This is a genomic window from Clostridium sp. 10cd*, from assembly GCF_044336395.1.
Lineage (GTDB): Bacteria > Bacillota_I > Bacilli_A > Erysipelotrichales > Erysipelotrichaceae > Clostridium_AQ > Clostridium_AQ innocuum.
Window position 1 is genome coordinate 1 of the sequence record NZ_CP172347.1, and the last position, 461373, is coordinate 461373.

470 protein-coding genes, 1 tRNA gene, 1 other RNA gene, 6 pseudogenes, 3 riboswitches and 2 other annotated features (1 of these 483 only partly in view) are annotated in these 461373 nt (G+C 44.7%); of the genes and pseudogenes, 329 read left to right on the top strand and 149 right to left on the bottom strand.

Going from position 1 to position 461373, the window contains the following annotated elements:
- From dnaA to ACG3M1_RS00065, 13 genes are all read left to right on the top strand, one after another.
- The gene (gene dnaA / locus ACG3M1_RS00005) at positions 1-1359 is read left to right on the top strand and encodes a chromosomal replication initiator protein DnaA (protein WP_002606678.1); all 1359 of its coding nucleotides are present in this window, start codon (positions 1-3) and stop codon (positions 1357-1359) included.
- Positions 1360-1509: 150 nt separating this feature from the next.
- Positions 1510-2628, top strand: coding sequence for a DNA polymerase III subunit beta (gene dnaN / locus ACG3M1_RS00010; protein ID WP_008816042.1), 1119 nt, complete (start codon positions 1510-1512; stop codon positions 2626-2628).
- A 207-nt stretch (positions 2629-2835) separates the two neighbouring features.
- Positions 2836-3039 carry a S4 domain-containing protein YaaA gene (gene yaaA / locus ACG3M1_RS00015; protein WP_002606680.1) on the top strand — a complete coding sequence of 68 codons (204 nt, stop codon included), beginning with the start codon at positions 2836-2838 and terminating at the stop codon, positions 3037-3039.
- Positions 3036-4136, top strand: coding sequence for a DNA replication/repair protein RecF (recF, locus tag ACG3M1_RS00020; RefSeq protein WP_217792847.1), 1101 nt, complete (start codon positions 3036-3038; stop codon positions 4134-4136). The genes yaaA and recF overlap by 4 nt, the downstream gene beginning before the upstream one ends.
- A gap of 11 nt (positions 4137-4147) precedes the next feature.
- Positions 4148-6091: a DNA topoisomerase (ATP-hydrolyzing) subunit B gene (gyrB, locus tag ACG3M1_RS00025; RefSeq protein ID WP_002606682.1), complete on the top strand. Its 1944-nt coding sequence runs from the start codon at positions 4148-4150 to the stop codon at positions 6089-6091.
- 16 nt (positions 6092-6107) lie between these two features.
- The gene (gyrA, locus tag ACG3M1_RS00030) at positions 6108-8621 is read left to right on the top strand and encodes a DNA gyrase subunit A (protein WP_257332308.1); all 2514 of its coding nucleotides are present in this window, start codon (positions 6108-6110) and stop codon (positions 8619-8621) included.
- Positions 8622-8629: 8 nt separating this feature from the next.
- Positions 8630-8839, top strand: a binding site (T-box leader).
- A 39-nt stretch (positions 8840-8878) separates the two neighbouring features.
- A complete protein-coding gene (serS, locus tag ACG3M1_RS00035) occupies positions 8879-10165 on the top strand; it encodes a serine--tRNA ligase (protein WP_008816039.1) in 1287 nt (428 codons plus the stop codon).
- An 839-nt stretch (positions 10166-11004) separates the two neighbouring features.
- Positions 11005-11102, top strand: an RNA gene (ffs, locus tag ACG3M1_RS00040) — signal recognition particle sRNA small type.
- A gap of 13 nt (positions 11103-11115) precedes the next feature.
- Positions 11116-11571, top strand: coding sequence for a tRNA adenosine(34) deaminase TadA (gene tadA / locus ACG3M1_RS00045; protein ID WP_008816038.1), 456 nt, complete (start codon positions 11116-11118; stop codon positions 11569-11571).
- A gap of 94 nt (positions 11572-11665) precedes the next feature.
- Complete coding sequence (dnaX, locus tag ACG3M1_RS00050) at positions 11666-13474, top strand: DNA polymerase III subunit gamma/tau (protein ID WP_008816037.1); 1809 nt, start codon at positions 11666-11668, stop codon at positions 13472-13474.
- Positions 13475-13478: 4 nt separating this feature from the next.
- Positions 13479-13787 (top strand): YbaB/EbfC family nucleoid-associated protein, encoded by a 309-nt coding sequence (locus tag ACG3M1_RS00055; protein WP_002606688.1) that lies wholly within the window; start codon positions 13479-13481, stop codon positions 13785-13787.
- On the top strand, positions 13787-14383 hold the full coding sequence (gene recR / locus ACG3M1_RS00060) for a recombination mediator RecR (protein WP_008816036.1): 597 nt from the start codon (positions 13787-13789) through the stop codon (positions 14381-14383). Before ACG3M1_RS00055 ends, recR begins: the two co-directional genes overlap by 1 nt.
- 304 nt (positions 14384-14687) lie before the next feature.
- Positions 14688-15623, top strand: a complete 936-nt coding sequence (locus ACG3M1_RS00065; protein ID WP_008816035.1) for a hypothetical protein — start codon at positions 14688-14690, stop codon at positions 15621-15623.
- Here the strand turns inward: ACG3M1_RS00065 and ACG3M1_RS00070 are convergent.
- Positions 15606-15857 carry a DUF1294 domain-containing protein gene (locus ACG3M1_RS00070; protein ID WP_008816034.1) on the bottom strand — a complete coding sequence of 84 codons (252 nt, stop codon included), beginning with the start codon at positions 15855-15857 and terminating at the stop codon, positions 15606-15608. The two genes, ACG3M1_RS00065 and ACG3M1_RS00070, sit on opposite strands and share 18 nt — an antisense overlap.
- On the bottom strand, positions 15854-16411 hold the full coding sequence (locus ACG3M1_RS00075; protein WP_008816033.1) for a CYTH domain-containing protein: 558 nt from the start codon (positions 16409-16411) through the stop codon (positions 15854-15856). Before ACG3M1_RS00075 ends, ACG3M1_RS00070 begins: the two co-directional genes overlap by 4 nt.
- A 59-nt stretch (positions 16412-16470) precedes the next feature.
- Between ACG3M1_RS00075 and ACG3M1_RS00080 the strand changes: the two genes are divergently transcribed.
- Positions 16471-17244, top strand: coding sequence for an NAD kinase (locus tag ACG3M1_RS00080; RefSeq protein ID WP_008816032.1), 774 nt, complete (start codon positions 16471-16473; stop codon positions 17242-17244).
- A gap of 274 nt (positions 17245-17518) precedes the next feature.
- On the opposite strand, the gene ACG3M1_RS00085 is transcribed toward ACG3M1_RS00080, so the two are convergent.
- On the bottom strand, positions 17519-18739 hold the full coding sequence (locus ACG3M1_RS00085) for an FtsW/RodA/SpoVE family cell cycle protein (protein WP_008816031.1): 1221 nt from the start codon (positions 18737-18739) through the stop codon (positions 17519-17521).
- Positions 18740-18963: 224 nt separating this feature from the next.
- On the opposite strand from ACG3M1_RS00085, the gene mutS reads away from it, so the two are divergent.
- The 9 genes from mutS to ACG3M1_RS00130 all read left to right on the top strand — a co-directional run bounded on the left by mutS (position 18964) and on the right by ACG3M1_RS00130 (position 28276).
- Positions 18964-21495, top strand: a complete 2532-nt coding sequence (gene mutS / locus ACG3M1_RS00090; protein ID WP_395814657.1) for a DNA mismatch repair protein MutS — start codon at positions 18964-18966, stop codon at positions 21493-21495.
- A 60-nt stretch (positions 21496-21555) separates the two neighbouring features.
- Entirely contained in the window at positions 21556-23643 is a 2088-nt protein-coding gene (mutL, locus tag ACG3M1_RS00095) for a DNA mismatch repair endonuclease MutL (protein WP_021420136.1), read from the top strand.
- 132 nt (positions 23644-23775) lie between these two features.
- Complete coding sequence (gene miaA / locus ACG3M1_RS00100; protein WP_217780483.1) at positions 23776-24687, top strand: tRNA (adenosine(37)-N6)-dimethylallyltransferase MiaA; 912 nt, start codon at positions 23776-23778, stop codon at positions 24685-24687.
- Position 24688: 1 nt separating this feature from the next.
- On the top strand, positions 24689-25429 hold the full coding sequence (locus tag ACG3M1_RS00105; protein WP_009588980.1) for a tRNA threonylcarbamoyladenosine dehydratase: 741 nt from the start codon (positions 24689-24691) through the stop codon (positions 25427-25429).
- Entirely contained in the window at positions 25419-25868 is a 450-nt protein-coding gene (locus tag ACG3M1_RS00110; RefSeq protein ID WP_395814660.1) for a nitroreductase family protein, read from the top strand. The genes ACG3M1_RS00105 and ACG3M1_RS00110 overlap by 11 nt, the downstream gene beginning before the upstream one ends.
- Positions 25869-25956: 88 nt before the next feature.
- Entirely contained in the window at positions 25957-26196 is a 240-nt protein-coding gene (locus ACG3M1_RS00115) for a hypothetical protein (RefSeq protein ID WP_395814662.1), read from the top strand.
- 38 nt (positions 26197-26234) lie between these two features.
- Positions 26235-27080: a hypothetical protein gene (locus ACG3M1_RS00120; protein WP_008816026.1), complete on the top strand. Its 846-nt coding sequence runs from the start codon at positions 26235-26237 to the stop codon at positions 27078-27080.
- 319 nt (positions 27081-27399) lie between these two features.
- The gene (locus ACG3M1_RS00125; protein WP_008816025.1) at positions 27400-27738 is read left to right on the top strand and encodes a PadR family transcriptional regulator; all 339 of its coding nucleotides are present in this window, start codon (positions 27400-27402) and stop codon (positions 27736-27738) included.
- Positions 27716-28276 (top strand): DUF2812 domain-containing protein, encoded by a 561-nt coding sequence (locus tag ACG3M1_RS00130; RefSeq protein ID WP_008816024.1) that lies wholly within the window; start codon positions 27716-27718, stop codon positions 28274-28276. The genes ACG3M1_RS00125 and ACG3M1_RS00130 overlap by 23 nt, the downstream gene beginning before the upstream one ends.
- A gap of 181 nt (positions 28277-28457) precedes the next feature.
- On the opposite strand, the gene ACG3M1_RS00135 is transcribed toward ACG3M1_RS00130, so the two are convergent.
- Complete coding sequence (locus tag ACG3M1_RS00135; protein ID WP_002606703.1) at positions 28458-29108, bottom strand: YggS family pyridoxal phosphate-dependent enzyme; 651 nt, start codon at positions 29106-29108, stop codon at positions 28458-28460.
- 736 nt (positions 29109-29844) lie between these two features.
- On the opposite strand from ACG3M1_RS00135, the gene tmk reads away from it, so the two are divergent.
- The 11 genes from tmk to ACG3M1_RS00190 all read left to right on the top strand — a co-directional run bounded on the left by tmk (position 29845) and on the right by ACG3M1_RS00190 (position 41067).
- The gene (tmk, locus tag ACG3M1_RS00140) at positions 29845-30477 is read left to right on the top strand and encodes a dTMP kinase (RefSeq protein ID WP_395814665.1); all 633 of its coding nucleotides are present in this window, start codon (positions 29845-29847) and stop codon (positions 30475-30477) included.
- On the top strand, positions 30470-31447 hold the full coding sequence (locus tag ACG3M1_RS00145) for a DNA polymerase III subunit delta (RefSeq protein WP_008816022.1): 978 nt from the start codon (positions 30470-30472) through the stop codon (positions 31445-31447). Before tmk ends, ACG3M1_RS00145 begins: the two co-directional genes overlap by 8 nt.
- Entirely contained in the window at positions 31444-32514 is a 1071-nt protein-coding gene (gene ricT, locus ACG3M1_RS00150) for a regulatory iron-sulfur-containing complex subunit RicT (RefSeq protein WP_008816021.1), read from the top strand. The genes ACG3M1_RS00145 and ricT overlap by 4 nt, the downstream gene beginning before the upstream one ends.
- A 9-nt stretch (positions 32515-32523) precedes the next feature.
- Complete coding sequence (rsmI, locus tag ACG3M1_RS00155; protein ID WP_065530292.1) at positions 32524-33381, top strand: 16S rRNA (cytidine(1402)-2'-O)-methyltransferase; 858 nt, start codon at positions 32524-32526, stop codon at positions 33379-33381.
- Between the two features lie 109 nt (positions 33382-33490).
- Positions 33491-34186: a GNAT family N-acetyltransferase gene (locus ACG3M1_RS00160; RefSeq protein WP_021420139.1), complete on the top strand. Its 696-nt coding sequence runs from the start codon at positions 33491-33493 to the stop codon at positions 34184-34186.
- 64 nt (positions 34187-34250) lie between these two features.
- On the top strand, positions 34251-34931 hold the full coding sequence (locus tag ACG3M1_RS00165; protein ID WP_008816019.1) for a response regulator transcription factor: 681 nt from the start codon (positions 34251-34253) through the stop codon (positions 34929-34931).
- Positions 34915-36558, top strand: a complete 1644-nt coding sequence (locus ACG3M1_RS00170; RefSeq protein ID WP_008816018.1) for a sensor histidine kinase — start codon at positions 34915-34917, stop codon at positions 36556-36558. The genes ACG3M1_RS00165 and ACG3M1_RS00170 overlap by 17 nt, the downstream gene beginning before the upstream one ends.
- Positions 36559-36957: 399 nt before the next feature.
- Positions 36958-39303 (top strand): anaerobic ribonucleoside triphosphate reductase, encoded by a 2346-nt coding sequence (locus ACG3M1_RS00175; protein ID WP_008816017.1) that lies wholly within the window; start codon positions 36958-36960, stop codon positions 39301-39303.
- Complete coding sequence (gene nrdG, locus ACG3M1_RS00180; RefSeq protein WP_008816016.1) at positions 39296-39844, top strand: anaerobic ribonucleoside-triphosphate reductase activating protein; 549 nt, start codon at positions 39296-39298, stop codon at positions 39842-39844. The genes ACG3M1_RS00175 and nrdG overlap by 8 nt, the downstream gene beginning before the upstream one ends.
- A gap of 481 nt (positions 39845-40325) precedes the next feature.
- Complete coding sequence (locus ACG3M1_RS00185; RefSeq protein WP_002606719.1) at positions 40326-40814, top strand: helix-turn-helix domain-containing protein; 489 nt, start codon at positions 40326-40328, stop codon at positions 40812-40814.
- Between the two features lie 70 nt (positions 40815-40884).
- Positions 40885-41067 carry a hypothetical protein gene (locus ACG3M1_RS00190; protein WP_227761513.1) on the top strand — a complete coding sequence of 61 codons (183 nt, stop codon included), beginning with the start codon at positions 40885-40887 and terminating at the stop codon, positions 41065-41067.
- A 156-nt stretch (positions 41068-41223) separates the two neighbouring features.
- Here ACG3M1_RS00190 and ACG3M1_RS00195 read toward each other — a convergent pair whose 3' ends face one another.
- Genes ACG3M1_RS00195 through ACG3M1_RS00210 form a run of 4 tightly spaced genes read right to left on the bottom strand, consistent with a single transcriptional unit; the run spans position 41224 to position 45700 of the window.
- A complete protein-coding gene (locus ACG3M1_RS00195; RefSeq protein WP_002606721.1) occupies positions 41224-41667 on the bottom strand; it encodes a PTS sugar transporter subunit IIA in 444 nt (147 codons plus the stop codon).
- Between the two features lie 3 nt (positions 41668-41670).
- Positions 41671-42708 (bottom strand): PTS fructose transporter subunit IIC, encoded by a 1038-nt coding sequence (locus tag ACG3M1_RS00200; protein ID WP_008816012.1) that lies wholly within the window; start codon positions 42706-42708, stop codon positions 41671-41673.
- A gap of 20 nt (positions 42709-42728) precedes the next feature.
- Positions 42729-43043 carry a PTS fructose transporter subunit IIB gene (locus ACG3M1_RS00205; protein WP_002606723.1) on the bottom strand — a complete coding sequence of 105 codons (315 nt, stop codon included), beginning with the start codon at positions 43041-43043 and terminating at the stop codon, positions 42729-42731.
- 14 nt (positions 43044-43057) lie between these two features.
- The gene (locus tag ACG3M1_RS00210; protein ID WP_395814668.1) at positions 43058-45700 is read right to left on the bottom strand and encodes a PTS fructose transporter subunit IIA; all 2643 of its coding nucleotides are present in this window, start codon (positions 45698-45700) and stop codon (positions 43058-43060) included.
- A 334-nt stretch (positions 45701-46034) separates the two neighbouring features.
- Between ACG3M1_RS00210 and ACG3M1_RS00215 the strand changes: the two genes are divergently transcribed.
- Together ACG3M1_RS00215 and ACG3M1_RS00220 are read left to right on the top strand one after the other, a co-directional pair.
- Positions 46035-47978, top strand: a complete 1944-nt coding sequence (locus ACG3M1_RS00215; protein ID WP_008816008.1) for a BglG family transcription antiterminator — start codon at positions 46035-46037, stop codon at positions 47976-47978.
- 64 nt (positions 47979-48042) lie between these two features.
- Positions 48043-48411, top strand: coding sequence for a nuclear transport factor 2 family protein (locus ACG3M1_RS00220; RefSeq protein WP_008816007.1), 369 nt, complete (start codon positions 48043-48045; stop codon positions 48409-48411).
- A gap of 97 nt (positions 48412-48508) precedes the next feature.
- Here ACG3M1_RS00220 and ACG3M1_RS00225 read toward each other — a convergent pair whose 3' ends face one another.
- Together ACG3M1_RS00225 and ACG3M1_RS00230 are read right to left on the bottom strand one after the other, a co-directional pair.
- Complete coding sequence (locus tag ACG3M1_RS00225; RefSeq protein WP_022300455.1) at positions 48509-50284, bottom strand: ABC transporter ATP-binding protein; 1776 nt, start codon at positions 50282-50284, stop codon at positions 48509-48511.
- 175 nt (positions 50285-50459) lie between these two features.
- Positions 50460-50855, bottom strand: a complete 396-nt coding sequence (locus tag ACG3M1_RS00230; RefSeq protein WP_395814670.1) for a hypothetical protein — start codon at positions 50853-50855, stop codon at positions 50460-50462.
- Positions 50856-51119: 264 nt separating this feature from the next.
- On the opposite strand from ACG3M1_RS00230, the gene ACG3M1_RS00235 reads away from it, so the two are divergent.
- Positions 51120-51887, top strand: coding sequence for a nucleoside/nucleotide kinase family protein (locus tag ACG3M1_RS00235; protein WP_008818048.1), 768 nt, complete (start codon positions 51120-51122; stop codon positions 51885-51887).
- A gap of 297 nt (positions 51888-52184) precedes the next feature.
- Here ACG3M1_RS00235 and ACG3M1_RS00240 read toward each other — a convergent pair whose 3' ends face one another.
- From ACG3M1_RS00240 to aroB, 7 genes are all read right to left on the bottom strand, one after another.
- Positions 52185-52604: a YwaF family protein gene (locus ACG3M1_RS00240; protein WP_022300452.1), complete on the bottom strand. Its 420-nt coding sequence runs from the start codon at positions 52602-52604 to the stop codon at positions 52185-52187.
- 327 nt (positions 52605-52931) lie between these two features.
- Positions 52932-53873: a CPBP family intramembrane glutamic endopeptidase gene (locus tag ACG3M1_RS00245; RefSeq protein ID WP_022300451.1), complete on the bottom strand. Its 942-nt coding sequence runs from the start codon at positions 53871-53873 to the stop codon at positions 52932-52934.
- A gap of 11 nt (positions 53874-53884) precedes the next feature.
- The gene (locus tag ACG3M1_RS00250; RefSeq protein ID WP_008818051.1) at positions 53885-54733 is read right to left on the bottom strand and encodes a prephenate dehydrogenase; all 849 of its coding nucleotides are present in this window, start codon (positions 54731-54733) and stop codon (positions 53885-53887) included.
- Positions 54730-55992: a 3-phosphoshikimate 1-carboxyvinyltransferase gene (gene aroA / locus ACG3M1_RS00255; protein WP_008818052.1), complete on the bottom strand. Its 1263-nt coding sequence runs from the start codon at positions 55990-55992 to the stop codon at positions 54730-54732. Before aroA ends, ACG3M1_RS00250 begins: the two co-directional genes overlap by 4 nt.
- Positions 55993-57009 (bottom strand): 3-deoxy-7-phosphoheptulonate synthase, encoded by a 1017-nt coding sequence (gene aroF / locus ACG3M1_RS00260; RefSeq protein ID WP_009588963.1) that lies wholly within the window; start codon positions 57007-57009, stop codon positions 55993-55995. It lies immediately after the preceding gene.
- A 44-nt stretch (positions 57010-57053) separates the two neighbouring features.
- The gene (gene aroC / locus ACG3M1_RS00265) at positions 57054-58151 is read right to left on the bottom strand and encodes a chorismate synthase (RefSeq protein ID WP_009270099.1); all 1098 of its coding nucleotides are present in this window, start codon (positions 58149-58151) and stop codon (positions 57054-57056) included.
- Entirely contained in the window at positions 58148-59161 is a 1014-nt protein-coding gene (gene aroB / locus ACG3M1_RS00270) for a 3-dehydroquinate synthase (protein WP_002606736.1), read from the bottom strand. The genes aroC and aroB overlap by 4 nt, the downstream gene beginning before the upstream one ends.
- 457 nt (positions 59162-59618) lie before the next feature.
- On the opposite strand from aroB, the gene ACG3M1_RS00275 reads away from it, so the two are divergent.
- From ACG3M1_RS00275 to purH, 11 genes are all read left to right on the top strand, one after another.
- On the top strand, positions 59619-60704 hold the full coding sequence (locus ACG3M1_RS00275) for a chorismate mutase (RefSeq protein ID WP_002606737.1): 1086 nt from the start codon (positions 59619-59621) through the stop codon (positions 60702-60704).
- A gap of 2 nt (positions 60705-60706) precedes the next feature.
- Complete coding sequence (locus tag ACG3M1_RS00280) at positions 60707-61942, top strand: pyridoxal phosphate-dependent aminotransferase (RefSeq protein WP_008818055.1); 1236 nt, start codon at positions 60707-60709, stop codon at positions 61940-61942.
- Between the two features lie 603 nt (positions 61943-62545).
- A complete protein-coding gene (locus ACG3M1_RS00285; protein ID WP_008818056.1) occupies positions 62546-63469 on the top strand; it encodes a DUF1848 domain-containing protein in 924 nt (307 codons plus the stop codon).
- A 166-nt stretch (positions 63470-63635) separates the two neighbouring features.
- Complete coding sequence (locus ACG3M1_RS00290) at positions 63636-63878, top strand: AAA family ATPase (RefSeq protein WP_224720934.1); 243 nt, start codon at positions 63636-63638, stop codon at positions 63876-63878.
- Positions 63847-64197 (top strand): hypothetical protein, encoded by a 351-nt coding sequence (locus ACG3M1_RS00295; RefSeq protein WP_009588965.1) that lies wholly within the window; start codon positions 63847-63849, stop codon positions 64195-64197. Before ACG3M1_RS00290 ends, ACG3M1_RS00295 begins: the two co-directional genes overlap by 32 nt.
- Positions 64198-64902: 705 nt before the next feature.
- Positions 64903-65004: riboswitch (purine riboswitch) on the top strand.
- Positions 65005-65190: 186 nt separating this feature from the next.
- Entirely contained in the window at positions 65191-65691 is a 501-nt protein-coding gene (purE, locus tag ACG3M1_RS00300; protein ID WP_002606742.1) for a 5-(carboxyamino)imidazole ribonucleotide mutase, read from the top strand.
- Positions 65692-65708: 17 nt separating this feature from the next.
- The gene (locus tag ACG3M1_RS00305; protein WP_008818058.1) at positions 65709-69404 is read left to right on the top strand and encodes a phosphoribosylformylglycinamidine synthase; all 3696 of its coding nucleotides are present in this window, start codon (positions 65709-65711) and stop codon (positions 69402-69404) included.
- 99 nt (positions 69405-69503) lie between these two features.
- The gene (locus ACG3M1_RS00310; RefSeq protein ID WP_054344305.1) at positions 69504-71111 is read left to right on the top strand and encodes a flotillin family protein; all 1608 of its coding nucleotides are present in this window, start codon (positions 69504-69506) and stop codon (positions 71109-71111) included.
- Between the two features lie 21 nt (positions 71112-71132).
- Positions 71133-72164, top strand: a complete 1032-nt coding sequence (gene purM / locus ACG3M1_RS00315) for a phosphoribosylformylglycinamidine cyclo-ligase (protein WP_008818060.1) — start codon at positions 71133-71135, stop codon at positions 72162-72164.
- The gene (gene purN / locus ACG3M1_RS00320) at positions 72158-72745 is read left to right on the top strand and encodes a phosphoribosylglycinamide formyltransferase (RefSeq protein ID WP_008818061.1); all 588 of its coding nucleotides are present in this window, start codon (positions 72158-72160) and stop codon (positions 72743-72745) included. The genes purM and purN overlap by 7 nt, the downstream gene beginning before the upstream one ends.
- A complete protein-coding gene (gene purH, locus ACG3M1_RS00325; protein WP_008818062.1) occupies positions 72745-74277 on the top strand; it encodes a bifunctional phosphoribosylaminoimidazolecarboxamide formyltransferase/IMP cyclohydrolase in 1533 nt (510 codons plus the stop codon). Before purN ends, purH begins: the two co-directional genes overlap by 1 nt.
- A gap of 555 nt (positions 74278-74832) precedes the next feature.
- Here the strand turns inward: purH and ACG3M1_RS00330 are convergent.
- The 6 genes from ACG3M1_RS00330 to ACG3M1_RS00355 all read right to left on the bottom strand — a co-directional run bounded on the left by ACG3M1_RS00330 (position 74833) and on the right by ACG3M1_RS00355 (position 79067).
- A complete protein-coding gene (locus ACG3M1_RS00330; RefSeq protein ID WP_008818064.1) occupies positions 74833-75525 on the bottom strand; it encodes an ATP-binding cassette domain-containing protein in 693 nt (230 codons plus the stop codon).
- Positions 75519-76271 (bottom strand): hypothetical protein, encoded by a 753-nt coding sequence (locus ACG3M1_RS00335; protein ID WP_008818065.1) that lies wholly within the window; start codon positions 76269-76271, stop codon positions 75519-75521. Before ACG3M1_RS00335 ends, ACG3M1_RS00330 begins: the two co-directional genes overlap by 7 nt.
- Positions 76272-76277: 6 nt before the next feature.
- On the bottom strand, positions 76278-77504 hold the full coding sequence (locus tag ACG3M1_RS00340) for a hypothetical protein (RefSeq protein WP_009588969.1): 1227 nt from the start codon (positions 77502-77504) through the stop codon (positions 76278-76280).
- On the bottom strand, positions 77501-78217 hold the full coding sequence (locus ACG3M1_RS00345; protein WP_044904154.1) for a hypothetical protein: 717 nt from the start codon (positions 78215-78217) through the stop codon (positions 77501-77503). The genes ACG3M1_RS00340 and ACG3M1_RS00345 overlap by 4 nt, the downstream gene beginning before the upstream one ends.
- Positions 78218-78268: 51 nt before the next feature.
- Positions 78269-78640, bottom strand: a complete 372-nt coding sequence (locus tag ACG3M1_RS00350; protein ID WP_002606753.1) for a GntR family transcriptional regulator — start codon at positions 78638-78640, stop codon at positions 78269-78271.
- Between the two features lie 97 nt (positions 78641-78737).
- The gene (locus ACG3M1_RS00355; RefSeq protein WP_008818070.1) at positions 78738-79067 is read right to left on the bottom strand and encodes a hypothetical protein; all 330 of its coding nucleotides are present in this window, start codon (positions 79065-79067) and stop codon (positions 78738-78740) included.
- Positions 79068-79311: 244 nt separating this feature from the next.
- Positions 79312-79413: riboswitch (TPP riboswitch) on the top strand.
- Positions 79414-79638: 225 nt separating this feature from the next.
- On the opposite strand from ACG3M1_RS00355, the gene thiW reads away from it, so the two are divergent.
- The 4 genes from thiW (at position 79639) to ACG3M1_RS00375 (ending at position 82297) form a co-directional block, all read left to right on the top strand.
- Positions 79639-80202 carry an energy coupling factor transporter S component ThiW gene (gene thiW / locus ACG3M1_RS00360; RefSeq protein WP_008818071.1) on the top strand — a complete coding sequence of 188 codons (564 nt, stop codon included), beginning with the start codon at positions 79639-79641 and terminating at the stop codon, positions 80200-80202.
- The gene (gene thiM / locus ACG3M1_RS00365) at positions 80153-80962 is read left to right on the top strand and encodes a hydroxyethylthiazole kinase (RefSeq protein WP_008818072.1); all 810 of its coding nucleotides are present in this window, start codon (positions 80153-80155) and stop codon (positions 80960-80962) included. Before thiW ends, thiM begins: the two co-directional genes overlap by 50 nt.
- Positions 80959-81588, top strand: coding sequence for a thiamine phosphate synthase (thiE, locus tag ACG3M1_RS00370; protein WP_395814673.1), 630 nt, complete (start codon positions 80959-80961; stop codon positions 81586-81588). The genes thiM and thiE overlap by 4 nt, the downstream gene beginning before the upstream one ends.
- A 544-nt stretch (positions 81589-82132) precedes the next feature.
- Positions 82133-82297, top strand: a complete 165-nt coding sequence (locus tag ACG3M1_RS00375; RefSeq protein ID WP_224720936.1) for a GHKL domain-containing protein — start codon at positions 82133-82135, stop codon at positions 82295-82297.
- Between the two features lie 233 nt (positions 82298-82530).
- Here the strand turns inward: ACG3M1_RS00375 and ACG3M1_RS00380 are convergent, their stop codons facing one another.
- Positions 82531-83871, bottom strand: coding sequence for an IS4 family transposase (locus ACG3M1_RS00380; RefSeq protein WP_008818074.1), 1341 nt, complete (start codon positions 83869-83871; stop codon positions 82531-82533).
- Between the two features lie 261 nt (positions 83872-84132).
- Between ACG3M1_RS00380 and ACG3M1_RS00385 the strand changes: the two genes are divergently transcribed.
- From ACG3M1_RS00385 to ACG3M1_RS00395, 3 genes are all read left to right on the top strand, one after another.
- Positions 84133-84774 (top strand): hypothetical protein, encoded by a 642-nt coding sequence (locus tag ACG3M1_RS00385; protein WP_002606769.1) that lies wholly within the window; start codon positions 84133-84135, stop codon positions 84772-84774.
- Positions 84775-84932: 158 nt separating this feature from the next.
- Positions 84933-86576, top strand: a complete 1644-nt coding sequence (locus ACG3M1_RS00390) for a putative manganese-dependent inorganic diphosphatase (RefSeq protein WP_002606770.1) — start codon at positions 84933-84935, stop codon at positions 86574-86576.
- Between the two features lie 177 nt (positions 86577-86753).
- Positions 86754-86927 carry a group II intron maturase-specific domain-containing protein gene (locus ACG3M1_RS00395; protein WP_395815406.1) on the top strand — a complete coding sequence of 58 codons (174 nt, stop codon included), beginning with the start codon at positions 86754-86756 and terminating at the stop codon, positions 86925-86927.
- Between the two features lie 283 nt (positions 86928-87210).
- On the opposite strand, the gene ACG3M1_RS00400 is transcribed toward ACG3M1_RS00395, so the two are convergent.
- Positions 87211-88977, bottom strand: coding sequence for a DUF885 domain-containing protein (locus tag ACG3M1_RS00400; RefSeq protein WP_008818077.1), 1767 nt, complete (start codon positions 88975-88977; stop codon positions 87211-87213).
- 185 nt (positions 88978-89162) lie between these two features.
- Here ACG3M1_RS00400 and ACG3M1_RS00405 point away from each other — a divergent pair, with 185 nt between their 5' ends.
- Positions 89163-89921, top strand: a complete 759-nt coding sequence (locus ACG3M1_RS00405) for a DeoR/GlpR family DNA-binding transcription regulator (protein ID WP_044907557.1) — start codon at positions 89163-89165, stop codon at positions 89919-89921.
- An 18-nt stretch (positions 89922-89939) separates the two neighbouring features.
- Here the strand turns inward: ACG3M1_RS00405 and ACG3M1_RS00410 are convergent, their stop codons facing one another.
- Complete coding sequence (locus ACG3M1_RS00410; protein ID WP_054344327.1) at positions 89940-90836, bottom strand: glycyl-radical enzyme activating protein; 897 nt, start codon at positions 90834-90836, stop codon at positions 89940-89942.
- 191 nt (positions 90837-91027) lie between these two features.
- Between ACG3M1_RS00410 and ACG3M1_RS00415 the strand changes: the two genes are divergently transcribed.
- Entirely contained in the window at positions 91028-93439 is a 2412-nt protein-coding gene (locus ACG3M1_RS00415; protein ID WP_395814676.1) for a glycyl radical protein, read from the top strand.
- Positions 93440-93518: 79 nt separating this feature from the next.
- Here the strand turns inward: ACG3M1_RS00415 and ACG3M1_RS00420 are convergent, their stop codons facing one another.
- Positions 93519-94892 (bottom strand): NAD(P)/FAD-dependent oxidoreductase, encoded by a 1374-nt coding sequence (locus ACG3M1_RS00420; protein WP_002606775.1) that lies wholly within the window; start codon positions 94890-94892, stop codon positions 93519-93521.
- A gap of 295 nt (positions 94893-95187) precedes the next feature.
- Positions 95188-96150 carry an Rpn family recombination-promoting nuclease/putative transposase gene (locus ACG3M1_RS00425; protein ID WP_009270120.1) on the bottom strand — a complete coding sequence of 321 codons (963 nt, stop codon included), beginning with the start codon at positions 96148-96150 and terminating at the stop codon, positions 95188-95190.
- 270 nt (positions 96151-96420) lie between these two features.
- Between ACG3M1_RS00425 and ACG3M1_RS00430 the strand changes: the two genes are divergently transcribed.
- The 5 genes from ACG3M1_RS00430 to ACG3M1_RS00450 all read left to right on the top strand — a co-directional run bounded on the left by ACG3M1_RS00430 (position 96421) and on the right by ACG3M1_RS00450 (position 99389).
- Complete coding sequence (locus ACG3M1_RS00430) at positions 96421-96801, top strand: hypothetical protein (RefSeq protein WP_002606777.1); 381 nt, start codon at positions 96421-96423, stop codon at positions 96799-96801.
- 136 nt (positions 96802-96937) lie between these two features.
- Complete coding sequence (locus tag ACG3M1_RS00435) at positions 96938-97366, top strand: LytTR family DNA-binding domain-containing protein (protein WP_008818082.1); 429 nt, start codon at positions 96938-96940, stop codon at positions 97364-97366.
- A gap of 4 nt (positions 97367-97370) precedes the next feature.
- Positions 97371-97844: a hypothetical protein gene (locus ACG3M1_RS00440; RefSeq protein WP_044907542.1), complete on the top strand. Its 474-nt coding sequence runs from the start codon at positions 97371-97373 to the stop codon at positions 97842-97844.
- On the top strand, positions 97841-98683 hold the full coding sequence (locus ACG3M1_RS00445) for an ABC transporter ATP-binding protein (protein WP_395814679.1): 843 nt from the start codon (positions 97841-97843) through the stop codon (positions 98681-98683). Before ACG3M1_RS00440 ends, ACG3M1_RS00445 begins: the two co-directional genes overlap by 4 nt.
- A gap of 1 nt (position 98684) precedes the next feature.
- The gene (locus ACG3M1_RS00450) at positions 98685-99389 is read left to right on the top strand and encodes an ABC transporter permease (RefSeq protein WP_065530352.1); all 705 of its coding nucleotides are present in this window, start codon (positions 98685-98687) and stop codon (positions 99387-99389) included.
- A gap of 85 nt (positions 99390-99474) precedes the next feature.
- Here ACG3M1_RS00450 and ACG3M1_RS00455 read toward each other — a convergent pair whose 3' ends face one another.
- Positions 99475-101391 (bottom strand): BglG family transcription antiterminator, encoded by a 1917-nt coding sequence (locus ACG3M1_RS00455; protein ID WP_009270122.1) that lies wholly within the window; start codon positions 101389-101391, stop codon positions 99475-99477.
- A gap of 201 nt (positions 101392-101592) precedes the next feature.
- Here ACG3M1_RS00455 and ACG3M1_RS00460 point away from each other — a divergent pair, with 201 nt between their 5' ends.
- The 9 genes from ACG3M1_RS00460 to ACG3M1_RS00500 all read left to right on the top strand — a co-directional run bounded on the left by ACG3M1_RS00460 (position 101593) and on the right by ACG3M1_RS00500 (position 110391).
- Positions 101593-101907: a PTS sugar transporter subunit IIB gene (locus ACG3M1_RS00460; RefSeq protein WP_008818087.1), complete on the top strand. Its 315-nt coding sequence runs from the start codon at positions 101593-101595 to the stop codon at positions 101905-101907.
- Between the two features lie 25 nt (positions 101908-101932).
- Positions 101933-103192 carry a PTS sugar transporter subunit IIC gene (locus ACG3M1_RS00465; RefSeq protein WP_008818088.1) on the top strand — a complete coding sequence of 420 codons (1260 nt, stop codon included), beginning with the start codon at positions 101933-101935 and terminating at the stop codon, positions 103190-103192.
- 19 nt (positions 103193-103211) lie between these two features.
- Positions 103212-103550 carry a PTS lactose/cellobiose transporter subunit IIA gene (locus ACG3M1_RS00470; RefSeq protein ID WP_233105568.1) on the top strand — a complete coding sequence of 113 codons (339 nt, stop codon included), beginning with the start codon at positions 103212-103214 and terminating at the stop codon, positions 103548-103550.
- A 20-nt stretch (positions 103551-103570) separates the two neighbouring features.
- Complete coding sequence (locus ACG3M1_RS00475; RefSeq protein ID WP_021420173.1) at positions 103571-105016, top strand: glycoside hydrolase family 1 protein; 1446 nt, start codon at positions 103571-103573, stop codon at positions 105014-105016.
- A 194-nt stretch (positions 105017-105210) separates the two neighbouring features.
- On the top strand, positions 105211-106086 hold the full coding sequence (locus ACG3M1_RS00480; RefSeq protein ID WP_002606782.1) for a YitT family protein: 876 nt from the start codon (positions 105211-105213) through the stop codon (positions 106084-106086).
- 43 nt (positions 106087-106129) lie between these two features.
- Positions 106130-106927: a histidinol-phosphatase gene (locus ACG3M1_RS00485; RefSeq protein ID WP_008818091.1), complete on the top strand. Its 798-nt coding sequence runs from the start codon at positions 106130-106132 to the stop codon at positions 106925-106927.
- Position 106928: 1 nt separating this feature from the next.
- A complete protein-coding gene (locus ACG3M1_RS00490) occupies positions 106929-107678 on the top strand; it encodes a nitroreductase family protein (protein WP_008818092.1) in 750 nt (249 codons plus the stop codon).
- Between the two features lie 575 nt (positions 107679-108253).
- Positions 108254-109612 (top strand): ABC transporter permease, encoded by a 1359-nt coding sequence (locus tag ACG3M1_RS00495; protein WP_054344321.1) that lies wholly within the window; start codon positions 108254-108256, stop codon positions 109610-109612.
- Between the two features lie 11 nt (positions 109613-109623).
- Positions 109624-110391, top strand: a complete 768-nt coding sequence (locus ACG3M1_RS00500) for an ABC transporter ATP-binding protein (protein WP_008818094.1) — start codon at positions 109624-109626, stop codon at positions 110389-110391.
- Positions 110392-110474: 83 nt separating this feature from the next.
- On the opposite strand, the gene ACG3M1_RS00505 is transcribed toward ACG3M1_RS00500, so the two are convergent.
- Positions 110475-110948 (bottom strand): HAD family hydrolase, encoded by a 474-nt coding sequence (locus ACG3M1_RS00505; protein ID WP_008818095.1) that lies wholly within the window; start codon positions 110946-110948, stop codon positions 110475-110477.
- 238 nt (positions 110949-111186) lie between these two features.
- On the opposite strand from ACG3M1_RS00505, the gene ACG3M1_RS00510 reads away from it, so the two are divergent.
- The 6 genes from ACG3M1_RS00510 to ispE all read left to right on the top strand — a co-directional run bounded on the left by ACG3M1_RS00510 (position 111187) and on the right by ispE (position 116916).
- Positions 111187-112776, top strand: coding sequence for an ABC-F family ATP-binding cassette domain-containing protein (locus ACG3M1_RS00510; RefSeq protein WP_008818096.1), 1590 nt, complete (start codon positions 111187-111189; stop codon positions 112774-112776).
- 375 nt (positions 112777-113151) lie between these two features.
- Positions 113152-113970, top strand: a complete 819-nt coding sequence (locus ACG3M1_RS00515; RefSeq protein ID WP_002606796.1) for a 3D domain-containing protein — start codon at positions 113152-113154, stop codon at positions 113968-113970.
- Positions 113971-114087: 117 nt separating this feature from the next.
- The gene (gene rnmV / locus ACG3M1_RS00520; RefSeq protein WP_008818097.1) at positions 114088-114633 is read left to right on the top strand and encodes a ribonuclease M5; all 546 of its coding nucleotides are present in this window, start codon (positions 114088-114090) and stop codon (positions 114631-114633) included.
- Positions 114626-115216, top strand: a complete 591-nt coding sequence (locus ACG3M1_RS00525; protein WP_009270126.1) for a hypothetical protein — start codon at positions 114626-114628, stop codon at positions 115214-115216. The genes rnmV and ACG3M1_RS00525 overlap by 8 nt, the downstream gene beginning before the upstream one ends.
- A 13-nt stretch (positions 115217-115229) precedes the next feature.
- Positions 115230-116105: a 16S rRNA (adenine(1518)-N(6)/adenine(1519)-N(6))-dimethyltransferase RsmA gene (rsmA, locus tag ACG3M1_RS00530; protein WP_008818099.1), complete on the top strand. Its 876-nt coding sequence runs from the start codon at positions 115230-115232 to the stop codon at positions 116103-116105.
- The gene (gene ispE, locus ACG3M1_RS00535) at positions 116077-116916 is read left to right on the top strand and encodes a 4-(cytidine 5'-diphospho)-2-C-methyl-D-erythritol kinase (RefSeq protein WP_074748765.1); all 840 of its coding nucleotides are present in this window, start codon (positions 116077-116079) and stop codon (positions 116914-116916) included. Before rsmA ends, ispE begins: the two co-directional genes overlap by 29 nt.
- Before the next feature lie 168 nt (positions 116917-117084).
- Here the strand turns inward: ispE and ACG3M1_RS00540 are convergent, their stop codons facing one another.
- Positions 117085-117915 (bottom strand): glycosyltransferase, encoded by an 831-nt coding sequence (locus ACG3M1_RS00540; protein WP_074748767.1) that lies wholly within the window; start codon positions 117913-117915, stop codon positions 117085-117087.
- A gap of 152 nt (positions 117916-118067) precedes the next feature.
- Here ACG3M1_RS00540 and ACG3M1_RS00545 point away from each other — a divergent pair, with 152 nt between their 5' ends.
- Positions 118068-118757, top strand: a complete 690-nt coding sequence (locus ACG3M1_RS00545; protein WP_008818102.1) for a response regulator transcription factor — start codon at positions 118068-118070, stop codon at positions 118755-118757.
- 129 nt (positions 118758-118886) lie between these two features.
- Complete coding sequence (locus ACG3M1_RS00550; protein ID WP_242410498.1) at positions 118887-120092, top strand: histidine kinase dimerization/phospho-acceptor domain-containing protein; 1206 nt, start codon at positions 118887-118889, stop codon at positions 120090-120092.
- Positions 120093-120308: 216 nt separating this feature from the next.
- Here the strand turns inward: ACG3M1_RS00550 and ACG3M1_RS00555 are convergent, their stop codons facing one another.
- Positions 120309-121085, bottom strand: a complete 777-nt coding sequence (locus tag ACG3M1_RS00555; RefSeq protein WP_395814682.1) for an HAD family hydrolase — start codon at positions 121083-121085, stop codon at positions 120309-120311.
- A gap of 277 nt (positions 121086-121362) precedes the next feature.
- Between ACG3M1_RS00555 and glmU the strand changes: the two genes are divergently transcribed.
- From glmU to ACG3M1_RS00570, 3 genes are read left to right on the top strand one after another with little or no spacing between them, the layout of a single operon-like run.
- A complete protein-coding gene (glmU, locus tag ACG3M1_RS00560; protein ID WP_008818105.1) occupies positions 121363-122718 on the top strand; it encodes a bifunctional UDP-N-acetylglucosamine diphosphorylase/glucosamine-1-phosphate N-acetyltransferase GlmU in 1356 nt (451 codons plus the stop codon).
- 23 nt (positions 122719-122741) lie between these two features.
- Complete coding sequence (locus ACG3M1_RS00565; protein WP_002606808.1) at positions 122742-123695, top strand: ribose-phosphate diphosphokinase; 954 nt, start codon at positions 122742-122744, stop codon at positions 123693-123695.
- A gap of 22 nt (positions 123696-123717) precedes the next feature.
- Positions 123718-124074: a DUF1622 domain-containing protein gene (locus tag ACG3M1_RS00570; protein ID WP_002606809.1), complete on the top strand. Its 357-nt coding sequence runs from the start codon at positions 123718-123720 to the stop codon at positions 124072-124074.
- 634 nt (positions 124075-124708) lie between these two features.
- Here the strand turns inward: ACG3M1_RS00570 and treC are convergent.
- The 6 genes and pseudogenes from treC to ACG3M1_RS00600 form a co-directional block, all read right to left on the bottom strand.
- On the bottom strand, positions 124709-126358 hold the full coding sequence (gene treC / locus ACG3M1_RS00575; RefSeq protein ID WP_009270130.1) for an alpha,alpha-phosphotrehalase: 1650 nt from the start codon (positions 126356-126358) through the stop codon (positions 124709-124711).
- 9 nt (positions 126359-126367) lie between these two features.
- Positions 126368-126793, bottom strand: a complete 426-nt coding sequence (locus tag ACG3M1_RS00580) for a PTS sugar transporter subunit IIA (protein ID WP_395815409.1) — start codon at positions 126791-126793, stop codon at positions 126368-126370.
- A 57-nt stretch (positions 126794-126850) separates the two neighbouring features.
- Positions 126851-128252, bottom strand: a pseudogene (treP, locus tag ACG3M1_RS00585) (PTS system trehalose-specific EIIBC component); the annotation flags it as partial.
- A gap of 183 nt (positions 128253-128435) precedes the next feature.
- Complete coding sequence (treR, locus tag ACG3M1_RS00590; RefSeq protein WP_008818111.1) at positions 128436-129152, bottom strand: trehalose operon repressor; 717 nt, start codon at positions 129150-129152, stop codon at positions 128436-128438.
- 67 nt (positions 129153-129219) lie between these two features.
- Positions 129220-129726, bottom strand: a complete 507-nt coding sequence (locus ACG3M1_RS00595; RefSeq protein ID WP_008818112.1) for an O-acetyl-ADP-ribose deacetylase — start codon at positions 129724-129726, stop codon at positions 129220-129222.
- Between the two features lie 9 nt (positions 129727-129735).
- Positions 129736-130500 (bottom strand): hypothetical protein, encoded by a 765-nt coding sequence (locus tag ACG3M1_RS00600; protein ID WP_009270133.1) that lies wholly within the window; start codon positions 130498-130500, stop codon positions 129736-129738.
- 119 nt (positions 130501-130619) lie between these two features.
- On the opposite strand from ACG3M1_RS00600, the gene ACG3M1_RS00605 reads away from it, so the two are divergent.
- From ACG3M1_RS00605 to ACG3M1_RS00630, 6 genes are all read left to right on the top strand, one after another.
- Positions 130620-131384, top strand: coding sequence for a polysaccharide deacetylase family protein (locus ACG3M1_RS00605; protein ID WP_002606818.1), 765 nt, complete (start codon positions 130620-130622; stop codon positions 131382-131384).
- Between the two features lie 50 nt (positions 131385-131434).
- The gene (locus ACG3M1_RS00610) at positions 131435-132205 is read left to right on the top strand and encodes a DUF2087 domain-containing protein (RefSeq protein ID WP_002606819.1); all 771 of its coding nucleotides are present in this window, start codon (positions 131435-131437) and stop codon (positions 132203-132205) included.
- A gap of 99 nt (positions 132206-132304) precedes the next feature.
- Positions 132305-132664, top strand: coding sequence for a nuclear transport factor 2 family protein (locus ACG3M1_RS00615; RefSeq protein ID WP_008818114.1), 360 nt, complete (start codon positions 132305-132307; stop codon positions 132662-132664).
- Positions 132665-132864: 200 nt separating this feature from the next.
- The gene (locus ACG3M1_RS00620) at positions 132865-133119 is read left to right on the top strand and encodes a hypothetical protein (RefSeq protein WP_002606821.1); all 255 of its coding nucleotides are present in this window, start codon (positions 132865-132867) and stop codon (positions 133117-133119) included.
- A gap of 80 nt (positions 133120-133199) precedes the next feature.
- Positions 133200-134531 carry a tRNA uridine-5-carboxymethylaminomethyl(34) synthesis GTPase MnmE gene (gene mnmE / locus ACG3M1_RS00625; RefSeq protein ID WP_008818115.1) on the top strand — a complete coding sequence of 444 codons (1332 nt, stop codon included), beginning with the start codon at positions 133200-133202 and terminating at the stop codon, positions 134529-134531.
- Positions 134532-134549: 18 nt separating this feature from the next.
- Positions 134550-135317 carry a TatD family hydrolase gene (locus ACG3M1_RS00630; protein WP_021420181.1) on the top strand — a complete coding sequence of 256 codons (768 nt, stop codon included), beginning with the start codon at positions 134550-134552 and terminating at the stop codon, positions 135315-135317.
- Between the two features lie 470 nt (positions 135318-135787).
- Here the strand turns inward: ACG3M1_RS00630 and ACG3M1_RS00635 are convergent.
- The 6 genes from ACG3M1_RS00635 to ACG3M1_RS00660 form a co-directional block, all read right to left on the bottom strand.
- Positions 135788-135864 (bottom strand) — tRNA-Pro (locus tag ACG3M1_RS00635).
- Positions 135865-135934: 70 nt separating this feature from the next.
- On the bottom strand, positions 135935-136297 hold the full coding sequence (locus tag ACG3M1_RS00640; protein ID WP_008818117.1) for a metal-dependent transcriptional regulator: 363 nt from the start codon (positions 136295-136297) through the stop codon (positions 135935-135937).
- 43 nt (positions 136298-136340) lie between these two features.
- The gene (locus ACG3M1_RS00645) at positions 136341-136700 is read right to left on the bottom strand and encodes an arsenate reductase family protein (protein WP_009270137.1); all 360 of its coding nucleotides are present in this window, start codon (positions 136698-136700) and stop codon (positions 136341-136343) included.
- Positions 136701-137276: 576 nt separating this feature from the next.
- Complete coding sequence (locus ACG3M1_RS00650) at positions 137277-138485, bottom strand: IS4 family transposase (RefSeq protein ID WP_395814686.1); 1209 nt, start codon at positions 138483-138485, stop codon at positions 137277-137279.
- 237 nt (positions 138486-138722) lie between these two features.
- Complete coding sequence (locus ACG3M1_RS00655) at positions 138723-140309, bottom strand: aryl-sulfate sulfotransferase (protein ID WP_224720928.1); 1587 nt, start codon at positions 140307-140309, stop codon at positions 138723-138725.
- Positions 140310-140443: 134 nt separating this feature from the next.
- Positions 140444-141928, bottom strand: a complete 1485-nt coding sequence (locus ACG3M1_RS00660; protein ID WP_008818120.1) for a DUF1846 domain-containing protein — start codon at positions 141926-141928, stop codon at positions 140444-140446.
- 258 nt (positions 141929-142186) lie between these two features.
- On the opposite strand from ACG3M1_RS00660, the gene ACG3M1_RS00665 reads away from it, so the two are divergent.
- The 14 genes and pseudogenes from ACG3M1_RS00665 to ACG3M1_RS00730 all read left to right on the top strand — a co-directional run bounded on the left by ACG3M1_RS00665 (position 142187) and on the right by ACG3M1_RS00730 (position 155162).
- A complete protein-coding gene (locus tag ACG3M1_RS00665; RefSeq protein WP_002606828.1) occupies positions 142187-143449 on the top strand; it encodes a UDP-N-acetylglucosamine 1-carboxyvinyltransferase in 1263 nt (420 codons plus the stop codon).
- Positions 143450-143706: 257 nt separating this feature from the next.
- A complete protein-coding gene (locus ACG3M1_RS00670; protein WP_009270140.1) occupies positions 143707-144411 on the top strand; it encodes an MBL fold metallo-hydrolase in 705 nt (234 codons plus the stop codon).
- A gap of 71 nt (positions 144412-144482) precedes the next feature.
- A pseudogene (locus ACG3M1_RS00675) lies at positions 144483-144853 on the top strand (ChbG/HpnK family deacetylase); the annotation flags it as partial.
- A gap of 18 nt (positions 144854-144871) precedes the next feature.
- Complete coding sequence (locus ACG3M1_RS00680; protein WP_009270142.1) at positions 144872-145015, top strand: hypothetical protein; 144 nt, start codon at positions 144872-144874, stop codon at positions 145013-145015.
- A gap of 156 nt (positions 145016-145171) precedes the next feature.
- Positions 145172-145852, top strand: coding sequence for a LytR/AlgR family response regulator transcription factor (locus ACG3M1_RS00685; RefSeq protein WP_008818124.1), 681 nt, complete (start codon positions 145172-145174; stop codon positions 145850-145852).
- A gap of 219 nt (positions 145853-146071) precedes the next feature.
- The gene (locus tag ACG3M1_RS00690; RefSeq protein WP_008818125.1) at positions 146072-146689 is read left to right on the top strand and encodes a hypothetical protein; all 618 of its coding nucleotides are present in this window, start codon (positions 146072-146074) and stop codon (positions 146687-146689) included.
- A 1291-nt stretch (positions 146690-147980) separates the two neighbouring features.
- Entirely contained in the window at positions 147981-148691 is a 711-nt protein-coding gene (rsmG, locus tag ACG3M1_RS00695; RefSeq protein ID WP_008818140.1) for a 16S rRNA (guanine(527)-N(7))-methyltransferase RsmG, read from the top strand.
- An 11-nt stretch (positions 148692-148702) separates the two neighbouring features.
- Positions 148703-149467, top strand: coding sequence for a ParB/RepB/Spo0J family partition protein (locus tag ACG3M1_RS00700; protein ID WP_021420115.1), 765 nt, complete (start codon positions 148703-148705; stop codon positions 149465-149467).
- Positions 149468-149482: 15 nt separating this feature from the next.
- Positions 149483-150265 carry a ParA family protein gene (locus ACG3M1_RS00705; RefSeq protein WP_002606836.1) on the top strand — a complete coding sequence of 261 codons (783 nt, stop codon included), beginning with the start codon at positions 149483-149485 and terminating at the stop codon, positions 150263-150265.
- Positions 150266-150277: 12 nt separating this feature from the next.
- Positions 150278-151162 (top strand): ParB/RepB/Spo0J family partition protein, encoded by an 885-nt coding sequence (locus ACG3M1_RS00710; protein ID WP_022299950.1) that lies wholly within the window; start codon positions 150278-150280, stop codon positions 151160-151162.
- Positions 151163-151588: 426 nt separating this feature from the next.
- Positions 151589-152494: a quinolinate synthase NadA gene (gene nadA / locus ACG3M1_RS00715; RefSeq protein ID WP_009270144.1), complete on the top strand. Its 906-nt coding sequence runs from the start codon at positions 151589-151591 to the stop codon at positions 152492-152494.
- 21 nt (positions 152495-152515) lie between these two features.
- Positions 152516-153733, top strand: a complete 1218-nt coding sequence (locus ACG3M1_RS00720) for an L-aspartate oxidase (protein ID WP_008818143.1) — start codon at positions 152516-152518, stop codon at positions 153731-153733.
- A complete protein-coding gene (gene nadC, locus ACG3M1_RS00725) occupies positions 153702-154559 on the top strand; it encodes a carboxylating nicotinate-nucleotide diphosphorylase (protein WP_008818144.1) in 858 nt (285 codons plus the stop codon). The genes ACG3M1_RS00720 and nadC overlap by 32 nt, the downstream gene beginning before the upstream one ends.
- Before the next feature lie 12 nt (positions 154560-154571).
- A complete protein-coding gene (locus tag ACG3M1_RS00730; RefSeq protein WP_009270146.1) occupies positions 154572-155162 on the top strand; it encodes a transcription repressor NadR in 591 nt (196 codons plus the stop codon).
- A 59-nt stretch (positions 155163-155221) separates the two neighbouring features.
- On the opposite strand, the gene ACG3M1_RS00735 is transcribed toward ACG3M1_RS00730, so the two are convergent.
- Together ACG3M1_RS00735 and ACG3M1_RS00740 are read right to left on the bottom strand one after the other, a co-directional pair.
- The gene (locus ACG3M1_RS00735; RefSeq protein WP_009270147.1) at positions 155222-155746 is read right to left on the bottom strand and encodes a DUF5662 family protein; all 525 of its coding nucleotides are present in this window, start codon (positions 155744-155746) and stop codon (positions 155222-155224) included.
- A gap of 442 nt (positions 155747-156188) precedes the next feature.
- Positions 156189-156638: a GNAT family N-acetyltransferase gene (locus ACG3M1_RS00740; RefSeq protein ID WP_008818146.1), complete on the bottom strand. Its 450-nt coding sequence runs from the start codon at positions 156636-156638 to the stop codon at positions 156189-156191.
- A 394-nt stretch (positions 156639-157032) separates the two neighbouring features.
- On the opposite strand from ACG3M1_RS00740, the gene ACG3M1_RS00745 reads away from it, so the two are divergent.
- Both ACG3M1_RS00745 and ACG3M1_RS00750 read left to right on the top strand, forming a co-directional pair.
- The gene (locus tag ACG3M1_RS00745) at positions 157033-157749 is read left to right on the top strand and encodes a GntR family transcriptional regulator (protein WP_009589177.1); all 717 of its coding nucleotides are present in this window, start codon (positions 157033-157035) and stop codon (positions 157747-157749) included.
- Positions 157750-157793: 44 nt separating this feature from the next.
- A complete protein-coding gene (locus tag ACG3M1_RS00750; protein WP_395814689.1) occupies positions 157794-159245 on the top strand; it encodes a glycoside hydrolase family 1 protein in 1452 nt (483 codons plus the stop codon).
- Positions 159246-159828: 583 nt separating this feature from the next.
- Here ACG3M1_RS00750 and ACG3M1_RS00755 read toward each other — a convergent pair.
- Positions 159829-160464, bottom strand: a complete 636-nt coding sequence (locus ACG3M1_RS00755; RefSeq protein ID WP_021421154.1) for a KDPG and KHG aldolase family protein — start codon at positions 160462-160464, stop codon at positions 159829-159831.
- A 350-nt stretch (positions 160465-160814) separates the two neighbouring features.
- Between ACG3M1_RS00755 and ACG3M1_RS00760 the strand changes: the two genes are divergently transcribed.
- The 9 genes from ACG3M1_RS00760 to dapA (ACG3M1_RS00800) all read left to right on the top strand — a co-directional run bounded on the left by ACG3M1_RS00760 (position 160815) and on the right by dapA (ACG3M1_RS00800) (position 167577).
- The gene (locus ACG3M1_RS00760) at positions 160815-161297 is read left to right on the top strand and encodes a PTS system mannose/fructose/N-acetylgalactosamine-transporter subunit IIB (protein ID WP_008818150.1); all 483 of its coding nucleotides are present in this window, start codon (positions 160815-160817) and stop codon (positions 161295-161297) included.
- Between the two features lie 15 nt (positions 161298-161312).
- Positions 161313-162059, top strand: coding sequence for a PTS mannose/fructose/sorbose/N-acetylgalactosamine transporter subunit IIC (locus tag ACG3M1_RS00765; RefSeq protein ID WP_002606849.1), 747 nt, complete (start codon positions 161313-161315; stop codon positions 162057-162059).
- Entirely contained in the window at positions 162056-162907 is an 852-nt protein-coding gene (locus tag ACG3M1_RS00770; RefSeq protein ID WP_002606850.1) for a PTS system mannose/fructose/sorbose family transporter subunit IID, read from the top strand. Before ACG3M1_RS00765 ends, ACG3M1_RS00770 begins: the two co-directional genes overlap by 4 nt.
- A gap of 79 nt (positions 162908-162986) precedes the next feature.
- Entirely contained in the window at positions 162987-163919 is a 933-nt protein-coding gene (locus tag ACG3M1_RS00775) for a phosphoglycerate dehydrogenase (protein WP_257278966.1), read from the top strand.
- A gap of 8 nt (positions 163920-163927) precedes the next feature.
- The gene (locus tag ACG3M1_RS00780) at positions 163928-164530 is read left to right on the top strand and encodes an SIS domain-containing protein (protein WP_008818152.1); all 603 of its coding nucleotides are present in this window, start codon (positions 163928-163930) and stop codon (positions 164528-164530) included.
- Positions 164531-164542: 12 nt separating this feature from the next.
- A complete protein-coding gene (locus tag ACG3M1_RS00785; protein WP_002606853.1) occupies positions 164543-164956 on the top strand; it encodes a PTS sugar transporter subunit IIA in 414 nt (137 codons plus the stop codon).
- A 163-nt stretch (positions 164957-165119) separates the two neighbouring features.
- Positions 165120-166205: a PucR family transcriptional regulator gene (locus tag ACG3M1_RS00790; RefSeq protein WP_002606854.1), complete on the top strand. Its 1086-nt coding sequence runs from the start codon at positions 165120-165122 to the stop codon at positions 166203-166205.
- Complete coding sequence (locus ACG3M1_RS00795) at positions 166202-166669, top strand: PTS sugar transporter subunit IIB (RefSeq protein ID WP_002606855.1); 468 nt, start codon at positions 166202-166204, stop codon at positions 166667-166669. Before ACG3M1_RS00790 ends, ACG3M1_RS00795 begins: the two co-directional genes overlap by 4 nt.
- Before the next feature lie 20 nt (positions 166670-166689).
- Positions 166690-167577 (top strand): 4-hydroxy-tetrahydrodipicolinate synthase, encoded by an 888-nt coding sequence (dapA, locus tag ACG3M1_RS00800; RefSeq protein WP_142419553.1) that lies wholly within the window; start codon positions 166690-166692, stop codon positions 167575-167577.
- A 183-nt stretch (positions 167578-167760) separates the two neighbouring features.
- On the opposite strand, the gene ACG3M1_RS00805 is transcribed toward dapA (ACG3M1_RS00800), so the two are convergent.
- Entirely contained in the window at positions 167761-168561 is an 801-nt protein-coding gene (locus tag ACG3M1_RS00805; protein WP_009270151.1) for a ChbG/HpnK family deacetylase, read from the bottom strand.
- A 143-nt stretch (positions 168562-168704) separates the two neighbouring features.
- On the opposite strand from ACG3M1_RS00805, the gene ACG3M1_RS00810 reads away from it, so the two are divergent.
- The 10 genes from ACG3M1_RS00810 to ACG3M1_RS00855 all read left to right on the top strand — a co-directional run bounded on the left by ACG3M1_RS00810 (position 168705) and on the right by ACG3M1_RS00855 (position 176602).
- Positions 168705-170558 carry a BglG family transcription antiterminator gene (locus ACG3M1_RS00810; RefSeq protein ID WP_009270152.1) on the top strand — a complete coding sequence of 618 codons (1854 nt, stop codon included), beginning with the start codon at positions 168705-168707 and terminating at the stop codon, positions 170556-170558.
- The gene (locus tag ACG3M1_RS00815; RefSeq protein WP_009270153.1) at positions 170555-170950 is read left to right on the top strand and encodes a transcriptional regulator GutM; all 396 of its coding nucleotides are present in this window, start codon (positions 170555-170557) and stop codon (positions 170948-170950) included. The genes ACG3M1_RS00810 and ACG3M1_RS00815 overlap by 4 nt, the downstream gene beginning before the upstream one ends.
- 13 nt (positions 170951-170963) lie before the next feature.
- The gene (gene srlA / locus ACG3M1_RS00820) at positions 170964-171503 is read left to right on the top strand and encodes a PTS glucitol/sorbitol transporter subunit IIC (protein ID WP_009270154.1); all 540 of its coding nucleotides are present in this window, start codon (positions 170964-170966) and stop codon (positions 171501-171503) included.
- Between the two features lie 20 nt (positions 171504-171523).
- Positions 171524-172072 carry a PTS glucitol/sorbitol transporter subunit IIB gene (locus ACG3M1_RS00825; RefSeq protein ID WP_009270155.1) on the top strand — a complete coding sequence of 183 codons (549 nt, stop codon included), beginning with the start codon at positions 171524-171526 and terminating at the stop codon, positions 172070-172072.
- Between the two features lie 79 nt (positions 172073-172151).
- Positions 172152-172535 carry a PTS sorbose transporter subunit IIB gene (locus ACG3M1_RS00830; protein ID WP_082420149.1) on the top strand — a complete coding sequence of 128 codons (384 nt, stop codon included), beginning with the start codon at positions 172152-172154 and terminating at the stop codon, positions 172533-172535.
- Positions 172536-172541: 6 nt separating this feature from the next.
- Positions 172542-172925, top strand: coding sequence for a PTS glucitol/sorbitol transporter subunit IIA (locus ACG3M1_RS00835; RefSeq protein WP_009270157.1), 384 nt, complete (start codon positions 172542-172544; stop codon positions 172923-172925).
- A 16-nt stretch (positions 172926-172941) separates the two neighbouring features.
- Positions 172942-173874: a phosphoglycerate dehydrogenase gene (locus ACG3M1_RS00840; protein ID WP_142419552.1), complete on the top strand. Its 933-nt coding sequence runs from the start codon at positions 172942-172944 to the stop codon at positions 173872-173874.
- Between the two features lie 8 nt (positions 173875-173882).
- Positions 173883-174503, top strand: coding sequence for an SIS domain-containing protein (locus ACG3M1_RS00845; RefSeq protein WP_142419551.1), 621 nt, complete (start codon positions 173883-173885; stop codon positions 174501-174503).
- A complete protein-coding gene (gene dapA, locus ACG3M1_RS00850) occupies positions 174496-175383 on the top strand; it encodes a 4-hydroxy-tetrahydrodipicolinate synthase (RefSeq protein ID WP_009270161.1) in 888 nt (295 codons plus the stop codon). Before ACG3M1_RS00845 ends, dapA (ACG3M1_RS00850) begins: the two co-directional genes overlap by 8 nt.
- Positions 175384-175846: 463 nt before the next feature.
- Entirely contained in the window at positions 175847-176602 is a 756-nt protein-coding gene (locus tag ACG3M1_RS00855; RefSeq protein ID WP_224721031.1) for an HAD-IIB family hydrolase, read from the top strand.
- A 102-nt stretch (positions 176603-176704) separates the two neighbouring features.
- Here the strand turns inward: ACG3M1_RS00855 and ACG3M1_RS00860 are convergent, their stop codons facing one another.
- The gene (locus ACG3M1_RS00860; protein WP_008818160.1) at positions 176705-178171 is read right to left on the bottom strand and encodes a sodium-dependent transporter; all 1467 of its coding nucleotides are present in this window, start codon (positions 178169-178171) and stop codon (positions 176705-176707) included.
- Between the two features lie 518 nt (positions 178172-178689).
- Between ACG3M1_RS00860 and ACG3M1_RS00865 the strand changes: the two genes are divergently transcribed.
- Both ACG3M1_RS00865 and metK read left to right on the top strand, forming a co-directional pair.
- Positions 178690-178851, top strand: coding sequence for a hypothetical protein (locus tag ACG3M1_RS00865; protein WP_009588313.1), 162 nt, complete (start codon positions 178690-178692; stop codon positions 178849-178851).
- Positions 178852-179094: 243 nt separating this feature from the next.
- Entirely contained in the window at positions 179095-180192 is a 1098-nt protein-coding gene (gene metK, locus ACG3M1_RS00870; protein ID WP_008818161.1) for a methionine adenosyltransferase, read from the top strand.
- A 447-nt stretch (positions 180193-180639) separates the two neighbouring features.
- Here the strand turns inward: metK and iadA are convergent, their stop codons facing one another.
- Both iadA and ACG3M1_RS00880 read right to left on the bottom strand, forming a co-directional pair.
- On the bottom strand, positions 180640-181767 hold the full coding sequence (iadA, locus tag ACG3M1_RS00875; protein ID WP_008818162.1) for a beta-aspartyl-peptidase: 1128 nt from the start codon (positions 181765-181767) through the stop codon (positions 180640-180642).
- 11 nt (positions 181768-181778) lie between these two features.
- On the bottom strand, positions 181779-182723 hold the full coding sequence (locus ACG3M1_RS00880) for an AEC family transporter (protein ID WP_008818163.1): 945 nt from the start codon (positions 182721-182723) through the stop codon (positions 181779-181781).
- Between the two features lie 138 nt (positions 182724-182861).
- On the opposite strand from ACG3M1_RS00880, the gene ACG3M1_RS00885 reads away from it, so the two are divergent.
- Both ACG3M1_RS00885 and ACG3M1_RS00890 read left to right on the top strand, forming a co-directional pair.
- Positions 182862-183326 (top strand): hypothetical protein, encoded by a 465-nt coding sequence (locus tag ACG3M1_RS00885; RefSeq protein ID WP_002606863.1) that lies wholly within the window; start codon positions 182862-182864, stop codon positions 183324-183326.
- Positions 183313-184302, top strand: a complete 990-nt coding sequence (locus ACG3M1_RS00890; RefSeq protein ID WP_008818164.1) for a D-2-hydroxyacid dehydrogenase — start codon at positions 183313-183315, stop codon at positions 184300-184302. Before ACG3M1_RS00885 ends, ACG3M1_RS00890 begins: the two co-directional genes overlap by 14 nt.
- A 151-nt stretch (positions 184303-184453) precedes the next feature.
- On the opposite strand, the gene ACG3M1_RS00895 is transcribed toward ACG3M1_RS00890, so the two are convergent.
- Both ACG3M1_RS00895 and ACG3M1_RS00900 read right to left on the bottom strand, forming a co-directional pair.
- Positions 184454-185221 carry a sulfite exporter TauE/SafE family protein gene (locus tag ACG3M1_RS00895; RefSeq protein WP_022300377.1) on the bottom strand — a complete coding sequence of 256 codons (768 nt, stop codon included), beginning with the start codon at positions 185219-185221 and terminating at the stop codon, positions 184454-184456.
- Between the two features lie 188 nt (positions 185222-185409).
- Complete coding sequence (locus tag ACG3M1_RS00900) at positions 185410-186369, bottom strand: Rpn family recombination-promoting nuclease/putative transposase (RefSeq protein WP_008818166.1); 960 nt, start codon at positions 186367-186369, stop codon at positions 185410-185412.
- A gap of 384 nt (positions 186370-186753) precedes the next feature.
- On the opposite strand from ACG3M1_RS00900, the gene ACG3M1_RS00905 reads away from it, so the two are divergent.
- The 10 genes from ACG3M1_RS00905 (at position 186754) to ACG3M1_RS00950 (ending at position 196848) form a co-directional block, all read left to right on the top strand.
- Entirely contained in the window at positions 186754-187350 is a 597-nt protein-coding gene (locus tag ACG3M1_RS00905) for an RDD family protein (protein WP_002606867.1), read from the top strand.
- A gap of 576 nt (positions 187351-187926) precedes the next feature.
- Positions 187927-190617, top strand: a complete 2691-nt coding sequence (locus ACG3M1_RS00910) for a PRD domain-containing protein (RefSeq protein ID WP_008818167.1) — start codon at positions 187927-187929, stop codon at positions 190615-190617.
- 16 nt (positions 190618-190633) lie between these two features.
- Positions 190634-191107: a PTS sugar transporter subunit IIB gene (locus ACG3M1_RS00915; RefSeq protein WP_009270170.1), complete on the top strand. Its 474-nt coding sequence runs from the start codon at positions 190634-190636 to the stop codon at positions 191105-191107.
- Positions 191108-191144: 37 nt separating this feature from the next.
- Positions 191145-191918 (top strand): PTS mannose/fructose/sorbose/N-acetylgalactosamine transporter subunit IIC, encoded by a 774-nt coding sequence (locus ACG3M1_RS00920; RefSeq protein WP_002606871.1) that lies wholly within the window; start codon positions 191145-191147, stop codon positions 191916-191918.
- Positions 191905-192711 (top strand): PTS system mannose/fructose/sorbose family transporter subunit IID, encoded by an 807-nt coding sequence (locus ACG3M1_RS00925; protein ID WP_002606872.1) that lies wholly within the window; start codon positions 191905-191907, stop codon positions 192709-192711. The genes ACG3M1_RS00920 and ACG3M1_RS00925 overlap by 14 nt, the downstream gene beginning before the upstream one ends.
- 3 nt (positions 192712-192714) lie before the next feature.
- Complete coding sequence (locus ACG3M1_RS00930) at positions 192715-193944, top strand: neutral/alkaline non-lysosomal ceramidase N-terminal domain-containing protein (RefSeq protein WP_009270171.1); 1230 nt, start codon at positions 192715-192717, stop codon at positions 193942-193944.
- Complete coding sequence (locus ACG3M1_RS00935) at positions 193941-194342, top strand: PTS sugar transporter subunit IIA (RefSeq protein WP_008818169.1); 402 nt, start codon at positions 193941-193943, stop codon at positions 194340-194342. Before ACG3M1_RS00930 ends, ACG3M1_RS00935 begins: the two co-directional genes overlap by 4 nt.
- A 23-nt stretch (positions 194343-194365) precedes the next feature.
- Positions 194366-195259, top strand: a complete 894-nt coding sequence (locus ACG3M1_RS00940) for an AEC family transporter (protein WP_224721077.1) — start codon at positions 194366-194368, stop codon at positions 195257-195259.
- A gap of 469 nt (positions 195260-195728) precedes the next feature.
- Entirely contained in the window at positions 195729-196493 is a 765-nt protein-coding gene (gene nagB / locus ACG3M1_RS00945) for a glucosamine-6-phosphate deaminase (protein WP_008818171.1), read from the top strand.
- Between the two features lie 106 nt (positions 196494-196599).
- Positions 196600-196848 (top strand): orotidine 5'-phosphate decarboxylase / HUMPS family protein, encoded by a 249-nt coding sequence (locus tag ACG3M1_RS00950; RefSeq protein ID WP_002606877.1) that lies wholly within the window; start codon positions 196600-196602, stop codon positions 196846-196848.
- Between the two features lie 447 nt (positions 196849-197295).
- On the opposite strand, the gene ACG3M1_RS00955 is transcribed toward ACG3M1_RS00950, so the two are convergent.
- Positions 197296-198924, bottom strand: a complete 1629-nt coding sequence (locus tag ACG3M1_RS00955; protein WP_008818172.1) for a GGDEF domain-containing protein — start codon at positions 198922-198924, stop codon at positions 197296-197298.
- A 160-nt stretch (positions 198925-199084) separates the two neighbouring features.
- Between ACG3M1_RS00955 and ACG3M1_RS00960 the strand changes: the two genes are divergently transcribed.
- The 4 genes from ACG3M1_RS00960 to ACG3M1_RS00975 are packed head-to-tail and all read left to right on the top strand — an operon-like array spanning position 199085 to position 203151.
- Positions 199085-200824 carry an ABC transporter ATP-binding protein/permease gene (locus ACG3M1_RS00960; protein ID WP_009270172.1) on the top strand — a complete coding sequence of 580 codons (1740 nt, stop codon included), beginning with the start codon at positions 199085-199087 and terminating at the stop codon, positions 200822-200824.
- On the top strand, positions 200817-202472 hold the full coding sequence (locus ACG3M1_RS00965; RefSeq protein WP_008818174.1) for an amino acid ABC transporter ATP-binding/permease protein: 1656 nt from the start codon (positions 200817-200819) through the stop codon (positions 202470-202472). The genes ACG3M1_RS00960 and ACG3M1_RS00965 overlap by 8 nt, the downstream gene beginning before the upstream one ends.
- A complete protein-coding gene (locus ACG3M1_RS00970; protein WP_008818175.1) occupies positions 202472-202792 on the top strand; it encodes a nitrous oxide-stimulated promoter family protein in 321 nt (106 codons plus the stop codon). The genes ACG3M1_RS00965 and ACG3M1_RS00970 overlap by 1 nt, the downstream gene beginning before the upstream one ends.
- Complete coding sequence (locus tag ACG3M1_RS00975) at positions 202789-203151, top strand: YbaN family protein (protein WP_008818176.1); 363 nt, start codon at positions 202789-202791, stop codon at positions 203149-203151. The genes ACG3M1_RS00970 and ACG3M1_RS00975 overlap by 4 nt, the downstream gene beginning before the upstream one ends.
- A 189-nt stretch (positions 203152-203340) precedes the next feature.
- On the opposite strand, the gene ACG3M1_RS00980 is transcribed toward ACG3M1_RS00975, so the two are convergent.
- From ACG3M1_RS00980 to ACG3M1_RS00990, 3 genes are all read right to left on the bottom strand, one after another.
- On the bottom strand, positions 203341-203643 hold the full coding sequence (locus ACG3M1_RS00980) for a YjdF family protein (protein ID WP_395814691.1): 303 nt from the start codon (positions 203641-203643) through the stop codon (positions 203341-203343).
- Between the two features lie 212 nt (positions 203644-203855).
- The gene (locus ACG3M1_RS00985) at positions 203856-204125 is read right to left on the bottom strand and encodes a C39 family peptidase (protein ID WP_395815412.1); all 270 of its coding nucleotides are present in this window, start codon (positions 204123-204125) and stop codon (positions 203856-203858) included.
- Positions 204098-204661 (bottom strand): C39 family peptidase, encoded by a 564-nt coding sequence (locus ACG3M1_RS00990; RefSeq protein WP_395814694.1) that lies wholly within the window; start codon positions 204659-204661, stop codon positions 204098-204100. Before ACG3M1_RS00990 ends, ACG3M1_RS00985 begins: the two co-directional genes overlap by 28 nt.
- Positions 204662-204842: 181 nt before the next feature.
- Between ACG3M1_RS00990 and ACG3M1_RS00995 the strand changes: the two genes are divergently transcribed.
- On the top strand, positions 204843-205829 hold the full coding sequence (locus tag ACG3M1_RS00995; RefSeq protein ID WP_008818180.1) for a PD-(D/E)XK nuclease family transposase: 987 nt from the start codon (positions 204843-204845) through the stop codon (positions 205827-205829).
- A gap of 229 nt (positions 205830-206058) precedes the next feature.
- Here the strand turns inward: ACG3M1_RS00995 and ACG3M1_RS01000 are convergent, their stop codons facing one another.
- The 3 genes from ACG3M1_RS01000 to ACG3M1_RS01010 form a co-directional block, all read right to left on the bottom strand.
- The gene (locus tag ACG3M1_RS01000; protein WP_008818181.1) at positions 206059-206715 is read right to left on the bottom strand and encodes a hypothetical protein; all 657 of its coding nucleotides are present in this window, start codon (positions 206713-206715) and stop codon (positions 206059-206061) included.
- A 6-nt stretch (positions 206716-206721) separates the two neighbouring features.
- On the bottom strand, positions 206722-208038 hold the full coding sequence (locus tag ACG3M1_RS01005) for a M18 family aminopeptidase (RefSeq protein WP_008818182.1): 1317 nt from the start codon (positions 208036-208038) through the stop codon (positions 206722-206724).
- A 284-nt stretch (positions 208039-208322) separates the two neighbouring features.
- Positions 208323-209747: an amino acid permease gene (locus ACG3M1_RS01010; RefSeq protein ID WP_395814699.1), complete on the bottom strand. Its 1425-nt coding sequence runs from the start codon at positions 209745-209747 to the stop codon at positions 208323-208325.
- A gap of 215 nt (positions 209748-209962) precedes the next feature.
- Between ACG3M1_RS01010 and ACG3M1_RS01015 the strand changes: the two genes are divergently transcribed.
- From ACG3M1_RS01015 to glyA, 17 genes are all read left to right on the top strand, one after another.
- Positions 209963-210577 (top strand): L-threonylcarbamoyladenylate synthase, encoded by a 615-nt coding sequence (locus tag ACG3M1_RS01015; protein WP_008818184.1) that lies wholly within the window; start codon positions 209963-209965, stop codon positions 210575-210577.
- Positions 210578-210760: 183 nt separating this feature from the next.
- Entirely contained in the window at positions 210761-211948 is a 1188-nt protein-coding gene (locus ACG3M1_RS01020) for an AfsR/SARP family transcriptional regulator (protein ID WP_008818185.1), read from the top strand.
- Between the two features lie 74 nt (positions 211949-212022).
- Positions 212023-213240 (top strand): BTAD domain-containing putative transcriptional regulator, encoded by a 1218-nt coding sequence (locus tag ACG3M1_RS01025; RefSeq protein WP_008818186.1) that lies wholly within the window; start codon positions 212023-212025, stop codon positions 213238-213240.
- A 6-nt stretch (positions 213241-213246) separates the two neighbouring features.
- Positions 213247-213663 (top strand): hypothetical protein, encoded by a 417-nt coding sequence (locus ACG3M1_RS01030; protein ID WP_008818187.1) that lies wholly within the window; start codon positions 213247-213249, stop codon positions 213661-213663.
- Positions 213664-213830: 167 nt separating this feature from the next.
- Positions 213831-214469: a hypothetical protein gene (locus ACG3M1_RS01035; RefSeq protein ID WP_009270179.1), complete on the top strand. Its 639-nt coding sequence runs from the start codon at positions 213831-213833 to the stop codon at positions 214467-214469.
- Positions 214470-214492: 23 nt separating this feature from the next.
- Positions 214493-215200, top strand: coding sequence for a hypothetical protein (locus ACG3M1_RS01040; RefSeq protein WP_008818189.1), 708 nt, complete (start codon positions 214493-214495; stop codon positions 215198-215200).
- Entirely contained in the window at positions 215193-216032 is an 840-nt protein-coding gene (locus ACG3M1_RS01045; protein WP_009270180.1) for a MucBP domain-containing protein, read from the top strand. Before ACG3M1_RS01040 ends, ACG3M1_RS01045 begins: the two co-directional genes overlap by 8 nt.
- Positions 216033-216338: 306 nt before the next feature.
- A complete protein-coding gene (locus tag ACG3M1_RS01050) occupies positions 216339-216722 on the top strand; it encodes a hypothetical protein (RefSeq protein ID WP_374102557.1) in 384 nt (127 codons plus the stop codon).
- A 1-nt stretch (position 216723) separates the two neighbouring features.
- Entirely contained in the window at positions 216724-217329 is a 606-nt protein-coding gene (locus ACG3M1_RS01055) for a SipW-dependent-type signal peptide-containing protein (protein WP_009270181.1), read from the top strand.
- Positions 217330-217557: 228 nt separating this feature from the next.
- Complete coding sequence (locus tag ACG3M1_RS01060; protein WP_008818193.1) at positions 217558-218202, top strand: hypothetical protein; 645 nt, start codon at positions 217558-217560, stop codon at positions 218200-218202.
- 85 nt (positions 218203-218287) lie between these two features.
- Positions 218288-218467 carry a hypothetical protein gene (locus tag ACG3M1_RS01065; RefSeq protein WP_008818194.1) on the top strand — a complete coding sequence of 60 codons (180 nt, stop codon included), beginning with the start codon at positions 218288-218290 and terminating at the stop codon, positions 218465-218467.
- Positions 218460-218963 carry a signal peptidase I gene (locus ACG3M1_RS01070; protein ID WP_008818195.1) on the top strand — a complete coding sequence of 168 codons (504 nt, stop codon included), beginning with the start codon at positions 218460-218462 and terminating at the stop codon, positions 218961-218963. The genes ACG3M1_RS01065 and ACG3M1_RS01070 overlap by 8 nt, the downstream gene beginning before the upstream one ends.
- A 538-nt stretch (positions 218964-219501) precedes the next feature.
- Positions 219502-219942: a ribose 5-phosphate isomerase B gene (rpiB, locus tag ACG3M1_RS01075; RefSeq protein ID WP_008818196.1), complete on the top strand. Its 441-nt coding sequence runs from the start codon at positions 219502-219504 to the stop codon at positions 219940-219942.
- Position 219943: 1 nt separating this feature from the next.
- A complete protein-coding gene (locus tag ACG3M1_RS01080; RefSeq protein ID WP_021420417.1) occupies positions 219944-220273 on the top strand; it encodes a hypothetical protein in 330 nt (109 codons plus the stop codon).
- A gap of 11 nt (positions 220274-220284) precedes the next feature.
- Entirely contained in the window at positions 220285-221013 is a 729-nt protein-coding gene (locus ACG3M1_RS01085; protein ID WP_008818198.1) for a DUF5131 family protein, read from the top strand.
- A 16-nt stretch (positions 221014-221029) separates the two neighbouring features.
- Positions 221030-221404: a phosphate-starvation-inducible PsiE family protein gene (locus ACG3M1_RS01090; RefSeq protein ID WP_002606903.1), complete on the top strand. Its 375-nt coding sequence runs from the start codon at positions 221030-221032 to the stop codon at positions 221402-221404.
- A 48-nt stretch (positions 221405-221452) separates the two neighbouring features.
- A complete protein-coding gene (gene glyA / locus ACG3M1_RS01095; RefSeq protein ID WP_008818199.1) occupies positions 221453-222682 on the top strand; it encodes a serine hydroxymethyltransferase in 1230 nt (409 codons plus the stop codon).
- A gap of 414 nt (positions 222683-223096) precedes the next feature.
- On the opposite strand, the gene ACG3M1_RS01100 is transcribed toward glyA, so the two are convergent.
- Positions 223097-223774, bottom strand: coding sequence for a LysR substrate-binding domain-containing protein (locus ACG3M1_RS01100; RefSeq protein ID WP_008818200.1), 678 nt, complete (start codon positions 223772-223774; stop codon positions 223097-223099).
- Between the two features lie 36 nt (positions 223775-223810).
- Positions 223811-223918, bottom strand: a pseudogene (locus ACG3M1_RS01105) (LysR family transcriptional regulator); the annotation flags it as partial.
- Positions 223919-224090: 172 nt separating this feature from the next.
- Here ACG3M1_RS01105 and ACG3M1_RS01110 point away from each other — a divergent pair.
- On the top strand, positions 224091-225338 hold the full coding sequence (locus ACG3M1_RS01110) for a cation:proton antiporter (RefSeq protein ID WP_009270183.1): 1248 nt from the start codon (positions 224091-224093) through the stop codon (positions 225336-225338).
- 149 nt (positions 225339-225487) lie between these two features.
- Here ACG3M1_RS01110 and ACG3M1_RS01115 read toward each other — a convergent pair whose 3' ends face one another.
- Positions 225488-227431, bottom strand: coding sequence for a BglG family transcription antiterminator (locus ACG3M1_RS01115; RefSeq protein ID WP_009270184.1), 1944 nt, complete (start codon positions 227429-227431; stop codon positions 225488-225490).
- A 273-nt stretch (positions 227432-227704) separates the two neighbouring features.
- Between ACG3M1_RS01115 and ACG3M1_RS01120 the strand changes: the two genes are divergently transcribed.
- From ACG3M1_RS01120 to ACG3M1_RS01165, 10 genes are all read left to right on the top strand, one after another.
- Positions 227705-228148, top strand: coding sequence for a PTS sugar transporter subunit IIA (locus tag ACG3M1_RS01120; RefSeq protein ID WP_008818203.1), 444 nt, complete (start codon positions 227705-227707; stop codon positions 228146-228148).
- A gap of 13 nt (positions 228149-228161) precedes the next feature.
- Positions 228162-228476 carry a PTS fructose transporter subunit IIB gene (locus tag ACG3M1_RS01125; protein WP_009588318.1) on the top strand — a complete coding sequence of 105 codons (315 nt, stop codon included), beginning with the start codon at positions 228162-228164 and terminating at the stop codon, positions 228474-228476.
- A 24-nt stretch (positions 228477-228500) separates the two neighbouring features.
- Complete coding sequence (locus tag ACG3M1_RS01130; RefSeq protein ID WP_008818205.1) at positions 228501-229592, top strand: PTS fructose transporter subunit IIC; 1092 nt, start codon at positions 228501-228503, stop codon at positions 229590-229592.
- A 5-nt stretch (positions 229593-229597) separates the two neighbouring features.
- Positions 229598-230053, top strand: coding sequence for a hypothetical protein (locus tag ACG3M1_RS01135; RefSeq protein WP_008818206.1), 456 nt, complete (start codon positions 229598-229600; stop codon positions 230051-230053).
- Positions 230054-230098: 45 nt separating this feature from the next.
- Positions 230099-231370 (top strand): class II D-tagatose-bisphosphate aldolase non-catalytic subunit, encoded by a 1272-nt coding sequence (locus ACG3M1_RS01140; protein ID WP_008818207.1) that lies wholly within the window; start codon positions 230099-230101, stop codon positions 231368-231370.
- Positions 231371-231557: 187 nt separating this feature from the next.
- Complete coding sequence (locus ACG3M1_RS01145; protein WP_009270185.1) at positions 231558-232265, top strand: HAD family hydrolase; 708 nt, start codon at positions 231558-231560, stop codon at positions 232263-232265.
- Positions 232266-232358: 93 nt separating this feature from the next.
- Positions 232359-232571 (top strand): AAA family ATPase, encoded by a 213-nt coding sequence (locus tag ACG3M1_RS01150; RefSeq protein ID WP_008818209.1) that lies wholly within the window; start codon positions 232359-232361, stop codon positions 232569-232571.
- A complete protein-coding gene (locus ACG3M1_RS01155; protein WP_021420414.1) occupies positions 232534-232905 on the top strand; it encodes an AAA family ATPase in 372 nt (123 codons plus the stop codon). Before ACG3M1_RS01150 ends, ACG3M1_RS01155 begins: the two co-directional genes overlap by 38 nt.
- Before the next feature lie 65 nt (positions 232906-232970).
- Positions 232971-233240 carry an AAA family ATPase gene (locus ACG3M1_RS01160; RefSeq protein WP_008818211.1) on the top strand — a complete coding sequence of 90 codons (270 nt, stop codon included), beginning with the start codon at positions 232971-232973 and terminating at the stop codon, positions 233238-233240.
- 91 nt (positions 233241-233331) lie between these two features.
- Positions 233332-234099: a PD-(D/E)XK nuclease domain-containing protein gene (locus tag ACG3M1_RS01165; RefSeq protein WP_009270186.1), complete on the top strand. Its 768-nt coding sequence runs from the start codon at positions 233332-233334 to the stop codon at positions 234097-234099.
- A 233-nt stretch (positions 234100-234332) separates the two neighbouring features.
- Here ACG3M1_RS01165 and ACG3M1_RS22835 read toward each other — a convergent pair.
- A pseudogene (locus ACG3M1_RS22835) lies at positions 234333-235782 on the bottom strand (transposase).
- A 725-nt stretch (positions 235783-236507) separates the two neighbouring features.
- On the opposite strand from ACG3M1_RS22835, the gene upp reads away from it, so the two are divergent.
- Genes upp through atpC form a run of 11 tightly spaced genes read left to right on the top strand, consistent with a single transcriptional unit; the run spans position 236508 to position 243956 of the window.
- Positions 236508-237128: a uracil phosphoribosyltransferase gene (gene upp, locus ACG3M1_RS01180; protein ID WP_008818213.1), complete on the top strand. Its 621-nt coding sequence runs from the start codon at positions 236508-236510 to the stop codon at positions 237126-237128.
- Positions 237129-237130: 2 nt separating this feature from the next.
- Positions 237131-237322 (top strand): AtpZ/AtpI family protein, encoded by a 192-nt coding sequence (locus ACG3M1_RS01185; protein WP_009270187.1) that lies wholly within the window; start codon positions 237131-237133, stop codon positions 237320-237322.
- Complete coding sequence (locus ACG3M1_RS01190; RefSeq protein ID WP_021420413.1) at positions 237315-237689, top strand: hypothetical protein; 375 nt, start codon at positions 237315-237317, stop codon at positions 237687-237689. The genes ACG3M1_RS01185 and ACG3M1_RS01190 overlap by 8 nt, the downstream gene beginning before the upstream one ends.
- Positions 237689-238396 (top strand): F0F1 ATP synthase subunit A, encoded by a 708-nt coding sequence (gene atpB, locus ACG3M1_RS01195; protein ID WP_008818216.1) that lies wholly within the window; start codon positions 237689-237691, stop codon positions 238394-238396. The genes ACG3M1_RS01190 and atpB overlap by 1 nt, the downstream gene beginning before the upstream one ends.
- Before the next feature lie 28 nt (positions 238397-238424).
- Positions 238425-238670 (top strand): ATP synthase F0 subunit C, encoded by a 246-nt coding sequence (gene atpE / locus ACG3M1_RS01200; protein WP_002606928.1) that lies wholly within the window; start codon positions 238425-238427, stop codon positions 238668-238670.
- Between the two features lie 45 nt (positions 238671-238715).
- Positions 238716-239234, top strand: coding sequence for a F0F1 ATP synthase subunit B (gene atpF / locus ACG3M1_RS01205; RefSeq protein WP_008818217.1), 519 nt, complete (start codon positions 238716-238718; stop codon positions 239232-239234).
- The gene (atpH, locus tag ACG3M1_RS01210) at positions 239222-239773 is read left to right on the top strand and encodes an ATP synthase F1 subunit delta (protein WP_008818218.1); all 552 of its coding nucleotides are present in this window, start codon (positions 239222-239224) and stop codon (positions 239771-239773) included. Before atpF ends, atpH begins: the two co-directional genes overlap by 13 nt.
- A gap of 12 nt (positions 239774-239785) precedes the next feature.
- The gene (gene atpA, locus ACG3M1_RS01215) at positions 239786-241306 is read left to right on the top strand and encodes a F0F1 ATP synthase subunit alpha (protein ID WP_008818219.1); all 1521 of its coding nucleotides are present in this window, start codon (positions 239786-239788) and stop codon (positions 241304-241306) included.
- Between the two features lie 3 nt (positions 241307-241309).
- A complete protein-coding gene (gene atpG, locus ACG3M1_RS01220; protein ID WP_008818220.1) occupies positions 241310-242149 on the top strand; it encodes an ATP synthase F1 subunit gamma in 840 nt (279 codons plus the stop codon).
- A gap of 11 nt (positions 242150-242160) precedes the next feature.
- Positions 242161-243561, top strand: coding sequence for a F0F1 ATP synthase subunit beta (atpD, locus tag ACG3M1_RS01225; RefSeq protein ID WP_008818221.1), 1401 nt, complete (start codon positions 242161-242163; stop codon positions 243559-243561).
- Between the two features lie 2 nt (positions 243562-243563).
- Positions 243564-243956, top strand: a complete 393-nt coding sequence (gene atpC, locus ACG3M1_RS01230; protein WP_008818222.1) for an ATP synthase F1 subunit epsilon — start codon at positions 243564-243566, stop codon at positions 243954-243956.
- Positions 243957-244522: 566 nt separating this feature from the next.
- Here atpC and ACG3M1_RS01235 read toward each other — a convergent pair.
- The 3 genes from ACG3M1_RS01235 to ACG3M1_RS01245 form a co-directional block, all read right to left on the bottom strand.
- Complete coding sequence (locus ACG3M1_RS01235) at positions 244523-244672, bottom strand: hypothetical protein (RefSeq protein ID WP_008818223.1); 150 nt, start codon at positions 244670-244672, stop codon at positions 244523-244525.
- 42 nt (positions 244673-244714) lie between these two features.
- On the bottom strand, positions 244715-247528 hold the full coding sequence (locus tag ACG3M1_RS01240; protein WP_217793607.1) for a sigma 54-interacting transcriptional regulator: 2814 nt from the start codon (positions 247526-247528) through the stop codon (positions 244715-244717).
- 190 nt (positions 247529-247718) lie between these two features.
- Positions 247719-248195: a PTS sugar transporter subunit IIA gene (locus tag ACG3M1_RS01245; RefSeq protein ID WP_002606937.1), complete on the bottom strand. Its 477-nt coding sequence runs from the start codon at positions 248193-248195 to the stop codon at positions 247719-247721.
- 551 nt (positions 248196-248746) lie between these two features.
- Between ACG3M1_RS01245 and ACG3M1_RS01250 the strand changes: the two genes are divergently transcribed.
- From ACG3M1_RS01250 to ychF, 16 genes are all read left to right on the top strand, one after another.
- Positions 248747-249037 carry a PTS sugar transporter subunit IIB gene (locus ACG3M1_RS01250; protein ID WP_002606938.1) on the top strand — a complete coding sequence of 97 codons (291 nt, stop codon included), beginning with the start codon at positions 248747-248749 and terminating at the stop codon, positions 249035-249037.
- Positions 249038-249062: 25 nt separating this feature from the next.
- Positions 249063-250409: a PTS galactitol transporter subunit IIC gene (locus tag ACG3M1_RS01255; protein ID WP_002606939.1), complete on the top strand. Its 1347-nt coding sequence runs from the start codon at positions 249063-249065 to the stop codon at positions 250407-250409.
- 122 nt (positions 250410-250531) lie between these two features.
- Complete coding sequence (locus ACG3M1_RS01260) at positions 250532-250750, top strand: hypothetical protein (protein WP_002606940.1); 219 nt, start codon at positions 250532-250534, stop codon at positions 250748-250750.
- Positions 250747-251736 carry a dihydroxyacetone kinase subunit DhaK gene (gene dhaK, locus ACG3M1_RS01265; protein ID WP_002606941.1) on the top strand — a complete coding sequence of 330 codons (990 nt, stop codon included), beginning with the start codon at positions 250747-250749 and terminating at the stop codon, positions 251734-251736. Before ACG3M1_RS01260 ends, dhaK begins: the two co-directional genes overlap by 4 nt.
- On the top strand, positions 251736-252437 hold the full coding sequence (gene dhaL / locus ACG3M1_RS01270; protein WP_008818225.1) for a dihydroxyacetone kinase subunit DhaL: 702 nt from the start codon (positions 251736-251738) through the stop codon (positions 252435-252437). The genes dhaK and dhaL (ACG3M1_RS01270) overlap by 1 nt, the downstream gene beginning before the upstream one ends.
- The gene (locus ACG3M1_RS01275) at positions 252403-253443 is read left to right on the top strand and encodes an alcohol dehydrogenase catalytic domain-containing protein (protein WP_008818226.1); all 1041 of its coding nucleotides are present in this window, start codon (positions 252403-252405) and stop codon (positions 253441-253443) included. The genes dhaL (ACG3M1_RS01270) and ACG3M1_RS01275 overlap by 35 nt, the downstream gene beginning before the upstream one ends.
- A gap of 47 nt (positions 253444-253490) precedes the next feature.
- A complete protein-coding gene (gene rpoN / locus ACG3M1_RS01280) occupies positions 253491-254819 on the top strand; it encodes an RNA polymerase factor sigma-54 (RefSeq protein WP_008818227.1) in 1329 nt (442 codons plus the stop codon).
- 14 nt (positions 254820-254833) lie between these two features.
- Entirely contained in the window at positions 254834-255616 is a 783-nt protein-coding gene (rhaD, locus tag ACG3M1_RS01285) for a rhamnulose-1-phosphate aldolase (RefSeq protein ID WP_008818228.1), read from the top strand.
- Between the two features lie 147 nt (positions 255617-255763).
- Positions 255764-256432, top strand: coding sequence for a class II aldolase/adducin family protein (locus ACG3M1_RS01290; protein WP_008818229.1), 669 nt, complete (start codon positions 255764-255766; stop codon positions 256430-256432).
- A 566-nt stretch (positions 256433-256998) separates the two neighbouring features.
- Positions 256999-257445: a D-aminoacyl-tRNA deacylase gene (gene dtd, locus ACG3M1_RS01295; RefSeq protein WP_008818230.1), complete on the top strand. Its 447-nt coding sequence runs from the start codon at positions 256999-257001 to the stop codon at positions 257443-257445.
- An 11-nt stretch (positions 257446-257456) separates the two neighbouring features.
- A complete protein-coding gene (gene folD / locus ACG3M1_RS01300; RefSeq protein WP_065530446.1) occupies positions 257457-258305 on the top strand; it encodes a bifunctional methylenetetrahydrofolate dehydrogenase/methenyltetrahydrofolate cyclohydrolase FolD in 849 nt (282 codons plus the stop codon).
- A 1-nt stretch (position 258306) separates the two neighbouring features.
- Positions 258307-258504, top strand: a complete 198-nt coding sequence (locus ACG3M1_RS01305; RefSeq protein ID WP_008818232.1) for a hypothetical protein — start codon at positions 258307-258309, stop codon at positions 258502-258504.
- A 14-nt stretch (positions 258505-258518) separates the two neighbouring features.
- The gene (locus tag ACG3M1_RS01310; RefSeq protein WP_002606950.1) at positions 258519-258734 is read left to right on the top strand and encodes a DUF951 domain-containing protein; all 216 of its coding nucleotides are present in this window, start codon (positions 258519-258521) and stop codon (positions 258732-258734) included.
- A gap of 171 nt (positions 258735-258905) precedes the next feature.
- The gene (locus ACG3M1_RS01315; RefSeq protein ID WP_002606951.1) at positions 258906-259103 is read left to right on the top strand and encodes a helix-turn-helix transcriptional regulator; all 198 of its coding nucleotides are present in this window, start codon (positions 258906-258908) and stop codon (positions 259101-259103) included.
- Positions 259104-259108: 5 nt separating this feature from the next.
- Positions 259109-259519: an NADH-quinone oxidoreductase gene (locus tag ACG3M1_RS01320; RefSeq protein ID WP_161128951.1), complete on the top strand. Its 411-nt coding sequence runs from the start codon at positions 259109-259111 to the stop codon at positions 259517-259519.
- Positions 259520-259591: 72 nt separating this feature from the next.
- Positions 259592-260695, top strand: coding sequence for a redox-regulated ATPase YchF (gene ychF / locus ACG3M1_RS01325; RefSeq protein WP_008818234.1), 1104 nt, complete (start codon positions 259592-259594; stop codon positions 260693-260695).
- Between the two features lie 166 nt (positions 260696-260861).
- Here the strand turns inward: ychF and ACG3M1_RS01330 are convergent, their stop codons facing one another.
- The 3 genes from ACG3M1_RS01330 to ACG3M1_RS01340 form a co-directional block, all read right to left on the bottom strand.
- Positions 260862-262217 carry an alpha/beta hydrolase family protein gene (locus ACG3M1_RS01330; protein ID WP_217793602.1) on the bottom strand — a complete coding sequence of 452 codons (1356 nt, stop codon included), beginning with the start codon at positions 262215-262217 and terminating at the stop codon, positions 260862-260864.
- A 110-nt stretch (positions 262218-262327) separates the two neighbouring features.
- Positions 262328-262741: an IS200/IS605 family accessory protein TnpB-related protein gene (locus ACG3M1_RS01335; protein ID WP_242410623.1), complete on the bottom strand. Its 414-nt coding sequence runs from the start codon at positions 262739-262741 to the stop codon at positions 262328-262330.
- A gap of 11 nt (positions 262742-262752) precedes the next feature.
- Entirely contained in the window at positions 262753-263373 is a 621-nt protein-coding gene (locus ACG3M1_RS01340; protein WP_224727240.1) for a transposase, read from the bottom strand.
- On the opposite strand from ACG3M1_RS01340, the gene ACG3M1_RS01345 reads away from it, so the two are divergent.
- Positions 263374-263598: a hypothetical protein gene (locus tag ACG3M1_RS01345; protein ID WP_040014064.1), complete on the top strand. Its 225-nt coding sequence runs from the start codon at positions 263374-263376 to the stop codon at positions 263596-263598. It begins immediately after the preceding gene.
- A gap of 337 nt (positions 263599-263935) precedes the next feature.
- Here the strand turns inward: ACG3M1_RS01345 and ACG3M1_RS01350 are convergent, their stop codons facing one another.
- On the bottom strand, positions 263936-264790 hold the full coding sequence (locus ACG3M1_RS01350) for a patatin-like phospholipase family protein (RefSeq protein WP_002606955.1): 855 nt from the start codon (positions 264788-264790) through the stop codon (positions 263936-263938).
- 209 nt (positions 264791-264999) lie between these two features.
- Here ACG3M1_RS01350 and ACG3M1_RS01355 point away from each other — a divergent pair, with 209 nt between their 5' ends.
- The gene (locus tag ACG3M1_RS01355) at positions 265000-265323 is read left to right on the top strand and encodes a cyclic-di-AMP receptor (RefSeq protein ID WP_002606956.1); all 324 of its coding nucleotides are present in this window, start codon (positions 265000-265002) and stop codon (positions 265321-265323) included.
- A gap of 261 nt (positions 265324-265584) precedes the next feature.
- On the opposite strand, the gene ACG3M1_RS01360 is transcribed toward ACG3M1_RS01355, so the two are convergent.
- The 4 genes from ACG3M1_RS01360 to ACG3M1_RS01375 form a co-directional block, all read right to left on the bottom strand.
- On the bottom strand, positions 265585-265713 hold the full coding sequence (locus tag ACG3M1_RS01360) for a hypothetical protein (protein WP_008818237.1): 129 nt from the start codon (positions 265711-265713) through the stop codon (positions 265585-265587).
- The gene (locus ACG3M1_RS01365) at positions 265710-267398 is read right to left on the bottom strand and encodes a sensor histidine kinase (protein WP_217793703.1); all 1689 of its coding nucleotides are present in this window, start codon (positions 267396-267398) and stop codon (positions 265710-265712) included. The genes ACG3M1_RS01360 and ACG3M1_RS01365 overlap by 4 nt, the downstream gene beginning before the upstream one ends.
- Positions 267399-267411: 13 nt before the next feature.
- Positions 267412-268113 (bottom strand): response regulator transcription factor, encoded by a 702-nt coding sequence (locus ACG3M1_RS01370; RefSeq protein WP_044903993.1) that lies wholly within the window; start codon positions 268111-268113, stop codon positions 267412-267414.
- Positions 268114-268633: 520 nt separating this feature from the next.
- On the bottom strand, positions 268634-269914 hold the full coding sequence (locus ACG3M1_RS01375) for a helix-turn-helix domain-containing protein (protein WP_044947570.1): 1281 nt from the start codon (positions 269912-269914) through the stop codon (positions 268634-268636).
- A 252-nt stretch (positions 269915-270166) separates the two neighbouring features.
- Here ACG3M1_RS01375 and ACG3M1_RS01380 point away from each other — a divergent pair, with 252 nt between their 5' ends.
- Positions 270167-271276, top strand: coding sequence for an N-acetylglucosamine-6-phosphate deacetylase (locus ACG3M1_RS01380; RefSeq protein WP_009270202.1), 1110 nt, complete (start codon positions 270167-270169; stop codon positions 271274-271276).
- A gap of 417 nt (positions 271277-271693) precedes the next feature.
- Here ACG3M1_RS01380 and ACG3M1_RS01385 read toward each other — a convergent pair whose 3' ends face one another.
- From ACG3M1_RS01385 to ACG3M1_RS01395, 3 genes are all read right to left on the bottom strand, one after another.
- On the bottom strand, positions 271694-272887 hold the full coding sequence (locus ACG3M1_RS01385; RefSeq protein ID WP_002606962.1) for an NlpC/P60 family protein: 1194 nt from the start codon (positions 272885-272887) through the stop codon (positions 271694-271696).
- Positions 272888-273146: 259 nt separating this feature from the next.
- Positions 273147-274391 carry an NlpC/P60 family protein gene (locus ACG3M1_RS01390; RefSeq protein ID WP_002606963.1) on the bottom strand — a complete coding sequence of 415 codons (1245 nt, stop codon included), beginning with the start codon at positions 274389-274391 and terminating at the stop codon, positions 273147-273149.
- Positions 274392-274570: 179 nt separating this feature from the next.
- Positions 274571-276433, bottom strand: a complete 1863-nt coding sequence (locus ACG3M1_RS01395; protein WP_395814709.1) for a transglycosylase domain-containing protein — start codon at positions 276431-276433, stop codon at positions 274571-274573.
- A 721-nt stretch (positions 276434-277154) separates the two neighbouring features.
- On the opposite strand from ACG3M1_RS01395, the gene ACG3M1_RS01400 reads away from it, so the two are divergent.
- From ACG3M1_RS01400 to ACG3M1_RS01495, 20 genes are all read left to right on the top strand, one after another.
- Positions 277155-277547 carry a DUF1934 domain-containing protein gene (locus ACG3M1_RS01400; protein WP_395814712.1) on the top strand — a complete coding sequence of 131 codons (393 nt, stop codon included), beginning with the start codon at positions 277155-277157 and terminating at the stop codon, positions 277545-277547.
- Entirely contained in the window at positions 277544-279187 is a 1644-nt protein-coding gene (gene argS, locus ACG3M1_RS01405) for an arginine--tRNA ligase (RefSeq protein ID WP_217793597.1), read from the top strand. The genes ACG3M1_RS01400 and argS overlap by 4 nt, the downstream gene beginning before the upstream one ends.
- An 18-nt stretch (positions 279188-279205) precedes the next feature.
- Complete coding sequence (gene rpoE, locus ACG3M1_RS01410; RefSeq protein WP_002606967.1) at positions 279206-279526, top strand: DNA-directed RNA polymerase subunit delta; 321 nt, start codon at positions 279206-279208, stop codon at positions 279524-279526.
- 260 nt (positions 279527-279786) lie between these two features.
- On the top strand, positions 279787-280656 hold the full coding sequence (gene fba, locus ACG3M1_RS01415; RefSeq protein WP_002606969.1) for a class II fructose-1,6-bisphosphate aldolase: 870 nt from the start codon (positions 279787-279789) through the stop codon (positions 280654-280656).
- Between the two features lie 300 nt (positions 280657-280956).
- Positions 280957-281628, top strand: a complete 672-nt coding sequence (locus ACG3M1_RS01420; RefSeq protein WP_002606970.1) for a hypothetical protein — start codon at positions 280957-280959, stop codon at positions 281626-281628.
- 27 nt (positions 281629-281655) lie between these two features.
- Positions 281656-283689: a BglG family transcription antiterminator gene (locus ACG3M1_RS01425; RefSeq protein WP_008818246.1), complete on the top strand. Its 2034-nt coding sequence runs from the start codon at positions 281656-281658 to the stop codon at positions 283687-283689.
- Positions 283690-283809: 120 nt separating this feature from the next.
- Positions 283810-284268 (top strand): PTS sugar transporter subunit IIA, encoded by a 459-nt coding sequence (locus tag ACG3M1_RS01430; protein ID WP_008818247.1) that lies wholly within the window; start codon positions 283810-283812, stop codon positions 284266-284268.
- A gap of 32 nt (positions 284269-284300) precedes the next feature.
- A complete protein-coding gene (locus tag ACG3M1_RS01435) occupies positions 284301-285725 on the top strand; it encodes a PTS ascorbate transporter subunit IIC (protein ID WP_008818248.1) in 1425 nt (474 codons plus the stop codon).
- A gap of 25 nt (positions 285726-285750) precedes the next feature.
- On the top strand, positions 285751-286029 hold the full coding sequence (locus tag ACG3M1_RS01440; protein WP_002606974.1) for a PTS sugar transporter subunit IIB: 279 nt from the start codon (positions 285751-285753) through the stop codon (positions 286027-286029).
- A 178-nt stretch (positions 286030-286207) separates the two neighbouring features.
- On the top strand, positions 286208-287062 hold the full coding sequence (locus ACG3M1_RS01445) for a transketolase (RefSeq protein WP_021420894.1): 855 nt from the start codon (positions 286208-286210) through the stop codon (positions 287060-287062).
- A 1-nt stretch (position 287063) separates the two neighbouring features.
- Entirely contained in the window at positions 287064-288023 is a 960-nt protein-coding gene (locus ACG3M1_RS01450; protein ID WP_002606976.1) for a transketolase family protein, read from the top strand.
- A 311-nt stretch (positions 288024-288334) separates the two neighbouring features.
- Positions 288335-289066 (top strand): GntR family transcriptional regulator, encoded by a 732-nt coding sequence (locus ACG3M1_RS01455; RefSeq protein ID WP_002606977.1) that lies wholly within the window; start codon positions 288335-288337, stop codon positions 289064-289066.
- Between the two features lie 398 nt (positions 289067-289464).
- The gene (locus ACG3M1_RS01460) at positions 289465-290211 is read left to right on the top strand and encodes an amidohydrolase family protein (RefSeq protein ID WP_008818251.1); all 747 of its coding nucleotides are present in this window, start codon (positions 289465-289467) and stop codon (positions 290209-290211) included.
- A complete protein-coding gene (locus ACG3M1_RS01465; RefSeq protein WP_002606979.1) occupies positions 290208-290675 on the top strand; it encodes a PTS system mannose/fructose/N-acetylgalactosamine-transporter subunit IIB in 468 nt (155 codons plus the stop codon). The genes ACG3M1_RS01460 and ACG3M1_RS01465 overlap by 4 nt, the downstream gene beginning before the upstream one ends.
- A 21-nt stretch (positions 290676-290696) precedes the next feature.
- A complete protein-coding gene (locus ACG3M1_RS01470) occupies positions 290697-291446 on the top strand; it encodes a PTS mannose/fructose/sorbose/N-acetylgalactosamine transporter subunit IIC (RefSeq protein ID WP_008818252.1) in 750 nt (249 codons plus the stop codon).
- A gap of 4 nt (positions 291447-291450) precedes the next feature.
- Entirely contained in the window at positions 291451-292266 is an 816-nt protein-coding gene (locus ACG3M1_RS01475) for a PTS system mannose/fructose/sorbose family transporter subunit IID (RefSeq protein ID WP_021420896.1), read from the top strand.
- A 12-nt stretch (positions 292267-292278) separates the two neighbouring features.
- Positions 292279-292995 carry an amidohydrolase family protein gene (locus ACG3M1_RS01480; protein ID WP_008818254.1) on the top strand — a complete coding sequence of 239 codons (717 nt, stop codon included), beginning with the start codon at positions 292279-292281 and terminating at the stop codon, positions 292993-292995.
- 9 nt (positions 292996-293004) lie between these two features.
- A complete protein-coding gene (locus ACG3M1_RS01485; RefSeq protein ID WP_008818255.1) occupies positions 293005-293991 on the top strand; it encodes a hypothetical protein in 987 nt (328 codons plus the stop codon).
- Positions 293981-294784, top strand: coding sequence for a BtpA/SgcQ family protein (locus ACG3M1_RS01490; protein ID WP_008818256.1), 804 nt, complete (start codon positions 293981-293983; stop codon positions 294782-294784). The genes ACG3M1_RS01485 and ACG3M1_RS01490 overlap by 11 nt, the downstream gene beginning before the upstream one ends.
- Positions 294784-295179 (top strand): PTS sugar transporter subunit IIA, encoded by a 396-nt coding sequence (locus ACG3M1_RS01495; protein WP_008818257.1) that lies wholly within the window; start codon positions 294784-294786, stop codon positions 295177-295179. Before ACG3M1_RS01490 ends, ACG3M1_RS01495 begins: the two co-directional genes overlap by 1 nt.
- Before the next feature lie 25 nt (positions 295180-295204).
- Here ACG3M1_RS01495 and ACG3M1_RS01500 read toward each other — a convergent pair whose 3' ends face one another.
- Positions 295205-296134 (bottom strand): glycoside hydrolase family 43 protein, encoded by a 930-nt coding sequence (locus tag ACG3M1_RS01500; RefSeq protein WP_008818258.1) that lies wholly within the window; start codon positions 296132-296134, stop codon positions 295205-295207.
- Between the two features lie 264 nt (positions 296135-296398).
- Positions 296399-297094: a VanZ family protein gene (locus tag ACG3M1_RS01505; protein WP_008818259.1), complete on the bottom strand. Its 696-nt coding sequence runs from the start codon at positions 297092-297094 to the stop codon at positions 296399-296401.
- A gap of 364 nt (positions 297095-297458) precedes the next feature.
- Here ACG3M1_RS01505 and ACG3M1_RS01510 point away from each other — a divergent pair, with 364 nt between their 5' ends.
- Complete coding sequence (locus tag ACG3M1_RS01510; RefSeq protein WP_002606988.1) at positions 297459-297770, top strand: hypothetical protein; 312 nt, start codon at positions 297459-297461, stop codon at positions 297768-297770.
- Between the two features lie 4 nt (positions 297771-297774).
- The gene (locus tag ACG3M1_RS01515) at positions 297775-299259 is read left to right on the top strand and encodes an RDD family protein (protein ID WP_009588106.1); all 1485 of its coding nucleotides are present in this window, start codon (positions 297775-297777) and stop codon (positions 299257-299259) included.
- Positions 299260-300095: 836 nt separating this feature from the next.
- Here the strand turns inward: ACG3M1_RS01515 and ACG3M1_RS01520 are convergent.
- From ACG3M1_RS01520 to ACG3M1_RS01530, 3 genes are all read right to left on the bottom strand, one after another.
- On the bottom strand, positions 300096-300704 hold the full coding sequence (locus tag ACG3M1_RS01520) for an ATP-binding cassette domain-containing protein (protein ID WP_002606991.1): 609 nt from the start codon (positions 300702-300704) through the stop codon (positions 300096-300098).
- A 522-nt stretch (positions 300705-301226) separates the two neighbouring features.
- On the bottom strand, positions 301227-302021 hold the full coding sequence (locus ACG3M1_RS01525) for a hypothetical protein (RefSeq protein WP_002606993.1): 795 nt from the start codon (positions 302019-302021) through the stop codon (positions 301227-301229).
- Positions 302022-302078: 57 nt separating this feature from the next.
- Complete coding sequence (locus ACG3M1_RS01530; protein ID WP_002606994.1) at positions 302079-302477, bottom strand: hypothetical protein; 399 nt, start codon at positions 302475-302477, stop codon at positions 302079-302081.
- 30 nt (positions 302478-302507) lie between these two features.
- Here ACG3M1_RS01530 and tnpA point away from each other — a divergent pair.
- From tnpA to ACG3M1_RS01575, 9 genes and pseudogenes are all read left to right on the top strand, one after another.
- Positions 302508-302891, top strand: a pseudogene (gene tnpA, locus ACG3M1_RS01535) (IS200/IS605 family transposase).
- A gap of 290 nt (positions 302892-303181) precedes the next feature.
- On the top strand, positions 303182-303337 hold the full coding sequence (locus tag ACG3M1_RS01540; RefSeq protein ID WP_021421205.1) for a hypothetical protein: 156 nt from the start codon (positions 303182-303184) through the stop codon (positions 303335-303337).
- Between the two features lie 310 nt (positions 303338-303647).
- Positions 303648-303974: a hypothetical protein gene (locus tag ACG3M1_RS01545; RefSeq protein WP_008727975.1), complete on the top strand. Its 327-nt coding sequence runs from the start codon at positions 303648-303650 to the stop codon at positions 303972-303974.
- Between the two features lie 167 nt (positions 303975-304141).
- Entirely contained in the window at positions 304142-304462 is a 321-nt protein-coding gene (locus tag ACG3M1_RS01550) for a nucleotide pyrophosphohydrolase (RefSeq protein WP_002606996.1), read from the top strand.
- A gap of 13 nt (positions 304463-304475) precedes the next feature.
- Positions 304476-305306: a M55 family metallopeptidase gene (locus ACG3M1_RS01555; protein WP_002606997.1), complete on the top strand. Its 831-nt coding sequence runs from the start codon at positions 304476-304478 to the stop codon at positions 305304-305306.
- Between the two features lie 23 nt (positions 305307-305329).
- A complete protein-coding gene (locus ACG3M1_RS01560) occupies positions 305330-305920 on the top strand; it encodes a Crp/Fnr family transcriptional regulator (RefSeq protein WP_002606998.1) in 591 nt (196 codons plus the stop codon).
- Between the two features lie 60 nt (positions 305921-305980).
- On the top strand, positions 305981-306283 hold the full coding sequence (locus tag ACG3M1_RS01565) for a cupin domain-containing protein (protein WP_002606999.1): 303 nt from the start codon (positions 305981-305983) through the stop codon (positions 306281-306283).
- Between the two features lies 1 nt (position 306284).
- Positions 306285-308006: a hydroxylamine reductase gene (gene hcp / locus ACG3M1_RS01570; protein ID WP_008727976.1), complete on the top strand. Its 1722-nt coding sequence runs from the start codon at positions 306285-306287 to the stop codon at positions 308004-308006.
- Positions 307999-309057: a hemerythrin domain-containing protein gene (locus ACG3M1_RS01575; RefSeq protein ID WP_002607001.1), complete on the top strand. Its 1059-nt coding sequence runs from the start codon at positions 307999-308001 to the stop codon at positions 309055-309057. Before hcp ends, ACG3M1_RS01575 begins: the two co-directional genes overlap by 8 nt.
- Positions 309058-309189: 132 nt before the next feature.
- Here the strand turns inward: ACG3M1_RS01575 and ACG3M1_RS01580 are convergent, their stop codons facing one another.
- Positions 309190-309429 (bottom strand): hypothetical protein, encoded by a 240-nt coding sequence (locus ACG3M1_RS01580; protein ID WP_002607002.1) that lies wholly within the window; start codon positions 309427-309429, stop codon positions 309190-309192.
- 14 nt (positions 309430-309443) lie between these two features.
- Positions 309444-310697 carry a hypothetical protein gene (locus ACG3M1_RS01585; protein ID WP_002607003.1) on the bottom strand — a complete coding sequence of 418 codons (1254 nt, stop codon included), beginning with the start codon at positions 310695-310697 and terminating at the stop codon, positions 309444-309446.
- Between the two features lie 360 nt (positions 310698-311057).
- Positions 311058-311265 (top strand) — a binding site (T-box leader).
- Positions 311266-311299: 34 nt separating this feature from the next.
- Between ACG3M1_RS01585 and metG the strand changes: the two genes are divergently transcribed.
- The 3 genes from metG (at position 311300) to ACG3M1_RS01600 (ending at position 314590) form a co-directional block, all read left to right on the top strand.
- Positions 311300-313273, top strand: a complete 1974-nt coding sequence (metG, locus tag ACG3M1_RS01590; protein WP_002607004.1) for a methionine--tRNA ligase — start codon at positions 311300-311302, stop codon at positions 313271-313273.
- Positions 313274-313465 carry a hypothetical protein gene (locus tag ACG3M1_RS01595; RefSeq protein WP_009588146.1) on the top strand — a complete coding sequence of 64 codons (192 nt, stop codon included), beginning with the start codon at positions 313274-313276 and terminating at the stop codon, positions 313463-313465.
- A 618-nt stretch (positions 313466-314083) separates the two neighbouring features.
- Positions 314084-314590: a DUF6088 family protein gene (locus ACG3M1_RS01600; protein WP_002607005.1), complete on the top strand. Its 507-nt coding sequence runs from the start codon at positions 314084-314086 to the stop codon at positions 314588-314590.
- A gap of 130 nt (positions 314591-314720) precedes the next feature.
- On the opposite strand, the gene ACG3M1_RS01605 is transcribed toward ACG3M1_RS01600, so the two are convergent.
- Positions 314721-315257 (bottom strand): flavodoxin family protein, encoded by a 537-nt coding sequence (locus ACG3M1_RS01605; RefSeq protein ID WP_002607006.1) that lies wholly within the window; start codon positions 315255-315257, stop codon positions 314721-314723.
- A 288-nt stretch (positions 315258-315545) separates the two neighbouring features.
- On the opposite strand from ACG3M1_RS01605, the gene ACG3M1_RS01610 reads away from it, so the two are divergent.
- The 10 genes and pseudogenes from ACG3M1_RS01610 to ACG3M1_RS01655 all read left to right on the top strand — a co-directional run bounded on the left by ACG3M1_RS01610 (position 315546) and on the right by ACG3M1_RS01655 (position 325796).
- Positions 315546-315860, top strand: coding sequence for a hypothetical protein (locus ACG3M1_RS01610; RefSeq protein ID WP_008818266.1), 315 nt, complete (start codon positions 315546-315548; stop codon positions 315858-315860).
- Positions 315861-316473: 613 nt separating this feature from the next.
- Positions 316474-318049, top strand: a pseudogene (locus tag ACG3M1_RS01615) (alpha-glucoside-specific PTS transporter subunit IIBC).
- Positions 318050-318105: 56 nt separating this feature from the next.
- The gene (locus ACG3M1_RS01620; protein WP_002607010.1) at positions 318106-319431 is read left to right on the top strand and encodes a 6-phospho-alpha-glucosidase; all 1326 of its coding nucleotides are present in this window, start codon (positions 318106-318108) and stop codon (positions 319429-319431) included.
- Between the two features lie 170 nt (positions 319432-319601).
- A complete protein-coding gene (locus ACG3M1_RS01625) occupies positions 319602-320378 on the top strand; it encodes a MurR/RpiR family transcriptional regulator (RefSeq protein WP_008818269.1) in 777 nt (258 codons plus the stop codon).
- 83 nt (positions 320379-320461) lie between these two features.
- Complete coding sequence (locus tag ACG3M1_RS01630) at positions 320462-321007, top strand: MerR family transcriptional regulator (RefSeq protein WP_008818270.1); 546 nt, start codon at positions 320462-320464, stop codon at positions 321005-321007.
- Entirely contained in the window at positions 321007-321537 is a 531-nt protein-coding gene (locus ACG3M1_RS01635) for a MerR family transcriptional regulator (protein WP_008818271.1), read from the top strand. The genes ACG3M1_RS01630 and ACG3M1_RS01635 overlap by 1 nt, the downstream gene beginning before the upstream one ends.
- A gap of 199 nt (positions 321538-321736) precedes the next feature.
- Positions 321737-322801: an immunity protein Imm33 domain-containing protein gene (locus tag ACG3M1_RS01640; RefSeq protein ID WP_008818272.1), complete on the top strand. Its 1065-nt coding sequence runs from the start codon at positions 321737-321739 to the stop codon at positions 322799-322801.
- A gap of 257 nt (positions 322802-323058) precedes the next feature.
- Positions 323059-323433 (top strand): GntR family transcriptional regulator, encoded by a 375-nt coding sequence (locus tag ACG3M1_RS01645; protein ID WP_002607015.1) that lies wholly within the window; start codon positions 323059-323061, stop codon positions 323431-323433.
- Positions 323426-324319 (top strand): ABC transporter ATP-binding protein, encoded by an 894-nt coding sequence (locus tag ACG3M1_RS01650; RefSeq protein WP_008818273.1) that lies wholly within the window; start codon positions 323426-323428, stop codon positions 324317-324319. The genes ACG3M1_RS01645 and ACG3M1_RS01650 overlap by 8 nt, the downstream gene beginning before the upstream one ends.
- Complete coding sequence (locus ACG3M1_RS01655; protein ID WP_395814715.1) at positions 324279-325796, top strand: hypothetical protein; 1518 nt, start codon at positions 324279-324281, stop codon at positions 325794-325796. Before ACG3M1_RS01650 ends, ACG3M1_RS01655 begins: the two co-directional genes overlap by 41 nt.
- A gap of 262 nt (positions 325797-326058) precedes the next feature.
- On the opposite strand, the gene ACG3M1_RS01660 is transcribed toward ACG3M1_RS01655, so the two are convergent.
- Complete coding sequence (locus ACG3M1_RS01660) at positions 326059-326994, bottom strand: PD-(D/E)XK nuclease family transposase (RefSeq protein WP_195301673.1); 936 nt, start codon at positions 326992-326994, stop codon at positions 326059-326061.
- A gap of 363 nt (positions 326995-327357) precedes the next feature.
- Between ACG3M1_RS01660 and rpmE the strand changes: the two genes are divergently transcribed.
- From rpmE to ACG3M1_RS01725, 13 genes are all read left to right on the top strand, one after another.
- Complete coding sequence (gene rpmE, locus ACG3M1_RS01665) at positions 327358-327561, top strand: 50S ribosomal protein L31 (RefSeq protein WP_002607019.1); 204 nt, start codon at positions 327358-327360, stop codon at positions 327559-327561.
- Positions 327562-327770: 209 nt separating this feature from the next.
- Positions 327771-328364 (top strand): thymidine kinase, encoded by a 594-nt coding sequence (locus ACG3M1_RS01670; protein WP_008818276.1) that lies wholly within the window; start codon positions 327771-327773, stop codon positions 328362-328364.
- Between the two features lie 402 nt (positions 328365-328766).
- Complete coding sequence (locus ACG3M1_RS01675) at positions 328767-329231, top strand: PTS sugar transporter subunit IIA (RefSeq protein ID WP_008818277.1); 465 nt, start codon at positions 328767-328769, stop codon at positions 329229-329231.
- Positions 329231-329515, top strand: a complete 285-nt coding sequence (locus ACG3M1_RS01680; RefSeq protein WP_002607023.1) for a PTS sugar transporter subunit IIB — start codon at positions 329231-329233, stop codon at positions 329513-329515. The genes ACG3M1_RS01675 and ACG3M1_RS01680 overlap by 1 nt, the downstream gene beginning before the upstream one ends.
- Positions 329516-329527: 12 nt before the next feature.
- Positions 329528-329812, top strand: a complete 285-nt coding sequence (locus ACG3M1_RS01685; protein ID WP_008818278.1) for a PTS sugar transporter subunit IIB — start codon at positions 329528-329530, stop codon at positions 329810-329812.
- A 32-nt stretch (positions 329813-329844) separates the two neighbouring features.
- Positions 329845-331224, top strand: a complete 1380-nt coding sequence (locus tag ACG3M1_RS01690) for a PTS galactitol transporter subunit IIC (RefSeq protein WP_002607025.1) — start codon at positions 329845-329847, stop codon at positions 331222-331224.
- A gap of 2 nt (positions 331225-331226) precedes the next feature.
- On the top strand, positions 331227-331898 hold the full coding sequence (dhaL, locus tag ACG3M1_RS01695; protein ID WP_009270228.1) for a dihydroxyacetone kinase subunit DhaL: 672 nt from the start codon (positions 331227-331229) through the stop codon (positions 331896-331898).
- Positions 331882-332880, top strand: a complete 999-nt coding sequence (locus ACG3M1_RS01700) for a dihydroxyacetone kinase subunit DhaK (protein ID WP_008818280.1) — start codon at positions 331882-331884, stop codon at positions 332878-332880. The genes dhaL (ACG3M1_RS01695) and ACG3M1_RS01700 overlap by 17 nt, the downstream gene beginning before the upstream one ends.
- Before the next feature lie 77 nt (positions 332881-332957).
- Entirely contained in the window at positions 332958-335036 is a 2079-nt protein-coding gene (locus ACG3M1_RS01705; RefSeq protein WP_395814718.1) for a BglG family transcription antiterminator, read from the top strand.
- On the top strand, positions 335030-335698 hold the full coding sequence (locus ACG3M1_RS01710; RefSeq protein ID WP_002607029.1) for a class II aldolase/adducin family protein: 669 nt from the start codon (positions 335030-335032) through the stop codon (positions 335696-335698). The genes ACG3M1_RS01705 and ACG3M1_RS01710 overlap by 7 nt, the downstream gene beginning before the upstream one ends.
- A 1-nt stretch (position 335699) precedes the next feature.
- Entirely contained in the window at positions 335700-336332 is a 633-nt protein-coding gene (locus ACG3M1_RS01715) for a histidine phosphatase family protein (protein WP_002607030.1), read from the top strand.
- Positions 336313-337323: a dihydroxyacetone kinase subunit DhaK gene (locus ACG3M1_RS01720; RefSeq protein WP_002607031.1), complete on the top strand. Its 1011-nt coding sequence runs from the start codon at positions 336313-336315 to the stop codon at positions 337321-337323. The genes ACG3M1_RS01715 and ACG3M1_RS01720 overlap by 20 nt, the downstream gene beginning before the upstream one ends.
- A gap of 11 nt (positions 337324-337334) precedes the next feature.
- Positions 337335-337958, top strand: coding sequence for a dihydroxyacetone kinase subunit L (locus ACG3M1_RS01725; protein ID WP_008818282.1), 624 nt, complete (start codon positions 337335-337337; stop codon positions 337956-337958).
- Between the two features lie 187 nt (positions 337959-338145).
- On the opposite strand, the gene ACG3M1_RS01730 is transcribed toward ACG3M1_RS01725, so the two are convergent.
- The gene (locus ACG3M1_RS01730) at positions 338146-338778 is read right to left on the bottom strand and encodes a transaldolase family protein (protein WP_044904035.1); all 633 of its coding nucleotides are present in this window, start codon (positions 338776-338778) and stop codon (positions 338146-338148) included.
- A gap of 204 nt (positions 338779-338982) precedes the next feature.
- Here ACG3M1_RS01730 and ACG3M1_RS01735 point away from each other — a divergent pair, with 204 nt between their 5' ends.
- Together ACG3M1_RS01735 and ACG3M1_RS01740 are read left to right on the top strand one after the other, a co-directional pair.
- The gene (locus ACG3M1_RS01735) at positions 338983-340101 is read left to right on the top strand and encodes an iron-containing alcohol dehydrogenase (RefSeq protein ID WP_009588155.1); all 1119 of its coding nucleotides are present in this window, start codon (positions 338983-338985) and stop codon (positions 340099-340101) included.
- Positions 340094-340909: an HAD family hydrolase gene (locus tag ACG3M1_RS01740; RefSeq protein ID WP_009588141.1), complete on the top strand. Its 816-nt coding sequence runs from the start codon at positions 340094-340096 to the stop codon at positions 340907-340909. The genes ACG3M1_RS01735 and ACG3M1_RS01740 overlap by 8 nt, the downstream gene beginning before the upstream one ends.
- Positions 340910-340947: 38 nt before the next feature.
- On the opposite strand, the gene ACG3M1_RS01745 is transcribed toward ACG3M1_RS01740, so the two are convergent.
- Positions 340948-342435 (bottom strand): BglG family transcription antiterminator, encoded by a 1488-nt coding sequence (locus ACG3M1_RS01745; RefSeq protein ID WP_195301670.1) that lies wholly within the window; start codon positions 342433-342435, stop codon positions 340948-340950.
- Between the two features lie 418 nt (positions 342436-342853).
- On the opposite strand from ACG3M1_RS01745, the gene ACG3M1_RS01750 reads away from it, so the two are divergent.
- Positions 342854-344230: an MATE family efflux transporter gene (locus ACG3M1_RS01750; RefSeq protein WP_195301669.1), complete on the top strand. Its 1377-nt coding sequence runs from the start codon at positions 342854-342856 to the stop codon at positions 344228-344230.
- Positions 344231-344281: 51 nt separating this feature from the next.
- Positions 344282-345184, top strand: a complete 903-nt coding sequence (locus tag ACG3M1_RS01755) for a hypothetical protein (RefSeq protein WP_195301668.1) — start codon at positions 344282-344284, stop codon at positions 345182-345184.
- 184 nt (positions 345185-345368) lie between these two features.
- On the opposite strand, the gene ACG3M1_RS01760 is transcribed toward ACG3M1_RS01755, so the two are convergent.
- The gene (locus ACG3M1_RS01760) at positions 345369-346538 is read right to left on the bottom strand and encodes an aminotransferase class I/II-fold pyridoxal phosphate-dependent enzyme (RefSeq protein WP_109770592.1); all 1170 of its coding nucleotides are present in this window, start codon (positions 346536-346538) and stop codon (positions 345369-345371) included.
- Entirely contained in the window at positions 346538-347026 is a 489-nt protein-coding gene (locus tag ACG3M1_RS01765; RefSeq protein WP_008818289.1) for an Lrp/AsnC family transcriptional regulator, read from the bottom strand. Before ACG3M1_RS01765 ends, ACG3M1_RS01760 begins: the two co-directional genes overlap by 1 nt.
- Positions 347027-347260: 234 nt before the next feature.
- Between ACG3M1_RS01765 and ACG3M1_RS01770 the strand changes: the two genes are divergently transcribed.
- The 6 genes from ACG3M1_RS01770 to ACG3M1_RS01795 all read left to right on the top strand — a co-directional run bounded on the left by ACG3M1_RS01770 (position 347261) and on the right by ACG3M1_RS01795 (position 352937).
- Positions 347261-348418 carry a viroplasmin family protein gene (locus ACG3M1_RS01770; RefSeq protein ID WP_008818290.1) on the top strand — a complete coding sequence of 386 codons (1158 nt, stop codon included), beginning with the start codon at positions 347261-347263 and terminating at the stop codon, positions 348416-348418.
- A 64-nt stretch (positions 348419-348482) separates the two neighbouring features.
- The gene (locus tag ACG3M1_RS01775) at positions 348483-348971 is read left to right on the top strand and encodes an RNA polymerase sigma factor (protein WP_008818291.1); all 489 of its coding nucleotides are present in this window, start codon (positions 348483-348485) and stop codon (positions 348969-348971) included.
- A complete protein-coding gene (locus tag ACG3M1_RS01780; protein WP_008818292.1) occupies positions 348968-350194 on the top strand; it encodes a hypothetical protein in 1227 nt (408 codons plus the stop codon). Before ACG3M1_RS01775 ends, ACG3M1_RS01780 begins: the two co-directional genes overlap by 4 nt.
- Positions 350195-350410: 216 nt before the next feature.
- Positions 350411-351091 (top strand): 5'-methylthioadenosine/S-adenosylhomocysteine nucleosidase, encoded by a 681-nt coding sequence (mtnN, locus tag ACG3M1_RS01785; RefSeq protein WP_084801274.1) that lies wholly within the window; start codon positions 350411-350413, stop codon positions 351089-351091.
- 412 nt (positions 351092-351503) lie between these two features.
- A complete protein-coding gene (locus ACG3M1_RS01790; RefSeq protein ID WP_008818294.1) occupies positions 351504-352340 on the top strand; it encodes a hypothetical protein in 837 nt (278 codons plus the stop codon).
- Between the two features lie 75 nt (positions 352341-352415).
- On the top strand, positions 352416-352937 hold the full coding sequence (locus ACG3M1_RS01795) for an NAD(+) diphosphatase (RefSeq protein WP_008818295.1): 522 nt from the start codon (positions 352416-352418) through the stop codon (positions 352935-352937).
- A gap of 501 nt (positions 352938-353438) precedes the next feature.
- Here the strand turns inward: ACG3M1_RS01795 and ACG3M1_RS01800 are convergent.
- The gene (locus ACG3M1_RS01800; protein WP_009588127.1) at positions 353439-354047 is read right to left on the bottom strand and encodes a YigZ family protein; all 609 of its coding nucleotides are present in this window, start codon (positions 354045-354047) and stop codon (positions 353439-353441) included.
- A 73-nt stretch (positions 354048-354120) separates the two neighbouring features.
- Positions 354121-356133, bottom strand: a complete 2013-nt coding sequence (locus tag ACG3M1_RS01805; protein WP_100933821.1) for a maltodextrin glycosyltransferase — start codon at positions 356131-356133, stop codon at positions 354121-354123.
- 131 nt (positions 356134-356264) lie between these two features.
- Here ACG3M1_RS01805 and ACG3M1_RS01810 point away from each other — a divergent pair, with 131 nt between their 5' ends.
- Positions 356265-357452 (top strand): hypothetical protein, encoded by a 1188-nt coding sequence (locus ACG3M1_RS01810; RefSeq protein WP_008818298.1) that lies wholly within the window; start codon positions 356265-356267, stop codon positions 357450-357452.
- Here ACG3M1_RS01810 and ACG3M1_RS01815 read toward each other — a convergent pair whose 3' ends face one another.
- The 7 genes from ACG3M1_RS01815 to lysA form a co-directional block, all read right to left on the bottom strand.
- Complete coding sequence (locus ACG3M1_RS01815; RefSeq protein WP_008818299.1) at positions 357453-357824, bottom strand: hypothetical protein; 372 nt, start codon at positions 357822-357824, stop codon at positions 357453-357455.
- Between the two features lie 316 nt (positions 357825-358140).
- Positions 358141-358833, bottom strand: coding sequence for a 2,3,4,5-tetrahydropyridine-2,6-dicarboxylate N-acetyltransferase (gene dapD, locus ACG3M1_RS01820; RefSeq protein ID WP_008818300.1), 693 nt, complete (start codon positions 358831-358833; stop codon positions 358141-358143).
- A gap of 9 nt (positions 358834-358842) precedes the next feature.
- Positions 358843-359562, bottom strand: coding sequence for a 4-hydroxy-tetrahydrodipicolinate reductase (gene dapB, locus ACG3M1_RS01825; protein WP_009270240.1), 720 nt, complete (start codon positions 359560-359562; stop codon positions 358843-358845).
- Complete coding sequence (gene dapA / locus ACG3M1_RS01830; protein WP_074747653.1) at positions 359556-360437, bottom strand: 4-hydroxy-tetrahydrodipicolinate synthase; 882 nt, start codon at positions 360435-360437, stop codon at positions 359556-359558. Before dapA (ACG3M1_RS01830) ends, dapB begins: the two co-directional genes overlap by 7 nt.
- The gene (gene dapF, locus ACG3M1_RS01835; RefSeq protein ID WP_009270241.1) at positions 360430-361251 is read right to left on the bottom strand and encodes a diaminopimelate epimerase; all 822 of its coding nucleotides are present in this window, start codon (positions 361249-361251) and stop codon (positions 360430-360432) included. The genes dapA (ACG3M1_RS01830) and dapF overlap by 8 nt, the downstream gene beginning before the upstream one ends.
- Complete coding sequence (locus tag ACG3M1_RS01840) at positions 361248-362447, bottom strand: aspartate kinase (protein WP_008818304.1); 1200 nt, start codon at positions 362445-362447, stop codon at positions 361248-361250. Before ACG3M1_RS01840 ends, dapF begins: the two co-directional genes overlap by 4 nt.
- Positions 362444-363730: a diaminopimelate decarboxylase gene (gene lysA, locus ACG3M1_RS01845; RefSeq protein WP_021420825.1), complete on the bottom strand. Its 1287-nt coding sequence runs from the start codon at positions 363728-363730 to the stop codon at positions 362444-362446. The genes ACG3M1_RS01840 and lysA overlap by 4 nt, the downstream gene beginning before the upstream one ends.
- A gap of 71 nt (positions 363731-363801) precedes the next feature.
- Positions 363802-363967, bottom strand: a riboswitch (Lysine riboswitch).
- A 140-nt stretch (positions 363968-364107) separates the two neighbouring features.
- Between lysA and ACG3M1_RS01850 the strand changes: the two genes are divergently transcribed.
- Entirely contained in the window at positions 364108-365205 is a 1098-nt protein-coding gene (locus ACG3M1_RS01850) for a M20 metallopeptidase family protein (RefSeq protein WP_022300160.1), read from the top strand.
- A gap of 329 nt (positions 365206-365534) precedes the next feature.
- On the opposite strand, the gene ACG3M1_RS01855 is transcribed toward ACG3M1_RS01850, so the two are convergent.
- The 6 genes from ACG3M1_RS01855 to ACG3M1_RS01880 form a co-directional block, all read right to left on the bottom strand.
- Positions 365535-366278 carry a copper homeostasis protein CutC gene (locus ACG3M1_RS01855; RefSeq protein WP_009270243.1) on the bottom strand — a complete coding sequence of 248 codons (744 nt, stop codon included), beginning with the start codon at positions 366276-366278 and terminating at the stop codon, positions 365535-365537.
- A gap of 45 nt (positions 366279-366323) precedes the next feature.
- Positions 366324-367433, bottom strand: a complete 1110-nt coding sequence (locus ACG3M1_RS01860; RefSeq protein ID WP_395814721.1) for a Sapep family Mn(2+)-dependent dipeptidase — start codon at positions 367431-367433, stop codon at positions 366324-366326.
- Between the two features lies 1 nt (position 367434).
- Complete coding sequence (locus tag ACG3M1_RS01865) at positions 367435-368391, bottom strand: N(4)-(beta-N-acetylglucosaminyl)-L-asparaginase (protein WP_008818309.1); 957 nt, start codon at positions 368389-368391, stop codon at positions 367435-367437.
- 367 nt (positions 368392-368758) lie between these two features.
- Positions 368759-369853: a DUF871 domain-containing protein gene (locus tag ACG3M1_RS01870; protein ID WP_395814724.1), complete on the bottom strand. Its 1095-nt coding sequence runs from the start codon at positions 369851-369853 to the stop codon at positions 368759-368761.
- A 399-nt stretch (positions 369854-370252) separates the two neighbouring features.
- Positions 370253-370573 (bottom strand): PTS sugar transporter subunit IIB, encoded by a 321-nt coding sequence (locus tag ACG3M1_RS01875; protein WP_008818311.1) that lies wholly within the window; start codon positions 370571-370573, stop codon positions 370253-370255.
- A gap of 18 nt (positions 370574-370591) precedes the next feature.
- Positions 370592-370921 carry a PTS lactose/cellobiose transporter subunit IIA gene (locus ACG3M1_RS01880; protein WP_008818312.1) on the bottom strand — a complete coding sequence of 110 codons (330 nt, stop codon included), beginning with the start codon at positions 370919-370921 and terminating at the stop codon, positions 370592-370594.
- Between the two features lie 204 nt (positions 370922-371125).
- Here ACG3M1_RS01880 and ACG3M1_RS01885 point away from each other — a divergent pair, with 204 nt between their 5' ends.
- Both ACG3M1_RS01885 and ACG3M1_RS01890 read left to right on the top strand, forming a co-directional pair.
- Positions 371126-372904 carry a M3 family oligoendopeptidase gene (locus ACG3M1_RS01885; protein ID WP_022300158.1) on the top strand — a complete coding sequence of 593 codons (1779 nt, stop codon included), beginning with the start codon at positions 371126-371128 and terminating at the stop codon, positions 372902-372904.
- 271 nt (positions 372905-373175) lie between these two features.
- A complete protein-coding gene (locus ACG3M1_RS01890; protein WP_009270246.1) occupies positions 373176-374639 on the top strand; it encodes a M81 family metallopeptidase in 1464 nt (487 codons plus the stop codon).
- Between the two features lie 638 nt (positions 374640-375277).
- Here ACG3M1_RS01890 and ACG3M1_RS01895 read toward each other — a convergent pair.
- From ACG3M1_RS01895 to ACG3M1_RS01930, 8 genes are all read right to left on the bottom strand, one after another.
- Positions 375278-375937, bottom strand: coding sequence for a M42 family metallopeptidase (locus ACG3M1_RS01895; protein WP_395814727.1), 660 nt, complete (start codon positions 375935-375937; stop codon positions 375278-375280).
- A gap of 38 nt (positions 375938-375975) precedes the next feature.
- A complete protein-coding gene (locus tag ACG3M1_RS01900) occupies positions 375976-376368 on the bottom strand; it encodes a hypothetical protein (RefSeq protein ID WP_395814730.1) in 393 nt (130 codons plus the stop codon).
- Positions 376369-376377: 9 nt separating this feature from the next.
- Positions 376378-377442: a M42 family metallopeptidase gene (locus ACG3M1_RS01905; RefSeq protein WP_008818316.1), complete on the bottom strand. Its 1065-nt coding sequence runs from the start codon at positions 377440-377442 to the stop codon at positions 376378-376380.
- Positions 377443-377574: 132 nt separating this feature from the next.
- The gene (locus ACG3M1_RS01910; protein WP_008818317.1) at positions 377575-378099 is read right to left on the bottom strand and encodes a GrdB-related putative oxidoreductase; all 525 of its coding nucleotides are present in this window, start codon (positions 378097-378099) and stop codon (positions 377575-377577) included.
- Position 378100: 1 nt separating this feature from the next.
- Positions 378101-378430, bottom strand: coding sequence for a PTS sugar transporter subunit IIB (locus ACG3M1_RS01915; RefSeq protein ID WP_008818318.1), 330 nt, complete (start codon positions 378428-378430; stop codon positions 378101-378103).
- 368 nt (positions 378431-378798) lie between these two features.
- On the bottom strand, positions 378799-380160 hold the full coding sequence (locus ACG3M1_RS01920) for a PTS sugar transporter subunit IIC (protein WP_008818319.1): 1362 nt from the start codon (positions 380158-380160) through the stop codon (positions 378799-378801).
- A gap of 410 nt (positions 380161-380570) precedes the next feature.
- Positions 380571-381263, bottom strand: coding sequence for an RDD family protein (locus ACG3M1_RS01925; RefSeq protein ID WP_009588131.1), 693 nt, complete (start codon positions 381261-381263; stop codon positions 380571-380573).
- An 11-nt stretch (positions 381264-381274) separates the two neighbouring features.
- Entirely contained in the window at positions 381275-383188 is a 1914-nt protein-coding gene (locus ACG3M1_RS01930; protein ID WP_009270249.1) for a BglG family transcription antiterminator, read from the bottom strand.
- A 672-nt stretch (positions 383189-383860) separates the two neighbouring features.
- On the opposite strand from ACG3M1_RS01930, the gene ACG3M1_RS01935 reads away from it, so the two are divergent.
- On the top strand, positions 383861-384733 hold the full coding sequence (locus ACG3M1_RS01935; RefSeq protein WP_008818322.1) for a YitT family protein: 873 nt from the start codon (positions 383861-383863) through the stop codon (positions 384731-384733).
- Positions 384734-384994: 261 nt separating this feature from the next.
- On the opposite strand, the gene ACG3M1_RS01940 is transcribed toward ACG3M1_RS01935, so the two are convergent.
- The 6 genes from ACG3M1_RS01940 to ACG3M1_RS01965 form a co-directional block, all read right to left on the bottom strand.
- Positions 384995-385531, bottom strand: coding sequence for an ATP-binding protein (locus tag ACG3M1_RS01940; RefSeq protein ID WP_227761351.1), 537 nt, complete (start codon positions 385529-385531; stop codon positions 384995-384997).
- 264 nt (positions 385532-385795) lie between these two features.
- The gene (locus ACG3M1_RS01945; protein WP_009270251.1) at positions 385796-386302 is read right to left on the bottom strand and encodes a helix-turn-helix domain-containing protein; all 507 of its coding nucleotides are present in this window, start codon (positions 386300-386302) and stop codon (positions 385796-385798) included.
- Between the two features lie 514 nt (positions 386303-386816).
- Complete coding sequence (locus ACG3M1_RS01950) at positions 386817-386993, bottom strand: hypothetical protein (protein ID WP_002607077.1); 177 nt, start codon at positions 386991-386993, stop codon at positions 386817-386819.
- Between the two features lie 229 nt (positions 386994-387222).
- Positions 387223-387372 carry a hypothetical protein gene (locus ACG3M1_RS01955; protein WP_008818325.1) on the bottom strand — a complete coding sequence of 50 codons (150 nt, stop codon included), beginning with the start codon at positions 387370-387372 and terminating at the stop codon, positions 387223-387225.
- 314 nt (positions 387373-387686) lie between these two features.
- On the bottom strand, positions 387687-388517 hold the full coding sequence (locus ACG3M1_RS01960) for a Cof-type HAD-IIB family hydrolase (RefSeq protein ID WP_009588129.1): 831 nt from the start codon (positions 388515-388517) through the stop codon (positions 387687-387689).
- The gene (locus ACG3M1_RS01965; RefSeq protein ID WP_009588136.1) at positions 388514-390442 is read right to left on the bottom strand and encodes a BglG family transcription antiterminator; all 1929 of its coding nucleotides are present in this window, start codon (positions 390440-390442) and stop codon (positions 388514-388516) included. The genes ACG3M1_RS01960 and ACG3M1_RS01965 overlap by 4 nt, the downstream gene beginning before the upstream one ends.
- A gap of 338 nt (positions 390443-390780) precedes the next feature.
- On the opposite strand from ACG3M1_RS01965, the gene ACG3M1_RS01970 reads away from it, so the two are divergent.
- From ACG3M1_RS01970 to ACG3M1_RS01995, 6 genes are all read left to right on the top strand, one after another.
- Positions 390781-391095 (top strand): PTS sugar transporter subunit IIB, encoded by a 315-nt coding sequence (locus tag ACG3M1_RS01970; RefSeq protein ID WP_002607081.1) that lies wholly within the window; start codon positions 390781-390783, stop codon positions 391093-391095.
- Positions 391096-391208: 113 nt separating this feature from the next.
- Positions 391209-392462 carry a PTS sugar transporter subunit IIC gene (locus ACG3M1_RS01975; protein WP_008818329.1) on the top strand — a complete coding sequence of 418 codons (1254 nt, stop codon included), beginning with the start codon at positions 391209-391211 and terminating at the stop codon, positions 392460-392462.
- 14 nt (positions 392463-392476) lie between these two features.
- Positions 392477-392815 (top strand): PTS lactose/cellobiose transporter subunit IIA, encoded by a 339-nt coding sequence (locus ACG3M1_RS01980; RefSeq protein ID WP_008818330.1) that lies wholly within the window; start codon positions 392477-392479, stop codon positions 392813-392815.
- 11 nt (positions 392816-392826) lie between these two features.
- Entirely contained in the window at positions 392827-394266 is a 1440-nt protein-coding gene (locus ACG3M1_RS01985; protein WP_009270254.1) for a glycoside hydrolase family 1 protein, read from the top strand.
- 132 nt (positions 394267-394398) lie between these two features.
- Positions 394399-395055 carry a YczE/YyaS/YitT family protein gene (locus ACG3M1_RS01990; protein ID WP_009270255.1) on the top strand — a complete coding sequence of 219 codons (657 nt, stop codon included), beginning with the start codon at positions 394399-394401 and terminating at the stop codon, positions 395053-395055.
- Positions 395052-396497 (top strand): glycoside hydrolase family 1 protein, encoded by a 1446-nt coding sequence (locus ACG3M1_RS01995; RefSeq protein WP_008818333.1) that lies wholly within the window; start codon positions 395052-395054, stop codon positions 396495-396497. The genes ACG3M1_RS01990 and ACG3M1_RS01995 overlap by 4 nt, the downstream gene beginning before the upstream one ends.
- 612 nt (positions 396498-397109) lie before the next feature.
- Here the strand turns inward: ACG3M1_RS01995 and ACG3M1_RS02000 are convergent.
- The 4 genes from ACG3M1_RS02000 to ACG3M1_RS02015 all read right to left on the bottom strand — a co-directional run bounded on the left by ACG3M1_RS02000 (position 397110) and on the right by ACG3M1_RS02015 (position 400061).
- Positions 397110-397931 carry an ATP-binding protein gene (locus ACG3M1_RS02000; protein ID WP_257322128.1) on the bottom strand — a complete coding sequence of 274 codons (822 nt, stop codon included), beginning with the start codon at positions 397929-397931 and terminating at the stop codon, positions 397110-397112.
- A gap of 130 nt (positions 397932-398061) precedes the next feature.
- Positions 398062-398847 (bottom strand): helix-turn-helix domain-containing protein, encoded by a 786-nt coding sequence (locus tag ACG3M1_RS02005; protein WP_395814733.1) that lies wholly within the window; start codon positions 398845-398847, stop codon positions 398062-398064.
- A 39-nt stretch (positions 398848-398886) separates the two neighbouring features.
- Positions 398887-399204, bottom strand: coding sequence for a hypothetical protein (locus ACG3M1_RS02010; protein WP_227402193.1), 318 nt, complete (start codon positions 399202-399204; stop codon positions 398887-398889).
- A gap of 449 nt (positions 399205-399653) precedes the next feature.
- Positions 399654-400061, bottom strand: a complete 408-nt coding sequence (locus ACG3M1_RS02015) for a hypothetical protein (RefSeq protein WP_395814735.1) — start codon at positions 400059-400061, stop codon at positions 399654-399656.
- A gap of 549 nt (positions 400062-400610) precedes the next feature.
- Here ACG3M1_RS02015 and ACG3M1_RS02020 point away from each other — a divergent pair.
- The 51 genes from ACG3M1_RS02020 (at position 400611) to ACG3M1_RS02270 (ending at position 431612) form a co-directional block, all read left to right on the top strand.
- Positions 400611-400859 carry a hypothetical protein gene (locus ACG3M1_RS02020; protein WP_227402190.1) on the top strand — a complete coding sequence of 83 codons (249 nt, stop codon included), beginning with the start codon at positions 400611-400613 and terminating at the stop codon, positions 400857-400859.
- 437 nt (positions 400860-401296) lie between these two features.
- Entirely contained in the window at positions 401297-401551 is a 255-nt protein-coding gene (locus ACG3M1_RS02025) for a hypothetical protein (protein WP_395814738.1), read from the top strand.
- A 130-nt stretch (positions 401552-401681) separates the two neighbouring features.
- A complete protein-coding gene (locus tag ACG3M1_RS02030) occupies positions 401682-401882 on the top strand; it encodes a hypothetical protein (protein WP_270854861.1) in 201 nt (66 codons plus the stop codon).
- A gap of 134 nt (positions 401883-402016) precedes the next feature.
- Positions 402017-402490, top strand: coding sequence for a hypothetical protein (locus tag ACG3M1_RS02035; RefSeq protein WP_395814741.1), 474 nt, complete (start codon positions 402017-402019; stop codon positions 402488-402490).
- 221 nt (positions 402491-402711) lie between these two features.
- Positions 402712-402993 carry a hypothetical protein gene (locus tag ACG3M1_RS02040; RefSeq protein WP_395814744.1) on the top strand — a complete coding sequence of 94 codons (282 nt, stop codon included), beginning with the start codon at positions 402712-402714 and terminating at the stop codon, positions 402991-402993.
- A 121-nt stretch (positions 402994-403114) separates the two neighbouring features.
- The gene (locus ACG3M1_RS02045; RefSeq protein WP_270854865.1) at positions 403115-403681 is read left to right on the top strand and encodes a hypothetical protein; all 567 of its coding nucleotides are present in this window, start codon (positions 403115-403117) and stop codon (positions 403679-403681) included.
- 248 nt (positions 403682-403929) lie between these two features.
- The gene (locus ACG3M1_RS02050; RefSeq protein ID WP_052015748.1) at positions 403930-405438 is read left to right on the top strand and encodes an ATP-dependent DNA helicase; all 1509 of its coding nucleotides are present in this window, start codon (positions 403930-403932) and stop codon (positions 405436-405438) included.
- 8 nt (positions 405439-405446) lie between these two features.
- On the top strand, positions 405447-407498 hold the full coding sequence (locus ACG3M1_RS02055) for a phospholipase D family protein (protein WP_395814748.1): 2052 nt from the start codon (positions 405447-405449) through the stop codon (positions 407496-407498).
- Positions 407499-407519: 21 nt separating this feature from the next.
- Positions 407520-407711: a hypothetical protein gene (locus ACG3M1_RS02060; RefSeq protein WP_395814751.1), complete on the top strand. Its 192-nt coding sequence runs from the start codon at positions 407520-407522 to the stop codon at positions 407709-407711.
- A gap of 251 nt (positions 407712-407962) precedes the next feature.
- A complete protein-coding gene (locus ACG3M1_RS02065; RefSeq protein ID WP_395814754.1) occupies positions 407963-408244 on the top strand; it encodes a hypothetical protein in 282 nt (93 codons plus the stop codon).
- Between the two features lie 495 nt (positions 408245-408739).
- Positions 408740-408922, top strand: a complete 183-nt coding sequence (locus ACG3M1_RS02070) for a hypothetical protein (RefSeq protein WP_395814757.1) — start codon at positions 408740-408742, stop codon at positions 408920-408922.
- A 129-nt stretch (positions 408923-409051) separates the two neighbouring features.
- Positions 409052-409612 (top strand): hypothetical protein, encoded by a 561-nt coding sequence (locus ACG3M1_RS02075; protein WP_036745264.1) that lies wholly within the window; start codon positions 409052-409054, stop codon positions 409610-409612.
- 172 nt (positions 409613-409784) lie between these two features.
- Entirely contained in the window at positions 409785-410171 is a 387-nt protein-coding gene (locus ACG3M1_RS02080) for a hypothetical protein (RefSeq protein WP_173687061.1), read from the top strand.
- A 22-nt stretch (positions 410172-410193) separates the two neighbouring features.
- Positions 410194-410412, top strand: a complete 219-nt coding sequence (locus tag ACG3M1_RS02085) for a hypothetical protein (RefSeq protein ID WP_250832307.1) — start codon at positions 410194-410196, stop codon at positions 410410-410412.
- Between the two features lie 23 nt (positions 410413-410435).
- Complete coding sequence (locus ACG3M1_RS02090) at positions 410436-411089, top strand: hypothetical protein (protein WP_257340320.1); 654 nt, start codon at positions 410436-410438, stop codon at positions 411087-411089.
- Positions 411090-411162: 73 nt separating this feature from the next.
- Positions 411163-411765 (top strand): PolC-type DNA polymerase III, encoded by a 603-nt coding sequence (locus tag ACG3M1_RS02095; protein WP_395814760.1) that lies wholly within the window; start codon positions 411163-411165, stop codon positions 411763-411765.
- A gap of 9 nt (positions 411766-411774) precedes the next feature.
- Positions 411775-412044 carry a hypothetical protein gene (locus ACG3M1_RS02100; RefSeq protein ID WP_161808251.1) on the top strand — a complete coding sequence of 90 codons (270 nt, stop codon included), beginning with the start codon at positions 411775-411777 and terminating at the stop codon, positions 412042-412044.
- A 132-nt stretch (positions 412045-412176) separates the two neighbouring features.
- The gene (locus ACG3M1_RS02105; RefSeq protein WP_395814763.1) at positions 412177-412818 is read left to right on the top strand and encodes a hypothetical protein; all 642 of its coding nucleotides are present in this window, start codon (positions 412177-412179) and stop codon (positions 412816-412818) included.
- A gap of 795 nt (positions 412819-413613) precedes the next feature.
- Complete coding sequence (locus tag ACG3M1_RS02110) at positions 413614-414096, top strand: hypothetical protein (protein ID WP_395814766.1); 483 nt, start codon at positions 413614-413616, stop codon at positions 414094-414096.
- A 131-nt stretch (positions 414097-414227) separates the two neighbouring features.
- Positions 414228-414821: a hypothetical protein gene (locus ACG3M1_RS02115; RefSeq protein ID WP_021420664.1), complete on the top strand. Its 594-nt coding sequence runs from the start codon at positions 414228-414230 to the stop codon at positions 414819-414821.
- A gap of 65 nt (positions 414822-414886) precedes the next feature.
- Entirely contained in the window at positions 414887-415549 is a 663-nt protein-coding gene (locus ACG3M1_RS02120; protein WP_395814769.1) for a hypothetical protein, read from the top strand.
- A gap of 104 nt (positions 415550-415653) precedes the next feature.
- Entirely contained in the window at positions 415654-416088 is a 435-nt protein-coding gene (locus ACG3M1_RS02125) for a single-stranded DNA-binding protein (RefSeq protein WP_227402164.1), read from the top strand.
- A gap of 47 nt (positions 416089-416135) precedes the next feature.
- A complete protein-coding gene (locus tag ACG3M1_RS02130; RefSeq protein WP_227402163.1) occupies positions 416136-416285 on the top strand; it encodes a hypothetical protein in 150 nt (49 codons plus the stop codon).
- 21 nt (positions 416286-416306) lie between these two features.
- On the top strand, positions 416307-416534 hold the full coding sequence (locus ACG3M1_RS02135; protein ID WP_395814771.1) for a hypothetical protein: 228 nt from the start codon (positions 416307-416309) through the stop codon (positions 416532-416534).
- Positions 416535-416539: 5 nt separating this feature from the next.
- Positions 416540-416782 (top strand): hypothetical protein, encoded by a 243-nt coding sequence (locus ACG3M1_RS02140; RefSeq protein ID WP_395814774.1) that lies wholly within the window; start codon positions 416540-416542, stop codon positions 416780-416782.
- A gap of 37 nt (positions 416783-416819) precedes the next feature.
- Positions 416820-417392: a P-loop NTPase gene (locus ACG3M1_RS02145; RefSeq protein WP_303143828.1), complete on the top strand. Its 573-nt coding sequence runs from the start codon at positions 416820-416822 to the stop codon at positions 417390-417392.
- Positions 417385-417600: a hypothetical protein gene (locus tag ACG3M1_RS02150; RefSeq protein WP_227032118.1), complete on the top strand. Its 216-nt coding sequence runs from the start codon at positions 417385-417387 to the stop codon at positions 417598-417600. Before ACG3M1_RS02145 ends, ACG3M1_RS02150 begins: the two co-directional genes overlap by 8 nt.
- Before the next feature lie 10 nt (positions 417601-417610).
- Entirely contained in the window at positions 417611-417895 is a 285-nt protein-coding gene (locus tag ACG3M1_RS02155) for a hypothetical protein (protein ID WP_395814777.1), read from the top strand.
- Complete coding sequence (locus ACG3M1_RS02160) at positions 417879-418373, top strand: hypothetical protein (protein WP_395814780.1); 495 nt, start codon at positions 417879-417881, stop codon at positions 418371-418373. The genes ACG3M1_RS02155 and ACG3M1_RS02160 overlap by 17 nt, the downstream gene beginning before the upstream one ends.
- A 2-nt stretch (positions 418374-418375) precedes the next feature.
- A complete protein-coding gene (locus ACG3M1_RS02165; RefSeq protein ID WP_395814783.1) occupies positions 418376-419143 on the top strand; it encodes an RAD55 family ATPase in 768 nt (255 codons plus the stop codon).
- Positions 419144-419179: 36 nt separating this feature from the next.
- Positions 419180-419431 (top strand): hypothetical protein, encoded by a 252-nt coding sequence (locus ACG3M1_RS02170; protein WP_257340314.1) that lies wholly within the window; start codon positions 419180-419182, stop codon positions 419429-419431.
- A gap of 11 nt (positions 419432-419442) precedes the next feature.
- The gene (gene mihF, locus ACG3M1_RS02175; protein ID WP_395814786.1) at positions 419443-419760 is read left to right on the top strand and encodes an integration host factor, actinobacterial type; all 318 of its coding nucleotides are present in this window, start codon (positions 419443-419445) and stop codon (positions 419758-419760) included.
- Between the two features lie 65 nt (positions 419761-419825).
- Complete coding sequence (locus ACG3M1_RS02180; RefSeq protein WP_129980607.1) at positions 419826-420311, top strand: hypothetical protein; 486 nt, start codon at positions 419826-419828, stop codon at positions 420309-420311.
- 10 nt (positions 420312-420321) lie between these two features.
- The gene (locus ACG3M1_RS02185; RefSeq protein WP_227402155.1) at positions 420322-420663 is read left to right on the top strand and encodes a hypothetical protein; all 342 of its coding nucleotides are present in this window, start codon (positions 420322-420324) and stop codon (positions 420661-420663) included.
- Positions 420664-421085: 422 nt separating this feature from the next.
- On the top strand, positions 421086-421721 hold the full coding sequence (locus tag ACG3M1_RS02190) for a plasmid mobilization protein (RefSeq protein ID WP_395814789.1): 636 nt from the start codon (positions 421086-421088) through the stop codon (positions 421719-421721).
- A 426-nt stretch (positions 421722-422147) separates the two neighbouring features.
- Complete coding sequence (locus tag ACG3M1_RS02195) at positions 422148-423458, top strand: DEAD/DEAH box helicase (RefSeq protein WP_303143844.1); 1311 nt, start codon at positions 422148-422150, stop codon at positions 423456-423458.
- Positions 423455-424330, top strand: coding sequence for a helix-turn-helix domain-containing protein (locus ACG3M1_RS02200; RefSeq protein WP_270854883.1), 876 nt, complete (start codon positions 423455-423457; stop codon positions 424328-424330). The genes ACG3M1_RS02195 and ACG3M1_RS02200 overlap by 4 nt, the downstream gene beginning before the upstream one ends.
- Entirely contained in the window at positions 424323-425207 is an 885-nt protein-coding gene (locus ACG3M1_RS02205) for a hypothetical protein (RefSeq protein WP_395814792.1), read from the top strand. Before ACG3M1_RS02200 ends, ACG3M1_RS02205 begins: the two co-directional genes overlap by 8 nt.
- Positions 425208-425222: 15 nt before the next feature.
- Positions 425223-426494 (top strand): relaxase/mobilization nuclease domain-containing protein, encoded by a 1272-nt coding sequence (locus tag ACG3M1_RS02210; protein ID WP_395814795.1) that lies wholly within the window; start codon positions 425223-425225, stop codon positions 426492-426494.
- A gap of 95 nt (positions 426495-426589) precedes the next feature.
- On the top strand, positions 426590-426886 hold the full coding sequence (locus tag ACG3M1_RS02215) for a hypothetical protein (protein WP_395814798.1): 297 nt from the start codon (positions 426590-426592) through the stop codon (positions 426884-426886).
- 12 nt (positions 426887-426898) lie between these two features.
- Positions 426899-427210: a hypothetical protein gene (locus tag ACG3M1_RS02220; RefSeq protein WP_395814801.1), complete on the top strand. Its 312-nt coding sequence runs from the start codon at positions 426899-426901 to the stop codon at positions 427208-427210.
- A gap of 14 nt (positions 427211-427224) precedes the next feature.
- Positions 427225-427881, top strand: a complete 657-nt coding sequence (locus tag ACG3M1_RS02225) for a hypothetical protein (RefSeq protein ID WP_395814804.1) — start codon at positions 427225-427227, stop codon at positions 427879-427881.
- Positions 427882-427900: 19 nt separating this feature from the next.
- The gene (locus tag ACG3M1_RS02230; protein WP_395814808.1) at positions 427901-428176 is read left to right on the top strand and encodes a Lar family restriction alleviation protein; all 276 of its coding nucleotides are present in this window, start codon (positions 427901-427903) and stop codon (positions 428174-428176) included.
- Positions 428177-428195: 19 nt separating this feature from the next.
- On the top strand, positions 428196-428558 hold the full coding sequence (locus tag ACG3M1_RS02235) for a hypothetical protein (protein ID WP_395814811.1): 363 nt from the start codon (positions 428196-428198) through the stop codon (positions 428556-428558).
- Complete coding sequence (locus ACG3M1_RS02240; RefSeq protein WP_395814814.1) at positions 428542-428811, top strand: hypothetical protein; 270 nt, start codon at positions 428542-428544, stop codon at positions 428809-428811. The genes ACG3M1_RS02235 and ACG3M1_RS02240 overlap by 17 nt, the downstream gene beginning before the upstream one ends.
- Entirely contained in the window at positions 428812-429072 is a 261-nt protein-coding gene (locus ACG3M1_RS02245) for a hypothetical protein (RefSeq protein ID WP_395814816.1), read from the top strand.
- Positions 429065-429262 carry a hypothetical protein gene (locus ACG3M1_RS02250; RefSeq protein WP_395814819.1) on the top strand — a complete coding sequence of 66 codons (198 nt, stop codon included), beginning with the start codon at positions 429065-429067 and terminating at the stop codon, positions 429260-429262. Before ACG3M1_RS02245 ends, ACG3M1_RS02250 begins: the two co-directional genes overlap by 8 nt.
- Before the next feature lie 51 nt (positions 429263-429313).
- On the top strand, positions 429314-429475 hold the full coding sequence (locus tag ACG3M1_RS02255; protein WP_256292597.1) for a hypothetical protein: 162 nt from the start codon (positions 429314-429316) through the stop codon (positions 429473-429475).
- A complete protein-coding gene (locus ACG3M1_RS02260) occupies positions 429468-429683 on the top strand; it encodes a hypothetical protein (protein WP_395814822.1) in 216 nt (71 codons plus the stop codon). Before ACG3M1_RS02255 ends, ACG3M1_RS02260 begins: the two co-directional genes overlap by 8 nt.
- 4 nt (positions 429684-429687) lie before the next feature.
- The gene (locus tag ACG3M1_RS02265; protein WP_395814825.1) at positions 429688-430293 is read left to right on the top strand and encodes a hypothetical protein; all 606 of its coding nucleotides are present in this window, start codon (positions 429688-429690) and stop codon (positions 430291-430293) included.
- Positions 430294-430412: 119 nt separating this feature from the next.
- Positions 430413-431612 (top strand): hypothetical protein, encoded by a 1200-nt coding sequence (locus ACG3M1_RS02270; RefSeq protein ID WP_395814829.1) that lies wholly within the window; start codon positions 430413-430415, stop codon positions 431610-431612.
- Positions 431613-432011: 399 nt separating this feature from the next.
- On the opposite strand, the gene ACG3M1_RS02275 is transcribed toward ACG3M1_RS02270, so the two are convergent.
- From ACG3M1_RS02275 to ACG3M1_RS02395, 25 genes are all read right to left on the bottom strand, one after another.
- Positions 432012-432458, bottom strand: coding sequence for a hypothetical protein (locus ACG3M1_RS02275; protein WP_227402143.1), 447 nt, complete (start codon positions 432456-432458; stop codon positions 432012-432014).
- Positions 432459-432468: 10 nt separating this feature from the next.
- Positions 432469-432798, bottom strand: a complete 330-nt coding sequence (locus ACG3M1_RS02280; RefSeq protein WP_303143880.1) for a hypothetical protein — start codon at positions 432796-432798, stop codon at positions 432469-432471.
- A 24-nt stretch (positions 432799-432822) separates the two neighbouring features.
- Positions 432823-433071 carry a hypothetical protein gene (locus ACG3M1_RS02285; protein WP_395814832.1) on the bottom strand — a complete coding sequence of 83 codons (249 nt, stop codon included), beginning with the start codon at positions 433069-433071 and terminating at the stop codon, positions 432823-432825.
- 98 nt (positions 433072-433169) lie between these two features.
- A complete protein-coding gene (locus tag ACG3M1_RS02290; protein WP_395814836.1) occupies positions 433170-434222 on the bottom strand; it encodes an ArdC family protein in 1053 nt (350 codons plus the stop codon).
- A gap of 177 nt (positions 434223-434399) precedes the next feature.
- A complete protein-coding gene (locus ACG3M1_RS02295) occupies positions 434400-435188 on the bottom strand; it encodes a class B sortase (protein ID WP_395814839.1) in 789 nt (262 codons plus the stop codon).
- Positions 435189-435307: 119 nt separating this feature from the next.
- On the bottom strand, positions 435308-435862 hold the full coding sequence (locus tag ACG3M1_RS02300; RefSeq protein WP_395814842.1) for a hypothetical protein: 555 nt from the start codon (positions 435860-435862) through the stop codon (positions 435308-435310).
- Between the two features lie 75 nt (positions 435863-435937).
- Complete coding sequence (locus ACG3M1_RS02305) at positions 435938-443668, bottom strand: VaFE repeat-containing surface-anchored protein (protein ID WP_395814845.1); 7731 nt, start codon at positions 443666-443668, stop codon at positions 435938-435940.
- A 50-nt stretch (positions 443669-443718) separates the two neighbouring features.
- A complete protein-coding gene (locus ACG3M1_RS02310; protein ID WP_303143897.1) occupies positions 443719-444351 on the bottom strand; it encodes a hypothetical protein in 633 nt (210 codons plus the stop codon).
- A gap of 28 nt (positions 444352-444379) precedes the next feature.
- The gene (locus ACG3M1_RS02315) at positions 444380-444865 is read right to left on the bottom strand and encodes a hypothetical protein (RefSeq protein WP_129980621.1); all 486 of its coding nucleotides are present in this window, start codon (positions 444863-444865) and stop codon (positions 444380-444382) included.
- Positions 444866-444971: 106 nt separating this feature from the next.
- On the bottom strand, positions 444972-445277 hold the full coding sequence (locus ACG3M1_RS02320; RefSeq protein ID WP_395814848.1) for a hypothetical protein: 306 nt from the start codon (positions 445275-445277) through the stop codon (positions 444972-444974).
- 13 nt (positions 445278-445290) lie between these two features.
- Positions 445291-445761 (bottom strand): hypothetical protein, encoded by a 471-nt coding sequence (locus ACG3M1_RS02325; RefSeq protein ID WP_395814851.1) that lies wholly within the window; start codon positions 445759-445761, stop codon positions 445291-445293.
- Between the two features lie 18 nt (positions 445762-445779).
- Positions 445780-447240, bottom strand: a complete 1461-nt coding sequence (locus ACG3M1_RS02330) for a hypothetical protein (RefSeq protein ID WP_395814854.1) — start codon at positions 447238-447240, stop codon at positions 445780-445782.
- An 18-nt stretch (positions 447241-447258) separates the two neighbouring features.
- Positions 447259-447963 carry a hypothetical protein gene (locus ACG3M1_RS02335; protein WP_395814857.1) on the bottom strand — a complete coding sequence of 235 codons (705 nt, stop codon included), beginning with the start codon at positions 447961-447963 and terminating at the stop codon, positions 447259-447261.
- A gap of 83 nt (positions 447964-448046) precedes the next feature.
- Positions 448047-448355 carry a hypothetical protein gene (locus tag ACG3M1_RS02340; protein WP_395814860.1) on the bottom strand — a complete coding sequence of 103 codons (309 nt, stop codon included), beginning with the start codon at positions 448353-448355 and terminating at the stop codon, positions 448047-448049.
- On the bottom strand, positions 448345-449091 hold the full coding sequence (locus tag ACG3M1_RS02345; RefSeq protein WP_395814863.1) for a hypothetical protein: 747 nt from the start codon (positions 449089-449091) through the stop codon (positions 448345-448347). The genes ACG3M1_RS02340 and ACG3M1_RS02345 overlap by 11 nt, the downstream gene beginning before the upstream one ends.
- A gap of 3 nt (positions 449092-449094) precedes the next feature.
- Positions 449095-451290 (bottom strand): type IA DNA topoisomerase, encoded by a 2196-nt coding sequence (locus tag ACG3M1_RS02350; RefSeq protein ID WP_395814866.1) that lies wholly within the window; start codon positions 451288-451290, stop codon positions 449095-449097.
- A 3-nt stretch (positions 451291-451293) separates the two neighbouring features.
- Positions 451294-451872 (bottom strand): hypothetical protein, encoded by a 579-nt coding sequence (locus tag ACG3M1_RS02355; protein ID WP_395814869.1) that lies wholly within the window; start codon positions 451870-451872, stop codon positions 451294-451296.
- 37 nt (positions 451873-451909) lie between these two features.
- Complete coding sequence (locus ACG3M1_RS02360) at positions 451910-452788, bottom strand: hypothetical protein (protein ID WP_395814872.1); 879 nt, start codon at positions 452786-452788, stop codon at positions 451910-451912.
- A gap of 122 nt (positions 452789-452910) precedes the next feature.
- Positions 452911-453507, bottom strand: coding sequence for a hypothetical protein (locus ACG3M1_RS02365; RefSeq protein WP_303143912.1), 597 nt, complete (start codon positions 453505-453507; stop codon positions 452911-452913).
- Positions 453508-453510: 3 nt separating this feature from the next.
- Complete coding sequence (locus ACG3M1_RS02370) at positions 453511-454959, bottom strand: hypothetical protein (protein WP_395814875.1); 1449 nt, start codon at positions 454957-454959, stop codon at positions 453511-453513.
- 41 nt (positions 454960-455000) lie between these two features.
- Complete coding sequence (locus ACG3M1_RS02375; RefSeq protein ID WP_395814878.1) at positions 455001-455582, bottom strand: hypothetical protein; 582 nt, start codon at positions 455580-455582, stop codon at positions 455001-455003.
- Between the two features lie 114 nt (positions 455583-455696).
- Complete coding sequence (locus ACG3M1_RS02380; RefSeq protein WP_303143925.1) at positions 455697-456800, bottom strand: hypothetical protein; 1104 nt, start codon at positions 456798-456800, stop codon at positions 455697-455699.
- 30 nt (positions 456801-456830) lie between these two features.
- The gene (locus ACG3M1_RS02385) at positions 456831-457685 is read right to left on the bottom strand and encodes a hypothetical protein (protein ID WP_303143927.1); all 855 of its coding nucleotides are present in this window, start codon (positions 457683-457685) and stop codon (positions 456831-456833) included.
- A gap of 20 nt (positions 457686-457705) precedes the next feature.
- Positions 457706-459574 carry a phage tail tip lysozyme gene (locus tag ACG3M1_RS02390; protein WP_303143929.1) on the bottom strand — a complete coding sequence of 623 codons (1869 nt, stop codon included), beginning with the start codon at positions 459572-459574 and terminating at the stop codon, positions 457706-457708.
- Positions 459575-459598: 24 nt separating this feature from the next.
- Positions 459599-461373 carry the 3' portion of a VirB4-like conjugal transfer ATPase, CD1110 family gene (locus ACG3M1_RS02395; RefSeq protein ID WP_395814882.1) on the bottom strand. 991 nt of this gene lie beyond the right edge of the window, so only the last 1775 of its 2766 coding nucleotides appear in the window; the start codon falls outside the window, past its right edge; it ends in the stop codon at positions 459599-459601.

Here is a 461373-nt window from a genome sequence, read left to right on the forward strand (position 1 = left end):
ATGTCTAATTTTGCCAAGGTACAGCTTGAGCAGATCTGGCAGAAGACACTTCAGCTCATAAATGAAAGTGCACATTTCGATGATGCCGTATTCAACGCATGGTATAAAGAAGATTCTCATCTCTTTGATATAGAGGATGATTTTGCGACCATTGTTGTTCCTTATAAGATCAACAAGCAGATCATGATGGATTCCATCGATCTGATTCAGCAAAAGCTGTCTGATGTTCTGGATATGAAGGTCTCCTGTCAAATCCTGCTCAAGAGCGAAGTGGATATGCTTCAGCCATCATCTGTCATTAAAAGAAGAAATGAAATTTTATTTGAAGACAAAGTAAAAAAAGAGTACACCTTCGACAGCTTTGTCGTAGGGAAAAACAACCGGGAGGCTCACGCTGCGGCATTGTCCGTATGCTATTATCCCGGTAAATTCAACAATCCGTTGTTTATATTCGGAAATTCAGGCCTGGGGAAAACCCATCTGCTGCATGCCATCGGCAATTACGTCAAGGCAAACAAGGCGGATGAAAAGGTTTTATACATTTACAGTGAGGACTTCGTCACCCTGCTGATTGAGGCGATGAAAAACAAGACGGTTGAGGACGTAAAGGAAATGATCTGTTCGGTGGACTATCTGCTGATTGATGATATCCAGCGTCTGAAGCAGAGCACCTCACAGGAAATCTTCTTCAATATGTATAACAAGCTCATTTCCGACAACAAACAGATTGTCATTACCAGTGATATTCATCCTACAGAGCTGAAGGGAATTGAAAACCGTCTGATATCCCGCTTTTCCAGCGGTCTGTCCGTATCGGTAGGGTCTCCGGAATTTGAAACTGCGAAAGCTATTCTGCAGAAAAAGATGGAAGGCCGCAGCGATGAAATCATGATTGATGACGAGGTTCTCGATTATCTGGCAACCCGCTTTGCAAGTGATGTCAGAAAACTGGAGGGAACGCTCAACGAGCTGTTCTTTAAAGCAATATTATATAATCCCGAGCGGATTGATATCACCTTCGCGAAAGAAATATTCAAAGAAAATCCGATTGTTGTAAAGCAGGAGGATGAACTAACGCCGAAGAGGATAAAGAATGCGGTATGCGAATACTATGGTCTGACCAGAACCCAGATCGAATCAAAATCAAGAACCAAAAATATCGCCAATGCGCGTCATATCGCAATATACCTGTGCAGGACGCATCTGGAAATGCCGTTTGCCAAAATCGGTTTTGAATTTGGAAACCGTGATCATTCCACGATCATGTCCTCGTATGAAAAAATGATGAAGCTGTTAAAGGAAAAGGAAACATTTCAACAGGCAGTCATGCAGATTGAAAGTAATCTGGGGATAAAATAGCTAAGATATCCACATGTTTAAACTTTTCATCCACAGCAAAATTTGTTAAAATAAGCCTATGTTCAAAGTGTTTTTATAGCTTTTCCACACTTTCCACATACTTATTATTGTTTATTTACTTATAAAACATAAAAGAAGGGAGCATCACCCATGTACTTTAAGGTGTCTAAAAAAGAATTCTACAATGCATTATCTGTGGCATCCCGTGCCATCTCTACATTTTCACCACTTCCTGCGTTCTCCGGTATTAAGATTGACGCAAAAGAAGATTGTCTGATTCTGACCGGAAGTGATTCGGATGTATCCATTCAGACGAAACTGACAAAATCGGAAGAATGTGTTCTTGAGATTCGTGATATGGGATCAATCGTTATTGAAGCTAAGTATATTCTGGAAATCGTTCGTAAGATTGATGCTGATGAAATCGAGTTTGAAATGATTGACGGTTCCCTGACTAAAATCAGTGGAAACACTGCAGAGTTCAGAATCAATGGAATGCGTGCAAATGAGTATCCGGCTATCGACTTCTCCAAACCGAAGGAATGCTTTGCATTAAAAGAGGAAACACTGAAGAAAGTGATTTTGCAGACCAGCTTTGCGACAAGTGATAAAGAAACACGTCCGGTACTGACCGGTGTGAATTTCCACTGTGAAGGCAATACGCTGCACTGTGTCGCTACCGATTCCTATCGTCTTGCAAAGAAAACGATTGATATCAGCGAATCCCTGAACTTCAATATCACCATACCTGCCAAATCCCTGTCCGAGGTTGTTAAAACACTGGAAGGTGAAGGAGAGGTGGAAATTGCAGTCAATGATAAAAAAGCGCAGTTTATCATTCATGACACAATCGTACAGACGCGACTGATTGACGGTGTATATCCGGAAACAAGCCGACTGATTCCTTTACAGTTTGACTACGAGCTGACAATCGATTCCCGTGATCTTCTCAATGCTATTGACCGTGCAAGCTTTATTAAAAATGACGGGGTTTCCGTTATTAAATTCAGTCTGAGTGAGCAGGAATGCGTGCTTTCCAGCAAATCCGTGGAAGTAGGATCCTCCACTGAGGTTTTAAGCAGTGCCAGCTTCACAGGAAGCTCTCTGGAAATCAGCTGTAACGGACGATATGTCTTTGATGCAATCAAGGCATTGAGCGGCAGTCTGGTAACCTTCCGCCTCTGTGGAGAAATGAAGCCGTTTATCATTAAATCTGTGGATGATGATAATGTTTTACAGCTGGTACTTCCAGTCAGAACCTATGCATAAACAACAGGCAGTAAGGGGAACATCCTGCTGCCTTTTTCTATGTATTTTAACAAAAGTAGACCTTTTTCAGGAATGGAACGCAGCGTTTGAAAAGCGAATAAATTTACATGTGAAAAATGATGCAGAAAAGTTTGAAAACCATAGGAAAAACTAACAAAAAACCTTTAAATATGATATAATATATAGGAATGTGAAAGAGGTTTTATAATGGATATAAAGATAACCGGTGAATACATAACATTAGGTCAGCTGCTTAAAATGACGGATTTTATCCAGAGCGGCGGTGAAGCAAAATTTGCGGTAAAATCCCTGAAAATCAACGTGAACGGGGAACAGGAAAACCGCAGAGGACGCAAGCTGTATGCAGGTGATGTCATTGACATTGAGGGCAGCGTATTTTCTTTGTCATGAGACTGGAATCACTTCGTCTTCATAATTTTCGCAATTATGCAGATGTAAATGTCAGTTTTACCGACGGCATTCATATTCTGACAGGAAAGAATGCACAGGGAAAGACCAACCTGCTGGAATCTATCCTTTATTTATCAACGACCAGATCCCATCGAACCAGTGAAGATAAAGATCTAATCAAAGAAGGTGAACAGGCCTTCTTTATTAAAGCCTTGATTGCAAAGGAACAGAAAACGGAGGAAATCCGTGTGACGGTAAATGAAAAGGGGAAAAATCTTTTTATTTATCAGAATCCCGTGAATCGCGTCAGTGACTTCATAGGTGAATTTAACTCCGTTATGTTCTGTCCGGATGATATGAATCTGTTTCAGGCCTCTCCCCGCGTCAGAAGACGCTTTGTGGACATGGAGCTGAGTAAGATAAGTAAGAAGTATGTATCGACGCTTTACGTCGCTACACGGCTCTTAAAAGAGCGGAATGCTTATCTGAAGCAGGAACGGGTGGACCGCTCCTATCTCGAGGTCTTAACCTCACAGCTTGTGGATGCATCTGTTGTCATCATGAAGCAGCGGCATTTCTTTCTGGAGGAGCTGCTGGACAAATGCAGGACATTTTACCGCCAGCTTTCCAATGATGATACGGATATTACGGTTCGCTATCTCAGCTGTGTTCCTTTCTCGGACAGTGAGGAAGCGCTGAAGGAAGCTCTGCTGAGGAAATATCAAAAGCATCAGGATCGCGACCTGCTGTTGAAACAGACGACGGCCGGTATTCATAAAGAGGATTTTATCTTTGAAATGAACGGTCACGAGCTTGTCAGCTTTGCTTCCCAGGGACAGAAGCGAAGTGTATTGCTGGCATTGAAAATCGGTATGATTCATATGATTCATGAAATCATACAGGAATATCCGGTGTTATTGCTGGATGATGTATTTTCGGAGCTGGACAGCTATCGGAAACAGGAATTATTAAAATCTCTGCCCAAAGAGGTGCAGATTTTCATCTCCACAACAGATTTTGTGGAAATGGATGATATGAAAAGTGATCGCAGAGTCACGTTGTGGAATGTAAGCAACGGTACAATCGAGAGATGTTAGGAGGATGAACTATGGATGAGAATCAGATGAAAGAAATCGAAGAAATGGAAGATAAGGTTGATCATTCTTATACGGCTGATGATATTCAGGTCCTGGAAGGACTGGAAGCTGTACGGAAACGACCTGGTATGTATATCGGTTCTACCAGTGAGAGAGGTCTTCATCACCTTGTCTGGGAAATTGTTGATAACTCGATCGATGAGGCTCTTGCCGGATTCGCTACGGATATTGAAATAACGATTGAAAAAAATAACATCATCCGTGTAGAGGATAATGGTCGAGGAATGCCGACGGGAATCGTTGAAAAGACAGGAATATCCGGTGTGGAAACGATTTTTACTGTACTGCATGCCGGTGGTAAATTCGGCGGTGGTGCTTATAAGGTTTCCGGAGGTCTGCATGGTGTCGGTGCCAGTGTTGTTAATGCATTGAGTGAATGGCTGGAGGTTAACGTACATCAGAACGGACATGAGTTTTTCCTTCGTTTTGAAGACGGAGGCAAGGCAACAGGACCTTTGAAAATCATCAATGACAGCGAAAAGCATGGTTCCATTGTGCGTTTCAAGGCAGATCCTGAAATCTTTCAGGAAACACAGGAATATGATTTTGATACTTTGAATGCACGTATTCGTCAGCTGGCTTTCCTGAACAAAAGCATTCGTCTGGTGCTTTGTGATGAACGGGAAGCGGAGCCGAAACGAATTGAATATAAATACGATGGCGGTATCCGCCAGTATGTGGAATATCTGAACAAGAACAAGACGCCGCTGCATGAAGAGGTTGTGTATGTGGAAGGGATAGAGGACGGGATTCTTGCGGAAATCGCCATGCAGTATAACGATGGCTACATTCCAAGCATCTATTCCTTCTGTAACAACATCAACACGATGGAAGGCGGGACGCATGAGGATGGCTTCCGACTCGCTCTGACAAGGATTATCAATGCCTATGCGAGAGAGCAGGGAATGATAAAAAAAGACGAGACACTGGCTGGAGATGATGTGCGTGAGGGATTAACGGCTATTATCTCGGTAAAGCACCCCGATCCGCAGTATGAAGGACAGACAAAGACGAAGCTGGGAAACTCAGAGGTACGAAAAATTGTTTCCAGTATACTGGGTGAACAGCTGGATCGTTTCTTCATGGAGAATCCGGAAACAGCAAAGATTATTGTAGATAAGGCGATTCTTGCGAGCAAGGCACGTCTTGCGGCAAAAAAGGCAAGAGAGCTGACAAGAAGAAAATCAGCCCTGGAAATCACATCACTGCCCGGTAAGCTTGCGGATTGTTCCAGCAAGGATGCCTCGGAATGTGAAATCTATATCGTCGAGGGTGATTCCGCCGGCGGAAGTGCAAAGCAGGGAAGAAATTCCAAGTTTCAGGCAATTCTGCCACTGCGTGGTAAGATATTGAACGTCGAGAAGGCGCGTTTGCAGAGAATCTTCGAAAATAATGAAATTCGCTCTATGATCACAGCATTCGGCTGTGGAATCGGAGAGGAAATGGATGTCAGTAAGCTGCGTTATCATAAAATTATTATCATGACCGATGCCGATGTCGATGGTGCGCATATCTGTACACTGATGCTGACGTTCTTCTACCGTTACCTGCGTCCGATCATTGAGGGTGGCTATGTATATATCGCCATGCCACCGCTGTTCAAGGTTGCCAAGGGAAACCGTGTGGAATATGTGTATAAAGAGGAAGAAGTGGAAACGGTACGTGCTTCTATGGGGGAGAATGTAAACGTACAGCGATATAAAGGTCTGGGAGAGATGAATCCGGAGCAGCTGTGGGAGACAACCATGGACCCAGCATTCCGTACGCTGAAGCAGGTAAATATTGATGATGCTATGGAAGCTGACAGTATTTTTGAAATGCTGATGGGAGAAGAGGTTGAACCAAGACGTGACTTTATTCAGGAAAATGCAATCTATGCAACACTGGATATCTAAGGAGGTGTAAGGGAACATGGATTTAAACAAGGAAAAACTGATTCAGGTAGATATTTCAAAAGAAATGAAAACCTCCTTTCTGGACTATTCAATGTCTGTAATCGTAGATCGTGCACTGCCTGATGTTCGTGATGGAATGAAGCCTGTTCATCGCCGTATTCTGCATGCGATGAATGAGCTGGGAATTGTGGCAAGCAAGCCGTTTAAAAAGTCAGCGCGTATCGTTGGTGAAGTAATCGGTAAGTATCATCCGCACGGTGATATAGCCGTATATGATGCCATGGTTCGTATGGCACAGGACTTCAGCTACCGCTACATGCTGGTACAGGGACATGGTAACTTCGGTTCCATGGATGGTGACGGTGCGGCGGCAATGCGTTATACCGAAGCCCGTATGTCTAAAATCGCTATGGAAATGATGAAGGATATCAATAAGGATACCGTTGATTTCATACCCAACTATGACAATGAGGAAACTGAGCCGGCTGTGCTGCCTGCCAGATTCCCGAATCTGCTGGTAAACGGTTCTGTCGGTATTGCGGTAGGTATGGCGACCAATATACCGCCGCATAATCTTACAGAAACAATAGACGCAACCTTTGCCATTATGGATAATCCGGAGATTTCCGTTGTGGAGCTGATGGACAATTATATCAAGGGTCCTGATTTTCCAACAGGCGGTATCATTCTGGGAAGAGCCGGAATTCGACAGGCATTTGAAACAGGCCGCGGCTCTATCATGGTACGCAGTAAGCATCATCTGGAGGATATGGGCAACGGTAAGACAAGAATTGTTGTGACTGAAATCCCGTATCAGGTGAATAAAGCGAATCTGATTACCAAAATCGCAGACCTGGTAAGAGAAAAGCAGATTGAAGGTATCACCTATCTGAATGACGAATCAAACCGTGAGGGTATTCGAATCGTGATTGAGCTGCGTAAGGATGCTCAACCGGATGTTATTTTGAATCAGCTGTATCGTATGACACAGCTTCAGACCTCTTTCGGTGTCAACATGCTGGCACTGGTAGAGAAAACACCGAAGCAGATGGGAATCCGGGAGGCACTTCAGCATTATGTGAATCATCAGATTGACGTTACGGTACGCCGTACAAAATTTGAATTGAAAAAAGCTGAGGATCGTGCTCATATATTGGAAGGTTTGCGTATCGCACTGGATCACATTGATGAAATTATTCATCTGATTCGCTCCAGTCAGAATGATGCGGAAGCAAGAACTGGTCTGATGGAGCAGTTTAAACTCACGGAGATTCAGGCAAATGCAATCCTGGAGATGCGTTTGCGTCGTTTAACAGGCTTGGAACGCGATAAGATTGAAAATGAATATCGTGAGCTGATGAATACGATAGCAGATTTACGTGATATTCTTGCAAACCATGATCGTGTTCTCGGGATTATCCGTGATGAGCTGACTGAGGTTAAAAATCGCTTTGGCGATGAGCGTCGTACAGAAATCAGTGAGGCAGATTACGATATGCAGGATGAAGATTTAATTCCTGTTGAGGATGTTGTTATCACAATGACAACAAACGGTTATATCAAGCGTATGCCGACAGATACCTATCGTACACAGAACCGTGGAGGCCGCGGTGTGAAGGGTATGTCTGTAAATGAGGATGATATTGTTGATCTGCTGATTACAATGTCCACTCACGACTATCTGATGCTGTTTACCAATCTTGGCAAGGTTTACCGTATCAAGGGGTATAAGGTGCCGAATTCTGGTAGAACGGCTAAGGGCCTTCCGGTCGTGAATCTGTTAAATCTGGACAAGGAGGAGAAGGTGCGTGCACTTGTTCCTGTTCGTCCGGATAGTGAATCCTCCTTCCTGCTGTTTGTCACAAAGAACGGACTGGTTAAGCGAACACCGATGAGTGAATTCGATTCTATACGTCAGAATGGTAAAATCGCCATTACACTACGTGAATTTGATGAGCTGGTTGGTGTGAAGGAAACAACCGGAGATGATGAAATTATTATCGCAGGCTCCAATGGTAAGGCAGTTCGATTCCATGAAGATGATATTCGTGCTATGGGACGTACGGCAAGCGGTGTGAAGGGCTTTAATGTTGATGGCTCAATCGTAGTAGGTGCTGCCACTTCTAAAGAGGGAACACATCTGCTGGCTGTTAGTGAAAATGGTTATGGTAAGCGTACCGCTATTGAGGAATACCGTCTGACAACACGTGGAGCGAAGGGTGTAAAGACAATCAATGTTACCAATAAAACCGGTGAGCTTGTTTCCGTTCGCGCTGTAAATGGTGATGAGGATGCCATGATTGTTACAAACTCCGGTATTATTATCCGAATATCTGTTGATGATATTGGTATTTACAGCCGTAATACTCAGGGTGTTAAGCTGATCAACGTGGCAGATGAAGAATCTGTTGCCAAGGTGGCTATTGTTGAAAAGGAAGAAGAGGAGCCGGAAGAGGCTGCAGCTGGTGAAGCTTTGGAAAATAATGAAGAAACTACGGAACAGATAATTGACAATCCTGTAGAAGAATGATATAAAATAATAAAACGTTGAAAAGGTCAAGTAAGAAAGCAGGCTACTTTCAGAGATATAACGGTAGGTGTGAGTTATAATAGCTGCTTATGAAATCCGCCTTTGAGTGAATCAATGAACTATTAGTAGTTGATTACGGTAGCACCGTTATAGCTATGAGAGGGTATATCTTTATAGGTATATCAAAAAGGGTGGCAACACGAGGTATCGTCCCTTTATGGACATACCTCTTTTTTATATTCTAGGAGGTTATGATTATGCTTGATATGAAATTTTTACGCGAAAATCCTGAAATTGTAAAAGAAAACATAAAAAAGAAGTTTCAGGATCACAAGATTGAGCTTGTAGATAAAGTGATTGCTATGGATAAAGAGAATCGCTCTCTTAAACAACGAGGGGATGAGCTGCGAAGCAAGAGAAATGCTATGAGCAAGGAAATCGGCGGTCTGATGGCCAAAGGTTTAAAGGATGAGGCAAATGCTATTAAAGCCAAGGTTCAGGCTATGGCAGATGAAATGAAGGAAACAGAGGTTAAGGAAACTGAGCTTGCTGAGAAAATCAAGGAAATGATGATGCAGATTCCAAATATCATTCATCCTACGGTCCCGGTTGGTAAGGATGATTCAGAAAATGTTGAACTGCAGAAGTACGGCGAGCCTGTGATTCCTGATTTTGAAATTCCATATCATACAGATATTATGGAACGGTTTGAAGGTATTGATCTGGATAGTGCAAGAAAAGTTGCAGGGAACGGGTTCTATTATCTGATGGGAGATATTGCACGACTTCATTCTGCTGTCATTTCATATGCACGTGATTTTATGATTGATAGAGGATTTACATATGTTGTACCGCCTTTTATGATTCGTAGTAATGTTGTGACCGGGGTTATGAGCTTTGCGGAAATGGAAGGCATGATGTATAAGATTGAGGGCGAGGATTTGTATCTGATCGGTACCAGTGAGCATTCTATGATTGGAAAATTCATTGATACAATTCTTGATGAGAAAAAACTTCCTTATACTTATACAAGCTATTCTCCTTGCTTCCGTAAAGAAAAAGGTGCACACGGTATTGAAGAAAGAGGAGTTTACCGCATTCACCAGTTTGAGAAACAGGAAATGATTGTTGTTTGCAAACCGGAAGAAAGTGCAGACTGGTTTGTAAAGCTGTATACGAATACTGTTGATTTATTCAGAAGTCTGGATATACCAGTGAGAACCTTAGAGTGCTGTTCCGGTGATCTTGCTGATTTGAAGAATAAGTCTGTTGATGTCGAAGCATGGAGTCCACGTCAGAAAAAATATTTTGAAGTGGGAAGCTGTTCTAATTTGACAGATGCACAGGCAAGACGTCTTGGCATTCGCGTAAAGGGTGAGAATGGAAAATATTTTGCTCATACTTTGAATAATACGGTGGTAGCTCCACCTCGAATGCTGATTGCTTTTTTAGAGAATAATCTGAACAAGGACGGCAGTGTGAATATTCCGGAAAAATTGCAGCCATATATGGGAGGCACAAAAATATTGATGCCAAAAAATTAAGCAGTATTGAAAAGGTGATTTTTATATAAATTTCACCTTTTTTTAGTATCTAAAACAGCTTATTATTTGTTGGTTAAAAATAGCAGAAAAGCCTTTGTTTATCGTATTATTTGGATAAATAATACGATATTGTGACTCTCTGATTTACATCGATATTTGAATAATTGGACAATTGGTCATGTCGTTGCAAATGATTGCACAGCTTTTTTAGGCATTTTTGTTTCACGTGAAACAATTAAGGATAAATCAAGGAATTTCAGCTGTTACTTATGCTTGTTTCATAATGTTTTAAAAGAGATAATAAAAAATGTGTAAGCAAATAGAAGATAAGTTATAATGATGCTATACATAAAAAGGTAACCTTATATATGAAAATTATTTTTATACGAAGTAGGCGCAAATCCAATGTTAAGACAATTTCAAACTTTCTTATGTATGCACTAATGATTTTCTAATAATAAAATAAGAAAGCTTCCTCCAGTTGTAACGTGTTTGAGAAAAGAAAGTATCAAATTCTGTTGAATAATATAATGGTGATAAGTACTCAATGTAGTTATGTTCAACCTGAGTTTATGAACTGTTTAGAAAATTAGCCTGCTCATTCTTAAAGAGAATAAAAAGTATTCCGTTTTATGACAATATATTGTATCTGAAATACAATTCATATTACTATCTTGTTAATAGCTCAGATAAAAAAAATAGTGTTAATCTTAAGGATAAAGGAGTTTCCTTTATGAAATACAGGATAGACTTGTTCATCACTTGTAAAAGTCAAAATGGCAATTATAAAATATGTGAAAGCAAATTAACTGTTGAAAAAATCAGAGAATATGCTATAATATATAAGCTACTACAATGGTATCTACTGAATTAGGTCAGATTGGGAACAAAGCAGCCTTAAGGGAGCTCTATCATGTGTGGTAGCCCTTTTTTATATCTGAGGTAATTTTATGAAAGAAGAATATATGCGGGCTGCTTTAAGAGAGGCAGAGAAGGCTAAAAAAATAGATGAGGTACCCATTGGCTGTGTTATTGTTAAGGATGATAAAATTATAGCAAGAGGTCATAATCTCAGAGAAACAAAACAGCAGTCAATAAACCATGCTGAAATCATTGCAATTCAAAAAGCTTGTAAAAAGGTAGGAAGCTGGCGTCTTGAGGATTGTGATTTATATGTTACTCTGGAGCCCTGTTGCATGTGTGCCGGTGCTATTCTGCAATCACGTATCAGAACTGTTATCTATGGAACTGCTGATCCAAAGGGTGGAAGCATTGAAAGTACCTTGCATATGTATGAACAGCCGGGATATAACCATTATCCGAAAGTTGAATCCGGTGTTCTTCAAAACGAATGTTCACAGCTCTTAAAGAATTTCTTTAAAGAAAAAAGACTAAAAAAGAAATAAAAGCAAATACTGTAAGAAAGAAAAGTATTTGCTTTTCTTATGTAAAATTCATTGTCAGCATGATATAATTGACAGTGGAGAAAGCAGGTGAAGTATGGCATATAAAGCGTTATATCGTACTTATCGTCCAAACAGTTTTGATGAAGTAGCAGGACAAAAGCACGTTGTACAAACCTTGCAGCATGCAGTGGAACAGCATAAGATTGCACATGCTTATTTGTTCTGCGGCCCCCGTGGTACAGGAAAAACATCAATTGCGAAAATCTTTGCGAAAACTATAAATTGTGAGAATCCAAATCATAAACCATGTTTGGAATGTGATAACTGTAGGGCAGTACAGGATGGAAGCCATCCGGATATTATTGAGATAGATGCTGCCAGCAATAATGGTGTAGAAGAAGTACGTACACTGATAGAAAAAGTTAAGTATGCGCCATTGAAGGGTAAATATAAAATTTATATTATTGATGAGGTCCATATGATGTCAACGGGTGCATTTAATGCGCTGTTAAAGACGATTGAGGAACCACCGGAACATGTTATTTTTATTTTAGCTACGACAGAGCCGCATAAGGTGCTGCCTACGATTATTTCACGTTGTCAGCGATTTGATTTTACTAAAGTTCCACGTGAAGAAATCGTTCAGAGGATACATACTATTCTGGAGAGAGAACAGATTACGTGTGAAGAGGAAGTAATTCGGATTATTGCACAGCTTGCTGATGGCGGATTGCGTGATGCTTTATCTATTCTTGATCAATGTATTGCTTATGCACAGAATCATATCCAGGTGCATCATATCAATGAAATTTATGGCATTACAACCATACAGGAAAAATTAGATTTGTATCGTTATATCTATGGAAAAGATGCAGTATCCCTGTTAAATGCGATAGATCAGCTTATTGAAAAAGGTATTGATATCAAAAGGCTGACTGTTGATTTAATTGAAATATTAAAGGAGAGTATCATTTTCGAGTATACAAAGGATGCATCTCTGCTGCATATTCTAAATAGTGAAGAGGTTTTAACTCTGATTGATGGAAAATCTATTGCAGAGAGGTTTCAAATGATACATCTTCTAATGGAAACATATGATAAATATAGAAGTGCAGCAAATGCAGGATCTTATTTTGAGGTCTGTTTACTGCAAATGCTGGATGTAAAGGCAACTGTGGTGACAACGACGATATCACATCCATTGGAGACTCCTAGGCAGGAACAAAAACCAGTAAGCACTGTTAATAATGTTTCACGTGAAACATCTAAGAAGAAACCTATACTTGAGGTTCCTATGGATGATGAACCATTTACACCATATGATACACCAGTATTTGATTCACCAGTAACAAAGAGTGCGAAGTCTTCACATATACCGGAAAATATAGTAAGCAAGGAAATTACTGCTGTTTCAACAAAAGCTTTAAAACCATTGGATAATGAATTTGTTCTTGGACTTCTTGCCGGGGCAAATAAACCTGAAAAAGCAAAGGATAGTCAGCATTTTCAGAAAATACCTGAATTCATGCTCGATTTTAAATATGCTAAATATGGAAGTCTTTTAAAGAATGCAGGTATTGTAGGCAGTGGTAATACCTATATAGTGGTATGTGTCGATAATCAGGCAGTAGCAAATGAAATAAATGAGATGGACAGTAAAAATGAATTTCATGATTTCATTACTGAATTGATGGAAAAGAATAAAAAAATATTTGCTATTTCTGCTGATCAGCAGAAATATGTTATCAAAGAGTTTAAAGACCGTATGATTGCAGGTACATTGCCGGAGCCTATACAGATTGAAGCTGTGACGATTGAAAGAAAAGAAGTAAAAGAATTAACACAGGAAGAAGCTGTATTGGATTTGTTCGGTCAGGAAAATATAATAATAACGGAGGAATAAGATTATGAATATGCAGGGATTATTAAAACAGGCACAGAAAATGCAAAAGGAACTTACTAAGCTGGAAGATGAATTAAATGAAAAAGTATATGAAACAACAATGGGTGGTGGCGTTATCAAGGTAGAAGTAAAAGGAAGCATGTCTGTAGAAAGTATCTCAATTGATGAAAGCTTGCTGGAGAAAGATAACAAAGAAGATTTAGAGGATATGCTGAAATCTGCCTTGAATGATGCATTCGCTAAAGCAGTCGAGGATAAAGAAAAAAATATGAATCAAATTACAGGCGGAGTGAAAATGCCAGGTGGCTTCTAATGTATCCTAAGAAATTTGAAGCACTTGTTGAATGCTATCGGAGACTACCGGGTGTAGGAATAAAAACTGCAGAACGCTATGCATTTCAAACGCTCGAATGGGATGATGAAACTATGGACTCTTGGATTCATGCATTTCAAAACGCAAAAGAAGGCTTAAAAAAATGTGCGGTATGCGGCAACTTATCGGAAGATGACACATGTGATATTTGTGGTGATAAAAGTAGAAATAGTCAGATTATATGTGTTGTACAAAGTCCAAAGGATGTTATCGCAATGGAGAAAACTAAAGAATACTCTGGAGTATATCATGTGTTGAATGGTGTTATCTCAACATCAAAAGGTATACTGCCTGAGGATATCAACATAGACTCTCTATTAAACAGAATCAGTGAGGAAACCGAGGAAATTATTATTGCAACCAATCCGACAGTCGAAGGTGAAACTACAGCATTGTACTTATCAAAGCTGCTGGAAAAATATCCGGTTACTGTAACAAGGATTGCACATGGTCTTCCAATGGGCGGACATTTGGACTATGCGGATGAATTAACCTTGATTAAAGCAATTGAAGGAAGAAAGAAAATGGAACCATAATGTTGGTTCTTTTCTTTACTGTATTATAAAATGTAAGAAGTATATAGTAAATGAGGAAGGACAGGAATACCATGCTTTCAAATGTATGGATGTTTAAATAGCGTTTAAATCAAGAATATGAAAAAGGGAACAACCTCCTACAGCAACAGCATAATAGGCGATACACAGAAAAAACATCATCTCTATATGAACTAATTGTATAAATCCTAAATCACCATCTCCTTACATATATATAAAAGAAATATTTTCATTTTACTGCAAGCGCTATCATGGTAAAATGGATATATAGGAAGAAGGTGATCATATGGGCTCAATTGCTTATATTACTGATAAAAATATGATGGAGTACCATAGACTTCATGGTAACTCTGTTATCAATTTCTGGAAGCCAAGTATCAAAAGTATTACTGATTTTAAAAAGGGAGACATGCTGTTTTTCTTGACAAAGGGGACAGAGCGTGGGAAAAAAAGAGAAAAGGGAATACTTGGATATGGTCATCTTCGAAAGCAACAAAACATGGGGTTTACACAAATGTGGAATGTATATAAAACTCTGAGTGGCTATCCGGATAAGGAATCATTAAAGCAGGCAATCTGCAAAATTACAAAACAGGAGGAAGTACCTGAGCTACTTTCCTGCATGGAATTAGAAAATGTTATCTATTTTCAATATCCGATTTACCTAAGTGAAATCGGTATGAAAATTTCCAATAATATAGAAAGCTTTTTCTATATAGATAAAGAGGATATACAAAATACAGGAAGACTACTGCATCTGGCATCCTCTATTGGTACGGATATGTGGGTGAACAGTACTGTTATTACAAAGGAAAAGAATATGCAGGAGGATGCTGTACTTCAAATACTGGAGAACCTGAGCAGACGTATAGAGACTAGCTTCTATTCAGAATATGAAGAATCAAAAATACGTCATTATATACAAAAACTTCAGGATGCAAATATACAGTCAATTAGAAACAGTAAAACAGAGTATTGGACAAAACGCGATGGAAAAATAATGATTTTACTGCCATGCCTCTTAAACTTTATAGATGCTGAAAGTAAAATGCAGTATAGCATTGGTCATTATCAGCTATTTAAAGTATATATAAATCAAAGTGAATATGCTGATCAGATTTCCATCAAACTATTGTTCAACCAAAAGATCCACAGTAATTGGAGACTTGCTCTCAGCTATTTAAAGATAGAATATGAAGAAAGGCTAGTCGAAGAGGACTAGCCTTATAGCTATTACCTGAAGAATACAAAAGAAAGGGACCATAAGAATGAATTTTGTTTTCCTTATTTTGTGTCGGAAAGCAATCATTCCAAGACCAATACCAAAAGCTCCTCCAAGGAATGCATACAGTAACAGAAATCGCTCAGGTATTCGATAACGCTTATGAATGGCTTTCCATTTATCAATTCCCATCATACAAAATGAAATCACGTTCCAGAAGACGATGTAGATCATTCCTCCACTGCCTGCAAAGCACGCTGAATCTTAGATGTGCAGTTTTTTTCATAAACAAGCTGCACATGAGAAAGAAGCTTCTGAAAAACAGAAAGCCCGTCATGTGGCTGCTTATATTCATATTCAATTTCATAATCTGTATGACTTCCATAGGTGCTGATATCAAAGCATAGTTCAGCATTCTCTGTTTCTACAACAGCTCTTTTTGTCACCAAAGTAGTTAACGGAATGATTGCAGCTTCAATTTGATACTCATGCAATAGCTGAACAATTTCCTCTGATTGCAGAGCATGAACACTGTTTTCAGATACTTCACACTCACACTCGCACAGCCCATCAAGATTCTCCTGCCGCATCTTTAATGTAAACAGAAACCTTCCATTTCGCTCCCGTATACGCATTGCACCCTTCTTTTTCTGAATGTCCCCGTTTACCGTATCATAATAGGTATTGGTCTGGGTTATAAAATTCAGATTTTCATACAAACTACACAGCTTATCAAACTGTTCCTTACTCACAAGCATTTTATATTCTTTTTCAACATGTTTATTCATCTTTCATCACCTTATAGGATATGATACAATAGTACCATAACAAAAGGAAGTGATTTGTGATGAAATATTCAGTAGTTGCGAAAAAAGATGCAAAATCACATGCAGTAGAGGAGAAAATCAAAGAGCGTCTGCAGTCTTCTGGCTGGATTTATGACAAAGCAGAACCACAGCTTGTTATCTGTGTGGGAGGAGACGGTACACTGCTGTATGGCGTGCATCAGTATCTGCATCGAATCAGCGAAGTAAACTTCCTTGGCATTCATACAGGAACCCTTGGCTTTTTCACGGACTATACGGAAGAGGAGCTGGAGGAATGCCTGCATGATGTATTGGAAAAGGAGCCTGTGATATTTGAATCCGGTTTATTGAAAATAAAGCTGGATAATAATCCAAACCCTTATTATGCATTAAATGAGATGCGTGTTGAGAATATTGTGAAATCTCAAATCATGGATATATATGTAGACGGTGAGTTTTTTGAAACCTGCAGAGGCTCCGGCATCTGTCTATCCACTCAGGCAGGCTCCACTGCATATAATCGATCTCTTGGAGGAGCAGTTATAGACTGTGGATTATCTCTTATGCAGCTGGCGGAAATAACAGCTATTCAGCACTCCAAGCACCGCTCCCTCGGAAATCCGTATATCATGATGGAGAACCGTCATGTAACAATGAAAAGTGAAACCTTTGATACAGCAATACTCTGCTATGATCATTTGAATGTGCCGTTGGAAGCCACCAAAGAAATCTATTGCGAGATGTCTGATCGGAAGGTTAGATTCGCACGTTATCGTCATTACAGTTATTTGAGAAGATTAAAAAATTTATACTGACAGATAGTATTGATGAAGGGATATGATTTAGTCATAAGCTGCTTCATTAGTCTATTCAGTTGCAGGAAGAACGAGGATTATCGCATCATGAAAAGTAAAAAAACAGATACGCGGGGAATCTGTTTTTTATATCCGTTTTTTCCTGTACCAACCATTATTTACTTTTGAGAAATGTATCGTATAACAAATATCAATAAATTGAAGTAGCATGCGCATTTCATCCGTTATAAAAAAAGCAAGCAAAATAAAACCAATCACAAAACTTATGATTGGCTTATTCATATACATAATCAGAGAGCTTTTTTGCTTTTGCACTGGCATTCATAATGATTCCAAATGCAATCAGATATGACAGTAATGATGAACCGCCATACGATATCATAGGAAGCGTGATTCCGGTAATCGGCAATAAACCGATTATCATCCCGATATTTTGTATCTGTTGATACAGCAGCATCCCCAGAATACCCAGAATGAAATACTTTTCAAACATATTCTTTGACATGCTGGCAATACGGCATAAATGAATATCAAGCCCAAGACACAGAACCACTATGAATAATGTTCCGATCAAGCCCCAGCTTTGTCCAATAACAGCAAAGATAAAGTCGGTCTGTGCTTCCGGTATGGATACCAGCTCGATTCCCATACCATGACCTGTAAGGCCGGCCGAGCCAAGAGCAAGCAAGGCCATATACAGCTGATGCCCCTCTCCATTGATATCTGTTTCCGGATTCAGCCACGCTGTTATTCGTTTCAGACGATATCCTCCTTCACCACCAATCAGCTCATTCAGAACATTGAAATGATAGTAATACATATAGAAGAATAATACCAGCACAATGACAATCAGGATACCTATGATGACAAACCATTGTTTTTTTATACCGGAACATACGATCATCGCCACCAGTGAAATAGCGATAATCAATACCACTCCGGTATCTGGCTGAGCAAGTATCAGAAGGATAGGGGGAACTGCCCATTTCGCTACATTCATAAACAAAGAGAAATCCATTTCATAGGACTCTGTTAATTTGTTATTGTTATGCTCATCAATCACACCGGCAGTTATTAAAATCAAAACGATTTTCATAAACTCACTGGGCTGAAAAGAACCGAACGGCCCCAGCTTAAACCAGGATGTGGCACCGTTTGTTGTGATGATCATTCCCAGCAGACTGCCTCCGGTCAACATATTGTATACCTTACCAATCAGCAGCACCACAAGACAAACCATAAGAAACCAGTATCCTATTTTTGCGAACTGCAGCATGGAATCATTACCGAGATACATAATCACACCGATCGCGATTGATCCGATAATAAACCACATTGCCTGCTTCATCATATAGTCTATACCGGCTGCCTGACCGATAATACCAAAAGCGGAATAGATGGACAGAAGACTCATGCCAATCGTTAAAATCAAATATGTAACTAAAACAAAATCGAACTTATCCGGACTCTTTGCCCTGGATAATCCTACTTTCATTTGCACCACTCCAGACAAAAACCTTTTTGAAACAAGGTTGTACTTATTATAACACGGTTTATATTTCTTATGTTGCAGCATGGTCAATTATTTTCTGAATTTCTATTAAGAAATGAGAATAAGCATACACTGCAGGTTAGGATGATTGTATGAAAAAACAAAAGCATATAGGATTATACCCAATGGTCATGTTATAATAATAAGCAGTGAGTGGAGTTGATAAAATGACTAAAAAAGCTACCTATACACCGATGATGAAGCATTATCTGGAATTAAAAGAACAGCATGAGGATGCAATCATATTCTATCGTCTCGGTGATTTTTATGAAATGTTTTTCGAAGATGCAAAGACGGCATCCAGTGAGCTTGATCTGGTTCTGACAGGAAGAAATGCCGGTGTAGAAGAACGGGTACCGATGTGTGGAATTCCACATCATGCCGCAAAGGGATATATACAGCGACTGATTCAAAAAGGATATAAAGTCGCAATTGTTGAGCAGTTGGAGGATCCGGCACTGGCAAAGGGACTGGTGAAGCGGGATGTCATCAAAATCGTTACACCCGGAACCATCATGGATGAAGTAAGTGATGAGAAAACAACTGTCTATATTGCTTCTCTGCATGACTTTCAATTCGGTCTTGCCGTCATACTCTGTGAAATGACAACCGGAGAGCTGCGTGCGCAGCTGATTGATAAGCATGTCATGGCAATACAGAAGGTTCTGCTGGGAAACAATGTACGAGAAATTGTAATACAGGAGAAGTTTGATAAGAAAATCGTGAAGATGATAGAAGAAATGCAGACGATTACCGTTTCCTATCATAATGATAACGCATTAAAGGAAGAATACCGTCATTTGCTGAATGGAATTGAAGATGACCGTGTGGAAACTGCCTTTGGCGTTCTCACCAATTATCTGGATGAAACACAGAAGCGAAATATGGCTCATCTGAATGCTGTTGAAATGGTATATGAAAATGATTTTCTTCAGATGGATTTTTCGACAAAGCAGAATCTGGAGCTGACCTCCAGTCTGCGCAGCAATTCACGCTCACAGACATTATGGAGCTTTCTTGATAAATGCCGCAGCTCCATGGGCTCTCGGTTATTAAAAAAATGGATTGAATACCCGCTGGTTGATACAGCGATGATTAACCGGCGTCTGGATGCTGTTGAATATTTGAATGATAACTTCATTACGAAGGATGAACTGCGTGAGCATCTGGGCTTTGTCTATGATATGGAGAGACTGAGTGCCAGAGTGGCCTATGGTTCTGCAAATCCGCGGGATATCCTGCGACTGATCAAAACGCTGGAGCATACACCGCAGATTTTTGAATTATTTCATGACTGCAGTGCCTATGAGGAATTTCAGAGTATCGATCCATGCCGGGAGCTGTACGATATGATCGAGGGTGCCATCATTGATAATCCTCCTTTGACATTAAAGGATGGCGGTGTGTTTGTGGAGGGCTATAATGAAGAGCTCGATCAGGTGCGCGAAATCGGTAAAAACGGGAAGAACTGGATTCTTGAGCTTGAAAACAAGGAGCGGGAAAGAACCGGTGTAAAGTCTTTGAAAATCGGATACAACCGTGTATTCGGGTATTATATTGAGGTTACAAAAACCAATCTGGATTCTATAAAGGATGAATTTGGTTATGTCAGAAAGCAGACACTGACCAACGCAGAACGCTTTATCACGCAGGAGCTGAAGGATAAAGAGGACGCGATTGTACATGCGCAGGAAAGAAGTATCCGTCTGGAAGCAGAGCTATTCAATCACCTTCTGAATCAAATCAAGGTATATCTGCCTAAGTTGCATGATCTTTCACATGCATTGGCCACAATTGATGCATTATATGCACTTGCAGAGATTTCCAGTGAAAACGGATATACACGGCCACAGTTTCATACCGGTCATTCCATTCACATGAAGGAGGCAAGACATCCGATCCTGGATCGAATGATGAAAACAACACGTTATGTTTCCAATGATCTGGAGATGGGTGAGGACAATGACATTCTGATGATTACCGGACCGAACATGGGTGGTAAATCCACCTATATGCGACAGACCGTTTTTCTTGTCATCATGGCCCAGATAGGCTGCTTTGTCCCTGCAAAGAAAGCGGAAATGCCAATCTTTGATCAGATATTCACACGGATCGGCGCAAGTGATGATATCATGTCGGGACAGTCAACCTTTATGGTGGAGATGATCGAAGCGAACAATGCATTACAGAATGCCACAGCAAATTCACTTATTTTATTTGATGAGATCGGGCGCGGTACCTCCACATATGACGGTATGGCACTGGCGCAGGCTATGATTGAATATATAATACGAAATATCAAAGCGAAAACGCTATTCTCTACCCATTACCATGAGCTGACAGAAATGGCAGAAAAGAATGCAGGTATCCGCAATGTGCATGTGGATGTACATGAAGAGGATGATAAGGTTACATTTTTATACCGCGTGCTTGACGGCAAAGCAGATAAATCCTATGGAATCAATGTTGCACGTCTTGCACATCTTCCTTCCTCCGTGCTGGAGCGTGCCAAGCTGATTCTGGACAATCTGGAGCTGCAGCCGAATATGGTAAAAGAGGTGAAGCCACCACTCGTCATAGAAAAAGAGAATCCGCAGCACATGCAAATCATCAATCAGGTTAAACAGGTAGATGTAAATAAAATGACACCGATGGAAGCCATGCAGTTTCTGTATGAGCTGAAGGAAAAAATGTCATAGAAGAGAACTCTGTAATCCCGGATTACAGGTTTTCTGTTTTATAAGAAAGAAGGAGTACTTATGGGTAGAATCAATCGACTGGACGAACATCTCAGCAATATGATTGCGGCTGGAGAGGTCGTGGAACGTCCGCAGGGTATTGTAAAGGAACTGGTTGAAAACTGTATCGATGCACACGCATCAAATATAGAAATACAAATATCACAGGGTGGTATTGCGACCATTACGATTATAGATGATGGTGACGGTATGGATCCTGTGGATGCCACGCTGGCATTTGAGCGGCATGCCACAAGCAAGCTGAAAGAGGTTAATGATCTCTGGAATATACATACAATGGGATTTCGCGGGGAGGCACTGCCTTCCATCGCATCTGTTTCTCATGTACTGCTGCGAACAAATGACGGCACAAGCTCTACCGAGGTGGAGATCAACTACGGCAAGCTGATTAGTGCCAGACCATGCGGGACTCCGAAGGGAACCATGATAGAAATTCAGAATCTGTTTCAGAAAACACCGGCACGCTTCAAGCATCTGAAAAGTCCGCAGTATGAATTTTCTCTTATTTCGGATGTAGTTCAGAAGTTTGCCCTTTCCCATCCGGAAATCGGATTCTGCCTGTCTCATGATGGAAGAACGGTTTTTAAAACCAAGGGCAGCGGTAATCTTTTGGAAGTACTTATGCAGATTTATGGAAGAGACAGTGCGAAGAGTGCGATTTCGCTGGATGGAAGTGATCAGGATTATAAGATAAAAGGCTATATCATGCAGCCGCAGTTTAACCGTGCAACAAAATATTATATGCTGCTGTACATCAATGGCCGTATGATACGTAATTACCATTTGCAGAAGGCAATACTGGATGCATACTCACCTTATATGCCGAAGGACAGATATCCCATCGTTGTCATTGATTTACTGATGGATGCACAGCTGGTGGATGTCAATGTACATCCGTCCAAATGGGAAATTCGTCTGTCCAAGGAAAAGCAGCTGGAAAAGCTCCTCTATGAGACCATTCGCAAAGCACTGCTGGAGCAGCTTGAGGTTCCACGCGTTAATATTACAAAGGAAACCGTAAAAGAGAAGGTGGAAGAGCAGGAGCTGCAGTTTACGTATGAACGTGATGATAGCATTTCAAGACTGCATGAGGAAGTAAACGACAGCTTTATACATCCGGAAAAGAATGAAAAGCCCTCTCTGGATATGGAAGAGCTTCGTAGAAAAATCGAAGCAGATAAAAACCGGAGAAAAGAATCAGCTGCTCCGATACAGCCTAAGACTAAGGAAATTCTTCCTGAAATCCGGGAAGAAACAGCATCCTACGAGTCTGAGGATTCAACATCGGTAAAGGCGGAGACAGAGGAAGCAGATGTCAAGGTTCAGCATGAGGACACTGACAAAACAGAAGTGCTGCCCGCTGCCGACACCGGGTCTGAGGCACACACAGAAGCTATAGAAACAGACATTTCTTCGGATGCAGCTGTTGCATACAAGGAAATCAGTCAGTCCGAGGAGCTTGTCTATGAGAAAAAGGCAGAGGCGGAACAGCCACAGCCTTTGAATCCGAGTCTTCCACAGCTTCGTGTGATTGGTCAGTTCCACAGCTGCTATATATTGGCAGAGGGTGAAAAGGGCCTGTACATAATTGATCAGCATGCAGCACAGGAGCGCTATCATTATGAAATTATCAGAAAGCAGATTCTTGACGGAAACAATGATACCCAGCCGCTGCTGCTGCCTATAACAATAGAATCTACGATTTCTGCTGTTTCGCAGGCAGATGATTTGAACGCATTGCTGGAACAGCTCGGCATCCATCTTGAGGTCTTTGGAGATCATACCTTTGTGTGCCGTCAGCTGCCGCTGTGGATGAAGGATGTTGAAGAAGAGGCTTTTCTCTGCGATATGATTGATATTTGGGAAAAGGATAAGGAAATCAGTCTGGATAAGCTGCGGAAGCATGCAATAGCTACCATGGCATGTCACAGCTCCATACGCTTTAACCGCAGTCTTACACTGGATGAAATGAAGCGTGTCATAGAGGATTTAGCACATTGTGAGCAGCCGTTTCATTGCCCGCATGGAAGACCGACAATGATCTGTATGGAGGATAAGGCATTGATCCATGAATTTGAACGTGGATAAGCAGCAGGAGGAAACAGCCTGCAAGCATATAGCTGCTTGTAGTCGCTGCCTTTTGAAATGGCATACCTCTGGCTACAGTGAGAACGGATACTGTGAATACTGAGGATATCTTGTGAGAGAACGGAGTTAATTATGGAAAAAGTACTGGTGATTGCAGGTCCCACAGGCGTAGGAAAAACAAGCCTTAGTGTGGAGCTGGCAAAAGCCTGTCATGGAGAGGTTATCAGCGGAGATTCCATGCAGGTTTATAAAGAAATGAGTATCGGAACAGCAAAAATAACAAAGGAGGAAATGCAGGAGGTACCGCATTATCTGATTGATTTCTGTTCCTTTACAGAGGAATACAATGTTAAAATTTTTCAGGAGAAGGCCAGAGAATACATAGCGGAAATCACCAAACATGGGCATCTTCCCATCATATGTGGAGGAACAGGGCTATATATAAAGTCCTGTCTGTATGATTATCAGTTTGTCGATCAGCCACAGGATACGGAGTTTATGAATTTTCTGGCAGAGCGAAGTACGGATGAAATATGGGGGATGCTGTCAGTCATCGATCCAAAAGCCTGTGAGAATCTGCATCCGCATAACAGGCAGAGAATCGTTCGTGCTCTTGCGATGGCACATACCGGAGAGAAAAAAAGTGAAATCATTGAGTCACAGGAACACCGTCCTGTTTACGATGCCTATATCATAGGTCTTACAATGGATCGTTCGCGGCTGTATGAGAGAATCAATGCAAGAGTCGATACCATGATGGAACAGGGATTGCTGCAGGAAATTGAACAGCTCCATACCCTGCAGGAGGATGTCTGGAGTCTGCAAAGCTTTCAGGGAATCGGCTATAAGGAATGGAAAGCTTACATAGAGGACAGGGAATCAGTTGCCACCTGTGTGGAACGTATTAAGAAAAATTCACGTAATTTTGCGAAACGCCAGTATACATGGTTCCGCAATCAGATGCAGGTGCACTGGTATGATGTTGAAGATGAGAACTATCGCGAAAAGATTTTAGAAGATGTAAAAGCATGGATGGAGAACTGAGATGGAAACACCTTTACAGAGAATGGAGCTTCTGATTGGAGAAAACAATCTGGAAATATTAAAGCGTTCCACCGTCATGGTTGTAGGTGTCGGAGGTGTTGGCTCCTATGCTGCGGAGGCACTGGCAAGAAGTGGAGTCGGAACCCTGATTCTTGTTGATGGTGATACCGTTGCACCCAGCAATCTGAACCGTCAGATACATGCCGTCTATGCTACCATCGGTCGATCAAAAACAGAGGTTATGAAGGAACGGATGGAAAGCTATCGCAGGGACTGTACAATCATCTGCAAGGATATATTTTATAAGGAAGAGGAAAATGCAGTCCTCTTTGATAAACCGGTGGATTTCGTTATCGATGCAATTGATACCATGAGCAGTAAGCTTTCCTTAATCACATACTGCCTGAAACATAAAATACCCTTTATCAGCAGCATGGGGATGGCAAACCGTCTGGATCCGACAAAGGTGGAGTGCTGCGAGCTTATGAAAACAAGCTATGACCCTGTTGCGAAAATTATGCGAAATCTGATTCGGAAGCATCATATAAAAGGAAAGATTCCGGTTGTGTTTTCCAGTGAAAAGCCCAGCGTACAAACCAAAATCATAAATGAAAACGGTGTTACCAGAAAGCAGAAAATGCCGCCTGCCAGCTCACCGTTTGTTCCGAGTGCTGCTGGTCTTGCAGCGGCTTCCTATGCTATGCGCATACTGCTTGAGAAAGGGGAACACCATGGACAATGAAACTCTGAAGGTTATTCGTAGCCGTACATCCCTGCGTACCTACGATGCGAAACCGCTGCGTGAGGAAGAAGAAAACGCCATTATCGAGAGTGCTCTTCTTGCCCCTACTGCTGGAAATCAGATGCTGTATTCCATGATCATCATCCGTGATCAGGAAAAGAAAAAGAAGCTAAGTAAGCTTTGTGACTATCAGATGTTTATACAGGATGCCCCACTTGTTATTGTATTTGTCGCAGATCATCACCGCTGGTTTGATTATTATCGCATGAACGGCGTAAAGAGGTATGCGGAAAAGCACGGATTATCATTTACATCACCTGCGGAGGGGGATTTAATGCTTGCGGTGGAGGATGCGATGGCTGCAGCGCAAAACAGTGTCATAGCTGCGGAATCTATGGGAATTGGTTCCTGTTATATTGGTGATATACTGGAATTATGAAACGGTAAAGGATCTGCTTCAGCTACCCGATGAGACCTTCCCCATCGCAATGCTATGCTACGGACATTATAAACAAGAGCACAAAAAGGTGTTTAGAAAACGCTTTGATAGAAGGTTTGTGGTATTTGAGGATTCCTATCGGCAGCTGCAAAAAGAGGAATATGAGCAAATGTTTGCCGAGCGTGCGGAAAAGGAATTTCTGACACAGAATAAATACGCAGCGAAAAACTATGCACAGCAGTTCTATGCGAGAAAAACGGGAGCCTCCTTCAGTAAGGAAATGACTAGAAGTGTAAAGGAAGCCTTAAAGGCCTGGACAGGAAAATAACGTCTTATCGCTAACAGACTTTATTTGGAAAGGATATTATGAGACAAATAGATGTTGTCTATTCGCCGATGTGTGAAGCTACAGCTGCAATGGTTGAAAAGCTTCGAATCTGGCTGGAGGGCATAGACATACAAATCAATTTAATTCCATATCATCAGCTGCCATCGGATAAAAAAAATTTGCGAAAATGTGAAAATTGCTTTATCGATGTATACGATCGTGGTCGAAAAATAGACACGGTACCGTTGCATAAGCAACAGCTGTATGCAGCCCTGCAGATTGAAAGAAATGCAGAGGATGAAGAACCTGTATTCTCAAAATGGAATGGTTTGACAGAAGAGCAGTTTAAAAATTGTTTACATAAGGATGAAATTTCATTCATACCTATCACAAAACATAATTATCTCAGAGAAATGTCGATGTGTCTTACCAATTATCCCTTTGGTAATCCCTCTGAGCAATATCATCAAAGCTGTATATCATTAAAATCCAAGGTGTTTTCAGAGATATGGCAAAAGGAAGATATTGCTGGAATTTTCGCAGTTTTGAATGATAGGGTAATTGGCTTACTGGAGGTAATGCCAAGAGAGATTTTACAAAAATACGGCTATATGACAGGAACAGCAGGGAATAGCGACAGCTATTTGACAATAGGCTGCTACGAGGTTGGATATGGTGTTCCTCGGGTTGAAATGCTGGATGCTCTGATGGAGAACCTGGAAAAGGTATATCCGCTCTTCCATCGGAAATACCTCGAAGGTATCGGTATTTATGAATGGAGGGATGGATTCAATCCATACTGGGTATATGAAAAACATGGGTACAGCAGAACGGAAAAATTAGCTGACAATATTATTGTAATGTCAAAGAAGCTTTGCAAGTAGTGCAATCCATAGCAGATGAGAAGAGGAACAGCTGTTAAGAATGCAGGGTACTCTGTGTCATAGTAAATATATAACATATAAGGAATCAAATTTATCAGTTTATGATATTTGATTCTTTTTATTATGTTCGCTTAATTTCTTGTTGTTATAGAAAAGCCTTATGATCACTGATTGTATCTATAAATGAATAAAAGGAATGAAGCATGCAGCAGCCTTTGAGACAGCTGCGTCAGTTTCTATTGACATATAGATAGCACTGCGATATAGTATATATAGAGGTTCGATATATAGAGATACAATGTAGTAGTGGAGGTTATCTATGGATGAAAAACTAAGACGTGTTTATGTGCCGATGACAGAAACCGGTTTTTATATTCTGTTTTCCCTGCAGGAGGAACGCCATGGTTATCATGTAATTCAATATGTGAAAAAAATTACAGATAACGAAATCATTATAAGTGCAGGAACCTTGTATGGAACTCTTTCAAAAATGGAAAAGGATCAGCTGATCAGGTTTACAAGAGAGGAAGAAAAAAGAAAATATTATCAAATTACAGAGCTTGGCAGTACGGTACTGCAGCTGGAGCTGGCCCGTATTAACCGCTTATATATCAACAGTAAAGGAGGATGCTATCATGGAAACAAAGAGAATCTTTAGATTCTTCTCACTTGCGGAATATGGCGAAGAACAGAAGTTTCTGGAAGAAATGCATCAAAAGGGCTGGAAGCTGAAAAGCTATACGGTTTTCAGGGGGTATGTCTTTGAGAAATGCATACCGGAAAACTGGATTTATCAACTGGATTATCGTGATGAAGTAGAGGATCTGAATGCTTATATACAGCTGTTTCAGGATTGCGGCTGGGAGTATGTCATGATGTTTAATTCCTTCTATTATTTTCGCAGAAAAGAGAATGGGGAAGAAAACAATTCGGAGATTTTCAGTGATCGTGAAACGCGGCGGGAATATTGTGAGTCTATTTATAAGCGAAGTGTATTTCTTACCTTGTTTTGTGCAATCATATTTTCTATTATCATAGTTCCCGGTCTGTGGAAGGCTTTGCAAATGTTTGAAAGAGATCCATGGTTTCTTGTTGTATATTCTTTGATTTCCGGTATTATGCTGTTTGAACTCCTGTTTTTAATAAAATGCACGCTGAAATTATATGCGGCAAAGAAGGAGCAGGAAAGCACTTAAAGCGATGCAGTATGCTTCATAATCTGTTACTTTGTGTTTACGAAAAAACCAGAGCTTATTCATAATGAATGTTCTCTGGTTTTTATTATAATTGTTTTACTTATGCGCAGGAGTATTTGTTTTACTGGTTACGTGAGATCAATCAGTATTAGAATCAACAGGCTTTATGAAAATGATATGCTTATATAGAATAATTTCGCTTACCGAAAATCACAGTACCCAGGCGAATCATATTCGAACCATGCTTCAAAGCAATCGGATAATCATCACTCATCCCCATGGACAGATAGCGGATCTGCTCACTTCCATATTCACTTTGCAGCTTGTGAAAGAGGATATTCATCCTTTCAAAGCATTCCTCAATACGGTCACGGTCCGCATCCAGTGGACCAACACACATTAGTCCCTGAACATCCAGGTGTTTATACTGCATGCACTGTTTTACAAAGGCAGGACATTCTTCCATATACACACCAGTCTTGTTTGCTTCTCTTGATATATTTACTTCAATCAGTACCGGCATAATTTTATCGATTTTCGCACACTGCTTTTCTATTTCCTCAGCCAGACGCAGACTGTCGAGACTTTGGATCATATCAGCGAGAGGAACAACATCCTTTACTTTATTGCGCTGTAAATGACCAATCATATGCCATTGATAGCGATCATCATATTTTTCTTTTAATTCCTGTACCTTATTTTCACCAAACACCCGACATCCGCAGGCATAGGCTTCATCAATTTCTTCTTTCGTATGTGTTTTACTTACTGCAATCAGTGTAACATGATCCGGAAGATGTTTCTGTATTTCCTGAAGTTTCTTTTTATCCATTTTGCATCACCTGTATCATATTATAGCACTATTTTGTATAGATAGAAAAGAATCTGTTTCATATGCGGAAAATGAAGAAGAAATTAGATATTGAATCCCAAAATGTTATGCTTATACGCGTTTGCAGTAATCCTTTATTTTACAGTTATTTTGTATAGGATAGGCAGTGAATGTTTACTGCAAAGAAAAATTCAATATATGAAATGGCAAAAGACATTAGGAAGAGGCGAACATCAGAGAACAGAAAAGACAGAATCTATTGACTCTGTCCATCTGGCAGGTATGCTGCCTGTATGTTGAAGGGAATGAATGAAGTTCCCTAACACTATCTTATGCAGGGACTGGTGTTTTATACGAAAATTTTGATCGATAAAGAAAAAAGAGAATGCAGGAGCAATCTTATCATATTTTTTATGCATTCTTAAGTTTGTACTGTGACTGTCAACATAAAAGCCTATGCGTGTATTTTTATTATCCATGTGTATTGTATCCAGTAATCATTCATCGGAACCAGTACAGATAAGACCAGAGCAAAGAACTTAATAGAAAAGCTGTGAGGCTTTCCTTATGATGGAAAATTCAAAGCTTACTCCTCAGTATGAATTCATAATTATGCCTGAAAACATATTCTGCAGCTTATCAGTACACAATGCTGTAAATAGCATGAGAAATCTCTTTGTAGTGCAATAGCTGATTATGCTATAATGATAGGGTCTAGTTAAAGGAGTGTCAGGCTATGAACAAGGGATTGTTTATCACATTTGAAGGAAATGACGGAAGCGGGAAAACAACCATCAGTAAGCTTGCATATGAAAAGCTGAAAGAGATGGGGTATCCTGTACTATATACAAGAGAACCGGGAGGCATAGATATTGCGGAACAGATTCGCAGCATCATACTGGACCCGGCCAATACGGCAATGGATGAACGCTGTGAGGCATTGCTGTATGCCGCCAGCCGCCGCCAGCATCTTATAGAAAAGGTACTGCCTGCGCTGAAGGAAGGAAAAATCGTTCTCTGCGACCGCTTCGTGGACAGCTCTCTGGTTTATCAGGGAATTGCCAGAGGTATCGGTGTTGAGGAGGTCTTTGCTATCAATCAGTTCGCAATTGAAGGGCATCTGCCGGATGTTACGGTATTTCTTTCTGTTGATTTTGAAACAGGACTGTCCCGCGTCACAAGCCGTGGCAATAAGGATCGACTGGACAATGAAAGTATGGAGTTCCATAAGCTGGTTGCACAGGGCTATGAGCTGATCAAAGACAAATTTAAGGAACGTATGCATATTGTGGATGCCAATCCTGATGTGGATACAGTTTTGAACAATACAGTAGCCTGTCTTATGGAGATTATAAAAAACCATGTTTAAAGATATTCTGAGAGAACAGCAGCCGGTGGTATATCACACTCTGCGAAATGCTCTGGAGCATAACCGTCTTGCGCATGCCTATATGTTCAGCGGTCCCAGCGGTACGCCTAAAAAAGAAACAGCATATCTGCTGGCCCAGAGTCTGGTTTGCAGGGAATCAGGCTTCGCCTGTGAGGTATGTGATACGTGTGAGCGTATTGCACACAACGAATATGCCGATATGATATATCTGGATGGAACAAGTGTTTCCATTAAGAAGGACGATATTCTGAAGCTGCAGCATGCATTCGCAAAAACCGGCCTTGAAAAAACCGGAAAGAAAATATATGTGCTGGATCATGCGGAAAATGCGACACCGGATGCATTAAACTCCCTGTTGAAATTTCTGGAGGAACCGGGAAGTGATATGATTGCAATACTGATTGTGGAACAGCTGGACAGAGTTCTTCCTACCATCATATCCCGCTGTCAGAATATCCCCTTTACCCCGTTGAGCGCATCACAGTGCCATGCGGCGGTACAGGAGGATCTGGAGGCGCTGGATGCCTATCTGCTCAGCAGCATGATCCGCCAGAAATCGGAAATTCTGGAGGCTTCGGAAAGTGAGGATTATCAGCATGCCCGCTTTTTAATGAAGGGAATGCTGGAGCGTTATCTTTCCTCACCATATGATGCTTTGCTGTTTCTGCAGTTGGAAGGCTTTCCTTCAAAACAGAAAAAGCACGGAAAGCAGGCAATGCTCTATCTGCTTGATATGCTTACTATATTCTTCCGTGACTGTCTGCGTGGCAGTCGTCGGCAATCGGATACATGGTATCAGAATATGCTGAAGGAATATCAGAAGAAAAACATGGATATGGCAGCAATTCTGCAGATTCTCATGCAGACGAAGGATACATTACTGCGTTCGGTCAACCTGCAGCTGCTCGTTGATCAGATGCTGTACAGAATGAAAGAGGTGACAGAATGAATCAGTCGGAAGACAGGAACGGGATTTCAAAAGGAAATCCGAATCCGAAGCAGGATAAAAAGAAGCATCATGACAGAGGCTTTGAACAGAAACGGGATATGAAGCATCATCCCAAGCATGATGGAAAACCCAATATGAAGTCGGAAGCGAAGGAACCACGACAGGAAGTAAAGAAGGAAATGAAGCAGGAACAAAGGCCTGCACAAAAGCCGGAGCACAAGAAGGCAAACCACAATGAACGCAAGCCGGAAGGCAGAGTTTATAAATACATCGCGTTTGTATCCTTTAAGGATTCAAAAAAAATCTATACCTTCGGTACCGATGTGGATGAGTACCGGGTGGGTGATGATGTGGTGGTTGAAACGATTCGTGGTCTGGAGCTTGGAAAAATCGTTAAGGAAACAGAAACCTTTTTGTCCAACGGAATGGAGATCAAGCCAATCACACGCAAAGCAACAGAGCGTGATTTAAAGCAGGCACAGGAAAATATTGAAAAGGCCGGTAAGGCTATGGAGATATGTGCGGAATGTATCCGTAAGCTTGGATTGGATATGAATCTGATTGAAGCGGAGTATACGCTGGATTGCAGTAAAATCATCTTTGTATATGTTGCGGATGAGCGTGTGGATTTCCGTGAGCTTCTCAAGGAGCTGGCAAGTATTTTTAAATGCCGCATTGAGCTTCGTCAGATCGGTCCCCGTAACAAATCAAAAATCATTGGTGGTCTGGGAACCTGCGGTATGGAAACTTGCTGTTCCAGATTTATGAATGACTTTGATGTCGTATCTATCAATATGGCAAAGAATCAGCTACTGGCATTGAATATTCAAAAGCTGAGCGGACAGTGCGGCAAGCTGATGTGCTGTCTGAAATTTGAAGACAGTCAGTATAAGCGGCTGCGTGAGGGTCTGCCGAAAATGAATTCCCAGATTGAATACAAGGGAAGCCGGTATCGAATTACCAGTATGAATGTACTGCTTCAGCAGGTAAAGATTGAAAATAAAGAGGATGTACAGTTTCTTTCCTTTAAGGAATTGTGGCCGGATATAGATTTCTCCGATCGGTAGGTGAACAAAATGAATCGTCAGAAGAGCTTTGAAAATGAAAAAGCAACCCTGTATGTGGTGGCAACGCCAATCGGAAATCTGCAGGAAATGACACCAAGAGCATTGAAAGTGCTGGAGTCTGTCGATGTAATTGCGGCAGAGGATACCAGAAACACACTGAAGCTGTTAACGCATTTCGGTATTCATACCCGACTGATTTCCCATCACCAGCACAATGAGACTCAAAGTGCGAACGGTCTTTTGGAGCTGCTGCGTCAGGGACAGGATATCGCGCTTGTGAGTGATGCCGGCTATCCTTTGATCAGCGATCCGGGCTGTGTTGTAACACAGAAGGTAATCGAGGAGGGCTTTAATGTCGTTCCAATATCCGGAAGCAATGCGATGCTGAATGCCCTGGTATCCAGTGGCATGGACACCAGACATTTTCTGTTTTACGGATTTTTGAAATCCGGTGAAAAGGAACGGATTCGTGAATTGTATGAATTAAAATACTATCCGTTTACCATGGTCTTTTATGAAGCACCGCACCGTGTAAAAAAAATGCTTGCTTCCTGTCTTGAGGTACTGGGCAACCGCAATATCTGTCTGGCTCGTGAGCTTACAAAAAAGCATGAGGAGTTTCTGAGAGGAACTATCGAAGAAATTCTGGAAATTGCGGAGGAGCTTAAGGGTGAAATGGTAATTGTTATGGAGGGCTCCAGAGAAACCAAGGATCCGGGAGAAGATTCCGCAATGCCGCTTGTTCATGAACAGATCAATACCTATATTAAAGAAGGATTGACTACCAATGAAGCAATCAAGCGTGTCGCAAGAGAGCGCGGCCTCAGTAAAAATGAAATATATAAGCAGTACCACGGATTATGTTAAAATACCTGAACGTAAGTGAATCAATTGTTTGAACTACGTTATTGAGCTGTTAATAAGGATTGATTTCTGTATGGAACAGGAGTTAATCCTTTTTTAAAAGGAGAAGAGCATGAATTTAACAAAGGAACCCTGTCTGTATGCGGATATGCTGCAGTGCAGAAATGCAGGCGGGTTAGTTTTATATGAAACAGAGACAGCCCTGCTTTTACAGGGAAGAATTTCAAAGATTTTATACAGTGCTGCGGCAGATAATCAGGCAGGGAAAGAAATCGTGGAGCACCTTCCAAAGCAGTTTGGCATACTGGTTGCCCATGACACCTATACGGATCCCTGGCTGAAATCCATGCGAAAGCTGGAAAGCGATCTGGAGTGTGTTCACTGTGTATATGTTGAGGATGTACCCCCTGCAGTAGCCCTTCCGGAAGGCTTTGTAATAAATAGGCTGGATGCATCACATACACAGAAAATCATTGCATTATACAGGCATTCAATGGAATCTCTGGCAAATGAACAGTATATCGGTAAATGTCTGCAGGATGGTATGTATGGTGCATTTTACAAGGGTGAGCTATGCGGATTTATCGGGGTACATGAGCAGGAAAGTATCGGAATTCTGGAGGTTCATCCCAAATGGCGGAGAAAAGGATTAGCTGTGGCTCTGGAGCAGGTGATGATTGGCAAACAGCTGGAGCGCGGCAGACTGCCCTATGGTGAAATTGTAAAGGATAATACTGCCAGTATCCGGCTTCAGAAAAAAGCAGGGATGATTACAGATGAAAAGCTTACCTACTGGTATTTTCCCTGAATATTCATGAAATCATCACATAAGGGTATGGCATTCAAGTTATAATACAGATAGAGGTGATAACATGAGCAAACTGCTGGTTGTGGACGATGAGGAACGTATCAGAAGCATGATTCGTAAGTATGGTGAATTTGAGGGACATGAAATTGAGGAAGCAGTGGATGGAATGGATGCCATCGAAAAGTGTAAGCAGGCGGAATATGATCTAATCATTATGGATATCATGATGCCGAATCTGGACGGCTTTTCTGCGGTAAAGGAAATCCGTAAGGATGTGCAGACTCCTGTCATTATGCTCTCCGCAAGAGGAGAGGAATATGATAGAATCCACGGCTTTGAAATCGGTGTTGATGATTATGTGGTAAAACCGTTTTCTCCTAAGGAGCTGATGATGCGTGTCAGTGCCATATTAAAGCGATATCATGGTGATGTAAACACCAGAAAAAAGGATATCTATACCTATGAAGGCTTGAAAATCGATTTTACGGCACGCAAGGTCTTTATTGATGATAAAGAGGTGGAAATGTCGCCAAAGGAATATGTTCTATTATTTTATCTGGTACGCAATGAAGGAATCGCACTGACAAGAGAACAGCTGATTCATGATGTATGGGGGTATGATTTCTACGGGGATGACAGAACGCTGGATACGCATATCAAGCTGCTGAGAAAAAGTCTGCAGGATTACAGCCGCCTGATTATTACACTGCGCGGAGTAGGGTATCGTTTTGAAGCTGAAAAATAAACAGGTGGCAGGCGTCGACAGAAAAGAGCGAAAACCAATCAGCGTCAAGTGGAAGATTTTTGTCACACTGGTGTTCTTTATTGTCATTATCATTGCAGTACTATGGTTTTTTCAGGTATTTTTTCTGGAAAAATTTTATATGTTTATCAAATCCAATTCCGTAAAAAAGGCCGCGAGTGAAGTAAATGAAGTCATTACGCAGAAGCTGGATGGCTCACTGGATATGGAATCCTATAAAACAAAAATTTCAAACATTTCCCGCAATGGGGATTTCTGTGTCATCGTTTATGATGAGGATACGAGTAAGGATCCGATTATGGGCAATGAAAGCGATGGCAAATGTATGCTCAGCAAATCTGCCAGCTATGCTGCCCATGCAGATGTTATTGATGAACTGAAGGGGGAAGCCCTGTCACAGAAGGATGGAATAGCTTCCAGACTGATTGAGGATACTGCCAAGGTGGAGGTGCCCTTTGAATCCTTTCGTTTCTCTTTGACAAAGGAAGGTCTTATGATACCGCGTCCGGAGGCATTTCCATCACGGCTTACATCGGATATCAGAGACAACGGCAGGAATAAACAGAATATGAAAATTTCCAAGGGTGTGCAGAATATGACCTACATCAGTGTGGTCACAGGAAGCAATTCCCATATGAAAATCAGTGTGATCAATGCACAGCTGACACCGGTAAATGCTACGATTGAAACAATCAAGACACAGTTTATCATCATTGCGGCAATATTGACTGTAGTGGCGCTTATGCTGGCCTTTTATCTTTCAAGAAAGATTGCACGTCCCATCATCTCCATTAACAACGGAGCGAAAACGCTTGCGACCGGTCAGTATGATGTTGCCTTCAGCGGTAAGGGATATCTGGAAATTGAGGAGCTTAGCAATACGCTGAACTATGCTTCCAGAGAGCTGAGGAAGGTGGAGAATCTGCGGCGTGAGCTGATTGCGAATATGAGCCATGACCTGCGAACACCGCTGACAATGATCAGCGGATACGGGGAGGTTATGCGGGATATCCCCGGTGAGAACACACCGGAGAATGTACAGATTATCATAGATGAGACAAAACGTCTGACCAATCTGGTGAACGATATGCTGGATCTATCCAAGCTGCAGGCAGGTGTACAGGAGCTGCATGCGGTTTCCATGAATCTGACGGATGAGATCCGCAGCATCATCGAACGCTATGAAACTCTTTTAAAGCAGGATGAGTATGATATTCGCTTTGAATATAGAGAAGATGTCATAATTCAGGGAGATGTGATCAAGCTTGATCAGGTTATCTATAATCTGATTAACAATGCCATCAACTACAGCGGAGAGGATCATCAGGTCATCGTGAAGCAGCTTCTTGAACTGGGAAGGGTTCGTATCGAAATAATCGATCATGGTCCGGGTATTGAAAAGGATAAGCTTGCGTATATCTGGGAACGGTATTACAAGGTGGATAAGACGCATGTGCGCTCCCGGGTTGGCAGCGGTCTGGGTCTGAGCATTGTTAAAGCTGTTCTGGAGCTTCATAAGGCTGAATACGGCGTACTTAGTGAAGAAGGAGTAGGAAGTACCTTCTGGTTCTCTCTGCCTTACAGCAAAAGCCAAAACGAGGATGGATAGTGTCTGTATCAAGCTGAATCACTAGAAACTATGATAATAAACACAGCTGTTTTAAAACGATGTCAGGGAGGAGCAGCAGGTACAGACTCAAAACAAGGGGTGCTCGTTATAAAATACATACCATACATATTCATATAGAATAAAAATATCTGTGGATGACATTTCATGGATATTTTTTATTAATCATTACGTAAATGGAAGAAAAATATCAGGAAAAATGCTTACACTTTTTCATGTAAATAAAAAAAAGCATTTACAGTCCCACAAACACTGAAATTGAGGTATAATAAGTGTCAGAGCAAATAGAGATGAAGGTTCATCTACAACATAAACAATCTGAATACACGTAAATGCCGCGTGTATTTTCTATTGTCATTGTTCTAGGTTAAGGAGGATTCTATGATCACTAGCATTAAGAAAAGGGACGGACGTGAAATACATTTCTCTCCGGAAAAAATCACAAGAGCTATTTTCCTGGCAGCAAGCAGAGTAGCACAGGAGGAAGGCAGCAAAGCAGATTATGAAACAGCGGAAATACTGACGGAGAAAGTCGTAAATCTTCTGAATAATACATACCAGGGCACAACACCAACCGTGGAAAATGTGCAGGATGCAGTTATTAAGGTATTGATTGAAACCGGTCATGCGAGAACCAGTGAAGCATATATCCTGTATCGTGCAGAACGTACAAGAATCCGCAGCATGAAGACAAGGCTGATGAAATCCATTGAGGAAATTACGTTTGCGGACAGCAACGATGCGGATATCAAGCGTGAGAATGCCAATATTGACGGAAATACGGCAATGGGTACCATGCTGCAGTACGGAAGTGCTGTATCCAAGGAATTCTGTATGAGTCAGCTGATGAATCCGCAGCATGCGGCGCTTCATGAAAACGGAGATATCCATATTCATGATATGGATTTTATGAATATGGGGACGCTGACCTGCTGTCAGATTGATTTGGAAAAGCTGTTTAACGGCGGTTTTTCAACCGGTCACGGGCATCTGCGTGAACCGCAGGATATCACCAGCTATGCAGCTCTTGCGGCAATCGCAATCCAGAGTAACCAGAACGATCAGCATGGCGGTCAGAGTATACCTGCCTTTGATTTTTATCTGGCAAAGGGTGTCGCAAAAACCTTCCGCAAGGAATATATCAGTAATCTCAACAAAGCGCTGGAGCTGTTTATCAATCTGGATGCCGATGTGAGAGAACCGTTCAAGGCAGTGGAGAAGGAAACAGGAAAAACTGCAGCTATGATCATGGACGACAGCTTCCTGAACAGCCTGAATGCCATGCTGAAGGAAACCTTCGGTCTTGGTGAGGAACAAATCGAGCTGATCAATAAATTCGCTTATAAAGAAGCAAACGTTGCCACAAGAAGAAAAACCTATCAGGCAATGGAAGCCTTTGTACATAATCTGAACACCATGCATTCACGTGCCGGTGCACAGGTACCGTTTTCCAGTATAAACTTCGGTACGGATATGACACCGGAGGGTAGACTGATCAGTGAAAATCTGATGCTGGCACAGGAAGCAGGTTTAGGGAACGGAGAAACACCGATTTTCCCGATTCTGATTTTCAAGGTTAAGGAAGGCATTAACTATAATCCTGAGGATCCTAACTACGACCTGTTTAAGCTGGCAATGCGTGTATCCGCAAAACGTCTGTTTCCGAATTTCAGCTTTATGGATGCTCCGTTCAACAAACAGTATTACAAGGAAGGACATCCGGAAACAGAAACAACCTATATGGGATGCCGTACCCGCGTTATGGGAAATATCAACGGTCCGGAAATTGCGACAGGAAGAGGAAACAACTCCTTTACCTCCATCAACCTGCCGCGTCTTGGAATCAAGCACGGAGTTGCTGTAAATGGTGATTTCAATGAGGCTGCTTTCTTTAATGAGCTGGATGAAAAGATGGAAATCGTTATTCAGCAGCTGCTGGAGCGTCTGGAAATTCAGGGAAGAAAGAAAGTGAAAAACTTCCCATTCCTGATGGGACAGGGTGTCTGGATCGGCAGTGAGAATCTGAGCTGGGAGGATACGCTGGAGGAAATCATCAAGCAGGGAACGCTGACGATTGGTTTCATCGGTCTGGCGGAATGTTTAAAGGCGCTGATCGGAGAACATCACGGAGAAAGTGAAGAAGCGCAGAAGCTCGGTCTGAAAATCGTAGGGCATATGCGTGAAATGTGTGATGAAGCTACAGAGAAATACGGTCTGAACTTCTCTCTTATTGCAACTCCTGCAGAAGGTCTGTCTGGAAGATTTACACGGATTGATAAGAAAATCTACGGTATCATACCGGGTGTTACAGATCGGGATTACTATACAAATTCCTTCCATGTACCGGTATACTATCACATAACAGCATTTAAGAAGATTCAGAAGGAAGCTCCTTATCATGAATTCACAAACGGCGGACATATCTCCTATGTGGAAGTGGACGGAGATCCTACAAATAATCTGGAAGCATTTGAATCCATCGTTCGCTGTATGAAGGATGCGGGAATCGGTTACGGCAGCATCAACCATCCGGTAGACCGTGATCCATGCTGCGGCTACAGTGGTGTAATTGAAGGGCATGTCTGTCCAAAATGCGGAAGAGACGAGCGTGAGGAAGAATATAAGTTTGAGAAAATCCGCCGTATTACCGGTTATCTGGTAGGTACGGTAGACCGTTTCAATGATGCAAAGGCATCTGAAGAACGGGATCGTGTAAAGCATGGATAGCAAAACCATCCGACTGGCTTCCCCTATGCAGGAGGACAGCTTTGTAGATGGTCCCGGTGTTCGTATGGTTATCTGGACGCAGGGGTGCAGACATCACTGCCCAAACTGTCACAATCCGCAAACCTGGGATACGGAAGGCGGCACCCTGTATTCCGTTGAACAGCTGCAGCAGCAGATTCGTGATGCACAGCTGCAGAGCGGTCTGACACTTTCAGGCGGAGAGCCGTTTCTGCAGGTTGAGCCATTGCTGGAAATCGTAAGAACGGCAAAGGAAAAACAGCTGAACATCTGGGCTTACAGCGGGTTCACCTATGAAGAGCTTCTTGCGGATGAGCGTAAGAAAAGGCTGCTTGTGCAACTTGATGTGCTGGTTGACGGTAAGTTTGTGAATGAGCTGAAGGATTACCGTCTTGTCTTTAAGGGAAGCCGGAATCAGAGAATCATCGATGTACAGAAATCACTGCAAAGCGGCAGTGTCATCCTGTCAGAAAAGGATGAACAGAATCAGAAGCTGAAGGAAGAGGATATGATCAATGCATGACCATATCCTTTCTTTTATCTCTTTCTATAGCATAAGAGGAATAGCTGAATCATCGATTCTCTGTGAAACTGCAAACAGCGTCATATGAGCCAAAAGGAAGAGGGAATGCGGCTGTTCTTAATTACTGCATACCTTTTTCCAAAGGTGATGCTTTGTGCCCTTGTTATTATAATTTCATTCTATACAGAAAACTTTATAGATAATTATTTTGATGTGTGAACTATACAGGCACTGAAGCTGTACAGCAAGATTGCATATATGCTATGGAAGTTCTTCCATAAGATTTTAAGGAATAGATTGCATGACAGATAAGTGTGTTGATACGAATATAATGTAAAAGGCTGTTGTAAAAGGAAATATGGGGAATTCTACTATTGGTTGAGAAGCAGACAACGAGCAGTTGTGACATTCAACCAGCTCTATCTTCCTTTAGGAAGGAATCATTTCTATAATGAGGGTGTGAAGAAAGGTGGAACACTATATGAAAGCATTAGGAACCAAAATAAGTGAATTGAGAAAAGCAAGGGGTATGACACAGGATGAGCTTGCAGATAAAATGGGAGTTTCGCCGCAGGCTGTATCAAAATGGGAGAATGATCTTTCTATGCCGGATCTTCCAGTATTGATTGAGCTGTCAGACTTCTTCCATATTTCTCTGGATGATTTTCTAAAAGAAAAGGTGCAGACAGTCGAACTGCTTCCGGAAGATAAGCGAAAGGATATCGAACAGATGTTTTTGAGAGTGTATGTGGATTCAGAGAATGGAGACAGAGTACGTGTCAACCTGCCGCTGGCTCTGGTAAAAATGGCCAGAGATATGGGGCTGGACATCCCGCAGATGACAGACAATCCAATGATGCAGAAAATCGATCTGGGAATGATTATGCAGCTGATAGAGAGTGGTGTGATCGGGAAGCTTGTAGAAGTCGATTCTGCAAACGGAGATCATGTTGAAGTGATTGTCGAATAGCATGAAGATACGGATTCATGCACAGTCCTGCCGTCTAAATCTTCGCATTCCCGATAGCATGCTTTATAATATGCTCACCTGTACAGTGATTAGAAAGACAATACAGGAGAATACGGAAATAGCATGGACAATGGATAAGGAGACCACAAGAAAGATGATGCGGCTTCTAAAGCATTTCAGTAAGGAATACAGGGGATTAACCATCGTTGATGTAGAAACGGCTGATGGGGAAATTGTGCAGATAACATTATAAAAGGATCATGGCTATGATCTTTTTTCTGTTTACACCTGTGCTCCTGAACAAAGAAGAGAAGCATTTTGAAAAAAAGAAACAGGTGCCGTTGACCTGTTTCTAAGCTGCTTCCTATCTTTTACTGATTATGTAACATGCAAAGCTGTAGTTTTATCTTCAGCTAATGCTGCATTCTTCCAGCAGCTGCAGACAGCCGTCCGGATTGTCTGAATGAAGAAGCGCATTTGTAAATCCCAAATCCATCAGCTTTCTTGCCAGGTTGGAAAGGATTCTAAGATGCTCATTCCCGCTATTTTCCTTGCGTACAGCAATACCGAATACCATCTGAACCTGATCATCATCCCATTGAATCGGATTTTGTAGACGAAGAAAGACCAGAGATGTATGCCTGACGCCCAATGACAATGCATGCGGTATAGCGATGCTGGAGCCCATGGCTGTAGATATTTCGTCCTCTCTTGAATAAACATCGTCTATATATTGCTGCTTATCACACAGCCGCTGATTATTCTCCAGTGTATCCGCAATGCAGGAAATAATGTCATCCTTGGACTGCAGATTCATATCAAGGAGAATCAGATTCTCATTGATCAACTTCATGTCTTACTCCTGATCCGGTTCATTTCTGATAAAGAAATAAATCATACAGACAGCAACTGCTGTCCCTGCTGCAAACGATAACAGATATAATGGGATATTGCTGACAAGAAGCAATGTTTCCAGACCGCCAATCGGTGCAGATAGTGTAATTCCAAACATGGCTACCAAGGCTCCTGTTACTGCTGCTCCAACACATAAGGAAGGAAGAATTTTCTTAGGCCGGTCTGCTACAAAGGGAATGGCTCCTTCAACAAAGAAACTGAGTCCCATAATATATGCAGCAATTTTTGCCCCCCGTAAATTTTCGCTGAACTTTTTAGGAAACAGCGTACAGGCGACAGCACAGCTTGTAGCAATTACCATGGCACTGCAGCCGCAGGAAGCCATGACAACAGACGGTACGGTTCCTCCATCTGCTGCAGTCAGTGTTGCAACAGAGAACAGATATGCAGTTTTGTTGATGGGACCGCCAAGATCAAGTGCCAGCATACCGCCGATTACTGCCCCAAGCAGTGCAGCATTTGTACCGCTGAGACCGGACAGGAAATCTGTAAGCGCATTGCTGACAGGGGCAACGACAGAATTGATTGCCAGCATGGCAAGACTTGTTAATGCAAGACCCAGTATCGGGAATAACAGCAGTGTTTTGATTCCCTCCAGAGATCGAGGTATCCCGGCAGTCAACTTTTTCAGACCGAGAATGATATAACCCGCTGCGAAGCCGCCGATCACAGCGCCAAGAAAACTAGAGCCGCCGTTTGCTGCCAAAGCACCGGCTACCATACCGGTCAGCAATCCCGGCCGATCCGCTATGGAATAGGCAATATAAGCTCCCATAATCGGAAACATATACCCCATAGCCAGCCCGCCAATCTGATTCAGCCAGGAAACGAAAACATTGGATGAGCCGAAGGTCGCTGTGTTGGCATTCTGAAAATCAAACAGATAGGCACATGCCAGCATAATTCCACCACCTACAACAAATGGCAGGAAGTAAGAAACACCGGACATCAGATGATTATAGCTTTTTTTCCAATTCATAATTTTCTCCTCTTTCTCATTTAATATTCTTTTAGTGCATCATTCAGTTTTTCATATACGCTTTCTACTTTTCTAACGGCATCTGTTACAGAAACCTCCAGGAGCTTTTTCCCTCGAAAGCGCTCCATTTCCACACGGGTATCTGCCGCAATGATAACGTAGTCTGCTTCCTTAATATCTTCCTCACGTAATCGGTTCTCTACACCTCCGGAACCATTTGTTTCAATTTTTACCTGAAAGCCCAGTTTCTTACCCTGCCGCTCCAGATTCTCAGCGGCCATATACGTATGGGCAATTCCTGCCGGGCAGGCACATACTCCGATAATGCGTTTCATAAACAAGTCCTCCTTTATGTTCTTTCTATCTGTATCATTCTGAGCTCACCCTTACGCAGAGGCTCCAGCTCATTGGACAGCGGTTTGTGTATTGTATGATCCAGTGTCGTCAGTGTGTAAACAAGCGCTTCATCGCTATGTATTATGCCGCAGGATACCGGCTCTATTTCATTGTTATACAGACGAAGCAGCCAGTAATCTTTTTCCTTCACCAGTGATCCGAAGCAGCCCTGTAGCTCATCCATATTCAGAAAGCTCCAGGAATCCGGAAGTCTCTGTTCTGGTGGATTGGTAGGAAAATAGGATATCGGATGCACAGACTTATCAAAATGCTGTCCTTCAAAACAGAGTTGCGGGCAGGCATATTGAATGTAATCTTGGCAGATACGATTACTGTCATAGCTTTCATACCACGTTAAGGCCAGATCAAAGCTGTTTTCTTTCAGCATCTGACATTTCGGTGTTTGGAATATCATGTAGTCCAGACCGCTGGGCCTGCCCGGACGACGATGCAGATCCGGATAGCCCATAGCACCATAGGAACGAAACAATACTACAGCGATATCCTTGTTACCTTCGTCTATCAGCTCATATTCCTTACTGCTTTTCGTCATAACAGTCATGACTTCATCATCCTCTACCGATACATAATTCAATAACGGCCATGTTGGACTGGGCTCTTCAAACCAGCCATCCGCCTTCCAGGTCTTTAAAGCTGCCGGAGTGCTTTCGCGTTTGATGTAGCTGTATTGTGTCCCTGCAAGTGAATACGTATGCGGTGCCTGTCCGGTGAAAACCAGACGTACACGATGATCCGTTGCATGATTATCAATCGTTCCCGAAATACGGATATTATTCTTATCTATCAGCTCAAGCTTAATTTTATATCGCATACCGGAATTTCGTATTCTATCTTTTCTATTCTTCAGATTCTGAGGTATCTCCAAGGTACCTGTCAGGGTCATACAGCTGTAAGTCATATTCTGTACGCAGGAAACTTCTGCATGTTCAAAGTAATCTGTAAGAATCCAGTCATATTCTGGAGGAGAATAGTCAAAGCTGTCTCCCTCATCCCCGGACTCCTCCAGATAGATAGCGCTGCGATGCTCCCTATGACTCCTGTAATCAAAGATATGTACACCCTCTTCATCCTTGTGAATACGGAAACGGTTATTTTCAATATAAGGAACCTGCGCCAGTTCATAGCTGACAGATGGCTGATCAATATCCTGAATATACAATGTGCGATAGGAAAGCCCCTTCATATGATCAATCTGCAATATGATTTCTGTTTCATAGAAATAGCCCTTGGGATCTATATCACGGATATCTTTACGTAAAACACCACAGTTCTTTTTTACTGTCCCTGCACGCGTATACGGCAGCTCCTTTCCATCCAGAAGGATTCGGAAATCAGGTTTTCCAGTCTGTACAGTTGTATGCAGTGTCTGTGTTCTTGTATATGGCAGCGTATTGCATACCAGCAGAGGATATCCATCCTCCCTCTTCTGTACAGAAAGAGAAAGCAGCTTCATCAGAAATACCGTTTGAGAGGTTATCAGATTGTAAGCATTCTGTGTTTCCTGCTGAATATAGTCATTTGTTTCATCTGTCAGTGTCGCAGAGGAATGTGTCTGGCAGCGCAGCAGACGATTCCATATTTCATCGATCAGTCCGTGGTCATACGGGATACCCTGTGCATCCAGCATGGACATAAGAGGCTGAAGACCGTATGTGATCTTTCGCTCACAGGCATCCTGCAGTGCTTTGATATCTGCGCGTGCGGAGAAAATGGAACGGTGAACCCGATGATACTGCGTCGAGAACAGTTCATGCTCATGGCATTTTAAATTGTGACCATGCTCTCTTACACGATTGCAGAAGTCCTGCCATGTTGTTGATACAAATGCAATGTCTGTTTGCTGTGCGTTATACTCTGCTATTCGTTTTGGTATATCCAGCATTGCCGGATTTTGATCAAAGCCCAGCGGAAATACAAATTCGTGATCCAGTGTGGAATAGGACAGGAGCCGGTCAATCAGACTTTGTACACTGATTTTATTGTAGTCAAGAGCTGATTCATCAAATAATGTACCATTACGGAATGCATAGCATCCGTATCCATAGCCTGCAATCATTGTGCATACCAGCAGCTCACTGCCATCATTTGATTTCATGTAAAATTCGCTGCCAAGCTTATAATCATCTCCAACACCGCGTGTTATGACAAAATCCTTAATTCCAAACTGATGAAATATCTTGGGAAAATCCCAGGAATGTCCAAAGGAATCCGGCAGATATGCAACCCTGGAAACATATCCGAGATTTTCGGCAGACTGCATGCCGAGTCTCAGGTTGTTAATGACAGATTCACCATTGCAGATAAAGCAGTCAAGCTGTGAGTGAAAGGGTCCGATTACGAGCTTTTTTTCCGTTACGAGAGTTCGTATGTATGCTTCGTCCTCCGGGTGAAGCTTTCTGTACTCATCCATCGGCGCACTCTGTCCGTCGAAAAAGAAATCTGTAATTCTTCCGCTTCGAAAGCCTTCCAGCATCTCCTTCATATTATAGCACAGCTGAACAGTTGCATCCTGTGCTGTGAAATACCAGATCAGATCCCAATGTGTATGATGAATACAATGTGCTGTTTTCTTCATTGCTGTTCCTCCTTGCACCTCTACTATATCAACCGCTGTCTTCAACAATCAATAGAGCACGGCACTTCCTTTTTTCAACATCTACAGGTATTCCTGCAATTTTTTCCAGACAGCTGTATATAGAAATTATGATATAATTTCTATGGAAGAAAGCGGATATCAGATGCTGTTTATTTTAGGCATACAGCTCTCACCTTCGGTATGCGTTCCGAAAGAAAAGCAGAAATTAAATCTGTATCTTTTCCGCAGGATCGAGATAGATACCGTATGGAAGGCTCTTGGCATACTATAATGGGTGATAAAAACAAAAAGGACAGTGAACTGGAGGCTTATCATGAAAAAAACACAAAGGTGGATGGAACTTCTGAATATACTTGTAGAGGAACAGAATTTTCAGACTGTGGCAGAGCTTGCAGAACAGGTCGCAGTATCTTCGCGAACGATACACAGCGATTTGCAGGATACCAGTTTTCTACAGCTCCTTCATGGTGCCGAGCTGATAAAAAAACCGAACATCGGAATACGTCTTCACTGTACACAAAAACAGAGAGAGGCGATTTACCGGCAGCTTCAAAAAAATCGCTTTGAGACATCTGTCCCCTTGGAAAAGGGAAATGATTTACATACGGTTTTGCATATGCTTTTAACTTATAGGGATGCGATCCGTATGGAGGATCTTGCAGATGCATTATACCGTTCAAAGTCCTCACTGACCACTGTTCTGGAGGAAGCTGAGAGACTTGCTGAGAACTATGACTGCAGACTTCGAAAACGTTCAAACTATGGTCTGTCTCTGGAAGGACACGAAGAGGATATCCGAAATCTTTTTTACCGTTTTGTAGACACTCTTCCGATGCAGGGATATCAGCATAATGATCTGGATGTCCGTCTGCCGGATGCATTATATGAAAAAATGAAAATGGTATTTGATGTTCAGATGATTCGGATGATTATCCCGATTGTAAAATCATCGGAAATCAATCTGAATACTCATTATTGTGATTATGATTTCGGTATGCTGATTCTCAAATGCTGTATATTACTTACGCGCTGTCAGATTGACAGGTCAGTTCAAAAGCAGACAACCATCAGCACTGATCTTCAGGAATATTATGTAGCCACCATCATGAAGCTGAAAATGGAGCAGACATTTCATGTAAGCCTTCCCGAAGAGGAAATATATTATCTGGAACGGGTGATTCTTTCAACCCGCAAGCAGCAAAACCAGGAGCAGTTTCAGGAGCTGGACAGTGCCATGCTGGATAGATTCATTTATCTGGTATCGGAACGTCTGAATGTCGATCTGTCAGAAGATAAACAGCTCAAACAAAACCTTTGCAATCATATGAAACCGGCAATCCGGAGAATGAAGTATGGTATCTCAAGTGAGAATCCTCTGCTGGAAGCAATCAAAACGAAATACACGGAGGTCTATGTCGCAATCATGACAACGATTGATAAGATAGAGGAAAGGGAACACATCTATTTTGACGCCAATGAGCTTGGCTTTATCTGTCTGCATATCGTCGGAGCCTTAAACCGCTCCAGAAATATCCGTTCCATACGCTGTTTATTGATCTGTGACGCCGGAATCACCTTTGAATCCTATATTAAAAGCATGGTTGAAACATCCTTTCGTGAAATAGAAATTGTGAACATTATAGGCAGTGATGAAATGAAAAAAGAAACGGGGCACCAGCATGATCTTATACTGAATGCTACAACGAACCGTCTGCATGCTTCCAATATTATAAATATCGATCACTTGTTTACAGAAGCATCCTGTTCGCAGATTCGTCATTGGATTTTTGCAAGAGAAATCAAGCATACGCTGGAGCTTCGCACAAAGTTTGACAGCTATCTTTCTTATTTTCAGGACAGCTGTGAAAATCGCAGAAGTCTCATTCATAAATACTGCACATATCTGGAGGATAACGGATATGTTACAGAAGCGTTTGAGGCGTCGGTTTATGATCGTATTCAGTATTCCTCAACAGCAATCGGACGTGGTGTTGCAGTCCCTCACGGTACGAAAAAAGCAGTGAAGAATTCCGTTATTTTAATCATCAAACTGGATCATACAATCACATGGGATGATCAGCTTGTTGATCTTGTATTCTTTGCGGCCATCGGTGAGGATATCAGTACGGAATACAGTAAAATATTTCGCCGCATTGTACGGATCGTCTCTGATGATGAGCAGACGCACATGCTGAAAAGCTGTAACAGTCTTGAAGAAATCAGAAAATATCTGTTTGATACCGAACAAAAAGCATAAGCTTTTTATATTTGCTCTTGCAATCCTTTCAGCTGCGTGTAGGATTTATGGTGAGGTGGTTACTATGAAAGAATTAAAAAGCTATATACAATCCGTCAATACCTGCAGTGATTCGCTGATTCGTGAGGTGTGGAGTGATCAGGATGAATGCTCCATGATATTTCCAAAAGGGGAAGTGGAAGGACTGGACGCTATCCTTGCTTCCTTTTATCACGGAGCGATGGCTCAGTATGAAACGCGCGACCTTCAACAGGATGATGTTAAGATTCAGGAATTCTGTGATATTACAATTGTACGCTTTTACTGGACGCTGTATGCGACGATGAAGGACAGCGGGGAACATATCATGAACAAGGGAAGGGAAACACAGATTTACCGCAGCTATCCGCAGGGGAAAAAGCTGGTGCATGTGCATTATTCCAGACTGCCGTAAGGCATGGCGTTAACACCTGTGAACATTCGTATATATCGACATGATTGCTGAACAGCAGAACAAGAAAAAAGCACGATTTTTCACAACCGTGCTTTTTCTATTGTCTGGAATGTAGTGTTTCACGAGTCTGTTCATCAAAATCCAGACCTTCAAACTGCATATGATAATACTTGGCATAGGTGCCGCCCTTCGCAAGCAGTTCATTGTGTGTTCCTCTTTCTTCCATGCCGTTTTCAGAGATAACGATAATTTCATCTGCATTGCGTATGGTGGAAAGACGGTGCGCAATTGTGATACAGGTTCTGTTTTTTGCCAGCTCTTCCAGACTTTTCTGAATATGCCGTTCACTTTCATTATCCAGTGCACTTGTGGCCTCATCCAGAATCAATATTCTTGGATCCTTCAGGAAGACGCGGGCAATACTGATGCGCTGCTTCTGTCCTCCTGACAGTCGTGTACCACGCTCACCGACATAGGTATCATAGCCATCCGGCAGTCCCATAATGAAATCATGAATATTTGCCTTTTTGGCTGCTTCGATGATTTCCTCATCCGTGCATCCGGGTTTTCCATATGCAATGTTTTCTTTTACACTTCCGGTAAACAGATATACATCCTGCTGAACGATACCGATTGCCTTGCGAAGGCTTTCCAGTGTCAGCGTTCGAATATCCTGACCATCCACACGAACAGCTCCGTTCTTCACATCATAAAACCTTGGAAGCAGGGAACAGATTGTCGTTTTCCCTCCGCCGCTTGGTCCGACCAGAGCAATGGAACGGCCTGCTTCGATATGTATAGAAACATCATCCAAAACATGCTCTTCCTCATTATAAGAGAAGGTCACATGATCATAATCTATGACACCCTGAACATTCTTCAGCTCCTGTGCATCCGGTGCATCCTGAATATCCGGCTCTGTTTCGATGACTTCAAGGAATCGTTTAAACCCGGAATAGCCCTTTTGAAACATCTCTGTAAATTCAACGAGCACCTCAATCGGGGCAACAAAGATGTTGATATACAGGGCATAGGTCGCAAGAGAAATTGGATCGAGTGTTCCGTTGGCAATAAAATATCCACCCGCAACCAGAATCGTCAGGTACAGCATCCCCTGAAAGAAATTATTTCCTGCATGAAACAGTCCCATCCGGTAATAGTTATTCGTCTTAGATTGCAGAAACAGCTGATTGCTGTGAGAAAATTTATCACGCTCAATGTCTTCATTGGCGAAGGATTTGACAACACGGATACCGGCCAGAGAATCCTGCAGGCTTGCATTGACACCGGCAATCTTACGGCGGTTATCCATAAAGGTTGCCTGCATTTTCTTATTCTGAAGCATACTGAAAATCAGCATGACCAGCGTTACTGCATTCAGAATCAGGGTCAGCGGTACGTGGATGTACAGCAGCAACAGAAAGGAACCGATAATTTTCAATAGCGAGATAAATACATTTTCCGGTCCGTGATGCGCGAATTCTGAAATATCAAACAAATCAGAAACCAGCTTGCTCATCATTTCCCCGGTATTGTTACGGTCATAATAGGAGAAGGACAGGCGCTCAAACTGATCAAACAGATCCTGACGCATATCGCTCTCCATACGTGCTCCCATAATATGTCCCTGCGCTGTTACATAATACCGGCAGATTGCACGAACGACATACATTACAAGCAGTCCTGCCCCAAGCAGAAGCAGACTGTCCATAATCATATCCTTTGGTTGAATATAAAATGTAGTATTCAGATAGCTCAGAATCTGCGGAAATGCAAGATCAACCGCACTGATCACAAGTGCACAGAACATATCAAGAAAGAACACAGTCTTATATGGCTTATAATAGCTTATAAATTTCTTCATAACTTCCATTTAAAAATCCCTCCGTTTCGCATACTGCATTATTATACACGAATTAGAAGCGGCTTACAATTCATATCCACTGATTCCAAATCGTATAAAAACAGCTGTAAGCAAAAAAGGAGATATCTCCCTTCTGCATGCGGTCTGTGAAAACATACGCAGGCAATCATGCAGTTTAGATTTCTCATTCCGATACAATGGTAATTTGATTATCGTATTTTTTAAATCTGGCGGCAGACGTATCCTGTTCGATAAGAATGATATCGCCATTGGAATCCTTAACGATGTAGGCATCCTTCAAATGTCCGGATAGGAGCTTGAAAACCTGTTCATTAAGCTTTTTATATGTACCATGAGATACACGATCACCAGATAAATAATAAAGCTGATCCTCATCATCCAGACTGATATTCGTAAAGCTATGGGCACTGGTATAGGTTCCACGAATACCTTTTGCGAATCGATGCTCTTCCTTGCGTTCACTGACATAGGTGCCTATGGCATACAGCACAATAAAAAACAAGCAGGATACGAAGATGAAAGAGATTTTAATAATACGGTACTTTTTCTCTAAATTCATGATTTTCCTTTCTATGAATACCTGACTGCGATCTACAGCCTCTGAAAATATATTGTATACAGCTGTGTAATCATCAGTAATCATTTTAACCGTAATCATCATAGCATACCGTCTATAGGGATTAAACTCCATTTAAGCATTATTAAGATTGTTTCAGGCAAGTCTTTTTGCATAAAATGAGAGCTGCCATGCAATATAAAAAAATCTAAGTATTTACTTTGAAAATAATCAAAAACCCCTTATAATGAAAAAAAGGGTGATACGATGGGCATACGAATGTTAACAATCAACGTGAATGGGTATGACATACAGGCAAAATACAGGGAAGAGGATATCAAAACAGTATTTATGCCATTTCTTCAACATGTCATACAGCTGCAAAAGGAATCAGGAAAAAGACTCATAGTCTTTCTGGCGGCTCCTCCTGCAACAGGGAAATCCACACTTGCGATAGCACTCTGTCAGTTTGCCAGAGAATTGGGCTGTATGGATATGCAGTATGCCGGTATGGATGGATTTCATTATACGAATGCCTGGCTCGATAACCATTTTCAGGATGGAAAAAAACTAAAGGAACTAAAAGGTGCTCCGGAAACATTTGATGCAGAAGCAATGTATGCATTGATAAAGGAAACAAAAGGAAGCGATACCTGGTGGCCGGTATATGACCGTAATCTGCATGAGCCGCTGAAGCATAGGCTGCATATTACAGGCAGTATTCTTCTTGTGGAAGGTAATTATCTTCTGTTGGACGAGAAACCCTATCGCTCCCTTTCTGCACTATGCGACTATTGTGTGTTTATTCAAGCGGAGGAAAACCTGCTGCGTGACAGACTCATTGACAGAAAAAGCCGCGGCGGGCTAAGCAAGGAGCAGGCAGAGGTTTTTTATGAAAAAAGTGATCGCTGTAATGTACAGCGTGTCTTGCATAACCGTTTGAATAGTGATGAGGTGTGGAAGCTTTGTACAGATGGAGGGTATCGGCTCATTTCTCGCAGCTTCGACGAATCGTGGCAAACATTCTGTGAATGAGAAAGGCAGCGATACACATTGCCGTGATATAAAGGAGATTGCCTATCCATATGCCGGTACGCTTCATAATTTGAGAGAATACAGGCTGGGTAGTGATTTTGTAAGGACTGATATAAAACATATTGATATCCCCGTAGGAATGAAATAAAACATTGAGCAGTGTGGCAGCTCCTATGCAGATAAGTAAAATCGGAAGGGTTTTTATAAACCCTGAAAGAGAGGTATCACCGTGTCTTGAAAAGCCGATGAAACAGCCGACAAACAGAAGAAGAATGTGCCAGACAAAGGCATGCAGCGTCAAGGTGATATAAGGATGCATGAGGCCATCCGAACCAGCAGCGCCATAAGACCGCCAAGCAGATTGAAATCCATCAGGAAGGTTTCCAGAGGAATCAGCCATCTGCTTTTTTTCATAAAGGGAAGAATTGCACAAAGATACATAGGAAGACTGCATAGCTGAAAAGGGAAAATCCACCAGTCATAGGTTTTGTTATCCATAACATAAAAATGAAAGAGCTGCTTGTATAATTCGGAAAGCAGTAAAATAACTGCAATAGCAAACAATATACGGTGATAGCTGCGATCACTCACCCTGCGCAGCTTCCATGCCAGCGCAATAGACACAGGGATACCGACTAGCAGCATAACGATATGAAATAGTCCATAGGGCTTTGGCTCAGCCATTGTCCATGCCGTCGCATTCAGAAAATTCTCCATGCGATCACCTCCTGCCTATAGTATGGACACGATAGTATGAAACTGCAATAGAAAAAGTGTTTTCACTGGAAGCAGCATTGAATCAGGAGGTATTCCATACTGCTTAGCAATTTTCCTTCCTGTATGTTCCCCCTTGTGATACATAGGGATCGTTCCATGATTTCACTTGATAAACTGCATACCCGCTTTATGGTTCATGCAGACTTGAGAAACTCAAATCATAACAGCATACTGCGTCTATCAATTCTGTTATACATATGTCCGCTAGAAAGAAATAAAAGGGATGCTCCTTTCTGCCGTGAGTGTGCAGGCAGGCGCATCCTTGTTTTATGTACGTTGAAAGCTTGTAATCATAATGAAAACACATAAGACCAGAAAGAGGATCGATATCCAGTTACTGAAAAAGGTACGAACACGGGAACCTCTGTTATGAATTATATAATTCCGTATGATCAGTCTTTTCTGATAGAGAGTAAACATCGCATACAGCAGAAACAGCGCTTCCAGTATAAGAAAGACTGTAGAAATCTGGCCGTTGTCTGAAAGCAGTGAGACTTCCATGATTGCGAAAGCGTTATTCAGAAAATGAATCGCTATACCTGGCAGGATACTACCCGACGTTAAAACAACATAGCAAATCATCATACTGAGAGCAAAAACAGGGACACTCTGCGGAAGATTTCCATGCAGCAATGCAAACAGCAGACTTGTCACAAGAATAGCGAAGACATTTCCATATCTTTTCAGCGTTTGCAGTATCAATCCGCGAAAGAGAAGCTCTTCCATGATCGGCGCAATGATACAGGTGGAGAGTACAATGCTTAGATTGTAGGTGATATCCGGCTTCATGGAGAAATCCGGCGTTGTCATGACCCAGCCAAAATGGATGAGGATCTGATTTATCAGCTGTATAAGAATTCCAGCTGCTCCAGACAATCCCATAGCGATAATCGTATAGCGAAGGATGGAAAGAAAATTCCATTCCTTGCATAGAGAGTACGGTATTGTTACATGCAGCTTCTTTTTATATATTACAAGCGTTAAAATCGTTACAAAGCAGGTTGCTATCATACTGAAGATGTTTGTGATTGTTTCAAGCTCTGTTTGCGAAGCGCCTGACATGATGTATGCACTGCTTATGATTCCTAAGGTAAAGGCACAGGCAAATAATAAAATATAATAGAAAAGCAGAGAGCCGGCTATACGTTTACAGTCCTTTTTGCATAGCTGATCTTTATGTTCCTCTTCCAGATACGGCTCATGTTCCATTCGGATACCTCCTATCGGTCAAAGAGCTTACGTCTTGCAGTAGATTGAATAAACAGCTCCTTTAGCCCGTCCACATCATCCTGCTCCAGGGTTGCTTTCAGATGATTGACCTCCTGTATGAAATCATCAATTTCCCGAATCAGGTTCTCTTTATTCAGAAAGAATACCTCACTCCACAGATTCTCGTTGATTTTCGCAATTCTTGTCAGATCACGAAAGGAGTCACCGGTGTATTCTACCAGGTGGGTGTTGTCATTGGTGTTCATAAGAGAAACCGCAATAGCATGTGTCAGATGTGAAACAAAGCCGATCATTTCATCATGCTGTGCAACGGTCAGCTCGGAGATGTTACTGAATCCGAGTATTTCGGCAAACTGGCGCATGGTCGCAACTGCTTCCTTCGTATTGCTTTCTGTGGGCAGAATAATGAAGTTGGCAATATGGAAGATGGAATCGTCTGCGAATTTTACTCCGCTGACTTCCTTACCTGCCATTGGATGGGAGCTTATGAACTCCACATCCCTGCGAATGATTTTCTGAATGGGTTCTACAACACCTGTTTTCACGGAGCTTACATCTGTAATCAGAGCACCGGGCTTGAAATATTTCTGATAGGTGGTTATCCAGTCTACCGTCATATTTGGATATAGTCCGCTTATTATGATATCAGCTTCCTTTATATAGTCAATATCAAATGTTGAACCGCGATCGATGATGTTATGCTTGATTGCATAGTCAATGCTGAGCTGGTTGATTTCAATGGCATCAACATGATAGCCGTTTTTCTTTAAGCCCATGGCATAGCTGCCACCGATCAGACCTAATCCGACAATAAGAAATCGTGTATTCTCCTGTATCATAACAGCTCCACCTTTCCACCAATGGACTGTAAATCTTCAAAGAATGTAGGATAGCTTTTTTGAATTGCCTGAGCACCATCAATGATGCAGGAGGTGTTGCTGCAGGTCGCTGCGACACTGAGCGCCATAACGATACGATGATCATTATGGGAGGAAAGCTCGCTCGCACAGGTATAGGAGGAGTTGCCGGTAATAAAGATTTCATCCTCTGTGGAATGAATATCCACACCGAATTTGCGCAGCTCCTGTTCCATTGCTTCAATGCGGTCACTTTCCTTGATACGCAGTCTGCCTGCATTGTAGATATTGGTATTTCCCGGGGAATACATAGCAAGGACAGTTAGGATCGGTCCGAGATCCGGGCAGTCCGCAAGATCGATTCTACAGCCATGCAGGCTGCTTTTATAAATATGATAGCCGTTTTTTACCTCTTCAATGCGTACACCAAAGTCCTTCAGTATCGAGAGAATTTTTTTATCTCCCTGCCTGGAATCGTGATGAACACCGGTAATGGTAAGATCATGATTGCATGCGGCAAGAACAGCAAAGAAGGCAAGCTGTGAATAGTCTCCTTCGATCGTATAGTCACATGCTGTATACTGCTGATTGCCCGGAATATGAATGGTCAGATCATCTTCGAAGGAAGCTTGTATGCCATAGGTTTTCAGCATTTGCAGCGTGAGATCAACATAGCTTCTGGATTCAAAGGGCGGAAGGATGTGAATGGTGGAATCCTCCTGCAGGAGTGGCAGTGTGAACAGCAATCCGCTGATAAACTGTGAGCTGACATCACCCTGTAATGTAATATCACCGGATTTCAGACATTCACGGATCGTGATACCGGATGCATCCTGTCGGAAGGTGAGCCCCTGCGCGTGGAACAAATCCTCATAAACCTTCTGCGGGCGCTGCAGCAGTCTGCCCTGACCGGTGAAGGTGATTTCCTGATTGCAGAGAGAGAAAATCGGAATGAAGAAACGAAGAGTGGAGCCGGATTCACAGCAAAACACTTCTTTGTTCTTTATTGTAAAATCTTTGATTCCGGTAACAGTAACCTGATCTGCTTCCATGCGGATATCGGCACCAAGCTGCTGCATGCCGGCAATCGTGGTTTTGATATCCTGCGAATAGGCAACGTTTTTTATGACGCTGGTGCCGTTCGCCAGAGAGGCACAGATAATCGCACGATGTGCCATGCTTTTACTTGGCGGAATGACAACATGACCACTGCAGATGGATGGAGCTACATGGGCTTTCATTTACATCGCCCTCCCGATTACACCTGCGATAGCCTTTCCCTTGCGGATCAGCTCTTTAAAGTTATCCGGCTTGAGAGACTGTGCGCCATCACTCCATGCGCATTCCGGATGATCGTGTACCTCCACAATCAGTCCGTCGGCACCAGCTGCGATTGCTGCAAGCGAAGCTGCCTCCACCAGCTCCCAATCACCGGTCGCATGACTTGGATCAATGATAATCGGAAGATGTGTTTTTTTCTTGATAATAGGAACTACACTCAAATCGAGGGTATTTCGTGTATAAGGTTCAAAGGTGCGGATACCGCGCTCACACAGCATGACATTCGTATTTCCTTCAGAAAGAATATACTCTGCGGACATGATCCATTCTTCAATCGTATTGGCCAGTCCACGTTTCAGCAGTACCGGCTTGTTTGTTTTTCCAACAGCCTTTAAAAGGTCAAAATTCTGCATATTTCTGGCACCGATCTGAATGACATCGACATGCTCTACAAATTCATCCAGCTTATCGGCACTCATCAGCTCAGTAACAACAGGAAGACCGGTTTGCTTTCTTGCCTGTGCAAGCGCGAGAATTCCTTCTGTTCCCATACCCTGAAATGCATACGGACTTGTTCTTGGCTTGTAGGCTCCCCCACGAAGCATCACTCCTCCTGCATCCTTTACCTCATGAGCGATATGACAAATCATATCTTTCCCTTCAACAGAGCAGGGACCGCCAATGACAACGATTTTTTCCTTTCCGCCGATGTGAATGCCGTTTACCTCTACTATCGTATCCTCCGGATGAAACATCCGGCTTGCCTTCTTATACGGGGATGATACGCGGACAACACTTTCCACATGCTTGTTCGCCTCAATGCGCTTCGGGTCAACCTGTGATGTATCTCCAACAACGCCGAAGACATTGAGGTTTTCACCAATACTCTCATGAATCTGAAGCCCCTTATCCTTCAGCTGCTTCATGACATGCTCAATATCTGCTTTTGTTGCACTTTTCTTCATTGTGATAATCATATCTGCTTCCTCCTCTTATATATGTTACTGTGCCGGTGTTTTTTTTATTTCATTGTCAGGGTTGCTGATCGCTCCATCAGCTGATCCAGAATGCCAATGGCAAGCACACTGTCCACGACGATTCTTGCCCGATGAATAATTGCCGGATCATGACGCCCCTGAATCTGAAGCTTCACTGCTTCGTGAGTCTTTAAATCCACCGTATTCTGTTCCTTATATATAGACGCTGTCGGCTTGATAACCGTACGGATGCGAATCGGCATTCCATTGGAAATCCCGCCGTTGATTCCACCATTGTTATTTGTAGCGGTATGAAATCCCTTGTCATAGGTGATCGGATCATTGGCTTCACTTCCATACACATCCGAAAAACCAAAGCCCAGACCGAATTCAATTCCCTTTACCGCTGGAACACTGAATAACAGATGACTCAGTGTGCTTTCCAGCGAATCGAAGAACGGTTCTCCCAGACCTGCCGGAACGTTCAGAATACAGCTCTCCAGAATACCGCCCACACTGTCGCCTTCATTTGCCGCTTCCTCTATCATCGCTTTCATATCTGCAGCTGCTGTATCATCCAGTACCGCAAAATCCATTGTATTGACACGTTCCACCTGTTTCTGTAATTCCTCTATATTCTCAGAAAACGGAATATCCTCTATGGTTCTGCTTTTCTGAATATGGCTTCCTATCAGAATTCCCTTTTCCTTCAGTACCTGCATAGCGATTGCACCTGCCGCTACCAGCGGTGCAGTGATTCTGCCGCTGAAATGACCGCCACCGCGATAGTCCTGCCAGCCCATATACTTTTCATTGGCAGTATAGTCTGCATGAGAAGGGCGCAGCCGATATTTCGTCTTTTCGTAATCATGACTTCTTGTGTTTGTATTTTCAATGAGAATCGTCAACGGTGTACCGGTTGTATGACCATTGAAATAGCCACTGACGATATGCAGCTCATCTGCCTCTTTTCGCTGTGTGGATATTCTGCCCTTTGCTTTTCGCTTTTCCATGACGGAGGCTATAAAATCCATATCCAGTTTAATTCCCGGCGCAAGACCGTCAATCACGCAGCCGATGGCTTCCCCATGGCTTTCTCCAAAAATTGTCACAGAATAATTATGTCCGAATGTATTTTTCATGCTTGTGTTCCTTTCAATATAGTACGTACTTCATCAAGCGGGGTTTCTATCAGTTCCGCTGTTCCTGCCTTTGGAACATGAACGATCGTTACATGATCACCGTCCGCTTTCTTATCTCTGCATAAAAGCTGATATACCGCTTCCGGGTCAAAGTCCACATGTGTGGGGATACCCAGACGCTCATACACGCTGATAACACGCTGCTTCAGCTGTTCATCCTCGATAAAATACAGCATTCCCAAAGCAACACATTCCCCGTGCAGATACTCACTCAGGTGATAATAGCTTTCAATGGCATGTCCGATGGTATGACCGAAGTTCAGAATCTTGCGCAGTCCCTGTTCCCGTTCATCCTGCTCGACAACACTCTTTTTCACATACAAAGCTTTTTCAATAATCGTATCCAGATCTTTTTCAATATCTCCATGCTCAAACAATGCAAACAGGGAGGCATCATAGATCAGTCCGGCTTTCAGTGCTTCCATCAGGCCGTTGATATAGTGCCTTCTGGGAAGCGTATGCAATGTTTCCGGATCGATAAAGACCATTTTTGGCTGATAGAAGGCACCGACGATATTTTTAACCTCATCCAGATTGATAGCAACCTTTCCACCGATACTGGAGTCTATCTGTGAAAGTGTGGTTGTCGGTATCTGTATGAAGTCGATTCCCCGCATATAGGAGGCTGCCACATAACCTGCCAGATCACCGACGACTCCTCCTCCAAGAGCGACTACACAATCCTTTCTGGAAAACTTGTGTGCCAGCAGATCCTCATTGATTTCCTTGAAGACGGCAAGGTCCTTGGAATCCTCCCCCTGTTCTATGACATGCACATACCCTTTCTTACATTGTTCCCGTACGATATTTGCATAGGCCTCCGGTACGCCGCTGTCTGTAACAATCATCACCTTGCGGTTTAAATCAATATAGTCATTTAAACGATACAGTATCCCGTGTTCCATCAGGATGTCATATCCGTTCTCCTTTAAATCAACGTGTAATTTCATAACAATATCCTCCCTTTTATGAAAAAAAAGCATCCTGTGTGTATCGCAGATGCTTTTGTGTGCTCGTTATAAAGTGAAAATAACCATGACTTCTTCAATGGCTTTATAACGGACTATTCAAAGTAATAAAAGTATGCTTTCTGTATCATGGTCAAATCACTCCAATTACCAATATGATAATATACTTTATGCATAATTACAAGAAAAAAACACAAATTTATGAAAATAATTTCAGTTTATGAAAATGCAATGAAAACATGATGCCGCTATTGCTGATGACAGAGTTAAGACGGTATAGGAGGACTCTATACAGCTATCCGTTACAGCACAATGAGTTTTGGATGATACTATTTGCACACAATTTGTAAAACTTTTCATAAATTCATGTAAGTTTTGAATTTATGATAGGAAGTTAAATAGAATTATTGTATAATATTGTGGAAACAGGGGTGAGTTTATGAGTTTATTGGATGATGCCCGAAAACGGATCAATGCGATTGATGAGGAAATGGCAAAACTTTTTGAACAGCGCATGCAGGCGGTTGAAGATGTTATCCGTTACAAACAGGCGCATCAGATGAAGGTTTTGGATACATCAAGAGAACAGTATGTTATTGAACATAATACAGCATTTATTCAGCGTGAGGAATACAGGGACAGCTACATAGAATTTATCAGTGAAATGATGGCAATCTCTAGAAAATATCAGCGATCGATCATTAACCGGGATCTTATCGGTTATTCCGGGACAGAAGGAGCATTTTCCCATATTGCTGCTGAGCGGGTGTTTTTGGATCACCGAAAGAAAAGCTATGCCTCCTTTGAAGACGTATTTCATGCAGTAACGGAGCGGGAAGTGGCCTATGGAGTCATTCCGTTTGAAAATTCATATACTGGTGAAGTGGGAGAGGTACTGGATCTTCTGATGCGTTATGATGTATATATCAATGATATATACGATTTGCAGATATCACAGAATCTGCTAGGTGTAAAGGGAGCATCTCTAGCGGATATCAAACAGGTGTATTCCAAGGATCAGGCGATATATCAGTCAAAGAAATTTCTGGAGGGACGCGGCTATGAGCTGATACCATATCCGAACACTGCGCTTGCGGCAGAGTATGTTGCGAAAGAAAATGATAAATCCAAGGCTGCCATTGCCGCGAAGGAAAATGCAGAGCTGTATGGTCTGGATATACTTGCGGAGGATATCAATACAAGTGAACAGAATACGACACGCTTCATCATCATCAGTAAACAGCTGATACAGCAGGGCAATCGCTTCTCGCTCGCTTTTACCACACACCACAAGGCAGGTGCACTCGTACATGCGATGAATATTATCGCTCAGTATGGATTTAACATGCAGAGTATTAAGTCCAGGTCGATAAAGGAACGTCCATGGGAATACTATTTCTATGTGGAAATAGAAGGAAATCTGAAGGATGCAAAGGAACAGCATCTGATCCACGATTTAAAGGAAGCATGTGAAGAGGTAAAGATACTCGGAGCATATCAAAACGATGAAAGAAAGCAGGGATGAATATGAGTTTTGTAAAACAGAACGTCAATAAGGCGCCAATCGAAGATACAGTATTCGCTATTGTGAAAAAGGCAAAGGAAGCCAAGGCTGCCATCGGTGCAGAGCAGGTTGTCGATGCGACCATCGGCTCTTTATATAATGAAGAAGGGAACATCGTTGCCTTTGACAGCGTGTTTACACCTTATAACGAAATAGCAAAGGAAACAAAGGCTACCTACGCGGCCAGCTTTGTCGGCAATGATTCTTTCCGTAAGCAGGTTTATGAATGGATCGTGGGCGGCACGGGCTCAACTCTGGTACACAGTGTGATTGCCACACCGGGGGGGACCGGGGCAGTAGCGATCACCATGCAGGAAATACTGGATGAAGGGGAAACGGTTATTCTCCCTGAAATCGCATGGGGCAGCTATAGGCTGATGGCGACCATGGATAATCTGAAGGTGAAAACCTATTCTCTGTTTGAGGGAGATCATTTCAATGTAGAGTCCTTAAAGGAAGCCTGCCGTGAGGTTATGAAAACGCAGAAGAAGCTGCTGCTGGTAATCAATGATCCATGTCATAATCCAACTGGTTACTCTATGAGTATGGAGGAATGGCAGGAGATTGTGGCATTCCTGAACGAATGTGGAAAGGAAGTGCCGGTAGTGCTTCTCAATGACATTGCTTATATTGATTTTTCTTATGATTTAGAGCATTGCCGAAATTATATAAAGACATTTAATGATTTTTCAGAAAATGTTATGGCTGTAATTGCCTTCAGCTGCAGCAAGGCGCTGACCTCCTATGGCTTGCGTTGTGGTGCCGCTATTCTGTTGGCACAGACAAAGGAAGCTGTACGCGATGTGGAAATCGTATTTGAGAAGGCGGCCAGAGCTACCTGGAGCAATGTGCCGAATGCTGCTATGGAAAATTTCACATATGTTACAACAACCAATTATGATGCGTATATGAAGGAAAAGGCGATGTATGTGGAGCTTCTGAAAAAGAGAAGTGACATCTTTACAGAAGAAGCAGATGCCTGCGGATTGGATTACTATCCTTATAAAGAGGGCTTCTTCGTAACTGTGAGAATCGAGGACAATGCATTGCGTGATGTCTTCCACGAAAGCCTGATGAAGCAGCATATTTATACAGTAAAGGTAAATAAGGGCATTCGTGTTGCGGTGTGCTCTCTAAGCAGTGAGAAATGCAGAGGGCTTGCGAAGCGCATGAAGGAAATACTTGATACATGTAAATAGACGCATATTACATTAGCATGATATAGATAAGCAGACCGGGTATTGCGGTCTGCTTTTACGCTTTTCGTAATCCGATGTATTCACTTTGTATATCGTTTTTTTAGCTTTTCCAGTTCATAAAAATATAATCCTATAATCGGTAAATCGCTTTTTGTAATAATCTCCGCATTCTGACTTTAAAAGCTGCATCCTGAATACCATCTTCTAAATCCGGTAAGACATTGTAAAAAGTGCCGTTTTTTTCTGCTGCTTTTCTGAATTTACTATCATGGAGATACGGAGCTGTTATATATGACAAAATCAAGCACGCCTGTTGTTGCTGTCTGTCTGGGACAAGTCACCATGAACGCTTATTCCCATACATAATTCCTTCATCAGAGTCATTGTTATCGTTCAGTACTTCTCAGCTTCCTGTAACTTTTCCACCCTTATAATGGCGTAGTTTTGCAGCTTTACTTACCATTTTAAATTTCAATTTTACAATTTTCCCATCTTTTCAGTATTCGAAGGAATATGTAAATCAGAATATACATCATAGAAACCAAATTCGTGCAGTTCGAATGAAGGTTATGGTATAGTATAAGAAAAGAAATGAGGGATAGCATGATACTTTTTGTAAGCGGACGCTGTGATATACCGGCATTCTACAGCACATGGTTTTTCAATCGGCTTCAGGAAGGCTTCGTGGATGTTAGAAACCCGTTCAATCCTCATCAAATCAGTCGTATTTATCTGAATGAACAAAATATTGATGGTATTCTGTTTTGTACAAAAAATCCGATTCCCATGATGAACAGACTGGAGGAAGTACCCTTTCTCTATCAGTTTCAGATTACGCTGACACCTTATCATGAGGATATCGAGGAACATGTAGCATCCAAAAAGGAAATCGTAAATGCGGTAAGAGAAATGTCACTGCGACTGGGAAAGGATCGTGTAATCGTTCGCTATGACCCGATCCTGCTTACTCCCAAATATACCGTGGAGTACCATCGGCGGGCATTTGAAAAGCTGTGCAGCCAGTTGGAGGGCTATGTGGATACAATTATCATTTCATTTGTGGATATGTATAAGAATACGGCAGGCAATCAGAAGCGTATGCAGCTACAGGAAATGCGCCGACAGGATATGCTGGATGTCGGAAAGGCACTGGGCAGTGTCGCTGAGCGCTATGCTGTACATATACAAACATGTGCAGAGGATATTGATCTTTCCCCCTATCATATTCACAAGGGACTCTGTATGGATCGTAAAAAGCTTGAGAGACTGGTACAGCATTCCTTGGATCATATTCAGGGAAAGGGTGTGCGATCTGTCTGTGGCTGCATGCCGACGGTTGATATCGGTGATTATAACTGTTGTCCGCACGGCTGTCGGTACTGCTATGCCAATTATAATGAAAAACAGATTGCGGAAAGAATGAAGCTCCATGATCCGCAAAGCAGCGTCCTGCTGGGACACCTTGATGAAGAGGACAAGATTACGATACGAGAGGATAAGCATATCCGTCAGATTTCACTGCTGTAGGACGAAAATATTTTCAGGTATGATAAGGAAATCCTAACTTGAAGTTTCTATTGCATAACTTGTTCTATCCATGCCATTTTCCTTTTGTTCGTGATTCATAGCGTGGTATAATAAACACACAAGGGAGAATGAATTGTTTGCCAATTGGTATAGAGAACTTCAAACTATGATAGATGAAGGTTATTATTATGTTGATAAAACCCTATTCATTAAGGAAGTGCTTAATGAAAAAGTTGCACTGTACACAAGACCGCGTCGGTTTCACAGAATAGTATCGCGATACCTTTGGTATCCGACAAGAGGCGCGCTAGTAGCGGGAAAAACATTAAATATGAGTAGGCGCTGCCCGCCCAGGCGTGCTATATTATTTCTTTTCTATGAAAGAGAAAGAGAATGCGTATCTTTTTGATAATCTTGAAATTTCAAATGATTGTGATGCTTTGCTTCATCAGCATGCATATCCAGTTGTATTTATCACCTTAAAGGATATGAAAAGAGCTGATTATAAGATGCAGATTGAGAAATTCAGTTCTATAATTTCAGACATTGTTAATGCAAATTCGGAATTGCTGAATAGTCCAATGTTAAATACTGCACAGAAAAATTTGTTGACACAGTATCAAAATGAGACCTCAACCATAAGCAACTTAATGGATGCTTTGTTTAAAATCAGTATTTGTATGCAACTGCATTTTCAGAAAAAAGTCATTATTCTGATTGATGAATAGGCGCTGCCCGCCCATGGCGTGATGTTCCTTTACAGACTGCATATTTGAATGGCTACTATGATGAAATGGTAGACTTTCTCAGGCATGTGTTTAGTGCAGCCCTTAAAACAAATGATGCTTTAGAAAAAGGTATTTTGACAGGTTGTAGACCTAAAGCCGATGGCAGAAAAGGCTTGTGAACAAATCAAAAATCAGAAATATATAGAGGGATTGTATGCAGATGGCTATGAAGATATTATAGGATATGGAATAGCATTCCATAAAAAGTCCTGTGTAATTACATCCTTGAAAGATATTTGAATGCTTTACATTAAAAAAAGCTGTGATAACTAGAAAGTCTGGTTTCACGGTTTTTTTAAATAATTGTTTGCTATTTTTCATCGCTTATTTGTTAGTCGAAATTATAATGTTCTCTGAAACCTCTTTATTGCGTCTTATGATCCAAAAATTATCATAATAAAGATGCAAGAAAATGCTTTTTATGGATATAGGATGCGTATGGAGTTGATATAATACGATATGATAAATAAATTGGATAGGATAATTTTGAAAGTATATAGTTACAAAGCATGAAAAAGAATACGCCTATATTCTGAATAAACCGCATACATATCCCGTAGTTTCCTCAGGAATCCGAAATTGAGAAAATCAGATAAGAAAATTCACTTTATCTATTGTAATAAAATCAGGTTTCTAGTAAAATAGACATGTATTGACATACATGCTTGTATATACCCTGTAATAAGGTCAGGGAGTTTCTAGCCGTTCACCGTAAACGAACGGGCTACAAGCAAACAATTACTCTTTCTTTTTGTTCTGGGACGTACTTGTTTGCTTTTTATATTGCAGGCCGGTGCGTCTTTATAATTTTTATAGGAGGTCTTACTTATGGTCTTAAGAAGATACGCTATAACAATTACACAATTTAACGGTTTTTAGTGTACATATTGGTGAAAACGATATGTATTTTTTTATTTCAAGGAGGAAAAACAAATGAGTGAAATCAAACCTGTCGTCAGTATTTTAATGGGAAGCCGTTCCGACTTGCCAACAATGGAGAACTGTTTCAACCAGCTGAAGGAATTCGGTATTCCTTTTGAAGCACACGCATTAAGTGCCCATCGGACACCGAATGAAGTTATCAAACTGGCAGAAGGTGCCAAGGATCGTGGAATCAAGGTTATTATTGCGGCTGCAGGCGGAGCTGCTCATTTGGGTGGAGTTATCGCATCCAGCACAACACTGCCGGTAATCGGCGTTCCGATTCAAACAAGTGCACTGGGTGGAATGGATTCCTTGCTGTCCACTGTCCAGATGCCTGGAGGAATACCGGTCGCAACAGTTGCAATCGGAAAAGCAGGTGCAAAGAATGCCGCTATTCTGGCAGCACAGATGCTTGCGTTAAGCGATGAAGCAATGGCTGAAAAAATGGTCGCATTCAAGGCTTCCATGGCAGAAAAAGTAATCAAAGATTCCGTGATTGAAGTGGAATAGGGAAAGGTGAATATACTATGAATTATCGCGTATTTGTGAAGAAAAAGGAAGCATTTCAGGTGGAATCCGCTTCTTTGTTTCATGAACTGAAGCAGAATCTGAATCTTGCAGGATTGCAGGGTGTACAGATGTATAACGTATATGATGTCTTCCATGGGGATAAACATGACATGGAGCTTCTGAAAGAAAAGGTTCTGAGTGAGAAAGTAACGGATGAGGTTTTTGATGAAATTGATCTGAAGGGAAAAACCTTCATTGCATATGAATGCCTGCCAGGACAGTATGATCAGCGTGCGGACAGCGCACAGCAGTGTCTGATGCTGTTGAATAACAAGCAGGATGTTGTAATCAAAAGCGGACGTATCGTCATTCTGGAGGGCAGTGTTACAGATGAAGAAATTCAGGCTGTCAAGAAATACCTGATCAACCCGGTAGAGATGAGAGAAAAGGATCTTGCCGTACTTGGGTATGAGGAGGATGTGGAGATTGAACCGGTACCTGTTTTAAGTGGCTTCCGTGATCTGGATGAAGCAGGTCTGGAGGCATTGCGCAGTGAACAGGGGCTGGCTATGACGCTGGCGGATGTTCAGCATATTCAGAAATACTTCAGGGAAGAGGAAGAGCGTGATCTGACGCTGACAGAGCTGAAGGTACTGGATACCTACTGGTCTGATCACTGTCGTCATACAACCTTTGAAACGATCCTTCAGAATGTAAAGATTGATGCAGGCAGTCTGCAGGATACCATACAGAAGGCATATGAGCTGTATCTGAAGCTGAGAAAAGATGTACATGATAATAAGAAATTTGTGACGCTGATGGATATGGCTACCATCGCGGGTAAATATCTGCGGAAAACAGGTAAGCTGGATGATATGGAAATCAGCGATGAAATCAATGCATGTTCCATTGAAGTAACCGTGGATGTAGATGGTGAGGATCAGCAGTGGCTGTTGATGTTTAAAAATGAAACACACAATCATCCGACGGAGATTGAACCGTTCGGCGGTGCAAGCACGTGCATCGGCGGAGCAATTCGTGATCCGCTGTCCGGAAGAAGCTATGTATATCAGGCAATGCGTATCACAGGTGCCGGAGATATTACAAAGGATATTAAAGAAGCACTTCCAAACAAGCTGCCGCAGAGCCGCATATCAAAGGGGGCTGCCGCAGGATATTCCTCCTACGGGAACCAGATTGGTCTGGCAACTACCTATGTAAAGGAAATCTTCAATGACGGCTATGTCGCAAAACGTATGGAGGTAGGTGCAGTCGTAGGCGCCGCACCAAAAGAAAATGTTGTGCGTAAAAAACCGGAAACCGGAGATATTGTCGTACTGATTGGTGGAGCAACCGGTCGTGACGGTGTCGGTGGAGCAACCGGTTCCAGTAAGGAGCATAACGATACCTCTCTTACAAAATGTTCCAGCGAGGTTCAGAAGGGAAATGCGCCAATCGAGCGTAAGCTGCAAAGATTGTTCCGTAATCCGAAGGCAACGAAACTGATCAAAAAGGCAAATGACTTCGGTGCCGGCGGTGTGAGTGTCGCAGTAGGTGAAATTGCGGATGGATTGAGAATTGACCTGGATAAGGTTCCTGTAAAATACAGTGGTTTATCCGGAACAGAGCTTGCCATTTCTGAATCACAGGAACGTATGGCTGTTTTGATTGAAGCGGATAAATTTGAGGAATTCAAGCAGCTTGCATATGAAGAGAATCTGGATTCCTGCATTGTCGCAGTCGTTACAGAGGAGCGCCGTCTGGTGATGAGCTTCCATGGAGAAGAAATCGTAAACATCTCCCGTGATTTTCTGGATACCAACGGTGTCCGCGGACTCCAGGATGTACTGATCCGTGAGGGCCTGAGTGATACCGACCCATTCCACAGCAAAGTGACCTCTGTGGAAGAAAACCTGAAACAGCCCAATGTGGCGTCCCAGATCGGACTTGCGGAAATGTTTGATGCTTCCATTGGAAAATCAACCGTCCTCATGCCATTTGGCGGAAAATATCAGTTAACGGAAACTGAAGGAAGTGTACAGAAGCTGCCGGTATTCGGCTTTACCAATACATGCTCCATCATGACACACGGCTATCATCCGGAGCTGTCGCTATACTCTCCGTATCTTGGTGCCAGCTATTCTGTTGTTGAAGCACTTGCCCGTGTTACTGCCATGGGTGGCAACTATGAAACCTGCCGTCTGACAAATCAGGAGTACTTTGAGCGACTGCATACCGATCCTGAAAAATGGGGAAAACCAATGCAGGCACTGCTGGGGCTGATTGAAGCGGAAATGGCATTTGAAACTCCAGCCATCGGTGGTAAGGATTCCATGTCCGGAACATTTAACGACATCAGTGTTCCGCCAACCTTGATTACCTTTGCGGTCACAACGGAAAAAACAGAGCATATTATTTCACCGGAGTTCAAGGAAGCCGGACATCATATCTATTACATAAAGCATACACCGAACGATAATCAAACACCGAATTATGAAGAACTGAAAGCAAACTTCGCCAAGGTGCGTGAGCTGATTCGTAAAGGCGTGATTTGCTCAGCCGCAACTGTGAAATTCGGAGGACTTGCGGAAGCACTATGCAAGATGAGCTTCGGTAATAAAATCGGTGTTGAGGTGAAGACAAGCGAACATATCTTTGATCTCAGTATCGGAAGCATTGTTGTGGAGAGCAGTGAAGCGATTTACGATGAAGCCTTTGTATTACTTGGGAAAACGACGGATGCCGACACGATCTGCATCAATGAGGAATGCATCACAATCGATAAAGCTATCACCGCATGGTGTGAGCGCTACAACACCATGTATCCAATGACAGTGGATCAGGAAAAGGGTGTTATTGAAACACCGGAGTATACTGCAAACGAGCGTGTTCATGCGAAAAAGACGATAGACAAGCCTAAGGTTATTATTCCGGTATTCCCTGGACAGAACTGTGAATATGATACAAAACAGCAGTTTGAGCGCGCAGGTGCGGAAGCTGAAATCTATGTCTTTAACAATCTGAATGTAGAAAGCATTGAACGCAGTTTGAAGGAGCTGAGTGAAAAAATTGCATCGGCTCAGATTCTGATGGTTGTCGGCGGCTTCTCCAGTGGGGATGAACCGGATGGAAGCGGTAAATTTATCGCCAATGTCTTAAGCAATCCTTCCGTAAACAAGGCTGTGCAGACACTGTTGGCAAATGATGGTCTGATTCTCGGTATCTGTAATGGATTCCAGGCACTGATCAAATCCGGTCTGCTGCCATATGGAGATATTACCAAGCTGAGTGAGGAATCACCAACTCTGTTCAGAAACAATATCAATCGTCATGTATCCCATATGGCGACAACGAAAATAACCTCCAACAAATCACCATGGCTGTCCAGCTTTACACCGGGACAGGGACATTCCATCGCGATGTCACATGGCGAAGGTAAATTTGTCGTTAGTGATGAGGTTGCTAAGCAGCTGTTTGAAAACGGACAGGTTGCTACACAGTATGTAGATCTGGATGGCAATCCAACGATGAATGGTACTTATAATATCAACGGTTCCAGCTATGCCATTGAAGGTATTACTTCCTTGGATGGTAGAATCTTCGGTAAGATGGGACACAGTGAGCGTTATGAAGACGGACTGTTTAAAAATATTGATGGGGATAAATATCAGAATATTTTCCAGAATGGCGTAAACTACTTCAGAAATAAATAAAAACAAAACCTATATAGGAATAGGCAAAATGCGTAAAAGAGAAGCAATTGAAGCAAAACCTATATAGGATAAGGCAAAATGCGTAGAAGAGGAGCAATTATGGATATACAATCCTTACTGCCTTATATCGGTGGGGCGATCGTTATTATTTTGCTTCTTCTGATCGTAACAATAGGCTATGTTAAGGCACCGCCTGACACAGCCTATATCATTTCCGGTTTGAGGAAGAAAATTATCGTGGGAAAGGCAAGTATCAAGATTCCGTTTCTGGAGCGTCTGGATAAGCTGAGTCTGAAGCTGATTCCAATTGATGTTAAAACAAGCAGTATGGTACCTACCGCTGATTATATCAATATTCAGGTAGATGCCGCAGTAAATGTTAAGGTTGGCAGTGACAGCAATAAGCTGGAGCTTGCAGCACAGAACTTCCTGAATCAGAACAGTGACTACATGGCACGCGTTGCCCGTGAGGTTCTGGAGGGAAATATGCGTGAAATCGTTGGACGTATGCGTCTGGAGGAAATGGTGAGTGACCGTCAGAAATTCGCTGAGCTGGTAAAGGAAAATGCGATGCCGGATTTAGCGGCCATGGGTCTGAATATCGTCAGCTTCAATGTTCAGAACTTCACAGATGCAAACGGGGTTATTGACGATCTGGGTATTGATAATATTTCACAGATCAAGAAAAAAGCCGCAATCGCAAAGGCGGAAGCAGATAAGGAAATCGCTGTTGCGAAGGCGGATGCCGATCGTCAGGCAAACGATGCCAGAGTTGCGGCAGAGCGTGAAATTGCAATCAAGAACAATGATTTGAGTATCCAGAAGGCAGAGCTGAAAAAGGTTGCCGATGTGAAGCAGGCGACAGCAGATGCGGCTTATGAAATCGAAAAGGAAAATCAGAGAAAAACGATTGAGGTCACCTCGGCGGATGCCAATATTGCGAAGCAGGAACGGGAAGTTCTTCTGAAGTCAAAAGAGGCAGAGGTTAAGGAAAAGGCACTGGAGGCAGAGGTCAAGAAACAGGCGGAGGCTGAAAAATTCGCAATACAGCAGAAAGCAGATGCAGAGCTGTATACGCGTCAGAAGGAAGCAGAAGCAAAGAAGTTCGAAATTCAGCAGGAAGCGGAAGCACAGCGTGCAAAAGCGGATGCGGACCGATACAGCCGTGAACGGGAAGCACAGGGTATTCAGCTGGTTGGTGAAGCGGAGGCGGAAGCAATTCGCGCAAAGGGTATTGCCGAGGCAGAGGCAATGGATAAAAAAGCAGAGGCATACCAGAAATATACCGGAGCTGCCGTGGCGGAAATGCTGATCAAGGTTCTTCCGGATGTGGCAGGTAAGATTGCAGAGCCGTTAACACAGATTGATAAGATCACCGTTATCGGTTCCGGAAATGATTCCAGCAGCATTGATTCTGTGGCCGGAAATGTTCCCGGTGTCATGACGAAGCTGTTTGAATCCATGAAGGAAACGACCGGTATTGATCTTGGTGAAATCGTCAGAGCGAATACATATGATGCCAAGGTCACAAGAAATGTGAATTTCTCCGGAATCCCAGCCAGTGATAACGATACAAATGTTGTGGTACAGGCAGTGGACAGCGTAAGGAAGCAGGATGAAAAAAAGCCTGAAAAACCGGTAAAGCCGGTAGAGGAAAAACCGGTTGAAAAGAAAGCGGACAATGATAAAATGTCCTGGGAAAAATAAAAGAAGAAAGCGAGAACGTGTATGAGTGATAAGTATAGAGAAGCCGGAGTCGATCTGGAAGCCGGATATGAATCCGTTCGTCTGATTAAGAGTCATGTCGCTAGAACAAAGGTAAGGGGAGCAATTGATTCCATCGGTGCCTTTGGCGGTATGTTTGATCTTTCCGTATTAAACATGAAGGAACCGGTTCTGGTAAGCGGAACCGATGGTGTTGGTACAAAGCTGCTTGTGGCATTTGAAATGGATAAGCATGACACAGTTGGTATTGATGCTGTGGCAATGTGCGTCAATGATGTTCTGGTACAGGGGGCAGCACCAATCTTCTTCCTGGATTATCTGGCAGTAGGCAAAAATGAACCGAAGAAAATCGAACAGCTGGTAAAGGGTGTAGCGGATGGCTGTGTGCAGGCAGAGTGTGCCCTGATCGGCGGGGAAACTGCCGAAATGCCGGATATGTATGATGTGAAGCATTATGATATTGCCGGCTTCTGTGTGGGTGCCGTGGATAAATGCAATCTGCTGGACGGACAGAAAATCGAGGAAGGCAATGTACTGATCGGTCTTCCAAGTACCGGCGTACATTCCAATGGATTCTCTTTGATCCGCAAGGTATTGTTAAAGGATGCCAAGCTGGATCTGCATAAGGAGTATGAAGAAATCGGAAATCAGAAGCTGGGAGATGTGCTGTTAACTCCGACGAAGATCTATGTCAAGGCAATCAAGCATCTGCTAGGCAAGGTTGATATCAAGGGAATGAGTCACATCACCGGAGGCGGCTTCTATGAAAATGTGCCTAGAATGCTGAAGGAAGGACAGGGTGTTACCATTGATACAACAGCTTATCCTCACAAGCCTATCTTTGATATGATTGCGAAATATGGAAATATTCCGATGGATGAAATGTGCAATGTATTCAACATGGGTATCGGCTTTATGATGGCTGTCGATAAAAAAGACGTGGACACCGTACAGAGCCTGTTGAAGGAAATTCATGAGGAATCCTATGTCATCGGTGAAGTTACAAATAGTGGAAGCGTGGATGTAAAATGGTAAATATTGCGATTTTTGCGAGCGGAAACGGCTCCAATTTCGAGAATATTATTCAGGAAATAAACAACGGACATGTAAACAATGCAGTCTGCAAGGTTCTGATTATCGATAAGGAGCATGCCTATGCGAAAGAGCGTGCTGAAAAGCTGCATATACCCTGTGTATACGTAAATCCGAAGGCATATGCAGGCAAGGAGCCTTACGAACAGAAAATTCTGAGTATATTGAAGGAGCATCAGGTGGAGCTGATTGTTCTTGCCGGATATATGCGTTTTATCGGTAAGGTCCTGCTGGAAAGCTTTCCAAGACGCATCATCAATCTGCATCCGGCATATCTTCCCAATTTCCCGGGAGCCCACAGTATTCAGGATGCGTATGAGGCAAAGGTCGATTTCACAGGGGTTACCGTTCATTTTGTAGATGAAGGTGTGGATACGGGCGAAATCATCCATCAGGAAAAGATTACGATCGATTCCACCTGGTCACTGGAAACCCTGGAAGAGCATGTGCATGCCCTGGAGTATGACATGTTTCCAAAAGTAATAAAGCATGTATGTAAAATGATAGAAAGCGAGGAAGCATAATGAAGCGAGCATTAGTCAGTGTTTCTGATAAAACAAATCTGGTTCCGTTTGTATCTAGTCTGGTAGAGCTGGGATATGAAATCATCTCTACCGGTGGTACAAAAAAAGCGCTGGAAGCTGCAGGTATCAAGACAATCGGAATTTCCGAGGTAACGGATTTTCCGGAAATCATGGATGGGCGTGTAAAAACACTGCATCCAAAGGTTCACGGGGCATTGCTTTGTGTGAGGGATAACCCTGATCATGTACGACAGATTGAAGAGCTGGGAATCCAGTATATCGATCTGGTATGTGTGAATCTGTATCCATTCAAGGAAACCGTGCAGAAGCCGGGTGTCAGTCATGAGGAAATCATTGAGAATATCGATATCGGCGGTCCAAGCATGCTGCGCAGTGCTTCAAAAAATTATAAGTTTATTCCGGTTCTCTGTGATCCGTCAGATTATGATGCTGTAGTAAAGGAGCTGCGTGAAAACGGGGAAACTTCTCTTACAACAAGAGAATACCTTGCAGCGAAGGTATTCCGTCATACCGCAAGCTATGACACGATGATTGCAAGCTATCTGACAGAAAGAACAGGCGAGAAATATCCGGAGAAGTTTACCATCACCTTTGACAAGGTACAGGAGCTTCGCTACGGAGAAAACCCGCATCAGAGTGCTGCTTTCTATAAGGGAATGAATCCACAGTATTCTCTGGCAAATGCAAAGCAGCTCCATGGCAAGGAGCTTTCCTATAATAATATACAGGACGGAAATGCAGCGATTGAAATTTTGAAGGACTTTGAAGGGCAGCCGGCAGTTGTCGGCTTGAAGCATATGAATCCTTGCGGTGTCGGTATTGGAAAAACGATTGAGGAAGCATGGGATAAGGCGTATGAGGCCGATCCGGTTTCTATCTTCGGTGGTATTGTTGCCTTCAATGAACCGATTCATGCGTCAGTGGCAGAAAAGCTGTCTAAAATCTTCCTTGAAATTATTATCGCACCTGCATTTGATGAAGATGCATTTGAAATTTTGTCCAAGAAGAAGAATATCCGTCTGATGCAGCTGGATACCTCATTGGAGGTAAATGCCAAATACAAGGTTACCAATGTAAATGACGGTCTGCTTGTGCAGGATATTGATGATCATAAAATTACAGCAGAGGATCTTCGCTGTGTGACAAACCGCAAACCAACGGAGGAAGAGCTGGAACAGCTGTTGTTCGCATGGAAGGTGGTTAAGCATGTCAAATCCAATGCCATTGTTCTTGTAAAGGACAATATGACGATTGGTGTCGGTGCCGGTCAGATGAACCGTGTCGGTGCTGCGAAGATTGCCATTGAACAGGCAGGAGAAAAAGCAAAAGGCTCAATCATGAGCTCCGATGCGTTCTTCCCGATGCCGGATACCGTTGAGGAGGCTGTAAAAGCAGGCGTTACTGCTATCATTCAGCCTGGTGGTTCCATTAAGGATCAGCTATCCATTGACGTATGCAATGAGCATGGAATTGCGATGGTTTATACAGGAGTACGACACTTTAAGCATTAATTTATAAAAAGAGGCTTAGCAAAACAGATTCTTTCCACGTACAGAAAAAAGAATTCAACAGCCGTATGCTATAAACGGATTGAATTCTTAGCTTCTATAAGAGTGTATGAATTTGTGATGCAGCTTCTTTTTTTCTGCCCGCAGCTTTTGACTCTGTGAGATATCTGTATTTCACAATTTTCAAAAGACTGTGATCCATGGTTTTAAAGGTTTTATGAATGAGATAGGCAGAAACTGACAATATGCAACAAGCGGCTGGATGAAAGAATAATAACGTGGTCTGGTCTGTGGATAAGGGGGGATTTAATGTGCTTATCGTGAGAATACATAACAGTGATAAGAAAATTTCTCCACCAAGGCAGATCAGTATTTTATAGGTGCCTGCCTGTTTCAGAAAAAACTTTTTATAACTATGATATGATAAAAGCAGGAACAGGAGCAGCGCTGCAGGATAGCTGTCAATAATGATCAGGACATCAAATACAAATGCAGCAATCCATGCTGCATAGGGGATTGCGAATATTTTACCTTGCACAGACAGACCTCCTCATATATTTATTTCTTTACAGCTGGTCGATAAGGATCCAGCAGAGCTCGTAAATCCTTACCACTTTCATTTAGTTCATCCATTGTGATATCTTCTTTGATCATTCCATCATCTAGGACAACACAGCGGTCAATCACAGCTTCAATCTCTTCTATGTTATGCGTGGAAATCAAAATGATGACATCTTCTTTCACCTGCTCGATCAATTGTCTGACAGTATCCTCCTTGGCATAGATATCCAGTGTGGTAAACGGTTCATCCAGAATAATGAGCTTTGCGTTCATTGCAAATCCGGCACTGATTTCCACCTTTAGCTGCTGACCCTTGGAAAGCGTGCGTATAGTATCTGTTTTGCTTACCTCAAATTGATCGAGTAATTCAAAATAGCGTTCTTTGGAGAAAGCAGGATAATACAGAGATAGAAAATCTCCGTATTCCTTTGAAGACATATAGGGGAAATAACTGCCATCCTCTGTAATGAAGGCAACCTTGTCAAACTGCTCCTCTACGGATTTATCATTCCATGTAATGATTCCATCATCCAGAGGCAGAAGGTTTAGAATACCTTTCAGCAATGTAGTCTTACCGCTGCCGTTTCTTCCCAGAATGCCTGTAATCTCACCTTCCTGAAAATCAATAGTGGTATTGCGCAGACCCCGGTTATTGGAGTACAGCTTTTTTACGTTTTCCAGCTTCAGCATTTGTAACCTCCCGGCTGTTTATAATCACAGCATTTTTTAAGTTGTATGATAAATATTGCACTGTACAATAAGGAAATAAACAGCATGAGTAGATATGATTTCCATGAGGTGTAGCTCAGATACATCAACAGCAGATAGCTCGGATACAGCCAACCACTCATGCAGGATATTTCTGATCGGCACGCATATATCACAGAGGTGCCGCCTGTAACAACAGATACATAAAAACTGATTAGAAACAGTATAGATGTAACAGATGTAGGATATAAGAAGGGGAAAGCAAGCTGCATGGAGAGCATTGTTGTAAATGATTGATATTTCTCAGGGAGAAACAGATGCTGATTTTCCAGCAGCTGTAAGTGATATTGAAATCCAAAATATAAAATTGTTAGACTAATCAGATAAAAGACAAGCAATAGGATGGCCAACAGGAGAGCATCTGCGACAATGCGCGGCTTTTGTGTATAAGCCAGCAGCATCCATCGCGTCTTGCCCTGACGGTAATCAAACAGTGTCCGCAGGATATAGTAGAAAAATATAAGTACAAAGAAACAAACCGTAACACCATAAAAGAGGTTATAGACTAACGGCAATAGCTCAATCCATGAATCGCTGCTGTATAGCAAACGGATATTTGATGCGATACTCTGCATGATGAAGGCAGAGACCATGAAATAGGCGAGAATGGTTATCAGCAGAATTCTCCAAAGGCGGCGTATATGTTGTATAAATTCACGTTTCAGCATGCTCCTTCACCTCCTGAATTTAACTGGAAAACAGTCCGCGGGCAGTTCTGTAAGAGAAGGCTTTAGTTTTAAGAAATCCAGAGAACCGACATACAGGGTCTTACCGTTTTCTATAACAAGGACCTTGTTCATAAAGTATTCAGCATCTGCGTTCATAGAAACATAAATTCTGCCATTCTTATATAAAATATCATAAATGCTGACATACTCCTGATTAGCGCTATCTGAAAGAAGCTGCTTGTTTTTAACACTGATGAGCTGCATGGTATCCGTATTCAATGTCTGAATAGTATCATCATAGCTGAAGCAAAGATAGTTGTCATTCTTATAAATGGTATCAAAATAATGGAAGTCCTTTATGCTGATTTCATCCTTCAAATTACCGTTAAGATCATACTTTGTAATATACAGCTTTTGATTTTTTTCGCTGAATACGAACATATGGTCTGATGAAATCTGCAATGCAAGATAATTTCGGTCCATGCTTACGTTTGTCAGCTTTTCTGTCTTCAGAGATGTGCTCATAGCGTAATAGCCGTGCTCCGTATCTGTATTGATGCTATAGCTTTCAGGATATTTCATTTTTTTTGCACGGTAGATATAATTCTGACCGCTCATCGCCGTGGTACTCGGTGGAAGAATATAATAGTACCCATTATGATAAACAGGCTGCGTGGTACCACCGGATTCTGCCATGTTTTCCGGCTCGATCCATCCGGGAGTTAACTTTTTTTCCTCCGCATCATACATACCGTCTTCTAGAAGAATATGCTTTTGATCTGCGATATAAGACAATTCGGTTTTTATAAAGCCAAGATCATTCCCCAGCTGTTGAGTATCTGCCAGCATTACGGATACATACAGGGATGCTTTATTCAGCTTCCGTTTATAGGAGGTTACATCTGTCCGATTTTGATCCTTTTCTTTCTCCCAGCCACTGATCGCCTTGCAGTCATCCTCACATACATACGTGAAGGATGTATAGGAGGAGCCCGGATAAATCTGTGGTTTTGTAATCTTATGAGACTCTCTGGCACGCTCATCATAGGATATCAAAATGGATGCCTCCTCCAGATTTACGGTACCATCAAAGCTGACACCATGCAGTGCGGAGGCATTTCCTATTACATCCTGTAAAGGAAAGGCTGCCTGTCTGGCAATTATTAGAGGCAGGCTCAAACATAAAATGGAAACAAGAGCTATGAAAATCATAAAATTCGTTGTCTTTTTCATTTCATCACCCTCCTTTTCCACATGAAGAAAGCCTTCAATTGTATTGCATGTATAGGGAGAAGCAGCAGCATAGCAGCAACTGCGTACCAGTCCTCAATTACCTGAAAATCCGGCATCATTTGTGCCAGAATCAACTTAATAAAGAGGAAAATAATCAGAAGACCAACATACAGCAGGACTGTTTGTAATCCTTTATATGTTTCCATACCGATTAACAAAAGGGTACTGATACAGGTTAGCGTGATCAGCTTTAATAAATCAAGAAGAATGACAGCTGCAGTAAAGGGCATATAGGTAGTTGCGGTTGCCTGAGAAAGCTGAAAAAACAGAAAGGTGTTGCTTAGGAACGGCTGTTTATCTGCCATAAGGAAGTAAAGAGCAGTCCATGTCAGAAAATGCGTGCAAAGCAAACCAAGATAGGTCATGAATTGAAACAGCAGTTCACTGTAAAGAAAAGTGGATTTCCGGATTGGCAGAAGACGAACCCGGGTTAAGCCTCCTTCACTCATAAAGGTTTTATAGCGCTTCCTGTGTATCAGAAACAGGAGCAGAAAGCTTGGATAGAATGCCAGAAGCATAATAGAGTTGATATCCTCAGTAATTCCGATAAAGCATAGCGCGACCTGAACGAGGAAGATATCCACGTACAGGAATATGATCTTATTCACATAAGGCGCAGAGGTATTTTCAATAAATAAGCGAATCTCTTTCATCGCAGTCTCCTTTCTGTATTGCGCACGCAATACACTTGATGGAAATAAAAATTACGTGTTCCATAGCTTTGTAAGCCAGACAATCGTCTGCTGAAAATCCAGGCCGCTTGTCTGACACTCCTTTACAAATTCCTTCATCGTTTCCTCTATCATTTCACTGCGCAGCTTTTCCAGAATTTTCTCATTGACGATAACTACACTTTTCACATTGCTTATCGTCTTTATAATACCTTCATCTTCCAGCTGTTTATAGGCTTTTTGTACCGTGTTAGGATTGATGGAGAGCTGAAGTGCAAGCTCACGGCGGCTTGGCAGTTCTTCATAATGCTTCAGCTCATCCGCAAGGATTAGCTTTTTGATATAGCGACTGAGCTGTGGATACATCGGTTCTTTCTTGTTAAACTGTATATCCTGTAAGTTCATGCACATTCACCTCTCTTCAAGTGTATTATAACCGCAATACACTGCACAGTCAAGAAAAGCCTGTTTGTTTTTACAGACAGGCAGACTGTAAATGCATTCAAAAGATAGTTTCCTCAGCATTAAGAACACCGGTTTTTATCCATTCTGATAGATACTCGCGAATCAGATGCTCGTGTGTGTTTTTATCATTGGACACATAATTCGCAAGGAATGTAGCGAGTGTAACATGCTCCGTACGAAAGGCTCTGCTTTTATCCTTTGTTGTGTTCTGAATCCAGAAAATATAATTGTATGCTTTATACCAGGGGGAAACATATACGTTTATATGATATTGAACATTTGAACGCATATCGATGTAGGCATGAAAAATAGGCTGCTCAGATACAATCATATGCTTATAGTTCTCGAATTCTTCCTTTTGCATCATACTGTCCTCCTTTCTTTTCATCACAGAGGTTAGAAAGCATTTGACAGCGGAACAGCTGCGGATGGACTGACCTCTGTACTTAATCATAAAGAATATTATGAAAAAAACAAGCTTTCTGGGACAAGCGGTATTCTACAGGGTGGAAACGGTCATTTTATGCTGTTAAAATGAAAACTCTATGAGTTCTTTAGCTTTCAGAAAATACAGCATTGCAATTCCCTTTGAACCGTGGTAACATTTTATCGTGATAAAAAAGGGGAGCTGGAAACGGCTGAGAGGAAGCGCTCGCTTCGACCCATAACCTGATTCGGATAATGCCGACGTAGGGAACTGTGTACAATATGAGTGACTGCATATTGAGATATGGCCTGCGTTTGCTGTATCTCTTTTTTATTGCTGCATACGGAAGGGGAGCTCCAACCGTACAAAGAACTTCAGCGAGGGAGCCTGCCAGACAGGCTGAGAGGAAGCTGTATGGCTTCGACCGATCTTGGGATATCAACCGGGAAAGCTGTTTTCTTTGTGCTTCCTGTTCTTATCCCTAAGGAAAGCAAACAGGAGGTAAGTAGAAATGAAAAATGAGAATCGTGTTTTCCGCCATGTATTTCTGGCAATGATGGTAGCCGTTGGAGTTGTCATATCGCCAATTCTGCGTGTGGAGGGAATGTGCCCGATGGCACACTTTATCAATATTACAGTGGCAGTGTTGATGGGACCCTGGTATTCGTTTCTGTGTGCGGTACTGATCGGGGTAATTCGTATGGCAGTCATGGGGATTCCGCCGCTAGCATTAACAGGAGCTGTATTTGGTGCAGCATTGTCAGGTATCTTTTATAAAATCAGCAAGGGAAACATATGGGCAGCTGTGCTGGGGGAGATTATCGGAACAGGAATCATCGGGGCGATTGTTTCCTTTCCGGTCATGGCGTTGCTATGGGGAAGAAACGGTCTGACCTGGATGTTCTACGTTCCTAGCTTCTTTATGGGAACAGTTATCGGCGGTAGTATTGCATTCGTATTTCTGACATCCATGCAGCACAGCGGTATGCTGCTTAAGATGCAGAGAAAGCTGGGAGGAGAACAGAATGTACGAGAAACTCTGGAGTCTGAGAAAACAGCTGCAGCACAGTCATAATCTGATTCACTGCATCACCAATCCAATCAGTATGAACGATTGTGCAAATGCTGTACTGGCACTGGGAGCGAAGCCGATTATGGCACAGCATCCGATGGAATGTGAACAGATAACCGCATGCAGTAAGGCACTGGCACTGAATCTTGGTAACTTTGATGACAGTCGTGCGATTGCTATGAAGAAAAGTCTTCATTGTGCAAATGAGAACGGTATTCCGGTAATTGTTGACATGGTTGGTGCTGGCTGCAGTGACCTGCGTGAAGCGTTTGCAGAGAAGCTGTTGCATGAAGGAAAATTCTCCATCATAAAAGGTAATCTTTCCGAGCTGAAGGCAGTTAGTGGCCGTGACAGTCATGCTCTGGGGATTGATGTGGGTGATGATGATCGGGAAGCTCCTGCAAAGAGTGCTGAATGGCTGGCCGAGCTTGCACGCAAATATGGTACTACTGTCTTGTGCAGTGGAGAGGTGGACATTCTAACGGATGGAAAGCAGATATATTTTGTAGAGAACGGGGATTCCATGATGACGCTTTGTACAGGAACAGGCTGTATGCTGAATGTGATTGCAGCAGCATTTTTATCCGTTACAGAGACTGCGCTTGATGCAGCATTGGCAGCATGTATAACCTTTGAGCTGGCTGCGGAGAAAAGTGTTTCAATCACAGAGGGACCGGGCAGCTTTCATGCATCACTGTTTGATTCTTTATATGAAATAAATACGCTGGATTTTGCGAAAGCAAGGATTAGGAGAGAGCTATGAGATTTGATTTAACATTATATCTGGTAAGTGATTCAACAGGTTTATCAGAAGATGAGTTTCTTAGACGACTTGAACAGGCGTTACGCGGCGGTGTTACTCTATTGCAGTTAAGAGAAAAAAACAGAACAACGCTGGAATACTATGAGCTTGCCCGCAAAGTAAAAAAGCTGACGGATGCTTATGGGGTACCGCTTATGATTGACGATCGTGTGGATATCGCTCTTGCAGTGGATGCGGCTGGCGTCCATGTCGGTGCAGAGGATATGCCAGTCAAAGAAGCACGCAGACTCATGGGGCCGGATAAAATTGTAGGTGCAACAGCGAAGCGTGTGGATACTGCCATGCAGGCAGAAGCAGATGGTGCTGATTATCTGGGAGTCGGCGCAATTTATCCGACTACGACAAAGGTGAAAACAGTATTAACCAGCGTGGAAACACTGCAGGATATCTGTGCACATGTTTCAATTCCGGTTGGTGCTATCGGTGGCTTGAATGCAGAGAATTGTGAGATTCTAAAGGGAACGGGTATTAAGGGAATCTGTGTTGTATCTGCTATTATGAAGCAGGAAAATTCCTATGATGCAGCGAAAGCATTAAAAGCTAAAATCATGACAATCTGTAAATAGAGGTGCAGATAAGATAAGAAAAAGACAACTTCTAAGGATAAAAGCTCTTAAAAGATGTCTTTTTTTATGAAGCCGCATACAGCCTTCAACCGTTATTGCAGATGCTTGAGATAATTCATACTGTGTAGTATTCAACCTTATCTTTCTGTTAACGTGTAATCCGATATAATATGAGGCACATTCTAGTTAGCTGCTTCCGTAATTCTCTATATCATAGCTGTTATCTATTGTTATTCATATGAAAATATAGTAACAGGATATCCAAAAAAGCAGCTGTAAAAATCCCATGTATATAAAATGTGCATAGATACTTTTATTTGATAAATATCGTTTCGTTAGATTCAAAATGATGAGTGGTGCTATCGTAGTTAATAACAACATCAAATAGAGAAAAACAGGCAGTTTCGTTAGCAGGTTAACAAAGCTTACTATGATACATAAATTTGTAAGAACTAAATATATCTTATGAAAACCGATCGTTGAATTTGATTTCAATCTTGAAAATGCAGAGGCATATACCGGTATCTTAAAGAGAAGTGCAAGAATAAAATGGAATGATGATGTATTATCAACATCAAAAAAAGATAAAGATAAGCACGGATACGGACTGAAAAATATAAAAGAGCTATGCGAGAAATATCAGGGCTCTATGGAAATCAATATAGAAAATGCTATATTTCAGCTGATACTGTCATTTCTTAAAATATAGAGGTGTCTAGGAAGGACACCTTTTATAATGTTTGTTTAAATGATAAAACTTGTGCTTAGATACCAAAACAGTAGTTAAAATACAATGTCATTAAGTTAAGAGGATGAAAACAAACAGGATGCGGTTTTATTTTATCTCATTCTGATAGGATTAAGAGTAATCTGAAAAAAATGCATGACAAAAAGAAGATTTTTCAAGCAATTTATAAACTTTTGAGTTATAATTATATCGTATTAAGAAAAGCGGTAGTTGAAACATACTAGCGTTTGTGATTTCACAAGCCTCTTACATTTTCGATTTTGGCGGATTGGTAAGATATCTTGTGAAATGAGAGTTTCAAGATCAGGCGGGTGACCGCCTTTTCTTTTATAATGCTGGATAAAATAGCGACAATGATGTATCGCCATTTTTTTGTTTATCGCATAAGAATACTTTTTTTTCTTACCCTTTCCCTTTGGCTTTTTATTTATTATATGATGAGCCATAATAAAAGATATATTATACAGTATCATCCTTGCCCAAATCTCCTGTTGGATGCTTTCTCGTTTTTTCGCATGAACAGCACACAGATCCGCTGAAAATTTAAGGTCACGGAACGATAATTCTATACCCCATCGAGTATTGTATATTTCTTTTATTTCATCCTTACTAAATTCATCCCGGCTTAAATTTGTGATGATGGATTCATATTCTTCACTACCATCCAGCTTAAATCGAACTACACGGAAATGAAGTACATACTCAGGATTATGTTCATCAATAAAATCAAACGTAGATGTAGTAGATAAGAAACGATATTTCTCTGGTTGAGATTTTATATCTTTGGTCTGTTTTCTTGTCAATGTGATATGTAAATCCAAATCAAATTCTTCATCTGGCAGATTGAATTTTCTTAAAAGACTGGAAATCGAGTGTATATCTTTCACACGTATCAAAAAGGACTTACCCGACTGTATGATATGTGCCATAGTATTCCAGGTTGCATAATTTCTATCTGCGATAAAAATAGCATTATCATCGTGAAAACGTTCAACTATTTTCCACATGGCTTCGACCTCGTTCTTACTATGAATCCCTTGAACGATCGTATCTAAATAACGATGGTTTAAAACATCATAGCTGACATTAAGATGAAAAGCAGATAGAAATTTTCCTTTCGATGCACTTTTATGTAACGTATCGGGATCACTAAAATCAAGTGGTATTTGCATTTCAGACCCATCGACCGCAATAAGATGATAGCCCTTATATAAATTATCAGGTGGAAATGCTTTATTCAGTTCATTCAAAATATATTGAAAAACACGTGAAGAAATTTTAGAACGTGCCTGGACAAGTGCAGAGGCAGTTGGGGGATTATTTGAGTAATGGAAAAAATCAAGTAGTTCTTCCCGGATAGGCTTACCCGCCATTGATAAGATGAATGAAACAGTATCTTTAAAAGATAGCTTTCTAGATTTACGAGTGAAATCAGAACTTTCATGTGTGACAAAATGTTGATCATATTTCAAACGATCCGCCTTATTTAAAATCTTATCCAAAGAATTGAAAAGTGTTTTATGGATAGAGATCATACCACAATCCCCTCAATTCTTTTATCAGATATGAAGGTAGAACAAGCATTGAAATTATTACTAAGGATCATATAAGATCACCTCCTACACCTTACAAAAGCGCGAAGTGTAACGGAGCGCACGATTTTTCTGATTTTGTCAAGCCTAAATAAAAAAGACACCTATACTTTTTGTATAAATGTCTCTCATCTATTTTTCTTTAACTTAATGACATTGAGTTAAAATAACGTTTTTTTGTTATTATGCACTTGGGGTGGTACTATGCAAAATCAGGAAGTTATGAAAGAAGAATCTGTTGGCTTTCTTTTAATTCAATATAAGTATGTTCTTGAATATCTGCAGCTTTTAGCTGAAGATAATTGGAGATTAAAAAAGGTAAAAGATACTTCTTTTTATTTTGAAAGAGGATATAGAGTACAGCATTCCTACTGTTTGATTCCGGTTGACATGTTTGACAGAGAGCTTGAACTGAGGGCAAAGCAATTGGATTGGAAACGAATAGGTGCATGGAAGCATCTTCTTGTTTTTGGAAATGAAACACTGAATGCAATTCCTTTGATAGAAGAGCGTATCCTGAATGAATACATAAAAGCAAGCAGATATAAATGGGAAGACTTTGTTCGTATAGTATGCTATATTATTGGTTCTATAAGCTGTTTTTTATCCTCGTTTTGGTGTGTGTTTCATAAAACTGATTTCATTTCATTTTTCTTTCTCAGTTTGTTATGGTGTGGTGTATCTGTTTTTCAATTTTGGGTCTTGATTCGCGCAAGCAGATGTATATGGAGGTTTGATTTTGAGACAGTAAAGGATATCGAAAAGGCTAAAAAAACGATATTGGGAATAAATGAAAATATGATTATTAGTATTATTGCTTCAATTCTTATACTTATAGTCGGCTAAGCTTCCCCTAAATTCAGGCATTTTAATTTCTTTTTCATCTATATTCATCCATAATATAAGCAGCATTGACAAAAGTGAATGATTTTCTATAGGAATTTACGCCAATCTGTTTTATAATCATAACGTCAGGGATGAATGTAATAGAAAAGGAGGAGCTTATGCTGAACAAGGAAAAAATATATATCACCGGTCACAGGCATCCGGATACGGATTCCATCGCATCCGCCATCGCCTATGCAAAGCTCAAGCAGCGTCAGGGCTTTCATGCAATTGCCTGCCGCCTTGGTCCGGTGAATGCGGAAACTGAATATTTGCTTGAACGCTTCCACATGGATTTGCCTATGCTGTTCGAGGATGCGCGCGCCACCTTGGATGAAATTGAAATTGACGGCCCGCTGGCAATCAGTCCGCAGACAACCATTATGGAAACACTGGAGCTGATGAGTGAACAAAACAAGCAGTCCTACGGTGTTATCAATGCGCAGGGAAAACTGATGGGGATGGTTACCAAATCAGACCTCGCTACGGTTGGTCTGGGAGATACTGCTGTCGCTATTCAGCTTCTGCAGGAGACTCCGCCGGAATATATCGCGAAAACGGTGAGTGGGAAAATGATATACATGGATAAAGCGTATCATTTTAACGGAAAGACAAGCGTCATTGCGATTGCGGAAACAAAGCTTAACAACTATGAACTGCAGGACCGTCTTGTCATTGTAGGGAATGACTCGGAAGCACAGGAAGCAGCAATTCGCAAGGGAGCGGGAATCCTGGTTGCGGTATGGACGGAGCATATTGAAGACAGCGTGATTGCACTTGCGAAGGAATATCACTGTCCCATCATCCTCTCTGGGCATGGAACAATGAATACCTCCCGTTATCTGTTCTTTTCTCCGCCGGTCAAGCTGCTTATGAAAACCGATCTCGTCAGCTTTAACAAAAATGAATTTGTTGATGAGGTGGGAAAGAAAATGCTGAAATCAAGATACCGCAGCTATCCGGTGATTGATGATGAAAACCATCTGATCGGCTATGTTTCACGCTATCACATTTTGAATCAGCATAACAAGAAGGTTATTCTGGTGGATCACAATGAATATGCACAATCAGTGAAAAGTATAGAAAAGGCTGACTTGCTGGAGGTTGTGGATCATCACCGTGTATGTGATATTTCCACTAACCGGCCAATTTCCTTCCGTAATGAAATCATAGGCAGTACGGCATCCATCATAACTTCCATATATCTGGAAAATCAGATGAGTATACCTAAGGATATTGCCGGTCTGCTGCTTGGCGCAATACTCTCCGATACGCTGAAATTCAAATCACCGACAACAACCGCAAAGGATAAGGGACTTGCCAGAATGCTGGCAGAAATTGCGGAGCTGGATATCGATGTATTTGCGAAAGAGATGTTCAAGGTAAGCTCCAATATCAGTAACAAGACACCGCGTGAGCTGCTGAATCAGGATATCAAAAAATTCGAAATCGACGGCAGAACTGTCATGATCTCACAGGTGATTGCCTATCAGGTAAGTGAAGCCAAGGAAATCGAGGATACTCTGCAAAGCGAAATGGTGAAATTTGCACAGGAAAAAGGACTTGATCTTCTGGTTGTTGCATTTACGAGTATACTGGAGAACGGCTCTGTCTTCTATGCTGCCGGTGATATTGCGGATGTGGTCGCTGAGGCGTTTCCAAACCACTTTGAAGAAGAGCATAGCTTTCAGGAGGATATATTATCCAGAAAAAATCAGATTGTGCCATTGCTTTCCCGGGCAATCATCAATTCTGTACACTGATTATCAAAAAAGACAATCCCAGAGAAGATTGTCTTTTTTGATAATCAGTGTGTCGGGCATGGCATATATCTAACCCGTGAGAACAAGGATGAAAGTGCAAGCCTACAAAAGATAGAAAAAACGGTTATATACTATAATTAAAAAGGCTTTCAAAAGAAAACATGCCGGTTCCGAACCATTAGTAAAGGCATTACAAGAGTAAATCAGGTTGTGCGGGGATGGATAAACTATTTCAAAGCAGGAAGCATGAAAATATTCCTTAGTAAGTTTGGAAAATGGTTACGCCACAGGATAAGATGTGTCACCATAAAACAATGGAAGAAATCAAAACGATTTTTAAGAATCCAATGAAATTAAATATTGCATGTAAGAGTAAATTTAGAAAAGAAGATATCTACAAATGTGCAATCACAGAAATAGGATGGTATAGAAGAAGTACGATGAAGGTCGTAAATTTCACATGATCTTCAAAAATTCTAGGCATTAAGAAAGGGGATAGACCTGATTTGGTGCATCCCCTGGATTCTTAAGAGTTTGTAATACCGATATAAATGTAGGACCGTATACGTGACCTTTACGTATAGTTCAATGGAATAAATTTAAGTTTATTCCTCTACCCTATTCTGCAGATTGTTTATTTTGCGCTTTCTATATAGTCCTTTACATTTTCTTCAACAACATGGAATGGTGCTGCACCGCTTTTCAGAATTGCTTCATGGAAGTCCCTGTCATTGAATTTATCCTTTAGTTCCTCCTGTGCATCCTTCTTCAGATTGGCAATCTGGACATATCCTACATAATAAGAGAGGAATGCTGTTGGATTTGCCTGCAGCTGGTTATAGAAATCACTGACATCGGAAACGCCAAGACCGTTTTCCTCCAGGAAATTTGATAAATCTTCCTTTGTCCATCCTTCATAGTGAATACCGATATCGGCAAGAGCTATCAGGCAATCCTGATAGACAACCATATTCTGCTGCAGCTTGACAGCATCCGCAGATACACCGTCAAGATACTTTAATGCATACAGCTCGGTATATGTGGCATAGCCCTCGGTATAACCAAGGAAGCTTGCCATACTGTTTCTCCATGGGTCTTTTACATTCTTATAGGCATATGCAATCTGATACATATGTCCCGGAATTCCCTCGTGTGCAACGGTAGAGAAGGTTTCCAGTGACTGTACATTCAGTGCATCCTCCAACATATTCACACGAATCTGTTTCGGTGTGGTACCGTCCAGTGCAGGAATGTTGAAGTAAGCCGCAACACCGCCGGATGCCAGATCCTCACCGATCGGCCTGATTCGATAATTCAGTGTTCCCACGGATGGAAAGTCATCCTTAATATCCTTATCAAGATCCTTCAGCATGCTTTCAAAGTCCTTGTACTTAGTTTTGATTTTTCCGTTTACATATTCATCATACAGATTCTTGTTTTTGGAGATCACAGACTGTACGGCAAGCAGGGATGAACGTGACATACTGTTTAATTCTTTTTTAATATCCTCAATGGATTTATCCGTGCCGGTTGCCTGCTTGAACAGAAGCTCATAATACTCTTTTCCGTTCTTCATATGGCTCAGTCCCAGCGTATTGTTTTTAGAGGAATCCAGCTCCTTCATCGTTTTGATGATATCACTGTACGCAGGCAGGAAATACTCCTGAAATGCTTTTTTCAGCTCAGCCTTGTACTGCTTTGTCTTATCATCCCCCAGCTTCAGATTGTCGATACTTTCATTCAGCCCGGTAAGTACACTGCTGTTTACATCCTCCTTAACAACCTTCTCGCAATACTCTTTTACAGATTTGATATCCAGCATCAGTGTGCCTTTTTCTTCCTGCTTTTTCGTATAGGCAAGAATACTGTCCATATACGGACGGACTGATTTCATCAGTGTGATAACATCCTTTACATCCTGCTCATTGCGAAGTGTCCAGTCGGAGAACAGGGTTGGCAGCTGTGTGTGCATACCTGTCATGGATTCCAGTGGCATACTCATATAATCAAACTTGGAATCGTTCATTTCTGTAGTGTAATCCAGCATGTAGCTGTAAATATCATAAGTTTCCTTCTGCTCATCGCTTAACGTATCGCGGTCAAATTCCTTGAAGGCCTTCGCGGATTTCTCATTCAGCTCCTTGTTTTCCTTCATGGTTGTTTCATTCAGTTCTTTATCGATCTGAACCTTGGTCTTGCTTGTATCTACTCCGTAATCCTTTGGGTTTTCCAGAATAATGTGCGTATTCGGATAGCTTTGTTCCATAGATTCCACGAATTCCTGCTTCATAAATTCATCAAACTTCTTCTGTTCTTCTCCGGAATCCTTTTTTGAGCATCCGGTGAATGAAAAAGCCATGACTGCAGATAACATCAATAATGTTATTTTCTTTACGTTCATATTTCCTCCATTTTCTCTCTGTTTCTAAGTAGAGTGCGTTTGTACTACAGATATTTTATGTATCTTACTGTTATTATATCGTCTAATCATTGATTTCACAATGAATTATCCACGGAAACGGGTTTTGTTATGAATCAAGTTGTCGAGTAGAAAGGTTTATGATATTCTAATATAGAAAAGAGTTGATGATTGTGCATGAACGACATACAAAAATACTGGAGCTTCTCTCTCAATATAAAAAAATAGAGGTAACCAGATTATCTGAGCTGCTTTCTGTTTCACAGGTGACGATTCGCAAGGATCTCATGCAGCTGGAAAGCAGTGGTCTGATTCTGCGGGAGCATGGATATGCGGCTTTGCATGACAGTGATGATCTGGCAAACCGGCTCGTCTACCATTATGAAATCAAGCAGAGAATTGCCAGTCTGGCGGTGGCGGATGTTCAGGATGGGGAGACACTTATGATTGAATCTGGTTCGTGCTGTGCACTGGTCGCGCTGGAAATCGCAAAAACAAAAAAGAATGTGACCGTGATCACCAATTCCGCTTTTATTGCTGATTATATACGTAAGCAGGGAACTCTGCAAATCATTTTGCTGGGAGGCGAATACCAGCAGAGCTCGCAGGTCATGGTTGGACCGATGACGAGAAGATGCATGGAGCCGTTTTATGTAGATAAGCTGTTTATCGGTACCGATGGATTCACAGCGGATTCAGGTTTTACGGGAAATGATTATATGCGCAGTGAAACGGTACGTGATATGGCTCAACAGGCAAATCATGTCATTGTAGTTACAGAATCCACTAAGTTTTCACAAAAGGGACTTGTTCATCTGATAGATACCGATCATATTCATATGGTTGTCAGCGATGATCGTATACCGGAGGAATGCGAGCAGTACCTCACGGAGCAAGGTGTGGAAGTAAAAAAAGTGAAGGTATAAAAAAAGGAGCATCTGCCCCTAAAAGAAACAATCAATACCCTGATTCAGGAAGATTTGCTGATAATCTCTTAAATCTTCCGGATACAGGGCTTTTTTATGCTTCATTTCATAGTCGCGATTCAGCATTTCATATTTCTTTTCGCCGAACTGATGAAAGGGAAGGAGCTGTACCCGTTGAATTGAGAGTGATGTAAGCAGTGCAGCAAGGCCTTTTGCATCCTGCAGGGATGCATTATATCCCGGGATGATGGGTATGCGTGGAAGAACACAGAGCTGATGTTTCACACTCCATGCAAGGTTTTCCAGTATCAGATCATTGTTGACGCCGGTCCCAAGAACGTGCTGTTCTGTGTCATAATGCTTGATATCGAACAGTAAAAGATCAAACAGCGGGGCAAGCTTTTGAAATACAGCGGGCTGGATATATCCGGTAGTTTCAACTGCGACATGGATTCCCTCCTGCTTCAGGCGTAAAACAAGTGCCTTTGCAAATGACGGCTGTGCCAGAGCTTCTCCGCCGGAAAGTGTAACACCACCCTGAGATTCTTCATAAAAGTCGCGGTCCTGCAGGCAGGTTGCGACAACCTCATCAGCATCCCTGCTGACGCCTTCCACCTGCAGGGCTTTTGCTTTACACGTAGCGATGCAGCGAAGACAGCCAAGACATTGTGCATCGTTGATCACAATACGGCTGCCCTTTCTTTGAACTGCCTGCTGCGGACATGCCTGTATACATGCGCCATCCTGTATACAAACAGATGCATCATATAATATCTGTGTCTTTGAAAGCTGAGACTCCGGATTGGAACACCAGCGGCAGCGAAGCGGACAGCCTTTCAGAAAAACGGTTGTCCGAATACCGGGACCGTCGTGTATGCTGAATTTCTGGATATTGAATACCATACCTTTACACATTAACATCACTCCTTACTACCGTTATCATAGCACAGGAGTGATAAATTGTAAAATAAATATTTCAAATGAAATTAATGTTGTATTCAAATGAAATATTCATCTTGACTTAACTCAACGATATGATACTATAATAGTGTATTGTTTGAATTTATATTTCATATGAAACTAAAAACAAGCGTGGAGGAAAGCATATGGAAAACAGAGAACACTTTGGAACACTCACAGAAAGAATGCATAGCTTCAGAGAGGAGCTTCTGAATACAGAGGCATCCATTGACGCCACACGTGCTGTGCTTGCGACACAGGCATATCAGGAGCATGCGGATAAGCCGCTGCTTGTAAAGCGTGCTTTCATGCTGAAAAATATTTTGGAGAATATGCCGATCTTTATCGAGCCGCAGACACTGCTCGCTGGTAATCAGGCTAAGAAAAACCGGGCAGCACCTATCTTCCCGGAATATGCGATGGATTGGGTTATAAAAGAGCTGGATGAATTCGAGCTTCGTGACGGGGATGTTTTTCAAATCGATGAAGAGACAAAGGAAGAACTAAAAAGCATCGCTCCTTACTGGTATCATAATACAACACTGGATAAAGGACTTGCCATGATTCCACCGGAAAGCAGAATCTTTTATGATCTCGGTATTATCAAAGCGGAAGGAAATATCACAAGCGGGGATGCACATATCGCTGTTGACTATGGAAAAATTATGCGAAAAGGGCTCAGGTATTATGAGCAGCGAACCTTGCAGGAGAAAAGGAAGCTGGATATGACAGAACCGGATAGCATTTCCAAATATCATTTTTATGAGGCGATTCTGATCGTCATTGCTGCCGTACAGGCATTTGCAAAGCGCTATGCTGAGCTTGCGCTTGCACAGGCTGAAGCAGCACAGGGAAAACGAAAGCAGGAATTACAGAAAATGGCGCAGATACTGAACAGGGTGCCGTATAAACCGGCTGAAAATTTTCATGAAGCTATACAGTCCATGTGGCTTGTCCACCTCGTTTTACAGATAGAATCCAATGGACATTCTCTTTCCTATGGACGTATGGATCAGTATTTATATCCATACGTAAGGCATGATCTGGATACGCGGGTATTGCAAGAGGAACAGGCCGTAGAGCTTTTAACAAATCTGTGGCTGAAAACATTTACTATCAATAAGGTAAGAAGCTGGTCGCATACACAATTCAGTGCCGGTTCTCCCCTGTATCAGAATGTTACGGTAGGAGGACAGACCCATGATGGAAAGGATGCTGTAAATATGCTGTCCTTTCTCATTCTAAAATCTGTTGCACAGACCCGTCTTCCACAGCCTAATCTGACTGTACGCTATCACAGAAATTTATCTGCTGCGTTTATGGATGAAGCAATCGAGGTCGTAAAGCTGGGAACCGGGATGCCGGCTTTTAATTCCGATGAGGTTATAATTCCATCCTTCATCGAAAAGGGGGTTGGTAAAGAAGATGCATACAATTATAGCGCGATTGGCTGCGTGGAAACTGCAGTACCCGGAAAATGGGGTTATCGCTGTACCGGTATGAGCTTTCTGAATTTTCCGAAAACGCTGCTGATCGCCATGAATGCAGGTGTGGATCCTGCCAGTCAGGTAAAGCTGGTGGAGGGGCTTACACATTTTAGTGAAATGATATCCTATGCTCAGCTACAGGAAGCATGGGATATAACAATACGTGAGTTCACAAGACATTCTGTGATCATTGAAAACTGCTGTGATCTCGTTCTGGAGCAGGATGTTCCGGATGTATTATGCAGTGCATTGACGGAGGATTGTATCGGACGGGGAAAAACCATAAAAGAAGGGGGAGCTGTATATGATTTCATATCCGGGCTGCAGGTGGGAATCGCCAACCTTGCGGACAGTCTGGCAGCAGTAAAAAAGCTGGTATTTGAGGAACAAAAAATAACTGCGGATCAGCTGTGGGATGCATTGATGGATGATTTTACATCACCACAGCATAAAGCGATACAACAGATGCTGATTGCGGATGCTCCCAAATATGGAAATGATGATGATTATGTAGACCAGCTGATTGTGGATGCCTATGATGTCTATATCAACGAAGTGAAAAAATATCCGAATACGCGTTATGGAAGAGGACCGATCGGAGGAACACGGTATGCCGGTACCTCCAGTATCTCTGCCAATGTCGGTCAGGGAAAGGGAACTCTTGCTACTCCGGACGGGCGTAATGCTGCCACACCGCTTGCTGAAGGCTGTTCCCCATCACATGGTATGGATAAGAACGGACCTACTGCTGTATTCAAAACCGTTTCCAAGCTTCCGACACATGAAATTACCGGCGGGGTGCTGTTAAATCAGAAAATGACGCCGCAGATGCTGTCGAGCGAGGAGAATAAGCAGAAGCTGGAAATGATGATACGTACCTTCTTTAATCGCCTGGACGGTTACCATGTTCAATATAATGTGGTTTCCCGTGATACACTGCTTGATGCACAGAAGCATCCGCAGAAGCATCGGGATCTGATTGTCCGTGTTGCCGGTTATTCTGCTTTCTTTAATGTCCTGTCCAGGCAAACACAGGATGATATAATTGAGCGTACAGAACAAACGTTATAGTCCGTGAAGAAAATCTGTCTGCGTTTATAAAAGAAAAAGAATCGTGATGTCCTGCACTATACAGGCTCACGATTCTTTTTTAATGCTTATTGCTATACAGATGTCTTGCGACATAAACGCCGCTTGCACTTGCATGTGAGAGGGAATGGGTAACACCGCTGCAATCACCAATCACGTACAGTCCTTCATGCCTGGTTTCCAGATTATGATCAATTTCAACCTCCAGATTATAGAATTTTACCTCTACACCATACAGCAGGGTATCATCATTGGCAGTTCCCGGTGCCACCTTGTCCAGTGCATAAATCATTTCGATGATGTCATCCATCTGGCGTTTGGGAATTACCAGACTCAGATCACCCGGTGTAGCGGATAAGGTTGGTGTGACAAAGCTTTCCGCGATACGGGAGTCCGTGCTTCTCTGTCCGCGTATCAAATCACCAAAGCGCTGTACGATAACGCCGCCCCCCAGCATATTGGAAAGACGCGCAATGCTTTCCCCATATTCGTTGCTGTCCTTAAACGGCTCTGTAAAGTGATTGCTTACCAACAGGGCGAAATTCGTATTCTCTGTGTAGCGGGAAGGGTCTTCATAGCTGTGCCCGTTCACCGTTACAATTCCATTGGTATTTTCACTGACGACAACACCGCGGGGATTCATGCAGAAGGTACGGACCTTGTCCTGGAACTTCGTCGTACGGTATACGATTTTGCTTTCATACAATTCATCCGTCAGATCGGAGAAAATGCTGTAGGGCAGTTCTACACGCACACCGATGTCCACACGGTTGCTCTTCGTGGCAATTCCCAGGCTTTTACAGATGCTTCCCATCCATTTGCTTCCACTGCGGCCTGTGGATATAATGCATTTGCTGCCGGTAAAGCTTTTATCCCTGCTCACCAGACGATAGCCGTTCTCCAGCTTTTCCACTGCATCTATATGCGTATGGAAGTGTATTTCAATTTTATCCTTCAGCTGATTGTACAGGTTTTCCAGAACAATATAATTCACATCCGTACCAAGATGGCGTACGCTTGCCTCCAGCAGATGTAAATCATTCTGCATGCATTTCTTTTTCAGATGCGTATTTTCATTTGTATAAAGCTTTGTCCCCTGTCCACCGTTTGCCACATTGATCTCATCGACATAATTCATCAGATCAATTGCTTCTTTCCTTCCGATATGTTCGTATAAGGTACCGCCAAACTGGTTGGTGATATTGTATTTTCCATCAGAAAAGGCTCCTGCTCCGCCAAACCCGTTCATAATAGCACAGGTCTTACAGTTGATGCAGGATTTAATTTTCACCCCGTCAATCGGACATTTTCTTTTCTCCAGCGGGTTTCCTGTTTCGAATAAAGCAATCTTCAGCTCCGGGTTCAGTTTCATCGCCTCGTAGGCAGAGAAGATACCGCCGGGACCGGCCCCGACAATCAGTAAATCAAAATCCATATGTTACCTCCATCGTTATATGTATAACTTCCGGGAAATCTTGAATTTCCTATGGTATTTTATCACAGAAACAGAAAAAAGCCAGCGGTATTCATGAAAACTTTATGAAAACGGTTACTATTCACTAACCTATATTGTATATAACGCTTAGATAAGGGCAAAAGAAAGCTTATATTACTTATGGGTTTTGATTGAAACTGCGTATCATAAGCATGAATAACTCTCCACACTTGTTATGCAGAGAGCCTTTCATTGTATGGAGATATGGTTAAAGGTGTTGCTCTTATACGATTACTTACATCGTGTCAGCCGTATGTACTTGTTTTTTAACAGCCTCCAGGGTATCACACTTTAAAATTAAACTTGATACGATATGCAATTGGTCCTCGGTTAATGACTGCAGCCATGCTGTGCAGTCTTCCTGATATTTGGCTTCCATAAGCCTATGTAAGAGCTGTCTCTCTCCTTCGATTCTACCTTCAACCTTACCTTCAGCTTTCCCTTTAATGATTCCTTCCTTCATCCCCTCTTCAAAGCTGTCCTCCAAGCCGTAGCGATAACGTGCCTCTCCCATCTGAATCGCCATTGCGGTTGACCACAGCTCATCATCCTTCTGCATTTCCTCGTACTTGTTCACGAATACCTTCACCAGCCTTTCCTTTGATTCCAGTATATCATTTTTCGCATTGTTTTCAAACAGGAAGCACAGCTGTTCAAAGTCATCCATCTGCTGAATGGCCTTTTTCTTAGCGATTTCATTGATAACGGGCAGATGGATGTAGGTTCTTCTAATCAATGGGTGTTTACTCTCATCTTCCCCCTGCTCATTGCGCATCTGATAGTGGTTGATCAGATTTTTATTATTCCATGCGCATTTCTCAATGAAAATAATCTGATATACCGGCTTTAAATCCTTGTACTTTTCACTGCTATCCAGCTGGTTGTTCAATGCTCTGGCCCCATAAAATTCAAAGCGCATCATTTCCGCTACTCCTGCATAGGTCGTCTGCATTTCCAGATTAAAAAAACGACCTTTCTCATCCTTCACATGAACATCCAGAATAATGCGTTTCTTCCCGATTGTTCCGGGATCCAGATTCGGATTCTGTACAGTGCTTTCCTTTACCTTAATTCCGGTAACACGTTCAATAATGGTGTTGCGGGCGTACACAGAGCCTTCATCCTCACGGGAAAGGGTGTACTTGAAGAATACATCATTGCAGTAATTCAATACAGTATTTGCTTTCGTATTTTCCATGACGAAAACCTCCTTCTGTAAGCTCATCATCACTTACATACTTCTATACGTTAAGAAGGTATGAAATTCCTAAAAAATCCACATATTCTTGATTTTTTCCTGCTTTAAAAGGATTGTCAGCTTGCATTTTACAGAGTTGCGATTTCGATCACTTCTATCTAAATGTATATAACAGAAAAAGATGAGGCGATAAAATAGCTTTTCTGCCTTTATAAAGAAACAGGTATAATCCTGCAATCGATGTCCATACTTCAGCTATGAGGTGAAGAAATGAAACGTTATGCAATAATCGGCTGTCTGTGGTTTCTTATGGCATCTGCTATGATTCATGGAAATGCCAGAGCAGAGATTGATTATGAAATCCGCTATGACAGCAATACGAAGCAGACCTATGAGCTGAAACAGAAAATTCAGGATATCTATTCCGAGCTGGTTCGTGGTGTACATAAGGAATCCTATATTCTGATGGTGCTTCATAATAAGGAATTATTTGCTTACCGAAAGGATCTTCAGGCTGACTGGAAACAGAATCAGCTAGTGATTACCGAGGGTGATGGAAAAGGAGATACGATTACCGGTACATTGCGAACAGAAAGTGTGTGTGTTCCGGAGGTTCAGCCGCGTTCCCTTTTTCAGGAGATATTTCAATAGCTATATTTGCAAACATCAACGGCTTTTTCCTGTTGGTGTTTTTTTCTTGCAGGTGAGTCACGGATTCCTGCAACTTGGTTGAATTTTATAGCTTTTCTATTCATGTGCAAATATAATAAAAACAGGAGGATGCGGTATGAAAATCATTGAGGGTAAGGATTCACAACAGCTGGATGTCCGCATCCGGTTTGACTCGTTGGAGGAAAAACAGGCAGCTTTCCGCTTGCTGGCAGCTATGCATCAAAAGCTGATCGGCTTGCAAAGAGATAAGGAATATCTGCTGCGTCTGGAGGATGTCTGCTTTATCGCTTCCAGTGACAAGCGTACCTTTTTATATACTGCACAGGGCTGTTACGAGTCTATGCTCTGGCTTTATCAGATGGAAGAACAGCTGAATGATGATTTCATACGGATCAACAAAGCAACAATTATCAATATGGAACATGTAACCAGCATGCATGCAGACCTGGGGTCAAGAATCCGGGTATATCTGGATACCGGTCATCAGCATATGGTCACAAGGACCTATGTAAAGGCATTTAAGCAGAAGCTGAAAGGGGAATAATGGCATGTATAACTATCTGGTTAAATTTTTTAGAAATGTAACAATGTCCTTTTTTACTGCGATTTTTGTAATTGCACTGGCAGGTGTCACATGCCGGGATGGAATTATGAAGGTGTCAAGCTTTTATGTGCAGGGCGGTATTTCCTTTTCTGCTGTTTTTGAGCTTTTATTGCTTTCCTCTCTTCTGGCATTATGCAATTTGCTTCTGGATAAGCCCACAGTATTTCCTGCAATGCGTCTGACCTACAAAATTATTTTGCGTATTGCAGTTGTTATGATGCTGATTCTACCGTTTATTTATGTATGCCGCTGGTTTCCTGTTGATGATCATGCAGCATGGATCGGCTTTGTTGTCTGCTTTCTGTTAAGCTTCTCGGCAGCAACTCTGCTAAGTGTGTATGCCACACGAAGAAAGGATCGGGAATATCAGAAGCTGCTGGAGGCCTATAAGGCAAAGAAAGAGGAGAGGAAAAAATGACAATACTGGAAGCGGATCACATACAGAAGAGATTTGCGGAAAAAATGGTTTTAAAGGATATCAGCTTTTCCATTGAGAAGCCGGAAATCTTTGGACTTCTGGGACCGTCAGGGTCAGGAAAAACAACGCTGATACGGATTCTACTTGGCTTATTAAAGAAGGACGGCGGCAGTTCATATGTTCTGGGGAATGATTCCGGGCAGCTAAGTGATGATACGTATGCACAGATTGGTATGATGCTGGATGAAGCTGGATTATATGATCGTTTATCCTGTATAGATAATCTGGATATATACAGAAGGCTCTATCAGCTTCCTTATAATGTCATAGAACCGGCACTGCGCCGTGTATCTCTGTATGACAGCAGACAGAAAGCAGTCATTAAGCTGTCAAAGGGTATGAAGCAGCGGCTTTCCTTTGCCAGAGCATTGCTTCATGAGCCTAGGGTTTTATTTTTGGATGAGCCTGCCTCGGGATTGGATCCGGCAACAACATCCAACATTCATGAGCGCTTGTTTGAGCTGAAGGAAAAGGGTGTCACTATCTTTCTGACAACACACGATATGGAGGAGGCAACACGCCTATGCGACAGAGTGGCCTTTTTGAATGAGGGGTCTATCATCGAATGTGATACGCCGGAAGCTATCTGCTGCAAATACAATACGACGAATCAGGTTAACATAACGACAGCGCAGGGAGAGAGTATTGTGCTGGATATCAAGAGAGATGCAGAAAAGATTATGCATCTGATGGAAGCCGGACATGTGAAGACCATCCATTCCATGGAGCCTACACTGGAAACTGTATTTATCTCACTGACAGGAAAGGAGCTGGTCTGATATGAAGCCTTCTCATATATATGCAATCATCCGTAAGCAGCTAAAGGACACCTTTCGTAATAAGCCTACGCTTGTACAGTTTGTGATGTTTCCGGCAATCGCAGCAATTCTGACACTTTCCGCCGGCGAATTTGAACTGCCGAAAAGATACTTTGTAAATCTGTTTTCTGTTATGTATGTATGCATGGCTCCGATTCTCATCCTGTCTGCGATCATCAGTGAGGAAAAGGAGAAGGGCTCTTTACGTATGCTCATGATGTCGAATGTAAAACCGATGGAATATCTGCTGGGCATCGGAGCGTATGTGTTTGTATTTTGTATGGCAGGTGTGCTGTTTATGGGATTACTGGGGAAATTCTCCCTGCAGGAGCTGTGGATGTTTCTGCTGCTGAATGCATGCGGTATTCTGATTTCCTCAGTTATTGGCGCACTGATTGGGGTTGTGAGTGATAATCAGACGGCTGCCAGCGGTCTGTCCGTTCCTGCCATGCTGCTTACTTCCTTTATTCCCATGCTGTCAATGTTTAATGCCTCCATACGCAATGTTGGAAAATTTCTATATTCTCAACAGATTTATGAGCAGATCAACAACAGCTCTACGATTGTTCTGTCCGCACAGTCATTTGTTGTGATACTGATAAATTTTGCTCTTGTGCTCGTGCTGTATGTGTACATGTATAGAAGGAAGCAGCTGCTTGCTTCATAATAAAGTAAAACCCGGTATGTCGAGCATGCCGGGTTTCTACTTAGTTCAAACGGTAAACTACATGCAGGAAAATTTTAAGCCTGCTTCACTGTAACAGATCCGACATCGTGGAAATGAAGTCCTCATAGGATTGACATCCGCACAGCTTCTTGACATTTTCCGGTGTGCTTAAAATCATGGTAATCGGATCAAAAATCTCATTGAAAATATAACGGTCACTTTTGTTAAAGCAAAGCATGAGCACCAGATACACATCCTGCTGGTTCCATGATATCGGCGTTTCACTGATAACAATATTCATCCCTGTCTTTTTGGCATGCATTTTCATTGCATGCGGAATCGCAAAGCTGCCAAAAGCTGTCGAGGACATATTCTCACGGGATATTATTTCATTCTCAAATTCATCATCCACATATCCATGCACAATCAGTTTATTTACCATATATGTTATACACTCTTTTTCTGTAGAAAATCCACTCTTCAGGACCTCAAAGAAATCAGGCAGAAGCAGCTCTTTCAAATAGCCTTCAAAAACGCTGCGTTTTTTTAATTTACGGATTGTTTCTATTTTTTCATTTAACAGCTGCCTGTCCTTTTGATTGAGGAATATGCTAATCTGTATCATAGGTATGGAAGTAATTACAGAAACAGGTATTGTAGTTATGATGAGATTTGTATCCTTAATTTTATCAAAATCACTTTCATCGGTAAGTATATTTGTAATCAGCAATTCATCAGAATAATAGCGCTTGATCACATCGGTAACCTTCAGACTCATATCGTAATAGCTGGGACAATACAACGCTACAGTTATTTTTTCTGTCAGGCTTTTCTGTGCCTCCAGGGCGCTTCCCAGATGAAAGGCAATATAGGCAATTTCATCATCGTTTATAGAAATTCCTGTTTTTTCTTTTATCGTTGCGGCAAGAGAAACCGATACATCATAAATCAGAGGACAGGAGGTTTTAATACCATCCGCGAGTGGATTTTTACTGAAGTAATTGTTCTTGGAGCGCACCAGTAAATTTTTGATATGAAGGGCGAACCGGATAAGAAATTCCTGTTCACTCAAATCAATATAATAGAAGGAGTTGATATCGAGAATCAGCTCTTTTACCAGATTCAGACATTCCTTTCCGATAAAATCCTCCAGGTTTGCGGCATTGATACTTTTATAATCAATTGTTGTTGCCCTGGAAATAATCAGCAGTGTCATTTCATAAATTTCCGCCTTACTGTAGGTGATATGAAAATGTTCTTCCAGACGTCCTGCCACTTTTTCCGCAAGCTCATACTCATGCAGGTGAACCGCCGGCTGCTGGTCAATGCTCGTTGTATTGATATTGTTCTTCCGGATACGGTCAATCGCAATGGTGATATGCAAGACCAGATTGATTAAAGAATAGTCATTGATAAAATAATGGTAATCCTCAAATATCTGTAATACCGTATTCTTAATATACGGAATATCAATATCCAGAAAGGAGTTTTGTAATGATTTTAAATTGACAAAATTAACATTGGATTCATTATATAACAGGGTGCTGAGTAATTTGCGCTTGTTTTTTTCTAATCCTTTTATAGAAATCTGATCTTTCTGACTTACTAATTCCAAATCATATTTTGCCAGTCTGCGCTTGACTTTTTGCAGCTCATTCTTGATGGTAGAAAGGCTGATAAACAATTCATCACATAAATCATATATATCAATTGCTTCCTCCTGATGATGATTGATCAGCTGATTTAAAATATAGATTACACGTTCTTCCGAAGTCTGGGGAATATGATCTGCAGTTTCATCCAGTATGGATTTCGCTAATTCCATATCCAGACGGTATCCTTCCCTTGATGAATGAATAGCTTCGGGATATTCTTCATTGATTTCACGTACATAATTTTTGATACTGCGTACAGAAACATTCAGATGATTGGCTAATAAATTGGTATTTGCCGGTTGTAGGTCAAATAAAGCACGGAGTAGCTCTTTGTTTTTCTGTTTCATTTCATCACCTGCTTTTTGTTCAGAAATCACTATATGTTAAAATTATATTTTACCGGACTGTAATTCTCAACCAGAATTTTGCACGAGCTTGGGGAAAATAATTATCTGCCCCACAGCGTGCAAAACATGATTAGAAATTTAAAAACCGATTTGGCATACTATAGGTGTGATGAGGCGAAGAAGCCTGAAAGGAAGATTATTATGGAAAAATTAAATGTATTACTCGTCTGCGGTTCCGGAGCAAGCTCCGGATTCATGGCAGCCAATATGAGAAAGGCTGCATCCAAACAGGGACTTGATATTGATATCAAAGCACGTAGTGAATCAGAGATTGAAAACTATATTGATGAAATCAATGTCCTGATGGTTGGACCACACCTGGCTTATATTCTGGATGAGGTTGAGGAGTATACACATGGGGAGGATGTCAAGGTAATTTTAATGGAACCGGATTATTACTCTGTATTAAACGGAGAAATGGCGATTGCCCACTTACTTGAGGAAATGGAAAAATAATCGTTACTGAGAAAGGGAGATACATATGAATAATTTAATAAACTGGCTTGAAAATAGTTTTGCGCCGAAAATGAATAAGTTTAACCACAACACCTGGGTCGTTACGATAAAGGACTCTATCATGCAGGTACTGCCATTTATCCTGCTGGGATCCCTGTTTTGTGTGGGAACGGTTATCGAAGGGTTTGTGACTCTGCCCTTTTCCTTCTGGACACCTTATGGGTGGACAATGGGAATGATTTCTGTACTTGTCAGCTTTCTGATTCCGTTTAACTTCTGTGAGAAGAAACGATTGAGAAAGCAGAGAATTATCGCCGGTGCAACCGGTCTGATTCTATTCTTTATATCCATTACTCCGGAGCTTGTCAAAGCAGGGGAACCGGGGTTTGGTTCCAGTGCATTTGGTGCAGGCGGAATGTTCTGTGCAATGTTTACCGGTATTGTGACCAGTATTGTATTTAATCTGTTTGGCAAATTCTCATTCTTTAAAGAAGACAGTGCAATCCCGGATTTTGTACGTCAGTGGTTTGATGCATTATTGCCAATTGGCGGAATCATATTCACCGGGTTTATTGTGGTACAGGTATTGAACATCGATTTATATGCGATTATCACTTCCTTCTTTATGCCATTACAGGGTATTATGAATACATGGTATGGATTCATCCTGGTCTGCTTTCTGGAATGCTTTATTTATTCCATGGGTATTTCTTCATGGGTTCTTGCACCTGCGACATCTCCTGTAAAGTTACAGAGCATCGCCGCAAATATCGCACTGGCAACTGCAGGAACAGCGTCTGTAGCGAACCTGAACATGTATACGGAATCCTGCGTCTATACCTGCTATCTGTGGATCGGTGGAATTGCCTGCACCATGCCGCTGGTTATCTTCCTTGCATTATCCAAGTCGAAGAAGCTGAAATCTTTAGGTCGTGCCTGTATTGGACCAACGATTTTCAATATCAATGAACCTGTGGTGTTCGGCTGTATTGCATGGAACCCTGTTATGATGCTGCCTATGTGGATTAACGGTATCGTGTTACCGGCATTGGTGTGGATCGCATGTAAGGTAATCGCCATTGCCCCGATTCCTAAAATTCAGTTTGAAATGTGGTATTGTCCATTCCCGATTTCCACATGGATCACATCGGAAGGATCCATTATGGCCATTGCAGTCATGCTGATTATATTTGTTGTCGGCGGTGCGATCTGGTACCCGTTCTTCAAAGCCTATGAAAAGCAGTGTATTGATGAGGAAACTGCAACAGAAGCAGCTGCTGAATAATAGTGAGAGGAGAGTTATTATGATGAGTGAACAAACAGTACAATCCGCAATGTCTATTATCTTGCATGCCGGGGATGCCCGGGTCGCATGCAAGGAGGCACTGGATGCCATATCCGAAGCGGATTTTGAAACAGCTGAGGTAAAATTAAAGGAAGCACAAACAAAAATTACAGAGGCTCATAAAGTGCAGACCGATGCAATTCAGGGAGAAACCCGTGGTGATGAGTCGGAATATTCTCTTCTGTTTGCGCATGCACAGGATACGTTAATGACGATTTACAGTGAAATCAATATTGCGAAACAGCTGCTGAAAATATTCAGTGCTTATGAGAAACGTATCTCTGCATTGGAAAAATAAAGATTGTTAAGGAGGCAAATATGTCAAGAATACCGGATGGGTTTCCAAAAGATTTCCTGTGGGGTGGCGCTGTAGCTGCAAATCAGCTGGAGGGTGCCTATACAGCAGGAGGAAAAGGATTATGTGTTGCGGATATCAATGAGTTCCGTGATGATATTGATATTACAAAGAAATATAATGATGAAGTTACTTCCACCTACGTGAAGGATGCAATGAATGCCGGAAACAATGATGGAAGGGTGTTTCCAAAACGCCGGGGTATTGATTTCTACCATACATATAAAGAGGATCTCAGACTGCTGGCTGAATTAGGACTGAAGACCTTCCGTACCAGCATCAACTGGGCGAGAATATTTCCGAATGGGGATGATGAAGCTCCTAATGAGGAAGGCTTAAAGTTCTATGATGCGCTTTTCGATGAGATTCTCAAACACAATATGGTGCCGATGATTACCGTGTCCCATTATGAGATGCCGTTACATCTTACGCTGAAGTACAAGGGCTGGTATTCCAGAGAAACCATTTCTTTCTTTGAGAACTACTGCAAAGTGATTTTTGACCGCTATCATGATAAGGTTAAGCACTGGATTCTGGTAAACCAGATCAACTTGATTTCTCATGAATCCTTTAACCATCTGGGTGTTGCCGAAGATATGGTTGATGATTTAAAGAGTGCGAAATATCAGGCTGTGCATAATGAAATGGTCGCTTGTGCACGCGCTACACGATATGCACACGCAACGTATCCGGATTTACAAATTGGTATGATGCTGTGCGGCGGACATGATTATGCGGCAACTTCCAAGCCGGAGGATCAGCTGGCAGCCCTTCAGCATAACCAGATGGAATATTTTTACTCGGATGTACTCTTAAGAGGCGTGTATCCGGGATATGCCCTGCGCTTCTTCGAGGATCATGATATTCATGTGGAATTTGGAGAACAGGATGAAGAGGATTTGAAGAATACATGTGATTTCTTTTCCTTCTCCTATTATTACACTCGTATTGTGACAAAAGAAAGCTTTGAGAACGGAAATGACTCCATCCGTAATAAAGAGCTGCCCGCAAATGAATGGGGCTGGACCTATGATCCGATCGGATTGAGAATTTTATTGAATACCTTCTGGGATCGTTATCAGAAGCCGATTTATATTACAGAAAACGGAAGCGGGTTCTATGATAAACTGGAAAATGGTCATATTCATGATCCGTACCGTGTTGATTTCTATCGGAATCATTTCGAACAGATCAAAGAAGCAATCCGTGATGGTGTGGATGTCAGAGGCTATTATGCATGGGGACCGATTGACATCATTTCCTGTTCCTCTTCTGAAATGTCAAAACGCTATGGATTCATTTATGTAGATTATGATGATTATGGAAAGGGCAGTGGGGAAAGAATAAAAAAAGACAGCTTCGCCTGGTACAAAAAGGTTATAGAAACAAATGGCGAGGAGTTGGATTAACTTATAAATAAAACAAAGGAGATATTTCATCGTTTTTAATGGTGGAGTATCTTTCTTTTTCATGCTTTAAAATGATAAACATTACTCTGCTGATATGAATAGATACTATAAGTAGACACACAATAGGGAAGAGTACGGGATATCGTTCTAAAATATGCTATAATGAAAGAGCATGAAAGAGAGAAGGGATACTTTTGAAATTAAGCAATAAAGAATTGGTGCAGGATACGTTGTGGATCCTTGCGGGAAATATTGCTCTGGCCATGGGGGTTGCCTGGTTTATATTGCCCAATGATGTACTGACGGGGGGCCTGGCGGGTGTTGCAATCGCACTGGAGCCGCTGATTCATTTGAATCCTGAACTGGTGATCAATGTACTGACCGTCGTACTGTTTCTTGCAGGATCACTTGTCCTGGGGAAAAAGTTTGCGGCAAAAACGATTCTGAGTACAATCTGTTATCCGCTGCTGCTTACTTTACTGTCCTATCTGGCAAAACATGTGATTGCTCCGGATACCTTTATCATGGATAAATATTTAGCCACCATTTACGGCGGTGCGCTGATGGGCATCGGTGTCGGCTGTGTGTTTCGTACAGGTGCCAGTACCGGTGGTATGGATATTCCACCACTGATCATTAACAAGTATACCCATATACCGCTTCCGACACTGGTTTTGATTGTGGACGCGCTTACCGTACTGCTTGGTGCTGCCGTATACGGACTGCAGGCTGCACTTACAGGAATTCTGTCAGTCTGGGTAAGCAGCTATATGATCAATAAAACCATGATGATCGGTGGACATGATGCGCGTAATGTGATGATCGTATCCAATAAGCATACGGAAATTATGGACCGTATTCATGAGGTGTTGGAGCGCGGGACTACGATTCTGGAAGCAACCGGCGGCTATTCTTCTGAGAAACGACCGGTCATAATGGCTGTGGTATCCAAAAAGCAGCTGCCGGAGCTGGAGCATCTGGTGTCGCATATCGATCCGGAGGCATTTGTTATCGTAATGGAAGCAAATGAAGTACAGGGTCTTGGGTTCACTTATGAGGAGGAGCTATAGCTTTTCCTATATAATATAGAAGTTTATGGAAGGAGGCGGAAACATGCAGAATTTTAACTATCACAGTCATACAGAACGGTGCGGGCATGCTGTAGGAAGTGATGAAGCGTATGTAAAGGAAGCGATAAAGAATGGGTATCGGTATATGGGTTTCAGTGACCATGCCCCGTATCGTAACGGTGATGCACCGGGAGAGCGTATGCGGGTGGAAGAGCTTGCAGACTATGTGAGCAGTGTGAGAAAGCTGCAGCATACTTATCAGGATCAAATCGAAATCCGTCTGGGGATGGAAATCGAATATTTTGAGGAACAGCTGGATGAGCTTATGCAATATAAGGAAGAGATGGATTATCTCATTCTCGGACAGCATGGCCCTGCATTGTATGCGCCGGAATTTTATGATAATCACAGCGATGCGGATGTACTGCACTATGCTTCCCTGATTGAAAAGGCCTGTGAGAAGGGATTACCGGATATCATTGCGCATCCTGATCTGTTTATGTTTGGAAAGGAAGTCTGGACAGAAGCCTGTTGTGAGGCTGCCCATAGAATCTGTGCAAGTGCACAAAAGCACGGGGTTATTCTGGAGGTCAATCTGAACGGCCTGCGCTATGGGAAACGCAAGCTGGGAGAGGAATTTCGCTACACCTATCCATATCGCAGCTTCTGGGAGATTGCCTGTACCTATGATGTGGATATCGTCTATGGTCTGGATGCACATGCACCTCAAAAGTATGCCGATCAGGATTGCTTTGCTATTGTGAATCAGGAAATTCTATATGATCTGCCGTTGAAATTCCGCAACGAGCTGCGGTTTGAAGACAGGAACAGGGGGAACTGAGATGCTGAAGGAAGCTATGTATAAAAGACATTCCCGAAGAAGCTATCTGCGAGAGAAATTGCGGGATGAGGATGCAGCCTTTTTAAAGGAACGCATTCATATGTATAACCAGAAGCACGGATTGCATATGAAGCTGGTATGCGGACATCCGGAAATCTTTAAGGGATTTCGCAACAGCTACGGCATGTTTCACAATGTTGAGAATTTCATTATGATGATGGGCAATTCCCGTGATGTATATATGCAGGAGAAGCTGGGATATTTCGGTGAACGACTGATTCTGGAGGCGGTAGAGCGCAATATGGGAACCTGCTGGGTTGGCGGTACCTTTGCGAAAGATGCTTTAAAGCCCTATGTAAAGGAAGATGAGAAGCTGTACTGCGTTATCGCGATCGGCTATACCGCACATAAGAAAACCTTAAAGGAACAGCTGATTTCGCATGCAACACGGCACAGAGGAAAAACCGTGGAGGAAATGTCAGATATCACAGCGCACAGTCCGGATTGGATGAAAAACGGAATGGAGGCAGTGCAGCTGGCACCCTCAGCACTTTTTAAACAGCCGGTGCGCTTCCGTCAGGAAAAGGATCGTGCTTATGCTGAGGTTGCCCATACGGATTCCTTTGAAATGGTGGATTTGGGAATCGCCATGCTGCACTTTGAAATCGGTGCACAAAAAGGTACCTGGACATGGGGAAATCCTGCTGTCTATGAGAAAATAAATGAAAATTCAGAGGCTTATTTGCCTTAGGATATAATAGAAGTAGCTTTTTATGAAATTTTATAATATTTATGAAAAGGAAGATGTGGCAGCCTTAGCCTTATATCATCTTCCCTTTTATTCATTCGCTTCAATTTACTACGGTTAAGCATTTGTCTGTGACATCAGAATCTCTTTATCAGACACCTTTTTCTTTTAAACAGCTTAATCATTTATATGTTACTGTGTTAGAATTAAAAACCGCTGCACCGCTTTTTATAACAGGCAATACACGCAACGAGAAAACTTGACTGTATTGGGTGGAGGTATCTTCGTTTGCACAGCTGCATCAAAGGGGAGTGAGAGCCCTTGTTTTTCAGGCAGGGTGTATGGTATGCATTTACTTTTGAAGATGGATATCTCATTTTCTTTCACCGATAATCTGCTGTCGTTGTCATAGCTTGTCATATAAATGCCATGTCTGTGGAAAATTCTGAATCCTGTTGCTGCTGCATGCATAAAATTAAAGGAAAGGTAGGACATCATCCTCTTTGAGTCTTGCAAAGCAAACTTTTCTGTGTTAACGTTTACAATGGCTAGATGTTTAAAACTATGGAGGAGAGTATATGGAATTACTTCGTTTTTCTTATACGAATCTGAGCCGAAAGCCTGCAGATGCGTTCTTTTTTGCATTCTCGATGTTCTCCGCTTCCCTTGTGATTACGATGTTTTTCGCAATCATCGCAAATCCCTATTACGGAAGTGAGTCATTGCGTGATGCCTCTGCAATGTCACAGGGTGGAATGTCGCTTGTTGCTTCCTTTGATGGAGGCATCGGATCCGGAATCTTTACGATGATGCTGTCTTTGTTTATGATTTTCATCTGCATACTGACAGTCTTTTTTTCAAACAAATTTTTTCTGATGTCAAAAACACATGATATTGGTGTAATGATGATCAGCGGTAGCAGTATTATTCGAATAGCCAAGTTCCTGATTGTGCAAAATTTTATGATCATGGGAATTGCAGCACCGCTGGGAGCTCTTGCCGGCTGCTGTGTGTTTCCGCTGGTGAATCATGTCATCTATCTGTCGATGAATATACAGGCACCTGTATTCACCTTTTCTTCCGCAGCCCTTGGATATTGCATCGCTACCCTTGTGATTGTTTCCGTATGGCTGGTTATTGTCGATGCAGGCTTTGTCTATCGCATGGATTCCATGAATGAACTGCTGCGTGCCAGACGGTCGATGAATCCGATTGGAAAACAGAAGCAGGTATTTATGAAAATCGTATATGTATGTGTGTATGCGCTGACCATATATCTGCTGTTCTCGATTGATTATCATTATATGAATGCCATTTTTCTGATATATCTTGGTGTAGCCATCGTATTCGGCGCAGGGAATGTATTTCGTTATATACTTCCGGATGTATTAACCCTGATGAAAAAACGGATGTTTGCAGAAAATCGCCATTTTCTGATATCTTTGGGAAATCTGCGCTACAGCATGGTCAACGGAAATCTTCTGGTTACGATTATTTTATTGTCGACAGCGGTATTATTTCTATATCTGTGTAAATTTTATAACGACACGGCAACTTTTATGGTTGTTATGATCGCCTTTCTCGTATCGATGCTTCAAATCAGTATCTGTCTTGTTTATAAGCTGTCTGCCGACGGATTGAGTAAGTGTCAGGTCTTTCGCAATATGACGGCAATCGGGTATTTGAAAACGGATATCCGAAAAATTATCAAGCAGGAAATCGTCGGCTTTTACGGCATCATTCTGTTGTTATCTCTGCCGCCTTTACTGGTCATAACTTCATTGTTTGCGGCAGGAGGGGATGTGGCGTGGAGCTTTGTATTACAGCTGCACGGCTTGTATATCGGCTTTTTGCTGGTGGCAGCTGTGGTGATGTATCGCATTTATATGAAACTGATTTTCCGTCAGGATCTGATGGAAGCATATATGGAGGAATAGGAGAGCAGAATATGAATACTATATTGGAAGCTAAGAATATAACGAAGATTTATAATCGTCATACAAAAAATGAATTTGAAGCATTGCGCGGCATTTCACTGGAAGTGCACGAAGGAGATTTTATATGTATCATGGGACCCAGCGGTTCCGGGAAGTCCACGCTGATCAACAACCTTTCCACAATTGATACGCCGACAAAGGGAAAGGTGAAGATCAATGGCATTGATGTCTACAGTATGCTGGAATCTCAAACGGGAAAATTCCGGTATGAAAATCTAGGATTTATCTTTCAGTCCTTTAATTTGATGGATACTCTGACGCTGAAGGAAAATATCGCATTGCCTCTTACCCTGTCAAACATGTCGAAGGAGGAAATCGGAATACGTGTGCAGCAAACCGCAGAGAGGCTGGAGCTAGTGGATGTACTGGATAAATATCCGGTGGAATGCTCCGGAGGACAGTGTCAGCGATGTGCGGTCGCAAGAGCCCTGATTAACAAGCCCAAGCTGATTGTGGCAGATGAACCAACCGGCAGTCTGGATTCCAAAAATTCACATACACTGCTCACAATCCTAAAGGAGCTGAATGAGCGTGAGAAGGTCACAATCCTTATGGTGACTCATGATGCCATGATTGCGAGCTATTCCAGGCGGCTGCTGTATCTGCGGGATGGCTGTATCGAAGAGGATCTGGAGCGTGCGGATATGGATCAGAAAGAATACTTTTATAAAATTGTTCAAATCAACAGTAAGGAATCTATGGAGCTGCTGTTTTCGTAAAGCTCTCATCAGTCAACTGAAAATATCATATAAAAATGTTTCTATACGCAGTTCATCTGCATATGGAAACATTTTATATTTTCTTAGAATGCGGCATACGATTCCTTTTTTATAAGAGAGGATGCTCTTAGAAAACTCGAAATACCGTTACAGTCACTGCGGACGCATACCGCATCTGCATGGAGCATTACTTCCTTTTTCGCATGTTCCATGGCAATACCAAGACACACGTCCTTTAGCATGGGAATATCTGTTCTGATATCGCCAAAGCATAGATAATCGTGTCCGGGAAGCCTCCACAGCTTCATCAGCTGGTGAATGCCTGTGGCTTTTGTCACGCCTGCCGGAATTAAATCCGTATTGCGATGGCCGGAATAGGTAATTGCGACATCCAACAGCTTCTCAAAATAGGGCTCATAGTGAAAGCCTTTTTCCTGCAGTCTGTGTACTGCATCTATATTTGCAGGTGGAATCTGTCCATGCACCTGATTAAAGCAGGTGTTGCCGATATCAAAGAAAGCGGCTCTGAAATAGGCTAGGTGCCTGCCATATTTCATTTTCATACCTATTGTATAGTAGAAATTGTATATTAAAAAATACAGTTTATTATCAAATACTGTGAGCCCTCAAATGTAGATGGTGAATGAAAATCTGACCCTTTGGGATAGAAAATGTATGGTATTGGGAGGGGAAAGACCCTCTTATATATAAGGAAGCGTAGATTCCCGTATGTTTTCTGCACATTTGACGGTTTGTATGATATAATGCATAATTGTTAACACCGGAGGTAGAAAAATGATAGAAACGCAAAATGTCAGTGTACGTTTTGGATCACGAACACTGTATGATAATGTAAACTTAAAATTCACAGATGGTAACTGTTATGGCCTGATCGGGGCAAACGGTGCCGGGAAATCCACATTCCTGAGAGTACTCAGCGGTGAGCTGAAGCCGGATACCGGCTCTGTCATCATCAAGCCGAATGAAACAGTATTTACTCTGAAGCAGGATCACTTTGCTTTTGATGAGTACACGGTACTGGAAACGGTACTGATGGGAAATACAAAGCTGTATGAAGTAAAACGGGAAAAGGATGAAATTTACTGCAAGGAGGATTTCAGTGAAGCAGACGGTATCCGTGCCGGTGAGCTGGAAGCGGCCTTTGCGGATATGGATGGCTGGAATGCGGAAAGTAACGCGGCAACGCTGTTAAACGGCCTGGGAATTTCAGTGGATCTGCATGATGTATTGATGAAGGAGCTGTCCGGTAGTGATAAGGTAAAGGTGCTGCTGGCACAGGCGTTGTTTGGAAAGCCGAATACGCTGCTGCTGGATGAGCCTACCAACCATCTGGATATCAAGGCATGCTCCTGGCTCGAGCATTTCCTGATGAATTATGAGAACACGGTCATCGTAGTCAGTCATGACCGTCACTTTTTAAACAAGGTATGTACACATATTGCCGATGTGGATTATGGCAAGATTAAGCTGTTTGCGGGAAATTATGATTTCTGGTATGAATCCAGCCAGCTGATCAGCCGTCAGCTGAAGGATGCCAACAGCAAAAAGGAAGAGAAAATCAAAGAGCTGGAAGACTTTATTGCCCGCTTCTCTGCCAATGCTTCCAAATCCAGACAGGCGACATCACGAAAGAAAATTCTGGATAAGATAACACTGGATGATTTACAGCCATCTACTCGAAAATATCCGTTTATTGAATTTAAACCGGAGAGGGAGAGTGGTCGTTCTATATTGTATATTGAGGATGTAGAGAAACAGGTCGAAGATTGCAGACTGACAAATATCTCCTTTAACATGATGAAGGGAGATAAGGTGGCGCTGATTGGCAATCCACTGAAAACCACTCTGCTGTTAAAGCTGATTGCACAGGAGCTGACACCGGATGCCGGAAGCATTCAGCTTGGACAGACCATCAAGGTTTCCTACATACCGGATGATAACAGCGCGTATTTTGAAGGTACGCAGAGTATCTGTGAGTGGCTGAGCCAGTATACGGATATCGATGATATGTCCTTTATCCGCGGTTTCCTTGGAAGAATGCTGTTTAGCGGAGAAGAACCGCTGAAGCCTGTCAATGTGTTATCCGGTGGAGAGAAGGCGCGCTGTATGCTGTCCAAGACGATGCTGGAGGCGGGAAATCTGCTGTTGATGGATGATCCGATCAACCATCTGGATCTGGAATCCATTCAGACATTGAATAATGCTCTGATAAAATATCCGGGAGAACTGATTTTTGTAAGTCATGACCATCAATTCATTCAGACAATCGCAAATCGTATCATAGAAATCAGAGATGACGGTATCATTGACCGCCGAACAACGTATGATGACTATCTGGAAAAGGAATACGGAATCGAAGAATAGAAATAAAATTGCCCGAAAATAGGGCTTTTTTTCGTATTTTCTTCACAAGTGGAGAAAACGGTGCGATAAAGCGATAAACAGGGGAGCGACAGCGGTTTCAGAAAACTGAAACAAATGAAAAAACAAATATCATTTGTGAACAGATACCGAATTATCACAAATAAATTTTCACATAAAAATCAGATATCTGACATAATATAGTTCATAGATACCTTTATTTAAAGGGTCTGGCATAAATGCCTCTGCAAATTCATATGTATAAAATACAATGTAGAGGGGAAAATAAACATAAATGCATGTTAAAAAACAAAAATATTGGACAAGTCAAAAAAAGTATGCTAGACTAGTGTCTGTTTCGTAAAAGGAGGAACATCAATGAACTCAAAACGAATAAAATTCGCTTTATTCATCTGTGTTTTCGCTTTATATGGATGTGCTTCCAGTGCCTCTGTACCGCAGAAGTCACTGAACACTGTGAATAACAAACATACGGTATCTCAGGATACCCTTCATACAAACAGTCTGATTCAGACAAAGGATACCAGCATGGCCGCCATGGCTTTTCATGCCTATGGTCCTATGCAAAAAAGTGGCTCCATGTTTCGCAGCATGAGGGATGAGCATGGTGTGCTGCTGATGAAATCCGATGTCGAAGGCTATGCGAAAAAAATGAAAGAAAAGGTTGTAAAGGAACGGAAGCGTCAAGTGCAGCTGGAGAAAAAAAGAAAAGAACAGGAACGCCTGAAAAGGATGGAAAAGGAGTCCTCACAGGCATTCAGTCCGAAAATCACAACCTACGGCGTTGACTGCTATGGATGTGGCGGCGAAAGCGGCCGCGGCGGTACTTCCCTAGGTGTGGCACTGGATTTAACCCTTGGTGTACAGATGCCGGATGGCTCATGGCAGCCGGGTATCCGGTATGGTAATTATTATATCGTTGCCGCAGACCCAAGCATTCCGCTTTGCTCGATACTGAAAATCAGTGATCACGGTCTGAGTGGAAGTGGTATTACACCGGATCAGCCCTACTATGCCATTGTACTGGACCGAGGCGGGGCTATTCAGGGAAATCATATCGACCTGTATATCGGCAGTGAGAACTCCGGTGCTATCGTACCGGTGAAAAACACACAGGCAAAGGCGCAGATCATCCGTGAGGGTGGTAAAAACGGAGCCAGAAGCTGTGCATTATAATCATCAGGACATGGAAGCTGGTTTTCTGTGTCCTTTTGCTTTTACAAAAAGCTAAGCTGGTATTCTCTATATTTAAAATGATATAATTATGGTACTATAGTAATTAAGGAAAGGCTGATGCTTGTGAAGATGAAAGAAATCCTTGTGGTTGAGGGAAAAAACGACACAAATGTACTGAAAAGCTTTCTGGACTGTGATACCATAGAAACAAACGGTACGCATTTGGGGAAAGAAATCCTGCGACAGATCAGACTTGCTCAGAAAACGCGCGGTGTGATTATATTTACCGATCCGGATTTTCCCGGAGAAAAAATACGTTCCTGCATCAATGCGGCAGTACCCGGCTGTAAAAATGCCTTCATTGATAAGGCAAAGGCCAAAACAAGCAAAAAGGTTGGTGTGGAGCATGCCTGCAAGGAAGATATTCTGGAGGCATTAACGCATCTGATGACCTTTGATGAACATCTGCAGGTTACACTGAGCTATGAGGAATATCTGGATCTGGGACTAAACGGCAGAGAGGACAGTGCCGAAAAGAGAGCGCAGATTGCCCGCTCCCTGCATCTGGGAAAACCGAATGCCAAAACACTTTTCAAGCGTCTGAATATGCTGCAGCTGCATAAAACAGATGTGGAAAAGCTGCTTGGACAGCCATATGAATGAGCTTGTTAAGGTAACGTTTGCCCTGCGTCCCAAGGAACAACTGGAAGGCTGGGTATCTGAAATCCTGCAGGAGGGATGGGAATTGTCCTCCTTTCGCTATGTCATGCTTGGCTCTTTGATGAATTTTCGTTTTGTAGAGGGAAAACGACGGCATGTGCGGGTTTGCTTCTATGATGTGAAATACGATGCAGATGAAAGCATCTTTCTGGCCGAGGGATGGAACGTGCTTTGCCGAAACGGTCTGAGCGTTATTTTCTATCATGAAAATCTTGATCAGCCGCTGCCGCTTCTGGATATGAAGCTGTATACGAAGCGAAGAATCTTCAAAATGACATGCAATTTGCTGTATCTGTTTTCATTGCTGTATTGTGTGCGAGTGGAGGAGGAGGCATTGCGGAAGCCGCTTCTTTTCGTCTTTACCCTTCTATTGTTTGCGCTGCCGCTGCTGTTTGATGTCAAAAGCACGACAAAATACAGTAATCTGATTCGAATTATAAAAAACCTGTTGTATGCAGTGCTTTTGACAGGTATTGTATATCTGCTGATAGAATTGCTGGTATCCACCTTCTATCTGCTGTTTTAGAAAGGATAAGCTTATGAAGAAACCCATTGCGACACCTTCCAGAACAAAGGAAATTCTGGAAACACATGGAATGTTTGCGAAAAAAAATTACGGACAGAATTTTCTGATTGAATCCGGAATTGTCGATAAAATTGCACGACATGCAGTCCTGTCGGATCACTGCGTGGTATTTGAAATAGGACCCGGTATCGGTGCATTGACACAGTATCTGTGTGAGTATGCAAAAAAGGTTGTATCCTTTGAAATTGATGAGCGGCTTCCTGATGTTCTGGCAGACACACTGCAGGAATATGACAATTTTGAGCTGGTCATGTCTGATTTTTTAGAAATCGATTTGAAAGAATGGTGCAGAACGTACAGGGAAGAGGGCTATGATGTCGTCATTGCTGCCAATCTGCCCTACTATATCACGACTCCGATTCTGTTTAAAATATTTGAATCCAAAGCGGACGTTGCGGCAATCACCGTCATGATGCAGAAGGAGGTCGCAGACCGCTTTGCTGCTGAAGTAAATACCAAGGATTACAATGCGTTAAGTATTATCACACAGTATCGCTGTGAGGTAACCCCGGTGATGAAGGTGCCGAAAAACGTTTTCCTGCCAAAGCCGAATGTGGACAGCGCAGTCTTGCAGTTCCGTTTCAGGGATACACCGCAGAATATCGAGGAAGAAAGTTTTTTTCCATTGGTTAAGGCTTGCTTTCGCCAGAGAAGAAAGACCATACTGAACAATTACGGGGAATATTGTCAGGATAAGCAGCAGGCGCGTGCAGAGCTTGAGAAAAGCGGTATAGACTGCACAAGACGGGCAGAAAGCGTCACACTTGCGGAATTTATCAACTTATATGAGGTACATAGAAATGAAAGTAAAAGCACATGCGAAAATTAACATCTGCCTGAATGTCGTATGCAGGCGGGATGACGGGTATCATGAGCTGGAAATGATTATGGTTCCTCTGATGCTCCATGATGAGCTTACCATAACACTGTCCAGTGAGGACTGCTATACGTGTAATGATGCACAGCTGCGGATGGATGAATCGAATACAATCGTTCAGGCTGTGGAGCTGATGCGAAGGACCTTTTCTCTATCGGAATGCTTCCATGTGCATGTGGAGAAGCATATCCCCGCACAGGCAGGACTTGCCGGAGGAAGTGCAGATGCCGCTGCAGTCATGCGCGGAATCCGTGATTTGCTGAAGCTGGATATCTCACTGGAGGAGCTGGCACAGCTGGGAAAGCAGGTTGGCGCAGATGTACCGTTCTGCATCATGGAAACCTGTGCTTTGGTAAAGGGGATTGGCGAAAGGATAACACCGTTCGCCATGCCTTGCGATTTTCATATTCTTCTGGTGAAGCCAGCGATAGGCGTACCTACCGGGAAAGCTTTTTCTATGCTTGATTTTGAGAAATGCGACCATCCGGACTGCAATGAGGTTATCCATGCATTACAGCAGGGCGACCTTGCGCAGCTTTCAAGTGTCATATCCAATTCCCTGGAATACAGTGCCTTTCAGCTGGTTCCGGAAATTGCGGACATCAAACACCAGCTGCAGAGTATGGGGTTTGAAGCGGTGCTGATGAGTGGCAGTGGAAGTACAGTATTTGCAATTACAAGGAAGAAAGAACTTCTGCAACAAGCAGAGAAGCGGTTCCATAACAAAACGTATTTTGTATGCTGCACAGCGATCAAGCAGTAAATGGAGGTTAAGGCTATAGACAAACAGGGGATATCTCTTCTATGATGTCTGCCTTAGTGCTGGCTTCATAAAGAAAAAACGGCATAGGATTACCGGTTTCGGTTTGTCTGTGCCGTTTTCATATTATCCGTATGAAAGCCTGCATAGATCCCCACAGGACTCAAAATACTACAGCTTGGATATATCCGGCTTTTGAATGGGTGGATTCGGCAGCGTGCTTTCTCTGATATCCGTAAGCAGAAGCTGTTCATGCCGAAAGAAATATGGGTGATGCCGAAAACGGGTGAACAGGAAGAGCAGGCTTATGAAAAGTCCTGTATAAAGCAGGACGGCATACAACAAATCCAGAAACATCATAAACAATAGGAAACAGGGAACACCGGTAAGTAATATAAAGACGCCCATTCCGATATAGGTGAGAACACGGTTTCCATATGTTATCATAAGAGAATACAACCGATCCTGCCAGGTGATCAGACTGCGCTCCAGCTCCGTATAAGGAAGCCATACAGTCCCGGTATCATTCTGCAGCAGTATTTTGCGAAATGCAGAGATATCCTCAGTCTGTAAAGCCTCACCGACATATTCCCTGCGCAGAAGCTTAAAAAAGGGCTGCTTTCGCATATGTCTGTTACCGGTAATGAGGTCACCGCCACAGCATTGCGTCCTGCCACAGAGGGTTCGGTACAGCTCCGGTATGAGATAGGCGGGATGACGGGTGTCGGTGAGCATAAGAAAGTCACCGTTTGACAGCTGTGCTCCCAGAAATATAGCAGACACCGGCGTAACACGGTGATTCAGTGATACGTAATGGCATGCATAATCCTGCTGTGACAGCAAGCGCAGAATAGCGGAGCTTCCGTCTCTGGACGCATTGTCAATAAAAAGAAGCTCATAGCTGACCGGCAGCTTCTTTACTTCCCGCAGGACATCCGTATACACTCTGCGTAATGCTCCCGCATTATTATGACAGGGTATAATGACACTGATCTTATCCACACCATCACTCCTTTATAAACATTATGGCATACTATTGTGATAAATCCAGTTTTGAAATCTTAAAAAGTCTTAACACTGATTTAATGAACATTAGGTAGTAGGAGCCTGTATTTTGATATATAATGAAAGAGAAAAGAAATGAGGTGTGGACGATGGGAAGCAGAATACTCATTGTGGATGATAATCAGGAAATTCGTGAGGTAGTAACTGTTCTTCTGGAGAACGAGGGCTATGAGGTGGAGGAAGCCGGTGATGGAGAAGCAGCAGTAGCTAAAGCAGAGGATATGGACTTAATCATTCTGGATGTTATGATGCCGAAAATGGATGGCTTTAAGGCATGCCGTCAGATTCGTGAGGTCACGAATGCGCCGATTCTGTTTTTGACTGCAAAGACCATGGACCAGGACAAAGCGCTTGGATTTTCCAGCGGCGGAGATGATTATTTGGCGAAGCCGTTTTCCTATAATGAACTCATTGCCCGTGTGAAAGCACTTCTGCGCAGATATTGCATTTACAAGGGGAAGGAGGAGCCGCAGGAGGGCGATCAGATTATCATGCATGATCTGATCATCAGCCGAAACAGCAATCAGGTGAAAAAGAAGGAGGAAGCTGTAAATCTGACAGAAATGGAGTATCAGATTTTGTTACTGCTGGCGGACCATCCGAAAAAAATTTTCTCCAATCAGGAGCTGTATGAAGCTATCTGGAAGGGGCCGTATATGTATTCCGCAAATAATACCATCATGGTGCATATCCGAAATCTGCGCAAAAAGCTGGGAGTGGATCCGCAGAATCCGGTGTATATAAAAACCGTCTGGGGAAAGGGGTACCGTTTTGATTAAAAAAAAAGCACTGTCGGAACAAGAAAAAAGCATATCTCCAAGCTAAGCCTGAAATTTATCGGTATCGTTATACTGGCGGCAGTTGTTTCCGCATCACTGTTCGGGTTTTTATTTTTTAACCGGTATCGTATGTTTCATCTGGCTGTCGGTGAAGAGGCAGTAAAGAAGGAAACGAGTGAACAGATTCAGACCCTGCAGGATACGATAACGAAAAAGGATATTTCAAAAAAGAACAAAAAAGCTATCAAACGGGAAATGAGAAAATACAAGGATCTCACGCTGTATCTGTATGATGATGAGGATACGCTGAGTGAAACATCATTCAGTACGATGGAGGATCAGGCATATGTGGGTACCATGTCCTTCTGGCTGAATCTGTATGAGCCGGACGATCAGGAATATACGCTGAAATTTCATGATGGTGAAGCCTATCTTGTTGTCTATTCCTTTATCGGTCTTTCCTTCATGATTCGGTTTCTCATTGTGGCGGCAGTTGCTTCTATCCTGCTGTTCATTGTAGTGATTATGCAGTTTGTACACCGCAAAATGAAATATGTCCTCAGTATCGAGGAGGAAATGCAGCTGATTGAAGCCGGTGATTTTCACCATACGATCATTTACAAGGGAAATGATGAATTGACGGATCTTGCCCGGCAGCTGAATCATCTGCGCAATGCATTGTATGATAATATGCTGAAGGAAGAAGAAGCACGCAATGCCAATCAGGAGCTTGTTACAGCCATGTCACATGATCTTCGTACACCGCTCACCTCTCTGCTTGGATATCTGGATATTCTTCAAATGAAAATCTATAAGAGTGATGCAGCGAGGGATGACTATATTCGAAAAAGCCGGCAGAAGGCCGAACAGATCAAGGATATGTCAGATAAGCTGTTTAATCATTTCCTTGTGTATTCCCGTGATGAGGAGCTGCAGCTGCATCCTATAGAGGAGCAGGCGGTACTGAATATGCTGGAGTTCTATTGCGAGGAGCTGCGTGAACAGAAATTCGAGATATTGACAAAATTTGAAAGGGGCAGCTGGAAAATCATGGGGGAGGAAGCCATGCTGATGCGTGTGTTTGATAATGTATTTTCCAATATCCGAAAATATGGGGATAAACACATTGTGACTGTTTCTTTACAGGTGGAGAAGGGGAATGTGCTGATTCGGTTAAAAAATCGTAAGAAAAAGGACGCATCCCGGGAGGAAAGCACCCAGATTGGTCTGAAAAGCGTTAATAAGATCATGAAAGGGATGAATGGCAGCTTTCTATATGAAAATGATGATACGGAATTTGTTGTAGAGCTGTTCTTTCCTTGCCGTCAGGAATAGCACTGCTATATTCGTGTTAGATATGTAAAAAGGATAGTTCTGCATTTCTGCAGCATATATGTAACAAGGCATCTGTTGTCTGTCCTGCACAAACACAGCTGCTTTTTTTTATTAGTTTTGCATTACACGGTAAATTGACCTTCTAACGGAAATAGAATGAAATGCGGCAGGGAGTAAAAAACAGCCTGGATAACCAAGCTGTCATAATGCAGGGGATTATAAATCCAGCAGCCTCATCTGCCGCAATGCATGATATATGCCATCCTCGGATACATCCCTTGTAATGATGTCGGCAGCGCGCTTCGCTTCCTCATGGGCATTTCCCATTGCGACTCCGATTCGTGCATGCTGCAGCATTTCCACATCGTTCAGACTGTCTCCAAAGGCTAGATAGTCCTGCATCTGAAAATGATCAAGAATAAAGCGGATACCGATCGCCTTGCTAAAGCCCTTCAGCACAACATCTGCATAGGTCGACTGCCCAATCAAAACATCAACGCTGGGTATCGCCATATATTCCTCATACGCATATCCCATAGGACCATAGGCAATCATCATAATGACATCACTGCCGTCATATGCTTCCACATCCGGTATGGATTCCTTAAAGAATTCTGCAGAGGTAATCACGTATGCATTCGGCTTGCGGGTAAGAATCTGCTTCTTTCCCATAATCAGCAGCGGAGCCTCCTGCGTTACCGCAGCCTGAATGCAGGCCTCGACGCTTTCTCTTGGAATCGGTGTCATATGCAGAAGGCTTTTGTCGTGATTGTAAATAGCCTGTCCGTTATTGCAGAGAAAGATGTCCCAGTCAATCAGCTCATCAAAGTGACCGTCTGTTACAGATTGCAGAGATCGTCCGGTAGAAATGCATAGAATATGGCCGGCCTTCTTCAGCTTCTGCAATGCGGCTCTGGTGGATGCAGGAACAATATGCGTGGTACTATCCACCAAAGTACCGTCTATATCGAAAAACAGAATCTGTCTGTTCATAAGGTAACCTCCCATCAACACGGTTATGATAGCACAACTATTCACATATTGTAATCATTTCCGGCATATTTCATTATTCCGGTGTCCGAAATCCAATTTGCATGATGGTAAAGTATACGGGAGCATGCTGTTTCCTCCATTCTTTGCTGTGATTGTATGCTTTTTCCTTAATTCACGGTGAAACCTTACAATTCGTCCATAAAACGTATAGGAAATAGGCACTTAGCCTTTTTTTTACTGTCACTTTTTGATAAAATAGTAACGGAGGTATGTTTTTATGAAATCTGCTATTGTTTTAGCTGCCGGAAAAGGCACAAGAATGAAGTCAGCTTTGAACAAAGTGATGCATCCCGTCTTAAACAAACCGATGATTGGACATATTGTTGATACCCTGAAAGCAAGCGGAGTGGAACGCATTGTTGTTGTGGTTGGACATGGTGCTGAAAGTGTAAAGGAATATCTGCAGGATTCTGTAGAGTATGCTATTCAACAGCCTCAGTTAGGAACCGGACACGCTGTCATGCAGGCAAGTGTTCTGGAAGGTCTGGATGGAGATACCATTGTTGTTAACGGTGATGGCCCCTGCATTCAGAAGGAAACGATTCAAAAAGTATTTGAAAGCAACCGTGATGCCGCTTGTACCGTACTGACGAGTGTGCTGCCGGATGGAGAACGCTACGGCAGAATTATTCGAAATGCACAGGGCATGGTCGAGAAGATTGTTGAAGCAAAGGATTGCAGTGAAGAAGAATTGGAAGTAAAAGAGATCAACACCGGAATTTTCTGTTTCAATAACAAGGCACTGTTTGAAGGTCTGAAGGAAATCACCAACAGCAATGCACAGCAGGAATACTACCTGACAGATCTTGTGGAAATTTTTAATAAAAAAGATCTGTGTGTCAATGCTATGATTGTGGATGATCCAAAGGAAGCCATGGGTGTCAATGACCGTGTGGATTTAGCGAAAGCAAATGCATGGATGAAGCGTCATGTAAATGAAGCACACATGCGTGCAGGGGTAACGATTATCGATCCGGATAACACATACATTGATGTGGATGCTGTGATTGGTGAGGATACGGTCATTTATCCCAACGTACACATTCAGGGGAAAACTGTCATTGGTAAGAATACTGTGATTTTACCGAACTCGTTCCTGCGCAATGCTGTAATCGGTGATGATGTAACGATTGACAGCAGCAAGATCGTTGAAAGCAGTGTTGGAAACCGTTCCACGGTGGGGCCGATGTCTCATTTAAGAAACAATACAGAAATCTGCGAAGACTGCCGTATTGGGAACTTTGTGGAATTTAAAAACTCTCACTTTGGTGATGGCTCCAAATGCGCCCACCTGACATATATCGGAGATTCCGACTTTGGTAAGAAAATCAATGTCGGCTGCGGTGTGGTTACAGTCAATTATGACGGCAAGCACAAATTCCGCACAACGGTACATGACGGTGCGTTTATCGGAAGTAATTGTAACCTGATTGCGCCTGTGACCATCGGTGAGAATGCTCTGCTTGCGGCAGGCTCTACGATCACGGATTCTGTAGATGACGGTGATATGGGGATTGCCAGAGCACGACAGTCCATTAAAAAGGGATTCGGAACAACTTACAAGAACAAATAGGAAAGGAACAGGATTGTAGAACAATGGAAAACAAAACAGTAGTTTTTGCGTTAACTTCAAGCGTTGAGCTAGCAAATGAAATCGTGGGAGAATTAGGGATACCTTTGGGTCAGTGTGATGTAAAGCACTTCTCCGACGGGGAAATCATGGTAGAATTAGGGGAGTCCGTGCGCGGGAAAAACGTCTACATCGTTCAATCCACATGTGCACCTGTCTCCAGCAATATCATGGAGGTACTGATTGCCATTGATGCCTGCAAACGTGCCAGTGCCGGTCATATTTCTGTCGTTATGCCATATTTCGGATATGCACGACAGGACCGCAAGGCAAAACCGAGACAGCCGATCACATCCAAACTGGTTGCGGATCTGCTGGAACGGGCAGGGGCAAACCGTGTCATTACCATGGAACTGCATGCAACGCAGATTCAGGGATTCTTCGATATTCCTGCAGATGACATCTCCGCCATCTGTATTATCGGTCAGTATTTCAAGAGCCTGAATCTGAAAGATGTTGTGGTCGTATCACCGGACCATGGCGGAACTACTCGTGCGAGAAGACTTGCGGAAATTCTTCACGCTCCATTAGCAATCATTGATAAACGTCGTCCGAAACCAAACGTGGCAGAGGCTATGAACATCATTGGGGATGTAAATGGCAAAATCGCTATCGTGGTAGACGATATTGTGGATACTGCAGGGACGCTGACTGCAGGTATCCAGATGCTGTATGACAAAGGCGCTACTGCTGTATATGCATCCTGTGTGCACGGCGTTCTTTCCGGGCCGGCCATCGATCGCTTGAAGGCTGCGAATCTGGAAGAATTCGTATGTACCAATACGATTCCTCAGGATGACAAGGCTGCATTGTACCCACAAATGAAGGTATTGTCTGTAGGACCTGTTTTAGGACAGGTTATCAAGGCTGTGGAAGAAAGCAGACCAGTCAGCGAAATCGTTGCGAAATACGCAGAGTAAGCCTACATAGAAAGGAAACTGTATGCTGGAACATTTCATAGAATTCATGCTGCCGGAGATTGTATCCATTTTGGAAATCATCGGTATCGTTGTGATAACCATCGGATCACTGAAGGCGTTTTATCACTATATCAAAGCGCTGTTTACCCATAAACATTATCCGATCCGTATCGAACTGGCAAATGCTCTGGCATTAGGTTTGGAATTTAAAATGGGTGCCGAAATACTGAAGACGGTACTCGTCAGAAGCTTTTCGGAAATCTATATTCTGGGAGCCATCATTCTGCTGCGTGCACTTCTGTCCTTGATGATACATTTTGAAATCAAGACGGAGAAGGAACACGGATCCGCAAGTGAGGCATCACCGAATAATTATTAACATGCAGTACGGTATCAATTGGATATCGTGCTGCTTTTTTCTATTCCTGTGAAATCACTTAATATGGGTAAGGCAGAATAATTGTTTGAGATTGGTTTTATAACTGATCTTATAAGGTGATGTGTCAATTGCTCTGTGTATATATCACGATCAACCAGGGAACTTCAGGATAGTGGCATAGGATGTGATTTTTATATGGAGGTATATCCTTCTTTCAAGCTGTTTATTGGAATTGACAGTATGGGTCTGTAACAGGCTTCATCATTGTTTGTTTCACTAAGTGAGCATTCATATGAAGAATGTGTTAACACCTTGTATGTATTTGGCAACAATCGGGTTTACATAACTGATGGATAGTGTTCTTCATAGAGTGATTTTTTCGTGAAATCCCCAGATGCTTTCGAAACTTAAAAAATTGTCTTTTTTGAAAGTGTGAGCCATGATCGAAAATCAGATTTTGATATATGGTAATGAAACGATAGAATTGCTTATTTAAAAGATGTCTTTAAACCCTATAAATTGGAATTTCATTGAAATATAAGATATATCGTCACTCTTTTCCTTTCACCATGACAGCTGTATGAATAAAAAGCGCATCAAAAAGCCATGCGATCACTCACATGGCTTATCTGCACTAGCTTGCTTTATAATATATGACAGATTCATAAGGACGAAGTGTGATACACTTGTCAGCTTTACTGTCCTTATAATTGCTTAGCAACAGCACATAATCTGTCAGATTTTCTTTTATTTCCACACGTACAGCTTCTGCATAGAAATTGCTGAGTACAATCAGTTCTCCTTCCTCTCCTTTGCGTTTGTATGCAAAGACTGTCTTATGATCCTGCAGTAATGGAATATACAGGCCATTCTGAATCACCTTATACTCTTTCCGCATGCGTATCAATTTCTGATAATGATAAAATACGGAATTTTCATCCTGTAGTGCATTTTCAACATTGACAGTTTTATAGTTATCAATTACTGACAGCCATGGAGTACCATCTGTGAAGCCTGCATTTTGCTTGCTGTTCCATTGCATTGGTGTTCTTGCATTATCCCGGCTGCGTTCCTGTAATATATGCAGGATTTCTTCCTTACTGTGTCCTTCCTTCTTAAGAATATCATAGAAATTTGTACTTTCTACATCGCGATATTGTGATATATCATGGAAATATGCATTGGTCATACCGATTTCCTCACCCTGATACACATACGGTGTCCCCCGCATGCAGTGAAGCACAGTTGCCAGCATTTTAGCGGCTTCTATACGATAGTTTTTATCATCGCAAAATCTTGAAATCGCACGGGGCTGATCGTGATTACACCAGAATAAGGCATTCCATGCATCTGCTTCCTGCATACCTGTCTGCCAGTCATTCAAGAGCTGCTTTAGCTCCATGAAATCAAACGGCATCAGCTCCCATTTCTTTTTGTTTCTATAGTCTACCTTTAGATGATGGAAGGTAAATACACTCGTCAGCTCATGGGCGTCACTTCCTGAGTAACGTGTGCAATTCTCTAAGGTTGTTGAACTCATCTCACCAACCGTCATACTGTCTTCATCCTTGCCAAAGCTGTTCAGATTCAGTTCTTTCAAATATTCGTGAATGTGTGGACCATCCGTGTAAAACTGCCGGCCGTCAAAGAGGTTTGGATCATCCTCGAAGGAGCCTTTTGATACAAGATTAACTACATCGAAGCGGAATCCATGAACCCCCTTACTGCGCCAGAAGTTGACGATATCAGCCAGTTCTTTTCTGACTTCCGAATTGTCCCAGTTTAGATCAGCCTGTGTGACATCATACAGATGCAGATAGTACTCATCCAGCTCCTTGACATATTCCCATGCAGGACCGCCAAACTTTGAATTCCAGTTATTCGGAGCACTGCCATCTGCTTTTCCTTTGCGGAAAAAGAAGTAATCTTTGTATTTCTCTTCGCCCTTTAAAGCCTTCTGAAACCAGACATGCCGCGTTGAAGCATGATTGAACACCATATCCAGCATGATATCAATGCCACGCTTTTTTGCTTCCCTGCATAATTCAGTAAAATCCTCCATGGTTCCATAGCGTGGATCGATTGCTCGATAATCTTCTACATCATAGCCATTATCCCGTTGCGGAGATACAAACATTGCATTAAACCAGATATACTCAATACCAAGCTTCTGCAGATAATCCAGTCTGGAAATGACACCCTGTAAATCGCCCCATCCATCTCCATTGGAATCCTGAAAGGATTTTGGATAAATCTGATATACTGTTTTCTCTTTAAAATTCATAGTGCCCTCCTATTTGTATGTGATGATATGAGCATCACCAGCTGCTATCTTTTCGTGCTGTTTTTCAAGTGTGATCGCTGTCCCGTCCGTAAATACCACTGGAGAAACAAGAGATTTTTCTTTCCTTTTGATAACATCCAACTCTACATCAACCAGTACGTCACCCTGTTTTACGACATCCCCAGCTTTTACGTGCGGGTGGAAGCCTTCTCCATTTAATTCTACAGTATCCATACCAATGTGAATCAGAACCTCTTTTCCGTTATCTGCCTTGATACCGTAGGCGTAGCCGGTCGGGAATGCGACCATGATGGTTCCGCTGAACGGAGCCAGAACACGGGTATCCTGTAATTCTACTGCAAAGCCGTCACCCATAGCTTTGGATGCAAATGCCTGATCCTCAACTTCTTCCATCGGCATACATATACCGCTCATTGGTGAATGGAAGCTTTCCTCTTCGGCCGAGACAATGACTGCAGCTTCCTTTTGCTGCAGTTTCTTTTTTTCAACAAGCAGAGTCAAAACAAACGGAATGATAATCGCCGCTGCCATAGCTGCAAGGAATGCCAGCCAAAATTGTGATTTTATGGAAATGATGCCCGGTAAACCGCCGACACCGATGCTGAAGGCCTGCACCCCGCATCCTACAGATATCACTGCTGCAGCTGCAGAACCGATCATGCCGCAAATCAAAGGAAAGCCATATTTCAGATTGACACCAAATAAAGCCGGTTCTGTAACACCGAGATAGCAGGATATCAGGGCCGGGATATTGATCTGCTGTGCTTTTTCATCCTTTTTCTGAAGAACTGCCATTGCAAGAACACTGGAGCCCTGCGCAATATTGGATAATGCAATCATTGGCCAGAGAATTGTACCGCCAAACATATTCGTCAGCGTTGTATCAATTGCATTCGTCATATGATGTAAGCCGGTCATAACGATTGGCGCATAGATCAGCCCAAATACCGCGGCAAACAAAACGCCAAAGCTGGAGGTTAGTCCGGTATAGACAATATCCGCAATTGCATTTCCTATTGTCCAGCCTACAGGTCCAACCAGAGTATGAGCAATAACAACTGCCGGGATCAGTGAACAGAACGGCACAACAATCATAGAAATGACAGCAGGACAGTGCTTACGGAAGAATTTTTCAAGATATACGAGGACAAAGCCTGCCATCATGGCTGCGATTACCTGCCCCTGATAGCCAATCATTTGAATCTGTGTGAAATCAAAATTCCATACAGGAATAGCGGAAGCCTCGGTTCCGGCTACCTGGAAGCCGTTTAACAGCTGCGGAGAAACAAGGGTTAGCCCAAGGATGATTCCAAGAATCTGTGTTGTTCCCATTTTTTTTAGTAATGGACCAGACGATACCCACCGGCAGCATGTGGAAGACGGCTTCACCAATCAGCCATAGAAAGCTGTATACGCCATTCCAGAACTGTGAGGCTTGGGCGAGCGTCTGTCCGTCAAACATCGCAATCTCGCCTATGATATTGCGAAACCCGAGAATCAGACCGCCGCAGATCAACGCCGGGATCAGAGGTGCGAAGATTTCTCCAAGAGCACCCATTATTCGCTGTAATACTGTCTGATTTGATTTTGCAGAGCTTTTCAGTGAATCCTTGGAAACTCCTTCAATGCCTGCATAAGCCGTAAATGCATTGTAAAATTCACTGACCTCATTTCCGATTATGACCTGAAACTGACCGGATTGTGTGAATGTCCCCTTTGCACTGGGAAGGGATTCGATTGCCGCAACATCTGCCAGCTCCGGCTTTACCAGTACAAATCGCATTCTGGTAACACAGTGAGAAACGGCCTGTATGTTCTCTTTACCACCGACGTATAGCAATAGTTTTTTTACATCTTCCTGAGACTTTTCCATAAGCTCCTCCTTAAACATGTACGTACATCTTAATACAACAACAGTATAACTTGTACGTACATGTATGTCAATATCTTTTTTAAATGATTATTCATTTCTGTAAAAGAACATATGCAGCAGGTAGCCGTCTATCCGGTAATGGTATTTCTAATAAAAAAGCCGGCAACTTACCGGCTCATGCTATTATGCTAATTTTACGCGTCTTGCGAAATCTTTAAATCGAAATTTATCCGGGCGGTGTCTTGCATTGGTATATTGAAAGATTCGTGCATCATCAAGATAGGAGCAGGACTCCACATTCACAACCATATCATACTGTTTCATATCCAGAACCTTCGTATCCAGACCGCTCACGTTCTGGCATGTGATTTCCTTTTCCGCATAGGCGATTTTCAGATGCAGGGTATCTTCAATATAGGAGTACAATGACTGTTCCAGAATCTCTTCGTTCAGCTCCGGAATAATAGAAGCATCCAGTATATCCGTATCCAGAATAACGGCTTCATGGTCAATGATCCGAACCCTTTGGACAAGCCAGATTTCATCCTCCGGGCTCATATGAAACAATTGCCGGATACGGGCATCCGGATGAGTTTTTTCAAGACAAATCACCTTTGTCTGCACATCCTGTTCCATTTTATCGGCAAGCTCCTTAAAGCTGACAACACCGGAAACCGGAAAGTCATAGCGCTGTCGGTCCAGAACAATACTTCCTCTTCCCTTGGATTTCTGTATATATCCGTTTTGTGCAAGCAGCAGCAACGCTTTTCGAATGGTATCTCTGGATGCTTCATAGATTTTCATAAGCTCATATTCACCGGGAAGCGTATCTCCGGCTGCATAGAGATTCTGTTCAATTCTTCCTAATATATCCTTGTAAATCGCTTCGTATTTCGACATTGTCATCACCTACTTGATTTTATCATGTACGTACAAATTCGTCAAAGGGAATTCTGTTTTCATAAAATCAAATATCGTATTCGCTTCGTACGGCTTCATATATCTGACGTGTAATCTCGTCGAAGCATACCAGATAAACAATCTTTATACAGGTTTCCTTTTCTTCCAGTATTGTCCGGATGGCAATGCGGGCAGCCTGTTCCAAGGGGAAGTGATATACGCCGGTACTAATGGCAGGAAAAGCGATGGAGGTTATATGATACTCCTTCGCCAGCTTCATACAGCTTCGATAGCAGCTTTCCAGCAACTCGCATTCCCCATGATTTCCACCCTGCCATATCGGACCCGGTGTATGAATTACATAGGAACAAGGCAGCCGGTATCCCTTTGTGATTTTTGCTTCTCCTGTCTTGCACCCGTGAAGGGTACGGCACTCTTCTAAAAGCTCAGGTCCGGCAGCACGATGAATTGCTCCGTCGACACCGCCTCCCCCAAGCAGGGAAACATTGGCTGCATTCACGATGGCATCCACCTGCAGGGTTGTAATGTCGCCTGATAAAATCTTTATCATCATATCATTCCCTCACTCATGAAATATCGTCTGAATGAAATTTTTCGGTCCGTGTCTATACAGCAGAACAATGCCTTCTTTGCCAAGGTCACGATAAATATCATCAAAATAAAACATGCCTGCAACAGAGGGGAACTGATTCCAGAATTCCTGTGTCACGGCACTGACCAGGATCTTATGCTGTAAGGCTTTTGTTTCCACCTGCAGCGCCTGTGAAAGAAGACCGAAGGCACGCTCCTTATGCGCTTCATATTTCTGTGTATAAAACTTATAGCTGCTGCAGGAAGCATTCCATGCCAGATAATTCGCAAGACCGTTTGTGAATGCCAGATGGTTTAACAGGCTGAGATATTTACGGGAACGCACAGGGAACTGCTTCTGAATCAGATACTTTGATAGCTCGAAGGTCAGATAATTCTGCAAAATATAGGTCATCTGTGAAACGATACGGGTATAATCAGCAATATGAATCAGATCAATCAGGATACAAAGCCCTTCCTCAGATTTCACAATGCGGTTTTCCTTTGTGCCGACAACCGCCATGATACAGACAGTCTTCAGCTGCTCCCTGTAATTGGGAAAAACAGCCTCAAAAAGCTCTTTATTAAAGGTCGGAAATTCTTCTACGATGCTTTCCAGCTGCGAGTCCAGCTCCTGTACGATATCCCTTCGTTTCGGATCAGCCTCCTTGTACTCCTGCAGCAGGTAAAAATGCTTTTCCTCTGTTACAGGTCTTCCTTCCAGAAATGCGGCAGCTATGCGATTGTCATACAGCATAAAAGACCCCTCCTTTTGTAATTCATTATATCACGTTTCCATCACCTGCGTGAATGTTTTGCCATATCCCTTATAAGATGCACATTCCAGGGGAAAGCTAACAGAGAGGATGTGATTATATGAGAAAAGAAGTATGGCGTGATGTGATTTTAAGCAGTGTGGCATTTCTTGCACTGATGTGGGTTGCTTTTTTCTGGGCCCAGAAATATTTCCCGATGGAGCAGGATAGTGCTGCAGTCGCCAAGGTGGAAGAAAAAAAGGTTGCGTATTTAACCTTTGATGACGGTCCCAGCAAGCACACGCAGGAGGTACTGGATATTCTGGATACCTACCATGTCAAGGCTACGTTTTTTGTGACGGGAAGCAATCCGGAGTATTACGACCTGATTAAGAAAGCGGATGCTAAGGGGCATGCGATCGGTATTCATACCTTCTCCCATGATTATGGCAAAATCTATTCCAGTGAGGAGGCGTATTTTGAGGATGTCAATAAAACGAATGCGCTGATTGAAAAACAGACGGGACATAAGGTGAATATCCTGCGCTTTCCAGGAGGCACCAGCAATACGGTATCCAGAAAGTACAGCAGCGGCATTATGAGTACGCTGGCAGCTTCTGTAACGCAAAAAGGGTATGAATACTATGACTGGAATGCTTCCAACGGGGATGGAAACTGTTATGTAGGCAGTGATTCACTGATCAATACGGCATTAAAGGAAATCAGGGATAAAAAAGAGGTAATGATTCTGATGCATGATGGAACCGGAAACAAGGCAACGGTAGAGGCGCTTCCTACGATTCTGAAAAGTATGCTGTCGCAGGGTTATGAGTTTCGTGTCATTGACTCTTCCACACCGGTATTTCATCATCATATCGCAAACTGAGAAAGTATGGTATAATATTTCATATGCAGTTGCTTGACAGGTGATGAAATATGAAAATAACAAGAGAAAAAAATCTGGATGAAATAAAAAACGGATATACAAAGGACAAACGTAATTTTTACCATTGTAATTTTTGCGATGCAGTGTTTGAGGATGGTGAAATTTTTCCGATAAACGGGCATTTTTACCGTGCCGAAAAGGCGGTGCAGATGCATATACAAAAGGAGCATGGTTCTGTGTTTGAACAGCTGCTGCAGCTGGATAAGAAATCCTGCAGTCTGACCGATGTGCAGAAAAAGCTCCTGCAGTATATTCATGAAGGGAAAACCGATAAGGAAATAGCCTCGCTGACAAGTACAAGTGCGTCAACCGTCCGCCATCAGCGCTTTGTTTTCCGAGAAAAAGCAAGACAGGCGAAAATGTATCTGGCTCTATATGAGCTATCGGTGGAGGGTATGATGGATAATCTGCTGGAGGTGCATGACCATGCCGCACAGGTGGATGAGCGCTATGTCGCAACCAGTGAGGATGAGGAGCAGGTGCTGAAGACGATGACGCTCTCTATCGATCCGCTGAAATTAAAGCAGATTCCGGCTAAGGAAAAAAAGAAAATAATCATACTACGAAAAATTTGTGAATTTCTGGAGCCGCATCAGGTATACAGCGAAGAGGAAATCAATGCCTTTTTAAAGCAGATATTCGAGGATTTTGTATCACTGCGCCGCTATCTGATTGAGTACGGCTTTTTGCATCGGACAAAGGATTGTCAGTTCTATTCAATGGATCTAGGAAGAATCCGGGAGGTGGAAGACCATGAATGAAAGCCTGCACTGGTATGAAAATGAGGATCAGGTAAAGCATGTCTCGCGCTGTATGCGAATGTATCCTTTCTAAGATAACGATGAAAGGAGGAGCATAGTATGCAAAGCATCGTACATGCTTACTGGAATGCAATACATGAGCTGCGTTTTCAAGATGTAAGAGAGTTGTTCTGTGATACTGCAGAAATTACATGGCCCAATACGGAGGAAGTCTTTACCCTTGATGAATTTATAGCTGTAAATGAAGCCTATCCCGGAGAATGGGAGGAAGAGGTTCTGAAATGCTATGAAACAGGGGATATGATTATAAGTGAAACAATGGTGAAGGGACAGGAAGTATCCTTTCTTGCCATTGGTTTCTTCACAATACAGGGAGGGAAAATCACTGCCCTGCGTGAGTATTGGACTGCTGTGGAAGCAGTCCCGGAATGGAGAAAAGAGCTGTTAAAAAGCAGATAGGGAATGCATGCATTCCCTGTCTTTTTATCTCACCATTCACGGAGCTTCTGACCGCCGTTCGATACATTGTAATTGTTTCAGCAGACGGATAAAATTATCATATAGATGTTAGATGGTGGATACTATCATCATAGGTATGGAAGAGCTTCTGCTGTTCGTCCCATTCGGTGGAAGTATGCATTGTAAAAGGAGCTGGTTTCATGAAGTTTGCGACAAGTCTTACCAGCCTTGCATGCTGGCTCATGGCAATCGTACCCGGTGTGTATCTGCTCGCCTATCTCAGTGCCCGATACCTTCATTTGCCATCTGCATATTATTATACAATACTGGCGCTGGCTGCCACCGGCTACGCAATATTCCTGTTCCTGGTGTATCGGCTGAAATGCCGTATTCACAATTCCGCGCGCAGCCGGGATGGGGAAACCTCGGCAGACTGCATGAACAGTGATCAGTAGGACGAAAGGGTTATTGAGTAAATAACCTTTTTTTCTCGTCTTTTTGTGATACAATTACGTAGTAAATGGCAGGTGTTTTTATGTTGAATGATACAATAGCCGCAATCTCCACAGCGGCAGTGGATGGGGCAATCTCCATCATCCGAATGAGTGGAGCGGATGCCTTGTCGATTGCGGACAGCATTCTGAATTTTAATGTAGGAGAGAAAAAAAGCCATACGATCAGCTATGGCTATGTTTATGATCAGGAGCACGATGAACTGATTGATGAGGTGCTTGTCAGTGTTTTTCGTGCACCGAAGACCTTTACCTGTGAGGATATCGTAGAAATAAACTGTCATGGCGGACGGTTTATCACAAAGAAAATTCTGCGGCTGTGTCTTGCGCATGGCGCACGTCTTGCGAATCCCGGTGAATTTACACAGCGTGCTTTCTTAAACGGCCGGATTGATCTGACGCAGGCAGAAGCTGTGAATGACATGATACAGGCAGATACCGATGAAAATGCACGCATGGCTGTGCAGGGTATTCGCGGAAGCGTCAGAAAGCTGCTGGAGCCCCTGATTCAGGATCTGCTGGATATTATCGCAAACATTGAGGTAAACATCGATTATCCGGAGTATGATGATGTGGAGCAGCTGAGCAGCGACATCATTCAGCCAAAGGCTGAGGAATGGATGGTGCGTATCCGGCAAATTCTGGACCGTGCACAGAGCGGTCAGCTGTTGAAGGAGGGCATCAAAACAGCAATTGTCGGTAAGCCGAATGTCGGGAAAAGCAGCCTTTTGAATGCGCTGCTTGAGGAAGAGAAGGCGATTGTGACAGATATCGCAGGAACAACACGCGATATAGTGGAAGGACATATCCATTTGCAGGGACTGACTCTGAATCTGATTGATACGGCAGGAATACGGGATACAGAGGATGTTGTGGAACAAATCGGTATCCGGCGAAGCTTACAGGCAATTTCCGAGGCACAGCTTGTAATCGTCGTACTGGACAGCAGCCATGCACTGGATGCGCAGGATGAGGATCTGCTGGAGCTGACGAAGGATAAGACGCGTATCATTGTATACAATAAAACCGATATCTCCCATCGCTGTGAGGGCATATGCATATCCGCAGTCAGTGGTGAGATTGAGCCTTTGATGGCAAAGATACATGAACTGTTCGACAGTCATCAGCTGGTACTGCAGGAGCCGCTGCTGCAAAATGAGCGCCAGATCTCTTTAATGATGAAGGCAGAGAGCTGTATGCGGCAGGCGCTTGCTGCCATGAAGTCGAAAATGGAGCTGGATATCGTTGCTATCGATATACAGGAAGCCTATACAGCCTTAAAGGAGATACTCGGGGAAGTCCATCGTGAGGATCTACTCGACACCTTATTCTCCAATTTCTGTCTGGGGAAATAAGCAGGAGGGAAAAATGTTATGAATACATTGATCGATACACATTGTCATATCACCTGTGATGCCCTGTATGAGCGCATTGACGAGGTATTGGAGAATGCAAGGCAGGCAGGAATAGAAAAAATGCTCATCATCTGTACGGATTTTACTGAATATGAGCGTGCACAGCAGCTAAAGGAGCGCGAACCGGAGCGCTTTGATATCGCACTGGGCTTTCATCCGAACGATTTGTACGCTTTTCAGGAAGCCGATTATGAGCGGCTGGAGGAGCTGCTGAAACAGGAGCGCATTATTGCCGTCGGTGAAATCGGACTGGATTATCATTGGGATGATGTAAAGCCGCAGGACCAGAAGACCGGCTTTATCCGGCAGATCAGGCTTGCGCAAAAATATAACAAACCGATTCTTATTCATATGAGAGAGGCAACGAAGGATACGCTGGACATTCTGAAGGATATGGGTCCGCTGAAGGGGATCATGCATTGCTACAGCGGAAGTAAGGAAGTGGCTATGGAGCTGATAAAAATCGGTTTTTATATATCCTTTGGCGGGCCGCTTACATTTAAAAACTCAAGAGGGGCTCCGGCTACTGTAGAAGCGCTTCCTTTGAACCGGCTGTTTGTGGAAACTGACAGTCCCTATCTGACGCCGCATCCGTTCAGGGGCAAGCAGAATGAGCCGATGTATGTCAGATATACCTTTGACAAGCTGTGTGAAATCAAAGCGGTGGAGAAAGATCTGGCGGCAGAGCAGCTGCGGAAAAATTATGAGGAATTATTTTTAAAATAAGTATACCGGCAGCTGATGGACATCTTAAATTGTAAAAAAAGAAAGTCACCTATCCAACAGATGGAAAGAGCGGCTGATAAAGAAAATGCTGTTATGTGCATAAGAGAAAACCTTTCGCGCATGAGGCATCCTGCCTGCTGTTGCTTTTGATAGAAGTATTCAAAAAAGGTAGACGATTTATAGAAGTCGTCTACCTTTTCAGCAGTCATCAGGTACTGGTAAGCAGGGTACAGCATGTATTACATCAGGATTGCCTTGCCTCTGTATCAGGTATTGATATGTATGAGACACACTGCTTGAATTTGAAAATGCGGATTTGATTCCTGCTACAGCGCTATTTCCAAGCACAGAATTACACAACTGCATGATTAGGGAAAAACGCTATGTAAGTCTTCTGATAAAGGACTTATCCATGGATAAGCATATGTTATGAAAAAAAAAGCCTTTTTTCAAAGGCTTATCAGCAGAAATGGTCGGAATGACAGGATTTGAACCTGCGACCTCTTGCTCCCGAAGCAAGCGCACTACCAAGCTGTGCTACATCCCGATGTCCTATACTATTTTATTCCGTTTTATGAAAATATGCAACAAAAAAAGCGCATTTTCATAAAAAAGCGCTATCTTTTGAAATTTTTGATTTTCTGGAAGGTATCTTCGCTGATCACATGCTCAATATGACAGGCTTCTTCCTCTGCTGTATCCGGTGCAACACCAAGTACATCCTCCAGAAAGGAACGAATAGTCGTATGACGCTGATACACCTTGACAGCCAGCTCTCTTCCCTCCGGAGTAAAATGAATATCCCCATAGGTTTCCTGCTGAACAAGTCCTTTTTCCTTTAATACATTCATAGCCTTATTCACACTTGGCTTGGAAACATCCATTTTTTTTGCCACATCCACACAACGGATCTTGCCGTTTTCATTATCCAGGATCAGCAGTGTTTCCAGATAATCCTCCAACGATTCACCTAATATCACCTTTATCACCTCAATGCCTTTTCATCAATATACCACATATTTGTTATTCTGAACATAAATTTTTATATTTATCTTCCTTGAAGCCGACCGCGATTCCTTTTTCACAAATCAGCAGCGGACGCTTGATCAGCATACCGTTGCCGGCAAGTAAATTCAGCTGCTCCTCCTCGCTAAGCGCCTTCAAGCGATCCTTCAGCTTCAGCTCCTTGTAAACATTTCCGGAGGTATTAAAAAATTTTTTTAATTCCAGTCCACTCTGTTTTACCCACGCACGAAGCTCCTCCACAGTAGGTGTTTCTTCAACGATATGGCGGATTTCCAGCTCCATTCCGGCATCCTGCAGATATTTCTTTGCTTTCCTGCATGTTGAGCAGGTTGGATATTCAATAAACAGCATACGCATAATTTCAGTCTCCCATCTTTTTTATAATCATAACCAAGAATACATGAAATTGCAAATACATTGCCTGTAGGAAGGGTACAATAAGCAAATGTAATGAATAATTCCTATATATATATCGGGTAGAAATGCAATCTGCTTTCGATAAACATGCAAAGGATTTCATACATCATGAATTGCGGCATGTTTTTGGTAAAGCATGCCTACATCCGTTTCCAGCCATCGTATAAACATTCATAAGGTGATATCCCGGTTCCTGTTAAAAGCCGGTAACAAAAAAAGGGTACTGTGATGTCAATGTCATTAAGTTAAGAGGATGAAAACAAACAGGATGCGGTTTTATTTTATCTCATTCTGATAGGATTAAGAGTATTCTGAAAAAAATGCATGACAAAAAGAAGATTTTTCAAGCAATTTATAAACTTTTGAGTTATAACTATATCGTATTAAGAAAAGCGGTAGTTGAAACATACTAGCGTTTGTGATTTCATAAGCCTCTTACATTTTCGATTTTGGCGGATTGGTAAGATATCTTGTGAAATGAGAGTTTCAAGATCAGGCGGGTGACCGCCTTTTCTTTTATAATGCTGGATAAAATAGCGACAATGATGTATCGCCATTTTTTTTGTTTATCGCATAAGAATACTTTTTTTTCTTACCCTTTCCCTTTGGCTTTTTATTTATTATATGATGAGCCATAATAAAAGATATATTATACAGTATCATCCTTGCCCAAATCTCCTGTTGGATGCTTTCTCGTTTTTTCGCATGAACAGCACACAGATCCGCTGAAAATTTAAGGTCACGGAACGATAATTCTATACCCCATCGAGTATTGTATATTTCTTTTATTTCATCCTTACTAAATTCATCCCGGCTTAAATTTGTGATGATGGATTCATATTCTTCACTACCATCCAGCTTAAATCGAACTACACGGAAATGAAGTACATACTCAGGATTATGTTCATCAATAAAATCAAACGTAGATGTAGTAGATAAGAAACGATATTTCTCTGGTTGAGATTTTATATCTTTGGTCTGTTTTCTTGTCAATGTGATATGTAAATCCAAATCAAATTCTTCATCTGGCAGATTGAATTTTCTTAAAAGACTGGAAATCGAGTGTATATCTTTCACACGTATCAAAAAGGACTTACCCGACTGTATGATATGTGCCATAGTATTCCAGGTTGCATAATTTCTATCTGCGATAAAAATAGCATTATCATCGTGAAAACGTTCAACTATTTTCCACATGGCTTCGACCTCGTTCTTACTATGAATCCCTTGAACGATCGTATCTAAATAACGATGGTTTAAAACATCATAGCTGACATTAAGATGAAAAGCAGATAGAAATTTTCCTTTCGATGCACTTTTATGTAACGTATCGGGATCACTAAAATCAAGTGGTATTTGCATTTCAGACCCATCGACCGCAATAAGATGATAGCCCTTATATAAATTATCAGGTGGAAATGCTTTATTCAGTTCATTCAAAATATATTGAAAAACACGTGAAGAAATTTTAGAACGTGCCTGGACAAGTGCAGAGGCAGTTGGGGGATTATTTGAGTAATGGAAAAAATCAAGTAGTTCTTCCCGGATAGGCTTACCCGCCATTGATAAGATGAATGAAATAGTATCTTTAAAAGATAGCTTTCTAGATTTACGAGTGAAATCAGAACTTTCATGTGTGACAAAATGTTGATCATATTTCAAACGATCCGCCTTATTTAAAATCTTATCCAAAGAATTGAAAAGTGTTTTATGGATAGAGATCATACCACAATCCCCTCAATTCTTTTATCAGATATGAAGGTAGAACAAGCATTGAAATTATTACTAAGGATCATATAAGATCACCTCCTATACCTTACAAAAGCGCGAAGTGTAACGGAGCGCACGATTTTTCTGATTTTGTCAAGCCTAAATAAAAAAGACACCTATACTTTTTGTATAAATGTCTCTCATCTATTTTTCTTTAACTTAATGACATTGACTGTGATGTACCCAATAAATTTACTGATTGAAGTAAAAGCCGTCGAAGGTGTATTTATAAACCCGGTAAATATACTTTTCACCCTCCATGGTAAAGGAACGAATCAGCGTATGGTCACTGTCATATTCCTGGAAATTAAATGCCATACCACTGTCCACAACAGTATTGCCACCGATATTCTGCACGCTGGATACATAGGGAGAATACGGAACATCAAATGTATCCACAAGCTCATAGGTGCCCTTGCTTTCATCTACCAGATATTTGTAATATTTGCTAACAGCATCCTCTGCCTTCACCTCGGTAGGGATATTCAGCTGACTCCAGTCATAGGCTGTATTCGTGGAAGAGTATCCGAAATTATTATTGAACATATACAGATAATACTGACCATCAGCCAGAGAATCGTCTTCCACATAGGTTATGGAATGCTGTCCGGTCTGTGAGGTGAAGCTGTTTGCCTTATCCAGCAGCAAATCTGCATAGTCACTGTCTTCCCAATAGGTCTTTTCTCCCATCATATAATCTATTTCCGGTGTGCCATAGATATCCGTGATTTTGACGATGGTGCTTGTTTCCCGGCTGCTCACAAGAATTTCGTTATCTCCCATCCACTGAATGGTATTCAGGTGCGTCCAATCCAGCTCGTCGTTGTCTTTGTCGTATACTGAGGCCTTATAGGTAGGAAACAAATCCCCCATATCCACGACCTGAGACACGGCACCGCTGGAAACATCAAGGCGGATAATCATATCCTCAACCGTATCCTTTGTCGTATCGGTCGCAAGAATCAGCATATCTCCATTATCATCAAAGACGTAATCATGGTGCAGATCATAGTTTCCCAGATCAAATACATTGGTTATCTGTCCCAGTGCATCCATCTCAGCCATCTTATTTGTACTGATACTGTAATACATGCGTTCATTCGCAAACAGCAGACGGTGTGAGCGATAGCCTTCAATTGGAACCTCACCGCGCAGGATACCGTTGTTATCATAATAATACATGAAGTCATCCTCATCACTGTCATTACCGAGAATAACATACAGACCATCGCTGAGCTCTTCTCTGCTGCTACCTTCCTTTGCTTCCAGCTGAATGGATTCGTTTCCTCTTAGGGAGCCGCAGGTATAGGTATATGTGACATCCTTATTCGTACCGTCTTCATATTCCATATGCAGGGTAATCGTATTCTCGTGATCCGGTATCAGACCAATCAGCTGATATTCGTGTGTTCGTGTATAATCACTGTTCAATGTGCGTGTGAAATCCGCAATCTTATCATCCTCCACATGGATCGTGTAGCTGATTTTCGCCCCCTGTGCAGTTGTGAAATAAGTATACATGGAAAGTGTGTTTGTACCAAACGGATTATAGACCATCAAAGCATTGTTTTCGCTGTGGCTCCCCTGTGCAATCTGTTCATCCAGAGTTTTACGAATGGTATTCTGCTTTTCCACATTATAAATTTCCTTTACTGCTGTCTTTCCGGAAACAATACTGCCAATCGTATTTGTCGTATTTGGCTTGGACAGCCAGGCCACCAGACATAGAGATACCGTTGCAATCGTTAAAATCATAGCACTTCTTTTCTTTTTGTTCATTTTTATCACCACAGCTATTGTATCAATGCTCTGTGAAGTTTTTCTGAAGCAGCTGTGAACGCTTTTCAAAAATAAGGGCAATACCATGTGAATCCTGCTGCAGTTAAAAAGACAGTCCGAAGGGACTGTCCATATTATCTGTGGTATAGCTTTTTCGTCTGATATCTGTCTTCGCATGTCAGATTGACATTCAGCTTGCGGAAGGTATTCGCATCCACCTGGGACAGAATCACCGTGCTGTGTGCTTCACAGTCCTTCAGCTTATCCAGCTGCTGCAGGGCTAGATGTGATACCGGATTGGTGGTTGCACTGATGGATAGCGCAATCAGAATTTCATCCGTATGCAGTCTCGGGTTATGATTTCCCAGAGAATTCACCTTCAGCTTCTGAATCGGCTCGATGATGTTTGGTGAAATCAGCGGAATTTCATCGTTAATATTACCCAGTGCCTTCAATGCATTCAGCAAAGCAGCAGAGCTTGCCCCCAGCAATGAGGTTGTTTTTCCTGTTACGATCCGCCCGTCCGGCAATTCGATTGCCACAGCCGGTGCCTCTGTTTCTTCAGATTTATCCAGTGCGGGTTTCACAACATTTCGCTCCTCAGGCTGAATGTTCGCCTGTGACATGATGATTTCTATCTTACCGATGGTATCTTCACTCGTATGTCCTTTTTTATAATCTACTCTGGCTTTATAATAGCGGCGTATGATCTCATCGCTGCTGGCACGCTTTGCGGCCTCATCATTCATAATGCAGTAGCCTGCCATATTCACACCCATATCCGTTGGAGATTTATAAGGGCTTGTTCCAAGGATTTTCTCAAACATGGCATTCAGAACCGGAAAGATTTCAACATCACGGTTATAATTCACGGTCGTTTCGCCATATGCCTCCAGGTGGAACGGGTCGATCATATTGATATCGTTTAAATCCGCAGTTGCAGCCTCATATGCCAGATTCACCGGATGCTTCAGCGGAAGGTTCCAGATCGGGAAGGTTTCAAATTTCGCATATCCCGCCTTGATCCCGCGTTTGTGCTCATGATAGAGCTGAGACAGGCAGGTTGCCATTTTACCGGAGCCGGGTCCCGGTGCCGTTACAACGATCAACGGTTTTGTTGTTTCTATGTATTCATTCTTGCCGTAGCCTTCATCGGATACGATCAAAGGTATATTGTTCGGATACCCTGCGATTGGATAATGCAGATAAACATGGACACCCAGATGCTCCAGATGTGCTTTAAAGGTATCTGCGGAAGCCTGATTCGCATATTGTGTGATGACAACACTGCCGACGTACAGCCCGGTATCACGGAATGCATCAATCAGACGCAGCACCTCAACATCATAGGTGATGCCCATATCGCTTCGTATCTTGTTTTTCTCTATATCATTCGCGGATACCGCAATGACGATTTCCACTTCCTCTTTCAGCTCAAGGAGCATTTCCAGTTTACTATCCGGCTGAAATCCCGGCAGAACTCTGGCAGCATGGTGATCATCAAACAGCTTTCCGCCAAACTCCAGATATAATTTATTGTCAAAATTGCTGATCCGTTCCAAGATGTGCTTGGATTGCAGTTTTAAATACTTGTCATTATCAAATGCCACTTCTTTCATCGTTCCACTCCTTTTCAACCCACTATTTCGTATTATACCAAAAAAGACATGCATTTACTAATTAAATGGGAAAAAATCGGGAATATTTTATGATGTACAGCGGATTCGTATGCAGGAAATGACAAGTTCTTAAGATTTTTCTTTTTATATAGATATCTGTCCTGAAATGCTTTATAATAATAATGCACTTTTGCGCCTGTAAAGAATCACGCGAACAGTAAATCACAATAAAATAGTAATACTGGAAGGAGAATTGTCATGGAAGAAGTTATAAAGATTGAAGGAAAGCATGCATTAGAGGGGACAGTTAGAATCAGTGGTTCGAAAAATGCCACGGTTGCACTGATCCCGGCCGCCATTCTGGCAAATGGACCAGTTACTATTTGTGGAGTTCCTGAAATATCTGATGTACAATCCCTGTCTGTACTGCTGAGAGATCTGGGTGTTCTGGTGGACATCCGTTCTTCTGATACCATTGTTATAGATCCAACTTCAATGGAAAATCGTCCTCTGGTACAGGACGCTGTAAATAAACTTCGCGCTTCCTATTATTTCATGGGAGCACTGCTGGGCAAATACGGCCATGTGGAAATTAAAATGCCGGGAGGCTGCTATCTGGGACCCAGACCGATTGATTTGCATTTAAAGGGCTTTGAAGCATTAGGAGCTGAAATACGCTATGACCACGGCTCCTATATTCTGGATGCACCACAGCTGACAGGAACCAAGATATTTCTGGATATCGCCAGTGTGGGAGCGACCATCAATATTATGATGGCTGCCGTTCATGCAAAGGGAAGAACAACGATTGAGAATGCCGCCAAGGAACCGGAGATTATTGATGTGGCAACACTGCTGAATAAAATGGGTGCCAATATCCGTGGTGCCGGTACAAATGTTATTACGATTGACGGTGTGGATCAGCTGGCCGGATGCTTTCATGAAATCATCCCGGACAGAATTGAGGCTGCCACGTATATCGTGCTTGCCGCCGCAGCCGCAAAGGAGGTACGTATCGACAATATTATTCCGCATCATCTGGAGGCACTGCTTTCCAAGCTGAAGGAAATCGGTACAGATTTGGAAATCGGTGTGGATAATGTGGTGATTCGCGCTTCCAGGGACTTAAAGGCTGCGGATATCAAGACACTGCCATATCCGGGCTTTGCGACAGACATTCAGCAGCCGCTGACAGCACTGCTGACGCAGGCACAGGGACAGTCGATTGTAACGGAAACGATTTATACAGAACGGTTTAAGCATTGTCAGGAATTAAATAAGATGGGGGCAAACATCAATGTAATGATACCGAGCTCCTTTATCAATGGGCCAACACCGTTATCCGGTGCCGAGGTCTATGCGACAGATTTAAGATGCGGTGCCTGTCTTGTGATTGCAGGACTGATCGCAGATGGTGTGACAACCATACACAACATCTATCATATTGAACGCGGATATGAGCATATCGATGAAAAGCTTACAGCTCTCGGCGCAAAAATATGGAGAGAAACAGTAGAATAAGCAAAGAGAAGAACGGCTGGTAACGGCGGTTCTTTTTTCGATTCCTGAATTACCGCAGGCAGTGGTGCTTCCGTTTATTCATTCTGCCGGATATGGAAGTTTCTATTCTGCGAAAATGAGACGAGAAATGTTAAAGGGTTAGGCAACCAGCCTTCACTGCGCATAGAAAAAAATCGCAGGCAGACCTTCGAATATGATATACTGTCCTTAATACAGGGTCTTGTTTCCTGTGAAATATGGCAGATAGGAGAATGTATATGAAATTAAGAGAACATCTGTATCTACTTTCCGGAGGTGTATATGGCAAGCTGGGAAATGTCTATGCCCTTCAGCATGACAGCGGTTATATTCTGATTGACTGCGGACGATATGATGCACTGGATATCATACGGCAGAATATGGCTTACTGGAATATATCCGAACACAAAATCACGCATGTTCTTTTGACGCACGGTCATGATGATCATGCGGGCAGTTCTTCCTGGTTTCAAAGCATGGGGGCACAAATTTATGTAGGGACGGGTGATGAAATGAATATGATCACCGGAAATTTCGGCCCGGAAAGCCCATTTACCAACCATGTGATGCCACCGTGTCATCCGGATGTATGTATTCACGAGGATATGGATATTTCCGTAGGAGGTCTGTGTATCCATGCACTGCGCATGCCGGGACATACCAGCGGCTCCATGCTTTATTATGTAATGCTGGATAAGGAGGCAGTGCTTTTCAGCGGTGACATGTTTTTTGCGGATGGAGAAACCGGTGAAGCAGCCTATACCGGATGGAAAGGCGATATGGCATATGACGGCTTACGTTTGCTGGAAAGCTTTCAAAAGCTCTGGCGGCTTCAGCTGCATCCGGATATGGTAGCCGGCGGACACGGTATACCGGTGATCGGCAGCCATGCAGATCAGATAATTATGCTGGCATATAAATACGCAATGCTGAACAACCGCTAGTTTCCATATACTCTTTCCTATAAACGGCGTATAATAAAGCTGTATAAAAGGAGGAGAAACAAATGAAAAGAATGATTGTGAATGCGGATGATTTCGGCTTCAGTGAGGCGGTAAATCATGGCATATTAAAGGCTATGCAGGAGGGAATTGTCACATCGACTTCAATTATGGCGAATATGCCCGGCTTTGCCCATGCAGTTCAGCTGTATCACGAGCATCCGGATATGGCTGTGGGTGTTCATCTGAATCTTACCTGTTATCGTCCGCTGCTATCCACACATCAAACCCTGGTTACGGAAACCGGCTATTTCCACAAACAGGATGATGTTGCAGGTTATAGTGAATCGGAAATGTATGAAGAATTAAAGGCACAGATAGCTGTGTTCTTGCGCATGGTATTCGGATTGATCATCTGGATTCTCATCACCACATTCATACAACTCAAAAGCTGCAGAAGGTGATGGAAAGACTGAATAAGGAATATGCATTGCCATTTCGCGGCGGCTTTGCATATCCCGTATCCTTTCCGCATGCGCAGCTTTGCATGGATTTCTATGATTCCGGAGTAGGTGACGGATTTGATGTGCCATCCCGCCTATATTGATCAGTTTCTGTATGAAACAACCTCATATTCATGGAAGCGCATGAAGGAGCTGGAAATCCTGTGCAGTGAAGAAGCGGCTGCTCTGCTTCAGCGATATCAGATACAATTGTGTACCTATAAGGAAGTATAAAACATAACGACACGGGGGTGATGCTTATGCTGAGAATAGCGATATTGGAAAATGAAGAGGCTGCGAAAAACATCATGTTTTCTCTTGTACAGTACCTGCAGGAGGAGGACTGCTGCTTCTACTGCTTTAAAAAGATATCCCAGTTCGCAAAAGCGGAGGCGGAGAAGGAATTTCATGTCGTAATTTTTCATGAAAAAATGGAAGTTCCCAGAATAACACAATCCTTTGTTTTACGTAAGCCTCAGCGTATCATCATCTATACAAAGGCGAAAATCAGTGCATCCGAACAGCAGATTCTTCCGTTTTCACGTATATTTTATGTGGAACGAAAACATCTCCAATCAGAGATGGAGAGAATTCTTCCTCATATGCAAAAGCTTCTCCGCAATCAGGATGAGTATTTGTTCTCTTATAACAATGTAAAGGTGCCATTGAAAATCAGCGATATTTATTATATTGAGAAAGAAGGAAAGCTGCTTGTATATCATACACGGCGCGGGGAATTCCGTGAACGTAAGAATATGAAGGATGCCTATGAAATCTTTAAACCGTATAACTTTCTCTGGATTCATGTCAGCTATCTGGTAAATATTATGTATATTATGAAAATTGAGAATGATATGGTCATGCTGCCATCGTTGCATCTGCCCATTTCCAGATCGAAGAAAGCAGAGGTATTAAGCGCCTTCCATAGCTTAATAGAGTAAGATCACAAAATTCCATTTACCTGTAAATTATTCCAAAAAAATTTACATATATGCGATGTTGTATATAATAAACGTGTAAACGGCATTACAAAAGAAAGAGAGCGGTGAAAAGATGGGAAAGTTAGCAGTTAACTATAACGGAGTATCTTCTGCGCAATTTGTTTCTATTGATGTAAAATCGACCTATTGGCCTGGTAGTGGTTCAATTCAAATGGTACTATGAGAAAGAAGTCAATTATTCTTTTCATCTTATTACTTTGTATGGCTTTTGGTGTTGTTTGCTATGTAACGTGGATGAGAGGTATAGAAGAAGCTATTCATTTCATTAAGGAAGATAGCCCAAGAGAAATACTTTGGGGAGAGTCACTGGCCGAGAAAGATTTTGTAGAATTAGATTCTTCTGCCAGGGATGCGACTGTCCTGTTTCATTATGATGATTCCATTATCAATAAAGAACAGTTGCTTACGGTAACAGTTAGCTGCAATGGGTATAAGACAAGCCGGGCTTTCAATTTGACAATTGTTGACAGGGATCCTCCAATTATAAAATATACGGGACCAGTGAAAATAGAAAGTGATCCCAACGTTAGATTAAGTGATTACCTGAAGGTTTATGATGTTCGACCCTATGATAAGGTGGTGTTTGATTTGCAGGAAAAAGATGGGGATAAAGCATACCGCTATTATGAATATACCTGTGATGAAAATAACCAGACCTGTAGTTTTGATGAGGATGCTGTTGGCGTTCATACTGTTCATATATCTGCGTATGACGGGCATGGGAATCAGGCATATAAAACAATAAAGATTATCGTTACATCCCCTGCCTATCATTGAAAATTTGGACTCTAATATTGCTTGGGGATTCTAGTAGAAATGAGATTATGGGAAGTATAACGTAGGTAAATTACCAATTATTCCAAATTTCTGCAAATTATTCCACAACCCTTTACAGCAGCTGTTCAGCGAATATAATAAAGGTGTAAAAGAAATAACAAAGAAAAGAGAGCGGTGAGAAAATGGGACAGTTAGCTAGTTAGATTATTCTGGAACTTGTCATTAGAAGCTGATGCGTGAAAGGGTTTCTTGTATAGGAGCTTGTCAGTGAAAAGAAAGTTATTCGAATATCATAATAATCTAACGTAAAACGGAAATACGGTGTGGATCATCGAAAGTTTAAGCCTGAAGAAGAACTGGTGACAGCAGACAAGGTATCAGGAAATGATATGAGTGATTGTATCAACTGGTAAAACAGAAAACTCCAAGGTAATTTGAATGTTAATACAAGTAGACAAATCGAACGGCTGTTGAATATCGATGGTTAAGTAAATAGATCTATATCTTATGACCGGCTGGACTATGATTTGATGGGAAAGCAAGCGTTTAAGGAGAAACTGATGAGAAACGAAACATGAGAATTGTTGTCCGTTACAAAGATCAGGATGTGTATCCGGTTAACAAAAAGATGTCATAAGAAACCTGAAACTATCTAAACTGATGAGATTGGAAGGATATCATAAGAACCATCACTTCCGGCAAAGTCAGGAAAAAATATAGAAAGCATCAGGAGGAATGCAGATTACGTAAGAAGCAGGGATAAAGCAAATCAGCAACCTGCAACAGATATGGTTAAAAGAAAATACTGCAGATTCCATTAATAGTTCAAATACGAAGCGTTCATTGAAAGCTTGTCATGATGTATTGTAATTTGATTTGAATCCTAAGATTTGTATCTTATACAAAGACATAGATAAGAAGAAATGGATGTGATAAAATACAAGTAAATGATAAAGCCTCTGGCACATGTGAAATGCTGTCAGAGGTTTTTTTAATGCTTCACTTATCCACTTGAATCACAGTGCTGTTGGAGTTCTCACAAGATATGGACTGTTGCTGTATGAACTTCATTCATATCATATGCTATGGATAACCCGTAGCTATTTCAAAGAAAGAACTTTTATTACCTACATGTTGCAGTAAGACAATAGCCTACAGGTTCAATATATCTGTTTTTCTCCCTGTTATAAAGCGATTACATATTACGAGCTGCTCTATGTGGAAAATTCACAAACAAAATGTTTAGTTAGAGAGTGTTCTTTGATATAATAGTAGGTGCTGGAGGGATACTATGTCCAATATATTTCATAAAGAAGACTTTTCCAAGGTGCTTGCAAAGCACGGTATGATATTGCAGGAGCATCAGCTTCGGCAGTTTGAAGAGTACGCATCCATGTTGATCGAATGGAATCAGAAGATAAATCTAACCGCCATAACCGATCCGGATGAGATTTATGAAAAGCATTTTCTGGATTCCATATTGCCTTCCTTTGATATGTCGATACAGGGCAGCTTCTGTGATGTCGGGGCGGGGGCAGGTTTTCCGGGAATACCTTTAAAAATCATATATCCCGAGCTGGAGCTGACAATTGTGGAGACTCTGGGAAAAAGAATTACTTTTTTAAATGCATTATGCGATAAGCTGCAGCTCAAGGGCGTTACCTGTGTACATGAACGCGCTGAGGTCTATGCAAAGGACCATCGGGAAAGCTTTGATATCGTCAGTGCAAGAGCCGTGGCGAATCTGCCGCTACTAAGTGAGCTTTGCATACCGCTGGTGAAGAAGCAGGGCAGCTTCCTCGCACTAAAGGGTGCCAATGGGGATGAAGAATACGCATTGGCTGAAAAAGCAATTCGACTTCTGGGTTGTGAAATGAAGCAGAGGGATGTGCATACATTGTCAGATGGATCACAGCGGATTAATTTCGTTTTTGTAAAAACGAGACCGACACCGAAGAAATATCCGAGACCGTTTGCACAGATGAAGAAAAATCCCCTTTGAGGAGGAATAGAATGAAAGATACAAGAATTGTGGATATTGATCTGGTCGAGCCGAATCCTTATCAGCCGCGTCTGGAATTTGATGATGAAGCGCTGATGGATCTGGCACAATCCATTCGTGAAAACGGGCTGATTCAGCCAATCACGGTTCGCGAGATGGATGGAAGATATCAGATAATTGCAGGTGAGCGAAGATTCCGTGCACTGAAGCTGAACGGTGCTGTTGATGTACCAGTTCTGATCATGGATGCCAATGAAGTGCAAATGGCGGAAATGGCACTGGTTGAAAATATCCAGAGAGAGAATTTGAGTGCGATTGAAGAAGCGAAATCCTATGTGGAGATCATGAAATATTCCGGACTGAATCAGAGTCAGCTGGCATTGCGTGTCGGCAAGAGTCAGTCGTCTATTGCGAATAAAATCCGTCTGTTGAATCTGGATGAGGATGTGCAGGAGGCTGTCAGTACTAAAAAAATCAGTGAACGGCATGCACGGGCACTGATTGGGCTGGATGAAGAAAAACAGCACGATGCCCTCGAAAAAATTGTGAAAAAGGGCATGACGGTTGCACAGACGGAAAAAATGCTGAAGGAACAGGCACAACCGAAAAAAGAAAAGAAAAAAGTGATGCTGAAGGGTATCAGCAAGAATATTAAAATCGCGATCAATACGATCCATCAGGCGATCAGTATGGTGAATCGCGCCGGTACAGCGGCAGAAATAAACGAAGAGGAACATGAGGATGAAGTAATCATTACCATTCGCATTCCAAAATAGAAAGGAAATGATCTTATGGGTAAAATCATAGCGGTATCCAACCAGAAGGGCGGCGTAGGTAAGACGACGACATCAATTAACCTTGCTGCAGGCTTGGGATACCTTGGCAATAAAGTGCTTCTGGTCGATTTTGACCCCCAGGGAAATGCCACTCAGGGTGTCGGTGCAGAGGTCGGTGAGGATAAGCTTTCTGTTTATAATCTGATTATGGAGGATTACAAGGTGGAGGATATCCGGAAGAAGCTGACATCTCCACCAATCGATATTGTTCCTGCAAGTATTGCACTGGCGGGAGCCGATTTGCAAATGGTAAAATTTGAAGTAGGAAAAGAAGAGCTGCTAAAGAATAAGCTGGAGCTGATCAAGGATGAATATGACTTTATCATCATTGACTGTCCGCCTTCTTTGGGACTGTTGAATACAAATGCTTTAACTGCAGCGGATTCTGTAATTATACCGGTACAGTGTGAGTATTATGCACTGGAGGGAGTTACACAGCTGCTTTTGACCATTCGTCTGGTACAGCAGCTCTTCAATCGCAATTTAATGATTGAGGGTGTTGTGCTTACAATGTATGATGCGCGAACAAAGCTGAGCGTTGAGGTACAGCAGGAGGTACGTCAGCACTTTAAGGATCGCGTTTATAAGAATTACATACCGAGAAATGTCAAGCTGAGTGAAGCACCGTCCAGAGGAATGTCGATTTTTGAATACGATGTCCGCTGTGAAGGCGCAAAAGCATATGCAGGGCTGTCGAATGAAGTTGTGAAAATGAATAAGAAAGCAAAAGCCAGATAGGGAGGTGGATGAATGCCGAAAAAAGAGAATAGCGCAAGACTTGGAAAAGGATTGTCTGCCATTTTTGGTGAAGATGTCGGTAATGTGCTGGAGGATATTCAGCAGGGAAAGACTGAGGTTCATGAGGACTCCAAATTTGAGGTTGAGGTAAAGGATGTAAAACCGAATCCGTATCAGCCGCGAAAAAACTTTGATGATGACAAGATTCAGGAGCTGGCTGATTCCATTAAGCTGCATGGTGTTTTTACACCAATTCTGGTTAAGAAAGCCGTTAAGGGCTATGAACTGATTGCCGGAGAACGCCGATTGCGGGCCAGCAAGGTTGCCGGATTAAAAACCATCCCTGCTATTCTAATGGAATTTGATGATCAGCAGATGATGGAAATCGCACTGCTGGAAAATATTCAGCGTGAGGATCTGAATGCCATTGAGGAAGCACAGGGCTATGAAAAGCTGATCAAGAAGCTTGGCTATACACAGGAAGAGCTGGCGAAGCGGATTGGAAAGTCAAGAGAGCATGTGGCGAATATGCTGCGGCTGTTAAAGCTTCCAAAATCGGTACAGCAGTATGTTATCGACAAGCAGCTGAGTATGGGACATGTGCGTGCACTGCTTGGTTTAAAGGATGCATCACAAATTGAGGATGTGGCAAAAAAAGCCATTCAGCTTCATCTGAGTGTGCGTGCTGTGGAAACATTGGTTAAAAATATGAATGAACCGAAAAGCGCACCGGAGAAGAAGCAGCGGGATATCAATCTGGATAGGGTACAGGATCGTCTGCAGAGTCGTTTCCAAACAAGGGTGCGCATTGATGAGAAGCAGATTACTATACGCTATGATGGCAATGAAGATTTAAACCGCCTGCTGGAAATGCTGGGCGGCATTGAGGAAGAATAAAGAAAAAACAAAAGCCAACTGCTTCGATTTCATTTTAGGCAGTATCAAAAACGAAATACGGAAAAAGAGCAGGCTCTTTCAGATGCTTCTTTCTCGATTGTGGGTAAACATAAAACAGGGAGAATGCAACACTATTGTATTTATCAATAGAAGTTGTATTCTCCCTTTTGCATACACCTTAAAGAAAGAACCTTTTAAATTACTCGATTTTTTTTATTTATGAGCCTTTCTATGCAGATGAAGTCCTTTTCTGCATTTTTTATTTTCGTATGAATTATGTGTATTACAAACAGTCATTATTTATACAAATCATCAGACATGTGTCTTGTCACCTGTCATTATATATGCTATACTGAGGCAGATACAACGGTATAGAGAAAGGGAGATGAAGATACTGCATAAATATTAGCGGTATCATCAAAGGATATGACAAAACAGGAAGAAATTAAACAGCTGAAGCTTGAAAAGGATGCCGTATTGCTGGCACATTACTACGTACCTGCAGAGGTACAGGAGATTGCAGACTATGTAGGAGATTCCTTCTATCTGAGTAAGGTGGCGTCCAAACTGACGAATAAGGTGTTGGTTTTTTGCGGAGTTTCCTTCATGGGAGAGAGTGGAAAGCTATTAAATCCGGACAAAGCAGTGCTGATGCCGGATGCATCTGCTGACTGTCCGATGGCACATATGGTAACAAAAGCAGAGATTGATGACGTAAGGGCACGCTATGAGGACCTTGCAGTTGTATGCTATATCAACTCGACTGCTGAGATCAAATCATGGTCAGATGTATGCGTCACCTCAGCGAATGCAGTGCAGATTGTGAAGAAGCTGCCCAATCAGAATATTTTATTTATCCCGGATAAAAATCTGGGACGTTATGTAGCAGAGCAGGTTCCGGAAAAGAATGTCATGCTGGTAAAGGGATACTGTCCGGTTCATGAGGAAATGAAGGTAAAGGAAATCCAGGAGCTGAAGCAGCTGCATCCGCTTGCGGAAGTGCTTGCTCATCCGGAGTGTAATGCCTCTGTGCTTTCGATTGCAGATTATATCGGTTCAACAACCGGGATTTTGAAGCAGGCTGCTGCAAGCAATGCAAAGGAGTTTATCATTGCTACGGAGATTGGTGTCCGCTATGAGCTTGAAAAGCAGAATCCTAAGAAGACATTTTACTTTCCGAAAACAGAGCCGGTATGCATGGATATGAAAAAGATTACACTGGATGGTATTCTGCATGTCCTGCGCACTGGAGAAAATGGTGCAGCTGTAGCTTCAAATATCGCTGAGCCATCAAAGGCAACCCTGAACAGAATGCTGGAGCTTGCGGCGTAAACCGCCTTAAGGAGGCGAATTATGCAATCAGATATGTATTATGATGCCGTCATTGCAGGGTGTGGAGTTGCTGGTCTTTATACAGCTTTAAATCTGCCGGATACCATGCGAATACTGATGGTGTGTAAGGGGGATATGGAGGAATGTGATTCCATGCTGGCACAGGGGGGAATCTGTGTGCTTCCTGATGAAGAAGATTATACTTCCTATTTTGAAGATACCATGCGTGCAGGCCATTATGAAAATAACAGAGAGAGTGTTGACATCATGATTCGGCAGAGTAGACCAATTATAGAAGAACTGCTTCGGCTGGGTGTCCGCTTTGAACAAAATGAGGATGGAAGTTTGCGATATGCCCGTGAGGGAGGACATTCCCGTGCGAGAATCTGCTTTCATAAGGATATTACTGGAAAAGAAATAACGACGGCTCTGCAGAAGCATGTGCGAAGCTGTTCGAATATAACTGTTATGGAGCATGCCCGGATGTGTGATCTGCTTGTTGAGCATGGTGTCTGCAAGGGGATTGCACTGGAAACCAAAGAGCAGCAGGTTGTTCATGTTCATGCAGAGGATACGGTGCTTGCGACAGGAGGTATCGGTGGTTTGTATGAGCATTCCACCAATTATCCAAGTCTTACAGGAGACGCCTTGCGCATTTGTAAAAAGCATGGGATTCAGCTGGATCATCTGGATTACGTGCAGATTCATCCGACCAGCCTGTACAGCCGTAAAAAGGGAAGAAGCTTTTTGATTTCCGAGTCTGCCAGAGGAGATGGGGCGATTTTACTGAATAAAAAAGGGGAACGCTTCGTAAATGAGCTGCTGCCGAGAGATGTCGTATCTCAGGCTATTTTTGAGGAAATGAAGAAGGACGGCACCGAGCATGTCTGGCTGTCCTTTCAAAATGTACCGAAAGAGACCATACAAAGTCATTTTCCAAATATTCAGGAGGCCTGCCGTAAGGAAGGCTATGATATTACAAAGGAAAGTATCCCGGTCGTTCCTGCGCAGCATTATTTTATGGGAGGAATCCATGTGGGAAGTCATTCAGAGACAACCATGCAGCATCTGTATGCTGTAGGAGAAACCAGCTGTAACGGTGTGCATGGTAAGAATCGCCTTGCCAGCAACAGTCTGCTGGAGAGTCTTGTTTTTGCGAAAAGAGCAGCTGATAACATAACAGTCTGCCGGAAAGGAAAAAAAGCATATGAATCCAATTACGATGCAGCTTGTTGCTGATAAATATATCCGTCTTGCTTTAGAGGAGGACATTAACGGTGAGGATGTAACAACCTGCTCCGTTATGCCTGATTATAAGGAAGGAGAGGTTCAGCTTATTTGCAAGGAAGACGGCATCATTGCCGGTCTTCAGATTTTCGAGCGTGTATTTACGCTGCTTGATCCGCAAACACAGGTTGATTTCCTTGTTAAAGATGGAGATAAGGTCACAAACGGTCAGCTGATGGGGAAGGTGCACGGGGATATTCGTGTTCTGTTATCGGGTGAGCGGACTGCGTTGAATTATTTACAGAGAATGAGTGGAATTGCCACATATACCAGAAACGTAGCGGATATGCTGGAAGGCTCTAAAACCTGTCTGGTAGACACTAGAAAAACAACACCGTGCATGCGGGTGTTTGAGAAATATGCTGTTCTTGTCGGAGGCGGAAAAAATCATCGCTATAATTTATCCGACGGGGTGCTGTTGAAGGATAATCATATCGATGCGGCAGGCGGTGTAAAGCAGGCAATTGAGGCCGCAAGAAGGCATGCGCCGTTTGTCCGTAAAATCGAAGTCGAAACAGAGAATCTTGACATGGTGAAGGAAGCAGTGGAGGCCGGTGCAGATATTATCATGCTGGACAATATGACCCCTGCCCAGATGAAGGAGGCTGTACAGCTGATTGACGGACGTGCAGAAACGGAATGCTCCGGTAATATCACAAAAGAAAACATTGAGCTGATGAAGGATCTCGGTGTGAATTATGTATCCAGTGGAGCATTGACACATTCCGCTCCGATTCTGGATATCAGCCTGAAGCATTTGAGCGTCCTTGGTGAGTAAAGAGAAAATCATATGGATAAGAAAGTAGCAGACAGCCTTATGGCTACAGCTTTGACAGGCTCTCAGCGCAGAAAACGTATTCTGACCATGATGAGGCAGTCTTCCCGTCCACTCTCCGGTGGTGCACTGGGAAGAGATACCGGTGTCAGCCGTCAGGTCGTGGTACAGGATATTGCTCTGCTGCGTACGGAGGGATATCCGATCATCGCCACTGCACGGGGCTATATATTGAATGAAACAAAAAAAGCAGTTCGCCTGTTTAAGGTCTGTCACACAACAGAGCAGATCAGTGAAGAGCTGGAAACGATTGTTGATCTTGGAGGAAGTGTGGAGGATGTGATGGTGAATCACAGAGCCTATGGAAAAATGTCGGCGCCTCTGCGTATCCGAAACCGCCGGGATGTGGCAGTTTTACTGGAAAATCTAAAGACAGGTAAATCAACTCCACTGATGAATGTGACCGCAGGTTATCACTTTCATCATGTAACAGCGGATTCACAGGAAATACTGGATGAAATTGAAGAGCATCTCCGTCAGAAGCATCTGCTTGCGGAATTTCTGCCTTATGAGCTGGAGGAGGAAAGCATACCGGATATAAAATAAACAAAGGCTGCATTCTGGCCTTTGTTTTCTCTGTAGGAAGAGCCTATTTGAAACTTATTTCAGTTCTTCAGTATCTCTTTTCGTATAAAATCAACAGTAGCGTCCGTTCCATGATTACGCTGATATTCCAGAATCATCTTCAGCATTGCCTTTGTCTCTTCATGCATGATAACATTGTCATAGCCGTTCATGAAGTATTCGTACGCACTTCCGTCATGATAATTTTCCTTCATATAGATGCGGGAAGCGGCTGTCCGGTCGCAGTACATTTCCACAATATAATGAAGCGGCATTTTCACCGGACGGATACCGCCTACGGCATTATCCAGCCAGTATTCCCAGTGATGCTTGTTGCGGCCTTTATGATGCAGCCAGCCTAAGGAATAGCCTTTTACTTCCTTTTCATAATCAATGGGACTGCGATTTCCCTGGAAATACTTCACACCTGCACAAAATTCAACAGGAGTGTATTTGGATAGATCATGCAGAAGTCCCTGTTTATATAAACCACAGCGAAAACACAGCTTTGTGACCGCAAGCTTGTGTGCAGTTATTGTTTTAAAATGTCCCCACAGCTTATTCATAATCTGCACTCCTTTCACATTCCAGTCTATTTTACCACGATAGGAATTGTTCAGACAATTCTTTTCCCTAGTTTATGAAGCTTCCCGATTTACGAATGGATGTATTGCTTATTTCTGTTCCTTTTCATATAACGTTCACGTAGTGTTCACAAAGGGGATGTATGATATAGACACAAGCAAAGCAATGCTTGTGAAATCTTAATAAAGGTAATGGAATGTTTCCCCATCCCTATAAAAAAACAAACAGCTATCATGTTTACAATATTTTTTCATTTCCATTACCTGCCTTCATGCGGAACCTCTGTCCCTCGCAGAGGTTCTTTTATTCGCAAGATTTTACATGAAAGCTTTTTCTTAAGCTTTACCGGCAATAAAACAACAGCTTATGCGGGAGCTGCTGTTAATGACTCACTTAAATTACATGCGATAATACGATTTGCAGCTACTGTGTGAAGTGTTTGCATTTGAAAATCATATTCTCTGCATTTCTGTATCCGTTTTTCGTATAAAAATACGAGTGCATCTCATCATTTACGCTGAGCAGCTCGATGAAGGAAGCACCGTTCTCTTTTACGGTTTTCTCCATTTCATTTAGAAAATGCGTGCCAAGATGTGCTCCTTGAAATTGTCTGGCAATCACGATTTCTTCCAGATAATAGCCGGTCAAATCATCAAATTCTTTGAAATATCCCATGACGAATCCGCTGATAGCATGATCAGCCATCTGTATAAAACACAGCGCATCCTCTATCGTCATGAGCTGATGGAGTCTTTTATATGCTTTATCATAAGTCCAGCAGCCTCCTTCATAGGTATTATAATAGTCTATGTACAGCTTTACCACTGCATCTAAATGCTGACTCTCCATTCTTTTGTAGCGTATATTCATCATTGTCACACCTGTCCTTTTCTGTAAAATATATGCTTATCTTTTTCTGACAGCATACTGTAAATAATATCCGGATTATAAAGGATATACATAGGGGTCCTCCTTTGCCGTTCTATAACATCATTATACAGATATTGTATGAATATTCAAACATACTTCACCTGCTGTTCACACGCAGGGTGTATGCTGTATATACAGACAGTCTTGTCTGAAAGAAGGGTAATGACAATTTCCTATTCATCCATATGTTATCCATCGTCATTGCCGCAAAGCCTCTGTCCTGTCACAGAGGTTTTTTTTGAGGTGTTTTAAAAGTATATATGTTTTATAATAAAAATATATATTTGTGTTGCAGATTGAGAGTTTTGAGTTATAATATAATCATCGGAGGTGTGCTATGATACCGAAATATATGCAGGTATATACAGAGATAAAGGATGCGATTCAGAAGGGAAGCTATAGCGCAAACGAAATGCTGCCAAGCGGAGAGGAATTCGCAAAGCAGTATGCATGCAGTGTGCTAACGGTTAAAAAGGCGCTGGATCGTCTTGTCAGTGAGGGTGTGATTGTAAGAAAAAGAGGTCTGGGAAGCTTCGTAAAGAAATGCAGAACAGGTCCGGACAGAATGCAGGGGGTAGCTGTTATCGGGCGGGATCTGATTCGTGAGGAGGTTACCTCTGTTGTTGAAAAGTTTGAAGTAGCGGCATGCACGACAGAGCTGGCGGATAAAATGAATATACAAGCCGGAGAGTTTGTGTATGAGATAGAGCGCATTCGCTTGTATAAGCAGGAGCCAAGAGTTGTAGAATATACATGGATGCCGCTGCAGATCATACCGGGACTTCAGCGCAGGGATGTGGAAACCTCTATCTATGCGTATATTGAAAAACAGCTTCACAAGCATATACAAGGAGCACATCTGTCATTTCAGGCTGTTCGTCCGCAGGCACTGGAAAAGAAATATTTTCACATGAATGACAATGATTTTGTATGTCAGGTGGAAGAGCTCGCATATCTGGATACATCTGAGATATTTGAGTATTCCGTCGCACGGCATCTTCCACAGTATTTTCACTTTGAAACCAATGTAATAAAGGAACTGTATGATAACTGAACCAATGTTGAATACTCGCATACAGCGGGAGAATGGAGGATACAATGTATTTTGAAAAAACAGCAGGATTTCCAGATGATTTCTTATGGGGCAGTGCATCCGCTGCCTACCAGATTGAAGGCGCGGATCGTGAAGACGGCAAGGGCATTTCAAACTGGGATGAGTTTGTGAAGATACCCGGGAAAACCTTTAAAGGCACTACTGGTGCAGTCGCAGTCGATTTTTATCATCATTATAAAGAAGATATTGCACGAATGGCTGAAATGGGATTAAAGACCTATCGGTTTTCTATTGCGTGGACAAGAATATATCCCCAGGGAAATGGAAAAGTAAATGAAGCAGGTTTGACTTTTTACGATAATGTTATCAATGAATGCTTAAAATATGGAATCGAGCCTATGGTTACCATCTATCACTGGGACATGCCGCAGGCGCTGGAAGAGGCATATCATGGTTGGGAGAATCCACAGATTATAGAGGACTTTGTAACGTATGCCGTTACTTTGTTTGAACGGTATGGAGATCGTGTAAAATACTGGATAACCATGAACGAACAGAATATTTTCACCTCTATGGGCTGGATGGAAGGACTTCATCCACCGGGAAAAACAGATCAGCTGAAGCTGTTCTATCAGGTAAATCATCATGCGAATGTTGCACATGCACGGAGTGTTTTGGAATTGAAGAAACGTTTTCCTCATGCGATGGTGGGCGCAAGCTTTGCGTTTTCTCCATGCTATGCGATTGATTGCCGTCCGGAAAATGCGATGGCAAAAGAAGACTTTGATGATTTACGCAATTACTGGTGGCTGGATATCTATGGTTATGGCCGTTATCCAAAGAGTGCTATGAAATATCTGAGGTCTATTGACTGCGCACCGGATATTACAGAGGATGAAATGCGGGATATCCGTCAGGCTGCGTCTTTGATTGATTTTATGGGTGTCAATTACTATCAGACAGCGGTTGCCGAGTATAATGATATTCATGGTGTTGGCGCTAATCACGAGGTGAATACAACAGGAGAAAAGGGAACAGCAAAAATCAGCGGAGTACCCGGATTGTATAAAAATCCTGCCAATCCGTATTTGAAGACAACGGATTGGGATTGGACAATCGATCCAATGGGTATCCGTATGTGCTGCAGGACAATAACCTCACGTTATGATTTACCTATCATTATATCTGAGAACGGTCTTGGAGCGTTTGATAAGCTGGAAGAAGATAAAACGATACACGATCCTTATCGTATAGAATATCTTCGTGCACATATCGAGGAATTGAAAAAGGCGGTTGCTGATGGCTGCGAGGTACTGGCATACTGTACATGGTCCTGCACGGATTTGTTAAGCTGGCTGAACGGATATCAGAAGCGCTACGGATTTATTTATGTGGAGCGGGAAGAGGATGATGCCAGTGCAGCCTTGAACAGGTATCCAAAGGACTCTTTTCACTGGTATGCTGAGGTGATAAAAACAAACGGGCAGAATTTGTAAAGTGTATAACGTGAGCAGATTGATAAATATGGAAAATCAGAAGTATAGTGCTCATGATTTCCCATTTCAGGTATAAGAGGATATATACGAAAGTGGAAAAGTAAAGGAACACTATGCAGACATAATCAGAAATCAAATTAAAATGCAGAACCCGGAAGGTACGGTTACCATATACCGGCGATTGTTGAGATATGGATGCTTCTACTTTATGGTTCTCTGCATCAGAAGACCTATGACTTCTGCACAGTTGCTGACCAGGATTTGATTGAAATGGCAAAACGTTTAGAACGGTGTAGTAATCCAATCATAAATCCAAAGCTGTAGGATACTCTTAAAGCTGAAGATATCGCAGCTATGGATAAAAATAAGATATGTGAAGGATCTGTAACAATGGCATTTCGACTGCTCATCAGAATACACGAAAGTATGGATTTTTGGGAAAAGAAACTGGGGAGTAATGGATATTTGAATTATTTATCAAATGTAGAAGCGTTTGAGTAAAGAACGAAAAAGCATGGTGTACATAAGATACGCCATGCTTTTTTGTAAGAATGCAGAAGCTTCAGATAAGCTTTAACAGTCCTTATTTGCTGCAACGAAAGCTGGTAATGATTTCATGAATTTTAGCTGCATTGGCTGCAATATCTTCACTGCTTCCTTTTGTCAGAAGTCCTCCGAACCCGCAGACATCCACACCGTTTTCCAGCCATGTTGTCAGATTGTCAAGATTGATTCCCCCGCTTGCCAGAATCGGCATATCCGGAATCGGTGTTTTAAAAACCTTTACAAGCTTTGGACCATAGAAATCGGAAATAGGAAATGCCTTGACGAATGCCGCTCCGCTGCTTAGCGCATCAACACATTCGGTAATGGTGGTACATCCCGGTGCATAGGGAATCTGGTAGCGATTGCACATTTTTGCGACCTCTTCATTATAGTTCGGGGCAATGATAAAAGCAGCACCATGCAGGATTGCGTGTCGTGCTGTTTCTGCGTCCAGAACTGTTCCGGCACCTACGCAGAGTGCATCTCCATATTTTTCAGAAAGACCCTGTATGATATCTCCGGCGTTATTTAACGTATAGCTCATTTCCATGACAGGTACGCCGCCCTTCATGCAGCCCTCGGCTATTTCACATGCGCGATCCAGTGTTTCCGCACGAACGATTGCAAGTGCACCTGCCTCATACATACGGTTTGTGACGTTCATTTTTTTCATATTCATAATGACATCCTCCTTGCCTATATCTTACGTTGTTTTAGAAACGCTTACAATTGGATGAGTGAACAAAATTAGAGATGAAATATGTGCGCTTAAACAAATGAGATAGCAGCTGAAAAGATATTGTACATCCGGTTGGCTTATGCTTAAAAAGCCTATGAATAAAGGACTTTTTGAAGGTCAGCTAACGCACATATAATATATAGAAAACATGTATGCTCCGGCTTTCGGATGCTTTTTTTCAACTTTGTGCGTTTGACCAAAAACGGCACAGGCTTTTTAGTTTGTTTGAACATAGCGACTTGAAAGCGATTTCAATATAATGTAGGTGTAAGGAGGAATTCAAGATGAGTATTGAATTGACTAGAGTAGATTTCAGACTGATTCACGGTCAGGTTATTACCAGATGGCTGACACAGTGCCAGATCAATGAAATCGTAACAATCGACACTGCCCTGAGCAAGGATGCTTTCATGCAGGAAGTATTCAAAATGGCAGCTCCAAAGGGTGTAAAAATCACAATTGTAAATGTAGAGGATGCGGTAAAGCGCCAGCAGGAGGGTGCCTTCGATAAGAACCGCGTTATGGTTCTGTTCAAGGGTGTGGCAGAACTGAATGCCGCAGTACAGGCAGGCTTGAAGCTGGAAAAGGTACAGATCGGCGGTCTTGGCGGAGGGCCGGGTCGTAAGGCTGTCAACAACGCAATCACACTGGACAGAGCAGATGCGGATACTCTGCTTGAACTGGAAAAGATGGGGATCGAAATTTATTTCCAGACAACTCCGGATTATCCTTCAGAAACACTTCAAAAAGCTGTCGCTAAATTATAACAGGAGGACATGTATATGGTAATTCAAGCAATCTTAGTCGGTATACTGTACTGGCTATCCATGGGACGCGCGAGCTATTTTATCTCGTTTGCATTCCGTAAGCCGGTCGTACTTGGCGTATTTATCGGTCTTGTATATGGGGATGTACAGACCGGTCTGCTGTATGGTGCAACCATTCAGCTGATGTATATGGGAGGTATCGAAGCCGGCGGAAATATACCAAGTGATCAGGGACTGGCAACATGTATCGCAATCCCTGCCGCTATCGCAAATAATCTGGATCCGGCTGCTGCCGTGGCTCTGGCTGTTCCATTCGGGGTACTTGGCGTTTTAATCAATAATGTGCGTCGTACCATCAACTCTTTCTATAACACGAAGGCTGATAAATTCGTAGAGGACAAGCAGTATGACAAGCTGTCCATCTTCTCCTTTGTACTTCCATGGCTTACCAATGGTGTGCTATATTTCACACCGGTATTCATTGCGACATTATTCGGCTCCAGCGTTGTACAGGCATTCATCAATGTAATTCCGGAATGGGCGATGAACGGACTCACCAACGCAGGCAATATGCTTCCGGGGTTAGGTTTCGCACTGACACTGGTTGTTATGGGAAAAAAGAAATATCTGCCATTCTTCGTACTGGGATTCTTCCTGTATTCTGTCATGGGCTTCTCCATGCTGACAGGAGCAGTCATTGCATTATGTCTTGCACTGATCGTATCCCTATTCAAACAGAACGATGAGGAGGAAGTTGCATGAGTGAAGCAGTAAACAGTGTAGCCGCTGAAGAAAAGAAAACAATCGTAACAAAAAAAGACCTGTTAAAGGCATGGTGGAAATGGACACTTGCAGTCGAGGTTCCGGTAAGCTTTGACCGTATGCAGGCACTTGCCTTCGGATATTCCATGAACAAGGTATTGCGTAAGCTGTACAAGGATGACCCGGAAGAGCTGCAGGCAGCAATGCGTCGTCATACATCCATGTTCAATACAAACTGTGACTGGGGAAGTATCATTCACGGTATTACGATTTCACTGGAGGAACAGCGTGCGCTTGGCCATGATGATATTTCTCCGGAGGTTATTCAATCCTTAAAGCTTGGTCTGATGGGACCACTTGCCGGTATCGGTGACAGTGTGGATCAGGGGATTGTTGCGACAATTCCATTGGCAATCTTTGTTCCGATGGCACTGGAGGGCTCTGTAATCGCCGCCTTTATTCCTGGCTTAATCTATATCGCATGGAGCTTTGGCTGGTCCTGGTTCCTATTCAACAAGGGATATTCTCTGGGTAAAAATTCCGTATTGGAAATCCTGCACTCCGGAGCAATCAAAAAGGTTATTGACATCGCAAGCATCGTTGGTCTGTTCATGATCGGATGTCTGTCAGCCTCTTATATAAAGGTGCAGACCATTGTGGAATTCGCCAGTGATACATCAACGGTGAAGCTGCAGGAAATCATTGACGGAATCCTGCCGAATATGCTGCCGTTCATCGTTGTTATGGGAATGTATCTGTATATCACGAAACGCGGACCGAAGTATATCCGTCTGATGATTTATACAATGATTATTGCAATCGTATTGACCTTCTTCCATATTATATAAGATGTGAACAAATCCATGGAAGAACATGGATTTGTTTTCTTTACAGGCATATGGAGGATAAGAAAAGGAAGGAGCTTATATGAAGGTACTGATAACCCCGAGAGGGTTTGCGAATTACGGTCTGGATCAGGTGGAGCGAATGAAGTCCAAGGGTCTGGATGTACATTACAATGCCACGGGTAAGGCATATACACATGAGGAGTTTAAAGCACTGGCGAAGGATGCCGATGCCATTATCGTCGGTGTGGATAAAATGGACAGAGAAATGATGGAGGGCTGTCCGAATCTGAAGGCGGTCTGCAAATTCGGTGTCGGAACGGATAATATCGATCTGGATTATGCAAAAGAGCGTAATATCCATGTCGGACGCTGTGTGGGAAGCAATTCCCGCTCCGTTGCCGAGCATGTACTGTCCATGATGTTTATGGAAGCAAAGAATCTGTATACGAGTGTAAGGGATGTGAAGCAGCATGGCTGGAATAAACCGACAGGCAGAGAGATCTATGGAAAGAAGCTGGGAATCATCGGCTTTGGAATGATCGGCAAGTATCTTGCCGAGTATGCTTACGGCTGTGGCATGGAGGTATATGCCTATGATGCCTTTGCAATCGCAGAGGAAACCGCAAGGCAGTACCATGCACAGATTTCCACACTGGAGGATATCCTTACAGACTGTGATTATATCTCTTTACACGTACCGCTTCTGGAGTCCACACGGAATATGATTTCCACAGAGGAATTCAAAAAAATGAAGAAGGATGCCTGCCTGCTGAATGCAGCACGCGGCGGTATCGTGAATGAGGAAGCCTTATATGAAGCATTGAAGAAGAAAGAGATACGAAGTGCATGCTTTGATGTGTACAGCAGCGAACCTCCAAGGGAAGATGATAAGCTGCTTACACTGGATAATTTCCTGTTAACGCCGCACACAGCCGCAAGAAGCATGGAAAGTGAACAGCGAACCTGTGCAATGTCTACGGACATCATACTGGAACAGCTGATAGGGAACTAGGTGAATATATGATAGAATGTGTAAAAGAATATCTGAGCAATATTGCATCGGAACTAGGGAAAAATATAGAAGATATGGATATGGAAAGCATTGAACGAGCAGCCCATATCATAATGGAAAGTGAAAAGCAGGGAGGACGGATCCATGTCACGGGAATCGGAAAGCCGGGGCATGTGGCAGGCTATATCGCATCCCTGCTGTCTTCCACAGGAACGAGTGCCTATGAGCTGCATGGAACAGAGGCCGTTCACGGATCCAGCGGTCAGGTGAAAAAAGGAGATGTGGTGATTGCCATATCCAACAGCGGAGAAACGATGGAGCTGGAGGCAACCGTACAGACACTTATAGCAAACGGAGCACACATCATCAGCTGTACGGGAAATCCGCAATCGACGCTGGCAAAGCAGTCGGAGGTATGTCTGGTAGCGCATGTGGATGAAGAAGGGGATGCGCTGAACAAGCCGCCGCGTGCCTCCATCCTGTCGGAGATCCTCATCCTGCAATGTCTGAGCGTAGTCTTGCAGGAAGCAAAGAAGCTGGATTTAAACCAGTATGTGAAATGGCATCCGGGCGGAAGTCTTGGTAAAAGTATCAAAGAGCTACAAAAATAAACAGGAGGAGCTATGGAAAAATTTAATATTGTAATCGGAACACATGGAAGATTCGGAGAGGAGCTTGTAAACTCTGCGAGAATGATTGCAGGAGCATTGGAAAATGTACAATGCTGTTCTCTGCTTCCGGAATATTCCTTTGAGGACTACATGAAGCTTGCGGACGAAACCATGTGCACCAAGGAAGGCTTTACCATTGTCCTTGTGGATCTGTATGGCGGAACTCCATGCAATGTATTTACCGTCATGAGCAGAAAGTATCACTACCCCGTGCTTACCGGACTGAACCTTCCAATGCTGATCGATCTGTATCTGAAACTTTCCAATATGGATGAAGCGGATCTGGATGAGGAAGCACTGCTGAGGGAAACGATGGAAACTCTGCAAACCAGCTGTGTTCATACGAATACACAGCTGGAATCCTGAACAAAGCTGTCTGGACAAACCCTGTCATATGAATTATAATTTCCATGAAAGCACTATCATGCAGAAGGGGATATATTATTCTGGTTTACCGTGTGGTACTATTGGCATACAGGGAAGATGTCAGACTTCATGAGAGTTCAACTCTTGCGAAAGGAGAGATCATATGCTGATAGGTGAAGTTTTTGAGGAGTTTATAAATGTCGTTCAGGAAAACAATCGCTATACGATTGGGCTTGTGAATGATAATATGACAGTGACATTATGCAGTAATAAAGCGGAAATCGGACGGCAGATTGATGTAAACCGTCCGGATAAGCACAATGCATTTTTTGAAGTACGTGTAAAGGGACAGGATTTCGGCTTCCTGTGGGTGAGTGGCAATGATGAAAATCTGCCGATGATCAGTAAGCTTTTGAATGAATCCCTTACCGTACGGTTGATGTATGAAATCAATCAGAAAACCTTAAACCAGAAGGTCACTAAGGATGACGAGCTGGTGAAGTATATACTGAATACGGAAAACTTTGATATGAATCATGTGTTAAGCCTTCTGGATGAACTGGAAATAGATAAAAATAAACCAAGGGTGGCGATTTATGTGGTTCATAATGAAGGATTCAATACAAAGGATGTCATGCGATTGAAAATGAAGCCGGACAGTAAGGAAATCATCTATTCTCTGTTGAATAGCAAATGTCTGCTGATCTTCAAGGATTTGCCGGAAACCTGCCAGTCATCGACAGATTTCAAGCCGTTTATACGTGACTATATCCGCAGTCTGCGGGAATGGGAGATGACAGACTGTTATTATTTTGTCGGTTCCATTCAGAAAAAGCTGCGGCAGTATGCAATCAGCTATCAGAATTGTCTATGGCTGAAGAACCATGTAACATACGAGAAGGATGTTCCGGTATTTTTCTCCGATTATCTCTATGACTATTTTCTGTCAAAGGTAGCGGTGGATGATATCAGGGATGTGTTTGATTATTATAGGGAATGCGGAAAAGGTGTCGATATTGAGGAAATGGTGGACATCTGCGATAAACTGTTTGTGAATGATTTTAATCTGACACAAGCCGCAGACGATCTGTTTCTGCATAAAAATACATTGATATATAAGCTTAAGAAATATGAGGAAGTTTTTCAGATAGATGTCCGGGGAAGTTTTCAGGGAAAGGTTCTCTTAATGCTGATATCCTATGCATTGAGAGAATATCAGAAACGAGTTCAAGTAGGTGATGAAGCATGAGTACAAAAATCAAACTTGCACGGATAGACAAACGATTACTGCATGCGACAGTTGCTTTGAACTGGAATCAGTTTATCGATGCAGACAATGTACTGATTGTTGATCCGGATTATGTGAATGATCCATTTATTGCTGATGTAATGCAGCTTTGTCTTCCCAAGACCATGAAGGTTAAAATTTTCTCCATAGAACAATTTCTTGAATATATCAATGAAGGACGCAATATTAAGGCAATGGTTATTTTTCCTAATTTAAGTGTTGCCTGTGATGCAGTGAAAGCGGGTTTCCGTACGAAGGAAATTCAAATGCCGTATCCGGCAAGCCGTATGATGATCAAAAGCCTCTCGGATTATTTCAGTGAAGAAGATATTGAAAAGATCCGTTATATCCAGAGTCAGGGAATCCGTATGTTCTTTCAGACGGCGCCCTTTGACAATAAGGATTACTCGATCTTTAAAAAATAAAGAAAAGAGGACAAATATTTATGTTTGACGGTATTATAACACCAATCGTAACACCGTTTCATCGTGATGAGGAACAGAGTATCAACTATGAAGCGACAAAGCAGCTGATCGATCATTTGATCGCAAAGGGCGTTAAGGGAATCTTCATCCTTGGAAGCAATGGAGAGTTTCATGTGATCGATGAAGCGGAAAAAATAGAATTTGCCGAAAAGGTGATCGGGATGGTTGACCACCGTGTGCCGGTCTATGTAGGGACAGGGGCATGCAGCACAAAGGAAACCATCCGTCTGTCAAAGAAGATGGAGGAGCTGGGTGCGGATGCACTGAGTGTCATCACACCGTATTTTCTGACACCGACAGAGGAAGAGCTGGTACAGCATTTCACAGCGGTTGCGGAAAGTGTAAGTATTCCCATCATTCTCTACAACATCCCAAAGGCAACAGGCTGTAACTTAAGCGCCGAGGTTGTGGGACGTCTGGCAGAGGTAGAAAACATTCGCGGTATCAAGGACAGCAGTGGAAAGGAAGAAAATCTGAAGGCATACGCAGAGCTTGCGAAGCGGGATGATTTTGATCTGCTGATCGGTTCGGATTCCAAAATCAGCTATGGCTATGCTTTGGGGGCAAGCGGTGCCGTGGCAGGAACCTCCAATGTGATAACGGAGGTGCTGGTGGAGCTGGACAGGGCACTGCGTAAGGGAGAAACAGAAAAAGCAGAGGCACTGCAGAAGGACATTGATGTACTGCGCGGCGTATTGAAGCTGGGAACGGTACCGGTTGTCATGAAGCGTGCGGCAGAGCTGGCAGGGATTGCGGAAATCGGACCGGCAAGAAAGCCGGTACTGGAATGCAGTGCACAGGATGATGAGAAAATCAAAGAGATGCTGCAGCATTACCATTTATTATAAAAAAGACCTGTATCCTTTTGGGATATGCTTAAATAAGGTTTAAGAAAAGAGGAATTCAAACTATTGGTGTTCATCCATAGATATTGAATTCCTTTTTTAGGATTTGTTTGAAGTGTATTTGGAAATATTTACAAGTTGTAATTTAAAAAGGCATTATCTACAATCAGATTGATTCATATACACTTATAATTGAAAATATGTATATGGATCATAAGTGGAAAGCTGTGAAATATTATCATCTAAGGAGATACCACCTGTAAAATTGTCTATGAGAACATCATCGAAAAGAACAGGGTGTACATACAGCTCAATGATTGATTCACCTGATAATCGCTGCTTATATTTCAAATATTTAGGGATACTTGAAATATAAGAAAGATGCTTTAGACCTGTTGACTGTAATTCAGATTGCAGCCAGGTAGCGTAAATATGATTATATATGTCGTCACTTAGAAAACTATGATATATGCCGCGAATCGATGTAAATCCATATCGGAGTAAAAGTGGTCTGACAGCCAGCCAGACAGGGAAATCAACAAGCTGATTACAATGTGAATCTATATGCCGGCAGGTAAATCCAAAAGCTATGAACCTTTGAATCTGCGCTTCCAGTTCCTTTCGTAATGCAAAGACTTCCTTTTTAAATGCGGGTGATGAGACAGAATCTCTGTATGTATAAAGGGGGGATTTTGTATAAGACTCTTTCCTCATGAATTCAGGTATATAACAGAATTCACCATTTTTTACATATTTTGAATATTGCTTAATATCATCCGTTAAAGGGAATCCCTCGCTCAAATTCAGATGAAGTCCCGTCTTGTCTTGAAAACCATAATTATGTGCAATAGCCGCACCCTCTCTGCTCCCTCTTGAATTAACGATTAGTGTTGTCTGTGTGACATATCCCCGTTCAAAAGCTTTTAGAATACCATAATTGGACTCTTTCGTAAGTCCCAGATCATCTGCATTTATAATTATTTTCATACGCATACCTCCTATAGGAATTATAAAAGAAAAGCTGATTGGTATTAGTATATCTTTTTACATGAATTTTGATGAAAAGTAGAACCTATTAAGCCTGAGTAACCGGGCTATAATGAAGACACAAAGAAAGGCGGTGTTGCAGAATGGTCATAACTAGAAACCAGTATATGATATTAAAATTTCTATTATCGAATCAGAACAAGTGCAGTTATTTTCAGCTGCTGAATCAAACAGGCTGTAATAAAGAAGAACTGGATGCAGCACTACACGATTTACAATATAATATGCGCGGGATTCTTCGTATTGAAAAAAAGAAAGAAGTGGTGAAAGCTGAAATTAAGGATAAGGAAAAGCTTTTTGCACTTATGGATAAGAAAGACAATATACTGGACAGAAACATAAAAGAGGAGCGCTATAATCAGATTGTTAACAGACTGATACGATATAAGGATAAAGGGAAAGGGTATGTCAGTCTTGAACGACTTGCTGAGGATTTATTTATCAGCAGAAGTACCTTGATCAAAGATATGAGCGTTGTAAAACATAGTATCAGCGCATACCAGCTATCAATTAAAGGAATTACAAAAAAGGGAATTACAATCAATGGGAATGAAACTAATATCAGGCTGTTTATATTAAATCATTTCTTTCAGCTGTATAGGGACAGTCAGGTTCATCCTGTGTGTTTACATAATAGAATTCTGTATTTAATCGAAGAAATAGCCAATCATTTCATGATAGATCAGCACACAAAGGAAATATTCGAAAGAGTGATTCAGATAACGATAATACGATGCGGTTTCAATCAGCATATCCTGCAATCCACAGCATATTTTCACAGCTCCTATCAGGAGGATCCACTACTTGTTGAATTAAAAGCCGGTATTTCTGCATTGGTTGAAATCAATGATTATGATTTTGAATTTCTGTGCTTTCCTCTTTATCTTGGTTCGACAAAAAGACCGCGTAATGAAAAAAGTGAAGTGGATCAAATGCTGGAAAATATGCTGGATAGGATTTATACGGAATATCAATTTTATCTGGATAAGGTTTTCATAGATGAGGAAATTAAAAGTCATCTCTCCTATATGATCAATCGCATCCTGTTTCATATGCCGCCGTCTGTATCCATGGATGAGAAAATAGAAGCGAATTATCCATTTGCATATCAAATTTCAAAAAGTGCATGCGATGTGCTTGAACAAAAGCTTCAGGTACATATCAACGCACAGGAAATCGCATATCTGGCATTGTATTTCCAAATGGCGATACAGAAGAAGTACAATGCTTCTAAAAAATTCGGTGTTGTACGCTCCACTGGGAGATCCATTTCAAAATTAGTGGAGGACCGCATTCGACTCATGTTTTATGAAGGCTGTGAATTCATTGAAATAGAAGAGTCGCAAATCAGTGAACTCAATCCGGAAGAAATAAATGCAATCTTCACGCTTAACCCTATATACATAGACAGCAGAATACCGATTATACTTTTATCTAATATTTTTGATTCAGAATACATTGCACATATTGTTAATCAGGGAGAACAGAGAACCTTGCTTGCGAACAGTGATATTGTCTATCATAAAAATATTATCGAAGTGAATGATCGAATACATGCATATAATCAGAATATCGTTGATATACTTGCAAATCTTTACAAGCAGGAGCTTATCAACAAGGAATTCAAAGATGTCATACTTACATTGGATGAAAAAAAATTCAGCTATGTATCAGCTTATATGCCGCATGCAATTCTAAAGGGTCAGAATAAATATCTATTAAGTATGACGCTATATCTTTCCGCAAAGAAAAAGCAGCAGTATCAGCTGATTTGTTTAATTGGAATACCGGAGAATGTACGCGATGGAAAGGAATTTCTAATCGTTCAGATTTATGACTATATTTTTGATATTATCAATCAGTTTTCAGAAGCCTCACAACAAAGAAGCGATTTGAGAACAGTCATTGAGAAATTGGAGAAAGAAGGTAATCTATGAGTTCACGGGATGTAATGGTGATAGCAGGACTATTTGTGGCTGCGTATTTACTGCAGTTCTATCTGTCATATCTGCAAATGAAGCATATAACAAAGCAATATCTGGAATTAACGGATAAATATAAGGGAGAATATTTCATTGGAATGAATCGTAAGAAAAAAATTGGCTGTAATCCTGTTGTGATTCTAGTGACAGATCATAGAAACATGATACAGGAATTCTATATGCTGGACGGTTTGCTTGTAACAGCTAGGATGAGGCGCGTGAATCTGGAAGAGGAGGTGGATATCGCAGAACTTGAACATCATAAGAATTACCTTAAAGGAAAAGTAGGGGAAAAGGGGTTTCGTGCTCTGCAGAATGCTGCTGAGAATATTATGAATTATTGTTAAAGGAGATGAATTTATGGATGTAATTGTTGAATTTGCGGAAGGCTTTATAGGGTTATTTAAAGCCGGAGCGGAAACGCTGGTTGGAAATATCACTGGGATATTACCACTGCTTGCGGTTATTATCACAGTATTAAACGCATTGATGGCTCTGATTGGTGAGGAACGGGTTGCAAAGATTTCTAAATATGCAGGAAAGAGTGTGCTCATACGTTATTCTTTACTGCCTATTGTATTTACCTTTACAATGGGCTCACCCACCAACTTTGCTATGGGAAAACTATTGGATGAGAAATATAAACCGGCATATTGTGATTCTCTGACAGGTATGGGACATCCGTTTACAGGATTATTTCCACACACAAACCCGGCTGAATTGTTTGTATTTCTCGGTGTGGCACAGGGTATTACCAAGCTTGGCTTAGGGACTACGGAATTAGCTGTACGCTATTTGCTGGCTGGAATTCTGTTGGGCTTATGCAGGGGTATTATTACAGAAAAGGTATATAAAATGATGTTGAACAGAAAACGGAAAGCGTTGCATAACGGGGAATAGAAAGGCGGTTGAATGAGTGTATGAATAAATTTATAGATATGGTTTCAAATATAGCAACGAAGTTTGGTAACGGCTTTGGTAATGTAACTGCTGTATTATTTCAAGCAGGAAGAGATACTGTCGATATGATTCTGCATACAGTGCTTCCCTTCATGATTTTTGTATCAGCATTGGTAGGTATTATTTCTACTTCAGGGATAGGAGATATCATAGCGCATTTTCTGACACCGCTTGCCGGTACACTTCCGGGCTTGTTCGTATTATCGTTTATTTGCAGTATGCCGTTTTTATCACCTATCTTAGGACCGGGAGCTGTAATCGCACAGGTTGTAGGTGTACTTATCGGTACCGAAATCGGAAGTGGTAATATTTCACCACAGCTCTCTCTGCCTGCGCTGTTTGCCATCAACTCACAGGTCGCAGCGGACTTTCTTCCGGTTGCTTTGAGTCTTGCTGATGCTGATCCTGAGACGATTGAGATTGGTGTGCCGTCTATTTTAATGGCAAGGGTAGTAACCGGTCCACTGGGAGTGCTTATAGGATATTTACTTTCCATCGGTTTGTATTAGAAGGATTGTAGCGTATAAGAGAAATAAAGCTTTGTAAAATGAGCAGTTAATAATATGTATGCTTGCGTACAGCAAGAGAATGGAGGAAATGATGAACCAGATTATAATTACAAAGGGCAGTGGTGGTTATGGCGGCCCGTTAGTGATTAAGCCTACAGATAAAAAAAATAAAGTGATGTATATAACTGGAGGAAATGAACCGGCTATATTAAAGCGCATTGTTGAACTGACAGGCTTGATTCCTGTTAATGGATTTAAGACGAAGGTTCCGGATGAGGAGATAGCTGTGGCAATCGTAGACTGTGGAGGTGTTGTGCGCTGTGGTGTTTATCCGCAAAAAGGCATTCCAACTGTGAATACTAGAAATACAGGAAAAGCAGGGCCGTTTGCTAAATTCATCACTCCGGAAATATATGTATCTGGAGTTACAAAAGATCATCAGATACAGCTATTGGAGGAGTAAGTGCCTATGGATTTCAAAGTAAATACGAGGGTGAAGGAAGTTGGTTCCGATGCTATAGGCTTTGTAAAAGAAAATATGATACTTTTCTTTGGAGATATGGCACCGGAAGATCTCCGTCAATACTGCTTTATTTTAAATTCACATGAGCTTTATGAAGAAATACAGTCGGGAGATTTACTATTGATTGACGGATATGTATATACGATTGAAGAAGTAGGAAGTGTGGCTAATGAGAATTTCAAAAATCTTGGTCATATTACCTTGCATTTTCAGTATGATGAAAGCGAAATCCTTGGAGGTAGTATTTATTTGAAAGAGCCTTTGACACATGAATTGCATAAGGATTCCATAATCGCTGTAAAATCAGCCAGCATGCAGGATAAATCATAAAGTGAGGAGAAGGGGTATGAAAGTAGTGATAACCCCGAGAGGGTTTGCGAATTACGGTCTGGATCAGGTGGAGCGAATGAAGTCCAAGGGTCTGGAGGTACATTACAATGCCACGGGTAAGGCATATACACATGAGGAGTTTAAAGCACTGGCGAAGGATGCCGATGCCATTATCGTCGGTGTGGATAAAATGGACAGAGAAATGATGGAGGGCTGTCCGAATCTGAAGGCGGTCTGCAAGTTCGGTGTCGGAACGGATAATATCGATCTGGATTATGCAAAAGAGCGTAATATCCATGTCGGACGCTGTGTGGGAAGCAATTCCCGCTCCGTTGCCGAGCATGTACTGTCCATGATGTTTATGGAAGCAAAGAATCTGTATACGAGTGTAAGGGATGTGAAGCAGCATGGCTGGAATAAACCGACAGGCAGAGAGATCTATGGAAAGAAGCTGGGAATCATCGGCTTTGGAATGATCGGCAAGTATCTTGCCGAGTATGCTTACGGCTGTGGCATGGAGGTATATGCCTATGATGCCTTTGCAATCGCAGAGGAAACCGCAAGGCAGTACCATGCACAGATTTCCACACTGGAGGATATCCTTACAGACTGTGATTATATCTCTTTACACGTACCGCTTCTGGAGTCCACACGGAATATGATTTCCACAGAGGAATTCAAAAAAATGAAGAAGGATGCCTGCCTGCTGAATGCAGCACGCGGCGGTATCGTGGATGAGGAAGCTTTATATGAAGCATTGAAGAAGAAAGAGATACGAAGTGCATGCTTTGATGTGTACAGCAGCGAACCTCCAAGGGAAGATGATAAGCTGCTTACACTGGATAATTTCCTGTTAACGCCGCACACAGCCGCAAGAAGCATGGAAAGTGAACAGCGAACCTGTGCAATGTCTACGGACATCATACTGGAACAGCTGATAGGGAACTAGGTGAATATATGATAGAATGTGTAAAAGAATATCTGAGCAATATTGCATCGGAACTAGGGAAAAATATAGAAGATATGGATATGGAAAGCATTGAACGAGCAGCCCATATCATAATGGAAAGTGAAAAGCAGGGAGGACGGATCCATGTCACGGGAATCGGAAAGCCGGGGCATGTGGCAGGCTATATCGCATCCCTGCTGTCTTCCACAGGAACGAGTACCTATGAGCTGCATGGAACAGAGGCCGTTCACGGATCCAGCGGTCAGGTAAAAAAAGGAGATGTGGTGATTGCCATATCCAACAGCGGAGAAACAATGGAACTGGAGGCAACCGTACAGACACTTATAGCAAACGGAGCACACATCATCAGCTGTACGGGAAATCCGCAATCGACGCTGGCAAAGCAGTCGGAGGTATGTCTGGTAGCGCATGTGGATGAAGAAGGGGATGCGCTGAACAAGCCGCCGCGTGCCTCCATCCTGTCGGAGATCCTCATCCTGCAATGTCTGAGCGTAGTCTTGCAGGAAGCGAAGAAGCTGGATTTAAACCAGTATGTGAAATGGCATCCGGGCGGAAGTCTTGGTAAGAGTATATTATGCAGGAATGAGAAGGAGAGTAGTCATGTTTGACGGAATCATAACACCAATCGTAACCCCATTTCATCGTGATGAGGAACAGAGTATCAACTATGAAGCGACAAAGCAGCTGATCGATCATTTGATCGCAAAGGGCGTTAAGGGAATCTTCATCCTTGGAAGCAACGGAGAGTTTCATGTGATCGATGAAGCGGAAAAAATAGAATTTGCCGAAAAGGTGATCGGGATGGTTGACCACCGTGTGCCGGTCTATGTAGGGACAGGGGCATGCAGCACAAAGGAAACCATCCGTCTGTCAAAGAAAATGGAGGAGCTGGGTGCGGATGCACTGAGTGTCATCACACCGTATTTTCTGACACCGACAGAGGAAGAGCTGGTACAGCATTTCACAGCGGTTGCGGAAAGTGTAAGTATTCCCATCATTCTCTACAACATCCCAAAGGCAACAGGCTGTAACTTAAGCGCAGAGGTTGTGGGATGTCTGGCAGAGGTAGAAAACATTCGAGGTATCAAAGACAGCAGTGGTAAGGAAGAAAATCTGAAGGCATACGCAGAGCTTGCGAAGCGGGATGATTTCGATCTGCTGATCGGTTCGGATTCCAAAATCAGCTATGGCTATGCTTTGGGGGCAAGCGGTGCCGTGGCAGGAACCTCCAATGTGATAACGGAGGTGCTGGTGGAGCTGGACAGGGCACTGCGAAATGGAGAAACAGAAAAAGCAGAGGAAATGCAGAAGGACATTGATGTACTGCGCGGCGTATTGAAGCTGGGAACGGTACCAGTTGTCATGAAGCGTGCGGCAGAGCTGGCAGGGATTGCGGAAATCGGACCGGCAAGAAAGCCGGTACTGGAATGCAGTGTACAGGATGATGAAAAAATCAAAGAGATGCTGCAGCATTATCATTTATTATAAAAAAGACCTGTATCCTTTTGGGATATGCTTAAATAAGGTTTAAGAAAAGAGGAATTCAAACTATTGGTGTTCATCCATAGATATTGAATTCCTTTTGCTGTAGGCATATGAAATACAGAAGGAATGCTGATATTCATCATTTTTTTGTAAAGAAAGGGAGCTTTGTTTACTATCGCAGCTATGCATACACGATTTCAGCTATGATATTTAAAACAGCTTCTTTCATTCTTTAGGTTGTTTGCAAAAGGGAGACTTCAGCTTCTATTGATAAATACAATAGTGTTGAAGTCTCTCTGTTTTATATTTACTCACAATCGAGAAAGAACCTTAAGATATAGCAGCTTTCTTCTTTTTATAAGACCCCTGTTTATCTTCTATCAGTATGAGCGAAGAGTAACCTATTTCTTTGTTGACAGTTAAACACTTTCCTCTTACAATGAAGCAGATGAAGGGTTGTGAGATTATGAAGGCATTGGCGAGTGATTTTGATGGAACGCTGTATCTGCATGATGCAGCAGAAAGCTATCGTGAAGGGGATATAGCAGGAATCGGGCAGCTGCAGAAGCAGGGCTGTCTGTTCGGTCTTTGTACCGGGCGTCCTTTATGGGGTATTACAGCATTTCTTTCTAAGCGACTGCATCCTGATTTTTATATCGTAAGCAGCGGAGCAATGATACTGGACAGAAATCAAAGGATATTGTTTGAAAGCTGTCTTTTACCTGAAACTGCAAAGCGGCTCAGTATGCTTACGAAAGATGTGGAAAGCACCGCTATTCAGGCTGGCGGGAACATCTATGCATATAAGAAAGCAAGAGCATTTACAGATATTCCAGTCATTCACGATATAGAAGAAATAAAGGGGCAGCAAATACACGGATTATCCTTTCGCATGACAGACGAGGCAGCCGCAGAACAGTTATGCAGTTCTCTTGAAAAGCAATTTCCGGACACCTGTGCCGCATTCCAGAATCAGAATTTCGTTGATGTGGTACCTTACGGCTGTTCCAAGGGAAAGGCGCTCTTGAAGCTGAAAAAGCTTATGAATCTGGACAGCTGCTATGGCATTGGAGATTCCTACAATGATATTCCCATGCTGCAGGATGCAGATGTATCCTTTACTTTTCATGCTTCTCCTAAGAAGGTAAAAGAAGCAGCCGATCACCTGGTGGATTCTGTAGGTGAAGCGATTCAATCCTATATGCTAAGGAAGGAAAATTAAATCCGTTCCTGGTGGTAATCGTTTAATAACCGTAAAAAAGGTTCCTTTAAATTTTAAGGAACCTCCTTTCATATCTTACTCATGTTGCTTCTGTGAGCAGGCTTATGTATTCTTATTATTAGCTCTTTTCTTTCTCCATGCCTGCAAAGGAACATAAATCATCAGAAGAAGCAGTACCGATGGAATCAATATATTCCACGGCTTTGCGAATTTCTCAATATAGCCCTGAAAGAAAATATAGATCACAACAACAGGCAGTATGTAGGAAACATAAAATCTTGCCCACATAGGGAATTGAAAGCCTACACCGCTGTTTGCCTCATCCGTGAAGTTTTTCCAACCCCAACCATAGCGGAAGGTACAAAACAGCAGATACATGAGGGATCCAAGCGGCAGCATATTATTGGATACAATGAAATCCTCCAGATCCTGTATGGTACTTCCATCCCCAAGCGGCTCTATAAAGGAAAGAAGATTGAAGCCGAATGCACAGGGAAGTGATAAAAGCAGAATCAGGATAAAGTTTACACGAACAGCTTTTTTCCTGGACCAGCCGCTGTCCATTGCGAAGGCAACAATATTTTCAAATACCGCAATAATGGTCGTGACAGCTGCAAAAGACATGAACAGGAAGAACAGAAAGCCCCATAACCTTCCACCAGACATGGCATTAAATACATTCGGCAGTGTAACAAACACCAGACCGGGACCGCTGTCTGCTGCAACGTTGAAGGAGAAGCAGGAAGGAAATATAATCAGACCTGCTATAAAGGCCACACAGGTATCCAGAATGCAGACATTAAGACTCTCACCCAGCAAAGAGCGGTCTTTTCCGATATAGCTTCCAAAGATTGCCAGAGCACCGATTCCAAGACTCAGAGTGAAAAACGCCTGTCCCATGGCTGCGAATATGGCGTCCCATAAGCCGTTTGCCATCATTTTCTGAAAATCCGGAATCAGATAGAATTTTAAGCCTTCAACAGCGTTTGGCAGGGTAACTGCCCGAATCACAAGCACGAGCATGACGATAAACAGACAGGACATCATATATTTGGACATCTTTTCCACACCGTTTTGAAGACCTCTGCTGCAAATAAAGAAGCCGATAACCGTAATTGCAATCATCCAGAACAGATTTTGTCCCGGACTGGCAAGCATATTGGAGAAAGCTTCACCCACCTGCTCTGTTCGCAGACCCTCAAAGGTACCACTTGCCATTTTCAAACAGTAATTGATCATCCATCCACCGACTGTTGTATAAAACATCATCAGCAGATAGTTGCCTCCCATACAGACATACTTTATAAGATGCCACTTGGTTCCTTCCGGCTCCAGCAAATCGAAGGACTTCGCTGCGGAGCGCTGGGAGGCACGTCCCACGGAGAATTCCATCACCATAATCGGTAATCCCAGCAGTATCAGGAAAACCAGATAGAGCAGTACAAAGGCTGCTCCTCCATATTGGCCTGTAATATATGGAAACCGCCATACATTGCCAAGACCGACTGCACATCCAGCGGATATCAGAATAAATCCCAGTCTGGATGATAGCTTTTCTCTTGATTTCATATACTTTCTACACACCTTTCCTGTACATTTTATAAGCTGAGATTGGGAAAGTCAATGTAAAAATGAAAGGATTTTCATATACTTACACAAATCCATACATGAGAATTTCTGTTTTCATACTAGCCGCAGGGGCCTCATGCTTAAAGCTTTACACACCCTTCATGACAGCTTCACGAGGTATTCACATAAAAGGTGTAAGATACAGGTACAGACAAAGATATGTCTGTTTGCTTAAACGGCGACAGTTTTGTTTCCTCATCCTGATAAATAGCTTTTTCATAATAGCTGTTGCCCTTTCTCTTTCACGAAGATCTCTGCCTTTCCCACAGAGGTCTTTCCTTTTTATATAAGTAATTATCATTTTTTTACTATATTGCTTCGGTTTTTTAGCTATCTTGTTGGTAAGGTAACAATTTTTCATATCAAATTAACGAAAAATTGGTGTAATTATCAATTTTGTGTTATGATATAGGAGAGCTATCATGGGGAGTTGCTCAATATTCAATGGGAGGGTGGGCATGACTGTAACAGATAACGAAATTTATCGTATAATTGTTGATATCATGGATATACAGAATGAACCTGAGAATATATTTGAACTGGATAACTGGATCCGGCAAATTGGTCTTCAGGAAGTATATAAAAAAATCATACAGATTTATTCCATCAATCTTATGTAGAGATTTCCAATGCGGAATCTCTTTTTACTATTGCAATGCGTTTTATATTATGGTTTAATATAGATGCCTTTTTATCAAGAGTTGGGGTAGAGAGTTAGCTCGCTTGATCCCACGCCAACCTGTATGACGCATCATATAAGGTGGTACTGCTAACAGCGATAAGAGAAACAATCACATAACGATTTGCCTTCTCTCACGCTAGGGAAGGCATTTTTCTAATAAGAAGCAAAGGAGATTTGAGAAATGAAAAATTACATTTTTACATCAGAAAGTATTACTGAGGGACATCCGGATAAAATTTGTGACCGCATTGCGGACAGTATTCTGGATGAGGCTCTGCGTCAGGACCCTGCCAGCAAAATGGCTGTGGAGGCAACGATTAAGGATGATTTCGTACTTATTTACGGTGAGGCTAATACCAAGGCAAAGCTGGAGTATGAGGAAATCGCAAAAGAGGTTATTCGGGAAATCGGGTATACGGAGGAGTATGAGGTGCTTGTGAAGGTACGCGAGCAGTCTTCGGAAATCAACCACGCAGTTGTACAGGATGATGGCGAGATCGGTGCGGGAGATCAGGGAATTATGTTCGGATATGCATGCGATGATACAGACAATTACATGCCTGCCGCTATTGAATATGCACATAAGCTGGCAAAACGTCTGAGCGATGTCCGCCGTGGAAATGCATTGCTGCTGCCGGACGGCAAGACACAGGTAAGTGTTGAATATGAAAATGATAAAATCAAGAGGATTGATACGATTGTCGTTTCCACACAGCATGTGGCAGAGGCATCACAGCAGCAGATTGCCGATATCGTTATGAAGGATGTCATAACGCCTGTCATTCCGGATGAGCTGCTGGATGAGGATACCATTTATCTGATCAACCCAAGCGGAAGCTTTGTCATGGGAGGTTCCTTTGGTGACAGCGGTACAACAGGAAGAAAAATCGTTGTGGACAGCTATGGCGGTATGGGAAGAATCGGCGGTGGCTGCTTCTCCAGTAAAGATCCATCCAAGGTTGATCGCAGTGCAGCATATTACTGCCGTTATGTCGCAAAGAATATTGTGGCACATCAGCTGGCAAGTAAATGTGAGGTACAGGTTGCATATGCTATCGGTAAGGTGAAGCCGGTATCCATTATGGTAGATAGCTTTGGAACAGGAAACAAAAGTGATGAGGAGATTCTTGATATCATACGCAGCAATTTCAGCTTTGAGGTAAAGGATATCATTGAGGAACTCAAGCTTTGCCGTCCGATTTACAAGGCAACATCCTGCTATGGACATTTCGGCAGAGAAGAATTCAGCTGGGAGAAGATAAAGGATTTGAAGTATTAAAAGCTGACAGTTTCCTTAGAAGAGCTTCAAAGGAATAATTGTATATAAAAAAGGTATCGTAAGACATACGGTGGGTAGCATACCGTTTTGTCCTTGCGGATACCTTTTCTTAGTATATAGAACTTGCCACAACGCTTTTTGTATGTTGTCGGCGTTTTCCATAAGAAACACCTGAATGCTAAGCAAGCCATATGCTGGGTATACAAAGGGATGGGGATTGTATGAAGATGCTATTCTAATGGGCTGTTATTAGGTATATATTTCTAATTTTGTTATATTCAGTTTCATAAAAAGCTTGTAAGATGATGTTTAAAAAGCTATAGGAATACATATTGATTTCTTCTGATCTTTATCTGTTTAATCCTGGCAAGTGAGCAGTGATAGGAACGTAGGATCGTGACCTGTTAGGATATCTCAGTTTGTTTTCTAACAGTGATAACAGCCTGTTTACTCAAAGGTTCCTTTCTTCAAAAGCTTTTGATTTTTCATGAACCAGCGTCCGTTTGCCATTACATCATTAAGCTGCCAGTCATCATCAAACAACAAGAGATCAGCATTACTTCCGACAGAGATGCAGCCCTTTGCAGGATATAGTCCCAATACACGGGCCGGATTCGCTGTTGAGAAGGATATGCACTCGGTAATTGAAAAATCCTGATTCCGCATCATTTTCTGTACATTTTGCAGGAGGACAGAAACATCGGAGACACCGATTGCGGTAAGGTTTCCGTATTCATCATAGTCTGACCAGCTCCCCTGTCCGTCAGAGCTTACGGTGATTCTTCCATAATCCTTTGGGTTCGCCTGCTTGATCCAGGAAGCACATCCCTCATGCTCCTCACAGGTTATATCTATGGTACCACCCATATATAAAAGCTGCAGGGCTTTTTGAAACAGCTGTTCATTTCTTGTGACATGGGTCGGGTGAAACATGGTGCAGGGAAGTCCTGTGTTTTTCACGGCTTTCATGACATAGGCAAGGTCGTCAGCTTCATCACCCATATGCAGTGTCATACAACCCGGCTTTCCTGAGAGCATACCGGCTGTCCTGACTTCACTGGCCAGTCTGAGAAATTCCTCAAATGATATATGTGAGCTTCTATGATCACTTAATGCAAGCTTGACACCAAGGATTTCGTCTATAAACAGGATATCTTTTTTTACTGAGCCTGTAATTGTCGTACTCGGATAAGCATAGGAGCCTGTCATGGCGTAGGCGGAGATACCTTCACTTTTAAGAGCCTTGACCTTGGCAATCAAATCCTCAACACTGCGCGTCACACCGTCAGTCCCAAGTAAACCAACCACCGTGGTGATACCTGCCTGTATGAGAGCGGATAACTGGATTTCCGGCGTCCTTGTCGCAAATCCGCCTTCTCCCCCTCCTCCGCTTACATGAACATGACGGTCAATCAGTCCCGGTGTCAGTTGTTTTCCACTGCCGTCAGTGATTTCCATATAGGGAGCCGTTTCTATGTGAGGTGCTATATGGGCAATGTGTCCTTCTGAAATGAGAATATCCTGTATCCCCAGATCCTGTGGCGCAAATATATGTACATGTTTAATCAGTTGCATATCGTTTCCTCCTATAGGGTTCCCAGGCTTTTTAATATATACAGCCACATCGTCAATGTAAATGCACTTCCAAGCGTCGTCATCATGACAACACTGCTGGACAGCGTTCCCTCATGACCCATATTTCGCGCCATGATATAACAGCTTACCGTCGTGGCAGAACCAAGCATGACAAGAATTGCCACCAGCTTATCATTTACAAAACCTAAAGAAACTGCAATCGGTAGAAAAATCGCAACAAATAGAATCAGCTTCATGAAGCTACAGATCAGGGCAGGCTTTCGTTTGGCATAGAGATCGTGAAATTCAAAGGAACCTCCCATCGCCATCAGACCGAGCGGTGTCGCAAGGGCTCCCAGATTATGCAGTGACTTCTGCAGTATGACAGGCTGCGGGATTCGGAGCAGGGACCATAGCATTCCGGCACCAATTCCCAGAATAATCGGATTGCAAAGTATATCTCTACCTGTTTGTAAAATAAGCTCTTTTCGCAATATGCCACGCTTTGGCTTCATGAGCGACAGCACAATGACAGCGATAATATTATATAAAGGAACAGTCGCAACAATCATAAGCGGAGCCATTCCTGAATTTCCATAAATATTTTGAATAAAGGCGATGCCCAGAATTGCGGCACTGCTGCGATAGCTTGCCTGTACAAATTCTCCCTGAATACTTCGATCCTTTAATCGATAGGATACAGCAATCGAAAAGAGTATGGACAGCAGTGTTGCCAGAAAGCAGAAGATGACAAAGGATGTATCCCACGCTTTTCTAAGGTCTGTGGTGCTGATATCCTCAAACAGCAGGACTGGCAATGCTGCAACAAATACAAATTTATTCATTTTTGAAAGGAAGGCTGCATCAAACAGGTGTATTCTTTTAAAGAAGTAACCAAAAATCATTGTTATGAATACCGGAATCGTGGCATTCAGACAAAATATTAAATTTTCCATTATATATCCCTCAGCTTTCTATTATACATCGAAATTTAAAAAAAGGAACGCAAGATTTTATAAGGAGAAGCATTTGGTTTGTGATATACTGAAGGTAAGGATCATGATAAAGTGAACAAATGGAAATGAGGGCTGATTATGTATATGAATGAAGAGCTGATTCAGGAAAAGCTGGAGGAAATGAATGCAACAAAGATTCAGAAGCTGGACTCACAGATGTATCTGGTTAATTTTGATTTGAAGGAGGATATGCGGATATCCTATGTCTTCAATATTACACGGGAAGGGAAGTATTTTCTGCAGAGGATGCGCCCGTATTCCATGGTACATGGCAAGTTCTCCAATGAATATGAGGTGCTGTCCTTCATCAAGCATGATGTTGAGAAGTTCCAAAATGCAGCAAACAGTACCAATTTCATAAAGTTTCTGGAAATTTCCAACAAGGGACTGCAGCTGACGGAGGAAATCGAAAATGCCTTTTTAAATTATAATGTAGACGGAGAAATTCTGGATGAGCTGAATGAAAAAATGGAAGAGGTTTTTGACCAGATTTATCTGCTTTCCGATATTTCAAGAAGAGTGCTGCTGCATGAAGATGAGTAGGGATAAGCTGCATCTGCTGGAGCTATCCGGCTTTGAAAGAGAACAGCTCGCTCGCATACCGGACAGCTATATTGTCACATGTGCTGATAGAACGAGCGTGAGTGCTGCTATGGTAAAAGAAGCAGATGTCATTATTGGCAGAGTGCCGGTCGAGCTTTTAGGCTATGCACGGAAACTGCGGTTGCTGCAGCTGGATTGTGCTGGCAGTGAGCAGTATACAGCAGATGGTTTGCTTGCGAAGGATTGTCAGCTGTGCAATGCCTCCGGTAGCTTTGGACTGGCGATCAGTGAATATCTGATTTGTACAATTTTAATGCTGATGCGGAATATGAATCTGTATATACGCAATCAGGAGCAGGCGTACTGGCATATGGAAGGACCTGTACAGTCGATTTACGGATCTACGGTTTTGATAGCAGGAACCGGTGATCTGGGACAGGAATTTGCGAAAAGAGTGAAAGCAATGGGGGCACATACCATAGGAATTCGCCGGCGGATACAGGAGAGTGTTCCTTATTTTGATGAACTGCATACTATGGAAGAAATGTGCAATCTGCTTCCGCATGCTGATGTGGTGGTACTGGCACTTCCGAGTACAGAAAGGACTCGCGGATGCTTTGGCAGTAAGCAGCTTGCCTGTATGAAAAAAACTGCGATTCTTGCCAATGTAGGAAGAGGGGATGCTTTGAATACAAATGAATTCCTGCAGGCTATACAGCGTAAACAGCTATCTGGTGCTGTTCTTGATGTATGTGACTGCGAGCCTCTTGCAAAGGAGCATCCGCTCTGGAAGCAGCCGAATGTCATCATCACACCTCATATTTCCGGCACCTTCCAGCTGAAGGAATCCTTTTATCGCTTTACAGAAATTGCACTTTATAACCTGCAGGCATTATTGGAAAACAAGGCACTGAAGAATGTCGTTGACCGAAAGCAGGGATACCGTGTGCATACTGTCGATTATAAGGAAAAATAATTCAGCGCTTAAGTTTCGAAGAAGCATTTCTATATTTCGATACACTTGCTGCATGTAAAAAGGGAGAAACAGGTCTATATAAGTTTAGACACAGTTTCATCCCTTTTAGTCGTTAAGAAATGCGTGAGATACGGCTGATCTGTAGGCCTGGCTACAGATAATTAACTGCCAGAATAGCGATACCGAGCACTGTAAGCACAACTCCGGTAGCCCGATTCAGTGTTTTGGCGCTGGCCTTATTGGCAAATCTAGCTGCAATTCTTGCCCAAAGCAGGGTAGAGGCGATGCAGAGAATCAGAGCTGTCATATCCGGCATACCTCCAATGGTAAAGTGACTGACAGCACCGGTAAATGCGGTGAAGGTCATGATAAATACGCTGGTACCAACCGCTGTTTTCAATTCATTGCCAAGTACGCTGGTCAGAATCAGCAGCATCATCATACCGCCGCCTGCTCCGATGAATCCGCAGATAAAGCCGACCATCGCTCCGGACAGCATGGATTGCATAAGTCTTTTTTTCGGATCGGTATGCTCCATACTGCTTTTTGTTGTCATCACCGGACGTACGATGAATTTAATTCCAAGCAGCAGTGTCATAAAGGTGGAGAATCCGCCCATTGCTGTTCCCGGAACCAGACTCGATACATAGCTGCCAACAAGTGTGAAGATAAGTACGAATATCATCATAACAAGACCGTTGCGGATATCCAGATTTCCGTGTCTGCCATATGTATAAGCGGAAACAGCGCTGGCCAGCACATCACTTGCCAGGGCAATTCCCACAGCCATATAGGGTTCCATATGCAGGAACGTAATTAGCATCGGGGATATGACAGCTGCGGCACTCATCCCTGCAAAGCCTGTGCCAAGCCCTGCGCCAATGCCGGCAATGAAGCAGATTACAAAGGTATATAGCATAAACATAACTCCTTTTTTGTTTATAATGTATGAATATTATTATACTCCTGCAAATAAGGGGATGCAAATAATTTTACATCGATTCAAATCTATATGCTACCTTATGATTCGTGCGACTTTTTTGAAAAAGATAAAACCACCCTTTTTATAGAAGGATGGTTTTATCGTGCTTTTGGAAACAGTTTCCTTTATTTTGATGTATTATTTAGTATAGCTTTTATACGATTCTTTAATTCCTCTAAGGTATCACATTCCAAAAGCAGATTGGATACGATATGCAGTTGATCCTCGGTTAATGACTGTAGCCATGCTGTACAGTCTTCCTGAAATTTGGCTTCCATGAGCCTATGTAAGAGTTGTCTCTCTCCTTCAAGCTTACCTTCTGCTTTCCCTTTTATGATACCTTCCTTCATCCCCTCCTCAAAGCTGTCCTCCAAGCCGTAGCGATAACGTGCCTCTCCCATCTGAATCGCCATTGCCGTTGACCACAGCTCGTCATCCTTCTGCATTTCCTCGTACTTGTTCACGAATACCTTCACCAGCCTTTCCTTTGATTCCAGTATATCATTTTTCGCATTGTTTTCAAACAGGAAGCACAGCTGTTCAAAGTCATCCATCTGCTGAATGGCCTTTTTCTTAGCGATTTCATTGATAACGGGCAGATAGATGTAGGTTCTTCTAATCAATGGGTGTTTACTCTCATCTTCCCCCTGCTCATTGCGCATCCGATAGTGATTGATCAGATTTTTATTATTCCATGCGCATTTTTCAATGAAAATAATCTGATATACCGGCTTTAAATCCTTGTACTTTTCACTGCTGTCCAGCTGGTTGTTCAATGCTCTGGCCCCATAAAATTCAAAGCGCATCATTTCCGCTACTCCTGCATAGGTGGTCTGCATTTCCAGATTAAAAAAACGACCTTTCTCATCCTTCACATGGACATCCAAAATAATGCGTTTCTTTCCGATTGTTCCGGGATCCAGATTCGAATTCTGTACAGTGCTTTCCTTTACCTTGATTCCGGTAACACGTTCAATTATGGTGTTGCGGGCGTACACAGAGCCTTCATCCTCACGTGACAGTGTGTACTTGAAGAATACATCATTACAGTAATCCAATACAGTATTTGCTTTCGTATTTTCCATGACGAAAACCTCCTTCTGTAAGCTCATCATCACTTACATATTTCTATACGTTAAGAATGTATGGAATTCCTAAAAAATCCACATATTCTTGATTTTTTTTAATATATTCTCATAATAAGGGTTTTTTCATAGATACCAGGAGAGTCTGTTGTATCTCCGTTACAGCAGAGCCCTGTATACCGCCTGTATCGTTATGTGATGTAAGATTTCATAATCCGCACTTAATTCACTCAGAACTTCCAACAGTAAATTTTGCTGTTGCATCAATGAAGGAATGATATTTATATAGAAAAATACTTGGAATGCGCTTTCATGTGTGTTATACTATGGTTGTTGAGTGGTATAGACCACTGGAAAACGTGATGTTTAAAGGAGATAGGGCATATGGAAGATACAGTAAAGCTGAAATGGTATTTTCGACTGTTTTCAAAACTAGATAATGAAGCATGTAATGTGGACATGACAAATCGTGCAGTAGCATGGGGGATTGACTGGATAGCTGGCTCACTGATTACTGCATTTCCTACTGTCATATTTTATATGGCTTTAACTAAAACACAGGAGGTCAACCAAAATCTGCTTGCATTTGATCAGCCTTATGGCTGGGTGGCAGGTATACTCAGCCTGCTGTTCTGCATCGCATATTATGTGATTTATCCTTATCGTCATAACGGTCAGACATGTGGAAAGAAATTCATGGACATGAAAATCGTTAAGCGGGATGGAAGTGATATTGATTTGAAATCATTATGTAAACGGCAAATTTTAGGTTGTATAATTCTGGAAGGCTGTCTGATTCCCGGGGGCAGCTACGTTTGTCAGCTGTTATCATTGGCAGCGGGATATGATCTGACGCTGGTTCTTGGTGTAGCAAGTGGTGTCATCTGCTTGTTGTCTATCTATATCGCAATGAAAAAGAAATCCAGAAGAATGATTCATGACTACCTGGCAGATACAAAGGTAGTCGCGATTGAGAAATAATGAAAGTTATTTATAAGCAGACTTCCATGAGGTCTGTTTTTTTATTTGTCAAGGCAAGGAATAAATTCATATATGAAGCATCTTTGGCAAAGCGTATGAAGTTCATGGTGAAGTTATTTAAATAACAACGAAATTTGACCAGCTAGCCAGTATGAATGAAGAGATATAAAAAGCTGCATAATCCGTATAATATGCCGGCATTCCGGATTCTTTTAAAAAGAGAGATTAAGTTACCATACTGTTCCCGGAATTATGCACTTACTATATTAAAAGTGTAAATTGACACGCTAAGGTTAACTGGCTCCCATGAAAAATATGGAAGAAGCGATGCATGGCTATCATCAGCTTTCTTTGATATACTTTGTGCATGAGAGAATTGTATTTTCTGAGAAGTGTAGAGCTGTCATAGATTGGAATAGTGTTTAAAATCGGGCAAGAAGTGTGTAAAACATTATGTATTTGAATAATTCTAATTTCTGTATGGCAATTCTTTTGGAAATTTAATTTTTTTAGCATCTCAGAGAATAAAATAAAGGTGCATAAGACCTAGGACCTTATGAGGAGGAAACACAGTATATGTATAGTGGAACAAAGAAATTAATTCTGGACTATCTGATGGATGAAACTGCATATCTAAAAAGAAAAAACAGGCATCATTATTCTTCCGCATATATTGCAGATAAGTTCGTGATCAGCCGGAGTCTGTCGAGTCATTACTTAAACGATTTGTACAAAGAAGGGGAATTGATTAAGGTAAATGAAAGACCGGTACTGTATTTGCATAAGGATATATTACGTAGCCGCATTCGCGGAAAATCACTGCGAAGTGAATATGATACCGTTGAAGATCTGGAAGAGCTGCTGCATATGGGTGTTTCAAAATTTACAAATGTGATAGGGAGTGATTACAGCTTAAGAAGTAGTATCGAAAATATTAAAAAGGCACTGCACTATCCACCACACGGACTTCCAATTGTACTTTGCGGAAAGCCGGGTTCTGGAAAACGGTTTCTGAGCAGACAGATATATGCATACTGTCAGGCAGAACAGCTGATCAGTGAAAATGCAGAATATACCTACATATCCTGTGATACCATCGAGGAGCCTGAGCTCTTTACATTGCTGTTTGGAAAGAATGATGAAAAGAGCAATGAAACAGGGATATTAAAGAATTCGAAGTATGAGTATATTGTATTTAACAGCTTTCGAAATGCAGGAAAAAACATTCAGAATGCACTGGCAGACTATATAGATGAGGGTGCGGCACTGAATGAGCCGAAGGCAAAGCTGATCTTTCTTTGTAATCAGCAGCTTGAAATGACGTTTACACCGCAGTTGCTGGGACGCCTTTTGACGATTGTAACGATACCATCACTGAAAGAGCGGACAATCTATGAAAAGGAATCACTGATTCTGCATTTCATACGGGAAGAATCAAAGAAGGTTCAAAAGGGCTTGAAGGTTACAGATTACTTCATGGAGCTGATGATTGCACAGGATTTTGAAGACAGCATAGAACAACTGCAAAGTGCGATTGTGCGATCCTTCTTCCATGCTTATGAGAAAAAGGAAGAGCATATCTGTCTGGATGTATCCTGTATTCCAAGTGAATTGAAATACAGGGTGAGCGTTTATGATAAGGAGCATGCCTATCTTCTGGAGGAATATCAGCTGATATACCATGGAATCACAAAGGAGCTGTTTTATGATATCCTGCGGTATGCCGAGGAATATTATTATGATACGGCATCAAAATCCGGGAAGAGGCTGTATGCGGCGGTCGAAAAGTTTAATGATCATATTATTTTCCGCCTGCCAAAGTTCCAGAAGAGCTTGGAGCAGTATAAAGCAATCATCCAAAGTGTCACCGATATCTGTCACTCACGCTCAAATATTTCCTTCAGCAACAATATGCAGAATCTGATGGTATTTTCTTTATATTGCCAGTCGATTGAATATCAGATATTCTATGAATTTATGGAGCGGTATGAGGAAAGAATCAAAACACTGCTCACAATGCTGTATGATGTTGAATCAAAGGAATATCAGGTTTACAGCGAAGTGGAATTTTTGCTGCATAAGACATTTTCCATAGAAACCAATGCCTTCCTGAAGCTGCTTATGATTCTGAATTTAAAGTACGATCAAACAGCATTTGACAATGATTATGCAGTAGGCTTAATCATCTGTCATGGTTATTCAACTGCTTCCAGTATTGCGAATGCCGCAAATGCATTGCTGGCAGAGCAGGTCTATGTGGCATTTGATATGCCTCTGGATGTACAGGTGGATGAAATCGTAAAGAAAATTGATACCTATTTGAATGAAAAACAGTTTTTGGATAATGCGTTGATTCTGGTGGATATGGGATCTCTGGAGCTGATAGGCAATAAAATCAGAAATCGTTATGATATCAATATCGGTATCATAAACAATACGACGACCTCTATGGCTCTGCATATCGGATATGGTATCCTTCAGAAAAGAAATATTCAGGAAATCCTGCAGGAAGCTAGTAAACAAACGGTTTGTACGTATAACTTTATTCAAAAAAAGGCGAAGAAAAAAGCAATTATCTTTACAAGCGAAAGCGGAATGTCTACTGCTGAGAAGATAAAAGCTCTGTTCCAGGACAGTATTCCCAAAACGATACCGATCCAGCTGATATCATATGATTATTATCAGATTCTGAATGAACAGACGCAGGAGGAAATAACGGGCTCCTATGATGTTCTGTTTGTCGCAGGAACAATGGATCCAAAGCTTGCGGGATCTGATTTCATCGATTTGGGAGATATTATCAATCTGCGTGCAATACGCCGTATCAATGATATATTCAGAAATTATATGGGAGATGATGAAATACAGCAGTTTAACGATGATCTACTAAAGAATTTTTCATTGATCAATGTCATTGAATCTTTAACCATTCTAAATCCAAGGGCCTTGCTGGATATCGTTGAAAAATCAATACATCTGCTTGAGCGTGAGCAGTCTTCGAAAATCGATCCGAAAATTCTGATAGGTCTGTACGTGCATATCTGCTGCTTTGTAGAGCGCATGGTAAAACGCATACCGGTGAAAACGTATCCCGATTTGCAGAAATTCGAGGTTGAACAAAAGGATTTCATACATCATATGAGAATAGCATTTCAGGAGCTTTCACAGCATTATGGAATAGAGATTCCCTGCAGTGAGATAGCATATATCTATGATTATATGCACATTCTGAATGGAAATGATAAAGAGGTTTATAGTGATGAATAGGAAAGGAGAATGAAATATGGCAATCGTTTTAACAAGAATCGATAATCGCCTACTGCATGGTGTGGTAGCGACGCAATGGGCACCGTCAACCGGCTGTACCCGCTTAATGGTCATTGACAATGAAGTGGCAGATGATCCGCAGAAAAAGGAAACCATGAAATTCGGGCGGCCCAGTGGCGTAAATTTGTCCATTATCAATGAGGAGACAGCTCTTACAAATTTTAAAAACCATAAATATGACACACAGAAGGTGTTTATTGTGACGAAGCATCCGGACATTCTGTTGAAAATCGCAGCTGTTGAGCCGTTGAAAAAAGTTAATATCGGGGGGACTGTGAGAATTGAAAACGGTTTTGAGCTGTCAAACCGTGCGATGGCAGATGAAAAGGATATCATCGCATATAAGGAATTGACGAAACTAGGCGCAAAAGTCGAGATACAGTATGTGCCGAGTGATAAGGCGACACCGTTTGAAGCTATTGTTAAATAGGAAAGGAGATTGATCTAGTCCTAGATCAAATATACATATGAATGCTATACAAATAATTTTAATTACATTGCTGGCCGCTTTGAAAAAGGTTGACCAGAAGGGGCCGCAGATTTTTATTTACAACACTGTATTCTGGGGGTTTTTAGCCGGTGCTATTATGGGGGATATCATGACAGGGATGGCAATTGGTGCCACCTTTCAGCTGATGTCGCTGGGAGTTGCGGCAATCGGTGGAACATCAGTTCCGGATTATCAGATTGGAGCCATCATTTCTATTGCGATAGCAGTCAGTACCGGACAGGGAATTGAGGCAGGAATCGCAGTTGGTCTTCCTGTAGCTATGCTTGCTGTACAGTTGGATGTACTTGGGAATATCGCACATGGTATCTTCGTGCGCAAGGCTCAGACATATGCGACGGAAAGGAAATGGAATTCCTTCAATATGATGTATATTATCTGTATCATCATAACCGCATTAACGACTGGATTACCTACCTTTCTTGCTGTAGCATTTGGTGATGTGCTTGTCACCACGATTATAGATGCCATGCCGGTCTGGTTCACCTCCGGTTTATCACTTGCCGGTAAAATATTACCGGTTGTAGGATTTGCTGTTTTGCTGAAATATATGCCAGTTAAACAGAATATCGAATATCTGCTGATTGGGTTTGTATTTGCGGCATATTTAAATGTTCCTGTTTTGGGAGTGGCAATTGTTGGAGCTGCATTAGGTTTCAAGCTGTATAAGGATCAGAATCGATCTTTGGAAATGGCGGTATCTGCAGGAGGTGAACAGTATGATGACGAATAATGAAAAGAAAGCGATTTTATCAAACAAGGATTTAAATCAGGTAGGAATAAGATGGTTCATGTCCATTGAAACTTTCAATTACGAAACCCAGCTTGCCGGTTCCTATGCTTTTGCTGTAATGCCAGCACTTCGTAAAATTTATAAGGATGATAGCGAATTGACGGAAGCGATGGATAACCATTTTAAATATTTCAATTGTATGCCTTGGCTGACAAATTTGATTCTGGGGGCTACTCTAGCATTAGAGGATAATCAGGGTATACAGGCTAAGGATGCTGTTCAGGACCTTAAGGTATCTTTGATGGGACCGCTTTCCGGTATTGGTGACAGTATCTTCTTTATTCTGATACCAACAATTTTGGGTTCGATTACAGCATATATGGCACAGGATGGAAATCCTTTGGGCATGATTGTATGGTGTATATATGGTATCGTAATCGGTTTTATCAGGATTAAGTCTGTATCCTGGGGATATAAGGGCGGACTAAAGCTTGTGAATGAGCTTGGCAAAAAGTTGTCTGTTTTTACGAATTCAATATCAGCAATGGGATTAACTGTTGTCGGTGCTTTAATACCATCCCTTGTGAAAGTGACAACACCTCTTGTATTTAAAATGGGCGAGGTAACACAAGAGGTTCAAACAATTCTGGACACCATTATGCCTGCGATGATACCTGCAATATTCACATTCATCTCCTATAAGCTGTTGGGAAGAAATGTAAAAATATCATGGCTTATCCTGATTATCATCGTATTTTCCTGGATTTGTGCAGCTTTTGGAATTCTGGCTTGATTTATGCTTGTATCAACCACTGCAATTGATATAACACCGCATTGTCCCGTAAAGCTGTGCGGTTATATCAATGACATAAGACTTGCCCAGAGAACACAGACCGCTCATGCTCCAATTTATGCAATAGCACTGCGTCTTGTCCTTGAAAACAGTCAGCTACTGATTTTGACAATGGATATCCTTAGTATTATGAAAAACAGAGCTGAGCAAATAAAGGATAGTATAACACAGGCATATTCCATAAAAAAAGAAGAAATATTCATCCATGCAATTCATACACATGCCGGACCAAGTGGATTCAGTGCAGATGCTATGGGGAAAGAATATGAGGATAATGTTACATATAGAGAGGATGTGATATCCAGAATATGTACAGGATTGAAACCTGTTTTTGCAAAAGCTGAAGAAGCTCGTGCATTTATGGGGAAAACAGAAATTCATGGCTTTTATGATAATCGAAATGACAGGAACAGATATTATGATGCAGATGCATACAGGCTTCAGTTTCGAAGCGATGATCAGCTGATTGCTGAGCTTGTGAATATTAATGTTCATTCTACTGTACTTGGTCCTACTAATATGGAGATATCCTATGATCTTATCGGTACGATACGTGAGGAATTGCATAAAAGAGAGAATATATATCCTTTACTCTGTATCGGTACCTCGGCAGATATCAGCAATCGCCATTACCGCGAGGGTGATGATTTTAAAGAGCTTAATCGTACTGCGAAAGGAATCACCAATCAATTGCTGGAAATACAAAATTTTACTGAGATTGATATGCACACACTTAAGCTGGATACCTTTTCCTATACCGTTTCCTACGACAATACTTTGCTGTTTTCCGGTTATCAGAAGGAACTGGAAGAAATACAAAAAAATCTGGAGGCGGAAACGGATAAAACAAAAAGAAAGCTGCTTCTTTCATCCAAAGACAAATTCGAAAGCAAGCTGCTTATTCATAAGGTACATAAGGAACTGAAGCTGTCACTGTTGCGCTTTCCAGAACTCTTGTTGGTAACCTTTCCGGGAGAACTAACATCCGTGTTTGGTAAATATATAAAAGAACAAGCAAAAACTCCCTTTACCTGTATAATGACCTGTACCAATGATCATCATGGTTATTTTATTGAGCAGGATCAATATGGAAGGTGTTATGAAGCAACTGCTACTTTAATTCCAAAGGGAGAGACAGAAAAAATGATAAAAAAACTGGGGGAACTATTATGAGACGACTTGTTATCGCATCACATGAACGTATGGCGGAAGGTGTAAAAAATACACTGGATTTCATAACAAATAGCAGTTTCTCCGTATATGCTGTAAATGCATATACTACACAGATACCGTTGGAGAACCAGCTACAATCTGTTTTTGAAGAATTTGAAACAGAGGATGAAATTGTAATTCTCACAGATATGTTAACCGGGAGTGTAAATCAGGCATGTATTCCCTATCGTAATGATCATGTATTCCTTATAACAGGTTTCAACATACCGGCAGCTCTTGAAATACTATTGTATCCGCAGGATAAAAAACTGAGTGAGAAAGAGCTCCGGCGTATTGTGGAAACAGCAAGAGCACAGCTGCAGTTGGTTGTGAGTACAGAGGAACTGGAAGACGAATAAACATGGAGCTTTCTATCCTAATTATGAAGCAGCTGCTTGTTATGTTTTCACTGTCAGGTATTGGATTCTTGCTGGCAAAGTTGAAGCTTATTAGCAATGAGGGCTGTAAAGAGCTCGTAAATCTTCTGCTGTATGCGGTCATACCACTGACTGTACTTAACTCCTTTCTGGTCGAAAAGACACCGGAAAAAACACAGCTTCTTTTATATTCACTGTTGCTGAGTCTTGCAGTTTTCGCTGTTTCTATGCTGTTATCCTACATTATATATGGGAAAAGAAAAAGAGTTGAAAATTTCTCAGCAGCATTCAGTAATGCAGGCTTCATTGGTATTCCACTGGTACAAGCAACTGTTGGACCACACGCAGTATTTTATATTGCAGGCTTTGTAGCCTTTCTGAATATATTCCAATGGATTTATGGTGCTTATGTTATGGGAGCGGAACGAAGGATGATTTCTTTTCAGGTAATTGCTAAAAATGCTGTTCTGTTATCCTTTATAACAGGCTTTACTCTATATTTATGCGACTTGGGTAATATCCTTTTTATAAAGGATATAGCAAATACCGTAGCAAATATGAACTCACCGCTGGCGATGATCATAATCGGTGTTTATATGTCGCAGATTTCTTTTATGAGAATGTTACAAAGAGAAAGCAGTTATATCTGCAGCCTGTGTCGCCTTTTCGTGATTCCATTGGCCTCTCTTGGCTTACTTGCTGTGATTCCCTTAGATTGTTGTGAGGTGAAAGTAGCGATATGTATTGTACTTTCTGCACCTGTGGGTGCTAATGTAGCTATGTTTGCTCAGAAATTTCATCAGGATTATACATATGCAGTAGAAATAGTAATATTATCAACACTGATGTCTGTTGTAACACTTCCAATGATTGTTTATGCCGCACAGATTGTTTTATAAATATACATTTTGCATAAAAAATCCCTGTCTGGGATTTTTTTAGGTTCTTTCATACTTAGATTTACCCACAATCGAGAAAGACCCTTTTTTTTATCTATTACTTGTCTATTTATCTCTTGTCCTCGTTCATTGCATAATCTGAACCTTGTATGCTTACCAGAGGTTCGTATAATATGAACGGCTGTTGACTTTGACTTTACGTTACTTCTGTATACAGTAAGCGCGTATTGCTTCCGGATTCCTTTTTCAATTTTAAAGGTGATAGATGCATATCAAATACGTGCAAGGATATATTCATCATAATGAAAAGCAGTCTTAGGATTGCCGAAATTCATATAAGCAATAAAATTTTTTAATATTATAGACGGATATAGAACAATAATTATTAAAATTGAAAAATTTGATTACAAAATTATTGACTATAACAATTTATGGCGTTATGATATAGTTGTAAAAGGAGGCTACAAACATGAAAATTGTCGTATGTAAGGATTATGATGATGTCAGTAGAGTTATGGCAGAAAAGGTGGTCGAACAAATTCGTAAAAAACCTAATTTGGTATTCTGTCTGCCTGCGGGGAACTCTCCTATCGGGATGTACAAATATCTTGTTCAGATGTACAAAGAGGGAAAGGCTGATTTCTCACAGCTGAGAACATTTGATATGGACGAATATGCAGGGCTGACTCCGGACGATTCACACAGCTTTATTTATTTTATGCATCAGCACTTTCTGGATCATGTCAATATCAATATGGATAATGTACGTTATCCGAAAGCAGATGCAGCAGATCTGGATGCGGAGTGTAAACAGTATGCGCAGGAAATCATTGATGCGGGCGGTCTGGATATTGCAATCACCAGCATTGGCGATGATGGGCATATTGCATTCAATGAACCGGGAGAGTATTTACTGCCACGCACACATGTCGTTAAAATGGATGAGGCAACCAGACAGCAGAATGCAAAAGCATTTGCTGACTGTGCAGGAGGTGTTCCGGAATATGCGATTACAACCGGTATGGAAGAACATATGAAAGCCAAAAAATATTATGTCGTTTGTTCTGGCACCCACAAAGGAAAGCTATTGCATAAGCTGTTCGAAAATGAAAAGCTGGATCCTAAATTTCCTGTTTCCTGGCTACGTATGCACCCGGATGTTGAATTTATCATAGATGAGGCAACTGCTGCAGAAATTCAGGAGGATGCACTGGAGTATTACAGAGAGAAATAAACATAACGGCTCATTTGATTCTCACATCAAATGGGCATTTTATGAAGCCTTTGGTTAAATACCGTTTAGAAAATAAATCAGATGATTTCAAAGGAGAAGGAAAGATATGAAGCTGCAAATTGCAACTGATATTGCAAATACCGAGACAGTATTCAGCATAGCGGATGCAGTCCATGATGTTATTGACATACTTGAGGTTGGAACACCGGTAATCACGAAGGAAGGACTAGTACCTGTATACCATGTAAAACTAAGATATCCGAATCTGTGTGTGTTTGCCGATACAAATATCATTGATGGCGAAGCTATGGAATGTGAGGATGCCTGTAAAGCTCATGCGGATATCGTAATGTAAGGGCAATGGCAGATAATGCAACAATGAAAGAGGATGTTGATACAGAGAACCACTACAAGTCGTTAATTTTATTTGGATGATAGACGGTTTACAGATGCTATACATAGGGAATAAATTCTGGCTTATGTGCTTGTATGATTTTTTTAATGATAATATTCCATTTCCATATGAAAAAGCGGTCTCTTGATAGAGACCGTTTTCGTGCAATATTGTAGTTGCATTATATTGGTTATGAATTGGTATCCTATAGAAATTCAGGTAAAAGATGATCATGTAAAATATAATATTTCCTGGGAGAATCAGAATCATCGCTCAATAGGGGGTATCCTGTTTTATTGTCCCATAAGAAAGTTTTATCCTATATTTCTAAAAGCGACATTATTTAAACCATCTAAGTATGCTGACACAGGATGGGAAAACAAAGATTTTCAAATATTACTAGCATCCTTACAAATTCCGCGATTTCCTTTTATCCTCATACATAGCTTGATCTGCCATGACCAACAGCTCCTGAATTCCCTTATTCCGGGATGTATTGCTGGAAAATCCCTTTGCTATTGATAAAGGAAGCTCAGCCGTTTGATTATATTCTTTCAGTCTTTGGTCCAGCAGGCTGAACATTGCCTGCGCGGACATATAATTTTTCTCGCTGAGAACTACAAATTCATCCCCACCTACCCGATATATTTGACCGATATCCGTAAACACGGTATTCAGGAGGTCGGCAGCACTGCGTATAATGGTATCTCCGGCATGATGACCGTAGGTATCATTGGTATGCTTTAGATTATTGATATCAAACATAAAGACCGTCAGAGGAGCATCTGGTTTTAGCTTTTCCATTTCCTGACAGCGCTGTTCGTATGCAGAGCGATTCCGTGCTTTTGTCATGGTATCCGTATAGGCAAGCTGGCGGTAAAACTGAATCTGTTCCTGCTCCTGAGACAGCAGATAAACCTTATGAAAGGAAAAGCAGCTCAGCATGACGATAAACAATAATAATCCGATACGGAAGTATATATTATAGTCACTCATTGGATGCAGATAAAAGGCAGTCAGCGCCGCTGTGGAGAACAGGGCAAGGATAAAGAAGGCAAGCAGTATATTGCGGGAATAATCCGTCTTATACAGGCGAACCTCACGAATCAATGCAAACAGCAAGGCGGCAATACTAACCATCATCAACAGATGGGTAAATGGCAGCATCTGTACAAAATCCAGGATGCCTGCCTGATAAAGAATACACTGGACAATGGTATTTCCCAACAGTAAAAGCTGAAGCAGGGTCAGGGAACGGCACCGCAGCTTTAATGCGTCATTTATAAAGACCAGAAGCGGGATTGGCATAAGCATAAAGCTGCAGAAGGATAATAAAACGATACGCAGACTGCCGCTCACATACAGCTGTAATATAGGAGAATCTGTAAGCAGCCACAGTGCTGTGAGGAAAATGAAGCTCATAAGCGCATATAGCGATGTTTTAGACAACCAGAAGCTGCGGTTCTTCAGCCATATAATCAAAAAAACAAGAATGATGTCAAGCAGTAGCAGCAGGATTACTGTGATAATAATTCCGGCATTCTCCTGTAAAATATAAAAAGCAAAAGAGGATGCGGAAACCAGCATTGGATATTCTATATCAGAGGAAACATTTGAGTAATTGTTTTTGAATTTCAGAAGCAGCTCTTTGCCACTGTCTTCTGATGTAACCGGCATACGCACATATACATTACCTAATAATGTAGAATCATCGCGATGATAGCCGTAATCCAGGCGGACTTCGTTATCGATACAAATCTGTACACCGCGGTAGTTGTTTCTGATCACAAGCATGGTATCCTTCGCTATCTGTGGCAGTGTCCTTTTTCTACTGAAGGTTTTATCACGTATATCTGTCTTTGCCTCAGCCTGAGCGGCTCCATCCTTCCAGCCGTTCTTTAATACCTCAATATCATTGGATTTCGGTGGTATAACAGCTGCCGGCGGTGTCTTTTGCGGAAAAATAACAGATACTACAAGACATAAGCCAATAATCCACAGGCATATGTAAAGAAGCAGCATTTTCTTTCTTGTCATCCTTCCACATCCTTTCTATCCTGATAATTTTAACATACTTTTCATGCACATTATATTTTTTGTTAAATTATCACATAAAAAACTGTTTCACATTGACACCGATTGTTAACTGTGGTAAACTTTTATCCGATAAGTTATCTTAAACTAACTAGGAGGTACTATGATTGACAAACGACTTTTAAAAGAGATGCCGGAAACAAAGCCATATATCATGAAGCAGGTAGCGATGCAGTGGTTCTCTCTGCTATGCAATATTGTCTTTGTGGCACTGCTGGCAAATGTACTTTCACACATATTTTATAAAACCGTCAATGAACAGCTTCTGCTTCTGACAACGTGCGGAGTCATTTTGTGCATTGCACTAAGAGCAGTCTGTGTCCGAAAAGCGAGCTTATATTCCCATGAAGCTTCCTGTCATGTGCGTGAGCAGCTTCGCATGCGGTTGTTCAAAAAGCTGCTGGAAATGAAAAGCGGCTATACCGAAAGCGCACCGACAAGCGAGCTGGTGCAGCTGAGCGTAGAAGGCATTGACCAGCTGGAGATTTACTTCGGCCGATATCTTCCCCAGTTTTTCTACAGTATGCTTGCCCCGGTTACACTATTCCTGATTCTTGTGTGGATGGATGTAAAAAGTGCACTTGTACTCTTACTCTGTGTACCACTCATTCCAATGTCTATTATCGCAGTACAGAAATTCGCAAAGAAGCTGCTATCCAAATACTGGAGCAGCTATACGACGCTGGGAGACAGCTTTCTGGAAAATCTGCAGGGTCTTACCACGCTGAAAATATATCAGGCGGATGAATGGAAGCAGCAGGAGATGAATAGGGAAGCGGAAAATTTCCGTAAAATTACGATGAAGGTACTGACTATGCAGTTAAATTCTGTCAGTGTCATGGATCTGATTGCATATGGCGGTGCTGCTCTGGGCAGCATTGTCGCAATTCTTGGTTTTCAAAACGGCAGTCTGTCATTATTTCAGGTGATTTGTATTGTATTGCTATCCTCAGAGTTCTTTATACCGCTGCGTCTGCTGGGCTCCTTCTTTCACATTGCAATGAATGGAATAGCGGCCAGTGATAAAATATTCCGTATTCTGGACAAACCGCAGAAGCAGGCAGAACAAAAGCAATGGAAAGCAGAGACAGTGGATATTCAGCTGCGTGATTTGAGCTTTTCCTATGATGAACAGCGCACTATCCTGAAGCATGTCTATATGCAGCTTAAGCCTGGTCAGTTTACTGCTATCGTTGGAGAAAGCGGTTCGGGCAAGAGTACGATCGCCAGGCTGATAGCGGGCATTATCAAGGATTACCACGGGCAGCTGCTGATTGCGGATACACAGCGAAGAGACATTGATGATGATGCCTTTTATCAATCCTTTCTGTATGTCAGTCATCAGCCGTTTATCTTCAAGGGCAGTGTTCGTGAAAATCTGGCAATTGCAAAGGACTCTCTAAGTGAGGAAGCAATGCTGGAGGCACTACGTAAGGTAGCATTGCTTGATTTCGTCATGGAACAGGGCGGATTGGATATGGAACTGCAGGAACAGGGTAATAATTTATCGGGCGGACAGAAACAGCGTTTATCCATTGCAAGGGCATTGCTGGCACAGCGGGATGTTTATATCTTTGATGAGGCCGCAAGCAATATCGATGCAGAGAGTGAGGACGCTATTGTTTCCGTTATTCATAAGCTGGCAGAAACAAAAACGGTAATCATGATTACGCACCGGTTAAAAAGCATAAAAGACTGTGATCAGATCTATGTGATTGACCAGGGTACCTGTCAGGAACACGGAAGACATGAGGAACTGCTGCGTTTGCGGGGAACCTATGCAAGGATGTATGAAAAACAGCAGGAGCTGGAAGCTATGGAAGGAGCTGAACAGTATGCATAAAACAGGAAATATTCGATTGATGGCACGTATGAGTCTGCTTGTAAAACCGCTTGCCCCCCATATGCTGCTGGCTGTGTTTCTTGGTGTAGCCGGTTTTCTGTGTGCGATTTACATTCCGTATTTCAGTGCACTTCTCATCAGCCATATTGCCATACAGGCAGCGGATTTCCCAATTGGCGTGTTCTTTGTCATTATGCTGGTGCTGGCACTTCTTCGCGGTATTTTACATTATGGGGAACAGGCCTGCAACCACTATATTGCATTTAAGCTGCTTGCCATTCTGCGGGATAGGGTATTCACCGTTCTGCGCCGCCTTGCTCCGGCGCGGCTGGAGGGGCAGGATAAGGGAAATCTGATTTATCTGATCACCAGTGATATTGAAGCACTGGAGGTGTTTTATGCACATACGATTTCTCCTGTGCTGATTGCAGTTGTCACATCCGGCATACTGCTGATACAGTTTGCGAAAATGCACATCCTGTTCTTTATGATAGCATTGCTCGGATATCTGTTCTGTGGCGTCCTGCTGCCTCTTATCATAACAAAGCTGGGAACGCAGGAGGGCTGTCAATCCCGGGAGGGGTTTGGAAGATTGAGCAGCTATGTGCTGGAATCTCTGCGCGGAATGCAGGATGTGCTGCAATATCGTATCGGAAGTCAACGTATGGAGGAAATGCAGAGAAAAAGTGAAGAGCTGCACGATACAGCAAAGCGTCTGAAGCTGCACGAAGGGACCTCTTCGATACTCGGAAATGCAGTTGTTACGTTATTTACCCTTCTTATGCTGCTGGGCGGCTGTCTGCTGTATCTGCAGGGGACGGTAAGCTTTACAACGGTGTTGATGAGTACCGTGCTGATGGTATCCAGCTTTGGGCCGGTTCTGGCGCTTGCCAGTCTTTCCAATAATCTACTCATTACCATGGCAAGTGCGAGACGTGTGTTGCAGCTGCTGGATGAAAAAGAAGAGGTTGAAGAAATCAGCGGAAAAAAACAGGCAGTCAGCGGGGATATTAAAGTGGAGAATCTGAGCTTTTCCTATGAGAAGGAAGAGGTGCTGCGCAATGTGCAGGCAACCTTCAAAAAGGGAAAGATTACCGGAATTCACGGAAAAAGCGGTTCCGGGAAATCAACACTGCTGAAGCTGATCATGCGATTCTGGAATGTATCACAGGGCAGTATTTCTGTGCACGGCGTTGATTTAAAGGATATCAATACCTCGGATCTGCGTAATATGCAGAGCCTGGTAACACAGGAAACGGTTCTGTTTCATGATACTATTTTCAATAATATTCGAATTGCAAAGCTGGATGCCTCTGTCGATGAGATTGAAGAAGCCTGCCGCAAAGCGGGAATTCATGAGTTTATCATGTCACTGCCAAAGGATTATGCGACACCGGTTGCAGAGCTTGGTGATTCTCTTTCCGGAGGAGAGCGTCAAAGGATTGGCTTGGCCAGAGCATTTCTACATGATTGTGACTGTATCCTTTTGGATGAACCAACCAGTAATCTGGATGCGTTGAACGAAGCAGTTATTCTGAAAAGCATTCAGGCACAGAAGGATAAAACGATTCTTCTGGTATCGCACAGACCAACTACCATGCGCATTGCGGATACGGTGCTTTCTGTGGAATCCGGGAGAGTCAGCTGATGGAAGCCGCAGCCAAGCGCGAAAAGGAAAAGCAGGTCATACAGGAAATGATATCCCTGTACTGCCGGAAACAGCATCATGGTCAAAGCCTCTGTAAGGAATGTCAAACGCTTTGCAGGTATGCACATCAGCGCATAGACTGCTGTCCGTTTATGGAAAGCAAGACCTTCTGCAGCAACTGCAGCGTGCATTGCTATCAAAAGGAACAGCGTGAACAAATCCGCAGGGTCATGCGCTTTAGCGGACCAAGGATGCTTCTTCACAGACCGCTCATGGTCATTCAGCATATGTGGCTGTCACGAAAGGAGAGACATACATGAAACCTGTTTATTTTATCATCGGTATCGTATCTATGCTGCTGGGAGCCGTCGGTGTTGTGCTTCCTGTTCTGCCTACGACACCGTTTCTGCTTCTTTCCGCCTGGTGCTTTGCGAAAAGCTCCCGGCGCTTTCACTGCTGGTTTATCTCAACAGCACTTTATAAAAATCATCTGGATTCCTTTGTACAGCACCGCTCCATGACATGGAGAACCAAGCTTTCCCTACTGGCAGTTGCCAGTACTATGCTGTTATTTGCCATGTATTTTATGAGTAACCTGTGGCTGCGTCTGTTTTTGCTTGCACTCATGATCTTTAAGTATTACTATTTCCTCTTTCGCATTAAAACGATACGGGAATAAGATTTCATTAAAGCATTGTATGTATCAGATAAAAAGGTATGCACGCGCATACCTTTTGTTAGTTGGTAACGTAAAGGGTCAACGGCCCTTATGCTTTGCCTTTTTCTTCATCTGCCGCAGACGAAACGCTTCCTTCTGTCCTTCTCTGTTCTCCTTTCGTCTTTCAGCTTTCAGCTCTGCGCGTTCCTCCTACTGCTGTTTTACTGCAAGCTGTGATTTTGTAAGGGAAAGCCCTGTATCCTGTGCCTTGCGGGCTTCACGCTGCATGCGTTTGGGATTTCGATGGCTTGCCTTTGAGCGCACGGTTTCCACAGGAGCCTGAAAACTGATGGAATACCAGCAGCCTTTCAGCTCATATACCACCTGTTCACTGGGTTCACTTCCAAGTACGATTCGCTTCAAATACAGCAGCTGCTGTTCACGGTATTCAAACAAGCCAATCCAGAAAGGGTCTTCAAAGAAGACAGTAAAGCTTAGCGAAGTCTGATTCATAATGCTTCCTCCTTATATACTTCATAAGGAAACGGACAACCAAGGAGGCAGGTTACTGACAATTCTCATTGCGTCTGGACTACCAACCAGACTGTGTTTTTATTCCGTTATTATACTATCAGGAGTGAACGCAATCGTCAACAGATTATCCGTGCTGTATAGTTTTAAAGTAGTATAGTTCAAGAATCTTTTCCTGCAGGCCTTCTAAGAAATCACCATATATAGGCAGGTTCTTCATTTACCAGGATGGCACGTACCAGCTCCTGAGCAGTAAACTGCTTCAACCCCCTGTGTACCTCATCCTGAACAGGCGGATATGGATCAATGATGTAGTAGGACGTAATCTGATCCTTATTTTTTTCATAACCGATCACTATCACCATATGGTTTGCATGTGCAAGTGCAGGATACAAAGCATTTAAATCAACTGCGGCAAAAACTGGATATCCGTCATCTATATTTGTACACAGCGGCGTGAAAATGTATCGGAAGCATCCTGCGTGTGGTCGTCTGGCGACAGTGTCTGTACATGATAGCCTGGCTCATCAGCTGAGGGTATGCTAGTGCCGGGAAACAGGTAGCTGTTTAAGACTCTTGCCATATCCACATATTCCGTTCCGGTTACAGGATCTGTATGAAGCTGCTGTGCCAGGTGCTGCTGGGTGCTTTCTATAGCGTGATAGCGAAGTGCCATCTGTATACAGGCCGGTACACAGTAATATGAAGTTTCCTGCATACTCTGAACAATAGGAAGCTTATTCTGTTTATGTTCATCATCCGTTTCGCTCTGTTCACGTTTCTCAGGCATGTTCTCCGTATCACTTTCCATAAGAGAACCTTCCTTTTGTCTGTCAGCAGCTGCAAAAGCGCCGTTCCTGTCAAAATGCTGTGCAGATAGGCCGGTGGAACTCGTTCCGTAAACCGGTATCTGTGTGCACGCTGTGCGCATAATGTATGCAAATAGAAAAACAATGATACTAGTTAACAGAATAAGGATACTGCTGTAGGTTCGTTTCATACAGGTACGTTCTCCTTTCATTATCTATACGAGGCAGAGATAGTATATATTTCATTTCACTGCAATAAAGAAATCAGAACCTAAAAAAATCAAGAATATGTGGATTTTTTAGGAATTTCATACGTTCTTAACGTATAGAAGTATGTAAGTGATGATGAGCTTACAGAAGGAGGTTTTCGTCATGGAAAATACGAAAACAAATACTGTATTGGATTACTGCAATGATGTATTCTTCAAGTACGCCCTTTCCCGTGAGGATGAAGGCTCTGTGTACGCCCGCAACACCATTATTGAACGTGTTACCGGAATCAAGGTAAAGGAAAGCACCGTCCTCAATCCGAATCTGGATCCGGGCATCATCGGAAAGAAGCGCATTATTCTGGATGTCCATGTGAAGGATGAGAAAGGTCGTTTTTTTAATCTGGAAATGCAGACGACCTATGCAGGAGTAGCGGAAATGATGCGCTTTGAATTTTATGGGGCCAGAGCATTGAACAACCAGCTGGACTGCAGTGAGAAGTACAGGGATTTAAAGCCGGTATATCAGATTATTTTCATTGAAAAACGCGCATGGAATAATAAAAATCTGATCAACCACTATCGAATGCGCAATGAGCAGGGAGAAGATGAGAGTAAACATCCATTGATTAGAAGAACCTACATCCATCTTCCTGTTATCAATGAAATCGCTAAGAAAAAAGCCATCCAGCAGATGGATGACTTTGAACAGCTGTGCTTCCTGTTTGAAAACAATGCGAAAAATGATATACTGGAATCAAAGGAAAGGCTGGTGAAGGTATTCATGAACAAGTACGAGGAAATGCAGAAGGATGACGAGCTGTGGTCAACCGCAATGGCGATTCAGATGGGAGAGGCACGTTATCGCTACGGCTTGGAGGACAGCTTTGAGGAGGGAATGAAGGAAGGTATCATAAGAGGTAAAGCAGAAGGTAAGGTTGAAGGCAAAATCGAAGGTAGAATCGAAGGTAAGCTTGAAGGAGAGAGACAACTCTTACATAGGCTCATGGAAGCCAAATTTCAGGAAGACTGTACAGCATGGCTACAGTCATTAACCGAGGATCAACTGCATATCGTATCCAATCTGCTTTTGGAATGTGATACCTTGGAGTCAGTTAAAAAACAATTAAATAGACGCAACACCATATAAGAATACTTCATAAACAGCACCTTTATACTTATGTCTGTACAAAGTAATGGTTATTTATGTGTCTAACCGAAAGAATTCATAAACAGCATATTTATAATAAAGGAATCAACAGATGCAATACGAAAATTTTTACAAATTCATACGTATCTTGCAGTCTATTTATTTTACGGCTTCGATAAAAAAGCTCTCAGCGTAATTACAATGATTTGCTGAGGGCTTTTCATGTCTGCTATATCACTGCTTCGAATTGCGGCTTGATTTTCCGTTTCATAATGAAAAAGGAAATCACCAGCAGAAGATAGGTAATATCAAAATTAGCATATGCGGCAGGTGTTACTATTTTTATAAATACACATGCGACAATTGCAATGATATCCATACGCATATAGAAGCTGCCGAACTGGTAGCGTTTTACGATTCTTTTGCGTATCAGGAAATTTTTCATTGCAATTCCACCAGCGACACAGGCAACGATGACATCTACCAGATAATTCACAATAAATTTCTGGTCCATCAGATTTTTAAAGAAGAACAGCACGATACAGAGTGAGAATACATACCAGATACTGCTGATTTGCATTTTCTCATAATCCTGATTGCGTATTTTTCGTTTCATATCCTTATATACATTGCCACGGGATAGCTTTGTCGTATATTCTTTCAGATCCCTGGGAATTACCAGCGTTGCTTTCTTTCTGTTTTTCATGCCCTCGAGACATTGTTCGAGGGCGGTATTAACAATGATATTGATATCCGCATCGGATGTATTGCTGTGCAGTACATAGTCATAGAAACGCATAAATTCTTTATGATAATCCTCATCCAGCTTTTTCATCAGGTAGAGATTGTCAATATGAATTTTTTTCTGACTGCTTTGATTTTTCATGGAGACCTATGCGACCTCAATCGTTTCGCTGTCGGTAATATGAAGATTGGTGTTATAGAAGGTTGTCAATGCACGAATCATATACTCACTGTCTTTGATACCTGCGGTTTCATAGGAGGAATGCATGGCAAGCTGAGCCAGTCCGATATCCACAGTATGCATGGATACCTTCTGACTGGAGAGATTTCCAAGTGTGCTGCCTCCTGCTGCATCACTTCTGTTAGCGAAATGCTGAACAGGAACCTCTGCTTTTTCACAAATTCCCGCAAAGACTGCCGAGCTGACTGCATCGGTTGTATATTTCTGATTCGCACTGAATTTCACAACGATTCCCTTATTCATATAGGTGCAGTTTGTATCATCTGTCTTTTCCGGATGATTCGGGTGTACTGCATGTGCATTGTCACAGGATACCATGAAGCTTTTCGCAACAGCACGGTAGTAATCCTCTTTTGTGTAACCAAGGTTGTCGTTGATTCTCTGCAGAACATCATACAGGAAGGTTGAGCATGCACCCTGCTTGGTTCCGGAACCGACCTCTTCATTGTCAAAGCAGGCAAACACATTGACTGCTTGTTCATTTGTCCCGTGCAGTAAGGCTTTCAGCGATGTGAATGCACATTGCAGATCGTCCAGCTTCGGTGATGAGATGAATTCCTCCTTCACTCCCCAAATGCTTGGGGCCATGCGGTTCACCAGATACAGGTCTGTCCCTAAGATGTCCTCTTTTGCACAGCCCAGTTCATCGGCAAGCAGCTGGGCATAATCACCCTCATTGCATTCTCCGGCTGAGAACAGCGGCAGCATATCTATCTGATTGTTATATTTCATGCCGTTATTTACATCACGGTTCATATGAATGGCAACATTGGGAATCAGAAGCAGATCACGGTCAAAGCTTACCAGCCTGCTTGTAAAGGTATTTCCTTCTTTCACAAGAACACGTCCTGCTAAAGACAGCGGGCGATCCATCCATGTTGCGCACAGCATACCACCATAGCCTTCCGTATTCAGCTGCAGATAGCCGCCCTTTCCTTTCAGCACTGCTTCTTCCTTAACCTTAAAGGTTGGTGAATCCGAATGGGATGAAGTAACCTGAAAGTGGTAATCCTCCAGACTGCTTCCGATGTGGAAGGCGATCAGACTGGAGCCGTTTCTTGTAGTGAAGTATTTTCCGCCCTTTTCCAGCGTCCAGGCTTCACATTCCCGTAATTCCGTATAGCCGTCTTCCAGCAGCATATCTTTCATAGTGTTCACTGCATGAAAACAGCTTGGACTTTTCTGAATGAAGCTTAGTAATTCGTTCGCAATATCTTTATACATAATTGATTTATCCTCCTGTAATCTACACGTACAGTATAGCATGGTATGCTTACGGGGTAAACATGCCTAATGATATACCAGATCAGCGGAAGGGGGATTTCCTGCAAGGAAATCATACCCTGTGCACAGCATTTTCTATAAATATTTTTTGGAGTCTATGCTAACCTCTCAGACGATTTACCACATTCCTCCTGCATGAAGGGTGAGCAGTAAAGGGAAAAGGTAGAATGCATAGGATGAGCCAATAGTAAGAAAGACAAGACCGGCTGATCTTGTCTTAAGGTTTATGCCTTTTCGTTTCTTTTGCTAACCGGCAGGATCATACCAAGCGCTGTCAGTACGACTGGTGTGATGACATTCAGTGCTGTGGTGAACATGTCTCCCGGTGTATACATACCCATGATACAGCATGCTGCAGTCAGAATAAAGCACCAGATACCAAAGGTCATAGCGACTCCCTGATTCTTAACAAACCGGTATTCCGGCTGAAATTTGTTTCGTGCCGTACGCAGTGCGATATAGGCGGCAAATACCCATAGATACCGCATAGGCATAGTGACAGAATTCAGCTTGTTCAGCTGTGCAAGCACGCTGGCAGCACCAGGCACGAAGGACTGAATCAGAATAATGCTTCCGGACAGAATGACAACCATCCAGATTCCGTTGATATAAGCACCATATTTGTTTTTCTTAAGCAGTCCGGATGGAATAAACTCTCTGGCTTCCTCGTTGTCCAGCAGCATACGCAGCGGAGCATCAATACTTAATACCAGAGTTGAGAACTGACCGATCATGTTGCACAATGCATAAATAATCAGCAGTGCATCTCCCATGTGATAGTAGCCGCCCAGCTTCTGGAATGCCCAGTAGGAGCCGTTGGATACATAGGAATTAAAGGATTCCTGTGTTCCGTTAATTACGGCAGGATCAAACATCATACCCATTGCAATCGTACCCAGAATGGCACATACAACAACCATGATTGCCAGTGTAATCATACCCTTCGGGAAGCCCTTGCTTGGATTTTCCACCTTATTAACATAAGGGGAGATCTTTTCACAGCCACCCACGGCAAACACCAGAATGGACAGCGATGTAAAATACTGCAGGTTAAACTGCGGGAAGATATTGTCCCAGCTGAAATCCGGAGTGACAAAGCCGCCGTTTGGATTGATGACCGGTGCGGCAAACATCATCAGAATGTACAGTATGGACATGATGAACATACTGCTTCCGGCAATCGTCGCCAGCTTCTTCAGCGGATTTAAACCGCGGCTTGCGACCCAGCAGAAGAACAGGAAGACTGCCAGCGTACCCAGCTGTACATAAACGGTTGGAAATGTGTCATACGTTTCCGCATTGCGAAACACTGCCCAGCTAAGTGCTTTTAGTCCACCGCTGCCTTTACTTGCGATGTATGTAATGTGACATGCCCAGTAGGTCCACCCGGCATAGTAGGCGAATTTCGGACCAATTGTTTCATTGATCCATGAGCTGACTCCACCACCGGAGTCTTTGAATGCTGATCCCAGTTCTCCGACCATGAGCGCATACGGCACAAAGTACAGAGCAAACATCAGAATCCAGCTGAATATAACCTGAATACCATTGAAGTATACGAAGCCGTTTAATACATTTCCAAAACCCCAAACGGTAGAAAATGCCATAAACGCAAGGTTATACCAGACTATTTTCTTTGAACTTTCCATTTTTACCCTCCTTAGAATATAAATGTCGAGCCTAGCTATCATACCATAGGTAGTTCATAAACTCCATGATTTTTCAACATTTTGTTCGCAAAATATACTACAATTTCCAGATTTTGTTTATGATTCTCCATTAACTTTCCATCATTTTCTATCCACTGTATGTTTTGTGGAAATTCTGTGCTACAATGCTGATAAACAGAAAGGAAATGATGAACATGGAAACCAGACGGTTTGATAAAAAGGATGTAAAGGAAGTTGCAGAGCTGTTGAAAAACGGGCAGGTTGTGGCATTTCCTACAGATACGGTGTTTGGTCTGGGGGTCATTTATGAGAATGAGGAAGCCTTGCGCAAACTGAAGGAAAGCAAGGGACGTCCGGAGAATAAGCCGATTCCCACCATGGTTGCGGATGTGGAGCAGATGAAGTGTATCGCACAAATGCCTGCAGAAGCTGTGGCACTGGCGGATGCCTTTATGCCGGGAGCATTCACTATGATCTTGAAAAAACAGGAGACGCTGCCGGATTATGTGACGAACGGATTTCCTACCGTGGGAATCCGAATGCCGGATGATCCGTTTGTACTGCGTCTGATTAAGGAATGCGGAAAGCCGCTTCTGGTAACGAGTGCCAACCGTTCCGGAGAGGAAACTGGTGTTCGGGATGAGCAGGTGCTGGAACAGCTGGACGGCAGAATTGATGCGATTGTTTTAGGAGAAGCAAAAGGCAAGCTGGCGAGCACGATCGTAGATATGAGCGAAGAAGAACCGCGCATTGTCCGTGAAGGCCCAATCTCTGCGGATGATATCAAAAAGGTGTTACATAACGCATAAGGGATAGCTTCTGCTGAATTTCATATAGTTATATTGTCAAGATAAATAGGAAAATCAGAAAAAATGAAAATCACTGTCCGTTAATGGCTTTGTTTTTTCATGATTTCTGATTTTTTTTCAGCCCTCTTTTCATGAGATGGATTTGTGATAAAATGAAATCATAGAAAGCAACGAGGACATCCTATGAGAAAGAAAAATATATTGAAAATTCATCTGCTGGGTGAATTTTATATGGAAAACAAGAATTACCGGTTTCCGCAGGAAACAAAGAAGAGTACACAGCTGATCCTTTTGATCGCCTATCTGATGATGTATCGGCATACGGTGGTATCCAAGGAAAAGCTGATTAAAATATTGTGGAAGGAAGATGAATCGGATAAGCCGGAGGGTGCCTTGCGCAATCTTGTGTATCGTGCAAGAAAGGAATTGCAGAAATTTTATCCGGATAATCCCGAGCTTTCCTTTATTCTGTCAAAAGGCAATACGTATGCATGGAATTCTGAAATACCATGTGAGATTGACATCGTGCAGATGGATGAGCTGTGCAAAAAAATCGAAGAGGAGGAAGCACCGGAAGCCTCTTATCAGTATTGCAAAGAGCTGCTCAGCAATTATATGGAAGACTTCATGTTTGAATTTCATACGCAGGACTGGGTGGAGCTGCAGAAAACCTATTATGACAACAATCTGATGCGGGCAACCAACCGCAGCTGCAAGCTGTTGATGGATAAAGAATATTATGATGAAGTAATCAAGCTGTGTGATATTCTGGGCTTTAAGCATTATGCGAATAACCATATTCATGAATACAAGCTGGAGGCATATCGACAGACCCATCAGTATTCGCTGGCGATTTCGTATTACCACAAGGTGACCGATATGTATTACGGAAGACTGGGGATCGAGGTAACACCGCTCTGCAGAGAAATTTATGCTGAGGTTGTACAGTGTATTGCCAGCAATCCGGTTGATGTGGATGAGCTGGAGCAGCAGCTGAAGGAGCATGTCCGAAATGAAGGAACCTTCTATTGCGATTTTGATGTATTTAAAAATATTTATCAGATGAATCTGCGTTCTGCGAGACGATCCTCCCGTTCCCGTTATCTGGTGCTGTTGACCATGCGGCAGCCGGAGGGTGTTAAGGAAGAGGCTCAGCAGAGAGAGTCGGATATTCTGCGCGATGTTATAACGACAGAGCTGAGAAAAAACGATGTGTTTACGAAATGCAGTCCGTTTCAGTATTCCCTGATTATTGCGACAACCTCGATGGAGGGGTGTGACAGGGCTATCAGCCGGATCATGGATAGATTTGAACAGAAAAAAACGATAGTTGAATCTGAACTGGCATATGAATATAAACATATTGAATGATAAGTATATTAAGCGTATAATGAAGTTATTGTAATTATTATGGGAGTTTCCTATCTTATGAAAGGGGAAAGAAGATGGAAGTGATCAAAGCATTCCTGTTTGGAAATTTGCAAATAAATTATGGTGATATACACCTGGATGAGACAGATATGCGTTCCAGCCAGCTTGTTACACTTTTATCTTATTTTCTGATTTATAACGACCGTAAAATATCATCATCGGAATTAAATGATATGCTTTGGGAGGATGATGAGGAAATCAGTAATCCGCAGAGTGCATTAAAGAATCTGATGTACAGGCTGAGAACCCTATTAAAAAAGGTGTTTGGTAAAACAGATATGATTATTACAGGAAAAGGCTCCTATTACTGGAATACATCATTTAAAATCAAGCTGGATACTGATAAATTTGAAGATTTGGATAAAAAATTAAAGACTGACAGGGAGTATTCGTACGAAGAACTGACAGAAATGTTTGATTGTCTGACGATGTATGAGGGTAAATTTTTAGCAAGTATAAGCTCAAAACGATGGGTCTTATCACTTTCTACATATTATCATTCTATATATTTGCGTTGTGCGAAGCAGCTGGCCTTCAGATTTGAAGGAAAACAGGAATATGAAAAAATGAATAGATTATGCAAGGATGCTCTCATTCAGGATCCCTTGGATGATGAAATGCAATATCTGTTTATTTCCTCATTGATGTATTTAAATCATTATGATTTGGCAAAGGAACAATATCATACAGCCAGCAAGCTATTATATGAACGTTTAGGTATTAAGCAATCACAATTTCTTCAAAAGGCATATATGATGCTGCTGAAAAATAACAATGAGGTAAGCTCGAATCTGGATGTTATTCAAAACAGCATAGCTGAGGAAAAAATTGAAAAGGCGTTTTATTGTGAATTTGGTGTATTCAAAGAGATTTATCATCTGGAATTGCGTAGAATGGTGAGAGAAGGGTTTTCGGAATATGTGGTATTGATGACATTGCAACCGAAAAAATTTGTTGATCCGCATTCGCAGGAAGGTTTGCATATGTTATCAAAAGAAATGAATACATTAAAGGAGATTCTCTGTATAAGCTTGCGAAGTGGAGATGTGATCTCAAAATACAGTGGATCTCAGTTTATATTCATGCTGCATAATTGTAATGCAGAGAATGCAAAGCAGGTGATTGAGCGTATTCAGAATAAATATGAATCAGCCAATAAATACAGCTTCATTGATTTAGATTATACTTACGATGAGCTGCAGTTGTTCGAAAATGATACATTGAAAGGATAAAATACTATGAATGATCACAGATACTATCCTAAAAATGCCGTACGGATATGCTTGCATGAGCCACAACAGGATGATTTTGATGGTACATTATTTAGCTGTATCAGAAAAAAGGGGTTTTCTTTTCACAATTTCACATCTTTTATCATTTTAACGGAGGAAATATTGGATTTTGTTGGAAAGCCGCAATCCTTTCAGGAAAAAAGAACGTTTAATAAAGAAAAAAAATATTTGAGAATCGAGAATTTGCATATACAAGAGGATTGCTCTTATATATATGAACAGCATGGTGCCTATGCTACTTATGATATCATTATTATGACAAGACGGAAAAGCGATTGGCAGGGGATTGTAAAAAAGGATGAAGAAGTAATAGGAGAATTTAAAAGCATTCTTGAATTGATGCATCTCCTTGTTGTAAGATAAACCTCCCTTTAGAGGAATAAAACATAAGTGAACAGGCTGTTTTTTTCAGCTTGTTTTCTTTATTGTAGAATAAGTTTGCTTCGTGTGACTGCCTTGTTACTTGTTTTTATTATACTTATATCGTAAAGTAGTAGGGTGTAATATTTATGATGAGAGGATATGATGATATGAAAAAAATAATGCTGGTGGTCACAACCGTTGTGTTACTCGCAATATTTGTATATGAGGGAAGCTTGGCATTCTTTCACGCACAGACAGATATCAGTGCTAAAATAAGTGCCGGAAATCTTGGGATTGAACTTGTGCAGGATATGGATAAGGAAAAAATAACAAAGACAGAAAACGGTTTTCAGATTCGTTCTTCCATGTCCGGGGATGAAATTAAGGATAGGGTTTATGTAGAAAATAAAAGGGATCATTCCCTGTATACCCGTGTTGCTGTTACAAAATACTGGGTAAATAAGGATAATGAAAAAATGGTGGACGCAGATGCTTCTAAAATCAAACTGATCACAGAAGATACTTCCAAGTGGATCATTATTGATGATGCTGATAATTCAAATTCGGAAATCGTTTATTTCTATTATAAGCTACCATTGGAAAAGGGTGGAAAAACCACGAATTTAGTAGATGCAATAAAGATTAGCCACGAGATAAAGAATGGAGAATATGCCGATTATCGTATACATATTGCTTATGATGCAGATGCAATTCAGAGTATAGCCGGAGCAGAGGCTGCTTTGTCTGAATGGGGTGTAGAGCTTTCTGTTGATGAAGAAGGAAGTATTACTTCCGTAGTGGATTAGATGCAAGAAGGAGAAAGATTACTATGAAAAAAGGTTTCCGAATAATCACAGCCGTTTTGCTGGCTGTACTGTTTTCCATAACATCACTTCAGGCTGCTGAATCTGCTGCTGAAACAGGATTAAGTTTCGAGGGAGATAGTGAGAAATTTATAACCTATGAACAGCAAAGCGCATATGAGAATATGATGCCGGGTGAAAAAAGGGTACAGCGCATTACACTGACAAACAATGATGAAGAGGAATTAAAGTTTTATGTGAGAGCTGAATATACAGATCCGCTGGGGGAAGCCGTTGCCGACGGACATGTTGCTTATAATGTGGAATTTGTAACGAATAACGAAAGCTTTTATACCGGACGAATCGGTGGTGTAACAAAGGCGAATATGAATTCTTTGGAAACCAACTATCTGTTAAGATCAATAAAAAAAGGTGAAACAGCGACCATTGATTTTATATTACAGGTTGATGGCGATTCCATGAATGATACGTATCAGGATACAGAAGGGCGTTTACGTTTTATTTTTTCAGTCGAACACATGAATTCAGCTCCTGTTGAACAGGCTGCAAATATTGTGAAAAAAATACCTGTGATCAATAAAATACCAGGAGTGAATACAGGTGATCCAACAACGATAGGTTTAATTCTCGGTTTTTTTGCCGCAAGTGCTATCGGATTGATATTACTTATTATTATAAAAGTACGCAGTCGAAGGAGTGAACAGAATGATTAAGAATAAAACGTTATGCAAGATATTGTCATGCTGCCTGCTTATGGCTATGGTAATGTTCCCGTTATTCAGTATTCGTGTACATGCTGCAGAATATGAAATTGTTTTTAAAGCTGGTGCTCATGGAACGATCAATGGAAATAAAGAAGCATCATATCGCCTATCTTCAGATGATGTATTCCCTGATGAACCGGATATACAGGTCGAAAAGGGGTATGTTTTTGTTGGTTGGAATAAGCAGCTGCCCAGCGTTGGTTCTAAAGTAACAGGGGAAATGGTATATGTAGCTAAATACGCTGTTGTCATTGATGGGGTAACGTATACGATTCGTTACGTTGATGAGAATAAGGTGGATATCGCCACACCTAAAACTATGCTGGGAGAGTTAGGAAGTAATGTAACGGCAAGAGCAAAGACAATTCCCGGTTATACGTATCAAACCGCAGAACAGGATGCTGTAGTAAAAGATCAATTAGAAATACTATTTGTTTATACTTTGACGAATCCTGATGAAGTAGTACCTTGTCAGTCAAATACAAATAATCAGGCTGGTACAAATAATCAAGTTGGTACAAATGATACACAGGGGATAGAGAATAACAATACTTTACATAATGGCGAAAATAACAATATAGATAACAATGGTGAAGATGTTAATGAAAATGGCAGCCAAGAGGAAGAAACAGTCTTGGGAGAAGGCGAAACACCACAGGCCATTGCGAAAAGAAACCGTCAAATGATGATGTACGCAGCTGGAGGCGGTGCAGCTTTGCTTGCTATTCTTCTATTCTTGTTATTCAAAAGACGTAAAAAGGAAAAAGAAGCTTCGCAGTAAAGAAATTTTCTGGAAATACAAGTCAAAGATTTAGCTTGAGGATATATATGGTTGCTGAAATTATATATCCTCAATTTTTATTATTTAAAGGTCGCATATGTGTGGATCAGGCAATATTGAATTCTGCGTTGTTAACTAGAATCATAAATTAAGATGCTTTATATGTTTGACTTTGTAATATTCCAACAGTTTGATGATTCTATCCATATTAAAATGTCTTACCTAACAGACAGAAGGTGTTACTAAGGGCAAATGTAAGAATTATGAATAATGTGGGAAAAGGATTGCTGAATACTTATATTTAAAATAAAAAGAAAAGACGGGTCTTTGATTTATTATCGCACCATTCGACTGCATGAGATTTTGAACGGTAGTGCCATTGTTAAAGATCTTCCATATGGAGAATATGTTGTTACGGAAATGGAGACACTGCGATATGTATGTGTTGGCGATCTTGTGCAGCAGGCTGTTATAAATGAAGAGAATAAAACAGCGGTTGTTAAATTTCAAAATAAGCTTGTAAAGGAAGAGCTGTTTTCACACACTGATGTAATTGAAAATAGATTCCGTATTGGAGATGATGGTAAAGTAAGTATAACGCAAGATAAATTACTGGATAATACAAGTGATTTTAACCTTTACAGAATATCTCAGAATGTTTTAAAGGCGGTAGAAAAGGAGGAACAATAGAATGAAGTGTTTTGAAAAAATAAAGCTAAAAATAGTTCTTCTTATAGTCCTCATTATCGCAGTTGTCGGCATTGGCACAACGTATGCATATTTAACTTCGAGTACAAATAATTTAGAAAATACATTCACAGTAGGTAAAATTGAAACAGAAATCGAAGAAAATCCAGAAATTCAAGGTAGTAATATAAAAAAAGATCCGAGTGTTAAAAACATAGGATCCAATGACTGCATTATCAGGATGAGAGTAACTGTCTCGCCTAAGGTAATTGCTGATTATCTATCCCAAAATAATGGAATAAATTATAAAACAGAGAGTTGGAGATATAATAATTCTGATGGTTTTTGGTATTATCTGGGTATTGTATCACCAGGTAAGGCTACTGATCCGCTCTTTACTGAAGTAAATGGTCTGCTTGATGCTGATGGAAAGATTAAAGAAGAGTTTAAAAACGTATCTGATTTCGAGATTACGTTATATCAGGAGGCAGTTCAGGCAGTTGTGTGGGATGCTGATGGAAATGAGTTAAGTGCAATGGATTCCAATAATAAATTCAATAATGAAAATGCATTGAAAATATGGAGTGCGTATAAGGGGTCTCTTAATTAACGTAGGATTTTATGATGATTGAGGTGTGCTCTAAAGCATTATAGGTTTCAAAAAGGCAGTGCAAATGTCGAACATGCACTGCCTTTTATAGTGTCAAATAACATCCTGTGAGAAAGATTACTTTTTATATCATGTGGCTTGTTAATGTTATCTTGTATTACCATCATGTGACCGGATAAAGGTATAGTATATTTGTAAAAAGATAGTGATTAAATGAGGTGTATGGACATGAATAGAAAAAAAATTATAACTTTATGTTTATCTATAATATTATTGGCACTGATTGGGGTTGGTGGAACATTAGCATATTTAACTTCTAATACGGAGCAGTTGAACAATCGTTTTACATTTTCCAATGGTATAAGCATGCAGCTTGATGAGGACCGCATTGATAAAAATTTGCATACGGTTACTGAAGAAAACGGTGTGATTGCAGGATCAGATAAAGGTAATGATTACTTAAATGTTCTTCCAGGGGAAGTTTTGCATAAAGATCCTACCGTTACCATTTTAGCTAATTCACCTGATTGCTATGTTTTTGTAAGTGTTAAAAATCCCTCTGAAGAATTGCTTTCTTTGAATATATCTGATGAATGGATGTTTATTGATAAAATAGATGATATCTCCTACTATGTCTATGTAAAGGATGGACAACCTGAATCAGTAAAGGCATCAAAGCAAAATACAAGACTTACACCGGTTTTTGATTCTGTAACGGTCGCTAATATAATAAATAAAGATAATTCTGAGCTGGTTAGTTTGAGTGATATAGAAGTAAAAGCATCCGCAGTACAGTCAAAGGTGGCAGGTGAAGATAACTATGATGAAGTAAAAGCAGAAGGATTGGGTTTGCTGGGATATCATGTTGAATAATAGAAGAATGAATTTTACTCATTTATATATGTTTGTTACCTGTATGTGACTTTAATGTGATATTCTAATAACAGGAGATGATGAAATGGATGAAAAAAACAATTGCGAAAAAGCAACTTTCATTGTTGATATAAAAAACAGAGAGAATCACAGCTGGCAGGGTACGTTGACGTGGGTGGATACCAATAAAGAAATATGCTTTCGAAGTGCGTTGGAATTGATTAAAATAATCGATTCTACTATGCCTGGGGATGAAAATGATTAATATACTTAATCGAACGGCATATGTTTTGCTGGGAATCCTTTTGTTAATGATAGCTCCCTTTCTGATTCCTAAAGTGATTGGGTTTATACCTTATGCTGTACTAACAGATAGTATGGAACCGGCATATTCAGTCGGCAGCTTGATTTATGTAAAAGAAAGTGCACCGGAGACGATTCAGGTAGGCGATGTCATTACGTTTCGTCTTGATGTAAAAAGCGGTCAGCTTGCCACACATAGAGTTGTAGCTAATAATACGAAGGATAAGGAATTTATTACAAAAGGGGATCACAATGATTATCAGGATGCGGCAGGTGTTGCTTATGAGCGTCTCATCGGAAGGGTGGCAGGCAGTGTACCGGTCTTAGGTTATTTATACAGCTTCCTTGTTTCCTCAACAGGAATTGCACTAGAAACATTTATTGTGGCGATGATTATAATCCTTTGGCTACTTGTGTATACATCAACAAGGAAAAATCATTGCAAGCAAAAGAAATGAATATAATCTTTGCAATTGTATCAAAGGTTTATAGGTATGCAAGAAATAGAAAGCAAAAGAGTTTGATGCGGTATGTCTTTATTGGATTGTAAGAATGCTAGAAAAATATTGTAATTATAATAAAGTGCTATTTTATGCAATAGAAAAAGAGGCGGTCATTTTTCTGCCTCTTTAATTCTGTGTCTGTAGGTCACCTTGTGAATACAGAAAAATATCGATTTCTTATCTCAGTAGTAGAAGCGGCAGTAAGCAGATTAGCTTATCAGGAATCAAATCTAATACTGATAGTGCTGGGTAATTATTTGCTGAATTATGGATTCCTTGGTTTAATATGCATGCATATAACATATATAGTAAATTGAAACATTTTAAGTTTTAAAGAGACACAGAATAACCTATTCAATTTAGGTAATTGTTTCTGTAATGATATCAATCGATCCTGCGTCTTGTTTTATAGTTTTTTGTTTTCTCAGGCTGCTTACATTCTGTCTGCTGTATGTTATAATGAGAAAGGATATTATAAGAGGAGGAACTGTATATGAAAATAGCGGTAGCTTGTGATCACGGTGCTTTTGAGTATAAGGAAATCGTGAAGGAAATGTTAACGGAAATGGGACATGAGGTCGAAGACTTCGGATGTCATGGATGTGAGTCTGTGGATTATCCGGACTACGCAGGACCGGCTGCACAGAGTGTTGCGGATGGTAAAAACGATAAGGGAATCGTTATCTGCGGAACAGGAATCGGTGTCAGCATTGCCGCCAACAAGATTAAGGGAATCCGTTGTGCGCTTTGCAGTGATCCGGTTAGTGCCAAACTGACAAGAGAGCACAATAACTCCAATGTGCTGGCGATGGGACAAAGAATTATCGGTGTGGAGCTGATGAAGGAAATTGTACGTGTTTGGGTAAATACCGAGTTTTCCCATGATGAGCGCCACCAGAGAAGAATTGACAAGGTAATGGCTCTGGAAAAATAATATGAGGAAAACTGCAGGAATGCTGCTGTCCCTGGCCGTTCTGTATGTATACGGATACCGTTTGAAGCAGCGTCAGGCTGCCTGTCCCTTTTATAAGGTTTGGCATGGAGATGAAGAAATCATACAAATATGTCTTTCCGGTGTCGTTTCCATTCAGAAAGGGCAGAGAAAGGTATTCGGTTATATCAGCAGCTGTGATGAGATGGAACAGGATATCTGGAAATTTCATGTCAGACTGCGCAGGCACGGCGGTATTCTCTGCTTTCGATATGCAGAGCAGAGTCTTCAGCAGCTTTCTGCGGATGGCAGTGTCCTGCATACATACAGGTGAGGATGAAGTCTATGGCAAATTGGAACCCCTGGCATGGCTGTCATAAGATCAGTGCCGGATGTGAGCATTGCTATGTATACCGGATGGACGAAAGACATGGCAAAGAAACCGGTGTTGTTACCCGTCTGAAGGACTTTGATAAAGTTTTGCACAAAAATCGCAAAGGTGAATACAAGATAGCATCCGATGAAATCGTCTATACCTGTTTTACCAGCGATTTTTTTGTAGAGGAAGCAGATGTATGGAGAGATGAAGCATGGAATATCATGCGACAGCGCAGGGATTTATTTTTCTTTATGATTACAAAGCGGATCGACAGGCTGATGAAATGCATTCCGTATGACTGGGGAACGGGATGGGATCATGTGGGAATCGCCTGTACGGTGGAAACGATGGAGCGCGCAGCGTATCGTCTTCCCATTTATCAGGCAGCACCTCTGCGTCATAAGTATGTGGTATGTGAACCGCTGCTGGAGCCCTTAAACCTGAGGCCCTGGCTGGATGATAGCATTGAAGAGCTGATCGTTGGAGGAGAAAGCGGACCACAGGCAAGGGTCTGCCGGTATGAGTGGATTCTCGATTTGCGCAAGCAGTGTGAGGAAAAGGGCATATCCTTCTGGTTTAAACAGACCGGTGCAAATTTTGTGAAGGACAATATTCATTACCGCATACCGCGCAGACAGCAGCATTTGCAGGCTAAAAAAGCGGATATCAACCTGAATCCGGAAATTATCTTATAATGCTAAGGAGGAAGACATGCACAAAATCAACACAAGACTTGTTAAAATGATGAAGGCCGTTGAGCTTGTGATTGCCGTGTTGTTAATGATCGCCATCGCAATATCAACGCTGGCAACGGTATGCTTTGGGGCGGAGTCTCTTATGAATCAGAGCTTTCAGCTGGATGCTATACTGGAAAAGGCACTGACTCTGGTTGTCGGGGTGGAATTTGTAAAGATGCTGATTCTGCATACACCGGAATCAGTAATCGAGGTACTGCTGTATGCGGTTGCCCGTCAGATCATTATATCGCATGAAAGTGCCATGGAAAATCTGGTAGGAGTGCTGGCAGTGGCACTGATTTTTGTTGTAAAGAAATATTTCCTGATGAACGCAGAACAAAAGAAATGACAATATAAAAATCTGTGGTAAAATAGAGGCATTAAACGGAGGTAGCGTATGAACGATAAGAAAATTCAGGAAGCCATTGAAAGAGAAGCAGAGCGCCAGCTGTATAATATCGAATTGATCGCATCAGAAAATTATGTATCAAGGGATGTACTGGAGGCTGCCGGAAGCATACTGACAAATAAATATGCAGAAGGCTATCCGAGCAAGCGTTATTACGGAGGCTGTGTACATGTTGATGAGATAGAAGAAATCGCAAGAGAGCGGGCAAAGCAGCTGTTTAACGCTGAGCATGCCAATGTGCAGCCGCACAGCGGTTCTCAGGCAAACATGGGCGTATATTTATCTGTTTTACAGCCAGGTGATACCGTACTGGGGATGAATCTGACGGCAGGAGGTCATCTGACACACGGACATCCTTTAAACTTTTCCGGAACGTTGTACAGGTTTGTGGATTACGGTGTAACAAAGGACAGTGAAACGATCGATTATGAGGAGGTGCGCAGAGTCGCATTAAAGGAACAGCCGAAGCTGATTGTTGCCGGTGCCAGTGCCTATCCAAGAGTAATTGATTTTGCGAAATTCCGTGAAATTGCGGATGAAGTCGGTGCATATTTCATGGTGGATATGGCTCATATTGCAGGACTTGTAGCGGCAGGTGAACACCCGAGCCCGGTACCTTATGCAGATTTTGTGACAACGACGACACACAAAACACTGCGCGGACCTCGCGGAGGATTGATCCTCTGTAAAAAAGAGCATGCGGCATTGCTGGATAAAAAGGTGTTTCCGGGTATGCAGGGCGGCCCACTGATGCATATCATTGCGGCTAAGGCGGTATGTCTGCAGGAAGCTATGCAGCCGGAGTTCAAGGAGTACGCAAAACAGATAATTGCAAACTGTGCAGTCATGAGCAATACATTGAAGGAAGAAGGCTTTCGCATTGTAAGCGGCGGAACGGATAACCATCTGATTCTTGTTGATGTGAAATCCTCTCTGAACATGAGTGGAAAGCTTGCGGAGAAGCTGCTGGATGAAGCAGGAATTACCTGCAATAAGAACACGATTCCATTTGAAACAGAAAAGCCGTTTGTGACAAGCGGTATCCGACTGGGGACTGCGGCAATGACAACCAGAGGCTTCAAGGAAAATGAATTCCGTCAGGTTGCCTTATGGATCAGCCGTGTGCTGAAAAATGCAGAGGATGAAGCAGTGCGTGAAGAAGTGCGCAAGGAAGTGCGTGCGCTTACCGTTCAGTTTCCGCTGCCGAATGAGAAATAAGAAAACATGCAATGGGAGCGGACTTGAGTCTGCTCCCATTTCAACAGTTTGCAAGCACTAGAATAAGTATTGTAAATCTGCAAATAGTGCATAATCGTGTAGGTTATGTACACAAAGAAGAGTCTATCCGGATCCTGTATGTCATAAGGCGGTATGTTGAGAAAAGGAAGGAAAAAAGAGTTTTCAATTGCACAGAAAAAGCTCAACTAAAAGGGAAAAGCTTATTGCTTTAAAATCCTAAAAATGGCAAAATGATAAGAACTCCTCAATAATTCTGCTCAGTTGCCAATCAACAGGATGTATTTTATATTTCAAAAGGAATCTGGTGTTAAAAAGCTTTCTTTACCAAGTCGATTCCTGTGAAAATGAAATGAAAAAAAGACATGGGAGTTTTATGATTATTAGATATTGGCTTTAGTGCAGCTTACTGTAGGTCTTTTTCAGTTCAAGCAGAACATCCACATGCTGGAAATCCTTTGGATATACCAGATTGATTTCCCGTATCATGGTAGAATTTGTAATCGGAATGGTTTTCAGCCGTCCCTTTTGCTCATCCTCCCTACAGGCATTATGGGACATGATGGATACCCCCATATTGCTCATGACCAGCTCTTTGATAGTCGCAAGTGAATCTGTTTCAATTAAGATGCGGTAGTTGCGGATAGAGTCACGCTGGGATTCCAGATAGCTTTCAAAAATTTCTCTGGTACCGGCTTCCTTCGACCGCAATATAAAGCTTTCCTCCAATAGCTCATTCATCGACACGCTGCTGCGATTGGCAAGGGGATGCTGCGGAGAAACAATCAAACAGAGATAATCGGTATCCAAAAGAATGGAATGATATTTATCGGAGGTTAGTCTTCCATCAATAATAGCAAAATCTGCTTCATATAATTTCAGTTTATTATAAATATTATTTATGGAATCAGTAATCAGATTTATATGCACATCGCTATGCTCACGACAGTATGCCGCAAGAAGCTGGGGAATATAGTACTCTCCTGCAGTTGGTGTTGTGGCGATATTAAAGCGGTGCAGATGGTTTCTGGCATCCTCTAAAGCCTGATGTGTATTGTTGTAGACAGCCGTCATGCGGTGGGCATACTTGACTAAAATTTCACCCTCCGGCGTTAAAATAAGGCTTTTTTTGCTCCTGTGAAAGATTTTAATCTGAAATTCATCTTCCAGCTGCTTGATCTGGTGACTGATTGCCGGCTGTGTTAAATGCAGCTGCCTTGCTGCTTTTGTGTAGCATCAGCAATCTATCAGAGTAAGCAGGGAAACGATTTTTGTATCCAGCATGTTGCGACCTCCTTATTATAAAATTTATTGATATTTGACTAAATTATTATAATTAGATTTTATCACCGTTCTCTCATATAATCAATGGTGTGAGGAGGCGGTTGTTATGATAGCTGATTTCTTAAAGCAGCAGGGTAATGCAGGAATCATCCTTTCCATCGCCATAATTTTACTGGCGGGATTTCTCTGTACGAGAGTCACAAAAAGGCTGCGTTTTCCTAATGTGAGCGGATATATTATTTCCGGTATTCTGATTGGACCCTGTGTTCTGCAGATGATTCCCGAGGAAGTGGTTGCAGGGATGGATTTCATGACGGATATCGCACTGGCGTTTATCGCCTTTGGTGTGGGTAAATACTTCAAAAGGGATATTCTCAAAAAGCAGGGAAGTAAAATTCTAACAATCACGATATTCGAAGCTTTGACAGCAGGAGCCTGCATTACCATAGCAATGGTAACACTGTTCCGTCTTCCATGGTCATTTTCACTACTGCTGGGTGCCATCGGCTGTGCAACTGCTCCCGCTTCCACGATTATGACGATTCGCCAGTATCATGCGAAGGGAAATTTCGTGGATACCATCCTTCAGGTAACTGCGCTTGATGATGCCGTCGCTTTGATAGCGTTCAGTATATGTACAGCACTTGTGGAATTCATGCATGCGGATCAGGCACTGCAATGGTCACTCATTCTGCTTCCTGTCGTGTGGAATCTGCTTGCTGTCATTCTGGCGGTCGTACTGGCATGGATACTACACCGTATCATCAGTGAAAAACGCTCCAGTGATCACCGCCTTGTATTGGTGATTGCTGTAATTCTAACATTAACAGGGCTTTGCAGCTGCTTTGATATATCACCGCTGTTATCCTGTATGGTGCTTGGCGCAGTATACATTAATTTATCAGGCAACAAAGATCTGTTCCGTCAGGTTAACAGCTTTACACCGCCGATTACGCTGCTGTTCTTTGTTTTATCCGGGATGCGGCTGAATTTATATGCGCTGATTTCCTGTGGCCTGATTGGTGTTGTCTATTTCTTTGTCCGCATTATCGGGAAAGCCTGTGGAGCGTGGGCAGGCGCAAGGCTGTCTCATGCCAGCACTTCTGTCAGACACTATCTGGGACTTGCACTGATACCACAGGCTGGTGTTTCCATAGGGCTGGCTATACTCGGGCAGCGCCTGCTTCCAACTGCTGAGGGTACCATGCTGTCGCTGATCATATTATCCAGTGCTGTATTATATGAGATGGTCGGTCCTGCATGCGCAAAGCTTTCTCTGAAATTATCCGGTAGTATAGAGAGCGATGATGCATCTGTGAATGCTAAGCTAGTAGACAGGGCAAAAACAATATAAAATACCGGTAGGGAAAAACAGGTATAAAAGAGGCCAGTTTCAGTAACTCAGACATGAAATGGACCTCTTTTGCTTTTTTTTGGATTATGATTTTAGTTTGTCTTCAGGTACATTACGAGAATGTTATCTATTTATTCTTTCAGGCATGCTCACAGACCTCTTCCATAAAATATGCCGAGGATTTCCTCTATCGATGCTGCTTTCTGTATTTTTTCTATGAAGTTTTCAGAGCTGATCAAATGGTAGAGGTCTTTTAACAGCCTTCGCATGGTATCCTTCTGCTCAAACGATACAGCGGTAAATAAAATGACACTTACCATGTCATCCCGCCACAGGATTGCATCCTCCAGTGTAATCAAAACAATAGAGGTTTGCTTTACATATTTATCAGAGCCATGAGGAATCGCGATACCGTTTCCAATTTCCGTTGATGAAATCTTCTCTCTGTTTTTCACACTGTCAAAAAATTCTTCTTCTACATAACCCTTTTTCAGGAGGATTTCATTTGCCTTTTTCAGGATGTCCTCCTTTGTCTTACATTTTTCATGAACCAGAATCGTATCAGCACTGATTGCCTGAATAAGATAAGGAAAGCGCGATTCCTTTACATTTCTTATAAGCTTTTCATACGTTTGTTTAATACGCTGAATATCGCCAAAGTCCGCTACCGGTGAAATAACAACAGAAGGAATATCTTTCATATCCAATTCCATCGTGGCGATGATGAAATCAAAATGCCGAAGATACTCTTTTTTTAAATCATGAATATTGATCAGCTCTATAACATCAAAGGTGGGCAGATTGATTTTAATCTGATTTTCAATCAGCATAGCGCTCGCAAGGCCGCAGTTGTATACGACTGCTATTTTTTTTGACAGGTTGTGCCGCTCCAGTGCTGCCTGAAAGTGAATCAGAATAAATCCGATTTCATCATCAGACAAGGTGAATCCCAGCTTTTTCTCCAGTATGCTGGAAGCCAGTGAAACTACACTGAACATGGCGGTATATTGCTGCTTGATCTGCATAATAAAGGGATGTGTGATTTTTATATTGTTCTTTAGACGGGCAATCATCGGAATAAAGTGTTTCGATAAGCCGTTTTTTAACAACTCATCACTGATAAAGTCTGCGTTGAAGATATCACCAATGGAAGATATCAATTCCGTCACTGTATCTAATATGATGGGAGAGTAATCCGCTGTTTCTTTTCGGTCTTCATGATATACTCCGGACAAGCGTGCATTAACCCATCTAATATCTAAATCATTGACTCTGATGTGGTGCACTTCCTTTAGCCACTGTATGATTTCCTCTGTAATCGGATAGGTCTTCAGCACATGCAGCTCCGTGACAACCGGTCTGGCAGGTGCTTCTGTAATTTCATGTCCTTTTTTGATCCGCTGGATAAATATGGAGTAGGATATAAATATCTGTGCATAATAATTGGTATCCATGCGAAATCCCAGCTTGTCCTGTGCAATTTCAATCATGCTTCGAGCGATTATCTGCAGCTCGTCTGCTACATAGCGTGATAAAATTTTCGTACACAGGGTGAGGTCCATAATTTGATCCTGCTGTGTCAGGGACATAATCTCTTCAAAAATAAACTTACGCTTTGCACTGCGAATACGCTGCTCCTTTGCCTCAATACGCGTCCCGGCCTTTGTGCGAAGCAGTAAGATGTCCTGCTGTAGCAGCTCCTGCTCCACCTTTTCCAAATCCTTCACAATGGATGTGGAGCTTATACAGAATTCATCGGATAACCTGCGTACAGAAATGCTTTCATCCAGCATTAACAGCTTTTCCATTATTTTTTTGCGTCTGCATTCACTTGTAAGGCTGTCTCCTGCAGTTCTCTGGATAGACTTTTGAAGCAGCTTTACAGCGCTTTGATCTCCTTCCATACGGATACCAACCCCATGCTTTGCCGTGATATCCAATTCGTATTCCTTCATGTGATAACGCAGCTCTGTAATATAATTTGAAATTGTTTTATTTGAAACCATGAGCTTTTCTGCGAAATAACTGGTCTTACGATAATCACTTTCTTCCAGTAACAGATTTAAAAACTTAGATAGTGCAGATGTTTTCATTTGATTTCTCCTCCTGCTTTATCATGATAGAATTTCCCATTAACATAATAGAATGATTTTGAGGAAAAAGAAATAGCAACTTGCTTCTGTTTATAGTAGAAAATAAAATACACGTCGATATAGAGTGCCATAGATAGGTGCTTTAAATTGAATGCAGGAAATAACACAGCAAACATAGCTGTGTGTTTTTATTTCCACAACTTGTGGAAGACGGTTGGTATTTCAAAAAAAATTGCAGAACTATACAATGAGGGCGTAGAAAGGAGTGGTCAAATGTTTGAACCGGAAATTGTGAAGGTGTCCAGCACAAGGTTTGAAACAAAGGAAGAAATCATTACGTATCTGAGTCAAAAGGCGGGACATGCTAAAAAAATCAAGAATGTTAAAAGCTATGTCGATGCAGTACTGGATCGTGAGTCCACGGCATCAACTGCTGTGGGATTTGGAATTGCGATTCCACATGGTGAATCCGATGCGGTTACGGAAACCTTTGTAGCCTGTCTGCATCTGCTGCACCCTGTTCAATGGGATCACGATGAGGTTGATCTCGTATTTATGATAGGTGTCCCGCTTTCCAGTAGAAACAAAGAGCACCTGCGTATACTGGCAATGCTGAGCCGACACCTGATGAAGGAGGCGTTCCGTAAGGAGCTGCGCAAAATAAGAACTGATCAGGAATTTTATGAGTGCATTAAATTCCTGGAGCATGAAAATTGAGGAGGAAAACAAAATGAAAATTGTAGCGGTTGCCGCATGTACCATCGGTATTGCACACACATACATGGCGCAGGAAGCCATCGAACAGGAGTGCAAAAAGCGCGGTTATGAATGCAAGGTGGAAACACAGGGCGGTATGGGAATTGAAAATGAACTGGATGAGGATGAAATAGCAGCTGCAGATGCCGTTATTCTGGCGATTGCCATCGGTATCGAGGGGGAAGAACGGTTCGAGGAAAAGGAAGAAGAGGGGAAAATCATTAAGATTGACCCGTCCGTAGTCATACGGGATCCGGCTGAAATCATTGATCAGGCAGAGAAATTATAAAATTAAATAAAGTGAGGAGAGCTTATGTTTAAAAATTTAGGAAAAGATTTAGTTAAGGCATTTAACACAGGGGTATCATACTTTCTTCCGGCAGTTGTAATCGGCGGTGTATTTCTGGCATTCGCATTGGCAACCGGAGAAGCGGGCAGTGACGGCATGAAGGTGACAAACGGCTTTATGCAGAATATCAATACAATCGGTTCCGCAGGTATGGCGATGATGATACCGATGCTTGCCGGTTACATCGCATATTCACTCGCAGGAAAGCCTGCGCTTGCCCCGGGTATGATTGTGGGCTATATAGCAAATAATCCGGTGGGAGAAAACAATGTATCCACAGGCTTTCTGGGAGCCATGATTATGGGGATTCTGGTGGGATATGTATGTAAGTGGATCAAAAGCTGGAAGGTGGGACCGACAATAAAATCCATCATGCCCGTCCTGATTATTCCGATTGTTTCCGCTTTGATTTGCTGCCTTGCATATCTTTACATTCTGGTGGGTCCTCTGGGTGCATTGATGAAGGCATTAACCGGTATGCTGAGTGGCATGCAGGGAGGAAGTGCGATTCTTCTGGGAATCGTGATTGGTGTGATGACCGCCTTTGATATGGGTGGGCCGATAAATAAAACTGCATCTGCCTTTACGATGGCTTTGATGGCGGAAGGACTGTATGGACCTAACGGCGCATTCCGCGTCGCTGTGGCGATCCCTCCTCTGGGTCTGGCATTATCCACCTTCATTTCCCGAAGAAAATACGATAATGCGGAGAAGCAGCTGGGGGTGACCAGTGCGTTTATGGGACTGATTGGTATTACAGAGGGGGCAATACCGTTTGCAGTAAAGGATATCAAGCATGTTTTACCTGCCATTATGGGTGGAAGTGCAGTTGGAGCCGGTCTTGCGATGATGCATGCAATTGAATGCTACGTTCCCCATGGCGGGATGATTGTTGTTGCGGCTACGAATAAGCCATTATTATATACACTGGATATGGCAATCGGCGTTGTTGTCACAGCATTGCTTCTAATGCTGCTGAAACCGAATCTCGAGAATAAGGATAAAAAAACAGAGAAGCTGTCTGTAACTGAAGATAATAAAGCATCTGTGAAATAGGCTGTATGAAGCAAATTGTAGTATTGGGAACAGATTTGGACACGGCAATGGCTTACGGAGTGCAGCACGGCGCTTCACAAATGTATTTCACGTTCATAGGGGATGAGAATGCAGAAGAAAATATTATGAGGAATGAAGATAGAAGCAAACAGCTGGAGAAAGCAGGATTACGCTTTAAATGTATAAGAAGCAAACAAGAGCCGCAGGATTGCTATGCTCTTGTTCATGCGGATGAGGTGCTGCTTGGTATATTCAAAGAACAGCAGGATTCATATAGGGACTATTTAAAAGCAGTACTGCCAATGCGGGCCAAAACAAATGCCGGACAGCCGTTATCTATACGGTATAAGAAAAAATACAAAGCGAAAGTGCTGTACTTTATGAATGAGCTTTATCAGGCTATGCAGGAAGAGGAAGCTGAATGGTTTCATCAGATGGTGAACATGCAGGAGCTGGTATAGTCAAATGAATGAAATGGAAGTCGAAAGGAAATGGAGATAGAAATTATGAACAAATTACCAATCAAGAAGGTAGTGGAAGGCTTATTGAAATTACAGGATACAGGAGAAAGTGCAACGCTTCTGGGCATTGGGCCGATGTCACCGAATCTGTTGCAGGCAAGCTTTGAAATTGCGAGGGATTATGATTTTCCTTTAATGTTCATTGCCAGCCGGAATCAGGTGGATGCAGATGAATTAGGCGGCGGCTATGTAAACGGCTGGAATCAGAAACGCTTTCAGGACGATATACGCGCAGTTGCTGAGCAGGTTGGCTTTGATGGCTTGTATTATCTGTGCAGGGATCATGGAGGACCATGGCAAAGAGATAATGAGCGGAATGCACACCTGAGCGAGGAGGAGGCCATGAGGCTGGCACGACAGTCTTATCTTGCGGATATTGAAAACGGCTTTGATTTATTGATGATTGATCCGACAAAGGATCCCTTTGAAATTGGAAAGGTGATACCTCTGGATGTTGTTTTGCAGAGGACAGTGGAGCTGATTGCTTATTGTGAGGAAGAACGCAAGCGTAGAAATTTACCGGAAATAGGGTATGAGGTCGGAACGGAGGAAACAAATGGCGGTTTGACATCGACAGAAAAATATCGCGAGTTTATTGAAAAGCTGGAAATAGAGTTGAAGGTTAAGGGACTGCCGATGCCTACCTTTATCGTCGGGCAGACAGGAACACTGACCAGAAAAACAGAGCAGGTAGGAACATATAATTTCCATAATGCATATGATCTGGCTGCCATGGCAAAAGCATACGGTGTCGGATTAAAGGAGCATAATGCAGATTATCTGGATGATGTAACTCTGCTGGAGCATATTCCTGCAAATGTAACGGCAAGCAATGTCGCACCGCAGTATGGAACAGAAGAGACAAGAGCATATCTCAAGCTGTGCGAGGTTGAGGATATTCTGAAAAAGGAAGGACTGCTTGAAAAAACTTCTTCGTTAAGAAAGACATTGCTGGTTAAGGCGATAAAAACAGAGCGTTGGAGAAAATGGATGATCGGGGAACAGCGCAATCTGCAGGTTGCCGATATTTTGAAGGATGAACAGCTGTCACTGGATGTTCTGGATATCGCAGGACACTATGCATTCAATGATGCGGACGTAAAGAAAGAGCTGCGGATACTGTATGAGAATCTGGCGAAGCATCATATTGATGGACAGCGGTTTGTTGTTGATCATATCAAGAGACCGCTGCAGCAGTATGCGGAATGCTATCATCTGAAGGGAGTTACCAGCAGAGTTCGCAGAATAATCGAATAATATGATGAAACAGGAGTCGAAAGGGTTGTTTGACTTCTGTTTTTGCTTGCTTGTGCAATGCTGCAGGGAATATAGGAGTACATATACCTCCTGCATATATAAAGCTTGACGTATGTGTGTAATCTGGATACAATCACCATAGCGGGTACATTGTCAAACACAGAAAAGAATACAGGGAGGAAACAGAATGAGTGAAGGATTAAAACATATATGCTTTGATTTAGATGATACGCTGTATGAACAGATTGCACCTTTTCGACAGGCGTTGCTTACTATTCAATCGGTATCAAATGAGCAGATAAGAAGAATTTATAAAAGCTTTCGCATCCGTAGCAATGAATTGTTTTTTCGGCATCAGAATAAAGAGATATCTTTTGAAGCCATGCAGATTGGACGCATTCAGCTTGCATTAAAAGACCATGACATTTTGATTATGGATGAGGAAGCGTTAAAATTTCAAGCTGCTTATCAGAGGGGTCAATATGAGATTTCATTAAGTGATACGCTAGTGGAAATACTGGATTATTTGAAAAGCAGGGATGTAAGAATCAGTTTGATAACCAATGGACCGTATGAGCATCAGCTGAAGAAAATAAGGAGTCTTGGTCTGGGGAAGTGGATAGAGGAAAAGGATATGATCATTTCATCCGCGGTAGGCATCTCGAAACCGGATGAACGTATTTTCCATATGGTATGTGAAAGCGGGCTGTATGTCGGAGATTCTTATGAAAATGATGTAATCGGTGCGAAGAAGGCAGGCTGGGATGTTATCTGGCTGAATAAATACGGACAACAGGAAGCTGATCAAAAAGCTGATTTTACCGCGCGGGATGAAAGAGAACTGCAATCACTCTTACACAATTTCTTTGATTTTGATGGAAGCTGTATGTGTTAACGAATGTGGTCAGTTGTCATGAAATACATTTATTTTCATGGCAGTTGCTATCTGTTTGGGATATAATAAACCTATAGAATAGGAGATGATTGTATGAAGCAAATACCTATTGGAATAGAGAATTTTAAAGAGCTGATAGATAAAGATTATTATTATGTTGATAAAACTTTATTTATTAGTGATGTATTAAAAGAAAAGGTTGCTCTTTGTACCAGGCCACGCCGATTCGGTAAAACCTTGAACATGAGTAGGCGCTGCCCGCCCAGGCGTGTTATATTATTTCTTTTCCATTCGCCAAGCGGATAATGCATATCTATTTGATGGATTAGAAATTTCAAAAAATAAGGAAGCAATGCAGTATCAGAATCAATATCCTGTTATTTTTATGTCATTGAAGGATCTAAAAGATTTATCATTTCAAGATCAGTTAAATAATTTTCAAATTATCTTAAGTGAAATTATAAGCAGGAATGAAGAATTGCTTATCAGTGAGCATTTGGATGAAATGGATAGAGATTTATTAAAGAGATATAAAGCAGGTACAGTAAATAAAGCACAGCTTCAGAATGGACTACGATTTCTAAGTAATTGTTTAGAGAAGCATTGGAAAAAAAAGGTTGTTCTTTTGATTGATGAGTAGGCGCTGCCCGCCCGTGGCGTGATGTTCCTCTACAAAGCGCCTACCTGAATGGTTATTATGATGATATGGTTGTTTTTCTAAAAAATATGTTCAGTGCAGCATTAAAAACTAATGATGCGGTGGAGAAAGGTATATTGACAGGTTGTTTAAGAATAGCGAGAGAATCTACACCACTGGCGGGCTTTAGCCTTTTCACAGGATTGAATAATTTTAAGGTCATTACTATTTTCGATGATACATCCAATCAGCAATTTGGATTCACACAAAAAGAAATGGACTCACTATTATCAGATTATCAGGCAGAGGCATATCGGGATAAAGTGAAGGAATGGTAGGCGCTGCCCGCCCATGGCGTGACGGATACCAGTTTGGTAGCTGTGATATCTACACTACTAGTGGGCAGAGCCTAATCCATGGAGTGTTTTAATGTATATAGAAAAGCTGAATAAGACGCATCTGCATGAGCCGGAATCGTTCTGGGCGAACACCAGTGGTAATGATATTATTTACCGGTATATAAAAGAAGCAAATCCCAAAATGCGGGAAGAGTTTGATATACTGGTATCCGGTGGAGTGATAGAAAAACCAATCAAGGATACGATAACCTATAGGGAAATGGATCAGATAAACAACGTTTACAGTTTTCTGTTATTTACCGGTTATCTAAAGGCAATTAAATGTGTTGATAATGAAAAAAGGATGTATCGGTTATCAATACCCAATAAGGAAATCAAGCAAATCTATGTGTCTATATTCAGTGAATGGTTCAATGAACAGGTAGAACATAATGGTACATCTTTTGTAGAGGCGTTACGGAAAGAACAGATAAGGAATGCAACTGAAATATTAAATAACGTATTATTTCAAAGCATCAGCTATTTCGATTATGATGAGAAATTCTATCATGGACTTCTGCTTGGAATGTTGAATGACTATATAGTGGCTTCAAATAAGGAGTACGGTTTAGGCAGAGCGGATATTGCAATTCTGCCGCGTTCTATCATGGATAGAGGACTGATATTGGAGTTAAAAATTGCGACATCAATGGCAGAAGTAAGATCAATGGCGCAAAAAGCCTGTGAGCAAATCCGGCAGAAGAAATATATGGAGGGGCTGTTAGCGAATGGATATGAGGATGTGATTGGATACGGTATTGCATTTTATAAAAAATCGTGTGTCATTACAAAGGTATAGTGAGATGAAGCTGTAATCGTGGATAAATGAAAAGGGAAATTCTTCAATATGGGGATTCTCTGGCTATCCAAATTTTTTAGGGGTTTTCGCCAGAAATTTGGGGGTCAACTTTGGGGGAGAGAAAAAATAAAGGCTAAAAATTAAGACCCCTAAAGTTAAAATCAAGAGAATCAGTGAAAAAACATTCTGATTCTCTTTTTTTGGTTATGCTTCTGTACAAATTCTTAATCTCTTTATTCTTTTACTTTATATTTACCACGTTTCTTTCCAACATAGCTATGTACTTCATTAGATGATTTGGGCGTATTTCTCAATGCAGGTCTATTTCTGGTAGACCATAAGATTCGATTTCTAGTATAATTAAAATTAGAGGAACCTCGTGAGTTTCTCTTATAATCTTCGGCTTTCGGTTGAATGATTCCATAGGTCCATTGGATAAACGTGCATAGTAACGCTCATTATCCTTTGCACTACGTCTTGATACCTCAGTTATAGTAAATGAGCGGGCAATCTCATGCTTATATTTATCAAGGTATTGTGAGAAAAGACGAGGAATGTAACCTCTGAGAGCCTTAAATTCTTCAATCATTTTTAATAATTCTTGCATTACTTCATCTTCAGAACTAAAGTGAGTATTATTGAATCTAATATATTTTTCTTTCACATCTCTGATTATATTGAACTTAGGATCTAGTGAGAGAAATAGTTTTTCAATAGTATATGTATCTGCGTACATTCTAAGAGAGCTGTGGTAATACCTTTTGTCAGAGTAATTGATATTGTCTTGATTCTTCAAAAGCACCCAGCGATATTTTCTAAGCAAGATAACTTCTTGTGATTCCTGAATCGTTTTATTGTCTCTATTGGTGTCATGATTTTGTTTTTCAAGCCTTTTAAGATTCTATCTTTATATGCTTTCATTACTGAATTGATATAAGTATTAATCAATCCTAATAAATATTTAACAACATGAAAACTATCTAAAATCGACACAGCATTTGGAAAGAAATGCTTGGGTAATTCAAGATAAGGCTTATATGCATCAGAAATAATATAACGAACATGTTTTCTTTCTTCGTATGGAATGGAGAAGAAGTAGTTTTCAATGGTATGATGCCATCGGTTATGCAAGATGTCAACAATCTCTCCAGAAGTAAAGTCCATAAGAATCAAGGCATATTTCTCTTTTTCAGAAATATCAATATGTACTTCATCAACGGAAAGAAACTCAGGAAGAGTTAAACGTGGCAAATCCACGTAAGCAGTGAAAAGATCGTGAACTTGAGTATCAGATAAATTGAATTGTCTGGCAATAGATGCGGTAGAACGATCAAGGTCTTTCATAGCCTCTAAAACTAGTAGAGGAGTAATATCAGAGGATTGTTTATAACGCTGAAAGAATGGGAAATCTTCATTAACATATGTGGAACAGTTAGTGCATTTCCACTTTCTTTGGCTCACGATAAAGATGATGCAAGTTCCGTCTTGTAAGACAGGGTGTTTGATTTTGCGCTTATAAATACCTTTTGAGTGCATTCTGCAAGAACAATTAGGGCAATAAGACGGGATAGATGGTCGAGAGATATATACATACTTGGTATCAGCGATGATTTCAACATCGTTGATGATAATAGAACCATCATCGGGAATGTTTAATAATTTAAATAGATAAGAATGATCCATGATTACCTCCTTCACAGAAGCATAACCAATAGAACATTATAGAAAAAGAAACAGATGAATGCCACCTGTTTCTTTTGGGATTTATCCCCCTAAAGTGTCCCTCAAAGTTCAGACCCCTAAATTGACCCCTAAAGTTTAGCCCCCCAAATATTTTGGATACCCGATTCTCTTTTTTTATGTATTGCTGATAAGCTTGAGAAAATTTGGATTAAGATGCTTGCTTTTCCTTTAACATGAACTGCTCGTTGCAAGATAGATGAACGTTTAAAGATAGCAGGGTACCGTGCATACATATTGTACTACTTATAGCATATTATTTCTATCTATAGTAAATTGGCATTGAAGTTAAGCGAATGATGATTTAGATAACACAATATTTATAACATATGTAATGTATATACCGTAATTTCTAAAATTATTTGTTGTGGGATAAATTCCTATACTAAAATTCACAAAGAAAAAAGTGCGCAGCGCTTTTACGTATTGCTTCTGGATATTAGTCACTGAAAAACATAAAGAATAATCATTTCCAGTGCATACATAATATATAGGAAAGCACTTGAAAAAGGTGGTGAAAAAATGCACAAAAGGGGGAAAAAGCAGGGTGTTCATGGTATAATAAAAACAACGTGGCCAGAATTTATACAATTCGTTTGAATTGTCTGTCTACTGTTGGAACGGATTATGGTACGCTATATCCGTATTGATTATGTAAGGAGATTATTATGCTGAAAGTCTTACAACATCCATTGATTACGCATAAGCTGACACAGATGCGTAAAAAGGAAACCGGAACAAAGGATTTCCGCCAGAATCTGGATGAGATCGCAGGTCTGATGGCTTACGAAATTTCCAGAGATTTCCCGCTTCAGCCAGTCGAAATCAACACACCTGTCGCAAAGACCACAACCTATGAGCTTGCGAAGGAAATCGTACTGGTACCGATTCTACGTGCAGGTCTTGGTATGGTGAATGGAATCTGTGATTTGATCCCTACCGTCAAGATTGCACATGTGGGGCTGTATCGTGATGAAGAAACACTGGAGCCTCATACATATTTTGAAAAGTATCCGAAGGAAGTAAAGGACGCTATCGTTATGATCGTTGATCCGATGCTGGCAACCGGAGGAAGTGCAATCGCCGCCATTGACATGGTAAAGAAACAGGGCGCTAAGAATATCCGCCTTGTCTGTCTGGTCGGAGCTCCGGAGGGTGTAAGGGCCGTGGAAGAAGCACATCCGGAAGTGGATATCTATCTTGCGGCACTGGATGAAAAACTGAATGAAAAAGGGTATATCGTACCCGGACTTGGAGATGCAGGAGACCGTATTTTCGGTACGAAGTAGTCATGAAGGAAGCGTATCAGGCTATGCGGCAGATGTTTACCATGGCACTTGCCTGTGGGGCAGCGGTATGGATCGGTGCCTGGCTGGATGATGTATTTCATACCTCGCCATGGTGTCTTCTGATTCTGTTAGCCTACGCCATCATCTCCAGTTTGTATCTGATGATTCGAAAGCTGGGTGATGATCATGAATGAAACAAGGAAAATGGGAATGGAGATCCGCATACTTACGCTGCTGCTCTGTGCGGCAGGCTGTGTGGTCTGCATCATCCTGTTTCCCGGAGCGTGGAAGTCAGGTGTCATGGGTATTCTGATCGGCTCCTTAACCGGTATTATGGGCTTCAACATGATCCAGAACATGGTTGGGCACATTGACGGAGAACTGGCGGATATCAAATCCCGTGCATTTCGCTCCTATACGCGAAGATATATGCTGTATGCCGTTATCTTTGCCTTAAGTGCCATCGCAGGTGCGCATATCGCGGCTCTGCTGGTGGGAATGCTGCTTCATAAGTGCAGTATTCTGATTTACAGCTGGAAACACAGAAAGGAGGATGAGTAGTGGACGATAAGTTTGACGGAATCGTTTTGACACTGTTTGGATACAACATCGAATTTCAGCAGTCGATTATCAACTGGCTGATTCTCTGTGTGCTGTTTTCCATATTCTTTATCTGGGCCGGCAAAAAGTTTGAAAAGGCCGATGTTCGAAAGGCGCCGTCGGGAATACTTCTGATTACAGAAATGATTACCGGGCTGTGTACCAATATTATCGGGGATAACCTGAAGCATGAAACGAAGCATTATCTGTCGTTTCTGGGTACACTGACCATGATGATGGCCGTCAGCAATCTTTTGGGACTTCTCGGACTGCAGCCGCCGACATCCAATTTGAGCTTCAATGTTACCCTTGCACTGATGATGTTTCTGACCATTCAGTATAACGGTATCAAAAAAGGCGGGCTTGGCGCACGTCTGAAGGAGCTGACGGAGCCGATGTGGCTGCTTACACCATTGAATGTCATTGGTGAGCTGGCACTTCCGATTTCGCTTTCCATGCGTTTGTTTGGAAACATACTGGCAGGCTCCATTATTATGCTGCTGGTGTATACAATGATGCGAAGCTTTCTCCCGTTTGGAGTGCTCGGATACATTGCGACACCGTTTCTGCATGCGTATTTTGATGTGTTCTCAGGTCTGATACAGACCTATATCTTCTTCACGCTGGCAAGCTTCTTCCTTAGTGAACAGGTTGCCCCGGAAGAATAACAAATGATGTTAACAGGAGGAAAAAATTATGGAATTCAATGAATATTTTGTACAGGGTATGGCACTGTTAGGTGCAGGTATTGCAATGATCGCCGGGTTAGGTCCTGGTATCGGACAGGGTATCGCTGCCAGCAAGGGTGCGGAAAGTGTTGGACGCAATCCGGATGCTGCAGGTAAGATTCGTTCCATCATGGTACTTGGTATCGCTTTGGCGGAAACAACGGGTATCTATGCATTGATTGTTGCCTTGATTCTAATCTTCATGAAAGGGTAATGTCATTCATCATGAAGCTATGAAGAAAGGAGGTATTCGCATAGTATGGATTTTGATATAAATGCCTATCTGCGGCTGAATCCGATGGATATGATCATGGTCTGTGTATCAACGCTGATCATCATCGCTATCGCAAAGCATTTTTTCTGGGACAAGGTGCTTGCCTATCTCGATGCACGCAAGGCTGCTATTCAGGCAGATATCGATGCAGGTACGCAAAGCAGGGAAGCAGGAGAACAATACAAGCGCCAGTATGAAGAGCAGATGGCCAATGCCCGCGGCGAGGCTCATGAAATACTGGAAAGTGCCAAAGCCAATGCCGTACAGGAAAAACGTGAAATTCTGGCTGCCGCAAGAGGTGAAGCCGAAGCGGTCAAGGAAAAAGCACGGAAGGATATCGAGCGTGAAAAGGTACAGGCTCGTGCAGAAATGAAGGATGCAATCGTGGATGTGGCATTTGAAGCCGCAAAACAGATTGTTAATAAAGAACTGGATGAAAGTACACATAAGCAGTACGTGGATGATTTTATCGAGCATGCAGGTGATGAGTCATGGCAGGCATAGCAGCAAAAAGCTACAGTGATGCACTGTTTGCACTTGCACAGGAGGAGCAGAAGCTGGATACATTCAAGGCAGATGTATGCATGATGGATGAACAGCTGAAGGCGTATCCCGATTTCATGCGGGTACTGACGCATCCCAAGATTCACAAGGAAGAAAAGAAACAGACGCTTGCGTCTGTATTCGGTAGTGAAGTCGATCATATGGTTTTGAATTTCGCAAAGCTTTTGATTGACAAAAGCCGTTTTCAGAGTTTTCACGATATTACCAGAGAGTTTGTAAAGCAGTATAACAAGGTAAACAATATCGAAGTGGCACATGTCCGTACGGCAAAGAAGCTGGATGATGCGGAAATTAAGCGTCTGAAATCCATGCTGGAGGAAAAGCTTTCGAAAACTGTGGAATTACACATACAGGAGGATCCGGATCTGCTTGCGGGACTGCGCATAAAGATCAATGATATGGTTCTGGATAATACCGCCAGAAGCCGTATGGATAATCTGAAACAGCTGGCACAGAGTGAGCCTGTGCAGGAAAGTTAGAGGTGAGTGCGAGTGAGCTTAAAGCCAGAAGAGATAAGTAAGCTGATCAAGGATCAGATTCGCAGATATGATGAGGATCTGGAAATCGATGAAACTGGTACGATTATCACCGTTGGTGACGGTATCGCGCTGATTTACGGTTTACAGAATGCGATGGCCGGTGAGCTGCTTCGTTTTCCCGGAGATATTTATGGAATGGTACTGAACCTGGAGGAAGAGCACGTCGGTGCTGTTTTGATGGGGGATGACTCCAACATCCGTGAAGGCGATGAAGTAAAACGTACCGGTCGTATCGTAGAGGTTCCCGTTGGGGACGGTATGCTGGGACGTGTTGTCAATGCACTTGGACAGGCAATTGACGGAGGAGAACCGATTAAAAGTGATAAGTTCCGTCCGGTAGAGCGTGTGGCACCCGGTGTTATGACAAGAAAAAGTGTACATCAGCCGATTCAGACCGGCTTGAAAATCATTGATTCCATGATTCCAATCGGCCGCGGTCAGCGTGAGCTGATCATCGGAGATCGCCAGACGGGAAAAACGGCGATTGCCATTGATACGATTATCAATCAGAAGAATAACAATGTAAAATGCATCTATGTTGCCATTGGTCAGAAGGCCAGTACGGTAGCACAAATCGTAGAAAAGCTGCGTTCCCACGGTGCCATGGAGTATACGACCATTGTATCCTCCACCGCAAGTGAACCGGCTCCGCTGCAATATATTGCGCCGTATGCAGGCTGTGCAATCGGCGAGGAATGGATGGAAAACGGTGATGATGTGCTGATCGTTTATGACGATTTGAGTAAGCATGCGGTTGCCTATCGTACCATGTCCCTGCTGCTGAAGCGTCCGCCTGGGCGTGAGGCATATCCGGGAGATGTCTTCTATCTGCATTCCCGTCTGCTGGAGCGTGCGGCAAAGCTGAATGATGAGCTTGGCGCAGGAAGTCTGACAGCTCTGCCAATTATTGAAACACAGGCTGGAGATATTTCCGCCTATATTCCGACAAATGTTATTTCCATCACCGATGGACAGATCTTCCTGCAGACGGAGCTGTTCAACAGTGGTGTACGTCCTGCCGTTGACAGCGGTCTGTCCGTTTCCCGTGTAGGTAGTGCGGCGCAGATCAAGGCAATGAAGCAGGTGAGCGGTTCTCTGAAACTGGAGCTGGCACAGTTCCGTGAGATGCAGGCCTTTGCGAAATTCGGAAGTGATCTGGATGCGGCTACAACGGAAACACTTGCCCACGGTGAGCGTTTGACGAAGCTGCTGATTCAGAATCAGTATGATCCGCTTCCGGTAACCCATCAGGTGTTAACACTGTTTGCGGCGAAAAACAAATTTCTGAAGCCGGTTAAGGTGGAGGATGTTCAGCTGTATGAAAAAGAAATGCTGAAGTACATGGAGCGAAACCATGCGGACATCTTAACGGAAATCGAAGAAAAGCAGGCGCTGGATGATGCACTGAGTGCAAACATCAAGGCTGCATTGCAGGCGTTTGAAGCTGAATTCAAGAATATGATAGAAGGATAATGTATGGCAGCAGGTAAACTGGAGATCAAAGCGCGCATCCGCTCTGTTGAATCTACAAAAAAGATTACAAAGGCGATGCAGCTGGTTGCCACCAGTAAGCTGAAGAAACAGAAACAGTACATGGAAGAGAATCGGGATTATGCATATTATCTGAAAGAAACTGTGCAGGAAATCCTGTCTTCCATCGAGCATTCCAGACATCCGTATCTGCAGAAGCAGGAGGGGAAACCGTATACCATCGTCTTTACAAGTGACATGGGGCTGTGCGGCGGCTATAATGCCAACATCTTCCGTATGCTGCAGCATGAAATCGGCAATGAGGGTGACTTTGTCATTATCGGAGCACGTGGAGCCAACTGGATTCACAATAAGGATTTCCATGTTGTGCAAAGCGAAACGGATCTGGAAGAGGACTGTTACAGTGAGCTGGTTGGTGTAGCTGATCATGCATTGGAACTGTACCGCAAACAGGAAATATCGGAAATACGTATCTTATATACACACTTTGTTAATTCTGTAACCTTTGAACCGAAGCTGATTACGCTGCTTCCGGTGGAAAAGGAAGAACGAGAGAAAGCAACGACTGCAGAAACCATCTTTGAGCCTGCAGGTGACCGGATTCTGGACACCCTGGTTCCAATGTATGTGCGTTCCCTTTTATACAGCTACTTCCTGGAAACGAAAACAAGTGAACAGGCAAGCAGGCGTATGGCAATGGAAAGTGCAACAGATAATGCAGAGGAGTTGAAGGAAACTCTCGAATTACAATTCAACCAGGCTCGACAGGCTGCAATTACCCAGGAAATAACGGAAATTGTCGGCGGTGTCAACGCTATGGAATGAAAGGAGCAGCCATGAGTAAGAATACAGGAAAAATCGTACAGGTCATTGGACCGGTAGTCGACGTTGCATTTGAGAACGGAGATCTGCCGCAGCTATTGACCGCTATTGAAATTCCTCTGAAAGACAGTGAATCTTTAGTTGTCGAAGTTGCTCAGCATATCGGTGATGAACGTGTCCGCTGTATCGCCATGGGTGGTACAGACGGTCTGGTTCGTGGAATGGAAGCCATTGATACAGGATCCGCAATCCGTGTACCGGTGGGAAAAGAAATTCTGGGAAGAATGTTTAATGTCCTTGGACGTGAAATTGATGGTCTGGGACCTGTTGGAACGGAGAACACACTGCCGATCCACAGACAGGCACCGGGCTTTGAGGAGCAGCAGACATCCGCAGAAATGCTGGAAACAGGAATTAAGGTCATTGACCTGCTATGCCCATATTCCAAGGGTGGTAAGATTGGTTTGTTTGGCGGTGCGGGAGTAGGTAAAACCGTACTGATTCAGGAGCTGATCCATAATATCGCCAAGGAACATGGTGGAATGTCCGTCGTTACCGGCGTAGGGGAGAGAACCCGCGAAGGAAACGACATGTATCATGAAATGAAGGACAGCGGCGTCCTTGATAAGACCGTGCTGGTGTACGGACAGATGAATGAATCTCCGGGTGCAAGAATGCGTGTCGGCCTGACCGGTCTGACGATGGCGGAATACTTCCGTGATCATGACCATCAAGATGTGCTGCTGTTTATTGATAATATCTTCCGTTTTACCCAGGCGGGAAGTGAAGTAAGCGCCCTGCTGGGACGTATGCCGAGTGCAGTAGGCTATCAGCCGACACTTGCGACAGAAATGGGGCAGCTGCAGGAGCGTATCACATCCACGAAGGATGGTTCCATTACCTCTGTTCAGGCAATTTATGTACCTGCGGATGACTTGACGGACCCGGCTCCGGCTACCGCATTTACCCATCTGGATGCGAAAACGGTTCTGGACCGTGATATTGCGGCACTGGGAATTTATCCGGCTGTTGATCCGCTGGAATCCAGCTCACGTATATTGGATCCGCTAGTTGTCGGAGAAGAGCATTATGAAGTTGCCCGCGGAGTACAGACGATTTTACAGCGCTATAAGGAGCTGCAGGATATCATTGCCATTCTGGGTATGGACGAGCTGAGTGAGGAAGACAAGATTATTGTCAACCGTGCCCGCCGTGTCCGTAACTTCCTGTCACAGCCATTCCATGTTGCGGAGGTGTTCTCCGGAATCAAGGGCTGCTATGTATCCCGTGAGGATACCGTGCGAAGCTTCAAGGAACTGCTGGCTGGGAAATACGATGACCTTCCGGAACAGGCCTTCATGTTCGCATCAACGATCGAAGAAGTTGTCGAGAAAGCTAAGGCTCTGGAAAACTGAGTATGATCAAAATCAAGATCATTACGCCGCTGGGTCTTTACAAGGAAGGCGAAGTCGGCGGCGTGCATGTACGGACGGTGGAAGGAGAAACGACAATTCTTCCCAACCACATGCCAATCGTTGCAATGCTGACAACATGCAAATGTTCTCTTATGGAAGGCAATGAATATAAGGATTATGCGATTGCCGGCGGACTGCTTCAGTTTGCGGACAATGAGATGCGAATTCTTGCGGATGCGATTGAAGGCCGTGAGGAAATCGATATCGAGCGTGCCAGACATGCAAAACAACGTGCTGAGGAGCGTTTGAAGAAAATGGATAACCGCACCAGCATTAAGCGTGCTGAGGTCGCATTGGCAAAAGCAATTAACCGTATCAAGGTTTACGGTGGTTAACATTATAGGGATATCAGAATCATCTGGTATCTCTTTTTTGTTAAGCGAAGCAATTGAAAAAATTCATGATTTGTTTACTTTTCAGCATACCTGAAAAATTAGATGTTATGCTATGGCTACAGGCAATGTATAAGACTCTATGGTAAAGGATACAGTGAGTTCTTTAACTGGCAGATCTATGATGCATTCAGTCTGCTTGCGGATATCATGCAAAGCGCTGGTAAACGTATGATCGGTAATTATGCTTGTGTAAGTACGCTGAATCTTCCGCAAAAAAAAGAATATGGAAGTCTGTATTGATACATCTGGGAAAAGCAGTCTTACTGAAAAGGATATCACTCTTTTCAATAAGCAATAACCTAAGCTTAAAACGGGTATCTATATTCCAACCTATTGATTGGAGCTGTTCTCTGACATGGTTAAAAAAATCGTGATGTAGAAGGTTTTTTCTAGCTAGTGGATGTAGACGAAAAAGGGAATCCAAATATCTATGAAATACAACAGTATTTGAATTCCCCTATGTATATGTATTCGTTATGGACGAGGTCCTGTAGAACTATAAAAGTTTACTTCCTTCTTCTCAACCTGTCAAAGCCAATTTGTATGAGGACAATCAGAAAAGCGATGAGCATATTCTCCAATGAGGCTGACCGGTTGAAAACCATCATGATCGCCACGATAACCGTATATTCGATTAAGTAAATTTTTCCATTCATATTCGTTCTCCTCAAAATGCTGCATGAACTGAGCTTCCACTGTTATGCAACAGCGGCATCATATGTATTCGGATACAGGGTGATCATCATATAACAGATTTCATCATCACTGATCTCAATTTCAAAGGCCTCCTCAATGGACTTGATATGGCTTCTTATTTTCTGAAAAATCTCTTTATTACTGTCCAAATAGGGCGTCTTATGGTCAAATATGATTGTCTTATTTGCTATGATACGCTCAATCATAAAACCGATATGGATAATTAATGAGAATCCGGTAGAGGCTCTGTTTTTTTCTTCATACTCCAGATCATCAAAAAGATTTTCTAAAAACTCCGCGGCAACCTTCTGAACAGCCAGTGGATTTACATACATAACATGCTGGGCCAGAAATCCTGCAGCTTCCTCTGCACTCTGGTCTGTTTTTTTATGCTTTGTCTTTTGTTCGCTTACTCCTGTTTTGTTCAGAAATTTAATGAAATTCTCCTTTTTATCATCGGTAACCAGTTCGGATATATGAAAGAAAGGGGCATCCACATCAATATGTACATTTCCAATGACTGCAACCAGATTATAGCTGTCTACGATTTCCTGATAGGTCTCATTTTTCTTTTGAAGCTCCTCATTGCTTAACGCAAATACATGGATGTAGCCAAGCGAATTTTCCTTTAATATTTCAACAATCATATTTTTAAATGCGATACTTGTTCCCTGACCGGATGAACATGCGGATATGATTGCAGGCTCTTTCTCTGAGCTTGCAAAGGCAGGCTCAAAGCGGTTTTTAATCAGATATTCATTATAGGTGAGGTCGATATGCTCATTACGATTCAGCATGATGTGGGCAAAGTCCAAAGCAATCGCTGTGGATACGTTTGGAATCGTATGTGTGGGGATACCGGTATCTCTGGTCAGCTTATGACCGAAATCCAGAAGAGAGCCCATGTCCGCCAGAATCATCACACCCTTTTTGAGATGCAGACTCTCGATTTCCTCCATAAACAGCTGGTAGCTCTGATTGACATCCTGTGTCAGCGGCATATCAAATGCCCTTACAAAATCTGTATGCAGCAGGCGGTTGCATACCTCTGCTATGCTGGATGCTGTATTGCCATGAGCAAGAATATATAAGGCAGCCTTTGATGAATTATCCGGTACAATATCACTTGTAATATTCTTGATCAGCAGCTGAAAGAACTTTTTCTCATCCGTTGGCAGACGCAGAGAAAACTTGCTTTCGATCCTGTCGATCATATCATCAACAATCGCATCGCCTGTTTTCACAGGCACGGAGCTGCTCTCCGTCAGCTTTATTTTCCGCAATCTGTCAATGAGAAATTTTAAATGAAAGGCCAGAACGAGGATGCTCTGCTCCGTTATTTTTACAGACAGGCGGTTTTGTATTTCCTTCATGACCTCCAGTGAGAAATCGACAATGCGCGGTTCGATAATCTTATAAAGCTCATCCTTGTTTACTGTTTTAAAATACATGCTGTTGAGAATTTCGTCATAATAGGAAGACACTGCGGAGGATATGCGGATTGCGACCTCATCGCTCGTCAGTCCCTGTCTGGAATAATTGCGAATCTCATCAATCAGACTGCAGTATGCTTCCTCATTCAGTACGTTTTCCTTTACATGTGTAATCTCATTGGAAGGTGTGATTACAAGGTCATAGTTGTAATTCTCATAATTGTCGGTGAAGGTATATCCGATTTTCCTATACTTTTTATAAGCCTCTCGGATATTGTCTGACAGAAATACATAGGGAACCTTGATTTCACCGAATTCCTTGGTTTTACTTTCAAGGAAAGAGCGGGCACACAGTATTTTTATTTCAGAGGCAAGCTGTCCGATATTTTCTGTAAAATCATACAGGGTAATAGCTTTCACAATATCCGCATCAATGATATAGGTGCGCTGTGTAAGGATTGCCTCCTTGGAAAAGAGATGCTCCATGATTTTCAGCTTTTCCTGTAGCGGACGCTCGCGCAGCGGCGGCAGATTGATTGTAAGCGGAATTCTGCGCTTAAAGGTTTTCAGCAGGACATCCTTCGGATTTTCTGTTGTAGCTCCAATGATGAGGATATCCGCTTTCCGTATCGTATTTGCTTCCCCCATCTTGCGGTACTGTCCGGTATCCATAAGATAGAATAACAGCTCCTGTCCCTCCGGAGGAAGTCTGTGAATTTCATCGAGAAACAATATTCCGTGATTCGCTTTTTCAACAAGACCCTCCGTTTCCTGATCCGCGCCGGTAAAGGCGCCCCGGATATGTCCGAACAGCTGTGACAGTAAAAGCTGTGGATTGTGATAGTAGTCCGCACAGTTGAATTCCACGAAGGGATATTCCTTTTCACTCATGCCTTTTATTTTTCTGCCATAGTCATACATCGTATGCGCGAATAATGTTTTTCCAGTGCCGCTTTCTCCGGTAATCAGTGTGTGCAGACCCTTTGGTGGATATAAAATTGCGGACTGCGCCTGCTTAATCTGTAAAGACTGGCTGCCGTCATAGCCAATCATGATGGAAAAGGAATCTACCTCCTGTTCTTTTTTGAAAAACAGATCTCTGATTTCCTCCGGGGTATAAACACTCTTTTCCAGGGGAACATGCAGCTCCTTCTTTATGATATCCACAGGAACAAATAAAACAGGTCGGGTTTCAATTTTAATAAACAAGCCGTTCTTGACAGCCGTATTCAGCATGGTACTGACCGTCGAACGGTATGTGTTAAAGTGATCAGCGATATCCTTTGCTGTGATTCCGAAATTCTCTTTCTTCTGAATTCTGTTTTCCAGATATTCCCTTGTAATGACAGAATAGATATAATCGAATACTTCCTGCTCAGACATATCTACACCTCTTTTCTTTTATGAATGCATCGTTTGTTTTACCATGATGCAGCAGTACGTTTATTAATGAATGTGCAGTTTGCCATTGTGCAAAAGAGCACTGCAAATGCCTTTCTCTATTGTATTGCATGATATCTGTGCTTTGTTTCTGCTGTATGGAAGGTTGCAGAAAAGTACAGACAGCATCCGTTTAGGATAAAAGCTCAATCAATGAGTTCATAATCTCCTTTGGCGTTGTGGAAGCTTTAATCCGCTCCATGGATTCCTTCTCTGAAAACATTCCGACAAGCTTTTGGAGAATTGTCAGCTGATGCTCAGCACCATTCACAGCAAGCGTAAAGATGATATTTACCGGTACGGTTTCATTATCTGATCCCATTAGCGTGAAATCCACAGGGGTTTTCAGCTTTGTAATGATGATTGCCGATTTCTTAACCGTATCCCTTTCCATGGGATGAGGGATTGCAACCTTAAGTACCTCCGTGGGTAATGCTGTCGGGTACAGCTTTTCTCTTTTGATAACTGCATCCGCAAACCCTTCCTTAACATATCCCTTCCGGTATGCATCCTCACCGATTTTTTTGATAGCATCCTCAAAATCCTCTGCTTCCAGTGTTAATTCTATCAGTTCTTCAAATAATAAATCCCTTATATTGTATTTTTCCATAATTGAATACCTCCCGCTTTTTATTAAAGCAAAAATCTTGCCAAACTATGGAATTATAAGCTGATTATGAAATATATCTGAAAATTTATGAGAAAATGCTTCCCTTAAGCTCCTGTTTACCAAGGCTGAAATTTATCACTATGCTTATGCAGATAACATGCAGAGGTTGTTTGTGATACCATAGGGACATGGAAAAGCTATGATTTACAGAGCATATTCGTTCGTGATTGAAATCTCATTTAAAATTATAGCATAGAAAATATAAAAGAAATAATAAATAAATGCAGTTATCTGTAAGCATGCATGAAAGGGATATACGTTATAAAAAGAGCGTTGGGGAATTTGGGTTACATATATAAGGAAGCATATTGGAAAAACAGCCATTCTGTAAGACATAAGAAGAGGCAAAAAAGCATTTTTGCATATAGCTTCCCTATGCTTTCTCCGGTGTAAAAACAGAAGAAAAAGTGTCTGTTCACTGGAATTGGCAAAATTTTTGCTTTATTAAATAGGCGTAAACGACCTGAAAGATGGTTAGAAAGGAGAATGAGATGAAAACAATTATCGTTGCTTGCGGAGGTGGTATCGCAACCTCGGCTACATGCGCTACAAAAATCAATATGGCGCTGGAAGAACGCGGATTGAGTAATCTGGCGAAGGCCGAGGCTGTCGATATCAAGTCACTTGATAATTTCATCAAGACTGCAGATGTCTATGTATCCATTACCCCGATGCGCGGTGTGGTACAAAGCTATGACATTCCGGTAATCAGCGGGATTCCGCTGCTGACAGGAATGGGCAAGGATGCCTGCATTGACGAGATTGTCAAAGCATTAAAGTAAAAGAAAAGAAGAGGAGAAAAAAATTATGGAAATGTTAGCTACCGTATTCCAGGGTCTTCTGGACCTGGGCGCTGCCGTATTTCTTCCGATTGTGTTATTCATTATCGGCTTGATCGTAGGCATGAAACCTGGCAAGGCGTTCTCATCCGCATTGACCTTAGGTGTTGCATTTATTGGTATCAATTTATTGATTGGGTATATGGGGGATACCGTCGGGGCTGCTTTCACAACAATCGTTGAGGGATCAGATAGTACATTAAAGTATATCGATATGGGATGGGCACCGGCCCTTGGACTTGCGTGGCAGTGGCAGTATGCGTTCCTCATGTTCCCGATACAGATTGCCATCAATGTTATCATGCTGCTGCTCGGATGGACGAACTGTCTGAATGTGGATATGTGGAATGTAGGAAACAAGGTGTTTACAGCCTTCCTTGTCACAAGTGCATGCAATAATGTGATTGTTGGCTTTATCGTTGCTATTGTACAGATTATCGCGGAATTAAAGAATGCGGATTACACGAAGTATCAGATTCTGGAGCTTACCGGTGTTCCTTCTGTAGGTATGCCGCACTGTATGTTTTTAAGTAATATCTTCTTCTATCCGATTGCAAATATACTGGATAAGATTCTGCCAAATACAAAGACGTTGAATGCGCAGGAAATACGTAATAAAATCGGTATCTTCGGTGAAAATCACGTACTTGGGTTCCTGATGGGAACCATTATCGGTCTTGCGGCAGGACAGGGTTCCGGTGCATTGCTGCTCGGTGTACAGGCAGGTACTGCATTGACCTTATTCCCGATGGTTTCCAAGCTGTTTATGACCGCACTGACACCGATTTCCGATGCGGCAAGTGAATGGGTGAAAAAGAAATTCCCGGGCCGTGAGCTGATCATTGGGCTTGACTGGCCAATTCTGGCAGGTAACTCTGAAATCTGGGTTGCCATCATTCTGACAATTCCGGTTGCATTGATCTTCTCGCTGATTCTGCCGGGAAATACTGCGCTGGTTCTTGGAAATCTGATGAATGTCTGTGTTTGTGTACCACTGTTCCTGGCAATGAAGGGCGATGTGCTGAAAATGTGTATCGTTTCCTGGATCTGGTGTCCGATTTTAAGCTACGCGGCATCCGTTATGGGACCGCTCCTGACTAGTCTTGCAAATACTGCCGGAACCTACAACACCGATATCACATGGTGGGGCTGCGATATTGCGGAAATCCGTTTTGCAATATATGAAGCAGCAACTGGCAATATGATCGGTATCGTGGCATGTGTTGCTGTTGTGGCACTGGGAATTCTGTACTTCCTGAAGCTGGCACCCGCAAGAGAAAAAGCCGCAAAGGAACGTCTGGAATCCGGACAGTAAAAAAGTGTCTTTCCTTCTGTATGTTGTAATATAACCTATGGAAAAGCAGCTTATGTCGCTGCAAATTGACACAGTATCTATCATAGTAATGCAATAAGCAAAATGAAGAATGAGGTGATCCTATGAGCAGATTTCAACAGTTTTGGTGGTATATAGGCGTTTGTATGACAGCTGTCGCGCTTCTTTTATCAGTAGTGACACGCAACTGGGTGCTGGCAATACTCTGCGCCGTTTCCACTGCCGGACTGCGAAAATTAAATGACAAGGTTGAATTACCGAAGGTATATACGCAGAGGGGGATTAAAAATGAGTGGTTTACACCAGGGAGACAACAGAAATGAAAAAGATAATAAATAATCCGAATGCCGTTGTTGAAGAAATGCTGCAGGGTATTGAAATCGCGAATCCGGATGTTTTATATGACAGGGAAGGCGTCGTCATTGCCCGCAAGGAAAAAAGTGATAAGGTCGGGCTTGTATCCGGAGGAGGCAGCGGTCATGAACCGGCGCATGCCGGCTATGTCGGCTATGGTATGCTGGATGCCGCAGTGAGCGGTAATGTGTTCGCATCGCCGTCCCCGGACCGGGTGCTGCGTGGAATTCAGCTTGCAGACTCCGGTCATGGTGTTCTGCTGATCATAAAGAATTATGCCGGAGATATCATGAACTTTGAAATCGCAGAAGAGCTTGCCGGCATGGAAGGTATCGAGGTTGATCATGTCGTTGTGAGGGATGATGTTGCTGTTGCGGAAAGTGATGAATCTACTGGCAGACGTGGTATTGCAGGAACAGTATTCGTGCATAAGCTTGCCGGTGCGAAAGCAGAAACAGGGGCATCCCTTGCCGAGGTTAAGCGTGTTGCGGAAAAAACGATTGAGAACGTAAGAAGCTTTGGTGTATCGTTATCAGCCTGTACGATTCCGGCGGTCGGCACTTGCGGCTTTACGATTGAGGAGGACTGCATGGAGGTCGGTATGGGCATCCACGGTGAAGCAGGTATTGAGAAAACGAAGCTGAAGCCGTCAAAGGAAATTGCGGATATCATGGTAAACAGAATCCTTGCGGATAAGGACTATGGACATAGCGAGGTTGCAGTCATGATCAACGGTCTGGGTGCCACTCCTTTGATGGAATTATATATTCTGGCTTCTGATGTGCATACCCGGCTATGTGCCGAAGGTCTGAAGCCGGTCAAATATTATGTTGGAAACTATATGACGGCTATTGAAATGGCAGGGGCATCCTGCAGTATCCTACAGCTGGATGAGGAATTGAAAAGGCTGCTGGAGTATCCAAGCAATACCCCGGCATTTAAGGAGATTGGATAATGGGATTTCAATTACAGACAAAGGATTTTATCCGCTATTTTCAGGAAGCCCGTGAGGTGATTGCTGCGCAGAGGGACTATGTCACGGAGCTGGACTCCACGACAGGGGATGGCGATCACTGGGTGAATGTGAATATGGGATTTGAAAAAATAACAGCTCTGTCAAAGGAGCTGGAAGACATGACGCTGGCAGATATGTTCAAAAAGGTTGGAATGACAATGTATTCAGCTGTCGGAGGCTCCTCCGGGGCGCTTTATGGCAGCGGATACATGGCGGCCGGAAGAGCTTGTGCCGGCAAAGCTGTGCTGGATGTACACGGTCTGTATGAGGTGTATGACGCCATGCTGCAGGAAATCATGAAGCGTGGAAAAACAGAGCCCGGACAGAAAACGATGATTGATGCATTATACCCGGCACTTCGTGCATACAGGGAAGGATTGGACGCAGGCAGGTGTGATGAAGAAATCATTCAGGATTTTATGGAAGGCGCCGCAAACGGTGCGAAGCGTACAAAGGAAATGGAAGCTGTAAAAGGAAGAGCCAGCTATCGCAGCGATAAGGGCGTAGGACATCTGGACCCGGGAGCTGTTACGATGGCAATGCAGCTGGAATGTATGGGAAATATGATATTGAATACATTGAAACAAAAAACAGGAGGAGATACTTATGATGAAGAAAATACAATTTTACGCACCCGGTGATATCCGTGTGGAGGAGGCAGAAATTCCTGTACCGGAAGCAGGAGAAATCGTTATTAAAAATGAGGTTACCTTAACCTGCGGTACAGACGTGAAAACGTATAAACGCGGATACCGCTATGAACCGCCGTTCGGCATGGGGCATGAAGCAAGCGGTGTCGTATATGCCGTCGGTGAAGGGGTTACCGGGTTTAAAGTCGGTGATCGTGTGGTTGCACACAATTCTGCATCCTGCGGAACCTGTTACTATTGTAAAAAGGGACAGGAGTCCATGTGTGTGGATCTGATTCAGAATCAGTTTACCAACGGAGCCTATGCGGAGTATCAGCTGATTCCGGAAAGAATCGTCAAATTGAATACCTTCCATATTCCGGAAGGAATGTCCTATAAGCAGGCTGCACTGCTGGAACCGCTGGCTTGTGCCTTGTATGGAACGGAAATGACGAACTTTGATCTCGGTGACTATGTTTGTGTAAACGGCTGCGGACCGATCGGTCTGATGTTTGTACGTATGTGTGTATTGAGAGGTGCACATGTTATCGCCTGTGATATGACACCGGAAAGACTGGCACTTGCGAAAAAGCTGGGTGCTCAGGAGATCATCAATATTAAGGATCTCAACGGTAAGGATCAGGCAGAGGCAGTGAAAGAGCTGACACCGGATGCGCGCGGTGTGGATGCGGCAATTGAAGCTGCCGGATTACCGGAGGTATGGCAGATTGCTCTGCGTATGGCAAGACCTGGCGGAGAGGTTCTGTTCTTCGGCGGTACGAAAAAAGGCCTGGAGGTACCTGTGGATACAACGCTTGTACACTATTCTCAGCTGACATTGAAGGGCGTGTTCCATACAACTCCACAGCATGTAAATGCAGCCTTTGAAATGTTGAAGATGGGGGCAATCAGTGCAGAGGATTTTGTACAGAATGAATACTGTATTGAGGATACTGAAAAGGCGATTGTCGAGCACGCTAGCGGTAAGGTTATCAAAAACTGCATTGTATATAAATAAAAACACAGGGAATTGAAAACTGCGTTTTATGGATGTATAATTCAACTATGAAACAGTCATTGGAAATTATACAAAATCAGAAGCAGAAATTCTCATCGAAGCTCGTACCCTCAATGGAAATCCTTGCACTTTCTCAGCATGAGCTGGAGTCCCTGGTCGATGCAAGTCTGATGGATAATCCGTTCTCTGATGTTGATCAGAATACAATATCCTTAAAGACCAGAGATGTCGATTTGGATTTTAAGCGGGTTCGGAAAAAGCAGGGTGAGCTTCAGGAGATTGCATATGCGGATGAAAGTCAGGATGATTTGTTCGAGCATGTCATCGTGCAGCTCTATCCGCATATGCAGACAAAAAAAGATGAAGAGGTTTTTACCGTATTATTAGAATCTTTGGATTCCAGAGGATTTCTTTCAGAAACACCGGATGATTTGTGCAGATTCCTGAATATAAAGAAGGCAAGGCTGCTGCAGTATTTGCATGTCCTGCAGCATGTGGATCCGAAGGGACTGGGCGCAAAGGATACCGGAGAATGCATATGCATTCAGTTATCGGAAATCGAAGGCTCCACTCTGGCACAGCATATCGTATGTTCTCATCTGGAGGCACTCAGTACAGGAGATTTTTTGAAAATTGCGAAGTCGGAGCATACCGATGTGGAGCACGTAAAGCAGGCGTTGTCGCTGATTCGTTCACTGAATCCAATTCCCGCAAACGGCTTTAGAGTACGGGAGAAGACGGTGTTTATCATTCCTGATGTGTATATAAGGAAAGAAGATTCTACGTTTCTTCTGGAAATGAACGCCAGACTGCAGGATAAGCTCAGTATGAATACGGAAAACTATGAGCTTTACAAATCAGCGGCTTGCAATGCGGAAGCAAAGGCCTTTCTGAAGGAAAAGCTGAATGATTTTAAATGGCTTCAATATAGTATTTCCAGAAGGTCGGTGACGCTGAAAAAAATCATAGCCTTTCTGGTTGAATATCAGGCCGCCTTTTTCCAGACAGGAGATGAATGTGCATTGAAGCCGCTGCGCCTTGTGGATATCGCAGAACAGCTAAAAATGCATACCTCCACCATAAGCAGAGCGATTTCCGGTAAATTCTTTCAATGTGAATATGGAACCTACTCCTTTCACTTTTTAGTGCCGAGATGCTATGAACGGCAGGGAGAAGTGACAGCCTCCATAGATACTATTCGAAACGAGATTAAGGAAATCATCCGTTCTGAGGATAAACAGCATCCCTATTCCGATGAGAAAATTCATCAGCTGCTGGAGGAAGACGGATTTGTGATATCCAGAAGAAGTGTAACCTTATACCGAAAGGAATGCGGCATACCGTCCTCACGGAATCGAAAGACTATCCATATATAGAAAGGATCGTCATAATGAATATTTTAGACGTAGCATTTGTAGAAGAACTCGTTGATGCCTGCCAGTATTTCTGGGAAGCAGGATGGGGAGAATATCATGCAGGAAATATCAGCTATCTTCTTTCAGATGATGAATTTGATCAGCTAAAGGAGTATATGCAGGTGTCGGCATCTGTTGATGTTGCCTTTGACACAGCTGGCTTAAAGGGAAAGGCATTTATTGTCACAAAATCCGGAGCATGCTTTCGTACAATGAAGAAAAAGTATGAACGGGATCTGGGAATCATTCAGTTCAAGGAAAACGGATATGATATTCTGTGGGGACTTGATCAGGGAAGAGGAAGACCAACCAGCGAGCTTCCCGCCCATGTACTGTGTCATCGTGCAAGGCTCGCAGATGATGCAAACAACAAAATTGTAATGCACTGTCATCCTACCTACCTGAATGCAATGACGATGATTCATGAGCTGGATGAGGAAAGCTTTACACAGACCTTGTGGAAGATGAATTCCGAGTGTGCGCTGGTGTTCCCGGAAGGACTGGCAGTATTGCCCTGGATGAAATGCGGAGAAGGTCCGATCGGTCCGGCGACAGCTGATAAAATGAAGGATAAAAGGGTCGTTGTGTGGCCGTTCCATGGTATATTCTCGAGTGGCAATTCCATTTCGGATGCCATCGGCTTGATTGAGGCAATCGATAAAAATGCGCATGTATATGTTCTGGTGAAAGCCAATATGATGCATGGAATGACCGATGAAAATGTACGGGAATTGAAAGAACATTTCGGACTGAGCTGATTTCTTCAGCTTTCGATTATGGCAAGGAAAAGGAGACAGCAACTTCTTTTCCTTTTGTCATAGAGGAAACATATGTCTCATTAGATAGTGTTTTGATCAGCTTCTTTCGGAATGAAAGAGAAGGATATGAAAAGGAGAGGACCTCATATGTTAGAGCATTTAAAAAAGGATGTTTGTGAAATAGCAAGGCGTGCGCAGAGGGATGGGTTATGTAAACACAAATCAGGGAATTTTTCTGCCCGTGATGCGAAAAGCGGCTATATTGTTATTACACCGACCAGTATTGATCGCGAAATGCTGACACCCCGTGATATGATTGTTATGGATCTGGATGCCAATGTTTTGGAGCATGCATCCGGATTACGACCGACGAGTGAAGCCTTGATGCATTTGATGATTTATAGGACGAGAAAGGATGCGAGGGCAATCGTGCATACACACTCCATGTATGGCACCACGTTTGCTTTGTTGAACAAACCGATTCCGGCAATCGTATATGAGGTCGCAAATTTCGGGCTTACCAAGGCACGTATTCCGGTAGCACCCTATGGCCGCCCCGGTACGATGGAGCTGGCTGATTCTGTTGTTGAGGTCTGTAAGGAGGCGGAATGCTTTTTACTGGAAAAGCATGGTACGGTTGCTTTTGATACAAGAGATATTTACGAAGCGTATTTAAAGGCCAATTACATTGAGGAGCTGGCACAGCTGTATTATAATGCGCTGACAGTACATCAGGGAAAGGAACCGGAAGCTTTTTCACAGGAGGAGCTGCAATGCTGGGAGTATCCAAAGGAAATCAGCTTCGCTGATGAATAATGTCAGTCAGTTTTAGCGCGGAGGAGGATTCTCTATAGGTTAATGCGCCCTTGTGTGTTATATGGAAATGCATAAGGGATCAGATATGTATGTCCGTGCTGTGTGTGTCATCTGATATTGCTTTTCAACAGAAAATGCAGGCATGAACAATATAGGAAGTGAAAGCCCAATTCTGGGCTTTTTCTTGTGTATGGCTGCATCGTATTTCGTCGGCACATATACGAAATGTTTGAAATACGCAGAAATCCAATGCGAATGCTGTGGATAAGCTGGAATCAGTCTCTGCCCTTGTGACAAAGGCTGACAGTATGCTACAAGATATCGTCTGTCACAGCTTTTTAACGATACACAAAAGTATGAATTTGTTTTATCGTCAACGTCAGCTTTTTCCATAGGAATGATTCAGAAAGCTTGATGCAAATGTAAATCATTGTTTCTTTGAACAACTAATTCCTGCTTCATATATGTTTATTTCCGGAATCTCTCTCTAAAATGAAAAATATTCAGAAAATAGAATTGTGTTTGTTACAAAGTTACGGTATACTAGGAAACAGCGAGGTGACATCATGAGAGTATTGCTACAGAGGGTACAGCATGCAAGTGTGCGTGTTGATGGAGCTATAACAGGAAGTATACAGCAGGGATTTCTGCTGCTGGTGGGAATTACGCCGTCGGATACCGAGGACATCATGAGGAAGATGGCAGGAAAATGCGCACAGCTTCGTGTATTTGAGGATGAAAATGGAAAAATGAACAGAGGGCTTCAGGATATCGGTGGCAGTATTCTTTCTATATCACAGTTTACGCTGTATGCGGATTGTAAACGGGGAAGACGCCCGGGATTTGAAAAAGCGGCACGCGGGGATTTTGCACAGCCGATGTACCATGCATTTAATGAAGAGCTGCGTACTTATGGTATCCATGTGGAAACGGGGATCTTTGGTGCGGATATGAAGGTGGATTTACTGAATGACGGTCCGGTTACAATTTTGCTGGACAGTGAAGAATGGTAGGAGGAAGTGTAATGGGCACAATTTTATATGGAAGTGAAATAGCGAAGGATATACGTACCTCGTTGAAGGAACAGATTGATGAGCTGCGTGAGAAAGGAAAAAGGATTCCGAAGCTTGTTGTGATTCTTGTAGGGGATAATCCTGCCAGCCTGTCCTATGTGACCGGCAAGGAAAAGGCGTGCAGAGAAATCGGAATGGAAAACATTCTGCTGCGGCTGCAGGAGGATACCACAGAAGAAGCGCTTCTGGCGGAAATTCACAGATTGAATACGGATACCTCCGTAGACGGTATTCTGGTACAGCTCCCGCTGCCAAAGCATATGGATGAGCATAAAGTTCTGTTTGCTATTGACCCGCAAAAGGATGTCGATGGCTTTCATCCATATAATATAGGAAAGCTGATGCTGCAGGAGGATACCTATCTGCCCTGTACTCCAAAGGGAATCCTGCGTATGCTGGACACTGCTGGATATTCTGATTTAAGCGGTCTTCGCGCAGTCGTCATCGGCCGCAGCAATATTGTCGGAAAGCCGGTTGCGCAGCTGCTGTTAAACCGCAATGCCACGGTAACCATATGCCATTCCAGGACAAGGAATATCGAAGAAATCTGTGCGGAAGCGGATATCCTGATCGCATCCGTTGGAAGTCCCCGCCTGGTTACAGCTGACTGGGTGAAAAAGGGAGCTGTTGTCATCGATGTCGGCATTAACCGTGTGGATGGCAGGCTGTGCGGTGATGTGGATTTTGAGACAGTGAAAGACAAGGCGGCCGTAATTACACCGGTACCTAAGGGCGTTGGACCGATGACCATTGCAATGCTCTTGGAAAATACGCTGGAATCCTATCGGAAACACAGCTGATATGCTGATAGAATTTTTGGGTGAGATACTGGTTGAGGGAGTGGCATATGGGACCTACGGTCTGATGGAGCTGTTTCTTGACAGCCTGTATAAGGGCTGGAACAAAACGCTGAAGAAGCTGCTGTGTGTGCTTATGGGAATCACCATGTGGATTCTGATAGGGTATATGATCATCGGAATTCTGGAAATTGTCTTATAAATGTGGAGGTGCTTATGATAGAAAAAGATTATGATCTCAATGATATCGTCGAAATGAAAAAGGAACATCCATGTCATAAATCAAAATATTGGAAAATTATACGTATGGGGGCAGATATTCGCATTAAATGTCTGGGCTGTGGTACAAGTGTGCTGTTTCCCAGAGTGCAGTTTGAAAAGAAATTAAAGAGAATTATAGAAAAGGCTCCCGGAGAAACGAATGAAAACTGACATCCTATGTGATGTCTTTTTTATAAGGTAGGGGAAAGATACAACAGCGCCTTATATTTATAATAATAGCAAGGACAAACCTATTCAAAGTATTAATAAAATATGAATGTAAAATATAATTGACATAATAGAAAATAAAGCATACAATGAAAGGGGAGAGGAAGTGGTGCAATGGCGAAAAATCTGAAATTGAAGGCTGCGAGAGCAGCGATGGATCTGACACAGGAACAGCTTGCAGAAAAAGTCAGTGTAACCAGACAGACAATCAATGCCATCGAAAAGGGAGATTATAATCCAAGTATAAATTTATGTATCACCATATGCCGGGTATTGGGAAAAACACTGAATGATTTATTTTGGGAGGAGTGAAGATTATGAAAAACTTTGATGAACGACAGGAACAGGTTCGCGGCAGAATTATGACTCGTGCCTTCCTCATAACGATTATACTCATGTTACTGGCTGCATTTCTAAACGATATGCATCTGTATGATTTCGAAAAGAATGTCGGCTTTGGAGAAACGTTGATCAGTATTGTCTGTATTGCTATAACATACGGTTCTGTGGCAAGTATTTTAAGCAACTCTTATTTTGGTCCGCTGAAGGATGGCAGAATGGCGTTTATTGCTTATGTATTTACCGCGTTGTCGGTCGTGCTGGCAGCCTTGACGATCTTTGATCTCATTCGCGGAGAAAAACTGGTAGTTATGAATATCATTTCCCTCCTGATGGTGTTTAGTATCAGCATAAGTTTGTGGATCCGTAAGTCAGATTGGAAGAAATAACGGATTCCCCGTATTTGCTTGCATATATGCGAAAAAAACGATAAAATGGTAAAGCGAGAGGAAGGATAGTATATGCCATTAACTGCAGGAATCGTCGGATTGCCCAATGTCGGTAAATCCACATTATTTAACGCCATTACAAAAAGCCAGGTAGAAGCTGCGAATTACCCGTTTGCGACCATACAGCCAAACGTTGGAGTCGTGGAAGTGCCTGATTATAGAATCGACCGTCTGGTGGAGCTGTTTCACCCAAAGAAAACCATTTATACAACCTTTGAATTTACGGATATTGCCGGTCTGGTTAAGGGAGCCAGCAAGGGAGAGGGGCTTGGAAACCAGTTTCTGAGCAACATCCGTCTAACGGATGCCATCTGCCATGTAGTACGCTGCTTTGATGATGCGGATATTACGCATGTCGAAGGAAGTGTTGATCCGATACGTGATATTGAAATCATCAATCTGGAGCTGATTATGGCGGATTTACAGACAATTGATAACCGTTTAAGCAAGGTGGAGCGCAAGGCTGTCACGAATAAGGACAAGGATGCACTTGCAGAGGTTGTTGTTTTGAAGAAGCTGAAGGAAGCGCTGGAGGCCGGAAAGCCTGCGCGAAGTGTAGAGCTTGATAAGGATGAGCTGCTGCTGATTAAGGCATTCAGCCTTCTGACTATCAAACCGATGATTTACATAGCAAACATGTCGGATGAGGAAATTGCCGATCCGCAAGCCAATCCATATTTTCAGAAGGTGAAGGAGCTTGCAAACTTGGAGCATAATGAGGTTGTTCCTGTTTGTGCGAAGATTGAAGAGGAGCTTTCAGAGCTCGATAAAGAAGAGAAAACGGAGTTTTTGAACGAGCTTGGAATTCAGGAAAGCGGTCTTGATAAGGTGATAAAGACAGCATATCATATTTTGGATTTATGCACCTTCCTGACAGCCGGAGAGGATGAATGCCGGGCATGGACATTTCATCGCGGAATGCTGGCACCGCAGTGTGCCGGTGTGATACACACGGATTTTGAGAAAGGTTTTATCCGTGCAGAATGCTATAAGTTTGATGACATTGATAAACTGGAAACTGAACAGGCTGTAAAGGAGGCAGGAAAGCTGCGTCTGGAAGGTAAGGAATATGTTGTTCAGGATGGAGATGTTCTGCATTTCCGATTTAATGTTTAGGAAACAAAGCACCTGTTGATGCATTTCATTTATCATATGTAAAAAGAGGTTTCATCCCATTGATTGTGTAGAATAATCCGGGAAGAAGCCTCTTTTTGCCTGTTTTAGGTCAATTTTTCTGTATATTGATATATGATTTATATAGTATTCAATTTATAGAATATCATCATTTTTTAATAAAACTTGCTATATCTTCAATAAACGCCTGATTTACATGACCCTTTGTTTTGTACTCCTCATTCGTCGGTGTTCCTTCTCCATCTATCATAAGGTGCGTTGCGTTCGGATAGGTTGTGAATTTCCAGTTTTTATGCGTTTCAAAATTCTTCCTCCAGATTGCCTGATCTTCTTCTGTGACCTGATAATCACGCAGACCCTGTGCACATAATACAGGGACCTTGATATCCGCAGCCTGCTGAACAGCATCATAGGACAGCAAATCCTTCATATAAGCCTTTGACATACCTCCGAAAAATATTTTGGCATCACTCAGCTCATCAATTCGCTGCAGATCCTGCTGATCCTGTTTGTACTGATCGATAGCTGCCTGTTCGTCCTTTGTTATGTTTCCATCCAGCTTTGCCAGATAGGTAACCTGTTCCATCAGCAGCTCATCCAATGCTCTTGCAGGGGCAGCCATCATGATATAGCCTGCACAGCCGTCCGTTTCTGCTGCGATTCTTGGAATCAGATAGCCGGAGAGACTATGCCCCAGGATATAGATTTTATTTGTGTCAATCTGCTTTTGCTGCTTCATCTGGCTGAATGCTGCCACAGCATCGAAAATTACCTCCTGCTCGACCGTATCCTTCACTGTAAAGGATTCAGGATATGTGTAGGTTCGCTTATCATAGCGGTAGCTCGCAATACCCTTTTTCGCAAGTCCCCAGGCGATATCCTGAAACGGTTTGTTATCGTAAATGGTCTCATCCATATCATTCGGTCCACTTCCCGCCAGAAGAATTACAAGCGGAAAGCTTTTACCCTCTGCCGGAGTTGTCAGTCTGCCGCTCAGCTTTTTTCCATCGGCAATTTGCAGCTCAACTTCACGCTCCTTGACACCATCCGGAGCTTTCGCTGCTTTCTTCTGTGATTTGTACGGCTTAAAGAACAAGCCCTGAATTTGATCCTGTTCATTCAGGCTCACCTGAATATTGGTATTCTGTTCCTCCATACGGCATGGTATCATGATGATTGTCGAATTTTGATAGCTTTGTCCATAGGGCTGCTCTGCCTCAATCAGTGATCCGAGACTGTCATTATAGGCATCCAGCTGCTTCTGGAAGGAATCCTCCCGTACAGCCTTATGCATTTGCTCATCATATGCATAATCCTTCTGCAGCTTATCATATTTGCGCTGCGTCAGATCCTTTACAAACTGAAGCGCCATATCACTTTGCTTGTCGCTCAGCACGATATCAGCAACCTCATCGGACTGTCCCTTCTTCTCTTTTTCGCCGCTGCAGGCTGCCATAAGAAAACATAGCAGACAGCATATGACAATTTGAATTTTCTTTTTCATGTTTTACCATCCTTTTTTTTCATTGTATCACAATCGTGAACTACCGCCAGCTAAAGAGCAAGCGGCTTCTAATGAATGCCTGCGCATTCATCAAAACTTTTTGTTCGTGTTCAGATACACGTAACTGGTACGTTCACCGTACCTCTACTCCATCGCTCTCGCTTTGGCATACATGGATATACTTTTCGTATGATATTGCTTGCTCCATTGATATCGGCATTTATTAGAATGCCGTTTTTGCTTCTGTATAATCCTCGCTTGATTCTTTTCCCTGTGAAGGTATGCGTTACATCGTTTCCATAGACTGGTATTTGATCCTCGTCAATGGAACTAGCCTTCGATGTATAGCTTTCTTCACAGACTACGACTCTGATCCCTGCCGCTTCTCCTTTGTATTTGATCATTTCGATCAGCGTATGAAACGGTATCTGCACAAATGTCTGATTGTTCTTCTTCCCCATATGGATACGCTTCTTCCAACCCGCATTATTTCCTACGACGATAACTTCAATTCCTTCCTCCACACATAGATCTATTATTTTCTTGATGCTTTGTGCAGGATATCCTTTACACGTCGATTTCGCTTTTCGCTGATACGTTTCATTCGTTTTGTTTGATGGATGCCTTTGCTATCCTTCTTTCCAGTTCTTAGCAGTGAGCGATAATGTGCGATCTGTTTGTTATAGAATTGGTTGACTGCCTTTATTTCATTTCCTTTTATCAGTACAGGGCGGTGTCCACTCGTAAACGCAATCGCTGTCAGATTATCGACACCAATATCTATGCCGGCTACTCTGGTTGCCTCATGGATTGTAATCGTCGGTTCCATGATTTCTATCTCGCATACGATTTCAAGCTTGATAGTATCTCCATTGGGAATCAGACGTACTTCCTTCAGCTTCTGTTCATGCAGATCCATCTTACCAAGATCATATCGGTCACGTACACACCCTGCCTGCAGCACTGCCTTAGGAAATTTTACATACCAACCATGCTTGTCTTTTCTCAGTTTGCATATCTGATTGGTAAAAATCAAGGGTTTATAACCGTCTTTATCTGCATATCGAGGGATATGAGGAATTGCTTCATATTTGTCAGGATGTGCTTTGTAATCCGCTAAAGCAGCAAAAAAGCTTTTCCAGTCACGATACAGCATATGCAAAACATTCTGATTTGCCTGAGCAGGAAGAGCACGGTAATCGATCTGGTCACGCAATTTAAAAAAACCATCCAGATGCTGCATGGAAACAAAGCGATGATCATGATCAATGATGTGGAATGGTGTGCTATGATGCTTTTGACGTATGACATTCAATTCATCAACGACACCATTGAGTTCTTCCAGGACCTGTATCTCATGTGGAAAGCGATCCTCATTTGATTTGATGGAAGCACTGTACGCATTTCTTATATAGAACGAAGCAACGTTGTACAGATTTTTAGCACGATGCGTAAGAGCAGAAAAGCCGGGGGTTTTGCGGGTGATTAGCAGATAGGATACTAGAATATGTGCGATATGATTTCATGTTGGAAACCCTCCTTTTGTTGACATCATTATACCACGAACGTAAGAAAAGCTTAAGGAAAGATATGAAAAACAGAAAGAAAACAAGGATGAAAAGAAAGATGGCTGCATTCATCTCCCACCTGTTCATCGACCACTGAGGTGGGGGTATTCTGCCTGCTTTTTAGATAAAGAAAAAAAAGACCGAAGGGGTCTAATTTTCATTTGCAATAAAAGACTTCAATTCCTCAAAGCTGTTTTTGGCATCCATGTAGCCCTGTTCATATAATTCCCGCAATCTGGCTTCATTTTTCTCCAGACGCGAAATTTCCACGGGAGAGCTTGGGCGTATGAGGAAGACACTTCCTTCCTTTTCCATTAAAGCAAGCTCATCCAGTGTGCGGTTATAGGCGATATGGCGTGTTTCCAGCGCCTTGATGAATTTCGGATACTTCTTATAGCTGCGGCGGATCATCGGCAGCAGATTGTTTTTTCCTTTGCGGTATTCTTTACACTGTGTGAGTACAACAATATTTTTTGTATATCCCATCTCCTGAAATTTATGGATGGGAATGCTGTCTGTTGCGCCGCCATCCAGCAGCTTTTTTCCATCAACTTCGACAATTCTGGAAAGCAGGGGCAATGATGCAGAGGCACGTACATAGATAACATCACGCTTCATATTGATACACTGCAGGTATTCTGCCTTACCGGTTTCCAGATTGCTGGCAACGGCATACAGCTTTGTATGCGATGTATTAAAGGCATCAAAATCATAGGGATCCAGTGTATTCGGTATATCCTCATACACAAATTTTGCTCCGAAGAAATCTCCGGTTTTCAGCAGAGAGGATACGCTCATATAGCGCTTATCCTTTAAATAGGCGGTATTGGTACGGTACGCTCTGCCGATCTGTTTGGATACATAGCTGCACGCATGACAGGCACCTGCGCTGACGCCAATGACACCGTCGGTATATAAATTCTGTTCCATAAAGAAGTCCAGCACACCGGCAGTATAAATTCCGCGCATGCCGCCTCCTTCCAGAACAAGTCCAAGCTTACTCATTCTCTTCACTTCCTTTATGACCTGTATATTATAGCACAGTTTCTACGTACTTACACACGAAGGTAAAAATCAAAATGGCGTTATCAGAGGAAATCGTGGTGTGACAATAATTTTACAGGCAATATCCATATTTAGTTCATTTAGGGTTTGTAAATACGTTCCATAAGTGATAAAATTAGCATATAACAAGACGAGAGGAGAGCGTGTTTATGAAACTAATTTTAGCGATTATGTCCAATGACGACAGTCCTGCAGTTTCCAGTGCATTGACAAAAGAAAATTATCAGGTAACAAGACTGGCAACGACTGGAGGATTCCTGCGTGCAGGAAATACCACCCTGATCGTAGGTACCGATGACGATAAGATTGAACGTGCGATTGAAGTGATTGGAGAATACAGCAGACGCCGTACGGAAGTGGTACCGAGTACAGCATCCTACGACATCGGAAGATATGCATCTTTCCCGGTTGAAGTACAGGTAGGAGGCGCAACGATCTTCGTTATCGATGTAGAAAAATTCATTAAATTATAATGCAAAAAGGAACCTCCGGGTTTCTTTTTATTATGCTTTCAGGTGGTGCGAATACACAAGCTTATACCCTTTGGATATCGCTGATTTGCATGTTTAATTCTCATTTGTGATTGTGATGATATATATGTCTAAGCTTACGTATCCAGCATTTTAATATTCATTAACATCCGATTACAGAAATCGGGTATACTTTTTTAGAAATACAGAAAAAGGAGCTTCCTTATTCGATGATGTGTCATAGGAAAGCTCTTTGTTTTAGGGTTACTTTTGTATATCGGCTGTATAACAGTTCCTGTTTTCCGTAGTAACGGTATGATACGCTGATGCCTGCTGTGTCTGTTTTATATTCGTCATCTGTACAGCCAGGATGTTGCCTAGTCTGCTTTTCATGGCAGCTCCTTTTGGAAAATCAGCTCCACCTTGAACAGGTCGGCATCAAAGCTGATGTGCATATGCCCGTTTTGCAGCACTGTAAAGCTTTTGGCTATCGCAAGACCTAAGCCGCTGCCCTCCGTATTCCTTGCCTTATCGCCGCGCTGAAAGCGTTCCATGATATCGGCAGGGTCAAAGTCAAGCTCTGTTGCGGATATATTTTTGACAGATATATATACCTCCTGCTCGCGTTCCTCCACATAGACATACACACGGGTATGCTCCAAGGCATATTTTCCTGCATTCACCAGTAGATTTTCCAATATGCGAAAGGTTTTTTGAGGATCAAGGCTGAGAACGATCTTCTCTTTACTGAAAGTGTTGCGTATCGTCAGGTCATGCTGAATGAACAGTGCCTCGTATTCCATTTCCACCTGCTTAATCAGAGAAATTAAATCAACATCCATGCGATCCAGCTGTATGTTGCCTGTGCTGGCCTTGCTGACTTCAAATAAATCCTCAATCAAGTGCTTTAGACGATTGCTGCCGGATTCCAGTATTGTGATGTAACGCAGCCGCTCCTCTTCCGGAAGATTCTTGTTTTTCAGAAGGTCGATGTAGCTGATCATGGAGGTTAGCGGAGTTTTCAAATCATGAGAAACATTGGTAATCAGCTCCGTGCGCATATTATGTGAGCGAACCTCCTGTGCAACAGCCTCCTGAAAGGATGTCTCAATATTCTGAAGATTGTCCTTCAGTGATTCATAGATGCCCAAATCTTCATCCACAGTGGTTTGGAAGTCACCATTTGCAACGCGCTGAATACTGCCTTCAAGCGATTGAAAGTCTCGTTTCATCCTGCTGTTTTGACGATGACGGATAGAATACAGGATCAGACAATAGCATGAAAGCAGAAGATAGAAAAATATTCCGCTGTCCCGGTAGATACATACTATGAGGATACATACGATATGCAGGAACAAAGCGGCGAGCAGGCGAAGCTCTCCCTTATCATGAAAATCAAAGCCGATAATATAGCGATACAGCCGTTTTGCCTGTCTGCCAAGCAATACGGAATTTTGTGTTAGCAGGGAGTGCTTTTGCAGGGATACCCGCACACCGTTGTGCTGCATGGAGCGAATCGCATAGCCGCATCCGGAAAGCACTGCGAACAGTCCGCTTAAACAAGCAATCTGCAACAGATAATAGCTGGAAATCTGCCATGTATCGGCTGAGAGAATATCCAGTGAGAAATCCTCCGGCAGACGAAACATCCGGTACACAAGCTCGCTGCCCCTGATTTTATAGAAATAAAGTCCAAGCAGTGCAGCACCCAGCGTGATTTCATAGGGCAGCCTTTGTGTAAAAAAACGATAGAAGCCGCTTTTTACCGCCCATTTATATGGCATAAGCAAAGACCATGCAAAAAGCAGTGTGCCTACCAGCAAAGTAATGCGCTGCAGGGCCGGCTCCATATATTCCTCAATTCGGGAATATTCCATGGGAATGGAATCATCAGCCGGTTCTTTGATAAATGTATTACCGCTAAAGTCCCGTTCCTCTTCGCTGTTAATGTATTTGTAATGCGTTTTGTACTCTTCGATGGCTTTTTGGTCAAGGGATGGAAATACCAGAAACATAGATATGATTGCCAGTGCAATACCGGACAGAAGAATTAGGGTAGTCCAATGTACTTTTTTCATAATTCACCTCTTTTTACTGTTTCTCAATCTTATACCCGACACCCCAAACAACCTTGATATAACGGGGAGCACGGGGATTGATTTCAATTTTCTCTCTCAGATTTCGAATATGGACCATAACGGTTTCGGTGTTGACTGCGGTTTCGTTCCATACATGCTCATAAATATCATCACTGGAAAAGACCTGACCAGGATGCTCCATAAACAGCTGCAGAATCCGAAATTCAATCGGTGTCAGCCGACGTGATTCTCCATCCACAAAGACCTCCTTGCTTTTGCGATGCAGTTCGATTCCACCCAGAAGCAGCCTGTCCTCCACCTCCTGCTTTTGCTCGAGCAGCTGCTGAAAGCGCAAATGCCGCCGCAGCTGTGCATGTACACGGGCGAGCAGCTCCATCGGGACAAACGGCTTTGTCACATAGTCATCCGCACCGATATTCAGACCGGTAATCTTATCAATATCTTCCGATTTGGCAGATAATATGATGATAGGGAACTCATACAGCTCTCTGATTTTCATTGTCAGGGCAATCCCGTCCATTACCGGCATCATGACATCGATGATTGCAAGATCCACCGTATTGTTTTGTAATAGCTCCCAGGCAATGGCTCCATTCGCTGCTTTCAGGGTCTGATACCCCTGGCTTTTTAAATAAATTTCAATAGCATCCGCAATCGATGCCTCATCCTCGGCAATTAGTATGACAGAACTCATGATGACACTCCTTTTTTATAATTATACAACAGATATGTGCTATTTTCTTGTTTTTTCATAAAATGCAGACATATCAAAGGTATGCAGACAGAGTAATCCGGCAAGGCTGAATCCGATAAACAGTATCATGATATCCAGTATGTTCATAATCCGTCCTCCTGAAGCAAGTATATCGAAAAAGTATTAAGGAACGACGGCATCAATTCAAAAGATTTTCTAAAGAAGGCTGAAGTGAAAAGTTAAATTCCACTTTCAAAAGGCGAATAAAAAATGTGGAACTTTCTTCTACAAAAGTCTATACAGAGCATAAATATAGCGTTAGAAAGGGTTTCAAATAGGTAGAAGTAAGTAAAAATGTGAAGAAAGTGGTCATTGTGCGAATGATAGATAAAATAAATAAGCGCACTGAAAATAGGCTCCATTATGCCTATGTATAACTAAATTCCACTTCCATTTTATAGTTACACTATAAATAACTGTTCTTCCCGCTGCTCTTATCATTCTTTATATCATCTGTTTGTTACTTATGAGTCAATACGCTTGGACGAAGTATCACTTCGTCCTTTTCTATTTTCTGTAGACCAAATTCATAAAGTTTCTGCGCTAATTCCGGACACATGAACTCACATAGCTCAAATGGGGATTTTCCATTCAAATGTTCCTTGGCACTGGAATTGATATGTGAGATGGCTACATTCAAGGAAGTCTGATCGGTCAGGCCGATACTGCGTAAGTCTACTTCGTTAGGTAATATATAACGTAATTCACGATGCATATTTTCCAGGCTTCCTTTCTGCCCGGACTGCATAGGGTCGCAATAGAAGACTCGTGTCCTTCTGGTACCATCGTCTCTTTTTTCCATATGCTCAGCATCAGTAAATTCACCTCCGCGATCAGTGAGTGTTATATGAGCTTCCTGTTCAAACAGGCTTTTTCCAAGGATGGAATCAAGAACAGCTAGTCCGTCAACCATATCTGCAGCAGTCTTCGTGTCGTGATATACAGCAAACAGGAGCCCATATTTGATGAATTTGAAAGTCTGGATAAACGGTCCATTGGAAATGTCATTATAGACTGTATCCATTTGTAAAATGTGTGTGATTTCCTCAGACTCAACATAGGATTGGTAATCTGTGTAAAGCCGTCCAACAAGGAATTTACGGTCTTGTCGTTTTTTATAGATCGTCTTCTTCTTAGCGGTCATTTTTCTTTTGACTTTTATACGAAGGTCAATATTAGCAATGCCAACACATTCGAATACACCTTGTTCAATATAGTTGTAGAGTGTCTTCTCACTGATTCCAAGTTCGGGATGTGCAGCTATGATCTGATAAGGTGAATGACCTTTTAATAGAAGAGGCTTGATGGTATTGCCTAGCTCTACAGCTTCTGATGAGGTCAGATTGATTCCGGTTCGAGACTCAACGAGTTCGCTACGGTATTCCTCATAGGCGATCGTAGGTTTATAGAGGTATTTATCAAAGCGGCAGCTTTTCAGTTTCTCACAGCCATTACAAGCTCCCGGAGTACGATCTCTGCGTTTACAGCGGAACTTAGAATAATCAGGGCAGTTGACAGTACAATTCTTTCTCTTAAACTTACAGTGAGCATAGTTCTCGCATTCTAGAGAAAGTGTAGATTTATGAGAGAGATAACGGTGAGCACGGATTTCCTTACCTATCGTAGATTTATCTTTGCCTAGATTATCAGCAATAGCTTTTTTAGAAGAACCATTAACGATGCCGATCGCGATGACATTGCGATCGTCCTGAGTCAGATGTTTGTTTTTGTTCGTTGCCATATTCATCACCCTTTGTAATGTGTATGATAATAACCAGCGGTTACCTTCATCATAGATATAAAAAAGGATATATGAAAGACTAAATGCAATTGTAAGTGTAAATTCAACTAGATTGTTGTGTAAGAGTCTTTTCTACTTAGCTACTTTGAAAGTGGAATTTAACTTTTCACTTCAGCTTTTCTAAAGAAGTCCGGGTATTTGCTTGTAAAAGGCATTCCAATGAAATACAATTAAGGAAGAAAGGGTGTTTGTATGAAACGAATCATTGAAAATATAAAATTTATGCAGGATGGCACCATGGTGTTTGGTGATCTGCATCTGGAAGATGGCTTTGTGGAACGAATTGATTATAAAACACCACATATGGTGAGTGATATAGCAATACCGGGGTTAGTGGATATTCATACCCATGGCTTTCACGGCTATTCCTGTGAAAATACAGATATCGGGAATCTGCATGCGCTGGCGCTGGAATATCCAAAACGCGGAATCACCTCATTTTGTCCGACGGTATCAGCAAGATCACTGGATGAATTTCGTACGATCATCGACGCATATCGGAAAGCCTTTCAGGGAGATTATCGGGGAGCACGCTACGAGGGCGTGCATCTGGAGGGTCCATATTTAAATCCGGATCGCCGTGGTTCCATGAAAAAAGAAAATCTTATGGAAATTCATCTGGGTGAGCTGGAGGATTTTTTATCAGAGTATCATGATAATATAAAAATCATGACAATAGCTCCGGATGTAAAAAATGCCATGGAAGCAATCTCGTTACTGCATCTGTATGGGGTTGAGATTTCACTGGGGCATACGAATGCAGATTTTACCCAGACCAATGAAGCGTTCGCATGTGGAGCTACACAGATTACACATCTGGGAAATACCATGCCGGAAATCACACATCACAAGCCCGGTATGATGGATGCCGTATTCTTATCCGACTGTCTGTGTGAAGTTATCATGGACGGCGTACACATGCAGAAGGAGATGCTGAAATGGGTGATTCGTCTGCTGGGCTGTAGCCGTGTGGTTGCGGTAAGTGACGGCACGCCTTTTTCTGGCTTTCATTATCCGGACGGCTATGAGCTGGAGGATGGAAGTGTTATACGAAACGGCGCTGTTTATAAAGAGGATGTACTGCTGGGCAGCAGCTGTGACCTGCTGGATATCTTTCAGTATCTGTACAAGCAGGAGGGCTATGATCTGTCCGACTGTATCCGTATGTGTTCCACCAACGCTGCAAGGATGCTGAAAACCTATGCCCATGAAATCGGATTGGGAAAAAATATCAATCTGGTGATTCTGGGACATGATATGCGTGTGAAAGAAGTTATTATCAACGGAAGAAGTGCGTTATGAATTTTATGGGAAGATGCTGTGAAGGCTTTGCAGAGCTTACGGGAAGTGTTTATGGGAATATAAAAGGGCTCATGGGGTTTTTATGAAACCTGTCATGAGTCTTTTATTGTGGATGGAATGCAAAGGCAGAAACCGGCAATGCGATACCTGAGCTATTATTTTTCCAGGCTTATGAAGCAGAAATAGAGATTCTATGAATCGTTAAGAGTAGAAGAAAGGCAGATAAGGAGAGTTAAGAAATCTAATGACGCTTATAAACTCGTTTTAAGAGGAGTTTGTATTGCTGGGAATACAGGAATCAGTTAATTCTCTTAAAACGCTCTAAAACGAATAAAAATGGGGATTTAAGAAAAATTAAGAAATGACCGGAGAGCAGAGATACAAAAAAGAAGGCATTTGCCTTCTTTTTTACACAAATTATTTGTTTACGCGGATAAATACAGGACCACTTCCGATATAAGCAGATGCTTCAACGGTCGTTCCGCCCTTCCATCCACCATGAACAGCCTGTCCGTTACCAACATATACAGCGATATGAGGAACTCCGGCACCGGCATCATCATAGTAAATTAAATCTCCCGGCTGTGGACTGCTTGTTACGCTACCCAGAGACATATACTCTGCCGGCCAGCCGTGGAAATAGATTCCCTGTGCTGCCAGTGCATTGGAAGCCAATGCTGTACAGTCCTGACCAACACCAAGCTGAGCCAGTGCTGCAGAAGCGATTCCGCCATCAGCAGTTCCCAGGTTCTTAGAAGAGCTTGCAGCTCTGCTACCGGAACCATTGCTTGCAGTATCTTCGCTGTCAGCTACATCTTCACTTGCGTTATCTGTAGTTTCCGCCTTTTCTTTTTTCTTGATTTTCTTTGCTACACCGTTTTTGTCAAACTTGTAACCAGCATATTCTGTCTTAGTTGCAGCCTGACCTTTTTTGTTGAAATAATACTTCTTACCGTCAATCGTCTTCCAACCCTTGGTCATGAAGCCGTAATCTGTGTAATAGTATTTCTCTCCGTCCTTCTTCACCCATCCGGTCGTAATCGTACCGTCATCGTTGAAGTTGTACTTTTTACCATCAATGGTTACAACGCCGGAAGCCAGAGAACCATCTTTTGTGAAGTAAACTTTCTTTCCGTTTACCTTGGTCCAACCGGTAACCAGTTTACCATCTTCGCCGAAGTTGTAAGTTTTGTTATCGATCTTCTGTACACCAGTAACAGCAACTCCAAATTCATTGTAGTATGTATCCTTTACTTCGTTCCATCCTGTCAGCAATACTCCAGATTTCTGGAATGTGTATTCATGACCATCGATGACCTGTTTTCCATTCACACGGTGACCTTCTGCATCAAAGTAGTAGGTAGAACCGTTGATTTCTTTCCAGGAACTTGTAATCGGATGACCCTCGTTGTTCAGGTAGTAGCTGCCAGCCTCATCAAATACCCATGAGCTTGTTTTTACCTGGCCTTCCATTTTGTAGACTCTGTCCGTGCCACTTCCGTGCCATCCGTCAGAATTTTGTGCCGCATATACCGTAGTTACTGCTGTTCCAGCTGTAGCCAGACACAGGACTAAAGCAACTTTCTTTGTGTTTTTTTCGATAAAATTCATGTTATCACCTCGACATCAACGCCCTCATTGTAACAAAGCGTTTTTTTATTTGCAACCCCTATTTTTTGAAAACTTACGATTTTGTCACTTTTCCGTCCCATCACGATTCCCTTTAAAAGCTTTGTTTATAGGCTGAAACCCGATTTTAGAAAATTTTAAAAAAGTTATGAAATTTTTTTGTATTTCTTCCGTTTTTCATCCGAAATGCGTCAGAAACACAAAAAGGAGCCGTAGCCCCTTTTTTATTGTTTTTTTCTTTTTACGGTCTGCGGATTGCCGTGATACTCTGTCCGCTGTTGTTGCTCCAGAAGCTTACAGAGGATGTGATAACTCCTGTGGATGGATTCGTTGCATGAACCATCTGTCCGCCGCCTACGTAAATGGATACGTGTGCACCACCGCTCCATACAATCAGATCACCTGGCTGCATATTGCCGTAGGATACCGCTGAACCGACACTTGCCTGTCCGCCTGCTGTTCTCGGGATGCTGATGCCTGCCTGTGCATAGGCATAGGAGGTCAGACCGGAGCAGTCAAAGCCTGCAGGTGAGGATCCGCCCCAAACGTAAGGGGAGCCTACCATGGAAGCCGCAATGCCTGCCGCACTGGAGTTGCTTCCGGAACCTGCCGGATTCAGATTTGCACTTGAGGAGGAAGAGCTGCTTGAAGCCGCCGCGGAGCTGTTGCCAGCTGTGCGTGTGCTCTGTACATTCTCATTGCTTTCTGTTGTTTCTTCTTTTTTCTTCTCTTTGATTTTCTTCGCCACACCGTTCTTATCAAACTTGTAGCCTGCGTACTTCGTGCTGGTTGCTGCCTGTCCCTTGCGGTTGAAATAGTATTTCTTTCCGTCAATGGTCTTCCAGCCCTTTGTCATAAAGCCATACTTGTCGTAATAGTATTTTTCTCCGTCTTTTTTCACCCAGCCACTCTGTAAGGAACCGTCGCTGGAGAAGTTATAGGTTTTTCCGTCAATCTCTGTTTTTGCTGTTGCCAGAGAGCCGTCTTTTTTGAAGTACAGCTTCTTCCCATCTACCGTCTGCCATCCGCTGACAATGTTTCCGTCCTTATCGAACAGATACTGTTTTTCATCAATTGTCTGCAGACCGTTCAGCTTTTCACCGAATTCGCTGTAGTAGGATGTTTTTGTCTGATTCCAGCCGGTCAGCAGTACGCCGGATTTCTGGAACTGATATTCATGACCGTCAATGACCTGTTTTCCGTTCACACGGTGTCCTTCGGAGTCGAAGTAGTAAACAGAGCCGTTGATGGTCTTCCATTCGCTGATAATCGGATGCCCGTCTGCATCCAGGTAGAAGCTTCCGCTTTCGTCAAACAGCCATGAGCTGGTCTTGACAGCGCCTTCCTCTTTGTAAATGCGGTCCGCTCCGGTTCCATGCCATCCGTCCGCATTAGTGGCAGCATATACAGTTGTGACTGCAGTTCCAGCTGTTGCCAGGCACAGAATCAGCGCCACTTTTTTGGTATGTTTTTCAATAAAATTCATGTTGTCACCTCACAGTTTTGCATTCTAACAGAGAAATTTCCTTTTTGCAAACCCATTTTCTGTAAAATGTGCAAAAAGAATGCGCACAGTGAAATGACACAACAGCAAATCCCCGCTTATTCATGGGCTTTTTTACTGTTCGGCAGGATATATAAAATTTTTTTGATTTTTTTTATAGCCTACTCTTTTTTGAACCAGTAGACAGAGCCTCCGGAATCTTCCGTACCAGTGATGGGATTCACTCGTTTTTCCTGAATGCCGTCACTAGGCTGATACCAGACACCCTTACGTTTTTTGTATAACCCGTTAAAGGTATCCTTGAAGATGTCCTTGCTGATGGTGTAATACTGCTTTTCCAGTTCGCGGTTATCATCGAAGCCGCTCCAGATGCCTATGGTATATTCCGGATTAAAGCCCATAACCAGTGAATCCCAGTCGCTGGTGCCTGATTTTGCCGCTACGGTGATATCCGGCTCATGCCCGTACATGCTTGGGAAGGTATAGGATTTATTGCGGATATCGAAGGTCGAGGTCATCATCTGATTCAGTATCAGTGTTTCATCCCGCTGGAGCAGCCGTTTCGGCTGAACCTCACGCTTGTATACAACATCATTCCCGCTGGTGATATGAGAAATGAGCGCAGGCTTAACATACAGACCCTCGGAAGCAAAGGTATTGTAAATACGGCTCAGCTCCAGCAGCGACATATTCACGGTACCGAGCGCCTCACTTGGATTCGGAGAGGATTGACGGATGTTAAAATCAAGCAGTGCGTTGTGCAGTGTATCCACACCGAGAAAAAGCTGTGTTTTTACGGCGTAGATATTGTCACTCAGGGAAATGGCATTGATCATGGAAATTTTTCCGTTCGCATAGACATTGCCGTAATTGGTCGGCGCATACTCCTCATCATCGGATACGCGGAAGGTCGTCTTCTGTGAGGTGAATTGCGTGGATGGGGTAAAGCCCTGCTGGAGGGCGCAGTAATACAGCAGCGGCTTGATGGTGCTGGCGACCTGTCGGGAGGAATAGATGGCGCGATTGTATTGTGAAATCGTATAATCCTTTCCTCCAACCATAGCCATTACGTTTCCGGTGAAGGGCTGTGTGATAATGCCGGCTACCTCCAGCTCACTGCTTAAATCCACATGCTTCGTGACAGCATTGCTCAGCTGCATTTGTACCTTTGGGTCATAATAGGTGTGTACATGAATTTCCCGGTTCAAATCGATATTCAGCTTGCTGAGCTCCTGAATAACCGCATCGATGTAGTATTCATCAATACCGTAGGTACTGATGTTTACATTGGTGGAAAGCTTCAGCTTTTCCTTTTTGGCTGCCTCATACTGCTTTGATGTAATGACACCGTTATTCTTCAATACCTCCAGAATCAAATGCTCCCGCTTGATTGCATTGTCCTTGTGCAGAAACGGGGAATAAATACTGGGGCCGTTCGGTATTCCTATCAGCATGGCAGTTTCCGCTATGCTGAGCTGATTCAGCTTTTTATCAAAGAAATACTCTGCGGCAGCATTCACACCATACACACCGTGTCCGAAATAGACCGTGTTCAGATAGCCCTCCAGAATGTCCTTTTTGCTGTACTGCATTTCCAGACGGGCTGCATAAAAAAATTCCTGCACCTTCCTCGATAAGGTCTGTTCATTTGTCAGAAACAGATTTTTTGCATATTGCTGTGTGATCGTGGAGCCGCCCTGTCGGATATCCCCATGAATGAGATTGGTACCCAGCGCCTTTGTAATGCGCACAGGATCAAAGCCGGCATGGTAGTAGAAACGTTTGTCCTCTACACTCACAAACGCATCCTGAACAAATTCGGGAATATCATCAATGGACGTCCACTGCATATTTTTTTTGAAATTGGATTCGTATATGATATCGCCGTTCACATCATAGATTGTAATGTTCTTTCTCTGTTCATCCAGCGGCAGTCGATTGAACAGGGCGTAGGCATAGACACATACAATCAGTGTGAGCAGTGCGAAGATCATTCCAAACACCAGCTTGCGGATTCTTTTCATAGCAACACCTCGTATGCTATTAGTGTGAGCTTTTATGCGTGCTTTAAACACAAAATATGAAAGTGGTATACACCATCCGCTAATATTCTATAATTATAATATTCTATGATTGATATAATAACTCGTTGATGGAAGGTTAGCTGAGATGAAGATAAATTTTTCCTGTACGAAATAAAATTGCCAACTCCTGCTGAACAGAAAATCATATTTGAAATAGATTCTATTTTATATTATAAAGTTATAATATATCAATTATATTATAACTTGTGTATGAATCGTTAGGGTAGAGATAAAGAACTTTAGGAGACTGTTTTTGTGAATTCACACCCTATATATTATAAGGAAGAGTTTTTTTGAAAAATGAATCATCAGAACCAGAGTGACTATATAATATAAGGAAGAGTTTTTTCCTGGATTTAAATGATTGGAAGTAAAAGGATGGAGAATTGTCGGAATGGTTTATTGTATTGTATAATAGATAATCCCTTGTACGCAATCTGATTCTCAAAGTGGAATATGCTTATATATTCTAAAAGTATAATATGGTTTTGCATTGATTACTATTATTCCACTATTATAATAACATGTACGATTTGATAAAAATGTTCTGTATGCATATTTTGTGCGTAAAGTGGCAGTTAAAATTTTAAAGAGAAAAAGTGAAAAAAAGGTTGCACGATATTCAATTTCTGCTATAATGCTCATGATAAGTGGTGACAGCATGAAAAAGCATATCGTAGTAAAACAGAAACATCTTTACACAGAAGAGCGAAACTTCATGTTTGAAGGACAGGCTTTTTTTTCGGATTCAGACGGCTGTCTTCGGCTTTCCTACACGGAACGCGGCAGCAATACTGCGGTCAGCGTTGAAGCTGAGAACGAGGAGCTTCGCATTCAACGGGACGGAGAACTCATGACACGGCTGACGTTTCAGCATAAAAAGCAGACGACAGGTTCTATTCTGTCAGAATTTGGAACGATCGATATTGGAGTTTTTACGCATAAATATATAAAAAGAGAAAATATTATAGCCATTGAATATGATATTCTAAGCGGTGACGAGGTCACGGACGGATATCGTATCCTTTGGATTTTAAAGGAGGATAAGGTGTGAATCAGATTGAGAACAACTTAAAGCAGGCATTGCACAATGCCGTGCAGAAAGCATTTGATACAGAGCTTGATACAGCGAGCATTGTAATTGAAATACCAAAGGACAAAAGTCATGGTGATTACTCTACGAATGTGGCAATGCAATTGACCCGGGTATTAAAAAATAATCCGCGTAAAATTGCAGAGGCTGTTGTAGAGGCACTGGATAAAGCGGCGGCAGATATCGAAAGCTGTGAAATTGCAGGACCCGGCTTTATCAACTTCACGATCAAGAACACATCCCTTGCACAGATCATAACAAGGGTTCTGCAGGAGCAGGACAACTACGGAAACAGCAACGATGGACAAGGTCTGAAGGTGAATGTGGAATATGTTTCTGCGAATCCGACAGGTGATTTGCATCTGGGTCATGCAAGAGGTGCCGCGTGGGGTGACAGCATCACCCGTTTGATGAAAGCAAGCGGATATGATGTGTGCCGTGAATATTATGTTAATGATGCCGGAAATCAGATTGTAAATCTCGGCAAGAGTCTGCAGGCGAGATACCGTGAGCATCTGGGTCTGGATTTTGATCTGCCGGAGGATGGCTATCACGGGGAAGATGTTAAAAACATCGCAATTGCAATTGCGGAAGAATATAAGGATGCCTATGTCGAATACAGCGATGCCAACCTGAAATTCTTTAAGGAAAAGGGGATTGCATTCGAGCTTGATAAAATACGGCGTGATCTGGATAACTTCCGGGTGCACTTCGATGTATGGAGCAGTGAACAAAGCATTCGTGATGAAGGAAAGGTCGAAAAGGCACTAGAGGTATTGCATGAAAAGGGTCTTACGTATGAAAAAGACGGTGCCCTCTGGTTTGCGACAACACGTTTCGGGGATGATAAGGACCGTGTTCTTAGAAAAAAGGATGGCTCCTACACATATCTGGTACCTGATATAGCATATCATAAGGATAAGTTGGATCGTGGCTATGATCTGCTCGTGGATTTGCTTGGTGCCGATCATCACGGATATATTCCCCGTCTGAAAGCGAGCATTGAAGCATTGGGAAATAACCCGGACAAGCTGCAGGTGGATATCATCCAGATGGTACGCCTTGTTGAAAACGGTGAAGAGGTCAAGATGAGCAAGCGTCTTGGAAACGCGGTAACCATTCGTGAACTCTGTGAAGAGGTCGGCGTGGATGCCGTACGCTATTTCTTTGTCCAGCGCGCCGTGGATACACACCTGGATTTTGATCTGGGGCTTGCCAGAAAACAGAGCAATGACAACCCTGTATACTATGCGCAGTATGCACACGCCCGTATCTGTTCGATTCTGCGACAGGCTTCCGAAATTGCGGAGGCGAAGTCCTTTGAGCTGCTGACGCATGAAAAGGAAATCGCACTGATGAAGTATATCAATGAATTTACGAATGTAGTAAGCGATGCTGCACGTTCCCGTGCACCGCATAAGGTATGCAATTATATTCAGAAGCTGGCACAGCATTTCCACAGCTTCTATAATGTATGCAAGGTAATAGATCCTCAGCAGCCGGAACTTTCTTCCCAGCGACTGGCACTGCTGAAAGCCACAAAGATCACATTGAAGAATGCCTTATATCTAATCGGCGTTGACGCCATTGAAAAAATGTAGGAGGAGCATGAAGTTATTATGAAAAAGTCTATGGTCGATGTAGCATATGATTTGATGTCTACGAAGAAGAAAGCTATTGTATTCCTGAAGCTGTGGGAAGAAGTCTGCCAGGTTATGGCATTTACGAAGCAGCAGGAGGAAGACAATATCGCACAGTTTTACAGTGATCTGTCGCTGGATGACCGATTTGTAAATGTCGGAGAAAACAAATGGGACCTCAGAGAACGCCACACCTATCATGAAGTTGTTGTGGATACGGAAGAAATCCTTATCGATGAGGAGGCTGACGATGACTACGAGGAAGACGATGCTGCAAAAGCAGGGGATGAAGAATTCTAAAAAGGATGCATCCCCTTTTTCATGCCTCTAAGCCGTTATCCGCATGTACTATGGAAGCATAGCAGCATACTGCTTTTGGAAAATCAGGGAAGGAAGGCCGTCAACCTACGGATGCCTGCTATGGCTGCCGTGATATAAAAGGTTTTCCGTAAGCAAACTTGAAATATGCCCTTTTTTGAAAATATGTGTCCAAAAGCTTTTCAAAAGGGGAAAAATGCAGTAGAATAATAGTGTTAAGAGACTAAAGGAGGAATTTGATTATGGCATTAGTATCCGCAACAGAAATGCTGAATAAAGCACACGAAGGTCATTACGCAGTTGGTGCTTTCAACATTAACAACCTTGAATGGACAAAGATGATTTTACTGGCAGCTGAAGAAGCTAAATCTCCGGTTATGTTAGGAGTATCTGAAGGTGCTGCTAAATACATGTGTGGATTTAAGACTGTAGTAGCTATGGTTAAAGAAGTTCACGACAGCCTGGGAATCACTGTACCGGTTGCTCTGCATCTGGATCACGGAAGCTACGAAGGTGCAAAAGCCTGTATCGAAGCTGGATTCACATCTGTAATGTTCGACGGTTCACACTATGCATTCGAAGAAAACCTGGCAAAATCCAAGGAAATGATCGAACTGGCTCATTCTAAAGGATTATCCATCGAATGTGAAGTTGGTGGAATCGGTGGTGAAGAAGATGGTGTTGCTTCCATGGGTGAGCTTGCTGATCCTCAGGAATGTAAGACAATCGCTGAGCTGGGAGTAGACTTCCTGGCTGCCGGAATCGGTAATATCCACGGAAAATACCCTGCTGACTGGGCTGGTCTGAACTTTGAACGTCTGGGAGAAATTCAGGATGTAACAAACGGAAAACCACTGGTACTGCATGGTGGATCAGGAATTCCTGCTGATCAGATTGCTAAGGCTATCTCTTTAGGTGTTTCCAAGATCAACGTTAACACTGAGCTGCAGCTGGTATTCGCAGATGCTACTCGTAAATATGTTGAAGCTGGAAAAGACTTGGAAGGTAAGGGCTACGATCCTCGTAAACTGCTGAAGCCAGGATGCGATGCAATCAAAGATAAAGTTACATCTATGATGAAAGAATTCGGTTCTTACGGTAAAGCTGAATAATCAAACAAAACGAAACGGCAGATATCTGCCGTTTTTCAAAACTGAGGCTGATGGGCGGTAAAAGCTGTCATTTCGGCAAGGTATATGGGGTATGCTGCAAAAAAGCATGCTCCTTTTTTTTCTCTGCTACGTTTGATTTTCCCGGGAAATAGCGATTTCTTTTCAAACTATATAAGGATAGAATCTATAATTGTACAGATTGTGTCAAAAGATGTGAAAAGATTTGGATTTGATTTTGAAAGCTATGCTTGTTATTTTATAAATAGAAACATTCGATTCTGATATCGTAGGAGTGATGGTATGAATAAAATTATGCTTCTCGTCTTACTGACGATTATTATGATAGCGGTAGCCGTTCCCTTTGTTATTCGCAGCCTTTTATGGAACAGAGTATTGAAACTGCTTCATAACGGGCAGTACGATAAGGTTCTCATCATGCTGAACAGCAAAGCGTTTCAGCTGTTTTTTAAGGAGTATGACCGTAACTGGAACACGCTGCGTGTTTATCTGGCACAGGGAAATAACCGTAAAATTGAAGAACAGACCAAAAAGCTGCTTGACAGCCGACTTACAAATGCGCAGGCATATCAGATAGCCAGTCAAACCTATTTTTATTTCCTTGACCGGGAAAACCGAGATGTATGTGAACGGCTGCTCTCATATATTGAAAAAAGCGCAGGGGAGGAAGAACTTTTATATGATCGAATGCTGTTTCGCATCATGATTGAAAAAAAGAGTGAAGATATCGCAGAAATGGAAGCACTCCTTGAGAAAAAGGAAGCAGAAAAAATAAAAAAAGATCAAAAGCAGGATCAGCAGGTACAGATGGGTATTCTACAATATCTGCTTGGACTGCAGTATTCCTACCAGAAAAACCGCCGACAGATGGAGCTGTATCTGAACAAAGCCAGAGTGAATCTGAAGGGTACGCCATACCATAAAAAAGTCAAACAGCTATTGAATAAAGCATGATTTCGTTTAAGACGCGGGAGGAATTGCATGAATATTATGTTGAATCTTGACAAGCGCTGTCAGGAAATCTTAAAAAGGCTAATGTATGCCGGAGGATATCTGAAAATACAGGATCTTGCAGATGAAATGCAGATATCAAGACGCAGTGTGTATTATGATATCACTAAAATCAATGAATGGCTGGAGGATCAGGAAATCGATCCGCTTGTTCAGGAACGCGGCAAGGGTATTTTTGTCAGCAGTGAGCAGTCCAGAAGGATACAGGAGGCAATGAGTGATCAGGGGAGTGATAACTATCATGTCTTTACCCCGGATGAGCGAAACCGGATTGAGATATGTGCAATCATTATCCGTTCCCATCCGCTGTATATAGAGAATTTCATGGAGGTATGTCAGGTCAGCAGAAATACGGTGATCAATGATCTGAAAAATGTCATACGATTCCTTGAAAATTACAATCTGGAGCTGACCTACGATATCAAAAGCGGCTATCGTATTGCTGGAGACACGATTAAGAAGCGTGCAATTTTCTTTATGCTGTTTCCATCCTTATGGGAGTATTATGACCGGCAGGTTGTCCTTGTGGAAAATGAGCAGTATATCCGTGAAATTCTGGTAAAGCTGAAGAAAATTGAAAGTGAGCTGCATGCGGAATATGTCAGCGGAGTACTGCCGACACTTGCTGTTTTCATGTCTGCTATTGACAAGCGCAGTGATCAGCTGACATTCTCGGATATGGATGAGGAGGAGATTGTAGAAACAAAGGAATATCAGCTTGTTTCACAGTATTTTCCGGATTTGGAAAATGGTGAGAAAATTTATGTAACTCTGCATCTGCTGGGGTCGAGACTGCAGACGATTCCTGTCAATGTCATGAAGGAGCAGGATGAAACCTACGAGATTTCCAAGAACCTTGTTCATGAATTTGAACGCCTGACCTGTATATTCTTTGATCAGGAGGAGGAGCTGGTGGATGCGATCAATGCGCATCTGAAAACATCCCTGTATCGCTATCGATACGGTATTCAGCTGGGAAATCCGATGCTGAACAGCATCAAGACGGAGTATGAGGAGCTTTACGAAATTACAAAAAAATCCTGTGAATATCTGGAAAAAAAGCTGGGCTGTCTGATATCCGATGCAGAGGTAGCCTACATTACACTGCATTTTGGTGCATTTCTGACGACCAATCAGACACAGAAGCGCAATCTGCGTATCCTGATCATCTGTCCCAACGGAATCGGAACAGGAAATATGCTGCGTAATGAGGTGGCTTCTCTTGTGCCGCAGGCAACTGAAATCGTGAACCTTCCATTGAGTCAGTACGAGGAAAATCATGATTTTGATGTTGTGATATCCACCGTCGTCCTTCCGAAGGAAAAGAAGCTGATTGTCGTACATCCGATTCTGACAGATCAGGACAGGGTTACCATACTGCGTAACTGCATGTATACCGAACCGCAGGCCAATCTGCAGATACAGGAGATTGTGCGACTGGCAACCAGTTATATTCCATCCTCCAAGCTGGATGAATTTGAAAAGGATTTGCAGGATTACTATTCCAGTATACAGATTCGTACGGTGCCCCACCGAAATTTCGGTCAGAATCTCGTATATTATCTCAAGCCCTCCCATATTCAGATCTGCCGGGAGGATTGTGACTGGGAAGAGGCTCTGCGTCTGTCCTGCCGTCCGCTTCTGATGGAGGACTCCATTACACAGGAGTATGTGGAGGCAATCGTGGAGGATCAGAGAAACCGCGGTCTGATGATGTTTCTAGCAGACGGACTCGTGCTTGCGCATGCAGCGATTGAAAAGGGTGTGAAGCAGCTTGATGTGGCCTTATGCACCTTTAAGCATCCGGTTACCTTTCTGAATGGAAAGCAGGCACGCATCATCATCGTATTATGTGCGGAGGATCAGACCAAGCATATCCGTATCCTGAATGATGTGCTGAATATTTTCTCCAAAAAGAAGAGTATTGAGCAGCTGGCAGCACTGGAAAGCAGTGAGGATATTCAAAGCTATATTCGTGCACATACGCAGGAAACTGAAGGGTAATGCACGTTTAAGCGATTACAAATTGCACAATATCTAACATTTTGCACAAAAACGGGAAAACAATTGGTCTTGTATTTCCAACTGAAAAAAAAGATAATGAAAACGTAAAGAGGTAAGGGTATGACATCTATGGAAAAACTGTTACAGGAAAAAAACTGTTACCTGAGAGATCGGGTGCAGGACTGGAAGGAAGCTGTTCACATTGCATGTGAACCACTGATCGAGCAGAATTACTGCACAACGGCATATGAAGATGCCATTTACGAAATCACAGAAAGACTTGGTCCATACTATGTGCTCTGTGAAAATCTGGCACTGATTCACGCCAGCAACCAATCCGGTGTCAATGACACGCAGATGGCTGTGACCGTGCTCAAGGAGCCGGTGAAATTCAAGCCGGACGGATATGATGTCCGTGTACTGGTAACACTGGTTGCCAAAGACAGTGAATCCCACATGGAAGGGATTCAGGCTGTATCCAACATCTTCTCCGATGAGAAGAAGGTTCAGGAAATTCTGGACGCAACATGCCCGAAGGAAATATTCGACCTGTTTGTTTCCAACGCATGTGAAAAATAGCGTTAACCATTTGAAAGGGAGGATTTACACATATGTTAGAATTTATTATCAACATACTGTCCACACCTGCAATTCTTGTAGGTCTGATGTCTTTGCTGGGTCTTGCGCTTCAGCGTAAGCCAATCGAAGATATTGTCAAGGGAACCGTCAAAACAATCGTCGGCTTCCTCGTATTATCTGCCGGTGCTTCATTCCTGCAGTCCGGATCATTGAACGCGTTCGGTGATCTGTTCAACTATGCATTCAGCATGCAGGGTGTTGTACCAAACAATGAAGCAATTGTTTCTCTGGCTCTGAAGGACTTCGCTACAGATACTGCTTATATCATGTGTCTGGGTATGGTCTTCAATATTGTAATGGCTCGTTTCTCAAGAATGCACTACATTTTCTTAACAGGTCATCATACTCTTTACATGGCATGTATGCTTGCCGTAATTCTGAATGTCGGCGGTCTTGAGAACTGGCAGCTGTGGCTGGGCGGCGGACTTCTGCTTGGCTTCATCATGGCATTCTCTCCTGCTTTCTGTCAGCCGACAATGCGAAAGATTACCAAAACGGATGAGCTTGGCTTCGGTCACTTCGGTGGTGCCGGATACTGGTTTGCTGCACAGTGTGGGAAGCTGTTCAAGGGCAAAGGAAAATCAACAGAGGAAGTTAACTTCCCTCAGCGTCTGACCTTCCTGCGTGATACAACCGTAGCAATCGGTCTTACCATGGTGATCTTCTTCCTGATCGTTACAACCGTAGCGGTAAGCAAGGGTATCCTGAGTGCAGATGCTGCAGCTATTCTTGAAAAATATCCAAACCTTGCTGGTCTGTTGAATGTTGGGGCTGAAACAAAGACTCACTGGGCTGTATGGGCAATTACAAGCGGTCTGAGCTTCGCTGGTGGTGTTTACATCATCCTGAGCGGTGTTCGTCTGATTGTCGGGGAAATCGTTCCTGCATTCCGTGGTATTGCTGAGAAGCTGGTTCCAGGTGCTGTACCTGCAATCGACTGTCCAGTCGTATTCCCTTATGCTCCAAATGCTGTACTGATCGGATTCCTGGTATCCTTCCTTGGCGGTATCGTGGGACTGTTCATTCTTGGATTCATCGATACAAACCTTATGAGTGTTGCACTGATTCTGCCTGGTGTTATTCCTCACTTCTTCTGTGGAGCAACCGCCGGTGTATTCGCAAACGCTGAGGGTGGATTAAAGGGCTGTGTATTTGGAAGCTTCATGCACGGGTTACTGATTACCTTCCTGCCTGCAATCTGTATGCCGGTTATGGGTTCTTTGAACTTCGCTAACTGTACATTCTCTGATGCAGACTTCTCCTGGATGGGAATCGTCTTCGGAAATATCGCTCAGATTGTTCAGGGCGTTGGTCTGTTAGGTGTCTGTGCGGTTGTATTCCTGATTCCTATCGTGTACAATTATGTTGCACCTAAGAAAGCAAAAAAAGCTGAATAGGCTTTAGAAAGAAGGAAAATAAATTATGGAAATCAGAAGCATTATGTGTTGCTGCGGACAGGGACTTGGAAGCAGCATGATCGTCAGCATGAATGTCGAAAAAGCTCTGAAGAAGCTGGGTGTATCCGGTGTAAAGGTTGAGCATACGGCAATCGGTGAAGTAACAGAAGGAAGTGCTGACCTGTTTGTCATCGGAGCAGACCTTGCACCTCAGATGACGAGCTACAAAAACAAGATCATCTTAAATCAGCTTATGGATATGAATGAAATCGAAACCAAGCTGAAAGAAGTATTCGGTCTTTAAAAAAACGGAAAAAGAAGGCTGTTTCTTCCATCCTTCTTTTTCTTTACAAATTTTTGATAAAAAACAGCAGAAATAAGCGTGAAAACTGGAGCATCGCTAATTGTACAGCGAACGTAAAAAGAGCTGTACCATACATTGCCTGAAGGCTTGCACGCTATCTGAAAAGGAGGTAATAGCATTGGAAACATCACAACTGAAGGAATTGCAGGTATTTGCTGCACAACTGCGAATGGATATACTGGAAATGCTGGAACACAGAGGATACGGACATTTGGGAGGTTCTCTATCCATCGTTGAACTGATGAGTGTTCTGTATGGTAAACAGCTGCATGTGGATCCGAAAAACCCGAAGATGGAGGATCGCGATATGGTCGTTTTATCAAAGGGTCATGCGGGACCTGCCTGGTACTGTGCGCTGGCAGAGAAGGGCTTTTTCGACAAGGAATGGCTGATGACACTGAATGATGGTGGTACAAGACTTCCAAGTCATCCCGACCGTACAAAAACTCCGGGTGTTGACATGACAACCGGATCTCTGGGACAGGGTACAAGTGCTGCTGCAGGTATTGCGACGGGACTGCGTATGAAAGAATCAAGTCGTTATGTCTACATGATTGTGGGAGATGGCGAGTTGAATGAAGGGCAGTGCTGGGAAGCCTTCCAGTATGTTGCTCATTATAAGCTGAACAACTGTATCGTGATTATTGACGATAACAAGCGGCAGCTTGACGGGTATACGAAGGATGTCATGAATCCTTTCAGTATTCCTGATAAGATGAAGGCATTCGGCTTTGATGTTCAGGTCGTAAAGGGAAATGACATTGAAGCGATTGATGCGGCAATTGAACAGGCCAAAGCGGTAAAGGATCAGGCAGTATGTATCGTTCTGGATACGATCAAAGGACAGGGTGTACCGTACTTTGAAGAAATGGTATCCAATCATTCTGTCAAATTCAACAGTGATGAAGTTATCAATGAAACACATAAGGCGATTGCAGATTTAAAGCAATTTATTGAAAAGGAGGGACAGTAGAATGTTTACTCTCAGCAAAGACCGCAGTAAAAAAGGGAAAGAGCTGCGTATGGTTGTCGTGGAAACACTGCAGGATATGATGAAGAGCGATGCTCAGGTTGTGGCAATGGAAGCTGATCTTGGCGGTGCAAGCGGCTTTACCAAGATTCAGAAAAGCAATCCGGACCGGTTCATTCAGTGCGGTATTTCAGAAGCAAACATGACAGGTGTTGCGGCAGGGCTGTCTGTGACAGGCTTCAAACCGTATTTACATACGTTTGGACCCTTTGCTTCCAGAAGAATCTACGATCAGATTTTCCTGTCTGGTGCATATGCCGGTAATACAATGAACATATACGGTTCGGATCCCGGATTTACGGCAGGGCCAAATGGGGGAACACATACTACATGGGAGGATGTCGCTCTGATGCGCGCAATTCCGCATGCTGTGGTATGCGATGCAGCCGATGAGGTACAGCTGGACTGGATCATAAGAGAATTCGCAAGGATGGAGGGTGTGCATTATATCCGTGCAAATCGTAAGGATGTACGCAATGTATACGAAAAAGGCTCCACCTTTGAAATGGGAAAAGGAAATATTGTAAGAGAAGGAAGCGATGTTTTGATTATATCTGCCGGACAGCTGGTGAGCGATGCACTGGATTGTGCGGAAGTATTGTCAAAACAAGGAATTTCCGTGGAAGTCATCGATATGTTCTGCATCAAGCCGCTGGATGAGGAGCTGATCATTCGTGAAGCAGCAGGGAAAAAGGCTGTTGTAACATTTGAAAATCACTCGATTATCGGTGGTCTGGGAAGTGCTGTCGCAGAGGTTCTTGCGGAGAACAATATCTCTGTGAAGTTCAAACGACATGGTGTTAAAGAACGCTTCGGCGCAGTAGGTACTCCGGAATTCTTGCAGAAGGAATTCCGATTAACTGCAGAGGATTTGCTTCAGACAGTGGAAAACACATTGAAATAATACAAAGAGGGATCAGTCTGAATCTGATTCCTTTTTGTATGCATATCCGTCTTCGACAACATGTATTATATCAGTGAATCAACACATAAAATGCTATGCAATAGATATACCGGAAATTCCAGAAACTATGAGGCTTCTGCGTCTGTCCTTCTTCATTCTCATACATGGTTCTGCGATTTTTATGTGTTCTTTATCACATGAACGAAGTAAAAACTTAAAAAAGAGAAGATGTTATATCATGTTATCTTTATTTTTATAACATGTTGTGTTATATTTTAAGGGGAACTACATTCAGGAAAGGGGATGAAACAATGCAGAAAAAAGAAGGTGCTCCGCTGTATCTGCAGATTTACAAGGAGTTGCAGAAACGAATAGAAAATGGAGTATATAAAGAAAATGAGCTTCTGCCATCAGAAGCATCCTTACAAGCGGAATTCAATGTCAGCCGTATAACGATTAGACGTTCACTTCAGGATTTGGAGCTTGCCGGATTTATAAAAGTGCAAAAGGGGAAAGGTGCTATGGTGCTGGCGAATAGAAAATATACCGATTTGGTCGGTGTCAGCAGTTTCTCACAGGATGCTATGAAGTCCGGGGAACGGCCTTCTTCTATTATCTTGGAATTTGAAGAAATGAAAGCTTCCGGAATCGTATGTGATTACTTACAGCTTCAGGAGGGCGCTGATATTTACCGCCTGAAACGTCTGCGCTTGAAAAATGGAAGAATCATCGGGATGAATGAACAGTTTATATCGAGACAAACCGGTTTTGAACTACACGCAGATGTATTGAATGAAAAAACATCAATTTATGCCTTATATGAAGAACAGGGTCTCCATATAGAGCGTGCAGTAGAATCCATAGAGGCGGTAATGCCATCTACGGCATTGCGGAAAGAGCTTTATATGAATGAAGGAGAGCCGTTATTTAGGAGAGAGCGAATCACTTATGATTACAAGAACAGGCCGCTGGAATTATCGATAAATTCCTATAAAGCGGATGAATACAAATATATCATTACATTGAAAAAGGATGAGCTATAAGCAGCTTATTGATCTGTTGCAGTAGGCTTTCACTCTGTGGCTTCACGAGTCTGTCTGCATGCTTATGATATCCCGTTGAGGAAAATGAATATGTCATATTTTTGATGAAAGCAGTGAACGGTTGTTTGCTGCTCTTTTTAATCTGCAGCAAAGTAATGCATACCGTATTGCTTCATAAGTAAATAGAATGAAAAAGGGCATATAATCCAGTCCGCCATTACTTTTTTGTTTCGATGATATAACAAGTGAACAGCTATTATACCGCATGTTTTTATGTAAAAGGCTTACATAGATAACAAAATTTGTAATTCATACAGTTAATATTGACAAACATGATATAATAAGTTATTATATGGCTATAACATGTTATATCATGATTAGAACAGGAGGGAGACGACTTGAAGTATTATGATATTCACTCCCATTTAGGGAAGACAAGCTCCGGAGATGAAAACACACCCAGCGAGCTGGTAACAGATTTGAAGAGGTATGGTATTGAAAAGGTCGGTATCAGCTGTCTTTCAGGGATATCTACAAGAGAGCAGAATGATTTGATTTACCGTGCAATGCAGGAATATCCAGAGGTCATTGAGGGCTATGCGTTTATCAATCCAAAGGATGCAGCTGCAGAAAATGAAATAGACCTATGCCTTGGGACATATGGCATGAGTGCAGTGAAGTTTCATTCCTGGAAGCATGGCTATTATCCGGATAATTCCGGATCCCTCGATCGCCTGCTGGACAAAATCGATTCCTATGGTGTGCATGTGCAAACCCATGTCGGTACTGCACCAATCAGCAATCCCTATGTCTGGGCAGAATATGCCAAAAAGCATCCGCATGTCCGTTTTGTATTCACTCACATCGGGTATTATGAATTCGGGATGTCCACGATAGAAGCGGTTAAGGATTTACCGAATGTCTGGGTGGAAACCTCCGGACAAATGGATGTAGAGGTATTAAAAAAAGCGATAGCTGTGCTGGGATCGAAACGTGTCTGCTTTGGTACGGACTGGCCCTATAAGCCGGTAAATATGGAGATCAGCAAATTTTATGAGTTGGAATTAACAGAAGAGCAGCGCGCTGATATTTTTTATCGGAATGCTGAAAAATTATGGAAGCGAGTAAGGGAGGAACAGATATGAACATAACTACGTTTCGAATTGATGATCGACTGATTCACGGACAGGTGGTAACCGCCTGGATAGCACATAGTGATGCAAAGCAGATTTTGGTTGCGGATGATGCGGCTGCGAAGGATACCCTGCAGCAGTCCCTCCTCAAAATGGCAACACCGAAAAAGGTTGATTTAAAAATTATGAGTCTTGAGGATGCAAAGCAGCTGATTCAAAACGACGAGAGTGATACAAAAACACTGCTGCTTGTACGCGGTCCGAAGCAGGCGTTGTATTTGATTGACAGCTGCAGCGATGTAAAAAGTATAAATGTCGGAAATATCAATATGAAAAAGGGGAAAAGAAAAATTCTGGGGAACTGCTGGCTGAATGATGAGGAAGAAAAGGATATTCGTCTTCTTGCAGAAAAGGTGGAGGTTGAAGTACGCGCTGTACCAAATGAGCATAAACAGATTCTGGTAAATCTGCTTTAATTTAGAAAGGAAGGGAATTTTATGAGTTTATTTTTACAGGCATTTCTTGTCGCGCTGGCTGTGACAATTGCATTTATTGATGCACATACAACACAGACACACATCTTCCGCCCAATATTTATTGGACCATTGGTTGGTGCTATCATGGGGGATTTCAATACCGGATTGCAGGTAGGTGTAACCGTTGAGCTTATGTTTCTTGCTGTTATCTTTGTTGGAACAGCAGTGCCCCCCAATCCCACGATTTCAACAGCAATCGCAACTGCTGTAGCCATTTTGGGTGGCGGAGGGACAGATCTGGCAGTAGCAACTGCACTTCCTGTATCCTTCATAGGTCAGATTGCGGAGACGGTGCAAAATTCCGTAATCAATGTATGGTTTATGCATAGAGCGGAGCATGCGATTGAAAAACTGGATACAAGAGGGCTGGTTATGAACAATATCGTCTTTACAATGGCGATGAATGCCCTTCTCTATGGAGTACCAACCTTTCTTGCTGTATATTTTGGTGCCGATTTTGTAGCAGATATCATTAAAGCGATTCCGGATAAGATTATAACCGGATTATCTGTAGGAGGAAATATGGTAGGTGCTGTCGGTTTTGCTTTACTGCTCAGCTCTATCAAAAATCATACCATGTGGCCGTTCCTGTTTCTCGGATTTTTCTTTGCGGCCTATCTGCAGATCAATATGGTAGGTATTGCACTGCTGGCTGTTGTTTTTGCGGCACTGTATTACTATTTCAAACTTGCAGATGAGGGAAAGGAGTAGGCAAATGGAAGCAAAGAAACTAACAAAAAAAGATTTATGGAAGGTATTCCGCGGTCAGCTTACAATCCGTGGAGCAAATAACTATGAGCGCCAGCAAAATGCCGGCTTTACTCAGGCTATGATGCCGGTCATTGAAAAGGTCTATGACAATGATGAGGATAAGCGGGAGGCTTATGAACGGCATATGGAATATTTTCTGACAAATGATATCACAAGTGCAATTCCTGTCGGAATTGCTGCGGCAATGGAAGAAATGCACGCGAATGATCCGGATATGGACCCCAATGCAATCAATGCGGTAAAAACTGCCCTTATGGGACCTCTTGCAGGCCTTGGGGATTCCTTGCTGAATGGTACAGCAAGACCTATTCTGGCAAGTCTTGCCATTTCTCTTGTACATGCCAATCTGGGATGGGTAGGACCTATATTCTTTGTTATCGGTATGAGTATCGTTTCCCTGGGCATCCGCTATCTGGGAGTAATTCAGGGATATAAGCAGGGAATCAAGCTTGTTGAAAAAATTAACTCCAGTGGTCTGATTTCCAAAATTACAGATATTGCCGCAATCGCTGCCTATACGATTGTCGGAGGCTTCATACCGGCTCTGGTTGTTATGAACATTCCGATTGAAATAAAGTCCGGTGAGACAGTTATCAATATTCAGAAGACATTGGATGGTCTGATGCCGGGGGTTCTGGGTCTGGCCTATACCTTCCTGATGTATTATCTGGTAACAAAGAAAAAAATCTCGGCAGTTAAACTGATTTTCTTCACAATGGTGTTTGCTATACTTGCAGTTTATGCAGGCATTCTTGGTTAAGGAGGTGCTCTGATGATAGATATTCATTCGCATTTAAAAACAGACAGTGGAGAAGGCAGTGTGCAAAAGCTCTTGCAGGATATGGACCGTTTCCATATCAATCGGCGTGTTATTTCAGATATGCGCTATGATGATGTGCAAGACGGAAACCAGAAAATTGCTGAGCTGGTAAAGGAATACCCTGAGCGTTTGATCGGATGTGCAGTGCTGAATCCTGCACTATCTACGATTCTCGAGGATACAAGACATGCCTGCTCGCTGAAAGAAATCCGTATGATAGAATTCGATTCATATCGTCATGGCTATGCTCCCGATGATTGTCCTGTTCTGGATGATGTGTTCGCAATGCTGCAGGAGCGCGGTTTGCCAGTTAAGGTATTTTCCGGTATTGGCGCAAAGGCCTTGCCGCATCAGTGGGAATCGTATACAAGAAGATATCCGCAAATACCGTTTATCTATTTGCATATGGGATGCTTTGATTACGGGTACAGCTGCGTGGATATTGTAAAGCGGAATAAAAATGCATATGTAGAAACGAGTAATCAGTATGAAATGCAGATTCTGAAAAAGGCATTCCGGCAGCTTCGTGAAGAACAGATCGTATTCGGAACAACCTATCCGCAGCGTTTTACAAAAAATGCTGTGGAGGTATTTGATTTATTTGATTTGAAAGAGGATCAGCTGCAGATGTTTACGGATGGAAATGGCAAACGTCTGCTGCAGATGTGAGGAAAAAGAATGTATACAGTAAATTTAGAAAAGGCGAGGAAAGCTCTTCCGGCTGCTGCTGTGAAGGACTTTGATGACATTGTTGAGCAAAGAGTATTAGGGGCTAGCAAGCATATTCAAATGATTGGGAAAATGATTGAGCAAATTGCTGTTGACAGTGTTGAAACGAATCGTACGATAGCGGAAATGCTGGAGCGAATCCAGGAGGTCTGTCAGTTTTTTATTCATACCAGAGGAGAGGCATCGCAGGCGATAACGAATGCTGTCTATCTGATGACTGCCGGATACAGACAGCATGAGGAACGTGATATTCGTACCTATGCACAGCGTATTATAGATGTGAAAAAGCAATATGAGCGGGATTGTACGGCCGCATCAGAAACCGCTGTTTCCTATGCTGTGGAAATAGGGAATCGTATGTCTGCAATCATGGTATATGATTATTCCAGCAGTGTGGAAGCATTCCTGCGTAAAATCAACGGTCCCAAGCGTATTTATATACCGGAAAGCCGTGTGATCAATGGCGGTGCTCCCTTCGTTCAGCCATGTCTTGAAGCAGGACATCAGATTCATTTCATTCCTGATGCGAGCATGATGTATTATATGAAATCCTGTGATGGTGTTTTTATGGGGGCAGAGAGCATATACCCGGATGGTACGGGCTTCAATACAACCGGATCTGATATTGTCGGTCTGCTTTGTGATTATTTTCATGTGCCGCTGTATTTTATATCCCCTTTGATCAAGCTGGATGTACGTCCTGTGTATGGAAAAGAGAAATGTACGGTGATAAACGATTTGCGAAGCAAGCTGGAGCCTGTGGCAAATCCGAAGCAGGTGAAGGGAACCATTGATTATACAGCACCGGAGCTGCTTGCGGTGTCACCGGGGTTTATCAAGGCGTTCATCACGGAGCAGGGAGTAATTCCGGCTACGCAACTGTATGATATAAGCATGAAGTATATAAAAGAACTGAGAGGTGCAGATGATGTTTAAACCTGATTGTACGGCATTTGCCATGATCCAGCCCAGTGCGCTGCCTGGAAGCTACCGGCATGAGGATAAAACGATTGATGATATCGTTGCAGAGGTTTTGGAAGAAACACAAATGATTGTGGATAATGGCTTTGACGGCGTAATTTTACAAAATATGAACGATATGCCAATCAAGCAAAATGCAGCTCCGGAGGCAATCGCCTATATGACGCGTATCGCATATGAAATAAAGCATCAGTATCCGCAGCTTATCCTTGGTGTTCTTGTGAATTGGGATGGCGTTGCCAGCCTTGCCGTGGCGGATGCCGTACATGCCGATTTTGTGCGTGTGGAGCATCTGTTTACAGGCGCAAATGTTACAAGTGCAGGTATATTGGAGGGGCAGTGTGTTGAAATCGCAGCCTTGCGTAAGAGAATACGCTCCAAGGTTCCCGTATATGCGGATATACAGGAGGTTCATGGAATCCCGTTAGGTGGTAAGCCGATTGATGATGCAGCATGGGAAGCAGTGCATGAGGCTTTTGCGGATGGATTATTTGTATCCGGCAAAAGCAAGGAGGAAAGCCTTGAAATGATACATGCTGTACGTAAAAAGCTTCCGGATACACCGGTAATTTTAGGTGGAGGCGCCAATGGCGAAAACATTGAAGAGCTATTGCAATACTATGATGGTGTATCGGTCGCAACATGGGTGAAAAATGGAAATATGAAAAATCCAATTGATCCAAAACGTGCAGAGATTTTCATGAGCAGTGTACAGAAGGCCAGAGAAAAGAAACGGGGGAGATCGTAATGACAGGGCTTATCATCTGCGGTCATGGCGACTTTGCAGCAGGGATGTACAGCTCCTTGAAGCTGTTAAATGGGGAGTGTGAGCATCTTGTCTGCATAAGCTTTCAGGAGGGAACCTCCTTTGAAGATCTGTGCGACACGGTGAATAAGGAAGTGGAAAGGTTTATCGACGGAAATGTCATTATCCTCACTGACTTGCCGGGCGGCTCTCCTTTTAAAGCTGCCGCAATGGCTACCTTTCAGTATGGCTATGCCAGAGCGGTAACCGGCACGAACTTTCCTCTTTTGCTGGATTTGGTTTTATCAAGGGATTATGCAGAGGATGTGGATCAGCTGCTTGATCAAAGCATTGATAACGCAAGGGAAGCGTTAATGAAAATGTCATTGGAGCAGTAAATGAAAATAAGAAGAGAAAGACCTTTTATGAGGTTCCTTCTCTTCTTTTGCTATTTGTGAAGAACGTTTCATCCTGCCATTCAATCTTTAATCCTCCGTTATCTAATATCTGAATCGGAAGCATGCTGTAGGCAGAGGAGCGCAAATCATCCGGGTGCCAGTGATCCAGCAGTACATAGGGCTGATTCTGCACAAAGAAAATACAGGTCCCCTGTCCGTCAAAGGTGGTACGATATGCAGGACCGGTGCAAGGATTATCGATCAGCTTCCATGGTCCTATCAGATGGTCACAGATGCCATATAAGGAGGGATTGGGTTCCCATCCGCTGCATCCGGAAGTAATCATGTAGTAGCGGTTATGGGAATACATGATGGCCGGTGCCTCCCGCTCCTGATCCTGGAAAATACTGATATAGGAACCGGTAACATCCAGATAATCATCACTTAATCGTGCAATATTCATTGTTTTATTGTAATTTGCACTGTGAATCAGCCAGGCACTGCCGTCCAGATCCTGAAACAGCGTCATATCCCTGCTGTCCTGCCGGTTGGGCTGAAAGCTCTTTAGCCAGACAAATGGTCCGGTTGGAGAAGCTGCGACCGCAACATTAACACCGGCATAGTAATAATCTGCAGTATCCGCATGGGTATACATTACAAACTGCTTGGTGCTTTTATTATATAATACTCTGGGGCGTTCACATATGTTTTTGGTATACAGCATGTGTGCAGGGTTGTTCACTACCGGTGAAAGTACAATACCTTCATTCCTCCAGTTTTCCAAGTCTTCAGAGGAGTAACAGGAAATACCAATAAAATCGACGTGACGATTAACTGTTTCCGTATCCTTGTTCTCTCCATACCAGTAATATATTCCTTTATGCTGCAGTATCATTCCGCCATGTGCCTGTATAGGCTTTCCTTCGGTATCCGTCCATAATGTTTTGTTTTTCATTGTTAAGCTCCTTTTTCATGTTCAGTCTGTAAGCATAGCAATATTATAAGGGATGCGTCTATAACATACAATGGATATCAATATAGAGATATGCTTTTGGTGTATCAAAACGAAATTTTGTAATTTCAACCTGCTTTGGTATCTTTATTTTTAAGCTTCCTGAATTGATTAAATGTGAATCCATACGCTGATTTTGTTTGTCTAGGCGAAGATCACAAAGCTAGATTCTAGTGAACGAAGTATGAGCCGAATGGAAAATACTATTTACTTTTTCAAAAAGACAGATAGACTTTTATACAACGGAGTAAAACGTAAAATTATATAAGACAACAGAACACCGCTGAAATTCAGGATAAAATCATCAATATCCATAGTACCGCTCAGTGTAAAAAACTGCAGAATCTCTACCATGATGATGATAAATGCCATACGGAGCAGCAGCTTCACAGGACGCTTCGCCCAGTCAGTAAGTAAAAGCAGGAAAAAGGAAAACGGCATAAAGGCGACAAAATTACCCAGCAGATTCATAACGGCAATCCGGTTGTCCACATACGGCATATCGAAAATCGCCATCATCTGATGAATGGTTGCGAACGGCTTCAGACTGGTTCCATATTCCCATTGCATCCGCAGGGAATCCGGATAGGACTGCGAGCGCAGGTCTACATAATCTCGTGCGAACTCACTGGCAAAAAAGAGGATATAGATCATTTGAAATATATAGAAGGAAAACAGGACGATCCACATGAGACGCAGATTTCTTGTTTGCTTTTGTGTATCATAGAGACGGTTCTGCAGGCAGACACCAAGGATCAGTGTCGAGCATATGAGGACAGAAAACATAACGATTCCTGAGAAGTTCAGATAATTTTCTATTGTGAGATAAAAATAAAGCAGCATTGCCGTTATGGATATGCCTAGGCATACATAGGACAGCTCTTTTTTATATTTCATGGACATGCAAAAACTCCCTTCATGTGTATATATGATATAGGAGAACGGATATTTCCACAAGAGGAGAAGCCTTAATATTTTCTTATGTTTGTCGAAAGAAATAAGATAAGCGAAGAAAGCGGCAGCAGAACTTCTCATCCTGTCGTTTTTTTGGAAAAGCTGTTGGACATGGAAGAAAAACTTCAACGGATTCTTCTACTAAATCACAGGGCGATACCATATACTGTAACGGATATCCCCGTGTAAAATATAGGATGAAAAAGCATGGTACAGACAACTGTACGGGAATCTTTAACTTTTTCTTAAGACGGGAAATACCATATACAAATGCGGATTCTGTAGTATAATATCCTTGTGAGGTTAAACAAGGATGAAGATATTTACATGTGAAAAATGCGGTACTTCTATCAAACTGCATTTTATAAAGGGCTATGTGCATCTGCGCTGTCCTGCCTGCGGGGCAGAGTATCAGCTTGATACTGGAAGCCTGAAAAAATATATGCTCATACCCCTGCTGTCCGTTGCGGCGGCGGTTGGTACCAGCTTGCGATTTCTGCAGGGAAGAACAATTGATATCAAATGTATCTATATACTGACAGTGTCTTTTGTGCTGTCGGGGCTGCTGGGCACGCTTTGTGTCAAGACAGGACTGTTAACGTATGAAGAGAAGGAAAACAGGTGAAGGCATGAAAAAAATGAGGAAAACACCAGAAAAACAATATCAGCTGGCTGTGGACGGCATTCGTCCGCTGAATGTACAGGACAGTAAGGATCGGCTGCTTGCATTCTGTATGGATGTCAGCATCATGCTGTGTCCGATTGCTTTATGGAATATTATTCTGCTTGCCGTGCTGGGAAATATCATCAGCATCTCCGGCATTAAGCTGATCAGCATCTTTATCGGGGGGCTGCTTGTTATCTCTATTTTATTTCTGAACAGCTATATCTACCGGCAAACCGGCGGACAGAGTGTCGGCATGCGTATGTTCGGCTTTAAGGTGGTCAAGAAAAGCGGGCGCAAAGCCAGCAGACAGCAGCTTCTTTTACGGGAGCTTGTAGGCTTCGATCTTCCGTTTATCATCCTGATGTATTTTACAAATGCATTCGGTGTTGTTGCATACTGGGGGTTGAACGGTTTGTTTACGCTTGCGGACAGCCGTCATCGCTCTTTGATCGATCTTGTTCTTGGAACACGGGTTGTTGCATTAGAGAAAGCACAACAGCCTGTACAAAAAGAAAAAGCTCCGCAGGCGGTAAAGCAGCCGCTGCCGAAACAGGCTGAGCAGCCGGAATTGATTATGAATACGATGGATCTGCATATTCATTCCAATTTCTCCGATCGCGGGCAGTATAATGTCGAAGAGATTTTCCAATATGCGAAGCGCAACCACATTCGGACGGTTTCCATAACCGATCTGGACTGTGCAAAGGCAAACAGTATTGCGGTGAGAATGAGTGAGCTGTATGGTGTAACCTATATTCCGGGTATTGAAATCAACTGTGATCTGCGTGGAAGACGTGTGCGTATTCTCGGTTATTTCATTCAGTATAACAGTGAATTATTCGCACATATTGAAAATGAAAGTCTGGTGAATGAGAAGAGGGCCAGCATTGACCGTGTCCGCAGATTTGAGGCATTGCTGGGACGTAATATTGATGAGGAACGGCTTCTGAAAAGCAACCGGTTCCAGCGTTTGAGCGGTGAACTGATTGCCAAGCATGTACTGAATCGACCGGAATTTGATGATTGTGCCATTTTAAAGCCGTATCGCAGAGATGAATTCGGATGGCGAGCTTTGAATAAAGATTACTTCGCATACGGAAAGCCATGCTATGTACCTGTGAAGTATCCATATCTTAAGGATGTACTGGATGTCATTGAACTGACGGGCGGTATCTCTGTGCTTGCCCATCCAGGAAAGCTGCTGGTACAGGAGCCGGAGCTACTGGACGAGGCTTTGCTCATGGGTGTACAGGGAATTGAAGTCTTCCATCCAATGCATACAAAGAAGGAAATGGCAAGTCTGTTAAAGCTTGCGACAGACCGTAAGCTGCTCGTCAGTGCGGGAAGCGGCTTCTATAATATGGAAGGAAACACACGCATCGGAAGATGCAACTGTCCAAAGGAGGCAGAAGGCTTAATCGATATGATGCTGCATGCACGTATGTAAGAAGATAAGAACAGACAGATTCATAGAGGATGAATTTGTCTGTTCTTGTAACTATTAAAAGTCGTTTATCTACAGGACTCCTTCCAATTAGTGACTTAAACTTATACGAGAAGAGTCATTACAATCATTACGTAATACTTTTATTTATTATGTCTCTTTATCCCTATGAACCCTTAAAAGTTAAATATTAATGTTTTATATATAGCTGCTGTAGTCAGTATTAGGGGTGTTTATAATGAATTATTTTTTTTAATATAAGTTACCTTATTCCACTCTTTCTGGCGAAGTCCAATGTAAAAATAGTTTAATGAATAAGAAGCTACTATCACCTGTAAGTAACACGATTTTAAAAGATAGTTAAAAGGCCATATAAATATTCAATGCATAAATGAAGAATAATCATGAATATAAATATTATGATACTGTCTACTTTTTTGTCATTAGTCGTCTTTATTTTGAGTAATAGCAAGTAAATAAATAACAACCCTGCTTTATCTATCATAATAAAGCCTATATAGATATGATGAGAAAATAGATAACAAGAAATAAGTTGTATTACTGCTAAAAATATATCACTTATCAAACTTTTTTTAATAATTAAATCACGAAGCAAATTAGGTTTTCGAATTTCTATTTCATACTTTTAATTCATAAAGTCAAATGTAGTATCAAAAAGATATAGTATTTCAAATAACAAGAAGAGACAAGTAAGACATATCATTAAAATGTTCGTAGGCATACCGTAAACTACCTGATTGAAAAATATTTTATTGTAGTTTAATAATAAATAGGAGATAGGAAAAAGCAAACTGTAAGCTAATAGATATTTGTGCTTTCTAATCAATACATTCATATAATTGTTCCTTATCTATAGTAAATTTCCTATTGAAAGGGATTTCGTCAACTCCATCATGAGCACATATAATAATAGTTTTCTTATCAGAATTTAATTTCTTTACAAGTTCAATAAATTTATTGCTTGATGTATTATCGAGACCTCTTGTAGGCTCATCAAATAAGATAATATTCTGATTTTCCATAATAGCTTGAATAATACCAAGTTTTTGACGCATACCTACTGAATATTTTTTTACTGCCCTTTTATCTTCTAAAGTTAAATCAAAATATTCCATATAGCTTTGAACAGTTTTTCTATCGTAACTGTTTTTCAGATCATATAAGAATTTCAAATTATATTCAGCACTCTCGTTCTCAATAAACGCAGGATTTTCAATTAAAGCACCTATTTCAATATCATTATTTTCGATTATTACTTCACCTTTATCTGCATTTAAAAGACCAGCAATTATCTTTAAAAGAGTAGATTTTCCTGAACCATTTGATCCGGTGATATGAATCAAATCACCTCTGTGAATATCCATATTTACATTACGTAGAATGCTAACATTATGAAAAGCGATAGAAATATTTACAAGTTGTATCATTTGATTGTCTCCTTCACAATTTTTCGAGTATAGGCAGCATGATTAAGTAATGAAACACAAACATTAATAAAAATGGTGCCATTAATAATATTTTAGTTATTCTTTTGCTAACAAAAAGAGCGGCAGTATTTAAACAACTAATCATAAGGTATAGGATACTGATGTTAATCAAATATAGCATATATATCTTTGGCATATATGCAAGTTGATTATAAAATGGAAGTATATAAGTTATGATGATAAAAATAAGAGAATTAAGAAACTCTATGCATAAGATTTGAGTTACAAGTTTGTTTTCTTTGATCCTTAAGAATATGTGATATTTCATAGCATATAAACAATTAGCCCTCCAATAGTTAAAGGAAAAAAATATCGAACACGTAACTAAAGGCAAGTAGTTATTCCCTATGTATGATATAAAGCCAATCTTCGAATCGCTTTCATATAGAAATAGGAAAAAAATCAAAATAGAAAGAATATATAATAGGATATATTTACTCTTAAGAGATACTATGTAATTTCTCAGCATAAGTATTTTCTCCATCTCTTTAAAAGCACATACAATATAGAAATAAAGAATATATAAAATATGAAGGCAGAAAGATAATTTAAATACCCTATTTGAAGCAATGACATTCCAGGACAAATCAAACTTGTAGGTAAAATTGCATTTGTCAATAACCGTAAGGGTAAAGGTATTGATTTATATTGAAAAATAATTACACTTAATCTTATTACTAAATTCACTAAAACTACACTACCTATCATTATCAATAATGGATAAAGGTGAAAGAAATATCGCCTTTTAATAAAGAAAATGGATACATATACAAAAATGATAAAGAGAGTGAAGCCTAGGCAACTGAATAGTGAGAACAAGAGATAATTGATAATGGGATTTTTAAAAAATAATAAATAATCATCAGGAATAAAATGAATAGACAATGAGGGATGATAAACAAAATATATACCTAAAAGAATGAAACAATGTAATAAAGATATGGAAAGAAAAGATTCTGCTAGAAGTTTTTTCAAATTACGGATGTGAAATTTTTTTATACCGATTCGTAATATTGCGATGTTTTCTGCGCCATTTTCATGTAGTGCGAATATATTATATAGCAGAATGTTAGGAAGAATAAGCAATAGTAACAGAATAAATATAAGATTTAAATTAAAATCCCAGATACGAATACCAACAGAGAATAAATTCCATTCATTTGCATATTGGAAAAAATCCTTTGCATAAAAAACAGCATAGGAGCTGAGAGTAATTAATGCAGTAAATAAGATTATTAAGTGTTTTTTTTGTTTCATAATGGCCCCCTTTTATAACAAAAACCGAAAGACTTCGGTTTTCTATTATGTATTCATTTAATTTGTCGGTGTAAAATTAATGGAAACTTGACCTCCAAAATTTACATTAGAAGAGGAAACTCTTGCGCCAATCCACCAATCCTTGGACTTGTATCCGTTTAAATAATAAATTCTTTTATCATAACCTTCCGCTAAAGAATAATATGAATTGGAACGGCGTTCCCCATGGAAATAAAAGTCTCCATATGTCGTCCAACCTGTATTATTAGAATATAGATGAATATAACCATAGTCACAAGCTTTGTTTTTCTTAGTAGATGTTTTCGTTCTTTCACTCCAAGCACCCCAAGCTGGGACATTTAGCGTTTCTTTTGAAGACCATTGAGTAGCAGATATTGAGAGAGTTGTCGTTAAAGCAACAACTAAGGTGAAAAAGCATACAAAAATTTTTTTCATAGTACCACCCTTTCTTTAGTTAATTATAACATGTTATCACCTTGTTTACAAGCTCGTATCATATTGTTTACCCCCAAATATAAAAGAAAAGTGTTTTATGGAGAAAAGAGGCTGGAAATTGGAGTTATATTAAGATAATTATGTGATTGGAAGGGGGAAAAATAATAACAGCAGAAGTATGTCCAGATCATGTACATATGCTAGTGGAAATACCGCCGAAAATGACAGTATCAGGATTCATGGGATTTCTGAAGGGGAAAAGCAGTATTATGATATATCAGAAATGGAGAAGCATGAAATACAATTATAGAAACAGATCATTCTTGTGTAGAGGAATACAGTAGGAAAAATGACAAAGTAATCAAAGCATGTATAGAGCAGCGACTGAAAGAAGATGAATTGAGTGAACAATAGATTCTCCATATAGAGGACTCGTTTACAGGTAATCGTAAATAGAAATGCAAATACGTATTGTTATGCTGGAAAGCGTAGCTTGAATTTGAGCTCCTTGGGACGATTACGTAAAAACACCAGCTATGCTAGTGGATATTTATTCTTTTATTGTATCTTGATTATGATAATATTCAAGCAATTACCGTCATTCTTAACTATCATATAAAAAGCATATACTTTTGATTCCTCTACAAAGATGAATTAATTATATTCAACATTCATTTCAGAATTAAGTATACTTACGCTTACTTATGGCAAGTCTGTTAAAGCTTGCGACAGACCGTAAGCTGCTCGTCAGCGCGGGAAGCGGCTTCTATAATATGGAAGGAAACACACGCATCGGAAGATGCAACTGTCCAAAGGAGGCAGAAGGCTTAATCGATATGATGCTGCATGCACGTATGTAAGAAGATAAGAACAGACAGAAGCCATACAAGCCGGTTTCTGTCTTTTTTCAGCTGCGTTGCAAAGCTGCCTACATCATAAGGGCGTATCCCTGCTTTATGATGAAAAGAAGTACCCTATATCGACTTAAGAATGCTTAAGCATTTCATCCTATACAAGCTGTACGATATATGCTATAAATAATGCAGATGCATCCGTTTACCGGTATGGAAAACCATCGGATTCACGGCAATTTCCTGCTCCTCCTCATCGGATAAAGGCAATTTACACATTTATCATTATCGTGCACACGATACAGGAAAGGGGTATTCAATGAACCTATATCTTACAGATTTCAACCAAAATGCCACGCTGATACCTATTTTTATGCACGGACTGGCGATTTCCATCATGCTGACAGTGGGGACGCTTTCCATGCTGAAAAAGAAGAAGGTATGCGACAAACGCTATTTCATCTGGGGGCGGATGAACCACATAGCATGTGCTGTGCTTCTGATCTGGATCATAACGACAAAGGGATATGGTCGGCCGCTGGAATTTTTATTCCTTATCAGTTTTGTCCTGCTCCTGTATCTGCTGCTGTTGATCACCCTGATTGTTAATTGTTTAAAAATCAGGCACAGAGGGTCAGCTTCATGAGCTTGCAAGACGGTCTGTTAAAGACTGTAAGGTCTGCATATCGTAGAACGGTATGTGTTGGGAATACACGACAGTAAGGATATATGATACAATAGCGCTGGATGCATACAGCTGCAGAAGCTGTACTACACAAAAAGACAATAGAACATAAAGAAAAGAGGTATACTATGGAAACAGCAATCGAAAGAGTAAGAGCTTTTGTAAAGGATCGCGATTGGGATCAGTTTCATACGCCGGATAATCTGGCAAAATCCATCTGCATAGAGGCAGGGGAGCTGCTGGAATGCTTTCAGTGGGATCCGGAGAAATATGAACATCGCGCGGTGTGTGAGGAGCTTGCGGATGTGATGATTTACTGTATGCAGCTCGCGGATAAGCTGCAGGTGAATATGGAAGACATCATTCTGGATAAAATGGAAAAGAATGAAAAGAAGTATCCTGTGGAAAAAGCCAGAGGAAATGCAGCGAAGTATGACGCATATGAATAAACAGGAGGCAGCTATGAAAAAACTGTATATTTCTGCGGATATCGAAGGAATCTGGGGAAACGGGGCCTTTGCACATACTGCGAAGAATGGCACAGAGTATGAGGAATACCGCACGAATATGATTTCGGAGGTAAACCTGTTGATTGATAAGCTGTTTACGGCAGGAGCTGAGGAAGTCGTGGTGAATGACGGTCATGGCAATATGGATAATCTGAGCGCATCAAGACTGGACCCGCGTGCCTGTATGGTGGTAAGCAATGGTGCCTATAAGGAATATGGGATGATGGAGGGACTGGACGATACCTTTGACGGTGTATGCTTTGTCGGATATCATTGTCGCAGCAATACCCGCGGCGTCATGGCACACACGATATGGGGAACCTTGGTGAGAAGCATCCGCGTTGACGGCGAGGAAATGGGAGAGAGCGGCATCAATGCCCGACTTGCCTGGGAATATGGTGTTCCGATCGTGCTCATCAGCGGCGATGATCTGTTGAAGGAACAGCTGAAGGAGGAACTGCCGATGCCGTTTGCTTATGTGGAAACCAAGCGTGCAATCTCTTCCCAGTGTGCCCTTTCCTGCAGCTGGCAAATGCTGGAGGAACGCTATGAGCGTGCCGTTTCATCCATGGAAGCACATTGTGGACAAGCGCCTGTCTATGCCAAAAAACCACATTGTGTGGATATCACCTTTCATCATGAACGCAATGCCGATTTTGTTTCCCGCATGGACGGCGTGACACGGATATCGGATTGCACGGTACGCATACAGAAGGACAGCTATGATGAAGTATACCGGTATCTTCGCTTTGTTATAAAAATAAGCAATGCATTTGCCGCATAAAAGCAGAGAAAGCAGGTGAAGCCATGAAGCAGATGCATATTCTGGATCAGATGAAACCGGAGGAGGTCGCAGAGCTGAAGGCGCAGTCTGTCACGAAAACGTTTCAGCGCCGGGAAATCATTTTCCATAAGGAAGACACGCCCAAATATTTGTATGTATTGCTGGAGGGTGCGGTTTGTGTTTTTGATGATACACCGGACGGTACCCGCAATATTCTGACCATCATACGGGAGCCGATGGACTGCTTTGCAGAGGTTTATCTGTTTATTGATGAAAAGCTTCCCTTTTCTGCGGAAGCGATGAAGAAAAGCACGGTGCTTATGATTCCCCGCAGTGTGCTGCACCGGTTTCCCCGAATCAGCCGGAATCTGAATGTCATGCTTTCACAAAAAGCATATACGCTGTCACAGAAGCTGAAGCTGTTAATGAAGGACAGCCTGCGTGAAAAAATCATGGAATATATGCAGCAGCATCCCGATGTCCTGTTGAAGCGCCATGAGCTGGCAAGCTTTCTCGGTGTCAGCCGACCGGCTCTTTCCAGAGAGCTGTATCGCATGGTGGATGACGGACTTCTGGTTCTTGATGAGCATGGAAACTTTAAAACGGTAATATAGATTACCGCTTTTTTTCTGTCTGCGCGATATACTTGCTTCGTAAGCAAGGAGGCGATATCTGTGAAAACAGAAACAATACAGGAAATGGCAGGAATGCAGGACGGTGCTATCGTGTCGAAAGTACTGACGCAAAACGGAAGCACAACGCTGTTTGCACTGGCTCAGGGAGAGGAAATCCAGGAACATACGAGTACGCGGGCAGCGCTGGCAATCGTATTGGAGGGACGTATTATATTCACCGTTGATGGAGAAGAAAAGGAAATACAGGGTATGGAGGCAGTTCATCTTCCGGCATCTGTTGTACATGCCCTGCGTGCAGACACAAACAGCCGTATGCTGCTGATACAGAAGGGAGAGCGGTAATATGGAAGAAATGTTTTGCTTTCAGTGCCAGGAAACGATGAACGAGACGGCATGTACCGTACAGGGCATGTGCGGGAAAAGTGCAGCGTGCGCCAATCTGCAGGATGCCTTGATACGGGCAAGTCAGTATGCCGCATTATATGATACAGCATCGGACGAACAGCTTATGAACAATCTGTTCATGACGATAACGAATGCTAACTTTTCCACAGCGGATATCCGCAGGGCGATTGAAAAAACATATACCGGAAAATCTGTGGAGGAGCTGACACGGGAGGGATGCCTGAAGAACCGGAAAGAGACTGTGCGTTCCTTGCAGGAGCTTATTTTGTACGGACTGAAGGGGCTGTGCGCCTATCTGTCGCATGCAGCTGTGCTGGGATTCCGGAAAGCTGAGCTGAGCAGCTTTGTCCGCAGCACCCTTGTATATTTGCTGGAGGATCACGAACAAAAGGAGTATCTGACATTGCTTGATAAGACCGGCGAGATGGGTGTACAGGCCATGGCACTGCTGGATGAAGCAAACACAGCCACCTATGGTCAGCCGGAAATCACCACGGTATCTCTGGAAACAGGAAGCCGTCCGGGTATTCTGGTATCCGGACATGATCTGCATGACTTAAAGGAGCTGCTGGAACAGTCACGCTCACAGGGAATCGATATTTATACACATGGGGAAATGCTGCCGGCGCATTCTTATCCGGAATTTAAGAAATATGAGCATTTCAAAGGGAATTACGGAAATGCGTGGTGGAGACAGAATGAGGAATTTGAAGCATTCAACGGGCCGATTCTGATGACAACCAACTGCATCATTCCGGTAAAGGACAGCTACAGGCAGCGCATCTTTACAACCGGTGTTGTCGGATATGACGGACTTGAGCATATAGAAGCAGTGAATGGAAGGAAGGACTTCCGCTGTATTATCGAACTGGCGAAACACTGTCCTGCACCGCAGCAGCTGGAAACAGGAAGTGTAACTGGCGGCTTTGCACATGCACAGGTCATGGCGTTACAGGATCAAATCGTGGAAGCCGTAAAAAACGGGGATATCCGGCAGTTTATCGTTATGGCAGGCTGTGATGGACGGCATGCCTCCAGAAGCTACTATACTGATTTCGCCAGAGCACTTCCAAAGGATACGGTGATTCTGACTGCCGGATGTGCAAAATACCGTTATCTGAAGCTTGATCTGGGAATGATCAACGGGATTCCCCGTGTGCTGGATGCGGGACAGTGCAATGATTCCTATTCTCTGGTACTGATTGCAGAAGCACTGAAGGAGGCCTTTGGCTTACAGGATATCAATGAGCTGCCAATCCTCTATAACATTGCATGGTATGAGCAGAAGGCGGTCATCGTATTGCTGGCACTGCTGCATCTGGGTGTGAAGAATATCCATCTGGGGCCAACGCTGCCTGCCTTTTTGAGTCCTGAAGTTGTACAGTGGCTAAAGGAGAGCTATGGAATCAAAACGATTCAGGAGGTTGAAAAAGATATGGAGAATTTCGGTATTACGAAACGTGAACCATCCTATGGAGATATGACGATGGCTGAGCTGTTGAAGCTGGATGAGGGGATGGAGGATGTGCTGTATGAAGCAGGCTTTCACTGTCTGGGATGTCCAAGCGCTCAGCTTGAATCCTTACGCGATGCCTGTGAGCTGCATGCCCTGAACGTTGATGAGGTGTGCGCAGCCATACGGGAGTACCGTCATGAGTAAGCGGCTGGGAGGAATTCATCAGCTGCTGTATAAGCGCATCTGTTTTCTAAGCGAATGGAATGAAGCCTTGTGCAGTGCGTTGCACAGGGAACAGAAGCATCGCTGTCACAGGCTGCAGCTGACAGATCTGATTGATGAAACCAACATTCATGAAAGCCTGCAGGAAATAATGAAAGAGGTACAGCGCGAGCATGCTGCGTTAAGTGAGCGTCTTGTCCATGCGCAGGGAAAAGAGGCTGCTGCGCAGGTGATTGCAGGCTTTGGACAGCGGCATACAGTGGATGGCGATCTGACACAGCTGCTGAAGCAGATCGAAGCACTGTTTCTACATGGAATGCCCTGTGAACGTAACCTGATCATGGAAGTGCAGGATGATACACATGCACGTATTGTATGGAAGAATGATTCCCAGCTGCAGTATTACCAAAATCCTTCCTTATGGCTGTGGGAGCGGGAACAGCTGCTTCAAAAAATGCTTCCGGCAGGCTATGTATATGAGGAGTATGCAAAGGAAGCAGTTTTATATAAAGATGCTGTGTCCCGTACATGGGTGGAACAGCTGGAATATGAGCATGAAATGATTTCACACCTGCTGGCTGCCATGCAGGAATACTCGCTATCCATACTGCGGACAAAGCAGGTGGACAGAGAATGGCTGAAAAACTGTCTTGATTATCTACAGGAATATGCGGATGTCTTTCATCATCAGAAGGAGGAGGAGCTGGTGTTCAGCCGTTTGAAGCAGGCAAGTCCGCAGGGGAAACTCCTTGTCGAACAGGGAATGCTTGTGGAGCATGATCTCGCAAGATATTACATCCGCTCCATGAAGAAGCTGCTAAAGAAGGATGTCACTGAGGAGGTCTGTGTACGTCTGATCGGTTTCATTCAGGCATATATTGATCTGCTTGAACGTCATATTGAAAAGGAAAACAGTGTGGCGTATCCCTATGCGGTGCGTAAGCTTGCGATGGATGAGATTCAGAAAGCGTTCGATGCACATGGTGAGTATGAGCGGATGGAGGAGTTAAGGGAGTTCTTGAAGCTGTCCTGATGGATGCATAGCTACATCTGATTTCCTGTCATAGAGAAAAAGAAAACCTTTCTACAGGTGTAAGGACACGGGCAATGAAGTTCTTCACAGCGGTGTTGATATCCGGTAGAAAGGCTTTTTCTATACAGGTGCTTATTCCAGAGAGCCTGACGTATCTGCTTTATGCTTCAGGTACAGCTGCTTCAGCTCCTTCTGATAAAACAGCAGAAGGAAGATGAGGGTCGCAAGACCTCCCCTGAGGAGATAAAGCAGGGCGGTTTTATTGTCATTGTAAAAGATAAACAGTACGGCTCCGCAGGTCATTTGATAGCCTGTTAGGATGAGGGATGCAATCATAAGCGCAATGCTTCCATACCTTATATATGCTTTCATATCGGTTCTCCTATCTAACCTGCCAGTGTCGGCGAGTCACTGATTTCTTTATCGAAGGTAAAATTGATGCCGTCCTTTGATTTATAGCGTCCTTTGACAAGAGCATTATTCTTTATATAATCGCCGTCTGTACCCTGAGCGACGATCATATAGGTTATTCCCTTCTCCTGATAAACATATTCCATCTGAACGAATGGCTTGAAGCTGCTGCCCAATATCTCCACCTCATGAGCAGGGATTGTCAGTGTGGTATACGTATTTCCATCATCCTTTGTATAGTATACAAGCGGATTTCCCTGTTCATCCGTTCCGGCGCCGATGTAGGCAGTTTCATCGGAAAGAAAGATAATGTCTCTTTTCTCATTCAATACTTTACCAGACAGCTGCTTCCAGGTTTTTAAATCGCTGCTTTTAAACGTGCTGTAATACTCATGACCGAGTGAACGATCTGTCGCCAGTGTGATATAGCAGCTGTTTTCCGTTTTTGACAGATAAAGCGTATCTCCGCGATAGGTTCTTGAAATAATTCTGCTTTTTTCCCATGTCTTTCCCATATCTTCACTGTATTGCAGGTAGCTTCCGGTTTCGTCATAACAGACAAAGGCAGTAAAGTCCCTGCTTACAATATATCCATGTGCGGGAAGCAGTTCATTGTAGGTACTGTTATTTGTACCTGCGATATCCTCATAGGGTACCGGAACCTCGGTAAAGCTTTTCCCTGCATCATAGGTGACATACAGCTGATTTTGAGAGAATGCATAGGTTTCCTTCCTGTCAGCCATCGCGTAATGCGTGGTTGGCGGTTTGCGCAGGGAAGGGTCTGTCTGGATTTGATACTGTACCGGTGACATTTTGTTTTTTACAGTATATCCATTCAATGTTTTCTCAAGCTGTAATACAACCTGCGCTACATACCAGCCGTTCTCCTGCAAGGCGGCGGTATAGTAGGATGTGACATAAGGGTTATCGCTTGCGGGCCTGAATTCATAATCGAGCTGTACAAAGCCCTCTTCCTTATTTAAGACTTCAATGGTTTTTACTCTTTTATCCCTGATGCGGAATTCAAAGGGGACAAAAGGTCCTTCATATTGCTTGAAAAACTCAGCAAACCATTGTTCGGTGACTTTCTTTACATCCGTGTTTTCCGTTTGTATGCTGCTGCCGATAATCGCTGTGGGATTGTATTGATTCCAGATACCGTACAGTACCATAGCGGATACCCCGCAGGCCATCAGCAGACACAGCAGCGCCAGTCCGATTTTCTTCATGCTATGCACTTCCTTTTTTCATAGTATAGCACAGGTTGACAGTGATAGATACATGAAATATGATATGGCAAAATGCTATGATTTCCGGTTTCTTGAAAGTCATACACCTTTGTTGATGTATGCCCTTTTTGATGGCACACCCGTCGGGTATACAGCCATTTCCGTTATTTATCAATAAACGGAAAAGCAGTATGTTTTTCCTACGGTGATTTCGCAAACGGACAAACCTTGCAAATAGCTTTCTCTTTTTATAGAGACATGCGGCCCTGAGCGATGTTTCGGCTATGCATTATTGTGCGAAATCCTTTATTTTATGTATTTTTCCTTGTCTTTGCGGGAAGAATTCTATATAATGATACTGCAAAGGTAATGACAGGAAGAGTAGCTTTTATCCAAGGCGAAGAGAGAGAATGGCTGGTGTAAATTCTCATGAGGAAAAAGCGAACATGGCCCTGGAACCGTTTTTCTGAATAATTAGGAAGAACCGCAGGCCGGCGTTAACGGCAAATGAGGTGTACGTGTATGCGTGCATGAATAAAGGTGGTAACACGAAGCTTTCGTCCTTTGGCGGGGGCTTTTTCTTATATAAGGAGGATATGAATATGTGTAAGGAATGTAAGAACAAAAAACCATACTACATCACAACCGCGATTACCTATACATCGGGAAGACCGCATATCGGTAATACGTATGAAATCATACTGACAGATGCGATCGCAAGATACAAGCGCCAGCAGGGCTTTGATGTGTTTTTCCAGACAGGTACGGATGAGCATGGACAGAAAATCGAGGAAAAGGCAAAGGAAGCCGGTGTAACGCCGAAGGAATTTGTCGACAAAGTTGCCGGAATTGTGCGCAAAAACTTTGATATGATGAACACATCCTACGATTACTTTGTTCGTACGACGGATGACTATCACGAAAAGCAGGTCCAGAAGATCTTTAAGAAGCTGTATGAACAGGGCGATATTTACAAGAGCACCTATGAGGGCTTATATTGTACGCCGTGTGAATCCTTCTGGACGGAAAGTCAGCTGATTGACGGAAAATGTCCGGATTGCGGGCGTCCTGTGGAAAAAGCAAGTGAGGAAGCATACTTCTTCAATCTTCAGAAATATGCATCGCGTCTGATCAAGCATATTGAAGACCATCCGGAATTTATTCAGCCGGAATCCAGAAAGAATGAGATGATCAACAACTTCCTGAAGCCGGGTCTGCAGGATCTGTGTGTATCCCGTACATCCTTTAAATGGGGGATTCCTGTTGATTTTGACCCGGGACATGTTGTCTATGTCTGGATTGATGCCCTAAGCAACTATATTACATCACTGGGCTTTGACGCTGATGGAAACCATGGGGATCTGTATAGGAAATACTGGCCTGCGGATGTACATATCATCGGTAAGGACATTCTGCGCTTCCATACGATTTACTGGCCAATTATGCTGATGGCACTCGGTGAGCAGCTACCAAAGCAGGTGTTCGGTCATCCATGGCTGCTGGTTGGAGATGGAAAGATGTCCAAATCCAAAGGAAACGCCATCTATGCGGATGAGCTTGTGCATTACTTCGGTGTGGATGCCGTGCGGTATTTCGTACTGCATGAAATGCCGTTTGCACAGGATGGAACGATTACCTGGGATCTGGTTGTGGAGCGTATAAACTCTGATCTGGCCAATGTTCTTGGAAATCTTGTCAACCGTACCATTTCCATGCAGAATAAATACTTCAACGGGGTGATTTCCAATCCGCTGGAGCAGGAGGATATCGACAAGGAGCTGATTGCTCTTGCTCTGGATACGCCGAAGCGTGTGGAAAAGAAAATGGAAACCCTGCATGTCGGAGAAGCAATTGATGAAATCTTTACCCTGCTGAAGCGCTGCAACAAGTATATTGATGAAACGACGCCATGGGTGCTTGGCAAGGATGAAGCGAAGAAGGATCGTCTGGCAACTGTTCTGTATAACCTGCTGGAATGTATCCGTTTCTCTGCCGTACTGCTGAGCAGCTATATGCCGGAAACCGCTGAGAAAATTCTTGAGGAGCTGAGCACATCCGAGCGTGATGCAGACAGCCTGAAGGAGTTTGGAATGCTGGAATGCGGGCATACAGTGGAAGGAAAGCCGGAAATTCTGTTTGCACGAATTGATGCGAAGGAGTTTATGGAAACACTGGAAGCAGACCGCAAGAAGGAAGAAAAAGCCGCAAAGAAGGCGGATAAAAAAGAAGCGAAGAAAGAAGATGCACCTGTTGAACAAATCGGAATCGAGGATTTTACAAAGGTGGAGCTGAAGGTTGGAACGATTATCTCTGCCGAAAAGCATCCAAAGGCGGACAGATTATTGGTGGAACAGATTGATCTGGGTGAGGAAACCCGCCAGATTGTCAGTGGTATTGCCGCAAGCTTTTCACCAGAGGATGTTGTCGGAAAGAAGGTCATCGTTGTGACCAATCTGAAGCCGGTCAAGCTGCGTGGTGTAGAGAGTCAGGGCATGATTCTGTGTGCCAGCAATGCGGATGATCTGGATATTGTAACGATTGTTAAGGATCTGCCAAACGGAACGAAGGTGAGCTAATTGCAAACAAAAACGGTACTGCCTGCATTACTGACAGCTATATTCGTATGTCTGATTTCCTGTTTCTTTATCTATTATGGTATCGACAGTGATCAGATCGTGTTGTCGGTGATCGGTGGGGCATTGCTGATTGTTGGGATTTTACGTCTGGTATTGTTTACGAAAGCATATCGTGAGCAAAAAGAGAAATAAGAAAGTATGAAGAAGGATTCCATTTCTGTCATAAGAGATGGGGTCTTTTTTTGTATGCGTACATATGGAGACCGGGATTTTTTTACCGTGATGGAATGGTATTTCTTTTAGAGGGTATGGAATTGCATATCGCTTTGCCGGATTACTGTGAAATGGAGGATGTGTATTTCACTTATAGCTGTCATAAGCAACAGGAACAGCTAAGCACAAATCACTTTAATGAAATACCGCAAAATACATTAACGAAAAAGCACAAAGTACATTAATTGAATACCACAAAGTACATTAATGAATTATCACAAAAGGCCGAAAATATCCTAATTTTAAAAAATCCTCTTTTCTCAAAAGAAGAACTTTTTTGTGTATTATCCGTATAGATAAATTAGACTTGACATACTTAGGAACAACATATCGAAATTTTTAATTTCTTTAATTTCCACTTTTTTCGATAGCTCAATACTTAACTCGAAAAATGATGGACAGTCATTCACAGGTTTGAATTGATAATATCTGCATAATGTTCAAAGATATCATTTATATACAATACCTATTGTAATTTTGTTACTAAAAGCATGTAATTTTTGTAACAAGGAGTGATGTGTTGTGGGAGAAAATCTTATGATGAAAATGGAAGAACGGATGAAAAACTCCCCCAAAGGCACTATTTTCACAAACAGTGATTTCTATGATATAAGCAATCCGGATGCAGTTAAAATGCCTCTTCACAGACTATACAGCAGTAATAAAATATACCGGCTTATCAGTGGATATTATACTATCCCATACTACAGTAATGTTTTACATGAATATGGATATCCTTCGGCAAATGCTATGGCAGAAAAGCTTGCTGAGAAGTATGCATGGAATATCTGTCCGTCTGGAGTGGTATCCTTCAAAAAGAAGTTTTATCCATGTAATTGGGCACGATATGATTTAGTATTACAAGGCGGCTGCAAACTGGTACCGAAGGAAAATGCTATCGCATATTTTGGAAAGGATTATAAGGCGATGAGCAATATGATTTATGGTGAATCCATACCCTGTGAAACAATGATGAAAAGGATACAGCAATTCGAGGAGCAATTAAATAAAACGGTGCTAGATCAAATAAAGATACAAGGCTAATTCATTGTAATCGTTCTTTAAATGTTTCGTTATCTCTTTTACTTACATATTTATTTTGATGTTGCATAATTCAAAACATCATATAAAAAAGGGTAACCCATTTTTATATGGTGTTCACCCTTTTAAATCTTTATAAGCTGCGTCCCAGCTCGTACGCCTCTCTCGGATAATCAGATTGCTCAATATCCTCTCTGACATACATTCCCAATGCATACACACTGCCGATGCATGTCCACCGCATATAGCGGAAAGCATCTTCAAAGTGGTGCTTTAATGCATCAAATGTCCAGTCCTCCGTATCGCCGCAGGTAGCTAATACAATGGTTTTTTTCTGCTGTTCCCGTAATGCAGTATTGTTCGCATAGAAGCGGTCGAATACGGCTTTGATCTGTGCACTCATTCCGAAATAATACAATGGTGTTACAAACACAACCAGCTCTGCATCCGCAAGCATTGGATTCAGCTTTTCCATTCCATCCTTAAACACGCATCCGTTACCGGTCTTACGGCATGTATCACAGGCAATGCATGGATGGACATCCTCTCTGGCGGCATGAAACACATGGATTTCATGTCCTTTTTCCTGTGCTCCCCGTATAAACTCTTCCATCAGTAGTGCAGAAGTGCCTTTCACATGCGGACTTCCGTTGATAACAAGTATGTTCATAATCTGTGCTCCTTTTCCTCTTTATTATGTATGATACCACTTCATGTCCCGGAAGTAAATCGGTCAAAGAATACCCAAATAGGATATTCATCAAAAGATTGTATCTGATCATCCTATGTAACCATTATTGAAACAACAGATATTGTTATATAATGGATATATCGATATAATATAAAAACAGTAATTAAACAGATTTCTGCAGTTAAGATGAGTTAAAAAACAAAATAAGAATATGGAATGCAAAGCATTTAATGCAGAGTTTATGAAAACGAAAACGAGGTGAAAAAAATGAAAATCATCACGGTATGTGGGAGTCTGAAATTCAGGGATGAGATTATGAAAATCACAGAGGAAATGACATTGCAGGGAAATTGTATGTTAAGTATTGTATATCCGACGAATTCAGATATAGCTGTGTATACAGGAGAAGAAAGGGAGCTGCTTGGTAACATGCATAAGGAAAGGATACGTATCTCCGATGCAATCCTTGTTGTGGATATTGATCATTACATAGGAAGCAGTACACAAGGTGAAATTGAGTTCGCAAGAGCTTTAGGAAAAGAAATTATATACTATACGGATATTGTAGGTACGATGGAGTGATTATTTGTTTCTGAAATTTTATTTTTCACAGATTGGTATTTTGCAGGAGGATAGCAAGCAGACAGTTTCTTCATCTTATCCGAAGGGAAATGACATAAGAAACCACATGTTTCGTAAACGTTAAGAAAAAGCATGACAAAACTGTAAGGGAAGGGTAAGGAAATCGTATGGTATGGATAAGCTTTCTACGATATACTGTTATTAACAAAAGGAGGCTGAATGCATGACACAAAAAACGATGTCCGTTCTGCTTGCCACTGCCTTTCTGGTTGGTGTTGGATACAAGGCGATGCGCCACGTATTTCCAAAAAGCAGATAATCAGTATACGAATACATAGGGAATCTATGAAAAGCCGCAGAAATCATCTGCGGTTTTTCATATATCTGTGTGATATGAAAATCGCTGTAAACATCAATAGCTGCCGGTGCCACTCCATAACCGTCTGACCCATAAACGATTCTCTGGGAAATTTCCTGTAAAAAGGGAAAAATTCCTACTTCTGTCACCTTGGAACGAAACGAACCGGATTGCTTGTGGATGGTAAGCCTTTTACGATACAATAGCGGTGTTAATGAAAACCTTTACATGTAATTGGGAGAATTGGAGGATGTTATGAAACAGAAGACTCAAAAATTTGGAGGGGCCATGTTTACACCGGTGCTGCTGTTTGCCTTTGCCGGAATCATGGTCGGTCTTGCGACGACCTGTATGAATCCGCAGATCATGGGGGATCTGGCGAATCCGGAGTCTATATGGTACAAATTCTGGGCAATGATCAGTGCCGGTGCGAATACCGTGTTCAATCAGCTGCCAGTCCTGTTCGCAGTTTCTCTGCCGATTGCGCTTGCGAAAAAGCAGAATGCCAGAGCGTGCATGGAAACCTTTGTGATCTATATCACGTTCAACTACTTTGTCAGTGAATTTTTAAACCAGTTCGGTTCTTCACTGGGCTTTGACTTTTGCCGCGGAGGTGGGAGGTACCAGTGGACTTGCCATGATCGCCGGTATCAAAACGCTGGATACCGGAATGATTGGAGCTATCCTGATTGCGGGTATTGCCATTTATCTGCACAATAAATTTTATGACAAGGAGCTTCCGGATTATCTCGGTGTCTTCAAGGGATCTGCCTTTGTTGTCATGATCGGCTTCTTCGTCATGATTCCTGTCGCTATCCTCATTGCACTTGTATGGCCGCATGTACAATCCGCCCTATTGGGTTTGCAGGGCTTCTTCAAGGCGAGTGGCGCTGTTGGTCTGTTCACATATAATCTGTTACAGAAGCTGCTGCTGCCATTCGGTGTTCATCACTTTATCTATGCACCGGTTCTGTTTGATAACGTCATTGTGGATGGTGGTACGATATCCTACTGGGCACAGCATCTGCCGGATTTCGTCAACTCCTCCAAGCCGCTGATTGAACTGTATCCACTTGGCGGCTTCTCCAACGGAGAGCTTGCGAAAATCTTTGGTGTCATCGGTGTTGCCCTTGCCTTCTATAAAACGGCACGTCCTGAAAAACGGAAGATGGTTGTCGCACTGATGGTGCCTGCCTGTCTGACAGCGATGATGACCGGGATTACTGAGCCGCTGGAATTCACCTTCCTGTTTGTGGCGCCTGTGCTGTACGTTGTCTATTCAGTACTGTCCGCACTGCTTGCGGTGGTCATGTTACTGTTCGGTGTTATTGGAAACTTCGGTCAGGGTATTCCCAACATCATCTTCCTGAATCTGATACCACTGTTTAAAAATCATGAAATGATGTATGTCTGGATGCTTGTCATCGGTATTGCCTTTACCGCGATTTACTACTTTGTATTCAAATTCATGATTCTGAAATTCAATTATGCAACGCCGGGACGAGAAGCGGTGGATGAGGATGCCAAGCTGCTGACAAAGGATGAGTACAAGGCATTAAAGGATGAGAAAAAGAGCACCGGAAGTGACCGTTTTGATGTGAAGGGCATTATAGCTGCCCTTGGCGGTGGAGATAACATTCTGGAAATCAGCAACTGTGCGACACGCCTGCGTCTGCTTGTTAAGGATGAAAAGGCGGTACAGAGCCTGGAAGAGTTTAAGAAATACGGGGCAATCGGCCTTGTGAAAAACGGCACCTCCATTCAGGTCATCATCGGTCTGGATGTACCAAAGGTAAGAGAACAGGCAGAGCTTCTGCTTGGAAGAGAATAACGAGTATAGTTTATTACGACAGCCCTTAACAAAGGCTGATAAAGGAGGATACTGATATGAAGAAATTTTCAATACTGATTGCAGGTGGAGGAAGCACCTATACACCGGGTATCGTTTTGATGCTGCTGAGCCATCTGGACCGCTTTCCGCTTCGTTCTATCAAGTTTTATGACAATGATGCAGAGCGTCAGAAAATTGTTGCGGATGCATGCGAGGTCCTGATTCGTGAGCGGAATCCGGAGATCAGCTTTCTGGCAACTACCGATCCGGAAACAGCCTTTACGGATGTAGACTTCGTCATGGCACATATTCGTGCGGGAAAATATGCAATGCGTGAGCTGGATGAGAAAATACCGATGAAATATAATGTCGTCGGACAGGAAACCTGTGGACCTGGAGGAATTGCTTACGGTATGCGTTCCATCGGTGCGATGCTGGAGCTGGTTGACTACATGGAGAAATATTCACCGCAGGCATGGATGCTGAACTATTCCAATCCTGCCGCAATCGTAGCGGAGGCGACAAGAAAGCTGCGCCCGGATTCCCGTATTCTCAATATCTGTGATATGCCAATCGGCATTGAACGTCATATGGCGGAAATCCTGCATCTGGATTCCAGAAAGGATATGGACATCTCCTATTACGGACTGAACCATTTCGGATGGTGGACGAGTATTAAGGATCATGCGGGAAATGATCTGATGCCTGTATTAAAGGAACATATCAAAGAAAAGGGATACTGTGTGGAAGCACAGATGTATCAGCACACGGATGACAGCTGGACAGATACCTTCCGCAAGGCAAGAGATGTCTATGCACTGGATCCGGATACCCTGCCGAACACCTATCTGAAATATTACTTCTACCCGGATTATGTAGTGGAACATACCGATCCTGCCTATACCCGTGCCAACCAGGTTATGGATGGCCGTGAAAAATTCGTATTCGGAGAATGCCGCAAGATAGCAGAGGCACAGAGCAGTGAGGGAGCGGATCTGCATATTGATGAGCATGCATCCTATATTGTCGATCTGGCATGTGCACTGGCATACAATACGAAGGAAAAAATGCTGCTGATTGTGGAAAACAACGGTGCTGTACAAAACTTTGACCCGACTGCAATGGTTGAGGTGCCTTGTCTGGTGGGAAGCGATGGACCGCAGGCGCTGTGCATCGGGGATATTCCACGGTTCCAGAAGGGATTGATGGAGCAGCAGGTCGCTGTGGAAAAGCTGGTTGTGGAAGCATGGGCGGAACAGAGCTATCAGAAGCTGTGGCAGGCCCTGACACTGAGTCGCATGGTACCAAGTGCAAGCGTCGCAAAAGCGATTCTGGATGATCTGATCGAGGCGAATAAGGATTACTGGCCGGAATTAAAATAAGAATCTGAAACTTATGTTATAGATTATAGAAGAGAACACCCGTGGTTGCATACGCTTATGCATACGGGTGTTTTTTTGCTGTAACTGCGTGGGAATGCTGTGATCTTTTTCAGAATTGCTGGTTTATGATGGAATTCATGATATAATCGTAGAGAATGAGGTGAAGGATCATGAAACTTGCAGAGCTAGTCAATCAGCATTATAAGGAGCTGTCCTCCAATGACCTGTACATTTGGGACTATATACAGGCGCATGGAAAGGAATGTCAGAATCTGTCTATCGTTGAGCTTGCACAGCGCTGCCATGTTTCCAAAACGACGATCCTGCGCTTTGCCCAGAAGCTGTCGCTGAAGGGATACAGTGAATTGAAGGTATATCTGAGCTGGGAAAACCGGCCATCCGGGGATATGGTGATTGATGAGCATCTGATTGAGCATGTATGTGATACAAGCAAATACGCCATTGATGAGCTGCGGGAGCGTGATTTCACGGATATCTGTGAAATGCTGTATCACTCTGGACGCATATTCGTATATGGAACAGGAGCCTTGCAGGATTCTGTGGCAAGGGAGCTGCAGCGTATGTTTTTATATTGCGGAGAATTTGTCTATGTTCTATCCGGCGAAAAGGAAACGGAAATGGTTCTGCCCTTCTTGAGCCGTGATGATGTTGTGATTCTGATTTCCCTGCGCGGAGAAGGGGAGCTGATCAATGAGTTTGCTTCTCAGCTTCGTCTAAGAAGCATCAAAACGATATCCATGACGCGACTGAAAAATAATGAGCTCGCTCATAAATGCACGAAAAGCATCTACATCACAACCTCACAGGTGATGATTGGCAATCTTATTCTGCATGAGGCGGCAAATCTGTATTTTGTATTGGCAGAGCTGCTGTTTCTGCGCTATTCCCAATATAAACAGAAGCAGGATGGTATAGGAATACGATAACCGCAAACATGGCGGTTTTTTCTTTGAAAACTCTTGCGGGTGACGCAGGGGAATAGTCTACAATAGGGGAAGAGGTGAAGAATATGTATCAGATTCATGAGGTGTGCGAACGCTGTCATTTAAGCAGAAAAGCGATTCGTCTGTATGAGGAAAAAGGACTCCTGCATCCGGATAGGATACAGGGAAATCGAATGTATAATAAAGAAGATGTAGTGCGGCTGCAATGTATCAGCTATTATCGTGGACTTGGGTTTTCTCTGGAACAGATTCAGCAGCTGTTGCATGGCAGCAGTGAAAAATGTTTGAAGGAGCTGCTTATGACACATAAAAAGCAGCTGAATCAAAAGCTGGAGGAAAAGCAGGAACAGCTGAGGGCTGTAAACAATGTTATACATGCGATCCGGCAGCATGAGGAATTTGATATCACTGCAGCGGTATCGGATGAACAGCATGACGATGATTGTGTGGAGGGGATGCTGATCTGGAAGTGGAATTCCATCTATCAGATTTATAACTATCGATGCAGCAGAAAGACCTATCGGCATGCGGTTATTTCCACACGGCTGTTTTGTGCGATTCTTGTAATTGTACTGGTGTTTGCATGGCTGGAGAAGGGAGGAATTCTGTAATGATTACCATACGTGAGCTTGCGGATTCCTGCAATATCAGTGTACGGACACTGCAGTATTATGATCAGATTGATCTTTTGAAGCCCAGCGGTTATCAGGGGCGCATTCGTCTGTATGATGAAGCAGCAAAGAAAAAACTGAAATGCATCCTTGCATGGAAGGTACTGGGCCTAAGTCTAGAGGAAATCACAAAGCTTCAGCAGGGAGTCATGGATCGGGAACAGCTGTTGATTCTGCTGGAACAGAAAAAGGAACAGCTTATGATGTTCAAGGATGCTTTACTAAAAAATCAGATGCAGGTGGATGACATATTGTTTCATATCCGGCAGTCTAAGGAGTGGAATCCCGGCGACTATATGGAAATTTTATCACTGCAAACTATGGATCATCCGTATTCACTGACAACACATCTGGTTGCACTGCTGCGTAATATGACGCTGCTCAAGGTGATCATTTTGATATTTTACATATTGAATGCCCTCTGTATTGCCGCACTTATCGCAGAATGTGCAACCCTTCTATTCCCATAGGGCAATAAATCATAATTCAGATGCTTTGATAGAAAGATATGGAAAGCGGCAATGGGCTTATTCATATTCAAATTCGGAACGATTTCGTATTCATGCAGAGGCTAAGCTGAATAAGAAGATAATCTTACACATCCGTCGTTTCCCTACCGGGTAAACTGTTGTATAATAGTGATATTGATCATACAAGGAGACGAAGGATATGTCACAGAAAAAAATTACCTATATCAAGCTGCTGCATCAGCTGGAAAAAAAGATGAAGACCAAACGCCTTGAGGGCAAGGTCGCTATACAAAGAGAAGAATTTGAAATTCTGTTGTCCGGAATACCTTCAATTTTAAACGGATACGATCTGGTAACGCTTGAGGTAGGTGAAAACATCAACCGGGAGGCATTGCGAAAGCATCTGAAGGAACAGTTTGAAATCACCGATAAAGAGAGTGCAATCAGGGCAATCAAAGCCTTTTTGAATGATAATGTGCAATGGCAGTACGAGCAGTTTCTGGGCTTCTGGAGGGATGAGCCTCAGTTCGATTTGGAAGAGCTGGATGAAAAAGCAAGGCTGTTCTTTGAGGGCTGCAAAACCTTTGCGAAGCAGTTTTACCCGTTCCTGAAGGATCAGGGCTTTGCCGGCTTTGATTATGGAGAATGTGTCCGCATGATACGGGAATGCTATGCAGTGGAACTTCTGGATCGGGAAACGGCGGACATGATGCTGCAGGATATCGGAACCCGTGCATTCCGGCAGTTTGACAGATGGGAGGAATATGCGCTCAGTTATCTGTGCGGAGGGTGTTATTTCATGTTCCGCAGCTCCGGGATGAACAACGATTATGGAAGTATGATGTTTCAAAATGAGCTGCAGGCGATTGAAAAGCTGTTTTTTGAAAATCGTACCAATGTATGGAACCGCTATTCCTGGCTGGAGGGAAAGAAGTATTTCCCGGGCATGAAAGAAGGGAAAAAGCTGATTGACAGCACGTTGGGCTGCTTTGTGACGGATCGTGTCAGCATAGATCAGGATGCCATCTGTTATATGGTACGCGAGGAGCCCTCCAAAGACAATCCGGACAGCGGCTGGAGAATCTTCGCCGGAGATGAAACACAGGAGTATATTGATGATATTGAACATACGCAGGTTTTCGCTTTAAATACCGTATGCAATTATGATCCGGAAATCATCCCGTTTCTTGACGAGCCGATTGGTACGGTGATTGTGCGCAATCGGGAAGGAAAGCTTGAAAAAGAGGAAAAGCAGAATCAATAACAGCTGTTTTTATGGGAATACACACTCTGTTTACTGTATATCCGCTATACAGCTTATACCGAACGTAAGGTTTGGACATGATCTGAATTCAGATTGTCCGGACCTTTTTCTTCATATTCATTTGGTCCTATGGTAACCGGTATAGTCATAAATAGTTTAAGAAAACAGATATTCGACATAGTTGTTATTGACAGAATACGAATACCATGATAGTGTATTACTGTATTTAGTACACTAATACACTGGAGGTGCAATTGATGTTTGTAATTGACACGCAAAGCAAACTTCCGATATTTGAACAGCTGAAAAAGCAAATACTGGAGTTTATCACAATTGGTATTCTGTCACCAAACGACAAACTTCCCTCTGTCCGTGCCATGGCTTCACAGATTGGTGTAAACCCCAACACGGTTGCCAAAGCCTATCAGGAGCTGGAGGAGCATGGATATATTTATTCGGAGAAAGGAAAGGGATGCTTTGTGGCAGATAATGAATCCGATAAGCTGATACAGGAAGAAAAGCTGAAGGACTTTAAGGGAACAGTTCTTGATATGAAGCAGCATCATATCGAAAAGGAAGCGCTCTATAAAGTGGTGGATTCCGTATATGAGGAGGGAAAGGATCATGCTTAAAATCAGGTCACTGACAAAGAAATTTAAAGAAAAGACCGTGCTGATGGATGTAAACCTGGATATTCACAGCGGCAGTGTTTTTGGTCTGATCGGTCCCAATGGTTCAGGTAAATCCACACTTCTGAAAATCATGGCCGGTATTATGAAGCCGGATCTGGGATGTATCTGTATTGATGATGAAAGGGTATTTGATAATCCCAAAGTGAAACGTGATATTCTGTTGATCAGTGATGATCCGTTTTATTTCTTTAATGCCACGTTAAAGGATATGAAGGAATTTTACCGTGTATGGTATCCAAATTTCAATGATGAAATCTACGAGAAATATCGTGCTATCTTTAAGCTGGATGAAAATAAGACACTGAAGAATTTCTCCAAGGGTATGAAGCGTCAGTCCTTTATCGTTCTGGCACTTGCAATTTCACCAAAATATCTGTTTCTTGACGAGGCATTTGACGGTCTGGATCCGGTGATGCGGCTGACCTTTAAACGGGCAATCAGTAAAATGATCGAGGAAAAGGAAATGACCGTAATCATATCCAGTCATAATCTGCGTGAGCTAGAGGATATTTGCGATACATTCGGTATCTTGGAGGATAATACGATTCGAACTGCCGGCTATGTGGATGAAACGAAGGAAAATATCCACAAGATTCAGCTTGCGTTTAAAGAAGAAAAACGTGAAGATGATTTTAAGGCACTGGATTTGCTGTCGATGCATGTGCAGTCGCGTGTAGTGAATTTGGTTGTTAAGGGAGATATTGAAAAAATTAAAAATTATTTGAATACGATGGACCCTCTGATGATGGAAGTGCTGAATGTCAATCTGGAGGAGGTCTTCATCTATGAAATGGAAAAGAAGGGGTATGGTGTTTATGATGAATGATTTTAAGGCCTATCTGCGCTATTATGTAAACAGCAATAAACGGCTGTTGATACTGGTTTTTATCATTCTGTTTCTGATAATGCCATTCTTCACCTTTAATTATATGGGACTGCCGCGCGGCCCGTATTCACTGGATACCTTCTATACGGGCTTCATTGCTCTGGGAGCGGCAACCTGTGCTGGAGGCTGTATCCTGTCATATTTGTTACCAATATATAATTTTCGCTATTTGTATAAGAAAAGAAGTCATGAGATGTACTTCTCTTTACCGATACAAAGAAAGCATCTGTTTCTATACAACTATATCAGCGGGCTGCTTGTCGTACTGGTCCCGTTGCTGATGAACTATCTTCTAGGCTACTTTATAATGCTGGGGCTCGGATATCGGGAGAGACCGCTCTATATGCTGATACCGTTATTCTTCTTTCTCGGTTTATCCATCCTGCTTTTGATTCAGTATTCCATTTTCACCTTTTTAAGCGTGAAATGCAACAATCTGATTGACAGTATTCTTGTCAATGGTGCTTACGTTGTCATGCCGTTTATCGTCATGCTTTCCGCGACGATTTTCTTTAGTAATCAGATAACGGCAATTCTTGGAGATATCGGCGCATCACCAAGTGAATTTATCAATATGGGAATGATCCAGATGCTGCTTTCCATGCCGAGTACAATATATGCCTTTCTATTTAATATGATAGCTTCCATGGCGTCGGAAATGCATAGAATTGATACTCTGATAAACGCATTTAACTGGCTGTACTTTCTATATTGGGGAGTCATCGGTGTGCTGTGCTTCTGGTTTGGCTGGAAATCCTTTGTGGATAGAAAGCCTGAGGATGCAGAGCAGCGAACTGTTACCTTATTCGGATACCCGGTGATTATCACGGTTATCACCTTCTGTATGGTTTTATTCGTCATGAATATCAATGGCGGTGTCGTTGTTCCAAGCTTGATTATACTGGTTGCATATTTTTGTATGATATTCTTCTCCAATCGAAAGATACAGATAAAAAAGCTTCACGTAATCGTATTTGCATTGCTTTATATCGGAACCTTCGGCTTTAGCTATATGTATACGCAGACAAAAGGGCTGGGGATGGTAAAGGAATTTCCATCGCTGACAGACATGGTGCGTGTAAATATTGATGTGAATGCATCTTCTATTGAAAATGATTCCGCTATGCAGTTCTATGATGCGAAGAATAAAGAATATTATGATGGGTATGGTACTTCTGTTCAGGATGAGGAATCCATGAAAGATATGCTGGATGTGCAAAAGGAAGTCAGTACTAGGAGTGTGAAGGAGTACTTTTATGATAATGCGTTTTATATCAGCATTTCCTATATCAAGCAGGATAACTTTCAGGTTTCTCGAAACTATACACTAAAAATGAATAAAAAGAATAAGGACTATCTACAAAAGCTGATGGAAGAGCTGAAGCATACGGAAAAATTCTCTGTTATGCAGCATTGAGAAATGAGCTGAAAGTAAGAAAATCTTTCTTGCTGTTCATAGAAAGCATGAAGGAAAAATAAGTCATTCTTTTACCACAAAAGGAAGGCTTTGCTGTTGAATGAAAGGGGTTCTATTGCATAATAGAGTACACAATTCGCAAGGGGATTGCGATACCTCTTATAGTAAGCAAAAGGCTCTCAGCACTTATGTGTGCAGAGAGCCTTTTTGCGTTGTACATCTAAAACAGTAACACACAATGTATGTATTTACAAATGACAGCTTATATCGTCGTGTCGGACTTGCTTATTCGTTTTTTTACAGACTCGAAGGTATCACATTCCAGAACCAATGTGGATACTATATGCATTTGTTCCTCAGTTAATGCCTGCAGCCACATTGCGCAATCCTCATGAAACTTGATTTGCATCTGTCTGTGTAAGAGCTGCCTCTCTCCTTCCAGCTTACCTTCCATTTTTCCGGCAGCTTTTCCCTCTTCAAAGCTGTCACGCAAGCCGTTGCGGTAACGTGCTTCTCCCATTTGAATCGCCATTGCGGTTGACCATAGCTCATCATCCTTCTGCATTTCCTCGTACTTGTCCATGAATACCTTCACCAGCCTTTCCTTCGACTTCAGTATATCATTTTTTTTATTATTTTCAAACAGGTATACCAGCTGTTCAAAGTCATTCAGTCTCTGCATTTCCTTCTCCTTTACAATGTCATTGATTGCCGGCATATGAACAAAGGTGCGAAGGATGAGTGGGTAGTAGCTTTCATTCTCTCCCTGCTCATTGCGCATCTGATACTGATTGATCAGATTTCTGTTGTTCCATGCATACTCATCAATGAAGATAATTTGATAAACCGGCTTTAATTGATCATAAAGCTCACCGCTTTTCAGCTGATTGTTCAACGCTCTGGCACCGTAAAATTCAAAGCGCATCATTTCCGCTAAACCTTTGTAGGTTGTCTGCATCTCGATATTGAAATGACGGTTTTGTTCATCCTTCACGTGGACATCCAGAATGATGCGCTTCTTTCCGATGATGCCCGGGTCCAGATTCGGATTGAGGACGGTGCTTTCCTTTACCCTGATTCCGGTAACACGTTCAATGATGGTGTTGCGGGCGTACACAGAGCCTTCATCCTCACGGGAAAGGGCGTACTTAAAAAATAGATCGTTACTGTAGTTGAGTTGATTCCTTGCATTTGACATTTATATGTCCTCCATTCTGTAAGGGCTCCTTACCCCCTTCTATACGTATGGAATCTGTCAAATTCCTAAAGAATCCACGAATAATTGATAAAATTTGTTATTTTTCACGTTAAAAGGAATTTAACTATACTGGCATTGCTTTTAAAGGATTTCCTTAGCAATATGCAATACGATTTTTTATTTTCAAACAGTAAATGAAAATCATCTGATGGTCCTGCGATTCGCAATGTCTCACACGAAATATTTCATGTATTTCTTATGTGAATTTACTAAAAACCTATTGCTTTCGCAGAAACTTATTGCTATAATTGTATAGCACTTACTTTAAACCCACCTGAGGTTTAAGGCGGAAGGAGAGTTAAAATGAAAAAAGGAATTCATCCAGAGTACCACCGTATTATGGTAAAATGTACTTCTTGTGGAGCTGAATTTGAAACTGGTTCAACCAGCAAAGAGCTGCGTGTTGATACTTGTTCAAACTGCCATCCTTTCTATACAGGACGTCAGAGATTCGCTGCTGCACAGGGACGTATTGAAAAATTCAACAAAAAATACGGACTTAAATAACAACTACAGTGGAAAAGGGGCATATGCCTCTTTTCTTTTATAGTTTTACAGGATTATATTTTCTGAATTACAGGAATTGGATAAGGGTATACCTAAAAGCTGAGATATAGGATGAAAGAAAATGAAAGTTAAGTAACAGATGTAAATTGCACATACCGGAATCACTTTATGATATAATACAAATCGTAATGTTAGTGAGGAGTGTCGTTATGTATCAGCAGTATAAGGAAGGATGGCTGGAGGTAATATCCGGCTGTATGTTTGCAGGAAAGACAGAGGAGCTGATTCGTCGGATCAAGGTACTGGAATATGCGAAAAAGAAAATCGCCGTATTTAAACCGAAAATCGACGATCGCTACAGTGAGGAATGTGTTGTTTCGCATTGCGGAAGCACGGCAAAAAGCTTTGTGATAAACCGTGCGCATGAGATTTTTGATTACATAGATGATAGCTATGATGTAATTGCAATCGATGAGGTACAGTTTTTCGATGAAGAGATTGTAGAGATATGCGATTATTTTGCAGATCATGGAAAGCGTGTCATGGTTGCCGGGCTGGACATGGATTTTCGCGGGGAGCCGTTCAGTGTCATGCCGCAGCTGTTTACACATGCGGAATTCGTTACAAAACTGACAGCGGTGTGTACAATATGCGGAGCACCTGCCACAAGAAGTCAGCGGCTGATTGACGGCAGAGCCGCCCGCTATGATGATCCAATCATTCTGGTGGGAGCAAGTGAGCAGTACGAGGCAAGATGCCGTCATTGCCATGAGGTGCCGGGGAAGCCTTTGATCCATAAATAAACAGAGATTTACTTAAAGCAGATATGTCGAATCGGATATATCTGCTTTTTTTAATATCCTCATAAGGTATGAGCTAATGCGTGGCTCTTTTTTTCACACGCATGTCCTATTGCTTTTATCTATTCAGAATATAGACTTCCTGTAAATTTCCAATTAAAAGCTATGTACCGGCATTTAATCATTGCCGGTGAATGTACTTTCGTACTTGCTGGTATCTCATTCAAAGAGAATCGTTTTATTTTTTGCACAACGTGAATGCTCATCATAGTGATGTGCAAACGTATATCCAAACATAGTACCTAACAATTCTTGTGAAAACGGTTTCGATAAAATATACTTATTTTGTAAGGAAGAGCTTGCGCGCAAATATGATTTTCCTTTAACAAAAGGAGGTTTGATAAGATGAATGATACATTGATCTGTGATGAGCTTTGTGAACTTGATTTAGATGTGAGAAGTACAGATGAGTTTTTTGAAGTCATGAGCAAAAAGGCTGTGGATCTGGGCTATGTAACAGAACAATTTCTATCAGCCATAAAAAAACGGGAACAGGATTATCCTACCGCATTGCCGGTAAAGCCTTATCCGGTTGCAATACCGCATTCCGATCCCATCAACATCGTGAAGCAGTTTATTGCACCTGTTCGTTTGAAAAATGCAATCAGCTGGTGTGAAATGGCGAACAATGACAGCATCCTTTCGGTACAAATTGTGTTTCTTCTGGGCTTTAAAAGAGAAGAGGGACATGTGGAAATTCTACAGCTGCTGCTGCAGAACTTTCAGAACGAGGACACGATGGAAAGCTTGCTGAAGGCCGCAACAAAGGAAGAATTTCTGGAAATAGTGAAGCAAATGGAAGGACTCTAATGAAAAAAGTAATCGTTGCTTGTGGGAATGGGGTTGCAACCTCTCAAACAGTGGCTTTTCGTATCAATCGCATGCTGGAAAAAGAGAACATCACCAATGTCAGGGTGGAGGCAGTGAACCTGCGTTCTTTACAAAGAGAGCTTCATGGAGCTCTTGCCTATATCGATATTACAAATAGTCATATGGATTATGGAATTCCTACTGTTAACGGACTTGCTTTTCTCTCAGGAGAGCATAAAGAAGAAGCGTTTCAAGAACTTATCAAAATCATAAAAAACAGGTAGAAGGAGAACATTATGAAAAAAGTAATCGTGGCTTGCGGAAGCGGAGTAGCTACAAGTCAGACAGTGGCATCAAAGGTAAATCGTTTGCTGAAGGAAAAAAACGTTGATGCAAAGGTAGATGCCGTAGATTTAAAATCGGTAGACCGTTACCTTGTAGATGCTGCAGCATATATCACAATAACAAAGGTCACAAAGGAATACCCAATCCCTGTAATCAACGGAATCGCATTTTTGACAGGCATGAATCAGGATGCGGAACTGAGTAAATTGATTGAGGCAATAAACAACGCAAAATAGAACTTTGAAGGAAGAGAAAGAAGGGAAATATAATGGAAATTTTATCAGATGTTGTTAATTATCTATTAAGCTTAGGCGCAGCAATCTTTGTTCCTATCATCATTATCATTGCCGGTTTGATTGTTAGAATGAAATTGAAGGATGCAATATCCGCAGGTATTACACTGGGGGTAGCGTTTACCGGGATGACGATGCTGATCAATTTTATGACGGGGGCAATTTCACCGGCTGCGGAAGCGATGCTGAAAAATACAGGGATATCTCTGCCAATCGTAGATGGTGGCTGGACCACAATGTCAACCATTTCTTGGTCCTGGCCATATGCGTTCCTAATGTTTCCACTCATGATTGTCATCAATATAATCATGCTGGTTATTAAAAAAACAAATACATTCAATGCGGACTTATGGAATGTCTGGGGTAAGATTTTTACAGCGGTTGGCGTTGTGGCAATTACCGGCAGCGTACCGCTGGCATTTCTGGTAGCCGCCATACAGATTGTATTTGAATTAAAAACAGCGGATGTGCACCAGCGCAGAATTGAAGAATTATCCGGTATTCCAGGCGTAACCTGTACACATAAGATGGTCCTGTTTGGAGCGTTGATGTATCCGATTGACTGCCTGTTGAAAAAGATACCTGCATTTAACAAAAAATTTGATGCGGCTGCATTAAAGGATAAAGTTGGTATCTTTGCTGAGAATCATGTATTGGGGTTTATTCTGGGCGTTATCTTCGGTTTGCTTGCTCAATATCCTGTCGCAGAAACACTGACGCTTGCTATTCAGTGTGCCGCAGCCTTAACACTGTTCCCGGTCATCACAAAATATTTTATGCAGGCACTGTCACCAATTAGTGAAGCGGTATCTGACTTTATGAATAAAAAATTCAAGGGAAGAACACTGCTTGTCGGTCTTGACTGGCCTTTCCTTGGCGGTTCCAATGAAATATGGCTGGCAGTCATCTGGTCTGTTCCGGTAACCTTGATCTGTGCAATGCTTTTACCGGGTAATGCGATACTGCCGTTTGCAGGAATCATCAATATAGCACTTGCTGTTCCTGCTTATCTTGTAACAAAGGGAAATCTTCCGAGAATGCTTATTTTATGCACACTTGGAGTTCCTGCGTTCCTGTGGGTAGGTACTGCATTTGCTCCCTTTATCACAGACCTTGCAAACACAACCGGTGCGGTAGCATTGAAGGCCGGCGAAATGATTTCCAATTCCTCGATTGACGGGCCGGTATTCACGTATGCAATTTCACAGGTATTTGATGTGATCAACGGCAACTGGATTCCGATTATCGTATTGTTTGTATGGGTTACCTGCTACGCATTCTACTACCGCGCATTAAGCAAAGAAAACAAGCTTGCCGAGGCGAAGGATGGTAATGCAAAAGCAGCAGGTGAGTAGGCATGTCTTTTACTAATAAAGAAGGTAAGCTTATCGTATTGAATATCATAGATACAATACAAAAGCATAAGGATTACCTAAGTGAAATAGATGGTGCAATCGGTGATGGCGATCATGGTATCAATATGAATAAAGGAGTAACGATCGCAAAGTCACAGGTGGATAAAAACGAGACATTAAGTGAAGCGCTGTGCACGCTTTCCTGTGTGCTTATGGAAAAAATAGGAGGATCCATGGGGCCTCTCTACGGTTCAATTTTTATGGGAATGCAGGCCGCATTGGGAAATGCAGAATACATTAACGGTGCAATCATTGAAAAGATGCTGAAGCAGGCCTATGACAATATTCAGATGATCTCACCGGCTAAGCCAGGAGATAAAACATTGGTAGATGTCCTTGCTCCTGCTGTTTCAGCGTATGCATCAGTCTTTGAAAAAACACAGGATACATGCGCTGCTCTTACAGCCTGCTCACAGGCTGCAGAAGAGGGGATGCAGGCGACCTGTGATATGCAGGCTAAATTAGGCAGAGCATCACGTCTGAAAGAAAAATCAATCGGTCATCAGGATGCAGGGGCAACCTCCTGCTGCCTGATTCTGCAGACATTCTGCTCAACGATAATAGCGTTGGAAAAAGCTTCACGAAAGGAGACTGGAGATGCAGCGATTTGTTAACGATCCGGACATGATTGTAGATGATATGTTAAAGGGGTATGTGAAATGTCATAAGGATATCCTTCATATCAGTGAAAAGAACGATCATGTAGTTGTGAAAAACCGGCAAAGGAAGCATAAGGTAGGAATCGTAAGCGGAGGGGGAAGCGGTCATGAGCCATGTTTTCTTGGTTATGTTGGCGAACACATGCTGGATGCCGTAGCAGTAGGAGAAGTATTTTCTTCTCCCCCTGCCACTGCGTTTCATCAGGCATTTTTAGAGGCTGATACCGGTGCAGGCGTTGCCTGTCTGTTTGGCAATTATGCCGGCGATAATATGAATGTGAAAATGGCAGTACAAATGGCGGCAATGCAGCAGGTAAATGTACGCTATGTTACGGCCAATGATGATATTGCAAGCGCACCGTTGGATGAAAAAGAGAAGCGTCATGGAATTGCAGGAAGTCTGTTCATGTGGAAAATCGGGTGTGCAAAGGCTGAGCTTGGCGGTACGCTGGATGAAGTGATCGATGCAGCACAGGCTGCTGTGAATGAAACCAGAAGCTTGTGTGTAGGGCTGACCCCCTGCTCAATACCTGCTGTCGGTCATGCTAATTTTGAGATTCAGGAAGGTACCATGGAATATGGTATCGGACATCATGGTGAGCCCGGGCTGATTGTAGAATCATTGAAAAGCGCAAAAGAAATCGCCGCGGTACTCTGTGAGAAAATAGAAGCAGATTTAAAGCTGAAGCATGGAGAAGAAATATCTGTCATCGTATCCGGGCTGGGCGGAACGCCAATTATGGAGCTTTATGTTCTTTATGATGAGATAGAGAATTATTTTACAGAACGCGATATTTCAGTCTATCGCTCCTTTGTAGGTGATTATGTAACCTCGTTGGAGATGAGTGGAGCTGCGCTGACGGTGATGCGTATGAAGGAAGAATTTAAAGAATTGCTGGATTTTCCTGTTGATACACCGGCAATCACTATAAAATGAAATTTGAGGAAAGCTGTGCGGATCGGTAGAGGATGATGCTGTCCTGCTGATTACGTTATTTATAAGGAGGAATCGCAATGTCGTTGGATGAAAGAGGCTTGAATATTTTAAAACTGCTTGTAAATAATCCGACGATCAGTGGTTCTCAACTGGAAAAAGAAGCAGGATTGTCACGAAAACAGCTTAGTTATTCTTTAGCGAAGATAAATTTTTATCTGAAGGAAAATGGATTTGAAGAAATCGGAAGAATGCGGACGGGGAAATTTATCATACCCCATAATGTTATCAATTCCTATAAAACAAATCAGTTCACCTTTGATGAAGGTACGTATGTATTTATAGAAAAAGAGCGTCTTTACTTGATTGCCCTGATTCTCTTGCAGCATAAAGAGGAACTCAGCATTAACCATTTCACCTCGATCCTGAGGATTAGCAAGAATACGGTTTTGAATGATTTGAAAAAACTGCAGACGGTGATTTTACAGGAATTCGATTTGAAGCTATGGTATGATCGTTCCAAGGGATATTATCTGGTTGGCAAGGAATATGAAAAGCGTACGTTGATGATTCGCATGATTCAAAGTATCCTGCCGTTGCTGAGCGGAGAATCTATTCTGCTTTCCATACTTGAAATTGATGAGGAACGGATCCGGATGCTTTGTGCCGATGTAGAGGAAGTAGAAAAAACCTTGAAAGTACGTTATACCGATGAACGGATACGGGAGATTCCCTTTATCCTATATTTCATTCTTATTCGAATCGAGGCTCAGAAATTTCTGGATGTGCTTCCGGAGGATTATCAGCATATTGCAGGTACCAGTGAATATGGCTCTATTATGAATATCTTCGCTAAATATGATATCCAGAATACAATGGATAAATTATATCTGGTATCACAGTTTCAGATATCAAGTGTTAATTTTGAAGACAGCCGCAGTAAGAAATTTGAAAAGGAACTGGCGGAAGCGGCAGAGAAGACACTTGAGAATTTTGAAAATCTCGTCTGTATTCGTTTTCAGGATCGTAAGGCCCTGCTGGATGCTCTGATTCAGCATCTGAAACCGGCCCTTTACAGAATACGCTATCAGTATCATATCGAAGGCAATATTCTCAATATGATACTTCCTCATCATTCCTATCTATTTGAAATCACAAGACATGCAATGGTGCCGTTTGAGGAGATGTTCCATATTCTTATTCCGCAGGAGGAAATGGCGTATATCACCATCCTGTTTGGCGGGTGGATGACAAAGGAAGGAACACTGGATTTTCTTGAGAAAAAAAGAAGAGCGATTGTCGTTTGTACCAATGGTATTTCCATTTCCAATTTTCTGTTTCTGAAGCTGAAGGAGGCATTCCCTGAGCTTGAATTTCTTTGTTCTTTATCCTCACGGCAGTTTTACGAATACCATAAGGAATATGATGTTGTATTTGCTACCGTTCATCTTGATACAGCGGTACCACAATTTCTGGTAAAGCCGATTATGGATGATAACGATTTGCATAATCTTCGCAAAAAGGTGTTCAACGAGCTTTTGAATAAAACTATTTATGAGGTTAACTCAGCAAGTCTACTGCATGTTATTAGTAAATATGTGGATGTAAAGGACCGTAAAGGACTGTTGACGGCATTAAAAAGCTATCTTGGTGAAACCACGCAGGAAATGGTTCTGACAGAGCATTGCCATCAAATGGACACAAACAATCTTCATGATCTGTTAACACCGGAAACCGTGCATATAGCAGAGCATGAACTAACCTGGATGGAAGCTATTCAAACTGCATCGGAACCATTGCTGAGAAATGGCTGTATTACAACGAAATATATAGAAAATATGATTTACAGCGTCAAATATGATAAACCGATCTGGACGATTGCGGATGGTCTGCTGCTGGCACATGCAAGTGTAGAGGAGGGGGTTAATGCATTGGGCATGTCCCTTCTAAAGCTGCCGGAAAGTATTTGCTTCAATGGTTATATGGAAGCTGTTATCGTTGTCGTTATGGCAACACCAAATCGTGAAATTCATTTAAAGGCGCTGTATGCACTGATTGATATCGTAGAAAATGAAGAAGATTTTACTCGGATGAAGTCTACAGACTCCATTTCGGAAATATTAGATATAATATCTAAAGAAAGGTACGAGGTATGTTAGAGAATTTAAAAAAAGATGTATGTGAGATTGCGAAAAGAGCACAGCGTGATGGATTATGTAAGCATAAATCAGGGAATTTCTCAGCCCGTGATGTGAAAAGCGGCTATATTGTTATTACACCGACAAGTGTGGATCGTGAGCTGCTGACTCCAAGAGATATGATTGTGATGGATTTGGAGGCCAATGTAATTGAAAACCTGTCCGGTTTAAAACCGACAAGTGAATCGCTGATGCACATTACCATTTATAAGACCAGAAAGGATGCGAATGCTATTGCACATACCCATTCTATGTATGCAACTACGTTTGCATTATTAAATAAGCCGATTCCTGCTATCGTATATGAAGTCGCAAATATGGGACTTACAAAGGGACGCGTGCCGGTGGCGCCTTATGGAAGACCGGGGACGATGGAGCTGGCAAACAGTGTGGTTGATGCATGCATGGAAGCTGAAAGCTTTTTGATGGAAAGTCATGGCGCTGTAGCCTTTGATTCACAGGATATTTATGAAGCCTTTTTGAAGGCCGCTTATATTGAGGAACTGGCACAGCTTTATTATAATGCAGTAACTGTTTTACAGGGCAAGGAACCAAAATCATTCGCTCAGGAAGAATTACAGAAATGGGAATACCCAAAAGAAATCAAATTCCCGAAGCAGTGATATGATGTATTTCTATTTTGTGCGCCACGGGGAAACACTATCCAATATATGGCATACGCTGCAGGGATGGTCGGATACTCCGTTGACGGAAAAGGGAATCGCACAGGGAAAGGCTTTGGGAAGAGGACTGGCAAATACACCGTTTGAGAAGATATATTCATCAACAAGTGAACGCGCTTATGATACTGCCTGTTATATACGGGGAAAAAGAAATATGGAGATAACCATGTGCAGGGGTCTGAAGGAAATGAATTTCGGTACCTTTGAAACCAAGGCCAATACATTTGCCGGATGTGAAACCTATCTACAGAGAATTCAGTTTCCATGGAAGGCTGCCGGTGGAGAAAATCTGGAGGATGTCTGCCAGCGAATCCATCAGACAATGAGACAAATATTGGAAGAGAATAAAGGGGGACATGGGAATATTCTATGTGTGAGTCATGGAATTTCCATACTGGCTGCTCTGCATACTGCGGATAAGGAAGTTTATGAAGAATGTCTGAGGAATGAAGTGAGGTTTGGAAATTGCAGTGTGACAATTATCGGCTATCATAAGGGAAGGTACACGGTAGAATGCATCAACTCAACAGAATATGTTACAAAGGGAGGCTATTATGAAAAAGATTATCAATGACCCGAATAAGTATCTATCGGAGATGCTGGAAGGGATCTATATCGCTCATCAAAATCAATTGACATATGTAAATGATGATCCGCAATGTCTGGTTACCAAAACAAAAAAAGCAGGGAAGGTGGGAATCGCAACCGGTGGAGGAAGCGGACATCTGCCTTTGTTTCTGGGATATGTAGGTGACGGTATGCTGGACGGCTGCAGTGTAGGCGATGTCTTTCAGTCTCCAAGCGCTGAACAGATGCATGCAATCACAAAAGAGATTGATTCAGGTGCCGGAGTTCTCTATATTTACGGAAATTACAATGGGGATATATTTAATTTTGATATGGCGGCAGAAATGGCGGATTTTGAGGATGGAATTCGTGTGGAAACAGTGCTTGGTGCAGATGACGTCGCTAGTATCGGGCCGCTTTCGCAGGACGAGAAGACAACAAGGCGGGGTGTTGCAGGTATTTTCTTTGTTTATAAATGTGCCGGAGCAGCTGCTGATAAAATGATGAGCCTTGACACTGTGACACGCATTGCAAGAAAAGCAAGCTGGAACACAAGGACGCTGGGTGTTGCTTTAACATCCTGTGTCGTTCCCCGTGTCGGGCATGCCGGTTTTCATATCGAAGAGGATGAAATGGAAATCGGAATGGGAATTCATGGAGAAACGGGTATTCGCAGAGGAAAGATTGAAACAGCTGATCAGATAACAGAAGAGATGATGAATAAGATAATAGAAGATCTTCCTTATGCACCTGGAGATCGTGTTGCGGTACTTGTAAATGGTCTGGGGGCGACTCCACTGGATGAACAATATATCGTAACGAGAAAAATCAATCAGCTTCTCATGGATAAAGGAATAGCTGTTCACCGCTATTATGTGGGGGAATATGCAACCTCACTGGAAATGGCAGGAGTATCCATATCCTTACTGAAGCTTGACGAAGAGCTTACAGAGCTGATTGATTATCCGGCAAATACCCCGTTCTTTAAACAGCTGTAGGAGAATTTAATATGGATGTTAAATATATAAAAAGCCTGTTAAACTGTTTTGCAGAGGTTATGCAGGAGAATAGAGAGTTCTTAATTGAACAGGATAGTATCGTGGGAGACGGGGATCTCGGCTTAACGATGAGTGACGGTTTTCAGGCTGCTGCGGAGGCTGTACGCAAAAGCGATGAAACAGATGCAGGCAAGCTATTATATATGGCAGGAAAAGCGATGTCTGTTGCCGTACCCTCCACAATGGGTACCCTGATGGCAAGTGGATTTATGCAGGCGGGGAAAGCGTTAAAGGGTGTCTGTGAGCTCGATCTGAACCATATAGCACAGTTCTTTCAGGCATATGAAGCTGGTGTGATGCACAGAGGAAAAGCAAACATAAACGAAAAAACGTTCCTTGATGGTATTGACCCTGCTGTACAGAGTATGAGAAGCAGCCTGAAAAACCATGAGAGCCTGGAAAGCTTCGCACAAAAAGCATATGAGGCAGCATGTGCAGGCTATGAAAATACTGCTACCATGCTGGCGGTTCATGGCAGGGCGGCTACCAGAGGAGAAATGAGCCGTTCGCTGAAAGATCCGGGGGCCTGCGTTGCTATGCTGATGATGAAGGCATTTGTGAAATCCGTTAAATAGCAATGGTGGCTAACTATTTCTGAATGCAGATAGCCAGATAGTATACGTCATGCCTGCGTGATCGGTGCATAAAGTAGCAAGGGAAGACGCAAACTGAAATTCGGATAGGAAACAAAGAAAAGGACTGTGTCTATATGATGACAGTCCTTCTTATAGTAGATAGACAAACGGATTTTCTACATTTCCTTTATCGTAGATAAAAATCATCCTCGAAGGTACGTGCTCCACTATCGGTTAACGGATGCTCCAGTGATTTCATATACAATGTGTAGGGAATCGCGGCATAGTCCACCTTCATTGCTGCCAGCTTCTCCAGCTGTGCCAGATTCTTGATGGATGCGGCAACGGTTTTCACCGGATATCTCTTAGCTGCTATCATTTCCTGAATATTGCTGAGAATACGCATGGCATCACTTCCGTACTCCTCGTTTCTTCCGATAAAGAAAAACAGATAATCCACATGGGCATTGATGGCAGCCACAGCCTGTCCCATGGTGAAAATCAGTGTCATTGCCGTTTTAACTCCACGTTTATGCAGCGTGTCTGCAAGATGCAGACCATCCTTTGAAAAATTGATTTTAATAACGATCTCATTGTATAGGGCAAGAAGCTCCTCTGTCTGCTGCAGCATTTCCTCATAGGTTCCGATGACCTCTCCACTTAGGAAATCAAGCTCCCTGTTTGAATAGCCGTTAACAAAATCATGCAGTCGGATATCGTTTTTGCGATACATACTTGTGTTGGCTGTTACACCTCTTGCGCCCAGCATCAAAGCCTCTTCTATTTCCTGTGCATTTCCGCTGTCAATCAGATACAGCATACCATCACTCCTCTTCTTTTTCTTAAGTATACAAAATCTGTGTATATTTGGGCCTTCATCATGCAACCTTTGTTTCCATAAGGATGCGGTAAATATCTTCCTGTATTTTTTTTCCGTATCATTATGGAAGCACTCTGTATAGCTGTCTTCTATACAGCGGTGAAAAAACACGTATAATGAAGCTGTAAAGAGGAGGTATGTACTATGTTTCATTATTATCAGCCTACAAAGATTCATTTCGGTGCCGGTCAGCTGAATGAGCTGGGGCATATTTGCAGAGGCTATGGAAAGACCTGTTTTCTTGTAACAACACCGGATGCTCCCCTGCAGCCGTTATATGAACGTGTGAAGAAACTGCTGGATGCGGAAGGTATCAGCGTTATTCATTTTGATAAGGTAGAACCCAATCCAAGTGTGGAAATCGTAGAACAGGGATTTGCCATGCTGAAGGAGCAGCCTGCCGATTTTGTATTGGCAGTCGGGGGCGGAAGCTCGATTGACACAGCAAAGGCGATTGCATTTGCGAATGGTAAAGAGTCGATTGACTGGGATCATCTGTTTAACGAATACAGCTCACCGTTCGCATATTACCCTTCCTACAGTGAAAAACACCTGCCCCTGCTGAGTGTACCGACAACCTCAGGAACCGGTTCTCAGGTAACACAGGCGGCTGTCATCACAAGAGGAAAAGAGAAAATCACATTCTTTCATCCGGATAACTTTTCACAGGAAACGATTCTGGACCCGCAGCTGATGCTGACCCTGCCAAAGCGCATGAGTGCCGCTACCGGCTTTGATGCGTTTACCCATGCGTTTGAGAGCTACATCAATGCCAATGCATCCCCTTACAGCGCAATGGATTCCATGGAGGCAATGCGACTGGTGATTGATCATCTGCCACATGTACTGGAAGATCCGCAGAATCTGGAATTCCGTACAAACATGTGTCTTGCCGACACACTGGCTGGCCGCGCACTGGCTAATTCCGGTGCAAGTGCACCGCATCCGCTCTCTGAAATTATTGGCGGAATTGTACATCTGCCGCACGGGGAAGCACTGGCTGTCGTTTTCCCTGCCTTCATTCAGCATATGGCAGATAAAAACAAGGAGCGTTTTGCGGATGTCGCAAAGCTGTTTGGCAGTGACGATTTATATACGGCAATGATTGAATTCCTGGAAACAATCGGGCTTCACAAGAAGCTGAAGGATTTCGGAGTCAGTGAGGAAGACTTTCAGGAAATTCTGGCATCTCCAGTTCTGGATCATCTGCCATTTGGAAGCAGAGAGGAGCTGGAGGCTATTCTGAAAGACTCCTATGCCTGAAATTCGCCTCATAGGTCTTGATCTGGATGGAACCCTGCTGAGAAAGGACAACTCGGTAAGTGATGAAAATATTAGTGCATTGCAGGAATGTATAAAACAAAACATTCAGATATATCTGATCAGCGGACGGCCTTACTGCTTTACAAGGATGATTGCGGAAAAAATTCATCCATCCGTAAGGGTGATTTCCTCTAACGGAGCGATATACGAAATAGGGACGAAGTGTATCATGCATACGATAGAGCCGCATGTTCTGTATCAGATTATTGACGTGCTGAAAGAGCATGCACACGCACATGCCTTTTTCAAGGGAAAGCACGAATTCTTTACGCATGAGCCTTATGATGAGAGGTTTCTCTACGATCATATAAATAATCAGCTGCCGGCAGCCGTTCAGGTAACATCCTTTACCGGCATGAGTTGGGAAGAGCTGAAGCACCATGCTCATGATATTGCGAAGATACTGGTCTATGATATGCAGACGGAACGGCTATTAAAAGCCAGAAAACAGATAGAATGTATAGAAAACATCACGGTAACCGATTATCAGCCTATCAGCTTTGATATCACTGCCGGTGGTGTTCATAAAGGGAATGCTATAAAAGCTGTACTGCAATCCCTGCATTTGAAGAAGGAGGAATTTATGGCTTTCGGTGATGCCATGAATGACCTTCCCATGTTTGCGGAAGCGGGACTTACTGTAGCCATGGCAAATGCTGCTGAGGAAATTCAGGCATCCTGCGATATTGTAACTGCAGATTACATGGATGACGGGGTTGCTAAAGCAATACAGCGGTATATTTTATGAGAAAAAGGGGCTGCATGTACAGTCCCTTTTTCTGTGGTTTAGAAATGATTCTGATGATTGAACAAACTCTGGATATCATCCCGCAGCCGTTGTAGAAATGTCTGATCCGGCAGCATGGGAATCTGATACCAGTGAACAGATGGCGGTACGGGAAGGGGAAAGGTGGAAAATATGACAGGATAATGCATCCAACTATCCGGTTCGCTAACCTCCTGCCATCGTATTACACGTTGTATTTTCACCTCCTGAATATGCGTTTGCAGCAGCCGTAAGGAAAAAATAAGCTCACTGTAGCGATGCTCATATAAAAAGACTGCCTCCAGCGGCTGCAGTGTGTATTGCAAAGCAGCTGCTATATGAAGGGTGATGTAGGATATTTCATCCTCCGGAAGCTGCAGGCCGCAGATATCCTGTACAATCTCTTTCATGGAGGAAGCCATTTGGTAGGGAATCGGAAATTTAGCTTTCATAGCATCCTTCAGCGGATTGTCATATTCATAATAATAGACGGATTTTTCCAGAACATTCGATAAATGCTGAAAGAGCCGCTTTTCAAACGTATCACTGTCGATTTTAGGGTAACGTGCATAAATCGGCGGTGTGAACCGCCGCAGGATTTCTTTGCAGGCTGCCTGTATTTCCGGCGTTTGCAATAAACCGGTATTGGTGTTCTTCAATGTCAGAAGGACAGATAAGGCATAGGAAAGCTCTTCCTCGGGAATTGTCTGCTGCAGATGATGTTCTATTTCTTTGCGCAGGTGCATCAACTGTTGAAACAGCGCCGTCTTTTGCAATGGATTTGGACTGTGCATATGCACATGATTTCCTCTGGATATACGATCCAGTGCAATATAATACAACACACTGACATATTCCTTATCCGCCTGATTCAGCTGTAAAAAGCTGCATACTTCGAACTGACGGATATAAAGCAGGATGTTCCTTTTTACGGTATTGTCTGAAAAGCATGCTTCAACAAAATCATTCAGCGGCTTGTGGAAGGTTATGGTACGGGCTTCATGCAGTTCGTTAACCAGCTGTGCCAATGCTTTGCGAATGCGCTTTTCTCCTTGCAATATCTGTATACCACTTCTTGTATGGGAGATGGACAGCTGATAGGTCCGCAGCCATTGCTCAGCCTTTCGTATGTCTGCATACAGAGAGCTGCGAGATATATGGAGTGTTTCCTCCAGCTGAAACATGCGCAGTGGACGTGAAAAGCGAAGCAGACTGTAAAGGATGTAGCTGACACGCTCCCTTGGCAATATAAGAGGACAGCGCGTTTTTTCATCAAGCAGATAAGTTTGCAGCTTCATCATATTTTCCCTGCTTCCGGAAAGTGTTATTCCGCAGCCGGGTTTTCGTGTAAGCGTCAATGAGAATGCGGCTAGTAAAGCATCTGCCTGCTTCAGATACGTCCGTACGGTTTTTTCAGACAGTCCCGCCTGTTTCGCAAGCTGAAAGGTTGTGCAAAAGGGAGAGACGATCAGCTGCTCCAGTACCGGATATAAAAGATAAGGTTTCATAGTTCATCACATTATCAGTATAGCACAATTTAAAAAGGACAGCTTCGTACAAAATTACCGTATTATTGCGGTAAATTGTACGTAGGTGTTTTCATGATTCTGCTGTATAATAAAGATGTCAGGAATGATGTTATCATCCCATGGCGATTGACATCCTTTGTTTACAGATGTCGCTGTATCATGAAGTCTGAGCATGATACATGAAAAAGGACGCTGCGCCGTCCTTTTTTCAAACGCAAAAGCTTACATGAAGCAAAAAGGAAAGCCCTGCGGCATCAGGCTTCCATCACATATATCAGCAGCCTGTCGAAACGGGTTTTCTTTTATAATTCTTACAAAAAGCGCTCTTATGCTTATAAGCATCATTGCCTGCCTGTATAAAAGTATGGTAAAATTACTCACAGTTTGAGGTGATAGCATGATAGACCGAAAGGTTTTTGTACGGCTGCTTCTGACAATCGGACTGCCGATTGTTTTACAGCAGATTATTTCATTGAGTCTGAATATGATCGATACCTTTATGATTGGAAGTATCGGTGTGGGTGAGCTGGCAGCTGTAGGGGCGGCAAATAAGGTATACTTTATATTCTCCATTATCTGTTTTGGAATTTACAGCGGTTCGAGTATTTATGTATCCCAGTACTGGGGAATCCGCGATGTAGAAAATATCCGCAAGGTGATTGCAATCGAAATGCGCATCGGATTTTTCCTCGCCCTGTTTACTGTTGGGCTGGCGCTGGTGTTTGCACCGCAGATTCTGCATCTGTTTGTAAGAGAACCGGATGTTGTGGCAATCGGTGCCTCCTATCTGCGTATAACCTGTTTTACGTATCTCATGACTGCATTTTCTTTTCTTATGAGCTTTAATTCGCGTGCCATTCATAATCTGAAGGTGCCTACCCTTGCCAGCGTCCTGGCGATAACCGTCAATACCGTATTGAATTACGGACTGATATTCGGCAATTTTCATCTGCCGAGGCTGGGTGTTGAGGGTGCTGCTATCGCTACGTTGACCGCAAGATTTGTGGAAATGCTGCTAATCCTGGGCTATGTTTATTTCAGTGAAGACCATCCGCTGGCAGTTGACGGTGCGACCATTCGCAGACTGGATGTACCACTGATGAAGCGTGTAGTGAAAACTGCTCTTCCGGTGGCTATGAGTGAAAGTGCATGGAGTATCGGAACGACGGTCTGCTTTATAGCGTACGGTCTGCTGGGAACGAGTGCAGTTGCCGTTGTGCAGGTGGCAAGTGTAATCAATGACCTGTTTCAATGCGTGTTTTTCGGACTGGGGAATGCCTGTGCTGTCATGATCGGGAATGAGCTGGGAAGAAATCATACAAAGCTGGCGTATTCGTATGGAAGAGTCTTCATTGGAATCAATATCGGCTTCTGCCTGGTTATGACAGCAGCCCTGCTTCTTATGAAAGGCAGGATTATCGATATCTACAATTATGATGCTGCCACAAGCCAGATGCTGAATCTTACATTGATCGCCTATGCGCTGTATACCACACCGAAAATGATGTCATATGTACATATATGCGGGATTCTGCGCTCCGGAGGCGATACGAAATTCTGTATGTTTTGTGATTTGATCGGTATATGGTGTGTCGCAATCCCCATGTCCTTTCTGGCGGCTGTTGTCTGGAGGCTGCCGCTGCACTGGGTTGTTGCTCTGTCCTTTAGTGATGAGCTGGTAAAGGCTATGGTTACACTATGGCGCTTTCGCTCTAAGAAATGGATTCATGTTCTTGTCCGCAGGGAGCAGGAATGTGAAATAGGTGGCGCGTAATGTGGGAAACTGTGCTACTATATACATATAAAAAGTAAGGGAGAAATTCGTATGGATCATTTACCAGCACAGGAGGCAAAGCATGTCATCAATCTGCTCAGCGGATTGTTCCTGTACGCATATCGGACAAAGAATAAGAAGGCAAAAGTAACCATGGACAATATGGAGCATCTGTGCCATGTGGGGAGTACGATCTTGTTCCGCAATGAACAGGCAAGCAGGCGTCTCATTGAGCAGTACCTCAGGCTTCATCCACAGCTGCCAAAGGAGGATGCCGCCTGTATTGCACGGTTTCAAGGCTGCCGTAAGCAGCAGCTGTATGTCATGCAGTATGAGCAGGAGTATACCTTTGTAATGGATCGTAAAGGCAAAACGCTATATGGCGTAAAGGGGATTACAGATTCTTTGAGCTTCCTGCTGCGCAATCAGACACTACCCTGCATGGTGCAGTATGCCATCCTGCCATATAAAAATCATTTCATCCTCGACAGTATCGGAAACACGCAGGCAATTGCAGATCTATCCTTCGTAGTAGAGCTTTTTGAGGAATATCGCGGTATCGCTATGGAAAAAGGTGCGCTGCTTTCAGAGCATGAGACAGCTTCCTTCTCGGTGCTGGAGCGCAATATGCAGGAAAAGAAGGAGGAGCTTTTCTCCGATTATCTGAATCCTTTAAACGCTATATTGTGGAATGCAGGTCAGGATCAGAAAAACAGCTTTCTGGAGCTGGCGCTTACCGCATGGAATCTAAGCTATGGCAGCGATAAACAGGCAGAGGAATTCTTTCCCAGGGATGTATTTCGAAGATATGTGAAGCCGTTGATGGAGTATCGCAGAACGGCATTTGCGAATGTTAAATTTCTCATCGATCGTCTGGAGGCTCCGCTTGAAGGAGAAACATGCATGAGGGTAGTCGAGAAAAAGGAAATCGAACAGCTGGAGCTGGAGCTGTAAATGCATAAGATACAGGGCATTACGGCAGACTTTTGTAAAGCTTGATTCCGCTGATAAACATACAGTAAGAAAAAACTTAGATAAATAAAAAGACTCAGGCTTTATCCTTCCTATAAGGATTGTCTGAGTCTTTCAGTGTTTAAGCATAAACATGCCTCGTTATGCATGCAGAAGGTCTGTAAATTTATTTCTGCCGGAATTTATCCATGAAAAGATCAATGCGCTCAATAGCCTCACGGATATGGTCGATACTGTAGGCATAGGATACACGAATAAAGCCCTCGCCTGCATCGCCGAACGCAGTGCCTGGTACACAGGCTACACGCTGATCCTCGAGCAGCTGAACACAGAATTCATCACTGGTTAAACCGGTACCGCGAATATCCGGGAAGATATAGAAGGCGCCGTGAGGCAGGTGTGTTGGAAGACCGATGCGGTTGAAGCCCTTCGTAATGAAGTTTCTTCTTGTCATATACGATTCCCGCATTTCTGCGACATGGATATCACCGTTGCGCATGGCATCAATGGCACCGTATTGTGCAGCTGTCGGAGCGGACATGATGATATACTGATGAATCTTATTCATCGCATCCGTGAAGGTCTTGTTCGCAAGAACATAGCCAAGCCGCCAGCCGGTCATGGCATACGCCTTGGAAAATCCACTGATGATGATAACCTGATCCTTGATTTCATTGAAATTCGCAGGTGAACAGAAGGTACCGTCATAGGTAAGCTCTGCATAGATTTCATCACTGATTACGATAATTTCATGCTCCTTCAGTATGGGGACAAGCTTTGCATAGTCCTCCCTCGTCATCACACCGCCGGTCGGATTGCTCGGAAAATTCATCAGAATTGCTTTGGTCTTCGGTGTAATTGCGGCTTTCAGCTTCTCCGGGGTCAGCTTGAACTGATCCTCATGCTCCAGCTTAATATGCACCGGTACTGCGCCGGTCAGCTCAACACTCGGTGTATAGGCTACATAGCTTGGCTCCATCAAAATGACCTCATCCCCGGGATTTACAATGGCACGCATGGCAATATCGATGGCTTCACTACCGCCTACCGTGACAATGACATTATCCACAGGGTCATAATCCAGCTGGAACCGGCGCTTCTGATAAAGACAGATTTCCTCACGCAGCTCCAAAAGGCCCTGATTTGCTGTATAGTGTGTTTTACCGCTTTCTATGGAATAAATGGCAGCCTCACGAATATGCCACGGTGTGTCAAAATCCGGTTCTCCGACACCCAGAGAAATCACACCCTCCATTTCACTGGCTAGGTCAAAATACTTCCGAATGCCGCTTGGCTTGATGGTTTGTACGTGCTTACTTAAAAATTTCTCATACATTATGGCGTCACCACCAGTCGTTCATTCGGTTTTTCCTCTTCATCCAGAACAATACCGTTGACCTTATACTCCTTTAGCACGAAAAAGGTAGATGTGGAAACGACATTTTCTGTTGTTGCCAGCTTGGCACCGACAAAGTTGGATATTTCCTGCATGGTTCTTCCATAGATAATGACAATAAATTCACTCTTACCACTCATCAGATACATGGTATCGACTTCCGGGTAGCGATAGATGTTTTTGGCAACGCGATCGTAGCCGAAATCACGCTCCGGCGTAACGTCCACCTCAATCAGTGCCATGACCTTATCCTTATTGGTCTTTTCCCAGTTGATAATTGTATGGTAGCCACAAATGACCTTTTTCTTTTCCAGATCACTCATAGTGTGGATGACACTTTCCTCATCCTCCAGCAATACATCCGCCAAATCTCTGGTGGAGTATCTTGCGTTTGTTTCCAGCAATGACAGCAATAATTCTTTTTTCATCCTTTATCACCTCGCATAATACTTATATTTTAAACCGAGATGCCTATGAAGTAAACAAAAAGGTGAAAAGTTGATGTATTACGAATCTTATCACAAATTCAAAGGATGTTTGCATAGAGGCAGTAGTTATATTGATGCGTTTTTTCAGGAATGTAAAGCTTATAGCTGTACAAATTCTGATATAATAAAAAAATAACGGGCAAACATATGATTGAATTGAAGGGAGGGCAGGCAATGTGGTACATGATAGATTATGAGAATGTGCATGAAGAAGGACTATATGGTATAGAAATGCTCAAGAAGGATGATAGGATATTCGTGTTTTATAATATGGGTGATAAAGAAAATGTTGAAAACGGTAAATTAAGGGAAGCAGCTGAAAAAGGCATTTCCTTTCAAAATATCGTCTTGTATAAAAGGGGGAAGAATGCGCTGGATTTTTATATCTCTTCAAAAATAGGAGAGATATGCGGACAGGGGATACATCAGGATATCGCAGTTATAAGCGGGGATAAAGGCTTTCAGGCACTGTGTGAATACTGGATGTATGTAGCGGATATCAGAAAAAGGATAATCCTGAGGAATACCATCTATCACGCTCTCTTTGATTTTGAATTCGATCAGCTCGGCTGCCATGATTCCTGTTCAGATTTCAAAGCTATCTATCTTCACTGTATAAAACAGTATGGTAGAAAAATGGGCTGTGAGCTTTACTGGCATTTAAAAAAATATATGGAAATACGGAGAAATTATGTAAATGTTACAAGCATGCAAGACCAACGGAAATATTATGTTGTCTTAAGAGGATATAAGCCTGGTATATACGATACCGTCAATGACTATGAACGTAATATAATAGGGTACTCCAATGCTTTTGGCAGGGTGTTTTCTTCCTATGCACGGGCGGAGGAATTTTTTCTCGATTACTTGGCAGACAGCTGTTTAGCAGCTTCCACAGCATCCATAAATGAGCTTTGGAATGATTTTTGTTATCGTGTGAATCAAAGTCTGCAGTATGAGAACAAAACAATCATGAAGGGAAGTCTTGCGGGGTATGTATGTGGAGGGGTTCATGCGGATACCCGCAGGTTTTATGCATTTTGGATAATTGCTTCAAAGGATGGTATCGTGATGAAAATGAAAAATATAATACATGAAAATGAAAAAATGAAGAAGATAGGCGCTGTCGGGGGAGAACTTCTTGCAGGTAAGGCGGTTTTAGCATATGCTTTAAAATATGAATATCAGGAAATTAAAATGTATTGCAGTCATATAAAAGTGGCAGATTGGACAGAACGGGATGTGCATACAGATAAGCTGCCGTATCGTCTGCACGCAGTCATAGGAAAAGCTAAAGAGGGGCTGAAGGTTACCGCATTACATTTTCAATAGGAAAATTGGAATTTATGAAATGTTATGCGGATGCTGATCGTTTTACACATGAAGGAGAAAACTTATGGATGAAAGGGAACAGCTGTGCGGGGATCTGGATGAACTGCTGGAGGTTTATGGCGATATGGTGTATCGGGTTGCCCTGCAGAATATGGGGAATATTGCAGATGCGCAGGATGTTGCACAGGACGTTTTTCTGCATATTCTGAAGAAGAAGCCGCAGTTTACATCAACAACCCATGAAAAGGCATGGATACTACGGGTTACGGTTAACATTTGCAAGGATTACTGGAAATACCAGCGGCTTCGCAAAACGGTGGAGCTGCAGGAAAATCTGGCCAAAGTGAAAGAGAATACAGATTTCGGTTTGCTGTATGAGGTCATGCAGCTGCCTGTAAAGTATCGCAATGTTATTTATTTGTTTTATTATGAGGAGCTGAGCGTCGCTATGATTGCGGATATACTGCAAAGGAAAGAGGCGACGATTCTGACATGGCTGCATCGGGCAAGAAAGCAGCTGAAAAACAGACTGGAAGAGGGTGACAAGCAATGAGAAAATATCGCGAGGAGCTGGATCAGATACATATGAGCGAGGAACTGAAGCAAAGGATACGTCATGCAGCAGCAAAGCAGGAACATCCACAGCGCCGTCAGAAACAGCAGCTGCGCTTCATCTATGGCTGTACAGCCCTGTGTGTCGTTATTGTTATCTGCTTCAATGTATATGATAGGAATGCACTATCACAGCAGCCGGAAAACGCCGCGCAGATTGCGAACAGCATAGAAAAAAATAAAGCAGCGGATGAAGCTGTACCGGGTACGGTGCAGGAACAGGCAAAGGAAAGTAAAACCGGATCAGCACAGGATCGTGTGATACCAAAGGAAACCTATGAGCCGCAGACAAAGACGTATATGATAGGAGGTATGGGGGTTACGGATAAGGCTTTCATACAAAAGAAAAAAATAAAAGAAATGCCGTATGAGAAGGATCGCCTGGATATACAAAGCACCCTACCTGTTTTCAGAAAACAGTATGGTAATGGAGCGAATTTGGACTCTATCCCGGAAAAAGAAATGCAGAAGCATAAAAAGAAAGCGGAAGAGCTGTTTCAGACAATAAAGAAAAAAACATCGAAAATACTTAACATCACAGATATTATGGCAGATGGAAACGGGGAATTGCGCCTGATTTTGCATACAGATAAGAAGGAAGGTACAAGAACACAGCAGCAAAAGATTGCAGAAGAGCTGATAAAGACATATCCTGAGCTGTTCTCCTTTCAAAGAGGAGATATTCAAACGAGCTGTAATATCAGTATGGGAAATGGAACAATGATTTGCGAAACGGAAATCTTTCAGGCAGAGGATGATGATAAAAAGAGCCTGCTGTATCAGGTAAAAGAGGGTGCCACACTAACAAATGCGGGAGATGGTGTATATTATCTGAGTTTTCCATATGATAAAAATTTGGAGCAGCTGCAGGATTTTACTATCATGAGCAGGAAAGAGGCAGAACAGGTAATGCGTCAGGGAGGGTTTTACAGCACGCTGGAGCCTTCTGAATTTTCTATTGGTGAACTTGAATTTTTACATGTGGAGCTGTCCTATGGCGGAAGAAAGGAAGGATATGTCTCTTATCTGCCATATGTTATACCGGTGTATCGCTTTTATACATGGGATGCAGGAACATCAAAGACGGTTTTATTGGAAGTACCGGCCCTATATCCACAGGATTTACGTACGTTAGAGGACAATCACTGGTATTTTAAGGTTTGATAATATAAAAAGCAGACTGGTTTGGAATACACAGAGATAAGGAACAGGACTGCATGAAAAGGGATACGAAAACAAAGCATGGGGAAGGAAGCTGAAGGAAAGAATAGCGTGAAAGAAACTCTGATAAAATAAACAATTTAAAATAATTTACATGTGATATTTGTATCCGAATAAGAAAGCGGAGAAATGGAGTCATATATGAAATAAATTGGAATACTGTGTGCCGGTGATACAGAGCTGGCGGCATTTTTACCATATGTAAAGGAGACTGAAGTAATCGAGAAAGCGATGCTCGTCTTTCATTGCGGAAACATTGATCGTGTGGAAGTGGTCCTTTTATACAGCGGTGTCTGTAAGGTGAATGCGGCAATTGCGGCACAGCTGCTGATTGACTGCTTTGCAGTGGACTGTATCATTAACGCAGGTACTGCAGGGGGCATACAGGAACAAGTGCAGCTTTTTGATACCGTGATTTCCGAGAGAATCGCCTATCATGATGTGGCGGATGATATTCTGACAGAGTTTCATCCCTGGATGGACAGTGTGTATTTTTATGCAGATGAAAACCTACTGCAGTCTGCGAAAGCCTACAGCAATACAACAAAGCGGGTGATTTTATTTGGAACAATGGTAAGCGGTGAGCAGTTTGTGACAGAGGAAAACAGAGAACAGATTTTGACTGGTTTTACCCCGTTATGCACCGATATGGAAACAGCAGCTGTTGCCCATGTCTGTTATGTGAACAAGCTTCCCTTTCTGGCCATACGCACGATAACCGATACGGCGGAGCACAAAGGAATCGGGGAATTTGAGAAAAACTGTGCTGCGGCCTCCGCGATATCGGCAGAAATCGTTTGCGCTCTGCTTCCCAGCTTTTGCGGGCAATTACATAATTAGAATGGACGGATATCCGTCTTTTTCTTTTCAGGCGGTATGCACATGATTGGCAGAAAAGTATTTCTTATGTGCTTTACAGTCTGTTTTCTTATGGAATCCGAAGGTCCCTTCCTGTTTACATATACCTTGCCATTTGTAAGCATATGCAAAATATAGGCAGTAATCCACCTGTTCTGGATGGATTGCGGAAGAAATATGAGAAGAAAACGACCAATTATGGAAAAATATGTTGAAAAATTCTCAAAAGGTTGTAAAATTAAATTAGGAATCCCCTTACATTTTTAAGAAATAGGAATAATTCGGCAGATAAACATCATATACTGGTTATGAAGGTGAATCTGTATCCATATAGACATACATAGTTCATTTTATCTTCAAATGTAAAATACGACAGGGAAAGGAGGAGAGAACTATGGCTATTTATGATATTTTATGCGAAGTAAAAGACGTAAGAGAAGCAGATACCGGTATCTGTGAATTCAATGGTTTCCTAGAAGATTATCTTTCCATCATAGAAACAGCAGAAGGAAAAGAGGACGACTACACTATCCTTTCGCAGCTCTTTGAAAAGGATCATAATCTGAAAATTTGCGCAAATCTGAGGCTGAACATCAACAAGGATGCGATCGCCAATCAGATTATACGCTACAAGGATTCATTTAAACTGCCGAAGGGAACAATCAAATGTCCGTATGTTGTATATGGAAGCTTTGATGAACACCAGAAGGCGATTATTCTTACATTGGGAGATAAAGAGGAATATGTGATGGCAAAGGCGCTGTATTATGTCATGAGCGAACCGGAGAATGAATATGAAGGAACGCGGAATGAGATTATCGCCTTAAGTGTAAACATGGAAAGTGTTGATACCCTGCTGGATACGGTGGAAAGCTTTTTCGAGAGAAACCGCAAGGCTGGTATTGTACAAAGAGAGCTTGATGCAAAGCTGTTCCTGAACTATGATGAAATGTATGAACTTGCTCAGAAGATCGCGAGCTACCAGCTGGTAAATCTGAGAGACATTCTTGCGAAATGCGATGATAAGGAAGAATGTATTAACAACATCATCGCAAACTGGTTCCTGCTGAAAAAATTCTCCTATGTGCAGTACATGATGGATAAGAACAATCTGAACAGGGTGCATGAAGGGAATGTCAAGAAGCAGCGTCAGGTGGCAAAGGAGAAATGTGATGCCATTGGCTTTGTTTCCTACAGCGAGCTTTGGAAGCTGGTAAAAGAACTGAGATAAGAAACCGAGAGGTTTCTTTCTTTTGCATGTCAAACATAAACAGGCGTATAATAGATATGATTGTGAGGTGACATTATGAAATATTGTTATGAATGCGGAGAGAAGCTGCATATGAAGGAGCTGGAGCATGAGGGAATGGTTCCCTTTTGTGAATCATGCCGTGCATATCGCTTTCCTATTTTCAGTACAGCGATTTCCATGGTGACACTGAATCCGAAGCGGGATAAAATTCTGATGATACAGCAGTATGGAAAGCCCAATAATATACTGGTCGCAGGCTATGTCAATAAGGAAGAGTGTGCAGAGGATGCCATGATCAGGGAGATGCAGGAGGAGATTGGAAGAAAGGTGCTGGAATACCGTTTTCTGCGCAGTGAGTATTTTCCGAAAACCAACACATTGATATTCAATTTTGCTGTGGTTATTGACAGTGAATGCCTGGAGAATGTAAGTACATGGGAAGTGGACCAAGCTGCCTGGTTTACCTTTGATGAGGCAAGGGCTTCGGTAAAGCCGGCTTCTCTGGCACAGCGCTTTCTGTTGAATTTCCTTTCGGTTTATGAACAGGATACAGAGCATTTCTTTTCCCATCATTGAATCGTATAAGAAGAGGAGGATAGCTCCTTCTTATATATATTGCTTTATCCCGTACAGCATTTCAGGAGATACGATAAAAAAGCAGAAATCAATGATGACTCCTGCTATTTTGGCTGTTATTGCTTTGGAATAATCTGCATGCGCCTGCACATGTAGGACCGTCAAAGCCGAAAATCTTCTCATTCATCTCCGTATGTTCCTCGGCCTTCTTATACTGGGAACCTATCGGCATAGAAAGGATAAAAGTACAGGTGACCACTGCTTCCATAGCTTCCTGTAAAAATACCGTCATGTTCTTCAAATAGCATTGAGCGAATTTTACACTCCTGTTTCATGCGGGAATCAAGCTTGAAATCCGAGTTTGCAGAGAGTTATTAAATTCTTTGCTCGTGCAGGATAGAAATCTCTGTGTCCATTTCTTCTTCAATATAACCGTATACCCTTTGGGTCACAGCATCAATTCTTCCAACAATCATTACAAGATATCAGACGGCGGCAGCATTAGACTTCCACATCAACGATGCGTTCCTCTATAAATTCCGGCAGAAAGCGCCCGTTTGTAATCTCTGCCATATCCGCATCCAGAGGCTCTTTGCACATCCAGAGATAGGTAACCTGTTCTCCGTAATCCTTATCTAAAACAGCAACCTCATTTTGCCGGAAATAGTGATCCAGCTTTCCGATCAGCTCATAGCTGAAGGTCATGGAATACACCAGGCGTTTTTGCTTCTGTGTAATGACGGCTTGATCCAGTGCATTGGATACACTTTTTGAGTAGGCACGAATCAGTCCTCCGGCTCCCAGCTTAATACCGCCAAAATAGCGGACGGTTACCGCAACGGTATCCTGCATCTGACGGTTTGCCAGACATTCCAGCATGGGGACACCGGCTGTCCCCTGCGGCTCCCCATCGTCATTGCTTCGCTGCAGCTCATTCTGTTCTCCGATGATAAAGGCATAGCAGTGATGCCTTGCGTTTGGATGAAGCTTTTTGATCTGCTGTATAAACTCCTTGGCATCCGCTTCGGAAAAGCTTTTATGCAGATAACAGAGAAATCTGCTTTTTTTGATTTCCAGCTCTGCCATGGTATCTTCTTTTAATCTGTACATACGATCACCTATGCTTATTATAACGGATAAAGGAGCGAAAGAAAAGCCGGTTTGAAGAAACAAACGTTTCCAGTCATTCCGGCTTTAATTCTATAAACTTTACCTCTCCCGGATCAAATTCCAGTGGTATATTCTGGAAGCTGTCCATCATGATATCATGAGTAAACGGGTCTTTTGTAGAAAAAATCTGTTGCAGGGAGGCCAGGGTAAACGGCAGCTCGCAGATCATGTTTTCCGTATGTATGTGCAACAGTACACTGTCATGCACGTTGGTATTGCATACAACAAGCAATGCCCTGTCTTCCATTATGTATGTAAATCCAATACCGTAATCTCTTGGAGAGTCAAACCATACGGGAATACAGGCATTCGGATCCGTAACAGCTTCTTCATAGGCTTTCCGGATAGCGCTTGTCTTCTCAAGCAAGGCAGGAAGCACCGGAAGATTCGGATTGCGGTAATCAAACCAATATTCATCCAGATATGCCTGTCTGCGATGCCGGGGATCTTCTTTAGGCAATGCGTTCAGATATTTGGAATCGCCGTATTCACTCAGCTGCATCGGCTGCACCTCAAAGGACTCCACACCATTCATCATAAACGGAATTCCATTTGGCAGAAACTGATTCATCACCGTCAGCATAATCGCAGCGGTATTACCCTCCACACTGGCGATACGGCGGGAATCATAGGACTCACAGGCCGCAAACATCAAACAGGCATTTCCCTTCAGCCGATAGCTGAAGCTGTGAAATTTAAAATTCCATACATCACTTTCTTCATAGGCTCCGCTGCCGGATATGGCATCATAGCCTTTACTCAGCCATAACGGACTGTTGTCACTCACCGTATCCTCGGCAATCATGACAAAGGATTTCCTCTGCTTTCTTGCTGCTTTGGCCATAGCCCTTTGCAGCTTTTCCGGAAGCAGATACGGCTTTTCCAGAAAGATGCCGTCTATACCAAGCTCCTGCTGATACCAGCAGATATTTTCACACAGGTAATCCCACAGCGCTGTCATCGGCTTTCTCGCCGGATGGAGGTCATAGCGGATGATATCCTGCATCAGGTATGGCTTGGCCTGTGCTCTGATATCCCTGGGGACCTGAGCGTGAATATCCTCATACATGCGCCATATGGTCGTATCCTGCTCGGCAGGGATAGCGGCATTGATCTGATCCACCATGGATGGGGCAATTGTTGTATGCAGGTCCAGCTCGATTTCTCTTAAGCTTTCAAACTCATGCAAACCGTCGGGAGCCTCCTGAAATAGGGCAATATGCTGCTGCACATCCTCACTTCGGTAAAAATCCTTCAGGGCATAGGTGAAGGGAAGGGTATTCTGGGGCAGTGCATTGCAGCGCGGCGGGTGATAAGCGTTTTGCTGATTGCTGTCAAACCAGAAAAACCATTCCGGATGTTCCTTATAATAGCTGTTCTCTCTTGCCAGCTTGCCGGGACAGTATTCCAGAATCACACGGAATCCCAGCAGGTGACAGGCCTCCAGAAAGGCAGCGCATTGTTCTTTGGCATCCAGCTTTTTGACCAGCTTGTCCTGCAGCAGCGGATCAATGCTGCGAAAGTCTGTGACGGCCTCCTTGACCGGATAATCATGCGCATTCTGCGTTTTGCAAAGCGGAAAAATCTGATGCAGCAGCAGAGTGTTGACGCCCATGCGCTTCAACAGAGGAAGCAGCAGGATGCTTTTCAGAAAGGTTCCGTTATCGTTGAGATGGTAAAGATTGTCACTCACCAGACGGTCGTCGCGATCATGATCCCAGGCGGTTGCTGTGCGAACCATGAGAGAATACACACTGGCATGCTTTAGCCAGTCTCTTTTATCAGAGGGTTTCTCTTTCGTAAGCTGCGGCTGTTTCCAGTTTCCATCCGCATCCTTCAGGATATTGCGCAGGGTGAAAAGATAAAATTCATACGGATGTACAAGCAGCTCTCTGCTGCGAATGCTCTTGGCCGGACGGTATCCATACAGATTCCAGGACTGTGGAATTGCATAATTGTAAATTTCCTTTGCATGGCTTCTGCACTGCTTTTCCAGCTCCTCATATAAGCGTTTTAAATAATTCATGTGAAAACCCCCTTATACGTATAGTATTCTATACGTGGCGAAAAATGTCAATCGTTAATTGAGAAAAGAAAGCGATTTCGACACTTTTTTCAGTGTATTATTTTTATACTTGCATCACGAGGAGGATGCATATGAAGAAGCTTTTATTGTGCATACCGGTGCTGCTGATGCAGGGCTGCAGTGGCGCTGCTTCACAGCCTGCGGATATCCATATGAAGGAGGACCGCTATGAAATTGAACAGGGAGCGCAGCTGGATATTTATCTGCCGGATGAGGGCTTGTCCTGTGCTCTGGAAGCACTCTGGAATAAGACCTATCCCGCATATCGCAATGCACTGCATTTTTCACAGGAGGATAAATCCCTGCAAACTCATGATCTGGTGTGGGGCAAGGATACGGATGCATGGAATGAAACAGCCCATGCTTATCCGCTTACCGGTATTAAGCAGCATCTGGAATATCCCTGGCCCGCCCAGCTTGAGCGAACAGCTATAAAGGACAGCTTCTTTCCTGTGAGCGGAAAAGGACTGGTCTTTGTTTATAATACATATACCGCGAAGCAGCGGGGACTGACAGCGGGTGATTTTGATGATTTCAAAAGCCTTGCAGGAAAAAAGGATGTATATTATCAGAATCGCACGCTTGCTTATACCATACCGTTTTTCTTTGACCGTGAGGATGAGGAGGATGCGGCAGTATCGATGAAAACCGTTGTACAATCGTCGTTATTTAAAGAACGGCTGCACCGATACCGCAGCTTCCATACGGCTTTGGATCTGCATGATGATACACTGGATGATGAAGCCTTTTATGAGGACGGACGCTATGTGAGTGGCCTCATTATGAACGATACAAACTTTGACAGCTCAACGGCATATGCAGATATGCATCTCCAGTTTACGGCGATGCCGTCCTATGACGATACATCCCTTCGTCCCATGCTGGATGTATACGGCTTTACGGCCAGTCAGAAGACACGCTATCCCAATGCTGTCTTTGCCTTTTTACAGCTGGTACGCTCACAGGAGGGCATAAACACCTTGCTGGAGAATAATCTGCGTCCGCTGGTACAGCGAGAGGATGTGGAAAAGCTTGGAATCTATGATGCCTATGTGAAGCAGATTTTGTGTGCAATGAACGATTCGCAGCTGCGAAATACTTCTTATATAAAGGAAAAATCGTCGATTACATTGCTGGATCTGTACAAGAACAGTAATCTGCTTTCCCTGCTTCAAAACAGCCTGTATACAAAAGAAAATGACTCTCACGTACAGAAAGCCATTCATCAGGATATTACACACTGGATACTGACACAGTAATCAGTGTGTTTTTTTGTTTGCTTTGCGGATATACAGAAGCAGGATCAGCGGCAAAACGGCAGGAATCAGACTGTAGATACCGGCTGTGGTATCGTGCAGAAAGAAATAGACACAGCATACCACAGAAAACAAAATCCCCCAGATACAGCTGATTTGAAGGGTGGCATAGGTATCCTTTGTATGAACAAACAGGAAGGATTTTTTATAGTGCTCGCGATACTCCGCACTGCTTGTATATTTATGATAATGCGATACGGTATACCCCACAGCCACGATGACTAAAACCATGACGGAATTAAGGTGGTAATATACACTGATGATATATAGCGGCAGATACCACAACAGCTCCAGCCAGGATAATGAACGTTTCATAACATACCTCCGGATTACCCGATTATTATAACACAGTTCCAGCAGGGTATCTATGCTCAGACAGCATCTTGCAGATACACTGATGGGAGTCATTCCACTGAGACCTTTCATTGTGCAAAGCGTATTATCGGATGTACTGTTTTCACAAGTAATTTATTTATGATAATGCTTAATAGAGTTTTGTGATGCATGTATTCAAATAGAATCAGCGTTGTTGTATCTAAGCTGTGCTGCCTATACGAAGGGATATTGACCGGATGCCACGAACAGCTGAAAAAAACGGGTCATGCTTCGATCCGCTTTTCTCATTTAGATTCTACAAACTGCGCAATGCGTCAACCAGCTCGGTTTTCTCTGTGGCTTTTGCATCCTTTTCCTTGATGACGCGAGCCGGGCATCCTGCGACCACACTGTTGGCAGGAACATCCTCAATGACCACAGCACCTGCCGCAACCACGGCATTTTTTCCAATATGCACTCCCTCGATCACTACGGCATTCGCACCGATCAATACATCATCCTCCACAATGACAGGAGTTGCACTTGCCGGTTCGATAACCCCCGCAAGAACGGCTCCTGCACCGATGTGACAATGCTTTCCAACGGTCGCTCTGCCGCCCAGAACAGCGCCCATATCAATCATGGTACCTTCTCCGATGATAGCGCCGATATTGATAATAGCACCCATCATGATAACGGCATTGTCACCGATTTCCACCTGATCTCGAATGACTGCCCCTGGCTCGATCCGTGCATTGATATATTTTTTATCCAGCAGCGGCACAGCGGAATTGCGGCAGTCGTTTTCCACAACCATATCCTCAATGCTTTCCGCATTCTCCTTCAGGATTGGCTCAATGACCTTCCAGTCACCGAATATGACCCTGCTGTCGATCCCGAATACCTTACAGTCCGGAAAAGCAACCGGCTTTTTTTCCTTCAGATACACCTTTACCGGTGTCTTTTTTTCTGCGTTTTGTATAAATGCGATAATTTCCTTTGCGTCCATGGCTCCTCCTTATGCGAACAGAATATCCTTCATGGTATACATACCCGGCTTCTGTGTAACGGCAAAGCGTGCAGCGCGCAATGCCCCATTCACAAAAATTTTACGGCTGTTGGCAGTGTGCTTGATTTCGAAGATTTCATCATCTCCGAAAAAGTAAACATCATGCTCCCCTGCAACTGTGCCGCCGCGCACGGCGTGTATACCGATTTCCTTCTGTCGTTTCCCTACAAAACCGTTCCTTCCGTGTACCTCCCGGTATGTATGCTCCCTGTTCATGGCAGCTACCAGCATTTTGGCGGTACCGCTTGGCGCGTCCTGCTTCTGGTTATGGTGCTTTTCCACAACCTCCATATCAAAGCTTTCCTCCAGCATCGGTGTAATCATTTGCAGAACCTCCTGAAAAACTGCGATTCCAAGAGAGAAATTTGCCTGAAATACAACCGGTGCCACACTGCTCAGCTCTTCCACCTGGCGCTTCTGAATATCATTATGCCCGGTGGTGCCGCAGATATAGGCACATGCATGCTCCAGTACAAACGGCTTGATCCAGGTCAGATTGTCCGGATGAGAAAAGTCAATGATGATATTCACATGCTCCTGCAGGGTGGATACATCCGGATGATTGGTACCGTCGGCAATCATAACGACCTTCATATCGTCGCTCTGCTCAATGGTTTCCACAATCATTTTACCCATTTTCCCATAGCCTGCAACAAGTACATTTAACATAGACCGGCCTCTTTCATTTCATGTAACAGTGCTTTGCGGTGTGTTTCCTCCATTTCACATAACGGAAGACGGTATCCGCCGACAGCCTTGCCCATCATGTTCAGGGCTTCCTTGACAGGGATTGGATTGACCTCGATAAACAGGGCATGAATCAGATCAAGATAGTGTAACTGTGTCGCTAGCGCCGCCTCTGTATTCCCGTTCAGGTAATTGTGCACCATTTCATGTACTTCCTTCGGCATGATATTTGCCCATACGGAAATGACGCCGCTGCCACCAAGCGATAACAGAGGAATGACCATATCATCATTTCCACTAAACATAACGAAATCATCACTCAGATACCGTGCAATGCCTGCGGCATACGCGATGTTTCCGCTTGCTTCCTTGATACCGCAGATGTTAGGGTGTTTGCTTAACACTTTGACTGCTTCCTCGCTGATACTGCATCCGGTTCTGCCCGGCACATTATAGAGAATGATCGGTTTGTCCACAGCATCCGCCACGGCAGTAAAATGGGCAATCATCCCCTGTGCATTTGCCTTGTTGTAGTAGGGAGAAATCACAAGCAGTGCATCGGCTCCCATAGCGGCATATTTCTTGCTCTTATCGACGGCAGTTTCCGTACAGTTGGAGCCGCTGCCGACAATTACAGGGATTCTTCCTTTGATTGTCTGCAGGGTGCATTCCACGACCGCATCATCCTCTTCGTGCGTCATGGTGCTGGATTCACCGGTTGTACCCAGAACCAGAATACCATCCGTTCCGTTTTCCACATGCCATTCCAGAATTTCCTTCAGCTTATCAAAATTCACACTTCCATCCTCATGAAACGGAGTTACCAGAGCGACAATACTTCCTTTAACATTAAACATATGCAACTTCTCCTTTCAGGATCCTTTCGGCAGGACCAAACATGTGGACGTGCTGCTGATCATCGATATCAATATGCAGCTCTCCACGCTTTAATATAATTTTCAGATTTGCGGCACAGCCCTTTTTCTCGTGGGCGATGCGTGCTGCGGCACAGGCACCGGTTCCACATGCCAGCGTCATACCGACACCCCGCTCATACGTTACCATCTGCAGGGTATGCGCATCCACGATTTGCACAAAGTTGACATTTGTCTGTTCTCTGTACAGGGTATGGTGACAGATTGCATGCCCGATCTCATTATAATCAAAGGCAAAGGCATCGGATACAAACACAACAGTATGCACGGTGGACATAAAGAAGCTGTAGACCGTTACGCTTTTATCACCGACAGGCAGCTCATATCCCATGACAGGCTCCTTCAGCGCGTCCACCTGAATGCTTTTGGGTTCGTCATCCCAGGTCCCCATATCAATACGGACCTGAAACGGATCCAGAGACACCCGTGTCACATGCTTGACCCCCGCCAGTGTTTCCACATCATATTCCTCTGCGGTTTCAATTCCCTCATCATAACAGTATTTCGCAAAGCAGCGAATTCCGTTTCCGCACATTGGTGCGCGGGAGCCGTCCGCATTGTAGAATACCATCTCCAGCGGCTTCTGCTTCACCAGAATGCAGCCGTCTGCACCGATTCCCGTATGCCGGTCACAGACATGTTTGACAAAATCTTCAATATTCTTATGCTTTAACAGCTCCCAGTCGGTAATGATAAAATCATTTCCACAGCCGTGATATTTGGTTACCGGAATCATAGGTCAAAGGCCTTTCCAAGCACCTCAACTGCCTTCAGCTTATCCTTTTCCTCGATCGTCAGGGAGATGGAAATCTCACTGGAGGTGATCTGGTAATAGCGGATATTGTGATCGCTGAGTGTCGTCAGAACCTTTGCGGCAATACCACTGTGTGTGGAGATACCGACGCCGACAATCGACAGCTTCACAAACCCAAGCAGACGGGAGATCGGGTAGCGGGAATGCAGCTTATCAATATTTTTCAGTATCACATCCGACTGCTGTTTATTACAGTAAAAGGCAAAATTGACCTTGCCGTCATGGGTTAGCTGCTGGGATATGGTATCCAGATTGATATCCAGCTGTGATATCATCGCAAACAGCGAGTTCAGAAATTTTCCGTCATTGGGCAGATCGTTTACCCTCATAATTGCATAATCTTCCTTGATGCTGATTCCTGTAATCGGCATATCTTCGAGATGCTTCGTTTTTTCCATAATATACGTTCCTTTGTCTAAATTCTCTTCCAGTGCCCTTCCCAGATACAGACGGACACCGTACTTGCTGGCAAGCTCGACGCTTCTTGTTTCCAGTACCCCGGCACCGAGACACGCCATCTGCATCATTTCATTATATGTGATTTCGTGCAAACGTTTCGCATGCGGGTACATTCTGGGGTCAATGGTATACACGCCGTTGACATCGGTAAAGATATGGCACTCCCAGCCCAGCTTGGCCGCAAGTGCAACGGCGGTGGTATCGCTTCCTCCGCGCCCCAGTGTCGTGATGTCACCGACCTCGTTCGCTCCCTGAAAGCCCGCAACCACGACAACCTTGTCATCCTCCAGATGCTGCTTCAGCCGCGTAATGTCAATATCCATGATGCGGGCATGGGAATGGTGATCGCTTGTTATGAAACCGCACTGGTATCCGGTCAGGGATACCGCCGGTACGCCCAGCGCATCAATGGCCATTGCAAGCAGGGTGATGGTTCTCTGCTCACCGGTGGAAAGCAGGGAATCCAGCTCCCGCTCATTGACATGTTCACCAATTTCCTTTGCCATGGCAATCAGCTTGTTGGTTGTCTTTCCCATGGCACTTGCCACAATGACCACCTGATCCCCCTGTGCCTTCAGCTTCGCCGCATGTGCTGCGACTGCTTTAATCTGTGCAATCGTACCGACGCTTGTTCCTCCATACTTCTCTACAACATTCATACCTTGATTTCCTCATCACATTCCAGCTTGCACATATCCTCATATGTTTCACGTTTTACCACAAAGCGCACCTTACCATCCTTTACAAACACAACAGCAGGTCTGCCCAGACGGTTGTAATTGCTTGCCATACTGTAGCCGTAGGCACCGGTTGTATACAAGATTAACAGATCGTTTGTCTGTGCGCGCGGCAGCCGGACGTTTTCCACCAGAATATCTCCGGACTCACAGCATTTTCCGGCAACGGTCACCGTTTCACTTTTTTCCTCGTCCATACGGTTCGCAATATCACATGCATAGGCTGCCTGATACAATGCCGGACGGATATTGTCCGACATACCGCCATCCACAAAAATATACTTTTTGTTTTCCGTCTGCTTCTGATACCCGATGCGGTACAAGGTGGAGCCTGCCTCCGCAACAATGCTTCGTCCCGGTTCAATCATCAGTTTTTCCAACGGCAGCTGATAACGGTCACGCTCCCATTTGCAGGTATCCAGAATTGTCTGGCACACTTCCTGAAGCGGAATCGGGTGATCCTCACTCGTATAGTAAGCCGCAAAGCCGCCTCCCAGATTTAATGCTTTCGTGGTGATGCCGTATGCCTTTTGCATATCGTCCACGAATTTCATCAGTGTCTGAATTTCCGCCACATAGGCATCCTTATCAAAAATCTGAGATCCGATATGGGAGTGGAAGCCTTCAAAGGCAATATTGGGAATACTCGTCAGTGTCTGAATCATATCGCGGATATCCTCCATACGACTGATGGAGATACCGAACTTGCTGTCCAGATGTGCCGTTACAATATATTTATGGGTATGTGCCTCAACGCCCGGATTCACGCGAATCAGTGTACGAACGGTGGTGCCGACACGCTGTGCCGCTTTTACCAGCAGCTCGCATTCCATGGCATTATCGACAACGATGCACCCGACGCCAGCTTCCAGTGCCATAATCAGCTCATCCCATGTTTTATTATTGCCGTGAAAGTAGATCTTTTCCATTGGGAAGCCGGACTGCATGGCGGTATATAACTCACCGCCGCTGACAACATCCAGACACAGACCGTGGATTGCCGCCATCTGAACGATTGCCTTACAGGAGAACGCCTTGGATGCATACAGAACCTCGGTATCAAAATTCTCACTTTGAAACAGCTCGTGAAACTGGCTCATTTTCTGTGTGATTTTGTTCTCATCATACACATATAGCGGAGTACCGCAGGCATTCGCCAGCTGTTCTACGGAAACTCCGGATATTTCCAACACTTTTTTACTCATTTCCATCACCTCATTAAAAAATGCCAGCAGGGGACGCGTACCCTTACTGACATTGTAGTTCACCTTATGACAATAATGATAGCACATCTACTGATGGTAGACAGTCTTATGGATCTTCTCCATAAGCCCACCACAACCCTATGCCTAAGGCTGCAGTTCGGCGGAATTGCTGAAACCAGCTGTCAGGTGTCTGCCGACTCCAGCTGATGTAGTCGCTCCCGCGCCTCTATCTATTTTTCTGTATCATATCACTATTCAAGGTAAATTACAACCGTTTTATGAAAATTAAATGTATAAATTTCATAAAATGAAAATATTTACATGAGGGATGGTTTCCTATATAATAAACATAACATAGAGCAGGGAGGATGAAGGATATGTTAGAGAGAATACAGAAATATCGCAGGGACCTGCATCAGATACCGGAGCTGGAGCTGGAGCTGCCGAAAACACAACGCTATCTGCAAGAGGCGCTCAGGGATCTTCCCTGTTCGTTAAGCTCACCGATTCCAAGCAGTGTTGTGGCTTTTTTTGACGCAGGAAGAAAGGAAAGCATCGCCTTTCGCAGTGATATGGATGCATTACCGGTAACAGAAGCTACCGGCAGAGCGTTTGCTTCCAGACACACAGGATGCATGCACGCCTGCGGACATGACGGTCACATGGCAATGCTGCTGGAGTTCGCACACCAGCTGTCTGCGTATTATAAAGAGCTTCCACACAACGTGGTATTGATTTTTCAGCCGGGAGAGGAAACACCGGGCGGAGCGGAGCCGATGTGCAAAAGCGGTATCTTTGAACAGTATCATATCAAACGGATTTTCGGTTTTCATGTATGGCCAATGCTGGACAAGGGTGTGATTGCCACACGCAGAAACGAATTTATGGCACGCTCCAGTGAGGTGAATATCGATATTACCGGAAAAAGCGCACATGCGGCAAAGTATCAGGAAGGTATTGATGCGATGGAGATTGCGGCGCGCTATCTGCTGGATGTATATACGATGGAACAGGAGGAGCTGTCAGCGGAAACCTATCGTTTACTGCGCTTTGGTTTACTGAAGAGCGGTACGGTTCGCAATGTTGTTTCGAATGCTGCCCGTATGGAAGGAACCCTTCGTGCCTTTCAGGATGAAACCTATCAGTATATGAAAAAGCGTATGCTGGAGCTGGCGAAGCCGTATGAAGAACAGGGGGCAGTGTTCTCTTTTGATATCAATACCGGCTATCCTGCAGTCATGAATGACGCTGCCCTTGTGGATCAGGTGCTGAAGCTGGATCCGAATATCGTGCTGCTGGAGAAGCCTGAAATGATTTCCGAGGATTTTGCCCATTATCAGCGAAGGGTGCCGGGTGTGTTTTTCTTTCTTGGAACAGGTACCGGGATTGCCCTGCATGCTCACAATTTTGACTTCGATGAAGAGGTACTGGAAGCAGGGGTTAAAGAATACTGTAAGCTGAGCAGGATGGAATAAAGCGGATACAGCTATCAGGTATTCCTACAGCATAGAAGGAAAGAGGTATTGTAGCTGTGATTGAAAACTGTTAACGATTTTCTTTCATCAGCAAACAGAGGAAGCAGCTGTAAAGGTGATAAAGAGCACTGTGTCAGTTAAAATCTACGTATTTCAGAGAATGGCTTTATCCTCATAATACGTCAGATATCCTTTATTTCAGATATATAGAGTGAACATCGGATACGTAAAAAGGAAGCTCCGCATCTATAAACAATAGAATGAGGAACTTCTTTTCTTTATGAAGCTATAAAACAAGGAAAACTGATTTTCCGTTATTCAGCGGATGGCTATCGAACGCTCCAGATTAAATGCTCGACTTTTTTACTGTTTACAACCTCATAATCGCTTTTATGACCCTGCGGTCCATAGCTGTAAGTAACACGCTCGCCACATGTTGTTTCATCCCGCAGCCAGTCTTTGCAGGAGGAGTGAATCTGTTTTACTCCTGTATAGGCTATGAGCTCCTTTGCATTCATGGCATCTATACCGCATCCGGCGAGTATTTCGATTCGATCGCCATAACGCTCCTGTAATTGCCGTATGATTTCCTTTCCCTCAAATGCCGTGGGGTAAGTACCGCTCGTAAGCACGCGGTCTACTCCCATATTGATCAGGGTTTCTATTGCTTTGAATGGATCTTTCACATAGTCGAAAGCGCGATGGAATACCACTTGCTTATGGTTCACTTTTGCCAGTGCAGTAATATGCCCACTCTGCTCTGTATCAATATTCCCGTATGCGTCCAGGCAGCCGAATACGATTCCATCGGCACCGTTCTTGATCATATCTCTTGTTTCCTCTACCATAACGTCATAATCCTGTGAAAGATAATGAAATCCAGCACCGCGGGGACGTATCATTGTCATGACGCTTAGCTTCGTATGTTCCTTTATTAAGCGCAGTGTTGCCACACTCGGTGTTAAGCCGCCCATATGCAATGCACTGTTTAATTCAATGCGCTTTGCACCTCCGGCTTCTGCCTGTCGGGCATCATAGTAACTACCGCAGCAGATTTCAATTTGAGTATTCATATAGGTATCCTCCTGTAGCTGATTTTGACTCTAAGGCATGCCGCCTTATTTTGCCAGCTTATACAAGCTTAATGCATATATTTTTGCATTCATGATAATATCCTTGATATCCATCCATTCATCAGGCTGGTGTCCGATTCCCTTTTGACCCGGGAAGCTTGGTCCGAATGGGACGATATTCGGCATCGCCTTTGCATAGGTTCCGCCTGTTGTTGTTACCGGTGTTCCATCCAGACCGCTTACCTGCTCATATGCACTTTGTAACGCTCTGACCATGAAACAGTCCTTTTCAAATCGGACAGGATCATAATTGTGAAGCAGCTGCAGTGTACAGCAGGAATCAAGCTTGGTACGTATTTGTTTCTGTATGTCTTGAATGCTGCAGCAGGCAGGATAACTGAGAGTAAATTGAAATACGACATCCTCCTGCTCTGTACGCAGCGCATACCCGCGCATTTGCATTTCTCCATATTCATCATCGTGATAATCAATGCCTAAACGATTACCGCTTGCTGCACTTTCCAGAAAATACGTGGTAACGAATGAAAAGAATTGCCGCAGATGCGCTTGATCAGCACGAATCTGCAGATTTGCACGACCTCTTTCTCCATATACAACAGGGTATTTACAATCCGGTGTCCATCCCATAACAGGCGGTTTTTCTTTTGAAAGATAATATGTCAAATCCTCAAAACCACTTTCTTCATCCGTACCAAACATGATGCGTACCTGTCTGGACAATGGTATATGCAATCGTTTCAAGGCATAGAGAGCATATAAACAACTCAAGACAGGTCCCTTATTATCAAGGATACCGCGGGAAAAGATACGCCCGTTTTCATCCGTGTAACCGCTGAAGGGAGGATGTGTCCAGCCTTCGCCTGTTTCAACGACATCCAAATGTCCCATGACACCGATATAGTCCTCACTTTCTCCATATTTGGCATATCCTACGTAATTATCCACATTTACAGTTTCGAAGCCGAGTTCTTCTGCTAGTTCCAGGGCTTTATCAAGTGCTTTTTTTACGCCTTTTCCAAAGGGAGCGTTCTTTTGCGGCTCACTCTTGACGCTAACTATTCGTACGACCTCTAAAATTCCCTGTATCATTTCCTCTGAGATTTTGTCAATCTCCGCCAGTATTTTATCTTCCATGCTATTTCTCAATCAATGGTGCCATGCGGGTACTCATATAATTCTCCAGCCATTCACTGCTGGCTTCTTCATGTACGCATTTTCCGTGTTCTCTTTTTGTCACATATACAATCGGCTTTTGTGTCTGCGTTGCGACCGCAAATGAAAATCCCTCGATGTTTGTGGCAACGCCCCATTCTCCTTTGCTGTTCATAGCGACGAGCGATATATCGCCCGCCTTGCCACGCCGTTTTGTAAGCTCCTGGTCGAGCTGTGAAACAGCGATATCACAAGCCTCCTGCGGGTGCTTTCCCTCCTTCATCAATCGAACGATTTCATAAGAGATACACCCCTTCATTAAATCCTCACCGAGTCCTGTAGCACTGGCACCGCCGGTCCTACTGTCCACATAAAAGCCGGATCCTGAAATCGGGGAATCGCCGACTCTGCCTTTTTTCTTCATAAATAAGCCGGAGGTTGAGGTGGCTGCCGTCATATCGCCGTGACTGTCAAGACAGACCATACCTACCGTGTCATGTCCGCTGTATGGCTTGATTTCCAACTCCTGCACATCCTTAACACGATTTTTATAATGAATCTTCGCACGGTCGCTCAACATATTTTTACGTTCAAAGCCCTCTTTGTGCGCAAATTTTTCCGCACCCTCACCGACCAGCAGATTGTTTACGTTTTCCTTGCTTAACCGGCGGGCAATACTGATAGGATTCGCAAAATCCTTAATCGCGGCAACTGCTCCGATATCAAAGGTTGTTCCATCCATATAGGCCGCATCCAGTTCCACTTCCATTTCCTCATTCGGCAGACCGCCGTAGCCCACCGATTTATAGTATGGAAAATCCTCTACCTCTTTAATTGCCGTCTCGATAGCATCACCGCTGATACCATCATTTTCCAATATTCGGGCAGCTTTTTCGATTCCTTCCGCTGCCATTCTCCAGGTTGCTATAATACCCCACATATTCATTCTCTCCTTTCGCATTCATCAGCTATCATATTCTCCTTCATTATAATACCATTTCAGCATATCGTTTCTAAGATCATTTCCTAAAGCCTAGGAAGTATGTGTATACACCAAAAGGGATATCAAGCAAGGGACGGTTCAAAAAAACAGTAGGTGCAGTATATGAATCTGCTTGCATTTTGTGTGTAAGCAGAGATATTTCTGTACGATGCTTTCGGAAATCTCATGAATCTGAGAGGATTTCTTGTTGAAAGCTGATCATATCCGCATAGCCTTGATGAATTACGCATACCGTTCCTTGTAATTGCCCAGCAGCTTCATCCTCCGTACTACACAGAGTGGGAACGAAGGACGGATGAGTTTTTTATTCGATAAAGCCAAAAATATGCTCCGGATGCTTTTCCATTTCATCAAGAATCATCATATCATCATTTGCAATATGACCAACGAGATTACGCTCACTGTCATTTTCTATATCTGTTAACAGAATTTCAATTTCACCGCGATAATGCTTTAGATTGTCATTTACAACTACGACATCTCCGCGATGGAACATTCTCTGTTCACTCATCCGTTCCGGTATTGCTTCTTCTTTGAAAAAGAAACGCGGAAGAGAGCTGCGGATATAGTAGTCGCTGGCATCCTGCCGCCCGGTATGCGGATAGTCAAACAGTGCTTTCTTTTCCGCCGCACAGATATCCTTTTCCAGTTCAATGCGGATTATCGTTTTTGATAGATCAACAGCGGCCATCGCTTTTAACTCCGCTTCACTGGCATATGCATTTCCAATCAATATATCATCAATCAGCTCACAGGCCAGCATACGGCGCAGCTGCACATCAATCGGCTTAGTACGGTGAATCTCTGCGGTTGGAAGTCCGGCAGATACTGGCCATGGACCAAAGGTATTCGGTTCACGGCTGGTCACGAAGGCTGCTGTATGAAGTCCCAGCCCCTTCCATTTCTCATTCAAATTCATAAACAGCTTCCAGCCGATTCCACTGTAGCGTTCCGGATAAAAATTATGGCAGATAGTAACATTATGCGGGTCCGCGCCGTGCTTCAGCAGATAGTCGATTGTGGAATCCATACTTCCGTTAAATTCAATTTTAATGCCGTATTCGTTATGGGTGATTGCCCGATCAAGAAAATCATCAAAGTGACCGTCCAGACGAATGATATCCACATGCATGTCATGAAATACCTTTAAATCCAAAGGTGTGGCTCCCAGGTGTTTGAAAACATCCGGATTGGTATCGACGGCTATTTCATAGCCGAGTGCATGAGCGCGATTCATGAAATCAGTAAACTCCGTAATTATTTCTTCCTTTGCTTTTTGTACCGATAACAAGCATGTAAAAATTCTTGTAAATCCATATCCGGCAGCTGTTTCCATATATGCCTGATCTTTTTCAGGTGTTGAATGCTCCGGATATACGCTGATACCTAATTTGTGCATAAAATGCCCTCCTTATAATACTTTTATTATAATGCAAACAGCATAGGTTATCGCGTATACGGTTTCCTAATGCTAGGAATAAAATAAGTGGCGATTCCTTCAGCACCTCAGTCTCAAAAAGAAAACGGGCGCAATATCCGTCAAGCAATTTGAGTATAAAATACTCTCTTCTTTAAAATACTTCCGGTATAACGCAAGCTACTAGACTACCGCATATACGGTTTTCTAAAAACGAGCATTAGAAAAAGAAAAACTGTTTCCATCTTTTCGTTCTTACATATCCAACTGGCAAAGCGATATCGCAAATAAAAAGGCACAAAATTACATTGTAATCTTGTGCCGAATAGCTATAAACAGAAACATCTGAAAGTGAGTTAGAGCCCAGCTTTTGGGGTTATCTTATTTCTTAAATGATTTAATCAGTTTGATTGCTGTTTTTAGAACTCTTTCTCCGTTCATCATACCATAATCGGAAGCATCAATCACCGCTACCGGAGCCGTTTCTTTGAATCGTCTGTTTGTTTCTTCGTACAGATATTTTACCTGAGGTCCAAGCAAAATACAATCAGGGTGCAGCTGTTCGACAATGTCACCGATTTTAGAATGAGAATATGCCTTTACTTCTAAGGGAAGGCCGTGAGCATCTGCCACATTCTGCATCTCCTGAGCCAGCATACTCGTAGACATACCTGCACTGCAAAATAGATAAATTTTCTTCATATCGTTCTCCTTTCTGCTCTATTTAATCTTGCTTTCAAGCGCTATGATTCTTTCATAATTCTGAATCATTTCGTCAGCAATGATTTTAAAGCTTTCCGCACTCATCAGCTGATCTTCCGCATGGATCAGAAGCAAACCGGTTTCTACTTTTTCGCCGCCTGCTTCCTGCTGAATCATTTTCGCATGAGCTTCATGTCCCTGAAGGAAACTTTTATCTCCCTCTTCAATCATTTCTCTGGCCCTTTCAAAATTCGCTTTTTTAGCCTCCTGTATTGCTTCTATATAGCTGGAGCGAGCCATTCCTACAGCAGAGATAATTTGAAAGCATTGCTTTTCCAAACCTTCCATTACTCATACCCTCCTCTTAAGTGATCTTGATCACGCACTTTTATTATACTAGCCATTGAAAAAAATACTTTTAACACAGTTTCCTAATCATTAGGAAATTGATTATGAAGGAGTGATAGTACTTCCTAGGATGTTAGGAAAACGTTCTACCGTCTCTTTGTATTTCAGTGCCTTATAATGAGTACAGGAAAGAAGGTTTTAAAAATGAACAGATATGAATGGTCGCTGGATGCTTTATATAAAGGCTACGATGACCCCGCTTTTCAAAATGATTTGAAACAGTATCATGATTTACACGACGAGCTTTCTGCACTGACGGAAGAAATGAACACACTGGAGGAATGCTGTGCGGTGAAGGAAGTCCTTCGGCTTTTGGAAAAGGAATATGATTTATCCGGCCGTCTGCACATGTACACGATTTTACGCCAATCCGTGGATACCAATGATAAACAGACTCTGCGATATTTGAATATCATCAATTCGAGAATATCCTCTTATTCCGTCTATCGTTCGCAGTTAAAGGATTATCTGGCACATATAAAGCATATGGACTCCTGCATACAGCAGGACGAAATGCTGAAGGAGTATTCCTTTCTGCTGTATACATTAAAAGATAAGGCCTCTCATTCTCTTTGCAAAGAGGAAGAAGCGATGCTGGCGAAGCTTTCGCAGACAAGTACAGCAGCATTTAGTGATATGTATTATCATTTGACGGCAAATGTCTCCGTGGAGTGTCTGGGGCAAACGATGACTCTGACACAAGTGAAAAATTTATGTCATTCAACTAGCAGAGACGTGCGAAAGGAAGCCTTTCTGTGTGAAATGAAGGCCTATGAATCCATCAAAGAGCCGCTTGCCTTTTCCATCAATAACATCAAGCGTCAACAGCTGATGGAAGCACGTATGCGGGGGTATGAGGATCCCCTGGATAAAATGCTGCAGGATTCCTTCATGAAGAAAGAAACATTGAACACGATGTATGCCGCTGTTGATAAGTATCTGCCTAGGTTTCATGAGTATCTGCGTACAAAAGCAAAGCTGTTGGGATATGATAACGGACTTCCGTGGTATGAAATTTACGCGTCCCTCGGTACGTGCGATATGTCCTTTACAATCGAAGACTGTGAAGCGTATATACAACAGCATTTCAGAAATTTCTCCACTGATTTATATGATATGACAAAGCAGGCAATAGATGAGCATTGGATTGATTATCCAAGCCATACGGGAAAACAGAGCGGGGCATTCTGTGAAAATCTGGCATGGATCAAACAGAGCAGAATCATTACCAATTATGGAAATACCCTGAGTGACATTATCACGGTGGCACATGAGCTAGGGCATGCCTATCATGGAATGCTGGTTGAAAATGAGCGGCCTCTAAATAGAGAATATTGTATGCCGCTGGCAGAAACGGCATCTACATTCAATGAGAATATCATGTATCGTGCTTTAATCAATGATGCGGACCGTGAAAATAAATTGTTCTTAATTGATACGCAGCTGTCTGCGCTCTGTCAGAATATCTGTGATATCACAACCCGCTACACATTTGAAAAATCCGTATTTGAACAGTGTGAGGAAAGGTTTATGTTTGCTTCCGACTTGATGCAGCTGATGCTGGAGGCGGAAAAGAAATGTTTTAAGGACGGGTTGGACCCGAATTGGCTCCATCCGTATCGCTGGATTACAAAAGTACACTATTATATCCCAGATATTGCTTTTTATAATTTTCCATATACCTTCGGCGCCTTATTTTCAAGAGGCCTGTATGCGATGTATGAAAAAGAAGGGGAGGCGTTCCTTCCGAAATATCGCGCCTTGCTGAAGGCATCAACTACGCATACGGTAGAAGAAACAGCGGCCATTGCCGGTATAGATTTGGAGGATGCCGCTTTCTGGGAAGCCTCACTTGAATCCATCACAAGGCAAATGGATGAATTTCTGATATTAGCGAAAGAGACAGCACAGAATCAGGGCTAACCGCATGATTGTATCAGTCTGTCAGCTGCCAGCAGTCAGATAGAAACGGCGTCCAAACAGAAGCTGTTGTATACTGCCGCAAGGGAGGTATTGGGATAACCGTTTTTCTGACAGCAGAGGCTGCAGGACGAAGGCGTCCGGATGTCTGCTTTTCCAATAAAAATCGTTTTATGAGTTTATGTAGAGATTGATAAGTAGAAAAACCAAATGCCTGCTCTTTCAACACATTTTATGAATTTATATAAAGATAAAAGTAAAGGAGAAACGTTTTATGAAAGTATTATTTGCTTATTTCAGCTCAGAATCGAATGAGCATTCACGCAGTTTGATGACCTTTGATAAATTTGTTTTTAAGTTTGGTGAAGAGGCCGTTCAGCATGTTTCCTGCCGTAAGGTTTTTGAGGATGCCGGTATAGAACTGATTCCGGCAATCATTGCCCGCGGGCACCCGCATGGCCCTGTCACATATGATGCTTTTGAATTTATCCGTTCGCGTATGATGGCAGAGGTGAAATCACATGTCCATGAAATTGATGGAATCTTTCTGTTTTTACATGGCGCCAGTAAAGTGATCGGCTTGGCAGGAGGCTCGGCTGAGCACGCATTCCTGAAAGAAATACGTGAAATAACCGGGCCGTATATGCCGATTGCCCTTGTAATGGACCCCCATGGAAATCTGTCCGAAGAGCTTGTAAGCAAGGTGAATATCCTGCGCTGCTACCGTCATTCTCCGCATACGGATGCAGAGGAGACATTTCAGTTTGTCGCAGAAAAATTTGTTGAGCTGTTAAAGAACAGAAGGAACATAAGACCGGTATACCGAAAGGTTCCTATCATAATCGGCGGGGAAAAGAGTGTATCACTCGATGAGCCGATGGTATCCATCAACCGGCTGTGTGATGAAGCAGAAAAGGATGAACGCATTATGAGTGCTTCTTTTCATATCGGCTATCTGCGCCATGATGGTGACAAGCTGGGATGCTCTGTTGTCGTTGTACCGCAGAGCGGTAAGTATCGAGCCTATGCCGAGGAAGTGGCAGATCATATTCGTGCGTTTGCATATTCACGACGTCATGAATTTCATTATCACGGCAATACCGGTGAACCGCAGGAGGTTTTAAAAAAAGCAGTTGCTCATACTGGAGGAACCGTATTTATTACAGATTCAGGAGATAATGTAGGCTCCGGAGGGGATGGCTTTAATACCTATATGCTACGACAGATTCTCGCATTGCATGATACCAACCATAAACAGTATCTGGTAAGCGGAATTGTTGATCACAACGCTTTTAAAAAACTGTATCCCCGACATGTAGGCGAGCATGTCAGTCTGTGCATTGGCATGAATTATGATGAATTATGTAAAAGCGTACCGATTGAAGGAACTATAATCGCGAAAGGTATACCTGATGAAGGGTACGAGCATAAAAAAGATATGGGGACTGCGATAACGGTCCGATTAGATCATGCACCGGTAAGCGTTGTTATTCTGAATGATGCGATTCAGTTTTATGAGCCGGAGCAGTATACCCGCTGTGGAATCGTGTTAAAGGAATATGATGTCGTTGTGGTAAAACAGGGATATATCTCTGCCGAGTTTGCCGCATATGGCGACTTGTGTATGATGGCGCTTACTCAGGGGCCGACATATCAGAGAAGTGAATTATTAAAATTCAAGCAGATTTATCGCCCGATGTGGCCTTATGATGATTACGACTTAGAGGATATGCTGTAACAGGGCATAACGGGGCTTATTCTGGGGGAATCTAAGGAGTGGAGGCGAGCATGGAAGAGAGAAGTAATAGGGTATATCGAGGCATATTTTGCGTGAACCCTTCAGATGGTAAAAAGCAATACCCACATAAATCTGCTACAGATTAAAGAGTTCTCTGGGCTATTCCACGATTGATTCTTCCTCATATTTGACTATTTGATTATAGATAATAAAAGCACAAGATCATGCGCAATAATGAAGCTGATCCTGTGTTTTTTGTTATGAACTATTTGCGTTACTCTTTTTCGGATAAGAACGCCACAATAAGAGTATGCTTTTTTTTCTATTCTGCATAACAGACGAAAAGAACATTGAGCATTATTTTTTACATGTGTTAAGGATGAACGGACAGGGCTGGATATCCTATTCCACATTAAAATTTAAATCCTTTTTTTGTTTCTTATTGTCTGACTTAAAGTACATTGCACAATTACTTCAAATAATTTTCAGGATGAACGGATATTACGTAATCTGCCTGTCATGCTTAAGGATTTATGGATTTCAATGTTATAAGGCTCACAGCGCATAGGATAAACGCAGCCATAGGAAGAGGTAGGTATGGTTCGCAGTTTCATGAAAAAAGGTGTCTTTCGACACCTTTACTGTATTGCGGTTCTCATTGCACTTACTTTATCCCAGGATAAACGGCGGCAAAATTCTGCAATCGCCTCTACCGTCTGCATATAATCTCTGCGGTGTATGATCAGGTGATGGGAATGCATATAGCGTGTTGGAATACTCAATGTCATGGTTATGATACCATCATATGCTTTGTGAATATTGTCGGCATCGGTTCCTCCGGCAGTCATCATATCGTAGTTGATGCTGAGTCCTAAATCCCTGCAAATTTCTTCCATTTCCCGTAACAATGCCTTATGGGCAATAATACCGGCATCCATTATAGACAGCACCACACCGTTGCCAAGCTTGACATCTCCCTTATCCATCGGTGTGTCCAATGCTGTTGTGACATCCAGTGCAATCGCTACATCCGGATGCAGAAGGTTCGCTGCTGTACGGGCCCCCCGTAATCCGACTTCCTCCTGCACAGTTCCCACGGCATAGACGTTTGCCTCATGCGCGTCCTTCTGTATGCGGTATAACACATCGACAGCAAGAGCTGCACATAAACGATCATCCCATGCTTTCCCCATCAGATAATTAGGATTGTTCATAACTTCAAACTTTGTATCCGGGGTGATCATATCTCCTATTTGAATTCCTAATTCCAATATCTCCTCACGGTTATCCACTCCCATGTCAAGAAATAAATCAAGGGGCTTTATAACCTTTTCTTTTACCTCAGGGGGCAGTCCGTGCGAGCGCAGGAACCGACGACGCCGTGATATCGTCGGCCTTCCTTTGTGGTTACATATAATGTCTGAGATGGTAGAACATGTCCCCACCAGCCGCCTACGGGCAGCATGCGGATATAACCTTGTTCATCAATTTCACGCACCATGAAGCCAACCTCATCCATATGTCCGCAGATCATCACCTTTGGACCATCAGCACTTCCTTTCTGCAGACCTGCTATGGAGCCAAGGTTATCGTATGTGATTTCGTCGCAGACAGGGGTTAACCACTTTTTCATGATACGGCTAACTTCCTTTTCGCATCCTGAAATTCCATGAGCTTCACTCAGCTCTCTGATCATTTCCAGATTTATTCTTCCATATGCCTCTTTCATATGCACACCTTAGCGATTCTCCGCTTTATAAGCGTTAATTTTGTTTTCATCAAGCGATGTGATGATGGCAAGCAGCGCACTCTTCGCACAATCGTAATCACGTATATCAATCATGCTGTTTCCCGTATGGACATTGCGTGCGCAGATGCAGGCGCTTAAGGTTGGACAGCCTGAAAATAATTTGTGTATCCAGGCTGCGTCTGTCTGTGCCATATTATAGTAATACTGATAGGGCAGCTGCTGATCCTTACAGGTCTGTACAAGGGTATCCAGCAATAGGCGATTCGGCATCATGCCTTTATCATAATAACGAATCAGGATTCCTTTTCCAAGCAGACCGACTGCCTGCTCGTCTTTGGTGATGTCGTTTGCTGGACTGCAGTCCAATACGATTCCCATATCCGGATGAATCAGTCCTGTCGCTGTCGTTCCACCCCGTATACCTACTTCTTCCTGTACGGTTGCTCCGATATACAAATCCACATCAAGCTTTGTTTCCTTCAGTGCCTGCAGCAGCTCGATAGCCATAATACAGCCATAGCGATTATCCCATGCCTTGGAAAGGATGCGATGACCGTCACCAAGCATGGCAAAACCGCCGTCAAGAACGGCGCTGTCTCCAACCTTAACGCCCCAATCAGCAGCCATTTCGGCATTTTCCGCACCAAAATCTATCCGCATATGCTTTGTGTCGCAGGCTGCTATTTCATCCTTATCACATACAATGGTACCGATGTACTCTCTACCGCTGGCTGTCTTTAAACGCACCCGCTGTGCATGCAGACTTTGTGCATCCATCCCGCCGATACATATAAATTCGGCAAGGCCGTTCTTCTTAATACTTGTAATCATAAAGCCTACCTCATCCATATGACCGCAGATCATCACTCTTAATGCATTCGGTTTTCCGCTTTTCTTTACGGCGAAGATAGAACCCAGATTATCGTATATAATTTCATCAGCATAGGGCTCCATATGCGTTTTCATAATTTTTGAGATATTCCTTTCATCTCCGGAGATACCAACAGCCTGTGTTAACTCCTCCATTAAAGCAATCGTTTCATTCGTCAACATAAATACACCTCTTTCTCTTTCTAAATTCATTATAAGCCTTTTAAAAATAATGTATTTGAAGAATGCTTCCTATGTATTAGGAAAAAAGAAAAGCAGCAAAACAGCTGCTTTCCATGTAATCAATAAGGCCTTTTATTGATATGCGTGTTCCCTGATCATCTCACTGACATCTTCTTTTTTCGCAAGCTTCAGGGCAAACTCACACATCATTGCCAGACTCTGCGGCAATCCCGTACCACCCTTTTTCGGCATTTTAAGAATGGTCACATGATCTTTGAATTCATCAATAGCTGCACCGCATTCCTCAGACATGATAGCAAACGCCGGTATGTTTGTCAGCTCATTGATTGTCTGAGCTGTTTTTGCGGCCATTTTTCCATAATTTCCGTAATTAAAGCACGGACCGCAGATAACCACGTCCGGATTCAGCTTCTTGCTCATCGCAGCAAATCTTTTTCCGTTGGTATCCGGATCCTGTGCAAAGGTTCCATCACCGCAATACAGTGTTGCACAGATGCTTCCTCCCATATCCGTTAAAGTCTTTTCAAACATATGACATGAACCTATTGCCATCGGTTTTCCACCCATTGCCAAATCAGGACTTTCTTTTCCGCCGAGTCCTGCCTGCGTTTGATCAAATACCATCAATACTTTCATTTTATAATTCTCCTCGCTTTCTTTTCTGCAGCAGAAGCAATGCTTTCTTTAATACTTTTTCACCATCCATCATCCCATAATCTTCCTGTGAAATCAGCATGACAGGGGTTCGTTCATCAAAGCGTTTCTTTGTCTCATCAAAAAGATATTTTACCTGTGGACCCAGCAGGATGATATCCGGATGTTTTTCTTCAACGATGCCTTGCATCTTTTTATAAGAGAATGCATTAACTTCGATTGGAAGCATGTGTTTATCCGCACAGACCTGCATACGGCTTGCCAGTAAACTTGTAGACATTCCCTGGTCACAGAACAAATAGAGTCGTTTCATACATCATCCTCCCTTACCAATTCATTATAAATCCGTTTCATGTGCAATATAACCAATTATATTTCCTAGCTGTTAGGAAATATATGTATGACCAATACTTAATCACAGCTTTTTTCATGCGAAAAAGAGGAAGCAGTGCACGATAACAGGAGTCATAACAGGCTTGAAATTTTCGGCTTACAGCGCAGCGTATTGCATTAGTCGCAACGAAAGAGCTGTAATTCATACTTATCACATTTTCATAAAATATATCTATTGGGATTGGAAGGGGAGGAGCTAAGAAAAAGAGGCTTCGCATCTTATTGGTGTAATACAACAGATGTGAAACCCGCTCAGTCTATAGCTGTGTAAGAATAGCGTCTGGTATGTTACAGATCATCCAATGATAAATCATCAAATGAAATATCTTCTTCTTCTGTATCCTCTGAATTTTCTTCATCATGCAAATAACCTTTATCAAGCGCTTTAATGAATGGGAAATAGATACAGCATCCGATAACCAGCAGAATAATCTGCCATACTGCGGCAATCCAGCTTCCTGTCGATAACCAGCCGGAGAATCCGATTGGAGTCGTCCACGGTAAGTTGACACCGGTTGTCTTTGGCAGAATTTCTGCTATTGTCAGTAAGTAGGATGTAACTAAATTAAATAATGGTACAAAGATGAACGGTATGATCATAATCGGGTTTAATACGATAGGCAAACCGAAAATGATTGGTTCATTGATTCCGAAAATACCTGGAACAATGCTTAATCTACCCAACACCTTGATACGTTCAGATTTACAGAACAGCAGCATACAGATAACGAGCGATAGCGTACTTCCGCCGCCGCCAAAGTTCGTGAAGAAGTTTGAGAACGGATTTGTAAAGATATGCGGTAATTCATTATTCGGCGTTCCTGCTTCAAATGCAAGCAGCTGATCGGCCGTTAATACGTTGCCGATGAAGTATACAGAGTTCATTACGGCAGGACCGTTTATACCGAAGAACCAGAGGAATGTACACATGAAGCTGTAAATAGCATTTGCCCCCAGAGTATCCCCCAGTCCTTTCATAGGCGTCTGAAGTACGGTGAATACAAATCCCTGTGCAGTTTCAAATGGTGTAAATTCAAAGAAAATACGAATCAGGAAGCATACCAGTAAAACGATGGCACTAGGTACCAATGCAGCGAAGGAGTCCGCTACAGCAGGTGGCACACCCTTTGGCATTTTGATTGTCCATCCCTTTTTGTAAACCCAGATAAACAGAAGTACGCAGAGTATAGAGCAGCACAGAGCCATGAAGATACCGTCCGTACCGATATTATCAAAGGATAAACCTGCAAATGCACCTTCTAAAACCACTTCTCCCGCATCATTTACCGCATCGTGAATGACCGGCTGCAGGATGAAAAATGAAACTAAGGCAACGGCTGCACCCTGTATCTTATCTCCACCAAACTCTCTGGCCATAGCATAGCCAGTACCCAAACAAGTCAGTAAAGCGGTACAGTTAAAGGTTGCACGGGATACGGCTTTGAACCATTCCTCCCAGCCTGCCCCAAATACTCCTGTCCAGAACTCAGACCATCCGGGTATCGGAAAATTGGCGATCAATAAGAAGATCGAACCGACGATCAGTAATGGCGTGGCTATTAAGAAGCCATCACGAATGGCAATCAAGACTCTGTTTTTACTTAGCACATCAGACATTGGCATAAGTATTTTCTCAAGCTTGTTAAACATTTTATTTCCTCCTCTTTTTTGTCTTAAAAAATTTAATCGTGCGCACTAAACTTTTTACAATCTAATTATAATAAAAGTTTACTGCTCGCAACATGAAAATGATTTCCTAAGGTATAGGAAATCGACTTTTTCTGCAGTTGATGGAACCCATAAATATAGATATATTGCAGGAAAGTTATCTATTGTAGAGAACAGCATGATATCGGAATGAAGAACTAAAAAAGTAAGGATAAGTGAGATATCGGTATGAAGAACTGAAAAAGCAGCGAAAAGCAGGATATCAAAGAAGGGGCAAAAAAGCGGAGAAAAGAAGGATAACGAAGTATAGGACAAAAAATAGAAAAGGATTTTAGAGTGAAAAATCAAGAAAAAAACAGGGATTCTCATCCCTGTCGACAGTGCTGCTGCGGCTATAAAGCATGGTAGTCGGATACCTCTTCTTTTTGAAGCATATATACTTTTGTTTTACCGAGATAATCATGAAGCATACGGCGGTCGTAATTTGTCAGAGTGATGATAAAGGATAAAAATGTCATGAAATAGGTAATGTAGCCAAAGGAAGCGGGATAATCGATTTTGGCAGTCAGAACGATCAGCTGCACGACATAGGTGGTCGTGAAGGCCGCAAGCTCAAGGAAGGTCATCCCAATGACATTTCTCATAAATAAAGCTTTGGCTGTAGCTTTTGAATTATCCATCATTACGATTTTATAATTTAATAAACGCTTTGCGGGTGTCTGTCCCGGCCATATTTTTAATGGTATATACACATAATAAAACGTATAGAATAAGAATACAAAGAATGTGATAATATATGCCCAATGCAACGGAATGCCAGCCAGTATTTGCGTAGTATTCGTTGAGCCGGTGAGGGAGGCTTGGATGATGACCAAGGGAATTACGCAGAATATATTGGCAAGCATGAAATCAATCAGATACCCGAAGAATCTTCTGATATTCGACACGGGAGAATGCTCTGTATCTTTTACAAGGGTATCCTGTTTTTTCAATAATGCAATGCTTAAACGATCGATGAGCCCCAGCTTCTTTTCTCTGTAATGCTTTGTTGGTTTCTTATTATTTTCAGTGGTTTTCGCAATCATAATATCTCTCCTTACTCAACGATACGTGCAATAAAATCATTATAATCATGACTTTCTAAAAGTGTCGCAAACCGATTGGCATCACTCACTGCATTGCTCAGCCAGTCAAAGAACAGCTTCAGCATATAGCGGTCTGCATCATTGATTGCAAGCAGTATGACCAGCTTTACTTCAAAAGGTCCCCATGGAATCGGATTCTTCAAAATAGCAACGGATATGTTGGATTTAATGCTCATTACATTGAAGCTATGCGGTACGGCAAAGCTGTAGGCAAAGGAGGTTGCGGACATGGATTCTCTTTTCAAGACAGATTCCTTGAATCCTTCCGGTATATAACCGGATGCCTGCAAATTATCACACATATAATTGATTACGTCCTCATGCGTCGCTATATCAACATCTGTATAGAAGAATCGTGGTTCTATCATACCGGATATACCTTCCTCAAACTCTTTCTGAAAATGCTTCTTATCCAATAGGTTCAGCGCCTGGAAAATACGGCTTTCGTCCTCTAAATTGATAAACAATGAAATTTGAATCGTGGCAATATCCAGGTCATGCTGCAGGGGGAGTGTTGTCAGTATCAAATCAGGCCGCGCATTAAGAATTGTTTTCTGTTCGAAGAAGTTCAGACATTCCACAATGGCCATTCGCTCACCGAACCGATTTTCTACTTTTTTGACGCACATATTACTTAATGCCTGATCGTGTGGATAAATCATAATAACCCGGTATTTTCCCGACAGGTTCGCACGCTCGAAGGCAGCACCGAGATGCAGCGATAGAAAACCTATTTCGTTTTCACCGATCACCTCATTTAATTGTTCTTCCAGATACCGTGCAACACGTATTCCCATTTCAAATACCAGAGGATATTTACGTTTAATCTCCTGCAGATATACATTTGATACATCATGTTTTCTTATCTGGCGCTCCATGAGTGACTGCATGTGCATTTTCAAACCGATACGCAAATCACTGTCTTGTGCGAAATCAATATCAAAATCATCATGAATAACTTCTAACATACCGTCGATAATATCATCACTTGTTAAGCTATCATGAAATTCATGAACCAGATCCTTTGAGTAACTGGTTCCTTTCTTTCCCATCAATAACAATGCAAGCAGCGCGATTTCATCCTCAACGATTTCTATACGTATCTTCTTGGCTGTATTCTGAAAAAATTCACGTGCTATCTCATATTCCTGACTTTTCTTTAATTCTTCATAATCGCGTTCCGTATGTATATAGTTATGTCGTAAAATTCGTTCGATTGCGATTCCCACATGAACCATCAGCATCGGAAATGCCATTTCACGTACATGGAAATTGTATTTGTTAAACGTTTCTTCAAGTGTATCCTTAACAATCAGTAAATCGAAATCATTATACAATGCCGCAAGGTTATTCAAATTCAGAAAATTTCCCTGTGTTTCCTCAGCTAATAAATCTTTATACAGCTTGCGCTTACTCTCTTCATCACCTTCTAAATGGATAAAGTTCTTAGAGCGTACCAATCTTAACTGCTCATAGGGCTCAATCATTTTTTTTATACGTTTAATATCATTATCAATCGAATATTCACTAACAAATACCTGATCCTGTAAATTGGTGATGCTTAGTTCATTTCGTTGAAATAGAAGCTGCTGTATGATATATATACATCGTTCCTGCGGTGTCTGTGCGATTGGCTGTTCGATTTCAATGTTCAGCGTCCGAAGAATTTCCTGATTCAAATGATATCCATAGCGAAGATTGGACTCAATCAATGCATTCTCATAATAACGATTAATGGAATCAATGTCTGAGCGTATGGTACGATCTGATACATTTAGAAGCTTGGATAATTCTTTACCTGTAATCCAATCGTTAGAGTCATTCATCATCATGATGATTTTTTCCTGTCTTTTATTTAGTCCCATGTTGTCAATCCTCTCTAAATAGTATTATATAGAATTATCTTCAATAAGTAATTAACATTTTTTCCTAACTCTTAGGAAGTTTTGCGAATTGGTTATTGGAATTTCCTTTTTTAAACAGGGGCAGAGGGAAAAGAGAAGTGTTATTCTTTTTTTTAAGTACAACTGGTCTTTCTGTATAGTCAGGACTGAGACTGCTGTCTTAGCAGTATGGCTGAATGGGAGATATGCTTTTTTTCCTTATTTAAAAAGTCCAATACTATGAAAAAAAGAGTGTCATAATGGATAGGCTGAGCCGCAGTACCTAAAATACGATATGAAGTGCTCCTGCGATAAAGGATTTTATGCGGCTCTGATTGAAAAGAAGGTCATGCCTGCATAAGGGATAAACAGAAGGAGGTTACTCCTCAGGTCTGTATGCCATGCATTTAAAATATTGAAGGAACTCTGCTAGAAGCATTTGATCTATTTCTGTAACTCACATTCAAGGTTATCAAGATCCTGTTGATTAGCTGCAATAGTCATGTTCAAGAAAAGATTCGGTTTGTGTGAGATGAAGCGGCCTGTCACAATCGGCAGAAGAATGCATTTTTCCTACCGCCTAGGAAACCCTTTTAGCCACTCTCAAATGAAAAGGAATTATAATAATGTAGAAAATTAAAGAGGGGATCGCTTATGTTAACACATTCATTGAAGAACAAAAAAATACGTTATCTATTCAGCTGTATCGCAGTTGTTATCTCAGCATTATTGCAGGCATATGTCATTCAGGTTTTTATTACACCGAGTAATCTATTGAGCAGCGGTTTTACCGGCGTTGCTATTTTGATTGATAAAATAGCTGCTTTATATGGCTGTCATATTTCAACCTCCGTCGCAATCCTGATGTTAAATATTCCGGTGGCATTGATTTGTTTTAAAAGCATCAGTAAAAAATTCACCATACTTTCTACCATTCAATTTGTTTTAGCTTCTGTATTTTTAAGCTTCTGTCGTTTTCAGCCGCTCTTTCATGACCTGGTGCTGAATGTTATTTTCGGAGGGTTCTTGTATGGTCTTTGTGTTGTCATCGCTTTAAAGGGAAGCGCGTCAACGGGAGGGACGGATTTCATCGCTCTTTATGTTTCCAATAAAATCGGAAGGTCTATTTGGGAACAGGTTTTTATCTTTAATGCTTTAATATTATGCATATTTGGATTCATGTTTGGATGGCTGTACGCAGGATACTCCATTGTTTTTCAGTTTATCACAACAAAAACGATTTCTACATTTCATCATCGCTATGAACGTGTAACCATGCAAATTACGACAACCATACCTGAGCTTGTTATTGATATGTATGTTGACCACTATCGTCACGGAATTTCCTGTATACAAGGGTATGGCGGGTTTAGTAAAAAGAAAATGTATCTGCTGCATACCGTCGTTTCCTCATATGAAGTTGCGGATATTGCGAATCTGTTGCGAGAGGCAGATCCGAGGATTATTATTAATGTATTGAATACGGAGGAGTTTTACGGAAGCTTTTATATGGCTCCCATGGAATAGAAATGGTCGGATATATCAAATGATTAGGAAAAAGCAAACAGCATGAAAGATGAATAAATATCATGAAAGCTACATAAAAATCCTTAAAGATAGATAAAAGAAATAAATACAAGCATAGAAAATAGAAGAAATCAAACATAATATAAAATAACTTAAATAGAGAAAAGAGCGGTTCTACGACTATATTCATATTTCAAGAAACAGCTCATTAATCATTTTTCAGCTAAATATCACATAGGACAAGACTGTATTCTCTGACCCTTATGCACATAGGCGGTAAATACGGCTTTTCTTTTCTCCTTGTTCAATCAGGCAGCCATCAAGGACCATCTGTTTCAGGAGTCTTTTGGTTGTAGATTCAGCGAGATTTAGCAGCTTTCTGGCTTCCCGGTTGGAAATACAGCCATGCTCGCGGATATACTCTTTAATTCGCTGCCGTCGTTCTTCAGATAATGGTTTTTTATCGGCTTTTATCGGCTTTTTTTCTTCTTTACGAAATAAATTTACACGAAAGGTATCTCCTATTTCTGTAAATTCGGGAGTACGCAGCTGATATTCTTCTGCTCTTTTGATGATGCGACGAATTCCCGTACCCCATCCTTCTATAAGCTCCATGCGGCTGAATACTTCCGCAATCGCTTTATTTCTTATTTTTGAACGACCGTTCACAGCTTCCTTCAGAGTTAATCCGCCATACAGCATACCGGGGGAAGTGATTTCTAAGCGATCGTCAAACAGAGCGACTTGAACGCAGGAGGAATCCATAAAGCTGCGATGACACTGTGCGTTAATAATCATTTCGCGGATAGCCCCAACCGGTAGTTCGTATCTTTCTTTACGCAACAGTCCGTTAATTTCAGCGCTTCGATTAATATGTCTGAGTACAAAGCGATAAGCCTCTTCGATCTGTTCATACAGGGGTCCGGAATATTCCTTTTTATCAAGAAATTCATCACGATCATTACCCTTGAATAACGCACATTGTATTTTTGCAAATCTAAAAATAATCGCTTGTAAGCAAAACAAAGGAATTGGCGGCCAGCAGCTGATTTCCGCTTTTCTTCAGAAGCTTTCGTTCAGAAGGTGTTCCACTGTAATTACTGCAATACTTCTTTTTTCTTCTGATGAATCTATAGCGGACTTCATATATCTATGTATATCCTGACAAAGCTTATCTATGGCATCTTCTTTTACTTCATAGCCAATGCAGATTTGTTCATCCCATGAAGCATGTGTTCCTTCCAGCTCCAGCTCTTTGAGCTTGACAGCATCTGCTTGGCGTGAAGTTCCTGCCACACGGATATAAGTGCCGTTTTCCTTGCCTGTATGTTTAAGGTAGTAAGGACGGTTGGTACCAGCATATATTTCAACTATAACAATGCATTTACCCTCTATAGTCTGGAAGCTGATATCCGGCACTATTTGTGGTTCACAGCTATCCGAAACAGCATTCGCTATGGAATCCATAATCTGAAACACGGAATCCTTATCCATACCAATTACAGAACGGGTGGAGTCGTCAATTCCGATAATGAGTGTTCCACCACTCGTATTTGCGAAGGCAGTCATAGTTTTTATGTATGTTTCACTGCGCTTCGGCAGAGCTGCTTTATATATGTTTAGATTCACCTTGCATAGTTTCTTCTATCGTCATAATAGACCTCACTTTCATATGATAAAAAAACTAAATAATATACAGATGAAAGCTGTGCCGGCTTTTTAAATGAGGTCCTTTCTGATAAATTGAAATATGATGTATGTTCATGTCAGGACCTCCTCTTGGTTTTATATATTGTAACATGATTTATCCATGCGTTGGGAACATGTTGAAAGCTTATCTTCGTTTTTTACATATTAGGGGTGTTACAGTTTGATTTAGGGATATAGTTTGAGGCAAAGCGTCTTAGTCCTTTCGCTTATATAAGGTCTGGCGGACTGTGAAATCATATACAAGCTGCTTATCATGGTTACGATAGAGGTAGCAAAATATTCTAGTAAAGGAAGCGTGCAATGCTCTTTTTCCATTCACAAAAGAAAAAAGGAAGCACACGGCTTCCTCTAAGGGACTTTGCATTCAGATAGTTCAGCGAACCAGTGAAATTACGAGGATTATGACACCCAGCACAACCGCACTGATCAGTACATTGCGGAATGTAAAGAAGTCATACGTATAGTTTCCTGTATCCTGTTCCATTTCTTTCTTTTCCCTCAAATTATGTTCTTCAACGCCATTTGGCGGTGAAAGCTTCTCCTCATTCATGGTATCTCACCCCTTACATGCAAAATCTCTTTCCTTTTGTTCCTGCAATCACATTATAGCATAAGTGACTGCTTTTGTATTAAAACTCATAAAATCGTAAGAAACGTTAAGAATTTTTGTCCAAAAGAAGAAATCTCCACCGTGATGCCCGGATGAGCAGCACCAGCAGAGAATCTTACAGTTTGGATACGGAAAAGTTTACCACGATTTATGCAGGAAATCAACAGGATCAGAACAGATAGGTACTGAAAATAAATGCCAGCATGATTCCCGCCATAATTAGAATTTTTCGCATACTGATAATCTGTCTGCAGATTGCGCAGTTTTTCAGAATCATCGGTTTTGTCGGTTGCTGTCTCATCAGATCTCTGCTCATCATACTCTTTATCTCCTTTAACCTGTATTCTGCTCTCTGTCGTTCATACTCTTCAACATCATTGCGTTTCTATGGGTATATTCTAACACAGGCGGCAGATTCATCGGCTTATGTTACTAAACTGTAATGGAACTGTAAGAAAATCTGTTCCTATAATATAAACGAAGAAAGTAGAGAAAAAGTTTCAAAGAATTTGATAAAATTATAATTATATGGGTTTTCAATTTTTTGTAGGTGTTTATCTATTTATATTGTACGGTATTTAACTATAATTAGCAATACTTTCAGAAAAAAAAGCAAACTTTATGTTCAGCTTGCTAAATAAGTTTCAATTTTTTCATACAGTTATAAATTCCATCCTCTTTGCTGGTCGTGGTAATCATGTCACTGATCAGCTTCAGCTCTTCACAGGCATTTCCCATCGCCACACCTAGATTGCAATGCCGTATCATTTCCGCATCATTCAAGCTGTCTCCAATCGCTATGGAGGCTTCCAGTGGAATATCAAAGTGAGACAGCAGACAATCAATACCGGTCGCTTTTGTAATAGTATGATGGTATATCTCACCATTTGTACATCCCTCATGAAAACCATGGTGAATGTGCTTCAGCTGTGCGGGAAGCTGTCTGTCAAATTCCTGCAAAAGGGAATCCTCGTTGATAAAGGTTGCGATTTTCATGATTTGCAGGGTGTCTGTTTCCTTTACCTCTTGAAGTGGATGCATGCGGACCGCTGCCATATACTGTCTTGCCAGCTCACTGTTGTCTTCCATGCATCTTTGAAACAGTGAATGAAAGAAGTCATATCCAATAGGGTCAAGAAAAGAAGTTCGGCTGCCTTCCAGATTAAATCCGATCGCATGGGCTTGCAGTAAATGCATCATGTGAAGTACCAGCTCCTGTGAAAACGGCTTATAAAAAAGGACTTTGCCATGACTCTCTACCATAGCACCGCAGGAATAAATACAGCCGTCAAACGGGATAGCCTGTATTTCATCATCCACCTCCGGCTTGGGGCGTCCTGTCGCAAGGCAGACCCTGTGTCCGTTTGCCTGTGCCTGTGCAATCGCTATTCTGCTGGATTCCTGTATACCGATTTCATGATTCAGCAGCGTACCGTCGATATCGAGAAAAATACATGCTTTCATGCGGCCTCCTCTTCCTGATAGGAAATACTTGCGCACATCATATGCTCAAATTGTTCAAAGGAAGTGCATTCCTTCATCCGTTCCATAACATCCTCCTTACTGAACAGGTCCACCAGAGCCTCGTAGAGATCATGGAAAATCTGTTTGTCAATTTTGTTCAATGCGACAAGCAGAACCACATGGACGATATGGTTATCCCATTGGATCCCTTTTTTAGAAATTGCAACGCCGATGCACGTTTTCAGTGCCTCCATTTCCATTGAGTGTGGAATAGCGATATTGCCGAAGGCAGTGGAGGCGGCTGTTTCGCGAATCATGACACTGGTTAGAAATCCTTCATTGACATATTCCAGTTCTTCCATGCTTTTGCACAGCAATGGCAGCACGTCATCTCTGTTCGGGGTGTCTTCATTTGCCAGAAACAAAGAGGAGGAGAAAAAGTCGTGAAATTTCTTTTTCAGAATATAGTTCTTCTTATTTGTACGGTAGCGGTCTATGGTATTCTGGATATCCATCCGGCTGTTTGGATTTGGAAAGGGCGGTATCAGACATACCTCCTTATGCAGCGGACATTTTAAGGGTATGGTGGTCAGCAGCATATCGTAATGCTGATGCTTCAACTCATGCTCATAGGAAATCGTCTTGCGTATATTGATCTGATTCCCAAAATCTATCAGCAGCTTATTGTAAATCGAGGCTGTCATATTCATATAGTCCGGACACAGCAGGATACACTGTATTTTTCCGTCATTGGTTTTCTGGCGTTCGATATCCGCACCGATATGAAGGGCAAGGAAGGTAACCTCATCCTCATTGATATCCACATGAAAGCGCTGCATCAGCTCCATAGCGATAAAAATGGCGATATCATAAACTGTCGGACAGCTGGACTTAATAGCATCCACCATGGGATTCTTTGTGTAGGTATCATTGCGGACACGAAGCAGAAGATTTTTTAAATGCAATGCAAAGGGCGTAAGAAAGGTTTCATGATTCAAATCGATGTAATAGCTGTCATTCACCTTTTGAATGATATCTCTGGTTAATGCGAGAATATCCTCGCCAACCAGCTTTTTCAGACTATCCTCAGAGCTTGGCAGTGAATAATTTGCATTTGTCTTAAACAGCATATAGACCTCAAACTGTTCATTGCGGTTAAAGCTGATGGACAATGCCTCCTCCAGACAAGAGCACAGCTCCTCGACTAGTGCACGTTCATTTTCGCTTTCGATGAGAAAGTCGCAGTCTCTTGTTTCAACAAAATTTCCTTCCTTTACACGGTCGATGATAATGGCGAAGTGCAGTAACAGATTAACGAAGGAAAAATCATTGATATAATAGTTATATTTCTGGAAGGTGGAGCGGATGATCATGGAGACCTGTTCCACCGGGAATTCAGGAAAGCTGCTGGTGATGATATTGGCATCCATGAATTGCTGATCTGTTTCCTCATACATAACATAGCTGACAAGTCTGCGCTTGTCTTTTTCACTGCCATGCAGGCGAACCTCTTCATTTTCACATGTGAATTCAATATGAAAATTCGCAAATGCCCTGTTCATCTTCGCGATATCCGCTTTAATGGTGGAATAGCTGACATATAGGGCATCGCAGAGATCATACAGATCCATGTGGGAGGAATGCTCCAGCATGATTTGCTTCACAATGTAAAAACCGCGCTCCAGACTGGTCTGCGGAATACTTTCCTCTTTTACAGATAAAAGCTCCTTTGCCTGTGCTGCTTGAACGGTATATCCCTGCTTGCTGGAAAGGATCACCTTCTGATTGCCGAGCAGATTGATTTCATTGACATAATTTTTTACAGACCGCGTGGAAATTGATAAAGCGGCGGCCAGCTGCCGACTGGTAACCGCTGTAGCGTGATGTAGCAGAAATTGCAGCAGCTCAACGTGTTTTTTCTTCATGATACCAACTCCCCTTGCAAAGACACTTGTTATATCTATTATAATTTACCCGCAAACACTGTACAACCAGAAGATTTCACCACATGGTGCAAATGTTCATTCTCAGACAATGAATCAGCTGTAAATAATTAAGTTTCGATGAAAAGGTCTGTTTTTTTAATAATGCAGCAGTGTTTTTTTTGCCTGTCTATATTATAAAGAAACAAAACAAGCAGTTTACATCCTTCAGGGAAAAGCTTGCACCATGCGGTGCAAAACGTAAGTTGAGAAGCACGTGAATTTTAAAGATAATATGGGTGTACAAGGTACAGCGCTCATAAAAGCGGAAAGGAGTCATTATGGACAAGATGTTCATCATGCTGTGCTGCGGAGCCGGGATGTCCAGTGGTTTTCTGGCAAATCAGGCACGCAAGGCAGCAAAAAAACGCAAGCTGGACACAACGATCGAAGCACGGTCCCATACAGATGTCAGCGGCTATCTGTCAAGCATCAGTATACTTATGCTGGGACCGCATTACGGAGGAGAGCTGCCGAAATGGAAATCACTCTGTGACCCGTATCATGTTCCGGTTGTTGTCATTCCACAGGATATTTATGCACAGCTCAACGGAGATGCACTGATTCAGCTGGCACTGGATACACTGGGGAAATAAAAAAGCTAAGATGGCACTCTTAGCTTGAAGAAAATCACGCGTTTGTTTAATGATTTCCTCATGATTATTATATAGGGTTCATGGGGAAAAGGAAAGACTGAGGAGAAAGAAAAATGAAAAAGTTTATGAACTGGCTTTCTACAGTGTTTGCTCCAAAGATGAATGAAATCTGCAGCAAGCCCTGGATTGCCGCCGTATCATCATCCATGCAGAAAATCATACCGTTTATTTTAACGGGTTCTGTCATCTACTTCTACAACGTATTCCGTTCCTACCTGCCTGCACTTCCGGATCTTGGCATGATTGCCGATTACAGCTTCGGACTGATTTCTTTGATTCTGGCATTCGTAGTCGGACAGCAGTGTATGGAAAAGCTGAATCATCCGTTCTACCTGACCAACTGCGGTATCGTTTCCATGGCAGTCTTCATGATGTTCATCATTCCGGGAACAGATGAAGCAGGAAATATGGTCATTCAGGGAGGACGTCTGGGTGCTACCGGTATTGCTGTCGGTATCGTAGCCGGACTGTTTACATCCATTATCTTCAATCTGTATTCCAAGCTGCATGTACTGGAGGATTCCACATCCATTCCGGATTTCGTTGTCGGCTGGATCAATTACATACTGCCTACCCTGATTACGCTTGGTCTGGGTATGGTTCTGACAAAATATTGTAATTTCGACATATTTGAAATCGTTTTATGGATTTTCTCACCACTGGCAGGCTTTGCACAGACCATGCCCGGTTTCATACTCTGCTGCTTTATTCCTGCTGTTTTGTACAGTATGGGTATTTCCTCCTGGCTGTTTGGCGCGGTTACAACACCGATCTTCCTTGCCGGTATTCAGGAAAATATCAATATGGTGGCACAGGGACTTCCTGCTACGAATATCGCGACGAGTGAGACGGTGTTTACGGCGGCTCTTGTTACCATGGGCGGTATGGGGGCAACGCTTGCGCTGAATGTGCTCATGTGCTTCTCAAAATCAAAGCAGCTGAAAACACTGGGAAGAATCTTCATCGGACCAAGTATTTTCAACATCAATGAACCAATCATGTTCGGTGCGCCTGTTGTCTTCAATCCGCTGCTGATGCTGCCAATGTGGCTGAATTCCATCGTTGGACCTGCTATCGTCTATATTGTTATGAGCCTTGGATGGCTGAACATTCCGGCAACACTGAATCAGGTTGGACAGGTGCCTGTACCGGTTTCCACCGTTATGATTACACAGGATATGCGTGGTATTTTATGGGCAGTTGTATTGTTTGTTGTCTATTTTGCAATCTGGTACCCGTTCTTCAAGGTATTTGAAAAACAAAAGCTGGCAGAAGAAGCACAGGAAAACGCTCCTTCTCAGAACTAAAGGGGGATTTACCTATGGATATTATGGAAAATGAGCTTGTCAATGTTGCTATGCAGATTATTCTGCATGCAGGTGATGCCCGGCTGCGGGTTGAGGATGCATTGGCACAGGTAAAGCAGTTTCACTTCGATGAGGCGAAACAGAAAATTGCAGAGGCGGAGGAATGTATTCATCAGGCACATGTCGCACAGACCGAGGTGATTCAGAATGAAACAAGAGGAAAAACCTATGAACCCTGTCTGCTGTTTGCACATGCACAGGATACGCTGATGACAATTATGTCAGAGCTTAATCTGGCAAAGGAATTGATTGCATTTTTTGAAATCATGAATAAGAAAATAGAAGAAAAATAGGAGGCTGAACCATGTCAAAGGGATTTCCAAACAATTTTTTATGGGGTGCTGCTACCAGTGCCTATCAGGTAGAGGGTGCTGCCTATGAGGATGGCAAGAAAGCCAGCCAGCAGGATATCATCAATAAAGAGAATTATACAAAGCGCGGCTTTGCTACTGCGGATATTGCCAGTGACCAATATCATCATTACAAGGAAGATGTAGCCCTGATGAAGGAAATGGGCTTTACGACCTATCGTTTCTCCATTGCCTGGTCACGCGTATTTCCTGATGGAGTTGGAGAAGTAAACGAAGCGGGTATTCAGTATTACCGCAATCTGATTGATGAACTGCTGGCCAATGGTATTGAGCCGATTGTTACGCTGTATCATTATGATTTGCCATGGGCGCTTGTGGAAAAATATAACGGATGGCTGAGCAGAGAGGTAGTAAAGGATTTTGCATACTTTGCCCGCTATGTCATCAATGAATTTAAGGACAAGGTGAAATACTGGACGACTATCAATGAGCAAAGCATCATCGTTCAATACTGGACACAGAAATGCTACATACCGGAGGAGCTGAGAGACAACAATCAGCTGCGCTATCAGATCAATCATCATATGAATCTTGCACATGCCATTGCCTGTAAGCTGGTCCATGAGCTTGTATCGGGTGGTCTTGCCGGTGCGGCAATCGGGTATTCCCCGGTCTATCCGCTTACTTCCAAGCCGGAGGATGTCATGGCTGCACAAAATGCACACGATTTGCGTAATGCCTTCTATCTGGATATTTATTTTAAGGGCTTTTATACGAAGTCAGCTATGATTTATCTGGAAGAGCACGGTCTTGCACCGGTCATCGAAGAAGGTGACATGGAGCTGATTAAGGAAGGCTATTCCGATTTTCTGGCACTGAACTATTATGCAAGTGAGTGTGCAAAGGCATGTCCGATGGAAGAAGGTAAGGAAATTCGTTACAGCGGTGTCAACTGGTCAGGCAAAAAGGGCGACATGTCCGGCTTTGAAACACATCCGGGCTTCTATGAGATGTGCAAGAATCCGAATCTTGATACAACCGATTGGGACTGGGCAATTGATCCGACAGGTCTGGAATACATCTTCCGCGATATTTACACTCGCTATAACAAGCCGCTGATGGTTACAGAGAACGGTATGGGAGCATTTGATACCCTGACAGAGGACGGACGTGTTCATGATGATTACCGTATTAAATACCTGCGCGACCATATCGAAGCAATGCACAGAGCAATTGATTATGGAGTAGAAGTGCTGGCATATTGTCCATGGTCTGCGGTTGATCTGCTGTCAACCAGCAACGGCGTGAAAAAACGCTATGGCTTTATCTATGTAGACCGTACCGATGATGATCCAAAGGAGTGCGCGAGAATTCGTAAGGATTCCTTCTACTGGTACAAGCAGGTGATAAAATCTAACGGAGCTGATTTATAAGGTGCAGGTATTTCCTGCCCCCGGCTTATTGAACATTGACGTCATCGCATTGCAGAGGGAAGCCTATCCAAAACTACAGGGGCTTTGCGCTGTTGCGATACGCAGATACTTGCCACTTTGGAGGCAACCGGGATGAAAAAGAACAGAAGAGAAACCGGGCATCAGAGTTCTTTCTTCTATCGATGCAGTCTCTGTGCTGCCGGCGGTATGCTGATGGGAGTTGCTGCGGTTTTGTTCCTTGCAGGCGGTAATGGTGCAGATTCCATGAATACGCTGCTGCAGGGGATGAGTCAGGCATTGCAGCTATCAGTGGATGCCTGTAACAATTTGTTATCCTTCACATTTGTGCTGGCAGCGTTTTTTATCGATAGAAAACAGATTCATGCGGGAACGATTATATTTCCCGTTGTTACGACGATTACCATACGGATTCTTACACCGTTGGTACATGCGGATACACTGCTTCATCGTGTATTGTTCTGCATGGCAGGCATTGGCATTATCGCAATGTCCATTGCATTAAGCATTTATGCTGACTGTGGAAAGAATCCCTATGACTGTGTAACCTTTGGTTTGATGAAAAGAACAGGCCTTTCCTATCCTGTGATTCGCTGGATACTGGATGGCGGTATGCTTGTATCCGGTATGATACTGCATGGTACTTACGGTGTGGTGACCATTATCAATCTGCTGGTGCTTGGCAGGCTGATTACGGCGGCGCTTTCATTGCTGAAACGACTGAAATGGTTACGTAGAACGATGAATATAGAGGAGGAGATATTATTATGAAACAGGTACCTGAAACATTTCCTGATAACTTTCTGTGGGGCGGTGCTTTTGCAGCCTGCCAGTGTGAAGGGGAATATGATAAAGACGGACGCGGCTTGTCCACAAGTGACATTCATGAGTATACAAAGGGCTTAAACCGTGCCAAAATAGAAAAAGAGGGCGGTGGAACGCTTGCTGAAATCAAACGCAAGGCCGCAGATACAGAAGGCTATTATCCGAAACGCTACGGAATCAATTTCTATCATACTTATAAGGATGACCTTGCATTGCTGAAGGAAATGGGATTTAAGTGCTTTCGTACCAGCATTTCCTGGTCACGCATTTTTCCAAACGGGGATGAGGCTGAGCCAAATGAGGCAGGATTGAAATTTTATGATGATCTGATTGATGAAATCATAAAGGATGGTATGGAGCCGATAATCACGATGTCTCATTATGATATACCACTGCATCTGGTTACCGAATATGGCGGCTTTGGTAACCGAAAGGTGATTGATTTCTTCGTGAATTACGGAAAAGTGCTTGTAGAGCGCTTTCAGGGAAGAGTGAAATACTGGATTGTTTGCAATCAGGTAAATCTGGTTCCGACGGTGCAGTTTGGTTCTCTGGGTATCTATGATGATCAGGCGGAAAACATGGAGGAGCTGATGTATCAGGCGGTACATAATCAGTTTGTGGCATGTGCAAAAATCAAGGAAGTCGGACATCAGATTGATCCGCATGCTGTCTTTGGTACGATGCTGGCAGACTGTACCTTCTATCCGGCAACCTGCCGTCCAAAGGATGTTGTATTGACCATGAAGAAAAACAGGATGCAGTATTTCTTCTCCGATGTACAGCTGCGCGGAGAATATCCGGTATATGCACTACGCTATTTTAAGGAAAGAAATATCAACATTCAGATGGAGGATGGGGATGAAGAGGTTATTCGCAACAATACGATGGAATTCCTCGCGATTTCTTATTACTACAGCAGAGTTGTAGATTCCGATAAAAATGATATGACGCCGATGCAGGCGGAACAAAATCCAAATCTGGAGCCGACACCATGGGAGTGGAGAATGGATCCGCTGGGATTCTATAACTGTCTGTCTCAATACTGGGATCGCTATCAGATTCCGCTGATGATCGGAGAAAACGGCTTCGGTGCATTGGACACCGTGGAAGCGGATGGAAGCATTCATGATCCTTACCGTATTGACTTCCTGAAAAAGCATATTGAGCAGATGAAGGAATGTATTAAGGATGGAGTGTATATCTTCGCATACTGTGCATGGGGACCGATTGATATCGTATCTTCCTCCTCTGCGGAAATGAGTAAGCGATACGGCTTTGTGTATGTAGATCGTGATGATTTCGGAAAGGGCAGCCAGAAGCGATTGAAAAAGGATTCCTTCTACTGGTATGCTCACCTGATAGAAACCAACGGATCAGAACTATAGGGTACACAGCGTGTGCCAACCTAATAAAATCAAACAGAGACGAATGATAGGGTACACAATGTGCGACCATGTGATTTAGGTACGAAGATGGACTCAGCTCTAAAGCATCTTCATTCGTGATTTCCCTGCATTTGATGAAACTATACATAAAAATCTTCGGGACTATGGTCCTGAAGATTTTTTGCGTTGTATCTATCGTATATTTTTTATTTGATTATTGTTTGAACAAACCAGAAAGCATTAGATTACCCCTTACGAATGGTATTTTTAAGATGTTTCTTCAAACTTATTTATAAATAAATCAACGCATAATCGCCGGGAACGCCCAGTTCACGGGCATTGCGGCTGGTCGAGGGGTCGGTTTTACTACCGGATTACTACTTTTGAGGGAAGGCCTTGGGATGCGAGAGACCCCCATAAGACCACATTCATGGCATTGAAGCATGCAATCAGACTATCAATATGGCGGAAACAGAAAGAGACCCCCGGTGTGGAGAAGGCACCGGGGGTCTCTTCGCCCCAGAGGAAGGAATCTGGGAGGAGTGGAAGGGATACGGGGAGCTGCGGTTCGGGGTGCGACCCGTCCATCCACGCAAGGCGGTTACGAGTATATCACAGGCCGAGGCGCTTGCGCATGGCCTCACGCATCTCCATCATCTTGTATTCGCGGCGGTTCTCGCCCGCGAACTTGATTGGTGCGCAGCGCTCCAAGATGCGCGTGAAGATGCGCGGCCATGGGGCGTCGTCGGCATCGGACTTCGTAGCGATGTTTGGGTCGAGGTTCGTCGTGACGACCATCGGCCTGCGGTTCTTGTAACGCGAGTCGATGATGTCGTAGACATGCCCCATGACGTAATCGGTGCTGCGGTGCGCCCCCAAGTCGTCGATGACGAGGAGGTCATACTTGAGGAGGCGCGACTTCGCGTTCTCGCGCTCGTTGAACGGCACCGACTCGATGTGGGTCACGATGTCCTGCACGCTGGTCTGCAACGCGGAGAACCCGAGGTCGATGACCCGGTTGGCGATTGCCGAGGCATAGAAAGACTTACCTGTGCCCACCTTTCCCCAGAGGAGCAACCCATTCATGTCATCGCGTGAGAACGTGTCGGCATAGCCCTTGCAGATGGCAGCTATCTGGGGCGTCCTGCCGTCATCGGCATCGAAGGTGCATCCACGAAAGAAGGCGCATCCGGCGAAGCACTCAGTGCGCGCTCTCTCGATTTTGCGCTTCCGCTCTGCGGCAAGCTCGCGCTCACGGCGCTCCGCCTCCGCACGCTTCATGCACTCGCAGGGAATCGGCACGATTGCCGTGTGTCCGCCGAGAAGTTCCGTGGAAAGGCGCATTTCCTTCGGCGTTCCGCATCTTCCGCACACGAGCAGGCCATCTGAATTACGGTAATCATCATCGGCGATGGTTTCGGTAAATTTCTTCATTGTTGGTCAGTCCTTTCTTTTCTGAATTGCTGAGAGCCGTTTTACGGCCATCAGATTGCACATCAGTCCTCGGTGAGGAAGATGGCGTTAAAACGCTGTGTACGCGATTCTGTTCGCGCGGAGGCGTATGTCAGTACGTCCCGTCACAGAGCATTTCCTGAGCGGTGAAGTAATCGCACCCGTGTTTCTCCATGACCTCCTCCGGTGTCATCTCGCGCCGACCGGGATTCGATGCAAGGGGTTTATGCGAGGTCGCTTCGCGCTTGGCGTCCCTCCTTGCCCAGTTGCGGATGGTGGCGAGGTGGTTCTTGTAGCTCTTGCCGGAGCTGTCCATGTACGTGCTCAGGCGGTCGATGCGCTCCTGCCAATCTGCGGGGAACTCGGCCTTGAGCTTCGAGAGGTCGGTGTCCGTCAGTTTGACGTTGCGATACCGACCATAGGTGCCCTTCTTCTCGGGAGCAGCCTTCGCCGGGGCGGTCGCATATCCATCGGTACTTTCTCCATTCGTATTTTCTTCTTTAGTATTTTCTTCTTTAGTATTTAATTGTCGTTGGTTTCCCACATGTGGGCTATCCAGTTGTGGTTTACCCACATGTTGATTTTCCACATGTGGGTTTCCATCCTGTGGGTAATCCGAGAAAGTCCAAAGCCAATCGACGATTTTGCCCTTGTCATCACGTATGCGCTCTCGCGTGAGATAGCCATTTGTCTCCAATTCCTTGATGGCGGAGCGGATGATGCTCTCCCCATCAGATGGAAGGATGGAGGTTAAGCCTGTCGTGCTGAAATTCCAGTTATCATGAAGCGAGAGCATGGTGCTCAGGAGTCCCCGCGCTTTGAGTGACAGGTTGCTCTTGAACACTTGGTTGTCGATGACCGTGAAATTGCTCTTGTGTGCTTTACGAAGAACCGCCATAGATGTTTTCCTTCCTTGCGGGTGCCTTGATGGGAGCCGTCATGCGACGGCGTTTCCCGTCTCTGCCAACGTGTACCAGTTGCGGTAATCGGGGTCGAGACCGCCATATTCGCGCTCGGCGATGAGACCGCCTTCGCGAAGCTCCCTCAAGGCCTCTGTCGCCTGACGGAGGCTCATGAAGGGGAACATCTTCCAAAGGTACTCGGGCGACACATGCACGTAAGCGCGACCGCATGTATTGAAATGACCGGCCTGCGACCCGTCGGGGAACCGCATCAGGTGCGCGATATGATTGAGCACGACTGCGGCGCGGACGCCGTGCTCCGCCGCCACGTCAGCATCGAAACTGACCTCCATGTAAGTGCCTCCAAACGACAATACCCCGTGGCGATTGCGGACACCACGGGGTATTTCTATATATTTCCCGCCACGAGGGCTGAGAAAGCTAAGTTGTCCGGTTCCGCAATAAACCTCAATACCGAGGATACACCATTCGGCGATGGGATGCACATGACGCGGCGGTTCCATATTTCCACCACATTTGTAGTAAGATAGCATCCTACAATACTTGCAATATGCCATATCGCTCTCCACGTATCCTTCACACACCCATTTAATTATTTATAGGGACACGCGCGAGGGGTAGCCGAGTGCCAAATCGGTCGGGAATGTGAAATGTGGGTGCTGAAAGCGCCGAGGTGTCGTATCATCGAGTCAGTCCTTTCTGCTTGATGAGTTGCAGCAGAGACGGGAGACCCGCAGGGGGAGGCATCTGCCATCCGCTGCGGGTTTTTCCCTTTTGCGGCCTACCAGTCCGCCTGCTTCTCATCCTCGGCCATGTCGATGGTTTCCGGCATTTCGGTCACATCCTCGACCGCATCGGGTTTCCCTGTGCGCTTCGGCTTCGAGGAGCGCTTGAACGCGTCAAGCGCCTCCTTCGCCTCCACAGGCGTGCGCGGGTCGGTGACCGCCATGAGCCGGATGTCCTCGGCGTTGTCGGCGAGCCAGCCTTGCAGCCCTTCGAGGTCGATGTCGGTCCAATCCGCGCCGAGGGTCTTGAGCACGATTTCGCCGATTGCCGCGAGGGTCGCGGCTTTCCACTTCCTCGCCTGCTCGCGCTCCTTGGCGGCGGCTACCTTCCGCTGCTCCTTGAGTGCGGCGGCTTGCCGTTTCAGCTCATCGAGCTTCCCGTCGATTTCAGATACCGTTGCCATGTTAGGTCCTTTCCGTCTATTCGCCGACATGAGCCTCTATTATATGCCAGAGTCGGTTTCCCACCCTTCCAACAGCCTGCGGGTCGGGTTGGGAACCCTCCGGCCATTGAAAGCGTGGAAAACCGACAGAGGTGGTTGCCTCGGGAGAGGAGTTCAATCCATGGGTTTGAGGGACATGTACAGTGCCGGGGACATCATCGAGTACGAGGGGGGGGCGGGCGCGACTACCTCGTGTCAATCGAGGGCGAGGAGGGGCTGTGGGTGAACGCCTGCAATCCGTCGTGGATTGAGCGCGGCCTTCGCTCCTTCTGCGATGAGTGCCGCCCGTTCTTCTCCGACCGCTTATACGAGGGTGCCGAAGTCGTGGGTCATTTGGGCGGGGGCACCGTCGAGGATGCCAGTCGATGGTACGAGGAGAACAAGGCGTTATATCGGGGCTGAGTGTGTTACGATGGACGGGCCGTCTCCTTTCTTGACGGTGGTTGCATATGGGGACCGGCGGGGCGCTGACGCGCACCCCCGGTCCCCTTGTCCGATTGGAGTCAAATCATGGAGAATCAGAACGACCAAGTGCTCGTGACGCGCAAGACGTTCCTCACGGGCGGTCAGAAGGCGGGCTACCTCTTCGCGGGCCTGCTCGGCGGTGCGGGATGCGCAATCTTGGCGTCCCTGTGCAACATGGACGCGCCGTACCGCTCCGATTGCACGAAGTTCGCGCTCATCGGCCTCGGCATCCGAATCGCGCTGTCGGTCATCGGCTACATCGCGGTGCTGCCCCTCTTGGCGATGCCCTACTAGGCGTGCGCAGTCGGGTCCCACCGATACGGCACCTCGGGTAAGACCGGCGATGCGGTGGAAAAGAGTATCGCGGCCAAGATTGGACCTGAGAAGGAAGAGCGTGGCGGAGTCGCGAATGGCTTGGCTATGGAATTACACACGGAAGGGGTCGCGCTTCGGCGCGGCTCCTTTTCTCATGGGAAGGCGGAAAGAAAGGCAGGGAGAGAGGAGGGTTGGTTGACGGTCACGGGAAGCGCGGTGCTGTGGATAGGGCTGCTTGTTCACATGGGTGACGAGAGAGGGGAAGGGCAAGGATAGGGGCTTAGCCCCTATGACCCATGTTCCCTGCGGGGGCGACCTTGTGAAGAAGGTATGTAGGAATGTAGTTTACCACATTGATAGCATGATAGGTTGATATAATTAAGGCACGGTAAGACCGAGAGAGGAAGGAACCGGGTATGCTTACTGCGGATATGGCTCGCGATATGAGCGGTGACGGAAAGGTGATGGAAGCGCTTGAGCGCTGCGAGCGCAGGATTCGCCAAGACGCGGAGCTGGGGGAGAGAGAATCGTGTCTCTTCTATTGCGACTGCATGGATGGGGCGAAGGAAAAGGCCCTCGAAATCCTGCGCCAGCGCGGGTTCGAGGTCAGGATGCATGTCAGCTACAGCGGCGGTATTCGGCAAACTCCCGCGTTCTACGCCTTCTGGTAATCACGTGAGGGGCATCCGAGAGGGTGCCCTTTTTCATGGAAGGATTATGTAGTATTATTGTTTACTATATTGGTAGAATGCTATATTGATATAATTAAGCCACAGGCAACCGAGAGAAGGGAGAAGGGAAATGGAGCGCGAGGAAGAGTACAAGCAGAAGTGCCGTCAGGTGAAAGATTACTACATTGAGGAAATCTGCGAGCACGAGAACGCGGGATGTTTCGGGGACGCAGAGAACGCGCGTAAGTGGCGGAGGCTTGAGCTTGAGGAGCTTGACCGTCAGTATCGCGAGGGCGAGCCGTTGACCGGATGCGGCATCGCGTTGCAGTAGTAGGGGATTTCGAGGGGCATCCGATGGGGTGCCCCTTTTCATGGAAAGACTATGTAGGAATATGGTTTGCTACATTAGTAGGATACCATATTGATATAATTAGGGCACAGGCAATCGAGAAGAGAGGAAATGACATGCTGTACACGTTGAAGAAGGGTGAGTACCCGGAGGGGCACCGCTACTGGTCGAACGCGACTGCGGACCTCACCGCCCCCGATGGGCGCGAAATCGGGCCGGAGGAGCTTCCCGTGCAACTCAGGCGCGTGCTGGACGATTTGTGGTCGGACGGCTACGGGGTGGAGTGCTACCTTGTCGAGTGGGATGGGCGGTACTCGGTACTGCGTCCGCTCTCCGCCATGTATGACGGGAGCTACGCAGCGGACCTCGGCATGGGCTACCCGGAGCTTGTCGAGCTGGCTCGCGGACGTGCGGAGGAGTTGGGAGCCGAGCGGCCAGACCTCCATGTGGTGTTCGCGGAGGATGTGGACCAGTGGAAGGCGAACGACCCCTTCACCGAGATATGGGTGGTCATGCCGTGGGACGTGGATGCAGACGCCTTCCATGAGGTGGCGGATTGGTTCAATTCGCGTTGCTACTTCAACGAGTAGCCGGAAATGGAAACGCGAAGGGCACCACGGTTGGTGCCCTTCTTCAAGTACCGAGACGTATATATCGCGCGATGGTGAGGGCAGGGCATATACCCAAGCGAGGGCATCCGGGAGGGTGCCCTTCTTTATGATGGATATGTGGATACCCTTCTTACTACATTTATAGTATTGTAGTTTGATACAATACTATTAACACAAGCCAATGAGGGAGGGATGGGGACATGGGGAAGATGGACAAGACCGAGAAGTACACGGTCGCGGGTCTCTGTTTCGGCGGGAGCGGTGTGTTCCTCTGCGAGGATGCCGTTGTCTGCGCCCGCGTCTACGGGTATTGCGACGGCACGGTGGTCGAGTTCTGCCTGGGAATCGCCTGCATCGTCATCGCGACCGTCTCGCTCTACATCGCCGGTATGCTCCGAGACCGCCGCATCCAAGCGGAGTTCGCCCGCCGTCGCGTCGAGCGCGAGCGCCGCAGGGCCGAACGGGAGAACCGGGGATGGTGACACCGTGGGGCACCCGAGAGGGTGCCCTTTGGCATGTGGCTCATATAGATAGATACTAATCTATCCTGATGGTATTGTGGTTTGATGTGATAGCACCTAGATAAGAGGTCGGGGAGGGGATATGCCGGATATGCGCGAAGGCGATTTGGGGACAGCCGCCTGTTACCTCATGGTCGAACGACTCGCCCTGCAAGCCGGGGTGGAAAGCCCCTTCTGGGACGAGGCCTCGTTGCTCATGAGCGGCTGCGAGGAGCCTTGGTACAAGAAGCCTCTCACGCCATGTAGGCTGCGATTATTCCTCAAGCGGTACGGCGGGAGCCTTCTTGACGATGGAGAGCAGTACGGACAAGCCGCGTTCGTGTTCTCGGATGTGATGCACCTGCACGGCATCCCCTTGGGAGGCGGGGCAGATGGCTTAGGTGCGCTCTACGTGAGGCGGGCGGAGTCGGTCGCGATGACCGTGGCCTTCCTCGCCACCGGATGCACCCTCGCCGATATGGCGGCAATCACGGGGCTTGGGGAGGAGGCGGTTGCCGAGCGCATCACGCGCACATGGGACGGCGATGCGCCGGGGCGGATATACGGACTCGCCCATGCCGCGCACCACGACCGCATCCCCGAGACCTTCGCATCATCAGATGACCTTGACGAGCCTTGGGATGATTGGATATGCCCATGTCGAGGATGACGAGGGAACTTCATCCCCTCGGACTCCCCAGAGGCATCGCCCTCCCCGTCGATTCACGGCTGCGCACATGACTCGACGGCTCACGCGATGGATAATGGGGGCGCATGGCAAAGAACAGGCCCGAGATGGAAAGTCCGACCGATGACGCTCTGTGCGCATCTCATGGTATTGTGGATTTGCATCATTGTTGCTTTATAGTCTGATATAATCATATCCATATAGCATCATCTCGACTTGGAAGGGGTCGCATGGAAGAGGAGGAGCGCACGTTCACGCCCGGTCAGGCGGAGGCCATGGACGCCCTGCTGTCTGGCCGCAACGTGTTCCTATCGGGAAACGCGGGCACGGGCAAGAGCTACGTGCTCAACGCATTCATCGAGGAGCTTGAGGAGCGCGAGGTTCCCTACCTCGCCATGGCCCCGACGGGGATAGCCGCGCAGAACTTGCATAACGGCACGACCATCCACCGCACCTTGCAGGTGGGTTTCGGCGTGCTCGACCCGCACGACGAGAACAAGAAGACGCTCACGCGCAAGGTGCTCAACAAGGCCGAGGTCATCATCATCGACGAGGTATCCATGTGCCGCATCGACCTGTTCGAGCGCGTCATGAACATGGTGCTCGCAGCCAAGCGCGTCTCGGGTAGGAAGCAGGTCGTGCTCGTGGGCGACTTCTTCCAGCTCCCGCCGGTCGTGACCGATGATGACCGCAAGGTGCTGATGCAGCTGTGGCCGGGGAACGATGACGGCTACGCCTTCAAGTCGCAGCTGTGGAAGGGCATGGATTTTGAACCGCACGTCCTCACCGAGGTTGTGCGCCAGAGCGACCCCGAGTTCATCGGCCAGCTCAACCGCGCCCGCATCGGCGATAGGGACTGCATAGGCTACTTCAACGAGCGTTCCATCTCCGACCGCAAGCGAGCACCGGAGGATGACCTGTGGCTGTGCGCGACGAATCGCATGGCATCCACCATCAACGACGAGCGCGTGGGGGAATTGGAGCGCATGGGCGCGAGGGCGCGGACGTATACGGCGTACTCCTACGGAGATGTGAAGCCCTCGGACAAGCCAACTGACGATAAGCTCCGTCTCGTGGAGGGCGCACGCGTGATGCTGCTGGCGAACATGCCAGACCACGGTCTTGCGAATGGCTCGCTGGGGACCATCTCGGAAGTCGGGGCGGATAGCGTGATAGTCGAGTTCGATGACTGCGAGTACCCCGTCGAGGTGACCGAGAAGGAGTGGAAAGTGCTGAAATCCTCCGTGCGCGACTTCATCGGCGATGACGGCAACCCCGCGCAGGAGCTAGTAACCGACACGGTGGGGTCATTCACGCAAATCCCTCTTCGCCTCGCGTTCGCCATCACCATCCACAAGTCGCAGGGTCAGACCTTCGAGCGCTGCGCCGTCCACTCCAAGGTGTTCGGCGCGGGCATGCTCTACGTCGCCCTGTCCCGCTGCACCACCTTTGATGGACTCACCGTGTGGCCGAAGATAGAGCGGCAGCGCCTCTACGCCAACGAGTCGGTCATCGAGTTCTACGACTCCCTCGCCGCCAAGGTCGAGGAGGTACACGAGCCGTCTCAAGGCGCTCTGTTCGATGTGGATGCGCCTACGGCGGCGCTGGCCGCATCCACGGAGAGCACCGAGCCGATGAAACCGGGAGACGAGGATAAGGTCTACATCAAGTGCCCCGTGCATCTGGCGGAGCGCGTGCGCGGCTACATCGACGCATTGATGGAGACGGTTCAGGCATAGGAGGGGAAATGGAATTGCGTCAGGAGAGCCTGTTCGCCGACGAGACCAAGGGAGGTATCGAGGTCATCTACTCGAAATTCATCGACCAGCGGAGGATGGATTACAAGGCCCTGTTCGGTGGCTTCGACCATCTGAGGGTCATCACGTTCTCATATGGGCTAGGCTTCGTGGAGACGGTTGCCGACATGTTCGAGGATGTCGAGATAATCATCGGCTCCATGAACACCGTGCGACCCGACATCGTGGATGTCGCCATGCACCAAAAGTTGGAGATGAAGCGCCTTTCCAAGCGGAAGCAACTCGTGGAACGCGTCAAGGACGGCTCCGTGCGCATCTACTTCAACATGCGCAAGATGTCGCATGAGAAGCTGTACATACTGTCTGCCGACGATGGGCGCTGCCGCATCATCACGGGTTCAGCGAACCTCTCCAAACGAGCCTTCACGGGCGGTCAGTACGAGGAGATAACCTGCTTCGACGGCGATGTCGTGATGTTTGATAACCGCCTCGCACGCTTCGAGTCGTTGAAGGGAATGTCGTCCACGACGCCGTTGGAACCCGCCGCCATGGTCGATTTCGCGAGTGTCGCCGGGGACTCCGAAGGTGAGTTAGAGGTGGTGCCGGTCATGCGGGCGAAGGGGGTCGTCTACCTCTGCGACATGCCGGAGGATGACGATGAGGTCGAGACTTTCTACACCTTCGACCCGAAGGACATGACGGAGGAGGAGCGCGAGCAATATGCCGCGATGCGGGAGCATAAGGTGGACTACAAGCCGGTCGCCGGTGGTCGCGTCATCATCCCTGATGAGGTGCGTCGCGTCATCAGCGCGGCAAGGGAGGCCAAAGCAGAGCGTGAGGTGCGTGCGGTCGCCTATCCGAAGTTCCATTATGACACCGAGAGCGGCACGGCGACGCTGAACGGGGAGGTGTATGAAGTTCAGCCGGAGGGTGCGTGGGTAGATGATGCGCACCGCATCTCCGACATCATGCGCGGATACGATTCTTTCATAGGCGATGTCGAGGTCACAAAGCAGCAGTTCTTCAAGGTGCTCGCCTTCATGTTCACCGCGCCGTTCATGACGAGGGTGCGAAAGGTCGCGATGCGCCATGGTTATTCCTTCACGCTGTTCCCTCTATACTGCATTCTTTACGGTGACTCCAATGCGGGCAAGACCACCTTTATGGAGCTGTGCCTGCAAGCGATGTACGGTTCTCCGCAGACGGGCAAGGTGTCACACGAGGAGTGGACACCGACTGGAATCAAGGCAATCAATAGCCTCTGCCCGGAGATGGGATTGCTGATTGACGATATGCCGTGGAAGCGATTCCAGACGAATGCCGACGCAATCATAAAGCGCGACGGGGCTTGGTTGAACCGCGAAGATGTCCTCAGCCCCATCTACACGTTGACGGTGAACAAGATGGGCGGATTGAAACCCGAGCTGGCGAAGCGCTCTGTTCCCATACGGACGGAGGTTCGCATCGACCGCGAGGTCGGCACGGTCGGCAAGAAGACTCTGAGCGATTCGATTGGGAGGCTCACAACCGCCTTCTTCCTCGAATACCTTGCCCGCATGGAACCGCTGGTCGAGGAGATGGAGGACATGATACGTGTCGGGTCGCGAGACTATCTTCCAGACCTCCTGAACCTGTCGAGTGTCACGTTGCGGGAGATGTTTAAGGAGGCTGGCGAGTCCGATACGTGGAACACGCCCTTGACGTTCCGCGATTTCATCGGTGAGACCGCGACCGCCCGTGTGGCGAGGGAGAAGCTGCTTGAGGCATGGCGCGTAGACCCCTCGCAGTTCAAGGTGCGTCCAAACAATCAAGGGGTGGAATACAAACCGGATGGCTCCGATGCCGATAGGACGCTCAAGTTCGAGGTGAAGGCCATCTATGACGAACTTCCGGCATATCTCAATGCGGCGATGGTGAACAGCGTCATCGTGTTCAAGGATACCGCCTCTCTTGAGTCGTTCCTTGGCGTGAGACTCGACAAGAGCCTCGGCGCGATGGTGCGCAGGGCTGTCCGCACGATGCGCGGAGGCAAGGCGGATTAGACGACAGGCGGTAGGTTTTAGATGGGCAAGTCATGGGTAGCTGCTGGTGGTCGAACAATAACGGACGAGATGGTCGAGCGCTGGGAGCGCGAGTTGGAGACGGGCGAGTTCTTCGACAAGGGGGTGACGGTCGGCGGTGTCGTGGACGGTCAACCTCACCGCTCGATGGATGAGGATGGGGAGATTCTTGGCTTCGACGGCGATGATGTATGATGTACCCGTACCGGCGAGGGCATTCAGGACTTCAAGAAGCGTGTTCATAGGCATTGCCCCTCTCACCGTTCGCACACGGGGGTTAGCCGGTACGGGGATGTATGGGAGCTGATACGAGTCTCGACCTCGTTCTCAGTTATTCGCAGGTGTTGGTAGCGCCTGCGAACGAACCCAGTTTCCCGGCAGCACTCCATATCCCAACTATGGGGTGCTGCACCCCTTGGATTGCATGATGATGGAAGGAAATCGACATGAGTTATTACAACCCAGAGGTGTACGACCCGAAGAAGCTGTTGGGGGAAGATGCGGCGGTGATGGAGGGGTTTTCGCTCTGCGGGCAGATGGTCCTCGACTGGCTTGATGAGACGGCAGAGGGCATGACGGCATACGGAGGTGTCCCGATTTTCGACGTGATATACAGCCAGGTCGCCCACGACATCCGCCAGCACGTCGCCGACCTCCTCGATGGCCGTCGTGTCGAACTCACCGTCTCCCTCATGGAGGCCGAGCCGGAACGCTACGCAACCGATTAGCCGCCATTTTTCCGATTCCACCGATACGGCACTTCGGGTAAGACCGGCGATGCGATGGAATAGAACTGAGAGGCAGCGCGAGGCACCGATTAGATATGGAACGGAGCGACCACGCTTAGAGTAGACCAGACGTGATAGGGCATAGCGCTGACGTGCAACGAGAAGCTTGGATATGCTACGATTTGTGACGCAACGACCAGCTTACACGGAAGGGGACGCGCTTCGGCGCGGCCCCTTTTCTCATGGACGGAGAGGGAGGGAAGGCAAGGAGGGAGGAGAAAGGGTTGACGGTTCCAGAGATGGCGGTGCCACAGAGATGGCGGCTGGTTCGCATGGGTGACGGATGGGGGAGGGCAAGGATAGGGGCAAGCCCCTATGACCATGTTCCCTGCGGGGGCGGTTTTGTGGAGAGGGCGTGTAGGGTGGTAGGTTACTACATTGATAGCGTGATAGGTTGATATAATTAAGGCACGGTAAGACCGAGAGAGGAAGGTTTTGTGTATGAGTAGGCAGCGAATCGAGCAGGAGGTCGTTGATTACGTCTCTGTGAACTTCGACCCATCCGAATGGGACATCGAAGGAATCGTCGAGGAGATTCACGACCTTGGCTTCGATACCGTCGATGACATGGACCAAGACACCTTCACGGAGATTCTTCAAAGACACGATTTGGGATAGGAGAAAGGGGCATCCGGGAGGGTGCCCTTTTTCATGGAGAGGATATGTAGGATTGTAGTTTGCTACATTTATGGCATGGTAGGTTGCTATAATTAAACCACAGGCAACCGCGAGGGAAGGAACCCCACCATGAAGTACAAGGGCATCGAGCTTGAGGGTCTGGACAAGAAGGTCAAGCTGTCGCATAGCCGCGTCATGGAGACCGACGAGGGCACCGACTGGATTGACAAACTGCTCACCTGCGACAAGGCCGCGCTCACGCCGACCCAGTTCCACGAGGTCAGCGCCCTCAGCTCCGTCATCAATATGGACTACCAGATTTGCAACGGCGGCATAGAGCAGTACGTCTTCAACGGCTACCACGAGTACCGCGCACCGTACAGCGATGATGACGTGGCGCAGCTCGATTTGAACCAGCAGTTCATAATGCTTTGCAGGTTGGTGGCTTTCGGCGGCGATGTCTTCCCCGGGATGGATAAGAATGAGGCCGTCCTTCGTTGGGCGGGGAACTTCCACCACTGTGATTGGGAATCGCTTCTCGATGGCGATGAAGATGGGTATGTTGACGAGTATCAGTTGGGGAAGTTGGAGGAGTGCGAGCAGGCTTACTACGACGGTGTTAGCGAACATGTGGCTTTTCTCTGCGAGGCATACGCCCAGTACCTCTGCAAGTCATACGGAATCGCCTAGCTGGTCGATGAAAGGGGGCACCCACGGGGTGCCCCCTTTTCCTTGGCATGGGCGAATCGTTCCCGCGTGTCCATGAAAAGGGTTGTGTGCTATATATGTAGGTTCCTACTTTACCATATTTGTGGGTTGGTAGTTTGCTATGATGATAGCGGCACAACGGAAAGGACACGCCATGGGCAGCTACTTCCACGTCATCGAGCGCAAGGTCGGCGGGAACCTCGACGCGTTCCGCCGTGAGCTTGGCCGTCTCCGCGAGAGCGGGCACTTCCACCGCGACCGCCATGAGCGCATTATGCGCATCGCCCAGACGGTGGGTTTCGGCCACATCGTCCGCCAGTGCCTCGTGGACACCGGGCACCGCGCCGGTTGCGAGGTCCATGTCCTCACGAGCACGGGAATCGTCCTCGTGTTCAACGCGCATTCGCGCAAGCTCGTCACCGTCCTCGTGGCGCGTCCGGGTCAGGTCGCGCGTTACTACGAGCCTTTCGGGGAGGATGTGCCGGATTGGCTGATGGCTCGGGCGTATGAGAACACCTGCGTCCGTCATCTGAACTACTAGGAGAAGGGAAGGAAACGACATCATGGATTACTACTTCTTCATCAAGCTGCGCCGCAAGGTGCCCACGCGGAAGCACAAGCTGGGCATGGACACCGCAGTTTGCCGCGCCCGCAGCAAGGAGGAGGCGGTTGCGCAGCTCCTACCTGAGATGCGGGATTGCGTCGAGTTCGTGTCCCAGCGCTGGACGATGCGCGATTGCTACCCGAACCCGAAAGGTATACTGAGGGACGAGATTATCTAGCCATCAAGGGAAAGGATTGAGATATGGCTGACAAGAAGGACGAGATGTATCTGGTGGGCTGGTGCCCCGATTGCGGCAGGACCGTGGTCGTGCGGAAGGAGGATGAATGGACGTGCGGGTGCGGCCATGACCTGCTGAACCTCACCGCCTGTTCCTCCCCCGTGGAGATTGCCGAGGCCGTCGCGCTGATGGAGACCGTCAAGAACGACGCTTTGCGCGAACCTGATGCCATCCACCGCCCCACGCTCGCCGAGGAGGCTGCGAACGCCCGTGCGGCTGCTGCGGCCTTGGCTGAGGAGGAGGCGCGTTGCGAGGATGACGATGATGATGGTGCCCCCGACATCATCAAGGAGCTGTTCTGCGAGCTGTTCCGTGACGATGATTGCGAGGGTTGCCCGCTCCATCGGGAGGGCGGTGGCACGACCGACTCCGACGAGCTGCCCGGTGATGGGGACCTGCGCATGTTCATGGTCTCGGCGACTCCGTTCCCGGTGTGGGTGCGCGGTGAGGGCTGGGTGGATGCCGCCTTCGCCCTGCGCGGGGAAATCGAGGACATCGCCGTCGCGGGATTCACTGCCGCGTTGAAGGAGGGTTCGGTGCATCTCAGCGCCGTGCCCGTCAGCGGTGACGAGGACGCGCCGGGTATGGTCATGTTGGAGAAGGTCGTGCGCGACTAACAGTCGGAGATGACCTTTTGCGGGGCCGTGTCGCAGGTGGCGCGGCCCTTTTTCAATCGAGAGGGAGAATGGAATGGAATCCAAGTACGATTACGTCGTGTTCGACATCGAGACCACGGGGCTGCACCCTGATAGCGACCAGATTTGCGAGATTGCCGCCATCGGCGTGAAGGACGGCCTGCCGCAGGGCTTGTTCTCGACGCTCGTGGCGATTGAGGGGTCTATGCCCGAGGCGGCGGGGCGCGTCAACGGCATCACCGACGATATGCTCAAGGGCGCTCCCGCCATCGGCGACGCGCTCGACGCGTTCCTCGACTTCATCGGGGAAGACGCGACCCTCGCGGGGCACAACATCGCCTCCTTCGACATCCCGTTCGTGCAGGCCGCAGCCGCCAAATCCGGTCGCGTCTTCATCTACCCCTATGTCATCGACACGTTGGAGGTGGCGAGGGAGCTGTGGCCCGACCTGCCCAGCCGCTCCATGGACAGCCTGCGCGACATCCTCGGAATCGAGCGCACGGACGCGCACCGAGCATTGGCGGATTGCTATGACGAGCTTGCGCTCTTGAACGCCGAGCTTTCGGTCATCATGCAGTCCTACGCCCGGAAGATGGATTACTGCCGAAGCGAGCTTCTGCATATCGCCGGTGAAATCGCCGAGGAGATTGGGGAGTAGGCGGTCGCCGTGGATGGCATGGACACCGTTTACAGCTTGGAGGTCTGGGTGCCGGACGGGGAGCAATGGCGCTGGTCCGCCATCGGCGCGTACCCGACCTTGGATATGGCCGTGGCCGTCGGCGAGGGCTTCCTGTCCGTCAAGCCCTACCGCGTGAGGCGGGTGACGGGTGTCGGTGGTGGCTTCCGCGACTTCCTTGCCGAGGAGGTCTTCGCCAACGCATTGACGGGGCGCATGAGGCTCCTGCGTGAGAAGTTCGGCCATAAGGGGAGGGGGTAGGGTCTCCCAAGTCATGATGGAATTATGCGTCTCAATGTTTCCATCATTATTGTTTTATAGTTTGCTATGATTGTAGGCAGCAGACGGCACCGAAGGGACGGTGCCGAGGACCATGGAAGGATGGTACGTATCATGAAGAAGGACGGGAACCGCCTTGAGGGCATCGGTGAGCGAATCGCCGTGCGCCTGATCCTGCTTGAGGAGGCTCTGGGCATGACCCCCGGCGACCCCGAGATTTACGGCAACTGGATTGCCTCGAAGGCCCCCGAGCCGGAGAACGGCGCTGAGGAGGTCGGGGTCATCGAGGGCATGGATGCCGTGGAGGACGCGACCACCTGCTTCCCCCGCACGGAGGATGGCGTGCCCTTCTGCTGGGACTACCAAATCAAGGGCTTCTTCAAGGACGCCTGCTCGGCCCTGCGCCGCGTGCCCGGTACCCGTTCGAGCAAGCTGACGGCCTTCAAGAAGGTTATCGACGGCACCGTGTTCGTGGAGCAGCGCAGAATCCCGTTCCAGCTCCCCAAGGGTGCCGAGTGCGGTCGCTGCGAGCGCCCGCTTCGCGCCAGCTCCGCCTCCGGCGAGCGCGTGGCGCTGGCCGCATCCGAGACCGTCCCAGCCGGTACCGTGCTTGAGTTCAGCATCCTCGTGATGAACCCCAAGGACGCGGAGACCGTGCGCGAGTGGCTGGACTACGGTGCCCTGCGCGGCCTGTTCCAATGGCGCAACAGCGGCAAGGGCCGCTTCGAGTGGGAGGAGGTCGCCAAAGAGGACTGACCGCGCGACCCATATACACAGATACGGCACCACGGGTAAGACCGGCAAAGCTGCGAGATGGAAAAGAAAAGCAGCGTGTTGAAGGGCGCTGAACCGAGAGGGATATGATATGTGCGAGGGGCCTCGACGCGAGGTGAGACGGCAGTGCCAAGAGCTGACGTGCAGTGGATTCGCACCGAAACGCACCGATACGAAAGGGAATGGAGAGGAACCGCGAGGCGCAGCGCGGATGCGCTCATAGGATGACGGCGGGTCATGGGGCATCGACACCCCCGTGGCCCGCCCACATAAGGTATACTCCTGATTACATGGAAGGATGATGCAGATGACATACCAGACGGACATCCTTCGCGCATCGACTCGGCAAGAACGATGATGACGAGACTACGGCTGCATGATGCCGTGAACTGCTCGTTTCCCGCCTGACGCGCTGTGAGCCGATTTTAGGCGGCATCATCCGACATAGGTCATCTGGGACATGGGTGACATTCAAGACCCCACAGGAGCGATTCTGTGGGGTCGTTTTTTCTCACGGAGCCGCAAATCGGGACGGTGGGAAGGCAGGGAGAGAGGCGGGAGGGGTGACGGTCACAAGAAGAGCGATGTTGCAGAGATGGCGGCTGGTTCGCATGGGTGACGGATGAGGGAGGGCAAGGATAGGGGCAAGCCCCTATGACCCATGTTCCCTGCGGGGGCGACCTTGTGGAGAGGGCGTGTAGGATTGTAGTTTACTACATTGGTAGTACGGCACGTTGCTATAATTAAGCCACAGGCAACCGAGAGAAAGGAACCGACATGTTCGAGCCGAAGTGCGACTGGTGGAGGAAGATTAAGTGTGAGGACAAGACGGTCCTGTTGAAGGGCATCCTCTCCATCAAGAGGAAGGATTACGGCAGGTTCGTCGAGCTGGCGCTGGACGCGGGCATGAGGGAGGCGCTTGCCGGGGATTACGACGAGGAGTCGCAGAGCGGCGAGTTCTGGTTCGATGCCGAGAAGGAGGGGCCGCGCGGCATCCTCAACTGGCTCGGCTTCTCGGTGGAGGACGAGACCGAGGATGGCATTGATTTCGTCTTCTTCGAGGACAGCGGCATCGCCGCGTACAGGGATGACATGGGCCGTGCCGTCTTCGAGGCCTGCGCCCCCGTCATCGGGGCGGGTTCGGTCCTCGTGTTCATGGAGAACTGGGACGAGGCAGAGGAGAAGGACCCGCGCATCTGGCGCTACACGTTCGATGGCGAGAAGATGCACGTCCAAGATGGTCGCTTCGTCTTCGACTAGGTGGCAAGAGGGGCATCCGCGAGGGTGCCCCTTCCTTATGGAGAGTCTATGTGGCATACTGTGTTACCATATTTATAGTATTGTAGGTTGCTATAATTAAAGCACGTTAAGACCCAAGGGAAGGAACCTACATGAAGCGCAACGACCTGAACGCCATCATCACGGGCATCGTGCATCGCTACATCGAGGACGGCTGGGTCCTTGAGATGGACAATGCGAGTTACAGCGATGTCGTGGGCGTGCATTTCCTCTCCCGTGGTCGCGAGCGCGTCGCCGTCGGCATCCGCCGCCCCGAGTTGAAAGAGGTGGCTGAGGACGGTCGCTTCGCGAATTTGCGGGGGTTGGACTCGCGCATCCTGTTCGAGTGCCGCGCCCCGAAGGGGTCCTTCGATTGGGTCGAGCCGGGGAACGTCATCAGCGAGCGTGTGTTCTTCAAGGTCGATGGTGATTGGTACGTCGATGATGCCCATGAGGCGGATGGAGCGAAGGCCAAGAGGCGCGAGAGGGCGAGGCGCGACTTCTACCGCAATGTCTCTTCCCGTTCATTCCACCCCACCAAGGCGTTCCTCGACAAGTGGGTTCGCGAGATGTACGGATGGAAGAACGTCAGACCCTCCGATGTTGTCATAGCGAAGGAGACTTGCGCAGAGGGGATTTATTACCGTGTGCGGAAGACCGTCGGCAATGGGGACTTCTTCTCGGTCACGAGCTTTGGAAAGCGCTAGGCGCGGCATGGGAGGGGCACCGGAAGACCGGCGACCCCTCCTTGATTTGTTGAAGGATTGGGAGGATGAAGAAGATGGAGAACCTTGTCGAGGACAACGGAATCTGCGATTGCCATTACCTGCTGACCATGCGTTTGGCTTTGCAAAAAGAGGTAGACAGCCCGTTCGGTATCAATTCCATATATGACTTGGGTGATTGGTGTGCTCCGTGGTGGCGCAAGCCCGTGAGCTACGCCGATTTGGATGCGTTCTTCGAGTCCCACGGGTGCGGTTGGCTCCGCCAGTCCATCGGCATCGGTAGTTGGCGCGGCGTGGCAGGGGAGGGTGAGAAGGCCGAGCGGATTATCCGCACGAGCCTTGAGCAGCATGGCCTCACGCTCGAACGGGCACGTGCCCGTTACGGCAAGAGGCGCGTCAGCGAAGCTAGGAAATGGGCTGAGACCGTGGCTTTCTTCGCCACCGGGTGCTCGTTCCTCGACATCGCCGAGGTCGTTGACAGGTCGGTGGCGCAGGTGTCCAAGGAGATATACGACACTTGGTGCGAGGATTATTACATCGGTTGCGTGGACAACATCGCCAAGTTGGCGTTCGACGGTTATCTGGTGCGCGAGCAGGGACTTGATGAAGATGGGGTCGAACCGGGCGAGGTCATCGTGCTTGAGGAGTACATGGAGGGCGTACCGCAGGAATCGCGCGGCCTTGGCACGTCCGACGTACACGGCGTGTAGAAGATATGGAGGTTACTACATTTCAACTATACTGGCATTGTAGTTTACTATATTGGTAGTGCCGAAAAGGCAGGTAGTCACATCCGAGTAGATTGGATTCAGGCATGGCAATCAACCGAGTCATCATCGAGGGCAACCTGACGCGCGACGTGGAGATGCGCGCCACCGCCAGCGGCCTCGCGGTCGCGGGGTTCACCGTCGCGGTCAACGAGAAGCGCAAGAACGCCGAGGGCGAGTACGTCGATGCCCCCGTGTTCGTCAAGTGCTCCCTGTTCGGCACCCGCGCCGAGAAGCTGTCCAAGTACCTCTTGAAGGGCACCAAGGTCACCATCGACGGCAAGCTGCGCTACTCGCAGTGGGTCAAGGACGATGAGAAGCGCCATGAGCTGAGCGTCATCGTTGACCAGCTTGAGTTCAGCGGCGGCAAGCGCGAGCAGACCGGCGACGCGCCCGCGACCCCTTACGAGCCGTCCCACGCGGCACCCGCCCCGGTCCCCGAACCCGAACTCGACCTCTATGACGAGGACATCCCGTTCTAGGTCCGGTCGTGAGACCCGTCCTATTCGCGGTCGGCTGGGCGTCCCTGATGCTGGCGGTCGTGCTCGCGGCATCCGGCATCGCCCACGACGCCGCCTACATCTTCGCGCGGAGGAGGATGACCCGCGCACGGATGCTGCGAATCTCCCTGTTCGCCCTCCTCGCGCTTATCTTCATCCTCATCTCGTTCCAAGTCTGACATCTATGAAAGGTCCCGCATATGGCTATCTCGGATAAGGTCAAGGTCGGAATGGTGGAATACGGGGTCCCGGCCACCATCCTCGTGGAATTTGCGGCAATCGCCGCGCTCGCATGGCGTCTGGGCGGTTGGGTCTGGTCCGTGGCGTCGATGGTCGCCCTCGCCGCCCTGTTCCTTTTCGCCCTCGCGTTATGCAAGGCCGCGTCGTCCGCCGACCCCGACGGGGCCGATGACTGGTGGGGGGAGTGATGTGGATGAAGTCCAAGGGAGGGCATATGGCCCGGAACCCTCGCCCCATCGACGGGGGCCTCGCCATCATGGTGGCCGCTGCGGCACCGATGGGCGCTATCGTCTCCCTCGCCTTGGGCTGCTATATCGGCCTGAGCGCACCCGAAGTGCTCGCGGTCGCGTTCCTGTTCACCGCGCTGTTCACCATCTATGCCGTGACGGTCCGCACCCTCTGCCGCGAGTACCGCAAGCGCGGCCTCGCGGATTAAGCGACTCATGAATCGAGACACGAAAGGACTGATGTATATGTTCACGATTCTGTTCCTCAACCAGAAGGGCGGTGTGGGCAAGACCACCCTCGCCGACGAGCTGGCGTTCGCGCTTGAGCGCCGAGGCTCCACGGTGGCGTTCGTCTCCACCGACCCGCAGGGCGGCTCCGTTCACGAGGTCTGCGATGACCCGGACTACGCCGAGTCCTGCGATTACCAGATTGTCGATACGGCGGGCGTCCTGAACGACGGCATGGGCGATTGGTGCCGCGCCGCCGATGTCATCCTCATCCCCATGCTCCCGAGCACACGCGATGTGGAGCCGACCATGCGCACCTACCAAATCGCCAAGGACTCCGGCACAGGTGCGGCAATCCGCCTCGTGGTCAACAACTTCTACGCGTTCGGCAAGCTCGACAAGCAGCTCGTGGAGTTCCTTGAGTCCGAGCAGGTGCCGGTCATCGCGAAGGTGCCCCGCGCGGTCGCGCTCTCGCAGGCCGCAGCCGAGGGCAAGTCGGTCGCGGAGCACAGCCCGCACAGCCACGTCATCCCGGCTCTTGAGGAGCTGGCAGATTCCATCATCAATGAGAAGGAGAAGAAGTATGTCTAACAACAGCAACGCCTTCATGGCCTCCGCGAAGAAGTCCAAGCGCCAGCAGGCCTCCATCCAGCACGCGCAGCCGGAGGTCGATGAGCTGGTGTGCATCAACGTCCGCATCCCGAAGTCCATGCACACGAGGCTCCAATATCACAAGGTGGAGACGGGTGAGAACATGACCGTCCTCATCAACCGCCTCCTCGAAGCCGAGTTCGCGTAGGCGGTGCGCGATGGGAAAGCGAATCGGGGTGTACAAGTACATCCATGCGCTCCCCAGCGATGCCTACGGGAACCGCTATCGCATCGGGGGTCGAATCCTCTCCCAGAAGTTCGGTCTGGGCACGGTCATCGGGGTCGCGCGTGGCGGCGATGGGCGCATCTGCGTCGTCTGCAACTTCCGCGCGGCCTACGGCGAGGCGGGCAAGTTTACCTCTAAATGGCGCACGTGGCTCGTGCCCGCCGAGGAGGGCGTCGCGGTCGAGGTGAAGGAGGAGACGGATGTCGAAGCCCGATAAGCCCATATTCAACCAACAGGGCGGACGCGGGAAGCTCTACGGCCCGACTCATGGGGCGACGTACATGGGCACGTACCAGATGCCCGACGGCAAGATGGACCGCCGCATGTTCAACTGCGCCACCAACAAGGACGCCATCAAGGCCTACACCGATTGGTGCGCCGACATGGACGCGCGAATCTTGGAGGAGATGAAGGAGAAGGTGCGGCCCAAGGCGAAGGCGCAACAGCCGAAAGAGAAGCCTGCATACACGGAACCGTTCAAGAAGGACGAAGTGAAAGGAGCCGACATGGCGACAACGGCAGATGCGAAGCTCGACAAGATTTACGTCGTGATGGTGGTCGGCGGCGTGGCCGTCGCGTGGTGCGAGTCATTCGACAAGGCGGTGGCCGTCTGCGACGCGCTCACCCTCGGTGCGAAGGCCAGCGGTTTCGCCGCCACCTACGATGTGGTCGAGGTCAAGAAGTGGACGGCGTAGACATGTTGAAGTTGAATTTTGAAAAGTCGATTTTCATCCCGACGGGTTGGCCGGGTTTAGATGCCGAACTTAACGGTGGGCTGCTGTCGAAGACCGTGACGGCTGTTCTTGCAAAACCCGGCATGGGGACATCCGCATTCGCGATGAACATCTGTCTTAATGCCGCCGCGCAAGGCCATAGGTGTCTTCTCTTTACACATGATGGCGTCGATTTGTGCTTTGCGAAGATGCTTGCGTCAGAATCTCTCGCCTCCATTCATACAGCCCTGCGATTGCATTCTAATGCCGATGTCGTGAGCGATGAGATTCTGACTGCTTTAGAAGACCTCTCCAAAGTGGATATAAAACTTCGTGATATTCCATCTACTGTAGTTGAGCTAGAGAATGTTATCAGCGAGTTTGCGTATGTCGATAATTCTGGGCGCGGGAAATCGACCGTGATTGTGGTAGACGGATTGGATGATTTTGATTGCAGCCCCACTAGCCTCTGCAACTGTTTGAAGAAGTGCGCGGACTCTTGCAATGCGGCGGTCGTGTTGACTGCGCACGGTTGGCACGATAGCGCTGATGTGAAGAATGCCATGGAGCGTTGCGATGCCGTTCTGTCAATCGCGCAGGATGAGGACGAGGCCGCGACGGAGCTGTCCATCCATAAGTGTCGATACAGTGGCCCCTTCTACTATGGCGGACATACCGTGCGGTTGGTGTTTCTACCGCGTAACGCGAAGTTTTTCGAGTTGGACATGAGCGATGAGCATGAAGTCTTTTAGAAGAAGCATCGTCGAGATTTCCAGAAGATGAGAGGGTTGAGCGAGTTGAGCGCATCGAAACGTGAACGCAGACATGCCGAGCACAAGCGTTATTACGCACAGACCGCCTTCAAGTACGAGCGGCGAAAGTGGACGGATGACGAGGATAAGTTGGTTCTCATCCAGAGGATTCCCGATAGCGAGCTTTCACCAATCATCAAGCGTTCGATGAAGTCCATCTCGAACCGCCGCTGGCGTTTGCGCAAGGCGGCATCTGAGAACAAGCGAACCGGCAATGCCGGAGAGTAAGGAGAGAAAAAATGGAGAACAACAACCTGCCCGAAATGACCGACGAGCAGCGCAAGGCCGCGCTTGAGCGTTCAGCAGAGGCGCGGCGCGAGCGTATGGAGTTCAAGGAACTCGTGAAGAAGGGAGAGATTTCCCTTGCCGACGCCCTTGCAGATGACCGCGCCAAGCGCATCCGCGTCCACGAGTTCCTGATGTGCATCCCCGGCATCGGCAAGGCCAAGGCCGATGACATCATGCGCAAGCTCGGCATCGCGGAGAACCGCCGCGTGCAGGGTCTCGGTAGCCGACAGCGCGAGGGAATCATCGAGCTTGTCGCGAAGTTGAAGTAGGAATATGGAGCCGCCCGTGTGGGCGGTTTCCCATATCAGCCGTCCGCGACGAAGGGAGACGCAATATGGACGAGCGCAAGAACAAGATGACCGACCAACGCTATCGCGAGATTCTTCCGATGGCCTATATGACCGCCGCCATCGAGAAGGGCCGTCAACCCAGACCCGTAGAAGTAGGTCTATGCGCAAGGGCAATCGTCGATGCCGAGGATGAGAACAACCTAGCCTATCGCGTGGCGATGGCGACCAAGATTCACTGCACCATCGTCGGCGTGAAGCGTGTCTCCACGAAGACCGGTTACGACAAATACGAAATCACCTACCGCACGTTCGGGAAGGACGAGGACGAGACGATTCCGTCTCCGCTCATCGGAGATTTCCGATACGGCAAGGTGACCGAATGGCTGTGGGCCAAGAAGAACGATGACGGTACGGACTACTGGCCCGGAAGGCGTGCTGTGCTCTACAAGCACAACGACCCGCCCAAGGAGGGCGACATGTCGAGCGCGGGTTACCGCTGCTGCGTCTTCGCCGAAGCCCTCGACAAGTAACAGGTTGATTTTGAAAGGACATCGCATGTTCCACGATTACGCGCCCGTCTTCATCATCGGCATGTTGAACAGCTTCGCCGAGAAGACCGAGAACGGCATCATCGACTTTGACACTTACGTCACCGACCCTGAGAAGTACGATGGGTTCCTCATCTACGATAAATCTAACGGCAAGGTCGTTTGCGACATGTGCGTGGATGAGCTTCACAGCGACATCGTTGGCTACTTTGACTTCTTCGATGGCGTGGACATTCGCGTCATCGAGGATGATGGTATCTTTGTCGATGTCGATTTCGGCAGGAGCAGCATCGTGGTCGAGAATGGCCGTTGGTACGTTTCCAATTTCGATTAGACCCGTGGCCTGAAATCATCTTCTGAGATTCGCCGCCTCGCATCACCGCCATCCGAGATTTTCGATTCACCGCCATCCAGAAAACGGCGCGACCGATTTTGAGAATCACGCGATACCGGTTCACGGGGCGGCGTTCCCATGCCGAAGCAAAGTACATCCATCCGTTCGCGAGCGTCTGAAAATACATGACTGCCAAGTCGGGAATACCAAATCATCTGTCTGCGTTTCGCGGATTTGAGAAAGGTGGGGCGGCGGCACCCCACCTTTCTGTCTCCCTCCGCAAGCTCCGGGAGACACCGCCTTCCCGGCCAGAAAATAGGGGCGGCGGCACCCCTATTTCCCGTCCGGGAAGGCTCTCGCACTGCTACAATAGCAGTGCTCACCGACTAAAGTCGCTCTTCGAGTTGCAAGATGTAGGAAGTGTGGCCACAAACGCGGTAAAACCGCATTTGAACCACCCTTCCATCTTGCTTTCGGACGGCTTTAGGAGCCTACCCGAAAGGGGGTTCTCGACCGATAATCAGGTACCTAAAGATAGGGACCTGACCACCGTTCTCCAACCAGCGAAAAGGCGGCTTTTCGCAATCCCAGAACTTGGAAACGGCGGCGGCACCGTTTCAGAAGTTCCGTTTTATGAAAGTGAGGAGAAGAGTTTGTCGAACAGAGATATATGGCTGAAAGTCCGTGTGACAAATAAGGAAAGGGAAATCATCAAACGCAAGGCCGCTAAATTAGGGATGACGGTTTCGGATTATGTGCGCACGGCACTCATCCATTCCGACAATCTGAACGTCACGATGATTGATGTAGGACCCATCGAGGAGATTGCGACCGAGTTGCATAAACAGGGTGTGAACTTGAACCAGCTCATGAAGTTCCTGAACACATACGGCGCGGATGCCTATAACGCGGAGGAGACATTTCGGATTCTGACGCGAGAGGGTGACATGTTCCTGAAAGTCTCAGATGTGCTCGGTCAACTTTGCGAAGAGGCAACAAGGCATAAGGTCTATATCACAGTCCATGATTTCAGCGATGGCGATAGTGATGAGTCCTAAATACTGATTTACATAAACGACGATTTGCGAAAGGATGAGAATGATAAAGACACAACCTGTCATCTGTTTGGAGACTGGCGAGAAGTTCGAGTCATTCAATGAGTGTGCAAGGGCCATCGGAGTTCCCCGTTCGACTCTTTACAATGCGGTGACAAAAGGACATGCCACACGGGGGCATCACTATTTCTATGCCGAGAAACCGCAACCATCCGATGAGTTCTTCAACCATCCACGGGGAAAGGCTCGGGTAAGAGTTCGTTGTATCGAGACTGGTGAGGTATTCGAGAGCACGAGGAAGGCGATGGAGAAGACGGGGATTGACCGCAGGGAAATCTATCGCGCTATAAACAACAAAGCCGGTGGATTTCACTGGGAGGTTGTCGATGATTAGCGAGTTTCAGCGAGAGAGTGGAAAGGACAACTAATATGAACTCTCAAATTGAGCTTTACCAACATAACCAAATCGCCTACGACAAGCTATGCGATATGCTCTCGCAGAGCGACCGCGCCTGCGTCATCCAGCCGACGGGCACCGGCAAGTTCGTCATCATCGCGAAGCTGGTTCAGGACAACCCCGATAAGCGTTTCCTGCTTCTCGGCACGAACGACTACATGTTCATCGACCAGATGGACAACCTTGAGAAGATAGCACCGGGCTTCCATCCCGATAACCTGCAATTCAAGACGTACTCCGCTGCGATGGTACATGCAAGGAGCGAGCATGTAACTTTACAGTACGACTACATCATCCTAGACGAGTTCCATCATTGCGGGGCACCGGAGTGGAGCAAGGGTGTCCAGTGGTTCATCGACGGCAGTCCCGATGCGAAGCTGCTTGGTTTCAGCGCGACCCCAATTCGCTTCTCGGATGACGGGCGCAATATGGCCGATGAGATTTTCGAGGGCAACATCGTCAGCAGCATGGAGCTTGAGGAGGCTTGGCTTCGCGGCATCCTGCCCATCCCGAAGTACGTCATCGCGCTCTACGATGCGCCCAAGGAGTTTGGCGAGTTGAAGGTCTCCATCGAGAAGGTCAAGGACAAGAAGAAATACTCGAAGTTCACGAAGAAGTACGAGGAGTTGCGCCGCTCACTGCAAGATGCCGGAGGGGTTGACACGGTCATCGCGAAGCACTTGAAGAAAAGCGATGCGAAGATAATCGTGTTCTGCCCGAACAATGAGAAGCTGCAAGAGTTCATGGCGTTGAGCCATGAATGGTTCCATGGCGTGAACGAGAACATCCACGTCTATAAGACGACCAGCGCCGACCCGACCGCAGGCACAGAGGACTTCCAGATGTTCAAGGACGATGATAGCGGTGCCCTCAAGGTGCTCTATTGCATCAACCAGCTCAACGAGGCCGTGCATATCAGCGGCATCGACGCAATCGTGATGGTGCGTCCCACGAAGTCGCCTGTCATTTTCCATCAGCAGCTCGGTCGCGCACTTAGCTCTGGCGGTAACGGCACACCGCTTGTGTTCGACCTCTGCAACAACTTCGGCTCACTCGGCGGCATCACTGGGATGCAGAAGCGCTTGGAACGCGCATATGGTGAGATGACGGAATGTGGTGAGAAGCCAATCCACGACCCAAAGGATTTTAATGTCATTGACGAGATTAAGGACCCGCGCGAACTCGCGGCTGAACTTCGCGAGGCGTTGAATCCGAAGATGAGCATCGACGATAAGATTGCCTTCCTTGAGGAAGTTGCGGCGCAGAACGGAGGCATCCTATGAGAGATAAGAACCTGAATCAAATCGTTTCCGATGTAAGAAAGGCATATAAGAAAGGTAAGTTGGGGGAAGACCAGATTAGACGGTTGGATGACATCGGCTTTGACTTTATAGGTCAGAAAGCAAGAGGCGTGACACTACGCGAGTCAGTTGCAGACCTCTTGAGAACATATCCGCATGAGTACACATATTCTGAAATCGCGAATATATTCGATGTTGATTGGAATGTGTGTTACAGAATAATACGTTATCAAGGGTTAGAGGAGTTAGTAAAGCCTGTAAGAGGTCGCGTGAACATTGCGGGGCTTCTGGATGACTACGAGAACATCCGAGATGTAAATGCTTTGGCTGTCCGTTATGGAATTACCGTAGATTATGTAAGAGCCATTCTGAGAAGAGCCGGTAAAACCTTGCCGAAGTTTATAGACAACAAAGAGGCAGAGCGGATTTGCGCACTGCGCTTGGAGGGTAAGTCCCTCACTGAGATAGCCAATATTGTCGGGCGAAATGCTGCCACAGTTGCAAAGGTGTTAAATGAGGCTGATATTGCAGCGGGTAGTAGAAAACTTTCAAAAACCGATATAGGAGAGATTGAGAAGTGTCTTAGAGAAGGAGTGAGTAGGGCGGCAATTGCTGATAGATTCGGTATCAGCAGGTCTAATGTTCACCGTATCGCAAGCGCTGCCGGTATACAAAGCGATTGGCGGCAAGGAAGAAAGCGCACACGTTGTATCGAGACAGGTGAGGTCTTCTTGTCAGCTCATGACGCTCAGAAGTCCGTCAGCCCTAACTCTGTGAATGGCAACCGTGTCTCGTGTGCATGTCGTTCCGGCAATCGTTATCGCGGCTATCACTGGGAGTATGTAGATGACTGAGGTGGATAAAAACTCGACAATATGTTATCTGCGAGACGTATATCGTGCTGGCAGGCTTAATACTGAGCAGATACACCGTTTGGAGGAGATAGGCTTCGACTTCGACGGGCAGCTAAACCGTGCAAGAGAACGCAATAAGCCTTTACTCAATTTTCTTGTTGAGAACCCCCGTGTTTATACTAGATATGAATTGGCTGAAAGATTCGGGATAGACGCAAAAAAGTGCTATGAGATTGTAAGAAGGGCGGGTATGACCGCTCTCATTAGACCTGTACGTGAGAAGATTGATATTGAAAATCTCATCGCTGATTACGAAGCCGGTATGTCAATAGATGAACTTGCCTGTAAATATGACGCAGCTTATGCCTATGTCCGTAGGCTAACTAGCAGTTGTAGAAGATATTCAAAGGCGAAACCCATAAGTGACGAGGAAAAGAAGGAGATTATAAGGCTGCGTAATAATGGGATGACGATTACTGCGATAGCGGAATCAGTTGGACGCAGTGGTACCGCTGTCGGAGAGGTACTTCGTCAGAACGGTTTTGAGACAGATTTACGTATTCCGAAGCAAGTCATTGCTCAGGCAGAGACGCTAATCCGAGAAGGCGATAAGTCTTATCGGGAGATTGCAGCTTTATTGGGCATGTCAACCTCGAATGTCAGTCGCGTGGCAAAATCCATCGGGGCTGAGTCAAATTACAAGCATAATGCAAAGAGGGTGCTTTGTATCGAGAGTGGTGAAATCTTCTCCTCAGCGACGGAGGCACAACTACATCTGTCTACTCCAAACAGCGGAGGAGTAAGTGCAGCATGCAAGTCTGGCAAGAAATATAAAGGTTGCCATTGGAAATATGTAGATGATGAAGATGATAGGTGAGAGGAGGAATGACCATTGACCATCATCAAGCAGCGAGCCGTCACAGAGAATGGACATCAGCGCAACCTCCGCGCCTACATCAACGATGACAAGAAGGTTCTTCTCCGTGACTCTCAGAACATGGATGGGTGCACCAACATCAAGCGTTGGGCGACTTTCATGGAAACCACGCGTAGGCGCTTCGGTCACGATAAGGCATCGCGAATGGTCCGGGACAAGAAGACCGGCGAGTTGAGGCAGTCGAGGAACACGATTATGTACCATCAGATACTCGCCTTCCTCCCGGATGAATGTGACATCAACGGCGGCAAGCTCACGCCAGAGGAGTGCATGGCTTACGCGAAGGAGTACGCGGCGAAGTTCTATCCGAATCAGCAGGTGGTCTTTGCCCTGCACAACGAGTATTGCAAGGAGGACAAGACCCATCGCTATGCCGTTCATATGGTCATAAATCGCTCCGACATCCAGACGAAAAAGCGCCTCAATGAAGGGCGCGGACAGAAGGCCAAGGTCGAACGTGCCTCCCGCATCCGCAAGATGGACAAGGCATGGGGCTTGAAGCAGGTGGAGCGCGATGAGCGCAATTCCTCCGTCCATAAGAAGCAACCGTCGAAGGTGGAGAAGGAGATTGAGGGGCGCGGGGGAGAGTCCTACAAGATGAACCTGCGCGAGCTGTGCCGTCTCGCAGCCGACAAGGCCGAGAACATCTACGAGTACCGTGAGATGCTTGAGGGCTGGGGCGTTGACACCCAGTTCCGCAAGGGCAGGCTCTACGTCACCGACACCGACAACTCCAAATACTCCTTCTCCCTCGCGAAGCTCGATGCCGACCTGAACGCGAACGGCCTTGAGGAGCGGTTCTTGCAGAACGTGGAAGCGGACATCGAGGCCAAGGGCGCGGAAATCGCCGAGGCCCGAGCGGCAGTCGAAGCCGAGCGCCAGCGCGTCACCGGCATCCGCGATGCCTACCTAGAGGACATGAGGAAGACCTACCTCGATTACCGCAAGAAGGCGCATGGCTTGGAGGGCACTGCCCTCGCCGCGTTCCCGAAGCTCGAACTCAAGCGCCCGCCCAAGGAGGTCATGGACGACCCCGAGGTGAAGCGCCTGTGGCTCGCATATCGTCGCGGTGCCGACGAGCTGCGCGTCGAGATGGCTTCCGAGGTTCCCTATGCACGCAAGCCCAAGAAGGGCGGAGGCACGAGCGGGTCCAGTGAACAGCAGCGCCGCGATTCCCAGTCCATCGGCAAGGCCGAGCGCAAGCATGAGCGACCGGACGTGCGTTAAGTGGCGTCCCCGTGAAGATACCCAACGTCTCTACATTAGTGGGTTTATGGTATGCTACAATAGTAGCAACACACACGACTATGAGAGGGGCGTTGATGTATTTGAACGAGATTCTTCCAGGTAATTGGCGCGAGGATGAGTGGCCCGAGCACATCGAGGTCAGCCACGAATCCTCGCGCTTCAAGAGCCGCAGGTATGTGCCGCGCGTGAACTCCGCTAACAAATCCTCGGCAAACCCGGTCGATGGCATCTGGTGCTCGCACTGCGGTTGGGCAGGTGTCATCGCGCAGGACATGACCGATTTGGACGAGGAGGCCGAGCCGCAGTTCGACAGCCTCGCGGAGGACGTGCCGACCTTCTGCCCGAAGTGCGGCTCGCTTCTCATGTACTAGGGCGGGGGCACTGTGAACATCATCGAAGAGCGCAGGCGCAAAGCGTGGGCACATGCCACAGCGGTCATCATGAACAAGGTGATTCGCGAAGCCTCCACCGGTATCCTCTTCATCTATGGGGAGACCTTTCACGGTAAAGATTACTTCATCACGCCAGATGATGCTTTGGATGCGGTTCTTGTCACCATGGGTGTTCTGGAAAAGTTGTGGGAGCGCGACGGTGTGAAGCCGACGAAGCGGCTGTTCGCTGAGATATGCCCGGATAGGGCAATCGGAGCCGTGGTCATGAGGATGTGGCGAGAGCCGTTCCGATACTGGAAGTAGGGGAGAGAGAAATCATGACGTGGAAGCAGTGGGAGAGTGTTCTTGGCTGTATCGGGATTGGAGGGCTTCTGCTTTGCGGGATTGCTTTGGGGGTTGTGACGATAATCTATGAGAGTTTGGACACGGGTAAATGGCACTCAAAAATCAAAAGAAATGTCGCTCGATTCATCTATTCGGTGGTCTTTAGCGTCATCCCTGTTATTGCCTTTGTGGCCTTATCATTCAGTCTTGAATGTATGGTTTCGAAGAGCATAGAGGTGGTGAACGAGCGTGAGGAGATAGTGGAGTCAACCCCCATTGTGACATTAGACGGCACGTCTTACATCTCGGGTGAGTTCGGCGGTAGCAACTCGCTCTTGGGTGGTAATCGTGTACACGGCAGCATCAGTGAAGATGATTACTACACGGTGATGACAGCTGATGGGAACGGCGGCTACAAGAAGAAACGCTATCTCGCAAGCGAAGTGACCGTCCTGTTCGATTCTTCCAAAGAGGACGCACGGGTCGAGAGAGTCGCGATTATCAAGGACAAGAAGGTCACGTATATGTCATCTTCATCGTTGTTATTTGAGTCTCCTATCGAGTTCCCATACGGGCAAGAGTGCCAGTATGAGACGCGCATCCATATTCCAGAAGGCAGCTGGGGTGAATATCAATTCAATGTCAACTGATGCTAGGAAGGTGGAGAATATGAGCAAACACGCCTTAAAGCCCTGTCCCTTCTGCGGGAGTGAACCCATGCTCGGCGAGGTCAGACCGGCGACGCGCAAGTCGCCACCTCTGTTCGGCATCACCTGCATCCATTGCGGTGCCGAGATGACCGACGAGTTCGTCCCCGAGCTGATACAGCGATGGAACGCCCGAGCCGTTGCGACGGCTTCCATTGATAAGGAGGTGATGGCGGGTACGGTCCAGCATGTCATGGAACAGATACCGAACGCGTTGAGGATGTTGGAGGATTCATAGATGTCGAAGGATGGAAATGATGCCGACTAACGACGAACGCAGCGAGGTAGCGGAGAGGCTGTGGACGCACATCGGCAAGCCTCTGTTCACGGGACAGGATATTGAGGACATCATAGGTGTGCAACGGAGCGACTTCGATGTGATTCTGGCCGACGCGTCGTATCGCCGCCTCGCAGACCTCATCGAGCCTGAGCCGGAGCGAACATGCGTGAGGACCCTCGTTAAGAGCGGGTCGGTCTACGATGTGTGGCACTTCGACTGCTGCGATAGGGAGTATGCGGAGAACAAGACCGATGTCGGGGCTACCGAGCTGCCGCTTAATGTCTGCCCGTTCTGCGGGACGGGTGTTATTGGGGAGGGGCGAGATGCTTTCCATGGGTAAGGACGGGGCCACCGTGGTGGATATGGTCGCGGATTGGCTTGAGGAGAACGGCTATGACGGGATGACCGACGGTCGGTGTTTCTGCACCGGCGGTTGCCTCATGCACTGCGGGTTGGTTCGCAGCCGCAGGTGCTCTGCGGCGCACCTGTTCCCCTGCACGCGATGCACCCACCTGACCACCTGCGACCGCACCACGGGTGCTGACATGTACAGCACCGATGCCGATTGGTGCGGTGAGTTTGAGGAGGCGTGAATGCCGAAGACATTGAAGAACTTCGCGGACAGTGAGAGGGCAAGGGAGTACCGCAACCGACAGCGGGAGAGGAATTACGCCCTATGCCCCGGCGATGATGATGTCCGTCACACGAGGTGGCAGGACTGGGAGAGGAAATTGGTGATGGAGCACGATATGCCCGATAGGGAAATCTCCCGCATGACAGGCAGGAGCGTGCGTGCCATACAGGTGATGCGGCATAAGATGCGGAAGGCAGGGGAGGTCCGCACCGATGAGTAAGGTGGACGACAACCTCATCCAGAGCATCCTCTGGTATGCGATAGCCGCCATCTGGGCGCTCATCGCGATAGCGCGGTGGCTCAGCGGCGAACCCGAGGGGTCGGATGCCATGACCCACTTCGGCATCGCCTTCATCTTGGCGAACATCTTCGAGCTTCGGTCGGAGCTAGGTAAAATTGGAGAAAAGTAGTTTACTATTGATATAGTATGGTATAATACTATTGCTTGGAAAGGAGAACGAATGGCTGACAATGAATGCAGGGAGGCGGATTGCGCCCATTGGCTCGGCAGAAATCTGGGGTGCGAATACCCTGATTTGGATGGGTGCCGCATCAGCCCGTCCAACTGCCCAGAATACATCAGTTGCGAGGATTATCAAGAGCAGGAGGAGTTCTATGAGTAAGGGGCAGGCGACGGAGAAGTGGGTCGTGGAGGTGCGCCGTGCCCATGCGTTGGAGCATCGACCGGGCAACTGGTGCTGCGTCGCCCAGTGCGATGACGGCCAGACCGCCATCACGGTCGCCGATGCTTTGCAGAACTTCATGCGAACCGGACTCATAGGCGATGATTTCCACACCCGCACCAGACTGGTTGGTGAGAAGGAGGTGTGACGGCATGGCATATAGCGCGAAGCACCTCAAGGAATCTCTAGGACAAGGGGAGGATATGGAACGCGATGACGAGCGTGTCGAGACGCACATCAGCGGGGTCAGGAACCTCAGCGAGGAGGCACGTGAGATGCGTGCCGCAGGTCGCAAGTTGGTGGGCGAGGCCGATGAGAAGGCCGAGGGCATCAGCGATTACCGAAAGCTCTCCGGTTCAGTGAAGAAGCTCAAGGAGAGCGTGGATGCCCAGAGGGCGGAGGTCAATCAGGCCGTGAAGAAGATGGACCAGACGCTTTACGAGATGCGCAATCTGGTCGATAGGGTCGAGGAGCTGTACAACAGCGCCAAGGACGAGACCCATTCCGCAGAGCAGGCCGCGCTCAACGGTGTCAACAAGGCCCAAGAGGAGGCGCGTGAGATGACCCTGCACAACCTTGAGGAGGCGACGGAGCGCAGCAAGAAGGCCATCGACACGATGGTCTTGGAGTCGAAGCGCCGCATCGAGCGCCTTGCGATGGTCACCCTGCCGGACCGCATGTTCCATTTCCTCAAGTGGACGGCGCTCATGCTCGTGCTGTTCATCTTGGTCCACATCGTCTGGCAGATGTTCTCGTGACACGCAAGCTGAAAGATGCGCGTGATTTCGTCCTATGCGGATGACGCGGACACATACATATAGGTTCAGATTGAAGTAAGCACCGCGCTCGCGGTGCGGGATTGAAAGGAAGATTGGTCATGGAAGACAACAAGGATTTCGATAAGGATAAGCAGGAGACGGGCACGCAGCAGATGCCGCACGTCCCAACCGAGGGGGAGGAGGATGAGAAGAAGGGCACCATCGTGCTCTTCGGCCATGAGTTCGACAAGAAGAAGGCCGTGATGGCCGGACTCGGTGGGCTGCTGGCAATCGCCCTCATCGGCGGCGGTGTCTGGTATGCGGCTTCGCAGAAGCCGGAGCCGAAGGAGCCTGCGTCCATCGAGCAGACTGAGAAGCAGGAGCAACAGGTCATCCAGCTCGGTGCCAAGGCGGACGGCTGGGTGAAGGGCGAGTCCTCTCCGGTCATCGCCCACATCGTGAACAAGGAAGAGAAGGTGGATTACTACCACGCCTACGACGCGAACGAGCCTCACGCGCTCGACGTGCCCGCAGAGGGCGAGTACGAGGTCTCCTTCATCAGCCCCGTGGACAAGGACGGCTCCATCTACGAGGTTCCCAAGACCGCCATGGTGAAGTCCGAGGCCGAAGACAAGGATGGTAAGGACACGGGGGACGAACTGCCTTTCGAGTTCAAGCCCATCGCGGCTGACAAGGCCGACGCGGATGCGCTCAACGCCATCGTGAAGTCCGTCGGCGACGCCGTGAAGAAGGGCGACGAGACCCTGACTGGCGCGAACGGCACCAAGGTCATCGAGCTGGTCAAGGAGAACGCCAAGGCGAACCCGAACGCCGACAAGGACAAGGTCGATGAGGAGAGCCAGAAGTCGGAGGAAGACAACACCGAGGGTGCTGGGAATGCTAAGCCGGATAACGGCGGTGGAGATGATACTACTAACGCCGGAGGCGGTTCAGGCACCCAGAATCAGGGCGGCGGTGGTTCTAGCTCCGGCGGCTCAGGTAACGGTGGTGATTCTGAACACACCCATAACTGGGTACCGCAGACAACGACCATCCATCACGATGCGCAATACCAGACCATCCATCACGATGCAATAACGGAGGAAATATATATTTGCAATAACTGTGGCGCAAACATCACAGGTGACCCGTGGGGGCATATCAACGACTCCTTCCTTAATGGTGATGGTAGCTGTGGAGGTTATCACTCAGAATGGAAAGTAACAAGCCCTGCATGGGACGAGACTAAGGAGGTCTCCCCTGCATGGGACGAGACTATTACTACCTACAAGTGCTCTGGATGTCCTGCTACTAAGTAGCCGTCATCTTCTCCTTGAATTAACATCATCAAGCAGAGTATTTCAATGAAAGAAGCCCCCGTCATTAGCCGGGGGCTTCGTCGTGCTTGTGATATTTAATTCACCGGAGTCTTTGGTCAATCCATCTCGGGATTCCACCCCGAACCCCGCAAGGGACGCGTCCCTTGACCCGTATCTCGGGTTTCACCCGAACCCATCCTCGCCGGAGGGCAGGGAAAGCAGGAGGCCTCCTTTCCTTTACCAAAAGGATTTCCCGTGAGCCTCCTGTAAACGGGCTTTCGCGGCATATCCTCGCCAAGACTCCGGTATTCCACGCTCCCGTTGACAATGGCTCCGCGCCGATTGATGGCAGGAAAAAGCCCCGGTTTATAACCGAGGCCTCAGATTATTGCTAATTTATCATCGTTCGTTTTCTTGATGATATGCTTGGTCTTCACGAGATGCTTCCAATGCCCTCGAAGATTCCCGCATGGCATGAGCTTCGTCCTTGAGCCGTAAAGGCTCCGAGTGACTGACATCCGGTTCCTCAATGTCTTTGCCATTGCCGAGATGTTCCAGTACGTCGTGACGCTTACCGATTTCGGTGAGCGTTGCTACTTGAGCGCAATCCTTGAACCACGGATATGTCTTCTGCAAACCCTCCAACACCTTGTACGCTTGCAAGTAGGACATTCCATGAATGGATTCGTAGCCGGAATATTGGGTGTGCTCGAAGCCGTTCGCTTCCATGAAGGCCTGTATCTTGCCCCATGCGCTTTTGTAGCCCGTCTTACTTTCAGATGGATAAAGGGATTTCAACCTATCTTCATCCAAATCGAAATGGAATGCTTTTCTACGATTTGCCATGGCATATCACTTACGCATAAAGGCATTGAGGGTCGGTCTTGCGGAAGACGTCAAGGCAGTCGATGGCATCGGTGTCATCCTCGAAGGCGACGAGCGACTTGACGTTTCGCATGACCCATTTCGCATTGGAGAGCATGGAGAGCGCGAGGCATTGTGATTCCACCTCATCGCCGACCTTCGCCTTCCATGTCCCATGCCCGATGCGGGTGACTCCGTATTTCTCCACATTCCTGCCGACGTAATCGTACAGGGTCTCGATGTCATATCCGTTGCGCTTCGCCTTCTCCTCGTCAAACTCGATGGTGAAGCTCCACGGTATCGGTTCAATCACTTTAAACATATGTTTCTCCTCCTGATGGTGTAATCAACTTAGTAAAGAGAGGATGCAGCCGACACATACTAGGATGGCGACCATCGTGAACAAGCCGCGTGTCGCCCATGTTGCAGCGACTTCCCTTACCGTCTTGATTTGCGGAAACCGGATAGCGTAATAGATGACGGCGAAGAAGGGGGCGAATATCTGGAAGAACATGCCCAGCATGAACCACATCGCCTTCCAGTCCTTTGTGAACACCGGCACCTTGTAACCGCCCTCAATCGTGCGATATTTCATCCTACTTCACTCCTCTCGTAATCCCTTCCTATATCTAAAGGTTGATAGCTTTCTACACTACTATTATACTACATTTCAGCCATTTCCACAACTGTTTTCTACCGCGCGGAGACCGCGATTTCAGGCGCTTTGGCCTGCTCATCATGGCTCTTCGCCGCGTCCTTCATGGCTGTGACTTCGCCCTTGAGGGACACCTTCTCAGGTGCGCGTTCCACGTCGCGGTCGCGGCGCTTTTCCAAGACATCGTTGTAGCGCCCGATGATGAGGGTGCCCGCCTTGTCGGCCTTTGCCGCAGCCTTGAACAGGTAGGATGGGTCGTCTTCCAGCGCGTGCATCCACGATTGCAGGTAGGAGACGTGGTTCTCGTAGTGCGCCCCCTCGTAATCGACGCTCTGGATGCCGAGGTCTGCGGAGAGGAAAAGGGAGCCGAGTTCGGCCACAAGCTCCTCCTGCGCGTACTCGGGACTTCCGAAGTCAGTGTTGCAGCCGCGATTGAGGGCGGATGGGTGCCCGGTCGAATGGGTCATCTCGTGCAGGAGCACGCGGGTGAACGTCTCATCCGATAGGAAGGTCTCGCGCGGGGCGATGAGGATGCGGTCGGAGCCGGGGGCGTAACCGGCGCTCCCCTGATAGCGCATGGATTCCACGATGGGGCAGCGGGAGGAGAGGATGAGGTCGTCCGCGATGGCGGCGGTGCGGTCGCTCACATGCTCCGGTACCGGTGGGGCGGGGATGCCCTCGATTTCGCTTGCGTTGAAGACGTTCCAGTAGCCGACGCAGCGCAGGTAGTGGCCGGTGACCTCCTTCTCACCCGTGTCCTCGTTCTCCTCCTTGATGGAGAACTCGCGCCATTTCTCGATGAGGGCGGCTTTGGCACCTTTCTTCAGATGCCAGCCGCTATCGCGAATCTGGTTGAATGTGCACCAGCGGTTGTCCGTGAACCCGCGCATGTAGCCCACGAAACCGAGGTGGAAACGGTTGCCGCCCTGATACACCGTGCCTGATACCGGGTTGTGGGGGCTGAGGGAGGGGATGTAGGGTTCCGACCAATGGAGTCCGTCGCGCTTCATGTCCTCGATAATCTTCTCGACCACGAGCGCACGTTGCTTCTCCACGATTTCAAGCGACTTCGATTTCTTCTGCTCTTTCATTTCAGTCCTTTCCGCGTCAGCTGTTGGCATCATTATATCAACGCGCATGGACGGCGACCCGATGCTGATTTTCAGAAGGTTGCAAGAAAAACGACCCCGCAGAATCGCGTCTGCGGGGCGTTGAGAGGGTCGGGCCTATGCTGATGCCAGCCGTATGTCGGATTGCCGCCAGAAGGCTCAGGATGCGTCTGGTGCGATTTGCGTATTTTCGGCTTGATTCTTGGCCGTTTCTTGCATACTCGTGACGAGGACGGTGCGCTCGTTATCGACCCAGATGTTGTAGGAGCAGGTGACGAGCGAGATGACCTGTTCCGGCTCCGTCTCGGCATCGAGCACCATGGCGGCGTTCTCACGAGATTCGCCGTACCATGCGCGGAAGTCCGACTCGCCCTCGAAGTCGATGCGCTTGTTGCGCTCGCGCCCGTTGACTATCTGCGCGAACCGCGCCTCGTAGGTCATCTTCGCGGTCGGGGTCTGGATGAGCACGCGGGCGTGCTCGCGGGCGAAGTCTTCGTCCTTGTAATCGGCGACGGTACCCATTGGGGCCACCTTCTTGTCGTTCCAGAAATGATGTCCCAAGATGACGGCGTTGCGGCTGGACAGCCCCAGTTCCTCGCAATCGGCATCAAGGTAGATGGCACCGGCTGGGTTGTAGTTGCCGTACACGTCGTGCTTGAGGTAATAGCCGGGGGCGTCTCCATGAGCTTGAAGGATGGGGGAGTCCACGGTGGTGCCGGGAATGGTGACCCAGCCGATGACATCCGGGTTGATGTCCTGCCAGTAATCCCAATCGACCGCAGGAAACCCATCGCCGTCCTCCACCGTGGACTCGTGAGCCGCGTCTGGCGAGGGCGGTGTATGCGCCGCCTGCCTGCAATAGAGGAGGAAGGCGAACATCGCTGCGGCGCTCAGCAGGAATACCGCCGATGCCGCGAAAGCTATGCGCGATTTCGTTCTCTTCTTCAATTCCGTTCACCTCCTAGCTTCTAATCATATCATCCGTCGTTTTGGCTTTTGAATCGCCTCCATGAGAAAGACCCGGCACCCCGATTGCAGGATGCCGGGTCTTGAAAAGGAGAGGGTCGCTACTCGGCAGTCGCCGGTTTCTCCTCGCCGCAGAGCGTGCAGACGAGCTTGTCCGGCACGGACTCATCGTAGGCCGGGGAATCGGTGACCTCGCGTGTGAAGCCCTCGCTCACCAGCACCTCGCCGGTGATGGGCACGTTGGTGGAGTACCCGGAGTGACCGGTGTCCTTGATATGCGCATCGGCGATGCCGTCGATGGTCTGCTGGCAGTCGTTGCACACGGTGTGGTAGCTGGTCTTGGTCTCGTAGACCGGTGGGACGTTCTCGGTGTGGGTCACCGCGTCGTGATGCACCGTCTTGTAGGTGACCGTCCAGTCGTGCTCGCAGGGCTTCTCGCCATCGACTTGCTCCTGTTGGCCGGTCGGGGTGCCGGAGCCGGGAGCTGCGGGCGTGCCGCCCTGCCTGCCGGACAGGTAGATGCCGCCGGTGATGAGACCGGCGACGAGCAGGGCACCCGCCGCGATACCGACGAGGATGCGACGCTTGGCCTTGGCCTCACGGTCGGCGGGGGTCTGCGGTTTCTCTCCGTCGTTCAGACGGTTCTTGTCATCCATGGGTGTCCCCCTTTCTGGGATAGGGCGGGCGCTCCCCATTTACATGGACGGAGCGCCCGCAGCATGTGCAGTGGGTTAGGCCTCGGAGTCGCCCGAGACATCCCCGTTGTCAGTGTCGCCGCCTTCATCGACTGCGGCATCCTCGGCCTTCGCGGCGCGGCGGTTCTTGATGCCGTAGTAGGCGCAGCCGCACGCGAGCACGGCGAGTGCCGCGATGGAGACCACGATGAAGAAGTCGTTGCCGCCGGTCTTGCCGAAGAACCCGCCGGGAGGCGTGGTGGTCACGGTGACCGTCTGCCCCTCATCGTCGATGTCCTTGTGCTCGGCGACCAGAACCTCGGTGGCCTCGTTGCCCTGCTCGGTCTGCTTGTACAGCTCCTCGAACACCACGAGGTCGTGGCCGTCGAGGGAGGAGGCGTCGAACTTGCCGAGGTCGATGTCGATGGTGCCGTTCTGGCTGTTGGGCGTGAACTTGAGTTCGGCGGTGACGTGCTGGTCGTTGATGGACAGCATCTCGCCGGTCTTCTTGTCCATAAGCGTCGCCTTGAGGGTGTATTCCTTGCCCGGAATCAGGCCCTCGTAGGTCACGCGGTCGGTGATTACCGCATCCTTACCGGCCATCAGCGTGTGGTCGCCGTCGGACTTGTCCGTGGCGGTGGTGCCGATGACGGTGGGCACGAGGTTCACGGTCTGCTCCTCGGAGTCGAGGTCGCATTCGGAGGCGACGATGACGGGGGCGGAACCCTCCTCATCCGCGACCGCGTTCTTGGACATGACCTCGAACACCACGATGTCCTTGGTCTCGCCGCCGAGGCGGTCGATGACATCGTTGGCGTTGAAGTGGAAGTCCATGGTCACGGTGCCGTCGTACTTCTCCGGGGTGAACTCGGCGGTCTGGTAGACCAGATGGGAGATGAGGTCTTCGTTGTCGGCGATGAACTTGCCGAGGGCATCCATGTCGATGGACACCGGCAGCTCGCCGGTGGCGGAGTAGTTGAGCACGATACCGGAGTCCTTGAGCACGGCCACGTCGGAGACGGCTTTCTTCTGCTCATCGGTCAGGGCATCGTAGCCAACCTTGCCGGATGCGTCCACGGTGGCGGAGGTCAGGCCGTCCTCATCGGTCTCATAGGTGGTGTCGATGACCTCGAAGGTGCCGTCCGCATGGACGCGCACGGTCTGGGACTTCTTCACCGAACCGTCCTCGGCGGTCTCATCGGAGACCACGATGTCGGCGATACCCTCATCCTCATCCTGCGCGGAGAGTCCGAGCACGTCGAGGAGCTGCTGCATGAACGCCGCGACATCCGCCTCGGTGTACTTCTCGCTGCCATCGCCCGTGAGGATGGGAAGGCCGGTCTCGGCATCCATGAGGATACCGGTCATGGTGTAACCGATGCCGGTCAGGGCGTTCTCGTAGGCCACATCATCGGTGATGGTGGTCTCCGCATCCGCGATGACGTTCTTGTCCCCATCGAGGCCGTCGGTGGCCGTGGTGGAGATGCCCGTCACATGGGCGGTCGTGGTCTGCTTGCCGTCCTCGATGTCGGCGTGGGCCACAAGCTCGACGCCGTTCTTCTCAAGGCTCTCGAATGCGACCATCTCGGTGTCCTGCGGAATGCCGGTGGAGTCGAAGGTGAAGGTCACCTCGACCTTGCCGTCGCTCTTCTCGGGCGTGAAGGTGGTCTCTGCGGTGACGGGCTTGCCGTCCACCTCAAGAGCCTTCTCCGTGACGTTGCCCTCCTCGTCGGTCACCTTCACATGGAGGCTGCCCTTCAAGGTGTAGGTCTTGCCGGGGATGACGTTCTTGTACTCCACGGTGTCGATGACCGTGGTCTTGCCGTCGGTCACGACGTTCTTGTCGCCGTCATGGCCGTCCAGCGCGGTGGTGCCGATTTGCGGACGGGTGACCGTGGTGGTCTGCTTGCCGTCCTCGATGTCCGTATGGCTGGCGATTTCAACACCGGTGCGCTCAAGGGACTCGAAGACCACGATGTCCGTCTTGTCGGCGATGGTGCGGGAGTCGAAGGTGAAGGTCACCTCGACCTCGCCGCTGGCGGTCTCAGGCGTGAAGGTGGTCTCAGCCGTCACCGGCTCGCCATCCACCTCAAGAGGCTCCGCCGTGAGGTTGCCGTCCTCATCGGACTTCTTCACCTGCATGGCACCCTTCAAGGTGTACTCCTTGCCGGGGATGAGGCCGGAGTATTTCACGGTGTCCACGATGACCGTCTCGTCATCGGTGACGATGTTCTTGTCGCCGTCGATGCCGTCCAGTGCGGAGGTGGTGATGAACGGGTGCTTGACCGTGACGGTCTGCGCCTTGTCCTTGATGTCCGCATGGGCGGCGATTTCAACGCCGTTCTTCTCAAGGGACTCGAAGGCCACGATTTCCGTGTCGTGGGGGATGGTCAGGGAGTTGAAGTGGAACACCACATCGACCTTGCCGTCGGCCTTCTCGGGCGTGAAGACGGTCTGGCCCGTGACGGGCTTGCCGTCCACCTCAAGAGGTTTCTCCGTGACATTGCCCTCCTCATCGGTCACCTTCACATGGAGGGTGCCCTTCAAGGTGTACTCCTTGCCGGGGATGAGGCCCGTGTACTCCACGGTGTCGATGACCTCGGTGGAGTCATCGGTGATGACGTTCTTGTCGCCATCCGCGCCATCCACGGCGGTGGTGCCGATTTCAGGATGGGTCACGGTGACGGTTTGGTTCTTATCGTCGATGTCGGCGTGGGACGCAATCTCAGTGCCGGAGCGTACAAGGCTCTCGAAGACCACGATGTCCGTCTTGTCCTCAAGGTCGCGGGAGTCGAAGGTGAAGGTCACCTCGACCTTGCCGTCGGCCTTCTCGGGCGTGAAGACGGTCTGGCCCGTGACGGGCTTGTCGCCCACCATCAGGGGCTTGCCGTTGCTCTTGGAGTGGAGCTTGCCGTTCAGGGTGTACTCCTTGCCGGGGACGAGGTTCCGGTACTCCACGGTGTCGATGACCGTGGTCACATCGTCCACGACCACATCCTTGTCGCCGTCGATGGCATCGCGTGCGGAAGTAGAGATTGCCGGGGCGGTCACGGTGACGGTCTGGTTAACGTCCCCGATGTCCTCATGGGTCGCGAGCACGTTGCCGCCGCGCTCAAGGGACTCGAACATGACCAGCTCGGTGCCGGGTTCGATGTCGCGGGAGCTGAACCGGAAGGTCACGTTGGCGGTGCCGTCGGACTTCTCGGGGGTGAAGGTCGTCTCCGCCTTGACGGGCTTGCCGCCGACCTCAAGGGGCTTCGCCACGGGCTTGCCATCTTTCTCGGCCTTCACCTGCATGGAACCCTTCAAGGTGTACTCCCTGCCGGGTACGAGGTTTTCGTATGCCACGGTGTCGATGATGACTGTTTCGTCGTCAGTGACGACGTTCTTATCCTTGTCGATACCGTCCAGCGCCGTGGTGGAGATGCGAGGGTTGCGGACGGTGACCGTCTGCCCCTCATCCTCGATGTCGGCGTGGGACGCGAGTTCATGGCCGTCGTGCTCAAGGGACTCGAACGCGACGAGGTGCGTCTTGTCCTTGAGAGAGAGGGAGTCGAACGTGAAGGTCACGTCCACGGTGCCCTCGGCGCTCTCGGGCGTGAAGGTGGTTTCAGCCGTCACGGGCTTACCGTCCACTTTCAGAATTTCCTCGGTGACCTTGCCCTCATCATCGGTCTTCTTGATGTGCAGGGTGCCCTTGACGGTGTACTCCTTGCCGGGGATGAGGTTCTTGTAGGCCACACGGTCGGTGACGGTCGCCTTGTCGTCAGTCGCCACGTTCTTGTCGCCGTCCGCGCCATCCACGGCGGTGGTGCCGATTTCCGGCTCGATGACGGTCACCTGCTGGTTCACGTCGGACTTATCGGTGTGCTCAGCGATGAGGGAGCCACCATCATCGTACAGCTTCTCATAGACCGTGATGGTCTTGCCGCCGAGGGCGATGGTGTCGATGGTGAACTCCACGACCTCGAACCCGGTGGGGGACTGGGCCGTGAATCGCTTCTCCACGGTGATGGGGTGGCCGGAGGCGTCGAGCAGGACATCGCCGGTCGCGGAGTCGTGAAGCTCCGCCGTCAGCTTGTAGTCGCGGTTCGGGAAGAGGTTGGCGTAGGTCACCTTGTCGGAGACCTTGACCTCCCCCATGCCGACGAGGGAATCGCCGTCCATCGGGTCGTAGGCCTTGGTGGTGATGGACGCCTTCACGTCGGTGAGGGTGCCGAAGTCGTACACCTTGCCGTCGCGGCTCACGATAACCGTGGTCTCGATGAGCTGATAGCCCTCGTTGGCGGTGCAGCGCAGCTCCTCGATGAGGTAGGTGTCGTAGGGCAGTGCGCCCTTGGAGTCATCCGGCGTGGTGCCGCCGAACCAGACGCCTGCGGTGGCGTCCAGCTTGGAGCTGTCGATGACACCCTCGGCATCAAGCGCCCAGTCGTTGGCGTTAGTCTCATGGGTGTGCTTATTCCAAGAGGAGGCGGAGGAGAAGTAGCCGTTCTCATCCGTCACGACCACATGGCTCTCGCCGGTGGTCTTGGAGGTGAGTTTGAACGCGACGCCCGCGAGACGGTCCTGACCGTCCTCGCCCTTCTTGGTGAACTCAAGGTCGCTGCGCATGACCTGATTCTCGAACGCCCCGTCGAATGGGTTGACCAGAGCGCCGTCCTTGGAGATGCGGAACCGGTGCTCCTCGCCGTCGGTGAGCAGGTAGCCCTCACCGGCCTTGACCTCTTGGATGGAGTAGAGGCCGAAGGGGAGCCACTGCGCGTCGGAGGACGCATGGCCGTCCTCGATGGTGAGGAGGGGCTGGATGACCTGACCCTTGGTGTAGGTCACGCCGCCCACGATGACGGGCTTGTCGTTGAGGCTCTTGACTTGGAACTGGGTCCCGTCGAGGGACGCGCCGCCGAGCGGGTCGCCGGTGCCGGTCTCGATGTCGTGCTTGGTTATCTCCACACCGCCGCGAACGATGTCGTCCTTGGCGTTGAAGGAGTACATCTTACCGTCCTCAGAGACCGTCACTCGCATCTCGTTGGAGGTGTTGAGGTAACCGTCGTTGGTGGCCGTCTCGCGGATGATGTACTTGCCGTAGGGCAGGCAATTCGCGGGGGTCTTCGCAACGCCATTCTTGTCGGTGACGATGTTCTTCACCGTCTGGCCGGGATTATAGCTCTTACCATCGACCGTGACCGCGTTGGGGTTGTCGTTGATGATGGAGAAGGTGATGCCCTCAAGGGACGCGCCGCCCTGCGGGGTCTGCCCGGTCTCAGAGTCGAGCTTCTGGACGGACACACCGCCGCGAATCACCGTCTCCGGGATTTCAGGCATATTAAAAGTCGTGACACCTTCCAGATAGTTGTCCTGAATCTTCTGGAAACTCACATCGGAGTTCAACTTGTAGCCGACAGGAGCTTTGGACTCGTACACGGCAACGGAACCACGAGGCATTGTTGGATTACCGTTGGTATCCAGATAGAACTCATCGCCCGAAACAAAATCATTCTTTGTGAAGTTAGCGATGCCATTGGCATTGGTTCTGAATATCCAAGAACGCGTCGGTTTCACACCGGCCTTCTTGAGGGCATCGTAGTTATCGTAATCCACGGTGTCGAAGTACTCGACGGTGAACTCCGCGCCCTCAAGGGAGGCGGAACCTTGCGGCAGGTTGTTGGCTTTGTACTCCGTATCTCCGTCATACTTACCGACAGCCATGCGCATCGGGTCACCAGAAGGCTTATCACTCACCTGAGTGTTCGTCTGCTGGCCTCCGCGCACCGTGATTTGTTGGTCGGGGGCGGGCAGATAGCCCTTCGGCGGCTTCGTCTCGCGCACCGTGTAGGTGCCCTCGGGAAGCTCAAGGGTGTTGGTGTCGCCGTTGGCGTTGGTGCGCAGCACGCCCATGGACTGACCGGCCGCGTTGTAGACGGTGAATTCCGCACCCTCAAGGGAGTAGCAGTCGTTGCCGTCGGTGATGCCGGGGTTGGCACTGGACTTGTGGATGCTCAGCTTACCGGCGACCACGCGCCAGTCAATCTCGAAGAAGCCCGCACCGGGCTGGGTGTGACTTGTGGGGCAGACAACAGCAACGATTGCCTTACCTGCTGAGACTTGGAACACGCGGAACTGCTGACCGTAACGGTCAGTCCATTCGCTACCATCGCCGTCAACGTCGTTGGGGTTGTTCCAATTTGGATTGCTGTTGAAACTCGGGTCGAGCTGGGTTCCGGCATGGCAGCATAGGAGTGCCAAGTGCATATCATTAGCGATTCTGCCCACGGCAGTATCCTGCGCTGGAATGTCAGCACCGCGCATCAGGCTCGCGCTTGTGGTGTTCAGCTGAGAGAGGTCCACGGGCTGCCAGCCCATGGCCTGTTGAAGGGTCTTGGATTCCCATCTGCCATTGCCCTCGACTGCGGGACGCGTGTACCCGCCCCCCATCCCATAGGAGTTGTAATGATTTACGCCAGTCGTGTAGAAGGTTTGGCCGACCCACGGGGCGCTCTTGAACTCGATTGTCCCGATGTTGTTTATGGACATACGGGGTTCGGGCATACGGAGGAACGAGGCCACGCCCTTGACGAGGTTGTCGGACATCTTGACGCTCATGGCATGGATACCGGCAGGAGCCATGGCGAACTCCAAAGCGCCGGTTGCTGCGTCGTATTCCCACATCTCCATATCAGGGGTGTATTCGATGCCGTTGACCGTCACGCTGTCGATAGTCCGACCGTTGATGGAGTTTCGAGCATCGTCATCGTTTGCGAGCGTCACACGGGTGATGGCGGAGCTGACCGGCACGGAGAGCTTGCCATCATCAGCGACATTACCGGCCACATCGGCGGCGTCGCTATTGAAGTCGAAGGTTGCCACAGCATCCTTGTCGCTTGTGGTGTAGACGAGCTGGATGCGGGAGGTGGAGATGATAGGCTCGCCCTTGTCGTTCTTCTCCGTGTAGGACTTTGGAACGTACACGAGGCCGGTGGCCTCATCCACGATGAACCCATCGCGCATATTCGCATCGGCGTTGTTCTCGGCGGCGAGCCATTCGGTCAGCTTCGCGCCGGAGATGTCGGCACCTGCCCAGCCCACATAGTAATCCGCCTTCGGGTCAACCTCGAATAGCACGGCGTGGGACACGGCCTGCGAGAGCATGGCCTCCCAATGGTCGGACATCCCGTCGCCATCGTCATCCGCCCAGAGCGCGTCAAGCGTGCCCTCGGGAAGTTTGTTTCCGTCGATGACCGTGGTGGTCACGGTCAGCACATCCGCACGGGTAAGCTCATCGCCCTCGCCGACGTACTGGGCATCCGCATGGTCGCGCACGTAGCCCTCCACGCTCTTGACGGCCTTGCCCTCATCGACATCTACCGCCTTGAGGGCGGCGGAGCCGACCGTGCCGTTCTCGTAGAATGTGGAGGTGACGATGGTGTCACCCTCGACTGTGAAGGTGGCCTTGCCCTCCTTCACATCGACGGCCTTGCCGTCCTCCTCACCCTTGAAGACGGTGATGCTGTCGGAGAAGTAGCCTTCATCAGGGGCGACGTTCACAGTGACGTCAGTGCCGACCTCCACGGCCAGCGACATCTCATCGCTCCCATCGAAGGAGAGCTTGCCGTGCTCGGTCTCGGATAGGGAAACCGTCGCTAGTTCAGGCTCGGCTGCATACGCCGCGAGCGGTGTGAACGCGTTCATCACGGAACTTGCGATGAGCACAGCCGACATGAGCTTGGCGGTGATGCGCTTGCCGTCGAGCTTGCGCGACATCCGCTTAATCTTGCCGAAGATATGTTCCATAAGAGACTCCTTTCTGCTTCCTTGATTTTTTTGACTGTTCCTATATATCTCTAACCGAAGTTGTAGCCGCCGATACCGCCCTCGGTATCCACGTCGGCCTCCTCGGTGTCATCTTCGTCCTCGACCTCGATGAATTCGGGGTCTTGGCATAGCTCCGCATCTCGGATGCGGCGGATGGCCGATGCGGTGTAGCCCATGCTCTCGGCCACCTCATCCTCGTCCCATGTCGGATGGGCGTTCGCGAGGTAATCGTAGACCGCCACGGCGCGGCGGTTGATGGACTTGGTGGTCTCATCGGAGTAGCAAAGCTGCTCCTGCGCGAAGAAGCGCTCGCCGTTGATGAGGTCTTCGCCCTCGCGCCACAGCAACTTCTCGCCATCTTTCTTGAGCCACACGATTTCGTCCAGCTCGTCAGGGGAGACGAGCAGCATGGCGCACCCGACCTTGCGCACGGAGGCGGGAACCTCGACCCCCTCCAAGGTCACCTTGCCTTGGGAGGATGCCGGGTTCCCGTCATACCAGTGCTGCACGAGGATGATGCCGTTCTCCTCAAGGGAGCCGAGATAGAGGTTCCAGTCGGTGAGGACGTTCAGCCCCTTGCCGCGATACGGCTCCGGGCACGTCTGCGTGGACGAATCGAACTCCTCGTAACGGTGGCTCTTGAAAAGCACCTCGACCTTCATCTACCGTATTCCCCCCTTCCTTGGACCCTTAACGGGTGTTGGCGTGCTCCTCGGGCGTGTTGTCCCCGGCCAGCTTGGCGGAGGACTCGCGCATCTGCTCGGACTCGCCCTTGAGGGTCGCGCCCTGCTCCTTGGCCGCCTCGCGCTCGGCTGCCTTCTCGGCCTTGAAGCCCTCGTTGGCTGCCTTGAGGCCCTTGACCAAATCCCAAGGCTTGACCTCGTACTTCTTGTACGGGTTCTGCTCATCACCGGCCTTGCCCGTCCAGACCTGAACAGGCTCGTCGGCCTTGAAGCCGATGGTGACCTGCTCGCCGGAGAGCATCTGCTGCTTCATGCGCTCGTTGAGGAACACATCGCAGGAGTAGTGGCCGAGGTCGATTCCATTGACCTTGGTGCCCTCCGGGAAATGGACGTAGGCCTTCTCGAAGGTCCGACCGTCCTTGGCGGTGAACTCGTGCGGCGTGAGGAATGCAGCGGGCATCTTCACGTTGGCGTACTTCGCGTTCTCTGGCATGTCTATCACTCATCCTTTCTGTCCATAGAGTGCCTAAGACACCCTATATTGTATATCATCGGCAGGTGGGGTGAAGGGAAACCACACCATCAGGGTATCGGTTGCCCTAGCGGTTCCTGCTCTTTTCCTCTTTATCCTCAGCCTCCTCCTCGGCATCCATGTTTGCGGCCAGAACGGCAGCCGCCGCCCGTGCGCGGGCCGATTCCCCATGGATGGTGACGGGGCGCTCATGCACCGCGTTCGACACCACGCGCCCATGCGAGGTCACCTGAACCGCCTCGCGTAGGACGGCATGGCCGTCCTCATGCGCGTCAGAATCATCGTTCAATAGAGTCTGCACATCATAGAGCGAAGAGGTTACGGAGACGGTCGTGTCATCCACATCTGGCGTCACATTGCGGTCGTGTTCCATCTGAACATCCCTTCTAGCGTTCGTCTCTTCTGGTGGGGCTATCGGCACCGACGTTCTTGTCGAAAAGCTTAGCGGACGCTTCACGAGCCTCCATTGCTGCCTGCTTGAGACTTACACCCTGCGGATGGTCGTCAAGGGATGTTGCAAGTGAACTGCGCTTGAGGGTATTGATGATTTCCAATGCCCGTCCATCGTTTGCGACCTTTCCGAATGGCCCGTATTCTTCCCACGGCATATCGAGGCCGGGGATGACGTATGATGGATACTTGGAGCAATCTTCTATGAACTCCAACGCCTCTTCTTCCGTGACGGGGTTGCTTCCCATCTCTATATAATGGCGTGAGAGAGAGTCGGCTGCGGAGACGACCATGCGCAACTCATTCATATCCGGTAGATAGCGAAGCTCATTCTTTATCCTTGAGTACACTTGGTCAAGAAAACCATATTGCACTAGAGAGGCGATGAAGACATCATCTTTCATCATGAACTTCCTTCCTTATGACTAGCGCTCATCTTTGCCGTCATGGTCATCGGTGCCGCCGTTCTTCGCGGAGAGTCTGTCGGATGCCGCGCGTGCCTCCATCGCGGCCTGCTTGAGGCTCATGCCCTGCGGTTGCTTGCGAAAATCGGAGATTGGCTTGTCACCATGGGAATCGAGAAGGTCATCGACCTTGCGGGAATCCTCGTAGGTCGCGCCCTTCATGACGTTGTAGTCATGCCCGTCCACGGTGACCACGGTGCCGCAGCCCTTGAGGTCGATGCCGGATGCCTCCCTTGCGTCCACGAGATTGAAGCGATAACCCGCCGCGACCGCGATTTTCTCAGGCTGCTGAGAGATAGCTGGGGAGGGCAGAGGCGACTCATGGAGCCAACTGTCGTAGACCTCATCGTAGGTGTAGCCGTAACGGTTGCACAGCTCCTCGAAGATGCGCTCGCGCAGGAGGGAGTCCGCAGCGTCGCCGAGTGCGGTGTAGAAGCCGTCCCCCGTCGGTACAGCCGCGATGGCATCGTCGAATGTGAGGCTCGGGTTGATTGCCACTGCCAGCTCATCGCCGGGGAAGGCGAGCGCGTACCACTCGCGCACGTTGTCGGTCTGCTTGATGCCGAGCGCTCCCATGGCGCTCGCGAGGCCGTTATGGCCCGACATGTCCAGCCATCCCGCGCCGGTCGGCGACCACCTGCTCGCGATGAGTTCTTCCACCGAATCGAAAGACGCGCCCTCATGGTCGAAGCGGCGGGGGAGGCTCGGGTCAGCGAGGATGTCTTGGATGTCCATGACATCTGAATCAACCGTCACGTCGGCGTTTTTGCCGATGAGCGATGCCAGCGCGTAAGGTGTGTAGCCGTAGTAGGCCTCGATACGGGGAGATGTCTGCTCCAAGAGGAAGCTGGCGATGACGATGCCGCGCTCGGGATTGTAGTATGCACCGCCGTTCTCCATCGTCTCATTGATGTCGAATGGGATGCCGGTAAGGGAGTTTGTTCCGCCGTGGTGCTCCTCGCTCAGAACGGCGAGATAGCGCTTGAAATCGTCATGGTAATCACTCTTGACGGTGCTGTTCAGCTCATCGTAGATTTCATCCACGACCATATCGACGTTACGGGAGTTCATGAGTATATATTCATCCGGCGGGATGTCCGTGGTGTCCACATGGTAGAACCAGCCGTTGCCGATGGCGCACACCGTCTTCCAAGGGTCGTTCGGGTCGGGATTCGCCTCGAAGCGGATGACCCCGTGCTCGATTCCCGCGCGAATCATGTCCTTCGTGATGACATCGTTTTCCAGAGAAGCGAACCCACGGTCAGAGGTCCACGCATCGAACATTTCGCTGACGGTGAGGTTCACGCCTCTGGTCGATTCAAGTTCGTTTTGGTAGTAGGTCAGATTCTCCATCAGCTCATCGAGGCTGTGTTCGTGGTCTATCATCCATTCGAGCTGGTAGCGCTCGTAATCTGTGAGCATGTCGCATCACATCCTTTCCTATCGGGTTTCTAGCCCGATGTCGTGTTTTCCCGCGCCATCCGCCATCTCGGCTGACGCGACCTTCATGGCCTGAGCCTCGCCCCCGAGGGTGATGCGGTCGTCACCGGGCATTCCGCGCGTACTGTGCAACTGGTGACACTCGATTGCCCTGTCGAAGCTGCCCGGTTCGGTCGCATCGAAACCGTAGAGATGGGTTTCGCCGATTCGGTCGATGGGGCACACCTGCTCATGCCCGAAGTAGTCGATGTAGGAGAGGACGCGGTTGCCCTTGCGGCTCACGCGCTCTTGGCAGCACTCGGGGTGCTCATGGACGAACGCGGCCACCGTGTCGGGAGCGAATCCATGCTCTTCTCGGTATGCACGATGACGGTCCAACTGCTCAATCTCCGCAGCCCGCATGGCCTCGCGCACGGCCTTCTCCTCCTCGATGGCCTGTCTGCGCACCGCATCGCGCTCTGCGACCTCGGTCGGGTTCATCGGTCGAAATGACCCGCAGACCGCATCCTCATCGAGCTTGTAGAAATCCGTCTCGTTGAAGAACTTGGAGGTGTGGTGCCACGACGATTCGTGGAAGAACCGCTCGAACACCTCATCCTTGTGCATGCCCTTGAGCAAGTCGGGGTCGAAGAGCATGTCGAACTCATCGCAATAGGATTGGATGGCCGCGACCATGGCCTTTTTCGTCCATTTGCTCTTCGGCATCTCGCCGTCCTCGTAAGCCTCAGCTGCGCGTCGCGACATCGAGTAGCCGATGTACCCGGAGTTCACATCCATCATCGGAGACCCTAAGAGAGGTCTGGGGTGAAGGAAGGCTGGCACTCATCCTTGCCGTCGGGTGCATCGGTGCCGCCGTTGGCGGAGAGCGCCTGAGATGCCCTGCGCATGGACTCGGCCATGGCTTTCAGGGAGATGCCCCTATCGACGAAAGCCTCGGGGGCACCACCGCCGCCGCCACCGTTCGGCTCGATGTTGTTCACCGCATCTGCAATCATCTCGTTGCCCGTCTCGGCGAGGCGGTCATGGAAATTGCTGAGAATCGGTTCGCCGTCGAGGTCGAGGGCTTCGAGTGCAGCATCCACGTTCTCATCGTTCACTTCGGAGACCGGCTTCCTCAAGGGCAAATTCAATGTCATCGCGGTACCAGAAGTCGGGGCAGATGACCTCCATACCGGGGGCGGAGATGGCGCGACCCTCAAGGTCCGCCGCCGCGCTGGCGAGGGAATCGTAGTAGGTGCCGTGACCCCAGTGCCCGGTCTCCTCATCGTAGCCGTGGGCGACGATGAACTCGCGGCTCCCGTCGGCCATCTTGTGCATCACGAGCGCGTCATCGCCGTTGCGGTCGATGGGGACGTGCTTCTCCTTCCACGCGGCGATTTCTGCGGCCTTGTCCATGCCGTTCTCCTTTCCGGGGGCATCGGCCCCATTTTCAGTCATGTGCGATTGCACGGCCTTTCTCACGTTCTCGGGGGTCGCGATGACCCAACCGTCCTCGGAGGCGATTTGAGCGAACACCTCATCGCGCGGGTCAATTAGCGGAGCATTCTCCTCGCCGTCCTCGATGATGGTCTCGATGCTGTCGGTGATGTAACCCGTGTAGTTCAACCCGCCCACGATGTCCTCGTACAGGTCGAAGTCGGGATTGTCGATGACCGCCAACAGGTTCGGGTCGTCGAGGTGGACGTATGTATTGGCGATGCTTCCCGTGTAGTTATATTCCCACCAGAACTCGCCGGTCTCGGGGTTGTATAGGTCCTTGCCGGAAGCCAGTGCCTCCTTAACCGCCTGCGGCGTGTCGAGGCGGATGACCTTGCCGTCATTCACCATGTCCATGCGCTATCTCCTTGTTTTGTTGTACTTGCCCTTGGGCTTGCTATCGAACATCGGCTCTATCGTACCATCCTTCTTGAGCTTCGCCTTGCAGTCGAAGGTCTTGCCCGTGGTCTTGGACTTGCAGCCCTTGAGGGGTACCGCCTTGCCTTCGAGCAGGGATGCGACCTGCTTCGGCGTGAATGTCTTGCCGCACCAGCCCAGCAGCTTGAATCCGCAGCCCGCGACCTGTTTCCAAGTCCCGTCCTCCTGCTTCTCGCTCTTGTTCGAGGAGCAGGTATAGAAGGGCTTGCCGGATTTCGCCTTGCGCTGCACCACGTCCGCGCCGCAGAGGGGGCACTTGCCCACGACTGTGGCCTTGGGCGCGATGCTCGCGCCGACATATGCCGTTTCCCGATGCCCGTTGAAGACCTCGATGACGCTGCGCTGCAAATCGTTCACATCCGCCTTGCCATCGGCGATGTCCTGCTGGATGAGCCACCAGCGGGCGGTCACGTCCGCGCCGCGAATCTCGGGCGGCAGGAGGTGGTAGAAGGCTCGCGCCTTGTCGGTGGAGCGAATCTTGCCCTTCACGTCCTCAAGGTACCCGCGTTCCTTCAACTTCTCGATGATGGAGGCTCGGGTGGCCGTGGTGCCGATGCCGCCGTGCTCGCCCTTCTTGCCGTCGTCCTTCTGCTTGAGGATGGCCTTGACCTCCGGGTCGGTGACGTACTTGGCGATGGATGCCATGTCGGCGATGAGGGTGCCTTCCGTGTAGGGTTTGGGCGGGGCGGTCTCCTTTTCGGTGACGGCGCACTCGATGCGCTCAAGGCGATGGTCGCCTTCGTCAATCCAAGGGTTGCCGGATGCCGCGTCATCGCCGTCCTCATCGGAGACGTTGCCGAACACGGCCTTGAAACCGGCCTCGCGCACGCGCCGCGCAACGGCTTGGAACTCCCCGCCATCGACCGCGAAGGCACTGGTGCTCACATCGTAGGTGGCGGGTGGGAGGAACTGCATGGCATAGCGCTCGACGATGGCCGTGTAGACCTTGGCTTCATCCCCGGTCATGTCGGCCACGGGGGCGCTGACCTCCTGCGGGATGATGCCGTGATGAGCGGTCACGTTCTTCTCGTTGAACGCCTTGGAGTGGATGAAGTAGTCGAGCGGCCATATTGCCCCGACGTTCTCCATGGCCTGCGCAAGCACCACCGGTGCCTGCGCGAAATGCTCCTCCTTGAGGTACTGGGAGTCCGAGCGGTTATAGGTTATCGCCTTGTACTTATCACGCAAATCCTGCGTGATTTGCTGGGTCTTCGATGCGGAGAAGCCGTAGCGGCGTGACATGTCGGAGAGAAGCACCGTCAGGTTGTAGGGCAGGGGAGGGTTCTCGACCTTCTTCGAGATGACCGTGGAGAAGGACATACCCCAGCCGTCCAGCTTCGCCTTGATGACATCGAGGACATCGCGGTCGAAGACGTGCTTTTCACCGGCCAACATGTCCTTGTCCGGCTTGAACTTGAACACCGGTGCTCCCGACGCGTCTGCACAGCCGCCGGTGGCGGTCAGCTCGTAATACTTCCGGGTGACGTGGTTCTCTATCGCCTCATCGCGGTTGACAACCAGCCCGAGGGTCGGGGTCTGCACGCGACCGACGGAGAACAGGCCCCCGAGCCGCTTGGTGGCAAGGCGGGTCTCGTTCACGCCGAAGCACTTGTCCGCCATCTGACGGGCGTATGCCGCGTCACCGGCAGGGCGGCACTGCTCGTTGGGTACCAGACGCTCGAACGCCTTGACGATGTTCTTCTCGATGTTGTCGTTGACGTAGACGCGCAGCACCTCGCCCTCGTAGCCGAGGTAGTCCAACACCTCATCAACGATGAGCTGGCCTTCATCGTCGGGGTCACCGGCGTTGATGACGCACTCGGCCTCCGGCAAAAGCGAGTCGATGCGCTCCACCAAGTCTTTCTTGTCCTCGGTCGGCTCCTTCGCCCAATCGTCGATTTGGATGGGCAGCACGTCCAACGACCAAGGTTTGCCCCATGCGGGGTTCACCGCATCCGGCTCCACCAGTTCGAGCAGGTGACCGGCGCAGGCGATGACCGTGTACCCGTTGCCCGAGATGGGCAGCCGCGCAGTCTCGGACACCTGCTTACCGCAGATGGCGCGGGCGATGTCGCGTGCGAGCATCGGCTTCTCAGCGATTACCAGTTTTTGTCCCATGTCCTATGCCTCCTTTTCATGTCGAGTGGTGACATCGCCGCCGAAGAGCGCGATGCGAAGGGCCTCCTGACGGGAAATGGAATGCTGCACGGTTCGGTTGGCAGATGCGAGTTCGTCCGTCCTCTTCTCACAGAGATTCAACGCCTTAGCGTAATAACTCTGCACGTTGTCGAGCTGCTGATGCAGCTCGTCGATTTCCTCTTGAGCCTTATCGAGCCGCGCATCCCTGTCCTTGAGTTGCATCAGGAGACACGAGATGGACGATTGCAAGTTCTTGATTTGGCTATCCTTAGTTTCAAGTTGCTTGAGGAGCACGCTGCGCTCATCATAGGTTGCAGTGATGTCAGTCTCATCTGCCTGCATATTGTCATCGGTGGCATCGCCAAGGGCATCTGCATTTGCTTGGGTGCTGGCGTCGAGGAGGTGCCAGCCGTTAATCAGCCTGCCGGACTTGATGGCGTTGTAGACGGCTGAGGCGGAGCAGCCAAGTGCCTTCGCAGCTTTACTGCGCGAGGTGTATATCTCACCGGTTTCGACGACTATCACCGGCTTAGCCATACCGGCATCATTTTGATTTGCCATTTTGTAACCCTTTCTATTGGTATTTCAGTTGACAGCCTTAGCGGGACTGCTCGATGGTAGGGGTAACGACAGTCTCACCATTCACGGGTTCCTTCGCGGCACTGCGTGCGACTTCCACCTCTGATTTAAGACTGTACCCGTGTTGACCTGCGGTTTTGCTATTGACGATGCACTGCGGCTGACGTATAATGACGCTATCAAGGTCGTGAGCGACGGGGTGACAACGGAACAATTGGAGTTCCGCCAGTGCCTCCAGCTTACGGCCTTGTTCCATGTTGAAATAAACGAGTTTATCCGGTGTGATGCGCTCGGAGAAATACTTCGCGAAGTCATCCTTTCCATAAACAGAGAGGATGAAGTTCGTCTCAATCTCCTGTAACTCATAGTTGCCCTTGCCATCCGGCTTGATTGCCACAATCAGCGGAAGTTTGTCGCCATCGACCTCAGCGAGGACGGCTAGAAGGGCATCTTTACGGGAGGGGCTGTCACTGAGTAGCACGGGGTTTTCCAAAAGATAAGGCAGTCTCTTCATCTGGGTTATTTCAAGACCGTGCCAGTGATAATTCTCCTCGCTCTTGGGGTGAAGTGCGTCCATGAGGTGACGTTGGGTATAGAGCATCGGTTTCTGGCTGAAACCAGCCTCTATGAGCAGAGCAGGTGTATCACATACCTTGATTTGGTTAATTGGCTCCATGCCGCCGCAGGAGGCAAGGTCAACGTCATCGCCGAAGCGAAGGTACTCCGCGCACTTCGCGGCATGTTCCATGTACTCCGGTGCCTTGCCGTCCCCGTCTTTCAGATGCACGCCGCCGCGCGGGTCGAGGTAGGTGACGCGCTCGCCCTCGGGCATCGCAACCGAGTTCTCGTACTCGCGGATGGTCAGGATGACCTCTCGCTTGTTCATCTCATCTGGCATATGGCCTCCTTTCCTTGTGGTCTGATAGTTTCCAATATGTATAGTTGGGGCGGTTTCCCACCCTTCCAACAGCCTTCGGGTCGGGTTGAGAACCCTCCGGCCATTGAAAGCGTGGAAAACCGCTAGAACGATGTCACGATGGTCGGCTTGAGGTCCGAGGACAGCAGAGCGTCCATAAACGGATTGCCGCGCATCCTCGGCTTCCGCAGGTAAAGCCCATGCAAATGAGGTACGCCTTGGTCTACATGCGTCACGGCGGACATCAACGTGAGCCGATTCGCCTCAAGCACTGGGTGCAGGGTCTTGAAGAGTTTGCCCCATGTCTTTGCCGGGATTATCTCGGTATCTGTGTTGATGACAAAAGCACGGGCGTATTTCGCGGCCTTGCTGTTCATCAGGTTCGTGGTGCCATAGTGACTTTTGAGCTTGCTGAGCGCGAGGTCATGCAGAAGTTCTCGATGCTCGATGTCTTGAAAGCGCTCTATGAAGTCAAGTGTGAGCGTTTCTTCTTTTTTTCCGCGTTTCAAAGTCGCAGTGGTAGTTGGGAACCAGAAATCTGCGTTTTTTTGCGTCATCTCATTCGTCCACTTCTGCGCTTCATCGGTGCGGTAGAGGTAGTTCAGAAAACCGTAGAGGTGACGGCAATCATCGAACTCGTAATCGCCATCGCCCTCAAGGAAGAACTTATATCCCTCGTATTTGAAGAAAAGCCCGTGCATTCTCTACTCCAACTCCTCGCGCTCGACGGCCTTAGCGCTGTGGCTCTCGGAGCCAAGCTGGGCGGAAGCCTCGCGGGACTCCTTGGCTGCCTCGTGGACGGAACCGGACTTCGCGGCATCGTCCTTGAGGTTCATGGACATGCCCATGACCTCCTTCTCGCGCTTGATTTCGTCGAGGGTCGCGCCCTGAGCGGCGCTGATATGAAGAGCGCCAATCTGGTTCGCGCTGTAACGCGGGTCGGCGATGACATCAAGAATCTCATCTGTGACCCACTTCTTGTCGGCTGCGGCATGATAGATGGTCTCCATCTGGCCGGGTTTGAAGGTGCCGTCGGCGAAGCGCGTCACCGTCTGGGTATCCAGTCCATAGGTCATGCCGGTGCGCATGGCGTTCATGACTTCGGCGGGCTTGGTCGGGTCGCACAGCACGTCGAGCTGCTCGCTCGTGAAGCGACCACCAGAGATGGCCGAATAGAAGCCCCAGACCTGCTCCATGGAGAGGTCATGGTTCATCAGGCGCTCGATTCCCGGCTTTTCCATGCCTTCGGTGAGCGCCATGGTGATGACGTTCATGTGGTCGGCGGTGTAGGTGCCGTCCGCGTATTCCTCCAAGGCGTCCATGGGGACATCGGACTTGAGGGCGTGACGCACGACCTCCATCTGGCGTGAGTCGAGTTTCAGCCAGTCGCGAGGGAACGCGATGTCATGGATGGCGGTGGTTTTCATAAGCTCACGGGCCTGATGTAGATGCTCGGCGGTGTACTCACCGTTCGAGAGCGTCTTGAAGACATCCTTTTTATAGGGGCTTGCGTCGTGGTCGGCGAAGTCGGTATGCACGGCGATGCGGCGAAGCTCGCGCATCTGGGCATGGTTCAGGACCGGGTTCGCGATGTGTTCCCCGATGACGTCCGCATCGACGCCTACCTCGAAAGCCTTGCAAATTTGGTATGCCTGCCACTCGGTGTAGTCTCCCTGCGAGATGACTTTGGCTGCTGGCAGACGCATGTTCACGGGCAGGTTGTTGAGTGCCGTCATGACGTTCTCAATCTGGTGCCCGTTCAACGCGTCCTTGATGTCGCATTCGTCGAGCGGAAGCACCTCGAAGCCCGTGAGCTGGCCGTCGAGGCAGTAGCCGAGGTCTACGGGGACGTACTCACCGGACTCGATGATGTCCGAGTCGATTTCCGTCTCGGGCACGAGGCCCATGGTGGTGCGAAGGTCGTCTGCGTTGCCGCCGTAGTCGAGGATGGTGTGCATCGTCTCCTCGATGGCACCCAACACGTCCATGGTGTCCGCATCATCGGCCACATCCACGAGGCAGTAGCGGGGGAAGTAATCGCCGTCGATAGAATACCGTGCGATGGTCGTGTCGCTCGGTACAGTGTAATCGACGTTACCGAGGTCGAGGCGCAGCAGTTGCAGCACGTCGGGGATGTTCTTGTCGTATGCCATGGTGTTTTCCTACCTTTCTACCATGATGGCTTTCTATATATCTACACGATGGAGGGGTCTTCTCGTGCCGGTGAGCCGGTGTCGCGTCCCTCGGCCAGTTTCTCGGAGGCGGCACGCGATGCCTGAGCCTCCCCCTTGAGGGTGACGCGGCCATCCTCCGAGCGGGCTTCCTCGCGGCGCTGTCCCATGCGGATTGCGATGACCTCCTCCTTTACCTCATCAAGCTCGTTGTCAAGGGTCTCCGCGATGTCGGAGATTTCAGAGGTCATGAGCTGCATATCGTTTTTGAGCCAGTCAAGGGTCTTATGGCAGGACTCGTAGGCGCGGATAGCCTGAGACGGCTTCTCGAAACCGAGTTCGTCGGCGAAGGTATCTACGAGTAAGCCATCGACCGCGAGCGCGTCGCTCGCCAGCGCGGCGAAAACGTCCGTCGCGGTCGGCTGGCCGTGGACATCGGGGTTGGACTGGTACGTGGTGGTGAATGGCTCGATGCCGGGTTTGCTGAACTCGCAGGTGTACTTGCGGTGCGAGGGCGAGAAGTCACCCGGACCCTCGCTGATGATATTGAAGTCGAATTGGGAGAGGAGGTCGGCGACCCCCTGTGCGTCGTTGTAGTTTGGCATGGCGGCTCCTTTCCAAGGCTCTTGCGATTGCCCAATAATATATTATTAAAGGAAAAGGGACGGTACCGAAGACCGTCCCTTTTCGGTTGATGGTGACATTTTCTCGGTGAACGGTTAGCTACCCAGAAGCTCCTTCGCCCAAGTGCCGGACTTGATGAGGCCAAGTGCGAGCAACACGGTTACCGCAAGCCATTCGAGAATCGCCAACGCAGATGAGATGCTGAGGATGTAAGTGACACCTGCACCTGCTCCTGCGGCCTGCGCAGTCAACAGGAAGAGGATGGGAATGTCACTATGCGGAAGTGAGTTGACTGACAAAGCCGTGAGAACCGACGGATAGATGACAAGAAGGAACATCATGATAGCTCCGGCGAGTACGGCGGCTGCGAAGTTCTTGAGGAATCCGATTGCCATCTGTTTCGTCTCCTCGAACCCCATAAGGGCCATGGGAATTGCAGAGAACGCCGCAAGGACGTAAATCTGCCATGCTCGTGCATAAGCCACGACGAACGCGATGCAATAGCTGATTGCACCACCGAGTACACTCAAGAAAGAAACGAAGAACGTGACGAGACATGCACCTATGCTGAGCGCATCCCAAGTTTCCTGCTTGATTACATCTGTTGAAAGCTGCTCTTCAAAGATTGAGTTTCCGGGACTTGCTGTTCCGATTTGCGGAATGATGTCCTTGACGGCAATCTCATAGACCGATTGTAATAGTTCCAGCGAATTGATGATGAGCCAGTGCATCAACACATAAGTGACCGCAAGAAATACGATGTCCTTGACGGCTGGCAATGTGGAAGTCGCGTCGATACGCTGACTTATCTTCACGAGCTGAACAAGCATGAACAGAGCAAGAATGGACTCGGCTATGGGAACGATTACTGTCTGATGGATGGTCGTGGCGATATTAAAAGTACTGGCTCCCAATAGGGAGTCAAAAGGCGCAGTGAGCATAGAACTGCTACCGATGTTGCTCACGATTCCATCGTAGAGATTGAAGAGCATCGCAGAGCCTTCGAGCAAGAACCAGCAGACGAAGTTCTTGAGGCTTGAGAGCGGACTAAAGAAATCGAAGTTTGGTGCATCGGCATACACCGGCTGCGGAATAATAAGAGCCACAGTAAAGGCGACTAAAAGTGCAAGGGGCATGGCTTTTAGCATGTGTCGATGCCGATAGGCAAACGCCTTGGCTTTGATTGCTATTGATTTCAAGATTTCCTCCTTTCTGCTTGTATTCAAAAGCTACATCTCAAAATTATAAATGCCCTCAGACCGTTTGTAGATGACGGACACGGAAGCGGTGCCCGCACCGTTCGGCGAATCAGAGGAGCCGTCGCCGATTATGAAGGCGGTTGAGATGGTGTCTTCGTTATAATCAATGGCGCAGTTGCCAATCCACGTAGCGGTGGTCGCCACGGGGAAGTGGATGGAGCACCAGTCGCTCAGCTCCTTCTTCATCTCATCCGTATCACCAAGAAGTTCCGTGATTTCGCTGTTGAGGCCGGTGACGTTGATTTCCTTAACCGCGTCCTTGCGCTCATACGGCATGTCCGTGAGTTTGAACATGGAGGTGGAGGCGATGGTGCATTCACCGGCAGCCGCGTTGTCGGCGCTGATGACGAGCGTGAAAGTCGCGATATGGGTTCCAGTGTCAGTCTCGAACACAATGCGGTCGATTTCGCTGTCCGAACCGTTGCTGCCGAACTCGACGGTGGAGATAGCGTAGGAGTGGTTCTGCTCTTTGCCGTTCACAGTCTCCACGTAATAGTCATCGTGGAAGCGGAGCGTGTTCCTGCCATTGTTGGCGGAGAACACGCTTGCGCTCAAGGTCTCGATAAGTTTCTTCGTCTCATCATCGTATCCGTCGATGAGCTTCTTTTGAGAAGATGAAAGCTCGACGTTTTCTTCGGCATCCTTTTCATCATCAGACGTGCCTTGCTCATCGACGGATTCGGTCTTCGCCGTCTCCTCGGCGGCTCGCTGACGCGCCACGTTCATGGCGCTTGTGGCGGAAAAGCCGATGAAGACGATAAGGGCGAACAAGGCGAGAAGGGAGGCCTTCTTATGCTGTGAGACCAGTGTCTTTATCTTTTCCATGTGAGTCATCCTTTCTGCTGTTAGTGGACACCCGGTGGGAAACCCCATCGGGGCTGGCTGAGCTGGCCGTTATAGGCAATCCAGCTATCCAAGTCGGTGGTCGCGATGTGGCCGACGTTCTCCATGACCTTGCCGTCTCCTATGTAGATTCCGACATGCCCGTACCCGAGATGCCCGCCGCACCAGTTGCTATTGCTGGTCGGGGAGCGCTGCACGCCGATGACCATGCCGACTTTCAGTTGGCTGCGGTCGGTGCTGGTGCAGAAGCTCAGGTATTGGCAGCAGGCGTTCCCACCGGGGCGGGGAAGTCCTGCGTTCTCGTAGACATTTGACACCCATGCGGCGCAGTAACCTGCACCGGGTGACGGGGTGCGCTTGGCGGCATCCACGATGGCCTTTTGAGTTTCATCGGAGGCGTTGTAATCCTGTCCGCCACCATCGGTGAGCTGTTCGTAGAACGATTGGGCTGCGGGCAGGCGCTTGTTCGGGAAGGATGTCTTCGCAGCCCACGCGGCGGGACGCTCATAGCACGCCATGAAGCAGTATGTGGCGAAACCGACGTCGTTCGTATTCAGCCAAGCATCATAACTGACATCCATCCCGTTATATTGCGGCGCGGCGGCGTAATAATAACCGGAGTAGTGGAGACCGGTGCTCCAAGAGGAAGAAAGCCCCCTTATGAGGTATTCGGTTTGGGCACCGGCGGTGTTCTTGTCTTTACCGTTGGCTGAGCACCAATTCGCGAAGTCGGTGTAGTTGTAGACGCCCTGCGATGGGGCGTCGGTGAATTGGAATAAGCCGAATCCGTATTCGCCATTTTCCCCATGGTACTCGGAGGTTGGATTCCAATCAGACGATTCGCCCGAGATGTTGCCCATAACGGCGGCGACTTGCGTCGTGTTGAGACCTGAGTCGTAAAGCGCCTGTGCGACTTCAAGTTGGATACCGCTTAGATTATTGAGGTTTCCACTCTGATTGACGACATTATTACCTCCCATGCTACCGAGTAAGGAGATGAGAAGAACGAGACCAAGTAGAATGATTATAGGAATTGCGAGAGTGGACATTCCTAAACTAGCAAGAGGTCCGAGACCGCCTTTACCAGCACCCGGCAATATCTTGATACCGCGTTTCGTTATGCTTGCGGCTTTTTTTACATTCTCAGATGTCTTATATACGTTCTTCTTAAAGTATCCTGCGGCCTGAGCTTTGCGCTTCGCCTCTACCGTGTTCGCCGCCTTCTTCGCGGACTTCTTCTCGGAGAGCTTGCCGAGGCTCTTGTCAGGCGAGAGGGGGTTTTCCCCGCCGAGGCGCTTCTTCACGCCCTTCACGACATGGTAACCGGCCCTCGCGCCATCGTATACGTTATCCATGCCCTCAAGCTCGGAGCCTTGGAGGGTGTCGCTCACCGCACCTCTTGCAGCTGCCTTACCGGCACCTTTCACCGCGCCCTTGATGTCGAGGGACGCGGACTTGCCGCTGATGCGCCTGCCGATGGCGCGACCTGCGCGGTACGCGCCTTTTCCGCTGTTGTAGAGGTCGTCCGCACCCTCAAGCTCGGAGCCTTCCAGAGCGCCGTGAACGGCATTGTGCGCCATGACGGCGGCACCGGCTTTCCCGGCCCTGCTCTTTGGAGATGCCCCATTAGATGCGGAACCGCCTTTGCCGCCTTTCCTGCCGTTGGTGACGGCGGCGAGGGCGGCGCTGGCGGCACCGCCCGTTGCTGCCTTCTTGCCGACCGAGTAAAGGCCGCTCTTCAACGACTTCTCGCTCTTGTCGGCGCGGTCCACGATGCCGGTGTTGACGGCATCCGTCATCTCCGTCTGCAACAGGGATTGCGACATGTCCTGCTTCTGGCCGGATGTCGATACGAAATCAGATGGCTTCATTGACGTTCACCGTCCTTTCCCGGCTTAGATGACCTTGCCGTCCTTCTTCTTGGAGCCGATTTTCAGCTCCTTGGTCTCGTTGGGGTTGGTGCTGAACAGGTCGTAGAGCACGTTGTCAGACGGGAACTTGCCGCGAATCGGCACACGAGCGTTGCCAGCGATGAGCAGGCCGTCACCGGCCTCGGCGGATTCGTCGATGCACTCCTCCTCCTGCTCGGAGAGGTTCAGCAGCTCCACCCAGCGCATACGGTCGAGCGGGGACTGCTTGAGCAGCATGATGAAGTCGGCGTTGAGCACGATGTTCTGCGCGGCCTCGTTGTTGAGCATCGCAACCGCGTTCTGGGTGATTCCAGTCAGCAGCAGGCCGAACTTGCGCCCCTCGTTGGAGAAGCGCGAGAAGTAGTTGAGCACCGTCGGGTAGGCGAAGAGCGACTGCATCTCCTCGACGTAGAGCCATGTGCGGACGTTGCGCTTCGCGTTGAAGTACATGCGGTTTCGCACGGCCTCGCAGACGTTGATGAGGGCGAAGACCAGCATGGAATCCGGCAGGTCCTTGAGGTTGAAGTCCACGATGCGGGTGTTGAAGTCCACGTTGGACTGGCGGTTGAAGAAGTCCATGGAACCCTTGACGAATCGCTCATAGCGAAGGGCGATGGTCTGCGCCTGATGCTCGGGCTGCTCAAGGGCGATGTCGTAGAAGTCCTGCAAGGTCGGCGGGAGGCCGTCGCCGCGCTCCTCGGCACGCTGGAACGCAAGCTCCACGCAGCGCTGGATGATGGACTGGTCAACCTCGGAGAGGGACTGCCCGGACTCGGCGGCGGAGGCACCCGCCTGCGCCAGCATCGCGTCGATTTTGAACGCAATCTGCTCGGTGCGGGGCATGTGCTCCACGGAAACCGTGTCGAAGGGGTTCAGGAACGTATCGGTGCCCACGCCGAAGTGGTAGGTGGTGCCGCCGTAGCGCTCGGCGATGGCCGTGTACTCACCGGCGCGGTCGATGACGTAAATCTCATCCGTTGGGTTGGAGAAGATGGTGCCCGTCATCTCGGTCTTGGTGAACATGCCCTTGCCCGAGCCGGTCTTGCCGCAGACGAAGCCCATGGGGCTGGTCAGCTTCTTGCGGTTGCACATGACGAGGTTGCGGGAGTGCTTGTTCTGGCCGTAGTAGTTGCCGCCCGCATCGTCAAGCTCCTGCGTGGCGAAGGGCACGAGGATGGCGACCTGCGCGGTGGTGAACATGCGGCTAATCTCGACATGGTTGTGACCGAGGGGCAACACGGAGTTGAGTCCCCTGCGCTGCCGGTAGTCGTAGGTGTCCACCTCGATGGAGTTCTGCCGCGCGGTGGAGATGATGCGCATGACCTGAGCGTCGAGCTGCTGCTTGCTCTCCGCGTAGGTGTAAATCAAGCCGGTGAAAACGTAGAGGCGCTGGTTCTTGTTCTGCAAGTGGTCGAGAACGTCTTCCGTCTCCTCCTTGGAATACTTGAGTTCCTGCGGCAGGATGGAGAAGTCGTAGCCCTTGTTCACGGCGCTGCGTTGCTCCTCGATTATCTCCTTATCAATCCACGCGCTGCGGGTGCGGACGAAGTTGATGGCCTTGGACTTGTCCATCGGCTGCACGAACCACGTGACCGCCATGGGGAGCGGCAGGTCAACGATGTCAGCCAAAGCACGGTCGGAAAGCTCGGAGCCGAACTTCTTCATGACCAAGACCTGACCGTACACCCCGTTATCCAGCTTGAAGCAGTCGTTGAACATGCCATCCGGTCGCCAGTCGATTTGCGTCGGGGCGATGCAGT

Bases quoted from the DNA above. Each gene is read 5' to 3' on its own strand.
- dnaA (WP_002606678.1), top strand. From the start codon at position 1: ATGTCTAATTTTGCCAAGGTACAGCTTGAGCAGATCTGGCAGAAGACA.
- dnaN (WP_008816042.1), top strand. From the start codon at position 1,510: ATGTACTTTAAGGTGTCTAAAAAAGAATTCTACAATGCATTATCTGTG.
- yaaA (WP_002606680.1), top strand. From the start codon at position 2,836: ATGGATATAAAGATAACCGGTGAATACATAACATTAGGTCAGCTGCTT.
- recF (WP_217792847.1), top strand. From the start codon at position 3,036: ATGAGACTGGAATCACTTCGTCTTCATAATTTTCGCAATTATGCAGAT.
- gyrB (WP_002606682.1), top strand. From the start codon at position 4,148: ATGGATGAGAATCAGATGAAAGAAATCGAAGAAATGGAAGATAAGGTT.
- gyrA (WP_257332308.1), top strand. From the start codon at position 6,108: ATGGATTTAAACAAGGAAAAACTGATTCAGGTAGATATTTCAAAAGAA.
- serS (WP_008816039.1), top strand. From the start codon at position 8,879: ATGCTTGATATGAAATTTTTACGCGAAAATCCTGAAATTGTAAAAGAA.
- tadA (WP_008816038.1), top strand. From the start codon at position 11,116: ATGAAAGAAGAATATATGCGGGCTGCTTTAAGAGAGGCAGAGAAGGCT.
- dnaX (WP_008816037.1), top strand. From the start codon at position 11,666: ATGGCATATAAAGCGTTATATCGTACTTATCGTCCAAACAGTTTTGAT.
- ACG3M1_RS00055 (WP_002606688.1), top strand. From the start codon at position 13,479: ATGAATATGCAGGGATTATTAAAACAGGCACAGAAAATGCAAAAGGAA.
- recR (WP_008816036.1), top strand. From the start codon at position 13,787: ATGTATCCTAAGAAATTTGAAGCACTTGTTGAATGCTATCGGAGACTA.
- ACG3M1_RS00065 (WP_008816035.1), top strand. From the start codon at position 14,688: ATGGGCTCAATTGCTTATATTACTGATAAAAATATGATGGAGTACCAT.
- ACG3M1_RS00070 (WP_008816034.1), bottom strand. From the start codon at position 15,857: ATGATCTACATCGTCTTCTGGAACGTGATTTCATTTTGTATGATGGGA.
- ACG3M1_RS00075 (WP_008816033.1), bottom strand. From the start codon at position 16,411: ATGAATAAACATGTTGAAAAAGAATATAAAATGCTTGTGAGTAAGGAA.
- ACG3M1_RS00080 (WP_008816032.1), top strand. From the start codon at position 16,471: ATGAAATATTCAGTAGTTGCGAAAAAAGATGCAAAATCACATGCAGTA.
- ACG3M1_RS00085 (WP_008816031.1), bottom strand. From the start codon at position 18,739: ATGAAAGTAGGATTATCCAGGGCAAAGAGTCCGGATAAGTTCGATTTT.
- mutS (WP_395814657.1), top strand. From the start codon at position 18,964: ATGACTAAAAAAGCTACCTATACACCGATGATGAAGCATTATCTGGAA.
- mutL (WP_021420136.1), top strand. From the start codon at position 21,556: ATGGGTAGAATCAATCGACTGGACGAACATCTCAGCAATATGATTGCG.
- miaA (WP_217780483.1), top strand. From the start codon at position 23,776: ATGGAAAAAGTACTGGTGATTGCAGGTCCCACAGGCGTAGGAAAAACA.
- ACG3M1_RS00105 (WP_009588980.1), top strand. From the start codon at position 24,689: ATGGAAACACCTTTACAGAGAATGGAGCTTCTGATTGGAGAAAACAAT.
- ACG3M1_RS00110 (WP_395814660.1), top strand. From the start codon at position 25,419: ATGGACAATGAAACTCTGAAGGTTATTCGTAGCCGTACATCCCTGCGT.
- ACG3M1_RS00120 (WP_008816026.1), top strand. From the start codon at position 26,235: ATGAGACAAATAGATGTTGTCTATTCGCCGATGTGTGAAGCTACAGCT.
- ACG3M1_RS00125 (WP_008816025.1), top strand. From the start codon at position 27,400: ATGGATGAAAAACTAAGACGTGTTTATGTGCCGATGACAGAAACCGGT.
- ACG3M1_RS00130 (WP_008816024.1), top strand. From the start codon at position 27,716: ATGGAAACAAAGAGAATCTTTAGATTCTTCTCACTTGCGGAATATGGC.
- ACG3M1_RS00135 (WP_002606703.1), bottom strand. From the start codon at position 29,108: ATGGATAAAAAGAAACTTCAGGAAATACAGAAACATCTTCCGGATCAT.
- tmk (WP_395814665.1), top strand. From the start codon at position 29,845: ATGAACAAGGGATTGTTTATCACATTTGAAGGAAATGACGGAAGCGGG.
- ACG3M1_RS00145 (WP_008816022.1), top strand. From the start codon at position 30,470: ATGTTTAAAGATATTCTGAGAGAACAGCAGCCGGTGGTATATCACACT.
- ricT (WP_008816021.1), top strand. From the start codon at position 31,444: ATGAATCAGTCGGAAGACAGGAACGGGATTTCAAAAGGAAATCCGAAT.
- rsmI (WP_065530292.1), top strand. From the start codon at position 32,524: ATGAATCGTCAGAAGAGCTTTGAAAATGAAAAAGCAACCCTGTATGTG.
- ACG3M1_RS00160 (WP_021420139.1), top strand. From the start codon at position 33,491: ATGAATTTAACAAAGGAACCCTGTCTGTATGCGGATATGCTGCAGTGC.
- ACG3M1_RS00165 (WP_008816019.1), top strand. From the start codon at position 34,251: ATGAGCAAACTGCTGGTTGTGGACGATGAGGAACGTATCAGAAGCATG.
- ACG3M1_RS00175 (WP_008816017.1), top strand. From the start codon at position 36,958: ATGATCACTAGCATTAAGAAAAGGGACGGACGTGAAATACATTTCTCT.
- nrdG (WP_008816016.1), top strand. From the start codon at position 39,296: ATGGATAGCAAAACCATCCGACTGGCTTCCCCTATGCAGGAGGACAGC.
- ACG3M1_RS00185 (WP_002606719.1), top strand. From the start codon at position 40,326: ATGAAAGCATTAGGAACCAAAATAAGTGAATTGAGAAAAGCAAGGGGT.
- ACG3M1_RS00190 (WP_227761513.1), top strand. From the start codon at position 40,885: ATGCTCACCTGTACAGTGATTAGAAAGACAATACAGGAGAATACGGAA.
- ACG3M1_RS00195 (WP_002606721.1), bottom strand. From the start codon at position 41,667: ATGAAGTTGATCAATGAGAATCTGATTCTCCTTGATATGAATCTGCAG.
- ACG3M1_RS00200 (WP_008816012.1), bottom strand. From the start codon at position 42,708: ATGAATTGGAAAAAAAGCTATAATCATCTGATGTCCGGTGTTTCTTAC.
- ACG3M1_RS00205 (WP_002606723.1), bottom strand. From the start codon at position 43,043: ATGAAACGCATTATCGGAGTATGTGCCTGCCCGGCAGGAATTGCCCAT.
- ACG3M1_RS00210 (WP_395814668.1), bottom strand. From the start codon at position 45,700: ATGAAGAAAACAGCACATTGTATTCATCATACACATTGGGATCTGATC.
- ACG3M1_RS00215 (WP_008816008.1), top strand. From the start codon at position 46,035: ATGAAAAAAACACAAAGGTGGATGGAACTTCTGAATATACTTGTAGAG.
- ACG3M1_RS00220 (WP_008816007.1), top strand. From the start codon at position 48,043: ATGAAAGAATTAAAAAGCTATATACAATCCGTCAATACCTGCAGTGAT.
- ACG3M1_RS00225 (WP_022300455.1), bottom strand. From the start codon at position 50,284: ATGGAAGTTATGAAGAAATTTATAAGCTATTATAAGCCATATAAGACT.
- ACG3M1_RS00230 (WP_395814670.1), bottom strand. From the start codon at position 50,855: ATGAATTTAGAGAAAAAGTACCGTATTATTAAAATCTCTTTCATCTTC.
- ACG3M1_RS00235 (WP_008818048.1), top strand. From the start codon at position 51,120: ATGGGCATACGAATGTTAACAATCAACGTGAATGGGTATGACATACAG.
- ACG3M1_RS00240 (WP_022300452.1), bottom strand. From the start codon at position 52,604: ATGGAGAATTTTCTGAATGCGACGGCATGGACAATGGCTGAGCCAAAG.
- ACG3M1_RS00245 (WP_022300451.1), bottom strand. From the start codon at position 53,873: ATGGAACATGAGCCGTATCTGGAAGAGGAACATAAAGATCAGCTATGC.
- ACG3M1_RS00250 (WP_008818051.1), bottom strand. From the start codon at position 54,733: ATGATACAGGAGAATACACGATTTCTTATTGTCGGATTAGGTCTGATC.
- aroA (WP_008818052.1), bottom strand. From the start codon at position 55,992: ATGAAAGCCCATGTAGCTCCATCCATCTGCAGTGGTCATGTTGTCATT.
- aroF (WP_009588963.1), bottom strand. From the start codon at position 57,009: ATGATTATCACAATGAAGAAAAGTGCAACAAAAGCAGATATTGAGCAT.
- aroC (WP_009270099.1), bottom strand. From the start codon at position 58,151: ATGAAAAATACATTCGGACATAATTATTCTGTGACAATTTTTGGAGAA.
- aroB (WP_002606736.1), bottom strand. From the start codon at position 59,161: ATGAAATTACACGTTGATTTAAAGGAGAACGGATATGACATCCTGATG.
- ACG3M1_RS00275 (WP_002606737.1), top strand. From the start codon at position 59,619: ATGAGTTTATTGGATGATGCCCGAAAACGGATCAATGCGATTGATGAG.
- ACG3M1_RS00280 (WP_008818055.1), top strand. From the start codon at position 60,707: ATGAGTTTTGTAAAACAGAACGTCAATAAGGCGCCAATCGAAGATACA.
- ACG3M1_RS00285 (WP_008818056.1), top strand. From the start codon at position 62,546: ATGATACTTTTTGTAAGCGGACGCTGTGATATACCGGCATTCTACAGC.
- ACG3M1_RS00290 (WP_224720934.1), top strand. From the start codon at position 63,636: ATGATAGATGAAGGTTATTATTATGTTGATAAAACCCTATTCATTAAG.
- ACG3M1_RS00295 (WP_009588965.1), top strand. From the start codon at position 63,847: ATGAAAGAGAAAGAGAATGCGTATCTTTTTGATAATCTTGAAATTTCA.
- purE (WP_002606742.1), top strand. From the start codon at position 65,191: ATGAGTGAAATCAAACCTGTCGTCAGTATTTTAATGGGAAGCCGTTCC.
- ACG3M1_RS00305 (WP_008818058.1), top strand. From the start codon at position 65,709: ATGAATTATCGCGTATTTGTGAAGAAAAAGGAAGCATTTCAGGTGGAA.
- ACG3M1_RS00310 (WP_054344305.1), top strand. From the start codon at position 69,504: ATGGATATACAATCCTTACTGCCTTATATCGGTGGGGCGATCGTTATT.
- purM (WP_008818060.1), top strand. From the start codon at position 71,133: ATGAGTGATAAGTATAGAGAAGCCGGAGTCGATCTGGAAGCCGGATAT.
- purN (WP_008818061.1), top strand. From the start codon at position 72,158: ATGGTAAATATTGCGATTTTTGCGAGCGGAAACGGCTCCAATTTCGAG.
- purH (WP_008818062.1), top strand. From the start codon at position 72,745: ATGAAGCGAGCATTAGTCAGTGTTTCTGATAAAACAAATCTGGTTCCG.
- ACG3M1_RS00330 (WP_008818064.1), bottom strand. From the start codon at position 75,525: ATGCTGAAGCTGGAAAACGTAAAAAAGCTGTACTCCAATAACCGGGGT.
- ACG3M1_RS00335 (WP_008818065.1), bottom strand. From the start codon at position 76,271: ATGCTGAAACGTGAATTTATACAACATATACGCCGCCTTTGGAGAATT.
- ACG3M1_RS00340 (WP_009588969.1), bottom strand. From the start codon at position 77,504: ATGAAAAAGACAACGAATTTTATGATTTTCATAGCTCTTGTTTCCATT.
- ACG3M1_RS00345 (WP_044904154.1), bottom strand. From the start codon at position 78,217: ATGAAAGAGATTCGCTTATTTATTGAAAATACCTCTGCGCCTTATGTG.
- ACG3M1_RS00350 (WP_002606753.1), bottom strand. From the start codon at position 78,640: ATGAACTTACAGGATATACAGTTTAACAAGAAAGAACCGATGTATCCA.
- ACG3M1_RS00355 (WP_008818070.1), bottom strand. From the start codon at position 79,067: ATGATGCAAAAGGAAGAATTCGAGAACTATAAGCATATGATTGTATCT.
- thiW (WP_008818071.1), top strand. From the start codon at position 79,639: ATGAAAAATGAGAATCGTGTTTTCCGCCATGTATTTCTGGCAATGATG.
- thiM (WP_008818072.1), top strand. From the start codon at position 80,153: ATGTACGAGAAACTCTGGAGTCTGAGAAAACAGCTGCAGCACAGTCAT.
- thiE (WP_395814673.1), top strand. From the start codon at position 80,959: ATGAGATTTGATTTAACATTATATCTGGTAAGTGATTCAACAGGTTTA.
- ACG3M1_RS00380 (WP_008818074.1), bottom strand. From the start codon at position 83,871: ATGATCTCTATCCATAAAACACTTTTCAATTCTTTGGATAAGATTTTA.
- ACG3M1_RS00385 (WP_002606769.1), top strand. From the start codon at position 84,133: ATGCAAAATCAGGAAGTTATGAAAGAAGAATCTGTTGGCTTTCTTTTA.
- ACG3M1_RS00390 (WP_002606770.1), top strand. From the start codon at position 84,933: ATGCTGAACAAGGAAAAAATATATATCACCGGTCACAGGCATCCGGAT.
- ACG3M1_RS00400 (WP_008818077.1), bottom strand. From the start codon at position 88,977: ATGAACGTAAAGAAAATAACATTATTGATGTTATCTGCAGTCATGGCT.
- ACG3M1_RS00405 (WP_044907557.1), top strand. From the start codon at position 89,163: ATGATTGTGCATGAACGACATACAAAAATACTGGAGCTTCTCTCTCAA.
- ACG3M1_RS00410 (WP_054344327.1), bottom strand. From the start codon at position 90,836: ATGTGTAAAGGTATGGTATTCAATATCCAGAAATTCAGCATACACGAC.
- ACG3M1_RS00415 (WP_395814676.1), top strand. From the start codon at position 91,028: ATGGAAAACAGAGAACACTTTGGAACACTCACAGAAAGAATGCATAGC.
- ACG3M1_RS00420 (WP_002606775.1), bottom strand. From the start codon at position 94,892: ATGGATTTTGATTTACTGATTGTCGGGGCCGGTCCCGGCGGTATCTTC.
- ACG3M1_RS00425 (WP_009270120.1), bottom strand. From the start codon at position 96,150: ATGGAAAATACGAAAGCAAATACTGTATTGAATTACTGCAATGATGTA.
- ACG3M1_RS00430 (WP_002606777.1), top strand. From the start codon at position 96,421: ATGAAACGTTATGCAATAATCGGCTGTCTGTGGTTTCTTATGGCATCT.
- ACG3M1_RS00435 (WP_008818082.1), top strand. From the start codon at position 96,938: ATGAAAATCATTGAGGGTAAGGATTCACAACAGCTGGATGTCCGCATC.
- ACG3M1_RS00440 (WP_044907542.1), top strand. From the start codon at position 97,371: ATGTATAACTATCTGGTTAAATTTTTTAGAAATGTAACAATGTCCTTT.
- ACG3M1_RS00445 (WP_395814679.1), top strand. From the start codon at position 97,841: ATGACAATACTGGAAGCGGATCACATACAGAAGAGATTTGCGGAAAAA.
- ACG3M1_RS00450 (WP_065530352.1), top strand. From the start codon at position 98,685: ATGAAGCCTTCTCATATATATGCAATCATCCGTAAGCAGCTAAAGGAC.
- ACG3M1_RS00455 (WP_009270122.1), bottom strand. From the start codon at position 101,391: ATGAAACAGAAAAACAAAGAGCTACTCCGTGCTTTATTTGACCTACAA.
- ACG3M1_RS00460 (WP_008818087.1), top strand. From the start codon at position 101,593: ATGGAAAAATTAAATGTATTACTCGTCTGCGGTTCCGGAGCAAGCTCC.
- ACG3M1_RS00465 (WP_008818088.1), top strand. From the start codon at position 101,933: ATGAATAATTTAATAAACTGGCTTGAAAATAGTTTTGCGCCGAAAATG.
- ACG3M1_RS00470 (WP_233105568.1), top strand. From the start codon at position 103,212: ATGATGAGTGAACAAACAGTACAATCCGCAATGTCTATTATCTTGCAT.
- ACG3M1_RS00475 (WP_021420173.1), top strand. From the start codon at position 103,571: ATGTCAAGAATACCGGATGGGTTTCCAAAAGATTTCCTGTGGGGTGGC.
- ACG3M1_RS00485 (WP_008818091.1), top strand. From the start codon at position 106,130: ATGCAGAATTTTAACTATCACAGTCATACAGAACGGTGCGGGCATGCT.
- ACG3M1_RS00490 (WP_008818092.1), top strand. From the start codon at position 106,929: ATGCTGAAGGAAGCTATGTATAAAAGACATTCCCGAAGAAGCTATCTG.
- ACG3M1_RS00495 (WP_054344321.1), top strand. From the start codon at position 108,254: ATGGAATTACTTCGTTTTTCTTATACGAATCTGAGCCGAAAGCCTGCA.
- ACG3M1_RS00500 (WP_008818094.1), top strand. From the start codon at position 109,624: ATGAATACTATATTGGAAGCTAAGAATATAACGAAGATTTATAATCGT.
- ACG3M1_RS00505 (WP_008818095.1), bottom strand. From the start codon at position 110,948: ATGAAATATGGCAGGCACCTAGCCTATTTCAGAGCCGCTTTCTTTGAT.
- ACG3M1_RS00510 (WP_008818096.1), top strand. From the start codon at position 111,187: ATGATAGAAACGCAAAATGTCAGTGTACGTTTTGGATCACGAACACTG.
- ACG3M1_RS00515 (WP_002606796.1), top strand. From the start codon at position 113,152: ATGAACTCAAAACGAATAAAATTCGCTTTATTCATCTGTGTTTTCGCT.
- rnmV (WP_008818097.1), top strand. From the start codon at position 114,088: ATGCTTGTGAAGATGAAAGAAATCCTTGTGGTTGAGGGAAAAAACGAC.
- ACG3M1_RS00525 (WP_009270126.1), top strand. From the start codon at position 114,626: ATGAATGAGCTTGTTAAGGTAACGTTTGCCCTGCGTCCCAAGGAACAA.
- rsmA (WP_008818099.1), top strand. From the start codon at position 115,230: ATGAAGAAACCCATTGCGACACCTTCCAGAACAAAGGAAATTCTGGAA.
- ispE (WP_074748765.1), top strand. From the start codon at position 116,077: ATGAAAGTAAAAGCACATGCGAAAATTAACATCTGCCTGAATGTCGTA.
- ACG3M1_RS00545 (WP_008818102.1), top strand. From the start codon at position 118,068: ATGGGAAGCAGAATACTCATTGTGGATGATAATCAGGAAATTCGTGAG.
- ACG3M1_RS00550 (WP_242410498.1), top strand. From the start codon at position 118,887: ATGTTTCATCTGGCTGTCGGTGAAGAGGCAGTAAAGAAGGAAACGAGT.
- ACG3M1_RS00555 (WP_395814682.1), bottom strand. From the start codon at position 121,085: ATGAACAGACAGATTCTGTTTTTCGATATAGACGGTACTTTGGTGGAT.
- glmU (WP_008818105.1), top strand. From the start codon at position 121,363: ATGAAATCTGCTATTGTTTTAGCTGCCGGAAAAGGCACAAGAATGAAG.
- ACG3M1_RS00565 (WP_002606808.1), top strand. From the start codon at position 122,742: ATGGAAAACAAAACAGTAGTTTTTGCGTTAACTTCAAGCGTTGAGCTA.
- ACG3M1_RS00570 (WP_002606809.1), top strand. From the start codon at position 123,718: ATGCTGGAACATTTCATAGAATTCATGCTGCCGGAGATTGTATCCATT.
- treC (WP_009270130.1), bottom strand. From the start codon at position 126,358: ATGAATTTTAAAGAGAAAACAGTATATCAGATTTATCCAAAATCCTTT.
- ACG3M1_RS00580 (WP_395815409.1), bottom strand. From the start codon at position 126,793: ATGAGCGGTATATGTATGCCGATGGAAGAAGTTGAGGATCAGGCATTT.
- treR (WP_008818111.1), bottom strand. From the start codon at position 129,152: ATGTCGAAATACGAAGCGATTTACAAGGATATATTAGGAAGAATTGAA.
- ACG3M1_RS00595 (WP_008818112.1), bottom strand. From the start codon at position 129,726: ATGATGATAAAGATTTTATCAGGCGACATTACAACCCTGCAGGTGGAT.
- ACG3M1_RS00600 (WP_009270133.1), bottom strand. From the start codon at position 130,500: ATGCTGTATGACAATCGCATAGCTGCCGCATTTCTGGAAGGAAGACCT.
- ACG3M1_RS00605 (WP_002606818.1), top strand. From the start codon at position 130,620: ATGAGAAAAGAAGTATGGCGTGATGTGATTTTAAGCAGTGTGGCATTT.
- ACG3M1_RS00610 (WP_002606819.1), top strand. From the start codon at position 131,435: ATGAAAATAACAAGAGAAAAAAATCTGGATGAAATAAAAAACGGATAT.
- ACG3M1_RS00615 (WP_008818114.1), top strand. From the start codon at position 132,305: ATGCAAAGCATCGTACATGCTTACTGGAATGCAATACATGAGCTGCGT.
- ACG3M1_RS00620 (WP_002606821.1), top strand. From the start codon at position 132,865: ATGAAGTTTGCGACAAGTCTTACCAGCCTTGCATGCTGGCTCATGGCA.
- mnmE (WP_008818115.1), top strand. From the start codon at position 133,200: ATGTTGAATGATACAATAGCCGCAATCTCCACAGCGGCAGTGGATGGG.
- ACG3M1_RS00630 (WP_021420181.1), top strand. From the start codon at position 134,550: ATGAATACATTGATCGATACACATTGTCATATCACCTGTGATGCCCTG.
- ACG3M1_RS00645 (WP_009270137.1), bottom strand. From the start codon at position 136,700: ATGCGTATGCTGTTTATTGAATATCCAACCTGCTCAACATGCAGGAAA.
- ACG3M1_RS00650 (WP_395814686.1), bottom strand. From the start codon at position 138,485: ATGATCTCTATCCATAAAACACTTTTCAATTCTTTGGATAAGATTTTA.
- ACG3M1_RS00655 (WP_224720928.1), bottom strand. From the start codon at position 140,309: ATGAACAAAAAGAAAAGAAGTGCTATGATTTTAACGATTGCAACGGTA.
- ACG3M1_RS00660 (WP_008818120.1), bottom strand. From the start codon at position 141,928: ATGAAAGAAGTGGCATTTGATAATGACAAGTATTTAAAACTGCAATCC.
- ACG3M1_RS00665 (WP_002606828.1), top strand. From the start codon at position 142,187: ATGGAAGAAGTTATAAAGATTGAAGGAAAGCATGCATTAGAGGGGACA.
- ACG3M1_RS00670 (WP_009270140.1), top strand. From the start codon at position 143,707: ATGAAATTAAGAGAACATCTGTATCTACTTTCCGGAGGTGTATATGGC.
- ACG3M1_RS00680 (WP_009270142.1), top strand. From the start codon at position 144,872: ATGGAAAGACTGAATAAGGAATATGCATTGCCATTTCGCGGCGGCTTT.
- ACG3M1_RS00685 (WP_008818124.1), top strand. From the start codon at position 145,172: ATGCTGAGAATAGCGATATTGGAAAATGAAGAGGCTGCGAAAAACATC.
- ACG3M1_RS00690 (WP_008818125.1), top strand. From the start codon at position 146,072: ATGAGAAAGAAGTCAATTATTCTTTTCATCTTATTACTTTGTATGGCT.
- rsmG (WP_008818140.1), top strand. From the start codon at position 147,981: ATGTCCAATATATTTCATAAAGAAGACTTTTCCAAGGTGCTTGCAAAG.
- ACG3M1_RS00700 (WP_021420115.1), top strand. From the start codon at position 148,703: ATGAAAGATACAAGAATTGTGGATATTGATCTGGTCGAGCCGAATCCT.
- ACG3M1_RS00705 (WP_002606836.1), top strand. From the start codon at position 149,483: ATGGGTAAAATCATAGCGGTATCCAACCAGAAGGGCGGCGTAGGTAAG.
- ACG3M1_RS00710 (WP_022299950.1), top strand. From the start codon at position 150,278: ATGCCGAAAAAAGAGAATAGCGCAAGACTTGGAAAAGGATTGTCTGCC.
- nadA (WP_009270144.1), top strand. From the start codon at position 151,589: ATGACAAAACAGGAAGAAATTAAACAGCTGAAGCTTGAAAAGGATGCC.
- ACG3M1_RS00720 (WP_008818143.1), top strand. From the start codon at position 152,516: ATGCAATCAGATATGTATTATGATGCCGTCATTGCAGGGTGTGGAGTT.
- nadC (WP_008818144.1), top strand. From the start codon at position 153,702: ATGAATCCAATTACGATGCAGCTTGTTGCTGATAAATATATCCGTCTT.
- ACG3M1_RS00730 (WP_009270146.1), top strand. From the start codon at position 154,572: ATGGATAAGAAAGTAGCAGACAGCCTTATGGCTACAGCTTTGACAGGC.
- ACG3M1_RS00735 (WP_009270147.1), bottom strand. From the start codon at position 155,746: ATGAATAAGCTGTGGGGACATTTTAAAACAATAACTGCACACAAGCTT.
- ACG3M1_RS00740 (WP_008818146.1), bottom strand. From the start codon at position 156,638: ATGATGAATATACGCTACAAAAGAATGGAGAGTCAGCATTTAGATGCA.
- ACG3M1_RS00745 (WP_009589177.1), top strand. From the start codon at position 157,033: ATGATACCGAAATATATGCAGGTATATACAGAGATAAAGGATGCGATT.
- ACG3M1_RS00750 (WP_395814689.1), top strand. From the start codon at position 157,794: ATGTATTTTGAAAAAACAGCAGGATTTCCAGATGATTTCTTATGGGGC.
- ACG3M1_RS00755 (WP_021421154.1), bottom strand. From the start codon at position 160,464: ATGAAAAAAATGAACGTCACAAACCGTATGTATGAGGCAGGTGCACTT.
- ACG3M1_RS00760 (WP_008818150.1), top strand. From the start codon at position 160,815: ATGAGTATTGAATTGACTAGAGTAGATTTCAGACTGATTCACGGTCAG.
- ACG3M1_RS00765 (WP_002606849.1), top strand. From the start codon at position 161,313: ATGGTAATTCAAGCAATCTTAGTCGGTATACTGTACTGGCTATCCATG.
- ACG3M1_RS00770 (WP_002606850.1), top strand. From the start codon at position 162,056: ATGAGTGAAGCAGTAAACAGTGTAGCCGCTGAAGAAAAGAAAACAATC.
- ACG3M1_RS00775 (WP_257278966.1), top strand. From the start codon at position 162,987: ATGAAGGTACTGATAACCCCGAGAGGGTTTGCGAATTACGGTCTGGAT.
- ACG3M1_RS00780 (WP_008818152.1), top strand. From the start codon at position 163,928: ATGATAGAATGTGTAAAAGAATATCTGAGCAATATTGCATCGGAACTA.
- ACG3M1_RS00785 (WP_002606853.1), top strand. From the start codon at position 164,543: ATGGAAAAATTTAATATTGTAATCGGAACACATGGAAGATTCGGAGAG.
- ACG3M1_RS00790 (WP_002606854.1), top strand. From the start codon at position 165,120: ATGCTGATAGGTGAAGTTTTTGAGGAGTTTATAAATGTCGTTCAGGAA.
- ACG3M1_RS00795 (WP_002606855.1), top strand. From the start codon at position 166,202: ATGAGTACAAAAATCAAACTTGCACGGATAGACAAACGATTACTGCAT.
- dapA (WP_142419553.1), top strand. From the start codon at position 166,690: ATGTTTGACGGTATTATAACACCAATCGTAACACCGTTTCATCGTGAT.
- ACG3M1_RS00805 (WP_009270151.1), bottom strand. From the start codon at position 168,561: ATGAAAATAATTATAAATGCAGATGATCTGGGACTTACGAAAGAGTCC.
- ACG3M1_RS00810 (WP_009270152.1), top strand. From the start codon at position 168,705: ATGGTCATAACTAGAAACCAGTATATGATATTAAAATTTCTATTATCG.
- ACG3M1_RS00815 (WP_009270153.1), top strand. From the start codon at position 170,555: ATGAGTTCACGGGATGTAATGGTGATAGCAGGACTATTTGTGGCTGCG.
- srlA (WP_009270154.1), top strand. From the start codon at position 170,964: ATGGATGTAATTGTTGAATTTGCGGAAGGCTTTATAGGGTTATTTAAA.
- ACG3M1_RS00825 (WP_009270155.1), top strand. From the start codon at position 171,524: ATGAATAAATTTATAGATATGGTTTCAAATATAGCAACGAAGTTTGGT.
- ACG3M1_RS00830 (WP_082420149.1), top strand. From the start codon at position 172,152: ATGGAGGAAATGATGAACCAGATTATAATTACAAAGGGCAGTGGTGGT.
- ACG3M1_RS00835 (WP_009270157.1), top strand. From the start codon at position 172,542: ATGGATTTCAAAGTAAATACGAGGGTGAAGGAAGTTGGTTCCGATGCT.
- ACG3M1_RS00840 (WP_142419552.1), top strand. From the start codon at position 172,942: ATGAAAGTAGTGATAACCCCGAGAGGGTTTGCGAATTACGGTCTGGAT.
- ACG3M1_RS00845 (WP_142419551.1), top strand. From the start codon at position 173,883: ATGATAGAATGTGTAAAAGAATATCTGAGCAATATTGCATCGGAACTA.
- dapA (WP_009270161.1), top strand. From the start codon at position 174,496: ATGTTTGACGGAATCATAACACCAATCGTAACCCCATTTCATCGTGAT.
- ACG3M1_RS00855 (WP_224721031.1), top strand. From the start codon at position 175,847: ATGAAGGCATTGGCGAGTGATTTTGATGGAACGCTGTATCTGCATGAT.
- ACG3M1_RS00860 (WP_008818160.1), bottom strand. From the start codon at position 178,171: ATGAAATCAAGAGAAAAGCTATCATCCAGACTGGGATTTATTCTGATA.
- ACG3M1_RS00865 (WP_009588313.1), top strand. From the start codon at position 178,690: ATGACTGTAACAGATAACGAAATTTATCGTATAATTGTTGATATCATG.
- metK (WP_008818161.1), top strand. From the start codon at position 179,095: ATGAAAAATTACATTTTTACATCAGAAAGTATTACTGAGGGACATCCG.
- iadA (WP_008818162.1), bottom strand. From the start codon at position 181,767: ATGCAACTGATTAAACATGTACATATATTTGCGCCACAGGATCTGGGG.
- ACG3M1_RS00880 (WP_008818163.1), bottom strand. From the start codon at position 182,723: ATGGAAAATTTAATATTTTGTCTGAATGCCACGATTCCGGTATTCATA.
- ACG3M1_RS00885 (WP_002606863.1), top strand. From the start codon at position 182,862: ATGTATATGAATGAAGAGCTGATTCAGGAAAAGCTGGAGGAAATGAAT.
- ACG3M1_RS00890 (WP_008818164.1), top strand. From the start codon at position 183,313: ATGAAGATGAGTAGGGATAAGCTGCATCTGCTGGAGCTATCCGGCTTT.
- ACG3M1_RS00895 (WP_022300377.1), bottom strand. From the start codon at position 185,221: ATGCTATATACCTTTGTAATCTGCTTCATTGCCGGCATTGGCGCAGGG.
- ACG3M1_RS00900 (WP_008818166.1), bottom strand. From the start codon at position 186,369: ATGGAAAATACGAAAGCAAATACTGTATTGGATTACTGTAATGATGTA.
- ACG3M1_RS00905 (WP_002606867.1), top strand. From the start codon at position 186,754: ATGGAAGATACAGTAAAGCTGAAATGGTATTTTCGACTGTTTTCAAAA.
- ACG3M1_RS00910 (WP_008818167.1), top strand. From the start codon at position 187,927: ATGTATAGTGGAACAAAGAAATTAATTCTGGACTATCTGATGGATGAA.
- ACG3M1_RS00915 (WP_009270170.1), top strand. From the start codon at position 190,634: ATGGCAATCGTTTTAACAAGAATCGATAATCGCCTACTGCATGGTGTG.
- ACG3M1_RS00920 (WP_002606871.1), top strand. From the start codon at position 191,145: ATGAATGCTATACAAATAATTTTAATTACATTGCTGGCCGCTTTGAAA.
- ACG3M1_RS00925 (WP_002606872.1), top strand. From the start codon at position 191,905: ATGATGACGAATAATGAAAAGAAAGCGATTTTATCAAACAAGGATTTA.
- ACG3M1_RS00930 (WP_009270171.1), top strand. From the start codon at position 192,715: ATGCTTGTATCAACCACTGCAATTGATATAACACCGCATTGTCCCGTA.
- ACG3M1_RS00935 (WP_008818169.1), top strand. From the start codon at position 193,941: ATGAGACGACTTGTTATCGCATCACATGAACGTATGGCGGAAGGTGTA.
- ACG3M1_RS00940 (WP_224721077.1), top strand. From the start codon at position 194,366: ATGAAGCAGCTGCTTGTTATGTTTTCACTGTCAGGTATTGGATTCTTG.
- nagB (WP_008818171.1), top strand. From the start codon at position 195,729: ATGAAAATTGTCGTATGTAAGGATTATGATGATGTCAGTAGAGTTATG.
- ACG3M1_RS00950 (WP_002606877.1), top strand. From the start codon at position 196,600: ATGAAGCTGCAAATTGCAACTGATATTGCAAATACCGAGACAGTATTC.
- ACG3M1_RS00955 (WP_008818172.1), bottom strand. From the start codon at position 198,924: ATGACAAGAAAGAAAATGCTGCTTCTTTACATATGCCTGTGGATTATT.
- ACG3M1_RS00960 (WP_009270172.1), top strand. From the start codon at position 199,085: ATGATTGACAAACGACTTTTAAAAGAGATGCCGGAAACAAAGCCATAT.
- ACG3M1_RS00965 (WP_008818174.1), top strand. From the start codon at position 200,817: ATGCATAAAACAGGAAATATTCGATTGATGGCACGTATGAGTCTGCTT.
- ACG3M1_RS00970 (WP_008818175.1), top strand. From the start codon at position 202,472: ATGGAAGCCGCAGCCAAGCGCGAAAAGGAAAAGCAGGTCATACAGGAA.
- ACG3M1_RS00975 (WP_008818176.1), top strand. From the start codon at position 202,789: ATGAAACCTGTTTATTTTATCATCGGTATCGTATCTATGCTGCTGGGA.
- ACG3M1_RS00980 (WP_395814691.1), bottom strand. From the start codon at position 203,643: ATGAATCAGACTTCGCTAAGCTTTACTGTCTTCTTTGAAGACCCTTTC.
- ACG3M1_RS00990 (WP_395814694.1), bottom strand. From the start codon at position 204,661: ATGAAACGAACCTACAGCAGTATCCTTATTCTGTTAACTAGTATCATT.
- ACG3M1_RS00995 (WP_008818180.1), top strand. From the start codon at position 204,843: ATGGAAAATACGAAAACAAATACTGTATTGGATTACTGCAATGATGTA.
- ACG3M1_RS01000 (WP_008818181.1), bottom strand. From the start codon at position 206,715: ATGAAAAATCAAAGCAGTCAGAAAAAAATTCATATTGACAATCTCTAC.
- ACG3M1_RS01005 (WP_008818182.1), bottom strand. From the start codon at position 208,038: ATGTATAAAGATATTGCGAACGAATTACTAAGCTTCATTCAGAAAAGT.
- ACG3M1_RS01010 (WP_395814699.1), bottom strand. From the start codon at position 209,747: ATGGAAAGTTCAAAGAAAATAGTCTGGTATAACCTTGCGTTTATGGCA.
- ACG3M1_RS01015 (WP_008818184.1), top strand. From the start codon at position 209,963: ATGGAAACCAGACGGTTTGATAAAAAGGATGTAAAGGAAGTTGCAGAG.
- ACG3M1_RS01020 (WP_008818185.1), top strand. From the start codon at position 210,761: ATGAGAAAGAAAAATATATTGAAAATTCATCTGCTGGGTGAATTTTAT.
- ACG3M1_RS01025 (WP_008818186.1), top strand. From the start codon at position 212,023: ATGGAAGTGATCAAAGCATTCCTGTTTGGAAATTTGCAAATAAATTAT.
- ACG3M1_RS01030 (WP_008818187.1), top strand. From the start codon at position 213,247: ATGAATGATCACAGATACTATCCTAAAAATGCCGTACGGATATGCTTG.
- ACG3M1_RS01035 (WP_009270179.1), top strand. From the start codon at position 213,831: ATGAAAAAAATAATGCTGGTGGTCACAACCGTTGTGTTACTCGCAATA.
- ACG3M1_RS01040 (WP_008818189.1), top strand. From the start codon at position 214,493: ATGAAAAAAGGTTTCCGAATAATCACAGCCGTTTTGCTGGCTGTACTG.
- ACG3M1_RS01045 (WP_009270180.1), top strand. From the start codon at position 215,193: ATGATTAAGAATAAAACGTTATGCAAGATATTGTCATGCTGCCTGCTT.
- ACG3M1_RS01055 (WP_009270181.1), top strand. From the start codon at position 216,724: ATGAAGTGTTTTGAAAAAATAAAGCTAAAAATAGTTCTTCTTATAGTC.
- ACG3M1_RS01060 (WP_008818193.1), top strand. From the start codon at position 217,558: ATGAATAGAAAAAAAATTATAACTTTATGTTTATCTATAATATTATTG.
- ACG3M1_RS01065 (WP_008818194.1), top strand. From the start codon at position 218,288: ATGGATGAAAAAAACAATTGCGAAAAAGCAACTTTCATTGTTGATATA.
- ACG3M1_RS01070 (WP_008818195.1), top strand. From the start codon at position 218,460: ATGATTAATATACTTAATCGAACGGCATATGTTTTGCTGGGAATCCTT.
- rpiB (WP_008818196.1), top strand. From the start codon at position 219,502: ATGAAAATAGCGGTAGCTTGTGATCACGGTGCTTTTGAGTATAAGGAA.
- ACG3M1_RS01080 (WP_021420417.1), top strand. From the start codon at position 219,944: ATGAGGAAAACTGCAGGAATGCTGCTGTCCCTGGCCGTTCTGTATGTA.
- ACG3M1_RS01085 (WP_008818198.1), top strand. From the start codon at position 220,285: ATGGCAAATTGGAACCCCTGGCATGGCTGTCATAAGATCAGTGCCGGA.
- ACG3M1_RS01090 (WP_002606903.1), top strand. From the start codon at position 221,030: ATGCACAAAATCAACACAAGACTTGTTAAAATGATGAAGGCCGTTGAG.
- glyA (WP_008818199.1), top strand. From the start codon at position 221,453: ATGAACGATAAGAAAATTCAGGAAGCCATTGAAAGAGAAGCAGAGCGC.
- ACG3M1_RS01100 (WP_008818200.1), bottom strand. From the start codon at position 223,774: ATGACGGCTGTCTACAACAATACACATCAGGCTTTAGAGGATGCCAGA.
- ACG3M1_RS01110 (WP_009270183.1), top strand. From the start codon at position 224,091: ATGATAGCTGATTTCTTAAAGCAGCAGGGTAATGCAGGAATCATCCTT.
- ACG3M1_RS01115 (WP_009270184.1), bottom strand. From the start codon at position 227,431: ATGAAAACATCTGCACTATCTAAGTTTTTAAATCTGTTACTGGAAGAA.
- ACG3M1_RS01120 (WP_008818203.1), top strand. From the start codon at position 227,705: ATGTTTGAACCGGAAATTGTGAAGGTGTCCAGCACAAGGTTTGAAACA.
- ACG3M1_RS01125 (WP_009588318.1), top strand. From the start codon at position 228,162: ATGAAAATTGTAGCGGTTGCCGCATGTACCATCGGTATTGCACACACA.
- ACG3M1_RS01130 (WP_008818205.1), top strand. From the start codon at position 228,501: ATGTTTAAAAATTTAGGAAAAGATTTAGTTAAGGCATTTAACACAGGG.
- ACG3M1_RS01135 (WP_008818206.1), top strand. From the start codon at position 229,598: ATGAAGCAAATTGTAGTATTGGGAACAGATTTGGACACGGCAATGGCT.
- ACG3M1_RS01140 (WP_008818207.1), top strand. From the start codon at position 230,099: ATGAACAAATTACCAATCAAGAAGGTAGTGGAAGGCTTATTGAAATTA.
- ACG3M1_RS01145 (WP_009270185.1), top strand. From the start codon at position 231,558: ATGAGTGAAGGATTAAAACATATATGCTTTGATTTAGATGATACGCTG.
- ACG3M1_RS01150 (WP_008818209.1), top strand. From the start codon at position 232,359: ATGAAGCAAATACCTATTGGAATAGAGAATTTTAAAGAGCTGATAGAT.
- ACG3M1_RS01160 (WP_008818211.1), top strand. From the start codon at position 232,971: ATGGTTGTTTTTCTAAAAAATATGTTCAGTGCAGCATTAAAAACTAAT.
- ACG3M1_RS01165 (WP_009270186.1), top strand. From the start codon at position 233,332: ATGTATATAGAAAAGCTGAATAAGACGCATCTGCATGAGCCGGAATCG.
- upp (WP_008818213.1), top strand. From the start codon at position 236,508: ATGCTGAAAGTCTTACAACATCCATTGATTACGCATAAGCTGACACAG.
- ACG3M1_RS01185 (WP_009270187.1), top strand. From the start codon at position 237,131: ATGAAGGAAGCGTATCAGGCTATGCGGCAGATGTTTACCATGGCACTT.
- ACG3M1_RS01190 (WP_021420413.1), top strand. From the start codon at position 237,315: ATGAATGAAACAAGGAAAATGGGAATGGAGATCCGCATACTTACGCTG.
- atpE (WP_002606928.1), top strand. From the start codon at position 238,425: ATGGAATTCAATGAATATTTTGTACAGGGTATGGCACTGTTAGGTGCA.
- atpF (WP_008818217.1), top strand. From the start codon at position 238,716: ATGGATTTTGATATAAATGCCTATCTGCGGCTGAATCCGATGGATATG.
- atpH (WP_008818218.1), top strand. From the start codon at position 239,222: ATGGCAGGCATAGCAGCAAAAAGCTACAGTGATGCACTGTTTGCACTT.
- atpG (WP_008818220.1), top strand. From the start codon at position 241,310: ATGGCAGCAGGTAAACTGGAGATCAAAGCGCGCATCCGCTCTGTTGAA.
- atpD (WP_008818221.1), top strand. From the start codon at position 242,161: ATGAGTAAGAATACAGGAAAAATCGTACAGGTCATTGGACCGGTAGTC.
- atpC (WP_008818222.1), top strand. From the start codon at position 243,564: ATGATCAAAATCAAGATCATTACGCCGCTGGGTCTTTACAAGGAAGGC.
- ACG3M1_RS01235 (WP_008818223.1), bottom strand. From the start codon at position 244,672: ATGAATGGAAAAATTTACTTAATCGAATATACGGTTATCGTGGCGATC.
- ACG3M1_RS01240 (WP_217793607.1), bottom strand. From the start codon at position 247,528: ATGTCTGAGCAGGAAGTATTCGATTATATCTATTCTGTCATTACAAGG.
- ACG3M1_RS01245 (WP_002606937.1), bottom strand. From the start codon at position 248,195: ATGGAAAAATACAATATAAGGGATTTATTATTTGAAGAACTGATAGAA.
- ACG3M1_RS01250 (WP_002606938.1), top strand. From the start codon at position 248,747: ATGAAAACAATTATCGTTGCTTGCGGAGGTGGTATCGCAACCTCGGCT.
- ACG3M1_RS01255 (WP_002606939.1), top strand. From the start codon at position 249,063: ATGGAAATGTTAGCTACCGTATTCCAGGGTCTTCTGGACCTGGGCGCT.
- ACG3M1_RS01260 (WP_002606940.1), top strand. From the start codon at position 250,532: ATGAGCAGATTTCAACAGTTTTGGTGGTATATAGGCGTTTGTATGACA.
- dhaK (WP_002606941.1), top strand. From the start codon at position 250,747: ATGAAAAAGATAATAAATAATCCGAATGCCGTTGTTGAAGAAATGCTG.
- dhaL (WP_008818225.1), top strand. From the start codon at position 251,736: ATGGGATTTCAATTACAGACAAAGGATTTTATCCGCTATTTTCAGGAA.
- ACG3M1_RS01275 (WP_008818226.1), top strand. From the start codon at position 252,403: ATGATGAAGAAAATACAATTTTACGCACCCGGTGATATCCGTGTGGAG.
- rpoN (WP_008818227.1), top strand. From the start codon at position 253,491: ATGAAACAGTCATTGGAAATTATACAAAATCAGAAGCAGAAATTCTCA.
- rhaD (WP_008818228.1), top strand. From the start codon at position 254,834: ATGAATATTTTAGACGTAGCATTTGTAGAAGAACTCGTTGATGCCTGC.
- ACG3M1_RS01290 (WP_008818229.1), top strand. From the start codon at position 255,764: ATGTTAGAGCATTTAAAAAAGGATGTTTGTGAAATAGCAAGGCGTGCG.
- dtd (WP_008818230.1), top strand. From the start codon at position 256,999: ATGAGAGTATTGCTACAGAGGGTACAGCATGCAAGTGTGCGTGTTGAT.
- folD (WP_065530446.1), top strand. From the start codon at position 257,457: ATGGGCACAATTTTATATGGAAGTGAAATAGCGAAGGATATACGTACC.
- ACG3M1_RS01305 (WP_008818232.1), top strand. From the start codon at position 258,307: ATGCTGATAGAATTTTTGGGTGAGATACTGGTTGAGGGAGTGGCATAT.
- ACG3M1_RS01310 (WP_002606950.1), top strand. From the start codon at position 258,519: ATGATAGAAAAAGATTATGATCTCAATGATATCGTCGAAATGAAAAAG.
- ACG3M1_RS01315 (WP_002606951.1), top strand. From the start codon at position 258,906: ATGGCGAAAAATCTGAAATTGAAGGCTGCGAGAGCAGCGATGGATCTG.
- ACG3M1_RS01320 (WP_161128951.1), top strand. From the start codon at position 259,109: ATGAAAAACTTTGATGAACGACAGGAACAGGTTCGCGGCAGAATTATG.
- ychF (WP_008818234.1), top strand. From the start codon at position 259,592: ATGCCATTAACTGCAGGAATCGTCGGATTGCCCAATGTCGGTAAATCC.
- ACG3M1_RS01330 (WP_217793602.1), bottom strand. From the start codon at position 262,217: ATGAAAAAGAAAATTCAAATTGTCATATGCTGTCTGCTATGTTTTCTT.
- ACG3M1_RS01340 (WP_224727240.1), bottom strand. From the start codon at position 263,373: ATGCTGTATCGTGACTGGAAAAGCTTTTTTGCTGCTTTAGCGGATTAC.
- ACG3M1_RS01345 (WP_040014064.1), top strand. From the start codon at position 263,374: ATGCAAAACATTCTGATTTGCCTGAGCAGGAAGAGCACGGTAATCGAT.
- ACG3M1_RS01350 (WP_002606955.1), bottom strand. From the start codon at position 264,790: ATGAGTAAGCTTGGACTTGTTCTGGAAGGAGGCGGCATGCGCGGAATT.
- ACG3M1_RS01355 (WP_002606956.1), top strand. From the start codon at position 265,000: ATGAAACTAATTTTAGCGATTATGTCCAATGACGACAGTCCTGCAGTT.
- ACG3M1_RS01360 (WP_008818237.1), bottom strand. From the start codon at position 265,713: ATGAAAAGCAGACTAGGCAACATCCTGGCTGTACAGATGACGAATATA.
- ACG3M1_RS01365 (WP_217793703.1), bottom strand. From the start codon at position 267,398: ATGAAAAAAGTACATTGGACTACCCTAATTCTTCTGTCCGGTATTGCA.
- ACG3M1_RS01370 (WP_044903993.1), bottom strand. From the start codon at position 268,113: ATGAGTTCTGTCATACTAATTGCCGAGGATGAGGCATCGATTGCGGAT.
- ACG3M1_RS01375 (WP_044947570.1), bottom strand. From the start codon at position 269,914: ATGGCAACGAACAAAAACAAACATCTGACTCAGGACGATCGCAATGTC.
- ACG3M1_RS01380 (WP_009270202.1), top strand. From the start codon at position 270,167: ATGAAACGAATCATTGAAAATATAAAATTTATGCAGGATGGCACCATG.
- ACG3M1_RS01385 (WP_002606962.1), bottom strand. From the start codon at position 272,887: ATGAATTTTATCGAAAAAAACACAAAGAAAGTTGCTTTAGTCCTGTGT.
- ACG3M1_RS01390 (WP_002606963.1), bottom strand. From the start codon at position 274,391: ATGAATTTTATTGAAAAACATACCAAAAAAGTGGCGCTGATTCTGTGC.
- ACG3M1_RS01395 (WP_395814709.1), bottom strand. From the start codon at position 276,433: ATGAAAAGAATCCGCAAGCTGGTGTTTGGAATGATCTTCGCACTGCTC.
- ACG3M1_RS01400 (WP_395814712.1), top strand. From the start codon at position 277,155: ATGAAAAAGCATATCGTAGTAAAACAGAAACATCTTTACACAGAAGAG.
- rpoE (WP_002606967.1), top strand. From the start codon at position 279,206: ATGAAAAAGTCTATGGTCGATGTAGCATATGATTTGATGTCTACGAAG.
- fba (WP_002606969.1), top strand. From the start codon at position 279,787: ATGGCATTAGTATCCGCAACAGAAATGCTGAATAAAGCACACGAAGGT.
- ACG3M1_RS01420 (WP_002606970.1), top strand. From the start codon at position 280,957: ATGAATAAAATTATGCTTCTCGTCTTACTGACGATTATTATGATAGCG.
- ACG3M1_RS01425 (WP_008818246.1), top strand. From the start codon at position 281,656: ATGAATATTATGTTGAATCTTGACAAGCGCTGTCAGGAAATCTTAAAA.
- ACG3M1_RS01430 (WP_008818247.1), top strand. From the start codon at position 283,810: ATGACATCTATGGAAAAACTGTTACAGGAAAAAAACTGTTACCTGAGA.
- ACG3M1_RS01435 (WP_008818248.1), top strand. From the start codon at position 284,301: ATGTTAGAATTTATTATCAACATACTGTCCACACCTGCAATTCTTGTA.
- ACG3M1_RS01440 (WP_002606974.1), top strand. From the start codon at position 285,751: ATGGAAATCAGAAGCATTATGTGTTGCTGCGGACAGGGACTTGGAAGC.
- ACG3M1_RS01450 (WP_002606976.1), top strand. From the start codon at position 287,064: ATGTTTACTCTCAGCAAAGACCGCAGTAAAAAAGGGAAAGAGCTGCGT.
- ACG3M1_RS01455 (WP_002606977.1), top strand. From the start codon at position 288,335: ATGCAGAAAAAAGAAGGTGCTCCGCTGTATCTGCAGATTTACAAGGAG.
- ACG3M1_RS01465 (WP_002606979.1), top strand. From the start codon at position 290,208: ATGAACATAACTACGTTTCGAATTGATGATCGACTGATTCACGGACAG.
- ACG3M1_RS01470 (WP_008818252.1), top strand. From the start codon at position 290,697: ATGAGTTTATTTTTACAGGCATTTCTTGTCGCGCTGGCTGTGACAATT.
- ACG3M1_RS01475 (WP_021420896.1), top strand. From the start codon at position 291,451: ATGGAAGCAAAGAAACTAACAAAAAAAGATTTATGGAAGGTATTCCGC.
- ACG3M1_RS01480 (WP_008818254.1), top strand. From the start codon at position 292,279: ATGATAGATATTCATTCGCATTTAAAAACAGACAGTGGAGAAGGCAGT.
- ACG3M1_RS01485 (WP_008818255.1), top strand. From the start codon at position 293,005: ATGTATACAGTAAATTTAGAAAAGGCGAGGAAAGCTCTTCCGGCTGCT.
- ACG3M1_RS01490 (WP_008818256.1), top strand. From the start codon at position 293,981: ATGATGTTTAAACCTGATTGTACGGCATTTGCCATGATCCAGCCCAGT.
- ACG3M1_RS01495 (WP_008818257.1), top strand. From the start codon at position 294,784: ATGACAGGGCTTATCATCTGCGGTCATGGCGACTTTGCAGCAGGGATG.
- ACG3M1_RS01500 (WP_008818258.1), bottom strand. From the start codon at position 296,134: ATGAAAAACAAAACATTATGGACGGATACCGAAGGAAAGCCTATACAG.
- ACG3M1_RS01505 (WP_008818259.1), bottom strand. From the start codon at position 297,094: ATGTCCATGAAATATAAAAAAGAGCTGTCCTATGTATGCCTAGGCATA.
- ACG3M1_RS01510 (WP_002606988.1), top strand. From the start codon at position 297,459: ATGAAGATATTTACATGTGAAAAATGCGGTACTTCTATCAAACTGCAT.
- ACG3M1_RS01515 (WP_009588106.1), top strand. From the start codon at position 297,775: ATGAAAAAAATGAGGAAAACACCAGAAAAACAATATCAGCTGGCTGTG.
- ACG3M1_RS01520 (WP_002606991.1), bottom strand. From the start codon at position 300,704: ATGATACAACTTGTAAATATTTCTATCGCTTTTCATAATGTTAGCATT.
- ACG3M1_RS01525 (WP_002606993.1), bottom strand. From the start codon at position 302,021: ATGAAACAAAAAAAACACTTAATAATCTTATTTACTGCATTAATTACT.
- ACG3M1_RS01530 (WP_002606994.1), bottom strand. From the start codon at position 302,477: ATGAAAAAAATTTTTGTATGCTTTTTCACCTTAGTTGTTGCTTTAACG.
- ACG3M1_RS01540 (WP_021421205.1), top strand. From the start codon at position 303,182: ATGGCAAGTCTGTTAAAGCTTGCGACAGACCGTAAGCTGCTCGTCAGC.
- ACG3M1_RS01545 (WP_008727975.1), top strand. From the start codon at position 303,648: ATGAACCTATATCTTACAGATTTCAACCAAAATGCCACGCTGATACCT.
- ACG3M1_RS01550 (WP_002606996.1), top strand. From the start codon at position 304,142: ATGGAAACAGCAATCGAAAGAGTAAGAGCTTTTGTAAAGGATCGCGAT.
- ACG3M1_RS01555 (WP_002606997.1), top strand. From the start codon at position 304,476: ATGAAAAAACTGTATATTTCTGCGGATATCGAAGGAATCTGGGGAAAC.
- ACG3M1_RS01560 (WP_002606998.1), top strand. From the start codon at position 305,330: ATGAAGCAGATGCATATTCTGGATCAGATGAAACCGGAGGAGGTCGCA.
- hcp (WP_008727976.1), top strand. From the start codon at position 306,285: ATGGAAGAAATGTTTTGCTTTCAGTGCCAGGAAACGATGAACGAGACG.
- ACG3M1_RS01575 (WP_002607001.1), top strand. From the start codon at position 307,999: ATGAGTAAGCGGCTGGGAGGAATTCATCAGCTGCTGTATAAGCGCATC.
- ACG3M1_RS01580 (WP_002607002.1), bottom strand. From the start codon at position 309,429: ATGAAAGCATATATAAGGTATGGAAGCATTGCGCTTATGATTGCATCC.
- ACG3M1_RS01585 (WP_002607003.1), bottom strand. From the start codon at position 310,697: ATGAAGAAAATCGGACTGGCGCTGCTGTGTCTGCTGATGGCCTGCGGG.
- metG (WP_002607004.1), top strand. From the start codon at position 311,300: ATGTGTAAGGAATGTAAGAACAAAAAACCATACTACATCACAACCGCG.
- ACG3M1_RS01600 (WP_002607005.1), top strand. From the start codon at position 314,084: ATGATGAAAATGGAAGAACGGATGAAAAACTCCCCCAAAGGCACTATT.
- ACG3M1_RS01605 (WP_002607006.1), bottom strand. From the start codon at position 315,257: ATGAACATACTTGTTATCAACGGAAGTCCGCATGTGAAAGGCACTTCT.
- ACG3M1_RS01610 (WP_008818266.1), top strand. From the start codon at position 315,546: ATGAAAATCATCACGGTATGTGGGAGTCTGAAATTCAGGGATGAGATT.
- ACG3M1_RS01620 (WP_002607010.1), top strand. From the start codon at position 318,106: ATGAAGAAATTTTCAATACTGATTGCAGGTGGAGGAAGCACCTATACA.
- ACG3M1_RS01625 (WP_008818269.1), top strand. From the start codon at position 319,602: ATGAAACTTGCAGAGCTAGTCAATCAGCATTATAAGGAGCTGTCCTCC.
- ACG3M1_RS01630 (WP_008818270.1), top strand. From the start codon at position 320,462: ATGTATCAGATTCATGAGGTGTGCGAACGCTGTCATTTAAGCAGAAAA.
- ACG3M1_RS01635 (WP_008818271.1), top strand. From the start codon at position 321,007: ATGATTACCATACGTGAGCTTGCGGATTCCTGCAATATCAGTGTACGG.
- ACG3M1_RS01640 (WP_008818272.1), top strand. From the start codon at position 321,737: ATGTCACAGAAAAAAATTACCTATATCAAGCTGCTGCATCAGCTGGAA.
- ACG3M1_RS01645 (WP_002607015.1), top strand. From the start codon at position 323,059: ATGTTTGTAATTGACACGCAAAGCAAACTTCCGATATTTGAACAGCTG.
- ACG3M1_RS01650 (WP_008818273.1), top strand. From the start codon at position 323,426: ATGCTTAAAATCAGGTCACTGACAAAGAAATTTAAAGAAAAGACCGTG.
- ACG3M1_RS01655 (WP_395814715.1), top strand. From the start codon at position 324,279: ATGAAATGGAAAAGAAGGGGTATGGTGTTTATGATGAATGATTTTAAG.
- ACG3M1_RS01660 (WP_195301673.1), bottom strand. From the start codon at position 326,994: ATGTCAAATGCAAGGAATCAACTCAACTACAGTAACGATCTATTTTTT.
- rpmE (WP_002607019.1), top strand. From the start codon at position 327,358: ATGAAAAAAGGAATTCATCCAGAGTACCACCGTATTATGGTAAAATGT.
- ACG3M1_RS01670 (WP_008818276.1), top strand. From the start codon at position 327,771: ATGTATCAGCAGTATAAGGAAGGATGGCTGGAGGTAATATCCGGCTGT.
- ACG3M1_RS01675 (WP_008818277.1), top strand. From the start codon at position 328,767: ATGAATGATACATTGATCTGTGATGAGCTTTGTGAACTTGATTTAGAT.
- ACG3M1_RS01680 (WP_002607023.1), top strand. From the start codon at position 329,231: ATGAAAAAAGTAATCGTTGCTTGTGGGAATGGGGTTGCAACCTCTCAA.
- ACG3M1_RS01685 (WP_008818278.1), top strand. From the start codon at position 329,528: ATGAAAAAAGTAATCGTGGCTTGCGGAAGCGGAGTAGCTACAAGTCAG.
- ACG3M1_RS01690 (WP_002607025.1), top strand. From the start codon at position 329,845: ATGGAAATTTTATCAGATGTTGTTAATTATCTATTAAGCTTAGGCGCA.
- dhaL (WP_009270228.1), top strand. From the start codon at position 331,227: ATGTCTTTTACTAATAAAGAAGGTAAGCTTATCGTATTGAATATCATA.
- ACG3M1_RS01700 (WP_008818280.1), top strand. From the start codon at position 331,882: ATGCAGCGATTTGTTAACGATCCGGACATGATTGTAGATGATATGTTA.
- ACG3M1_RS01705 (WP_395814718.1), top strand. From the start codon at position 332,958: ATGTCGTTGGATGAAAGAGGCTTGAATATTTTAAAACTGCTTGTAAAT.
- ACG3M1_RS01710 (WP_002607029.1), top strand. From the start codon at position 335,030: ATGTTAGAGAATTTAAAAAAAGATGTATGTGAGATTGCGAAAAGAGCA.
- ACG3M1_RS01715 (WP_002607030.1), top strand. From the start codon at position 335,700: ATGATGTATTTCTATTTTGTGCGCCACGGGGAAACACTATCCAATATA.
- ACG3M1_RS01720 (WP_002607031.1), top strand. From the start codon at position 336,313: ATGAAAAAGATTATCAATGACCCGAATAAGTATCTATCGGAGATGCTG.
- ACG3M1_RS01725 (WP_008818282.1), top strand. From the start codon at position 337,335: ATGGATGTTAAATATATAAAAAGCCTGTTAAACTGTTTTGCAGAGGTT.
- ACG3M1_RS01730 (WP_044904035.1), bottom strand. From the start codon at position 338,778: ATGCTGTATCTGATTGACAGCGGAAATGCACAGGAAATAGAAGAGGCT.
- ACG3M1_RS01735 (WP_009588155.1), top strand. From the start codon at position 338,983: ATGTTTCATTATTATCAGCCTACAAAGATTCATTTCGGTGCCGGTCAG.
- ACG3M1_RS01740 (WP_009588141.1), top strand. From the start codon at position 340,094: ATGCCTGAAATTCGCCTCATAGGTCTTGATCTGGATGGAACCCTGCTG.
- ACG3M1_RS01745 (WP_195301670.1), bottom strand. From the start codon at position 342,435: ATGAAACCTTATCTTTTATATCCGGTACTGGAGCAGCTGATCGTCTCT.
- ACG3M1_RS01750 (WP_195301669.1), top strand. From the start codon at position 342,854: ATGATAGACCGAAAGGTTTTTGTACGGCTGCTTCTGACAATCGGACTG.
- ACG3M1_RS01755 (WP_195301668.1), top strand. From the start codon at position 344,282: ATGGATCATTTACCAGCACAGGAGGCAAAGCATGTCATCAATCTGCTC.
- ACG3M1_RS01760 (WP_109770592.1), bottom strand. From the start codon at position 346,538: ATGTATGAGAAATTTTTAAGTAAGCACGTACAAACCATCAAGCCAAGC.
- ACG3M1_RS01765 (WP_008818289.1), bottom strand. From the start codon at position 347,026: ATGAAAAAAGAATTATTGCTGTCATTGCTGGAAACAAACGCAAGATAC.
- ACG3M1_RS01770 (WP_008818290.1), top strand. From the start codon at position 347,261: ATGTGGTACATGATAGATTATGAGAATGTGCATGAAGAAGGACTATAT.
- ACG3M1_RS01775 (WP_008818291.1), top strand. From the start codon at position 348,483: ATGGATGAAAGGGAACAGCTGTGCGGGGATCTGGATGAACTGCTGGAG.
- ACG3M1_RS01780 (WP_008818292.1), top strand. From the start codon at position 348,968: ATGAGAAAATATCGCGAGGAGCTGGATCAGATACATATGAGCGAGGAA.
- ACG3M1_RS01790 (WP_008818294.1), top strand. From the start codon at position 351,504: ATGGCTATTTATGATATTTTATGCGAAGTAAAAGACGTAAGAGAAGCA.
- ACG3M1_RS01795 (WP_008818295.1), top strand. From the start codon at position 352,416: ATGAAATATTGTTATGAATGCGGAGAGAAGCTGCATATGAAGGAGCTG.
- ACG3M1_RS01800 (WP_009588127.1), bottom strand. From the start codon at position 354,047: ATGTACAGATTAAAAGAAGATACCATGGCAGAGCTGGAAATCAAAAAA.
- ACG3M1_RS01805 (WP_100933821.1), bottom strand. From the start codon at position 356,133: ATGAATTATTTAAAACGCTTATATGAGGAGCTGGAAAAGCAGTGCAGA.
- ACG3M1_RS01810 (WP_008818298.1), top strand. From the start codon at position 356,265: ATGAAGAAGCTTTTATTGTGCATACCGGTGCTGCTGATGCAGGGCTGC.
- ACG3M1_RS01815 (WP_008818299.1), bottom strand. From the start codon at position 357,824: ATGAAACGTTCATTATCCTGGCTGGAGCTGTTGTGGTATCTGCCGCTA.
- dapD (WP_008818300.1), bottom strand. From the start codon at position 358,833: ATGGACGCAAAGGAAATTATCGCATTTATACAAAACGCAGAAAAAAAG.
- dapB (WP_009270240.1), bottom strand. From the start codon at position 359,562: ATGTTAAATGTACTTGTTGCAGGCTATGGGAAAATGGGTAAAATGATT.
- dapA (WP_074747653.1), bottom strand. From the start codon at position 360,437: ATGTTTAATGTTAAAGGAAGTATTGTCGCTCTGGTAACTCCGTTTCAT.
- dapF (WP_009270241.1), bottom strand. From the start codon at position 361,251: ATGATTCCGGTAACCAAATATCACGGCTGTGGAAATGATTTTATCATT.
- ACG3M1_RS01840 (WP_008818304.1), bottom strand. From the start codon at position 362,447: ATGAATGTTGTAGAGAAGTATGGAGGAACAAGCGTCGGTACGATTGCA.
- lysA (WP_021420825.1), bottom strand. From the start codon at position 363,730: ATGAGTAAAAAAGTGTTGGAAATATCCGGAGTTTCCGTAGAACAGCTG.
- ACG3M1_RS01850 (WP_022300160.1), top strand. From the start codon at position 364,108: ATGTTAGAGAGAATACAGAAATATCGCAGGGACCTGCATCAGATACCG.
- ACG3M1_RS01855 (WP_009270243.1), bottom strand. From the start codon at position 366,278: ATGAATACTCAAATTGAAATCTGCTGCGGTAGTTACTATGATGCCCGA.
- ACG3M1_RS01860 (WP_395814721.1), bottom strand. From the start codon at position 367,433: ATGGAAGATAAAATACTGGCGGAGATTGACAAAATCTCAGAGGAAATG.
- ACG3M1_RS01865 (WP_008818309.1), bottom strand. From the start codon at position 368,391: ATGTGGGGTATTATAGCAACCTGGAGAATGGCAGCGGAAGGAATCGAA.
- ACG3M1_RS01870 (WP_395814724.1), bottom strand. From the start codon at position 369,853: ATGCACAAATTAGGTATCAGCGTATATCCGGAGCATTCAACACCTGAA.
- ACG3M1_RS01875 (WP_008818311.1), bottom strand. From the start codon at position 370,573: ATGAAGAAAATTTATCTATTTTGCAGTGCAGGTATGTCTACGAGTATG.
- ACG3M1_RS01880 (WP_008818312.1), bottom strand. From the start codon at position 370,921: ATGGAAGGTTTGGAAAAGCAATGCTTTCAAATTATCTCTGCTGTAGGA.
- ACG3M1_RS01885 (WP_022300158.1), top strand. From the start codon at position 371,126: ATGAACAGATATGAATGGTCGCTGGATGCTTTATATAAAGGCTACGAT.
- ACG3M1_RS01890 (WP_009270246.1), top strand. From the start codon at position 373,176: ATGAAAGTATTATTTGCTTATTTCAGCTCAGAATCGAATGAGCATTCA.
- ACG3M1_RS01895 (WP_395814727.1), bottom strand. From the start codon at position 375,937: ATGGGAGTGGATAACCGTGAGGAGATATTGGAATTAGGAATTCAAATA.
- ACG3M1_RS01900 (WP_395814730.1), bottom strand. From the start codon at position 376,368: ATGAAAGAGGCATATGGAAGAATAAATCTGGAAATGATCAGAGAGCTG.
- ACG3M1_RS01905 (WP_008818316.1), bottom strand. From the start codon at position 377,442: ATGTTGACGAATGAAACGATTGCTTTAATGGAGGAGTTAACACAGGCT.
- ACG3M1_RS01910 (WP_008818317.1), bottom strand. From the start codon at position 378,099: ATGAAAGTATTGATGGTATTTGATCAAACGCAGGCAGGACTCGGCGGA.
- ACG3M1_RS01915 (WP_008818318.1), bottom strand. From the start codon at position 378,430: ATGAAACGACTCTATTTGTTCTGTGACCAGGGAATGTCTACAAGTTTA.
- ACG3M1_RS01920 (WP_008818319.1), bottom strand. From the start codon at position 380,160: ATGTTTAACAAGCTTGAGAAAATACTTATGCCAATGTCTGATGTGCTA.
- ACG3M1_RS01925 (WP_009588131.1), bottom strand. From the start codon at position 381,263: ATGATTGCGAAAACCACTGAAAATAATAAGAAACCAACAAAGCATTAC.
- ACG3M1_RS01930 (WP_009270249.1), bottom strand. From the start codon at position 383,188: ATGGGACTAAATAAAAGACAGGAAAAAATCATCATGATGATGAATGAC.
- ACG3M1_RS01935 (WP_008818322.1), top strand. From the start codon at position 383,861: ATGTTAACACATTCATTGAAGAACAAAAAAATACGTTATCTATTCAGC.
- ACG3M1_RS01940 (WP_227761351.1), bottom strand. From the start codon at position 385,531: ATGATTATTAACGCACAGTGTCATCGCAGCTTTATGGATTCCTCCTGC.
- ACG3M1_RS01945 (WP_009270251.1), bottom strand. From the start codon at position 386,302: ATGACTGCCTTCGCAAATACGAGTGGTGGAACACTCATTATCGGAATT.
- ACG3M1_RS01950 (WP_002607077.1), bottom strand. From the start codon at position 386,993: ATGAATGAGGAGAAGCTTTCACCGCCAAATGGCGTTGAAGAACATAAT.
- ACG3M1_RS01955 (WP_008818325.1), bottom strand. From the start codon at position 387,372: ATGATGAGCAGAGATCTGATGAGACAGCAACCGACAAAACCGATGATT.
- ACG3M1_RS01960 (WP_009588129.1), bottom strand. From the start codon at position 388,517: ATGAAAGCATGTATTTTTCTCGATATCGACGGTACGCTGCTGAATCAT.
- ACG3M1_RS01965 (WP_009588136.1), bottom strand. From the start codon at position 390,442: ATGAAGAAAAAACACGTTGAGCTGCTGCAATTTCTGCTACATCACGCT.
- ACG3M1_RS01970 (WP_002607081.1), top strand. From the start codon at position 390,781: ATGGACAAGATGTTCATCATGCTGTGCTGCGGAGCCGGGATGTCCAGT.
- ACG3M1_RS01975 (WP_008818329.1), top strand. From the start codon at position 391,209: ATGAAAAAGTTTATGAACTGGCTTTCTACAGTGTTTGCTCCAAAGATG.
- ACG3M1_RS01980 (WP_008818330.1), top strand. From the start codon at position 392,477: ATGGATATTATGGAAAATGAGCTTGTCAATGTTGCTATGCAGATTATT.
- ACG3M1_RS01985 (WP_009270254.1), top strand. From the start codon at position 392,827: ATGTCAAAGGGATTTCCAAACAATTTTTTATGGGGTGCTGCTACCAGT.
- ACG3M1_RS01990 (WP_009270255.1), top strand. From the start codon at position 394,399: ATGAAAAAGAACAGAAGAGAAACCGGGCATCAGAGTTCTTTCTTCTAT.
- ACG3M1_RS01995 (WP_008818333.1), top strand. From the start codon at position 395,052: ATGAAACAGGTACCTGAAACATTTCCTGATAACTTTCTGTGGGGCGGT.
- ACG3M1_RS02000 (WP_257322128.1), bottom strand. From the start codon at position 397,931: ATGAAGAAATTTACCGAAACCATCGCCGATGATGATTACCGTAATTCA.
- ACG3M1_RS02005 (WP_395814733.1), bottom strand. From the start codon at position 398,847: ATGGCGGTTCTTCGTAAAGCACACAAGAGCAATTTCACGGTCATCGAC.
- ACG3M1_RS02010 (WP_227402193.1), bottom strand. From the start codon at position 399,204: ATGGAGGTCAGTTTCGATGCTGACGTGGCGGCGGAGCACGGCGTCCGC.
- ACG3M1_RS02015 (WP_395814735.1), bottom strand. From the start codon at position 400,061: ATGGCAACGGTATCTGAAATCGACGGGAAGCTCGATGAGCTGAAACGG.
- ACG3M1_RS02020 (WP_227402190.1), top strand. From the start codon at position 400,611: ATGGAGAATCAGAACGACCAAGTGCTCGTGACGCGCAAGACGTTCCTC.
- ACG3M1_RS02025 (WP_395814738.1), top strand. From the start codon at position 401,297: ATGCTTACTGCGGATATGGCTCGCGATATGAGCGGTGACGGAAAGGTG.
- ACG3M1_RS02030 (WP_270854861.1), top strand. From the start codon at position 401,682: ATGGAGCGCGAGGAAGAGTACAAGCAGAAGTGCCGTCAGGTGAAAGAT.
- ACG3M1_RS02035 (WP_395814741.1), top strand. From the start codon at position 402,017: ATGCTGTACACGTTGAAGAAGGGTGAGTACCCGGAGGGGCACCGCTAC.
- ACG3M1_RS02040 (WP_395814744.1), top strand. From the start codon at position 402,712: ATGGGGAAGATGGACAAGACCGAGAAGTACACGGTCGCGGGTCTCTGT.
- ACG3M1_RS02045 (WP_270854865.1), top strand. From the start codon at position 403,115: ATGCCGGATATGCGCGAAGGCGATTTGGGGACAGCCGCCTGTTACCTC.
- ACG3M1_RS02050 (WP_052015748.1), top strand. From the start codon at position 403,930: ATGGAAGAGGAGGAGCGCACGTTCACGCCCGGTCAGGCGGAGGCCATG.
- ACG3M1_RS02055 (WP_395814748.1), top strand. From the start codon at position 405,447: ATGGAATTGCGTCAGGAGAGCCTGTTCGCCGACGAGACCAAGGGAGGT.
- ACG3M1_RS02060 (WP_395814751.1), top strand. From the start codon at position 407,520: ATGGGCAAGTCATGGGTAGCTGCTGGTGGTCGAACAATAACGGACGAG.
- ACG3M1_RS02065 (WP_395814754.1), top strand. From the start codon at position 407,963: ATGAGTTATTACAACCCAGAGGTGTACGACCCGAAGAAGCTGTTGGGG.
- ACG3M1_RS02075 (WP_036745264.1), top strand. From the start codon at position 409,052: ATGAAGTACAAGGGCATCGAGCTTGAGGGTCTGGACAAGAAGGTCAAG.
- ACG3M1_RS02080 (WP_173687061.1), top strand. From the start codon at position 409,785: ATGGGCAGCTACTTCCACGTCATCGAGCGCAAGGTCGGCGGGAACCTC.
- ACG3M1_RS02085 (WP_250832307.1), top strand. From the start codon at position 410,194: ATGGATTACTACTTCTTCATCAAGCTGCGCCGCAAGGTGCCCACGCGG.
- ACG3M1_RS02090 (WP_257340320.1), top strand. From the start codon at position 410,436: ATGGCTGACAAGAAGGACGAGATGTATCTGGTGGGCTGGTGCCCCGAT.
- ACG3M1_RS02095 (WP_395814760.1), top strand. From the start codon at position 411,163: ATGGAATCCAAGTACGATTACGTCGTGTTCGACATCGAGACCACGGGG.
- ACG3M1_RS02105 (WP_395814763.1), top strand. From the start codon at position 412,177: ATGAAGAAGGACGGGAACCGCCTTGAGGGCATCGGTGAGCGAATCGCC.
- ACG3M1_RS02110 (WP_395814766.1), top strand. From the start codon at position 413,614: ATGTTCGAGCCGAAGTGCGACTGGTGGAGGAAGATTAAGTGTGAGGAC.
- ACG3M1_RS02115 (WP_021420664.1), top strand. From the start codon at position 414,228: ATGAAGCGCAACGACCTGAACGCCATCATCACGGGCATCGTGCATCGC.
- ACG3M1_RS02120 (WP_395814769.1), top strand. From the start codon at position 414,887: ATGAAGAAGATGGAGAACCTTGTCGAGGACAACGGAATCTGCGATTGC.
- ACG3M1_RS02125 (WP_227402164.1), top strand. From the start codon at position 415,654: ATGGCAATCAACCGAGTCATCATCGAGGGCAACCTGACGCGCGACGTG.
- ACG3M1_RS02130 (WP_227402163.1), top strand. From the start codon at position 416,136: ATGCTGGCGGTCGTGCTCGCGGCATCCGGCATCGCCCACGACGCCGCC.
- ACG3M1_RS02135 (WP_395814771.1), top strand. From the start codon at position 416,307: ATGGCTATCTCGGATAAGGTCAAGGTCGGAATGGTGGAATACGGGGTC.
- ACG3M1_RS02140 (WP_395814774.1), top strand. From the start codon at position 416,540: ATGAAGTCCAAGGGAGGGCATATGGCCCGGAACCCTCGCCCCATCGAC.
- ACG3M1_RS02145 (WP_303143828.1), top strand. From the start codon at position 416,820: ATGTTCACGATTCTGTTCCTCAACCAGAAGGGCGGTGTGGGCAAGACC.
- ACG3M1_RS02150 (WP_227032118.1), top strand. From the start codon at position 417,385: ATGTCTAACAACAGCAACGCCTTCATGGCCTCCGCGAAGAAGTCCAAG.
- ACG3M1_RS02155 (WP_395814777.1), top strand. From the start codon at position 417,611: ATGGGAAAGCGAATCGGGGTGTACAAGTACATCCATGCGCTCCCCAGC.
- ACG3M1_RS02160 (WP_395814780.1), top strand. From the start codon at position 417,879: ATGTCGAAGCCCGATAAGCCCATATTCAACCAACAGGGCGGACGCGGG.
- ACG3M1_RS02165 (WP_395814783.1), top strand. From the start codon at position 418,376: ATGTTGAAGTTGAATTTTGAAAAGTCGATTTTCATCCCGACGGGTTGG.
- mihF (WP_395814786.1), top strand. From the start codon at position 419,443: ATGGAGAACAACAACCTGCCCGAAATGACCGACGAGCAGCGCAAGGCC.
- ACG3M1_RS02180 (WP_129980607.1), top strand. From the start codon at position 419,826: ATGGACGAGCGCAAGAACAAGATGACCGACCAACGCTATCGCGAGATT.
- ACG3M1_RS02195 (WP_303143844.1), top strand. From the start codon at position 422,148: ATGAACTCTCAAATTGAGCTTTACCAACATAACCAAATCGCCTACGAC.
- ACG3M1_RS02200 (WP_270854883.1), top strand. From the start codon at position 423,455: ATGAGAGATAAGAACCTGAATCAAATCGTTTCCGATGTAAGAAAGGCA.
- ACG3M1_RS02205 (WP_395814792.1), top strand. From the start codon at position 424,323: ATGACTGAGGTGGATAAAAACTCGACAATATGTTATCTGCGAGACGTA.
- ACG3M1_RS02215 (WP_395814798.1), top strand. From the start codon at position 426,590: ATGTATTTGAACGAGATTCTTCCAGGTAATTGGCGCGAGGATGAGTGG.
- ACG3M1_RS02225 (WP_395814804.1), top strand. From the start codon at position 427,225: ATGACGTGGAAGCAGTGGGAGAGTGTTCTTGGCTGTATCGGGATTGGA.
- ACG3M1_RS02230 (WP_395814808.1), top strand. From the start codon at position 427,901: ATGAGCAAACACGCCTTAAAGCCCTGTCCCTTCTGCGGGAGTGAACCC.
- ACG3M1_RS02235 (WP_395814811.1), top strand. From the start codon at position 428,196: ATGCCGACTAACGACGAACGCAGCGAGGTAGCGGAGAGGCTGTGGACG.
- ACG3M1_RS02240 (WP_395814814.1), top strand. From the start codon at position 428,542: ATGCTTTCCATGGGTAAGGACGGGGCCACCGTGGTGGATATGGTCGCG.
- ACG3M1_RS02245 (WP_395814816.1), top strand. From the start codon at position 428,812: ATGCCGAAGACATTGAAGAACTTCGCGGACAGTGAGAGGGCAAGGGAG.
- ACG3M1_RS02250 (WP_395814819.1), top strand. From the start codon at position 429,065: ATGAGTAAGGTGGACGACAACCTCATCCAGAGCATCCTCTGGTATGCG.
- ACG3M1_RS02255 (WP_256292597.1), top strand. From the start codon at position 429,314: ATGGCTGACAATGAATGCAGGGAGGCGGATTGCGCCCATTGGCTCGGC.
- ACG3M1_RS02260 (WP_395814822.1), top strand. From the start codon at position 429,468: ATGAGTAAGGGGCAGGCGACGGAGAAGTGGGTCGTGGAGGTGCGCCGT.
- ACG3M1_RS02265 (WP_395814825.1), top strand. From the start codon at position 429,688: ATGGCATATAGCGCGAAGCACCTCAAGGAATCTCTAGGACAAGGGGAG.
- ACG3M1_RS02270 (WP_395814829.1), top strand. From the start codon at position 430,413: ATGGAAGACAACAAGGATTTCGATAAGGATAAGCAGGAGACGGGCACG.
- ACG3M1_RS02275 (WP_227402143.1), bottom strand. From the start codon at position 432,458: ATGGCAAATCGTAGAAAAGCATTCCATTTCGATTTGGATGAAGATAGG.
- ACG3M1_RS02280 (WP_303143880.1), bottom strand. From the start codon at position 432,798: ATGTTTAAAGTGATTGAACCGATACCGTGGAGCTTCACCATCGAGTTT.
- ACG3M1_RS02285 (WP_395814832.1), bottom strand. From the start codon at position 433,071: ATGAAATATCGCACGATTGAGGGCGGTTACAAGGTGCCGGTGTTCACA.
- ACG3M1_RS02290 (WP_395814836.1), bottom strand. From the start codon at position 434,222: ATGAAAGAGCAGAAGAAATCGAAGTCGCTTGAAATCGTGGAGAAGCAA.
- ACG3M1_RS02300 (WP_395814842.1), bottom strand. From the start codon at position 435,862: ATGGATGACAAGAACCGTCTGAACGACGGAGAGAAACCGCAGACCCCC.
- ACG3M1_RS02305 (WP_395814845.1), bottom strand. From the start codon at position 443,668: ATGGAACATATCTTCGGCAAGATTAAGCGGATGTCGCGCAAGCTCGAC.
- ACG3M1_RS02310 (WP_303143897.1), bottom strand. From the start codon at position 444,351: ATGAAGGTCGAGGTGCTTTTCAAGAGCCACCGTTACGAGGAGTTCGAT.
- ACG3M1_RS02315 (WP_129980621.1), bottom strand. From the start codon at position 444,865: ATGCCAGAGAACGCGAAGTACGCCAACGTGAAGATGCCCGCTGCATTC.
- ACG3M1_RS02320 (WP_395814848.1), bottom strand. From the start codon at position 445,277: ATGGAACACGACCGCAATGTGACGCCAGATGTGGATGACACGACCGTC.
- ACG3M1_RS02325 (WP_395814851.1), bottom strand. From the start codon at position 445,761: ATGATGAAAGATGATGTCTTCATCGCCTCTCTAGTGCAATATGGTTTT.
- ACG3M1_RS02330 (WP_395814854.1), bottom strand. From the start codon at position 447,240: ATGCTCACAGATTACGAGCGCTACCAGCTCGAATGGATGATAGACCAC.
- ACG3M1_RS02335 (WP_395814857.1), bottom strand. From the start codon at position 447,963: ATGCCGAAGAGCAAATGGACGAAAAAGGCCATGGTCGCGGCCATCCAA.
- ACG3M1_RS02345 (WP_395814863.1), bottom strand. From the start codon at position 449,091: ATGGACATGGTGAATGACGGCAAGGTCATCCGCCTCGACACGCCGCAG.
- ACG3M1_RS02350 (WP_395814866.1), bottom strand. From the start codon at position 451,290: ATGGGACAAAAACTGGTAATCGCTGAGAAGCCGATGCTCGCACGCGAC.
- ACG3M1_RS02355 (WP_395814869.1), bottom strand. From the start codon at position 451,872: ATGGCAAATCAAAATGATGCCGGTATGGCTAAGCCGGTGATAGTCGTC.
- ACG3M1_RS02360 (WP_395814872.1), bottom strand. From the start codon at position 452,788: ATGCCAGATGAGATGAACAAGCGAGAGGTCATCCTGACCATCCGCGAG.
- ACG3M1_RS02365 (WP_303143912.1), bottom strand. From the start codon at position 453,507: ATGCACGGGCTTTTCTTCAAATACGAGGGATATAAGTTCTTCCTTGAG.
- ACG3M1_RS02370 (WP_395814875.1), bottom strand. From the start codon at position 454,959: ATGGCATACGACAAGAACATCCCCGACGTGCTGCAACTGCTGCGCCTC.
- ACG3M1_RS02375 (WP_395814878.1), bottom strand. From the start codon at position 455,582: ATGCCAAACTACAACGACGCACAGGGGGTCGCCGACCTCCTCTCCCAA.
- ACG3M1_RS02385 (WP_303143927.1), bottom strand. From the start codon at position 457,685: ATGGAAAAGATAAAGACACTGGTCTCACAGCATAAGAAGGCCTCCCTT.
- ACG3M1_RS02390 (WP_303143929.1), bottom strand. From the start codon at position 459,574: ATGAAGCCATCTGATTTCGTATCGACATCCGGCCAGAAGCAGGACATG.